This window comes from Flavobacterium oreochromis (assembly GCF_019565455.1).
Lineage (GTDB): Bacteria > Bacteroidota > Bacteroidia > Flavobacteriales > Flavobacteriaceae > Flavobacterium > Flavobacterium oreochromis.
The window spans coordinates 2139757-2601129 of sequence record NZ_CP067377.1 but is presented as its reverse complement, the minus strand read 5'-3'; the positions used below and the strand labels follow the sequence as shown (position 1 = coordinate 2601129).

Below are 461373 nucleotides of genomic sequence, written 5' to 3'. Positions count from 1 at the left end.
TAGTAACATCTGCTCTATCAGATTTAAACACTTTATAGTGTTGCTGACCTTTAGATGCAATTTGAGGTAAGTGAGTAATAGCAAAAACCTGCATCTTATTACTCATTAACTTCATAATATTTGCCATTTTTTGAGCTACTTCTCCGGAAACCCCTGTATCTATTTCATCAAAAATTATAGTAGGTAATTTTGAATAGTTTGCTAAAACTGCTTTAACAGCTAACATTATACGAGACATTTCTCCTCCTGAAGCTACTTTTTTTAACAACCCAAAATCAGTTCCTTTATTAGCAGAAAACAATAATTGAATTTCATCTTTCCCGTTAATTAAAAATGTATTTGATTCTTTTATATCAAATTCAAAACGAGCATTTGACATACCTAACTCACTTAAAACATTTGTTATTTGAGTCACTAAAATGGGTACCGCCTCTTTACGGTTTTTTGTAATAGTTGCGGTTATTTCTATTAATTGATCTTGGAGAAGATTTATTTCAGATTGCAATTTTTCAATTTGTTCATCTAGATCTCCAGCAAATACAACTTTTGCATCTAGATCTTTTTGAATTTGAATTAATTCTTCTACAGTAGCTACTTGGTGCTTTTTCTGAAGATTATAAATAAGCTGTAATTTTTGATTTACTAATTCTAACTTTTCAGGATCACTAAAAAGTTTTTCACTTTGATTTTCTAAATCACTTATTAAATCATCTATTTCTATCAAAACACTTGTCATTCTTTCAAACAAAGCTTGATATTCTGGAGAAAAAGGAGCTATTTTCTGAAGTGAATTTTTTACTTCTTTTAAATTTTGTAAAATCCCTATTTGTTCTTCATTACTTAACACAATGGATTTATCAAGATTTTCTTTTATAATTTCAATATTATTTAATTTTTCAAAAGTATCTTCTAATTCTTGTTGTTCTCCTTCTTTTAAATTAGCGTTTACCAATTCTTGTAACAAAAAGCTGTTATAATCTGCTTCTTTAGCTAGAGATTCTTTTTCAGATAATATTTTGTTTAAGGCTCCCTTAAGTGATTTATAGTTTTTTAAATCTTTCTGGTAGGTCTGCAATAAAGCTGTATTAGACGCTATAGCATCTAATATTTGAATTTGATATGCTTCTTCTGTTAGCTCACGTGTTTGTTGTTGTGAATGAATATCAATTAAAAACGTGCCGAGTTCTTGCAACTCGGTTAAGTTTACAGGACTGTCATTCACAAAAGCCCTTGATTTTCCTGAAGGGAGAATTTCACGACGAATAATCGTTAATTCTTCAAAGTCCATATCATTTTGTTCAAAAAAAGCTTGTAGATTATAGGCTGATAAGTTAAAATGAGCTTCTATTACACATTTTTGTTCTTTATCTTTTAGAGATCCTAAATCTGCTCGATTTCCTAATACTAATCCAAGTGCTCCTAATAAAATAGATTTACCAGCACCTGTTTCACCTGTGATTATAGAAAACTGATTAGAAAAATTCATTTCTAATTGTTCTATTAATGCAAAATTTTTAATTGATAATTGTATAAGCATGAGGCAAAATTAAAAACTAATTTGACTCCATTTACTAATATTTGTAGGAGATAATTTACTTAATGTTTCAACTAATTGAACGACATCCATTTTAGGTCCTTCAGAAAACACGCTCAAAATTTCATCAGATTTAGTATCAAAAAAAATCCGAGTCAAATAAGCGTTTGGACGGGATACTGCAATTTCTTTTAAATTAAAAATTGCTTTTTGAATAGCTTCTTTTCCTAGTTTCGAATTTTCAGCCATTTTATCTAATGCACCTAAATGATAGTCATATATGGTTTTACGATAAGATGCAAAAGTTGGTGATAACATATCATTCACTAAAAAATAACGATTATGGGGAGAGGTTGCCACCCATCCTTTTTCTTGTGTTACTTGCGCTTGAGCTACAATATTAGAAGCATTTTCAAAGGCTTTCGTCCCTCCTTCTAACGCAAAGGTATCTGCATCCATTCCAATGATCATATTAGCATAAAAAGCAACTACAGAAATCAAATTAGATTCATAAGAATTAGGATTGAATACTAAATTTTGAAACTCATTGTATGTAAAATTTAATTCTTTATCATTAATATTCAAAATAGAAGTGGTGTATGTTGCATCATACACGGGTCTTGTAGCTGTCACTTGTAAACTACCTGTAAACTGATTTAAATTATCAAAGGAACTAATATTAAAGAGGAATGAACAATTTATTTTTTCATTAGACTTATATGTTTTATCTGTCCATTTAGTGTTATTTATAAACTCAGTAAGCGATTTTTTTAAAGTCTTAAATATTTGTTGATTGGTTCCCGAAACCTGACTTGTATTAAATTCTACTGTACAGTTTAACTCCTGCGCGTAATACTTGCTGAAGAATAAACAGGTAAATAAGATTAAAAGTTTACGCATAATGATTTACAATTTTATTAACTATATCCAAAGCCACTTCTTCTTTTGATTTTAATTCGTGAGGTTCTATATTAAATTCCTTATCAATAAAAGTAATTTTATTAGTAGGTTGTCCAAAACCAGCTCCTGGATCGTTCAATGAATTTAAAACAACTAAATCTAGATTTTTTTTCTGTATTTTTTGTTTGGCGTGTTCTATTTCATTTTCAGTTTCTAGTGCAAATCCAATTAAAAATTGATTTTTTTTAATCGCTCCTAGAGAAGCTAAAACGTCTTTTGTTTTTTCTAGTTCTATTATAAACGTTGCATCATTCTTTTTTATTTTTTGAGATGCTACATTTTTAGGTTTATAATCCGCCACAGCAGCAGCGGCAATAACAACATCTATTGTTTGAAAATGCTCATGACAGGCATTATACATATCTTCTGCTGAACGTACTCGTTGTATTTGAATTGTTTTATTTTTAGGCTGTAAATAAGTAGGGCCTGTAATTAAAACTACCTGAGCACCTAAACTAGCTGCTACATCAGCTATATCAAATCCCATTTTACCTGTGGAATGATTCCCTATAAATCGAACAGGATCTATGGCTTCATAAGTAGGTCCTGCTGTAATTAATATTTTTTTCCCTTTTAGAGGAAGTTTAGCTTCTAAATCTTTTTCTATAAAAGAAATAATATTTTCAGGTTCAGCCATACGCCCTTCCCCAGACAAACCACTCGCTAATTCACCTCTCTCAGCCGGTATCATAGTATTTCCGAATCTTTTTAAAGCATCAAAATTAGCTAAAGTAGAAGGATGTTTATACATATCTAAGTCCATTGCTGGTGCAAAATAAACAGGACACTTAGCTGACAAATAGGTTGCTAATAAAAGATTATCACAATTTCCATTTACCATTTTAGACATTGTGTTAGCAGTTGCAGGCGCAATAATCATAAGATCAGCCCAAATCCCTAAATCTACGTGATTATTCCATAAAGCAGCGGCATCATCTTCATTAAAAAAATGAATATAAACTGGGTTTTTAGATAATGTTGAAAGTGTTAGTGGAGTAACAAAATCAACAGAAGCAGGTGTCATGATTACCTGAACCTGAGCACCTGCTTTTATTAAAAGTCTTACTAATGAAGCCGACTTATAAGCGGCAATTCCACCAGTTACACCTAGTATTATTTTTTTACCACTTAAAACCGACATGTTATAAAACGTATATTATTTAGTATTTTTATGATAGATTTTCCCTTCTAACCACTCTTGCACCGCTAAAGCGTGAGGTTTTGGTAATCTTTCGTAAAATTTAGAAACTTCAATTTGTTCTTTGTTTTCAAAAATTTCCTCAAGACTATCGTTGTATGTAGCAAATTCGTCTAACTTTTCTATTAATTCTTTTTGATCTCAGAATTAATTTGATTAGCTCTTCTTGCCATAATTGTAATAGCTTCATAGATATTTCCGGTTGATTCTTCAATTTTATTTTTATTATAAGTAACCGTGTTAACTGGAGCAGTTGTCTTTTTTAAATCCATTCTAATATCCTATTTTTGAAATTGTTGTAAATCTTTTTCTATACGAACCAGCATTTGATCTGCTTCTTTTTTAAAACTTGAATCTGTTTTAAACTTCATTAATGTATTATAAGCAATACGAGCTTCTTTTAAGCGTTCTTCCATTTTACTAGGAATACTATTTATAGCGAGCTTGTAAGATGAATCTAACTTATAAAACAATGCTTTTTCTTTGTAAGCAGTACCAGGATAATCTGCTAAAAAATTATCAAAGGCTTTTAAAGATGCTTTAAAATCTGAAATTGTGTTATACTGTTTTGCTATTTCAAATGCTTTTTTTCTAACTTTTGCTGTAATTCTAAAGCAATTTTATTTGCTTCTGAAAGATAGCTTGAGTTTGGATATTTATTAATAAATTCTTGCATTTTTGAGATAGCTTTTTCAGTATCTGCTTGATCTAATGAATAAACAGGTGATAATTCTGAATATGATTTAGCTCCTAAAAACATTGCTTCTTCTGCATTTTTACTTCTAGGGTATAAAGCACCAAAACTATCAAACTGATAACCTGCTAAATAATACTGTTCAGTAGTATAGTATGATTTAGCAAACATATAAAATAAGTTTTCTGCATCTGCTTTACCTCTATACACTGGTGCTATTTGCTCAAAAAGGCGAATAGCTTTTGTATATTTTTTTTGTTCATACTTATGAGTAGCGGCTGTTAATTTCACAGCTGGATCCTCTGATTTTAATGCTTTTTGATATTCACTACAAGAAGTTAATAACATTGTAGCTAAAACACCACCTATATATTTATTCATAAAAACTTGTCAACTTTTTTTTCAAAGACTTTAAATTAGAATATTACAAAACACTCTCAAAAAGCCAGAGTGCAAAGTTAATTATTAATTTTTACTTCAAAACTTTATTTTTCTGCTATTTAGTGATTTGTTTTGTAAATGAATCTAAACGATTAGCTAAATCTTCATTTACATTTACTAAAGGCAGTCGCAATGTATTTTCTGATAACCCTAATGATTTAAAAATTTCTTTAACCCCTGCTGGATTACCTTGCTCAAAAATCATATCTATACTATCCATTAATTTATAATGCAATGCGTAAGCTTCATCTACATTACGTTTTAACCCTAAACGAACCATTTCTGAAAATTCTTTTGGAAACCCTTCTCCTATTACGGAAATCACACCTGCTCCTCCAGCAAGTATCATTGGTAATGTAATCATATCATCACCTGAAATAACTAGAAAATCTTTAGGCAACAATTGTATTAATTTCATAGCTTGCACTATATCACCCGCTGCTTCTTTTATTCCTATTACATTTTCACACTCATTAGCTATACGTAAAACTGTAGTTGGCAACATATTACTAGATGTTCTTCCTGGGACATTATACAAAATAACAGGAAGCGGCGAAGCTTCTGCTACCATTTTAAAATGCTGAAAAATGCCTTCTTGAGTTGGCTTATTATAATAAGGAGAAACAGACAATATAGCATTAAAAGCTGATAAATCACGAGTTTTTAACTCTTCTACTATTTGTAATGTATTATTCCCTCCTACTCCTAGAACTAATGGTAATCTTCCCGCATTTGTTTCCACTATTGTATTAATCACAAGTTCTTTTTCCTCTACAGATAAAGTAGCAGATTCTGCCGTAGTTCCTAATACCACTAGGTATTCTACTCCTCCTTCGATAACATAATTAACGATTTTTTTAAGGCTTCTACATCTACTGAAAAATCTTTTTTAAAAGGTGTTACTAAAGCTACACCGGTACCTAAGAATAATTGCATTTTATTATATCTTTTTAAAATTTTTAAATATTTGAATAACTCTTGCACAAAAACTTTAAAGTTTTGGGCATTTGTATTAATCATTAAATGATTTAATCTTTTATCTACTGAACAAAAGCCTACTTTAAATAAAGCTTTTGAATTATGTGTAACTAATACCAAAGGTGCTTTCCCTTGATCATAATAACTAATTAATAGATCAAAAGAAGTATAAATAAATTCATTAACAAAAGGGGCTGAAAACTCACCTTTCCAATTAATATCTTTAAAAGAAAAAACAGGATAACCTAAATTTAGATCTTTTACGAGCTTATCTTTATAAAGTAAAATTTTAATATTATCACGTTTAAATCCATTATTTATTAATTCATTAATGAGTTCTTCTTTTTAAAAGGGTAAGAATCATCTAGCAATAGTCCTACCTTCTTAACAGAATTAACTATAGGAGCATCTTTTACTTGCTGCAAAGTAGAATTTAATATTTTTTTTAAAGATAATTCTTTTATATAGTTTATAAACATATTACTTTTGTCATCTTGTTTCTTTTGAAACGAATTAATGTTAACAGGCTTGAACTGGCATAAAAAACGCTAGGTAAAAGTATAAAAAGAGTAGGAATAAATGAAACATTTTGGTTTAATTTTAACGTTAATAACGTTTAGCTTTACTACAAGTGCACAAAATGTAGTAAAAGAAATTCATGGCAAACAAATTAAAGTTGATGCCAGCGTAGGTAGTATTCAAGAATATGAAACTTTGATAGCTCCTTATAGACAACAAATTAATAAAGACCTGGACAAAGTACTTGCCTACAATCCACAATTATTAGACAAGACAAAAGGAAGTAAATTTCAAAGTAATATTGGTGATTTATTTGCTGAAATCATTTTAGAAAAAAGCAGTCAAGTTTTTAAAGAAAGAGAAAATAAATCAGCCGACATTTCTGTTCTAAACAGTGGTGGAATACGTACTGTCATTCCTTTAGGAAATGTTACAGCCAGAAACGCCTTTGAAGTAATGCCTTTTGAAAATGCTGCTATGATTTTAGAAGTAAAAGGAGATGTAATTTTAGACTTCATTAATTTCTTTATCAAAGAAAAAAAACCACATCCTTTTGCTGGAATGAGTTTTACAATAACAGCAGACAACAAAGCGAAAGACATTAAAATTGGAAAAAATGATTTAGATTTAGGAAAGACTTATTACGTAGCAGCTAATGACTATTTAGCTAGCGGTGGTGACCGCATGGAATTTTTCTTAAGAGCTACTCGTAAAATATCTATTGACTACAAATTAAGAGATATGCTTATTGACTACTTTGATGAAGTAGATATCGTAAAAGTTCCACAAATTACTAAAGTTACTCAAGAATAACACTTAAAGAGAAAAGATTATGAAAAGAAGAGATTTTTTAAAAAATACAGTTGCTAGTTCTGCTTTATTAGGATTAGGAGGATTATCTTTAAGTAGTTTTAACACTGCTGGTTCGTTACGAAAACTTACTATTTTACACACTAATGATACACATAGCCAAATAGATCCTTTTCCTGAAGGACATCCTAAAAACCCCAATTTAGGAGGAGTAGCTCGAAGAGCAGCTCTTATTAATCAAATCCGTAAAGAAGAAGATAACGTATTATTACTTGATGCAGGCGATATCTTTCAAGGAACTCCTTACTTCAATTATTATGGTGGCGAAATTGAATTCAAAGTAATGAGCATGATGAAATATGACCTTGCAACAATAGGCAATCATGACTTTGACAATGGAATTACTGGGTTATACGGACAGTTACCAAATGCGACTTTTGAATTCGTTTGCGCTAACTACGATTTTAAAAACACGATATTAGACACACATATTAAGCCTTATAAAATTTTTGAAAAAGCAGGTATTAAAATTGGAATTTTTGGTTTAGGCGTTGAATTATACGGCTTAGTAGACCCTAGATATTACAAAGAAACTAAATACCTAGACCCAGTAGAAATTGCAACTGATATAACAAAAAAACTAAAAGAGGTTGAAAAATGTGATTTAATTATTTGTTTATCCCACTTTAGGTTTTGAATACAAAAATGAGCCAGAAAGAATTTCAGATATACACTTAGCTAGAAAAACAAGAAATATCGACCTAATTATTGGAGGTCATACACATACATTTTTAGATAAGCCCGTAATTGAAAAGAATTTAGATGACAAAGAAGTTCTAGTCAATCAAGTAGGCGCTTACGGTATAAATTTAGGTCGAATTGATTTCTACATAGACGATCAAAAAAATATCGCTCCTGGAACAGGAAGAAAAATTGTTATTTAACATTTAAAATAAAAATGAGGCTAGTTTAACTTAAAAACTAGCCTTTCTTATTTTATAATATAGAAGAATCTTTAAAAAAACTAAGTCCTATTTATAATTATTTTAATTTAAAAATAAGTACTCAACTAATTCAATATAAATTTATAAATCATTTTGCCTTGAATTAATGATTTCATTGTAAATGTTTTCATAAATAGGTACTATATTTTCCACAGAAAAAAGTTTAGCTGTTTCAAAAGCATTTCTTTTAAACTCATTTAACACCTCATTATTAGAAAGAATTTTTAGTGCATTTTGTGCCATATCATCTACATCTCCCACAGAACTTAAGAAACCTGAAACACCATTTATATTAACTTCTGGTAATCCTCCTGAATTACTTGATATAACAGGCACCTTATTAGCCATAGCTTCTAATGCTGCAAGCCCAAAACTTTCTGTATCAGAAGGAAGTAAAAACAAATCTGAATAACATAAAATCTGGCTAATTTCATGACTATTCCCAAAGAAAATAACTTTTTCTTCAATTCCTAATTCTCTACAAAGCCATTCTGCCTTTTCTCTTTCAGGCCCATCTCCTACCATCATTAATTTAGCGGGTATTTTTTGTTGTATTTTATAAAAAACTTTGACTACATCTGGTATTTTTTTACTTTTCTAAAGTTACTTATGTGCGTAATTATTTTTTCTTCAGGAGTAGCCATAACTGATCGTTTACAAACTACATTTTTAGACTCTACTTCTTCTATCTCAATAAAATTAGGCACTACTTTTATCTCTTTTGTTACATCAAAATATTTTAAAGTATCTTCTTTTAAACTTCTTGAAACTGATGTAACTACATCTGATTTATTAATACTAAAAGTAACAGCTGGCTTATAATAAGGGTGATTTCCAACAAGTGTTATATCAGTCCCATGCAATGTAGTAACCATTGGCAAATGAATTCCTTCTTCTTTTAAAATTTGTTTAGCCATATAACCTGCATAAGCATGAGGGATAGCATAATGTACATGTAAAATCTCAATTTTATAAAGCTTTACCATATCTACCAGTTTACTAGAAAGAGCTAACTCATAAGGCTGGTAATGAAATAAAGGGTATTCAGGCACACTTACTTCGTGGTAATGTACATTATGATTTAAAAGGGCTAAACGTACAGGCTGACGATAGGTAATAAAATGAATTTCATGCCCACGACGGGCAAGTTCTAGACCTAATTCTGTCGCGACTACTCCACTACCTCCAAATGTTGGATAACAAACAATTGCTATTTTCATAAATAATGAAAAATAATATTTTTTATAAAATCATTTTACTATTGTACTCTCATAAAACAGATCTTCTAATGATATAGCATAAAAACTCTTTCAAAAACAAGACTATTTTCTTAAAAGTAATATTAAAAAAATTCGTAAAGCAACGAATTTACTTTACGAATTTACTATATTTTGAAAGATTGAAAACTAATTTCACTAAATATTAACGATTAATCTATAATTGAATCATATATAATCTGTTGAATTTTTTCTCTAGTATTTTCTTTTGCTAACTTATTTGGAGCATTACTATCAGGATACGTTCTATTAGATAAAAAAACATAAATTAACTCCTTTTCTGGATCTGCCCAAGTCATTGTTCCTGTAAAACCAGTATGTCCAAAACTAGTTATTGAAGCACAACCACAGGTTGGACTTTCTCCCTTTTAACTGAGGCTTATCAAATCCAATTCCTCTTCTATTTCCTTCTGTGCAAAAGTAACAAGTGTTAAAATCATCCATTGTCTTAGGGGAAAAAAATTGAATCCCTCCATAATTTCCTTTATTCAAATATAATTGCATCATCTTTGCAATATCATTCGCATTTGAAAATAAACCTGCATGCCCTGCAACACCACCTTGCATAGCCGCAGCCATATCATGTACATAACCTTGAATTAGATCTTGACGATAATAGGTATCTTTTTCCGTTGGAGGTATTTGATCTATTTCAAACTTTTTCAAAGGATTATATAAAGTAGAATTCATTCCCATTTTTGAAAAAAAGTTATCATAAGCTAATTTATCAAGAGTGGTATTATGATGAGTTTCCAAATATTCTTTTAACAGAATAAAGGTAAAGTCACTGTATTTATACTCTTTTTAGGTAATAATTTACTTTTTATTATTTTAGAAATAATTGAATCCTTATAACTATCTGCTAAGAATAAATTTTCAGACACTTGAGTGGTAAACCCTTTACTTAACGTTTGACGGTATAATTTTTCAGATGGCTTTTTAGTAACTGAATCAATTGTTTGTTTATAAAAAGGCTCCCATGCTTTTAATCGAGCATAATGTGACAATAGGTCTTTAAAAACAATTGAATCTTTATTACTTCCTCTTGCTTTATGAACCATTTGACCTAAATGGGTTTCTAATTTTATCTTTCCCTTATCATAATCAAGCATTACATTAGGTAAGGTTCCAATAATTTTAGATAATGAAGCTATATCATAAATATCTGTATTTTTTACCTTTATATCTTGTTCGTAAGTATGATAACCAAATGATTTATGGTAAACTATTTTTCCTTTTCTAGCAACTAAAACTTGTGCCCCTGGTGCTACTTTATCTTCAATTGCTTTTGTAACTAGAGCATCAATTTCATTTAATTTATAAGAACTCATCCCTACTCCTTCTGGAGAAGCAAAACCTAAACGATTAATTTTTTCAGTAGATAAACCTTCTCCTACTTTAAAATAATCTTTAATAGAAACAGGTAGTTTTCCTTTTGCTTCTACTGCTCCAAAAATTAATTCAGCCGAAATAGTTTGAGGAATATCACCATTTTGATAACTAACGATTAGAGTTTCTATATCATCAAAGGATTTTATTTTAAGTAATGTATATGGCTTTACAAAAACATCTAGAATAACATGATTTTGAGCTGCTATTTTTTCTAACCAAAGTAAATCTTTTTCTGAGAAATCATGTTTACGCCATGCTTTATCTGATTTATGATATCCTATAATTACAGTATTAAACTCTTTCAAATTTACCAGAAGGGTATCTAAATTTTTTTCTTCCATTTCCTCTACTTGAGCATATTTTTTCAATGTATTCAAGAAAACGGTACCTGAGTCATCCCCTAATTTAACGTACGCAATCTTTGCTTTCGTTAAATCCTTTATGGGTAATAAAGTATGTTCATTCTTTAAAACAGTAATAGCATTCTCATATAATTTATACTGTAGTTTATTTACTTCAGCTGCATTTAAATCACTCGAAAGTCCTGCTAATTCTATAGGTTTATACTGATTTAATCCCGCTTTATATTTATAACTCAAAATCTTTTTAACAGAATGTTCAATACGTTCATCTGTTATTATTTTTTCATTATAAGCTTGAGTAAACTTAGTAATAGCAGCAGGAACATCTTGTGCAAACAACATAATATCATTTCCTGCTAAAAATGCTTCTAAATCTATATCTCCTGGTTTTTTAAAACTACTTGCTCCTTTCATATTAAGAGCATCTGTAAAGATTAACCCTTTAAATCCTAATTCTTTTTTTAAGATATTAGTTACTATATTATATGATATAGATGAAGGATAATTTTGACGTTCTTCTAAACTAGGAACATTTAAATGAGCTACCATAACGGAAGACAGCCCCAAATTAAACATTTTTTTATAGGGATATAATTCTACTGAATCAATACGTTCTTTACTAAAATTTACAACTGGTAATGTATGATGAGAATCTGTCTCAGTATCTCCATGACCTGGAAAATGTTTACCTGTAGCAAATACACCTTGACTTTGTATTCCTTTCATTAAAGCTACAGCACGTTTCGTTACTTCTTCTTTATTTTCTCCAAAAGAACGATTTCCTATTATGGGATTATTAGGATTTGTATTTATATCAATTACTGGAGCGAAATTAAACTGTAATCCCATTCTTTTAGTTTCTTTTGCCATTCTTTCCCCTAACTGTTCTATTAATTTCATATCTTGAACAGCACCTAAGGTCATATTCCAAGGGTAAGCATAAGTTGAATCTAAACGCATACTAAGCCCCCATTCTGCATCATTCCCTACAAAAAGAGGTACTTTAGAATTAGCTTGAAAACGATTTGTTAATTTTGCTTGGCGCATTGGTCCTCCCTGAAAAAAAATTAACCCTCCTATTTTATAATTCTTAATCAACTCATCTAAAGCATTAAAATGAATACTATCCTTATTAGAATAAGCAGCAACCATAAAAAGTTGCCCTAACTTTTCTTCAAAAGTTAAGGAATTATAGATACTATCAACCCATTTGTGTTCTCCTGATAATTCATTAAATAAATTAAATCCTTCTTTAGTAGGATCTACAAATTTTTGAATTATAGGACTATTTTTTGCTTCTGCTGTAATAGCCTCTTGTCGTTTACGGTTTTTTATAACCGCACACTGCATCATTAAGAAAGCTAAAACAGAAAAAAATAAATATTTTACAATAGAAAACCTCATGCTGAATTATTAAAAAAAGCGGCTATGCCAACTTTCACTTGCAGGAACTTCCCAAGAATCATTAAGTTCCTCTATAGTATTAACTAAATTATTAAAAACAATGGTAGAAGCAGAAACAGCTTTTTCTTTAGCCATTTTCTTAAAATCTATTAATGATTTATGGGCAATAAATTCACCATTTTTAAAAGTAACATTCATTTTATCCAACAAATCAATTTCGTATTTTTTTTCTAATTGTTGAATAAATTGTACAGAGCTATCAATTGAACAACCTGTGGGAGCTTGAACACTTACATTTACAGCTAAAATAATAAAACGATTATAACGAATATCAAACGATGCTTCTAAAGAAGCACCGTGAGCTGACCAATCAGCAAGAAATTTTTCAGTATAAGCGGCTATTTCTTCCACTTCAGTCTCACTTAATTTTCGGTTTGATTGATAAATCCAAACTCGTGAATCAAGGGGCATATTTTCAAAAGGTATATACATCTGAATATTATAAATCTTGAGCGTTAGCTATTAATTCTGCTACATCTAGCACTTTCACATCATGTTCACGATGCTTTGCCTTAGTACCATCTGTTAGCATAGTATTACAGAAGGGACATCCTGCTGCTATAATATCTGCTTTAGTGGCTAATGCGTCTTCTGTACGTTCAACATTAATGTCTTTATCTCCATTCTCAGGTTCTTTAAACATTTGTGCTCCCCCTGCTCCACAACATAATCCATTAGATTTTGATCGTTTCATTTCAACTAACTCAGCATCTAACTTCTGAATTAAATCACGAGGTGCTTCATATATTTTATTAGCTCGTCCTAAGTAACAAGGATCATGGAATGTTATTTTCTTTCCTTTAAATTGTCCTCCTTCAATAGTCAAACGGCCTTTATCTAATAATTCTTTCAGAAATTCTGTATGATGTACTACTTCAAACTCACCTCCTAATTGAGGATATTCATTTTTTAAAGTATTAAAACAGTGTGGGCAAGCTGTAACAATTTTTTTTTGTTTCATATGCTTTTAATACTTCTATATTCATAAAAGCTTGCATTTGAAACAGAAATTCATTCCCTGCGCGTTTTGCGGGATCTCCTGTACAGCCTTCTTCAGTTCCTAAAACAGCAAATTCTACGCTTGCTTTATTTAAAATTTTAACAAATGCTTTTGTTATCTTTTTAGCTCTATCATCAAAACTACCTGCACATCCTACCCAGAATAAAACTTCTGGTTGCTTTCCTTGAGCTAACATTTCTGCCATTGTAGGCACTATTAAATTTTCTGACATAACTCTCTATATTGATTAGTCTGCAATTTCAACTATTAATTTTCGTCTTTCCAATTCAAACGATCCATCTGACTATATTGCCAAGGAGCGCTATTATTTTCAATATTTGTCATCATGGCATTTAAAGATTGAGGTGCTGCACTTTGTTCCATTACCAAATAACGACGCATATCCATAATAATTGAAAGTGGACTTATATTAACTGGACATTCTTCTACACAAGCATTACAAGATGTACAAGCCCAAAGTTCTTCTTGTGTGATATAGTCATTTAACAATGATTTTCCATCATCTACAAATACACCTTTATTGTTTTCTATATTATCTCCAACTTCTGTTAAACGATCACGTGTATCCATCATGATTTTGCGAGGGGATAATTTTTTACCTGTTTGATTTGCAGGGCAAGAAGATGTACAACGTCCACATTCAGTACAAGTATAAGCATTTAACAATTGAACCCAATTTAAATCGGTAACATCAGAAGCCCCAAATTTACTTGGTACTGCATCAGCAGGTGCTGCAGCATAAGGATCTGCATTTGGATCCATCATTAATTTTACTTCATTGGTAACACTTTCTAAGTTATCAAATTTCCCTAATGGGTTTAAATCTGCAAAAAATGTATTTGGAAATGCTAAAATAATATGTAAGTGTTTTGAGTAGTATAAATAATTCAAGAAAACCATTACCATCATAAAATGTCCCCACCAACCTATTCTTTCTAGAATATGCAAAGTTCCTTCGCTTAAACCTCCAAAAAAAGCGGGTCCTAAGTGCTGAGATACCGCAAATCCAAATGATCCTTGTCCTTCAAAGTGTGATTTTCCTATTGTATATAACACTTCATCAGTTCCATTCATTGTAAAAATGCAGGTTACTAATATAATCTCCATTATTAAGATTAAATTTGCATCTTTTTTAGGCCAACCTAATAATTCAGTTTTATTTAAACGAGGTAATTTCAATAAATTTCTTCTCATTAAAAAAGCAACTGTAGCGACTAAGGCGGTAACTGATAAAATTTCTATAAAGCTGATTAAAAAAGTATAAAAACTACCTAAAGCTGGTCTAAAAAAACGATGAGTACCAAAAATACCATCAATAAAAATTTCTACTAACTCAATTTGGGTGATTATAAAAGCTGAATACAATACAAAATGCAAGGCTGCAGGTATTGGACGTGTAAACATCTTTTTTTGACCAAATGCTACTAGGAGCATATTTTTCCAACGATCTGATGAACGATCTGATCGATTTATATCTTTTCCTAACTTTATGTTACGAATGATTTTTTTTACATTTTTTGTAAAAAATCCTATTCCAACACCTAGAATAATCAGAAAAAATAAACTGCTTAAATAATTCATATATCTATAATAGATTGATTGGTTTAAAATTATTTCAATTGTGTTTCTGGCGCTTTATAAGGTTTCTCTTTTTACCAAAAAGAGAAACATTTACATAACGTGTAGGGTGTAAACGTACATCTTGTAATAACAACTCCAGTTCTTTAGCTGCTTTTGTAAAATTATTATACATTGCCTCGTCTTTCATAGCTTTACCTAAAGTACCTTGCCCCGCCTGCATGTCAGCCATCAACTTGTTAACATTTACCAAAGTCCCTTCTAAATTTTTTAAAGTTTTTCCTAATTCTGCTTTTTCTAGCTCATTAGATACTTTAGAAAAATCTGTGGTAATTTTTTCTATGTTACTTAATGAATGATTCAAACTTTTTTGGTTAGTTGCCAATAATTGATTGGCTCCTTTACCTAATTTATTAAACTCAGCCATTGTTTGACTAAGCTGAGCAATAGCTTGTTGAAGGTCTGCTTTCGTTTGATCATTTAATACCTTATTAACATTAATCATTAATTGATCAGCATCTTGAACTAATGATTCTATTTTTTGTTGAGTTGGAGCTAATTTTTTACCTAAATTATCTGTTAATCCTAATTTAACATCTGCTTTTAATCGGTCTCCATCAACTGCTATATTCTTATCCATAAAGTTAGGAATAATAGCTATTTGCTTTCCTCCTATAAAACCTGGTTCGTATATTTGAGCGACACTTGATTTTGAAATTGGAAAATCATCTTGATTAATCTGTAGCTCTGCTAAGATTTTTCCTGTATCTGTTAAGTTTAATGACCTTACTTTTCCTACTACTTTTCCATTAATAGTTACAGAAGCAGAGGAAAGAAGCCCTTCTACATTATCAAATTCAACAAATAGTTTTTTATGGTTATTTAATAAATTACTCCCTTTTAAAAAACTGTATCCCCAGATAAATAATAAAATAGAAGCAATTACTAGAATTGCTGTTTTAATTTCTCGTGTTATTTTCAAAATATAAACTTTTTTTTTGCAAAAATACTAATTACTTAGCAGATTTCACTGCTTCATTAAGGCTAATTTTAACTCCATTTTTATACGGAACTAGAAAAGCAGATTGGTATCCTTTAGATTTAACTTCTGCTAACATTTTTCTAGACTCCTGATAATCATTTGTTTCCCCATACATATATTTATAATACCCTCCTTCTAAAACTGAAGAAACATTCAATAAACCATTAAAATTTTCGGGTTTAATATCTATTTGCGTATTACTAGCTTTTAATTGTACTTTAAAAACAACTTTTTGTATATCAACTGTTTTTATTTTAGTATCTGACTTTACAGGTTCTTGTTTTACAGGTTCTTTTACAGATACTATAGCTTCTTTATTTTTTGGTGTCGTATCTTTAGGTGTAGGTCTTTCTGACTTTTTGATATCTAAAAAGGAACTGAACCTCCAAAATGTTCCGCTTTCATTCTAAAAATAGCATCAGCTATAGATCTTGCAATATTTTCTTGTCCTTCTTCTGAATTTAGATAGGCTCCTTCTAAGGAATTAGATATAAATCCTGTTTCAACTAATACTCTAGGCATAAAAGCTTTATGTAAAACCATAAAAGGTGCTTGATGCACTCCTCTATTTTTTCTATTTACTTTTTGATCAAAATTATCTTGAATTCTACTGGCTAATTCAATACTTTGATCTAGATACTCCTCTTGTGCAATTGTAGCACTAATCAAAGATTCAGGAGCATTAGGATTATAACCTGCGTATTTAGTTTTATAATTATCTTCTAATTTTATTACTTCGTTTTCTTTTCTAGCAACAGCTAAACTAGACGCACTTTTAGAAAGCCCCATCACATAGGTTTCTGAACCATATGCTTCTAAATTTTTATTTGCATTACAATGAATAGAAACAAAAATATTGGCTTTATTTTTATTAGCTATATTAGCACGTTCAACAAGTTCTATAAAAGTATCTGTTTTACGTGTATAAATAACATCAATAGTAGGATCTTTTTCTAAAATAGCTCCTAATTTTAAGACAATAGCCAAATTAATTTGTTTTTCTACATAACCATGATAAGTAGCACCAAAATCCTGATTACCATGTCCTGCATCTAAACAAACTCTGAATTTAGTATTATTTTGTGCTTGAAGAATACCAGACAAAGCAAATAAAGCCGCAAAAAAAACATATTTCATTTTATTTCTATTTTTCCCCTTCATTTCACTAATGAATTAAATGGTTATAATTTTATTAAATACTTACTTATTTATAAAAATAACTGTAAGTTTGTGGCTTCAAAAATTAAGCCATATTTTTACAAAAATAGTATTTATAGCTTTGCGTACAAACTTATTTTACATCGTTTTAGTTCCTTTTTAATAACAGTTTGTAGTCAAACCCTACAATCACAGGAGCTACCCCAAAAAAACTCTAGCCTACTATCTGTAAAACAGAAAGATAGCACAAAGGTTAATTCTAATATTTTAAATAAAAAGAAGAGACTCCTAAAGATAAAGATAGCATAAAAAGAAAAAATCTTTTTTAGAAGGTAAAATTTTATACAAATCAAAACACTCTGTTAAGTTAGATAACAAAAAAAAACTTGCTATTCTAAAAGACGAAGCAGAAGTTAAGTACAAGGACATAGAACTAAAATCAGGCATCATCGTTATCAATTATAACAAGGACGAGGTATATGCTGGTAGATTAAAAGATTCAACAGGTAAATACACTCAATACCCTATTTTCAAACAGGGTAATAATATTGTAGAACCTGATTCAATTCGTTTTAATTTTAAAACCAAAAAAGCTCTCATTTGGAATTCTAGAACAGATCAAGGAGAATTCAAAATAAAAGGGGAAGTTACAAAAAGGGAAAACGATTCTGTTTTTTTTATAAAAAATGCAAGATTTACAACATCTAAAAACTTAGACAATCCTGAGTATTATTTCTTAGCGCGCAAAATAAAATTTGTACCTAAAAAGAAGATAGTAGCAGGCTTAACAAATATGGTAATTGCAGATGTACCTACACCAATAGGTATTCCTTATGCCTTTTTCCCTATGACAGAACAAGCTACTTCAGGGATTATAATGCCTACTTTTGGCCAAAATAATGCGCAAGGATATTCCCTACAAAATGGAGGCTATTATTTTGCAATTAGTAACAATTTAGATTTAGCCTTATTAGGAGACTATTTTACCAATGGCAGCTATGGTTTGCGAGCTGAAACAAATTACGCGAAGCGATATAAATATAGAGGTAATTTTAATTTTAGATATGAAAATCAAATAAGTGGAGAAAGAGGTCTACCAGGTTATGGCAAATCTACTCTTTATAATTTACAATGGAATCATTCTCCAGATGCTAAGGCAACACCTAACTCACGCTTTTCTGCATCAGTAAATTTAGGTAGTAGCAAATACTACCAGCAATCATTTAATCAATTAAATACTTCCAATTTTTTAAACAACACTTTAAGTTCGTCTATTTCATATGGAAAAACATTTAATTGGACTCCACAAGTAAACCTATCTCTAACAGCCTCACACTCACAAAACACTAATACAAGACAAATTAACATGACGCTTCCCACCCTACAAGCAGGTGTAGATCGTATATTCCCTTTTGCTCCGAAAATAGGCACTAAAAAAGGAATTATTAAAAATTTAAATTTCACTTATAGTTTACGAGGTGAAAATCGTGTACAAACAACAGATTCTTTATTTTTTAAACCTGCTATGTTTAAAAATATGCAAAATGGAATCCAGCATAACATCCCTATTAGCACTAATTTTAAAGTTCTTAAATATTTCAGTATTACGGCCTCTTCTAATTTCAATGAAACCTGGTATTTTAAAACAATAAGAAAACAATACAATACAACTCTTAAAAAAGTAGAAGATATTGAAAAACCAGGCTTTGACTCCTTTAGAACTTATGATTTCTCAAGTAGCGTAGGAACTACAATTTATGGAACTTTTAATTTTAAAAAAACAGGAAAGATTCAATCTATAAGACATACAATGCGTCCAAACATTGGTTATTCATACACCCCTAGTTTTGAAAAATATTACGATACATACGCTATTGATGGTAGCGGAAGAATGGCAAGTTACACTCGCTTTGAAAAAGGAATTTTTTCAAGCCCTTCTAACATAAGAAATAATAATTTATCTTTCTCTATAAGTAATGTTTTTGAAGCTAAAGTACGAGATAAAGATTCTACTAAAACAGCTCCAAAAAAAATTATTTTAATCAACAATTTAAACTTATCTACGAATTATAACATTAATGCTGACTCCTTAAAATGGTCTCCTTTACGAATAAGTGGAGGAACTAATTTACTTAAAAACAAACTAAATGTTAACTTTGGTATGACTCTAAACCCATACGCTATTAATAGCAAAGGTAACATGATTGATAAAATGAATATCAATAACGGAGGAAGTTTATTTCGCATGACTAGTGCTAACATTACCTTAAATTACTCTATTAATAGTAACGAATTAGGAGGTAAAGGAAAACCAGAACAAAATAACTTAAACAATTCTGGACTTAGAAATGGTGGTAGAGCAGATGATCTTTTTGGTAGTTCAAATGATTTTAGCAACCGAAATCAAAATCCTTTCGATAAAAAAGAAGGAGATGAATCATCTAATTTCAAAGGCTTTTATCATTCTATAATTCCATGGAATCTTAATCTTGCCTATTCATTGACTTACTCTAATAATAAAAGAGAAAATACTATTACACAAAACTCATTAATGGTATCAGGAAATATAGATCTTACTCCTAGATGGAAAACAGGAATCTCAACTGGGTATGATTTTGTACAAAAAGGTGTTACTTATACTCAATTACGTTTTCAAAGGGATTTACTAAGCTGGCGTATGGATTTTCAATGGAATCCTTTTGGAGATAGAGCCTCATGGTATTTTTTCATAGGAATCAGCTCATCTATGTTAAGTGACATTAAATGGGATAAAAGAAGTTTACCAGACAGAAGACTATAATAATTTAAACAAGGATATGAAAAAAATAATTTTTACAGAACAAGCACCTGCCCCAATTGGACCTTATAGTCAAGCTGTTTTGATTAAAGATACTTTATATACATCTGGACAAATTGCTATCAACCCAGAAAGTAGTGAATTAATATTAACTTCAATTGAAGAGGAAACAGAACAAGTAATGCAGAATTTAAAAGCTGTACTTGAAGCTGCAAATATGAGCTTTGAAAATGTAATTAAAACTACTATTTTCATCATGAATATGGGTGATTTCGCAAAAATTAACTCCGTTTATGGAAAATATTTTGAAGAAGCTACTGCTCCTGCTCGTGAAACAGTACAGGTTGCGACTCTTCCTAAAAATGTAAATATTGAAATTTCTATGATTGCTGTCAGATAAAATTAAGTATTTTTATTTCTCTGCATTTTTATATCTAAAACATTTATTACTTATAAACTTTCGAGGAAGAAAAATAAAATTTTAAAATAGTTATTAATTTAATAAAAAAATAGACTGTCATTTTTGACAGTCTATTTTATATTCAGTAATAAATAATACTTATTATTTTACTTCTTCAAACTCTACATCTTGAGTAGCATCACCTCCATTAGCATCAGCTTGTGGTTGCCCTTGAGCTGCTTGCTGACCTTCAGCTTGTGCTTTGTATAATTCTTCAGAGGCATTTTTCCAAGCTTCATTAATTTTATCTAATGCTGGAGTAATTGCAGAAATTTCTTTAGTTTCATATGCTGCTTTTAATTCAGTTAAAGCTCCTTCAATTACTGATTTATTTCCTTCTGATAATTTATCTCCAAACTCAGCTAATTGTTTTTCAGTTTGAAAAATCATACTATCTGCTTCATTTAATTTATCAGCTTTTTCTTTAGCTAATTTATCTGCTTCAGCATTCATTTCAGCTTCTTTACGCATTCTTTCAATTTCTTCTTGAGTTAAACCTGAAGAAGCTTCGATACGAATATCATGTGATTTTCCTGTTCCTTTATCAGTAGCTGAAACTTTAATAATACCATTAGCATCAATGTCAAAAGTTACTTCAATTTGAGGAACTCCTCTTGGTGCTGGTGGAATACCATCTAAATGGAAACGACCGATTGTTTTGTTATCATTAGCCATTGGTCTTTCACCTTGTAATACGTGAATTTCCACTGATGGTTGATTATCTACTGCCGTTGAGAAAACTTGTGATTTTCTAGTTGGAATTGTTGTATTAGACTCTATTAATTTTGTCATTACACTTCCCATTGTTTCAATACCTAATGAAAGTGGTGTAACATCTAATAATAATACATCTTTAACATCTCCTGTTAATACACCTCCTTGAATAGCTGCTCCAATTGCTACTACTTCATCTGGATTTACTCCTTTAGAAGGTTTTTTCCCAAAGAATTTTTCTACTTGTTCTTGAATAACTGGGATACGAGTAGAACCTCCTACTAAGATTACTTCATCAATATCTGATGTAGATAAACCAGCATCTTTTAATGCTTTAGCTACTGGCTCCATTGAACGTTTCACTAATGTATCTGCTAATTGTTCAAATTTAGCACGAGTTAAAGTTTGCACTAAGTGCTTAGGCCCTGAAGCTGTAGCTGTAATATAAGGCAGGTTTATTTCTGTTTGAGCAGAAGCTGATAATTCAATTTTAGCTTTTTCAGCTGCTTCTTTCAAACGTTGTAAAGCCATTGGGTCTTGACGTAAATCTAGACCTTCAGTTGATTGAAATTCATTTGCCAACCAATCAATGATTACTTGATCAAAATCATCTCCTCCTAAGTGCGTATCACCATTAGTAGATAATACTTCAAATACACCGTCTCCTAATTCTAAGATTGAGATATCAAAAGTACCTCCACCTAAATCGTATACAGCAATCTTTTTGTCATGAGCGGCCTTATCTAAACCGTAAGCTAAAGCTGCAGCTGTAGGCTCGTTAATGATACGCATTACTTTTAAACCTGCAATTTCTCCTGCTTCTTTAGTAGCCTGACGTTGTGCATCGTTAAAATAAGCTGGAACTGTAATAACCGCTTCTGTTACTGCATGTCCTAAATAATCTTCAGCTGTTTTCTTCATTTTCTGAAGTGTCATAGCTGATAATTCTTGTGGTGTATATAAGCGACCATCAATATCTACACGTGGTGTATCGTTATCTCCTTTCACTACTTTATAAGCCACAGTAGATGCTTCTTTAGCACTTTCAGAGTATTTGTTACCCATAAAACGCTTAACTGAAGCAATGGTTTTAGTTGGGTTAGTTACTGCTTGACGTTTTGCAGCATCCCCTACTTTAATTTCTCCTCCTTCAACAAAAGCAATTACTGACGGAGTAGTTCTTCTACCTTCTGCGTTTGCAATTACAACCGGTTCTCCACCTTCCATTACTGCTACACATGAGTTAGTAGTACCCAAGTCGATTCCAATAATTTTACTCATAATATAATTCTCCTTAATTTTTAATTCATTTTTCAATTCACTGCCTTTATCAGCAGTTCTGCTTGTAACACATTTTCGAAAATGACAAGGATTATGCCAATACGGAAAACCGTATCGTTTGTCAGTATCTAATAAAATATTTATGACAAAATGACAAAAAACAACTATTTTTTAATTTAAATTTTGACAAAAAAACAGAAAAAAATGCTTTAATGATTTCATCTAGAATCAAAATCTAATTGAATTTTCTTATTTTAAAACTAAATCTTTTTTTTTGCTATTCAAAACGAAAGAATATAAAACTAAACAATACTCAAAATTTAACATAAAGAAAAAAACCAACTATCCGAAAATAGTTGGTTTAAAAAATTAAAATTAACTAAATTTATTATAAATTGAAATATTCATTATCAGACATTTCTCCTGATTGAATTTTTTGTAACTCTGCCATTTTACTCATAATTAACTGATGTCCTTCTAAACTCATCCCTTCTGGTTTAGCTAATTTATAAGTACCTGCTAATACCCCATCATAATAGTAAAAGAAACTAGAATCGAATTGAGCTGCTGTCAATTTAGCATTTGTAGGATCTGCTAATAAAAACCCTAAACGAACTGCTGAACGTCTTTGTGCTGGTGTACCATGATGACCAGCGCTTGTTGTTTGAAAATCTCCAATTGCATAAGCAAATTCATAAGCTGTAGCTATTTGAGAGTAAGTTGACTTACCATAACCTCTTCTTAAATAATATCCAGCCATCCCATCAGCTTCTAATTCATTAGGTCTAGCAGTTGTTTCTTTTTTAGAAGGCAAATTAAATGCGTATTGCAACTGGTGCCCATACTCATGAGCTAAAATCATTACGTTAACTAAATTTGACGCATCTTTTAATTTTGCATCTCTAAAGATACCTTCTCCATAATAAATTTTTCCTGTACTATAAGAGATTGCATTATAAGTAGAACTCCAATTAGTACCATTTTTTACAAATCTAAATGTTGGAGCTGCTACAGAGGTTCCTCTCCAAAAAGTTTTAATTGCTGTGTTTTGATTATTCATCAAAGTAACATCTGCTGATGTTCCTGCTCCAGAACTTAAAGTTGTAGAAAGAGTAGCTGAAGCAGGCCAATAAGCATCAACATAACTACAATCATGCTCAAGACCTGTCGCTTGCTCTACAATTGTTGCCTCTTCTTGATTAGTCACTGTTTCTTTCTCCTTAGAACAAGAAAAAAAAGCTACTGATGTAGCCACACCCAACAACAGAGTGCTTACTTTCATTGATTTTTTCATAATTGGTTGGTTTTTTAAATTATTTTTTGCAAATCTATAAAGTTTTTATTTATAAAAATAAAAAAAATCAACTATTTTATTAAAAAATAAATCAATACACTAAAAACAAAGAATAAAAAATGAATTTACACCCATTAATTTAACAAATAAATTAAGTTTTAAACAGATTTTCTATCTTTTGTTTTTTACAAAATAATTAGCATTAAATAATATAATTGCAATTATTATCAATAAATATGCAGTTAACTGCATTAAATTCATCTTTTCTTTAAAATAGAATAATGCTAAGAAGAAATTAATTAATGGATTCGTATACATTAGAACACCTACTGTTTTTGAATCTATCTCTTTAAGAGCATACAAATTTAAAAACAAAGGAATTATAGTAAACAAAACAACTATAAAAGTCATTACTCCCCAAAACAACGATACTGTTGGGGTTTCAGACTTATAAACAAAATAAAAAGGCAACAATATTAAAGATGAAATAAACAACTGAATCGTTAAGATTACAAAACGATCAAACTGGTTATTTTTCCTCTGACTTATCAAATACAAAGCAAAAGTTGAAGCTATAATTAAAGAATAAAATAAATCCCGAATATGACCATATGATAAAATACTACAACTTATAACAAACAATACAACCGCCATCCATTGCCAATTATTTAAGTTTTCTTTTAATACAAAATATGCTAGAACTGTTGTAATTATAGGACAAATTAGATAAGCAAATGATGCTGACTGTATACTAATATGGTTTACACAATACATAAACAAGAACCAATTTAAAACCAACAATAATCCTCCAAAAATTGTTAAAAAAACTGTTTTCCTTTTAGTCGTTTTTTCAAATTGATTAAATATTTTAAAGTCATTTAAAAGAACTTGTTTTCTAAACAATAAATTAACAATTAACAACAAGAAGGCTGCATAAAATACACGGTAAAACAGGATGTCTAAGGAAGAATAATTATTGAGCATTTTTATAGCCAAACTAAAAAATCCCCATATAAAAAAAGAAGAGAAAGCAGCTACAAAATATTTATTAAAGTTCATGATATAATTAAATTCTGATTAATAAAAAAGGATAAAAGTACTTAATTCCTTTCATCCTTAATTTAATATTAGTATTTCTTTAAGTTTTTAATGACCTTCCTTCACCTCTATTGCATCTACATCTATATTTTGGTTTTTAAGTATTTTTTTTACCAAAATTGCAAAGAGGGTTAAGTAAGCAAAGCAAATAACAGCTACTATATACGAGTTATGTATTCCTATTAAATCGGATATTTTTCCTTGTATAGGAGGAATTATTCCCCCTCCTAATATCATCATAATTAAAAAAGCAGAACCTTGTGAGGTATATTTTCCCAAACCAAAAATAGACAAACTAAAAATTGCGGGCCACATAATACTACAAGCTAAACCACCTGCTAAAAAGGCATAAACGGCAATTATTCCTGTAGAAAGCAATCCTACCAACATGGCTACTAAACCAAACAAAGCAAAAATCATAAGTGTTTTAGCGGGCTTATCTTTAGATAGAAACATAGCTATTATTTGCATAAAGACACATAAAACATAAAAATACAATGGCTTCATATCTTTACCAGACAACATATTAGCACCTAATATAATTCCAAATGCAACTAAAGGAACTATAATTAATGCTATCTTTTTTTGATTTTCTTTTAAATTAAAAACACTAATTGCTCCTGCCCAACGTCCTATCATCAAACTTCCCCAATACATAGAGATATAAGGCGCTATATCTGAAGATTGTAAACTTCCAAATTCAGGCAATTTCAACAATTCTCCTAAATTACTTCCTATAGCCACCTCAACTCCTACATAAACAAAAATAGCAAGCATTCCTAACACTAATTGAGGATACTGCATTGCACCCCAACCTTCCGGATTTTTCTTAGCAGATGTATACGAATAGAAAACACCTCCTAATACTACCATTAATGCTCCTATTAACCAATTCATTCTATATTGATTTAAATCTAATAATTGAATTGTATTTAAATCATTTACGTTTTGATAGGATTTAAAAATTAATGTAAAACATGCTGCTAAAAGAATAGTCATAACAACTAATGTTGTTAGTGCCTTATTTGCTTTCTCCATTGACTCATTAGAAACTCCCGAAGGTACTTTTTTTGAAAAATAAAATAATCCAGCCGACCCTACAAAAAGCAAACCAACACAAACATAAAGAAAGATTACTTTATCTAACTCTAAATGCTTTATTTGATCATCAGAAACAGAAGCAGTGGTACCAAACAAAGCCAAAGCTACTATTATTGGTCCAATCGTCGTTCCTAATGAATTAATACCCCCTCCTAAATTTACTCTACTTGCCCCTGTTTTAGGATCTCCTAATAGGATAGCAAATGGATTGGCTGCTGTTTGCTGTAAAGAAAAACCTAATGCGACTATAAACAAGCCTACTAACATTCCTTCATATACACTTCCTTTTACAGCTAAAATCATAGCTCCTGCTCCTAAAGCTGAAAATAATAATCCATAAATAATACTTTTTTATGACCCCAACTACCTACTATATCTTTTCCTCTTGCATTTCCAAAGGCAAATAATAATAAAGCCCCCAAATAATAAGCTGTATAAAAAGCAAAATCTATTAATTGAGACTGAAATTGATCTAGGGAGAAATAATTTTTACAGAATGGAATAAAAATACTATTTCCAGCAGCAATAAAACCCCAAAAAAAGAAAACGGTTACCAAGGTATATAAAGCTGGATAATTTGTTTTTGTTACTTGTGAATTCATAAATCTATTTGGTTAGCGATCCAAATATAACAATATCTTTGATTAAAAATTTAAAATTGTATTTTTGTTTAAAATTTAAATAATATGAGAAATTTTTGGTTTTTACTAACTTCATTAATATTACTTACTGCTTGTGATGATGGAAATATAATAGAAGACACGTTTAACTTCAGTAATGTTTCTGTTCTAAAATGCAACAATATCAATACTTTATACAAAATTAACGACAAAGAAGCACTTATATTTATTACTCCTGAAACAAGTTTTCCAAATGAAGAAGGTGTTAAAACTTACACTATTGGAACAGGAAATAATTTAATATATAAAAAATTTTACTCTACAATTAGTAGTAACGAAATTTGTTCAACAGGAAATATTCCAATTGCGGAACAATGGACTGTATCAGGAGGAACTATTGAAATTACTTCTACCAAAATAATTTCAACTAACGATCCATCAAAAATAGTTGGTTATAATCATAAAATACTTTTCAAAAATATAACTTTCAACACACCAAACAAGCAACTTGTATATGATCAGTATCTTTTTGGAAATTACTCAACAGATGTTGTTGATTTAAAATTTGATTACAAAAATGCTGTAATGCAAAACTGTTCTGGCAACAATCTTATATTTAAGTACAACAACAATAATGCTTTATTACTAGACATTGACCCTAGTCTATACAAGCATCAAACTATTGGTACAAAAACAGCATTAATAAATACTACAAATAAAGTATCTTATAGAATATACAATGGCGGATTAAATAGCAATTTCTTTTGTCAATCAATACCCCCTACAAATCCAAGCCTTACAGAAGAATGGATCGCACAAGAAGGTATAACAGATACAAATGGTATCATAATAGTAGAAACGACACAACAAACCACATCTACTTACCGCCATGTAATTAAACTTAGAAAAGTAACTTTTAAAAACGGAATTAAAATCTATAGTCCAAATCCTGATGGAGATTACGAATTTGGTGAGATCATAAATTAATTTATAAAAAGTTTTTTTGGTTAATGTATACCTCTGTTGCACCAAAACCATATTTCTGAAAACTAGCCTCTTGAAAGCTGATATAACTATACCTGCTTAATAAAAAGTCTAATTCAGCTTTCAAGACACCTTCTCCAACTCCGTGAATTAACACTACTTTTTGTATTCTATTTTTGATTGCAAAATCCAGTTGTCTCTGAGCTGTTTCAATCTGAATATTCAAAATATCATAATTGTTCATCCCTTTAGTAGTTTGTACTAGCTTTTCTATATGCAAATCTACTTCTAAAACAGTTTCATCTTTTTTAGATTTTTTGTCTCTAATAAAATTTTTAGGTTTGGCAATTTCTTTTTCTTTTTTACAGCATAAAAATTTGTTTTAGAAAAATCCAATCCAGATTCTCCTATCAAAATTAATTCACTACTTCTAAAGGGTAACTGAAAACCTTCTTCTGTTTCTATCCAAACTTGATCTACAGCAGTCTTAATTACCACCCCATTAATATTATCATCTAAAACTGAAACTTTATCTCCTTTAGAAAACATAATTCTTTTATTTTTTCACAAAAATAAAAACTAAATATTTAATTTTACGAAGAAGTAGATTTTAGTACAATAAAAATAAATCATAAAAAATTTTATATTCCTTGATATAAAATGGTTTTTAAAGTTGATTCTTATTTATTTTGGAGCACAAAGAGAAGAATTTTTATATTGCTACCAAAAGGGAATATGATGGATAATACTCTTTCAATATATCTTCCATTATTTTGTATAATTCTTTTCTATACTAATAACACTAATTTAATTTATTTTCAAAGGTTATTCAGTTATTAGGATGTATTACATATAGTTTTTCCTTACTATATTAAGATATAGAATGTAAAAAAACTGTCCGAAAAGCCCGTAATCTTATGATTTCAACTAAATTAAGAATCAAATACTAATATATAAGCATAAGACTTTTTATTACGCGAAAACAGCAAATAATATGCTATTTTTTACTTTTGGGACAGCTTCTTAAGTTACTTTTTATTTTTCAAACTCTTTTAAAGTTGAAATAATTATAGAAACACAATCTTTTAATTGTTCTTCATTCATTACTAATGGCGGGGCAAAACGAATAATATTGCCATGTGTTGGTTTAGCTAACAATCCACTTTCTGCTAATTTAACACAAATATTCCAAGCCGTATCGCTTTCTTCTGTATCATTGATTACGACAGCGTTTAGCAAACCTTTGCCACGAACTAAAGTAGCTACATTAGATGTTTCAATAAATTTGGCTAATTCTTCACGAAAAATTTGACCCAAACGCTCTGCATTTTCTGCTAATTTTTCGTCTTTTACTACTTCTAAAGCTTCAATTGCTACTGCTGCTGCTACTGGATTTCCTCCAAAAGTAGAACCATGCTGACCTGGTTTGATAACATTCATAATAGGATCATTGGCTAATACAGCAGACACAGGGTAAGCTCCTCCTGATAAAGCTTTACCTAAAATCAAGATATCTGGCTGCACATTTTCATGATGAACTGCTAATAGTTTCCCAGTACGAGCGATTCCTGTTTGAACCTCATCTGCTATAAATAAGACATTATGTTTTTCACATAATGCTTTAGCTTTAGCTAAATACCCTTCACTTGGCACATATACTCCTGCTTCTCCTTGAATAGGTTCTACTAAAAACCCTGCAATATTAGGTGATGATGTGATTGCGTTTTCTAATGCTTCTAAATCATCATATGCTATTTTAATAAATCCAGAGGTATAAGGTCCAAAATTTTTACGAGCATTTTCATCATTTGAAAAAGATATAATAGTAGTTGTTCTTCCGTGAAAGTTATTTTCACAAACAACTATTTGAGCTTCATTTTCATTGATTCCTTTTTTTTCATATGCCCATTTACGACATAATTTTAAAGCTGTTTCAACTGCTTCAGCCCCCGTGTTCATTGGTAATACTTTATCAAAACCAAAATACTTAGTTACGTATTGTTCATAAATACCTAATCGATCATTATAAAATGCTCTAGAGGTTAAAGTTAAAGTTTGAGCTTGTTTTACCATAGCACCAACAATACGCGGATGGCAATGCCCTTGGTTTACGGCAGAATAAGCCGATAAAAAATCATAATACTTTTTTCCTTCTACATCCCAAACATAAACACCTTCTCCTCTACTTAATACCACTGGTAGTGGATGATAATTGTGTGCTCCATGTTTATCTTCTAATGCAATTGCTTCAGCTGAACTTAATTTTTCTAAAACTGACATAATACTTGTTATTGATTGGTAAAATCGCAATTCCTTCTTACAGGCGAGAAATCAACCCTATAATTGTCAAAAGTACAAATTTCTATTATCATTTTCCAAACAATTCACTTTCAAACATCTAATATTTACTTCGAAACATTTCGATAACAAAGACTTAAATATTTTAACCTTAAATAAATAGTAAAATAACAATCTTTAAAAAGAAGTTAAACATTCAGCTAACATAAAGCCTGTAGGTTTGTCAAAACAAAAAATAAATTTATGAACTTAAAAAACATGATGTTTACATCTTTTGTTATGGCAACATTAGCAGCTTGTAATAAGAATGAAAACACAACTGATGAACTACCTGTTGAAAACACAACTATTGAATTCAAAAATCATTCACTAACTCCAGCACTCATAAAAACGATGCCTGAGTTTTCAACTATTCAAACGTATTCTTTATTTTCAAGCGAAGATAGATTTACTAATTCACCTGATTTTACTTTTGGAGGTACTGCGGATGGATCAGGACTTATAAAAAATATTGATGGAACATTTACTTTTTTAGTAAACAATGAGGATAATTTTTCAGTATCTAAGATAACATTTGATAAAACATTTAAGCCTATTACTGGAGAATATGTTTTGAACTCTAAAGGTTCAGGAACAAGATTATGCTCTGCTACTTTAGCAACGCCTGAAATACATGGTTTTGGTCCTTTATTCTTAACTTGTGGAGAAAGTGACAGCGAATCACTTGTACATAAAATAACGCCAACTGACACAAAAGTAAATGCACACGTTCCTAAAACAATTCCTGCTTTTGGTAGATGGAGTGCCGAAAATGCTGTTCCTTTATCTAAAAATGCTTACCCAGGTCAAACAATCATTATGATTGGTGATGATGATAATAAAGATTATGGGGGACAATTAGTAATGTACAAATCTACATTAGGTGATTTAAATAACGGAAAAGTATATGTTATTAAACGTACAAATAATGAATCTATTGAAACTAAAATGACTGAAAACAATACCTACGAGATCGAATTTGTAGAAATTACTAATATTAAAACTAATACTGGTCTACAAAACAACCAAGCTGCACAAGCTGCAAATGCTATTGTTTTTGGACGTGTAGAAGATATTGACTGGAATAAAACAGTAGGAAAAGAAAGAGAAATTTACTTTAATGTTACAGGTCAAAATAACACAGGAGTAAATGCAAATAATTCACGTACAAAATACGGAAGATTGTATCGTTTAGAATTAGACCCGATTAATCCTTTAAAGGGTAAATTAACAGTTATGCTAGATGGAGATAACAAATCAGGATTAGCTAAAACATTCCAAAATATTGATAATATCTGTGTCACTAAAAATTATGTATACTTACAAGAAGACGCTAATGGATATGGAGATGAATCACATGACGCGTACATTTATCAATATGACATTGCAAAAAAAACTTTAAAAATAGTTTTTGAATTAGATCACAGACGTAACGACATTTCTAATAAATACTTAGGTGCTAAATCTTCTAAAGGTTCTTGGGAATATGGAGCTTTAATTGATATTTCTGACATAATTAATAAGGAAAACACATTTATGCTTTCTATTCAACCTCATTCTTGGGAAAAAGAGGATTTTAAAGGTAAAGACGGAGGAGGTCTACGTCCAGATGAAAAACAAGGTAGTCAAGTTATTTTAATTAATGGTTTACCGCGATAAATACTTCTCAATAATTTTTCAAACTAAACGAAGAAACTTAGATTAAAATACAATCTAAGTTTTCTCTATTTTACATTTATTCTAATCTTTCCATGAGAAATTTAATCCTTTTAATTGTCTTTTTATTCTTTTTCTCTTATAAAAAGAAAAATATCAACCAATACAAAGCATAGAAAACACTCAAAATCTACTTAAATATAATTTTAAACAGTTTAATACAGAAGTAAACAATTTTGAAAAAATTACTAAAAAAAATGTATCAGCAGATCAATTACAATATCAATTTAAAAAAACACGATTAGCTTTTAAAAAAACAGAAGAATTCATTGCCTTTTATTTCCCAAGCAGCTTTCTTAAAATCAATGGTGCTCCTATAGATGAAAACGAAATAAATGACATTAATCGAAAGGTAGAATATGCTACAGGTTTTCAAAAAATTGAAGAAATAGTATTTAACCAAAAGATTAACAAAACTCTTTTAATTGAAAACATAGGAATTCTCAAAGGATACCTAGTCATTATAAACGATCAAATAAATAATTTACAACTTAGTGAGCGTAATATTTTTGAAATTCAAAAATTACAATTACTACGTCTTCTAAGTTTAGGCATCACAGGATTTGATTCTCCTATTGCTTTACATTCACTACCCGAAACACAAAGTGCTTTAAGAGGAATTCAAGGCTATATGAATTGTTTTAAATTTGACAAACCTTTAAATATTAGTATTAGTCAAGCAATCGCTTACATTAAAAAAAACAATCAATTTAACACTTTTGATCGTGCTTGTTTTATTACTCAATATGCAAAACCTATTTATAAACATATCTTCCGTTTACAGCATGAATTAAAAATCAAGAATAATCCCTATGTAGGGGCATTAAATTTTGAAAAAGAAACACCTTTCGAACTAGAAGCCTTTAACCCAAATCATTTCGCTCCTTCATACAATAGAAATCCAAAGAAAAATCAGATCGAATTGGGACGACAACTTTTTTTTGATAAATTATTAAGTGGAGATAACCAAATTGCTTGCGCTAGTTGCCATATCCCTAATAAAGCTTATGCTGATCACAAAACAAAAGCATTACAAGATCAAAAATCACGAAATACCCCCACTTTATTAAATGCAGGGTTACAAAATACGCAATTTTTAGATGGACGGATTAATTATTTAGAAGATCAGGCTAAAGCAGTTATTAACAACCAAGATGAAATGCATGGTAGTTTTCAGTTAGCATTGATAAAACTTAATAAAAACACAACCTATAAGAATCTTTTTCAAAAAGTATTTCCTGATTCAAAAAATATAACAGCAGAACATTTACTAAATTCAATAGCTAGTTTTATTAGAAGTCTTTCCCCATTAGATTCAAAATTTGACAATTATTTAAGAGGAAAAGCATTCTTAAATACCGAAGAGAAAAAGGGGTTCAATCTTTTTATGGGAAAAGCTAAATGTGCTACTTGCCATTTTTTCCCTTTGTTTAATGGTAGTGTTCCTCCTCTTTATCAAAAAACAGAAAGTGAAGTAATAGGTGTCCCTATAGCATTCAATTCAAAAATAATAGATCCTGATTTAGGTGAATATCATATAACCAAAGCTCCTCTAAAAAAATATGCCTTTAAAACTCCAACAGTTCGTAATACTTCTATCACTTATCCATATATGCACAACGGTGTTTTTAACAGATTAGAAGAAGTTATTAATTTCTATAATAAAGGTGGAGGAAAAGGTATTGGCATCACTATTAAAAATCAAACTTTAGCTGAAGACTCATTGCATTTATCTCAAGTAGAAATTAAAAATTTAATAAGCTTCATTCGCACATTAGACAACAAGAGTCTGTCCCAAAAGTAAAAAATCAATAGCCTCTTATTACTCAAATAACAGGAGGAGTCTCATAATAAATATTATGTGATTCCTCTCTATGAGTGTATATTTTAGGAAATTTTTTTACCTTGTTTTTCTATCCTTATTATTTTTTGATTAATTTCTTTTAATAATGTTATTTGTTCTTTTGAATATGCAATAATTCTTCATGTTGATGTGCTAGAATATGATCTAATTTATCCTGCAATAACCGAATTTCTTGTTCTGCTTTTAAGTTGACATAAAAATCCTTTTTAGCTCGTTCTCTATCTTTTTCTTCTTGTCTGTTTTGACTCATCATAATAATAGGAGCTTGTAAAGCAGCAATACAGGATAATATAAGGTTTAATAATATGAACGGATAAGGATCAAATCCTTTATTCATCAAAAAAATACATTGATTACTATCCAAGTTAATAAAAAAATTAAAAAAGAAATAATAAATATCCAGCTACCACCAAAACTAGCTACCTGATCTGCCACTCGCTGTCCTATAGTTCGAGACTCTACTTCTGTTGAGTCCACCCATGATTCTATTTCACGATCCGTCATATTATCACTTTTAAAACATTTCTAACAACTTACTTACGGTATTATAATTTCGTATAGTAGAGAGTACATTTAATTTTTTCTCAATGTATTTATTATCTAATCTAGTTTTTCCTGCTCCTTTATCATATTTCAAATAAATACGATTTTCATCAATAGTTGCTTCATCTGGTTTTACCTGACTCATTTTTAAATCATGAATTGCTTGTGCTCCTAATTTTTTATTTAAAAAACTAAAATAAATTTTAGTTGTATCTGCGTTATGCACTTTTAAATAAGGATTATTAATTAAAGCTTTTTCTAAATCTTCTTTTTTTAACACCATAGCAGGCACTTCGTAGCCCCATTGTTTAAAAATTTCTTGCTTGATTTTAAAACCAATAGAAAGTTCATTTTCTTCTTCAGACTCAATAAAAACATTACCTGATTGAATATAGGTTAATACATTTACGAATCCCATCCCCTCTAATAAAGTTTTGAGCTCATCCATTTTTATCATATTATGTCCTGAAACGTTGATTCCGCGAAGCAATACTAGATATTTTTTCATATACATGAATTTATTTATCAACAAAGATCATTTAATTTCTTTCCTTTTCAAAATAGTGTGCAAACAAAAAAGCCTCCATCTTATTATGGAGGCTTTTGATATATAGTTTCAATAAATATTATTTTTTAACAAATTTTAAAGTTACCTTCTTACCTGCTTTTTGAACTTTTAAGAAATATATTCCATTTGTCAAATGACTAACAACTAATTTTAAATCTTCTATTTTAAGATCCTTCTTAGCAGCTACTTCTTGACCAATTGAATTTAATAATACATATGCTTCTGGTAACTCATCCTCATTAGGCATAGCAATAGTTAATTCAGCATTAACAGGATTTGGATAAATTGAAATTTTACTTAACATTCCAAAATCCTCATCTATCAAATTAGGTTCTTGACATTTAGTAGAACGCTCTAAATTCCGTCTTCTCTCTGCATTTTTTAATACCGTTCTAATTCGTTTCTTTTGATCATTTGTAAAGATATTCATACAAATATCATCTGTATAATCCATATAATTCTCAACCATATCTTTTCCTCGATCTAAGGGACAAGAATCTACATTCTTAGGGCAACCTCTGTTAGGATTTAGCGAAACAGGCGTATCTGCACAAAAATCATTATTTAAAGTACAATCTGAATTATCACCCCAAATATGATACAAACCTAACCAATGCCCTATTTCATGAGTAGTAGTTCTTCCTCTATCATATGGAGCATTATATACTCCTTCTGGAAATATAACTGAAGAACCAAATTTATTGTATCCTATTACAACTCCATCAGTTGAAGCAATCCCTTCGTTAACTCCTAAACCAGAAAGTCCTGATGAGCTAGGAAATTGTGCATAACCTTGAACATTTATAAGATCATCTCCAAAAACACAAGTCCAAATATTTAAATATTCTTCTGGATTCCAAATAGTACGGGGTTTTAATTCATTTTCTATAGCATGTTTATTAAAAAACACTCTTCCAAAATCTACACGATCAATACCATTGGTCAAATTTCCATCAGGATTAGTCTTAGCTAAACAAAATTGGATTTCTACATCTGCTCCAACTGGATTTGTATTATATCCTGCTGTGTTAATTCTACGTCTAAAATCATCATTTAAAACTTGAATTTGAGAAAAAACTTGTTCATCTCTTATATTTTCATTTTCGCCGTACGCATCACCATTATGAATTACATGCACAACAACGGGAATTGTTATAATAGCTACTCTTTCTTCTTTATTAAGTTGATTTTTTTGTAAATCTATTTTTTTATTAATCCAACTTTCAAACTCTACAGTTGTAGCTCTATTTGAATGTTTTTCTCTCAAATGTTTTTCATACTCTGTCGAATAACACCTAACCTCATGTTCTCTTATAGTCGTTTGCCCGGACAATTCTAGACAAAACAAAAAAAAGAACAAAGAAATAACAATTTCTTTCATTTCCATACAATTTAACTTCATAAAAATTGAATTATCATTAAAAAACAAGATACATTTACTCTTTTTTTTAACATATAACTAAAAAAAGAGTCGCAATATACATTTTTTTCAACAAATTCTAATTCATTTCCTAGTAAAAAAACACAATTAACTAATTATTATTAAAGACTTAGAAGACAATCATAATATCTCAGTTCATTTATTATCTTTGCCTTATGGGAAGAAAAAAAGATAAACAAGTCGTATTCGAAAACGTAAAAGTCCTTGATGCAGGTGCAAAAGGCGTATGTGTGGCAAAAGCCCCAGAAGGTCAGGTCATTTTTATTTCAAATGTAGTACCAGGCGATGTGGTAGATGTACAAACTTTTAAAAAACGTAAATCATACTATGAAGGAAGAGCTACCCAGTTCCATTCCTATTCAGAACATCGAGTAGATCCAGTATGTGAACATTTTGGTGTTTGTGGTGGCTGTAAATGGCAAAACATGAAATATAGCCAACAATTATTATACAAACATCAAGAAGTAGAAAACAACCTAAAACGTATTGGTAAAATTGACTTACCTGAATTTGAGCCAATTTTAGGCTCTGAAAAACAGTTTTTTTACCGTAATAAAATGGAATTTGGTTTTTCTTCCTCTCGCTGGATGACACAAGAAGAAATAAACAGCGGAAAGGAATTTGATAATAAAAATGCTGTTGGTTTTCATATTCCAAAAATGTGGGACAAAATTTTAGATATAGAAAAATGCCATTTACAACAAGATCCCTCTAATGAAATCAGAAATGAGATTAGACGTTTTGCTAATCAAAATAATTTAGCCTTCTTTAATCCTAGAGAACATTCAGGACTGTTAAGAACCTTAATGATTCGAACGGCTTCTACAGGCGAAATCATGGTACTGATACAGTTTTTTGACAATAAGAAAGAAGAAATTGATTTGATCATGAATTTCCTAGCAGAACGTTTTCCTGCTATCACTTCGTTACAATATGTAATCAACCAAAAAGCAAACGATACTTTGTATGATCAGGATATCATTTTATTTAAAGGTCGTGATCATATCTTAGAAGAAATGGAGGGTTTACAATTTAGCATTAATGCTAAATCATTTTACCAAACGAATTCTGAGCAAGCCTATGAGTTATACGCAATCACTAGGGATTTTGCTGGACTCACTGGAAATGAATTAGTTTATGACTTATATACAGGCACAGGTACTATTGCGCAGTTTGTTTCTAAAAAAGCAAAAAAAGTGATAGGTGTAGAAGCAGTTCCTGAAGCCATAGCAGATGCAAAAATAAATGCAGAACGCAATAACATAACTAATTGCGAGTTTTTTACAGGTGATATGAAAAATGTTTTTAATGACGAATTCATAGCCAGACATGGTCATCCAGATGTTATTATCACAGATCCACCACGTGATGGTATGCACGCAGATGTAGTAGAACAAATTTTAAAAATTGCCCCTAAAAAAGTAGTATATGTTAGTTGCAACTCTGCTACTCAAGCGCGCGATTTAGCTTTAATGGATCGTATGTATAAGGTAACACGTGTACGCCCTGTAGATATGTTCCCTCAAACACATCATGTTGAAAATGTAGTTTTATTAGAAAAAAAGTAAATAATGAAAAGTAATCAGCAAGACTATTAGCTAATCACTTATTACTAATTACTCAAAATTATATGAAAAAAATACTTTTCGGTTTATTTGTAATCATTTTTTCCATGGGATTGTATAATTGTGAGCCAGACGATATTTGTCCACAAGGAACACCTACAACGCCAAGAATGATTATTCAGTTTTTTGATAATAACAACCCTACAAACCCTAAAACCGTAACTGATTTAAAAATTACTGCTGAAGGAATGGGGAATTCTTTAGAGTTTACAGGTGGCAATAAAATTGAATTACCTCTAAAAGTAAATGCTAACGAAGTAAGTTATACCTTTAAAATTAATTCAAAAAACACTACTTTAGAAAAAGAGGATCAAATAAAACTAAATTACACTCGTAATGATGTTTATATTTCAAGAGCTTGTGGATATAAAACTGAATTCACATTAGATACCTCTAATGGTGCTGTATTAACTACACCTAAAAATTGGATACAAGAAGTAACCATACAAAAAACATCTATCGCAAACGAAAATGAAACACATATCAAAATTTTCTTTTAGTCTATTATTAATTGTGTTTTCACTAGCAAGTAGTCAAGCACAAGAAAAAACAAACGATACGATAAAAAAAACAGAGCGCTATGGTTTTAGAATAGGTGCTGATTTATCTAAACTAACCCGTTCAATTTTTGATAAAAATTACAGAGGATTAGAATTAGTAGGAGATTATAGAGTTAGCAAAAAAATGTATTTAGCTGCTGAAATAGGTAATGAAAAAAAAATAACAGAAGACAATCGCCTTAATTTCACAACAAATGGAAGTTATTTTAAGGTTGGATTTGACCATAATTTTTACCAAAACTGGCTGGATATGGAAAATATAGTTCATCTAGGACTCCGCTATGGTTTCTCTACTTTTAATCAAGAATTAAACAGTTATAAAATATACAATACTGCTGGATATTTTCCTCAGGCAGATGCTGTAATTATTAATAAAAACTATAATGGTCTAACAGCTCATTGGGCTGAAGTAGTAGCTGGAATTAAAGCTAAAATTTTTAATAATTTTTATGCAGGTTTTAGCTTGCGAATTAATTACCTATTATCTGAAAAAAAACCAGAAAATTTTAATAACTTATACATCCCTGGATTCAACAAAACATATGATGGAAAATTTGGGGCAGGTTGGAATTATAGCATTACTTATTTTATTCCTTTATATAAAAAGAAAAAATAATAATCTTTTTCAGATATTTAAATAAGGCTTAAAAATTTCATGAAAAACGAGGTAATTTTTTTACCTCGTTTTTTTAGCTTAATTACTCTTTAACTAAATAGATCCCATCAGGTTTTATTTCAATCATTTTCTGTTTATAAAGAGTCCCTATAGCCTTTTTAAATGTTTTTTTACTCATTTGTAGAACTGTTTTTATATCATCAGGACTACTATTATCATGTAATTTTAAAATTCCTCTTCCTCTTTTTAATTCATCTATTATCTTTTGAGCTGAAGTATCTATTCGTTCAAATCCTAACGGTTGTCTTGACACATCTATTTTTCCGTCTGGACGAATATTTTTGACATATCCAATGATACGATCTCCTGTTCTTAAATCTTCAAAAAGTTCATTTCTATAAATTAAGCCTTTATGTTTTTCATTAATAATAACATTAATACCTTTTTCTGAAATATGTGAAACAATCAAATCAACTTCTTCTCCATTTTCAACACTTAAATTTTGATTACTTAAAAATTGATTTAACCTACTTGACCCTACTAAACGATTCGTTTGTTGATCTAAATACATATAAACAAGATATCTTTTTCCTTCTTCCATCGGCCTAGCTTGCTCTTTAAAAGGTACAAATAAATCCTTTTCTAGTCCCCAATCCATAAAAGCGCCAAATTTATTGACATAACTAACTCTCAATAATGAAAATTCATTTAAAAAAATATAAGGTTCTAAAGTAGTAGCTACAGGTCGTTCTTCATGGTCTAAGTACACAAATACTTCAATATCTTCTTCTATTTCATATTCTTTAGGTACATATTTATTAGGCAATAAAACATCTTTTTCGCCATCTGTTAGATATAAACCAACATTCGTATTTCGTGTTATCTTTAGAGTATTAAATTTTCCTATTTCAATCATCTGTCAAAATTTAGAATTGCAAAGATACAAATAAAAAATCCCGATAAAATCGGGATTTATAAACTTTATAATTTCTGATTAATTATAAACACTTTCTTTTTAAAATGAAGTGTTAATAAATAATATACAACTGCACGGTATTTATTACGATTAGAACGTCCGTATTGCTCCATTACACTATCAATCGCGGCATCTAATTCTGGACTATCTTCTAGACCTAATTTTTTAATTAAAAAGTTATTCTTTACAGTATCTAATTCTGATTGTTGTGAACCTGACACTGTAGATGAATCTTGATTATAAATAGAAGGTCCGCAACCTATAACTACTTTTGTCAATAATTCTACATCAGGGGTTACACCGCATTTTTCTTTTAAATCAGCTGTATATTTCTCAATCAGTTCATCTCTTTTACTCATATTTTTTCTAGTTATGTTATTGTATATCTATCAAATATAAAAAAAATATTAAAACAAACAGTTAAAAAAAAAAAAAAGTCTATTATTTTAAACTCTTAAAATATTGTAAAAGAATTTCATTATTTATTTTTTCTGGTGTAAAAACTTCCAATATAGCAGGTTTATTCAGGGTTGAAAACTCTTTCCAATGCTCTCGTAACTGTTTTTCATCCGTTGCTTTAATATAACAAAAACCGTACATGGAAGCTAAATGCTCTGCTGTTAAATTATGTGAAGTTTCAAAAAAAGTATTAAATGTTTCATTTTCTTGATGGCCTGGTAAGATCCTAAAAATCCCTCCTCCTCCATTATTCACTATAATAATTTTAAAATCACCTGGTATATAATGGTTCCACAAAGCATTACTATCATAGAAGAAACTAATATCTCCTGTTATAAGATAAGTTGTTTTTTTATTTAAAACGGCAGCTCCAATGGCTGTTGTAGTACTTCCTTCTATTCCACTAGTTCCTCTATTACAATAAACGTGAATACTTGGATTTAATGAAAATAACTGCGCATATCGTATTGCTGAACTATTACTTATTTGTAATTGAATATTTTTCGGAAATAATTCTGTAATAATTTGAAAAACTTTTAGATCTGAAAAATGAATTTGTTTTAAATAAAGATCATGGGATATTGCTCTTTGTAAACGAACAGCTAGTAATTCTTGTTGAAAAGTACTTATATGATAAGAAGTGCGTTCTAAAAAACGTTTAAAAAACACATTGGGAGTTTCTTTAAAATGCTTATTAAGACAACCATATGTATCATAAGCTCTTAAGCGATCTACATGCCAATGAGCATCGGGTTTATACTTCCTAAAAAAGGCTTTAATCCTTTTTGACACGATCATTCCTCCTATGGTTAGTAATATTTCAGGTTGATAACGTTCAAATTCTTCTTCTGAAAAAGGAGTTATAATTGTATCAATATTAGTAATAAAATTTTCATGATGTACATTAGATGTCACTTCGGTCATAACGATTACGGATGGATCGTTTGCTATAATTTCTAAGTACTGAGGTTCAATTGTATTGGGTTGAGTTTCTCCTATTAGAATTATTTTTTTACGGGCTTTATTCCATTGTTCTACAAAAAGATCAAGAGGTTCTAAATCTTCAATTTTTGATTCAAAATCAAACCATGTTGTTTTAATTGTTAATTCTGAAACTGTATCATATAAAGGTTCTTCAAAAGGAGCGTTAATATGAACTGGCCCTTGTTGAGTACTACTAAAAAACAATGCTTCTTGTATTAGTCTATCATTTTCAGCTGAAGAGATCTCTTCTAAATTTGCGTTATATAAAATATGGTTAGCAAAAACATTAGCTTGTCTAATCGTTTGACCATCTCCTATATCTATTTTATCAACTGGACGATCTGCTGAAATAACCACTAAGGGTATTTGACTATAAAAAGCTTCTGAAATAGCAGGGTAATAGTTTAACAAAGCGGATCCTGAAGTACAAACTAATACTACTGGCTTTCGTAACTGTTGAGCTAAACCTAATGCAAAAAAACCTGCACAACGTTCATCTACTATACTATAACAATTAAATTCGGTTTGACTAGAAAACCCTATAGTCAAAGGTGCGTTTCTCGAACCAGGAGAAATAACTATGTGATTTAATCCTTTTTTTTTACATATTTCTATTATGCTTTGTGCTAAAGGAATTCTGGGGTAAATAGCGGTAGATTTCAACTTATAATAAACTCATGTTCTACGGCAAAAGTATTAACTTATCGTCATATTTTGAGCATTTTCTTTTAAAATTAAAAATTTATATATCATATAATAAGCTAAAGCAGAAGAAATGATAATCATTTTATGTAAAAAAGTGGATTTATAATAAAACATGTTAAAGAAAAATAAAGACATCTGAACTACAAAAAAGAAGTTCCTATAAGAAATATTAAATTTTCTTTCCTAGATTCATTTATATACGTTATAACCCCAACAGCTCCTAAAAAAGCGGTTAAAAGCGAATTAAAAACCCAATAAATATAATAATCTTGTACTTGATCAAACACAAAATATATCATATATAAATACAAAACAAATAATGGTATTAAAGCGATTCCTATAGCCATTCTATATTTTTTCTCAATAAACTCTAATACTAAATAGATTAACCCTATTTTTGACAATAAAGAAAATAGCGTTGCTATTTTAAACGCTGCTTTTCCTTCTACAGCAAATAAAGATGAGGTTATCTGGAACAATATCAAGCACAATAAAAAGTTAATATTGATTCTTGAAGAAGTAATCATGTATAATATAAAAAGTAAGGGCATCCGTATACCGCGTAGATATTCTTCTAACACCTCTACTTCCAAAAAGGTCATAATCCCGTATAAAACAAGATTAAAAATAAATAGAAATTCTAATAACTCGGCAATTTTTTGTAATTTCATGTCCTAAATTTTTAATTATTTTGACTAAAACATCCATTTATATAAGAGAGGCTGAATATGAGGATCTTCCTGAAATTCTTGAAATAGTGAATTATGAAATTTTAAATAGCACTTCTATCTGGGAATATCATATTCGCTCTTTAGAACAGCAACAAAAGATTTTTGAAGAAAAAAAATTAAATAATCATCCTTTTTTAGTTGCTATAAAGGAAAATAAAATAGTAGGATTTGGGACTTATGGCTTATTTCGTTTTAAAATAGGGTATCAATTTACGGCTGAGCATTCAGTATATGTACATAAAGATTTTCATGGTAATGGAATTGGTTCTCTTCTTTTACGAGAAATTATTAAAATTGCAAAAAAAAAAAATTACACACATTAATTGGTGTTATTGACTCTGAAAATTCAGGAAGTATTACATTTCATAAAAAATTAGGCTTTCAAGAGGTGGGACAACTTAAGGAAACAGGTTTTAAATTTAACAAATGGTTGGATTCTGTTTTTGTTCAAATTCTGCTGTAAACTCTTAATCAGTTAATATAGATCATTTTTTAGTCTACTACAAAATCAACAATAGTATTAGAAAGATACTCTATTAGCATTGATACCTGCGGATTTTTTAAACTTCCATGAGGATATGACAGCCCTATTTCTCTAAAATTTTTCGGACCATTATATTTTTTTATCTTAAATCCAGTCCAATTTCTTACAAAAATTTCAGGTAAAAATGTAATACCAAGCCCTGACATAAGCAGTGTTAATACTTCATTTTTATTTTCACAATTAGCAATTGTATTCCATTTTTCTCCTGAATTATTTAATATAGCTAGACTTTGTTGGTGCGCTTCACAAGGTGGACAATGAATAAAAGGTTGGTCTTTTAAATCCTTAATCTCAATAAAATCTTTAACAACTAAAGGATTATTATTTGGGACACAAAGCACATAATTTTCTTTTAGAAGTGGTAAAAACAAATGATCTTCAAATTTCCTCTCCCTAATTAACAAATTAATTTCACAATCTCTCCCTATAGGTCTTACATCCCATTCTACTCCTTTCAACAGGTTTGAAGCTATTCTAAAAAAACCTTTTTTAAAATCCTGAGGAAGACTATCTGCTATTCCTATTACGATTCTGTATTTATATTCTTCTTTTTAAAAATTTCAGGAATTGCATGTAATTCTGCTAAAATTCTTTTAGCAATAGGATATAAATAATGTGCCTCTTCTTTTATTTCAACACCTCGTTTATGTCTTAAAAAAAGAGTTTTATTTATTAAATCCTCTAATTGCTTTAAACCATTGGAGATATTAGGCTGAGATACAAAGCATTTTTCAGCCGCTCTTGAAAGATTTCGTTCTTCATAAACTGCAACAAAAAATCGCAACAACCTTTCATCCATAATTTTTTATTATAATAAACATATAAAATTAGTATTTCATCAATACAAATATAGAATGTATTTTCGTAATCAATTAAAAAACAAGTATTATTTATCAATTCATTTTAAAAAAATAATCATTATGAAAAATAATAATAAATTAATTATCATAACAGGTGCAAGTTCTGGTTTTGGACTAGAGATGGCAAAAGAATTTGCAAAAGATGGTTATTGCTTGCTCTTACTTGCTCGTAGAATTAAAAAAATGGAAGCTTTAAAACTACCTAATACGATATGCAAAAAAGTAGATATATCAAATAAAGAAGAATTTGAAATAGCAGTAAAAGAAGCTGAAGCAATATATGGTAAGACCGATTTAATAATTAACAACGCAGGTGTGATGCTCTTAGGAGATTTAGCCACACAAGCTCCTCAAGAATGGAAAAAAATGTTAGACATTAATATCCTTGGGGTTATGAATGGAATGCAAATCGTAATGAATGATATGAAAGAAAGAAAAACGGGAACAATAATAAATATTTCATCAATAGCAGGTCTTCAACCTTTTACAAATCACGCTGCTTATTGCGCTAGCAAATTTGGAGTAACAGGATTAACCAAAACAGTGCGAAACGAGATGTCTTCTTACAATGTTCGAGTATTATCAATAATGCCTGGTGCTGTAAAAACAGAACTTTTAGAGCATACCACAAATCAAAAAATAATTGATGAGTATAATGAATGGAAAGAAGCTGTTGGAGCAGTTAACATTACAGCTAAAGATGTAGCTAAAACAATTAAATATGCTTACGAATTACCACAAGCTGTCTCTTTACGGGAAATTATCATTACTGATACTATGCAAGATTGTTAGCTATTCTTTTTATCCATAAAAACATACTACCAGTACAAGTAAAAATATTCCCTATTAAAATACAACAGTATTATTTATAAACACATTTTCTAGTTGTATAAAATTTTAAAAAGTTTTTTTTACGGAACTCATTTTTAGAAATAATTTTACTTTTTAATAAAAAATCAAAAAGAAGATTTCATGATAATAAGTGCAGGATATTATTCTCTGCACTTGCTTTATTTAACAAACATTTTTTTATTTTTCATTTAATAAGCACTACAAATCATAAACAATAAATTACTAAATAACTACCTTTGCAAAAAAATAATTCGATGCAAAATACATACATAGGCTATCATTTTAAAGTAGAGCCAAAAGAACTGGGTTCTGAAATTTTAATAGCTGAATTAGGAGAACTCCCATTTGATAGTTTTATCGAAACTGAAAACGGTTTTTCAGCTTATATTCCCAAAGAAAATTGGAATGAAAATATTTTAGAAGATATATATATATTACAAAATCCTGAATTCAAGATTAGCTACACATTTGAAGAAATTGAACAAGAAAATTGGAATGCAGAATGGGAAAAAAACTTTGACCCTATTGATGTTGATGGTTTATGCCATGTTAGAGCTCCATTTCATCCTAAAACAGATGCTGAATTTGATATTGTAATAGAGCCTAAAATGAGTTTTGGAACAGGACATCATGAAACGACCCACATGATGATTCAACATTTATTAGAAATGAATATTAAAGGATTAAAAACATTAGACATGGGTTGTGGTACAGCTATTTTAGCGATCCTAGCAGAAATGAAAGGGGCACAACCAATAGATGCCATTGATATTGATAACTGGTGTTTTTTAAACTCTATTGAAAATGCAGAACGTAATAACTGCAAACATATAAATATATACGAAGGAGATGCCTCTTTATTAGCTGGAAAAAAGTATGATTTAATTATTGCTAATATAAACCGAAATATCTTGCTCAACGATATGCAAACCTATGTAGATTGTTTAAATCCTAATGGGGTTATTTTATTCAGTGGTTTTTACGAACAAGACATCCCTCATATTGATGCTTCTTGCACAGAAAAAGGATTAACTTTTACAAAAAAAATAATTCGAAACAACTGGGTATCATTAAAATACGTAAATTAGTTTTTCTTAACCATATAAGTTTTTAAAACTACACCCTTTTTTACTCAAATAGCTTATATGGTTATCAATTAAATTTTTAGTTATGTCAACAATAGAAAAAATACAAGAAGACGTTGCGGTATTAGAAGAAATTTCTATTAACCATGAAATCATTTTATACAATGATGATGTTAATACATTTGATCATGTTATAGACACGTTAATACGAGTTTGTGATCATGAAGAATTACAAGCAGAACAATGTGCTATATTAGTACATTATACAGGTAAATGCGGTGTAAAAACAGGTTCTTTCGATGAATTAAAACCTCAATGTTCCGCCCTTCTTGATGCAGGATTAAGTGCAGAAATTATATAATCCTCAAAGAAAATATTTATTTTTTAAATTTATCTAAAAAAAATAATTAGATTTACTAAAAACAGGTAGAGTTTTTTTCTGAATTTTAAAATCTAATATCACGATGGAAACGTACGGCAAAATACTAATCATTGCAATGCCTCTATTTTTATTCTTAATTATAATTGAGAAATTATATGGTTATTACAAAAAAGTAGATTATGCTCCTATAATGGACAGTGTTTCAAGCTTAAGCTCTGGCATGACCAACGCCACTAGAGACGTTTTAGGGCTAAGTATTTCAATAATCACATACGAATTAATGGTTTCTAAAATTGCCATTTTTCACATTAAAGAATCCTTCTTAGCATACATCATCGCATTTATAGCTATAGATTTTCAAGGATACTGGACACATCGCTGGGCACATCAGATTAATATTTTTTGGAATAAACACGCTATTCATCACAGCAGTGAAGAGTTTAATCTTTCTTGTGCATTAAGACAGTCCGTATCTGATTTCTTCAAATTATTTACATTCTTACTACTCCCCGCTGCTTTATTAGGTGTTCCTTCTAAAGTAATAGCGATTACACTGCCAATACAATTTTTTTTACAATTTTGGTATCACACACGATATATTAATAAATTAGGTTTTTTAGAAAAAATTATAGTCACCCCATCCCATCATAGGGTTCATCATGCTATTAATCCTGAATATATGGATAAAAATCATGCCCAAATATTTATTATTTGGGATAAACTTTTTGGAACTTTCCAAGAAGAATTAATCGAAATTCCACCTGTTTTTGGCATTACACGTCCAGCAGAAACTTGGAATCCTTTTAAAATTAATTTTCAACATTTATGGGTTTTAATAAAAGATGCTTGGCATGCAGAAAATTTTTCTGACAAACTAAAAATTTGGTTCATGCCTACTGGTTGGAGACCAAAAGGTTTTGAAGAAAAATTCCCAATTCATAAAATTGAAAATGTATATAATTTTGAAAAATTTGGAACTAACAATTCAAAAAAATTAATAGGTTGGTCATTATTTCAGATGTTTTCTACCTTATTATTAATCTCTTATTTATTTGACAACATAGCAAAAATAGGGTTACCTAATATCTTTTATTATGGACTATTCATATTTGTAACCGTTTATAGTTATACAGAATTAATGAGCAAAAATAAATTTGCTCATATTTACGAAACCATCCGATTTTTATTTGCTATAACTATACTATATTCTTTTAATGGTTGGTTTCAAATAAATGAGATCATTCCTCACGGAACTTATATTATAACAAGTTATTTTATCCTTTCCCTTTTAGTAAGTTTTTACTTTGTAACGGTAGAATTTAAAAACGAAAAGCACCAACCCATTTTAAACTAATTTTATGAGCCAATATCTAAGAATTTTCACAGGAATTAGTATATTTTATCTAATTTTATTAATAACTAAACAAGAAGATTTAGGTTGGTATTTTAAACCCTTACTTATTCCTTTTCTAATTTTAGAAGTTTTTAAGTATAATCATTTTAAAACAAAAAATCTGCTTATTTCTGCACTAACCTTTTCTTGGATAGGTGATCTAATTTTAATGTTTACTCATAAACATGAATTATTTTTTATTCTAGGTCTCGCTTCTTTTTTAATCGCCCATATCATCTTTACGATACTATTCATTAAACAGAATCAAACAAAACCTAATTCAAACTTATTTTGGGTAGGATTTATTTTTATTACAATCTATTTATTGGTAATATTAAATTTACTTTTCCCTAGCTTAGGAGGGTTAAAAATTCCTGTTACAATGTATGCTATTACTATTTCTATTATGCTATTAATGGCCATCAAAGGCTATTTTAATTGGGCAGAACCTAATAACTTGACAATTCTTTTAGGAGCTTTATTCTTTGTAAGTTCTGATAGTATTTTAGCTATTAATAAATTTCATTGGGAAATAGCAAAATCAGGATTCTTCATTATGATTACTTACATCATAGCTCAATTCCTGATAACTAAAGGAATTTTAGGTTTAAACAAAAAAACAGATAATTAGATAAACATTCAAAAAATATTTAAAAAAATATTTTCACACTCACATTTTTCATAAATTATATCCAATAAAAAAGAGTCTGTTTTAGCAGACTCTTTTTTATTGGATATATAATGTTTGTACTAAAACATTTCTCTTCCTGCAAAATGGAAAGCACCTTCAATAGCAGCATTCTCATCTGAGTCTGAACCGTGAACTGCATTTTCACCAATAGAAGTAGCATATTTTTTACGGATAGTTCCTTCAGCAGCTTCAGCTGGGTTAGTAGCACCAATTAATGTACGGAAATCCTCAACTGCATTATCTTTTTCTAAGATAGCCGCAACGATTGGACCACGAGACATAAACTCAACTAATTCACCATAGAATGGTCTTTCAGCATGCACTGCATAAAATTTTTGTGCATCTGCAACTGTTAACTGAGTTAATTTCATAGAAACAATTCTGAAACCACCTTCAGTAATCATATTTAAAATCCCACCAATGTGTCCTTTTTCAACAGCATCTGGCTTAATCATTGTGAAAGTTCTATTTCCTGCCATTTTTTTGTTTTTTTAATTTGGGGGCAAAAGTACAAACTTTAGTTTAAATCTTTAAATCTTTAAAAGTTTATTTTTAATATTTATTATTATCTTAAATCCTTTTAAAAAACAGTTATACTAAATTCATCACTAAGTGGATCTAGTTCTTGAAACAATTTGGTAAAAAAGTCTTCACCATATTCTAAATAAAATTCACTAAAATTTAATTGACGCTCTTGCAGATTTTTATTCGGGAATAACGCATCTTGCAAATTAACAATCCTTTTCAATTTATCTTCATGATTTCGTTTTTCAGCCTTTAAAAGACGTTTTTCTAGATGTTCTAATCCTTTTATTTGTTTAGCTTCCTGAGCCTTTACAGCTCCCACAAATGTTTTATCAGTCTTAGCCGCAATTTCTAAAAGACTATAAAATTGATTTCTAAGATGCTCTTTTTGATCTTTAAAATCAATTGTAAAAGCTGAAAACTCTCTTGTTTTTTGATTAATTAATTCTGTCTGTTTTAAAAACAAATCTGCCCATGTTAATTGCAGATGAGTTGCTTTTTTAAACTGTTTTTCAGTAGCTACTAAAACAGAATTACGTAATAATAAAATAGGATAGCTAACTTTAAAGGCTTCAAACATTGCTTTTAATTCTAACCAATAAGCAATTTCTCCTCCTCCCCCAACATAAGATAAATTAGGCAAAATTAACTCTTGATACAAAGGTCTTAAAATAACATTTGGGCTAAACTTTTCGGGGGCTGTTTCTAGTAAATTTAAAATTTCAGTTTCGGAAAAAATTAAATTTGTATTATTGATTTTGTATTGATTATTTTCAAAAATAATTCTTTCACGCAAATTATCTTCAATATAAAAAGATTAATTTCTCTAGGGTTTACTTGAATATCATATAAAAAATCAGAAACTGTTTGAGTAACTTTTTTATAAGAAGTTTGTTCTAATAATTCTTCTTTAATAACAGGTGCAAAAAGTTGCTTTAATTCTTTATTATCTCCATCTACAACTACTAACCCTTGCTCTTTAAATAATTCATTAACTAAGTAACGTGTTGCATCAGCTAAATTTTCGTGTTTTAAATAAGATTTTTCAAAAAGTGAGATAAGTCTTTTAGCATTATTGTTAGCACCTAAATGTTTTCTTATTTCTTCAAAAACTTCATTTAATCCCTCTGTAGATAACCTTCCTACTGGTCCTTTAGTATTTTTTTCCAAGTAATTTTACTGTTATTAAATCTAAAATAATTAATTTCCTCAAAATCATGATCTTCTGTAGCCATCCAATAAACCGGAACAAAGTTATATATTGGATATTTTAATTTCAACTCCTCACATAAATTAATAACAGAAATAATTTTATAAATAAAATACAAAGGTCCTGTAAATAAATTAAGCTGATGGCCTGTAGTAATGGTAAATGTGTTAGGTTGCTTTAAAGACTCTATATTAAATAAAGTCGTTTTACTTATAGCAAACCCTTCACTTTGTTTTAAAAGTGAATTTACCAAAACTTCTCGATTTTTTGTAGTATAATTACCCGACTTTTCCTCTATCTGATTTAAAAAATTTTCAATCTTAGGAAATCGATTATAAAACGACTGTATTGCCTTTTCTTCATTTAAGTAATCAACAATTAATGAGCTAAAATAGCCCGAGTTTTGAAAGGTGATACAATTACTAGACATGTATAAAATATTTTTGCTAATTTAAAAAAATTAGAATTAGAAGATTTTGCTTTAACAAGCTATTATGATTTTATTTTAAAAGTTATTTTTGCAGAATTAAAAATTGACTCCTTGAAAGATATTTTACTTGTAACTCCTCCTTTTACCCAACTGAATACACCGTATCCAGCTACTGCTTATATAAAGGGTTTTTTAAACACAAAATCTATTACGACCTTTCAAATAGATTTAGGTATTGAAGTAATTTTAGAGTTATTTTCTAAAAAGGAATTAAAAAATTTTTGAAATTCAGAATTTAGATTTCAAAGATTTAACTAATAATTCACAACGAATATATTCATTAAAAGAAGAATATATAACAACTATCGAAAGTGTTATTTCTTTTCTACAAGGAAAAAATCCTTCATTAGCACGCCAAATATGCTCTAGTAATTTTTTACCCGAAGCATCCCGTTTTGATCAATTAGATGATATGGAATGGGCTTTTGGAAATATGGGAATGCAAGATAAAGCTAAACATCTAGCAACTTTATATCTTGAGGACTTATCTGATTATATTGTAGAATGTGTTGACGAAAATTTTGGATTTAGCCGTTATGCAGAACGTCTAGGAAGAAGTGCTAATTCTTTTGATGAACTATATGATTTCTTAAAAAAGAATCTACTTTTATTGATAATATAAGTCTAAAAATTTTAAATAAAAGAATTGAAAATACACAGCCTAAAATGGTTTGCTTTTCAGTTCCTTTTCCAGGTAATTTATACAGTGCTTTTCGTTGTGCTCAATTTATTAAAAGACAATACCCAAATATAAAAACAGCCATGGGAGGGGGATTCCCTAATACAGAGCTTCGTGATTTAAAAGATAAGAGAGTTTTTGAATTTTTTGATTTTATAACGCTTGATGATGGAGAACTACCATTGGAATTACTATATCTACATATTAACAATACAAACGATAAAGAGGCATATTTAAAAAGAACTTTTCTTCTTGAAGCTGATGAAGTAATTTATAAAAACAATTGTACTGAACTAGATTATAAACAAAATGAAGTAGGAACTCCTGATTATTCTGACCTATTACTTGATCGTTATGTATCAGTAATTGAAATTGCAAATCCAATGCACAGTTTATGGAGTGATGGTAGATGGAATAAATTAACAATGGCCCACGGTTGCTATTGGGGAAAATGTACCTTTTGTGATATTTCATTAGATTATATCAAAATTTATGAACCCGTACATGCTCGAATCATAGTAAATCGTATGCAAGAGCTTATTGAACAAACTGGTGAAAGTGGTTTCCATTTTGTAGATGAAGCAGCTCCTCCTGCACTCATGAAGGAAGTTGCACTAGAAATTTTGAGAAGAAATCTTGTGGTAACTTGGTGGACTAACATTCGTTTTGAAAAAAGCTTTACAAGCGATTTATGTTTATTATTAAAACTTTCAGGTTGCATAGCTGTATCAGGCGGATTAGAAGTTGCGTCTGATAGACTATTAGCTTTAATTAAAAAGGAGTAACGGTAGAACAAGTAGCTCGAGTAACACGTAATTTCACAGAAGCAGGTATCATGGTACATGCTTATCTTATGTATGGCTATCCAACACAAACAGTTCAAGAAACTATTGATAGCTTAGAAATGGTTCGACAACTTTTTGAAATAGGCATCTTACAAAGTGGCTTTTGGCATCAATTTGCAATGACTGCACATAGCCCTGTAGGTATGAATCCAGAAGAATATGGTGTAATTCCGCAAATAAATAATATTAGTTTTGCAAATAATGATATTCAATTTAAAGATAAAACAGGTATTAATCATGATCAATTTAGCTTTGGATTAAAAAAATCTCTTTTTAATTATATGCATGGTTTGTGCTTTGATTTTCCATTACAAAATTGGTTTGATTTTAAAATCCCTAAAACTAAAATTGCCCCTAATTTTATTGAAAATTGTTTAACAAGCGAAAATACTTTTAATTTCAAACCTAATCAAAAAGTCTATTTCACAGCTAATCTTCCACAGCTTAAGTTTTTCACAAAAAGTAAAAAAGGTAGATCATGGGAAATGGCTGAAATGGTTTTTCAAACAAAAACAACTCAATTTTCAATTCATTTAGAAAAAGAACAAGCAATTTGGCTAAATGAACAACTGGCTAATTTGAATATAAAAAATAGTTTTTCGATCACTTTAGGACAAATAAAAAATAGCTTTGAAGAACAATTTGAGGACTTTGAAATGTTTTGGTTTTCTAAATCGTTAAATATGTTAAAAGAAAACTGCTTAATATCTTTATAAATAAAAACATTATTTTAAAAAACAACCTTATTTAAATCTATAGCCCTTTTACAGATATAATACGATTATTTTTATATTACATTTGAATAATCTTTTTATAACTGTTATGAATTATATTTTTCTTTATTTCTTTGTATTATATTGATAAGAAAAATGATTTTTAGTAATAAAATGGGAAGCGTTTTGCTTCAACTAATAAATAGACCATTTAATAACTTCCCATTTAAAAAAGTTTTTTTTTAAAAATTATTAGAGATGATAAGCTTATTATAAGTAATTTTTTTCAAAACCTCATCCTATTTCATGTTCAATTAATCTAAAATTTATCTAAACTCTAATTATAAGTTGAAAACCGAAATAAAAGATGCTCTCTATTCATTTTTTAAACATAGAAGAATCTTATTTTACAAATAATCCTAAAAGTTATGATGGATCTATTTATCTAGATATTTACATTCTGAAATAAAAAAACAGTTATCTAAAAAATGACATAGATAACTGTTTTATTTTTATTATTTTTTATTTTTAGGCTACAACTTCCCCATATAAATCAAACTCACTTGCATCTATAATCTTTATCATAGCAAATTCACCAGTTTTTAAATAAAACTTAGAAGCATCTATCAATACTTCATTATCTACGTCTGGACTATCAAATTCGGTTCTTCCTACAAAATACGGTCCTTCCTTTCGATCTATAACGCATTTAAAGGTTTGACCTATTTTTTCTTGATTTAATTCCCATGAAATTTGTGCTTGAATTTCCATAATTTCATTTGCACGAGCTTGTTTTACTTCATCTGGCACATCATCTTCTAACTCAAAAGCGGTTGTATTTTCCTCATGTGAATAAGCAAAACACCCTAATCGTTCAAATCGCATTTCAGTCACCCAATCTTTAAGTATCTGAAAATCTTCTTCTGTTTCTCCTGGGTATCCAACGATAAGCGTGGTACGGATAGTCATTTCAGGAACTAATGTTCTAAAATCTTTTATTAATTGAGTTGTTTTTTCATAAGTAGTACCACGACGCATTGATTTTAGAATCTTATCTGAAATATGTTGCAACGGAATATCTAAATAATTACAAATTTTAGGTTCTCGTTTCATTAATTCTAACACATCCATTGGAAAACCAGTAGGAAAAGCATAATGTAAACGAATCCATTCAATTCCTTCTACTTTTACCAATTTCTCAAGTAACTCGGCTAAATTTCTTTTTTTATATAAATCTAATCCGTAATATGTTAAATCTTGAGCAATTAAAATCAATTCTTTTACACCATCTTTAGCTAAATTTTCTGCTTCTTTAACTAATTTTTCAATGGGTTGTGATACATGTTTACCACGCATAATTGGAATAGCACAGAAACTACATGGACGGTCACAACCTTCGGCAATTTTTAAATAAGCATAATTTTTAGGAGTCGTAGTCAAACGCTCACCTAACAATTCATGTTTATAATCTGCTCCAAGCGCTTTTAACAACAAAGGCAAATCGGTAGTTCCAAAATACTGATCTACATCTGGAATTTCGTTCTCTAAATCAGGTCGATAACGCTCAGACAAACAACCTGTAACAAAGATTTTATCAACTAATCCTTGTTCCTTTTTATCAACATATTCTAATATAGTATTAACTGATTCTTCTTTAGCATTATTAATAAAACCACAAGTGTTTATAACCACTATATTCCCTTCTTGTTCATGCGCTACGTCTTTACCACTTGCTTTTAGCTGTCCCATTAAGACTTCACTATCATATACATTCTTAGAACACCCTAAGGTAATCACATTGATTTTATTTTTTTTAATGACTTGGTTCTCATGACTATAAAAAATTGGAGTGCAAAATTACGATAAAATTTTGAAAGATAAGATACTCTAATTCAAAAACGCCCTCTAGTGTCAAATAAAAAAGCCTGTTAGCTTTTTTTAGGCAACAGGCTTTTTATTTTTTTAAAATCTATTATTATAATTCAAATGCAAGTGTTATAACTAGATTATTATTTGTTTTAGTAGTATTAACTAAATTAGGAATACTTTCAAAAATTTGTTCTTTATAGCTTCTTTTTGCAGAAGAAAATGCAATATCTAATTTTGTACCTCCCCAATTATAACCTAAACCTGCTGAAAACCCAACTAAATCACTCATTAAATCTTTATTTTTATATGGCGATTCTTCATATCTATATCCTCCTCGTAAACTCCATTGTTTAATTTTTTTCTCAATCCCTACTCTAATTTCATTAGATGTTCTAAATAAATTCGGGAATACGTTATTAGAATTATTTCCATCCGGATCATTAAATTGATTAATCGGTTTAAATACAATTGTAGAATAATCTTTTAAACTATAATCAAAACTAATAAGACCTTGTTTACCAAAAACATATGCTTGACTAAAAGTCCATTTAGCAGGAGTTGCTATTGTATAAGGAGCAAAAAGAATAACTGTTCTCGGATCAATTTTATTACTAATAGGGTTATAGGTACTATTTCCTATATTTTTAACGACTCCAGAAGTAGAGATTCTTTGTGTTAATTGATCTTCTAATACCATCCAGGTTGGAGATTCAAACACTAAACCTAATCTTAAGCCTGCAACAGGTTTAAAAATTGCCCCCAATTGAAATGAAAAACCAGAACCTTTTGTTGTTAATTCATTATAAAATGATAATTCATTTATTGTTGCTCTTGTTGCATAATATGCTTTATTATTCTTTTCTGTAAAGGTTTTTTGTTGCGTATAATCCGAAAAATGAGCATTTAAATTCATACCAAACAATATTTTTTTATCGTATTCTGCAGAAAAATTAAATGCCAACTTACCATTATAACCTGTATTCGTAACAAAACTTTGTTGAATATAATTTTTACCATCAGGAGCATGCGAAATATTAGCAAAAAATACGTTATTTACCGTATCATAATCTAGCAATTGAGATTTGTAACCAAGAGCCACTTGAGTTTGATTGAATCCCATTTGACTATAACTCAACCCTGAAATATCCGAAAAAACCATTCCTCTTGAATATTTCAAAAAGTAGGCATCAATAGAATTAACGGAATTTTCACCTAGTACACTTACAGTATTTTTGAAATTTGCTTGATTATCATAATTCAGCGCTAAAGCAAATTTATTCCATCCTGAATATTGATTATCATTTTCAAAAACAAAAACACCTCCAACCTGATTAAAATCTAAATTGTTTGAATTTGTTGTAGTATTTGTTCCTAAATATTCTGATTTAATACCTGTAGATTTGCTACCTAAAGTAAAAGCAATCTGATTATTTGCAAATACAACTGAACTTGCAGGATTTATACTTATAGCGGATAAATCACCTCCTAAAGCACCAAAAGCACCACTTAAACCTCTAAAGCGAGCTGTTCCACTCATATCCATAACAGAATATTGTAGTGCCTCTTTCACTCCTTGTGCATTACCATTTAAAAAAAACATAAAAACAGTAAATGCTAAATAAATTTTTCTCATTTTTTTATCTAATAAGATCTTAATATAAACGTATCTATCCTAAAACTTAAGTATTTTAATTTTAGCTATCTACGCCCTCCTCCATTACGAAATTGAACTCCAGAACCTATTCCACCACCATATGACCTAGGAGAAGGCTCATAACTTCTTGGTGACTCATAACTTCTTGGCGACTCATAACTTCTTGGCGACTCATAACTTCTTGGCGACTCATAACTTCTTGGCGACTCATAACTTCTTGGCGACTCATAACTTCTTGGTGACTCATAACTTCTTGGTGACTCATAACTTCTTGGTGACTCATAACTTCTTGGTGACTCATAACTTCTTGGTGACTCATAACTTCTTGGCGACTCATAACTTCTTGGCGACTCATAACTTCTTGGTGACTCATAACTTCTTGGCGACTCATAACTTCTTGGTGACTCATAACTTCTTGGTGACTCATAAGTCCTTGGTGTATAAGTTTTAGATGTTTCATAATTCCTAGGGGAAGTATTATTTATAAAATTCTGACTATCATCCCCTCTTCTCAAATTAGAATAAATTGAGTTTGTACTATAATTCCTATGAGACATTCCGTTATAGTCTGTTGTTCTAAAATTAGAGTATGAATTCATATAATTATACATTTCAGATCTTCTTCCCACACTATAAGTATAATTCATTCCATAATAATAAGAACTATTCCAACCATAATAACCATTATTATAAAATCCACCATAATAGTATGGATTATACCAACCAGATCCCCAACTAGGACCATAATAAGTATAGCCCCAATTAGGACTATAGTACCAATCATTCCAATAAGTAATCCCAGAATAGTAAGGTCTATATCCCCAATGATTCCTCCAAGTTCCGTAATTCCATCCCCAATTACTCCATGAATTATTATAGACATTTACTGTTACCTTCTTATCATTATTTCCCCAACCTGCAAAACTCTGTTTAGTTACTGTTTTACTGGTATCTACAGTTGAGCTATAACTTGCAATATCAGTAAATGTTTCCTTGTTTTGATTTTGAAAATCAGTAGTTCTGGAACTAAAATATTCCTTATAACGCTCACCGTTATAATTTTGCATCTTATTTATCTGATTTGTTCCTACTTCACGAGGGGTTGAACCATAAATTCCATCATTATCATAATAAGATACATTTTGATAGGAACTACAAGCTTGGACAAGAATCCCTATAGTAACTAATACTATTTTAGTAAGAGTACTTCCTAAATATTGGCAGATTGTTTTCATTTCTCAAGTTTTTTATTGTTGGACAATACAAAAATAACTAGTTTTGCACAAATTATTTCAACTTTAACAAATCACAATTTTTGTGCCAAAATACTGATAATGAGCAAGAACTTAACAAAACGCGCAGACGATTATTCTAAATGGTATAATGAGCTAGTAGTAAAAGCAGATTTAGCTGAAAATTCAGCAGTTCGCGGATGTATGGTAATCAAGCCTTATGGCTATGCCATCTGGGAAAAAATGCAAGCACAATTAGACAAAATGTTTAAAGAAACCGGACATAGTAATGCTTATTTTCCACTATTTGTCCCTAAAAGCATGTTTGAAGCAGAAGAAAAAAATGCTGAAGGTTTTGCTAAAGAGTGCGCTGTAGTTACACACTACCGCTTAAAAAATGATGAGGAACGACCAGGAAAACTAATGGTAGACCCTAATGCTAAATTAGAAGAAGAATTAATTGTACGTCCTACATCTGAAGCTATTATTTGGAGCACTTACAAAAACTGGATTCAATCTTATAGAGATCTTCCTTTATTAATTAATCAATGGGCTAATGTAGTTCGTTGGGAAATGCGTACACGTTTATTTTTACGCACAGCTGAATTCTTATGGCAAGAAGGACATACTGCACATGCTACAAAACAAGAAGCATTAGACGAAACAGTACAAATGATGAATGTATATGCTGATTTCGTTGAAAACTTCATGGCAATACCAGTAGTAAAAGGAGTAAAAACGGCTAACGAACGTTTTGCAGGAGCGGAAGAAACGTTTTGTATTGAAGCTTTAATGCAAGATGGCAAAGCATTACAGGCGGGGACTTCACATTTCTTAGGTCAAAACTTCGCTAACGCTTTTGATGTAAAATTTACAAGCGCAGAAGGGAAACAAGAATATGTATGGGGAACTTCTTGGGGGGTGTCTACTCGTCTAATGGGAGCGTTAATTATGACTCACTCTGATGATAATGGGTTAGTACTACCTCCTAACCTAGCACCTATACAAGTAGTAATTGTTCCTATCTTCAAATCAGATGAAGAACTAGAAAAAATATCTATTGTAGCAGATGAATTAACTAAATCTTTACGCAAACTTGGCCTTTCGGTTAAATTTGACAATAGAACAACACAAAAACCTGGATTCAAATTTGCTGAATGGGAATTAAAAGGAGTACCAGTTCGTGTAGCCATAGGCCCTAAAGATTTAGAAAACGGGACGTTTGAAATAGCACGTCGTGATACATTATCAAAACAAGTCATAGCTAAAGATGCTACTGTAGAGTTTATACAAGATTTAATGGAAAAAATCCAAACTGAAATGTTTACAAAAGCATTAAATTTTAGAAATACTCATATTACAGAAGTAAATAGCTTTGAAGAATTTAAAGATGTACTAGAAAATAAAGGAGGTTTTGTATCAGCTCACTGGGATGGCACAGGAGAAACTGAAGAAAAAATTAAAGAATTAACCAAAGCAACAATCCGTTGTATCCCATTAAATCGAAAAGATGAAAATGGAAATTGTATTTTTTCAGGAAATCCTTCAAACGGAAGAGTCTTATTTGCAAAGGCTTACTAAAAAAAGATAAAAAAATTAAAAAAAATTGCGAGTGCTATTGCAGAAACAAAAAACATGTGTATCTTTGCACTCGCAATACGGAAATGATCGCTCAACAAAAGCAATCAAAGTACAAAAAGGCCCGTTCGTCTATCGGTTAGGACTCAAGATTTTCATTCTTGCAAGAGGGGTTCGATTCCCCTACGGGCTACAAAATTGAAATACTGAAAAAAACAAAAGCCTTATGGCCCGTTCGTCTATCGGTTAGGACTCAAGATTTTCATTCTTGCAAGAGGGGTTCGATTCCCCTACGGGCTACAACTTTAAAATTTATAAGGCTTCTTGGCCCGTTCGTCTATCGGTTAGGACTCAAGATTTTCATTCTTGCAAGAGGGGTTCGATTCCCCTACGGGCTACAAATTAGTTGTAAATAAGTTTTATAAAATAATCGCTTAGTGTCTCAAGCCTTATTTTATTAGTTAAAACCAAAGTGATTACCATAAGGTAATTGTGGGAGGTTTTTCTTTTTTAACTAGTAGTTTATAAATTATTATTACAATTAAAATTAAAAAAAATGGCAAATCACAAGTCAGCATTAAAAAGAATCAGAAGTAACGAAAAGAAAAGAGTATTAAATAGATACCAACACAAAACTACTCGTAACGCAATCAAAGCTATCCGTTTAGCTACAGACAAAGCAGAGGCAACTGCTAAATTACCAAGCGTTATTTCAATGATTGACAAATTAGCTAAGAAAAACATCATACACGATAATAAAGCTTCTAACTTAAAGTCAAAATTAACAAGACACGTAGCTGCTTTATAATTTATAATTAAGTGTTCAAAAAGTAAATCCCGAGTAATTCGGGATTTTTTATACCTATAATTTTATTTCTTGACAACATTCTTTCCCAAACTAACATTTTATTATAAACAAAAAACTTTTTAAAACAGAAAACGTAAGACCCAAATCTTACTTTTAACAAATAACAACCACTATAACTGAACCTAAAATTATTACAAGCCATTTTTACCAAGCAGTAGCCCAAAAAAAACGTACCATTTCACCAACAAATAATTTAATATTTTTTAAAAGATAATTTTAAAATCTGACAGATTTAACTAAACATAACATCTTTACAAAATGACATAGTTACCTTACAAGTAGCTACTAAATTAAACAATCGTTACCAAAAACTAAGTATTGTAAAACTGAAAACAAACGAACTTGTCACAAGGATAATCTAGCCAGAAATTCCTCCAAGAACTGAATATACCTTAATAAATTCAAAAGGATCTCTTCACTTATCTGAAAGCAACTAAATAATTGGGGAGAAAAACAAAAATTAAGTTTCAAAAAACAAATACAGATTTTTTTTATTTTTATACCCCTCAAAATCAACCACTCATACAACTCTCAAAATCTTAATTAGAAGCTAACGATGAAGAACTTCAAAATCCCCCTACGAATTATTTTCCTCCTTAGCATCTTTTAGAATTAAATCTAATATTTCCATAACTTATTCAATAGTTTTAGCTAGCACATTATCATTATTTCTATAAATAAAGCAAATCTTTTTAAACTAATCAACACTTATCGATTGAATTAGAAAAAAATAATTGTAATTTTGCACCTTCAAAAATCACACACATGGAATCAATTAGAAATATTGCCATTATAGCGCACGTTGACCACGGTAAAACTACTTTGGTTGACAAAATTATGTATCACTGTCAATTATTCAGAGAAAATGAAAACACAGGAGATTTAATTCTTGACAACAATGATTTAGAGCGCGAACGTGGTATCACAATTACTTCTAAAAACGTATCTGTCACTTACAAAGGAACTAAAATTAATATTATAGACACTCCTGGTCACGCGGATTTTGGTGGAGAAGTAGAACGCGTATTAAACATGGCTGACGGAGTTTGCTTATTAGTAGATGCGTTTGAAGGACCAATGCCACAAACACGTTTCGTATTACAAAAAGCAATTGATTTAGGTTTAAAACCATGTGTGGTTATAAACAAAGTAGATAAAGAAAACTGTACTCCTGAAGAAGTACACGAAAAAGTATTTGATTTAATGTTTGAATTAGGTGCTACCGAGGAACAGTTAGATTTCCCTTGTGTATATGGTTCAGCAAAAAACAATTGGATGAGTGAAGACTGGAAAGTACAAACTTCTTCTATTGAACCATTATTAGATATGGTACTTAATAATGTACCAGCTCCTAAGGTTTCAGAAGGAACTCCACAAATGCTAATCACTTCTTTAGACTTCTCTTCATTTACAGGTCGTATTGCTATCGGTCGTTTACAAAGAGGTGTCTTAACAGAAGGGATGAACATTTCATTAGTAAAACGTGATGGTTCTATTAGTAAGTCTAAAATTAAAGAATTACATACTTTTGAAGGGTTAGGACGTAAAAAAGTACAAGAAGTTGTAGCGGGTGATATTTGTGCTATTGTAGGTTTAGAAGGTTTTGAGATTGGCGATACTGTTGCTGACTTCGAAAACCCTGAAGCATTAGCAACTATTGCTATTGATGAACCTACTATGAGTATGTTATTTACCATTAATGACTCTCCTTTCTTTGGCAAAGAAGGTAAATTTGTAACTTCTCGCCATATTAAAGATCGTTTAACTAAAGAATTAGAGAAAAACTTAGCTTTACGTGTTAATGAAACTGATTCTGCTGATAAATTTATGGTATTTGGTCGTGGTGTATTACACTTATCAGTTTTAATTGAAACCATGCGTCGTGAAGGTTATGAACTACAAATTGGCCAACCACAAGTTATCATTAAAGAGATTGATGGTGTAAAATGCGAACCGGTAGAAGAATTAACTATTGACTTACCTGAAAACGTATCTGGTAAAGCAGTAGAATTTGTAACGGTACGTAAAGGTGAAATGTTAAGTATGGAACCAAGAGGTGAGCGTATGATTATCAAATTTATTATTCCTTCACGTGGTATCATAGGTTTACGTAACCAATTATTAACGGCTACGGCTGGTGAAGCGATTATGGCACACCGTTTCTTAGAATACCAACCATACAAAGGAGAAATTGCTGGACGTATCAGTGGTTCATTGATCTGTATGGAAAATGGTAAAGCTATTCCTTATTCTATTAATAAATTACAAGATAGAGGTAAATTCTTTGTTGATCCAAATGAAGATGTATACGAAGGTCAAGTAGTAGGTGAAAACTCTCGTGGTGATGATATGGTAATCAATATTACTAAAACTAAACAGTTAACTAACTTCCGTTCTGCTGGAGCTGATGACAAAACTAGAATTGTTCCTGCCATCAAGTTTACTTTAGAAGAGGCTTTAGAATACATACAAAAAGATGAATATGTAGAAGTTACTCCAAAATCACTTCGTTTACGTAAAATCTTTTTAAATGAAAATGATAGAAAGCGTAATAAAATAGCTTAATTTCTCATAAGAGGGTATCCGTAAAAATCTAGATAAAGTTTATTTCTCGAATAAAGAAGAATTTCATAATAAATATTATATTATTTTTCGCTTTCATAAAAATAACAAGATGACTGGATATGGATACCCTTTTTTATTTTAATACAAGATTATGGTATTTTAGTCTGATTATTTTTCAAAAAAATTAAGCTTTTATCATATGCAATGAATAAAAGAGGGGGTTCAACGAATTGAACCCCCTCCTAATTATTCCAAACAACAATTCAGAATAAGAAAAAAAACAATTAACTATAAAAAATGATCTAAATAAATTAGTTACCAATCTAAAATTTCACATAAGAAACTTTTAATATGGTAATAACATCTAACACTATCTTCCTTACTTTAAGGCTTTCTACTTATTATCATATAAAGCCTATTTGTCTATTACTGTAAAATTAACTTACTATAGTTAGGTAAAATTTTCTAAAATATTTTCATTAGTAGTTTACCTTCTTTCTATAATATCGAAAGATCTTCTAGAAAGTTCTAATTTGCCGTAGGGTTTACAAAATCTACTTAAGATTTCCCTATCATTACATGAATCATATCATTATAATGGCTAATTAACTTTATCCCTAAAATCTCATCTAGGTATTTTGATTTTCTTCTCTTAGTAAAATACTTTTTACTCAGTATTTTTATCTAATGCGCAGCTACTCTCAACCAGTAGGGCTCACTGAATTCAATAACAAATATTTAATTTTCTTCATATCGTTTTTTTTTACAAAGATAACAATTAGAATTAAAAAACAATGTTTTTATAACAAATTTGTATTTATTTTAACAAATGTTGTTTTTACAAAACATTAAAAACTTTTTGTTTAAAAATATAGCAATCTAAAAATAAAAACAAACAAGCTTTATACATTCTAAAATCACAAATGACTCACAGAAAAAGAAAATTTTAAAAACATATCATAAATAAATTAAGCTTCTATAAGAGGAATTTCATATATTTTAACTATTTAAAACCCAAAATTGGGCACTACTTTCTTCCATAAGTTTTTTTATACGCCTTTTATAAAAATTTACCTACAAATTCATTTTTCTTAAATGATCAAATATTATAATAAAAAAACTGCACAAAAAAGCTTTTGTGCAGATCATACTATCCTAATTTATTAAGGATAAAAAGGGGGAATTACTTATAATCTATAAATCAATTATTAATAACAAAGTTTACATAAGGAGCATCTCCTGTATCAATAGTTCCTCTAATTATTATATTATCTTGTAATTTTTCAATAGAAGGTCTAACACTATTATTGTATAGTTTTGATTCTGTAATTTCTGTAAAATCTACTAAAACGTTATTTGTTCTTAATTGGTTCCAAGGGGCATAGGTTCCAAAACTTAATGTCTTATCATCTAATGTATATGAAATTTGATTAAAGGTTCCTGTAGATGCTCCTGTTTTATGAACAGCTAAAACATAACCACATTTTTTTGCTGGAATAGATCTAGGAGGTGTATTATAAAAATAACTTTCGTACCAAGGTGTATAATTTTTCAGAATAATTTCTTTATCAGTATTATTAAAAATTATAATTTTAGCGCAATTAGCTACTCCATATTCTGATTTTAATTTTTCAACAGCTTTTCTTGCTTCCTCTATTGTATTTGTTGTGTATAAGCTATTTTTACATTCTGAATAACTCACAGGAGCATTAACTTTTATTGTAACAGGAAGATTTGAACCTATATTAACAGCAGTATATTCTATAGGATAGCCTGGATTTTCCTTTGAAACTTCTGCTCCTTTTATAATAAAACCTCTTACCAAATCAAAATTTCCAGCAAAAGCACCTAAAGATGATTCTAAACCACTTGTTGCGTTACCACCTAATTGTTTTACGTACACTCTTGTGTTTTCTAATATATTAGAAAATTTTAATTTTTGTTCTGCAGTAATTTTAGCGGTAGGATTTTTATATGCAAAATTTAAAGCTTGTTCTAATTCAAATGAATTTTCATCAGATTCATAAACTAAGGCATACAATCTACCATATGTTACGGTAGATATATAGGCTGCTGGATTATTTTCAGAAATATAATTATCTAATTCAGACTTTGGATATTCTTTTTTATCCATCCAAAATCACTTTGTAAACCTGGTTTTGGATAAACTGATACATTAAAGAATTTTTGTTTAAGTGTAACAGCATAATATGTTTTATTCTTTTTAAAACTTAGTCCAAAACCTGCAGATAGACCAATTCCATCTGCTCCTGTATAACCTACATTTAATGCTAATTGTAATTGCTTACTATTAAATGTTCTTTGAATATCAATAGAATAATTTGCTGGAAATTTCGTTCCTGCTGTATAATATCCTTCTATTATTTTTTCTAAAGCTCCTTGAACTTTTCCCGCTGTTGGATCTTCTACAACTAGACTTGATGGAGAAGAAGAATTTGAAGAAAAAGCATCTACTTTTACTTCAATAGGATTTCTTCCATTTGTTCCTACAGGAATTGTTCCTAATTCTGCTGTTAAGATAGTACTTCCTTGAATCAGATTTCCTGGCCACATCAGATGAGCACCTGTTCCTAACCTAGAAAAATCTCCAAATGTTTTTGTATAATCCTCTTGAATAATTTGACAATTAGGATTATTAATTTCTTTTGATAAAATAGAAAGATATTTCTTAGAAATCTCTAATTCGGTCTTAGGACCATCATAAATACTCTTATTACTAAGAGTGTTTTCTCCCTTATCTAATTCATTTGTTGCAATATTTTCTTTATTACAACTCAAAACGAACATCTGCATTACTATTAGTAATAACAATTTAGCATTTAGTCTTACAAAATTCATATGGTCTATTTTAAACTATTCAATTTGATCATTTTTTTCTTAAAATCTAGAAAATTATCTTAAGACAACATCCTTAACTAGTTCTTCTCCTAGCTCTTCATTTATCATTTTTATGATTTTATCTTTTCCATAACTTAATTCTTCTCGTAAAACGGAAGAAGTTAATTCTACATATAAAACAGAACCTTTTAAAATAACTGCTTGTGTATAATGATTTACTCCATTTCCCATTAAATTTTTCCAAGCATCAACAACCGAAATTTGATTTAATCCTTTCTCTAATTTATTGGTTTCAATAATTTGTTTTAGTATATCCCCTATTGGACTATTATTATTTAATCGCTTTGCCATCTTCCATCACTTTTGTATAATAATTTTTATTTCCATTTTCTACTTCTAAAACCATCTCTTTATCGGTGACCTTTATAAGTTTGTCCGTATGCTTTCCAAAATTTGAGCTAAACTCTAAATAAATATTTCCTTCTTTCTGAATTGCTTTTACAGCTTCTTCTAAATCGTTAATCAAAAATTTACCTGTAGGTTGCCAACGTACTTTTTTGTGAAATCCTTGGTGTTTTTTGATCTTGAAATAATCATAATTTTCATTTATTGCATACTCTTTGTCTTCTCCTTCAACTACTTCTACTTTTGCAATTTGCCAATAACCATTTAATTTATCTAAATCTTTTAATTCTATTTTTTCAGAACATGAAATAAGCAAAAAGCTCAATAGAATACTATATAATAACTTCATCTATATTTGTATTAAAATATGGACTAAAATAAGAAGTATAATGATATAACAAAATTATTTTTAAATATTTTTTTATAAGAAAAAACTTATTTTTTATAAATATCATTTTTTAGCAATCTAGCGACTAAATAAGTCCATTCCCCTCTAATGCCTTTTTATATGTTAGTAAACATTTTTCACGTGCATTTTTATGATCTACTATGGGTTTGGGATAATGAAAACTATCAAGTTCAGGAATCCATTTTTTGATGTATTTAAAATCGTTATCAAATTTTTTGATTTGCTCCGTTGGATTAAATATTCTAAAATAAGGAGCAGCATCTACACCACTGCCTGCTGCCCATTGCCAATTTCCCACATTACTTGCCTGCTCGTAATCTAACAACTTTGTAGCAAAATAAGCTTCGCCCCAGCGCCAATCAATTAATAAGTGTTTACACAAAAAACTGGCAACTATCATGCGTACACGATTGTGCATGTGTCCTGTTGCATTAAGTTCACGCATACCAGCATCTACAAAGGGATATCCGGTTTTTCCTTCACACCATTTTAGAAAAAAATCCTCATTATTTTCCCATTGTATAGAGTCATATTTTTCTTTAAAACTTTTATTGATAGTGTGTGGAAAATGCCATAAAATTTGCATAAAAAATTCTCTCCAAATCAGTTCGTTCAAATAGGTAGGGTTGGTGAAATTTCGAGCATATTTTACTAATTTCCGAATACTAATGGTTCCAAAACGTAGATGAATACCAACTAAAGAGGTACCTGATAGGCTAGGGAAATTTCTCGTGGCTTCATAATTAGCTATTAATTTTTCTGAAATAGTATATTTTGGTAATGAAATCGATGTAGCTTTAAAACCAATGTCTTTCAAACCTAAAAAGAATAGTTATGAACAATAATTCTACCTAAAAGTTTTTCCGAAGGATAATGAGGTATAGTGGTGTTATTCAGTTTTTCTTTCCATTTTCTGGCATACGGAGTATAGACTACATAAGGTGTTTGGTCCTCTTTTATTACCTCTTTTTTTCAAAAATAACTTGGTCTTTGCATGTTTTAAAAGCTATTTGATTTGATGTTAATAATTCATTTATCGTTTTATCTCGTTTTCTTGCAGAGGGTTCATAATCTTGATTGGTATAAACATTTTCAATTTTATTTTCTGATAATAATTTTCTAAAAACTTCTAGAGGATTACCATAAAATATCGCTAACGATTTACCAGTATGTTGGAGTTGGTTTTGAATATGTTCAAGTTGCTGATGAATAAATGTAACACGAGCATCATTTTTTTCTAACTGATTTAATATTGTAGTATCAAAAATAAAAATAGGTAATACACTTTCATTTTCATGTAAAGCAAAATACAAACCCGCATTATCTTCTAATCGTAAATCTCTTCTGAACCAAAAAATCGTCATCTTTTTATTATTTTCTATTCAAATAATTTTTTTAAAATAAGGTATCGGCTTTCAAAAATAAAACGGACTTTCTTGCCTACCCAAAAGCCTGTTAATAAATCGCCTAACATACCCATTGGTAATTTGAAATTTACAATGTCTGTCATTAAAACATGACCTTCGATAGTACTTTCAAAATGATGTTCATGATGCCACATTGCGTAAGGCCCAAAACGCTGCTCATCTACAAAAAATTTTTGGTAATGTAAATGAGTAATTTCCGTTATCCAATTATTTTTAAAAAGCGGAAAAATACCAATTTTATATGTAATGATTTGTCCAGCATAGGTTGTTTCTCCTGGATTATTAGTGATAGAAAATTGCATTTCCTTAGGAGTAATTTTATCCAGATTTTTTGGCAAAGTAAAAAAACACCAAGCTTCTTCTAAACTAATAGGCAAAATTTGCTTAGATGTTAAGGTATATATGCCAGATTGTTTTTTTATATTAATGTCCATTTCCTTAATTTTTATATGATAGTTGAGTCGTGTAGTTCCATTTTCTTTTTAAAACTTCAAATAAAATAACGCTTCCATAAAGCATTGTAAAGCAGTAAAAACTATCCTCTATAGGCATAGTACCTATTCTAATCCCTAAATTTTCGTTATTGTCATAAAAAACAATTGGGTGAGTAGTAAACATGCCAGTAAGTGTTGAATTTACTAAAAAAAAAGGTATATATATAAGAATAAAACTTATGTAAAATTGACGTGCATATTCCCATTGATATATACTTTGTAAAGCCATTAAAAAAGCAAAAAGTCCAAAACTAGTAGCTGTATATATTTTGTCTAAGTTTAAAACAAATACTAAAAAACTAAATCCTAAAAATAGTAAGCTAATCAATTGAGCCGTTTTACTTTTTAATTTTATATCTGGAAAAAAATAACAAACCGAATAATGTATAAAATTGCTAGCATACGGAATTAATAGAAAAAAAAACCATTCTTCTAAGGGTAATTTCCACCAGCGCAAACCTATCAAATACCTGTCATTAAATCCCCAAACATTTTTATAAGCAAAATAGATATCCCAAATTATAAAAATTATACCTATCACCAGTATACTAGTTAAATAAGGCTTCCAAAACCTGATAAAACGCATCCATTTCTTTTCAAAACTAAAAAGAAAAGGAAATAAAAAACTACCAATATTTAGTAGTAAGTAATAATATTTTTCCAAAACATTAATTCTTATGTAATGATTTTCTTGATTCTTTGAAGTACTTAAAAGGAACAAATAACATCCCAAAGCACTCTCCATCTTCTTTCCCTAAATGTTTATGATGCATTTTATGTGCTTTTCTTAACGCTCGTAAATACCAATTGTTTGTGTTTTCAAACCAGTTAAAACGCCTATGAATAAGTACATCATGTATTAAAAAATAAGCTAATCCATAAAAAAATATGCCTAATCCAATAAAAAACATCCAATTTATTCCATCTTTTGCCCCAAAAAGGAATAGCAATATACTAGGGGTAGCAAATACTGCAAAAAGAAATCATTTTTTTCAAAAACATTAGGGTAACCAGGTTGATGATGATCTTCGTGAAAATACCACCCTAATCCGTGCATAATGTATTTATGTGTAAGCCAAGTGATTGCCTCCATTGTTATAAATACAAGCAAAGTAATTACTAGGTACTGAACTGTTTCCATAAGTTCCTTTTATCGTATTAGATTTAGGTTTTTAAATAACATCATCTCACCAAAAAGATAGGCTTTTCTTAAATTTGAAACCCTAATTCTTTGAGTGATTAATACTTCTGCATCACATTGTTTAATTTTGCGAAATAAGTTGTAATAATATTTATAAGCCATAAAAACAGCAAGTCTAGAAGAAATAGGTAATAATTTTATACCAATCAAGGCATTAGCAAAATCATAAGCAATATCCTCCTCTATAGCTAATTTGTCCGACTTAGTAAAATGTTTAAAATTTACTTGTGGAAAGTATGTCCTGCCCAGATCATTAAAGTCAGCGCTAATATCTCTCAAGAAATTAATTTTTTGAAAAGCTGCTCCTAAACTCTGCGCATAAGGTTTTAAACGCTCATATTCATTAACATCACCATTTAAGAAGACTTTAAGACACATTAAACCTACGACCTCAGCGCTACCGTAAATATATTCATTGTATTTTTCGTCGTTAAGGTTTTTAATTTCCCCTAAATCCATTTTCATAGAATGCAAAAATGCATCGACTAAATGTTGAGGAATTTTTTTTTCTCTTTGGGTTTTACAAAAAGAATTGATTACAGGATTCAATGAAATTCCATTTTCTACAGAAGAACGATATTCATTTTCAAACATATTCATCAATTTCGTTTTGTCATATTGATGAAACGTATCTACAATTTCATCGGCAAAGCGTACAAATCCATAAATATTATAAATATGCTGTCTTATCTCTGGTTTAAACAGTTTCGAAGCCCAAGAAAAAGAAGTACTATACTTTTGCGTTACCATTTTGGAAGTAAGTCCAGAGATATGGTCAAAAAGTTGTTCGTTATTCATAATGTAAAGTTTCTAGGTTTATTGTTTTCTTTGTTTTTCCTAAAATATAATCAGCTACTACCTTACCAGAAATCAAAGCAGGTGGAACACCCGGTCCTGGAACAGTAAGTTGTCCGGTGTAAAAAAAGTTTTTCAACTTTTTATTATCAATTTGCGGGCGTAAAATAGACGTTTGCAGTAAAGTATTCGCAAGTCCATAAGCGTTACCTCGGCAAGAATAATAACGTTCTTTAAAATCATTAACACCAAATGATTTTTTAAACAGTACAGCATCTTTGAGATTTTCCCCTGTACATTTTTTTATTCTCTCTAATATTATTTCAAAGTATTGTTCGTGTATTATAGGATTATCTTTCAAATCCACAGCAACAGGAATCAAGAAAAAACCTATTTCTTTTCCTTCAGGAGCTAGTGTTTCATCAGTTATACTCGAAAAATTTGCATAGAATAAGGGTTTTTTTGGGTATTCATAGGTGTCATAAATCTCTTTAGCATGCTGTTCAAAATCAGTATCAAAAAATAAATTATGATGTATTAAATGGCTAACTTTTCTATTAAATGCTACATAATATAAAAATGAACTTGGAGCAAAAGTTTTATTTTGCCAATACTTTTCAGAATAATTCCTCTTTTCACCTAGTAATTTTTCTGTATGCGCATAATCAGCACCAGAAATAAAAATATCACCCTTAAAAATTCGATTAGATGTAGTTATACTAGTAACTAGGTTTCTATTCTTTTCAATTTCTATTACTTCTTCATTAACATAGAATTCCACACCTAATTCCTTGGCTAATGTAACCATACCTCTAGCTACGGCATTAAAACCACCTTTTGGATACCAAGTACCTAATCCAAAATCAGCATAATTCATAAAGTTGTAAAAAGCTGGCGTTTTGCTAGGTTTTGCACCTAAAAATAACACAGGAAATTCTAGAATACTTCTAAGTTTCGGATTTTTAATTTTATTTCTAATTTGTTGAGCAATCGTGGTTACAAATAGATGTAATCTTTTTGCTGTTTCTATAGAAACTAACTCAGTTACTGATTTTCCTGGATTATATACTAGATCATGTATAGCAATTTTATAATTATCTTGTGCTTCTTTAATAAAAGCCTCTAATAATTTTCCACTACCTCTTTCTATGCGTTCAAAGGTGGCTATGATTTTTTCTGGATCATCCTCAATATCAATAAAATCATTTTCCCCAAAAAATACTCGGTAGGCAGGAGAAAGTTTTTCTAGTTCATAATAATCAGAAACATTTTTACCAAAATCTGTAAAAAATCGTTCAAAAACATCGGGCATCCAGTACCAGCTAGGTCCCATATCAAATTTGAATCCTTCAATTTCTATCATTGATGCTCTACCTCCTAATTGCTCATTTTTTTCTACCACTACTACAGAATATCCTGCTTTTGCCATGTAACAAGCCGCAGTTAACGAAGAAAAACCAGAACCTATGATAACTACTTTTTTCATTCCTTGAAAATTGATTAGTACAAATTTATACTAATTTTTTGTAAAAAGAAAAATATTTTACTAATTTTGATATGAGATTTATTTTTATTTCAATGTAAAACAGCTTGTTATAAATAAACGCCAATTAAAATTTGTAAATATTAATGTTACATAAAATAAAAAAATGATGAATAATACTAATGGGTAAAGTGGCAATTTGATTGTAAAATAAGAATTGATTTAGCCAATTAGAGATCTTTATTTAATCCAAAATTTTAAATCCCCAATCTATGAAAATACTTATCACAGGAACCACAGGATATATAGCACAACGATTAATTCCGTTATTGCTAGAAAGAAACCATCAATTAATATGTTGTGTACGAGATATAAGTCGTACACCTGCTACTTTTGAAAATCATCCTAATATATCTTTTATAAAAGTCGATTTTTTGAATATAGAATCAGTTGTGTTGCCAGAAGATATTGATGTTTCTTATTATTTAATACACTCTATGTCGGCGTCAGGAGGTGATTTTGAAGCTATGGAAAAACGATGTGCCGAAAACTTTAAAAAAATAATTGAAAAAACAAATTGCCAGCAAGTTATTTACTTAAGTGGCATAGTGAATAATAATACACTCTCAAAACATTTGCAATCCCGCTTTTGTGTAGAAAAAACTTTGGAATCAGCTAAGTATGCTCTTACTACTTTTAGAGCAGGAATAATTGTGGGTAGCGGAAGTGCATCTTTTGAAATTATAAGGGATATTGTAGAAAAACTTCCTTTTATGATTACACCTAAGTGGTTAAATACGAAAACACAATCTATTGCCATTAGAGATGTTCTAGCGTATCTTTCAAAAGCTATTTTCGTTAAAGAAACATATAATAAATCCTTTGATATTTTTGGTCCAGAGGTATTAACCTATAAAGAAATGCTATTAAAATTTGGAGAAGTTAGAGGATTAAAACGTTACATACTTACGCTACCAGTGTTAACACCAAAATTATCTTCTTATTGGTTGTATTTTGTAACTTCTATATCTTTTCATTTAGCAAAGGCTTTAGTCGATAGTTTAAAAGTAGAAGTTATAGGAAAACCAAGTATTATAAACGAACTTCTAGGGGTAAATCCCATTCCATATAAAAAAGCAGTTACGTTAGCTTTCCAGCAAATTGAGCAAAATGCTGTAGTTTCTAGTTGGAAAGATGCAATGAGTAGTGGTTTTTTTAAAAATCAGTTGCAAGATTATATACAAGTTCCATCCTACGGATGTTTTAAAGATTTACGAGTTAGAAATATAACAGATGAAAAATTAACATTACAAAAAATTTGGTCCATAGGAGGAAAAAATGGTTGGTATGCATGTAACTGGATGTGGGAATTACGTGGGCATATAGATAAAATTTTCGGTGGAGTAGGATTACGAAGAGGAAGAACACACCAGACTTATATTGAAGCAGGTGATTCTTTAGATTTTTGGAGGGTTATCTTGGCTGATAAAAAGAAAAAAGATTATTGCTTTTTGCCGAAATGAAGTTACCTGGAGAGGCTTGGCTAGAATTTTCTATTAAAAAAAAACAAACTTTATCAACGAGCGGTTTTTAGACCTAAAGGTGTTTTGGGAAGAATTTATTGGTATTTAGTTTCTCCGTTTCATGTTTTTGTTTTTAATGGAATGATCAACAATTTGGTTAAAAAAAATTAATGAAATGCTAAATTATGAAAGACCTTGAAGTTTATTCATTAGATCGAATAATAGAAATGGCGTGGGAAGATCGTACTCCATTTGAAGCTATAAAATACCAGTTTAGTATTACAGAATCAGAAGTAATATCACTTATGAGAAAAGAACTCAAAAGAAGCTCTTTTAAACGCTGGAGAAAAAGAGTGAATTCAGGAATTAGTAATAAACATTTATGTAAAAGAAACCCCGAAATAAAACGTTTTAAATGTTCGAGGCAAAAAAACATAAGCCTAAATAAAATAGCAAAAAGATGAAAAATATTGTCATTATAGGTTGTGGCAACGGGATAGGACTTGCAACTACGAAAGCAATACATCAATCTCACAATGTATTAGGAATTTCAAAAACATATACTACAGAATTAGATAATTTGGATATCCAATTTTATGAAAAAAATATTTTAACAGATGATTTAGAGGAAATAGAATTCCCAGATTGTATAGACGGACTTGTATACGCACCTGGAAGTATTAATTTGAAACCTTTTCACAGATTTTCTGAAGAAGATTTTCGGAATGATTTCGAAATTAATGTACTAGGAGCAATAAAAGTTATCCAAAAATTATTACCTAATTTAAAGAAATCAAGTTCATCAAGTATACTCCTTTTTAGCAGTGTGGCGGCAAAAGTGGGCATGCCTTTTCATACATCGATTGCGACCAGTAAGAGTGCAGTCGAAGGTTTAGTTAGAAGTTTAGCTGCCGAATTTGCTCAGCATAAAATACGCATCAACGCTATAGCCCCTTCTTTGACATCGACTAAACTTTCGGCATCTTTTTTAGCAACTCCCGAAAAAATTGAAGCTGCGGCTAAACGACATCCGTTACAGAATATAGGCGATCCTAATGATATTGCAAAAATGATTGTATTTTTGCTCTCTGATTCTGCTGCTTGGATAACAGGACAAATTATAGGGATAGATGGAGGAATGAGCAATTTAAAATTGTAACCTAAAATGAATACTGATTTTTTTATACAATTATTACTCAAAGTTAAAGAGTTTGAAGAGGAAGTACCAGTAAAATCTACTGTAACTATCGATGATTTTCGGTTATGGATGAACGAAAAAGCATATCAAAACACTAACCCTACCGCTTTATTTAAAAAGAAAATAAAACGGTTTTTGATATTGAAAATGAAATAGCAAAACAAGTAATCTTATTAGGTCGTTTTTCAAAACAAATGATTCGAAGAGGTCTTAAAGATTTCCCTCAATTAGCAAATGAAGAATTTACTTATTTATATCGAATTATTGATGAGAGCTCGTTGACAAAAATGCAGTTAATTGAAAGAAATGCTCACGAAAAGCAAACTGGAATTGAAATAATTAAGCGTTTAGTAAAGAATGATTTGCTAGAAGAATTTCCAGATGATCATGATAAACGTATTACTAGATTGCGAATTACTCAAAAAGGGGAAAAATTATTTTGATGAATCTGTAGAAGGAGTGACCCGAATTTCAAGAGTACTTTCAGCACGACTGAAGGATAATGAAAAATTAGATTTACTTGCCTTACTCAAAAAATTAAATGAATTCCATTTTAACGTGTATTACAATCATAAAGATTCTACTATAGATGAAATTAATAAATTAATATAAAAATCTTATTTTTATATTATGAATTTATACCATTTTTAATCTAAATTAAAGATCCCGATGAAAAAGGTCTCTAAAATTTTTATGTTCTTTTTATTAACGAGTTCAGGAATCATTAGCTGTACATCTGAAAAAAACACTACTCCCCCATTCTCCAAGAAGAGATGTACTTTCCTCCTACTTCATCAACTATTTGGGAAACGAAAAGTATCAATAGTCTTAACTGGAATATAGGAGCTTTAGAATCTTTAAAAACATATTTAAAAGATAAAAATACTAAATCATTTATCATCTTAGTAAATGGTCGTATTGTAGTAGAAGAATATTTTAATGGCCATTCTGCTAATCAGATATGGCAATGGAATAGCGCTGGAAAAACACTAACTTCAGTCCTAACAGGAATAGCACAACAAGAAGGCTTATTAAACATAAATGATAAAGTTTCTAAATACTTAGGAACAGGATGGACTAATACTCCTGCTGAAAAAGAAAATCTAATAAGTTGTAAACATCTTTTAAGTATGACTTCTGGCATAGATGATCAGCAAGGAGAAATGACTGATCCTGCAAATCTTATTTACAAAGCAGATGCAGGTACACGATGGGCTTATCATAATATTTTTCAAAAACAAATGGACGTAATAGCAAATGCTAGCAATTTAACTTTTGATAACTATTTTAATTTAAAATTAAAAAATAAAATTGGCATGGATGGTTCCTGGTATCATGGTACTATATATAGAATATATTATAGTTCAACTAGGAGTATGGCGCGCTTTGGTTTATTAGCTCTTAATAAGGGAAAATGGAAAAATGAACAAATTATAAATGATTTATTTTTTAATGAAAGTATTTCTTCTTCACAAAATATAAATCAAGCCTATGGTTATTTTTGGTGGCTAAATGGAAAAAAATCATTTATGATTCACAATTCACAAACAGTATTTAACGGTTACTTAATACCAAATGGTCCTTTAGATATGTATGTTGCTATGGGTGCTGCTGATCAAAGAATATATATAATTCCTAGTAAGAAAATGGTAGTTATAAGAATGGGAGAATCCAGTAATTCTAATACTGCGCTATCCGATTTTGATAATGAATTATGGATAAAAATAAATGCGCTAATTAATTAGCGCATTTATTTTATGATTTAATCCATTCTAAAACGGCTGGACTATCAGGTGTTATATGAGGTCCTAAAACTTGGTCTACATGTCCACTTTCATTAATCAAATATTTTTGAAAATTCCAGTGAAGAACATTATCCTTTAATCCATTTTTATTTTTGTTCATTAAAAACTGATACACAGGATTCTTATTACTTCCTTTCAAACTAACCTTTGCCATTATGGGAAAAGTAACGCCATATTTCTTTTTACAAAAGGCATTAATCTCTGAATTTTCTAAAGGCTCTGAATCTCCAAAATCATTAGAGGGGAACGCAACTATTTCTAGTCCCTTCCTTTTATATTTAACATACATTTGCTGTAACAACTCTAATTGATCTGTAAATCCACAATCAGTAGCAGTATTAACAATCATTATCTTTTTCCCTCTTAGTTTTGAAAAATCAAAAATCTTTCCATTTACATCTATTACTTGATATTGATAAATGGTTTGCCCTTCTAAATTCTTTTCAATAACGATTTCTTGCAAGCCTTTAGCTTCTCTACTTGAATCATCATTTTTTAAAGTCTCTTCTTGATTTTTACATGAAAACACAAGCATAGACATTAATAATAAAACTCCTTTTTTCATTTTTTAGTCTTATTTTAATTTGCTGTTTTTGGATGTAGCGAATTTAAAAAAAAGTTAAAACTATACCTAGCCTTTTCCAAATAAAAAACAACAATTTACAAAGAAGAAGAACTGTACGAAAAGCCTCAATATTTGTTATTTAACTTCTTATATTTTCTTTAAATAACACTCATTTGAAAAACTTTATTCACAACTTTATAATGATAAAGGGGCTGTCCTAAAATTCGTAATTAATCTTTTTAATCAAAGGGAATCCCTAAAACTCTACCCGAATAGGTAAAGCCAAATGGCATAATAATAATTATGATACTCTTGCTTCAGTCAGAGTAACAAACAGTGTGCTGATTTTTACTTTTTAGACAACCTCTTTATTTACTTGATTTAAATCTATTTAAGAGGTCATTTATTTTTATTATGACTTTATCCAATTCAGGATTTCATCTGTATTAGGCAAAGTTTGAGGTGCTATCATTTTAACTAATTTTCCGTTTTCATCTATTAGATACTTCTGAAAATTCCATTTTACATCATTATCTAATGTTCCATTTTGTTTTTTTTGAGTTAAAAATGAATAAAGGGGATGTATATCAGCTCCTTTCACAGATATTTTTTCCATCATAGGAAAAGAAACGCCATAGTTTTTTTTACAAAAAGTAGCAATTTGCTCATTACTACCTGGTTCTTGTGATCCAAAATTATTAGCAGGAAATCCTATAATAACAAAATTATTATCCTTATACTTTTTGTACAACTCTTCTAACTGAACATATTGTGGTGTTAATCCACATTCAGACGCTGTATTTACGATCATTACTTTTTTACCTTTCAATTTAGCAAGATCAAACTCATTACCACTTATATCCTTCACTTTAAATTGATAAATTGTATTCATATATTCATCATTTAATTTACTCTTCTGTGCCCATGTCATAGCACAAAAAAACATACATAAAATTGCAATAACTCTACTCATTTTTTTTTGATTTTAAAATTTTATAATAAACTAATACTGAAAATAATAAGAAGCCCGCAAGAACTTTAATATAAATTTCAACATTCTGACGTTCTCCTGTAGCATATGAATGAAGTCCACTTAAGTGAAAATTAACTCCAAAATAAGTCATCAATACTGATGCAAATGCTAATACGCTAAAGAAATTATAAATAAATTTTCCTCTCAAAGCAGGAACAAAACGCATATGAATAACAAAAGCATAGACCATAATACTAATCAATGCCCATGTTTCTTTTGGATCCCATCCCCAATAACGCCCCCAACTTTCATTGGCCCACTGACCTCCTAAAAAGTTACCTATAGTAAGCATAACTAGACCTACCGTTAGAGCCATTTCATTGATATAGGTGATTTCTTGGATATTTAAATCCATTAATTTTTGATTTTTTTTGTTTGTAAACAACATTAAAAACATTGCAACTAATCCTAAAATAGCACCTAAAGCAAATGGTCCGTAACTCCCTACAATTACCGCCACGTGTATCATTAACCAATAGGAATTTAACACAGGTTGTAAATTTGCTATTTGAGGATCTAACCAACTCTGGTGTGCAACCCAAAGAATCATTGAAGCCACAAAAGCAGTTGAAGCTACTGTTAAATCAGATTTTCTGCCAAAAAATAAACCAAATAACATAATAGACCATCCAACATAAATCATAGATTCATACGCATTACTCCATGGAGCATGACCTGAAATATACCATCTAGCTATAAGTCCTAAAGTATGAATTACAAAAAGATTCCTAAAAGAATATGAAATGTTTTAACTGAAAAACGAACCCATTTTGCTTTATTAAATATTTGGACAATTACAAAAGCAAACATTAATAATCCTGCCAACATATACCAAGAATACAATTTTTTAAAAACATCGTATTTGTTATATAATATTTCAGCATTTATTTTTTTCATCAGAAGGTCGTACAGCTGCACCGTATTTTTTTTGATATTTTTCTAACCCTATAACTAAACTATTTGCCAATGTATAGTCCTTAGAAATACTAGCTTTATCTAAAGAATTCAGATAAAAAGGTAAAACATTTTTTATAGTATCTAACGATGTACCTGTAGGATGATTAATTTCTAAAAAGCTAACCCATTTATTATTTTTATCACTAGGAACAGGAAATATCTTTAGGATTTGACCTGAGATAGCGGAATATAATAAATTTACTTTTCTATCTGCCTCAATAAAATCTTTTTCAAACTGATTAGGAACAGTTGCCTTATAAGCTTTATCTAACTGAGCTGCTAATTTATAATTTCCTCTTTCATCAAAGAAATCAATTAATTTAGCATACTTAGCTTTCTTTTCAATTCCTAATAGTTTATGAATACTATCATTATCTTTTTGTAGATAAATTAAAGGAATTTCATACCAAACTTGTGGAAACTGTGTAATAGATAAAAATACTTGATCTGAATTAAGGTCTTTGTAAGTATCTTTTTACTTACTTTTCGTAATAATTCAGAAGAAAACGTATTAATAGGTTTCATACGTCCTCCTTCATCTTGAATTATTAATCGACCAAATTTTGCAGCTTGTTGTTCTGAAACTTTATAACGTTTTAAAATTGAATCTACTTGTTGCTCAGTAGGAACAGCATGCGCATGCTGTTTTTGAGCTTGTAGAGAAATAGAAAAAAACACAGCAATAATGGCAATTATATTCGCCTTTTTAGTTCGTACTTTGTCTAATCTCTTTTTAAGATCATTAAAACGTGTATCTCCAAAAAACAGTATTGCTATTAATCCTATATATAACAAAGTATATCCTAGATAAGTCATCCAAGTTCCCCAAAAATCATGGTTAACAGATAATTTAGTTCCTTTTTCATCAGGATCAAATCCTGATTGAAAAAAACGATAACCTTTATGATCTAAAATATGATTCATATAAATACGTGTATCAAATGGCTTTTCATCTAATATTGATACTTGACTTTCAAAAGCTGAATAACTTTTTTCTGTACCTGGATATTTAGAGGCTATAAACTTATTTAAACGAACTTTAAATGGCAGTTCATATATTTTACTTCCAAACTGAAAAGTGTATTCTAAACCTCCTTGCTTAAATGCCACGGGTTCTCCAGGACTTCCTTTTTGCCCTAATAATGTAATTATTTTCTCTTTCCCTTCATTTGTTACTTTAAGAATTAATGCGTCATTACTCTCTTTATCCTTATAATTCCCATTAGACTCATAATCTTTCTCCCCTTTTATAGCTACTTCAGGAAATACAAACTGTGTTCCTCCTACATTATATAGAGAACGATACATTAGAGCTGATTTTTTATTTTTTATAACAGAACCTTTTAACTGATCAGCCATTCGCATAAAATTACCATCAAAAGGAGATTCAATAGTTGTCTCCTTATCATTAATTGTAATATTAACAGCCCCTTTAGTATATTGATTTAATGAAAATAGTATATTGTGTATGCTCGCTACTTCTCCTTCTTTTAGATAATGTTCATGACGTTGACCTCCTCCAGCTTCTACCATTTTAAGATAAAACTTACCATTAGGATTTACTTTTATTGTTTCCTTTGCTCCCATAATAAAATTTACTAATTCTACTTTAAAAGGCGTTTTATCAAAGTGTTCTTCATCTTCAAAATGGTTGTCTACTGCTGCTGATAATAACAGTGGTTTTTCAAATACTCTTCTTTTAAACTCATTTTGATGCATACCATCAACAAAATAGGTTAAATAAGTTCGATCTGAATAAAATTGATTTTCAGTAGCACCTTCACGAATAGGCATTATTCCTTCATAACTAATATAACGTGTTATAAAAGCTCCTAGTATTATAAATAAAAATGAAAGATGAAGCATTAGAGTTGCCCATTTTTCTTTTTTATATAATTGATATCGTTTTATATTTCCTAAGAAATTAATAACAAAGAACACTATTATTACTTCAAACCACCAAGCATTATAAATTATAATACGTGCTGTATCTGTATTATAAGCATCTTCAATAAAAGTTCCTGCTGCCATAGCGGCTGCAAAACTAAAAATAAGATAGCCATCAATCGAGTTGAAAATAGAAAGGAAAAGATCTTTTTATCCATGATTAGGAGATTCATTTTTTTTAAGCAGGACAAAAATACTTATTTTGTTCCTTTAATGCTTTTATCTTTGTTTTTTTTAAGATTTTTTATAAAAAAACGAGACCTTTAATACAAAGATCTCGTGATTAGAATAATATATAGCAAAATTTACTATTTTTCAAATAATTTTTTAACCTCATCTAATGTCATAGCTTCTGAAATACCTGTAGTAGCAGTAGCTTTATTAGTAGTCATAAATTGAACTGTAGTTTTAGCTGTTGACTTTGTATAATGTAACCAAATAAAATCATTTGGTAGTTCTAATTTAATATCATACATAGGAGAAGCACTAAAACCATCTATTATAATTTTGTAAAAATTTTCATAGTCATTCTCTAAATTTTTAAAAGAAAAATTACGTATTGGTGATTCTTCTGGATTTTCTATATCCTTATAAAAAAAGGTATAGATATTCCCTTCTTTATGTACATATATACTATTATTCCCCACTCTTCCTAGACGCTCTAAAGGAGTCGTAGGGATTACTTTTATCTGGCTAAAACCAGAATAAGAACAAATAAACAGTAGGGATAAGCTTAATAATTTTCTCATAAAATATTAATTTACAAATTAAATATTTTAGCAAAATAAAACTTTTTTTCTTCCGTTTATCGATTCTAATAAAAATATATTAACTTTTTTTGTTGAAAACCTCTCAACAAAGCATTCCATCTGAAAATTTTGGGTAAAAATTCTTTTTTAGTAATTTCGCCTTATGACAACAGTGGTAATCTTAGGCTCAGGAAATGTAGCCTCCCATCTTATAAAAGCTTTTCAGTTAACAAAAGAAGTTGAAGTAACACAAGTATATACCAGAAACAATACAGCTGAAATACCTAATTTTCCGACAAATAAAATAGTGCATACGTTGGAAGAATTACAAGATGCTGATGTTTACATCTTATCCGTTACAGATGCTGCAATAAGCTCATTAGCAAAAAAAATTCCCTTTCAAAACAAATTAATTATTCATACTTCAGGTACAGTCAATATACAATCATTACCTGAAACCACAAGAAAAGGCGTATTTTATCCATTACAAACTTTTTCTAAAAACAAAACTATTAGTTTTAAAGAAATTCCTATCTGCATTGAAGCCGAACATTATGAAGACTATTTAGTTCTTGAAAAAATTGCTAGATCAATCAGCAATCAAGTTTTTAATATTAATTCCGAACAAAGAAAATCATTACATGTATCTGCTGTTTTTGTTTGTAATTTTGTCAATTATTTATACCAAATTGGAAACGAAATTTGCATAGAAAACAAAGTTCCTTTTGAAATTCTTCAACCTCTTATACAAGAAACTGCTAATAAAATTAAAGAACTAAGACCTAAAGATGCACAAACTGGACCTGCAAAAAGAAAAGACACGGTTACGATTAACGAACATCTTCATTTTTTACAAAACGACACACATAAAGAAATCTATAAATTATTAACAAAATCTATTATTGACAATGTCTAAAAGTTATAAAGAAATAATGAATCACATCAATACTTTTGTATTTGATGTAGATGGTGTTTTAACAGATGGAACCGTACATATAACACCTACTGGTGAAATGTTACGTGAAATGAATATACGCGATGGATTTGCTATGAAAGCGGCTATAGAAAGTGGTTATAATGTATGTATTATCTCAGGAGGAAGTAATGAAGGTGTACGTATTCGATTACGGAATTTAGGCATCACAGACATTTATCTTGGATCACCTAATAAAGTAGAAACATTTAAAGAGTACTGCGATATTTATAATATCCAACCTGAAAACGTACTATATATGGGAGATGATATACCTGATTATCATGTTATGCAATTAGTAGGGCTTCCTACTTGCCCTCAAGATGCTAGCCCTGAAATAAAAGAAGTTTCTAATTACATTTCACATATAAACGGAGGTAAAGGAGCAGTTCGTGATGTAATTGAACAAGTAATGAAAGTTCAAAAAAAATGGAACATCTATTTTAACGGTAAGTTTTTTTAAAACATTTATAAGAAAATTATAATTTATGAAATTCTTAAATCTTGTTCGTTACAAAAATCTATTACTAATTGCTTTAATGCAATTAGTTTTATATTTTGGATTTTTAAAACTTCAATCTATTCCATTAGGAATTCAAACTTGGCAATATTTTCTTTTAGTTTTTGCTACCCTTTTTATTACAGCTGGTGGATATATTATAAACGACATTTTTGACCAAGGTACTGATGCTATTAATAAACCGAATAAAAATCTAATAGGAAATTCAATTAGTGAATCTCTAGCATATAACCTATATACTACTTTCACTTTTCTAGGTGTTATTACAGGTTATTACCTATCTCACATCATCAATCACCCTAATTTCGTAATTGTTTTTATTTTATGTGCCTCTTTATTGTATTTATATGCTACTAACTTAAAACAAATTATATTAATCAAAAATATAACGGTATCATTACTATTAGCTTTTAGCGTTATCATCATAGGATTATTTACTCTTTTTCCGGTATTACCTTTTGGAGACAAAGGACAATTATTCTTTTTATTTTCTGTTTTAATTGATTTTTCAATAATGGCTTTTATGATTAACTTTTTACGAGAAATTATAAAGGATATTGAAGACATCAGGGGAGATTATAACGAAGATATTCGTACAATACCTATCGTTTTAGGAACAAACAGGACTTTAAAACTTATTTTTGGTCTTACTTTTATACCTATTACATTAATTTTATCCTATATTTATAATAACCTTTTTGAATTAACATACGCAACACTTTATATTTTATTTTTTATTATAGGTCCTCTTCTATATTTTGCCATAAAAGTATGGAGTGCACAATCTCAAAAAGATTATAAACATCTTAGCAATGTTCTAAAATTAATTATTTTACTAGGAAGCCTTTCTATAGGTGTTATTGGTTTAAACATGACTTATTATGCTTCGCACTAAATTTAAAAATCATCACATCATTTTAGCATCAGGATCACCACGTAGGCAACAATTTTTCAAGGATTTTGATATAGATTTCACTATTAGATTAAAAGAAATTGAAGAAAAATACCCTGACACATTATCTTTTTAGAGATTACTGATTATCTAGCAAAAATAAAAGCAGCAGCTTTTGAAGGTGAATTACAACCAAATGATTTACTCATAACAAGTGACACTTTAGTATGGTATGAAAATAAAGCACTAGGAAAACCATTAAACTATGAGGATGCTTTTACAATGCTTAAAAATTTAGCTAATAACACTCACGAAGTAATTACTTCTGTTTGTTTTAAAACTATAGAAAAAGAAGAAGTCATAAATGATATTACAAAAGTAACTTTTGGTTCTCTTACTGATGAAGCCATACATTACTATTTAAAAAACCTCGAGCCTTTTGACAAAGCAGGAAGTTATGGCATTCAAGACTGGATAGGCTTAGTCGGTATTTCCAAAATTGAAGGTTCCTACACTAATGTAGTTGGACTACCAACAGAGAAAGTATACCAGTATCTACTTAATTTTTAAATGATTAACTCTTCATATTTTTTTGGCACAGTAATTGGATGTTATTTAAAACAATTAACAACATCATTAAAACCATTGAGATATGAAAAAACTATCATTTATAATTGGATTTTTTTAGTGCTATTAAATTTAAGAACTTCAGCTCAAGTTTCTGTAAACCTAAATATAGACAACCGTCCTAATTGGTGTACAAATTACTCAGAAGATCGAGTTCAATATATATACTTACCCGAATTAGAATGTTATTATGATAATTTTGACCAAGTGTATGTCTATCTTGGTCCTAGAGGATGGTGCCGTTCAAATTATCTACCAGATTATTGTAGAGGATATGACATTCAAAGAGCTCCTAGAGTAGTAATAGATTATAGAGGAAACTGTCCTTGGACTTATTTTGATTATCACAAAAAACACTATTGGAGAAATAACTATCGTAGTTACCATAGCGAATATTATGGTCCTACTCATTCTAGAAGAGGAAACTATGTAGCTTATGCAAATAGAGATCACGACTATGATCATTATTACAGAAGAAGTGAAGATCGTTATGAAAACCGTGAATACTACAGAAATCAAAAAGAATACAGAGATATCCCTATAGAACCTACTCGTGGAGAAAGACGAGGATATGACAGAAGATTTTAATCCTTATTTTTTATATAGCAGTGTTTATTAAGAACACTGCTTTTTTACATCTGATAGTATTATTACACTATTCAAAATCTATTTCATTTATTTTATCTTTGTTGTCAAATTTTTACACCTTGAGATATTTCATAGAATTTGCATATAAAGGCACAGATTATCATGGTTGGCAATATCAACCAAATGCTATTTCGGTACAAGAAACTTTAAATAGAGTTTTCTCAACACTTTTACAAGAAAATATAGAAATCGTAGGAGCAGGTAGAACTGATGCAGGAGTGCATGCTTCACAAATGTACGGGCATTTTGATACCCCAAAAAAACTGGATTTAGATAAATTAAAAAAAAGAATTAATTCCTTTTTACCAAAAGATATTGCACTATTTCGTATTATTCCAGTACATGACGAGGCTCATGCTCGTTTTGATGCTACTTCTAGAACATATCATTATTATATCAGTACTCAAAAAAATGTTTTTAATACAGACCTTGCTTGGTATAATCATCATAATTTAGATATCAATGCAATGAATGAAGCTTGTCAAATTCTTTTTGATCATATTGATTTTGAATGTTTTTCAAAAACTCATACAGATGTACACACTTTTAATTGTAAAATAACAGAAGCATATTGGTATCAAGAAAACCAAAATTTAATATTTACTATCACAGCAGATCGTTTTTTACGAAATATGGTAAGAGCCATTGTAGGTACTATGGTAGACATTGGTACTCATAAAATAACAAAAGAAGATCTAACTCAAATTATTAAAAGTAAAGACCGAAAAAAAGCAGGTTTTTCTGTTCCTGCTCAAGGATTATTTTTGAGCAAAGTAACCTACCCTTACATAAATGAAAGCATTTGATAGTACATTATTCAAACGGATACTCTCTTTCACAACACCTTATAAATGGCGGTATTATAGCGTCATTTTATGGGCTATTCTATTGTCTATTTTCGCGGCACTACGCCCGTATTTATTACAAAATATTATAGACGATTATGTAATACCCAAAAAACTTACTGGCTTTTTAATCATGTTAGTAATAATGAGTATTACATTACTACTTGAAGTATTAGCCCAGTTTTATTTTGTCTATTGGGCAAACATATTAGGCCAAGATATTATCAAAGATATTCGTCTAAAATTATTTATTCACTTAAGTCATTTTAAAATACAATATTTTGACAAAGAACCTGTAGGAAAACTAATCACACGTTCTGTTTCAGATATTGAAGCCATAGCGCGTATTTTTAGCCAAGGTTTATTCATGATTATGAGTGATTTGATGAAAATGAGCACTATCTTTTTTTTTATGCTATATATGAATTGGAAACTAACTCTGATTGTAATAGCGACTATGCCAATACTTCTATACGCAATTCGGGTATTTCAAATAAAAATGAAAAGTGCTTTTGAAGACGTTAGAACCCAAGTAGCCAATATGAATACCTTTATTCAAGAACGACTAACGGGAATGAAAATTGTCCAACTTTTCACTAGAGAAGAAGTTGAATATGAAAATTTCAAAAAAATAAATCATCTACACCGTAAAGCTTGGGTAAAAAATGTTTGGTATAACTCCATTTTTTTTCCGATTGCTGATATTGTCACCTATTTAACCTTAAGTCTTATCATATGGTTTGGGGGTAATTTATTATTAGAACACGATCCTTTCACTAATATAGGTCATTTATTTGCTTATACCATGTACATCACTATTTTCTTTACTCCTCTAAGACAAATAGCAGATAAATTTAACGAAATGCAAATGGGAATGGTTGCTGCTCAACGAGTATTTGAAGTACTCGATTTTAAAGAAGATATTGAAGATAATGGAAAAAAAATAGCCTCTAAATTAACAGGGAAAATAGATTTCAAAAACGTTTATTTTAGCTATAAATCTAATGAATATATACTTAAAGATCTTAATTTGAGTATAAAACCTGGAGAAACTATCGCTATAGTTGGAGCAACTGGAGCTGGAAAAACAACAATCATCAATTTACTTAATCGATTTTATGATATTCAATCAGGATCTATTTCAATAGATAATCAAAACATAAAAAACTTTACTTTAGAAAGCCTAAGAACACAAATAGCTATTGTACTTCAAGACGTTTTTTTATTTGCAGATACTGTTTACAACAACATTACCTTACAAAATCCAAAAATAACTAAAGATGAAGTAATAAGGGCGGCTAAAGCTATTGGTGCACATGATTTCATCATGGCTCTACCTAACAACTATGATTATGATGTAAAAGAACGAGGAGCATCGCTATCATCAGGACAAAGACAATTAATTGCTTTTTTAAGAGCTTACTTAAGTAATCCTAGCATTTTAGTTTTAGATGAAGCCACTTCTTCTATAGACACTTATTTAGAAGAAAAAATCCAAAAGGCAACACAAACCTTAACACAAAACAGAACTTCAATTATCATTGCACACCGTTTAGCAACCATTACAAACGCTGATAGAATTATAGTATTAGAAAAAGGAATGGTAATAGAAGAAGGAACCCATCTATCCTTATTAAAAAATGAAAAAGGAGCTTATCGAAAATTATACGACGCTCAATTTATTAATCATATCAAATAAATTATATAAAAAATGGAAAAATTCTTTATTGAACTATCTGTTCGTAATTACGAATTAGACGTACAAGGAATTGTAAACAACTCTGTTTATCAAAATTACTTAGAACATGCACGCCATCAATTTTTACATCATCATGGAGTAGATTTTGTTGAATTTGCTCAAAACAATATCTTATTAGTTGTAAAAAACATTGAAATTAATTTCAAAAACTCACTTGTTAGTAGAGATGCTTTCAAAGTAGAAGTAAGTGCTGAAAAAGAAGGAAATCTAAAAGTTATCTTTCATCAAAACATTATTCGACTATCTGACAACAAACTAATTGTATCAGCTAAAGTAACAGGTGTAGCAGTAAAAAATGGCCGTCCTGTAGCCCCAGACAGCATCCCACAAATAGCTCAATTATTTACAACCACAATGACTGAATAATAAAACAATATTTTTCTAAAACAAATCATTTGATTAAATTTGATTCATAAAACCTACTAATATGAAAAAAATAATCTTTGCTATTACTTTTCTATCAAGCGTTATAACTTTCGCTCAGGATAAAGAAATATTGGAAAATGCTCTTACCCCTGAACAAGAAAAACTTTTTGACAAGGGAATAGAAAAATTAAATGCTAAAAAATACACTGAAGCTATAGAATCTTTAAACAAGTTAATTTCATCAAATAAAAAACAAATAAGCAGCTATTATTATTTAGCACAAGCATATTTTGAAAATAAACAATACACAGATTGTGTTGAAGCTTGCACAAAAGGTTTAGCTATTGGACCAAATGAAAATTTATTAAACTATTACAGAGCTAAAGCTAATATTAAATTAGGAGAAATTAATTCAATATGTGAAGATGTAAAAAAATCAGAAGCTAAAGAAGAAGAATTATTAAAATATTGTCACTAAAAAACAAGGCTGTTCAAAATACTATCTTATTATTTTTTTAAACAGCCTTTACTTACTACATCATCCCTTGCAAACAAATAGTTTCTACCGCTTCTTTTACATCATGCACACGTAAAATAGCAGCTCCTTTAGTTAATGCAATAGTATTCAATACAGTGGTTCCATTTAGCGCTTCGCTTGCACTAGCACCTAACACTCTATAAATCATTGACTTTCTAGAAATCCCTACAAGAATAGGCAAGTCCGTTATAGACAAAAGCTCCATCTTTGATAACAACTCGAAATTTTGTTCCAGCGTTTTAGAAAACCCAAAACCAGGATCTAATATCAAATCATTAATACCATAACTTCTAGCTTTTGCTATTTTTTTCGAAAAATAAAACAACATTTCTTTTACTAAATCATTATAACTTACCATTTGTTGCATCTCTTTAGGAGTTCCTCTCATGTGCATCATAATATAAGGTACCTTATGCTTAGCTATAACATCAAACATTTTGCCATCTAAACTACCAGCTGAAACATCATTAATCAATGAAGCTCCTAATTCTAAACATTCATTTGCTACTTTACTGTGAAAAGTATCAATAGATAATAACACATCTGGAAATTGAGTAACTAAAAGAGATACGATACCTTCTAGCCTACTCAATTCTTTATCAGCAGATAAGAATTCTGCATTAGGTCTAGTTGATTGCCCTCCTATATCTAAAAAAGTAGCTCCTTCAAGTAACATTTTCTCTGCTTGCTCTAAAACAGCAATATCTGTCTTTAATTTACCACCATCATAAAAAGAATCTGGAGTAATATTTAAGATTCCCATAACTTTTGGAACCGTCAAATCAATAAGTTTTCCTTTACAGTTTATCGTAGCCATTTAGATTTTATTAACAGCATTTTATTTAAAAATCCCTATTTTTGAAAAAAATTTGACACAAATATAATATACAAATGAGTAATACCTCTCAACAATACGATACAATAATAACCAACTGCCGTGATCTATACACTAAAAAAATGAAAGATTATGGTAGTGCTTGGCGCATTTTACGTTTACCCTCCCTAACTGATCAAATTTTTATAAAAGCACAACGTATCCGTTCTCTTCAAGAAAATGAAGTAAGAAAAATAGACGAAGGAGAAGTATCTGAATTTATAGGCATCATAAACTATTCTATCATGGCCTTAATTCAGTTAGAGAAGGGTATTGCAACACAACCTGATTTAAATATAGAAGAAGCAGTAACTTTATATGATCAAAAAGTTCATATAACCAAAAACCTTATGGAAGCTAAAAACCATGATTATGGTGAAGCTTGGCGTGATATGCGAGTAAGTTCATTAACAGATCTTATCTTACAAAAAATTTTAAGAGTAAAACAAATTGAAGACAATAAAGGAAAAACCTTAGTAAGTGAAGGAATTGATGCAAATTATCAGGATATGATTAATTATTCTGTTTTTGCTTTAATTCTTCTAGAAAGCAAATAATTTCAACTATATAAAGATCATGAAAATTCATTTCATATATCATATATACGTCAAATTAAATAAAAAATGAAAAAGAATCTAATTATCCTATTAAGAATCATAATTGCTCTACTGTTCATTGTATCAGCTATAGCAAAAATGTACCCGTCACCTTATTTTGCTATTTCAACTTTTGAAGTAAAACAGTTATATCCCTTAGGGTTTTCTGAAACCATAGCACCGTGGTTTTCAAGAACCCTAATAGGAATAGAAATGGCACTAGGAATACTAATTCTACAAAACAATTATTTTAAAAAGATAATTATTCCTTCAACCATTATTCTATTAGCTATTTTTATAATACATTTATCTTATGAAACCTTTATAAATGGAGGTAATTCAGGTAATTGTGGGTGTTTCGGCGAACTAATCCCTATGACACCTATAGAAGCGATAATTAAAAACATAGTTGCTATTATTATTCTAATAATATTGCTTTCAATATTTCCAAAAAACAACGAAGAAACTCACAAGTTTTGGCCAATAAGTATAATAAGTTTAGCTTCTATTATTGGAATCTTTATATTAGCCCCTATTAAATCAGGAAGCGAATTATCTTTACCAACTGATATTCAAACAGATTCAACTCACACAATTACTATCGATTCTTCATTCATCAAAAAAGACAGTATTATTTACCAAAAGACAAATAAAGATTCTGTAATAAAAACTACACAAAAAACAGAAGAAGAAAAAATCATAAATGAACCTATTAAAAAGAAATCAGGCTATGCCCAATTTTTCTCAAAAATAGATAATGGACGTAAAACGTTATGCTTTTTCGTTCCAGGTTGCGATCACTGCCGTCAAGCAGCTAAAGAATTAACAGAATTAAAACGAATAAATAAAAAATTTCCTGAAATCCTAGTTCTTTTCATGAATGAAGAGCCTGAAAAAATCCCTGATTTCTTCAAAGAAACAGGTGCTGAATATCCTTATAAAATCATAGAAATCATACCTTTTTGGAAATTATTAGGCACCGGAAAAGACACCCCTGGAGTAAAATATTTATGGAATGGAAACGAATACAAATACTATTTTGGAATTAACGAAAACCAATTTAACCCCAAAGATTATCAAGAATTAATCAATAAAAGTTTTACTCAACTAAATAAATAACTATGAAAAAAATAATAACTTTAATACTCGTTATAATACTCAACGTTTCATGCTCGAAAGCACAAGACACCCAACTTTCTAATGAAACTCTCAACTATTCTTTAACCAACATTGATGGCAATAAAATTTCTTTAAAAGAAATAATTTCTGAAAATATTGGAAAAAATATTGTTTTAGAATTTTGGGCTTCATGGTGCGGTGACTGTATAAAAAACATGCCTAATCTTAAAAAATTAGAAGCAGAAAACCCCAATACAAAATTCGTTTTTATTTCTTTTGACAAAACTCCTGAAGCTTGGAAAACAGGAATAAAAAAACACGAATTAACGGGATATCAATTATTTGTAGGAGAAAATATGAAAGGTAATTTTGGCAAATCAGTAAACCTAGACTGGATTCCTAGATACATCGTTTTAGACAAAAGAGGAAAAGTAGTTTTATTTAGAGCTATAGAAACTGATAATGAAAAAATAAATAATCTTTTAAAAACATTATAAACAAATTAAGATCAAAAAGTTTTTTAACCCTTTTTAACCTATTTAAAAGGCATATCTTTGTTTTTTAAAATACTAAAAAATATAACATGAGACAAAAAATAGTAGCTGGTAACTGGAAGATGAATAAAAATGCTAAGCAAACTGAAGAATTAATAGCAGACTTAATCAACAATCTTCCAGAAACAGACGCTAAAATAATTATAGCCCCTACTTTTATTAATCTAGCCCAAGCTGTACAACAAACCAATCAAACTTCTATAGAAGTAGTTGCACAAAATATGCACCAAGCAGAAGGTGGTGCTTTTACAGGAGAGATATCAGCGGATATGCTAACAAGTATCGGAATTCAAACGGTTATTTTAGGACACTCTGAACGTCGCGCTTATTTTCATGAAACAGATGCTTTACTAGCTAGCAAAGTAGATACAGCACTAAAACATGAAATGAAAATTATTTTTTGTTTTGGTGAAGAATTAAAAGATCGTCAGGATAAACAATATTTCAATGTAGTTGAATACCAATTAAAAGATGCTTTATTTCATTTAAATGCTTCTGATTGGAAAAACATAATCTTAGCTTACGAACCTGTTTGGGCTATAGGCACAGGAGAAACCGCTACACCTGAACAAGCACAAGAAATGCACCAATTCATCCGTGAAACAATTTTAGAACGTTATGGAAATGAAGTTGCTGAAAATGTATCTATCTTATACGGAGGAAGTGTTAAACCTGATAATGCAAAAGAAATCTTTTCTCAACCTGACGTAGATGGAGGTCTTATAGGAGGCGCTTCTTTATCTGCAACTGATTTTATAGCTATTATAAAAGGAATATAATAAAAAACTAAGACTATCAAAAAAATATAAAAACTAGGGTTATTTTACGATCAAAAAACCTTGGTAACAACATTTTTCTTTTTAACGTATTAAAAAAAGGTTATATCATATAAAATATTTTCGGATAGTCTTAGTATCTCTATCATTAGCCCCCTTTACTTATTACAAAAATTAACATTAAAACTCCATATCATTAATTAAATTTATTATTTGGTCATAAAAATGAAACACAGTAAAAAATAAACAACTAACTATCAGAAACTTAAAAACAAAAAAAACAATATTCAATAAATATCCTAAAAAAACTTGCAAATTATCCATAAATAATTCTATATTTGCAGCCGCTTTCGGGGTGTAGCGTAGCCCGGTCATCGCGCCTGGTTTGGGACCAGGAGGTCGCAGGTTCGAATCCTGCCACCCCGACGAAAGCTTATTAAAATTTAAAACCCTCGGGGTGTAGCGTAGCCCGGTCATCGCGCCTGGTTTGGGACCAGGAGGTCGCAGGTTCGAATCCTGCCACCCCGACGAAATTAAAAACCTTTCTAAAACAGAAAGGTTTTTTTATTATCTCTACCAACTAAATTTGATAGAACTTCAAAAAATCCTACTTTTGCATTTTTAAATTCCACAAAAGTATGTTAATTATAGGTATTGCAGGAGGCACAGGCTCAGGAAAGACAACCGTAGTTCATCAAATCATGAATGAATTACCTGAAACAGAAGTAGGTATCATTTCACAAGATCATTATTATAGAGAAACAAGCGATTTAAGCTTAGAAGAAAGAACAAAAATTAATTTTGACCACCCTCGCTCAATAGATTTTGCACTATTAGTTGAACACTTAAAAGATCTTAAAGAAGGAAAAGCAATTGACCAACCTGTCTACTCTTTTGTAAAACACAACCGTACCGGAGATACCATACACACACTACCCCGTAAAGTCATGATCGTTGAAGGAATTTTAATCCTCACTAATCCTGAACTTCGTGATATGTTTGATATCAAAATATTTGTTCACGCTGACTCTGATGAACGATTAATCAGACGATTAAAACGTGATATTGCAGAAAGAGGACGTGATATGGAAGAGGTATTAAATCGCTATCAAACAACATTAAAACCAATGCACGAACAATTCATTGAACCTACCAAAGCATTTGCAGACATCATTATACCAAATGACAAATACAACACTGTCGCTATAGATGTCGTAAGAGCTGTTATCAATCAACGCATTTCTTAATTCGATTACTTTTTTAATTCACTATCAAAAGATTTTCTAGTAGAATATGTTTCAATCCTTCAAAAACTTCTTAAAAAGAAAATATTGGTTCAAAATAATCAGTAATAAATACTTTTTAGTTAGTGCTTTCTTTTTAACATGGATGCTCTTTCTTGACAACTATTCTTACCTAGATCATCAGGTCCTAAATAAAGAAATCGAAGAGTTAGAAGACAATAAGACATATTACAAAGAAGAAATAGCTAAAGATCTTGAACAAATTAAAAAATTAAAAAGCTCTAATGAAATTGAAAAATATGCACGCGAAAAATACTATATGAAACGTGAAAACGAAGATATATACATTATAGAATTCGAAAATGACACATTAGAATAAAAATATTACCATTGTATTTTAAAAAAAGGTTAAATTTGCATTTCCAATAATAATAATTTAACCTTTTTTTATGAGAAAAACTTTACTAGTATTATCTTTAATTTTCTCACTATCAACCTTTTCACAACAACCAGGTGATTTGATTAGTGTAGAAAAAAAAATGGACGATTCAGCCCCCCAAGTACTTCAAAGAATGGCTGGTTTCGGAAACATTAAGCTACCAACAGCTGTAGCAAAACTTTTTCAATTCCTTGTTAAAGGATTAGAAGGATACAAAGTAACCTACTGGACTACAGACCACCATGACAAACTTGTAAAAGCTCATGGTTTAGTAATGTTCCCTAAAGTTGACTATCCTCTTTCAACTGTTTTACTAGAGCACCCTACAGCAGACAAAAGAGTAAACGTCCCTTCCAATTTAAAAAGTACACGCGAAGGAGGCTTTATCCTTGATATGCTTTATGCTCTTAACGGATATTACGTAGTATCACCTGACTACTTAGGACTAGGCGATTCTGAAGGAGTACATCCTTATGCTGATGCAAAAACAGAAGCTTCTGCAAGTATTGATATGCTTACAGCTGCGGATAAATTCTTAAACGAAAAAGGAGTAAAAAGATACAACGAATATTTTCTTTCTGGCTACTCCCAAGGAGGACACTCAACAATGGCAGTATTAAAATACAATACTGAAAAATACAAACGTTTTAAGTTTAAACAAGTATATGCCGGAGCAGGTCCATACGATCTATCTAAAACAACGTATGAAGATCGCGTATTAGCCAACGAAGATTATCCATCATCTGCTTTTATTGCCTATATTGTAAATGGAGCACACAGCTTAGGATACAAACAATATCAAACAAACTTTACCGAAATGATTTCTCCAGAATTTCAAGAAACTTACAAAAAACACGTTCTTGAAGAAGAAGGAGGACTTGATTGGGGACCTTTAAAATGGAAAACTTTATTCACTAAACAATATATTAATATTGCTTCTAGCCCTAGTAATCCACTAAGAGATTTCTTAAAGAAAAGTGATGTATATGATTTCCATAATACAACACCTACAACCATGTCCTATACTACAGCAGATGCTGAAATTCCTTTCCTAAATGCTTTAAAAACTGAAAAAGTACAAAGAGGATACTATTCTTTCCTAGATTTATCTAAATACAAAATTACAGCTACCAATCTAGGTCCTTTTGGACACGCAGGAGGTGTTTTCCCTTGGTTAATTGCTTCTATAGCTAAATTTAACTCGAACAGATCAGGAGGATTACTCAACTGGGGCGCTATGCTTTCAGAAAGAACTAGTCAAGAAACTACATTAGAATTCAACAAATCACAATTACACCCTGTTATTGCTGCCAAAAATAAAAACTCCAACTTTGAAATTACTAATATTTATGGTTTTAATGAAAATTCAGCTAGCAGCAGAATGAGTAGTAAAAAATTAGAAGACTTAAAAGAAGGCGCATACATTGTAGAAATGAAACATGATAATCAAATCTACAAAATTGCTTACGCAAAAGAAAATTCTATAAAAGTAGCCACTAAAGAATTAGTAACTGAAAACAAAGAAGGCAGCTGGACTATTAACAGAAAAGGACTTGAAAATGAAGATATTACAATCTACATTTTTGATCAAAAAAAACAATTTAGTTCATACTGACAATTTCAATAAAAACGAAGATATTACAATTGATTATTCTAAACTTAACACAGATCAGTACACTCTAGAATTAGTAGCTCCTACTATTTCTTTAAATACAGAAATAGTACGTAAGTCTATGGAATTAAAAGATCAATTAACTGTATTGACAGAAAACGATCAAATCACTTTAAAATCAAACAAAGAATTTAGTGATATTTTAATAACTGATGTACAAGGAAAAATTCTTTTACAACAAACAGCTCTTAATACTAAGAACTTTACTAATAACTTACAAAAACAAATGGCGTAATCATTACTAAAGTAACTTACACAAATGGTGATTATGAAACTAAAAAAGTTATTTGGTAATTAACTTTTTTATTCACAAACAAGAGAAGGAGATAACGTAAAACTTACCTCCTTCTTCTTTTTACAAGAAATTATAATCATTTTAAAATAACATTCTATTCTTAAATCTTATTTTTTTAAATTTGTGAAAAATCAATCAACTATTTCATTTTTAAAATAGTTTGTTTACACATAACATGAAAGAAAAACTATTCAATGATTTCAACCCTGTTACTTCCAAACAATGGAAGCAACAGATTCAATATGAACTTAAAGGTGCTGATTACAATGAAGTACTCGTTTGGGAAAGTCCTGAAGGAATAAAAGTAAAACCATTTTACCATACAGACGAAACAAGTATTCCATTAGAAGTTTCTTCAAAAAAAATTCTTTTAAAATTGTCCAAAATATCTTTGTACACGATTTAGAAAAATCAATTAATAGAACTCACGAAACTTTATCAAGAGGAGCTGAAAGCATTCGTTTTACATTAGAAAACGAATCACTAGATATAGAAAAACTCTTAATTACAATTCCTCAAGAAGTTCAAGTATACATTAAACCTCATTTCCTTTCTAGTAATTTCATAAAAAAAATACAAACACTCAGACCTTCAAGCATCCTAGAAATTGACCCAATTGGTCAATTAGTCAAAGATGGTAATTGGTTTATTAATTTAGATAATGATTTTTTAGTTTTAAATCAAACCAAAACTTCTATAAGTATCAACGCAGAAATTTACCAAAATGCAGGAGCTAATATCACTCAACAATTAGCATATACATTAGCACACTGTAATGAATATTTTAATAGACTAAATAATTTAACCACTACAATTACAATCAATGTAGCTGTTGGCAGTAACTACTTCTTTGAAATTGCAAAAATTCGCGCTTTACGCTTATTATTTAACACCCTTGCTAAAGAATACAATTATAATTTAGATTGCCATATTATTACCACACCTACAAAACGTAACAAAACATTATATGATTATAATGTAAATATGTTACGCACCACTACTGAATGTATGAGTGCTATTTTAGGTGGGACAGATGCCGTAGCTAATTTGGCCTATGATGCCATCTATCACAAAGACAATGAATTTGGTGATAGAATTGCAAGAAACCAACTATTAGTTCTAAAACACGAAAGCTATTTCGACAAAGTAAATAACCCTGCTGATGGTTCCTATTATATAGAAGAACTTACACTACAATTAGCCGAAAAAGCATTAACTTTATTCAAAGACATTGAAAATGGAGGTGGGTTTATCACACAGCTAATTGAAGGCACTATTCAACGAAAAATCAAAGAAAATGCTGAAAAAGAACAAGAATTATTTGATAATGGCAAAGAAGTTTTATTAGGAACAAACAAATACCCTAACAAAAACGATCGTATGAAAAACGATTTAGAATTGTACCCTTTTGTAAAGCAAAATCCTCGTAAAACATTAATCATACCTATTATAGAAAAACGTTTAGCTGAAAAATCAGAGCAAGAACGTTTAACTAATGAGGAATAAATGAAACGTTATTTTATGAAAAAACTACTAATCATCACACTATTATTCCTCTTTTCCTTAAATTTACTTTCCCAAAAAAAATTGGAAGCAACAAACAATCAAACAGGAAAGACTATTACAATAGTAGAAGGAGCCAGAATAAAGCTTACCACACTAGATCGTAAAAAATGGGTAGGAGAAATCAAGTTTAAAGATTTTCAAACTTTAACTATTGATAATAACGACATTCCCTTAAGCAATATTAGTAGTATAAAAAACCATCCCCTAGGTAAACGAAAAGCAAAAAATATTTTACTCGAAATAGGCTCTGGTCTAATCGTGGGTTCAGGAATAGCAGGATTAGCTAAAGACGGAACTGCTTTTTCTTTATTCTTAGGTGGCATAGCTATAGCAATTACAGGAGCTTTACTAAACAACCAAGATAAAACGTTAATTTATCGTGATTATACCTATAAAATTGTTGAGTAAACAAATTATTATGGAAGCCATTAAACAAACCGTTAAAGTCATTAATCATCAAATAAATATTACATTACCTGATGATTTTAATGCAGATGAAGTGGAAGTAATTATACTTCCAGCTGAAAGAAAAGAATACACAATTCCGCAATGGCAAATAGACCAAGTTAGAGAACGAACTGAAAACTATTTAAAAAATCCAAAAGATGCTAGTAACATTGATGATTTTTTAAAAGAAATTGAAGATGAATTATAAAATTATAATTCTAAACGAAGCTAAAACTGATTTCAGAGAATCTTACAAATGGTATAAAGAAATTAGTCCAAAATTAGCCAAACGATTTCAAAATTCATTTAAGAAAAGTGTTTCAGTTTTAAGTAAAACCCCATTGCACTTTCAAATTCGTTATGACGATATACGAGTAATTATGTAACAGCATTTCCTTACTTAATTCATTATAGCATAAACAATCACAAAATCATTATAAAAGCCATATACCATTCTTCTAGAAATAGTGAATTAGGTATCTTTTAAAATAAGAATAAAAGAATGAGAAAAAACATTCAAAATATTAAGTTAGAAGTTAGAAGTCAGAAGTTAGAAGACACTTCCAGCTTCCAACTTCCAACTTCCAACTCTTTCAAAACCGCCGAAGGTATTGAGGTAAAACCAAGCTATACTAAAGAGGATATAGAAAATTTAGAACACTTAGCATTTGGAGCAGGTTTTGCGCCTAACTTGCGTGGGCCCTATGCAACGATGTATGTGCGTCGCCCTTGGACAATTCGTCAATATGCAGGATTTTCCACTGCCGAAGAAAGTAATGCTTTTTACCGTCGTAACTTAGCCGCTGGACAAAAAGGATTATCGGTTGCGTTCGACTTAGCTACCCATCGTGGTTATGATTCCGATCACGAACGCGTGGTAGGTGACGTAGGTAAAGCAGGTGTAGCCATCGATTCTGTAGAAGATATGAAAGTGCTTTTCGACCAAATTCCATTGGGTGAAATGTCAGTTTCTATGACCATGAACGGTGCAGTTCTTCCTATTATGGCCTTTTATATTGTGGCTGCCGAAGAACAAGGCGTTACTCCTAACCTACTTTCGGGAACGATTCAAAATGATATTCTAAAAGAATTTATGGTGCGTAATACCTATATTTACCCACCTACACCTTCTATGAAAATCATTGCTGATATTTTTGACTATACCAGCAAAAATATGCCAAAGTTCAACTCCATTTCTATTTCAGGGTATCACATGCAAGAAGCAGGTGCCACCGCAGATATTGAGTTAGCCTATACCCTAGCCGACGGATTGGAATACATTCGTACAGGTTTAGCAGCAGGAATGAATATCGATGAGTTTGCTCCTCGCCTATCTTTTTCTGGGCAATTGGGATGAACCATTTTATGGAAATTGCCAAAATGCGTGCGGGCCGTATGCTTTGGGCAAAACTCCTAAAGCAATTTGAACCTAAAGACGAAAAATCATTAGCCTTACGTACGCATTGTCAAACCTCAGGTTGGAGTTTAACAGAACAAGATCCGTTTAACAATGTAGCGCGAACGGCTATCGAAGCAGCCGCAGCCGCTTTTGGAGGAACACAGTCCTTACATACAAATGCGCTTGACGAAGCCATTGCATTACCAACCGATTTCTCAGCACGTATTGCTCGTAATACACAAATTTATTTACAAGAGGAAACCAAAATTTGCAAAACAGTCGATCCGTGGGCAGGTAGCTACTACGTGGAAAGTTTAACTGCCGAAATTGCTGAAAAAGCTTGGGCATTAATTCAAGAAGTGGAAGAACTAGGCGGTATGACCAAAGCGATTGAAGCGGGTATTCCTAAATTACGTATTGAAGAAGCAGCGGCTCGCAAACAAGCTCGTATTGATAGCGGACAAGACATTATCGTAGGGGTAAATAAATACCGTTTAGAAAAAGAAGATCCATTACATATCCTTGAAGTAGACAACCAAACCGTTCGTAAACAACAAATTGAACGTTTAGATCAAATCAAAGCGACTCGTGATACCGAAAAAGTAAATGCTTGTTTAGCTCGTCTAACCGAGTGCGCAAAAACAGGTAATGGTAACTTATTAGATTTAGCAGTAGATGCGGCACGAAACCGAGCAACTCTAGGAGAAATAAGTGACGCATTAGAAAGCGTTTTTGGAAGATACAAAGCACAAATTAGAAGTTTTAGTGGTGTGTATAGTAAAGAAATAAAAAATGACGAAAGCTTTGAAAAAGCACGTCAGCTAGCCGATACTTTTGCAAAAAAGAAGGTCGCCGACCACGTATTATGATTGCTAAAATGGGGCAAGACGGACACGATCGTGGTGCCAAAGTTGTCGCCACTGGTTATGCCGATGTAGGTTTTGACGTGGACATTGGACCACTTTTTCAAACCCCACAAGAAGCTGCCAAACAAGCCGTAGAAAACGACGTACATATTTTAGGGGTTTCCTCTTTAGCAGCAGGACACAAAACCTTAGTCCCGCAAGTTATTGAAGAACTTAAAAAATATGGTCGCCAAGATATTATGGTCATTGTAGGAGGTGTTATACCGGCACAAGACTACCAATATTTATTTGATGCAGGAGCTGTTGCTGTTTTTGGTCCAGGAACAAAAATTAGCGATGCTGCTATTACGATTTTGGAGGTATTAATTGAGGAGTAAGTTTTAAACCTGACAGGTTTTAAAACCTGTCAGGTTCCAGCTATATCACTAATTTCCTTATATTTGTAATTATATATAAGCCAAAACAGTTATGATACAAGCCTTAGAACGTGGGTATTACTACCATATTTATAATCGTGGAATAAACAGTATGACTCTTTTTGATACAAAAGAAAATTACGAATATTTCTTACGCCTTTATACTACCCATATTGACCCCATAGCGGAGACTTTTGCTTGGTGCTTAATGAAAAACCATTTTCATTTTTTAGTACGGATAAAAGAAATTCCCGAAATTAACACCGAGAAAATTATATTACCTTCTCAATCTTTTTCAAATTTGTTTAATGCCTACACCAAAGCATATAATAAATACTACAAACGTCACGGTGCTTTGTTTGAAAGACCCTTTCGCCGAAAACACATTAATCACATTAACTATTTACAAAATGTAATTGCATATATCCATAACAATCCTGTGCATCATAACATTTGTGAACATCCGTTACAATATCCGTGGAGTTCCTACCTGAGTTGCGTTTCTGAAAAACCAACCAAACTCAAACGAAGAGAAGTAATTGAAATCTTTAATGATTTAGACAATTTCAAATACATACATCAAGAAAAAGGCAACACTATACTGATCGAACAAGCATTAGGAATTTAACTATTACACCTGACAGGTTTTGGAAACCTGTCAGGTGTAAAATTAGCGATACCAAAATTGTAATTGCGTATATCCATAACAATCCTGTGCATCATAACATTTGTGAACATCCGTTACAATATCCGTGGAGTTCCCATTTGAGTTGCGTTTCTGAAAAACCAACCAAACTCAAACGAAGAGATGTAATTAAAATCTTTAATGATTTAGATAATTCCAAATATACACATCAAGAAAAGGTAATACTATACAGATCGAACAAGCATTAGGAATTTTACTTTAGCCTTTTACACCTGACAGGTTTTCGAAACCTGTCGGGTGTAAAATTAGCGATACGACTATTTTATTATATAAGCCAAAATAGTTAGGATACGAGCCTTAGAACTTGGGTATAACTACCACATTTATACTCGTGGAATAAAACGTATGACTCAAAATAATGACATTAACCATTCACAAAATGTGATGGGGAACAACACCAGCAGAAATGTTGGTGTTTTTTGTATAATAGCAGTATATTTTTATATTTTTGAATTAATTAATTTTATCTTAAACAAGATGCCAAAAAGTAATCTTAAAGCTGTTGATTTTTTCTGTTCTGGTGGCGGTATGAGCTCAGGTATGGCAAATGCTGGAATTAAAATTCTAGCTGGAATAGATTATGATATAACTTGCAAAGAAACTTACGAAGCTAATATCAAAGGTGCTGAGTTTATTCACGCTAATGTATTTCACTATCAAGTCGAAGAACTTGAAAAAAACTGAATCTTAAAAAAAATGATGACAATCTAATACTTATTGGATGTAGCCCTTGCCAGTACTGGAGTATCATTAATACCGATAAAAAAAAATCTTTTGAATCAAAAAGTTTGTTAATTGAATTTAGACGATTTGTAGAATATTTTAATCCTGGTTATGTGGTCGTTGAAAACGTACCTGGTGTAATTAGAAGAAAAGAAGAAAGCGGATTAGAGGATTTCATTTTGTGGTTAGAAAACAATAACTATAAAGTACATCAAGGTGTTCACAATGTTATGGAATATGGTGTGCCCCAAAGCCGAAGAAGATTAACTTTAATTGCTAATCGAGTTAACAATAAAGTTTTAGAACCTATCAAGTACACAGGAAAAATAAAAACTGTTTACGATACGATAGGAGAACATAATGGTTTTCCTAAAGTGGAGGCAGGACATAAAGATGAAACCGATTTTATGCATACTGTTGCAGGCCTAAAACAAATAAATATTGACAGACTAAACCTAACCGAAAAAGATGGAGGCTCAAGAATGTCTTATGCTCACGATGAAAATCTAGCTCCTGATTGTCATAAAAACGATACTAATAACTTCAAAGACACCTATGGTAGAATGTGGTGGCACAAGCCCTCTCCTACAATCACAACCAAATTTTTTAGTATCTCAAACGGAAGATTTGCTCATCCTGACGAAAATAGAGCCATTTCTATAAGAGAAGGTGCAGTGTTACAATCTTTTCCTAAAAACTACAAATTTAAAACGACAAGTATAGCAAATGCTGCCAGAATGATTGGTAATGCTGTACCTCCTAAATATGCTGCCTCGATAGGCAAAGCAATAATTAAAAATCATCTTAATGGCGCAATTTAAAACCCGAGCTAGAGCACTAGATTTATTAGGACGTCAACAAATTGCAGGAATCCCTACGGCAATAAATGAACTTATTAAAAATGCTCATGATGCTTATGCAGATAAGTTTGACATTGATTTTCTAAGGAAAGAAAATTTACTTGTCTTAAGAGATGATGGTCTAGGAATGACTAAAGAAGAATTTGAAACTAGATGGTTAACAATTGGTACAGAAAGTAAATTTGTTAATAAAAAAACTTCTTTACCTCCAAAAGATAATTCAAAACCTTTAAGACCTGTAATGGGTGAGAAAGGAATAGGAAGACTTGCTATTGCTTCTATTGGTAAACAAGTTTTAATTATTTCCAAAGCCAAACAAAGAGAAAAAGAATATAAAATAGTTGCTGCGTTTATTAATTGGGAATTGTTTGAATTGCCAGGAATAAATTTAGAAGATATTATAATTCCAATTAAAGAATTTGATGAAATTCCAGATTTAATTCAATTTCACGATTTAAAACAAGAGGTTTTAGATTCTCTAATTCTTCTTAAAGAGAAAAATATAATTTCAGATGAAGATTATGAAAAAATAGGTCTTTCTATAATTAATTTTGACATCGACCCAAAAATACTAAATAGCAATTTAGTCGGAGATTTTAAATTTTCTGAGAACAATGGAGGGACATTTTTTTACATAAATCCTGTAAATGAAACTTTAATTTTTGATATTGAAGGTGACAAAGAAACCAAAGAAGCAACTAAAATTGAAAAGATGTTAATTGGCTTCCAAAATACAATGACTCCAAACCATCCAACTCCTGTAATCGATATTTCTTTTAGAGATTATAGAGGAGACGATGGAACTTACTACAATATAATTGACAAAGAACAATTTTTTAATAAAGATGAGTTTGAATTAGCAGATCATCATTTTCAAGGATTATTTGATGAATATGGTCAATTTAATGGATTAGTAAAAATATATAGAGAAAAATCTTACAACCATATTGTTAATTGGAATGGAAACAATTTTAAATTAACTGATTGTGGTTCTTTTAGAATTAATCTAGCATATTTACAAGGTGAACTTAAAAGTTCACTACTTGATCCTGAAAACTATTCAATTATTAAAGCTAAAGGAGATAAATTTGGTGGGCTTTACATATATAAGGACAACATTAGAGTCCTTCCTTATGGTGATTCCGATTACGATTTCTTAGATATTGAAAAAAACAGATCAAAAAGAGCTGGAACATACTTTTTTTCATATCGAAGAATGTTTGGCGTTATTGATATAAATTCGGCATCTAACAATAAATTAGTTGAAAAAGCTGGAAGAGAAGGTTTTATTGAAAATAAAGCATTCCACCAACTTCAAGATATTTTAAAAAATTTCTTTGTACAATTAGCCGCAGATTTTTTTGACGAAAAAGGAAAAACACCACAGTCTGAATTCTTTAACCAAAAAAAAGATGAGAGAAATTCTGTGTACAAGGCATTGGAAAGAAGAGACAAACTTTCTAAAGGGAAAAAAGAAAAATTTATTCAAAATTTAGATACTTTTTTCAAAGATTTGACTTCAAATAAATTTGGACAGGAAGTTAATTCTATTCTAGATGAAAGCAAAAAAAATCTAAGTTCAGTAATTTATATTAAAGATACGGATGAAGCTAGTCAAAGAATTATTGATTATGAATTTCAAGCAAGACAAAAATTAAGTGATTATAGGAAAAAAATTTCGATTTCTGGACCAAAAGGTTTTACTATTTCAAAAGCAAATAGATTAGATTTTGAAACATATTTAAAAGAGTTTCAATTATTAGAGCAAAATTTATTTAATAATGCTAATAAAGAAATTGATAATTTAATTCAAGAATATATTGACAAATTAAAAATAGAAATAAGTAAACGTAAAAGATTAGAACAAGCTGTTGAATTTATCTCTACAGAAGCAAAAAAATCAAATTCTAAAAAAGAAATGAAACAAATGAAATTGTTACCGATGTTTCAAATAAAATAAAGCAATTGACTTCTGACTTAATGTTAGATTTAGATAATCAAATTAGATCTGTAAAAGATAGATTTAAACATTTAAGCACCGATAATATTGAAGACTTTAATCTTGTTGAAGAGAGAAAATCTATGGAAAATGAAATTGAGCTTATAAGTAATCGTAACACTTTTGTTATGGATAGAATTATAAGACAATTTGAAAGTTTTTACATTGAAAAAGATGAAGAAGGACAAATAATAACTAACGACCAAATTTCTGATGCAATGTCTGAGGAATTAGAAGAATTGAGGGATAGAGTTCAAGCTGACATCGAATTAAGTCAACTTGGGCTTGCCGTTGGTATTCTTCATCATGAATTTAGTAGTACAGTTCGCTCTATTAGACGAAGTATAAAAGATTTAAAAGCTTGGTCTGATGTTAATCAACAACTTGATAGTGTATATAAAAACATTAAAGTAAACTTTGAACATTTAGATGGTTATCTAAACTTATTTACACCTTTAAACAGAAGACTAAATAGAAAAAGAGAAGATATTTCTTTAATGGAAATAAAACTATTTCTTATAGATTTATTTAAGTCAAGAATGGAAAGACATAATATTGAATTTAAACACACTAAAGGCTTTGCAACACAAAAATAAATGGTTTTCGTTCGACGTTCTATCCAGTATTTGTTAATTTAATTGATAATGCAATATATTGGTTAAATCACAGTAATGTAGAAAATAAAACTATAAGAATGCATGCCGATGAATCTGGCATATACATTTCAAACAATGGAATAGAAATTCCAATTCAAGATAGAGAAAGAATTTTTGATTTAGGCTTTTCAAGAAAACAAAATGGAAGAGGAATGGGATTAAGCATAAGTAAAGAAGTATTAAATGCAGAAAATTTTGAAATATCTACAATCTCACCTAGAGAAGGAAGCAGTGTTACCTTTAGAATTATACAAAATAAATCCCATAATAATGAGTAATCCTTTTTTGAAAAATCTAGAGAAATTGCAAATGATTTTTTACAGAGTATTGTATTTATAGATGACCTAGCATATTCCGAAATCACACCAGAAGATCCAAATCATGATTTTGATGCTCAAAAAGTATCTATGGCTTTTGCTAAAGAAAAAAAAAGTTTGCGGTGTTTACTGTCCAAAAACTAAAGATGATATAGAAAATTACAAATTCATTATTAAAAAGGCTGACGTTGTAATTTTAGATTGGAAAATAATACTTTCTAAAGATGAAGCTGAAGATCTAGATGCTGATGATGACGATGATCCAAGAGGTATTTATACTTTAGATATTTTAAAAAATATTGTTCAAGATATCAATCAAAATAAGGAAAGTTTAAAATTAATTATAGTTTATACTGGAGAAAGAGATTTGAATGGCATTACAGATCAAATATTTGATAAACTACACGTATTAAAAAATGATTTGGTTAAAGAATCATGTAAAATATATTCAAGTAACACCAAAATATTAATTCGGGCAAAATCATCGGTTGGTGATGATGAAATTGATAACAAATTTAACCACTTGGTTGGCCTAAATGATAAAATTATTAAATACAAAGATTTACCGAAGTTAGTAGTAGATGAATTCACTTTAATGACTAACGGATTGCTTTCAAATTTTGCTTTACTTTCATTAACTATTTTAAGAGAAAATTCAAGTAAAATATTAGGTCTCTTTTCCAAAGAAAAGGATGGCGCTTTTTAAGCCATAAATCACTATTACCCAATCAAGAAGACGCAGAAGATTTATTAATTGAATTATTTGGTGATAGTATTTCAGATTTACTTTTTACAATAAAACTAATGAAATTATAAGAGATCTTATTCAAGATTGGATTCAATTGAATATAATTGAAGAAAACCAAGAATTACTTGCTAAAAATGGAAAAAGTTATGATCCAGTTGAAAATTACACTAGATCCCAAAAATTATTATTTGACCTCCTAAATTCTTCAAATAAAGATGTTGTTAAAAGATATTCAGATATATTCAATAGCAATTCAAATACGTCAAAATCTAAAATGAAAGATAGCTTTGAAATGCTTTCATTAAATAATACAATATTATTTTTAAATAAAGAAAATCATATAAATAAAGAAAATATAGACAAGGAATTTTCAAAACTAACTCATCATAAAAGTCTTTTTTTACCCAATTCTACCATTCCAAAATTAACTCTTGGAACTGTAATAAAGAGCAGTCAATTTCCAGATAGTTACTATATATGTATTCAACAGAAATGTGATAGTGTCAGAATACCTAAAGATAAAGAGAGAAAGTTTTTATTCATCCCTCTTACAGTTTCTGAATCAAAATTTGATATTTTAACTCCTGATGGTATAAAACTAAAAAGAATTAAAAATTCATTTGCTATAAGAACTATAAAATTTGTTTGCAAAGATGACAAAGGAATTATTAAAGCTGAACAAGAAGCTGATGGCTCATTTGTGTTTAAACAAAAATACGAAGATGAACATTTTAAATGGGTTCTTGAATTAAAAGATTTACATTCTCAGAGAATAATTATAGAATACACATCACAATTATCAAGAGTGGGACTAGATGAATCTGAATGGCATAGAAGATATTTAAGTTAATTCCGGCAGTATAACACAAACTGTGTAAGTTAAAAAGTTATTCTGAAAAATTAGCTCGCTTAAAAGAGCTAAAATTTTTCGGAAATAACTTTTTAACGTTTTATATATTTACATAGTTATGATAGACAAAGAAGACTTATTAAACAACAAGGATTTTTTTAAATCCTTTAAAAATGGAGAAGATTTATCTTCCTTTTTTAAGCAAATGCATAAACGAGCAGTAGAACACATGCTCAATGCCGAACTAGATGCTCACTTAGATACCGAAAAACATCAAAAAACCTCTGACGGCAATTATCGTAATGGTCATGGAACCAAGAAGATTAAGACTTCCTTTGGAGAAGATCAAATTAAAGTCCCAAGAGATAGAGAAGGTAGTTTTGAACCTGTTTTAGTCCCTAAAAGACATAATATTATTGATGGTTTAGAGAATGTTATCATTTCATTTTATGCTAAAGGAATGAGTGTTAGTGATATTGAAGAGCAAATCAAAGAAATGTATAATTTTGACATTTCAACTTCTACCATTTCAAGAATTACTAATGCAGTAGCAAGTGAGATAGTAACCTGGCAAAACAGACCATTAGATGAAGTTTACTTAATTGTTTGGATGGATGGAATTGTTTTCAAAGTTCGTGAAAACTCAAAAGTAATCAATAAAACTATCTATTTAGCAGTAGGACTTAATCATGAAGGACGAAAAGAAGTTCTTGGTATGTGGTTAGGTAAGAATGAAAGTTCAAGCTTCTGGATGAGTGTTTTAACCGATTTAAAAGCCCGCGGAGTGGAAGATATTTTAATAACGGCTACCGATAATTTAAACGGATTTACTCAAACCATACGTTCTGTTTTTCCTGAATCACAAACACAGATTTGTGTGGTTCACCAAATAAGAAATGCTTGTAGATATGTCGTATGGAAAGATAAAAAGCAATTTACAACCGACATGAAACTAGTCTATACAGCACCAACAAAACAAGCCGCCGAGTTAGCTCTAGAAGATTTTGCTCAAAAATGGGAATCTAAATATGGATATGCTATCAAATCTTGGAGGGAAAATTGGGACGAATTAACCATCTTTTTGACTTCCCGTTAGAAATCCGCAAAATCATTTATACCACAAATTTAATTGAAAATCTTAATGGGAAAATTCGCAAGTACACCAAAAACAAAATGTCGTTTCCAACAGATGAGGCGGTAATAAAATCGGTTTACCTTGCCTTAAAAGAAGCAACTAAAAAATGGTCGATGCCAATACAAAATTGGGGTATTGTTTTAAACCAATTTAATCTTATATTTGAAAAAAGGCTCAGATTATAAAATCCAAGCCTAAACTTTTTAACTTACACACTTTGTAGGATAGTGTCTTAATTCCAATAAAACCAGCCTTCCAGCTGGTTTATCACTTTTTATTTCTCACTAATTTTCAGCATACACCGCATTAAACTCCTTCAATATCATTTGGATATCATCCTCTTTATATTTTCGGGAAAAATGTACTGGAATGGCATTTTTAACCTTGCATTTCTTCATTATCAAAGCCGATTGTGCTGAGTAACTATGATAATTTTGTTGAGCTTGCTCCTGATCTTCTTTTTGTAAAAACATTCTATATAAACCGTATTACAATTTTCAAATCGTTCCATTATTTTGGAATGGTTGGATTCATTAGCACCGTGATCCATAATTATACCTAAAGTATCTCCTTTTTTAATTTCTAATAAATGATACAATTCTTTGGCTGTAAAAGTTTGCTCTTCTATAGTAATCAAGGCTTCTTGATTTTTATTACTAAAAGCCTCTTTTAAGGTGTTAACCCAAGCCCCGCCTTTAAAGTTACTCTTTGCAATATCAATTTTCACCGTATCTCGTTCTTTAAATAAGTATGCTATAGAAGCTGTTTTATGATCTAAAATTTCAAATTCCACATAAAATTTATCATTACTATATAGGTGTTCTATTTCTTGTTCGAGTGGAAGAATATCCCAGGTAGCGGGTCTAATTTCTGAACAAATAATGCTCTTGTCGTTTTTGATTTCTCTTACTTCGTAAACAATTGCATTTTCTTCAATAAGATTCCATTGATAGGCTCTAATTTTAGATTGCACTTGGTTGGTGATTCCTTCTGGGCCACAGATAATAACTCTTCGTTGAATCCCTATTTGATGCCTAAGAATGGTATCAAAATTGACAAAGTGGTCAATATGAGTGTGGCTTATAAAAATGGCTTCGGTGTTTTGACATTCTTTTACCGTTAAATCACTAGCGTCCCCACATTCACAAATAAAGTTATAGGAATAATTTTCGGGTTTTATCAAGATGGAGATGTCTTCTCCTATTCTACTTTTTATTTCTGCTGTAAACATTTTTTTAATTTTTTATAAACCTAACAGGTTTTCGAACCTGTTAGGTTTTGCATAATAACTACTAAGTTACTCTTAAAGGATTCATTTCAAAATTTCCCTTAAAATCTTCGCGATATTTCTGGCATCGTCCACACCTCTATGATGCGTCCCCTCTAGAGGAATGTTCAAAAATTTTAGCGCACCATCCATCCCTAATTCATGACCTAGTTTGTTTTTGAGTGCAAACAAGGTTTTCACATTGATATGCGATGGACTAAATGGATAACCTTTACCTAAATCCTGACATTGCCTTTGAAACTGCTTCAAATCGTAGGCACCAAAACTTGCCCAAGCGCGACTTTGACTTTTATACTCATTCTTTAAAATGCGTAACGCTTCTGAAAACGGAATCCCTTCCTTTTCGATTAACTCGGGCGTAATGGTGGTTAATTCTGTACAAAACGGACTAATCGTGGAACGTTCGGGGTGTACTAAAATCCCTCGATTATCACTTATTTCACCTGTTTGTACATCGAGTAAACAAACACCAATTTCTATAATATCACTAATCATACCTTCGGGAAGTTTGCCTTCCCAACACGTAGCTTCTATATCGACTACGAGTATTTTATCTAATAATTTTGCCATAATTCTTTATTTTTTTGTTTTTTGTGTTTCATAATGTATCACGAAGTTTAGCACAAAGTCACACTAAGTTTTTCGTTTAAAATATCTGAAAACTAAGTTCTGAACACTGAATACTGAACACTGCTAACTTATTTTCTATCTTTCTTCTTCTCCGATTTCTTTTTCTTAGACTTTTTAGGTTTTAGCAATTCTTTTTTATCTTTCAATCGCTTTTCTATTTGGTCAATTTCATAAGAATCGTTAGTAAAGGAAATTAATTTTACTCCCTTAATCATTTTCAATGCTGCTTTAATATCCTGCTGTCTTTCTAACAATTGGATTTTCTTTAACAACATTTGAGATTTGTTAATTCCTTTAATTGTCAATGAGAATTCAATTAGCTTTGAAGCTTCTTCATAATCTTCATTCAACAATAAAACCTCAGCATAATGCGGATATATCGCCAAAGCATGAATATCGGCAGCTAATGCTTCTGCATAATATTGTTTTGCCGCTTCATAATCTTGCATTTGTTCGGCATACAAGCGTCCGTACAAACCAAGTGCCATCACATTTTTGTTGTCATACGCCAAGGCATATCCCAATGACTCTAAGGTTCCTTCAAGCCAATACGGATAATTATCCAAGGCTTGTACTACATATTTATCTATTGATTGCATAATTTTTTTCTTTTTAGTTGCACAGTATTAGTGTACGTTTTTATATGTCGCCCCGCTGGGGCTATTACATCTCCTATTTCCTTTATTAGGATATTTCGCCCCTCTGGGGCTACCGTTCACTTTTCACTATTCACTTTTCACTAATTACTCAAGAATTCCTTCTTCAAATCGCACTTAAGTTGCTGTCTTTCTTTTTTAAAGTTCTTTACTTTTTTCTCTCGTTTAAAATCGGTTCCTTCAAACACTCTAATTGGATTTCCTCTTTGAATTTGCATTTGGTTCATCCACGTATCTTGCACTTGTTGTTGCAAACTACTTTTATCAAACTCGGCTAATTTTTGAAATAGTCGTTCGGTAGCCAATTTTTTATTTTGATGCTGCGAACGCGAATCCATACTTACCACCGAAATTCCTGTAGGAATGTGAGTAGCACGAATCGCAGAACTCACTTTGTTTACGTGTTGTCCCCCAGCTCCTGAACTTCGCATCGCTTGATACTGAATATCTTTTTCATTAACAGCCACTCGATTTTCTGATTTGACTTCAAAAATTCCAATAAACCAATTTTTGCGTTTATGAAATTTTCTAAACGTACTTTGACCAATCCACTGAATGGTTCCTAACCAAGAGTTTACAAATTCTTCTGTCTTTTTGCCTTGAATGGAAACCATAGCCGAAACTACGGTTCCATTTTCTTGTCCTGCTTCCCTACTGAGTACTTCCGTTACTAAGCGCATTTCATCAGCTTCAATTAGTAGTCGTTTTAGTACTTGAGCGACTACCCAATCACATTCGGCAGGTCCTCTTCCTGAGGTGATTTGAATTATTTTTTCCATTTGTCTTTCTTTTATTTATGAGACTTAACAGGTTTTAAAAACCTGTCAGGTCTAGTATCAGGAATTTCAGAAAGTTCTTTTCTCCCTATGGGATTAATCCCTTTCTCTAAAAATTCCTTCGCTCTCATTACCGCCCAACATTTGTCACTAGAATGAATATTTCTATAAAAAGTTAGCAACTGGCTGGGATTTACAACATAAAAACCATTGCTTTCCACTGCTTCAATATCTTCTCTTTCAAAAAAATCGATAGTGATTCTAAAAGGTTTCTCAGTTTCCAACGCTACTACTTTTTCATAACGTCTAAAATTCTCTTGACTAGGCAAGTGATCGTAACGTGTCCATACTTTTTCAAAGTTGTTCGCTTGTAAAAGCATCATTACTTCTGAAACATTTTTAGGATGAACAAAAACATCTATATCCTTATGATCGTGAGCGTGTTTGTATTCTGTATGATTAGGGACACTCATAAAGTGCCAAGCCCAACCTCCAGAAATAATTATGTATTCTTTCAAAATCGAAAGAATTTTCAAACCTTCATCGATACGCGATTGATTCCACAATTCGCCGTATCTATTTATATTATGTGGTGCTCCCATAGTACATCTTATTTATCCATTCTCACAAATTTTGGGGTGAATGTTCCCAATACGTCAACTAATTCTTCCTGAAGCGCCATTACGGTGTTAATGTTTTTATACGCCATTGGTGCTTCATCGATACTACCGCCAATCAAATCGACTTCCTTGTCTTTTAAGACTTTCTTGATATCACTTTGGGTGAACTTGGCTTTACACTTGGCTCTAGAATGTAATCTCCCTGCACCGTGCGAAGCCGAATTAAGACTTTCTGGATTTCCTTTTCCCATTACTATAAATCCAGGAGCCGTCATCGAACCAGGAATAATTCCTAATTCCCCTTTGGCAGCAGGTGTTGCTCCCTTGCGATGCACAATACACTCTTGACCATTTACTAGTTCTTTCCACGCAAAATTGTGGTGGTTTTCTATAGTCAATAACACTCGTTTACCTATTGCTTTTGCCATTCGTCTGTGAATATCTTCGTGACAGGCTTTTGCATATTCTCCTGCTAGATTCATCGCCATCCAGTATTCTTGTCCGTCGTGTGTATTCATATCTAACCACGCGAGATGTTGCACATTTTTAGGTAACGGACATTGTTTTGTGGCGAGATACGTATAATGTTTGGCAATATTTGCGCCTAAACCTCTTGAACCACTATGTGATAGAATCGCTACATATTCGCCTGATGGCAAATTCCATTCCTTCAAAGGATTATCTAGTTTTGCAATTCCTATTTCTACAAAATGATTTCCTCCACCCGAAGTTCCTAATTGCTTGTAGGCTTTCCCAAGCAATTGCTTAAGCAAAGGAATATCTGAAAAAGCTGGATCTGAAAAAATTTGATGATCTGATTTAATTTTGTGTGTCTCAGTCATTCCAAACTTAGTATTATCCAACAGAATTTTTCGCCACTGATGCTCTTTCCCTTTAAGTTGCGAAGCAGGTAAATCCAAGATTGACAAACTCATTCGGCATCCTATGTCTACTCCTACTCCATAAGGAATCACTGCATTATCTGTAGCTAATACACCGCCAATGGGCAATCCGTAACCAGAATGTGCATCAGGCATTAAAGCCCCTTGAACAGCTACGGGCAATTTTAAAGCGTCATACAATTGGAACTTAGCTTGCTGTTCAATTTCGTTTTCACCAAATATGGAAAAAGGCGCTCTTGTGTTTCGTAATTCATTAAACTTGACTTGAACTGGACTCACTAATCCCTCGGCTACTTTTCCCCACGTACCGTGGTTTTTAAATTTTTCTGGCGATAACAAAACTTCTTTTGCCTCTGTTAAAATACGCTCTTTTTTTTCTCTTTTTCGATATCTATTAATTTGCCCTAAAGCAATATTGATGGCATTATTTTTTGGAAAGCCTAACTTGATTAGGTCTTTTCCTGATAATTTATTTCCCATAATTGTTTTTCTTTTCTTTCGTCAAGATATTCTTGATATATCTTGACGATGGACTTTGACTGTAGAGGATTTTTTATCTCTTTTTCCTCTACCTTCCACTTAAAACTTCTCCCATAAACCAATCTATTTTGAAGGTTTCGAAGATTATTTTTTTCGATGTAATTTTCAATTCTTTTTAAGTCTCTTTCTAATGCTACATCTACTGCTTTTGTGTGGGTAATCATATAGGGGCGTACTCTGAGTACAAAGCGCCATTTTTCCTTAAATTCATAGTAAGTGCAATAGCGTTTTCTATGTATATCCCACTCTTCTACAGCTTGAAAATATTCTTTCTCTTTTGGGGTAAGTTTACAATTTGGATCAGTCCATTCTATTTCACTAAATCGTTTTAATTTTTGTTCGATAGGAACCTCTATTCTGCGTTGGAATTTTCGTTTTCTTTTAGTAAATCGCTTATTATCTGACCATAAATGGTTATTCATTTTTTGAAGCAATTCGGTAAAAAATCCCAATGTATCTACTCGTTGTACATCATCACGGACTACAAAAAAACGTAGCCAACCCTTTTGATACGGTTTTTCAAGAGGTACTAAAGGCAAGTTTCTTTTTGATTCCACAAATCCATTTCGAGTTTGTGTAATGCCATTACCTTTTTTTCTTTTGACTTCCTTGCCAAACGTTTCCTTCTTCGTTTCGATTTTAAACGAGCGCCCAACGCATAATCGTTGGCGCAATAATCCATTACATTTTATAAATGTGTTAAATCGTTAAATTTTAAATTTCCTTAAAATACTAAATAATAAGTCTTTACAGACTTTACACGACCATCGGGAAAATTTTGTGAGGTATCTAGAATGTACAAAAAAACCCGAAACTAATTGTCTTCGGGTTTTATCATATAGTGAAGTTATTTTTCTAACTTAAAGCAAAACCACGAAGAAGCGTTACACCAGCTCCTGCTGATCCGTAACCGAAATTGTCTAAATTGAATACAAACATTTTTCTTCGTTTTTAATTGTTATTAATTTTCTGACGCAAATTTTGTAATTTATTTTTTAAATATCCAAATGATACTTGATATTTTTATTCAGTCTAAAGAAATAACCTATCGCTATCTAACTGAATTCCAACACCTCTAATTGCTTTTTCACAACGTAATCTATTTTATTTTTCTTAAATTTTAAATTTGTATTGCACTACATACCTCAAAAATAGCTTGCTTTTTTCTTTTAATCCCAAATTATATAGTAGACTTCGTTATGAAATCTAATGCATAATTGGGATTTACGTTTATTCAAAAATTTAGTTGCTCAACGATTTCAAAAGTGCATTTTTGTGTAAAATGATGTCAGGTCATTTTAGTAAAAAAAAATTATGTTACTCCCTATATACAAACTTATTATCATTGAAAAGTCGACACCGATGAAAAAAGCTATAATATACTTGTTTTCCTCAAAATATTAATCAGTTAGCCTTTCAATCACTCTAAATTAGTTCCCTTATCTTTGCGGCGTCTTAACCAAATTATGCATTAGAAATCTATTCCAATCTAAAACTATTTCAAAAACAAGATTTAGGTTTAAAAAAATTCAAGTCTCGAAACTATTATATTTTTGCTTTTTATGTTAAAAAAATCGATTGAAGCCTTACAACAAGAGGCTTCCAATACAGGAACAAATAGTTTAAAAAGAAGCCTAGGAGGTTTCAATTTAATTATGATAGGAATTGGCGTTATTATAGGCGCTGGTCTTTTTCATTAACAGGTATTGCAGCGGCCAACAATACGGGTCCTGCTGTAATAGTATCATTTATTGTTGCTGCGGTAGGATGTGCATTTAGTGCATTATGTTATGCCGAATTTGCATCAATGGTTCCTGTATCAGGTAGCGCTTATACGTATGCTTATGCTACTCTAGGTGAGTTGTTTGCCTGGATAATTGGATGGGATTTGATCTTAGAATATTCGGTTGGAGCAGCCACAGTAGGTATTAGTTGGTCCCAATATTTAGTGAAATTTTTAGAGAAATTTGGTGTCTATTTACCACCTCAATTAGTAATGTCTCCATTTGAAACTGCTAAAGGACAAAATGGTGAAATCATACACGGTATTATTAATCTTCCTGCTGTTTTGATCATTGCATTGATAACCGCTATTATTATTAGAGGAACTAAAGGGTCGGCGTTGTTTAATGCCATTGTAGTAACTTTAAAAGTTGGGGTTGTATTACTATTCATTGCCTTAGGATGGCAGTACATTAACCCTGAAAACTATAGTCCTTTTATTCCAGCAAATACAGGGACATTTGGAGAATTTGGTGTATCAGGTATATTACGTGGTGCAGGGGTTGTTTTCTTTGTCTTTATTGGTTTTGATATTGTAGCAACTATGGCACAAGAAACGAAAAATCCACAAAAAAACATGCCTATTGGTATCTTAGGATCATTGATTGTGTGTACTATTTTATTCATCGCTTTTGGTTATGTTATGACTGGATTAGCTCATTATACAGAGTTTAAAAACAGTGCTGCTCCTGTGGCTATTGCTATTGCAAAAACTCCTTATATATGGTTAGGTACAGCGGTTATTATGGCTATTCTTATTGGTTATACTTCGGTAATATTAGTGGATTTACTGGGACAATCTAGGGTGTTTTATGCAATGAGTAATGATGGTTTGTTACCTAAAGTATTTTCGCAATTGCATCCTACGTTTAACACTCCCTACAAATCAAACCTTTTGTTGTGCCTATTTATTAGTTTGTTTGCTGGATTAGTTCCTATTCATGTGGTGGGTGAAATGACGAGTATAGGAACATTGTTAGCCTTTGTAATGGTGTGTATAGGAATTCTTATTTTACGAAAAAAAGAGCCCAATTTGCCTAGACCTTTCAAAACGCCATTGGTTCCTCTCGTTCCTATTCTTGGCATAGCAACCTGTTTGTTGATGATGTTCTCTTTGCCTCTTGGTACGTGGATACGCCTTTTTGTTTGGCTTGGGATAGGGATTTTAATCTATTTCTTTTATGGTAAGAAAAACAGTAAGTTGCAAAAAAACAACTCACAAAGCAATTAACTGATTGTCTTTATAAACTTCTAAAAATAGGGTTCGTTTTTTATGAGCAATAATAATTCATAAAAAACGAACCTTATTGGGTTTACCCCAGATTACGCATTAGAAGTTTATTACAGCTAAAAATGGCTTTGAATCTAACATAAAGGCATTTAATATGTATTCATTTCAATACTCATACATTTTCTAAAACCTTTACTGCTTCAAAAAAGTCAATATTTTTAACTTCTTCAAAGAAATCAATTTCGGTTTCATGAGGTAAAAAATCAGAGATAATCCGAATAATAATATCATGCTCTTTTTTTAAATACATGAATGTATAATCCTCCATATTTACAACTGTTTGAGGAGCTAAATTGGTCGTTCTAACAAATTTATCTGATGTTAGCGAACTTAAATTGGGCAAATTCGTTTTTGAGTTGGTCGCAATAGGTTTTCCATTTTCAAACAATCCTCCCTCATAACCATATAATGAGGCTGTTGTAATTTCGATAGGTTTACCCATACTAAGATAAGGTGGTAGTTCTCTTTCTTTTCCTACGACTGCGGCAAATCCCATTAATACACAAAGATCATGTTGTGGTAAATTCATCATTGTCTTGGCTGTACTTTCTCTTCCTATACCTGATACTATGACTTCAAAAATATGATTTGAGTTTTTATTTTTAGATAATGCCGCTACTACCTTTTCACGTTCAATATCCATTGGAGTAAGTATAATAATTTTTGACATTTTTCATCAAAATAAAGATGGCTAAGTTAAGTTTTTTTACTTTCAAATAAAAAATCTTACTCTTTATTGGTTATTATAAATTAAGATTGTCCAAAAAGTAAAGAATTTATCTGATTTAGTACTTCTAAATCAGCAGGTATAATAATCTGTACATTATTTTTTTGATAACTCAAAATGTTCTTCAATCTTTTTGGACAACTTATTATTTTTAAATAGGGTTATTATTATTGAACAGCTTTTAAAGCATCTGGCATGCCATAACCAAATTCTGGATGTTTATTCCCATAGAATTCTGAAGATTGTCGTAATTTGTTTAAAACTTGATCTCTAGTCCAGCTTGGATTCTTAGCCCATATTAATGTTGCAATACCAGCTGTAGCAGCTGTAGCAACAGAAGAACCTCCTACATAATCACCTTGTCCATCATAATAACTATTTACAGGTATTTTATTTCCTGTAGTACTTCTTTGCATCATAATGGCAAATTCAACTTTATTTCCAGTATGACAAATATCACAAGCCTGATAATTTGTTGCTTCTTTCAAACCTGTAACAGCAACTGTTTCAGCCATCCACGCTGGAAAAATAACTCCAACAGAGGATGTAAAATTAGTAGAAGTTCCAGCTGCACAAAAATTAGCTTCCCTTTACTATAGGCATATTTAATACCATCTTCAATTTTACTAGAAGATATAATATTTCCCATTGACATAGATATGACACGAACAGATGGATTATTTCCTAAATCTGTAAAAGCTTTTTTAACTCCTTCTAGTTCTTGATAACCATCTAGAACGACATTAGAAGCAGCTCTATAAGTGATTAAATTACAATTATATGCTACACCTACTGGCTGTCCTTTATCATTACGAGGAGAAGCTGCAACTGAAGACATACTAGTACCATGACCACATTTGTCATTTGCACCATCGTATCCTGTTGACCATGGCCAAATTGAATCTACATAAACCCCATATTTTTGAACTGTTCTTCCTGAAGAATATCCATTATTAAAATTAGAATTAAGTAATGTATTTACTGTAGAGGCTCCTGTATCTACAATTGCTAGAGTAACTCCTTTTCCTGTACTATATTCCCATGCAGAAGGTATATTATGAGTGTAAAATGCCCAAGGAACTTTTGCATTAGGAGTAATTGTTGTATAATCAGTAGAACTAACTGCTTCACTTTCTAATCCACATCCTGAAGAAGATGAAGAGTCTTTAGTAGCCTGACTTGATATTTCTTCTAATTTATAATCTCCAGGTTCTACATAACGTACATAACCTAATCTTTTTAAAGCTATAACAGTCTCTTGTTTTTCTATGTATACATCTATTAAATTTAAATAGGGATCTTCATTTAATAATATTTTTGCTATTTCTTTTTCTTCATATTTAGCTATAAGCTTTAATAACTGATCTTGAAGTTGTGCTTGATTTGATGTCTTCTTTCTATCAAAATCATTTTTATTATTACCAAAACCTATGGTGCAAATTTTATTTCCATTTTGAATAGCACTCCAAATTTCGTGTGCTGTTGCCATATTCCAATTAAATTGTTCTCCTGCTTTTACATGAAAAAGAACTTTACTATTGACTTCTCTATTTGATAAAGGTTCTTTTTGGTTTTCAGCTATTACAATTTTCTCTTGCTCAGACAAAGAATCATCATTAATACAAGAAGTAAAAGCCATAACAGATAAAAAACAAATTTTAATTAACTTTTTTTTCATTTTTAATATATTTTTTTGGTTTGTATTACGAATATAATAATTTAAAAATAAAAAAAACTAATTACTGTTTCTTATAAATTAATTTTAATCCTTGATAATTTTTATAAATTTGCAATCCTATGCAAAAAACAGTCAACATACTTAATAAAAGAGCTAAGTTCGATTATGAAATAATTGACAAATACACAGCTGGAATAGTATTAACCGGTACTGAAATCAAATCAATTCGATTAGGCAAGGCTTCAATTGCTGAGAGCTTTTGTGAATTTAACGGAAGTGAGTTATTTGTTATTAATTCTAATATTGAAGAATACGCCTTTGGAACACATTATAACCATAGAGCTAAAAGCGAACGAAAACTTCTTTTAAACAAGAAAGAATTAAAAGGACTTTTAAAAGATGTTCAAAATAAAGGACTAACGGTTATTCCTTTGCGATTGTTTACAAATGAAAAAGGCCTTGCTAAACTAGATATTGCCTTGTGTAGAGGAAAGAAAAATTACGATAAACGAGAAACTATTAAAGATCGTGACAATAAACGTGATTTAGATAGAATTAAAAAAGCCTATAAATAATTATAGGCTAATTTTTATCTTCTAAAAGTGGCACAAATCTAAAATCACCAAATTCATGTTTTTCAAATTGAGTTTCATTTTTACGAATTAACATCGTCATTATTTGAACATTTTCACCAACCGGAATAATTAAACGACCTCCAATTTTTAATTGTGCCATTAGTGGTTGAGGTATATAAGGAGCTCCTGCTGTAACAATAATCCCATCAAAAGGAGCAAAATTAGGCAACCCTTTATAACCATCTCCAAACGTTAAATGCTTTGGTAATATCCCTAGCTTAGGTAATAACAACGAAGTTGTTCTATATAGCTCATTTTGTCTTTCTACGGAATACACCTTTGCCCCCATTGCACACAAAACAGCTGTTTGATATCCACTCCCCGTTCCTATTTCTAGTATTTTATCATGCTTTTTAACCTGAAGAAGTTCCGATTGAAAAGCAACAGTATAAGGCTGTGAAATAGTTTGACCAGCTCCAATAGGGAAAGCCTTATCTTGATAAGCGAAATCTTCAAAACTAGAATTCAAAAAAAGATGCCTTGGAATTTTTCTAATAGCTTCTAACACATTTCGATCAGTAATCCCTTTTTGCTCTAAAAGGCTTACTAACTGATTTCTAAGTCCTTGATGTTTGGGTAAATCTCTCATAATAGTTCGGTAAAATTAAGATAAAATTCACACTTAACAAAACCTGATTTTCTTATAAAACTAACAATTATCATATTTTAATTTTGATCTACTATCTAGTTTTGTGCAAACTTTTTAGGTATGAACAATTTAGAAATTGCAAAAAAGATATAATTAAAAATGGATTTTTAAAAATTGAAAATAAAAATGTCAATTATATTGACGAAATCAACAGATTGCGTAAAGAAAAAAATGCAGTTATTCTAGCTCATTATTATCAACGTCCAGAAATACAAGATATAGCTGATTTTGTAGGAGACAGTTTAGCTCTAGCACAAAAAGCAGCTGAAACAACTGCTGATTTAATCGTCTTTGCAGGGGTTCATTTTATGGCAGAAACAGCTAAAATATTAAACCCAACTAAAAAAGTGGTACTACCTGATCTAAAAGCAGGCTGTTCATTAGCCGACTCATGCCCTGCCTCAGACTTTCAAACTTTTATAAACAAACACCCTAATCATACAGTAGTTTCTTATGTAAACACCTCTGCCGAAATCAAAGCTCTAACAGATATTGTTTGCACCTCATCAAATGCTGAAAAGATCATTAACTCAATCCCTCTTGAAAAACCTATAATTTTTGCTCCTGACAAAAATCTTGGATCTTATTTAATACAAAAAACAGGACGTGATATGTTACTTTGGGATGGGGCTTGTTTAGTACATGAAGCATTTTCTATTGATAAAATTATAGACTTATATCAAAAAAATCCTGATGCAGAAATTATAGCACATCCTGAATCACAAGCACACATTTTAAAGATAGCTAAATATATTGGTTCAACTGCTGGCTTATTAAATTATGTAAAAACAACAGATGCTAAAAAATTCATTGTAGCAACTGAAGTGGGAATTCTACACAAAATGCAACAAGAAGTCCCTCATAAAATTTTTATTGCAGCTCCAGCTAATGATGATAACTGTAATTGCAGCGAATGTGCGTTTATGAAATTAAATACCTTAGAAAAATTATATCTATGTATGAAATACGAATTACCTAACATAGAAATAAATGAAAGTTTAAGAAAAAAAGCAGTAAAATCCATTAATGCAATGTTAGAAATTTCTAAATAAATGAGCATCACAAAAACCGATATTTTAATTTTAGGTTCTGGAGTAGCAGGCTTGTCTACAGCTATCAAATTAGCAAAAGAACTCCCCCAAAAAAAAAAATTATTGTTGCAACGAAAGATAATAAAGACGAATCCAACACTAAATACGCCCAAGGTGGAATTGCCGCTGTATGGGACGAAGAAGATTCTTTTGAAAGTCATATAGAAGACACCTTAAAAGCTGGCGATTACGAAAATGACTTAAACACAGTAACCTTAGTAGTTGAAAACGCTCCTATTCGATTACACGAATTAATACAGTGGGGAGCTGATTTTGACCTAAATAAAGACAACCAATATGACTTAGGAAAAGAAGGAGGACACTCTGCTAACCGAATTTTACACCACAAAGATATTACTGGCTATGAAATTCAAATGACTTTAATAAAACAAATTGAAAATCTACCCAATATTGAATTTCTCCCCTATCATTTTGCTATCGAGTTAATTACAGAACATCATTTCACCAATAAAAAAATAGAAATAGGGCAAGATGATATACATTGTTATGGAGCTTATATTTTAAATGAAAAAACTAGTGTAATCAATACTTTTTTAGCTCATAAAACAATTTTAGCTACAGGAGGTTCGGGGCAAACTTATGCCACTACCACTAACCCAGTCATTGCTACTGGCGATGGAGTAGGCATGGCATTTAGAGCCAAAGCAGTCATTGAAGACATGCAATACATACAATTTCATCCAACAGCGTTGTATGAACCTGGCAAAAGTCCAGCTTTCTTAATTTCTGAAGCCGTTCGCGGATTTGGTGCTCATTTACGCAATAAATCAGGAGAACGCTTTATGCTTCGCTATGATAAAAGAGCTGAACTAGCTTCACGTGATATTGTTTCTCGTGCCATTAACATGGAAATTAATACCTCGGGAAGCGAATGTGTATACTTAGATTGCACACATTTAAATCAAGAAGATTTCTACAAACATTTTCCCAACATTGTTGAAAAATGCAAAAGCATAGGAATAAACGTAGCTAAAGATTTTATTCCCGTTTTGCCAGCTATGCATTATATGTGCGGAGGCATCAAAGTAAACAAACTTGGTCATACTTCTATTCATAATTTATATGCTAATGGGGAAGTTGCAAAAACAGGACTTCATGGCGCTAATCGACTAGCCTCAAACTCTCTTTTAGAAGCTTTAGTTTTTGGACATATCATCGCAAAAGATATTCTTCTAAACATAACTGATTTAGAAAAACATTTCCCTGAAATACCAGAATGGAATACAGAAGGGACGGTTGATCCAAAAGAATTAATTCTTATTTCACACAACAAAAAATCTGTTCAAAATATCATGAATGATCTTGTTGGAATTGTTCGATCAAACCAACGACTAGAACGCGCTTTAGACCATTTAAATTATCTTTATGAAGATACTGAAAAATTATTTAAAAAAGTAACCATATCCCCACAAATTTGTGAATTAAGAAATATCAATGCTACTGCATATCTAATTGTAAAACATTCAATAGAAACTTCAAAAAATAAAGGTGCATTTTATAACTTAGATTTGAATTGATTTTTAAATAATTTTTCGAATAAATGATTTACATTTGTTCAAATTCTTAATTATGCTAAAAGTAGGCGTTTTAGGTGCTGGTCACCTTGGAAAAATACATTTACGATTACTTAATCAATCTAAAAAATACCAATTAGTAGGATTTTATGACCCTTTTGAAGATAATGCTAACAAAGTAGCAGCTGAATTTGGTTATAAAAAATTCAATACTATTGCTGATTTAATACAAGCTGTAGACGTTATAGATATTGTAACTCCCACGCTACAACATTTTGAATGCGCTAAACAGGCTATTGAAGCTGGGAAGCATATTTTTATAGAAAAGCCGATTGCAACCACAGTTGAAGAAGCAGAAGCTATTATGACTTTGGCAAAAAAATATAATGTACAAGGGCAAGTAGGACATGTAGAACGTTTTAACCCTGCTTTTAAAGCTATAAAAGATAAAATTAGCAACCCAATGTTTATCGAAACACATCGTTTAGCTGAATTCAACCCTCGCGGAACAGATGTACCTGTAGTTTTAGACTTAATGATTCACGATATTGATGCGATTCTAAGTGTAGTAAAATCAAAAGTAAAATCAATCAATGCAAGTAGTGTCGCTGTAATCTCTGATTCGCCTGATATCACCAATGCCCGTATCGAATTTGAAAATGGTTGTGTTGCCAACATTACTTCAAGCCGAATTTCGATGAAGAATATGCGAAAATCACGTTTCTTCCAGAAAGATGCTTACATATCGGTAGATTATCTTGATAAAGTTTGTGAAGTAGTTCGTATGAAAGATGCTCCGGAAACTCCTGGTGATTTTGATATGATTCTTCAAAATGCCGAAGGTGTAAAAAAACAAATCTATTTTGATAATCCTAGTGTACATCCTAACAATGCTATTTTAGATGAGTTAGAATCATTTGCTGATGCTATCCTTTACAATACCACGCCTATAGTAACTTTAGAAGATGGAACAGAAGCATTACGCGTTGCATATCAGATAATTGAATGTATTGAAAAGTAAAACAAAACGCTAAAATCATTTTATTTATACAAAAAATCAAAAATCTAACTACATCCGCAAAAGACAGCACATTTCATACAATTAATTATCAACAAACTTTATTAAATTAACATCTTGAGAAAAACAGTTTAACCAAGAGAAACAAAACAAAGACCAAGCTTATTATAGTAATTATTTAATAAAACACCTAGCATATGGCAATAGGTTTCCTAATAAAGAACTTTTTCGATATGGATAATTTTATCGTCCTTCCAAAAATTATGGATTCACCACATACATAATTCAGTTTGGACATATTACCCCTTTCTATCATTAAATAAATATTTAGGAAGAATATTAAAACTTTTAAATTAAAGAATAATGAAAAGGATAAGCCCAATAATACTATCAACATCTTTTTCTTATATTTTGTTAAAAATAGACAAAAAATATCAATAATTTTATTTAAGCTAGATATATTCAAAAAGGCAATAACATCTATTATAAAAACGTATTGAAAAGTTTAGTAAAGAAGACTATACCTATTATGAAAACGAAAATTTAAAAAGACAATTACACAATCACAAATAGAAACTCTTCTGGAGTTTAAAATCAATATAATCTTGATAGAACAAAAAATTAGATCTCCATTTTGAAAATGGAAAAATTACAAATAAAATAAAAACATTAATTTAATCCCTACCCCCTAGTAGGATAGTCCCATTCGGGATTTAGGGGCTACTAAATGAAAACAATTGCAGTTATAGGTGCTGGAACTATGGGTAACGGAATTGCCCACACGTTTGCACAAAGCGGGTTTACCGTAAAATTAATAGACATTTCAGAAAAGTCTTTAGAAAAAGGTATGGCAACTATTGCAACCAACCTTGATCGTATGGTAGCGAAAGGAACTATCACAGAAGAAGACAAACATAACACAATTAGTAATATCATTACTTATACTGATATTAAAGATGGTGTAGTGGGTTGTGATTTAGTAGTTGAAGCTGCTACTGAAAACGTACAATTAAAATTAAATATCTTCAAACAATTAAGCGAAGTTTGTGGACACAATGTAATTTTAGCAACTAATACTTCTTCTATTTCAATCACTCAAATTGCTGCTCAAGTCGTACATCCTGAACGTGTAATTGGAATGCACTTTATGAATCCTGTACCAATTATGAAATTAGTTGAAATCATACGTGGTTACAGTACTTCCAATGAAGTAACTAAAATCATCATGGATTTATCAGTTACTTTAGGAAAAGTACCAACAGAGGTTAACGATTATCCAGGATTTGTAGCAAATCGTATTCTAATGCCAATGATTAATGAAGCAATCGAAACTTTATACAATGGTGTAGGTGGTGTATACGAAATTGATACTGTTATGAAATTAGGAATGGCACACCCTATGGGGCCTTTACAATTAGCAGACTTCATTGGTTTAGATGTATGCTTATCCATCCTAAACGTTATGTACGACGGATTCAAAAACCCTAAATATGCTCCATGTCCATTATTAGTAAATATGGTAATGGCTGGTAAATTAGGTGTAAAATCAGGTGAAGGCTTTTATGACTATTCTGAAAGCAAAAAAGCAGAGAAAGTTTCATCTCAATTTATTAAATAATTAAAAAGTACTTAGTCCCTTGTCTTCAACTATCAGAAAAAATCTATGTACTCAAGACTAGGGACTGTGCACTAAATAAACAATGGCAAAAATTATCCCCTTTAAAGCAGTTCGTCCTACTCCAGATAAAGTAGCATTAGTAACGTGTAAAACATATGATGAATATTCTCCTGCTGAATTAGCTGCATCATTGGACTTTAATCCATACTCCTTCTTACATGTTATTAATCCCGCCTACACTCATTCTCAAAAAATCACTACAGACAAACGTTTTAAAGGAGTTACACACAAATACAATGATTTCAAAAAGAAAACATTCTCTTTCAAGAAGACAATCCCTTATTTTATCTTTATGAAATTCAAACAAAATCAAACACTTTTACAGGTATAGTGGCGGGAGCTTCTATTGAAGATTATCAAAAAAATATTATCAAAAAACACGAAGACACCTTACAATACCGCGTAGAACTTTTTAAAGATTATTTACATCAAACAGGATTTAATACAGAACCTGTTTTGATAACCTATCCTGATAATACTGAAATCAACACCTTTATTCATATTCATAAAAAGAACCGTCCTATTTATGAATTTGCAACACCTAACAAAGAAAAACATACACTTTGGAAAATAGATACAGAAACCGAAATTAACCTTTTGATTGAACATTTCGAAACTATTCCAAATTTATATATTGCAGATGGCCATCATCGTTCAGCTTCAGCAGAATTATTATACAAGCAAGACAAGCATTTGGGGAATCCAAATTTAAATTATTTTATGAGTTTTTTAATTGCCGAAAGTAATGTCAAAATTTATGAATTTAACCGTGTAGTTCGTGATTTAAATGGTCATAACAAAGAAGAATTCATAAAACTTTTATCCGAAAACTTTGTTATTAAAGATAAGAAACGTGAGTTATGGCAACCCAAATATAAATACGAATTTGGGATGTATCTAGATGAATGTTTTTATGCCTTAGAATACAAACACAAAGATAAAATAAAAGGTATTTTAGAAAATCTAGATGCTCAAATTTTATACGACACAGTTCTTCACCCTATTTTAGGATTAGAAGACTTACGTAATGATGAACGCATTGATTACATCCCAGGCAAACAAGCCATTTTACACATGAAAGAAATGATAGACGAAGGTGAATTTGAAGTTGGCTTCTTACTCTACCCTTCTGACATCAACGAAATAAAACTATTAGCCGACAATAACTTGATTATGCCTCCAAAAAGTACTTACATCGAACCGAAGTTTAGGAGTGGACTTTTAGTGTATGAACTATAAGTCATTGAGAGGAACAAAGCAATTTTTTAATGATTAATGATTGATAATTAACATTTTTTGATTGCAGAAGTTTATACACAAACTTGTCATTTCGATGAAGGAGAAATCTCATTATATATGAAAAAACAATATATTTTTTTAATAATATTCTTTACAATAATAATTTCAATTATTGTATATAAATATGAAATTTTAAAAAGTATTGATCCTACTTTATTAACTCTTTTTTCTGGAGGAATTGGATTTATTATATCAAAGTTTATTGAAAATTTAAAAGAAAGTAAACAAAGAATATATGAACAAAAAAGAGTTTATTATAATGAACTTATTAAACCTTTTAGAGATATTCTTAAAAATACAAAATTAAAAACATCAACTGACAATAAATTAAATGATAAACAAATTTCAAATGCTATGGACTCTGCATTTGATAATATCCTATATGCTTCCGATGAAGTAATTTTAAAATATGGAAATTTCAGAAATAGTAGTCAAAATAATGACACAAATATTTATAGAACACTAAAACTTTTCGCAGAACTATTATTGGCTATGAGAAAAGATTTAGGCAATAATTTCACTAATTTAGATGAAGTAGAAATATTAAGAATGTTTATAAATATGACAAAAGAAGAAGAATCATTCTATAGGAATGAATTTAAAAAAATAAAATAAGAATCTAAATCTCTTATAATGTCAATCGCAAATAACCTCAACAACATAAAATCAACCCTACCACCACACGTAACTCTGGTAGCGGTTTCTAAAACTAAACCTGTAAGTGATTTACTAGAAGCTTACAATGCGGGTCAACGTATTTTTGGTGAAAATTATGTACAAGAATTAGTTGAAAAACAACCACAACTACCAGCTGATACTGAATGGCATTTTATTGGGCATTTACAATCTAGAAAAGTAAAACTAATTGCACCATTTGTGAGTTTAATTCATGGAGTAGACAGCTTGAAACTACTTCAAGAAATCAACAAACAAGCAGAGAAAAACAATCGTGTCATAAATTGCTTACTCCAAGTATTTATTGCTGAGGAAGAAAGTAAATTTGGTTTAGATGAAAAGGAGTTGGAAGAGATTCTTCACTTCGTTCAGACTCGAGGCAAAGCCGAACAGAGCGAAGCTAATGACAATTCTTTAAATAATATAAAAATCGTAGGTTTTATGGGAATGGCAACCTTTACCGATGACCTTAACCAAATCAAAAAGAATTCCTGAAATTGAAATCGATTTTTGATAAGTATAAAGAACTAAAAACTGCCAACTGCCAACTGAACACTTTATCAATGGGAATGTCTGGCGACTATCAACTAGCAATTGAATGCGGAAGCACAATGATTCGGATAGGAAGTAGTATATTTGGAACGAGATAAATTTCAAAAATCAATTTCAATCTCAAAAATCAATTTCAATCTCAAAAATCAATTTCAATCTCAAAAAACAACTTCAATTTCAAAAATCAATTTCAATCTCAAAAAACAATAAAAACATGAGTGAAAAGAATCCATTTGAAGAAAAAATTTTCAATTTTGATGATCGATTGATACGTTTTGCAGGAGAATGTATTTTCTTTACAAGAAGTTTAGAAAAATCTTTTGAGAATGAATATTACAAAAATCAATTAATCCGTTCATCTGGCAGCTCTTCTTTAAATTTTGGTGAATCTCTTGGCACAAATTCTGACAAAGATTTACTATTTAAGCTCACATTAGTTGCAAAAGAATTAAAAGAATCCAGAAATTCACTAAAAATATTGAATTACATCAATGAAGGAGATCAAAATTTTAGAATTTCTCTTTTAAAAGAAGTAGAAGAATTAATAGCAATTACTTCAAAAATGATTATCAACAAAAAATAGTTTCCAAGCTAAATTTGAAATTGTTTTTTGAAATTGTTTTTTGAAATTGTTTTTTGAAGTTGTTTTTTGAAATTGAATATTGCCATTAAAATGTACTGCATACTCGACATAGAAACCACAGGCGGTCAATACAACGAAGAAGGTATTACCGAGATAGCCATCTATAAATTTGATGGTCACGAACTCGTAGACCAATTTATCAGCCTTGTAAATCCCGAGATTCCTATCCAACCCTTCGTGGTAAAGCTAACCGGGATTAATAATGGCATGTTGCATAGTGCTCCTAAATTTTATGAAATTGCAAAACGCATCATCGAAATTACAGAAGGATGTATAATTGTAGCTCACAATGCTGCATTTGATTATAGAGTAATTAAAACCGAATTCAGACGCTTGGGGTATGATTTTAAAAAACAAACCCTGTGCACGGTTGAATTAGCAAAAAAATTAATCCCAGATCAACCGTCTTATAGTTTAGGAAAACTAGTTCGCAGTTTAGGAATTCCTGTTGCCGACCGCCATAGAGCCAGTGGTGATGCCATGGCTACTGTTAAACTTTTTAAATTACTACTCTCTAAAGACTCCGAAAAAGAAATTGTAAAAAGCTTTATAAAAACCGAAATCAAATCTGGTGTAGCGCCTAAATTATTAGATTTATTAGATAAAGTCCCTAGTCAAACAGGCATTTATTACATCCATAACGAAAAAGGGGAAATCATTTACATTGGTAAGAGTAAAAACATCAAAAAAAGAGTTAACCAACATTTTACAGGGACTTCTCGAAAAAGTAAAAAGATTCAGCGTGACGTATTTACTGTTACTTTTGAAGAAACGGGAAGCGAATTGATTGCGCTTTTAAAAGAAAGCGAGGAGATAAAAATCAACAAACCAATTTATAATCGAGCACAACGCAAGACTCTTTTCCCTTTTGCTCTATATAGTGAAAAGGATCAAAATGGTTATTTGGCTTTGAAAGTTTTAAAAGCGGATGGTCGTAAAAAGAAATCACTTCTTTTGCAAATGCACAAGAAGGTAAAAATGCACTTTTTAAGATTACAGAAAAGTACCAACTTTGCCAAAAATAAATGGTTTATACGACACCAAAAAAGCTTGTTTTCAATATGAAATCAAACAATGCAATGGAGCCTGTATAAACCAAGAAAATCCAAAAGATTATAATGCTCGCGTGGTAGATTTTATCAATCAACATCAATTCTATAACCAAAACATGGTTATTATAGACAAAGGTCGGAGCCTTGAAGAAAGAAGTGCTATTTTAATTGAAAATGGTATCTACAAAGGCTATTGTTTTTATGATTTGAACTATCAAATCAATACCATTGAAATCCTGAAAAACATCATTATCCCTATGCAAAGCAATAGAGATACTCGAAATATCATTCAGAGTTTTATTAATAAAAAAAAGTATTTAAAGATTAAACGATTTTAATTTTGAACATCCCAAACAAAGAAACTATATTCCCTTTGGAAAACTACAATAGATTGTGTTTTCTAAAAAACATCATTAAAAACCCAAATATCATCGTGGGTGATTATACATATTATGATGATTTTGAAGATGTAGCTAATTTTGAAAAAAATGTAAAATACCATTTCGATTTTAATAATGACAAATTGATCATTGGTAAATTTTGCATGATTGCCTCTGGAGTAAAATTTATCATGAATGGTGCTAATCATTTAACTGAAGCAATTTCGGCCTATCCTTTTGCAATTTTCGGACACGATTGGCAAAACGCAATGGAAGGTAAATCTTATCCAATAAAAGGTGATATTATTATTGGGAATGATGTGTGGATTGGTCATAACGTGACCATTATGGCGGGTGTAACTATAGGTGACGGCGCCATTATAGCAACCAATAGTACGGTAACTAAGGATGTTGCGCCGTATAGCATTGTTGGTGGAAATCCTGCACAACTTATTCGTAAACGTTTTTCAGAAGAAATCATTGCTGAATTACTCCGTATTGAATGGTGGCATTGGGATATTGAAAAAATCACTCAAAATGTCCAATTGCTAACAAGCAATGCTATTGAAAAATTAAAAACTATTAAATGAGTCACAATTATCTTATAACGATTATCGGTCCAACTGCCATAGGAAAAACAGCCTTAAGTATTAAACTGGCACAACATTTTGGTTGCGATATTATTTCGTGTGATAGTCGACAATTTTTTAAAGAAATGACTATAGGGACAGCTGTTCCTAATCAGGAGGAATTGGCTGCTGCTCGTCATCATTTTATTCAAAACAAATCTATTTTTGAAAACTATTCGGTAGGTGATTTTGAAATTGAAGCTTTAGCCCATTTGGATGCATTATTTCAAAAAAATCCCATACAAATTATGGTCGGCGGAAGCGGATTGTATGTAGATGCCGTTTTAAAAGGTTTTGATGATTTTCCTGAAATAGCTAATTCCGTAAGGGATGAAATCAATAAAAAATACGATGAATTGGGGATTGAGTTTTTACAAAAAAAATTAAAAGAATTAGATCCAATTTATTATTCAAAAATAGAAGCTGAAAACCCACAGACTTTAGTCAATCCGCAACGCATGAAACGTTTTGTGGAAGTTTGTTTGGGGTCAGAAAAACCGTATTCAAGCTTCTTAGGTAAACGTAAAAACGAGCGTAATTTTACTCCTATCATAATAGGTTTAGAAGCCGATAGAGAACTGATGTACGAACGTATTAACAAACGAGTGGATATTATGATAGCAGAAGGACTCGTTAAAGAAGCACAAATTTTATATCCTAATAAAGAGTTAAATGCCTTACAAACGGTAGGCTATCGTGAATTATTTGATTATCTTAGCGGAGTAACTTCTTTGGAATTTGCCATCGAACAAATTAAAATGAATACGCGTCGATTTGCTAAACGTCAGATGACCTGGTTCAAAAGAACTGAAAATACTAATTGGTTTAATCATCTAACTGATTCCAATAAAATTATCACTCTTATTAATTCAAAATTTATATAAAATGCCTATTTCTCCTGATTTCTCTCCCATCTTTGAAGAAAATCATAAAATCAACTTTTTACATTGTACCCCTAATGGTATCCTTAAATATACTGATTTGTGTAATCTTTTCCAATTAACGGCTAGTTCTCATGCTGAATTAGGAGGATTTAGTCATGCTGATATGCAAATTTTTAATCAAGCTTGGGTATTAAGTAGGATGAAAGTTGAAATTATAGATTTACCTAAATGGCAAGATGAAGTAACAGTCAAAACTTGGATTAAATCTTTAGAAGGTTATCAATCTGTTCGATGCTTAGAAATGTATCTTAATGAAAAAAAAATTATTGGTTGTGAAACTTTTTGGGTAGTGATTAATACAAATACTCGTAGACCTGAAAATTTGGCTATACCTTATGATCATTTTACTTTCTTTCCTAATAATCATGCAACAAGTATTAGCACTCACAGAATTAATATTCCCGAAAATCCAGTAAAACTAAGTGAAAAAACCATAAAACTTTCTGACATTGACATAGTTAACCATGCTAACAATGTAAAATATCTAGAATGGTCTTTAGATGAGATAGAACCTGAAATTATTTTAGAACAAAAGATTAAATCTTTTTCAATTAATTTTTACAAGAAGTAAATCTTCAAGATAAAATTCAAATTAATCATCAAGAAGATAAAGAAAGCATCAAGTTTTCAATAACAAAAAATAATAAAACTTGTTATGCTCTAGAATTACACTTAACTGCATAAAAAAGGGAAGTTTGGTTTCCCTTTTTTTATGAATCTAAACTTAACGTTATTTGTCCATCATCTTCTAATTTAATGTTATAATTTTTAATATCCTCTCCTTCCCCCGATTCTATTTCTTCTTTTAGAATTTCTTCTGGATTTACTTCAATTGGCTCTTCATAAGGAAGTGGCTCCAGCATATTAATCTGTTTGATTTTATCAGTTGTTAATTGGTTACCTAACGCTTTAATTCCTTTTACAGCAATAAACTCTTCTAGATTAACAGTCTGATTTTCTTTTTGAACTCCACCTTTTTTAGCAAAAATAACTTCTGCCATAGGTCGCCAATCAGTAGAGACTATTTCTAATTGTGATTTTTCATGCTCGGAAATAAAAAGTTCTTCTTTATTTTCATGTTCAACTAAGAAGCGTTTTACAAAATAACGTTCTTTTTCCCCATCGTAATAAATAGCAGAAATAGGCTTTTGAGGATGCCATTTTTCTAAGACTATCATATCATCCTCAAAGTGAGTAGTTAATTCAGGAATAACCGTTTTCAACTTTCCATTTTGTCCAATAATAAGCAAACGGTCATTTGGCTTAAATTCTCCTAATAATTCACCTCTTCCATCTACATTCAAACGTTGAACGGTATCATCAAACCAAATTCTTCTTGGTCGCAAAGTAGAAATACCCCTTTCTTTTAACTCTATTTTTTTAATAGGATATTTTGCAACAGTATTCCCTTTAGAAGCCCTTCCTTTTATCATAATATCAGCAAAGTCTATATCCCACTTCAATTTTTTAACGCTTCCTACTTGGCGTAATAAAATGGTTACCGTTTCGGCTTCTCCATTAGGGTTTGCTGAAAAATATAATACTTGTGAACCTGTTTTTTCTTGCGTCAAATCATACTCCTTATCACGGGTTACACCTGAAACATTAAAACGTTTGATAAAAGAAGGTCCTGATTTACCATCACGGTAAATCATATTATAAATCGTGCGTTTATCATTTTTATCAAATACTGCTATATGAATAATATCCTTTCCTACGAATTTTTTCTCATCTACTTTAGTGACAATCATCTTACCATTACGCAAGAAACAAATCACATCATCAATATCTGAACAATCGGCTACATACTCATCTTTTTTCAACGAAGTCCCTAGAAAACCTTCTTCACGATTCACATATAATTTTGTGTTACGTAAAACTACTTTCGTAGCTTCGATATTCTCGAAATTTCTAATTTCTGTTTGGCGTTCACGTCCTTTTCCATATTTCTCTTTCAATCGCGTAAAGAAATCAATCGCAAATTGTGTCAAATGCTCCAAATGATGTTTTACTTGAGCAATTTCATCTTCTAATTTTGCAATTAATTCATCCGCCTTATCCGAGTCAAAACGCGTGATACGAATCATTGGAATTTGCGTTAACTTTTGCAAATCCTCATCGACTATCTCACGTACCAATAGCTTTTTGAAAGGTTCGAAACGTGTATACATATATTGATACAACGATTCCTTATCAGCATATAGTTTGAAATCGATATACATTTCTTCGCGAATGAAGATTTTTTCCAACGTTGAAAAATGCCATTTGGTTTCTAATTCTCCCAGTTGCACTTCCAATTCCTGACGCAACAAATCCACAGTACGATGTGTAGAAATACGCAACATTTCAGAAACCCCAATAAATAATGGCTTATTATCTTCAATCACACAACCTAAAGGTGAAATAGAAGTTTCACAAGCTGTAAACGCATAAAGTGCATCAATGGTTTTATCAGGAGAAACACCGGGTGGCAGATGAATTAAAATTTCTACTTCAGCCGCGGTATTATCTTCAATTTTTTTGATTTTGATTTTCCCTTTATCATTGGCTTTCAAAATACTATCGATCAAAGAAGTCGTATTAGTTGAAAAAGGAATCTGCGTTATAACCAAACTTTGTTTATCCAATTGCGAAATTTTGGCACGCACACGCACACGCCCGCCACGCAAACCATCATTGTAATTAGAAACATCGGCAATACCCGCTGTTGGAAAATCAGGATATAAGGTAAAAGCTTTCCCCTTTAAAATTTTGATAGAAGCATCAATCAGTTCGTTAAAGTTGTGCGGTAATATCTTGGTGGATAAACCTACAGCAATCCCTTCTCCACCTTGTGCCAATAACAATGGGAATTTTACAGGCAGATTGATAGGTTCTGGACGACGACCATCGTAGGACAATCCCCATTCGGTAATTTTAGGAGAATATAATACTTCAAGGGCAAATTTACTTAAACGCGCTTCGATATAACGAGATGCCGCTGCTCCGTCACCCGTTAGAATATTTCCCCAGTTTCCTTGCGTATCAATTAATAAGTCTTTTTGACCAATTTGCACCATAGCATCACCTATACTGGCATCACCATGAGGGTGATACTGCATGGTGTGACCTACCACATTAGCCACTTTATTATAACGCCCGTCATCCAATTCTTTCATGGAGTGCATAATGCGTCGTTGCACGGGTTTAAAGCCATCCTCTATAGCAGGAACCGCACGCTCAAGAATTACGTATGAAGCATAATCCAAAAACCAATCTTTATACATTCCTGTAACCTTGGTTATGGTTGCTTCTGGATCTTCGTCGTGTTGGTAAAAATGTTCACCCTCAAAATATTTTCCTTCTGAAGTGTTTTCTTCTGAATGGTTTTCTTCTTGAGGGGTTAATTCTTCTTCTATATTTTCGTTTTCTTCGCTCATAATTTAGGTTCACAAAGTTTCACCAAGTTTAACACAAAGTCACACTATGTTTATATTATTAATTTATTTTTTATATCACAATGTTTCACTAAGTATTTCACAAAGTTTCACAATGTAAAAACTTCTTTGAGTTTGTAACATTGTCACATTATGTTTAAATTATTAATCTTTTAATTCCGTCTTTTAATGATTTTTTATAAAAGTTTAAAAGTAAACCCAACTTACAATCTGCCAATCGCATATAGGTTAAACATTGAGCTGTATGTTCAATTGTAAAATCTTCCACTACTTTTAATTCTATAATTACTTTATCGTTCACAATTATATCAACTCTATAACCACAATCAAATTTTATATCTTCATAAACAACAGGAAAACCTTTTTCTTGTTTAACATTTAAACCGTATTTTTGCAATTCATAAGCTAAACATTCTCTATACACTTTTTCTAACAATCCTGAACCCAGTTTTGTGTGAACTTTATATGCACAGTCTAAAATTATTTTACTTATTTCGTTTTCTTCTTGCATATTCGTATTTTGTTTCACTAAGTTTTCCACAAAGTTTCACAATGTAAAAACTTCTTTGACTTTGTGAACAAACTTTGAGTGACTTTGTGAACCTTTTTTACAATATTATCTTTTTAAATTCTTCAACTGTTGGTAACACTGTTTTGTATTTGCTAGCAAAAATTTGTTCATTTTCTTTTGGCAATGAATATTCTACTAACAAATCACTTTTATTTTGACAAAGGATGATTCCTATGGTTAGATTTTCATCTTCCAAACGCATTTCTCTATCATAATAGTTGACATACATTTGCATTTGCCCTAAATCTTGATGTTTTAACTCACCTATTTTCAAATCAATGAGTACAAAACATTTTAAAATTCGGTTATAAAAAACCAAATCGATATAAAAATGCTTGTCATCAAAAGTGATTCTTTTTGACGAGCTACAAAGGTAAATCCGTGCCCCAATTCCATCAAAAAGATTCTAATTTATCTATGATTTCAGTTTCTAAATCTTCTTCAGAATACTGTGCTTTTTCAGGCAAACCTAAAAACTCCAATATGTATGGATCTTTGATTAAATCTTTTGGTTTTTCTATAATTTGTCCTACTTGAGCTAATTTTAAAACCTCTTCTTTATTTCTGCTTAATGACAATCTTGTGAATAATGCCGAATTGTATTGTCTTTTCAATTCTCGAACACTCCAGTTATATTTTACAGACTCGATTTCGTAGAAATTGCGTTCTAACTTATCATCAATTGAACTTAGAAGAATATAGTGTGACCAAGAAAGTTTGAATTCCGCAGACAGTGTCTGCGTTTTTGTATCAACTCCAAAAATCCGAGACAGTGTCTCGTAATTTTGATTTTCGAATTCCGCAGTGAGTGACTGCGGAATTGTATATGTTTGATAAAACTTACGCATTTGTTCTAGATTACGAACGCTAAATCCTTTTCCAAATTCGTTGGTAAGTTTTTCTGATAAAGATTGAATTAAATATTTACCATATTCCGCTCTATTTTCTCCTTTTTGTTCTTGCTCTACAATTCTTCTGCCTATTTCAAAATACGTAAGTACTAATGTTTGATTAACTGAACGAAGAATGTGCTGCTGGGAATTCTTAACAATAGTAATAACCTCTTGAAAGAAAGTCCCTTCAAGATTATTTAGATTATTATTACTTATTTTTCCCATTTTAATTTAATCTGCTTACTGTCGTTTGCTTACAGAACACTAACTCGTCAACTCCTCCACTGTATCCAACTCCACTTTCAAATTATTGATGATAAACTCTTGTCTGTCAGGTGTGTTTTTACCCATATAGAACTCCAATAATTTTTCGATAGAAGTTGCTTTGTCTAACATTACTGGATCTAAACGTATGTCTTCTCCAATGAAATGTTTGAACTCATCTGGTGAGATTTCTCCCAATCCTTTGAATCGCGTGATTTCAGGTTTTGGTTTTAATTTTTCAATGGCGTTTCGTCTTTCGTCATCACTGTAACAATAAATAGTTTCTTTCTTGTTACGGACACGGAATAACGGTGTTTGTAAGATATATAAATGTCCTTCTTTAATAATTTCAGGAAAGAATTGTAAAAAGAAAGTAATCAACAACAATCGAATATGCATCCCATCCACATCGGCATCGGTAGCAATGACAATATTGTTGTAACGCAAGTCTTCCATACTTTCTTCAATATTCAAAGCCGCTTGAAGTAAGTTGAACTCCTCGTTTTCATACACAATCTTCTTAGTCATTCCGTAAGTATTCAATGGCTTACCACGCAAACTAAATACTGCTTGTGTATTCACATCTCGAGATTTAGTAATAGACCCCGAAGCCGAGTCTCCCTCAGTAATAAACAAGGTGCTCTCTAAACTTCTTGAATTTTTTGCATCAGTTAAATGTACACGACAATCACGTAATTTTCTATTGTGCAAACTCGCTTTTTTAGCACGCTCTTTAGCCAACTTACGAATTCCTGAAAGTTCTTTACGTTCGCGTTCTGCTTGCAAAATTTTACGAAGTAGCAAATCAGCTACTTCAGGATTTTTATGTAAAAAATTATCTAAATTGGTTTTGATGAAATCATTCACATACGTTCGAACCGTAGGTGAATTAGGCCCCATTTCCGTTGATCCTAATTTGGTTTTCGTTTGCGATTCAAAAACGGGTTCTTCTACCTTAATAGAAATAGCCGAAACTATTGACTTACGGATATCCGAAGCTTCAAAATTTTTGTTATAAAATTCTTTAATCGTTCTTACAATCGCTTCGCGGAAAGCTCCTAAGTGTGTTCCTCCTTGAGTAGTATTTTGACCGTTAACAAATGAATAATATTCTTCGGAATATTGGGTTTTACTATGGGTCATCGCAATTTCTATATCATCACCTGTAAGATGAATAATAGGATATTGCATATCTTCTTCGGTGATGGTTTCTTCTAATAAATCCTTTAAACCATTTTCAGAAAAAAACTTTTCACCATTATATACTATTGTTAATCCTTTATTCAGATAACAATAATTCTTTAACATTCGAACTATATACTCGTTACGATATTTATAATGCTTAAAGATACTATCATCGGCAATAAAGCTTACCTTAGTCCCCTTACGCTTAGTGGTTTCTATTACGTCTTCTTCTAAAGTCAATGTACCCGCAGAAAATTCGGCTGCTTTCTGTTGATTATCACGAACCGATTCAACTCTAAAAAAGGTAGATAGTGCATTTACTGCTTTAGTACCCACCCCATTTAACCCAACGGATTTCTTGAAGGCTTTAGAGTCATATTTCCCACCAGTATTCATTTTAGACACTACATCTACCACCTTTCCCAGCGGAATACCACGACCATAATCTCTAACGGTAACCATCTTATCTTTTAAAGTTACCTCTATAGTTTTACCAGCCCCCATAACAAACTCATCGATACAGTTATCAAGGACTTCTTTTACCAAAATATAAATACCATCATCAGGTGATGATCCATCCCCTAACTTTCCAATATACATCCCAGGTCGCATACGGATATGTTCTCTCCAATCGAGAGAACGTATATTATCTTCGGTGTATTGATTTTGTTCAAACATATGTAAAAAATCGATTGGGTGCTAAGATACTTGAAAAGTATGGAAAAAGAAAACAAAATAACCAATTAACAAAAAGAGACAAACAAGATAAAAAAAAATAAATATAATTTTATATTTAACATTTTTTTAGATATTTGATAAAACAATAACCTAAAAAAAATAAATATGAAAAAAATTCATTGCTTATTATTACTAATAACAACCTGGACAGGTTTAGCTCAAAACCTCGTAAAAGGATCTATTAAAGACACAGGAGGCTTAGGAATCCCAGGAGTAAATATTATTGCCAACAGTGCAAATTCTACAACATCTGATTTTGATGGTAGTTTTACTATAAAATTAAATCCTGGAAAACATACTTTAAAATTCAATTACATGGGCTACAAAACAGAAGTCCGAGAAGTTGAAATAAAAGATCAAAATATTGAATTAAATATAGTCCTTCAAGAAGAAAACAAAAGCTTAGATGAAGTAGTCGTAGTAGGAACAAGAACTGCTCCAAGAAGCAACACCACTACTCCACTCCCAGTAGATTTATTATCATCTAAAGAACTAGCTTCAACAGGACAAGCAACCTTTGACAAAGCATTACAATACAGAATTCCTTCTTTCAATACCGTTCAAACACCTGTAAATGATGCTACATCTTTACTAGACCCCTACGAAATACGAAACATGGGACCAAGTCGTACTTTAATTTTAATAAATGGGAAACGTAAAAACATGAGTTCCTTATTATACACACAAACCTCTCCAGGACGTGGTGAAACAGGAGCTGATATATCAGCAATACCTCAAGACGCTATTGAAAGAGTTGAAATTCTAAGGGATGGCGCTTCTGCTCAATATGGTTCTGATGCCATTGCTGGGGTTATGAATATTATATTAAAAAACAATCCAAACTCAGGGTCTAGCACTTTTAGAACAGGAATTACAGGCAAAGGAGATGGAAAAATGATTGGAGTAAGCCTTAACAATGGTACAACTGCATTTAATGAAAAAGGATTCATAAATTATACACTAGATTTTTCTAAAGTAACTTTAGCTAATAGACCTGGCACAGTTGATGCGCAAGGAGAAGCAAAAGATTTTTCAGCAAACATAAATGACGTTCAAGATTTCTTAAATAGACATCCAGATGCAGGAAATATAAATGGATCACCAGCTACAGCCACAGCTAAATTTGAAATTAATGGAGGTGTAGAAGTATCTGAAACTTCAAAATTATATTTTAACGGTGCTTATGTATACAAAAAAGTAAATTCATTTGCTAACTATAGAACACCTTATTGGAGATCATTATCAGACTACCCTTTCCTTAATAAACTATTTCCTGGGAATGGTAAAAACGGATATGATGGCTACATTCCTACTTTTGAAGGAGACCTAAATGATTACAATGCAACTTTAGGATTAAAATCTACAAAAACGGATGGAATACAGATTTAAGTATTACTTTTGGAGGTAATGCTCAAGAATACACAGTAAACAATTCATTTAATCGCTCTAGTTCTGTAACATTTGAAATTGATCCAGCTACAGGATTACCTAAAAAAGACATCAATGGCAACCCAATTAAAAACAATTTATACTTAGAAAACAGCCCAATCTCTTTCAAACCTGGAGGAACTAAATTTGACCATATAGTAGGTAATATCGATATAAACAAAAACCTAACTAATAAAATTAGCTTTGCTGTAGGTACAGAATTCAGAACCGAAAACTTCACAATAGTAGAAGGAGATAAAGCCTCATGGGATGGAATGGGAGCTGATTCATTTGCAGGTAATAGACCAGAAAACTCAGGCAAATTTAACAGATACAATATTGGGGGATATATAGCTACTACCATTGATTTCACCAAAGACTTCTTAATAGATGCTACACTAAGAGGAGAAAATTATAGTGACTTTGGAACTACCTATGTAGGTAAACTAAGTGGAAGATACAAATTTTTAAATGATAAGATTACCCTAAGAACTTCAATATCATCTGGCTTTAGAGCCCCTTCATTACATCAAATTTATACTCAAAAATCACAATATAGCTTTTTCCCAGGACAAGGAGTTTTAGTAAGTGGATTAGTTAACAATGTATCTCCTCAAGCTCGTCAAATGGGAATTGATAAGTTAAAAGCTGAAAAATCTGAAAACTACACAATCGGATTAGGTTTCAAACCAACAAAAAATATTACACTAACATTAGATTACTATCACATCAATGTTTATGACAGAATTGTCTTAAGTGACGAAATTAAAGATGTAATAGTTGACGGAAAAAATCTTGGAACACTATCATTCTTTACTAATGCTTTAAATACTAAGACAAGAGGTATTGATGTAGTTGCGGGTATACGAAATATAAAAGTAGGAAATGGAGACTTAGGATTTAATCTATCTGGTAATTATACATTTGAAAACTGGAACACCAATCAAATTCCTGTAAAATTTGGAAAAGAACTAATAGACGCTACGCAACAACATTTATTATTCACTTCTCGTCCTAAAACTAAATGGATCCTAGGAACCACTTATGACATAGGAAAATTTGGAATTTCCCTAAACAATACTTTATTCGGAAAAACAGTATTCAAACAAACTGGATTAGATTCTGACTTAAGAACTGAATTCAAACCAAAAGTAGTAACAGACTTAGGTATAAATTTCAACGCAACAAATAAACTTACTATTGCATTAAACATTAACAACATATTAAATATTTTACCTAGATGGGATTTCAAAGCTGAGAATTCAGCAGGTGAAGCTAAGCTAACAGACCCTAACTTTGTAAAAAATCAATCAAACCTAATTACTTTTAATCAGCGTTATTCACAAATGACATACGACGGATATCATTTCAGTCAGTTAGGAACTATGTTTAATCTATCTTTAAACTACAAATTCTAATATACAAGAGGCTGTCCAAAAAGTCAATCTTGTCATTTCGATCAAAGAAAGAAATCACATAGCACTAATTATGAAACTCCTCCTTACGTCGAAGTAACAAGCTGTGTGTTGATTTTTTACTTTTAGGACAGCCTCTTTTTCATTTTCATTTAAACAATTTTTATATGATTTCACTATACCAAGGAGAAATGGCTGAAATTTATGACATCATGTATCAAAGTTTTATCAATTATAATGAAGAATATATTTTTTACAAAAAAATACTCGATCAATACAATTGTCATAATACTTTAGAAATTGGTGCTGGAACTGGCCATCTTGCCAATCAATTCATACTAGACAACTTTAACTACATAGGATTAGACTACAGTTCTGATATGTTGAATAAAGCAAAAAAAAAGATGTCCAAAAGCAAAATTCATTAATGCAGATATGAGATCTTTCAACCTTGAAAAAGACTAGATTCCATCATCATGACAGGAAGAACTTCTAGCTACATTATTACTAACAAAGATTTTAAACAAACATTAACCTCCATACATTCCAACCTAAAACCCAAACAATACTTAATATTTGATTTCATAGACGCTAATCGATATCTACCATATATACTTAAAAACAAAAATATAGAACATAAAGCGAACCACAACAATAAAAATACACACGTATTGGCAACTGGCACCCAACAGATCTTGATAATTTCTTATTAAAATGGGAAGCCAACTACTATGATGAAACCACTACTCCAAGAAAACTAATCCAATATGACACTTCTATTGTACGTATTTTCACTAAAGAAGAAATCAGTTTACACCTTCAACTTAACAACTTCAAAATAATAGAATTCATAGACCGTAAAACGTATGCTTACGACACTTTTGTAGTAATTGCTCAAAAAATAACATAAAAAAGGTTCGAAAAATCGAACCCTTTCATTTCTTGTTATAATATCAAATACTACACATTAAATCTGAAGTGCATTACATCACCATCTTTCACTATATATTCTTTCCCTTCTACACGTAACTTACCCGCTTCTTTCACTTTAGATTCTGAACCAAAAGCAACATAATCATCATAAGCAATTACTTCTGCTCTGATAAAACCTTTTTCAAAATCAGAGTGAATTACTCCTGCCGCCTTTGGAGCTGTATCTCCTATTTGAATAGTCCAAGCACGAACTTCTTTTACACCTGCAGTAAAATAAGTTTGAAGATTTAGTAATTTATAGGCTGAACGAATTAATTTAGACACACCTGGCTCATCTAACCCCATATCCCCTAAAAACATTTGACGCTCCTCATAAGTTTCTAGTTCAGTAATATCTGCTTCCGTAGCTACTGCAAGAACTAAAACTTCTGCATTTTCATCCTTTACCAATTCTTTAACCTGATCTACATAAGAATTTCCTGTAGCCGCAGACGATTCATCTACATTACAAACATACAATACAGGCTTAGCTGTAATTAACTGAATACTTTCTAAACAGTCTGCTTCATCCTGATTTTTAGGCTCCACTACACGAGCAGATTTTCCTTCTAACAAAACATTCTTAACACGTTCTAACAAATCTGCCTCTACAATAGCTTCTTTATTTCCTGATTTAGCAGTTTTTTTAGCTTTATCTAAACGTTTTTCAACAGTTTCAAGATCTTTTAATTGTAATTCTATATCAATAGTCTCTTTATCACGAATAGGATTAACATTTCCATCTACGTGAACAATATTATCATTATCAAAACAACGTAATACGTGAATAATAGCGTTACACTCACGAATATTTCCTAAAAATTGATTTCCTAAACCTTCACCTTTACTAGCACCTTTAACTAAACCCGCAATATCAACAATTTCCACAGTAGCAGGTAATACACGTTCCGGATTAACCAACTCTTCCAGCTTTTCTAAACGTGGATCGGGTACATTCACCACTCCAATATTAGGTTCAATTGTACAGAAAGGAAAATTAGCACTTTGTGCTTTTGCATTAGACAAACAATTAAATAAAGTGGATTTTCCCACATTGGGTAAGCCTACAATACCTGCTTTCATGATTTTTTATTTAAAGTGAGCAAATATAATCTTTTTATATTTTAAATACTAATTTTTATAACGTGCCCCACCACAACCAATAATCAAGAGCCTTTGACAGAAACACTTTAATATGTGTCGGGTCGCTTGCTACTCGCTACATGGTAGCTTGCTACGCCCGATCACGCAAGCAATAACATCAATCAAATTCTTGCTAAAACAAAAAACCCTATTCTTTACAGAATAGGGTTTTTAAAGAAAGGCAGCGATCTACTCTCCCACATAATTGCAGTACCATCGACGCTGGCGGGCTTAACTTCTCTGTTCGAAATGGGAAGAGGTGAGCCCCGCCGCAATAACCACCTTAAGGTTGTAAGTGATAAATGATTAGCTCATAGTGATAAGTCTTTGACTTTTCACTTTTTACTAGTTACTTTTCACTGTAGCTTATAGCTAGCAATATTTTAACATATTGAGATAAATATTCATTTAAAGAAAGAATCTGCTTCCCCCCTCCTTTACAGGGCAAGGGGGAGGCTTACAATAAGCTTACGGGTTATTAGTACTACTCGGCTATGACATTACTGCCTTTACACCTATAGCCTATCAACGTGGTGATCTTCCACGACCCTTAAAAGAAATCTCATCTTGTGGTGGGTTTCGCGCTTATATGCTTTCAGCGCTTATCCCTTCCCAACGTAGCTACTCTGCGATGCTCCTGGCGGAACAACAGATACACCAGCGGTTAGTCCAACTCGGTCCTCTCGTACTAGAGTCAGATCCACTCAAATTTCTAACGCCCACAGTAGATAGAGACCGAACTGTCTCACGACGTTCTGAACCCAGCTCGCGTGCCACTTTAATGGGCGAACAGCCCAACCCTTGGGACCTTCTCCAGCCCCAGGATGTGACGAGCCGACATCGAGGTGCCAAACCCCCCGTCGATGTGAGCTCTTGGGGGAGATCAGCCTGTTATCCCCGGCGTACCTTTTATCCTTTGAGCGATGGCCCTTCCATGCGGAACCACCGGATCACTATGCTCTACTTTCGTACCTGATCGACCTGTATGTCTCTCAGTCAAGCTCCCTTTTGCCATTGCACTCTACGCACGGTTACCAAGCGTGCTGAGGGAACCTTTAGAAGCCTCCGTTACTCTTTTGGAGGCGACCACCCCAGTCAAACTACCCACCAAGCAATGTCCTCTCTTTTGAGAGTTAGGCCTCAGATAAGCAAAGGGTGGTATTTCAACAATGACTCCACAACGCCTAGCGACGCCATTTCACAGTCTCCCACCTATCCTACACATCACTTATCCAAGGTCAATACTAAGCTATAGTAAAGGTGCACAGGGTCTTTTCGTCCCACTGCGGGTAATCGGCATCTTCACCGATACTACAATTTCACCGAGCTCATGGCTGAGACAGTGTCCAGATCGTTACACCATTCGTGCAGGTCGGAACTTACCCGACAAGGAATTTCGCTACCTTAGGACCGTTATAGTTACGGCCGCCGTTTACTGGGGCTTCAATTCAATGCTTCTGATTGCTCATAACATCTCCTCTTAACCTTCCAGCACCGGGCAGGTGTCAGGCCCTATACGTCATCTTACGATTTTGCAGAGCCCTGTGTTTTTGATAAACAGTCGCCTGGACCTCTTCACTGCGGCCAGCTTGCGCTGGCGACCTTTCTCCCGAAGTTACAGGTCTATTTTGCCTAATTCCTTAGCCATGAATCTCTCGAGCACCTTAGGATTCTCTCCTCAACTACCTGTGTCGGTTTACGGTACGGGTACTTATAATCTAAGTTTAGAAGGTTTTCTTGGCAGCCCTTAGGTACTCTATCCCATCATCCGAAGATTCCGAGTACTATCGTATTTCACCAAAACCTACGGATTTGCCTATAGGTCTTATAGTTACGTACTTTAACGAACTATTCCGTCAGTTCGCGGTACTTTCATCACTGCGTCACTCCATCACAATTATAAGTAGTACGGGAATATTAACCCGTTGGCCATCGACTGCGCCTTTCGGCTTTGCCTTAGGACCCGACTAACCCGCAGCTGATTAGCATAGCTGCGGAAACCTTAGTTTTTCGGTGTGGGTGTTTCTCGCACCCATTATCGTTACTTATGCCTACATTTTCTTTTCTAACCTCTCCAGCATCCCTCACGAAAAACCTTCTACGATGTTAGAATGCTCCCCTACCACAGTATATTCTGTCCATAGCTTCGGTAGTATGCTTATGCCCGATTATTATCCATGCTCGATCGCTCGACTAGTGAGCTGTTACGCACTCTTTAAATGAATGGCTGCTTCCAAGCCAACATCCTAGCTGTCGATGCAATCAAACCGCGTTTGTTCAACTTAGCATACATTTGGGGACCTTAGCTGATGGTCTGGGTTCTTTCCCTCTCGGACTTGGACCTTAGCACCCAAGCCCTCACTGCTGTGTATATTATATAGCATTCGGAGTTTGTCAGGAATTGGTAGGCGGTGAAGCCCCCGCATCCAATCAGTAGCTCTACCTCTATATAACTAGACCACAGCGCTGCACCTAAATGCATTTCGGGGAGTACGAGCTATTTCCGAGTTTGATTGGCCTTTCACCCCTACCCACAGATCATCCCAAGACTTTTCAACGTCAACGGGTTCGGACCTCCACTATGTGTTACCACAGCTTCATCCTGTCCATGGGTAGATCACACGGTTTCGCGTCTAACACTACTGACTAAAGCGCCCTATTCAGACTCGCTTTCGCTACGGATCCGCACCTGAAGTGCTTAACCTTGCCAGCAACGTTAACTCGTAGGCTCATTATGCAAAAGGCACGCCGTCACATCTTAATGATGCTCCGACCGCTTGTAAGCGTATGGTTTCAGGTTCTATTTCACTCCGTTATTCACGGTTCTTTTCACCTTTCCTTCACAGTACTGGTTCACTATCGGTCTCTCAGGAGTATTTAGCCTTAGCGGATGGTCCCGCCAGATTCAGACAGGGTTTCACGTGCCCCGCCCTACTCAGGATACCACTATTCTTTATATCCCTTACTTATACGGGACTATCACCCTCTTTGGTTAACCTTTCCAGGTTATTCTAATTCAGTTTACAAGAAATATTGTGGTCCTACAACCCCAATATTGCCGTAACAACATTGGTTTGGGCTAATGCGCTTTCGCTCGCCACTACTCACGCAATCACTTTTGTTTTCTTCTCCTCCGCCTACTTAGATGTTTCAGTTCAGCGGGTTCGCCTCCTATCGGATACTATGTCTTCAACATAGTGGGTTGCCCCATTGGGATATCTGCGGATCTATTCGTATGTGCCAATCCCCGCAGCTTTTCGCAGCTTATCACGTCCTTCTTCGCCTCTGAGAGCCTAGGCATCCCCCATACGCCCTTATTTTGCTTATTGTTTCTTTTTTAATTATAAATGTTAATTTATAAATGATGAATCAATTCATAATTCACAATTTAAAATTCACATTTTTTTGTGTTCTTTCTACTTGTTTGTATGTTTATCTCAATATGTCAATGAACTTTAATCAATTAACAATTATCAATTGATAATTATCATTTTTTTCGTGGAGAATATCGGAGTCGAACCGATGACCTCCTGCGTGCAAGGCAGGCGCTCTAGCCAGCTGAGCTAATCCCCCGTTTTTAATTTCAAAATTTAAATCTCAAATTTCAAAATTCAAGGACTCAACTTCTAAAATTTCCTTTTCTCTTAAAATACTTGTTAAAAGTAGTCCCGGGCAGACTCGAACTGCCGACCCCTACATTATCAGTGTAGTACTCTAACCAGCTGAGCTACGAGACTCTGTATTTTAAGTCTTTTTTTTTGAACTAACAGCGAGAGTAAGACCCTAGGTCTTTTTTATGTCTCTAGAAAGGAGGTGTTCCAGCCGCACCTTCCGGTACGGCTACCTTGTTACGACTTAGCCCTAGTTACCAGTTTTACCCTAGGCAGCTCCTTGCGGTCACCGACTTCAGGTACCCCCAGCTTCCATGGCTTGACGGGCGGTGTGTACAAGGCCCGGGAACGTATTCACCGCAGCATGGCTGATCTGCGATTACTAGCGAATCCAGCTTCACGGAGTCGAGTTGCAGACTCCGATCCGAACTGAGAACGGTTTTATAGATTCGCGCCCACTTGCGTGGTGGCTGCTCTCTGTACCGTCCATTGTAGCACGTGTGTAGCCCAAGGCGTAAGGGCCGTGATGATTTGACGTCATCCCCACCTTCCTCACGGTTTGCACCGGCAGTCTTGTTAGAGTTCCCGACTTGACTCGATGGCAACTAACAACAGGGGTTGCGCTCGTTATAGGACTTAACCTGACACCTCACGGCACGAGCTGACGACAACCATGCAGCACCTTGAAAGACGTCCGAAGAAGGATCTATTTCTAAATCTGTCGTCTCCCATTTAAGCCTTGGTAAGGTTCCTCGCGTATCATCGAATTAAACCACATGCTCCTCCGCTTGTGCGGGCCCCCGTCAATTCCTTTGAGTTTCACTCTTGCGAGCGTACTCCCCAGGTGGGATACTTATCACTTTCGCTTAGCCACTCAGATTGCTCCAAACAGCTAGTATCCATCGTTTACGGCGTGGACTACCAGGGTATCTAATCCTGTTCGCTCCCCACGCTTTCGTCCATCAGCGTCAATTAACTCGTAGTAACCTGCCTTCGCAATGGGTATTCCATGTAATCTCTAAGCATTTCACCGCTACACTACATATTCTAGTTACTTCCAAGTAATTCAAGTTCTACAGTATCAATGGCCGTTTGATCGTTGAGCGACCAGATTTCACCACTGACTTATAAAACCGCCTACGGACCCTTTAAACCCAATGATTCCGGATAACGCTTGGATCCTCCGTATTACCGCGGCTGCTGGCACGGAGTTAGCCGATCCTTATTCTTACAGTACCGTCAAGCTCCCTCACAAGGGAGTGTTTCTTCCTGTACAAAAGCAGTTTACAATCCATAGGACCGTCATCCTGCACGCGGCATGGCTGGTTCAGGCTTGCGCCCATTGACCAATATTCCTCACTGCTGCCTCCCGTAGGAGTCTGGTCCGTGTCTCAGTACCAGTGTGGGGGATCTCCCTCTCAGGACCCCTACCCATCGTCGCCTTGGTATGCCGTTACCACACCAACTAGCTAATGGGACGCATGCTCATCTTGTACCGTTGGAACTTTAATAATTAAATGATGCCATTTAAAAATACCATGGGGTATTAATCCAAATTTCTCTGGGCTATCCCCCTGTACAAGGTAGATTGCATACGCGTTACGCACCCGTGCGCCGGTCTCAAAGGAGCAAGCTCCTTCTACCCCTCGACTTGCATGTGTTAAGCCTGCCGCTAGCGTTCATCCTGAGCCAGGATCAAACTCTTCATCGTATTTTTTTGAGCTTACGCTCTAGTTTTTTGACAAAGTCGCTAGTTTTCTTACTCTCTTAAATTTTGTTTGTCTTAATATCTCTATTAAAACGTGCTGTCAATCCAATATGTCTATGAACTTTTTCTTTACTTTTTTTTCGCTTTTGACTTATCGTCTTAGCGGGTGCAAAGATAGTGTTTCTTTTAGCTTTTACAAGACTTTTTTTACTTTTTTTTCAAAAATTTTTAAAAGCTTGTTTTCAATCTAATTAGGAACTTTTCTATTTTGCGAGGATAAAAAATCCCCTGCTTTTCAGGGGATTTTTATGTAAATTCTAATTACTAATCAGAATAAAGAAAGGCAGCGATCTACTCTCCCACATAATTGCAGTACCATCGACGCTGGCGGGCTTAACTTCTCTGTTCGAAATGGGAAGAGGTGAGCCCCGCCGCAATAACCACCTTAAGGTTGTAAGTGATAAATGATTAGCTCATAGTGATAAGTCTTTGACTTTTCACTTTTTACTAGTTACTTTTCACTGTAGCTTATAGCTAGCAATATTTTAACATATTGAGATAAATATTCATTTAAAGAAAGAATCTGCTTCCCCCCTCCTTTACAGGGCAAGGGGGAGGCTTACAATAAGCTTACGGGTTATTAGTACTACTCGGCTATGACATTACTGCCTTTACACCTATAGCCTATCAACGTGGTGATCTTCCACGACCCTTAAAAGAAATCTCATCTTGTGGTGGGTTTCGCGCTTATATGCTTTCAGCGCTTATCCCTTCCCAACGTAGCTACTCTGCGATGCTCCTGGCGGAACAACAGATACACCAGCGGTTAGTCCAACTCGGTCCTCTCGTACTAGAGTCAGATCCACTCAAATTTCTAACGCCCACAGTAGATAGAGACCGAACTGTCTCACGACGTTCTGAACCCAGCTCGCGTGCCACTTTAATGGGCGAACAGCCCAACCCTTGGGACCTTCTCCAGCCCCAGGATGTGACGAGCCGACATCGAGGTGCCAAACCCCCCGTCGATGTGAGCTCTTGGGGGAGATCAGCCTGTTATCCCCGGCGTACCTTTTATCCTTTGAGCGATGGCCCTTCCATGCGGAACCACCGGATCACTATGCTCTACTTTCGTACCTGATCGACCTGTATGTCTCTCAGTCAAGCTCCCTTTTGCCATTGCACTCTACGCACGGTTACCAAGCGTGCTGAGGGAACCTTTAGAAGCCTCCGTTACTCTTTTGGAGGCGACCACCCCAGTCAAACTACCCACCAAGCAATGTCCTCTCTTTTGAGAGTTAGGCCTCAGATAAGCAAAGGGTGGTATTTCAACAATGACTCCACAACGCCTAGCGACGCCATTTCACAGTCTCCCACCTATCCTACACATCACTTATCCAAGGTCAATACTAAGCTATAGTAAAGGTGCACAGGGTCTTTTCGTCCCACTGCGGGTAATCGGCATCTTCACCGATACTACAATTTCACCGAGCTCATGGCTGAGACAGTGTCCAGATCGTTACACCATTCGTGCAGGTCGGAACTTACCCGACAAGGAATTTCGCTACCTTAGGACCGTTATAGTTACGGCCGCCGTTTACTGGGGCTTCAATTCAATGCTTCTGATTGCTCATAACATCTCCTCTTAACCTTCCAGCACCGGGCAGGTGTCAGGCCCTATACGTCATCTTACGATTTTGCAGAGCCCTGTGTTTTTGATAAACAGTCGCCTGGACCTCTTCACTGCGGCCAGCTTGCGCTGGCGACCTTTCTCCCGAAGTTACAGGTCTATTTTGCCTAATTCCTTAGCCATGAATCTCTCGAGCACCTTAGGATTCTCTCCTCAACTACCTGTGTCGGTTTACGGTACGGGTACTTATAATCTAAGTTTAGAAGGTTTTCTTGGCAGCCCTTAGGTACTCTATCCCATCATCCGAAGATTCCGAGTACTATCGTATTTCACCAAAACCTACGGATTTGCCTATAGGTCTTATAGTTACGTACTTTAACGAACTATTCCGTCAGTTCGCGGTACTTTCATCACTGCGTCACTCCATCACAATTATAAGTAGTACGGGAATATTAACCCGTTGGCCATCGACTGCGCCTTTCGGCTTTGCCTTAGGACCCGACTAACCCGCAGCTGATTAGCATAGCTGCGGAAACCTTAGTTTTTCGGTGTGGGTGTTTCTCGCACCCATTATCGTTACTTATGCCTACATTTTCTTTTCTAACCTCTCCAGCATCCCTCACGAAAAACCTTCTACGATGTTAGAATGCTCCCCTACCACAGTATATTCTGTCCATAGCTTCGGTAGTATGCTTATGCCCGATTATTATCCATGCTCGATCGCTCGACTAGTGAGCTGTTACGCACTCTTTAAATGAATGGCTGCTTCCAAGCCAACATCCTAGCTGTCGATGCAATCAAACCGCGTTTGTTCAACTTAGCATACATTTGGGGACCTTAGCTGATGGTCTGGGTTCTTTCCCTCTCGGACTTGGACCTTAGCACCCAAGCCCTCACTGCTGTGTATATTATATAGCATTCGGAGTTTGTCAGGAATTGGTAGGCGGTGAAGCCCCCGCATCCAATCAGTAGCTCTACCTCTATATAACTAGACCACAGCGCTGCACCTAAATGCATTTCGGGGAGTACGAGCTATTTCCGAGTTTGATTGGCCTTTCACCCCTACCCACAGATCATCCCAAGACTTTTCAACGTCAACGGGTTCGGACCTCCACTATGTGTTACCACAGCTTCATCCTGTCCATGGGTAGATCACACGGTTTCGCGTCTAACACTACTGACTAAAGCGCCCTATTCAGACTCGCTTTCGCTACGGATCCGCACCTGAAGTGCTTAACCTTGCCAGCAACGTTAACTCGTAGGCTCATTATGCAAAAGGCACGCCGTCACATCTTAATGATGCTCCGACCGCTTGTAAGCGTATGGTTTCAGGTTCTATTTCACTCCGTTATTCACGGTTCTTTTCACCTTTCCTTCACAGTACTGGTTCACTATCGGTCTCTCAGGAGTATTTAGCCTTAGCGGATGGTCCCGCCAGATTCAGACAGGGTTTCACGTGCCCCGCCCTACTCAGGATACCACTATTCTTTATATCCCTTACTTATACGGGACTATCACCCTCTTTGGTTAACCTTTCCAGGTTATTCTAATTCAGTTTACAAGAAATATTGTGGTCCTACAACCCCAATATTGCCGTAACAACATTGGTTTGGGCTAATGCGCTTTCGCTCGCCACTACTCACGCAATCACTTTTGTTTTCTTCTCCTCCGCCTACTTAGATGTTTCAGTTCAGCGGGTTCGCCTCCTATCGGATACTATGTCTTCAACATAGTGGGTTGCCCCATTGGGATATCTGCGGATCTATTCGTATGTGCCAATCCCCGCAGCTTTTCGCAGCTTATCACGTCCTTCTTCGCCTCTGAGAGCCTAGGCATCCCCCATACGCCCTTATTTTGCTTATTGTTTCTTTTTTAATTATAAATGTTAATTTATAAATGATGAATCAATTCATAATTCACAATTTAAAATTCACATTTTTTTGTGTTCTTTCTACTTGTTTGTATGTTTATCTCAATATGTCAATGAACTTTAATCAATTAACAATTATCAATTGATAATTATCATTTTTTTCGTGGAGAATATCGGAGTCGAACCGATGACCTCCTGCGTGCAAGGCAGGCGCTCTAGCCAGCTGAGCTAATCCCCCGTTTTTAATTTCAAAATTTAAATCTCAAATTTCAAAATTCAAGGACTCAACTTCTAAAATTTCCTTTTCTCTTAAAATACTTGTTAAAAGTAGTCCCGGGCAGACTCGAACTGCCGACCCCTACATTATCAGTGTAGTACTCTAACCAGCTGAGCTACGAGACTCTGTATTTTAAGTCTTTTTTTTGAACTAACAGCGAGAGTAAGACCCTAGGTCTTTTTATGTCTCTAGAAAGGAGGTGTTCCAGCCGCACCTTCCGGTACGGCTACCTTGTTACGACTTAGCCCTAGTTACCAGTTTTACCCTAGGCAGCTCCTTGCGGTCACCGACTTCAGGTACCCCCAGCTTCCATGGCTTGACGGGCGGTGTGTACAAGGCCCGGGAACGTATTCACCGCAGCATGGCTGATCTGCGATTACTAGCGAATCCAGCTTCACGGAGTCGAGTTGCAGACTCCGATCCGAACTGAGAACGGTTTTATAGATTCGCGCCCACTTGCGTGGTGGCTGCTCTCTGTACCGTCCATTGTAGCACGTGTGTAGCCCAAGGCGTAAGGGCCGTGATGATTTGACGTCATCCCCACCTTCCTCACGGTTTGCACCGCAGTCTTGTTAGAGTTCCCGACTTGACTCGATGGCAACTAACAACAGGGGTTGCGCTCGTTATAGGACTTAACCTGACACCTCACGGCACGAGCTGACGACAACCATGCAGCACCTTGAAAGACGCCCGAAGAAGGATCTATTTCTAAATCTGTCGTCTCCCATTTAAGCCTTGGTAAGGTTCCTCGCGTATCATCGAATTAAACCACATGCTCCTCCGCTTGTGCGGGCCCCCGTCAATTCCTTTGAGTTTCACTCTTGCGAGCGTACTCCCCAGGTGGGATACTTATCACTTTCGCTTAGCCACTCAGATTGCTCCAAACAGCTAGTATCCATCGTTTACGGCGTGGACTACCAGGGTATCTAATCCTGTTCGCTCCCCACGCTTTCGTCCATCAGCGTCAATTAACTCGTAGTAACCTGCCTTCGCAATGGGTATTCCATGTAATCTCTAAGCATTTCACCGCTACACTACATATTCTAGTTACTTCCAAGTAATTCAAGTTCTACAGTATCAATGGCCGTTTGATCGTTGAGCGACCAGATTTCACCACTGACTTATAAAACCGCCTACGGACCCTTTAAACCCAATGATTCCGGATAACGCTTGATCCTCCGTATTACCGCGGCTGCTGGCACGGAGTTAGCCGATCCTTATTCTTACAGTACCGTCAAGCTCCCTCACGAGAGAGTGTTTCTTCCTGTACAAAAGCAGTTTACAATCCATAGGACCGTCATCCTGCACGCGGCATGGCTGGTTCAGGCTTGCGCCCATTGACCAATATTCCTCACTGCTGCCTCCCGTAGGAGTCTGGTCCGTGTCTCAGTACCAGTGTGGGGGATCTCCCTCTCAGGACCCCTACCCATCGTCGCCTTGGTATGCCGTTACCACACCAACTAGCTAATGGGACGCATGCTCATCTTGTACCGTTGGAACTTTAATAATTAAATGATGCCATTTAAAAATACCATGGGGTATTAATCCAAATTTCTCTGGGCTATCCCCCTGTACAAGGTAGATTGCATACGCGTTACGCACCCGTGCGCCGGTCTCAAAGGAGCAAGCTCCTTCTACCCCTCGACTTGCATGTGTTAAGCCTGCCGCTAGCGTTCATCCTGAGCCAGGATCAAACTCTTCATCGTATTTTTTTGAGCTTACGCTCTAGTTTTTTGACAAAGTCGCTAGTTTTCTTACTCTCTTAAATTTTGTTTGTCTTAATATCTCTATTAAAACGTGCTGTCAATCCAATATGTCTATGAACTTTTTCTTTACTTTTTTCGCTGTTTGACTTAGCGTCTTAGCGGGTGCAAAGATAGTGTTTCTTTTAGCTTTTACAAGACTTTTTTTACTTTTTTTTCAAAAATTTTTAAAAGCTTGTTTTCAATCTAATTAGGAACTTTTCTATTTTGCGAGGATAAAAAATCCCCTGCTTTTCAGGGGATTTTTATGTAAATTCTAATTACTAATCAGAATAAAGAAAGGCAGCGATCTACTCTCCCACATAATTGCAGTACCATCGACGCTGGCGGGCTTAACTTCTCTGTTCGAAATGGGAAGAGGTGAGCCCCGCCGCAATAACCACCTTAAGGTTGTAAGTGATAAATGATTAGCTCATAGTGATAAGTCTTTGACTTTTCACTTTTTACTAGTTACTTTTCACTGTAGCTTATAGCTAGCAATATTTTAACATATTGAGATAAATATTCATTTAAAGAAAGAATCTGCTTCCCCCTCCTTTACAGGGCAAGGGGGAGGCTTACAATAAGCTTACGGGTTATTAGTACTACTCGGCTATGACATTACTGCCTTTACACCTATAGCCTATCAACGTGGTGATCTTCCACGACCCTTAAAAGAAATCTCATCTTGTGGTGGGTTTCGCGCTTATATGCTTTCAGCGCTTATCCCTTCCCAACGTAGCTACTCTGCGATGCTCCTGGCGGAACAACAGATACACCAGCGGTTAGTCCAACTCGGTCCTCTCGTACTAGAGTCAGATCCACTCAAATTTCTAACGCCCACAGTAGATAGAGACCGAACTGTCTCACGACGTTCTGAACCCAGCTCGCGTGCCACTTTAATGGGCGAACAGCCCAACCCTTGGGACCTTCTCCAGCCCCAGGATGTGACGAGCCGACATCGAGGTGCCAAACCCCCCGTCGATGTGAGCTCTTGGGGGAGATCAGCCTGTTATCCCCGGGCGTACCTTTTATCCTTTGAGCGATGGCCCTTCCATGCGGAACCACCGGATCACTATGCTCTACTTTCGTACCTGATCGACCTGTATGTCTCTCAGTCAAGCTCCCTTTGCCATTGCACTCTACGCACGGTTACCAAGCGTGCTGAGGGAACCTTTAGAAGCCTCCGTTACTCTTTTGGAGGCGACCACCCCAGTCAAACTACCCACCAAGCAATGTCCTCTCTTTTGAGAGTTAGGCCTCAGATAAGCAAAGGGTGGTATTTCAACAATGACTCCACAACGCCTAGCGACGCCATTTCACAGTCTCCCACCTATCCTACACATCACTTATCCAAGGTCAATACTAAGCTATAGTAAAGGTGCACAGGGTCTTTTCGTCCCACTGCGGGTAATCGGCATCTTCACCGATACTACAATTTCACCGAGCTCATGGCTGAGACAGTGTCCAGATCGTTACACCATTCGTGCAGGTCGGAACTTACCCGACAAGGAATTTCGCTACCTTAGGACCGTTATAGTTACGGCCGCCGTTTACTGGGGCTTCAATTCAATGCTTCTGATTGCTCATAACATCTCCTCTTAACCTTCCAGCACCGGGCAGGTGTCAGGCCCTATACGTCATCTTACGATTTTGCAGAGCCCTGTGTTTTTGATAAACAGTCGCCTGGACCTCTTCACTGCGGCCAGCTTGCGCTGGCGACCTTTCTCCCGAAGTTACAGGTCTATTTTGCCTAATTCCTTAGCCATGAATCTCTCGAGCACCTTAGGATTCTCTCCTCAACTACCTGTGTCGGTTTACGGTACGGGTACTTATAATCTAAGTTTAGAAGGTTTTCTTGGCAGCCCTTAGGTACTCTATCCCATCATCCGAAGATTCCGAGTACTATCGTATTTCACCAAAACCTACGGATTTGCCTATAGGTCTTATAGTTACGTACTTTAACGAACTATTCCGTCAGTTCGCGGTACTTTCATCACTGCGTCACTCCATCACAATTATAAGTAGTACGGGAATATTAACCCGTTGGCCATCGACTGCGCCTTTCGGCTTTGCCTTAGGACCCGACTAACCCGCAGCTGATTAGCATAGCTGCGGAAACCTTAGTTTTTCGGTGTGGGTGTTTCTCGCACCCATTATCGTTACTTATGCCTACATTTTCTTTTCTAACCTCTCCAGCATCCCTCACGAAAAACCTTCTACGATGTTAGAATGCTCCCCTACCACAGTATATTCTGTCCATAGCTTCGGTAGTATGCTTATGCCCGATTATTATCCATGCTCGATCGCTCGACTAGTGAGCTGTTACGCACTCTTTAAATGAATGGCTGCTTCCAAGCCAACATCCTAGCTGTCGATGCAATCAAACCGCGTTTGTTCAACTTAGCATACATTTGGGGACCTTAGCTGATGGTCTGGGTTCTTTCCCTCTCGGACTTGGACCTTAGCACCCAAGCCCTCACTGCTGTGTATATTATATAGCATTCGGAGTTTGTCAGGAATTGGTAGGCGGTGAAGCCCCCGCATCCAATCAGTAGCTCTACCTCTATATAACTAGACCACAGCGCTGCACCTAAATGCATTTCGGGGAGTACGAGCTATTTCCGAGTTTGATTGGCCTTTCACCCCTACCCACAGATCATCCCAAGACTTTTCAACGTCAACGGGTTCGACCTCCACTATGTGTTACCACAGCTTCATCCTGTCCATGGGTAGATCACACGGTTTCGCGTCTAACACTACTGACTAAAGCGCCCTATTCAGACTCGCTTTCGCTACGGATCCGCACCTGAAGTGCTTAACCTTGCCAGCAACGTTAACTCGTAGGCTCATTATGCAAAGGCACGCCGTCACATCTTAATGATGCTCCGACCGCTTGTAAGCGTATGGTTTCAGGTTCTATTTCACTCCGTTATTCACGGTTCTTTTCACCTTTCCTTCACAGTACTGGTTCACTATCGGTCTCTCAGGAGTATTTAGCCTTAGCGGATGGTCCCGCCAGATTCAGACAGGGTTTCACGTGCCCCGCCCTACTCAGGATACCACTATTCTTTATATCCCTTACTTATACGGGACTATCACCCTCTTTGGTTAACCTTTCCAGGTTATTCTAATTCAGTTTACAAGAAATATTGTGGTCCTACAACCCCAATATTGCCGTAACAACATTGGTTTGGGCTAATGCGCTTTCGCTCGCCACTACTCACGCAATCACTTTTGTTTTCTTCTCCTCCGCCTACTTAGATGTTTCAGTTCAGCGGGTTCGCCTCCTATCGGATACTATGTCTTCAACATAGTGGGTTGCCCCATTGGGATATCTGCGGATCTATTCGTATGTGCCAATCCCCGCAGCTTTTCGCAGCTTATCACGTCCTTCTTCGCCTCTGAGAGCCTAGGCATCCCCCATACGCCCTTATTTTGCTTATTGTTTCTTTTTTAATTATAAATGTTAATTTATAAATGATGAATCAATTCATAATTCACAATTTAAAATTCACATTTTTTTGTGTTCTTTCTACTTGTTTGTATGTTTATCTCAATATGTCAATGAACTTTAATCAATTAACAATTATCAATTGATAATTATCATTTTTTTCGTGGAGAATATCGGAGTCGAACCGATGACCTCCTGCGTGCAAGGCAGGCGCTCTAGCCAGCTGAGCTAATCCCCCGTTTTTAATTTCAAAATTTAAATCTCAAATTTCAAAATTCAAGGACTCAACTTCTAAAATTTCCTTTTCTCTTAAAATACTTGTTAAAAGTAGTCCCGGCAGACTCGAACTGCCGACCCCTACATTATCAGTGTAGTACTCTAACCAGCTGAGCTACGAGACTCTGTATTTTAAGTCTTTTTTTTTGAACTAACAGCGAGAGTAAGACCCTAGGTCTTTTTTATGTCTCTAGAAAGGAGGTGTTCCAGCCGCACCTTCCGGTACGGCTACCTTGTTACGACTTAGCCCTAGTTACCAGTTTTACCCTAGGCAGCTCCTTGCGGTCACCGACTTCAGGTACCCCCAGCTTCCATGGCTTGACGGGCGGTGTGTACAAGGCCCGGGAACGTATTCACCGCAGCATGGCTGATCTGCGATTACTAGCGAATCCAGCTTCACGGAGTCGAGTTGCAGACTCCGATCCGAACTGAGAACGGTTTTATAGATTCGCGCCCACTTGCGTGGTGGCTGCTCTCTGTACCGTCCATTGTAGCACGTGTGTAGCCCAAGGCGTAAGGGCCGTGATGATTTGACGTCATCCCCACCTTCCTCACGGTTTGCACCGGCAGTCTTGTTAGAGTTCCCGACTTGACTCGATGGCAACTAACAACAGGGGTTGCGCTCGTTATAGGACTTAACCTGACACCTCACGGCACGAGCTGACGACAACCATGCAGCACCTTGAAAGACGCCCGAAGAAGGATCTATTTCTAAATCTGTCGTCTCCCATTTAAGCCTTGGTAAGGTTCCTCGCGTATCATCGAATTAAACCACATGCTCCTCCGCTTGTGCGGGCCCCCGTCAATTCCTTTGAGTTTCACTCTTGCGAGCGTACTCCCCAGGTGGGATACTTATCACTTTCGCTTAGCCACTCAGATTGCTCCAAACAGCTAGTATCCATCGTTTACGGCGTGGACTACCAGGGTATCTAATCCTGTTCGCTCCCCACGCTTTCGTCCATCAGCGTCAATTAACTCGTAGTAACCTGCCTTCGCAATGGGTATTCCATGTAATCTCTAAGCATTTCACCGCTACACTACATATTCTAGTTACTTCCAAGTAATTCAAGTTCTACAGTATCAATGGCCGTTTGATCGTTGAGCGACCAGATTTCACCACTGACTTATAAAACCGCCTACGGACCCTTTAAACCCAATGATTCCGGATAACGCTTGGATCCTCCGTATTACCGCGGCTGCTGGCACGGAGTTAGCCGATCCTTATTCTTACAGTACCGTCAAGCTCCCTCACGAGAGAGTGTTTCTTCCTGTACAAAAGCAGTTTACAATCCATAGGACCGTCATCCTGCACGCGGCATGGCTGGTTCAGGCTTGCGCCCATTGACCAATATTCCTCACTGCTGCCTCCCGTAGGAGTCTGGTCCGTGTCTCAGTACCAGTGTGGGGGATCTCCCTCTCAGGACCCCTACCCATCGTCGCCTTGGTATGCCGTTACCACACCAACTAGCTAATGGGACGCATGCTCATCTTGTACCGTTGGAACTTTAATAATTAAATGATGCCATTTAAAAATACCATGGGGTATTAATCCAAATTTCTCTGGGCTATCCCCCTGTACAAGGTAGATTGCATACGCGTTACGCACCCGTGCGCCGGGTCTCAAAGGAGCAAGCTCCTTCTACCCCTCGACTTGCATGTGTTAAGCCTGCCGCTAGCGTTCATCCTGAGCCAGGATCAAACTCTTCATCGTATTTTTTTGAGCTTACGCTCTAGTTTTTTGACAAAGTCGCTAGTTTTCTTACTCTCTTAAATTTTGTTTGTCTTAATATCTCTATTAAAACGTGCTGTCAATCCAATATGTCTATGAACTTTTTCTTTACTTTTTTCGCTGTTTGACTTAGCGTCTTAGCGGGTGCAAAGATAGTGTTTCTTTTAGCTTTTACAAGACTTTTTTTACTTTTTTTTCAAAAATTTTTAAAAGCTTGTTTTCAATCTAATTAGGAACTTTTCTATTTTGCGAGGATAAAAAATCCCCTGCTTTTCAGGGGATTTTTATGTAAATTCTAATTACTAATCAGAATAAAGAAAGGCAGCGATCTACTCTCCCACATAATTGCAGTACCATCGACGCTGGCGGGCTTAACTTCTCTGTTCGAAATGGGAAGAGGTGAGCCCCGCCGCAATAACCACCTTAAGGTTGTAAGTGATAAATGATTAGCTCATAGTGATAAGTCTTTGACTTTTCACTTTTTACTAGTTACTTTTCACTGTAGCTTATAGCTAGCAATATTTTAACATATTGAGATAAATATTCATTTAAAGAAAGAATCTGCTTCCCCCTCCTTTACAGGGCAAGGGGGAGGCTTACAATAAGCTTACGGGTTATTAGTACTACTCGGCTATGACATTACTGCCTTTACACCTATAGCCTATCAACGTGGTGATCTTCCACGACCCTTAAAAGAAATCTCATCTTGTGGTGGGTTTCGCGCTTATATGCTTTCAGCGCTTATCCCTTCCCAACGTAGCTACTCTGCGATGCTCCTGGCGGAACAACAGATACACCAGCGGTTAGTCCAACTCGGTCCTCTCGTACTAGAGTCAGATCCACTCAAATTTCTAACGCCCACAGTAGATAGAGACCGAACTGTCTCACGACGTTCTGAACCCAGCTCGCGTGCCACTTTAATGGGCGAACAGCCCAACCCTTGGGACCTTCTCCAGCCCCAGGATGTGACGAGCCGACATCGAGGTGCCAAACCCCCCGTCGATGTGAGCTCTTGGGGGAGATCAGCCTGTTATCCCCGGCGTACCTTTTATCCTTTGAGCGATGGCCCTTCCATGCGGAACCACCGGATCACTATGCTCTACTTTCGTACCTGATCGACCTGTATGTCTCTCAGTCAAGCTCCCTTTTGCCATTGCACTCTACGCACGGTTACCAAGCGTGCTGAGGGAACCTTTAGAAGCCTCCGTTACTCTTTTGGAGGCGACCACCCCAGTCAAACTACCCACCAAGCAATGTCCTCTCTTTTGAGAGTTAGGCCTCAGATAAGCAAAGGGTGGTATTTCAACAATGACTCCACAACGCCTAGCGACGCCATTTCACAGTCTCCCACCTATCCTACACATCACTTATCCAAGGTCAATACTAAGCTATAGTAAAGGTGCACAGGGTCTTTTCGTCCCACTGCGGGTAATCGGCATCTTCACCGATACTACAATTTCACCGAGCTCATGGCTGAGACAGTGTCCAGATCGTTACACCATTCGTGCAGGTCGGAACTTACCCGACAAGGAATTTCGCTACCTTAGGACCGTTATAGTTACGGCCGCCGTTTACTGGGGCTTCAATTCAATGCTTCTGATTGCTCATAACATCTCCTCTTAACCTTCCAGCACCGGGCAGGTGTCAGGCCCTATACGTCATCTTACGATTTTGCAGAGCCCTGTGTTTTTGATAAACAGTCGCCTGGACCTCTTCACTGCGGCCAGCTTGCGCTGGCGACCTTTCTCCCGAAGTTACAGGTCTATTTTGCCTAATTCCTTAGCCATGAATCTCTCGAGCACCTTAGGATTCTCTCCTCAACTACCTGTGTCGGTTTACGGTACGGGTACTTATAATCTAAGTTTAGAAGGTTTTCTTGGCAGCCCTTAGGTACTCTATCCCATCATCCGAAGATTCCGAGTACTATCGTATTTCACCAAAACCTACGGATTTGCCTATAGGTCTTATAGTTACGTACTTTAACGAACTATTCCGTCAGTTCGCGGTACTTTCATCACTGCGTCACTCCATCACAATTATAAGTAGTACGGGAATATTAACCCGTTGGCCATCGACTGCGCCTTTCGGCTTTGCCTTAGGACCCGACTAACCCGCAGCTGATTAGCATAGCTGCGGAAACCTTAGTTTTTCGGTGTGGGTGTTTCTCGCACCCATTATCGTTACTTATGCCTACATTTTCTTTTCTAACCTCTCCAGCATCCCTCACGAAAAACCTTCTACGATGTTAGAATGCTCCCCTACCACAGTATATTCTGTCCATAGCTTCGGTAGTATGCTTATGCCCGATTATTATCCATGCTCGATCGCTCGACTAGTGAGCTGTTACGCACTCTTTAAATGAATGGCTGCTTCCAAGCCAACATCCTAGCTGTCGATGCAATCAAACCGCGTTTGTTCAACTTAGCATACATTTGGGGACCTTAGCTGATGGTCTGGGTTCTTTCCCTCTCGGACTTGGACCTTAGCACCCAAGCCCTCACTGCTGTGTATATTATATAGCATTCGGAGTTTGTCAGGAATTGGTAGGCGGTGAAGCCCCCCGCATCCAATCAGTAGCTCTACCTCTATATAACTAGACCACAGCGCTGCACCTAAATGCATTTCGGGGAGTACGAGCTATTTCCGAGTTTGATTGGCCTTTCACCCCTACCCACAGATCATCCCAAGACTTTTCAACGTCAACGGGTTCGGACCTCCACTATGTGTTACCACAGCTTCATCCTGTCCATGGGTAGATCACACGGTTTCGCGTCTAACACTACTGACTAAAGCGCCCTATTCAGACTCGCTTTCGCTACGGATCCGCACCTGAAGTGCTTAACCTTGCCAGCAACGTTAACTCGTAGGCTCATTATGCAAAAGGCACGCCGTCACATCTTAATGATGCTCCGACCGCTTGTAAGCGTATGGTTTCAGGTTCTATTTCACTCCGTTATTCACGGTTCTTTTCACCTTTCCTTCACAGTACTGGTTCACTATCGGTCTCTCAGGAGTATTTAGCCTTAGCGGATGGTCCCGCCAGATTCAGACAGGGTTTCACGTGCCCCGCCCTACTCAGGATACCACTATTCTTTATATCCCTTACTTATACGGGACTATCACCCTCTTTGGTTAACCTTTCCAGGTTATTCTAATTCAGTTTACAAGAAATATTGTGGTCCTACAACCCCAATATTGCCGTAACAACATTGGTTTGGGCTAATGCGCTTTCGCTCGCCACTACTCACGCAATCACTTTTGTTTTCTTCTCCTCCGCCTACTTAGATGTTTCAGTTCAGCGGGTTCGCCTCCTATCGGATACTATGTCTTCAACATAGTGGGTTGCCCCATTGGGATATCTGCGGATCTATTCGTATGTGCCAATCCCCGCAGCTTTTCGCAGCTTATCACGTCCTTCTTCGCCTCTGAGAGCCTAGGCATCCCCCATACGCCCTTATTTTGCTTATTGTTTCTTTTTTAATTATAAATGTTAATTTATAAATGATGAATCAATTCATAATTCACAATTTAAAATTCACATTTTTTTGTGTTCTTTCTACTTGTTTGTATGTTTATCTCAATATGTCAATGAACTTTAATCAATTAACAATTATCAATTGATAATTATCATTTTTTTCGTGGAGAATATCGGAGTCGAACCGATGACCTCCTGCGTGCAAGGCAGGCGCTCTAGCCAGCTGAGCTAATCCCCCGTTTTTAATTTCAAAATTTAAATCTCAAATTTCAAAATTCAAGGACTCAACTTCTAAAATTTCCTTTTCTCTTAAAATACTTGTTAAAAAGTAGTCCCGGGCAGACTCGAACTGCCGACCCCTACATTATCAGTGTAGTACTCTAACCAGCTGAGCTACGAGACTCTGTATTTTAAGTCTTTTTTTTTGAACTAACAGCGAGAGTAAGACCCTAGGTCTTTTTTATGTCTCTAGAAAGGAGGTGTTCCAGCCGCACCTTCCGGTACGGCTACCTTGTTACGACTTAGCCCTAGTTACCAGTTTTACCCTAGGCAGCTCCTTGCGGTCACCGACTTCAGGTACCCCCAGCTTCCATGGCTTGACGGGCGGTGTGTACAAGGCCCGGGAACGTATTCACCGCAGCATGGCTGATCTGCGATTACTAGCGAATCCAGCTTCACGGAGTCGAGTTGCAGACTCCGATCCGAACTGAGAACGGTTTTATAGATTCGCGCCCACTTGCGTGGTGGCTGCTCTCTGTACCGTCCATTGTAGCACGTGTGTAGCCCAAGGCGTAAGGGCCGTGATGATTTGACGTCATCCCCACCTTCCTCACGGTTTGCACCGGCAGTCTTGTTAGAGTTCCCGACTTGACTCGATGGCAACTAACAACAGGGGTTGCGCTCGTTATAGGACTTAACCTGACACCTCACGGCACGAGCTGACGACAACCATGCAGCACCTTGAAAGACGTCCGAAGAAGGATCTATTTCTAAATCTGTCGTCTCCCATTTAAGCCTTGGTAAGGTTCCTCGCGTATCATCGAATTAAACCACATGCTCCTCCGCTTGTGCGGGCCCCCGTCAATTCCTTTGAGTTTCACTCTTGCGAGCGTACTCCCCAGGTGGGATACTTATCACTTTCGCTTAGCCACTCAGATTGCTCCAAACAGCTAGTATCCATCGTTTACGGCGTGGACTACCAGGGTATCTAATCCTGTTCGCTCCCCACGCTTTCGTCCATCAGCGTCAATTAACTCGTAGTAACCTGCCTTCGCAATGGGTATTCCATGTAATCTCTAAGCATTTCACCGCTACACTACATATTCTAGTTACTTCCAAGTAATTCAAGTTCTACAGTATCAATGGCCGTTTGATCGTTGAGCGACCAGATTTCACCACTGACTTATAAAACCGCCTACGGACCCTTTAAACCCAATGATTCCGGATAACGCTTGGATCCTCCGTATTACCGCGGCTGCTGGCACGGAGTTAGCCGATCCTTATTCTTACAGTACCGTCAAGCTCCCTCACAAGGGAGTGTTTCTTCCTGTACAAAAGCAGTTTACAATCCATAGGACCGTCATCCTGCACGCGGCATGGCTGGTTCAGGCTTGCGCCCATTGACCAATATTCCTCACTGCTGCCTCCCGTAGGAGTCTGGTCCGTGTCTCAGTACCAGTGTGGGGGATCTCCCTCTCAGGACCCCTACCCATCGTCGCCTTGGTATGCCGTTACCACACCAACTAGCTAATGGGACGCATGCTCATCTTGTACCGTTGGAACTTTAATAATTAAATGATGCCATTTAAAAATACCATGGGGTATTAATCCAAATTTCTCTGGGCTATCCCCCTGTACAAGGTAGATTGCATACGCGTTACGCACCCGTGCGCCGGGTCTCAAAGGAGCAAGCTCCTTCTACCCCTCGACTTGCATGTGTTAAGCCTGCCGCTAGCGTTCATCCTGAGCCAGGATCAAACTCTTCATCGTATTTTTTTGAGCTTACGCTCTAGTTTTTTGACAAAGTCGCTAGTTTTCTTACTCTCTTAAATTTTGTTTGTCTTAATATCTCTATTAAAACGTGCTGTCAATCCAATATGTCTATGAACTTTTTCTTTACTTTTTGTCGCTTTTGACTTATCGTCTTAGCGGGTGCAAAGGTAAAATTTCTTTTTAAATTTGCAAGTGTTTTTTGAAAACTTTTTTTGAAGTAAGCTTCGAAAAACATCTTAACATTAACTTAAAGAACTTCGCTATTGCGGGTGCAAAGATACTATCTTTTTTTTGTTTCTTGCAAGGTTTTGAGGCTACTTTTTTGAAGTTTTTTATTAATCACTAAAAATCAGTGTTTTACAAAAAGATTATAAAGATTATAAAGATTATAAAGATTATAAAGATTATAAAGATTATAAAGATTATAAAGATTATAAAGATTATAAAGATTATAAAGATTATAAAGATTATAAAGATTGAAAGATTGAAGAATTAAGGAACTAAATATAACCCAAAGGTTACTAGCAAGAAAAACTCCTATATATTATAGTGTATGATAAAACCGACAACCATATTACTAACGGGTGCTGCGTCAGGGATGGTAGCGGCATCCTGATAGCTAGCTAAAGAAAATCTTCTATTTTTAAGAAAGCTTGCTTAGCCAGCCGGGCAGATATAGCGGACAGCCCGACCGAAACTTGCGCAGGGGACGCCATAAAAATCAACAAAACTCAATAAAACTCAATAAAAGAACAGACACTCTAAATAATCTCCTCAAAACAAAATCAAAAGAACTTATATTTTTACCCCTATATATATTGTATGTCTTTTTTTAAACTTATATATTTGCGTTCTTAAATAAATAATAATGATTAAGATTACTTTACCAGATGGTTCGGTTAGAGAGTACGCAAGTGGCGTGACTCCTATGGACGTGGCTAAATCGATTAGTGAAGGTTTGGCACGCAATGTTATTTCGGCAAGCTTTAACGGAACGACCGTTGAAACCGTTACCGAATTGACTACCGACGGTAACTTAACCTTATTTACTTGGGACAATCTAGAAGGAAAAAAAGCTTTTTGGCATTCGACTTCACACGTTATGGCTCAAGCTTTAGAGGAGCTTTATCCTGGAATCAAATTAACTATTGGTCCCGCTATTGAAAAAGGGTTTTATTATGATGTTGATTTTGGCGATCGTAAAATCACTGATGCTGATTTCAAAAAGATTGAAGACCGTGTATTAGAAATATCGAAAGAGAAACACGAATTCAAAATGCGTAGTGTAACTAAAGCAGAGGCTTTAGCACTATACAAAGATAATGAGTTCAAGACTGAATTGATTGAAAACCTTGAAGATGGTACTATCACTTTTTGTGATCATGCTACTTTTACTGATTTATGTCGTGGTGGCCACATTCCTAACACAGGTATCATTAAAGCCATGAAAATATTATCGGTAGCTGGTGCTTACTGGAGAGGTGACGAAAAAAACAAGCAATTGACTCGTGTGTACGGAATTTCATTCCCTAAACAAAAAGACTTAACCGATTATTTAACTTTATTAGAAGAAGCTAAACGTCGTGACCACAGAAAACTAGGAAAAGAATTAGAATTATTCCATTTTTCACAACGTGTGGGTCAGGGCTTACCTTTATGGCTACCAAAAGGAGCGGCTTTACGCGACCGCTTAGAACAGTTTTTGAAAAAAGCACAGAAGAAAGCAGGTTACGAACAAGTAGTTTCTCCACATATTGGTCAAAAAGAATTATATGTAACTTCTGGACACTATGCTAAATACGGCGCAGATAGTTTTCAACCGATAAACACTCCAGCGGAAGGTGAAGAGTTTTTATTAAAACCGATGAACTGTCCACACCACTGCGAGATTTACAATGCAAAGCCTTGGTCTTACAAAGATTTACCCAAGCGTTATGCAGAGTTCGGAACAGTATATCGTTATGAACAATCAGGTGAATTACATGGTTTGACACGTGTTAGAGGATTTACTCAGGATGATGCACACTTATTCTGTACACCCGATCAATTAGATCAAGAGTTCAAAAACGTTATTGATTTAGTTTTATATGTATTTGGTTCGTTAGGATTTGAAAATTTTACTGCTCAAATTTCATTAAGAGATCCAGAAAAACCAGAAAAATACATTGGTACTGACGAAAACTGGGAAAAAGCAGAAAGTGCTATTATCAATGCGGCAAAAGAAAAAGGCTTAAATACAGTTGTAGAGTACGGCGAGGCAGCTTTTTACGGACCAAAACTTGACTTTATGGTTAAGGACGCTTTAGGAAGAAGCTGGCAATTAGGAACTATTCAGGTAGATTACAACTTACCTGAGCGTTTTGATTTGACCTATAAAGGCTCTGACAATGAATTACATAGACCTGTAATGATACACCGAGCTCCATTTGGATCTATGGAACGTTTTATAGCAATTTTATTAGAACATACTGGAGGAAATTTCCCTCTTTGGTTAATGCCTGAACAGGCTATAATCCTATCTTTGAGTGAAAAATATGAAAATTATGCGAAAAAAGTTTCAGATTTGCTAGAAAATCACGAAATTCGCGCCCTAATTGACAACCGAAACGAGACTATTGGTAAAAAAATTCGTGAAGCGGAGGTTAAGAAGTTCCCATTCATGTTGATAGTAGGAGAAGAAGAGGAAAAAAATGGAACTGTTTCTGTACGTCGTCATGGTCAAGAAGGAAAAGGAAATATAACCTTAAAAATAGAAGATTTTGCTTCTTTAGTAAATGAAGAGGTAAGTAAATCTTTAAAAACATTTGAAGTTTAACTAAAAAATTAAAAGTTATCGCAATCAGGAACAACAGAGGTAATCAACCTCGCGTAGAAAAAAAGGATGAACACAGAATTAATCAATATATTCGTGTTCCAGAGATTCGTTTAGTAGGAGACAATGTAGAGCCAAGAGTAGTAAAAACTTCTGAAGCTTTGCGTCTAGCGGATGAATTAGAACTTGATTTGGTTGAAATTTCTCCAAATGCAGAGCCTCCTGTTTGTAAAATAATGGACTATAAAAAGTTCTTATACGAACAGAAGAGACGTGAAAAAGAATTAAAAGCTAAATCGACTCAGATCATTCTAAAAGAAATTCGTTTTGGTCCTCAAACCGACGAGCATGACTATGAGTTTAAAAAGAAAAATGCAGAAAAGTTTCTAAAAGACGGAGCAAAATTAAAAGCTTTTGTATTTTTCAAAGGTCGTTCGATTATTTACAAAGAGCAAGGTCAAATTTTATTATTAAGATTAGCTCAAGATCTTGAAGAAGTAGGTAAAGTTGAAGCTATGCCTGTTTTAGAAGGTAAACGTATGATTATGTTTATTACTCCTAAGAAAAAGAAATAATAATTTAGTTGGAACACCAACAAATTACAAAAAGTAGAGATTAGCTTCGCTCCGTTCGGCCTCACCTTGGGTGCTTAGCAAGCTCGTAATGACAAAAAGTAAGTTAAATTAAATAAATTTGGGAAATTATGCCTAAAATGAAAACTAAATCTAGTGCTAAGAAACGTTTTAAAGTTACTGGCTCTGGAAAAATTAAAAGAAAACACGCTTTTAAAAGTCACATTTTGACTAAAAAGTCTAAAAAACGTAAATTAGCGTTAACTCACTCTGCATTGGTTCATCAATCAGACGTGAAGAGTGTTAAAGAACAATTAAGAATTATCTAATTAAAACAATTAGTGATGAAATAATTAGTAATTAGTCTGAAAACTATTTACGAATTATTGTTAACTATTTGTTTTTGTAATTCAGGTTAAAACCATTTAATAACCCTGGGGTGGGCAAAAGAGCTCTAATGTTCTATCAGAAGTGCTAAAATTAAGAAGCCGCCTTACTTCAAAAAAAGTAAAATTATGCCTAGATCAGTAAATTCAGTTGCTAAGAGAGCAAGAAGAAAAAAGATAATGAAGCAAGCCAAAGGTTTCTTTGGCAGAAGAAAAAACGTTTGGACAGTTGCTAAGAATGCGGTTGAAAAAGCAATGCTATATGCTTACCGCGATAGAAAGCAAAAGAAAAGAAATTTCCGTTCTTTATGGATTATGCGTATCAATGCTGGTGCTCGTTTAGAAGGAATGTCTTATTCTCAATTCATGGGTAAATTAAAAGCTAATAATATTGAGTTAAATCGTAAAGTTTTAGCTGATTTAGCAATGAATCACCCAGAAGCTTTCAAAGCTATTCTTAACAAAGTAAAATAATAACGTTTAACAATAATATTTAACTTACTTAAAAAAATCCCAATCAAATTGATTGGGATTTTTATTTATAAATTTTCTTCTTTTTACAATAATGAAAACAACTAATACAGATAAAGGTTTACATCCGAGAAATAAACACAATCAAAGTTATAATTTTGAATTACTAGCCAATTGTCTTCCTGAATTAAAAAAATATTTATACAGAAATAAATTTGGTAATGAAAGTATTGATTTTTCTAATCCTGATGCTGTTAGAAATTTAAATAAAGCTATGTTAAAGTATTATTATGAAATTAATTTTTACGAACTACCTAAAACTAACTTATGTCCACCTATACCAGGCAGGGCCGATTATATACATTATATTGCTGACTTACTAGCTAAAGGGATTAATGGTACTCTACCAACAGGAAATGGGATTAAAATATTAGACATTGGTACAGGAGCTAACTGTATCTACCCTATTTTAGGACATAAAATATATGGCTGGACTTTTGTAGGCACTGAAACTGATAAACCTGCAAAATTAAATGCTGAGAAAATAATAGAAGAAAATGAATTAAATAAAGCAATTAGTTTACGTTTTCAGGAAAATAAAAGAAACATTTTAAAAAATAGCATTTTACCTGGTGAAAAATTTGATTGTACTATTTGTAATCCTCCTTTTCATAACTCAAGAGAGGAAGCTAGTAAAGGTACAATTCGAAAATTACAAAATTTAGGTCAAAATGTAAAAGGTAAACCTGTTCTAAATTTTGGTGGTCAGAATAATGAGCTTTGGTATGAAGGTGGTGAAAAATCTTTTATCACTAATATGATATATGAAAGTGTTCATTTCAAGTCACAAGTAAAGTGGTTTAGTTCTTTAGTATCTAAAAAGAAAATTTAAAAATTTTTGAAAATATTTTAAAAAAATTAAATGCTACTTTTGAAATCATTCCTATGAAACAAGGAAACAAAACTACTAGAATTTTAGCATGGCGCTTTTTATAATAGAGATATAATATCCTTGTTTTGTATTATTAAAATCATTAGATACTAAAGATTTTAGATTAAGTTTTTTGATGCTTTTTTTTAGCAGCTGGAAAAAGTATATTATTTAAAATTAATCGAAAACCTGGTGAATTAGGATGTAAATTTAAATCGGTTGGTTCGTCTCCTACTCTATGTTGATAATCTTCTGGGTCATGACCTCCATAAAAAGTAAAAAATCCTTTTCCTCTTTGTGCGTGTATATAACGGGCTTCTCCATTTATTTGACATTCACCCATTACTAGTACATTTGATTTAATTAATTCTTTATCAAATGCTGTGGTTTGTCCCATAAATCCTTTTACTAATGCTGTATGATTTTGACAAAGCATACTAGGAATGACATCCCATTTTGCTGAGTATTCAGATAAGGTAAAATAATCTTTGTCAAAAGGGACTGTTGCTTGGTGTTTTTCGGTTGTATCAATATTTGAAAACTCGTACTTTTCAGGTCTTCTTTCGAGAAGAAAGTCTTTAAATGCAAATGTTTTTGAATAATCAATTTTATTTTGATAATTTGATTCAGTTGGATCTCCATCAAACATTGTTTCACAAATATCAATTCCTTCTGCAGAAAGTGCTATATCAAAACTATCAGTTGCAGAACACATTGCAAACATAAAGCCTCCTCCAATAACGAAATCACGAATTTTTTTAGCAACGGCTAATTTTTCGTTTGATACTTTTTCAAAACCAAGTTTGGTTGCTAAATTTTCAGAATCTTTTTTTTGCTCGATATACCAAGGCATATTTTTATATGAGCCATAAAATTTTCCATATTGTCCTGTGAAGTCTTCGTGATGTAGATGAAGCCAATCATAAAGTAGTAATTGATCACTTAATACTTCTTGATCATAAACTACTTTAAAAGGAATTTCTGCATACGTTAATACCATAGTTACCGCATCATCCCAAGGCTGCTTTCCTGGAGGTGAATATACCGCAATTTTAGGTGCTTTTTCTAGTGTTACTGCTTCCATATTTTGAGATGGTGAAGCAATATCTGTTAAGATTTGTTGTGTTTCATTATCTGAAATAATTTCAAAACTGACTCCTCTTATTTGACATTCTTTTCTAATTTCTTGCATATCTGGAAGTAAAAAAGAACCTCCTCTATAATTAAGGAGCCAACTTCCTTTGTAACCTTTATCTAATACCCAGTAAGCTAAACCATAAGCTTTTAAGTGATTTTTTTGAGTTGTTTCATCCATAGGAAGCAAAATAGAATTTGCTCTTACGGAAATATTAAAAATTACAATTATAAATAACAAAAAACCTTTCATTGAACTTAGTTATATCTATTATTACCAAATATACTAATAAAATAGCATCTTTTAATTAAAAAGGGACATCACTATCATCATCAAAATTATTCATTGTACTACCAAATGCCTCATTAGGAGAAGGCAGATTAGGCGTAACAAATGGATTAGAGTCTTCTAAGTTCATTTTTGAAGGTAGATCATCAAAATCACTCCCAAATTCATCTAAATTATCAAACTTACCGAGATGTCCTAAGAATTTTAGACGTATATTTTCTAAACTACCATTACGGTGTTTAGCAATAATAAACTCTCCTTGACCTTGAGTTGGAGAACGTTCATCATCATCCCATTCTTCTATTTTATAATATTCAGGACGATAAATGAATGATACAATATCTGCATCCTGCTCAATTGCTCCAGATTCACGTAAATCAGACAATAATGGTCTTTTACTAGAACCACGTGTTTCTACTGCACGTGATAACTGAGATAGGGCTATAACAGGTACATCTAATTCTTTTGCTAATGCTTTTAAATTTCGGGAAATTGTTGAAATTTCTTGCTCACGATTTCCTCCTCCTCCTTTTGCATTTCCTCCTGCTGTCATTAACTGAAGGTAATCAATTACTATGATTTTAATATCATATTGTGATTTTAATCTTCGTGCTTTAGCTCTTAAATCAAAGATTGATAATGATGGTGTATCATCAATAAAAAGAGGTGCTTTTTCTAAGTCTCTAACTTTTACTGATAATTGCTCCCATTCGTGTTTTTCTAATTTACCTGTACGTAATTTTTCTGATGACAATCCTGTTTCGGAAGAGATTAAACGGGTAATTAACTGAACTGATGACATCTCTAAAGAAAATACAGCAACACCACTATTGAATTGAATTGCCATATTTCGTGCCATAGATAAGACAAATGCTGTTTTTCCCATACCGGGACGAGCTGCAATAATGATCAAATCAGAAGGCTGCCATCCTGAAGTAACTTTATCTAGTGCATGAAAACCAGTTGGTATTCCACTTAATCCTTCTTTTCCTGCAATTTGCTCAATACGTTTTTTGGCTTGAATTACTAAACTTTGTGCTGTTTCAGAACTTCTTTTAATATTACCTTGTGTTACTTCGTAAAATTTAGCTTCTGAACTATCTAATAATTCAAATACGTCTGTAGTTTCATCATAAGCTTCTTCAATAATTTCAGAGGATATTTTAATCAAACTTCTCTGTATATATTTTTGAAGAATAATACGTGAGTGAAATTCGATATGTGCTGAAGATGATATTTTTTGAGTAAGTTGAATTAAATAATAATCTCCTCCTGCCACTTCTAACTTACCCATTTTTTTTAGCTGAGCGGAAACGGTTAATAAGTCAATTGGTTGCGAATCGTTAAAAAGTGTAACGATAGCATCAAAAATGTATTTATGAGCATCTTTATAAAATGCGTCTGGCTGTAGGATGTCAATAACTTCATCAACTCCTTTTTATCAATCATCATGGCTCCTAAAACAGCTTCTTCCAAATCAATTGCTTGTGGTGGCAACTTTCCTTTTTCAAGGTTTATTATAGCCGTTTTATCTACTTTAACTGGGTTGACATTTTTAAAATTTTCCATAGTGCGAAGTTAGTTTGAAATCTCGTAAAAGAGAAGAAAAAACAATCCCTAAAGTGTTGAAAACTAATGTTAACAACTATTTCATTTTGTTAATAACACAAAAAAATCCGAAACCATGGGCCTCGGATTTTAAATCTATTACAATCTAATATTATTCTTGATAATGCCCCATTTTACTATACTTATCCATTCGTTGAGCAACTAGCTCTTCTGTTGATAGGTCTTTTAATTCTCCAAATGCTTTTAATACGTATTCTTTTACATTTTTAAAAGCAGTAGGTTTATCACGATGTGCTCCACCAAGTGGTTCTGGAATAATTTCATCAATTAATCCGTGTTCTTTCATATCTTTAGCGGTTAACTTAAGTGCTTCTGCTGCTTTTTCTTTATGTTCCCAACTTCTCCATAAAATAGAAGAACAGGATTCAGGTGAAATTACAGAATACCAAGTATTTTCCATCATATATACTTTGTTACCAACTCCTATACCTAATGCTCCTCCTGAAGCTCCTTCACCAATGATTACTGTAATAATTGGTACTTTTAGACGAATCATTTCTAAAATATTTCGAGCAATAGCTTCTCCTTGTCCTCTTTCTTCTGCTTCTAAACCTGGATAAGCACCTGGAGTATCAACTAATGTTAAAACTGGAATATTAAATTTTTCAGCCATACGCATTAAACGCAATGCTTTTCGGTAACCTTCTGGATTTGCCATACCAAAATTACGCAATTGACGCATTTTTGTATTAATTCCTTTTTGCTGACCGATAATCATAAAAGACTGACCATTTATTTTACCTAATCCTCCCACCATGGCTTTATCATCTTTTACTCCACGATCTCCAAATAATTCTAGGAATACACCTCCTGTCAAATTTTCAATGTGTTCTAAAGTATAAGGACGGTTAGGATGACGAGACATTTGAACACGTTGCCATGCTGTTAAATTTTCATATAAATTTTTTTTTGTCTCTTCTAACTTTTGTGCTAATTGCTCACATGTAGCTGATACATCTACTTTTGTATCTTCTCCTATAAGCTGGCATTTTTCAATTTGCTCTTCAAGCTCTTTAATAGGCAATTCAAAATCTAAATATTCCATAAGATTTTATATTTCTAGTTGAGTGAACAAAGATAAAATTTTAGATGGAGTTTTAAAGAAATATTTAACCTAAAGTAGTCCTCTTTAAAACAACTATTTAAAAAACAACTATTTATCTTTTTATTTTACTCTTATTTTTCAAAATTCCATTCAATATTACAGTTGTTAGTATAATAAAAGCTCCTAAATAAAACTGACTATTCATCTTTTCTTTATCTCCAAAAACCCATAAGGCTAAAATTATACCATATATAGGTTCTAAATTAATAGTAAGCATCACGGTGTAAGGACTTAAATATTTCATAACTTGAACGGAAGCGATAAATGCGTAAGCCGTACATACTGAGCTCAGAATAGCCATCCATAATAAATCATTCATTGATATTTTAAAAAACGAATAATTAAAACTTCCACTACATAATAAGAAAACTGAAAAAAATAGAACTCCTCCTAACAACTCATAAAAAGAAATAATAGTAGAAGAATCATTTTTCGCTAATTTTCCATTAATAATGGAAAAAGAAGCGGATAAAAAAGCAGAAGTTAATGCTAATAATATTCCTTGAAGGTATATCATTTCTACTTTAAAAATGAAATACAATCCAATAATAACCATTAACCCTAAAACTACTTCATATAAAATTATTTTACGCTTAAAAAATATGGGTTCTAATATTGAAGTAAAAAAAGCACCTGTTGACAAGCAGGCTAGTGTTATGGATATATTAGCAACTTTAATAGCTTCAAAAAAGGTATACCAATGCAGTGCAATGACCAATCCTGCTAGAAGATATCGAATGAATGATTGAAAACTAATTTTCAAACTAATCTTTGCGAAGAATACATATATTAGAATAAAGATAGATGCTATACTCATTCTAAACCAAACTAATGGTAATGCTTCTAATGTTATTAAAGCTCCTAAAATTGCTGTAAACCCCCAAACAAAAACAATGAAATGGAGATGTAAATAACTGGTAAATGTTTTATCTTTTAGCATTCTTTAATAAATAATAAGCTAAAACCCCAAATACCACATTTGGCAACCAAACTGCTATAAATGCTGGAAAAGAAGATTTTTCTGCCATTGTTCCGAATATTTTATCCAAGAAAATATAGGAAAAGGCCACAGCTATTCCTATTGCTAAGTTGACTCCCATTCCTCCACGACGTTTCATAGAAGAAACAGCCACTGCAATTATAGTTAATACAAAAGCAGAAACAGGCACGCTATACTTTTTATACTTAACAACTAAATAAGCATTTATATTAGAGGATCCTCTTTGCTTTTCTTTTTCTATAAACTCATCTAATTCGTTAGGCATTAAAGTCTCAGCGATGTATACAACTGGTGTTAAATCTTCAATTTCAAAATTAAATTTACAGTCCTTACTTATATCTGACTCTATTTTATCACCTAGCTCACCAACTATTCTTTTGGTATAATTAGATAAAGTATAATCTTTGGTTTTAGGGTTATAGGTAATTGAGGTTGCTGTAATTTTCTCAACTAATTTATCCTTATCAAATCGTTCATATACAAATGTATAGGCCGTTTTACCTTCTACATTTAAATTAGAAGCGTATACATATTCATTTTTACTAATCTGTCTAAAAACATCACTCGTTTGACGCATTTCTTCTCTTCCCCCTCCTATAAGATACATATAACGAAAGCTTCTAAAGCCTTCACTAGATTTTGGTACTAAGAAGAATCCCATAATTAAAGCAAATAGACAAACTATGGTTGCTCCTATTAAATAGGGACGTAAAAATCGTTGAAATGATATCCCTGAACTCAAAATAGCTACAATTTCTGTATTATTTGCTAATTTTGAAGTAAACCAAATAATGGATAAAAATAAAAATATTGGAAAAAGTAAGTTTGCAAAATAAATGATAAAATCTAAATAATAAACTGCAACTTTAGCAAAGGGTACTTTATTTTCTAATATTTTATTAATTTTTTCAGATATATCAATCGTAATACCTATTGGAATGAATAACAAAAGCATAGCTGAAAAGGTAGCTAAGTATCTTTTCAATATATAACGATCAATTAATGATAGTTTTGATAATAGATTTGAGAACATTATAATCTTTGCGCCATTTGTTTAACCATTTTTTCTTTCCATTCACGGAAATCGCCCGCTAAAATATGTCTTCTTGCTTCTCGAACTAGCCACATATAGAAACCTAAATTATGAATGGTTGCAATTTGTTTTCCAAGATATTCATCAGCAGCAAATAAATGTCTTAAATAGGCTTTAGTATATTCTGTATCAACAAATGTATGTCCCATTTCATCAATTGGTGAGAAATCATCTGCCCATTTTCTATTTTTTATATTAATGACTCCATTAGCAGTAAACAACATACCGTTTCTAGCATTACGAGTAGGCATTACACAGTCAAACATGTCAATCCCTAAAGCTATATTTTCTAGAATATTAATAGGAGTTCCTACTCCCATCAAATATCTTGGTTTTTCTTTGGGTAAAATAGCAGTAACCACTTCAGTCATTGCATACATTTCTTCTGCTGGTTCTCCTACTGACAACCCGCCTATAGCATTTCCTTCCGCTCCTACATTTGCAATGTATTCTGCTGACTGGGCTCTTAAATCTTTATATGTACTTCCTTGAACAATTGGAAATAAAGTTTGCTCATAACCATACATAGTTGGCACTTTCTTCAAGTGCTCTACACATCTATCTAACCAACGATGTGTCATGTGCATACTACGTTTAGCATAACGGTAATCACAAGGATAAGGGGTACATTCATCAAATGCCATGATAATATCAGCTCCTATAGAACGCTGAATTTCCATAACACTTTCTGGTGAAAAGAAATGATAAGATCCATCTATATGTGATTTAAACTTGACCCCTTCTTCTTTTATCTTTCGATTAGAAGAAAGCGAATACACTTGATAACCTCCTGAATCAGTAAGAATATTACGATCCCAATTCATAAACTTATGTAATCCTCCTGCTTGTTCTAAAATTTTTGTTTGTGGACGTAAATATAAATGATATGTATTACCAAGAATAATATCTGGATTAATATCATTCTTTAATTCACGTTGATGTACTCCTTTTACAGAAGCAACAGTCCCTACAGGCATAAAAATAGGCGTTTCAATAACTCCATGATCAGTAATTACTTTACCTGCTCTTGCTTGTGTTTGTGGATCTGTATGTAATAATTCGAACTTCATAATAACTTTTCTTCCAAAATTTTAAAGCGCAAAGATAACCTATTGGATTTAGATTTTAAATTAGGAATTTTAGATTTTTAAAATCTTTAACTAAAAAAGTATTGATGCAAGATTTGTCTTTCGTAAAAATATGAAGTAATTTTGACACCGATTCACAAAAACCTATTAAAAAATGTCTGACATTCAACAACTAAATGATTTTACAACACAAGTAAGAAGAGACATTCTTCGCATGGTACATGCTGTAAGTTCAGGACATCCTGGTGGATCATTAGGATGCGCTGAATTTTTAACTGTATTATACCAAAATCTAATGAACCGCAAATCTGGATTTGACATGGACGGAATTGGGGAAGATTTATTTTTCTTGTCTAATGGGCATATTTCCCCTGTTTTTTACAGTGTATTAGCTAGAAGTGGTTACTTTCCTATTTCTGAATTAGCTACTTTTAGAAAATTAAATTCACGTTTACAAGGACACCCTACAACTCACGAAGGTTTACCTGGGGTACGTATGGCATCAGGTTCATTAGGACAAGGGTTATCAGTAGCTATAGGTGCTGCTCAAGCTAAAAAGTTGAATAAAGACAACCATCTTGTTTATTTGTTATGCGGTGATGGTGAATTACAAGAAGGACAAAACTGGGAGGCTATTATGTATGCTTCTGCTAAAAAAGTAGACAATTTAATAGCTACAGTTGATTACAATGGTCAACAAATTGATGGATCTACAGATGATGTTCTTTCATTAGGTAACTTAAAAGCTAAATTTGAAGCTTTCGACTGGGAGGTTATTGAAATAAAAGAAGGAAATAATATTGATGCCATATTAACAGGAATGAACGAAGCCAAAAAGCGTACTGGAAATGGCAAACCGATTTGCGTATTATTACATACTATAATGGGTAATGGTGTCGATTTCATGATGCACACTCATGCTTGGCATGGTAAAGCTCCTAACGATGAACAATTAGCTAATGGATTGGCTCAAAACGCAGAAACTTTAGGAGATTATTAAAATACAATAAACTAAATCAGCATACAAACTCAAGTATACTGATAAAAGTATATTACCTATAGCTATTAAAAAAATGAAAAAATATACAAATCAAGGAAGTAAAGATACACGCTCTGGTTTTGGAGCAGGTATGACTGAATTAGGTCAAAAAAACGAAAACGTAGTAGCGCTTTGCGCAGATTTGATAGGCTCATTAAAATTTGACGATTTCAAAAAAATCATCCTGAGCGTTTCTTTCAAATTGGTATTGCAGAAGCTAATATGATTGGAATTGCAGCTGGTTTAACAATTGGAGGGAAAATTCCATTTACAGGTACATTCGCTAATTTCTCTACAGGTCGTGTTTATGATCAAATTCGTCAATCCGTTGCTTATTCTGATAAAAATGTAAAAATTTGTGCATCGCACGCTGGTTTAACACTAGGTGAAGACGGAGCTACTCACCAAATACTTGAAGACATTGGCTTAATGAAAATGTTACCCGGTATGACCGTAATTAACACTTGTGACTATAACCAAACAAAAGCTGCTACTATTGCACTAGCGGATCATCATGGTCCTGCATACTTACGCTTTGGTCGTCCTGTAGTTCCTAACTTCACATCTACTGACGAACCTTTTGTAATCGGAAAAGCGTTGCATCTTAATGAAGGAACAGATGTAACAATTTTAGCCACGGGTCATTTAGTATGGGAAGCTTTACAAGCTGCCGAAACACTTGAAGCAAAAGGTATTTCTGCTGAAGTTATTAACATCCACACTATAAAACCGTTAGACGAAGAAGCTATTTTAAAATCAGTATCAAAAACAGGTTGTGTAGTAACAGCAGAAGAACATAATATCTTAGGTGGATTAGGAGAAAGTGTAGCCAGAGTCTTAGCATTAAATACTCCCGCTCCACAAGAATTTGTAGCAGTTAAAGATTCTTTTGGAGAATCAGGAACACCTGAACAATTAATGGATAAATATAAATTAAATGCTCCTTCTATTGTAGAAGCTGTTGAAAAAGTAATAAATAGAAAATAGTTCTGTTTTTAAAAAAACACAAAAGGCTACCTAATAATTATTTTAAGGTAGCTTTTTTTTAAAACAATTCCATCCCAATAATCTTTTTATTCACAATACAATTAATAAAAATTAAAAAGTTTTTTATACTATCTCCTATTTAAGAGAATACAATATTCTTCTTTAATAATTACAGCCTCTCTTATAAAATGGTCATTATATTTTTAAAGATATAATCCATCATACTCCTATATTAAGTAGCTAAAAGAGGCTAAAAACTTCTTTAAAAACCAAATAAAGTTTAACAAAATATATGGTAAAACCGTAATATTTTTTAATAAGAGTACTTTACATTTGTAATACGTTCTTAATCAAGTAAACAAACTAAATTTTTAAACGTTTTTTTTGATAAAGTAAACTTACGATCCGCATTTTGGTATTTTTTCAATAATTTTATAAACGAAAATTATTGGTTATACTAGTACCAAAACTTTATCTTTATTTTGTTTTTGGGAGATATACAATTATCGTTTAAAAATTTAAAGAAATAGCCATACAAATTGTATGGCTTTTTTTTCTTGAAATCAGCTATTCAAAACAACAATAAAAACATTTAACAAAATGTACGGAAAACCCGTAATACCATTAAATAATTGTTGCCTAAATTTGCGCAGCATTGCTTAGTCAAATAAACATTTTTTTATTTTTAAATGATCTAGGCGAGTAAAGATTTACTAAAAAATATTTCGTATTATTTAATTGAGTAGTTTTCTTCTTAACACTTCTTATTTTTAGTAAAACAATACGCTTTATCTCGTTATTTGTTTTTGGAGAATTACATTGATCGTTTAAAATTATCAAGAAAAGTCATACTGTTCAGAGTATGACTTTTTTTATTTATTGTTGCTCCATTTTTTAATTTAATCCGTATTAATTCATATTTTTGCGATGATTTTTTAATCCAATAATAAGATGGTAAAAGACTTATTCGAAAGAATTCAAAACAATAAAGGTCCATTAGGAAAATGGGCATCGCAAGCTGAAGGTTACTATGTATTTCCTAAACTTGAAGGCGAACTAGGCCCTCGCATGAAGTTTCATGGTAAAGAAATTTTAAATTGGTCTATCAATGATTATTTAGGTTTAGCTAATCATCCTGAAATTAGAAAAATTGATGCTGAAGCTTCTCAACAATATGGAGCTGCCTATCCAATGGGAGCTCGTATGATGAGTGGACATACAACCTTACACGAACAACTACAAGACGAACTAGCATCGTTTGTAGATAAAGAAGCTGCTTATTTATTGAACTTTGGATACCAAGGTATGGTTTCTACTATTGATGCTTTAGTAACTAAAAATGATGTTATTGTATACGATGTAGATTCACATGGCTGTATCATTGACGGTGTTCGCTTACACATGGGTAAACGCTTTACTTATAAACACAACGATGTAGAAAGCCTTGAAAAAAATCTACAACGAGCGACTAAAATGGCAAACGAATTAGGAGGAGGTATTTTAGTAATTACCGAAGGTGTCTTTGGAATGCGCGGACAACAAGGCAAACTAAAAGAAATTGTTGCTCTAAAAGAAAAATACAATTTCCGTTTGTTAGTAGACGATGCACATGGTTTTGGTACTTTAGGAAAAACAGGTGCTGGAGCTGGCGAAGAGCAAGGTTGTCAAGACGGTATAGATATATATTTTTCTACTTTTGCTAAATCAATGGCTAGTATAGGTGCTTTTGTAGCAGGAGACAAAGATATTATTGACTATTTAAAATACAACTTACGTTCGCAAATGTTTGCCAAGTCTCTACCTATGATATTTACCGTAGGAGCTTTAAAACGTTTAGAAATGCTACGCACAATGCCTGAGTTGAAAAATAAACTTTGGGAAAACGTAAATTATCTACAAAATGGTTTAAAATCAAGAGGATTTAACATTGGCGACACTAACACTTGTGTTACCCCAGTATACTTAGAAGGTTCTATACCAGAAGCTATGGTAATGGTTAATGACTTACGAGAAAACTACAACATCTTTTTATCTATCGTAGTATACCCTGTTATTCCTAAAGGAATTATACTATTACGCATGATCCCTACTGCATCTCACACTATTGCAGATATAGACGAAACATTAGCTGCTTTTGAAGCAATTCGCGAAAAATTAAGCAATGGTACTTACAAAACTTTAGCTGAAGCTAATGTTGAAAATGTATCTTAAAACTTCAATAGTCTTATTGTATATAAAAATTACATAAAATACCCATTATAAAAGTAATGGGTATCTTTTTAAAAATAAATAGCTTTTTTAAAAAAATCCTAAATCTAAAAAACTATATTCTTCAAAATTAACAAACTAATAATTTCAAACCCTGTAATATAAAAAAAGGGCTAATTTAAAAAATCAACCCTTCTAAAATAAAATTACTTTAAATTTAATTAAATATCATCGAAATCAATATCCGTAAAAGAACTTCTTAAACTTTCTCCTTCTCTTTGATATTCCTTTTTAAAATCTTTTTGATGACGTTCAGAAATTACTTCTTCGCCTTTTTGATCTAAAACATAAGATGTCATTTCATCTAAAATGTCTTTAAATGCAGCAAAATCTTCTTTATATAAATAGATTTTATGCTTTTTAAAATGAAAAGACCCATCATCCTCCGTGAATTTTTTACTTTCCGTAATTGTGATGTAGTAGTCATCTGCCTTTGTGGAACGCACATCAAAGAAATAAGTTCTTCGTCCTGCACGTAATACTTTAGAAAAAATTTCTTCTTTTTCTAACATTTCGTTTTCGTTCATTCTCATTCTATCAAAATTATTTTGTGTTGTGATGCCCAAATTTGTAAAAAAAAATATTTACAGCCAAATATTTATTCAAAATCTTTTTCAGTTAATTGTTTTAAATATAACTTTTTATAATATCCTTCTTGATTTACTAACTGATTATGAGTTCCTTGCTGAATAATTCTCCCTTCTTGTAAAACTATTATTTTATCTGCACTTTTAGCTGATGAAATACGATGAGTCACCATGACAACCATTTGATTACCAGAATACTTCTCTAAATTACTTAAAATCTGTTCTTCTGTTTCTGTATCTACAGCTGACAAACTATCATCTAACAATAATACATTATCATCTTTTATTAAAGCACGAGCTATAGACACACGTTGTTTTTGTCCTCCTGAAAGACTAATCCCTCTTTCGCCTAACAAGGTTTGATATCCTTCTTTAAATCCTTCTATATTGTCATGAATAACAGCTTTTTTTGCTACTTTTATTACATCTTCCAAAGTTGCATTTTCTTTACCAAAACAAATATTATTAAAAATTGTATCTGAAAACAAAAAAGCTTCTTGAGGTACCATGCTTATAGATTTCCTTAATTTCTGCAATTGAATTTCTTTTACATCTACTCCATTTATAAAAACAGTTCCTTCCAATACATCATATAATCTAGGAATAAGTGATAAAAGACTTGTTTTACCAGAACCTGTAGAACCTATTATTACTACTCTTTCACCTTTTTTTATATTAAAGGATATATCTCTCAATACTAATTCTTTATTATCAGGGTAATAAAAATTTACATTTTTAAATTCTATAGTATTAATTGAATCAAAAGGTTTAGACTCCTCTAATTCATCTTTTATTTCTGGCACAATTTTTAAAAACTCATTAATTCTTTTCTGAGAAGCTTCTGCCTCTTGCACTAAAGAGGAAACCCAACCTATAGAAGTTACTGGCCAAATTAACATGTTAATATAAAGTATAAACTTAGCTATAACACCAAGATTTAACAAAGAACCTTGTATATACATATAACCCCCAACGGAAATTACTAATAAATTACTTAAACCTATTAATAACAACATTAAAGGAGCAAAAAAAGCTTGTGTTTTAGCCAAATCAATACTTTTTTTATAGTTAAGTTTTGAGAGTTCATTAAGTTCTAATTCTTTAAAAAACTGAATATGATAAGATTTAACAACTCTAATTCCTGAAAAATACTCTTGCACAAAACTGGTAAGTTTAGATAAATTTTGTTGAAAATCAGTACTTTTTCTATTAATTTCTGAACTTATTTTAAAAATAGCGTAAGCTAATAATGGCAATGGTAATAATACGACTATTGTTAGTATTTTTGATATTTTTATCATATAAAAAATAATAATGGCAAATCTAATTATTGTATTAATTGTATACATAACCGCTGGTCCAACATACATTCTTACCCGTGCTATATCTTCTGTAATACGATTCATCAAATCACCTGTTCTATTTTCTACATAAAAACTTTGACTAAGAATTTCATATTTTTTAAATACCTCATTTTTTATATCATATTCTACATGACGTGACATGACAATTAAAGTTTGACGCATTAAAAAAGTCAAAAAACCAGCAAATAAAGTAGCTCCTAAAATGAGAATGATATAATTTTTAAGATTATATCTTATTTCAGTTGAACTAGATTTATTATACCTAAAATATTGCTCTATTTCAGTAATAGAATCCCCTATTAACTCAGGAGTATACAAGGAAAAAAACTGAGCAATTATTGTTATTAAAATTCCTCCAAAAAAATGGTATTTATACTTTAAAAAATAAAGATTAATATATCTAAGCTCTTTCATTTTTTCAAAATAAAAACGTTTTAAATAAAAATACTTCAATAAAACTTTAATATTCAAACAGTAATTTAGCGAAAATAAAATTTTATTTTTTATAATTAGAACTAAATATTTTAGCTTATAATTGCAAAAAATTAATAGAAAAGCGTAATTTTGCAACGGTTTAAAAAAAACAAACCATACTATTTTAAAAACATTCATTATGATTACTGAATCTGTAAAAGCAAGTGAATTACATAAAGTTGACCCTGTATTTGGTCAAGTTTCATTTGATAATCACGAACAAATTGTTTTTTGCCACGACAAAGATACTGGTTTAAAAGCAATAATTGGTATCCATAACACGGTTTTAGGCCCTGCATTAGGAGGAACTAGAATGTGGAAATACACAAACGAGTGGGAAGCATTAAATGATGTACTGCGTTTGTCTCGAGGAATGACTTTTAAATCTGCTATCTCTGGTTTAAATTTAGGAGGTGGTAAAGCAGTAATCATTGGTGATTCAAAAGTTGACAAGACCCCTGAAATGATTGCTAAATTTGGCCAATTCGTAAATTCATTAAGCGGACGTTATATTACGGCTGAGGATGTTGGAACTACTACTCCAGATATGGATTTAATCCGCCAACACACAGCACACGTAACAGGTATTTCTGAATCTATAGGAGGATCAGGAAATCCGTCTCCAGTTACAGCATATGGTGTATACATGGGAATGAAAGCTGCTGCTAAATACAAATTTGGTTCTGAAAATTTAGACGGGAAAAAAGTTTTAGTACAAGGTATTGGTCATGTAGGAGAAACCTTAGTTGAATATTTAACAAATGAAGGCGCAAAAGTTGTTATCTCTGATATTAACGAAGCTCGTTTAACTGAAATAGGAAACAAGTATGGTGCTAAAATTTTCCAAGGAGATGATTTATATGCTGCCGATGTAGATATTTATGCTCCTTGTGCTTTAGGCGCAACTGTAAATGATGATACTATTAATAAATTACAAGCTAAAGTAATCGCTGGTGCTGCTAACAATCAATTAGCTGATGAAGTACGCCACGGTCAAATGTTAAAAGAAAAAGGAATTTTGTACGCTCCTGACTTTTTAATCAATGCTGGTGGTATTATTAATGTATACGGAGAAATAGCAAACTATGGTAAAGAAGAAGCTATGCGTAGAACAGAAAATATTTTTAACACTACTTTAGAAATATTTGATTATGCAGATACTAACAATATTACAACTCACGAAGCTGCTTTCAAAATTGCTCAAAACCGTATTGATCTAAGAAAGAAAGAATTAGCTAAATAATTCAATGATTAAAAAAACAAAAAAGTACAACAAAAATTGTTAATTACTTCTTTTCGTTAAAATATTTTAATCTACAAAAAATATGTATTTTGCGAAGCGAAAGAAACTCTTTCGCTTCGTTAATTTTTAAAAGTTCTTACAAAGGTGTTAAATAGAAGACATATCCGACTAAAAGTGATGCAGACCATATACGCAATGCATCAAAACCATTCAGATAATATTGAAAAAGAAGAAAAATTCTTGTTTAATAGTATCGATAATATGCAAGATTTATATCTTGTAACCGTTTCTTTATTACTAGAAATAAGAAAGAAAGAGGAAGAGTTTTTAGATTTATCTAGTAAAAAATATTTAGCTACCCGAGAAGAAAAAAATCCAAATTTAAAATTTGTTAACAATAAGGTTCTTCGTCTTTTAGAAGAAAGTAATTCACTATCTATAGCATTAACAGATCGAAAAATTAACGACTGGCATATACACGAGGAATACGTAAAGATTTTCACTAATGAAATCAAACAAAGTGATTTTTATAAAAAATACATGATAAATCGCACCAACGATTTTCAAGAAGATAAAGACTTTATCATCAATTTATTTACCGAAATTTTAGCACCAAACACAAAACTTTATGAATATCTAGAAGACCATAAATTAACTTGGATAGATGATATTCCTCTAATTAATACCTTTATAGCTAAACAATTAAGAGCTATTAAAAACGAAGATGATTTATTCTTTGTTCCTAAATTATTCAATGATATCGAAGATCGTGAGTTCGTATCACAACTTTTCCGCAAAACAACCCTAAATGAAGCAGCACTTGCTAAAGAATTTGCAGAAAAAACACCAAATTGGGAGGTAGAACGTATTGCAGAAATTGATACTATTATCCTAAAAATGGCTATTTGTGAATTATTAAAATTCCCTTCAATACCAGTAAAAGTAACAATTAACGAATATTTAGAGATTGCAAAAGAGTATTCTACTCCAAAAAGTTCTATATTTATCAACGGAATTTTAGATAATTTAGTAAAAGAGTTTAATACAAACGGCAAGTTAAAAAAGACGGGCCGTGGCTTAATGTAATACAACATGAAAAAATACAGCTTCGCATTTTTTACAATCCTATCATTGATTGCTTGTAAATCTAAAGATGAATTTGAGGTTCAACAACTTGATAGTAATAATTTAGTTACGCCACAAGGTATGCTTTCTATGAAAGAAGAAAGCATGAAAAAGAAACTAAAACCAGGAGAATATCCTAAAATAGAATTTGATAGTCCTCAACATGATTTCGGAACAATCAAACAAGGTGACAAAGTAGAACATATTTTTAAATTTACTAACACCGGAAAAAATGATTTATATGTAATTGAGGTTCGCCCTTCTTGTGGATGCACTGCTCCTGAATGGACTAAAACACCTGTAAAAAAGGAGAATCAGGCGAAATTAAAATTATTTTTAATTCTAAAGGAAAATCAGGAGAGCAAACTAAATCAGTTGCCCTACTAACTAATACAGAACAAGGAAACGAAGTTTTAACATTTAAAGCTAATATAATAGTAGAAAAATAATGCTACTAAAAACACCTTAATTCAATAATACAAAAACAGTAATTTAAATAAAATGACACAATTTTTACCTTATTTATTAATGTTTGTGGTAATGTTTGTATTTCTAATATTACCTCAACAACGAAAAATAAAAAAGAAAAAGAATTTGAATCTTCATTAAAAGTTGGAGATAAAATCATTACTAAAAGTGGTATTCACGGAAAAATAGCTGAATTAGCTGAAACTACAGTAATTGTAGAAACTATGGCTGGTAAAATAAAAATGGAACGTTCTGCTATTTCATCAGATATGACAAAAGCATTGAGTAAAAAATAAAATTTTTAAAAAATGTAAATAAAAAATAGCCATCATTTCTCTAATGACGGCTATTTTTTATTTATTTTATTTCATAATAATAGCAATTCAAACACTTCTTTGAATATCATCTAATATTATTATTATTTTTAGAAATAAATACAATTCATTTTAATTAAAGGAAAGCTCGAATAAAATGAATTAAGTGAAGCAAATCCGATAGTATTAATAATATGATTCTACTATTGCCAAGTAATAAAAATATACTACATTATTTATCTGAATCTATTTTTCATATAAATATTAGACTAATTTCTAATTTATACTTAAGCTTAAGTATTTTCTCTTCATTTTTCAAATTATACCTTTCCAATATTTTTCTAAACAATACCTAATTTTATTTTTACATTTAAATGTAAAATAATGATCTAAATTCATAAAAAACTCCTCAAGTTAACATGCCCGAAAAAGTTAGAGACTATTTGGGGCATTTTTATGAGCAAAAAAGAAGTTTTAAAGCAGAATTTAAACTTGAACAAGTTTTAAAGCACACCAAGCATTATCAATCCTATTGTTCTATTTCAAGAGAGTTTGGTATTGACAAATCTGTAATTAAAAGATGGGTTAGTTTGTATAAATCTATGAGGATTTTAGGTTTAGAAATCAATAAAACCAAAACTATTTTTAGTTTAGATTTTAAGTATAAAGTTGTCAGATATATACTCTCAAACAACTCATCATTCTTTGATGTTAATTTGAAGTTTGGAGTTCCTATCTCGTCTATTTTTCAATGGCAAAAAGATTTTAGTAATTTTAAAATAAAAGGATTATATCCTAAACCCAAAGGCAGGCCAAAATCTATGAGCAATTTTAAACGAAAAAAACACAAATCTAACAAGCGCCATTAACAAGAGAAAAGAACTTCTTTTAGAAAATGAAGTATTACGCTGTGAACTTGATGTTTTAAAAAAGTTGCAAGCCTTAATTCAAACAGAAGAAAAAGCCAAAAACGCAAGTAATAATGGAATTAAGGCATAAATATGATTTAGAAGTACTTTTAAATCATACAAGTATGGCACGAAGTAGTTTTTATTACCATCAAAAACAAAATAAATTACCTCATAAATATAAAGTGATTAAAGAGTTAATAAAGTCAATTTAGAACAAGCATAAAGATCGCTATGAATATAGAAGAATAACAGCTGAACTCCAAAATCAAGGCATCATAATCAATCATAAAACAGTTATTAGGATTAAAAAGCATTATTAGACTAAAAAAGTACAAATCATACAAAGGTGAACAAGGAAAAGTTGTTGCGAATGTTTTAGAGCGAAATTTTCACGCAACAACGCCAAATCAGAAATGGGCAACCGATGTAACGGAGTCTAATATCGCTGGAAATAAACTTTATTTGTCACCAATAATTGATTTTTTTAACCAAGAAACAATCAGCTATAAACTAACTGAAAGCCCCGTGTTTAATCAAGTAGTAATGATGTTAAAAAAAGCATTTAAAAAAACACCTAATAATATCAATCTTATTCTACATTCTAATCAAGGTTGGCAGTATCAAATAAAACAGTATCAAAATTTACTCAGAGAAAAAGGAATAAAACAAAGTATGTCAAAAAAAAGGAAATTGTTTGGATAATACTATTATTGAAAACTTCTTTGGTATATTAAAATCAGAAATATTTTGCACTCAAAAATTTAAATCAATAAAACAATTAAAACAAGAAATTATAAGTATATTATCTATTACGATAACGTCAGAATTAAATCAAAATTAAACAAAATGAGCCCGATTAAATATCGAGCTCACTATTACAAAATTAATTTTTTATAATCTATCTTAATTAATTTTTTGCTTTTAACGCTTTATATTTATCTGTCATATCAAGAGCATTATACATATTTAAAAGTGTATTTTTAATATCTTTATCACTTTCAAATAATTCATATGCCTTTTCTAAATGGGGAATAGCTGATTTATATAAATTTTCTCTTTTAACTTTTAAAGCTTCATATTTTTTCATATCCGCCGCTGAAGTACCTAATTTATTCATTTGATCAACAATTTCTTTCTCTCCATCTAGTTTTAAAACACCTAAATTTAAATACGCATTTTTATATCTAGGATCAATCTGAATTGCTTTTAAATAATAACCCTCTGCATCAATTTTTGCTTGTTTATCATTTGATTGTCCTGAAATAACACCTAAGTTATAAAATAAATCCGCATTATTGGGATCTTTAGCTAAAGCTTCTTGTGCAAATTTCTTATAAGTTGCATAATCATTTGCTTTTAAAGCAACCTCCATTCCAGCTGTATACAAGCTTGTATCTCCAGGATTAGCTTGTATAGCCTCTTCCACAGCTCTTTTAGCAGCTGCTAAATCACCTTTTTGGTTTAAAATTAAAGCTATATTTTTAACTATTTCTCCTCTTTTTGATGGTACATTTTCTGTTCTAGGAGCTTCGTGAGTTCCTATTTTTACAGAAAAATCTCTATCTTTAGCTGAAGCAAAAGTTTCTTCCTGCCCATTTGATTTATTTTTAGCTAAATAATTCGTTGCTTTTCCTGAATATTTTAAATCCTTCAACATTTTATAATAAGATAAAGCTGAATCGTAGTCTTCACCATTTATAGCCGTTCCTGCCGCATAATATAACATAGTAGTGTCTTTTTTATCTAAACCGTACACTTCATATAGTTTCTGAGCACTTTCTTTAAAACGTTTTGCATTTGAATCAGCAATAGCACTATTAGTTAACAGACGTTTAACTTCTATTAAAGACGTTTCTACTTGTCCTGTGTATTTAGATTTTCCTGAACTCGCTTCAGTATTTTTTAATTCATTATAAGCTTTTGCAGCCGCTACTAAACTTTTTCCTTCTTCTATATTTTTTTTGCTAATTCTAGATTTACATTTCCGAGCACAAAATAGTATTGTGCTTTTGTTGGATTATCTAAATTAACTACCATATATTCTATCTTATCTAACGCTGCTTTAGCTTCAGTTGGATTCCCTGATTTTAATGCTTTTTCAGCCGCTTTAATATCATCTTTTTGTGCAATTGCAGTAACTGACAAAAACAAAGCAGTTACTAGTGATAAACTTTTTATTTTCATTTTGTTTTTACTTTAATATATTATTCTTGGTTTTCTAATTCTGTTTCAGAATCAGGTGTTAAATGATCATTTAATTCATTTTGTTCTAAACTCTCTTCCTCTTCCTCTCTCATTACTTTACAAACTGCTGCAATAGAATCTTTTCCTTTAATATTAATCAAGCGTACTCCTTGTGTAGCGCGCCCCATTACACGTAAGTCTGAAACTCTCATTCGAATAGTTAATCCTGACTTATTAATTATCATTAAATCATCATCATCTGTAACATTATTAATAGCAATAAGTGAACCTGTTTTTTCAGTAATATTTAAAGTTTTTACTCCTTTACCTCCACGGTTTGTAATTCTATATACATCTTCCCCATCATCATCTACTAATTTAGTACGTTTACCATAACCATTTTCAGTAACTACTAATATTTGAGAGTCGTTTACATGATCTCTATCAATAGATACCATTCCTATTACTTCATCTTTTTCGTCAGCAAGAGTTACCCCTCTTACTCCTGAAGCTGTTCTACCCATTGGTCGGGTTTTTTCTTCTTCAAAACGAACTAATTTACCAGATTTACCTGCAATTAAAACTTGGCTATTACCTGTTGTTAATTTTGCTTCTAGTAATTCATCCCCATCTTTTACTGTAATAGCGGCTACTCCATTAGTACGTGGACGGGAATACTGTTCTAAAGAGGTCTTTTTAACTTGTCCTTCTTTAGTAACCATAATTACATAATGGCTATTAATATACTCTTGATCTTTTAAATCTTGTGTACAAATAAAGGCTTTTACTTTATCATCTTGCTCTATATTGATTAAGTTTTGAATAGCTCGTCCTTTCGCTACTTTGCTTCCTTCTGGAATTTCGTATACTCTCATCCAGAAACATTTTCCTTTTTGAGTAAAGAACAACATATATTGATGGTTTGTAGCCACATACATATGTTCTAAGAAATCTTGATCACGAGTACCTGCTGATTTTTGTCCCACTCCTCCTCTATTTTGAGTTTTGTATTCTGAAAGAGGAGTACGTTTAATATAACCTGCATGTGATATGGTAATAACAACTTGCTCGTCAGCAATTAAGTCTTCAATGCTCATATCTCCACCTGAATACTCTATTGTTGAACGACGCTCGTCACCGTATTTTTCTTTAACTTCTAGTAATTCTTCTTTAATTAAATCCATACGAAGTTCTTTACTTGCTAATAATGCTTTTAATTCAGCTATTAACTTCATAATTTCTTCGTATTCTGCACGTAGCTTATCTTGTTCAAGGCCTGTTAACTGTCTTAATCGCATTTCTACAATAGCACGAGCTTGAATTTCAGAAAGACTAAATCGTTCTATTAATTTTCCACGTGCTTCTTCTCCATCTTTTGAAGAACGGATAAGAGCAATAACTTCATCAATATTATCAGATGCAATAATTAACCCTTCTAAAATATGAGCTCTTTCTTCAGCTTTTCGTAAATCAAACTGAGCACGTCGTGTTACCACATCATGACGGTGTTCAACGAAATAATGGATTAAATCTTTTAGATTTAATAATTGAGGTCTACCATTTACTAACGCAATATTATTAACGCTAAATGAGGATTGTAATTGTGTGTACTTATATAATGTATTTAAGACAACATTGGGTACAGCATCTCTTTTTAAGATATAAACAATACGCATACCGTTTCTATCAGACTCATCTCGTATAGTTGATATACCTTCTATTTTTTTATCATTTACCAAGTCAGCAGTTTTTTTAATCATTTCTGCTTTATTCACTTGATAAGGTATTTCAGTTACAACGATTGCTTCACGACCTTCGACTTCTTCAAAACCAACTTTAGCTCGGATTACTACACGACCACGCCCTGTTTTAAATGCTTCTCGCACTCCATCCATTCCATAAATAACTCCTCCTGTTGGAAAATCAGGTGCTTTGATATAAGTAGCTAATTCATCTACTTCAATATCATTATTATTTATATAAGCCAAAGTTCCTTCTACTACTTCAGATAAGTTATGAGGAGCCATATTAGTAGCCATCCCTACAGCAATACCTGATGCTCCATTTACAAGTAAATTGGGTACTTTAGTTGGCATTACTTTTGGTTCTTCTAAAGTATCGTCAAAGTTTAATTGGAAATCAACAGTTTCTTTATCAATATCAGCTAACATTTCTTCAGAGAACTTCTTCATTCTAGCCTCTGTATAACGCATAGCAGCAGGACTATCTCCATCTATTGATCCAAAGTTACCTTGACCATCAACCATTAAATAGCGTAAGCTCCAATCTTGCGCCATACGCACCATGGCATCATACACGGAAGAATCCCCATGTGGATGATACTTACCCAACACTTCCCCTACGATTCTAGCTGATTTTTTATGTGGTCTATTAGAAAAAACTCCTAATTCATGCATTCCAAATAACACGCGGCGGTGCACAGGTTTTAAACCATCTCTAACATCTGGTAACGCCCTTGACACAATAACTGACATTGAATAATCAATGTAGGCTGATTTCATTTCGTCTTCAATGTTAATTGGAATTAACTTTTCTCCCTCAGACATAAGTATTTACGTTAATTTATCAAATTTTTTACAAACGCGCTAATATACGCATTTATCTGGTTTTAGGCACACTATACAAATTGTTATTTCATTTTTTTATTAACAAAGAAATAACCCTTATTAGTTAATAAATACCTATAATAACGTTTGTTCTTCTCAATTATTTTTTGTCTTTTAGCCTGACAGTAGAATTGATGTGGAATGTTTTTTGTAATTCCATTTATAAATCATTAAATTTACAATTACTAATAACTGTAAGATATGGATGACAATTTTTCACCAAGAGTTAGAGAAGTAATTACTTTTAGTAAAGAGGAAGCATTACGTTTAGGCCATGATTTTATTGGCACTGAGCACTTTATGCTTGGAATTTTAAGAGATGGCAATGGTTCTGCCATTCATATCTTAAACAATCTTTCTATTGATTTAGAACATTTACGTAGAAAAGTTGAGATATTAAGCCCTTCAAATCCTAATCCTACTTTAGGCAATGATAAAAAGAATTTACATCTAACAAGACAAGCTGAAAGAGCACTAAAAACTACTTTTTTAGAAGCTAAAGTTTTTCAAAGTACAACAATTAATACGGCTCATCTACTTTTATGTATACTGCGTAATGAAAATGATCCTACTACAAAATTATTGCACAAACTAAAAATTGATTACGATACAGCTAAAGAACAATATTTAACTATGATGCCAAACGAAGAAGATTTTCAAGACAACTTTCCTAAAAATGAATCATCTTATGGAGATGATTCAAGACAAGATGACAGCTTTAGTCAGGGTAATCCTTCTAATCCTGCCAACAAATCAAACAAAAAATCTAAAACACCTGTATTAGATAATTTTGGGCGTGATTTGACTGAAATGGCAGAAGAAGGTAAACTTGATCCTGTTGTAGGACGTGAAAAAGAAATAGAACGTGTTTCACAAATTTTAAGTAGAAGAAAAAAAAATAACCCTCTCCTTATAGGAGAACCAGGTGTTGGAAAATCAGCAATTGCTGAAGGATTGGCCTTAAGAATTGTACAAAAGAAAGTTTCAAGAATCTTATATAACAAAAGAGTTGTTACATTAGATCTTGCTTCATTAGTAGCAGGTACTAAATACCGTGGTCAATTTGAAGAACGTATGAAAGCAGTTATGAATGAATTAGAAAAAAATGATGATATCATTCTTTTTATTGATGAAATTCATACTATTGTAGGAGCAGGAGGTGCAACAGGTTCTCTTGATGCTTCCAATATGTTTAAACCTGCTTTAGCAAGAGGCGAAATACAATGTATTGGAGCTACTACTCTTGATGAGTACCGCCAATATATAGAAAAAGATGGCGCACTAGAACGTCGTTTCCAGAAAGTAATTGTAGATCCTACTACTATCGAAGAAACTATTACGATTTTAAATAATATAAAAAGTAAATACGAAGATCATCATAATGTGAGTTTTACTCCAGAAGCCATTGAAGCTTGTGTTAAATTAACAGAACGCTATATGAGTGACCGTTTTCTCCCAGATAAAGCTATTGATGCGTTAGATGAAGCAGGTTCTCGTGTACACATAACAAATATTGATGTACCTAAACAAATTCTTGACTTAGAACGTCAACTGGATGAAGTACGTGAATTAAAAAATACGGTTGTAAAACGCCAAAAATACGAAGAAGCAGCTAAATTACGTGACGATGAAAAGCGTATTGAAAAAGAATTAGCAATAGCACAAGAACAATGGGAAGAAGATTCTAAAAACAATCGAATAAGCGTTACTGAAGATAATGTTGCCGATGTAGTATCTATGATGACGGGGATTCCTGTAAACCGTATTGCTCAAACAGAGAGTAACAAATTAGCTCACTTACCAGAAATCTTAGATAAAAAAGTAATAGGTCAAAAAGATGCAGTTCAAAAAATTGCGCGTGCTATCCAACGTAATCGAGCAGGGTTAAAAGATCCTAACAAACCTATCGGTTCTTTTATTTTCTTAGGATCAACAGGTGTTGGAAAAACGCAATTAGCCAAAGTATTAGCCAAAGAATTATTTGACTCTGAAGAAGCTCTTGTTAGAATAGATATGAGCGAATATATGGAAAAATTTGCTATTTCTCGTTTAGTAGGTGCACCTCCAGGATACGTAGGATACGAAGAAGGAGGTCAATTAACAGAGAAAGTAAGACGCAAACCTTATTGTGTAGTACTTTTAGATGAAATTGAAAAAGCACATCCCGATGTGTTCAATATGATGCTACAAGTATTAGATGATGGATATTTAACAGACAGTTTAGGTCGAAAAATTGACTTCAGAAATACGATTATCATTATGACTTCTAATGTGGGAGCACGTCAACTAAAAGATTTTGGTCAAGGTGTAGGTTTTGGAACTGCTGCTAAACAAGCACAAGCAGATGATCATGCAAAAGGAGTAATTGAAAGCGCATTGAAAAAAACTTTTGCCCCTGAGTTCTTAAATAGAATTGATGATGTAATTGTTTTTAACTCTCTAGAAAAAGAAGATATTGATAAAATTATTAATATTGAATTACAAAAATTATACGCCCGCATTAAAGAACTAGGATATGAACTAGAATTAACGGAAGAAGCTAAAGCTTTTATTGCAGAAAAAGGTTTTGATAAGCAGTTTGGTGCACGTCCGCTAAAAAGAGCTATTCAAAAATATGTTGAAGATGCTTTAGCAGAAGAAATTATTACTTCTAAAATACATGAAGGAGATATAATTGAGATGGATTTAGATAGTGATTCACAAGAGTTAAAAATTCAAGTAAAAAAATCTCAAAAGCCTACAGACTAGTAGGCTTTTTTATTCAAAAATAGTTATTGTTATCTTATTTGGTTATTAAAAAGTATGTCATCTAAAAAGATATTATTGGGAGCGAAGAATGGTGCTCCTTTCCTGAGTTAGAAATTCCTTATATTAAAGCAAGAGTAGATTCTGGGGCTAAAACATCAGCTATGCACGCCACAAACATTACTCCTTTTTCAAAAAATGGAGAAAATTGGGTAAAATTTGATGTAAATCCTCTTCAAGGCAATGTAAAAATAACTAGACATTGTGAAGCTAAATTAATTGATAAAAGGATTGTAAAAAGTTCTAGCGGCTATAGAGAACAACGTTATGTTATTAAAACAAATTTAAGCATCGGTAATGAGACTTTTCCTATTGAAGTAACTCTTGCTAATAGAGATTCTATGGGGTTTCGCATGCTTTTAGGGCGCGAAGCCATGGTTGGAAAAATGATGGTTGATCCTGAAGAAAAATACCTCTTAGGCCAACCTTCATTTGATGAAATAAAATCACATTACCATGTTAATAAAGAATCAAGTGCTAAACTAAGAATTGCTGTATTAGCTAGTAATCCTAATTTATACAGTAACCGCCGAATTATGGAAGCAGGTGAAATGCGCGGACATGAAATGGAATTTCTAAATATTAAAGAATGCTATATAAAATTAGATGCTACTACTCCGGAAATTCATTATAGAGGGGGACGTGTTTTAGATAATTTTGATGCAGTTATTCCTCGTATTCGACCTAGTATTACTTATTACGGTTGTACTTTAATACGTCAATTTGAAGCTATGAAAGTTTTCACTCTTAACTCCGCAGCAGCTATCACTCAATCAAGAGATAAACTCTTTTCTTTACAATTATTATTACAAAGCGGAATTGACATTCCTACAACTGGATTTGCTAATTCTCCTCTAGATACAAATGATTTAATTAAAATGGTGGGAGGATCTCCTCTAATTATCAAATTATTAGAAGGCACCCAAGGAAAAGGAGTTGTTTTAGCTGAAACAAAAAAAGCAGCTGAATCTGTCATAAATGCTTTTAAAAGCTTAAATGCCAATATATTAGTACAAGAATTCATTAAAGAAGCTAACGGAAAAGATTTACGCCTTTTCGTTGTAGATGGTAAGGTAGTAGCAGCTATGCAAAGAGAAGCTGCTCCAGGTGAATTTAGAGCTAATATTCATATGGGAGGAAGTGCTTCTGTGATAAAAGTAACGGCTGCTGAAAAGAAAATAGCAATCAAAGCAGCTAAAGCAATGGATTTAAAGGTCGCAGGAGTAGATATTATACGTTCTAGCAAAGGACCTCTATTATTAGAAGTAAACTCTTCTCCTGGCCTGGAAGGCATAGAAGGTGCAACTCATAAAGATATTGCAGGTGAAATGATAAAGGCTATTGAAAAAAATTTTAAAATAAAATAATGAATCCTTTTTTAGACATTATTATTCGCAGTGTATGTGTTTATTTCTTTATGATCATTGCTCTTCAATTATTTGGAAAAAAGAACTTTCTCAACTTAACACAGCTGATATTATTCTAATTTTATTAATTAGCAATTCTGTACAAAATGCAATGGTAGGAAGTGACACCTCTCTTTCAGGAGGTTTAACTGCTGCTTTAGCTCTTTTTGTTGTTAATGTTATTTTTAAAAAGGGAATGATAAAATCAAATATTATTAAAAATTTATTAACTAATAAACCTGAGATATTAATACATGATGGAATAACTGATTACAAAACTTTAAATCGTTTAGGAATAACTTTAGACGAATTAGAACAAGCTGTGCGAGAACATGGAGTTGAACATTTTAACAATGTTAAACTAGCAATGTTTGAAACGAATGGAAGTATCAGTGTTATTTCAGGAGAAAACAATTTAGTCCAAACCAAACATAAACGTAAACGCATACACAAATCATTATTCTGAGCATATAATATAAGAAGTATCAATACTCTTTAACGAAGTTAAATTATAAATAGACCAAACTTATACATGATATATTCATTAAAAGAACATTCAATACATACTATATTATATAAAATTGAACTAACGAATAGATAATCCCATCAAAATACATTTCAAAAATAAAAGGAACTAATTATGATGATTTTAACTAAAATAATAATCGGTTTTGTAGCATTTGTTCACGTTCATATAATGGGACTGGAAATATTTGTTTGGACTACAAAAGCACCTAAAGTTTTTAAAAGTATTTCAAAAGATTTATTTAAGTCTACTAAAACTTTAGCAGCAAATCAAGGTTTATACAATGGTTTTATAGCTGCTGGTTTAATTGGATCTTTATTACTAAATAACACGGAATGGTTTCAAAACATAAGTTTATTTTTTTAAGTTGTGTAGCTATTGCTAGAATTTATGGAGCATTAACAATCTCAAAACGAATTTTGTATGTACAAACTATTCCTTCACTATTAGGGATCGTTACGGTTTTATTTAATTAACTCTTTTTAAAATTCACATGTCTTTATCATTTTCTATTAAAAATAAGTTTACAAAGGAACTACCTTCTGATCCTATTCATGAAAACACAGTACGTAAAGTATTTGAATCTGCTTTTTCATATGTGCCCCCTACTCCTCCTAAAAATCCTATTTTAATACATGCAAATATTAGTTTTGCAAATAAATTAGGTATTTCAAAAGATGATGTAGAATCAGATGATTTTCTTTCTTTTTTTCAGGAAAAAAATATACCCAAAAACAACCCCTTTTTCAATGTGTTATGGAGGACATCAATTTGGTGTATGGGCTGGACAATTAGGCGATGGTAGAGCAATCAATTTATTTGAAATTGAAAACCACAACAAACAATATACACTCCAGTTAAAAGGAGCAGGAAAAACACCTTATTCAAGAAATGCAGATGGTCTAGCTGTACTTCGCTCTTCTATTCGTGAATATTTATGTGCTGAAGCTATGAATGCTTTAGGCATTCCTACTACCCGATCATTGAGTATCATATCAACTGGTAATGATGTTTTAAGAGATATTTTGTATAATGGAAATCCTGCTTATGAAAAAGGGGCTATAGTCTGCCGGGTTGCTCCTTCATTTATTCGATTTGGAAATTTTGAGCTTTTTGCTTCTAGAAACGATTTTAAAAATTTACAATTACTAACTGATTTTACAATCAAACATTATTTCCCTGAAATTAAAACAAGTGGAAAAGAAGCCTATATTCATTTTTTTAAACTAGTTGCTCAATCAACATTAAAATTAGTTACTTATTGGCAACAAGTTGGTTTTGTACATGGAGTTATGAATACAGACAATATGTCTATTCATGGTATTACTATTGATTATGGCCCTTATGGTTGGTTAGAAAATTACAATCCTAATTGGACTCCTAATACAACAGATGCTCATCAACATAGATACGCCTTTGGTAATCAACCTCAAATATCTCTTTGGAATTTATATCAATTAGCTAACGCTTTGTATCCTTTAATTAATGAAACAGAAGAATTAGAACAAATATTGAATAAATATGAAAATGAGTACGAAAATAACTACATCAATATGATGCAAAAAAAGTTAGGTTTAACTCAAACTAATGACTCTGATCGAGAGCTAATTTATCAATTAATAAATTTACTAGAATTAACAGAAACTGATTATACGATATTCTTTCGTTTATTAGGAAATGTCTTAAAAGAAAAAACGTCTAAAGAAGCATTTCAAGCTATAGAATATGCCTTTTATGAAGTTATAAGCCCTAATTCTGAAATTAGTAATTCATGGTTAAGATGGTTTCAAAATTATTTAAATAGAATTAACTTAGAATCTCTTTCTAATGAGGAAAGAAAAGAAAAAATGAATCTAATAAATCCAAAATATATTCTTCGAAATTACATGGCGCAATTAGCAATAGAAAAAGCAGAATTAGAAGATTATAGTTTATTAAATGAATTATACGAAGTAATTCAAAAACCATATGATGAACAACCCGAATATCAAAAATGGTTTGCGAAAAGACCTGACTGGGCAAAAGAAAAAATAGGATGTTCACAACTATCTTGTAGTTCTTAAATCATTACCATTGAACTATATTTTAAAATATGGCTGTAGTAAATATGTAGCTAACTTTCAATATTTTTACAGATCGGTATTTGTTAGTAGGTAGATTCAAAGAAATGCCTAGAAATAAAAATTCTCCATCTTTAAATGAAGATGAATTAAATAAAATTATGCTCATTGCATTACCTATTAGCAAAGAAACGATTTTAATGATAATCGATAATACTAATTTAAGTGGTAGTTTAAATTTTAAAATAATATTTCAATATCAATAAATACTGAAAGTCAAAAAGAAGAAGACAACTTATTGGAATTTTTACAGACTGTTTTAGAATCAATTGGATGATAAATTATGATTTCTAAATATAAAAAATATGACTATATTAGATCATTAATACAATAAACATGAAAACTATATTCCAAATCACTCTAATTTTATTTTTTATTAACGAACCTAGTTTTTCTCAAGGTCCTCCTGATTGGGCTCCTGCACACGGATATAGAGCTAAAACAAGGTATGTTTATTTTCCTGATCATAATTTTTATTATGATTTACAAGCTCAAAATTATATTTACTTAAAAGGGAATAACTGGGAAATAAAAGCAAGTCTTCCCTCTCCTTTTATTAATATAAATCTAGGACAAAGTTCTCAAGTAGAATTAGATTTTTATGGAGAAAGACCTTATTTTTATAATGAAAACCACATTGTCAGATATAAAAAAATTAAAAAATACAAGGAAAAATACCACAACAATAATATCATTGAAATCCACGAAGACATACATCCTAGACACGGACGTGGTAGAGGACACAAACATTAATTAACTCTCTTTCTTTAAAACCTAGTTACGGATTAAATAATTTTGTATTAAATGTTTAATACATAACTAAGTCAAGTAGTTGTGATTTTTATTCTTTAAGAGTGAATTAGTAACCTATATATATTTTTAAAGCTTATATTTTCGTGTATCATTCTCGTTATCAGATGGCTTAAGTGTTTCTATATCTTCCCTTTAAACCCTATAAATGTGCTTACCATTTATTAAAACTTTGTAGTTTTATGGAAAGAATTATTCACTTTTTATAATTTAAAAAATTTTCAAAATCAAAAATAAATTTTTCTTTTATCCTTTAAATTTCCAATCAAATTCATCCGAATCATCATTAAATACAGCTCCTAACTCAAAACGAATTACTTGATTATATTCCACTTGAAAAATCATCCAATTAGACTCATTAAAATAGTTATCAACAGAATCAAAGGATTCTATTTCTAATGGCTTGAATTTTTTAGTTTGTAATAATCCTTCTATTTCGCTAATAGGCTTTGCTAAAATAGTTTGATCAAATAATATTAAATCGGGATTAGAAGATATAATATACCCTAAACGTAATTCTTCATCTTCGTAAAAGGTTAAACGCCATTTTTGATCATTATAAAGATAGATTAAATTATCTTCTTCATCATTAAATTGTTTATTAGGTTGACCATATAATTGTACAACATCATTTGGTTTCATCCCGAAAACCAAATGATCAATTCCTATTTTAGGGTTAATTTTCATCATTATTCAGCAAATTCATCATATCGTATAGGTACTTGCGGATCATACAAAGGGCATTTAAACTCATCCATAATCTGACATAATTTATCCATATCCGTTCCTTTTGTACCATAACAACTTATTACGATACTTTGGTTCGTTGTTTTTATATGGAATGCCCCTACTCCCATTGTATTTTTAAAACTCATAGAGTCTATTTTTTCCCATTTAGAGAACACATTTGAAATACGACTTAAAATAATGGTAATGGGAAGCTCTTCAAGACCTTCAATTATTTGATCTTCTAATAATCTTTCATAAACTTCGTGGTTATTAAGATATACTTCCTCTTTATATTTCCAAAATAGTAATTCGTACATTGATATTATTTTTTAGATTAGTTATTTAATATTCATAATTATTAAACGGTAATTGTTTAGATTAACAATTGTTTTCTATGATCTAAACTAATATTCAAAATTACCAAATTCTGATTTAATGGTTAATTTTTTAGTTTCAGAGGCTTCTACTCGACCCACAATTTGTGCATCAATATTAAATGATTGGGCTATTGCTATAATATCATCTGCTATTTCTACAGGAACATATAATTCCATACGGTGACCACAGTTAAAGACTTGATACATTTCTTTCCAATCTGTTCCTGATTGTTCTTGTATTAATTTAAACAAAGGTGGTACACTAAATAAATTATCTTTTATTACATGAAGGTTATCAATAAAGTGTAAAATTTTTGTTTGAGCTCCTCCACTACAATGTACCATACCATGAATTTGACTTGGAGTATATTTTTCTAAAATTTGTTTAATAACAGGAGCATAAGTGCGTGTAGGTGATAATACTAGTTTACCTGCATCTATTGGAGATCCTACAACTGTATCAGTCAAATGAACTTGTCCTGAATAAACTAATTCTGATGGCACTGCACTGTCATAACTTTCAGGATATTTAGTTGCTAATTCATGAGCAAATACATCATGTCTTGCGGAAGTTAGACCATTGCTTCCCATTCCTCCATTATACATTGTTTCATAACTAGCTTGTCCATAGGAAGCGAAGCCTATTATTACATCTCCTTCTGTAATGCGAGCATTATCTATAACTTGGGAACGTTTTATACGGGCTGTAACAGTGGAATCTACAATGATTGTACGTACTAAATCTCCTACATCAGCGGTTTCTCCTCCTGTAGTATGAATGGTAACGCCAAAAGATTTTAATTCTGCTATTAATTCTTCTGTACCATTAATGATAGCAGAAATAACTTCTCCTGGAATGAGGTTTTTATTACGTCCAATAGTAGAAGACAACATTATATTATCTACTGCACCTACACATAAAAGGTCATCAATATTCATTATAAGTGCATCTTGAGCAATACCTTTCCATACTGACAAATCACCTGTTTCTTTCCAGTACATATAAGCTAGTGATGATTTTGTACCTGCTCCGTCAGCATGCATAATTAAACAATAATTATCATCACCTGTTAAATAATCTGGAACAATTTTACAAAAGGCTTTAGGAAATAAACCTTTATCAATATTTTTATAGCGTTGTGTACATCTTCTTTAGATGCAGAAACACCACGCATTGCGTAACGCTTTGAAGTATCAGAAGTCATTATATAAAGTTATGTTGTTGTGCGCAAAGATAAAAAGAAGTTAATTCTTAACACTGAATCGCACATTTTTTTTTATGAAACTAGTTTTCTATTATCTCTATTTCTACTCTTCTATTAGCAGCTCTTTCTTCTTCACTTTTTTCAGGTAGTTCGTACAATGGTTTTGTACTACCAAAACCTTTATAGGACATTCTTGATTTATCAATATTTTTAAATTCTAAAAATTTATATACAGCTCTAGCTCGTTGGGTTGATAAATCTTGTCTATCTTTAGTTACGCAGCAAACATGCCCTTGTATTTGAATTTTTAATTTTGGGTTTTGTTGCATAACTAACCACAATTCATAAAGCTTTACTCTAGATTCGTTTGTTACAGCATAGGTATTTAAAACAAAATTTAAGTTTTCAATTTTTAATTTTTCTCCTACTTTAGCTTCATGTATTTTTGTCATAAATTCTACGTCTAATTCTATTTCTGTTTCACTACCATCAGGATTATTTAATAGTATACTACTAGGAAAAAGAAGTGATTCATTGACAAAATTTATTGGTATTTTCGAAGCTATAATTCCTTTTTCTTTATGTAAATCTTTTTCTTGTAAAAAATACAGAACTACTTTCCTATTTTCAGCTTTTATCTTTGATTGTTTATGTAATTCTCCAAAGTTTATTTCTCTAAAATCTTCTCTAATTGGTACTTTCCCTTTTACAAGATTAAAAACAGTTTCTATTCTTTTTTAGCTAAACTATCATTATGTTGATTAGTTCCATCTTCATCTGTATAACCACTTAAAGTTAATATTTTACTTTTTCTATTTTCTTGAATCCATTTTTCAACTTCTAATTTTTCAGAAGGAGTTAAATCGTACTTATCACTTTTAAAATAAATAGAATATTGTTCTTGTCCAAAGAACTTCAAAGTAAAAAAATGATACAGAAAACTATTAATTTTAATCTATTCATCTAAAAGAATTTTGATATAAAAATTAAATTTAAGAATATAATATGTAATATATAAAGAAAAGTTTAATCTTCTTTTATTTTTTTAAGCTAGTAGTTTTTTGCTGCTCTATAAATTAAAAAAGAGCTCGATATAATCGAACTCTTTGATATCTTTTTTAAAGTATTAGTCTTCTAAATAAATTTTACATTTTCTTAATTCTGGCTTTTCATGTGTATATTGATAAAACCAAGATGACAACTCTTCTACTTCATAAGGCAAAAGAATTTTAAGTGCTTTTTGTAATTCTTTTGCAAACAATTTGGCATCAAAACTTACTCTCTCTAAGATTGATTTAACAAAATCAATATTTCTCTTTGGCATGCTATTCTAGTTTAATTTTAGTATATCAAATTTAACTCTTTTGAGATTAAGTAAGTCTTAAAATAAGTATAATTTTTTTTTAAATTTTCTTAAAGCCTATCATCATTTCTCTTTTACCTGGAGGCCCAGGAACCTTAACAACCTGAAAACCAACAGATTTCATATTTCGTTTAATAACACCTCTAGCTGCATACGTTACTAACACTCCTGTGTCTTTTAAGGCTTTATACATTTTGTTAAATATTTCTTCAGTCCACAAATCAGGTTGGACTTGATACCCAAAAGCATCAAAATATATTAGATCAAAACGATTCACATCTTGTATATCATGAAAAAATTGTTTTCTCTTTTTTAATAAAAATTTTTTACTCAAGCATATTTCTTTTTCCCATTCAGAAAAATGAATTTTTTCAAAAATAGACTTACTAGATTCTTGACCTAAGGAAGAAGAATAATTCATTAATTGCATTTCTTCTATACTTACGGGATAAGCTTCTACTCCTTCATATTGTATACTCTGATCTTTCCGTTCAGATTCTAAATAAGTAATCAAGGCATTTAATCCTGTTCCTAATCCTATTTCTAAAATTGAAATAGGTTTGTTATCAAAAAAATCTAAACCATTTTTAATAAAGACATGATACGCTTCTTGAATCGCTCCCATTTTTGAATGATAACATTCATTCCAATCTACTAACTGGATTGTTGTAGATCCATCTAAGGTTGTTATTATTTTTCTTTCCAATATTGTATTACTATTTTTTTATGAATATTATATATTTTAAGTTTAGTTCTCTAATATTATAACTATTTTAATAAATAACATTAGACTTTATTTTTACATATTATTTATATGCTTTAAGATAATACTTTCTGCAAATCTATAAAGTTAGTATGATTTTATAAAAAAATAAAAATCTGTACTATTTCATATTATTATAAGTTGATATTTAATTTTTAGCTCTTATTTTTTTCACTAAATCTAGTTTAATAATTTGACAATAAAAAAAGTTGCCATACAAGGAATTTGATCATTAGATTCTATAAAATATTTTCTAAAACTAATATGATTTAATAAAATTTAAAAAGAAAAATTTTCATCATATAGTACTCTATTCAAAATTATTCAGGAAAAAAGTACTTGACCGAATATATTTAATTCAATTCCTCTTAATTTATAAGAAATAAATCAATAAAAAAGAATTAATTTCAATAAAATAAAAAAATAATTTATTTTAGATGAAAAAAAATACATATTTCACAATAAAACATATTATTTTTTTAACTTAGCAATAAAAAGGTAATGAGCTTAGAAACTATAAGTAATATTGAAATAATTAGAAGTGCTTCTTCCAGAATTAATCAAATAGATTTTGATAATTTAACTTTTGGTAGTGTATTTACAGACCATATGCTTGTTTGTGATTATAAAAATGGTGCTTGGGAAAAACCAGTTATTAAACCTTATGAACCCTTTACTTTAGACCCTTCGGCAAAAGTTTTCCACTATGGACAAGCTATATTTGAAGGTATGAAGGCCTATAAAGCGGAAGATAATTCAATTTGGTTATTCCGTCCTCATGAAAATCATATGCGTATGAATAAATCAGCCGTACGTATGTGTATGCCTGAAATTCCAGAATCTATTTTTGTGGATGCTTTAAAAGAATTATTAAAAATTGATGAAGCTTGGATTGAAAAAGGAATAGGTAATACTCTTTATATCAGACCTTTTATGATAGCTATAGGTAGTGGTGTAATAGCACAACCTTCTTCACAATATCGTTTCTGTATTATTTTATCTCCAGCTAGAGCTTATTATTCAGGCGATGTAAAAGTAATGATTGCCGATTATTATAGTAGAGCTGCTAATGGAGGAATAGGTGCTGCAAAAGCTGCTGGAAATTACTCTGGACAATTTTACCCCACTAAACTTGCAAACGAAGCTGGTTTTCAACAAATAATCTGGACAGATGATGCTACCCATACGCAACTTGAAGAATGTGGCACAATGAATGTGTTTTTTAGAATTAATGACACATTATTTACCGCACCAACTAGCGATCGTATTTTAGATGGAGTAACACGTAAAACCTTAATTACTTTAGCTGAAAGCGAAGGCATAGAAGTAGCCATACGTTCTATACTTGTTTCTGAATTAATTGAGGCTGCAAAACAAGGTAGTTTACTTGAAATATTTGGAGCTGGTACCGCAGCTGTTGTAAGTCCCATAAAAGGTTTTCAATATAAAGAGGAATATTATGAACTTCCTAGCATTGAAAATTCATATGCAAAAAAATTAAAAGAAAGGTTAACGTTTATTCAACATAAATTAACAGATGATCCTTTTGAATGGACTGTTAAAATATAATTTTTAAAACTAAACAAAATAAAAAAGAAAACTTATTTTTTAACAAAAAAATGTCCGAAAAGATTTAACTTAATTCTTTATTTTTTTCAAAAAACATATAAAAATTGAAGCAAAAATAATCATTAGATTTTACCTTTTCGGGCACTTTATTTTGTATTCTAACTTATAGATCTACTAAAAGTACATCTTTTTTAGTAATCTTAGGGTTAAAATTTTTCCACAGATTTTGTATTGCCATATTTTCTTCTAGTTCTGGAGTTCGGATACACTTAGTTATTCCTCTCGTAGTAAAAACCTTATGATACTCTTCGAATATAACGGCTGTTACTCCTTTACTCTGGTATTCAGGAGCTATTCCTATCAGGTAAAAAACGGCCTCTTTATTATTTTTCTTAGCGTGAAGCATTTTTAGAAAACCAAAAGGGAAAAGTTTTCCTTTAATAGCTTGCTGAGCGTAAGCATAATTAGGCATGACGATGGCAAAACCAATAATATCTCCATTTATATCTTCTACAAACTTTATATACTCAGGATTAACAAAAGGTATGTACTTTTTTTTAAAATAATCAATTTGATCTTTACTAATAGCAACAAATGATTGAAGTTTTACATAAGTTTTATTAAACAGTTCAAACATTCGATCTACATAAGGTTCTATTTCCTTTGTATTAGTAAAATTTATAGATTTAAAACCATATCGTTTTTTTACAAGATCAGCAGCTTTCTTAATAGGTTCATAAGCCACTCCCTCAAAACTAAACTCACTTTCTATATATTTTTTTCTACTTTAAAACCTAATTTTTCAAAATGAGTTACATAATAAGGTGGGGTATACCAACCTATAGCAGTACTCAATTGATCAAAACCTTCTGTAAGACAACCTACTTTATCTAGATTTGAAAATCCCATTGGTCCTTCTATATGGTCCATATGATTTTTCAGTCCTAATTCTGTCACTTTTCCAATTAATAACTCTGTTACTTCTACATCATCAATTACCTCAAACCACCCAAACCGTGTTTTCTTTTTCCCTAGTTGCCTCACTTCATCCCAATTAATTATAGCCGCTATACGACCTACTATTTTATTATTGCAATAAGCTAGGTAAAAATAAGCTTCAGCATTTTTAAAAACAGGATTTTTATTTTGATCAAAAGCCTCCATTTCATCACTAATTAATGGAGGCACCCAATAAGGATTATCTTTATATAATTGAAATGGAAATTTAATAAATTCCTTTAATTGTTTTTTAGTCTTCGCTTCAATAATTGTTATCATATACGGCTTAATTATCCGATTCTTGTAAATCGTCAACTCGTTTTTTCTTTTCTTCTACAGGCTTTACTTCTTCTATTTTATTTTTATCATTCTTTTTTCTTTGTTTTTCAGCTTTTTCAGCTGCTTTATCTAATTCTTCTTCTGATAAAATACTTGTTTTTGATTTTTTTCTTTCTTCTTTTTTAATATCTTTAACTTCCTTAACTTCTTTTCCTTCCTTTATTTTAGGATCTTGATGTTTTTTATCTAATCTCCATGAAACACCTAAACCACCATACAACAAATCAGGTGAGGATTTTATATTTTTGCTAATAGACGCATCTAATTGAAGATTTTTATTTAATAAATAAGTCGCTCCTACTGTAAAAATACCGTCTGAATAATATTTTCCTTTTATTCCTTTATTTTCTAGCATTGCAGACCATTTTTCATTAATCCCATAAGTTACAGTTACTACATATCCATAATTAAATGTTTTCGAAATAATTTTATCAGCAAAGAAATTAGTTACCACTACCCATCTCCTATCTAGATGATGCTGTGTAATTAACATTGCTTTAGGTGAAAAAATTAATTCATCTGGTATAACATAATCATTATTCATCGTATAATTAACTCCGAGATATCCTGATACAGCGGGAATTAATCGTTTCCAATCATATTTATGATTAGCTCTCCAACTATAAATATTAGGCTTCTTTTCACCTTTCTTAAATGGATCATAAAAAAGATATTTTGCTCCTAAGGTAGTTTGACGTAAACCACTTCTATTTTTACTAAATATCCCATCCGTGTACTGATCCATTTGAAATTGTAAATCAAGAGATAGTTCTAATTGTTCTTTTAAAAGCCCATAACGAGTAGTTAGATCAGCTCCGTAACCATTAGCAGTATAATTTAATACAGAATGTGACTCACTAAGATAATACAAACCTCCTTCTATCTGCAAAACATTTTTTCCTACTGAAAAAGCACCTGCTGAATTACCTGGTCTATTGGTATTAATTTCATCTGTATATTGTGCAGTAAGCTGATTAAAAGCAACTAAAGAAAGTGCTATTACTAAATATTTGATTTGCTCCATAACTTGTATTCTATAGTTTCAAAAGTACTATTTTATTTTAAAGAAAAAAGAAATTTTAAAACAAGGGATTTAAAAATGATTTTATTCATAATTCTACTAAAAAAATAAGTTAAAACAGTTTAAACGTGCAATGAATCTTTTTATTTTTGAAAAAAAATACAAAATGCAAGAAGCTTCTATACCTGGTTTATTTAAAACTATCATCTACATTTTAGGTTTTTATTATTTAATAAAAATTTTAAGCCGAGTTTTTTTACCTATTATTATGAGAAAGGTAATGAATAAAGCACAAGAAAATTTTAATCGTCAATATCAACAAGGTAACTTTGATGAATCTACACAAACTAATTCTTACGGACAAGCAAGACCTACTAAGGACTTTAAAAAACCAACGAAACAAGTTGGTGAATATGTGGATTATGAAGAGGTGAATGACTAAACAATTCTATATCTTGGTTTTTAGTAGGTAAAATAAAAATCTATCTAATGATACTATAAACTGCAAATTAAAAATTGTTATCTTCACCCCTTATTTTGATTGATTTTCATTTATGAATAATTTAAAACGTTTTTATCCGCATGTACTAGCCTTTATTGGTTTTGTACTGATTTCAATTATCTATTTTTATCCTGTTTTAAGTGGTAAAAAAATCTTACAATCAGATATTGTTCAATATACGGCAATGGCTAAAGAACAAAATGATTTTAGGGCACAATATAACGAAGAACCTTACTGGACTAATAGTGCTTTCGGAGGAATGCCTACTTATCAATTAGGGGCTAATTATCCTCATAATTATATCAAGAAAATTGATTCTGTTTTACGTTTTTTACCGAGACCAGCAGATTATTTATTTTTATATTTTCTTGGTTTTTATGTTTTACTAATGGCATTAAGAGTTCCCTCTTTAAAATCCTTTTTGGTGCACTGGTCTTTGGTTTTTCTACTTATCTAATTATCATATTAGGAGTTGGTCATAATGCAAAAGCGCATGCAATTGCTTATATGCCCATGGTGGTTGCAGGTGTAGTAATGGTTTTTCAAAAAAGATGGATCATTGGAGGAATTCTCACTATGATTGCGGCAGCATTAGAACTTAATGCTAACCATTTTCAGATGACTTACTATTTATTTATTTTTCTATTAATTTTAACTGCATATTATATTTACAGAGCTATCAAAGAAAATGATTTGAAGGATCTAATCTATAGCTTTGGAATATTTATAGTAGCTGGAATGGTTTCAATTGGGGTAAATGCCACAGGTCTATTAGCAACCCAAGAATATGCAAAGGAAAGTACACGTGGCAAGAATGAATTAACTTTTAGTCCTGATGGCAAAAAAAATAATACAGAAACCTCTACCTCTATGACTTATGATTATATTACGGAATATAGTTATGGATTAGCAGAAAGTTTTAATCTAATATCACCTAGAATTTTTGGAGGTTCTAATAGTGAAAATATAGGAACGAAATCGGCTATGTATAATTTTGTTTTATCACAAGAAGTCCCAGAAGATCAAGCTAAAGAGATAGTAAAAGGATTACCTACTTATTGGGGAGATCAACCCATAGTGGCTGCTCCTGCATACATAGGAGCTATTGTTTTCTTTTTAGCAGTTTTAGCTTTATTTATTGATAAAAGAAAAATAAAATATGCTTTCCTAATAGGAGCTATAATATCATTAGTCCTTTCATGGGGAAAAACTTCCCATTACTAACAGATTTTTTCATCTATCATGTCCCTTTTTATGATAAATTTAGAGCAGTCTCATCTATTCAAGTAATATTAGAGCTTTGTATACCTGTGTTAGCTATTTTAGGATTACAATCCTATTTTATGTCTGAAGAAAAAGAGCAAAAAGACGGATTAATAAAGGCAACTTTAGTAAGTATAGGAACACTTTTATTATTATTATTTTCTAAATCTTTATTTAGTTTTTCAGGTTCAAGCGATGGATATTTAATTAATATGTATGGTCCTGAATTTATTAATGCTTTAAAGGAAGACAGAAAATCACTTTTTACATCAGATTTATTACGTTCTATCTTTTTAATAATTTTAACCGCAGGAGCTTTATTTCTAAGTTTTAAAAAGACTATTTCTCATAAAGCTGCCACCATAATTGTAGGTTTATTAATGACAGCTGATTTGTTTTTAATTGCTAAAAATTATGTAAACGCATCAGATTTCGTTAATGCTTCTGAAGTAGATGTCCCATTTATTATGGCTCCTTTTGATAAAACTATCTTACAGGATAAATCTCATTATAGAGTTTTTGAAGTTTCTAAAAATGCAATGAGTGAGCCTCGTACATCATACTTTCATAAATCAATTGGAGGTTACCATGCTGCTAAGCCAAGAAGAATGCAAGAGCTTTTTGATTATCAAATTTCAAAAAACAACATTGAAGTATTAAACATGCTTAATGTAAAATATTTGATTCAAAAAAATGAAAAAAACGAACAATTTCTTATTCGTAATCAACAAGCAAATGGTAATGCGTGGTTTGTAAAATCAATTCTATTTGTTAAGTCTGCTGATCAGGAAATGAAGTCATTAGATAAATTTAATTCAAAGCAAGTTGCTATTTTCAATACCTCTTCTGAAAATGGGAGTACTTTTAAAGGAACTAAAGATATTTCCAATGAAAATGCTAAAATCATTTTAACATCATATAAAGCTAATGATTTAAAATATGAATCTATAAACCCTAAAAATGGTTTTGCAGTATTTTCTGAAATGTATTACGGAAAAGGTTGGAATGCCTATATAGATGGAAAATTAGTAGATCACTACCGTGTAGATTATACTTTAAGAGGTTTACCTATTCCTGCCGGTAAGCACAGTATTGAATTTAAATTTGAACCTCAAGTAGTAAAAACAGGTAGTATAATAGCATTAATTAGCTTTATTCTAATGCTTGGGCTCATCATTGGAGGCATTTATTTAATTAGAAAGAATAAAAGAAACTGAAATCAATATTATATATAGGATTAGGAGGAGGTATAGGTAGTATTTTACGCTATCTAGCCTCTCTTTTTTTAAATCGTTTTATAACGAATGGCTTTCCTATTGGTACATTTATTATTAATAGTATAGGCTGTCTTTTAATAGGTCTTTTTTGGGCTATTTTGAAAAACAATCGTATGACACGAGTGAATTCAGGTATTTTTTAATTACTGGAATTTGTGGTGGATTTACAACTTTTTCTACCTTTTCCAATGAAAACATTCAACTATTACAAAACAATCAAACAGGGATGGCTTTTTTATATACTTTTTTAAGTATAACAATTGGCTTTGGTATGACTTACTTCGGAATTTATCTTATGAAAAGCTAAACTACTAATGTCTTAAAAAATTATTGCAATGAAAAAAATTTTAATTATAAGTTATTATTGGCCTCCTGCTGGTGGACCAGGTGTCCAGAGATGGTTAAAGTTTGTAAAATATTTACCTGATTTTAATATTGAGCCTATTATATACATACCTGAAAACCCAACTTACCCTCTATTAGATAAAAAATTAAAAGAAGAAGTATCTTCTACAATTACCATATTAAAAAAACCCATTATAGAGCCTTATGCTTGGGCTTCTTTTTTTCGAAAAATAGTACAAAAAAAATAAGTTCAGGTATTATTCCTGCACAAAAAAAACAATCTTTTGTACAAAAGATTTTATTATGGGTTAGAGGTAATTTATTTATCCCTGATGCACGTGTCTTATGGGTAAAACCTTCCATTACATATTTATCAAAGTACATTAAAGAAAATAAGATTGATACAATAATTACTACAGGACCTCCTCATAGTTTACATCTTATTGGATTAGGTTTAAAGAAAAATCTAAATATTAAATGGTTGGCTGATTTTAGAGATCCATGGACAACAATTGGTTATCACAAAGCATTAAAATTAACTAAAAGTGCTGCTCAAAAACATAAAGATCTTGAATATGAGGTAATGAATACAGCAGATGAGTTAATTGTTACTAGTCCAACTACTAAAAAAGAATTTGAATTAATTACAACAAAACCTATACACGTAATTACGAATGGTTACGACGTAGAAAAGATAAGTAAACAAGTACTAGATGAAAAATTTACACTCGCTCATATAGGTTCTTTTCTTTCTGATAGAAATCCTCAAATATTATGGGAAGTTTTAAATGAATTAGTAAGTGAAAATACAGCTTTTTCAGAAAATTTTGAATTAAAGTTGATTGGAGCAACAAGCCAAGAAGTTCTTAATTCTATAAAAGATTTTAAACTAGATACCTTTGTAAATAATTTAGGTTATGTTTCACATGAAGAAGCTGTTATACATCAAAGAAAATCTCAGGTTTTACTTTTAATTGAAATAGATTCTGATGAAACTAAGAGTATTATTCCAGGTAAAGTTTTCGAATATATAGTTTCTGAACGACCAATACTAGCCATAGGACCAAAAGAATCTGATTTTGCATCTATTATAACAGAAACGAATACAGGTAGTTTTTTTACTTATAAAGAAAAAGATGCTCTTAAAGAAAAAATATTTTTTTATTTTAATGCCTATTTAGAAAAGAGTCTTAAAGTACATGCTGTAGGATTACAACAATATTCTAGAAAAAATTTAACAAAAAAATTAGTTGATATTTTATAATTATTTTTTTGATAATTTCTTTCCTTGATTCATAAAAATAGCCGGTAAAACTAAGTTTTACCGGCTATTTTTATGAATTTATAAAATATCTTCTTTCTAACTATTTTTATTTAGTTTACTATTTTTAAATCCATACGAAAAATATATTACTAATCCTATCGTTAACCAAATTCCAAACCATTTCCAATTAGATAAAGCCATACCTGTTAACAAATAACAACACGATATTAGCCCTAATAACGGAATAAGTGACAAATTTTTCAAAAAGAAAAAACAGTCATAATTAAGGTAAAAATAAAAAAGACTAATAAAGGTAAATTAGTAGCTAAATTTGACTCATTTAAACTTAATATGGATTCAAAATAATCTGGGAATAAGAAATTAATAATTCCAAAAGAGAAGATAACTAAGATTGGGAAAATCCATTTTGAATTTATATAAGGAATTCTAAACTTTCCTCTTGTAGGAGCATTAGCTTCTGCTTCATTATGAGGTGCTAACATAAGAACACCTCCACAAACTAAAACAAAAGCAAATAAGGTACCTATACTGGTAAAATCTAACACAAAATTTTCATCTGTAAAAAAGATAGGTAATCCCACTACAATACCTGTTACTATTGTAGCAAATCCTGGTGTTTTATATTTTGGATGAATAGCTGCAAATTGTTTAGGCATTAATCCATCACGACTCATTGTCATCCAAATACGAGGCTGTCCCATTTGAAAAACTAACATTACACTGGTCATTGCAGCAACTGCGGCAATTGACACTATAAACAACATCCATTTAATTCCTTTTAGAGCAAAGATTTCTGCTAAAGGATCACTAACCCCTAATAGATCATATTTTACCATTCCTGTTAATATTAAGGCTAAAATAATATATACTATGGTACAAACAACTAATGAATAAATCATACCTCTAGGTAAATCATGTTGCGGATTTTTACTTTCTTCTGCTAGAGTAGAAACAGCATCAAAACCAATATAAGCAAAAAAAACAGCTGAAACTCCTGCCATAACTCCTTTAAAACCATTAGGCATAAAAGGATTCCAATTATCTATATCAATATAAAATACACCTACTGCTATTACTAGTACTATAATAATCAATTTTAAATAGACCATAAAATTGCTTACATTTTTGACTCACTAGTTCCTTTATATATTAAATAGGTTATTAAAACGTTTATTAAAACTGCAGGCATATCAAAAATAATTTTTAGCCTGGCTACTTCTGGAGCATTTTTCCACGCTAATAATCCTTCTCCGCCCTTACCTTCAAGAAAAGCTGCATGTGCTGATTTATAATTTATAGTTAACCATTCAGGCAAATGCAAGCCAAAGGATTCTAATAAGTTAGTAAAATATCCACTCCATGAAAAAGCGATATAGATATTTCCAATAGAATATTCCATTAATAAAGCCCATCCTATAATCCAAGCAAACAATTCACCAAAAGACACATAAGCATAGGTATAAGCACTTCCTGAAACGGGTACTCTAGAAGCAAATTCTGCATAACACATAGCGGTAAAACCACAAGCTATAGCACAAATAATATATAGTAAAATAACGCCTGGTCCTCCTGAGAAACAAGCATTTCCTATAGCTGAAAAAGTTCCGCCTCCTATAATAGCGGCAATTCCAAAAAAGGTTAAATCTTTTACAGTTAACACTTTATTTAACCCTGAGTGTTCCCCATCACCTCCTTGTTTTAGGATTATATCTAGTGATTTTTTTCTAAATAATCGTGTTAATGACATATTTTTTGATTGATTTTTTTTATTAAGATGAACAAATATATAAAACTTGCAGAAAAATTTTTATTTATCTCTTTTTTTTACACTTTCAATTACATTTTATTCAATATAGAAAAGCACAAAGGATTTATACTTCTATTTAATATTGTTCATCCTGAATTTTATATTCTAAAAAAGAAAGAACTATTACAATCTGACTCAATAAGTTAAAATTTTTAATTATTTCTGGTATTTATCTAATCCTATCACAAGTAAAATATAGCTCTATAGTAAAAAGAAAATCCTCTTTTAATCATGTAAAAAATACCTTTTCTGGTTTATAACAGATCATTTTACTAAAAATTTCATGTTTATTTTTAGTAATTCAATTATATCATTGCAATAACAATCTTCTTTATTATTAATAATATTTTTTTATAGAATTATCCTATACTTTTTTCCGACTTTTATTTTTAATAATCCTAATACCTAAATTATCTACTAAACCACTACTTCTGTTACAAAAAATAAAATCAACATTTTTTTGAGTTTTTTTAAAAGGAAAGGTATTCAACCGTTCTTTGAGGGATTTTTCCATAACACGCACAGTTTACCAGTACGTATCTCAAAAAACAATTGAATACCATAGATAATTAGGATATAAAAACACGAATAAAACTCATTTTTTATCCTATAAATAATTAAACTCCTGCTAATTGTTTTAATTCATTTACGAAACGTTCAGCTAAAATATCTGCTTCTTTTTGTGATGGTGCCTCAGTATAAATACGAATGATAGGTTCCGTATTTGATTTTCTTAAATGTACCCATTCTGTTGGAAAATCAATTTTAACACCATCAATAGTAGATAAATTTTCAGTTGCATATTTTTCCGCAATTTGACTCATAACTCCATCAACATCTATTAAAGGGGTTAATTCAATTTTATTTTTACTCATAAAATATTGTGGAAAATCCGCACGCATCTGAGCTACGGTGTTATCTTGATTAGCTAAATGAGTTAAGAATAATGCAACACCTACTAAAGCATCTCGTCCATAGTGAATTTCAGGATAAATAATACCTCCGTTACCCTCACCTCCTATGATAGCTTGAGTAGCTTTCATTAATTCTACTACATTAACCTCTCCTACTGCACTAGCTTGATAAGTACCATTATGTTTTTCAGTAATATCTCTTAATGCACGAGACGAAGACATATTAGAGACTGTATTACCAGGGGTTTTACTCAACACATAATCTGCAACAGCAACTAATGTATATTCTTCACCAAACATTTCTCCGTCATTAGAAATAAACGCTAAACGATCTACATCTGGGTCAACAACGATTCCGAAATCAGCTTTTTCTTCTACTACTAATTTACAGATATCACCCAAATGTTCTTTTAAAGGTTCTGGATTGTGTGGAAAATGTCCATTAGGTTCGCAATACAACTTAACGACCTCCACTCCCATTTGTTCTAATAACTTAGGAATAATAATTCCTCCAGAAGAATTAACTCCATCTACTACAACTTTAAATTTTTTCTTTGCTACTGCTTCAACATCTACTAAGGGCAATTTTAACACCTCATCAATATGAATATCCATATAGGCATTATTTTCTGTAATTTCACCTAATGAATCAACATCTGAAAAATCAAAGGCTTCTTGTTCTGCTATTTCTAAAATTTTAGCACCATCAGCACCACTTAAAAACTCACCTTTAGCATTTAATAATTTCAACGCATTCCATTGTTTCGGATTATGAGAGGCAGTTAAGATAATACCTCCATCTGCTTGTTCTAATGGCACTGCAACCTCAACTGTTGGTGTAGTAGATAATCCTAAATCAATTACGTCTATTCCTAAACCTATTAAAGTATTAACAACTAGGTTATGAATCATAGGTCCTGAAATACGTGCATCACGACCGATACAAACTTTTAATTTATTTTTTGATATATTTTGTTTTAAAAAAGTTCCATAAGCAGAAGCAAATTTTACTGCATCTACAGGCGTTAAATTATCACCCACATTTCCACCTATGGTTCCTCTAATACCTGATATTGATTTTATTAAAGTCATTTTTGTTATATTTATAATTAAAAAACAAATATACTTTAAAGATTTAAGTAAAAAAACTATATTTATAACAGATCTAATCTAAAACTCTATACATTTGAATTTTCTAGCTCATATTTATTTATCTGGTGAAAATGAATTACTAAAAATAGGTAATTTCATGGCTGATGGTGTACGAGGGAAAGAATATACTAAATTTGATCTTGAAATTCAAAAAGGGATACTCTTACATCGCTTTATAGATTCCTTTACTGATAGTCACCCTGTATATAGAAAAAGTAAACATCGACTCCATGAAAACTATGGCCATTATTCAGGAGTTATTATGGACATTTTTTACGATCATTTTTTAGCAAAAAACTGGTTAAACTATCATTCTACTCCTCTAAATAGATATGCTGAAAAGTTTTATGAATCATTACAAAATAATTATAGTTTACTAACTACTAGAACCCAAAAAATGCTCCCTTATATGATAGCTAATAATTGGCTAGTAAGTTATAGTACACTTTCAGGAATGGAAATGATACTTTTTCAAATGGATTATAGAACGCAACATAGGGTAAATATGCCCAAAGCAATACATCAATTAAAAGAATTTTATCTTCTTTTTGAAGAAGAGTTTACTATTTTTTTTGACATTTTAATTAATGAATGTAAGATAAAACTAATAAACATCTAAAGAAAATGTATTTAGCAAAAAATAATTAAGAGACTAAGTCATCAAACTATAAAATACAAAGTATGCAGTTTATTTCTTAATCTCTTAAATGGTAAAACAAAGTGGTAATACACTAAAGCTTAAAGTATTTTTAAAATTTGTGATGCGTGTTCTTTTGTTTTTACTTTTAGGATAATATCTTCAATATATCCATTTTCGTTAATTATAAATGTCGTACGATGAATTCCATCAAACTCTTTCCCCATAAATTTTTTAGGTCCCCACACTCCATAAGCTTGAATTAATTCTTTATTTTCATCAGCTAATAGAGGGAAAGGAAAACTATATTTATCTGAAAATTTTTTTGAGTTTTCGCATTATCTGCACTAACTCCTAATAATACATAATTGAGTGAAGTAAACTTTTCAAAATTATTACTCAAATCACATGCTTCAGCTGTACATCCTGGGGTATTTGCTTTTGGATAAAAAAACAATACAATTTTTTTACCAGCATACTTTTTTAATTCATGTAAATTTCCATTTTCGTCTAAAGTCGAAAAATCGGGAGCTTTATCTCCAATTTTTAAATTTGTCATTGTTTTACTTATTTTTGGTAAAAATAAATAATAATGAACAAAGCAGAAAAAGTTAATTTCGTAATTAACACTCTTAATGAGCTCTATCCTACTATTCCTATTCCTTTAGACCATAAAGATCCTTATACTTTATTAATAGCTGTTTTACTTTCAGCTCAATGTACTGATGTAAGGGTTAATCAAATTACGCCTCTTCTTTTTGCTAAGGCAGACAATCCTTATGACATGGTTAAATTAAGTATTGAAGAAATACAAGACATCATTAGACCTTGTGGCTTATCTCCTATGAAATCAAAAGGAATTTATGGATTATCACAAATTTTAATTGAAAAGTACAATGGCATAGTTCCAGCATGTTTTGATGCACTAGAAGCATTACCAGCAGTAGGTCATAAAACAGCAAGTGTTGTTATGAGTCAAGCTTTTGGAATTCCTGCTTTTCCTGTAGACACTCATATTCATCGGTTAATGTATCGTTGGAATTTATCAGATGGTTCTTCTGTACAACAAACTGAAAAAGATGCTAAAAGACTTTTTCCTAAAGAAACGTGGAATGATCTTCATTTGCAAATTATATGGTATGGAAGAGAGTATTCTCCCGCAAGAGGGTGGAAACTTGAAAATGATATCATCACTAAAACGATTGGAAGAAGTAGTGTATTAAAAGAATATAATAAAAAAAGCATCCTGAAATAATTAGGATGCTTTTAGACATTAGACATTGCATAATCAAGTATTAGTTGGTAACTAACTCAAATTTTTACCATCTGCTTTTATAATTTTTAAGGCTTTAGAATAACTCAATATAAAATGTACTGTTTCTTTTTCAGGCATCATTTTAGAAAATTGAGGTAGTGTCTTTGTGTAAAGTTTTGCCATAATTTATTTTTCTAAATTCTTTTAGAATATAACGCAAACTTTGTCTTTTTATTATTAACTAGCTAAAGTAATATTATTTTTTTCTATGCTCCTTCTCATATTAAGTAGTGCATAGCGCATACGCCCTAAAGCTGTATTGATGCTAACTCCTGTAATTTCTGCAATTTCCTTAAAGCTAAGATCATCATATATACGCATCTCTAACACTTGGCGCTGATCATCTGGTAATTGTTCTATAAGACGAATTAGATCATTTTCTACCTGATCTGCAATCATCTTCATTTCAACATTAGGAGATCCATCTGTAATGAGAGAAAAAACAGAGAATTCTTCTGTATCCCTATACTTAGGCATTTTTCGTTCTCTTCTAAAGGTATCGATCACTAAATTATGAGCTATTCTCATAACCCAAGGCAGAAACTTTCCTTCTTCATTATAATGTTTTCCTCCTCCTTTTAAAGTTTTAATAACTTTAATAAAGACATCTTGAAAAATATCATTTGCTATTTCGCTATCTTGAACTTTTGAATAAATAAAGCTGTAGATTTTAGTTTGATGACGATCAATCAATTGAGCTAAGGCATTTTCATTACCTTCTATATAGCTCTTTACTAAGAGTGCATCTGAAATTGAAGTAGTAGTCATAAACAATACTTTTTAAAGTTATTTGGATAAAAAAAACTATAATTAAAAGTATTATTGCTTTATAGGCGTTGTGTTTAAGTGTTATAACACAAAGTTATAATTATTTTTTCTATAATAACAAAAAAATATATTTTTTTAACATATTCGGTAAAATATTTTTAGCTTTTATCCTTAACAACTACTACTTTAATTTCTATACTTATGCAAATTTAATTCAGTAAACTAAAAAAACAAACAGCTAATAAACTTCCTAAAACAGGTCCTAAAACAGGAATCCAACTATATTTCCAATCAGGACTTCCTTTATGTTTAATAGGTAAAATAGCGTATAAAATACGAGGTCCTAGATCACGTGCTGGATTAATAGCATACCCTGTTGCTCCTCCTAATGAAAGTCCTATTCCTAATACTAATAGGGCAACAGGTAATGCGTCTAAACTTCCTAAAGAAGCTTTTGGCCCTGTTAAAAATAATATACCTATAACTAAAGCAAAAGTTGCTATTATTTCTGAAATTAAATTATGAAAAACATTTCGAATTGCGGGTTCATTACAAAAAGTAGCTTTTATTAATCCTATATCTTCCGTTTCGTCATAATGTTGTTTATATGCAAAATAAACAAATAATGAACCTACCATTGCACCTAAAAATTGAGATAAAACATAAAAAGGTAAATCTGTCCATGTTAATTTTCCTTGAATTGCTAAAGCCATTGACACAATGGGGTTTAAATGAGCTCCACTACTTGAAGCGGTCATATATACTCCTACGAAAACAGCTATTGCCCATCCAAAGGTTATTACAATCCATCCACCATTATTACCTTTTGTTTTGTTTAAAACAACATTGGCAACGACACCATTACCTAATAGTAATAGGATCATGGTTCCTATAAATTCTGCTAAAAAAGGATTCATCATTTTTAATTAATTAAATATTGATTCGTTAATTGTTTAAATTCGTTTATTTCTTTTTCCATACTCTGGAGTGTTTTTCCTTTTTCTAAAGCTATTATTTGCGCAACTGTTTCTACGCATTGTAGGCAAGCAAATGCGTCTAAAAACAATAATCGAATACGTCTTGCTAAAATATCTTCTATTGTTTGAGCCATTTCATTACGAATAAACCATACTACTTCTGCTTTTGTGTAGGGGTATTTAGGATGAATTAAATTCGTTAGTTCTTCATTTTCATAAAATAATTCTTTTATTTTAGGAGCATCGGTTCCATAAATAGACATATGAGAAGCTTCATTTAAATCAATTGAACCATGTATCTTAAGTTGTTTTGTTCTACATTTTTTAGGAGGCAAATTAGCTGCTTGAATGGCTACATTTAGGGTATGTTCAGCTATACTTCTATAAGTTGTCCATTTCCCTCCAATAACATGAATTAAACCAGAAGGAAAGATCGTTACGACATGATCTCTAGGCATTACTTTAGTAGTATTTACATCAGCTTTTTTTTACTAAAGGTCTTAGACCTACAAAAACACTTTTAACATCATTCTTCTTTATTTTATTTAAAGAGTATTTATTAAAATGATCTAAAACAAATTGTATTTCTTGTTCTAAAGCTAAAGGTTCTACTAAAACTTTATTAACAGGCGTATCTGTTGTCCCTAAAATTATTTTATCATACCAAGGAATAACAAAAAAACTCTTCCATCATCAGTTTTAGGCATCATTAATGCGTGATTAGTATTAAAAAAATGAGAATCAACTACTAAATGTATTCCTTGTGACGGTGCTATTGTTTTAGAAATATTCTTTTCAGCTAGATATAAAAGATCATCAGCAAAAACCCCTGTAGCATTAATAATTATTTTTGATCTAAAATAGAATTCTTCTTGAGTAAATACATCTTTTACTTTAATTCCTTTTAAGTATTCTTTTTCTTTTATAAAATCAGTTACTTCGAAATAATTAACTACTATTGCTCCTTGTTCAATAGCTGTTTGAGCTAAGTTAATTGCTAATCTACTATCATCAAACTGACCATCATAATACAAAACTCCTCCAAATAACTTTTTTGGATTTAAATCGGGAAGGTATTCTTTTGTCTGTTTTTTTGATAAGAATTGGGTAGGTCCTAGACTTAATTTACCAGATAATAATTCATAAATCCAAAGCCCTATACCATAAAACCATTTATCATACCCATTATAAGCTGGCATAACAAAAGGAATTTTCCTACAGACATGAGGTGCATTACGTAACAATCTTCCTCTTTCTAATAGAGCTTCTCTAACTAAATGTATATTCCCTTGTGCTAAATACCGAACCCCTCCATGAACTAATTTTGTAGCTCTACTGGAAGTTCCTTTTGCAAAATCGTTTTTTTCAACTAATAATGTTTTATATCCTCTAGATGCTGCATCTACAGCACATCCTAACCCTGTAGCTCCCCCTCCGATTATTATAATATCAAAATCGTTAGTGGATTTTAGGATATGAATTTGATCTTGTCTATTCATTTATATAAATGCTTCTGATGCACTAATGGCTTTTTTCCAACCTTCATTTAGGGTATTTCGTATTTCTGGTTCGATAGTAGAAGTAAATATTTTTTCTACCTGCCATTGTTGTTGCAATTCGTCTATATTTTTCCAAAAACCAACTGCTAAGCCAGCTAAATAAGCAGCTCCTAAAGCGGTTGTTTCTGTAATAATAGGTCGTATTACTTTAGTATTTAATACATCAGCTTGAAACTGCATAAGGAGATTATTAACTGTTGCCCCTCCATCTACACGCAGTTCTTTTATATAAATATGACTATCTGCTTGCATTGCTAACAAAACATCTCGAGTTTGATATGCTATACTTTCTAAAGATGCTCTAGCTATATGGCCTGCTGTAGTTCCTCTGGTTAAACCTGTAATAGTTCCTCTTGCATGTTGATTCCAATAAGGGGCTCCTAATCCAGCAAAAGCAGGTACGACATAAACTCCTTCATTCGTTTCTACAGTAGCTGCTAAGGTTTCTATCTCTTCCGAAGATTGTATAATTCCTAATCCATCACGCAACCATTGAACAACTGCTCCTGCTATAAAAACACTTCCTTCTAAGGCATAATGTGTTATTCCATTTATTTTCCAAGCAACTGTTGTTAGCAAATGATTTTGAGATGGAATTAATTCTTCTCCTGTGTTCATTAACATAAAACAGCCTGTTCCGTATGTATTTTTAACCATACCTGGCTGAATACACATTTGTCCAAATAAAGCGGCTTGTTGATCTCCCGCTATACCTGCAATTGGGATATTAATATCTGGATCTAAGACATTAGTATAACCATAAATTTCACTACTACTACAAATTTCTGGTAAAATATTCATCGGAACGTTTAGAATTTCTAATAATTCTTCATCCCATTCACAATTATGAATATTACATAATAACGTACGACTTGCATTACTTACATCAGTAGCATGAACTTTCCCTTGGGTTAAATTCCAAAGTAACCAAGAATCAATAGTTCCAAATAAAATTTCATTTTGCTCTGCCATTTTTCTTGCATCTTGAACATGATCTAAAATCCATTTTACTTTAGTTCCACTAAAATAGGAGTCAACTACCAAGCCTGTTTTTTGTTGAATTATATTATTTAATCCTCTTGATTTTAGATCATCGCAAAGAACAGCTGTTCTTCTATCTTGCCAAACAATTGCATTATAAATAGGCTTTCCTGTTTTTTTATCCCATAATACAGTTGTTTCACGTTGATTAGTTATACCAATGGCTTTAATTTCAGAGGTTTTAATTTGTGCTTTTTCTAAGACTTGAAAAATCGTTGAGAGTTGTGATTCCCAAATTTCAATAGGATCATGTTCTACCCAACCTGGAATGGGAAATATTTGAGAAAATTCTTTTTGGGATACTGCTACAACATTCCCTTGTAAATCAAATAATATAGAACGACTACTTGTAGTTCCTTGATCTAATGATAAAATATATTTTGACATAATATGCGTGCATAGTTTTATCAAATATAACGAAATCAGAAAGTAATTTAAAAGCAATCATTAAAAAAATGTTAATTTATTTTTAGCTAAACAACATTTTAAATATTTAACATTATTTTTTATTCTAAAACTAAATATTTTAAAAGAAAAAACTAATAAGGCTTTATGTCTTATTAGTTTTTTTCTAAATCTAACCGAAAATTAGTTTTTTAATTTTGATTTCTAAAAACTAATTGATTATCAAAACAATCTAAAAGAATCATGCTTTCTGTAGTTACTTTTCCAGCTAGAATTTCTTTAGATAATTGATTTAAAACTTCTCTTTGAATTACTCTTTTTACAGGTCTTGCTCCAAATTCTGGATCAAATCCTTTTTCTGATAAATAGGTAATCGCTTCTGGTGTTGCATCCATAGTTATGTTTTGATGTGCTAACATTTTCGTTACGCTTTTTAATTGAAAAGCTACAATTTCTCTAATATTAGCATTACTTAACGGTGTAAACATAACTATTTCATCTATTCTATTAATGAATTCTGGGCGAACTGTTTGTTTAAGCAAACCTAAGACTTCTACTTTTGCTAATTCAGTAGCAGCTTCTATAGATCCTGCTAAGTTTTCAAATTTTTCTTGTATTATCTGACTTCCTATATTAGATGTCATTATAATGATTGTATTTTTAAAATCAGCTAGTCTTCCTTTATTATCAGTTAATCTTCCTTCATCTAAAACTTGCAATAAAATATTAAAGGTATCTGGATGTGCTTTTTCTATTTCATCTAATAAAACTACAGAATATGGCTTTCTTCGAACTGCTTCTGTTAGTTGACCTCCTTCATCATATCCTACATAACCTGGAGGAGCTCCTACTAATCTACTTACACTATGACGTTCTTGGTATTCACTCATATCAATACGAGTCATAGCATTTTCATCATCAAAAAGATATTCTGCTAAAGCTTTTGCTAATTCTGTTTTACCAACACCTGTTGTACCTAGAAATAAGAATGATCCAATTGGTTTTTTTACATCTTGTAGTCCTGCACGACTTCTACGCACTGCATCACTAATAGCTTGTATTGCTTCTTCTTGACCTACTACTCTTTTATGTAATTCATCTTCTAATTTTAATAATTTTTCTCGTTCACTTTGTAACATTTTAACAACCGGTATTCCTGTCCATTTTGCTACAACTTCTGCAATATCATCTTGTGTAACTTCTTCTTTTATTAAAGAATTTCCTTGTTGATTTTCATTTAATTGTTTTTGCAAATTATCTAGATTTTCTTGGGCTTCTTTTATTTTTCCATATCTGATTTCTGCTACTTTCCCATAATCTCCCTCTCTCTCTGCTCTTTCAGCTTCTATTTTAAGATCTTCAATTATTAATTTTACGCTTTGAATTGCATCTACTAGATCTTTTTCAGATTTCCAACGAGCAAAGATATCATTTCTTTCTTCTTTTAAATTAGCTAAATCTAAACCTAAAGTTTTTAACTTAATTTCATCATTTTCTCTTTTTATTGCTTCAATTTCAATTTCTAATTGCATAATTTTTCGATCCAAGACATCTAATTCTTCTGGTTTTGAATTAATTTCCATACGCAATTTAGAGGCCGCTTCATCCATTAAATCAATAGCTTTATCTGGTAAAAAACGATTTGTTATATAACGTTGAGACAACTCGACTGCTGCTATAATAGCGTCATCTTTAATACGTACTTTATGATGGGTTTCATATTTTTCTTTGATACCTCTTAAAATAGAAATAGCACTTTCTGTATCAGGTTCATCAATATTAACTTTTTGAAAACGTCTTTCTAATGCTTTGTCTTTTTCAAAATATTTTTGATATTCATCTAAAGTGGTTGCCCCAATAGCTCTTAATTCACCTCTAGCTAAAGCTGGCTTTAAAATATTAGCTGCATCCATAGCTCCTTCTCCTCCACCAGCACCAACTAATGTGTGAATTTCATCTATAAATAAGACGATATCTCCTTCAGCAGAAGTTACTTCTTTTACTACTGATTTTAAACGTTCTTCAAACTCTCCTTTGTATTTTGCTCCTGCTATAAGAGCTCCCATATCTAAAGAATAAACTATTTTATTTTTAAGATTTTCTGGAACATCTCCATCTACAATCCTATGCGCTAATCCTTCTGCTATAGCTGTTTTTCCTACTCCTGGCTCCCCTATAAGCATTGGATTATTTTTTGTACGTCTTGTTAATATTTGTAAGACTCTTCTTATTTCTTCGTCTCTTCCTATAACTGGATCTAACTTTCCTGTTCTAGCTAATTCATTTAAATTTTTAGCGTATTTATTTAATGAATTATATGTTTCTTCGGCAGATGCAGATGTAACTCGCTCACCTTTTCGTATTTCAGCAATGGCACTTTCAAGTCCTTTTTCTGTAACACCTTGATCTTTTAATATTTGAGCTACTTTACTTTTTGATTTAAAAATAGCTAAAATTAAATGTTCAATAGAAACATACTCATCATTCATCTTTTTAGCAATATTATTTGCTTCTATTAATGACGTATTCGCATCACGAGAAAGCATTAAATCACCACCCGATACTTTTGGGAAACTTTGAATAGTACTTTCTAATATCTTCTTAAAGAGCTCTACATTTACATTTAATTTTTTTAAGATAAACGGGGCTACATTTTCATCAACTTCTAAAATTCCTTTAAAAATATGTTCATTTTCTAATTGTTGTTGATCATTACCTTGCGCAATTTGTTGTGCTTGCTGCAAGGCTTCTTGTGATTTAATTGTTAAATTATTTAAGTTCATTTTTTCTAGTTTTGGATTTTACTTTTTAACTGTAATTCTTAACTCATGTTTAGAGTTATTTTCTTTGCATAAGAATAGACAATTTATGTTCCATTGTACTTTTCAAGACATAATGTCTTTATTTTTTTTAAAAAATCAAAAAAAAGAAGTCAAAATGACATGGTTTTACTATTAAAAAGAGAGAGTTCTTAGATAATAATAAAAATAAGTCACATTAAAAAGTGTAAAAAAATTAAACTTAACAGAAGTAAATAGTAAAATTAATTTGAATGAATAGAAAACACTATTTTATTTCCTTTATATCCCTAGATTTTTTTATAAAAGATCAATTATTATTATACTAATTTAGTATCATTAAAAGAGCAACTATAAAATATCTATATACAAATAGTTAAAGTAAATTAATATTGAAGATATAAGATATTTGAATAAAAAATTTAGACCTAAACATCTAAATCGAACAACTTTCTCAACACATCTAAAGCAGGATTAATATCACGCATTAATTGATATTTTTCCTCTGCTGTAAAAGCTTTTTTGGTTTCAATGGTTTCGTTTAGTCTGATTTCTAAATTAATGGTATGATTGTGTAGTTTTCCTCTTAGGTAACCTAATAAATCATGTTTTTCTCCTTCAAAATCTATTTTTGAACTTTCATTAGGTAATTCGTGAATAATAGTAGTTCCTTCTAAAACAGGATCATTAATCAACATCAAAGATTCTAAAATCTTATACCCTTTATTACCTAGTTTTTGTGCATATTTCAACCATTGTTCTAACATTTCTGTTTCAGTAAATGGTTCTACAGGCAATTCATCATGATGTTTTTGTTCTGGTTTTAACTGCGCTTCTAATTCTTTTTTGATCCTTATACTAGACAAAGACAAAGAAGATACTTTAGGTCCTATATTTTGACTAGGTTCTGGCTTAGGTTCTATTTTAGCAACTACTTTTGTTTCATTTGTAGTATCCTTTACTTCACTAGACACCTGAGATTGCTGAGGTACAACCACTTGTTTTACTTCTGTAATAGAAAAACTAGTGTTTTTATAATAAGTGGGAGGAATTATAAATGAGTTAGCTTTTTTTTTTCTCCATCAAAAGTGATAGAGGCTAACTGCATTAAACACAACTCTACTAAAAGTCGTTGATTTTGAGATGTTTTATATTTTAAATCACAATCATTAGCTAACTCAATTCCTTGTAATAAAAAATCTTGTGAGGCTTTTTGCGCTTGCTCTCCATATAATTTTTGAGCATGCTCTCCTGCTTCTAAAAGTATTAACGTTGCTGGATTTTTACAAACTAATAAATTTCTAAAATGTGAAGCTAAACCTGCAACGAAGTGATGACTATCAAAACCTTTTGCTAAAATTTCATTATAAGCTAATAATAAATCTGGAATTTTATTTTCTAAAATTAAATCTGTTACTTTAATGTAATATTCAAAATCAAGAACATTTAAATTTTCTGTAACTGCGGCTCTTGTTAAATTTTTCCCACAATAAGAAACTACTCGATCAAAAATAGATAAAGCATCACGCATAGCACCATCAGCTTTCTGGGCTATTATATGCAGAGCATCATCTTCAAAAACGATATCTTGACTTCTAGCTACTTCGGCTAAATGTTCTTTAGCATCTTTTACTGTAATCCTTTTAAAATCAAAAATCTGACAACGAGATAAAATCGTAGGTATAATTTTATGTTTTTCAGTTGTAGCCAGTATAAATATAGCGTGCTTTGGAGGCTCTTCTAATGTTTTTAAAAAAGCATTAAAAGCTGCGGTTGACAACATATGTACCTCATCTATAATATAAACTTTATATTTACCTGTTTGAGGTGGTATACGTACTTGATCAATTAAATTACGTATATCATCTACCGAGTTATTTGAAGCAGCATCTAACTCAAATACATTAAAAGCAAAATCTTCATTAGGATCATCATACCCTTCTTGATTAATTTTTCTTGCTAAAATTCGAGCACAAGTTGTTTTACCAACTCCTCTTGGCCCTGTAAATAGCAATGCCTGAGCTAAATGATTATTATCAATGGCATTTAACAAAGTATTCGTAATAGCCTGCTGCCCCACAACATCTTTAAATGTTTGAGGTCTATATTTACGTGCTGATACAATAAACTGTTCCATAGACAAAAATGAGTTACAAATATAGTAGATTAAATTTATAGTTTCCAAAAGGAAACTTCTATTTATTTCTTTTAACTATTTTCAAAGCGATAAGTATATTTTTCTTTAAAAATTAAGTTTTTTTTGAACGAAGTAATAATTTATACACGAGTTATTCATAACTTTGCAGCGCAGGTCGCCTTATCGCTTTCTAAACGTAAGTTTAAAAGAGGAAAGTCCGGACACCAAAGAGCAAGCATAGCGGGTAACGCCCGTCACTTTGAAGTAATTCAAGGGAGGACAAGTGCAACAGAAAGGATGTACAGGTAATGCTGTAGTGAAATCAGGTAAACTCTATGCGGTGAAATGCCATGTATATCAGTAGTTAAGGGTTGCTCGCCCGTTGCTGAGGGGTAGGCAGATAGATCATATTAGTAATAATTTGGCTAGATAAATGATAAGGGCATATTTTTTATGTACAGAATCCGACTTACAGATCTGCTTTTTTTTACTTTAGTTACTATATCTTTTTAATCAATCTTCACACTCCCTTCCACTGAAGCAGTATATTTACACAAGACAGTAAAACTAATTATTATAAAGACCAAACACAACTTAGCTCAATTAATATAAGACTAAATTATTTTGATAATCGAAGTACTAACGCTTCAGCAGAATCTTTCAATGTAAAAATAAAAGCTTTTAGAAGTAAATTTAGAGGGGTGAAAAATATAGAATTCTTCCTTTTTAGACTAACTAATTTATATGCGTAATTTTAACTAATCCACATAAATATAACTTAATCCGTAGTATTTTCACATTAAGAATACAATAATTTAAGTTTTTCCTAAAAATGAAAGAAAGCACCTCTATTCTTGGGGATAAGAGGCACTTCTCAATCAAATAAACAAACTAAAAAACTAAACTATCATGAATTTATTTTCAGATTTTAAAATTCTAAAAACAAATGTTGTTCTGATTTCTGATACAAATATAAAACAAGTTTCGATTAAACAGCAAATAAAATCGATAAAAAACACTTTTTTTATTTTAAAGTAAGAAAAAAACTACAATTGTAATCTTTTTATGGGGCCAAACGATCGATTTTCCAGGTAAAATCTTCTTTTAATTGATATCTAATTCGATCATGTAAACGGTTTGGACGACCTTGCCAAAACTCTACTTCCTTAGGTTCTACTAAAAAACCTCCCCAATAATCAGGTCTAACTATTTCTTTTCCCCCTATTTCTTTTTCTAACTCATATAATTTTTGATCTAAAAACTCTCTACTTGGAATTACTTCACTTTGACTTGAAACTATAGCTCCTAATTTACTTCCATCTGGCCTTGAGTAAAAATAAGCATCAGAAATGGAAGATAATACCTTTTAGCAATTCCTTTTATAACAACTTGGCGCTCCATTGAATGCCAAAAAAAGAAAGACATACATTAGGATTATTTGCTATTGCTTTTCCTTTTTCTGATAAATAATTAGTATAAAAAACAAATCCTTCTTCATTATATTTTTTTAACAACACTACTCTTGCTTTAGGAAAACCATCTAAACCTATTGTTGAAACAGTCATTGCATTTACTTCATCTACTCCTCCAAAATCCTCTACTTCGTGAAACCAACGATGAAAAAGATTAATTGGATCTTCTGGAATATTTTTCTCTAGCAATTCACTCTTTTGATATACTTTTCTATAATTACTTAAATCTTCCATTTTTATGATTTAATTATGTTTATTTTGTTTTACATCTATTTTAATATCACATAAAAACCAGATTAAAAAAATGCTATGACAGCTAAAACTCTTTTTGTGTTAAAAAAATGATTTTACCATATCAAAATTTCAACCTGAAAACGAGACAATAATACTTTATCTCTTTCAATTACTTTTTATCCTCTATTACAAAAGAAATTCAAAGATTAAAGCTAGCACACTGAATTTATATAACCAAGATTTTATTTAATTATCTTTTTTTACCAATTTTAATACAATTGATAAGAACAGAGTAGTAATCATTTTTATAAATTAAAAGTATATATTTTAAACTGTTCAAAAAGTTTATTTAAAAGAATTTAATCAAAAAGAACTAGAATATTAGGCTAAATAAGATTTTTGAAAAAACACTCTAATATTTATTCCTTTTAAATAATATACTGATCAATTAATCATATAAATATATTTTATATAATCATTAAACTAAATTAATAATTAAGATTTAAAGAGGGATTGTTTTAGAATTTAAAATTAGCACCATCATCCCCTAATAAAACATTTTTAAATATAGATTCAGCTTCTTTTTTAAAGAGCTTTATAGATTCATAACGGGTTGAATAATGCCCCAAAATTAATTTACCTACATTAGCTTGGTGAGCAATTTTAGCAGCTTGCTCAGCGGTTGAATGCATTGTTTTTTCTGCTACATGTTCCTCTGCATTTAAGAATGTAGATTCATGATAAAGCACTTGTACTCCTTTTATAATAGGAACAATACTTTCGTCATACTGGGTATCAGAACAAAAAGCATAACTTTCTGATTTAGGTGGATCAAAACTTAAAACATGATTTGGAATTACCCTTCCATCATCTAAAGTAATATCACGTCCGTTTTTAATATTTTGAAAATAACAACTCTCTATTTGGTATTCCTGTACTTTATCTACATTGAGTTTACGTTCTTTGGTTTTTTCTGTAAATAAAAAACCATTTGTATACACCCTATGTTTTAAAGGAATTGTTCGTACTACTATTTTTTTATCTTCATAAATAACTTCCGATTTTTTTGATTTAAGCTCTACAAAATTTAATTCATATTGAGGCCATGAATTTGCTAAACGAAGTTGTAACTTAATAACTTCCTTAATCCCCACTGGTCCATAAATAGTCAGCGGGTTATGCCTGTTTAATAAGGTAAAGGTAGAAATCAAACCAATTAACCCGTAAAAATGATCTCCATGTAAATGAGAAATAAAAATTTGATTAATAGCTGTAAAACGGATTTTATTTTTTCGTAATTGCGTTTGTGTTCCTTCACCACAGTCAATTAAAAATAATCGATTACTAATTTCTAAAACCTGTGATGTAGGGTTTGTGAATGTCCTAGGTGTAGCAGCATAACAGCCTAAAATAGTTAAATTCATTTATATAAAATATCAAAAATATTGCAGTTTTAATATAAAAGAAAATAAAACTGCAATATTTTTTTATTTTCCTTTTCTTCTGTTTCTTTCTCTTTTAATTAAGGTAAGCTCTCTACTTGTTTGACCTGCAACAGAAGTATTTTCCTCTGCTCTTCTAATTAGATAAGGCATAACATCTTTAACGGGACCAAAAGGCAAATACTTAGCTACATTATACCCATTAGCGGCTAAATTATAACTAATATTATCACTCATACCGTATAACTGACCAAACCACACTCTAAAGTCATTTTTAGCAATTCCTTTATGCACCATCATCTCCATTAGTTTGTAAGAACTATCTTCATTGTGAGTACCCGCAAAAATAGCCATTTTATCAATATGCTCCATCATATAAGCTACTGCATCATTAAAATTATAATCAGTAGCTTGTTTAGAGTCACAAATAGGTGTTTTATAGCCTTTCTCTTGCGCTCTTGCATTTTCTTTTTCCATATAGGCTCCACGAACTAATTTCATTCCTATATGAAAACCTTCTTGTTCCGCTTGAGCATGTAATTTTTTTAAATAATCTAAACGATCCCAACGATACATTTGAAGCGTATTGTATACGATAGCTTTTTCTTTATTATATTTTTGCATCATCCTTGCTACTAAATTATCAGCAGCATCTTGCATCCAACTTTCCTCTCCATCAATTAATAAAGCAATATCATTTTCGTATGCTAATTTACAAACTTTATCAAAGCGTTCTTCTACTCGCCCCCATTCTGCTTGTTCAACTTCTGTTAATTCTTGACCTTCTCCTAGTTTTTGATATAATTCAAAACGCCCAAAACCGGTAGGTTTAAAAACGGCAAATGGAATTGCTTTTTTTCTTTTGCAAAAAGAATAATTTTTAATGTTTTATTCATTGCATCATCAAAAGCTTTTTCATCCTCTTTACCTTCTACAGAATAATCTAAAACAGAAGAAACTCCTTTTGTATACATCTTATCTACTACTGGAATACAATCATCTTCTGAAACACCTCCACAAAAATGATCAAATACTGTAGCCCTGATTAATCCTTCAACCGGCAATTTTGCTTTTAAAGCGAAGTTCGTAACTACTGTTCCTATTTTCACCAAAGGCTGAGAATCGATCACTTTAAACAAAAAATGAGCTCTTTCTAACTCAGTATCGCTTTTTAAACTAAAAGCATTTTGTGTATTATCAAATATTTTTTCCATTTTATTTTTTTTCTTATGCAAATATAAAATCATGAGTCCATTATTTATATAGTATTTTTTATTTTATTTTGCACAAAAACTTAATTTTCAAAAAAATGCAGGCTTTTTCTTCAGTACATTTCGTAAATGACAATTATTTAGGATTAAATCAATTTCTAAAAGAAAATCAATTTTCTAAAATTTTCATCTTAGTAGATGAAAATACAAATGAATATTGCTTACCTCATTTTTTATCTTATTTGGAAACAGAACTTCCCTTAGAAATAATAGAATTAGAAGCTGGAGAAGAAAACAAAACAATTGAAACTTGCGTAAACGTTTGGGAAGCTTTAACAGAACTAGGAGCTGATAGAAAAAGTTTAATTATCAATGTAGGAGGTGGTGTAATTACAGATATGGGAGGATTTATAGCCTCAACTTTTAAACGAGGTCTTTCTTTTATAAATATCCCTACTACTTTATTAGCTATGGTAGATGCTTCTATTGGGGGAAAAAACGGCGTTGATTTAGGTGGTTTAAAAAACCAAATTGGAACTATTACCCAACCTGAAATGGTACTTATTAACACACAATTCCTTCAATCATTATCTCAAAGAGAACTCCGTTCTGGTCTAGCCGAAATGCTGAAACACGGACTTATTGGAAATAAAAATCATTGGAATCGTTTCAAAGATCTTACAAATATTAATTTTCAAGAATTTGATTTTTTAATTGAAGAATCTATAGCAGTGAAAGCAAAAATTGTTAAAGAAGATCCTAGAGAAATAGGAATCAGAAAAGCACTAAATTTTGGTCATACGTTAGGTCATGCAATTGAAACTTACTTTTTAGAACACCCCAACAAGGAACGACTACTTCATGGTGAAGCCATTGCTTGTGGCATAATTTTAGAGAGTTTTTTATCAGTAAAAAAAGATCTTTTATCATTGAATGAATATCTTGAAATAAAAAATTTAATACTAAATCTATATGATTCTATTAATTTTAACGATAATGAAATCAATTTTATTATGAATTTATTAATTCACGACAAAAAAAATGAGTTTGGAAAAATACAATTTACCCTTCTAAACTCAATTGGTCAGTGTATAATAAATCAAACAGTAACAGACTTTGATATCCTAGCTGCTTTTGATGATTATAAAAATTGATTTTTTTAAAAATTTTCTTTGGAGTAAAAAGTTATTATTTTTTATTTTTGCCAGCTATGGACGAACCCCTTTATACCGAATTAGAAATCATTTTTGCGAATATTCGTATTTGAATAAATTGTATTGAGTTTTTTTATTAATTTTAATTACAATTTATTTATAGCTAAATGAATACAAAATATTTCGACTTAATCAATCAAACATTTTATTTTCCTCAAGAAGAGTTCACCTTAAATAAAGACCATCTACAATTTCATGGTATTGATCTAATGAAATTAGTAGAGCAATACGGAACTCCTCTTAAGTTTACATATTTACCTAAAATTTCTCAAAATATTAATAAAGCTAAAATGTGGTTTCGTAATGCCATGGAAAAACATGGTTATGAGGCAAAATATTATTATTGCTATTGTACTAAAAGTTCCCATTTTGAATTTATCTTAAATGAAGCTTTAAAAAACAATATACATATTGAAACTTCTTCTGCCTTTGACATTAATATTGTTGAAAAATTAATGGAAGATGGAAGAATCAACAAAAATACTTTTGTTGTATGTAATGGATTTAAACGCGGGCAATATGTCAGTAATATTGCTCGGTTAATTAACAACGGACATAAAAATACAGTACCGGTTATTGATAATTTTGAAGAATTAGATTTATTACAAGAAGAAATTGACGGTAAATTCAAAATCGGAATTCGTATAGCAGCAGAAGAAGAACCTAAGTTTGAATTTTATACTTCTCGCTTAGGAATAGGTTATAAAGATATTGTGCCTTTCTACAGAAAAAATATTCAGGATAACAAAAAAGTTGAACTAAAAATGCTTCACTTTTTCATTAATGCCGGAATACGTGATACAGCTTATTATTGGAATGAGTTATTAAAATGTATGAAGGTTTATATCAACCTTAAAAAAGAATGCCCAACTTTAGATAGTTTAAATATAGGTGGAGGGTTTCCTATTAAAAATTCATTAGCTTTTGAATATGACTATCAATACATGGTAGATGAAATCTTAAACCAAATTAAAATCGCTTGTGATGAAGCAGAAGTTCCTGTTCCTCATATCTTTACTGAATTTGGTTCTTTTACAGTTGGAGAAGCAGGAGGAGCTATTTATCAAGTATTGTATCAGAAAAAACAAAATGACAGAGAAAATTGGAACATGATAGATTCTTCCTTTATCACAACACTCCCTGATACATGGGCAATTAACAAACGTTTTGTTATGTTAGCAGTAAATCGTTGGAATGATACTTACGAACGTGTGCTACTAGGAGGTTTAACATGTGATGGTGATGATTATTACAATTCTGAACAACACATGAACGCTATCTATCTTCCTAAATACAACAAAGAAAAACCGCTTTACATCGGTTTCTTTAACACAGGTGCATATCAAGAAACAATAGGAGGACACGGAGGTTTACATCATTGTATCTTACCACAACCTAAACACATCTTGATTGATAAAGATAAAAATGGCATTTTTGCAACAGAGGTTTTTTCAGAAGAACAAAAAGCAGAAGAAATTTTAGAGATATTAGGTTACAATAAAAAATAACAACAGAAAATACAAACACAAACAATAAATAAAAATGAATAAAGGACCTATTAGTCAATTTATTGAAAAACATTATCTTCATTTTAATGCAGCTGCTTTAGTAGATGCAGCTAAAGGATATGAAGAACATTTGTTAGACAATGGTAAAATGATGATTACCTTAGCAGGTGCTATGAGTACTGCCGAATTAGGAAAATCATTAGCTGAAATGATTCGTCAAGACAAAGTACATATCATTTCATGCACTGGTGCTAACTTAGAAGAAGATATTATGAACCTTGTAGCTCATAATTCATACAAAAGAGTTCCTAACTATCGTGATTTATCACCACAAGAAGAATGGGACTTGTTAGAAAATCATTACAATCGTGTAACAGATACTTGTATTCCTGAAGAGGAAGCTTTCCGTCGTTTACAATCACATTTATATGATATTTGGAATAAAGCTGATAAATCAGGTGAAAGATATTTCCCTCATGAGTTCATGTACCAAATGATTAATTCTGGTGTCTTAGAACAATATTACGAAATTGACCCTAAAGATTCTTGGATGGTTGCTGCTGCTGAAAAAAACCTACCAATAGTAGTACCTGGATGGGAAGATAGTACAATGGGTAATATTTTTGCTTCTTACTGCATTAAAGGTGAATTTCAAGCAACCACTATGAAAAGCGGTGTAGAATATATGATGTGGTTAGCTGATTGGTACACTAAAAACTGTGAAGGAAAAGGAATAGGATTTTTCCAAATTGGTGGTGGTATTGCAGGTGACTTCCCTATTTGTGTTGTTCCTATGTTATATCAAGATATGGAAATGCACGATGTTCCTTTCTGGAGTTATTTCTGCCAAATTTCAGACTCAACCACTAGTTACGGATCATATTCTGGTGCTGTTCCAAATGAAAAAATCACTTGGGGCAAATTAGACATTACAACTCCAAAATTCATCGTTGAATCTGACGCAACTATTGTTGCTCCATTAATTTTCGCATACGTTTTAGGCCAATAAAAAAGATTATCCCCAATTTATGAAAAGAGTTATTGTAGATTATTCAAAGCTTACGAGTGAAATTTTAAACCTTTTAGTAGAGAAATTCCCTGAAGGTTATGATGATTCTGACATCATTCGTTTTAAAAATGCTAAAAATGAAACAATTGAAGCTGTTGAAGTTAAGACTGAAGACACTATTTATTTAGTAAAAGTAAGTACTAAATTAGCAGATCGAATTGTGAACTTTGACGACGATGACGATATCGATGGTGATGATACACTAGACGCATTAAAAGATTTAGAAATTGATTCTGACGCTGCATCAGATGAAGAAAAAGAGGATCAATCTGAAGATGAAGACGAAGATCAAGAAGATGAGGATGAAGATCAAGATGAGGATGAAGACCAAGATTAATAATAAAAAAGGTTCGAAAGTTATTCGAACCTTTTTTATTTTATTTCATTAAATCTTTTTATAATTCTCATCTAAATCAATAAAATGTTTAAATAAAGTAATATGACTATTATCCAAAATAACGACCGCTTTTTCTTCTTTTCTTATCATTTATTTTTGAACTAATGAATACATAAGTAAATTACGTCTATACCATTCAGCTACGAAATTAGCACTTGTAAAATCTTGTGTCTTTCCCACTAAATTAAACAAAGAAATATAAGATCCTAAATCAAACTTTCTATTTACATGACTATTTAATTTTAGCAAAATTTCTGATAATTTTAATCTCTCAAAATTTTTATTCTTTTAAAAACAGAATCTTTCAATTGCTTTTATCCTGCTTTATCAATAACTATTAAAAGAGAATCAAACGGAAAAGAAGTGGAAACATCTATTCCCTAAGTTTTCATTTTTATTATTTTTTGCTATTCTAAAACCTAATTAAAAAATTTCATTCTCTACATAAAAATTATTTCTAGGTATTTTTAGCCACATAATCAAAATAGTCATTTTTAAAATATAAGTCATACAAACTATCTAATTCTTTTTGTTTTTTATAATCCCATTCCGTAAAAATTTTAGTAGGATTTTGCTTATTGTTTCATTATTTTTTTCAAGCTCTTTCTATGATGCATCATTTAATACATCTATTTTTTTGTATTTCGTTAAATCTTGCCCTGGATTATTAAAATGAAAAACGCCATTTAGTAGGATTTCTTTCTTAAAAACTTTTTTTGCGCATATATTCCAAAAAAGAAAGCAATAAGAGTAAATAGATTTTTTTAAAATTTCATGATAATTATTTTTTAAACAAATAAAAAATAATCTTTCCCTTTAAAATTGTAAAAATGTAAACTAAGTTAAAAAACTAACCATATATTTTCTTTGTTTGTATCTACATTTTAAAAAATCAGTAGGTTTAAAACTCGTTAAATCTTTAAAATCTCTAACAAAGTGTGACTGATCATAAAATTGTGATTCATAAGAAAGTTTAGTAAAATTTCCTTCTCTTATTTGATTTACTAATGATATCCTAAAGCGATGAATTTTTCTAAATTCTGTAGGTGATTTCTTTACTTGTTTTGTAAATATTTTATTCAAATACTGTCTTGACACAGTATACTTATGAGTTATTTCATTAATCTTTAAATCTGACGGAAAGTCTACAATAATATTTTATAAAAGGGTAAATTCTTTCTCTTTAAACTTGTTTCTAACTCTCTTATTTTGCAAATTTCTATTAGATGTTTTAAAAATTGCATTCATCTTTTCTTTATAATCATAAAGGGATTAAAATAAAATATATTATTTTCTGAATTTAATAAAGAAAAATCTACAAAACGATTCAAACCTAAAAGTTTAAAATAAATTGTTATCACAGGAGTTATCTGATTTTGTATTATTTCAATAGGTGTTATATAACGAGTTACTAAAGTACTAACTATATTATTTTCATTTAAATTACTAACCTCTATAAGACTATTTTTAATCGTAAGTTTGTATTTTAATAAACTGCTACAATTGAGTAATTATTAGGAAAAGTCCAATATTTCATCACTACTTCATTTAATTCTTTTTATTTACAAAATAAAATCCTTCTATAAAATGACTTAAAAGAATGTCTCTCAATTTATAAAAATCTACATCGATATTTTATCTTAGATAAGCAATAAATATAAAATATTATCTTTTCTATTAACAGACTAAAAATAAAATATTAATCATATATTTTATATAAAAAAGAAGGGAATAAACCTTCTCTATTTGTTCCAAAAGGTTAAAAACCTAAATCTCGTTCTATTTCTTCCATTTCTATTATATCGTGTGCTTCTAATAAAGTAGGAACTACTAATATAGAATCAGGAACCTCATTAAAATCAATTCCTTCTGCCACTAATACAAAAGACTTCTTTAAAGCTTTATGTTTATCTGATAATTCTATAAAAGAATTAATTGCTTCTAAATTAACTGAATCATCGTGTGTAATATCTATAATTAAATTAACATCCTTAAATGTATTATACTGACTGATTAGTTTTTGTAAAAAAACATCAGAACTACCTTCTGTATCTTTTATAATGGTAGTATGTCCTCTTTGATCAACTTTCATTACTTTTTTTCTTCACTAAATTAATCATTCAAAAATTAAATAAAAATGATTATCATTTTTATTTAATTTTTGAAGCTAATAAATAAATTACTGCCATGCGAACTGCCACTCCATTTTCTACTTGATCTAAAATAACAGATTGTTTAGAATCAGCTACATCGCTGGTAATTTCCACCCCACGATTAATAGGACCAGGATGCATTACAACTATTTCTTTATTTAAAGAATTTAATAAATCTTTATCTAATCCATATTGCATGGTATACTCACGTGTAGAAGGGAAATAACTTACATCTAAACGTTCATTTTGAACACGTAACATATTGGCTACATCGCACCATTCAAGTGCTTTTCTTAAATTAGGCTCTACTTCTACCCCTAACTCTCTAATATAGCGCGGAATTAAAGTATTAGGACCACAAACTTTAACTTGAGCACCTAATTTTTGTAATGAATAAATATTAGATAAGGCTACCCTTGAATGCAAAATATCTCCTACAATTACCACTTTTTTTCCAGCTACGTCACCTAATTTTTCACGAATAGTATAAGCATCTAACAATGCTTGTGTAGGATGCTCATGTGCTCCATCTCCTGCATTTACAATACTTGCTTTTACATTTTTTGAAAGAAAAACAGCAGCACCTGGTGATGAATGACGCATAACGACCATATCTACTTTCATAGAAAGTATATTATTCACTGTATCAATAAGAGTTTCTCCTTTTGTAACAGAAGAACTAGAGGCTGCAAAATTTACAATATCAGCGGATAACCTTTTTTGAGCTAGCTCAAATGATAGTTTTGTACGTGTACTATTTTCAAAGAAGATATTAGCAATGGTGATATCACGTAAAGAAGGTACTTTTTTAATTGGACGATTAATTACTTCTTTAAAATGATCAGCGGTTTCAAAAATTAACTGAATATCTTCTTCAGTTATATATTTAATCCCTAATAAGTGATTTACGCTTAATTCTTTCATTTTACTTTGTTATTAATTCTACTGCATCCTCACCATGGATTTCTTTCCATTTTACCACTACTTTTTCATAATTGATAGCATCTACTTGCCTTCCTCTATAATCAGGCTGTATAGGCAAATGACGACTAAATCGTCTATCAATTAATACCAATAATTCTACTTCACTTGGTCTACCAAAAGATTGTAAGGCTTGCAAAGCAGCATTAATACTTCGACCTGTATACAATACATCATCTATAAAGATTACTTTCTTCCCTTCGACTAAGAAATCTATTTGTGTTTTATTAGCTTCTAGGGTTTCACCACGTCTAAAATCATCTCTAAAGAAAGTAATATCTAAATAACCAATTTGTACGGAGGGAACCTCATATTCTTGTTCTAAGATTTGCAATAATCGCTTCGCTAAATAGACACCGCGAGGTTGAATCCCAATTAAGACTGTTTCTGAAAAATCTAAGTGATTTTCAATAAGCTGACAAGCCAAACGATGGAGTATAATATTTACTTCTGTAGAAGTAAGCAGCGTTTTATGACTCATGGTTATGTTATTTCATTTGGAATGTAAAAGTACATTTTTTTTTGATAAAAAAAGTCCCGATGGCTCGGGACTTTTTTTATTGTTTGAGAAACTTTGTATTTGAGGTTCCTTTATCAGATTTTATTTTTATAAAATAATTCCCTGAAGTTAAACTTGATACATCAATTGTATTCATATTTTGAGCACTTGGAATTACAAAAACCAGTTGTTCCAAAGCATTATATCTGAATTGAATCCACTTCAATAGTATCTTTTGATCCTATATTTAAAGTAGCCTCTACAGGATTTGGATACAATCTAAAATAACTATTGAATTCAAAATCTTATTTTTTAAAGCAGCTATAGTCATGGTAGCCGTATTAGTTGTAATAGAAAAATTATAATCAAAATAGATATTTGCGTTTTTACTAAAGCTATTACCAGCAACTAAATTCAACTTTATTTTGATTTTGAAAAACACATAGTTATGATTATTGGCATGATTAAACAGCAAATTAATTGTTCAAAAAAATTAATTATTCAAAATAACAAAAAAAGTCCTACAATTTTGCAGGACTTTTAACTTTTTAGATTAAGGAAATATTATTTCTCTCCTCTTTCCATTTTAGCTTTTAATTCAGCTAAAGCATCGATATCTCCTAAAGTTGATTTCTCAGCTTGAGTAGAAGTAGTTTTAGATTCAGCTTCTTTAACTACTTTTTCTTCTTCTTCACGGAAGATAGCTGTGTGAGATGCTACTACTCTTTTGAATTCTTTGTTGAACTCAATTACTTTGAAGTCAGCAGTATCACCTTTTTTCAATTTTTTACCATCTTCTTTTTCTAAGTGACGTGTAGGGATGAAAGCTACAACATCATCACCGAAATCTACAGTTGCACCTTTGTCAACCATTTCAGAGATAGTTCCGTTGTGTACAGTACCTACAGCGAACGCATCCTCATGCTTATCCCAAGGGTTAGCAGTAGTTTGTTTGTGACCTAAAGATAATTTACGAGCATCAACATCTAATTCTAACACAACAACATCTAATTTGTCACCTACGTTAACGAATTCAGATGGGTGTTTGATTTTTTTAGTCCAAGATAAGTCAGAAATATATACTAAACCATCAATACCTTCTTCTAATTCTACGAAGATACCAAAGTTAGTAAAGTTTCTTACTGTACCTGTATGTTTAGAACCTACTGGGTATTTAGCAGTAATATCTGTCCAAGGATCGTTAGTTAATTGTTTGATACCTAAAGACATTTTTCTCTCTTCTCTATCTAAAGTTAAGATAACTGCTTCTACTTCATCTCCAATTTTCACGAAATCTTGAGCACTTCTTAAGTGAGTTGACCAAGACATTTCAGAAACGTGGATTAAACCTTCAACTCCTTCAGCAACTTCGATGAAAGCACCGTAATCAGCTAAAACAACTACTTTACCTTTCACTTTATCACCAACAGCTAAGTTAGCATCTAAAGCATCCCAAGGGTGAGCGTTTAATTGTTTTAAACCTAATTGGATACGTGTTTTCTCATCATCAAAGTCTAAGATAACTACGTTTAATTTTTGGTCTAATTCTAATACTTCAGATGGGTGGTTGATTCTTGACCAAGATAAGTCAGTGATGTGGATTAATCCATCAACACCTCCTAAGTCAATAAATACTCCATAAGAAGTGATGTTTTTAACAACTCCTTCTAATACCTGACCTTTTTCTAATTGACCGATGATTTCTTTTTTCTGAACTTCAATATCAGCTTCAATAAGTGCTTTGTGAGATACAACAACGTTTTTGAATTCATGGTTGATTTTAACCACTTTGAATTCCATCATTTTATTCACATATTGATCGTAGTCACGGATAGGCTTAACATCGATTTGAGAACCTGGTAAGAATGCTTCGATTCCGAATACGTCAACGATCATACCACCTTTAGTTCTACATTTTACGAAACCATTAACGATTTCTCCAGACTCGTTAGCAGCAATAACTCTATCCCAAGCTTTGATAGTTCTAGCTTTTTTGTGAGATAATACTAACTGTCCTGATTTATCTTCACGGATGTCGATTAAAACTTCAACTTTATCACCAACTTTTAAAGCTGGATTGTAACGGAACTCGTTTAAAGAAATAACACCTTCTGATTTTGCATTGATATCAACAATAGCATCTCTTTCAGTAATTCTAACAACAACACCTTCTACTACTTCTTCAGCACCTGTAGAAATAAAAGTTTTTGCTACTAAATCTTCAAACTCTTGTAAATTTTTAGCGTCTACTGCATCAATACCTTCAGCATAGTTATGCCAGTTAAAGTCTGCTAAAAATTGTTCTTGTTCTTTTGTAATTTCAGACATGATCTGATTTAAAAATTTGTATTCTGTTTCTTCGGTGTTTCATTAAGCAGCAAAAAACAGAAGCGTTTTACATATAATTACTTGAATTTCTTTTGGATACACCTACTGCCAAAAGGTCTGCAAAATTAATCATAATTAATTAACTACCAAACTGTTTTTTTTATTTTATAAACAAAAAAGCCGATTTTAATAAAAATCGGCTTTTTTTATATCTTTTCTTCTTAGTGAGAGAAAGACTCTACATCTTTTGGATCGTGTTTATGTTTGAATAAAAGAGCAAAAGCTATAGCTATTATCAATGCGTAAACCGCAAAAGAAAACCAAATATTATGCCAGTCTCTTTGTCCATTAATGGTAAAATAAGCATCAATTACTTTACCACTAATCAATCCTCCAAAGAAAGAGCCAAAACCGTTTGTCATCATCATAAACAACCCTTGAGCTGATGAACGAATAGATGAATCAGTAGTGGTTTCTACGAATAATGACCCTGAAATATTAAAGAAATCGAATGCCATTCCATAAACAATACAAGAAAGAATAATCATCCATAACCCAGTGGCTGGATTTCCATATGCAAATAACCCAAAACGTAATACCCAAGCCAACATGGAAATTAACATTACTTGTTTTATACCGAAACGCTTTAGAAAAAATGGAATAGCTAGAATAAACAATGTCTCTGAAATTTGAGAAATAGACATAATAAGAGTAGAATTTTTAACAATTAAACTATCCTTATACTGAGGCATATTTCCAAATTCTGACAAAAACACATCTCCATACATATTTGTTAATTGTAACGCTCCCCCTAAAAACATAGAAAATACAAAAAACAAAGCCATTTTGTAAGTACCAAATAACTTAAATGAATCTAATCCTAATTTTTTTGATAAAGAGGCATTTTCATCGATTAAATTTTGAGGTTTACATGCTGGCAAGGTAAATGAATATATTCCCAAAACTAATGCTGTAAAGGCTGATATATAAAACATATTTGCAGATGCTTTGTTTCCTGTTAAATTAGTAGCCCACATAGCTAAAATAAAACCAACAGTTCCCCAAACACGAATTGGCGGAAAAACTTTTACTACATCAAATTTATTCTCTTTTAAAATCGTATAAGCTACTGAATTAGACAATGAAATTGTAGGCATATAGAACATCATAGCTGCAAAAATAACCCAATAAAAAGTAGTTGGATTATCTACCTGTGGAAGATATGCTACACATAATCCCCCTAATATATGAAGCACACCATATAATCTCTCTGCATTCATCCATTTATCAGCTACAATACCTGTGATAGCAGGCATAATAATAGAGGATATCCCAAGTGTTGAAAATATGGCTCCAAACTCTGCACCACTCCATTGTTTGGTTCCAAACCAGTAATTTCCTACGGTAATTAACCAAGCTCCCCACACGAAAAACTGCAAAAAGCTCATTAAGGTTAGTCTAATTTTAATATTCATACGTTTTGATTTGGTTATTATATTCTAAAAAGCGGGTAAATCTATGAAAAATTCAGTACTTTCAAATGATTATAACAAAAAATATCAGTCTTTTTTAAATTTTACCTTTAATTATTTCCATAACCTTATTAAATTGCTCTTCACGTGTTAATTCTGAATTATCAATTTCGATAGCATCATTTGCTTTAACTAATGGTGAATCTTTACGCGAGGTATCAATATGATCACGCTGTAAAACATTTTCTAGAACACGGTCATACGATACTAATTGTCCTTTTTCTGTTAATTCGTCAAAACGCCGTTGAGCACGAACATCTGCTCTAGAAGTCATAAACAATTTAACTTCCGCATCTGGAAAAACAACGGTTCCTATATCTCGACCATCCATAACAACTCCTTTATCAACTCCCATTTGTTTTTGTTGATTTACAAGCATAGATCTAACATCTGATATTTCTGCTACCTTACTAACATAATTAGATACTTCTAATGTTCTTATTTGTTTTTCTACATTAACTCCATCTAAAAACATTTCAGCAAAACCAAGATTTGGATTAAATTGAAAACCTAAATTCAAAGTGGGCAAAAATTCTATTAAACGCTTAACATCAAATTCAAATTCATCAATCAAATTCTGTTGCATGGCAAAATAAGTAACGGCACGATACATTGCACCTGTATCAACATACACATAACCTAATTCTTTTGCTACTTGTTTAGCCAAGGTACTTTTTCCTGTAGAGGAAAATCCATCAATTGCAATTGTAATTTTTTTCAATTTTTAAAGATTTATAGTTAATCCAAACATAGAAGTATTGGATGCCAAAGTATATCTTGAATAGGAATAATCAAAAAGAAACTTAGAAAATCGAATTCCTACTCCTACGGAAAATCCTGCAAAAGTTCTTTGTTCTAATATTTTAAGTTCTGCCGCTCTTCTAAAATTATAGCTTATTCTAAAATTAATTCCTTTATCTGGCAAAATTTCAGCACCTAAAATTACATGGCGCATAGCATTTCCTAAAAAACCCACTTCTTCTTCTTTTACCACTCCATCTAACATTTTTTCACTTCTTGCTGGGTTTGAAAACGCTAATTGCCATTTTTGCAAATTATCTAATGTTAGGTGCCAACGGATTGGTAGATGTTCTAATTTTTTTGAGATTCCTAACATGACTTCAAATGGCATTTTTTCTTGTATTCCGTTATAGGTAATAATTTGATTTCCAAAATTTTTAACCAGTAAAGCATAATTTACAGCATTTTCTTGATCTAAATAATTAATTCCAATATCTGTTGCTAGACCAAATGATTGATAATGCTCTAAAAAGGAAGTTACAACCTTAGCATTCGCTCCTAAATACAGATCACTTCTTGGAATGTTATAAGCGTATCCAAAAGACATTACTAACTCGTTAGCTGTAAAAGCTCCCGTTTGATTACCCAATTCATCCCTCCCATCAAAAGTACCATAATTAATATATGATATACCTGTATAAAATGTTTGAATATGCCTATCATATGTAAAAGCATACGAAACAGTACCATAATTAATATCGCCTAGATAACTTGCATAATTAAGTCCTAGTTTACCATCCATTTCTTGATTAATAGAAGCAGGATTAAGCATAGGTTGATTTACATCATCGTCATATATTGTAATTGCTTTTCCTCCTAAAGCTGCTTGCCTAGGTGATGTATTTAAATTTAAAAAACGATATACACCATCACCTCCTATTTGAGAGTAAGTAGGTAAGGAAAAAATAAATATTAATAACAAGAATTTTGGTCGCATCAAGTTTCGCGTTAAATTTATACTATAACGCAGGAGCGAAGATATTATTTTTTCATAAAAAAACGGCTATATTAATATAGCCGTTTTTTATCTTATAATGTTTTTGGATTTTTTACTTTTTCTTTTGTAATAGCAATTTCGAGGACATCACTCATTTCACTTACATAATGAAACGTTAATCCTTCTAAATAATCAGGATTGATTTCATCTATATCTCGCTTATTTTCTATACATAAGACAATCTCTTTAATCTTAGCTCTTTTAGCTGCTAAAATTTTTTCTTTTATCCCTCCTACTGGCAGAACTTTCCCTCTAAGAGTTATTTCTCCTGTCATTGCTAAATGTTTTTTAACTCTTTTCTGTGTTAATAAAGAAACTAAGGAAGTCAACATAGCTATACCTGCACTTGGACCATCTTTAGGGGTAGCTCCTTCAGGTATATGCACATGAATATTGTATTTTGTAAATATTTCAGTATTTAATCCTAAAATTTCTGCATTAGCTTTCACGTATTCCATAGCAATAGTGATCGACTCTTTCATTACAGTACCTATATTCCCTGTAAAAGTAAGTCCTCCTTTCCCTGCTGAAATGATTGATTCTATAAATAAAATATCACCCCCTACACTGGTCCATGCTAAACCTGTAACAACGCCTGCTATTTCATTATTTTCATATTTATCACGTTCCATACGAGGAGCACCTAATACTTTTATTACATCCTCATCTGTAGCTTTTACATTGTATGCTTCTTCCATTGCTACTGATTTTGCAGCATTGCGAACCATTTGTGCAATTTTTTTCTCTAAACCACGTACACCTGATTCACGTGTATAGCCTTCTACAATTTTTTCAATTTGTTTTTTGCCTATAGAAAATTGTTTTCCATTTAATCCGTGATCTTTTATCTGCTTAGGTACTAGATGCTGTTTTGCAATTTCAACTTTTTCTTCAACTGTATAACCTGTCATGGTTATAATTTCCATACGATCACGAAGGGCTGGTTGTACAGCTGAAATGTTATTAGAAGTTGCAATGAACATAATTTTAGATAAATCAAAACCCATTTCTAAGAAATTATCGTAAAATTCCTTGTTTTGCTCAGGATCTAAAGCCTCTAATAAAGCTGATGAAGGATCACCATTATGACTGCTTGACAATTTATCTATCTCATCTAAAATAAAAACAGGATTTGACGATTTTACTTTTTTCAAATTCTGTAAAATGCGTCCTGGCATTGCTCCTATATACGTTTTTCTATGCCCTCTAATTTCAGCTTCATCACGTAACCCTCCTAAAGACATACGCACATACTCCCGCCCTAATGCTTCTGCTATAGAGCGTCCAATAGAAGTTTTACCTACACCTGGAGGCCCTGTAAAACACAATATAGGCGATTTCATATCATTACGTAATTTTAAAACTGCAAGGTGTTCTATAATACGTTTTTTAATTTCCTCCATACCATAATGATCACGATCCAAAATAGCTTGTGCGCGTTTTAAATCAAAATTATCTTCAGTATATTCATTCCAAGGCAACTCTAAAAACAATTCTAAATAATTGCGTTGAATTCCGAAATCAGGAGAATTAGGATTGGTGCGTTGTAGTTTTTGTAATTCTTTTTCAAAATGTTCCCCTACTTTTTCATCCCATTTTTTAGCTTTCGCTTTTTTACGCATTTCTTCTATTTCTTGCTCAGTAGAATTCCCTCCTAATTCTTCTTGTATGGTCTTCATCTGCTGTTGCAAGAAATACTCACGTTGTTGTTGATCTAAATCAAAACGAACTTTTGACTGAATATCATTCTTCAATTCTAATTTCTGAAGTTCAATATTCATATGTTTTAATGTTTCTAAAGCACGTTCTTTTAGATCATGTATTTCCAAAAGTTGTTGTTTTTCTTCTGCTGTTAAGTTCATATTAGAAGAAACAAAACTTACTAAGAACGGATCACTCTCTATATTTTTAATTGCAAAAGTAGCCTCAGTAGGAATATTAGGACTTTCCTTAATAATCTGTATTGCTAATTCTCTGATTGAATCAATAATTGCATTAAGTTCATCATCTGTTTCATCTGGACGAATCTCAGGCACTTCTTTTATAGTAGCTCTTATATAGGGTTCTGTAGTAGTTACCGTATCTATTTCAAAACGTTTTTTACCTTGCAAAATAACCGTTACATTTCCATCAGGCATTTTAAGAATTTTTAAAATGCGTGCTACTGTACCAATTTTATTAATTTGTTCCTCTGTAGGATCTTCATCCTCTTCATTTTTTTGCGAAACAACTCCAATAATTTTATCTAAGGCATTAGCGTCATTCAATAATTTTATTGATTTATCTCTACCTGCTGTAATAGGTATTACAACACCTGGAAAAAGTACTGTATTACGTAAAGGCAAAATAGGCAAATCCACAGGAAGACTCTCCTTATTCATTTCTTCCTCATCTTCTGGTGTTAAAAGAGGAATTAATTCTGCTTCATGATCTATTTCCTGAAGTGACATATTGTCAAGCGTAATGATTTTTTGTTGAGACATATATTAATTAAGTCATTTTGTCATTAAACATAACCTACTTCTATCACAAAAATCTTGCAATAAAAATAACCATCATACTGAAAATGAGGATTTAAACAATAAAACTATTCTTTTCAGTACAATAACTTGTCAAGTTCTATGCCATAAAAAATCCCGAATAACTCGGGATTGTATATTTATAAGTTTTAGAACAAATTATAAGTCTGCAACTCAGAAACAGTATCAGAAGTACCTGTATTTTGAATGATAGATTTAACACAACCTACACCTTTAGCATACCAATAATATGTAGTAGTAGTAGTAACTTGCATTAGTACTGTAGTTTTTTGAATAACTTTAAATTTAATAACATTATTAAAAGTAACGCCATTTACCACTATAGAGGTGTCTTTTCCTAACATAGTTCCATCTATAACTGTAGATGTTACTACAGAAGGTATTACAGGATTACTATATGTAAAAGTTTGTGTAAAATTACTCGTCCAAGTATCATTTAGATTTACATAATCTTTAAACAACAGGTATTCAAATTCTGTCGATTGAGCTGTACCTGTAGTCCCTAAATCTGCTGTAAAACCAGGCACTCTTAAATAATAATCACCGTTATTTTTTCTCAATTGCATAGTTACCTTTGCGGAAACAGAAGCACTTTGACCAAAAAGATTATTAAATGTGTAGTATGTTTTCCCTCTCAAAACCTCTGTAGACATTACCTTCATAGGTGTTTGAGCAACTCCATTTTTAGTATAAGTCCAATTATTATTAACCACTGATGGCCAGTAATCAACAACAACTCCATTAGGGTTTGAATTAGTATCATTATTAATTTGTTTCGGTAATACTGGATCAATAGATTCAACAGAACAAGAAGCAAAAAATAAAGTTGTTAGAACTGCTAAAATATTAATAAATTTGATTTTCATAGTATTTACTAAGGCTAAATTCAATGCGATATAATTATTTTTTTTCTTTAGGAATCCTCAAAAGTAAAATAACACCAAGCACAAAGAAAATACAAAGAAAAACTATAGAGTTTCTCATCGTTCCTGTTATTTGGTCAATGATTCCGTAGATTGACATTCCAATTACAATACCTATTTTTTCAGTCACGTCATAAAAACTAAAATAAGAAGCGGTATCAGTAGTTTCTGGTAGAAATTTTGAATAAGTAGAACGAGCCAATGATTGAATTCCTCCCATTACCAAACCTACAAATCCTGCTGTTGTGTAAAATTCTGTTGGTGTTTCTACATAAAATGCAACTAAACATAAAATAGCCCAACAAGCATTCAAAAAAATTAAGACTTTAATATTTCCTAATTTTTGTGATGCCTTTGATGTTATATAAGCTCCTAAAACAGCTACTAACTGAATTAATAAAATACTTATTATTAACCCTGTTGTTTTTTGACTATCTGTTTCCCAAGTAATTTCCTCTGCCCCAAAATAAGTTGCAACGAGCATTACTGTTTGGACAGCCATAATAAAAACAAAATAACTTGCCAAATATCGTTTTAAGGCTAAATTCTTTTTAGTTCTTTCCAAACTAATTGTAACTCATGAAAACCATCCAAAATTACTGCTCGTGTTACTTTATTACCTGTACTTATTCCTTTAGGTAAATAATAGTAGGTAATATGACTAAAGGCTATCCACCAAATACCCGTCATAACGAATGAATAACGCATCATTTGAATTGCACTTTCATTAGAGTTAACACTCATTATCATTCCTAAATTAACCAACAATAAAATTGTACTACCTAAATAGCCCATAGAAAATCCGCGGGCACTTACAGCATCTTGTTGTTCAGGATAAGCAATATCTGGTAAATAGGAATTATAAAATACTAAACTTCCCCAAAAACCAATTAATCCAAAGAGGTATATTATAAAACTCAATAAAAAATTATCTGCGGTAAACCAGTACAAACCTATACATGCTATCCCACCCATATAACAAAAAAAACGAAGAAATGTCATTTTATTTCCAACGTAATCAGCAATTCCTGATAGTATTGGCGAAATTAAAGCCACCAAGACAAAGGCAATTGCGGTTACAAAAGAGATTACAGCGGTATCTTTAAAATGATATCCAAAAATATCAACAAAATGATTTCCTCTAATCTTAAAAATAGCACTATAATAAATTGGAAAAATAGCAGAAGTTATCACTAAACTATACACTGAATTTGCCCAATCATAAAAAGCCCAAGCGTTTAATAGCTTTTTATCTCCTTTTTGAAGTGGTAGCATTTTTTGTAATTTAAATTAAAAAATAAAAGCCCCTGTTAGGGGCTTCTAAAGTAATCTTTTTTATTTAAATACAACACCAAATTTAGCTGCTTCTGCTTTTACACTGGGAATCCATTGTTTTAGATTGGTAATACGAGTTTCATTACTAGGGTGCGTACTCATAAATTCAGGCGGTGCTTGTCCTCCCGCTTTGGCAGACATACGTTCCCACACATATACTGCGTTTTCAGGATTATAACCTGCAATAGCCATAAGTAATAATCCTATTTGATCTGCTTCTGATTCATGAGCTCTACTAAAAGGTAACATTCCTCCTACTTGAGAAGCTAATCCATAATACTGCATAAACTCAGTTTGTTGTTGTTGAGATTTACCACTAGTAGCAATAGCAACCCCTATAGCTCCAGCTTGTTGTAACAAACCAGCACTCATACGTTGTTGCCCATGATTTGCTAACGCATGTGCTACTTCATGTCCCATAACTGCTGCCATTCCTGCATCATCTTTAGTTATAGGCAAAATACCTGTATAAACTACTATTTTCCCTCCTGGCATACACCAAGCATTTACCTCTTTACTATCTACTAAATTATATTCCCAAGCGTAATTTTTTAAATAAGTTGAATTTCCATTTGCGTTTAACCATCTTTCAGCGGCTGTTTTTATTTTTATTCCAACATTTTCAACGCGTTTTGCATCAGCCGTTCCTTTTATTACTTTATTTTCAGATAAAAACTGATTGTATTGTTGAAAAGCTGTTGGAAAAATTTGACTATCAGGCACTAATGCCATAGTACTTTTTCCTGTAAAAGGATTTTTAGCACATGCTGTTATCAAACATAAAATACTAAATCCGAATACGATTGTTTTTTTCATTACTTATATTTTTAAAAGAGTAAAATTACAATTTTTTTAAAAAGTCATTCTTATAAAACTAGTAGAATTTCATCTATAAAACCCTCTTATTCTTTAAAAAACGAAGGTTATTTCAAGGATTTTTCTTATTTTTTTATTTACTTATGCTAAAAAAATCACTATCTATATATTTCAAACATAGCTATTACGATTAATTTATTTATATTAATTTAGCCTTAAAAAACTATTCTATTTTGAAAAAGAAAAAACAAAAGAGTATTACTGTACCTAAGATGATCATTTATACTGCAAAGGGATTAGCCTTTTTTTCTAAAAGATTAACAACTAAGTTTTGTATTCGACTATTTACAACTCCTACAAAACATAAAACGCCAAAGAGAGAATGGCATATGGTTCAAAATTCTAAAAAGGAACCTCTTTTTATTCCTAAAATAAACAAACAAATAGAAGTTTATCATTATGGAGATGGTACAAAAAAAGTTTTATTAGTTCATGGTTGGTCAGGAAGAGGTACTCAACTTTTTAAAATTGCTGATGAATTATTAAAGCTTGGGTATTCTACAATTAGTTATGACGCACCAGGACATGGAAGGTCTAAATCTAGCCCTACTTTAATCACTGAATTTATAGCTTGCAATTTTGAATTAGAAAAACAATTTGGTCCATTTGAATATGCTATTGGCCATTCTTTAGGAGGTATGTCTTTACTTAATTCGGTAAAAAGAGGATTACAAGTAAAAAAAATAGTCACAATTGGGGCTGCCGATAGAATTATTGACGTTTTATATTCTTTTATCAAACAATTGCATTTACGACCAGAAATTGCAGAACTAATGAAAGAAAAATTTGAAGCTAATTTTGGGGAATCTATTGATAATTATGATGCTGCAAATGCAGCAAAAGATGTTAAGATTCCTACCTTAGTCATCCATGATAAAGATGATCATGAAGTTCCTTTAATTTGTGGAAAAAATATTTATAGAGAACTATCTAATGGAACTTTTATTGAAACTGAAAAGTTAGGTCATAGAAAAATACTAGGAAATGATGATGTAATAAAGGCTAGCATTCAATTTTTAAACTAGACATTTTCTTTTTAACATAATATTTTTTAGAACAAAAAATTAAATATAAAATCAACAAATAGATATCTTTTCTTTAAAATAGGTTCTTATTTTAAAGTAAGAACCAAGCTTAATATTACAATAGAAATTTTTCTAATTGAATTTATTCTATAAAAATTCAGTGTTTTTTATTGATTCTTATTAAAAACAAGAGAAAATAAAATTTTTATAAAAGTATAAAAAATCAGTTATCATTTAGCTAAAAAAAATCATACAACAATATGATTTACTAGAATTTATAATGACAAAATACTGATTTTTTTATACTTTTAAAATAGTTTTTCTTTATGAATAAATCTTGTACAAGATTTATTCATAAATTTTAGCATAAAGATCTTTATATTTTTCTAAAACTACTTTTCGCTTTAATTTTAGAGTTGGAGTAAGTTGCCCTCCATCTATTGACCAAACATCGGATGTTAGTTCGAACTTCTTAACTTGCTCCCAATTTCCAAATTTAGCATTAAAATGATTTATCTCCTGATAAATCCTCTTAATAACTTCTTGATTTTGAATAAGCTCTTCATTTGTAGTACCAATATTCACATGATGAATATGAGCCCATTCTCTTATAAATTCAAAAGCAGGTTGTATAATAGCAGCAGGCATTTTTTGTCCTTCTCCAATGACCATTATTTGTTCTATAAATCGAGATTGTTTGAATGTATTTTCTAGGATTTGAGGAGCTACATACTTCCCTCCTGAAGTTTTAAACATTTCTTTTTTACGATCAGTTATGCGTAAAAAGCCATCTTTATCAAATTCTCCAATATCTCCTGTATGAAAATATCCATTTTTAATAACTTCATCAGTCTGTGCTTGATCTTTATAATACCCCATCATTAGATTGGGACCTCTGAAAAGAATTTCACCATCTTCAGCTATTTTGACTTCTACATTTTTTATTGGTTTACCTACGGCTCCTATACGAAATAAGCCATTACGCATATCATTTACACTTATAACTGGAGATGTTTCTGTTAAACCGTAACCTTCCATTACAGGCATTCCAGCAGCTGAAAATACACGTGTTAATCGAGTTTGTAATGCAGCACTACCAGAAACCATTAGCTTAACGTTTCCTCCTAAAGCTTCTTGCCATTTACTGAATATTAATTTACGAGCAATTTTTAATTGAAATTCATACCACCATCCGTTTTGACCATATGGTTGGTATTTTAAACCTAGCTCAACAGCCCAGAAGAAGATTTTCTTTTTAAGACCTGTTAACTCTGTTCCTTTAGCATAAATTTTATCATATACTTTTTCTAATAATCTAGGAACAACGGTAAACACATCTGGCTGAACTTCTTTAAAATTATCTGAGATTTTATCAATCGATTCAGCAAAATAAATTGAAATAGAATAATATTGATAAATATATAGAATAACTCTCTCAAAGATATGACAAATAGGTAGAAAACTCATAGCCTTTGCTTTACCAGCTACTAATGGTATCCTATCCGAACTATTTAAAACATTGGATACAATATTATTATGAGATAACATGACTCCTTTAGGTTTACCTGTAGTACCTGATGTATAAATAATAGTTGCTAAATCACTTGGCTTGACATTATTTTTACGCTCTTCAACTAAGTTTTGTGTACTTGTATCTTTTCCTATAACCAATAAATCAGCCCAATTTTTTTCATCTGAAATTTCATCAAAAGTAAAAACTCCAACCAAGCTAGTTACATTGGCTTTTATTGAATTTAGTTTTTTCAGAACTTCTTTATCAGATACGAAACAATACTTGGATTCTGAATGATTTAAAATATATTCGTAATCTTGCTCCGATATAGTTGGGTAAATAGGAACTGTTTGAGCTCCAATTTGCAACACTCCTATATCCATAATATTCCATTCTGTTCTGTTATTGGATGATATAATTGCTATTTTATCATCTTTTTGCACCCCCATGGCAATAAGTGCTCTCGAAACGGCATTTGCTTTATCTAAATATTCTTGGGTAGACGTTTTAACCCATTTTCCATTATATTTTGTAACCAGCGCATCTGGTAAGTTGTTCTGTTCTAGCTGATAATAAGGAAAATCAAATAATCTTGTAATGTTCGTCATTATTAAATGTGGGTAAAGTTATAGTGCAAATTAAATAAATTTAACTTAAAATACAATTTTTATTTATTTTTTAAAACTATTTGATAAATAATTTACACAAAAAAACATTTTTGTTTGAATAAAAAAATTATTTTATAAAATATAGTATTCATTTTTTTACTTTTCAATACTCTATTTAATTTTTTTCTAACAGTTAATAATTGCATAGAAATAAAATCGGCAGAATAAAAGTATTGGCGAAAATTACAAAAACTGAATTAGATAATTTTTAAAATGTAATTGAATAATTTTATTAAAATTAAAATTGACTTAGAGAGTAACTATAATTAACAAACAGAATATATAAAAAAATAAGCCCAATAAATGGGCTTATTTTTAAGTATCTTTTTAGGTTGAGAACCTTATTTTATATACAAATAATTATCCTAATACTTCTTTTACTTTTTTACCAATTTCAGCTGGTGAATCTACTACGTGAATACCATTTTCTCTCATGATACGTTTCTTAGCTTCAGCTGTGTCATCAGCACCGCCTACAATAGCACCTGCATGCCCCATTGTACGTCCCTTTGGAGCTGTTTCTCCTGCAATAAATCCAACAACTGGCTTACGATTACCATCTGCTTTAATCCATTTGGCAGCGTCAGCTTCTAATTGTCCTCCAATTTCACCAATCATAATAATACAATGAGTTTCAGGATCATTCATTAATAACTCAACTGCTTCTTTTGTAGTCGTACCAATGATAGGATCACCACCAATACCAATAGCTGTAGTAATTCCAAATCCTTGACGAACAACTTGGTCAGCTGCTTCATAAGTAAGAGTACCTGACTTAGACACAATACCAATATTTCCCTTTTTGAAAACAAAACCTGGCATAATACCTACTTTTGCTTCCTCTGGAGTAATTACACCTGGACAGTTAGGTCCTACTAACCTACAACCTCTTCCTTTGATGTAATCATATGCTTTAATCATATCAGCCACTGGAATACCTTCAGTAATACAGATAATAACTTTAATACCTGCATCAGCTGCTTCCATAATAGCATCCGCCGCAAATGCTGGCGGTACAAAAATAATAGATGTATCTGCACCTGCTTGATCTACTGCATCTTTAACAGTATTAAATACAGGACGATCTAAATGTGTAGAACCTCCTTTACCAGGAGTAACTCCTCCTACTACGTTAGTTCCGTACTCTATCATTTGCGAAGCATGGAAAGTACCTTCACTTCCTGTAAAACCTTGTACGATTATTTTTGAATCTTTATTTACTAAAACACTCATAATATGTGTATTGTTTGTTATAAAATATATGACGCAAAAGTAAACCTTTTACTCTTACTTTAAAATTATTTTTGAAAAGAATATATCTTTTATGTCGTATTAATCTCTTTACGGTAGAGTGAATCATACAAAAAGAGGACTAAAACTAACCTTTATCTTTTTAATAAAATTAGACTTTTAATATTTTATATATTCAATCTAATTTTATACTTATTTATTCGTCGTTTTGATTAAGCTTACTAAGTATTTCTGGTATTTTTTTAAGATTTGCTAATTGTTTTAGTTTTTCTCGTGATTCTTCTACTGGTGTACCAAAGTAAACTTTTGATCCTTCCAGTGATTTTGTAACACCAGTTTGCCCCATTACCACTGCTTTACTTCCTATCTTTATACTACTTGTAATTCCTACTTGACCCCACAATGTAACTTCATCTTCTATAACAACACAACCTGCAATACCTGTTTGTGAAGCGATTAAACATCTTTTACCTATTATGGTATCATGTCCTACATGTACTTGATTATCTATTTTTGTACCTTCTCCTATAGTAGTATCACCTGTAACTCCTTTATCAATTGTACATAATGCTCCGATACCTACATTATCTTCAAGCACAACTCTTCCTCCTGATAATAATTGATCAAATCCTTCTGGTCTTTTTTTATAATAAAATGCGTCTGCTCCAATAATGGTTCCTGAATGAATAATAACGTTATCTCCAATAACGGTATGATCATAAATAGATACATTAGAGTGAATTAGGCAATTCGAACCTATTTTTACATTATTTCCAATAAAACAGTTAGGTTGTATTATAGTATTTTCTCCTATCTGAGCAGTCGAGGACACAGAGGTATTAGATGCTTGAAATGGTTTAAAATATTGGGTAAGAAAATTAAAATCTCTAAAAGGGTCTTCTGAAATTAACAATGCTTTTCCTTCAGGACAATCTACTTCTTTATTTATTAAAATAATTGTAGCTGCAGATTGTAGAGCTTTATCATAATATTTAGGATGGTCTACAAAAACAATATCGCCTGATTGAACCACATGTATTTCATTCATTCCTAAAACAGGAAAATTAGCGTCTCCTATAAATTTACAATTTATAATAGACGCTATTTCCTTTAAACTATATTGTCTAAGAAACCTCATTATTCCTTAACACGCTCCATATAAGCGCCTGTTGCTGTATCTATTTTAATTTTATCTCCTTCATTAATAAATAAAGGTACATTAACTTGTGCTCCTGTTTCTACAGTAGCGGGCTTTGTCGCATTAGTCGCTGTATTTCCTTTCACCCCTGGTTCTGCATAAGTTACTTCTAAAACTACTGAAGCTGGCATATCTACAGATAAAGGCATTTCTGTTTCTGTATTAATTTGTACCATTACATTCGTGCCTTCTTTTAATAAATCAGGAGCATCTAAAATATCTTTATTTAAAGTTATTTGCTCAAAGGTTTCTTGATTCATAAAATGAAATTCTGATCCTTCGTTGTATAAGTATTGATAAGTATGTGTTTCAACTCTTACTACATCAATTTTATGACCTGCTGAGAAAGTATTGTCCAATACTTTTCCTGATGTCAATGATTTTAACTTGGTTCTAACGAAAGCAGGTCCTTTCCCTGGTTTAACATGTAAAAATTCAACGATTTTAAAAATATCGTGATTATACTTAATACACAATCCGTTTCTAATGTCTGCCGTACTTGCCATTTCTATTTTACTATTTTTTTTTAAATATTTCCTGTATAACCTTTCATAATTCCTCTTGATGAATTTCTAATAAAATCAAGAATTTCATCGCGCTCGGGAGTAGCTGTCATTTCTGCTTCAATGATTGCTAATGCTTGAGTTGTATTATAGTTTTTTTGATATAAAATTCTGTATATATCTTGAATCTCTCTAATTTTTTCAGTAGAAAAACCTCTTCTTCTGAGTCCTACTGAATTAATTCCTACATAAGATAATGGCTCTTTAGCTGCTTTTGTATAAGGAGGTACGTCTTTACGAACCAATGATCCTCCTGATATCATAGCGTGATCTCCAATAGATATAAATTGATGAACTGCTGCTAATCCTCCAATTACTGCGTAGTCTCCAACTGTAACGTGACCTGCTAATGCTACACCATTTACAATAATAGCATTATTTCCTATATGACAATCATGAGCAACATGTGCTGTGGCCATAATTAAACAGTTACTACCTATTATTGTCTGACCGGACGCTAGTGTTCCTCTGTTAATGGTAACACATTCTCTAATGGTAGTATTATCACCTATAACAGCCAAGGAATCTTCGCCTCCAAATTTTAGATCTTGCGGAACAGCTGATATAACGGCTCCAGGAAAAATGTTACAATTTTTACCTATACGAGCTCCTTCCATAATCGTTACATTTGAACCTATCCAAGTTCCTTCTCCTATTACCACATTATTATGTATCGTTGTAAAAGGCTCAATTACAACATTTTTGCAATTTTAGCCCCTGGATGTACATATGCTAATGGTTGATTCATTTCTAATTTATTATACGTTTAAACTAGTTAGTGTTTTATATTTTAAACACTATACCTTTATTGGTTTTTAACAATTTGAGCCATTAATTCGGCTTCTGCTACTAATTTACCATTAGCAAATGCGTATCCCTGCATATGACAAATACCTCTTCTTATTGGAGATAATAATTCTAGCTTAAAGATTAAAGTATCACCTGGTAAAACTTTATGTTTAAACTTAACATTATCAATTTTCATAAAATAAGTTAAGTAATTTTCAGGATCAGGAACTGTACTTAAAATTAATATTCCTCCTGTTTGGGCCATTGCTTCAACTATTAAAACACCAGGCATTACAGGAGCTCCTGGAAAATGTCCAATGAAGAAATCTTCGTTCATAGTTACATTTTTCAAACCTACCACTTGAGTATCAGTCATGCTCAAAATTCTATCTACTAATAAAAATGGCGGTCTGTGCGGGAGCATAGACATTATTTTATGAATATCCATCAAAGGTTCTTTATTTAAATCATAAACGGGAACATTGTTACGTTGTTCATTTTTTATGATTTTAGCTATTTTTTTAGCAAACTGGGTATTTACAAAATGTCCAGGCTTATTAGCTATAATTTTACCTTTAATTTTAGTGCCTATTAATGCTAAATCTCCTACAACATCTAATAATTTATGACGAGCTGCTTCGTTTGGATAATGTAAGGTTAGATTATCAAGTACTCCATTTGGTGTAATTGAAATTTCATCTTTCCCAAAAGCGACTCTTAATTTTTCCATTGTTTCGTTTGACAATTCTTTATCAACATAAACAATAGCATTGTTAAGATCTCCTCCTTTTATCAAACCATGTTCTAAAAGCATTTCTAGCTCATGTAAAAAACTAAAAGTTCTACAAGAAGCTATTTCTGATTTAAATTCAGAAATACTTTTCATTGAAGCATTCTGAGTACCTAATACTTTTGTTCCAAAATCTACCATTGTAGTAACAGAATATTCATCTGATGGAATAACGGTAATCTCACTACCTGTTGCTTCATCTAAATAGGAAATAACTTCTTTTACTACATATACTTCTCGTTCTGCATCTTGATCTATTAATCCTACTTTTTCGATAGCTTCGACAAAATGTTTGGAAGAACCGTCCATTATAGGTAATTCTGACGCATCTAATTCTATAATTATGTTATCTAAATCACATCCTACTAGTGCTGCCAAAACATGTTCAGGAGTTTGAATCATAACTCCTAACTTTTCTAAATTTGTACCTCTTTGTGTATTAACAACATAATTTGCATCTGCTTCAATAATAGGTTGTCCTTCTAAATCAACACGTATAAAAGTAAAACCATTATTTATGGGAGCGGGCTTAAAAGTCATTGTAACTTCTTTACCTGTATGTAAACCAACTCCTTTTAGTGTAATTTCTGACTGAATGGTCTTTTGTTTAACCATGACTACTACTTCTTTATATTTTTTTTAGTTCTGTTATCTCTGAAACAATTTTGGGTAAGTTTTTGAAATGCACATATGATTTATTAAAATCATTGTAACCTAAAGCAGGACTACCTTGTACTACTTCCCCATCTTTTAAACTTCTACCAATACCTGATTGAGCTTGTATTTTTACGTTATTACCTATAATAATATGCCCTACTATACCTACCTGCCCTCCAATCATGCAGTTTTCTCCAATTTTTGTAGATCCTGCAATTCCTGTTTGAGAGGCGATTACTGTATTTTTACCTATTTCAACGTTGTGAGCTATTTGAATTTGATTATCTAACTTAACCCCTTTACGTATAATTGTAGATCCTAATGTAGCTCTATCTATAGTAGTTGCTGCTCCTATGTCTACATTATCTTCTATAACAACATTTCCTATTTGAGGCACTTTACTATATTCTCCGTTTGCATTAGGAGCAAAACCAAATCCATCTGCACCTATAACTGTACCTGAATGGATTGTACAATTTTTCCCTATTATTGTTTCTGAATAAATTTTTGCTCCAGCAAAAATCATTGTATTATCACCAATAATAACGTTATCTCCTATAAATGAATTGGGAAATATTTTTACATTTTCCCCTATAATTACATTTTCTCCTATATAACTAAAAGCTCCTAAATAGAAATTCCCTCCATATTTAGCACTTTTTGACAGCATAGAAGGTTCTTCTATACCTGTTTTATTATGTTTAATTTGATTATAAAACTCTAATAATTTTGAAAAAGACTTATATGCGTCTTCTACTTTAACTAAAGTGGTAGTTAATTTGTTTTCTGGCTCAAAACTTTTATTTACAATTGTTATAGTTGCCTTCGTTTCATATATATAACTTTGGTATTTAGGATTTGCTAAAAACGTTAACGATCCTTCTGTACCTTCTTCTATCTTAGACAGTTTAGAGACTTCAGCACTAGGGTTTCCTACTACTTCGCCTTCTAATATTCCTGCAATTTGTTCTGCTGTAAACTTCATAATTCTTGCAAAAGTATAAATTTTTACGGAAATCTTAACTTTTATTTAGTTGTTTTGGATAACACAAATAATATTTGGTAACTTGTTTTGATAAAGCTTTTAATGATAATTGATCTGACAAAACTGCTACATCTTCTAGTGTTCCATCTTTTTGAGTATTCTGATAGGTTCCGCTATTTTGCTATAGGCCTGATTTTTTATTTTACCTTTGAATACAAAATATTTTGATTCTACAGATGATATATTTTTTAATTGGGCAAAATCTTCTACTAGTTGATTTATTTCTTCAGAAGAAAATTTTTCTTCTCCCATTTTTATTTTTAGTAGATCTCTATTTATTATAATTCTACTTAACTCGCTAAGGGTATAGTCCTGATGGTATTGCCAATTTTTAATTGCTCCTACTACATCTGTATCATCTAATTTTGAAAATTCATCTAATATAAAATCATCAAATTTTTCAAAATAAATTTTATTTTTAATAAAAAAGTACAAAGGTTTACTACATTCTACTTCAATTCCTTTTTGATATAACTCTTTAGCTCTTTTTAATATTCGTGTTAGAATTTCTTCTGCTACTAAACTGGTTTTATGTAAATATACTTGCCAATACATTAATCTACGAGCCATTAAAAATTTTTCGACAGAATAAATCCCTTTTTCTTCTATTACTAAAACATCGTCTACAACATTCATCATCTGGATTAACCTATCAGAATTAATCTTTCCTTCTTCAACTCCACTATAAAAGCTATCTCTTTTCAAATAGTCCATACGATCCATATCTAATTGACTTGAAATAAGTTGAAGCATAAATTTCCGATGATACTCTCCTTTAAAAATCTGAATCGCTAAAGTTAATTTCCCATCAAATTCTTTATTTAATTTATTCATAAATAAAAGAGAAATTTCTTCATGATGAACATCTTCTACTATACTGTGTTCCATGGCATGTGAAAAGGGACCATGCCCTATATCATGTAACAATATGGCAATATAGAGTGCATTTTCTTCTTCTTCTGAAATGATAACATTTTTAAATCGAAGCACACTAACTGCTTTTTGCATTATATGCAAGCATCCTAATGCGTGATGAAAGCGTGTATGATTGGCTCCTGGATAAACTAGATATGACATACCCATTTGCGTTATCCTTCTTAAACGTTGAAAATAAGGATGTTGTATTAAATCATAAATAAAAGGATTTGGGATGGTTATAAAACCATATATAGGATCGTTAAATATCTTAAGTTTGTTTGTATTACTCACAAATGTAGATTTAGTCTAACAAAGATAAAAAAACCTGACAGTTAACAAAAACTATCAGGTTTTAAATTCTAAGTTAATATTATTGTATTACCATATTATGATTCTATCTTTTTAGGAATAAACATCTTACCTCTATTTGTAATTTTAAAAGTATCATAAAAAGAATCTATGTTACTAAGTGGACCATTAATTCTATAACGTGCTGGTGAGTGAACATCTTCTATTAATTGTTGCGCTAATGCTTCTGGTTTTATATTAACCATCCAAGCATAGCCATAAGCTAGGAAGAAACGCTCATTAGGGGTTAAACCCGCTATTTTTTGATTTTTTCTAAATTGTTCTGTTCTTTTAAATGCTTCATACCCCATAACCACACCTCCTAAATCAGCTATATTTTCTCCTTGGGTTGCTTCTCCATTTACAAATTTATGGGGTAATGCTTCGTATTTATTATATTGTTTTACAATAGCTTTTGTTTTAGCTTTAAATTTCTTCAAGTCTTCTGGAGTCCACCAATTATTTAGATTTCCTTTTTCATCATATTGACTTCCTTGATCATCAAAACCATGTGTTATTTCGTGTCCAAAAGTAGAACCTCCTATAATACCATATAGGACCGCATCATCTGGCATATATCCTTGAAAACCAGGAACAATTATATTACAAGCAGGAACACATATTTCATTATTGCTTGGATTATAATAAGCATTATAGGTTTGCGGATACATCCCCCATTCAGTACGATCCACTTGTTTCCCATATTTTGAGGCCATTTCATTGTAAGCCCATTGATTAACAGCCATTATATTTACCAAATAATGTGTTTTATCAATTACTATAGAAGACAAATCTTTCCATTTATCTGGATAACCAACTTTCATAACTATTTTTGAAAGTTTAAAAAGTGCTTTTTTCTTAGTTTCTGCACCCATCCAATCTATTTTTTTATTCTATCAGCATACACCTCCCTAATAGCATTACCTATTTCTAATAATTTTTCTTTTGTTCCTTTAGGTAAATATTCTTCTACATATACCTGTCCTATTAGCTCTCCTAGTGATTCATCTGTTTGTTCTACTACACGTTTCCATCTTGGCTTTTGCTCTTTAACACCACTCATAATGGTTGAATAGAAATGAAAATGTTCTTTTTCAATACGATCATTTAAATAGGTAGCATATGAATTTACTAAATTCCACTTTAAATATATTTTCCATTCTTCAATTGTATATTTTTTTGCAATAGTATTAAGTGCTTTATAAAACTCTGGTTGTCCAACAATAACAGAATCAGCTTTTTTAATTTTTAATTGTCCTAAAATTTTATCAATCATTAGATTAGGCACTAATTCTTTAAACTTACCTAAAGCCATTTTATTATAATTAGCTATAGGATCTCTAAGAGCTTCTAGTCTTCTTGAGTTTTTAGCTAGCTCTAATTCAAGTCTCATAACTATCTGAGCATTATTTAAAGCTGTTTTTTTATCTCCAATTAATACAAACATTTTTTCCAAATGTTTTTCATACGCTTTACGTATTTCTACCGTTTCCTTGTCTGTATTAAAATAATAATCTCTATTTCTCATCCCCAAACCTCCTTGATTAAAAAAAAGCGCATATTTAGCACTATTTTTATCATCTTGCGCTACATAAAAACTAAAAGCGGGATCTGCTCCTATGGTGTGCATATAAGCAGTTTGTTCTACTAATGAGGGTAAATCTTTTATGTTTTGTATTTTAAGAAATTCTTTTTCAGAGGATCTATACCTAACTTATTTATGGTTAAAGTATCCATCCCAGATGCGTAAAAATCACCTATTTTTTGCTTATTACTACCTTTTTCAGCATCTTCTACAGCTGATTTTTCACAAATCTTTTTGATTTGATTATTAATAGTATCTTGAATTGTTCTAAAAATTCCATTACTTCTTTCTGATGCTGGAATTGGATTTTTTTAAACCAACTACCATTAGCATACTGAAAAAAATCATCTGATAAATTAGCCGTAGTATCCCTATTTGTTACTAAAACATCGGGAGCATTGTGATTTTTCACTTCTTTTTTACAACTTCCTGCAAGAACTAAAATACTGAATAGTAAAATAGATAGTTTATTCATTTTCATTTTATTTCTAATATGTTTAGGGATCAAATATATTTTAAATGTAAAAAAATACTATTTTTTATACTATTTTTAAGAAACGATAGTTTTTAATATAGTAAATTGCATTTATTCTGCAGTTAGAAAATCAAATAATTATTATATAATACAAAAAAGCAAACCATGAAAATACTTTGGGTTGATGACGAAATAAGCTTACTAAAACCACATATTTTATTTTTAGAAAAGAAAAATTACCAAGTTACAACTTGTAATAATGGAAGAGATGCTTTAGATCTTTTTCAAGAAGAAAATTTCGACATTATTTTCTTAGACGAGAATATGCCTGGAATGACAGGGCTTGAGGTTTTAGCTGAAATGAAAGAGAAAAAACAAGCTATTCCTATTATCATGATCACTAAAAGTGAAGAAGAGTACTTAATGGAAGAGGCTATTGGTTCTAAAATTGCTGATTATTTAATAAAACCTGTTAATCCTAATCAAATTCTTTTAAGCTTAAAAAAGAATTTAGATCATTCACGTTTGATTTCTGAAAAAACGACATTAGATTATCAAAAAGAATTCCGTAAAATAGCCATGGATATGGCAATGGTAAATACCTACGAAGAATGGGTAGATCTATACAAAAACTTATGTTCTGGGAAATGGAACTAGAAAATATTGATGATCAAAATATGTTTCAAATTTTAGAATCCCAAAAAGTAGAGGCTAATTCTCAATTTGGAAAATTCATCGAAAAAAATTATGAAAATTGGTTTACACAAACCAACGATCGTCCTATCCTTTCGCACGAAGTATTTAGAAAATTAGTCATTCCTGAATTAAGAAAAGAAGAAAATGTACTTTTTGTAGTAATTGATAATTTACGCTATGATCAATGGAAGGCTTTTGAAACTGTTGTAGGAAATCATTACAAATTAGAAACAGAAACTCCTTATTTTGCATTACTTCCTACTGCAACCCAATATGCTCGAAATGCTCTTTTTTCAGGTTTATTACCTCTGGAAATGGAAAAAATGTATCCACAATATTGGAAAAATGATGTAGATGAAGGAGGGAAAAATTTATTTGAAGCTGAATTTTTAGCCGAGCAACTGAAACGCCTTCGACTAAATATATCACATGAATATTTTAAAGTTACAAATTTTACGAATGGAAAAAAACTAGCTGAAAATTTCAAAGGATTAAAAGATAAAAAACTAGTTGCTATAGTATACAATTTTGTAGATATGTTGTCACATGCAAAAACAGATATGGATGTAGTAAAAGAACTAGCCTCTGACGATAAAGCTTATCGCTCATTAACTTTGAGTTGGTTTAAAAATTCACCTTTATTAGAAATTATTCAACAAGCACAACGTCTTGGCTTTAAGTTAATACTCACAACGGATCACGGCACTATTAATGTTAAAAACCCTTCACAGGTTATTGGCGATAAAAACACGAGTCTAAATTTACGCTACAAAACGGGAAGAAGTCTTACTTATGAAGCTAAAGATGTTTATGCAATTAAAGACCCTAAAAAAATAGGGCTACCTGCTATTAACATGACAAGCTCTTTTATCTTTGCAAAAAATGATCACTTTTTAGCTTATATTAATAATTATAACCATTATGCCAGCTATTACAGAAACACTTATCAACATGGAGGAATTTCTTTGGAAGAAATGATTGTTCCTTTTTAGTATTTAGCCCTAAAAAATAAAAAAGGTATAGTTGTTTTAGAATATGTTTTTATTTCATGCAAAATGATTTATGAACTTTTTCTGAATTCAAAGACTTATAATTATTTTTACAATTTGAAATCTAAAATAATGAAATTTGAATACTCCTTAGAAAATATAGAAAACATAGCAACTCAGGTTTTAGCAACTAATCCTGAAAAGATTATTCTTTTTAATGGCGAAATGGGTGCTGGAAAAACCACCTTTATTAAAACTTTGTGCAAAGTACTGGGTGTAAAAGATGCAACCAGCAGCCCTACTTTTAGTTTAGTAAATGAATATGAAGCTAATAATAATCAAATTATATATCATTTTGATGTGTATCGCCTAAAATCACAAACGGAAGCTTTGGATATGGGAATAGATGAATACCTTTATTCTGGACATTGGTGTTTTATCGAATGGGCTGAAAAAATCTCAGATTTAATCCCTGAAAACCATACCGTTGTTAATATATCCACATTAGAAGATGGAAAACGTTTACTTGAATTAAATTATTAATCTTCGTTATGCGCTAAAATTAAGGATTCATTTACCTTACAAACAAAAAATCAAGGTATATAACCTTAGAAAAGGAAGAAGAATTATAAGTTTAAAGCTTTTTTATTTAAATATCAATCTAAAAATAAAACAAAGCTCTACTTTGTTACCATTAAGATTTTTTCGTAATTTGTAGCTTTATAAAATATCATCATGGCGATTACTCCTTTTAGTAAAAAGAGTTACTTCCACAAGAAGAAAAATTGGAAGTAACTAAACACAAAAGCGAACTCTTTATTGGTATTCCTAAAGAAACCGCTTTTCAAGAGCGACGTATTTGTTTAACACCTGATGCTGTCAATGCAATCGTTAGTCATGGTCATAGAGTCTTAATTGAAGCAGGAGCTGGAAAAAATGCTAGTTATAGCGATAAGGATTATAGTGATGCAGGAGCTGAAATTACAAACGATACGAAAAAAGTTTTTGCTTGTCCTATGATCCTAAAAGTAGAACCTCCTACTCAGGAAGAAATTGAAATGATGAAATCACAAACAATTCTCATTTCAGCATTACAAATAAAAACTCGCAAAAAGAATACTTCGCTTCTCTTAAAAAAAAGAAAATAACTGCTCTTGCCTTTGAGTATTTAAAAGATGATGATAATTCTTTTCCTGCTGTTAAATCTTTAAGTGAAATTGCAGGAACCGCCTCTGTATTAATAGCTGCAGAATTAATGACTTGTAATAAAGGGGGCAATGGGTTATTATTTGGGAACATTACAGGTGTAAGACCTACTGAAGTAATCATTTTAGGTGCTGGTACTGTAGCAGAATATGCTGTTAAAACAGCTATTGGATTAGGTGCTTCTGTAAAAGTATTTGATAATTCAATTACAAAATTAAGACGATTACAAAATAATTTACAATACCGTATTTTTACTTCAACTATACAGAATAAAACATTACTCAAATCACTAAGAAGATGTGACGTAGCTATAGGAGCAATGCGTGGCAAGCACAGAACACCTGTTGTTGTAACTGAAGATATGGTAAGCCATATGAAAAAAGGTTCTGTCATAGTAGATGTAAGTATAGATACTGGCGGCTGTTTTGAAACTTCTGAAATTACTACGCATGAGAACCCCACGTTTCTAAAACATGGTGTAACCCATTATTGTGTTCCTAACATACCTTCACGCTATGCTAAAACAGCTTCTCTCTCTATTAGCAATATCATAACCCCTTATCTTCTACAAATTGCAGATGACGGAGGAATAGAAAGTGCTATACGTTGTGATGCTGGTTTAAAAAATGGTGTTTATTTTTATCATGGGATTTTAAGTAATAAAACTATAGGAGAATGGTTTAGCTTAACTTATAGAGATATTAACTTGATCGTATTTTAATCCATAAGATTTACTATTTTTGCAAAAAAAAATTAAATGAGCACATTTACATATCGCTTAGCTTATTATTTATTTGGTGTTTTAGGAGGCAGTATTGTTTTATTTTTTGTTTTAAATCAAAAGAAAACAAGTTGTAGTTATTTTCCTAATGATCGAGTTTTAAATAATTTACGTTCAAAACCTTTTCACTATTCAAAAGAAGCTTCAAAAATTTTAAATGAAAATTGGGTTGATACTACTGATATTAAAAACACTTTAACTTATGGCGATGTTGACTTTGACAGAAGTAATATCAGAACTAAATCAGGAGGTAAACGCTATATCATTGAAGGTTTTACTACACATAAGCAAGCAATTGAATTAGAAATAGAAAACTTTGAAGATAAGGCTATTTTAAAAAATATTATTAAAACTAAATAAAAAAAGGCTATCCAAAAAAATTAGATTGAGGAACAACTAACCTTAAGGTTTTGTATTAAAAGTAAAACTACATAATATACTCTACCAAGAGCAAACATGAGAAAACAATATAGTATGCTTTTTCTTTTTGGATAGTCTTTATTAATTTTCAAATCTCACTTTCGATTGGTCAGGATCTTGATATTATTATATAATTAAAGTATTAATTTCTTCTTTTCTAAAATTATTACTTTTAACCAATTAATAATTATACTTTTGTTTAAAAAAGTTTTTTTTAAATTATTTTTCTCTCTAAAACAAAATCATCCATTAAATAACCACCACCTATAGAAATCACTTCATCTCCAATGGATTGAAAGCCTAGCTTGTTATAAAAGTAAAGTGCTTTATTATACTTATTAACATTTAAGTAGAGATATAAATTTCCTGATTTTTTAGCCCTATCAATAATTTCATTCAACAAAAAACGTCCCACTCCTTTTCCTTGTAAATTTGGAAGTATATAAATTTTATGCAGTTTTGTCTTTTGGGGCTTCGCATCTATTTCATAAGATGCAAAACCTAAAAGTTGCTGATCATCTTTTATCAATAAAAATTTTTGTTTTTTATTCATTTGTAACAACAAAGCTTCTTCAGAATAAATCAAATTCAACATATAAGTAATCTGCTCTGTACTTAGAATTTTACCATAAGCATCAGGCCAAATAGTGTAAGCTAAACTTATTATATCCTTAATATCTTTTTCTTTTGCTTCAATAATTTCCATTTTACTTTACTATAAAAAACAATAAAAACTGTCTAAAAGCTTACTAAATTTTGATTCATAATAAGTAAAACTTTATCATTTTTCTTTAACAAGAAAATAGCTTATTTTAAGTTTTTTATTATATCTAAATAACATTCAGTATTAAACTTCTAGACAGCTTCTTAATTTTGATTTATTTTTTTTCTATTTTAAATTCACGAGCTAGCAATGTATTCTTTAATAACATTGCAATAGTCATAGGACCTACACCACCTGGAACTGGTGTAATATATGATGCCTTTTTCGAAACATTTTCAAAATCTACATCTCCTTTAATAACATATCCTTTTGGACTCATTTCATCTGGTACTCTTGTAATTCCCACATCTATGATTACTGCATCATCTTTTATCATCTCTGCTTTTAAGAAGTCTGGCACTCCTAAAGCTGAAATAATAATATCTGCCTGTGAGGTAATTTGATTAATATTTTTAGTATGGCTATGTGTCAGGGTTACTGTTGAATTTCCTGGAAAACCTTTTCTTCCCATTAAAATACTCATAGGTCTTCCAACAATATGACTACGACCAATAACTACTGTATGTTTTCCTTTTGTTTCTACATTATAACGTTCTAATAATTCTAAAATACCAAAAGGAGTAGCTGGAATAAATGTAGACATATCTAATGCCATTTTCCCAAAGTTTTCAGGATGAAAACCATCTACATCTTTACTAGGGTCAATTGCCATTAATATTTTTTGTGTGTCAATTTGTTCTGGTAATGGTAATTGAACTATAAAACCATCTATTTCAGTATTCTCATTTAATTCTTTAATTTTTTTTAGCAATTCTGTTTCAGAAGTTGTACTAGGCATTTTAATTAGAGTGGATTCAAAACCTACTTTTTCGCATGCTTTTACTTTACTTCCTACATAAGTTAAACTAGCACCATCATTTCCTACAATCAAAGCTGCTAAATGCGGAACTTTTTCTCCCTTTGCTTTCATTGCTTGAACTTGTATTGCTATTTCATTTTTAATGTCTTCAGAAACTTTTTTACCGTCTAAAATTTGCATTACTAATCTTTTTGTGTGTTGTTAAATATTCTGTAGTTTTATTAAATAAAAAAGGCGCGAAAACACGCCCCTTTATATTTTATTTCATCCCTGGAAGACTTCCTTTCATGCCTCCCATCATTTTCATTAATTGTTTACCTCCTGGACCTTGCATCATTTTCATCATTTTACTCATTTGATCAAATTGTTTGAGTAACTGATTTACTTCTTCTATTTTTCTACCGGATCCTTTGGCTATTCTGTTTTTACGTTTTGTATCAATTAACGATGGTTTACTTCTTTCTGCTGGTGTCATAGAATAGATAATGGCTTCAATGTGTTTAAAAGCATCATCTTCAATTTCTACATCTTTTAAGGCTTTATTAGCACCTGGTATCATTCCTACCAAATCTTTCATATTACCCATTTTTTTAACTTGTTGTATTTGAGCTAAGAAATCATCAAAACCAAATTCATTTTTAGCAATTTTACGTTGTAATTTACGTGCTTCTTCTTCATCATACTGAGCTTGAGCACGTTCTACTAATGATACAACGTCTCCCATACCCAAAATACGATCTGCCATACGCTCTGGATAAAACACGTCAATAGCATCCATTTTTTCACCTGTACCAATAAATTTGATTGGTTTATTTACAACTGATTTAATTGATATTGCGGCTCCTCCACGTGTATCTCCATCTAACTTAGTAAGCACTACCCCATCAAAGTCTAAACGATCATTAAACGCTTTCGCTGTATTTACTGCATCTTGACCTGTCATTGAGTCCACTACAAATAAGGTCTCATTAGGAGTAATTGCTTTATGAACATTAGCAATTTCAGTCATCATTTCTTCATCAACTGCCAAACGTCCTGCTGTATCAACTATAACTACGGTAAAACCATTTGATTTAGCATATTTAATTGCATTTTGAGCAATTTCAACTGCATTTTTATTTTCTGGTTCAGAATATACTTCTACCCCAATTTGCTCACCAACCACATGTAACTGATTAATAGCAGCTGGACGATAAATATCACAAGCTACTAATAATGGTTTTTTATTTTTCTTTGTCTTTAAGAAATTGGCTAATTTACCGGAAAAAGTAGTTTTACCTGAACCTTGTAAACCAGACATTAATATAACAGAGAAATTTCCTGATAAATTGATTCCTTGAGCATCACCTCCCATTAATTCTGTTAATTCATCTTTTACGATTTTAACTAGTAATTGTCCTGGTTGTAAGGTGGTTAATACATCTTGTCCTAATGCTTTTTCTTTTACTCTTGTAGTAAAATCTTTAGCAATCTTAAAGTTAACATCAGCATCAAGCAATGCACGACGTACCTCTTTTAAGGTATCTGCAACATTTACTTCTGTAATTTTTCCGTGTCCTTTTAATATATGGAAGGCCTTATCTAACTTCTCTGATAAATTATTAAACATAATTCCTTATTTTTTTAGAAGTTGCAAAGATACTATAATTAAGAATTATCTAAAATTTTTAAAAATAAATTTTAGATGATATTTTTTTATTTAATCAAATATTCTATAAAATATAATAGAAGAACGAAAACATATGATGAATAAATAAATAGTTTTTTTAATTCTTTTTAGTTTCTCATAAAGACATGAAGTATCTAAATTAAAGAGGTAATAACCTTTATTTGATATAAAATGATCATATTTTATATGATTAAAAAATGAAGTAATAAAGTTCCTCTTTATCAAGTTTTCTTTCCCTTAAATTATAATCAACAAAAAGAGGCTGTCCAAAAAGTTAAATCAATGCGTCATTCGTCATTCTGAAGGAAGGAAGTATGACATAATCAATACTATTTTATTTACTTCCTCTATTCAGGCAGAGCTTTTAAGCTCTCCCCATGGTCAAAATAACAAGATAGCAGACTTTTAGGACACCCTCTCTTTTATTTTTGATAAAATTATTATCTCTAATAATTTAATTTTTTAATTCCCATATTCCATAATGTAAATGCTTGTATATCTACATTTTCATTTATTGCAGCAGTAACAGACTTTCCTGCTCCATGCCCTGCATTAATATCAATACGGATTAAGGTAGGATTCACTCCTGATTGTTTATCTTGAAGTTCTGATATAAATTTAAAACTGTGAGCAGGAACTACTCGATCATCATGATCTCCTGTTGTTACTAAAGTTGCTGGATATTTCACTCCTTTTTTCACATTATGTACAGGTGAATATTTTTTAAGATACTCAAACATTTCTTTACTTTCTTCTACTGTTCCATAATCATATTTCCATCCAGCACCTGCTGTAAAGGTATGGTAACGTAACATATCTAATACTCCAACGGCTGGCAAGGCGACTTTCATTAAATCAGGACGCTGTGTCATTGTAGCTCCTACTAATAATCCTCCATTAGAACCTCCTCTTATTGCTAAAAAGTCACTAGATGTAAACTTATTTTTTATAAGATATTCAGCTGCTGCTATAAAATCATTAAAAACATTTTGTTTTTGCAATTTAGTTCCTGCTACATGCCATTTTTTACCATACTCACCACCTCCTCGTAAATTAGCTACGGCATAAATACCTCCATTTTCTAACCATAGTGCATTTGAAATACTAAAACTTGGTGTTAAGCTTATATTAAACCCTCCATAACCATATAATATAGTTGGATTTTTCCCATCTAATTTAATTCCTTTTTATAAGTTATAATCATTGGAATTTTAGTTCCATCTTTAGATTTATAAAAAACTTGTTTTGATTCATACAGATCACTCTGAAAATCTACTTTAGGTTTTTGATAAACAGTAGTTTCTCCTGTTTCTGGATTTAAAGAATAAATACTATTTGGAGTATAATAATTAGAAAAAGAAAAATACAGTGTTTTATCTTTTGGTTTTCCATCAAAACCACTTGCAGATCCTATACCTGGTAACTTAATTGTACGTATTAAGTTACCTGTAAAATCATATTGTTTTACCATTGAAACAGCATCTTGCATATAATGAGTAAAAAGATATCCCGCGCCAGCTGAAGCATTTAACACATTAGATGTTTCTTTTACTAAATCTTTCCAATTTTCTTGCTTAGGATTTAATAAGTCTACCATTACAATTCGTTTATTTGGAGCCTTATAGTCTGTTGTTATATAAAAAACGGCATCTTTATTTTCTATTACATCATTATCTGAATCAAAATTATCGACTAAAGTTACAATAGGATTGTTAGTCGTTTTTAAATCTTTTACATACAATTCATTCCCATAAGTTGAATTAGCTGCGGTTATAACTAAATAATGATTATCTCTGGTTACAAAACCACCTACGTATAATCTTTTTTTATCTGAGCCAAAGACTACTTGATCGTTTTTTTGTTTAGTTCCTAGTTTATGATAATAGAGTTTATGTTGATCTGTTTTTGCAGATAACTCACTTCCTTTAGGTTTATCATAACTAGAATAATAAAAACCTTCATTTTTATACCAAGAAACCCCACTAAATTTAACATCTATTAATTTAGTGTCTATCATTTTCTTATTTTTTGCATCTATTACTATTATTTCTCTCCAATCTGAACCTCCAATAGATACTTGATATGCAACTTTACTTCCATCTTCAGAAAAACTAACGGCTGCCAAAGAGGTTGTTCCATCTTTAGAAAAGGTATTAGGGTCTAAAAAGATTTCTTCTTTTCCTTGTTTATCTTTTCTATATAAAACAGATTGATTTTGCAAACCATTGTTTTTATAATAGTAGGTGTAATCTCCCTCTATAAATGGAGAACTTATTTTTTCATAGTTCCACATTTTCTCTAAACGATTTTTTAAAATCGAACGATAAGGAATTTGATCTAAATATTTATATGTTGCAACATTCTGAGCTTTTACCCATGCTTCTGTTTCTAAAGAGCGATCATCTTCTAACCAACGATAAGGATCTTCTACAAGTGTACCAAAATAGGTATCAACTTGCTCCTTTTTTTAGTTTCAGGATATCCCATAGAGTTTACATTTATTTTTGATTGTGCCATAGCCCCCAAACTAGTAGCTAAAATCACCGTAGATGTTAAAACTTTCATTTTTTAATTTATTTTAAACAAAAATACATTTTCAAATGTTAGAAATACGTTAAAAAAAAGCACTCTTTTCTTAAGAGTGCTTTTTTTATGTAAAAATCATTTATTTTAAAGTTTAAAATTAATACCTAATACTATATTTCTTCCTATATTCTGAATATTATTTGTCTTCAAACGAGATAAATGAGCTATGTATTTTTGATTTAAAACATTATTAGCAACAATATTAAAACTAAAATTTAATTTAAGAATAGATAAATTTCCTCCTAGTCCAAAATTTAATAATGAATAAGAAGTACTTGCTATTTCAAAATTGGAAATATTATTTTGAGCTAAATTTGTTTCGTAATTAGTAAAAAGATAACCTTCTTTAATTGTTTTATTTATATCAAATTGTGCTCGTATTGTATTCATCCATTTATTTGCTGGTATTAATGGTAAAAACTCGTTATTTTGTTTTCTTCCTATTACCATTTCAAAACTAGAGGTGATATGCAACCAATCTATTGGATGCGGATGTAGATGTACTCCCATTTCCCCTCCATACAATTTGGCATTTGCCTGTTCATAAGTATAAACATCTTTATCCTCAACAGTATAACCAGTTGGTGCTATATAAATATAATTTTTTATATAATTATAAAATCCATTAGCAAATAATTCAAAATGAGAGTTTCCATATTCTAAATTCAAATCTGCTTGAATATTTTGTTCATTTTTTAAATCTTCATTTCCTTTTTCATAACGGTTACTCCCCTCATGAATACCATTAGAAGTTAGTTCTGCAAGATTAGGAGCTCTAAATCCACTTGCTAAATTTAATCGCATATTTAAGTTATTAACCAAATTAGTCTTATAACCTAAAGAAGCATTAATACTATTAAACTGTTTCTTAACAGGTTTAAAATATCCTTCCTCTCCTTCTTCTCCATGTAAGTAAGTTTGTACATTTCTTGTATCAAAACGAAACCCAGCTTGTAAAGCATTTTTATTCCAAGCATACATAGACGTAGCTAATACACCCAAATCATTTGTTTTTGCATCTGGAATTAAAATTTCTTTACCTGAATTTTTATTTGTTTGTATCATTCCTTGAATACCTACAATAGTTTCTAGATTTCCTATTTTATGAGTATAGTATTTTAAATTGTAATTTACAGTTTGCAAATTCATATTTAATGATGCTATCGGCGAATTTTCAAATTCTTTTCTATCATTAGAAACATATCCTATTTCTGCTTCTAATTTAGAATCTACAAAGAATAACGTATTGTTCCAACTTACTATTTGCCCTATTACAGCTTGTTTTGGGTAAAGTGTTTTTTTGGAGACATTTTGCTCTCCTAATTCTTCTGGCAAACCCAAATCTAAATTATTAATATTATATCTGAATATCGATGAAAATTTAGAATTATAATAACCTAAAGCTAATTTAGCATCCGTTTCATTAAAACGGGAATTCGTAACTCTTTGTTTTGAACCTGTTAAATAATCTGAATGTGTATTATGAGCTCCTCTAACTGAAAATTTCCAATGTTCACCTGATGATTTTAAACCAAAACCTGTAGAACTTCCTTGAGTATTACTAAAATATTTTTGAGAAAAATCTGCTGAATAAGTTCCTGATTGTACAAATTTTTCAGGATTAAAATACAATACTCCACCTAAAGCATCCGAACCATATAACAAAGAAGCGGGACCTTTTATAACCTCAACGCTTTCAACGCCATTATCACTCAAACCTAAACCATGTTCTTCTCCAAATTGTTGATTTTCTAATCGAACTCCTTGAGCGTAAACTAAAACTCTATTACCACTTAATCCTCTAATTACAGGCTTACCTATTGACAATCCCGTTGATACATTAGCAACCCCTGGTATTGTAGCAATTCCTTCCATTAATGTAGCTCCTCCTTTTTGTTGTAAAGCTTTTAATGAACTGTGTTCTACTTTCATTACGTTCTGACTCTGAGCTTTATTAAAAGCAGTGGACACAATAACTTCTTCTATATGATGTGTATGTTCTTCTAATAAAACTACATCGTAAATATTTTCTTTTTATTTAACACTATAATTGAAGTATAAACGTCGTAATTAGGATGAGAAAAAATAACAGAAAAGGATCCTGAAGCTAGTTTATCAAATTTAAAATTACCTGATTCATCTGTCATTACCTCTTTATGCAATTCAGGTATTGAAATTAAAACCCCTTTTATTTGTTCTTTATTACCATTTGTTACTTTTCCTTTTAAAATATTTTGACTATATCCAATAACGCTAAACCCTAGCAAAAGGGCTATTAAAACTTGTTTCATTTAAATTATTTTTTATTGTTAATATGAGCTATACAAATTAATTAAACAATAAAAAATGGAGGTGCTCGTGTATTCTGTAAACTGCCATTGAAAAAACTTATTTTTTCAACATAACCAAACAAAAATGCAGTATTATAATCTATTGATCTAAAATCAATAGTAGGAAGTGTAGTATTTAAATAATTACTAAAAGAATAATGACAAAGAAAACAGTCATCAAAATCTTGATGACTGTGTGAAACGACTGTATGAGAATGATCATACTTATGCTTACAATGTGGTTTTTTTAATTGTTCTATTAAATGTTCATATGAATGTAAAGATTGGAATGCTAATACAAATGACAGCACACCCAAGAGCAGATAACTAACTATATTTATCTTTTTATTCATTTAACGAAAATAAAAAACAATTTTTAATAAAAAAAACGAAAATACATTTGAGATATTATTACATTTTTAAAAACATAATGATAAAGCTATAAAACTTGTCCAATTTCTTTTTTTAAATACGCAAGAGCTACTGTAGTAGGTGATTCTTGGTTTGCTAACTGATTAATAATTATTTGACGCAAATCATCTGCATTTTTTATATCATCATTTTTAGCTATTTTTTGAATGTTATGCACAATCGTATTCTTAGCAGTTAAAATAACATTCCAACAATTATCTGTTAAATATATTTGTTGTGTGATATTATGTTCTAGTTCTTGTTCTATATGATCTATTAAAAAAACAGCATAAAGCATTTTATCTTCATTCATTGGTGCTACACGCATTAATAATTTAGAGGGATTAATACGCTCTAAAAACAAAGCCATTCTCTCATAGGCTTGTAGTTTTAAAGGCAAGGATTCTTTTTGATTTTCTTTTTGCAATAACCAATAGCGCATATTTTGTTGATCTTTAAAATAAGCTTGAAAAAAATAATAGGCAACAGCAGCTGTTACTATAGAAGGAATCGTATAGGCTGCAATCTCTAATAGGTTTATTGAATTCATTTTTATAAAATACTTTTATTAATTTATGATAGAAATACAAATAAACTCAAAAAAATTATTGTAATCCAATTTTAGTAGCAGTATTTTTGGCCTTTTGATTTTTGGTTATGATTCAAGAGATAATAGAAAAGCTAAATGATGCACAAAGAGCACCTGTTTTACAGAAAGATGGTGCTATGATTGTAATTGCAGGAGCTGGTTCAGGTAAAACTCGTGTATTAACAGTTCGTATTGCTAACTTAATGAGTCAAGGAGTAGATGCTTTCAATATTTTAGCCTTAACTTTTACAAACAAAGCAGCTCGTGAAATGAAGATTCGAATTGCGGGTATTGTAGGAAACAACGAAGCTAAAAACCTTTGGATGGGAACTTTTCACTCTATTTTCGCAAAAATTTTACGAATAGAATCTGAAAAATTAGGTTATCCTTCTAACTTCACTATTTACGATTCTCAAGATTCAGTTCGCCTAATAGGACAAATTATTAAAGAAATGCAGTTAGATAAAGATATCTACAAACCTAAACAAATTTTAAGTAGAATATCACAATATAAAAACAGTTTAGTTACTGTAAAAGCCTATTACAACAACCCTGAATTACAAGAAGCTGATGCCATGAGCAAAAAGCCTCGATTAGGAGAAATCTATCAAAATTATGTTGAACGCTGCTTTAAGTCTGGCGCTATGGATTTTGATGATTTATTATTAAAAACAAATGAGCTTTTAACCCGTTTTCCTGATGTCTTAATGAAATATCAGGATCGTTTTAGATATATCCTTGTAGACGAGTACCAAGACACTAACCATTCACAATATTTAATTGTTAGAGCTCTTTCTGATCGATTTCAAAATATTTGTGTAGTGGGGGATGATGCTCAGAGTATTTATGCGTTTAGAGGAGCTAATATTAATAACATTTTAAATTTCCAAAAAGATTACGATAATGTACAAATGTATCGTTTAGAACAAAATTATCGTTCTTCAAAAAATATAGTAGAAGCAGCAAATAATGTTATTGATAATAACAAAACAAAACTAGATAAAGTAGTATGGACTGCAAATGATAATGGTCCTAAAATAAAAGTACATAGGAGCTTAACTGATGGAGAAGAAGGAAGGTTCGTGGCTTCAACTATTTTTGAAGACAAAATGCAAAATCAAAAAAGAATAGTGATTTTGCTATTTTATATCGTACTAATGCACAATCACGTGCCATGGAAGATGCTTTACGTAAGAGAGATATTCCTTACAGAATATACGGGGGGCTTTCTTTTTATCAACGTAAAGAAATTAAAGATGTACTAGCTTATCTACGCTTAGTTGTAAATCCTAAAGACGAAGAAGCTCTAGTACGCGTTATTAATTATCCTGCACGCGGAATTGGCGATACTACTGTCGAGAAATTAACAGTAGCCGCAAATTTTTATAAACGTTCCATTTTTGAAGTAATGGAGCATGTTGACAAGATTGATTTAAAATTAAACTCTGGTACAAAACAACGAATTAGTGATTTTGTTACCATGATAAAAAGTTTTCAAGTAATCAATGAAAATCAAGATGCTTTCTATCTCACAGAACATGTTACTAAAAAAACAGGATTAGTTCAAGAATTAAAAAAAGACGGAACTCCAGAAGGTATTGCCAGAATAGAGAATATTGAAGAATTACTCAACGGTATTAAAGACTTTATTGAAGGCCAAAAAGAAGTAGATGGAGCAAGAGGTGCCCTCTCTGAATTTTTAGAAGATGTAGCTTTAGCAACTGATTTAGATAATGATACGGGCGACGATGATCGCGTAGCCCTAATGACTATTCATTTAGCTAAAGGGCTTGAATTTCCTACTGTTTTTATCGTAGGAATGGAAGAAGATCTATTTCCTAGTGCCATGAGTTTAAATACTAGAAGTGAATTAGAAGAAGAAAGACGACTGTTTTATGTAGCACTAACTCGAGCCGAACATCAAGCTTATTTAACGTATGCACAATCCCGCTATAGATGGGGTAAATTAGTAGACTCTGAACCTTCTCGTTTTATAGAAGAAATCAATTCTCAATATTTAGAATTTTTATCTCCTGTAGAAACGAATTACCGATATAAACCTACTATTAATGCAGATATTTTTGGCGAAGTAGACAAATCAAAACTACGTTTACAAAAACCAATTGCTGGTACACCTCCTAAGGAAATAAGTACAAATGAGCCTATAAATCCTTCCATTAGACGTTTAAAACCCTTATCTAATCCAGGAACAGGATCAAATACTGAACAAACAAATAACAACACTTCTTTAGCTATTGGTAACATTGTTATGCACGAACGTTTTGGCAAAGGAGAAGTACTTAATCTTGAAGGTGTAGGAGCTGATAAAAAAGCTGAAATACGTTTTGAAATTGGAGGAATAAAAAAATTATTATTACGTTTCGCTAAATTAGAAATAATAAAATAAAATTTCATCCTAACGGGTAGAATCATTTCTTACAAAACATAAAAGAAAGTGTCCTTAGTTTATTTAATTAATCATCTAATTTTCAGACACTTTTTTTTTCAAAATATGTAAATACTAAAATACTATTCAGAAATTTTAAATGAATTTATAAATTCTATCAATTGTTTAACTGCTTTTGCTCTATGACTAATTTTTGATTTTTCTTCAAGTGTCATCTGAGCAAAAGTATTTTCATAACCTTTAGGAATAAAAATAGGATCATAACCAAACCCATTAACTCCTTTTGGCTCATCTGCTATAATTCCATCCGCAATTCCTGTAAATAAATACTGTTGCCCTTCTAAATTCAATGCTATAACTGTTTTAAAATTAGCTGTACGATTTGTTTCTTCAGATAATACAGTTAAAAGTTTTTCTATATTTTTTTGATCATCTTTTTCTTCCCCAGCATATCTTGCTGAAAAAACACCTGGTTGACCATTAAGAACATCTACTTCTAAACCACTGTCATCAGCAAAACAAGCATAACCGTAATGCTCAGTAATATAGTTTGCTTTAAGACAAGCATTTCCTTCAATTGTCATAGCTGTTTCAGGAATATCTACTAAACAATTTATATCTTTCAAACTCAATATTTGAATGCTATTAGGGATTAATTTTTGAATTTCCTTTATTTTATTCTGATTGTTAGATGCAAAGACTATTTTCATACTTAAAATTTAAGAAAGCAAGATAAGATAAATTAAAATAAATTTTAACAAAATATACGGAAAACCCACAATACAATTAACCTTCAATTATCTACCTTTGAGTACGTTCTTAATCAATTAAAACAAACTAAATTTTTAAACGAATTTTTGATAAAGTAACTACTGACTATATTTTGTATTTTATTGGGTAATTTTCTTAAAATTTCTATTGATTAGTAGAAAACCTACAACTTTATCTTATTTTTTTGTTTTTGGGAGATATACAATGATCGTTTAAAAATTTATCAAAAAGACAGCTGTACAATTTTGTACGGCTGTTTTTGTTTTACAAAATTAGCAAAAACAAACTTTAACATAATATACGGATTACCCGTAACAAATTTAACCTTTACTTACCTACCTTTGAATCACGTTCTTAATCAAGTAAACAAACTAAATTTTTAAACGAAACTTTAGATAAAGTAAGCTACTAGCCATGTTTTGTATTTTATTGGGTAATTTTCTTCACAAAATTTTGTTAATTAGTAGACACACCACAGCTTTATCTTTTTTTGTTTTTGGGAGATATAAAATTATCGTTTAAAAATTTATATTTTAGAGGTTATCTTACCATAAGATAGCCTCTTTTTTATTTAATTTCCTTATCCCTTACTTTTCATAAAACAAACAATTAATAAATTTTTAATTAAAACAAGCTCCTAGAGGTTTTAGAATATTTCATAAATAAAAGAAAACATAAATATCCTTACAATACAAAATTCTAATAAGAAATTGAGAGGCAATTAATTAGATTTTTAATCGCTATCTTTTTTATAAATCAGAAAAACAATTCAGAATCTTAATACGAAAATTAGACAATATAAATTATCATTCTCAACTATATCTTGAGTATATTAAAAAAGGGGCTTTAGTTAAAAGTCCCCCTTTTTATTTTAACTTACTCATTTTTTAGAATAATATCAAGATTACTTTTCCTCTCTTAACTCTTTACTTAATAGTATTTTATTAGAGAATTTTAGCTTCCTTATTTATAATCTTTAAATAAAAAATTATATTTTTAATAAACAAATTAAAATATGATACTTTATTATAACTCAAACTAAGTTGTTAAACATAAATAATTGTCTTTTTATCTTCTAAAAACATTTTATTAATCATTTGGATACATCAATATCTCTGCTGGTTCAAAAGAAATTTTACCTGTTGGTTCTACAAAATATTTTAATATTACTTCTCCCCAACCTGACTCTCCTGTAAAATCGGCAATTATCCAACGGTGATTTAAAAAACGTACTTTATTAATAACCATACCCTCATAAGATATTAAAGGATTTCCTTTAGCATTATTATTCATTTCTACTAATTGCTCTTTTATTTTTGGCATTAATTGATCTACATCTTGATCTTCAAAATAATCTCTGGCTTTATCATTGTGTATTAATGAAAAATAATCTCCTTCTTCTTTTTCAGCTACTATTTTAGCTATTGAATCTTTTACTTTTTTCTTGTATTTTTCTGTTGTCTCACTATCATGGTTAAATTTCTTAGTGGCATACATTAATTGAAAAATATTCATTAAAACTGAAAAGATGAATCCGTATAAAAGTAATTTTCTCATATATTATATAGTTATTTGCAAATTATCATAAGCTACCCTTACATTTTCTGGTAATTTTGTTTCAATTTCTTTATGAAATCCAAACAAATGACTTATATGTGTTAAATAAGCTCTTTTAGGCTTTACTTTTTCTATTAATGCTAATGCTTCTTCTAGATTAAAATGAGTTTCATGTGGTTCTTCTCTTAACGCATTAACTACTAAAACATCTAATCCTAAAAGTTTCTTTAATTCATCTTGTTCAATACTCTTAACATCTGTAAGATAAGCAAAACGATCGAAACGATATCCAAAAGTTTGTAAATTCCCATGCCAAACATTTATTGGTTCTATTTCTTTATCCCCAATTTTTATTAATTCTTCTTTTAAGACAATATTTTCGTCTACACTAGGAGCTCCAGGATATTTGTTCACAGTTTGAAATATGTAATCAAATCTTTTTTCTAAATTTCTCAAAACGCGTTGATGTCCATAAATAGGAATATTTCCTTGTTTAAAAAAGAAGGGACGTATATCATCTAATCCAGCTGTATGATCTGCATGTTCATGTGTAAAAAAAATGGCATCAATTTTGGGGCATTTCGACAAAAGCATCTGTTGTCTAAAATCAGGCCCACAATCTATTATAAATGAATAATGATCCCATTGAATCCAAACAGAAACACGTAAACGCTTATCTCTTATATCCTCACTTAAACAAACAGGATGATCACTCCCTATAACGGGAATTCCTTGTGAGGTTCCGGTACCTAAAAAATATATTTTCAACAGAAATGCTTTTTTGACAAAAATAAATATTATTTGATAAAAAATAAGGCTTTTACTACCTTTGCAATGTATTTAATTATGAAGATGAAAGATCTACAAAACGAAATTAGATTAAAAGGAGATAGAGAGATTGCACAAATCCCTTCCATAAGCGATAAAGCCCTAAGAATTAACTTAAATGAAAATATCTACGGTACTTTTGCCGAGATAGGTGCAGGACAAGAAACCGTTAGACATTTTTTTAGAGCTGGTGCTTCCTCTGGTACTATTGCAAAAGCAATGAGTGCATATGATAAAGATTTTAGTGATGCTATTTATGGTATAGAAGATGATGGACGTTATGTAACGGAAAGCCGATTACGTAAAATGCTCCAACATGAAATTGAATTAGTTGAACAGCGTTTAAAAGAGAAAAACATCCTAACAAATTATTTTTTAGTTATGCAAATACTGTAGCCACTATAGATTTTGCCAAACAATATAAAGGACACGGATGGGTAGGTATCATTTTTCAACTCGACCCTGATGAAGCGTATAATGAAATTATTCTTCATATTCGATTTAAAGAAAATGATGCAAAACTACAACAAGAAACTTTAGGCAAATTAGGCGTAAATTTGATTTACGGTGCTTTTTACAAATATAATGATCCTAAACGATTATTACGCTATTTATATGATCATATCGATAAAGATCAATTAGAAATAGATACTGTTAACTTTTCTGGCCCTCGTTTTAATGATGTTGATAACCGATTAATGAGTCTACAGTTAGTACGTAATGGTATGACAGACGCTGTAATGTTTGACCCTAATGCCAAAAACGTACTACCTGCTCAAATCTTATACAAAAAAAACATTTTAGCTCTTAGAGGTAGCTTCCGTCCTGTTACTAAAGTAAATATGGATATGTACGAAAAATCGTTGCAGATGTTTCTACAAGAAAACAAAGTAAAAGAAGAAAATACTCTTGTCGTATTTGAAATTACTTTATCCAATTTACGTTCTGATGGTGAAATTGATGAAAAAGATTTCTTAGACCGTGCAGAACTCCTCTGCTCATTAGGGCAAACTGTACTAATTTCTAATTTCCAAGAATACTATAAAGTTGTTGAATATTTCTCTAACTATACCAAAGAACGTATGGGCCTTGCTATGGGAGTTAACAATTTAATTGATATTTTTGATGAAAAATACTACCGCCATTTAAGCGGTGGAATTCTAGAAGCTTTTGGTAAACTATTCTACCGTGATATGAAAGTTTATCTATACCCTATGGAAGATGAAGATGGAACCATCCTTACTTCTCAAAACCTTAAAGTACATCCTAGAATGAAAGAATTATACAAATTCTTTGCTTATAACGGAAAAGTAATTGATATTACCGATTTTGACAAATCACATTTAAAAATATTTTCTCGTGAAGTCTTAAAAATGATTGGTTGTAGTAAACCTGGATGGGAAGAAATGCTTCCAAAAGGTATTGCGGAATTAATTAAACGAGACCATTTATTTGGTTGTGATGAAAATAAAAAAATAGAAAAAGTATAATTTTAAAAAAACTGTCCAAAAACAGATTTATTTTTGGACAGTTTAAAAAAAGAATAATTCTTAATATTTAGTTCAATTGCTCTTCAAAAGCACCTATGACTACTTCTGCTTCTAACATCTTGCTGGGTGATTTCTCCATTAAGTAAAGTACCTTTTTCATAGCACCAGGATTTAACCCCATATTAATTCCTATTTCACATATCCTTTCTTTCTCTTTACTATGCAAAATACCATCACAATGCATTAATAAAGCTAATCTATAAAATTGCAAAATACGTTGAAATTCATCTTTCAATATCTGTCGTTCTCCTTTCAAAGTAAACAAATTTAAAAAAGTAGCTTTATCCACCCCTAATTCTTGTGCTACTATCCAAAGAAAATCATATTCTCTATCATGCAATTCTCCATCTACAACAGCAAACGCAATCATCTCTTGTAATAAATTAATCTTTTCTTCTTGGGTATTCATATTTTTTCTTATTTATAAACAAATCTATAATTTTTGCTTTGAATACACAAAAAACAACTTTACAATATCATATAAGCTCATTAAACATGAGACAGAGAAATATTATAAAAAACGTATCTTTGAAAAAACTTTAACGTCATATGACCAACAACGACATATTTAAAAAATTAAGAGTTGCATTACAACTTAGAGACGATCAAATAGTAGAAATTCTTGAATTAGTAGACTTTAGAGCTTCAAAGGCTGAATTGGGTAATATTTTTCGTAATGAAGACCATCCTAAATATATGGAATGTGGTGATCAAATATTACGCAATTTTCTAAACGGTTTAATTATTTATTTAAGAGGAAGTAAAGAAACTCCTAAAAATCCTTTAGATGTTTTGAATATTAATAAACAAAACATTGAAAAATTTCAATCTGAAAAAAAACAAATTGAAAAAAAGACAGTTAATAAAACTTTAAAACCAGCTGACAAACAACCTTATTTTAAAAAAAACACTAAAAATTCAAATCCTATATTCGAACCCGTTCGTTTTAAAAATGGTAAGAAAAAAGACTAATAATTCTCTTGAAGATATCTGAAAAACTCTAAAACTCAACATGAGTTACTTTTTTTACTTTTCAGATATCTTCATTTCTTATCTTTTACTCTTTCAAAACTCATTAAATCCTATTCTTTTTAAGTTTTAAATTTTTATAAAAATACATTTGTTAATTTTCCTTTAAACTACAAAAAATATCGTAAGGTTTAACTACTTTAGCAAAGACAATTTTAGTTATGAGATATTTTATATTTATATTTTTATGTTTTTTTGCTTCTTCTACTTGGGGACAAGAAACTACTGTAAAAGGAACTATTATCAACAGCAATACCTTAGCTCCTATTTGGAATGTTAATATTGTTAACACAAATAAAGTTCGCGGTGCTATATCAGATGCCAAAGGCAATTTTGAAATTATAGCTGATCTAAATGATAATTTACTCATTTCTTGCTTAGGCTTTCAATCCATTGAAATAAGAGTTACTAATGATTGGATAAAAAATCAAAATTTCAGAATAAAATTAACTGAAAAAGCTTACGCTTTAGAAGAAATTGTAATTCCTCCTTATGAACTGACAGGTTATTTAGAAGTTGATTCTAAATTAATTCCTGAAAGAGAAAATTATTGGTATTCAATAGCTGGTCTTACCAAACGATATGAAGGGGGTGAAAATTCGCCTAATGCTTTTAACAGAGTCATTGGCTCTTTATTTAATCCTGCTGATGCACTTTATAATTTTTTTGGAAAAAAACCTACTGAACTCAAAAAATTAAAAGAATTACGCAAAGATGATAACTTAAGAAATATATTACAAAATCGTTATGATCGTCAAACCATTTATTTAATGTTTGGAATAAATGAAAAAGAGTTAAACGAAATTCTAGAACGTTGTAATTATTCTGACACATTTATGAAAACAGCCAATGATCTTCAAATTTTAGATGCTATCAACGGTTGCTATGAGGAATATAAAATACTTAAGAAAAAATAATTTATTTAAAATGAAAGACAGAAAAAAATAAGGCTCGATTGATTTTAACATCGAGCCTTATTAATTATTCTAACATGATTAAAGACTAATCATGATCTGGAGTTGGAACTTGTATTGGAGTGCTATTTGATCTATCAATTGTAAAATTTAAACCACAAAAAGCAAAATGTAAATTTGCATTAGACTTAACACCAAAATCTCTTTGAAATAAATACCCTAAAGACACTCCAAAAGATTTAGAAACTTGATACCCTCCACCCGCATATATTCTATTTTTATTAATAGTTGGATTTTCAGGTCCTAAAAATAATTCATCATACGCATTAACAAAAAAAGTATTTGCATCAACTTTTTTATTATTAATTGGCACAATAAGATTTAAACGATATCTATAGCGTTCTGTATTACTATCAACATCTGTAATAGGATTATGAAAAAGTCTTTTTTCAACCCTTATTCTATTTTCAAATTTTACGCGTCCAAATGATTTATTATAGGTATACTGTAACCAAAAACGTAATTCTTCATTTGAAATACTCTTATCTTTATAATTAGCATATCTTCCTATTCCTAAAAAGCTTGATTACTTGAATTAATATTAATTCCTGTACCCCCTTTTACTTCATAATAATCTACTGTTTCAAAATCAGCTAATGAGCGAGATTGTAATTCTCCATAAGCATACCATTTTTTATTAAATTTATAGGTCAATGAAAGAGCAGAAAACCCAGATAAATGCTCATCATTCTGCGCAAAAATATTTGCTGTTATAAGGGCAAATAACAAAGCTAAAAGATTTTTTTTCATGTTTAGTGTTAGATTAAAAAATATTAAATTAAAGTTGTGTGTTGTATATTAAATTGTTATTTTTTTAAACTAGGATTAAAAAAAAGAGGCTAATATATAGCCTCTTTTGAGAGAAATAGTATACGATTAATTAAAAATTGACAAAATGTAATAAATGATTGCAGCTACTAAGGCAGAAACTGGAATAGTTAAAATCCAAGCCCAAATTAAATTTATAGTTACCCCCCATCTTACTGCACTAAGGCGTTTAGTTGCTCCAACACCTATAATAGATCCCGTTATAGTATGAGTTGTGGATACGGGAACTCCCATTTGAGAAACTGTAAAAAGTGTTAACGCACCAGCAGTTTCAGAACAAACTCCTTCCAATGGTGTCACTTTAGTAATTTTAGTTCCCATTGTTTTGACGATTTTCCACCCCCCATTAAAGTTCCTAATCCAATCATTAAATAGCATCCAAAAGCAATCCAGATAGGCATCGTTTTATTAGTAACTTTTGTTTCAACTTTAGCCTTTATATCCTCTTTTAACTTTCCTTTTTCATCTACATATTTTGCAAATATTTTCGCATAACGGTAGGTAGAATTTAATTGTTTATCTTTAAAAATAACTTCTTTAGTGTCATTATCATGTACATCCTTTTTATCAGTATATACATGCAATGTTGTTAATTCTTTAGCTACTTTATCAAAGTTACTCAAATCAATATTTTCTTTTTTCAAATGTAAAAGAAAAGGATTTTTTGGATTTACACCTGGTACTAATTTTTCATCTTCATAAATATTTTGTTTAGCAGATAAATCGATTATCTTTTTTCCATCTACATAAACAGTATCTTTATCAAAAATCCCTATAGCAGGTTTAAATTTTTTAATTTTCCCTTCATCATTTGTATATTTTACTTGTAAAACTTCTGTTACTTGTAATAAACTAGGAACGTCTCCTTTTACTTCTCCTCTTCTAACACCATTAGCATATACGATACATGCTGCACAAATGATTCCCATCACTTTCTGTGAATCAGCCCCACCATGACCTAATGAGAAGGCAGCAGATGATAATAGCTGTAGTTTTTTATACAAATTACCTTCTTTCATAGCTGTATTATTTTTACCTACAACTATTTCAAAAATGATAAAAATCAACACAAATGAAGATAATAAAACACCAATAATCCAGATCATAATAGGTTTTATATCAAAAATATCTTTATAAGCCCAAGTCATATAAACTGTAAAAACAGTTAATAGTATATAACATGACAACTTAATAAAAAAGTTTCTTTGAATTGTCATAAGGGTTATAATAAACGATATAATTCCCCCGATAATTGGGGCTAAAACAATAAACATTAATGGTTTTGTAATTTCTTCTAATTTTAATACATCAAAACCTGCATGAGCCACAGCAGCACCTGCAAATCCACCTATAAGGGTATGTGAAGAAGAAGAAGGAATTCCTAACCACCATGTTAATAAATTCCATACTGTAGCAGCTAACAAACCAGATAAAATTACCCATAAGTCAATAACTGAGTTATCTACTGTTTTTGCTACCGTATTACCTACGCTCATATCAAAAACCCAATAAGCAGCGAAGTTAAAAATTGCAGCCCATATTACAGCTTGCGTTGGCGATAATACCTTTGTTGAAACTACAGTAGCAATCGAATTAGCCGCATCGTGAAAGCCGTTGACCAAGTCGAAGCCCATTGCTACAACAATGATTATAATTAATAAAGCAAATTCCATTTTTTTAAAATAATTTAGTGTAATTAAGCGTGTTTAACAGAAATTGCTTCTAAAGTTCTAGATACATCTTTACACTTATCTGTTGCTTTATGCAAAGCATATAATACTTCTTTATATTTTATAATATTTATAGCATCTGTTTCATTTTCAAACAATTCTGCTACAGCTTTATCAAACACTAAATCTGCTTTGCTTTCTAGCTTATTAATTTTTTTAACAGCACTGTTAATTTTATCTAAATTTTTTAAATCTTTTAATTCCAATACTGCACTGTTAATATGAGTACAAGCTTCTAAAGTAATTTCAGTTAATTTACGAATAGACTTATTAATCTTAACTACGTTATACAAGTTCATACGATTAGAAGCCGTATAAATATTATTAGCTACATCTGTAATAGTTGTAATTAACATATGAATATCCTCACGATCAAAAGGAGTAATAAAGTTTCTACTTAATTCGATATTCATTTTATGATTTACACTTTCAATATCAGCAACTAACTGTTCTACTTGTTTGTAGTAATTAGTTCTATTTTCCATTTCGCTTTTCCCTATATTTACAGCTTCATGTAAATTTTCTGATAAAGCAAGTAAATCTGCTGTTGCTTTATTAAATAAAGGATAAAAAGTAGTGTCCTTTGGTGAAAAGAATTTTAATACGTCTCTAAATGCCATTTTTAATCAATTTAATTTCTGGTGCGAAATTATCCTGTATATGTTAAATTAACGTTAACTCAAGATCAATTGCATATTAATTCTATTAACAGTCCCTTAACGCTTTTCTAAATAGTTAAAACAGATTTTGTAATTTAGCACACCGAAATTAAACAATACACTATGGATTTAAACTTCAACAAAAACGAAGATCATAACAGACTTTTATTATCTGAATTAAAGCAACGTTTAGCAAAAGTAAAACTAGGAGGAGGAGAAAAGCGTATTGCTAAACTTCATGCTGAAGGCAAAATGACTGCACGAGAAAGAATAGATTACTTATTAGATAAAGATACTAACTCAATTGAAATAGGAGCTTTTGTAGGAGAAGGTATGTACCAAGAACATGGGGGCTGTCCTTCTGGAGGAGTTGTAATAAAAATAGGATATATACAAGGAAAACAATGTATAGTAGTAGCTAATGATGCAACGGTAAAAGCAGGTGCATGGTTTCCTATTACAGCTAAAAAGAATTTACGTGCACAAGAAATAGCAATGGAAAATAGACTTCCTATTATTTATCTTGTAGACTCCGCTGGTGTTTATTTACCTATGCAAGATGAAATTTTCCCAGATAAAGAACATTTTGGTCGTATATTCCGTAACAATGCTTTAATGAGCAGTATGGGAATCACGCAAATAGCTGCCGTTATGGGCAGCTGTGTTGCTGGTGGTGCTTACTTACCTATTATGAGTGACGAAGCACTTATTGTAGATAAAACAGGTAGCATATTTTTAGCTGGCAGCTATTTAGTAAAAGCAGCTATTGGTGAAACTATTGACAACGAAACTTTAGGAGGTGCTACAACCCATTGTGAAATCTCAGGTGTAACTGACTTTAAAGCTAAAGATGATAAAGATGCACTAGATCGCATCAAAAACATAGTAGGTAAAATGGGTGATTTTAATAAAGCAGGATATAACCGAATCAAACCTGAAAAACCAACTTTAGATCCAAATGAAATATTTGGTATTTTACCAAAATCACGTGCTGAACAATATGACATGATGGAAATTATCAAACGCTTAGTTGACAACTCTGAATTTGATGAATATAAAGCTGGTTATGGCCAAACTATCATCACAGGATATGCTCGTATTGATGGATGGGCAGTAGGAATTGTTGCTAATCAACGCTTAATTGCTAAAACAACAGGAGCCAAAACGAAACCAAGTGAAATGCAATTTGGAGGCGTTATTTATTCTGATAGTGCTGACAAAGCAACTCGCTTTATTGCTAATTGTAATCAGAAGAAAATTCCTTTAGTATTCATGCACGATGTAACTGGTTTTATGGTAGGCTCTAAATCAGAGCATGGAGGAATTATCAAAGATGGCGCAAAAATGGTAAATGCTGTTTCTAATTCAGTTGTACCAAAATTTACTATAGTAATAGGAAATTCTTATGGAGCTGGTAATTATGCTATGTGTGGAAAAGCTTATGATCCACGATTAATATTTGCTTGGCCTAGTGCTGAATTAGCGGTAATGGGAGGAGCACAAGCTGCTAAAGTATTAATGCAGATAGAAGCTGCTTCTCTAAAAGCTAAAGGAGAAGAAATTACGCCTGAAAAAGAAGAAGAATTATTTAACAAAATCAAATCTCGTTACGACGAACAAGTTTCTCCGTACTATTCTGCCTCTCGTCTATGGACTGATGCTATTGTAGACCCATTAGAAACACGTACTTGGATTTCTATGGGAATAGAAGCGGCTAATCACGCTCCTATAGAAAAACCTTTTAATTTAGGAGTTATCCAAGTTTAACAACCACAAAAAATTAAAACCCATTTACCTAAAATACAACCATTTATACATATATAGATCACTAAAATGTTTTTTTTAAGATACCATCTTTTATAAAACATATAAAAAATAAAAATCTACCTTTACAAGGTAGATTTTTTATTATGAGGAAACAACTATCATTATTGTTAATATTCTTTGGAATTCAATATCATTCAGCACAACTAACTATTGCAAAAGATCATTATACACATCGTGACTCTTTACAAGGAGGTTTACGACCAGAACGTACCTGCTTTGATGTACAACGTTATGATTTAAATATCAAAATCAATATTGAAGAAAAATCAATTACAGGCTATAATGACATTCATTTTAAAGTTAACACTCCTACTTCAAAAATTCAAATTGACTTATTTGAAAATATGCAAGTAGATAGCATCATTCACAATGCAAAAAAACTGGATTATAAACGTGATGCCATTGCTACATTTATTCATTTCCCTAATAAGCTTTTAAAAGGAACGGAGCAAAAAATTAGATTTTATTACTCAGGTAAGCCTGTAATTGCGCATCGTGCACCTTGGGATGGAGGATTTATCTTTACTCAAGATAATAATGGAACCCCTTGGATAGCTACTGCCTGCCAAGGATTTGGTGCAAGTTCTTGGTATCCTGTTAAAGATTCACAAAGTGATGAACCTGATTTAGGTGCTACTATAAAAATTGCTGTCCCTAATGGTTTAATGAATATATCCAATGGCCGTTTTTTAGGAAGTAAAGATCTCAAAAATGGATATACACGTTGGGATTGGGAAGTTAAAAATCCTATTAACACATACGACATAACCGTCAATATAGGTGATTATGTACTAATTGAAGATCATCATAAAGGGTTAGATTTAAAATATTATGTCCTTAGAAATAATGAGTCAAAAGCACGCAAACATTTTGAAGAAGTGAAACCTATGATGGATTGTTTCCAATCAAAGTTTGGCGAATATCCTTTTAAAGAAGACAGCTACAAATTAGTAGAAACGCCTTATTTAGGAATGGAGCATCAAAGTGCTATAGCGTATGGTAATAAATATAAAAAAGGATATCAAGGCAGAGATTTATCTGGTACAGGTATTGGTCTTTTATTTGATTATATAACTATACATGAAACAGGACATGAATGGTTTGGCAATAGCATAACCAGTAAAGATATTGCTGACATGTGGATACATGAAGCTTTTACTATGTATTCAGAAGTAGTCTTTGTAGAATGTTTATACGGATATGAAAAAGCACTAGATTATTGTGATGGTCTTCGTATAAATATTGCTAATGACCGACCGATGATAGGTGACTTTGGGGTAAACAAAGAAGGTAGTGGTGATATGTATTACAAAGGAGCCAATATGTTAAATACTCTTCGACATGTCATAGGAAAAGAAAAATGGTGGAATATTTTATTAAATTTTTCTAAAAAGTATAAAAAACAAATTATAGAAGGAAAAACAGTTATTGATTTTTTTAATAAAGAATCAAAAATGAATCTAACTCCAATATTTAATCAGTATTTAAAATATACAACTATTCCGATCCTAGAAATTCAGGAAAAAGAAAAAAAATATGAGATTAGATGGATTACTGAAGAACCTAATTTTGAAATGCCGATTGAATTATTAATAAAGAACCAAAAAGAAACTATTTTAGTTACTAATAAATGGAAAACCATCCCTTTTGATATAAAAAAAAATAAGTGAAATCCAGCCTAACAAAAAAGCATTTTATATAAAATACCAGACAAAAAATTAAAATAATAAATTGATTTTTAGTACATTAGATATAAATTTCTAAACTAATAGCTATGGAAACAATAAAAAATTTAAATAAGTGGGCAAATGCGCATACTTATTATTCATTAGACTTATTAAGAATTTTTGTGGGTATTTTTTTATTTATGAAAGGAGTATCTTTTATGACTAACACTCTTTATTACATGCAATTAACGGAACCTATAAAAAATTTAGGTGGAGGAATGTTGATTATTCATTATGTTATGGCAGCTCATATAGTTGGTGGAATTATGATTGTATTTGGACTATTAACGAGATGGTCTATCATAGCACAAATACCGATCCTTTTAGGTGCATTCCTAGTTAATTTCATTGATCAAATGAATTATTCAAACCTAATACTTTCTTTTCTTTTATTATGTATTTGCCTCTTCTTTCTTTTTTATGGAAGCGGCAAACATTCAGCAGACTACTATTTTAAAATGGAACAATAATAATTTTAAAAAGAGTAATCTTATTACGTTTTAAATCTAAGTAATATAATTTATTTAATAAAAAAGGGCTTACGTTTTTAGATAATGGATATTTTAAAAACATAAGCCCTAAACTTTTTTAAATCTCATCACTTGTAAAGGTAATGAAACTTTTCTTTTTATAAGGACGAATAATCAAACGCCCTTCTCGATCAAATCGAATATAATTATATACCCAATTTAAGAAAACAACTGCTTTATTTTTAAAACCAATTAATGAAAATAAATGAACAAACATCCAAACAAACCAAGCAAAAACCCCATTAAAATGATATTTTGGCAAATCTACAACCGCTAAATTTCTACCAATAGTTGCCATAGATCCTTTATCATCATAAACAAAAGCTTTGAGTGATTTATTTTCTTCTATATTTACAAGATTTTCCGCTAATAAACAACCTTGTTGTATAGCTGGTTGAGCCATCATAGGATGTCCTTGTGGATATTGTTCATCTTCCATTGAAGCAATATCTCCTATTGCAAAAATATTTTTAAATCCTTTTACTTGATTAAACTCATTTACTCTAATACGTTCTACTCTTTCCACAACTGATTCTTCAGGCAAACCATGTATACATGCTCCTTGAACTCCTGCTGTCCAAATAACAGTTGCAGCATCTAAAACAAGATCTGTATTAGTCGTAATGGTTCGCCCGTCGTAATTTGTTACACGCACATTTTTCCAAATTTTAACTCCTAATTGTTTTAAAAACTTTTCAGAAGCAACCGAAGATTTCTCTGTCATTGTATTCAAAATTCGATCACCACTTTGTATCAAATGAATTTGCATTTTCTGAATATCTAAATCTGGATAGTCTTTTTGAAAAATTACTTTTTTCATTTCTGCTAATGCCCCCGCTAACTCGACTCCTGTTGGCCCTCCTCCTACTAAAACAAAATTCATTAAAGCATTTCTTTCTATTTCATCCTTTGTTAGAACAGCTTCTTCAAAATTCTCTAAAATTAAACTACGAATATTGAGCGACTGTGGAATCGTTTTCATAGACATTGAATTACGTTCAATTTCTTTATTACCAAAATAATTAGTTTTAGATCCAGTAGCTATAACTAAATAATCATAATATATATCTCCTATTTCTGATAAAACTTTTTGAGTATTAGTATCTATTTCTTTTACTGTAGTTAATCTAAAATAAAAATCAGGACAGCCTTGTATTACTTTACGAATAGGATAAGCTATAGAACCAGCCTCCAATCCTCCCGTAGCTACTTGATATAACAAAGGTTGAAAAGTATGATGATTATGTTTATCAATTAATACAACCTGAAAATTTTTATCTCTTAGTTTTCTGGCTAAAGCAATACCGGCAAAACCACCACCTATTATAACAACTCTCTTCTTAGAACTTTGTGGAATATTCATTAGTTAAAGGACTTGACATTTTAAAGTTTTAAAATTAAGAAATATCTAAGTAAATTTTTATGTTTTTTAATCCTTTCGTCTAAATTCTAAACATTTTTTATTTTCTTTCACACTCTAAATTTATATTTACTTACACTTTAACAACTATTTAAAGCTTTCTAATTTTATATTCTGTAAAGTATGTAATATTTTAGCCTTTTGAAAAAAATATATTTTGAGAGTACTAAAAAAATAAAAGTTGATCCTATAGTTATAAAAGAAAAACTACTTTCTTGGACCGAAAACTTCCGAGAAGTAGCTTATTTAAATAGTAACGATTATCCTCAACAATATAGTTCTTATGATTTAGTTGTAGCTGTAGATGCTTTTACTTCACTAAAAACGGATTATATTAATGCTTTTGATGATTTAAAACAATATCAACAACAAACTAATGATTGGCTATTTGGCTATTTATCTTATGATCTAAAAAATGATATCGAATTTCTAGATTCTAAAAACTATGATGAATTAAACTTTCCTGATTTATTTTTTTCCAACCTAAAAAACTCTTTTTCTTAAAAGGCAATGAATTAGAAATTGCTTATTTAAATGTGTGCGATGATGAGATTGATTTTGATCTGGAAGAAATATTAAAAAGCCCTCAAACTAAAATCAAAAGTCAAAAATCCAATATAACAATACAGCAACGTATTTCTAAAGAAAATTATATTCATAAGGTTAATCAAATGTTAGAACACATTCACCGAGGTGATATATATGAAGCTAACTTTTGCATGGAATTTTACGCTAAAAATAGTACTATTTTTCCTTTTGAAATCTTCAAAGAGTTAAACAAAATATCAGTCCCCCCTTTTGCTTGTTTTTTAAAAAACCACACACATTATCTACTTTCTGCTTCGCCAGAACGCTATTTAAGAAAAGAAGGTAAAAAAATTATAAGCCAACCTATTAAGGGTACTTCTAAGCGATTTGATGATTGTATTTTAGATCAAAATTCAAGAACAGAATTAGAGCAAAATCCAAAAGAACGATCTGAAAACATCATGATAGTTGATTTAGTTCGAAATGATTTAGCACATACAGCAGTAAAAGGTTCTGTACAAGTAGAAGAATTATGTGAAATTTATTCTTTTAAACAAGTACATCAAATGATCTCGACCATTATTGCAGAAGTAAAAAACACGACTAACCCTATTGATATTATCAAATCTACTTTTCCTATGGGAAGTATGACAGGGGCTCCTAAAATTTCAGCTATGCAAATTATAGAAGAATTAGAAGAAACAAAACGAGGTCTATATAGTGGGGCTGTAGGCTATTTTACACCTACTGGAAATTTTGACTTTAATGTAGTCATTCGCAGCATCTTATACAATTCTAATAATCAATATCTTTCTTTTTCAGTTGGTAGTGCCATTACTTCATTATCTAATCCTCATCAAGAATATGAAGAATGCTTATTAAAAGCTAAAGCAATGCGTGAAGTGCTAAGCTGAACATTTAAGAATTGATTCTATTTTTAAAGAAAAAATTAAAATTTTATCTTTAATTCATATATATTTTACTATTCTTTAATTAAGTTATACATCATGTTACTACCTTCTCTCCAATATCTCTTTCTAAGAGATTTAGATAAATTAAAAACTGAAATAGAATCTTATTCTGATGAAACTAAACTTTGGAAAATAGATAAAAACATTAGTAACTCTGCGGGGAATTTATGTTTACACCTAATAGGTAATTTAAATACTTATATTGGTCGTACTTTAGGGAATACAAATTATATACGCGAAAGAGATTTAGAGTTTTCAAAAAAAAACATTCCTAAAGAAGAACTTCTACACGCTATTGAAACAACTAAAAAAATGATTCAAAGTACGTTAAACAAATTAGATGAAACGGATTTAGAAAAAACATATCCTATGGAAATGAATTACCCTATAAAAACCACTTATCACCTTCTGATTCATTTAACAATTCACCTAAGTTATCATATAGGACAAATAAATTTCCATCGCAGACTACTTGATTCATAATAAGAAAATTAATGAAAAATAAAATAGTATGTAAATTAACAATTTCATCGTTTTTAAAATTTATTTCAAACTAACAGATTAACAAAATAATCATTTTAAATAAACAAAATGCTAATACAATTACGTAATCATATTAATCAGCACCTTTCTTTTTAAATGGCAAAAAATTACTACTAGCCATCAGCGGAGGTATTGATAGCATTGTTTTATTAAATCTATTCGCAAAGTTAGACTTTCATATAGCTATTGCACATTGTAATTTTCAACTAAGAGGTGATGAAAGTAATCAAGATGAAAAATTTGTTCAGATTGAAAGTAAAAAACTAAAAGTTAGAAGTTTTATAAGAAAATTTAAAACTCAAGAATATGCTAATGATAATAAACTGTCTATTCAACAAGCAGCCCGTGAATTACGCTATAACTGGTTTGATGAATTAACAAAAACAGAAGGTTTTGATTATTTATTAACAGCTCATCACTTAGATGACTCATTAGAAACATTTTTAATTAATTTTACACGAGGCACAGGTATTGAAGGATTAACTGGAATTCCAGAAGTAAATAAGAACATCATACGTCCTCTACTAATTTTTTCTCGTGAAGAGATTACGAACTATGCACTCATAAATGCTATTAATTGGAGAGAGGATTCAACAAATGCTTCTGATAAATACTTTAGAAATAAGATTAGACATCAAGTAGTTCCTATCTTAAAAGAGTTAAATATTAACTTCTTAAGCTCATTTCAAAACACATTAAAAAATTTACAACAAACGGAATCACTCGCACAAGACTCAATTCATAACGAGTTAAATAAAATAATTATTAAAAAGAAAATGAAATTTATTTTGACATTTTAAAAATACAGTCCTTGTCTAATTATAAAGCCTATTTATATGAATGGCTTAAATCTTACGGTTTCCATGATTGGAATGCTATTTACGATTTAATAGAAAATCAGTCTGGTAAACAAATTTTTTCAGAAAAATATCGACTAGTAAAAAATCGCAACAACCTTATTCTTACTACAAAATTAAATAACGTTTCTACTGAATTTCTTATTTCTGATGAAATTGATTTCATTGAAAATCCAATAAAATTGCATTTTTGTAACTCAGGTTACAATATGACACCTACTAAATCTTCTATTTTTGTAGATAAGGAAACGTTAAAATTTCCTTTAAAACTTAGAAAATGGCAAGAAGGTGATTATTTTTATCCTTCTGGAATGAAAGGTAAAAAAAGATAAGTAAATACTTTAAAGATGAAAAGTTCTCTTTAATTGAAAAAGAAGATACTTGGCTTTTACTTTCAGAGGATAAAATTATTTGGATCATCAATCATAGAGTAGATAATCGTTTTATTGCCCATTCAAACTCAAAAAACATATTAAACATAATTTTTACAGAATGAAAAAATTAATAGCCTTTTTATTTTTTATAAGCTCTTTAGGAGTTTATGCCCAAATACTAAATCCAGTAAGTTGGAAAACAAGTGTACAAAAAAAATCAGATACAGAATTCACTATCACCTTTGATGCAAAAATACAACCTGAATGGCATCTTTTTCACAATTCACACCTGATGGAGGATCTTTACCTACTGTTTTTACTTTTAAAAATGCAAAGGGAAATTATCAACTAGTAGGTAAAACTACTGAAAGTATCTACAAAAAAGTATATAGTGAGGTATTTGAGGTAGACGAATACTTATTTGAAAACAAAGCACAATTTAAGCAAACAATAAAACTTACAAACCCTAAAGTCACTAGTATAAAAGTATATGTTGAGTACCAAGTATGTAAAGAAGCTTGTATTCAACAAGATAAAACTTTTGATATACAATTACCACTAACAGGTACAAAAGAAGAATCTACAAAAGACCTAGTAACTATGAAAGATAGTACTACTAAAGTAATAGCTGTACCTCTAATTACAAAAGAAAACCAACCTGCTAATATTAGTACAAATAATGCCCCTATTACGCAAGTCAAAATTGAAGATGCAGATAAAAGTCTTTGGAAAATTTTCTTATTGGCCTTTTTAGGAGGATTTGCCGCTTTACTTATGCCCTGCATTTTTCCAATGATTCCTATGACTGTAAGCTTTTTCACAAAACAAAGTAAAACTAGAGCAGAAGGTATTAAAAATGCTATCCTATACGGATTATCTATTATTATTATTTATGTAATTCTTGGTTCATTAATAACTGGTGCTTTTGGAGCTGAAGCTTTAAATGAATTATCAACAAGTGTCTGGTTTAATTTAATATTCTTTGGTTTATTAATTGTATTTGCATTATCCTTTCTAGGCGCTTTTGAAATTGTTTTACCAAGTTCTTGGGCAACAAAATTAGACTCTCAAGCTGATAGAGGAGGAATATTAGGAATTGTTTTTATGGCTTTGGCTCTTGCAGTAGTATCATTTTCCTGTACAGGTCCAATTGTGGGAACATTATTGGTAGAATCTGCTACAAAAGGAGGAATTGCTCCTATCATTGGGATGTTTGGTTTTTCATTAGCTATTGCCCTTCCATTTATGCTTTTTGCTATGTTTCCTGGATGGTTAAATACCTTACCTAAATCAGGTGGATGGTTAAATACAATAAAAGTTTCATTAGGATTCTTAGAATTAGCTTTTGCTTTTAAATTCTTATCTAATGCAGATCTAGTTTTACAAAAACATTTATTAGAAAGAGAATTATTCATAGCTATTTGGATTGGTATTTTTGGAGCATGGGCATTCTATTTATTTGGAAAATATATGTTACCTCATGATTATGAAAAAGCAGATAAAATTGGAATTGGAAGGCTAATAATGGCCATCATTGTTACTTCATTTACTTTCTACATGATTCCTGGATTGTGGGGAGCCCCTCTTAAAATATTAAGTGGATTAACCCCTCCATTAAATTATGCAGAAAGTACAAATGGAATAGGTTCTTCCTCTTCATTAAAATCAGATTTACCAGAACATGCACATTATGGAGCACATAATATTATTACTTTTGATGATTACACAATAGGTTTAGCATATGCTAAACAAGTTAACAAACCTGTTTTATTAGATTTCACGGGAGATGCTTGTGCTAATTGTAGAAAAATGGAGGATAATGTTTGGTCTAATCCAGAGGTATTATCTATCTTAAAAGAAAAAGTAGTCGTAATATCTCTAATATGTGATCGAAAAATTGAATTACCAAAAGATCAACAATACGTTTCAAAAACAACTGGAAAAGAAATAATAACAATTGGTAATAAATGGAGTGATTTTCAAATTACTAGATATAAAAGTAATTCGCAACCTCTTTATGTAGTTTTAGATGCAGATGGAAACGACTTATCTAAACCTATTGGTTTTACAAGTCTTGATGAATACAAAACTTGGTTAGAAACTGGAATTAATAATTTTAAAAAATAATCTATGAATCCCCAATTAATTGAAAATCATTTAAAGGAGTACTTAAGTTCGCTCCATATTTTAAGTGAAGAGGAAATTAATTGGGGGATTTCTTTTTGAAATTTTACCTCTGAAAAAATCAGATTTTTTTATAAAACAAGGTCATTTTTCTCTTCAATTAGGATTCATCATCAAAGGAATGGTAAAAGCATATTCAGTAGATACTAAAGGTAAAGAAAATATTTATTGTTTTGGAATAGAAAATGATTTTATAACAGTATTAAATAGTTTCCAAAACAGAACAGTTTCTACAAAAAATATACAAGCCTTAGAAGATACTCTATTATTAACTATTACACTACAAAATTTAAATCTTCTTCTACAAAAAAGTACTAATTGGGAAAAGCTAACCCATTATATAATTCAAAAAGAATACTTAGAAAAAGAACGCTTCTTGCAACTTTTCCACCATCAGTCAGCAAATTTAAGATTTAATAATTTAATGCAATTTTATCCTTTTTACTTACACGAGCAAAAATAGAAGATATTGCTTCCTTTATAGGTGTTACCACTCGTACTCTAAATAGAGCCAAACAACATTTTTATCAAAAGGAATAAATAATAAGACAAATGTCTTTTTTTAGCACACTTCCATTATTTATTTTCGCCTTATAAAATTTATCACCCTTATTCTAAATCTTTAAATTAAAGAATACTAAAAATTTATATGATGAAAAAAATAGCAAATGAAGTATTTCATATTCCTTTACTGCCTAGAAATAGTGTAAACTGCTATATAATAGAAGGTATATTAATAGATGCAGGTATCAGAAGCTCGTTTTCTAAAATTAAAAAAGCCATTCAAGAAGTACCTGTTCATGCACATGCAATAACACATGCTCATCCAGATCATCAAGGGGCTTCAAAATTAATTTGTCAAAACTTCAATCTTCCTTTATATTGTCATAATCAAGAAGTTGAAAGAGCTGAGTCAGGATTTGCAACAAAAGATTATCCATATCCTAAAAATTTAATTTCTTTATTTCAACAAAAATTTTGGGCAGGAAAAGGTATGAAAGTAACTAAGACTCTTAAAGAAGGGGATTTTTTAGGAGATTTTAAAGTAATCGAAACACCTGGACATTCAGATGGTCATATTGCTTTTTTTAGAGAAAAAGATGGTGTTTTAATTGCCGGGGATATAGCAACCAATATGAATTTGATGACTACTAAAAAGGGATTGCATCTCCCTCCTAGCCTGTTTACATCAAAACCTAAAGAAAATTTTAATTCTCTAATAAAAATTGCAGAGCTTAGTCCTCGTATTTTATGTTTTGGTCATGGCTCTGTACTCTATAATAAAGATAAAGAATTTGAAAATTTTGTATCAAAAGAATTAAAAAAACATTTTTAAGAAATCAATAGTAAAGGCAATGTATTTTACTTTTTATCCATTGCCTTATCATTTTTTGCCATCCGTATAATATTAAATTTTGCTTTAAACCCTGTAGCTAATCCCCATTTATCTCCCATAATAATTTTAGATTGATTATCAGTAAATAAAAATTCACCTGTATTAGGAGTAAAAGCTCCTTCATTTAGAGCTTCAATTTCTATATGATTAATACCTTCTGCAAGATAAATTATTATCTTTTTCTAAATCCTTCTAATTCTAAATAACCCGCCACAATTTTACCATCTACCCAAACTCTAATTTGATCTGCATCCACTTCTCCAAAATCACGATAATTTAATGTTATAGTTTCTGAATCTATAGTAAAATCTCCAAAATATTGATGCTTTCTAAATTCTTTGGGATCTAAAACGCCTTCTTTAATATCAGTTCTTAACTTATTATTCATTTTTTCAGCATATTGCTTTCCTAGATCTAGATCGCTCCCTCCTCCTGTCATCTGCATTTCTTTATTTATTGTAGGGGGATCGTATTTTTTAGGTGGCACTTTGAATAATTTAGGTTCAAAAGGTTTATTCAAAGAATATTGAGGAGCCATTTCCTCTTGCCCTTTATTCTTATTAGGCTCAGGAATATCTATCCGTGGAATTTTTAACGAAGGTAATCTTTTACCATCATGTTGAGCCTGTAACTTGAAACATAAAAATATTAATATTATAAAAGTTTGATATCGCATCATAATGTTATGGTAAAAATTATTCCTTTTTATTTTAATTTAAAAAGCTACTTCTTAAAGTATTTTCTTATTTTTTTAAGCTTTCTTTTTAAGGCATACGCTTAGCTTCCTCCCAGAAAACATCCATTTCAGATAATGTCATATCTGACAGTTTTTTTCCTAGTATCTCTGCTTTTTGCTCTAAATATATAAAACGCTTAATAAATTTCTTATTAGTTCTCTCTAATGCGTCTTCTGGATTAATATTTAAAAAACGGGCATAATTAATCATTGAAAAAACAACATCTCCAAACTCTGCTTCTATTTTATCTTGGTCTCCTCTTTCTATTTCTATTTGTAATTCTTGTAGTTCTTCTTGTACCTTATTCCATACTTGATTTGTTTCTTCCCAATCAAAACCAACTGCTTTTACTTTATCTTGTATACGACTGGCTTTTACCATAGCTGGTAACGATTTAGGAACTCCTTCTAAAACAGATTTTTTTCCTTCTTTTAATTTAAGTTTTTCCCAATTTTGTTTTACTTCCTCTTCATTTGTTATTTCTAAGTTTCCATAAATATGAGGATGACGGTGAATTAGTTTATCACAGATGGAATTAGCAACATCAGCTATATCAAAATGTTCTTTTTCGCTTCCTATTTTTGAATAAAAAACAATATGAAGTAGTAAATCACCTAGTTCTTTTTAATTTCATTTAAATCGTTATCTAATATAGCATCTCCTAATTCATATGTTTCTTCTATAGTTAAATGACGTAAACTTTCTAATGTTTGCTTTTTATCCCATGGACATTTTTCACGGAGTTCGTCCATTATATCTAATAGACGATTAAAAGCTTCTAATTGTTGCGAACGCGTATTCATATTGTTTTTGATACTGGAAATTTGGTTTACTAAATAACAAAAAATCCTGCATTTGTTAATCAAATACAGGACTTATATTTTTGTTAAAATTCGAACTATTCTTCTGACTTAGCCTTTTTTGTTGCTCTTGGTTTTTTAGGCTTTTCTTCTTTTTCTCCAGCCGTTTCTTCTTTTTTAGCTTTAGTTGCTCTAGTTTTCTTAGGTTTTTCTTCAGCTACTTCTTCTTTTTTAACTTCTTCTGCCTTAACTTCTTCTGCTAAAACTATCAATCCTTTAGCCTGTAATATGTTATACCAATTTAATATTTTTTTAACATCTGAAGCATATACTCTATCTTGATCATAATCTGGTAAAACTTCACTTAAATAAGCTAACAATGCTGTTTTATCATCTTTCAAACGAGGAGCTACACCACCATTTTCTTTTTTAGCGATAGCATTCATTACTTCTGCTAATGGTTTTTCTTCTGAGTAAGTATATACTGAAATTTCAGACAATAAACTTACATTACTTTGCATACCCACTGTAACTTTTTTACCATCAACTAATGATTCTGCTACAAAACCAGTTCTTGTTTGCATTTTTAAAGCATATAAACCTGGCTTTCCTGAAATGGCTAATATTCTTTCTAAATTCATTTTGTTAAATTATTTTTATTGCTCCTCTATTAGCAGAGGAATTATATTACTTTTATTTCATTTTTGCAAAACGCATACGGTAATCAGGACGAGCCTTCCCTTCCATAATATTTTGCAATTTCTTTTTAATTAAGGTTTTTTTAGGGTTGAAATTTTATCTGTAAATAAAACTCCTTCTATGTGATCATACTCATGCTGAATTACACGTGCAATTAATCCGTCATATACTTCTGTTTTCTTTTGAAAATTTTCATCAAAATATTCTACAGTTATTTGTTCATGTCTATAAACATCTTCACGAACATCTGGAATACTTAGACAACCTTCATTAAAAGCCCATTCTTCACCTTCTTCTTTTAATATTTTGGCATTAATAAAAGTTTTTTTGAACCCTTTTAATTGTGTTGCTTCTTCTTTTGATAAGTTTTCAGTATCACTAAATGGTTCAGTATCTACAATAAATAAACGGATAGCTAAACCCACCTGTGGAGCTGCTAAGCCTACACCATGTGCCTTGTACATCGTTTCGTACATATTAGCAATTACTTCTTTCAAATTAGGATAATCCTCTGAAATATTTTCACCTACTTTTCGTAACACAGGATCTCCGTAACCTACAATTGGATATATCATTCTTCTATTTTTTCAAAATAAATTGAGGGTGCAAAAGTACAAATAGTTTTAAATATTTAATTTTAAAATTTCATTTGTTTTTTGGCGAATTTCTTTAGTCATTTGAGGATTTTCATTTAAATCTTGACCATAAGAAGGTATCATTTCTTTTAATTTTGCCTGCCAAAGTGTAGTTTGCATTTTTTCAGGAAAACATTTTTCAAGTAATTCAATCATGATTGAAGTAGCTGTAGATGCGCCTGGGGAAGCTCCTAATAATACAGATAAAGATCCATCGGCAGCTGCTACAACTTCTGTACCAAATTCTAATACTCCATTTCCATTTTTATCTTTTTTTATTACTTGTACACGTTGTCCTGCAGTTTCTAATACCCAATCTTCTTTTTTCGCAGATGGAACATATTCTTTAAGAGCTTTCATTCTATCATTAGTTGATTGAAAAACTTGCTCTATTAAATATTTTGTTAAAGGTATATTTTTAATTCCTGCTTGTAACATTGGCTTTATATTATCCATCTCTATAGACGAAATCAAATCAAAATAGGAACCATTTTTTAAAAACTTTGTTGAAAAACCTGCATAAGGACCAAATAATAATTCTTTTTACCATTTATTACTCGTGTATCAATATGAGGCACTGACATTGGGGGCCCCTACTGAAGCCTTACCATATACTTTTACAGCGTGTTTTTTAATTACTTCTTCATTCGTACACTTTAACCATTGCCCACTTACTGGAAATCCTCCATATCCTTCTCCTTCCGGAATATTAGCTTTTTCTAATAACAACAATGATCCTCCTCCTGCACCAATAAATACAAACGGTGTATAAATTCTTTTTTTCTCACCAGAGGTTAAATCTGTAATTTTCAAACGCCATTTCCCATCTTCTTTTTTGCGCAATTTTTTAACCTCATGGTTAAAATGCAAGCTGACTCCCTCTAAACTTTCTAAATATTTAAAAATACTTCTTGTTAAAGCACCAAAATTAACATCAGTACCATATTTCATTGTAGTACATGCAATATCTTTATTAGACTTACGCCCTTCCATTATTAATGGAGCCCATTGCTTTATAACTTCTGGATCTTCTGTGTATTCCATTTCTTTAAATAGCTCATATTGTTGTAAGGCTTCAAAACGTTTACGTAAATAGGAAACATTTTCCTTGCCCCACACAAAACTCAAATGAGGAACAGATTTAATAAAAGACTCTGGATTACCAAGTAGTCCTTTTTCAACTAAATAGGCCCATAACTGTCTAGAGATTTCAAAAGCTTCTGAAATTTTGACTGCTTTCTTTACATCTACAGTACCGTTTTCTAATTCTGGAGTATAATTAAGTTCACAAAAGGCGGCATGCCCTGTTCCTGCATTATTCCAAGCATCAGAGCTTTCGGCTGCTGCTACGTCCAAACGTTCAAAAATTTGAATCTTAATATCAGGTTGTAATTCTTTTAATAACAAACCTAAAGTAGCGCTCATAATTCCAGCGCCAATTAACACTACATCTGTTTCTTGATTTTGAGTTGTTGTTGCCATTCTAGTAAATTGTGATGCAAAGATACATCGTAAAAGTATTATTTTTTACAATTTTTTAGGTAACGAATTAATTTTACAAAAATTGTAACAAATGTTAAAACATTTTTCTAGTCAAATAATCTCTAAGCATAATAGTTGCTGAAATTTCATCTATTAAGGCTTTATTTTGACGTTGTTTCTTTTTTAGCCCACTATCAATCATAGTCTGAAAAGCTATTTTAGATGTAAAACGTTCATCTACTCGAACTACTTTCATTTCAGGAAATTGATCATGAAATTTCTGAACAAAAGCTTCCACTAGTGGTGCACTTTCTGAAGGCTGTCCATTCATTTGCTTAGGATCACCAATTAAGACTTTTGCAACTTTTTCTTTTTCAAAATAAGCTTTCAAAAAATCTATAACTTCGCCAGAAGCTACTGTCGTAAGCCCAGAAGCGATAATTTGAAAATCATCTGTTACTGCAATACCTGTACGTTTTAATCCGTAATCTATCGCTAAAATTCTTGACATGAATTAAAAATTTCAACAAAAATAGACAAAACTTTGATTTTAGCTTTGATTCAAAACATTTATCTTTGCGTAAAATTAAAATCAAATGCAAAATTTACAGAATATAATAGAAAAAGCTTGGGAAGATCGTTCTTTATTACAGGAAGAAGCTACACAAGAAGCCATTAGGGAGGTAGTAAATTTACTGGATGCAGGAACACTACGAGTAGCAGAACCAATTTCTAGTGGGTGGCAAGTAAACGAATGGGTAAAAAAAGCAGTTGTAATGTATTTCCCTATTCAAAAAATGGAAACTTTTGAGGTAGGTATTTTCGAATACCATGATAAAATGCCTTTAAAAAGAATTATGCTGAAAAAGGAATTCGTGTGGTTCCAAATGCTGTAGCAAGACATGGTGCTTACATTTCTTCTGGTGTAATTATGATGCCTTCATATGTAAACATTGGAGCATACGTAGATGCTGGTACAATGGTAGATACATGGGCTACTGTAGGAAGTTGTGCTCAAATAGGAAAAGATGTTCATCTTAGCGGGGGTGTAGGCATTGGAGGTGTATTAGAACCTTTACAAGCTGCTCCTGTAATTATTGAAGATGGAGCTTTTATTGGATCTCGCTGCATTGTTGTAGAAGGGGTTAGAGTAGAAAAAGAAGCTGTATTAGGAGCTAATGTTTGCCTTACTGCATCAACTAAAATCATAGATGTAACAGGACCAGAACCTGTAGAATACAAAGGTATAGTACCAGCCAGAAGTGTCGTGATTCCTGGTAGTTATGCTAAAAAATTTGAAGCAGGTGAATACCAAGTTCCTTGTGCTTTGATTATTGGCAAACGCAAAGCATCTACTGATCTAAAAACGTCTTTAAATGATGCTTTAAGAGAATACAATGTAGCGGTATAATTCTTTAATGATCAAAAAATCAATAAATGAAAATAGGATACGAAGCTAAACGCGTATTTCATAATAAAACAGGTTTAGGAAATTATAGCAGGGATTCGATTAGAATCCTTGCTAGTTTTTTTCAGAAAATGAGTATTATCTCTATAATCCTAAAAAAGCAAATACTAATTTATTCTTTTTTAAGAGAGATAACATAAAAGAAAGACTTCCTTCTTCTAATTTTTATAGAAAATTTTACAATTTATGGAGACAATTTGGTATTTTATCTGATCTCAAAAGAGATCAAATAGACTTGTTTCATGGTCTTTCTGGCGAACTACCAAGGGGACTTGAAAAAAAGGGGATAAAAAGTATTGTAACAATACATGACTTAATTTTTGTACGATATCCTGAACTATACTCTTTTTTTGACCGAAAAATTCATTTTTATAAGTTTAAAAAAGCAGCTCAACAAGCTGATATAATCATTGCTATAAGTGAGCAAACAAAACAAGATATCATCAATTTTTTAAATATTCCTGCATCTAAAATAAAAGTTATATACCAAGGATGCCAAAATGTTTTTAAGAAAAATTACACTGATGAAGTTCAAGATAAAGTTATAAAAAAGTTTAATCTTCCAAAACAATTTGTCTTAAATGTAGGAACTTTAGAAACAAGAAAAAATGCACTAAACATTGTAAAAGCTATAAAAGACATTAATACTCATTTAGTTTTAGTAGGAAGAGAAACTCCTTACACACAACAAATCCATGAATATATAAAAAATCACCAAATTCAAAATAAAGTTAGTTTTCTTAAAAATGTTAGTAATGAGGAATTAGCTATTCTTTATCAAAAAGCTAGTGTTTTTGTATATCCGTCTATCTTTGAAGGATTTGGAATCCCTATAATTGAAGCTCTTTTTTCAAAAACTCCTGTTATAACTACGAATTCAGGTGTTTTTCCTGAAGCCGGAGGACCTGATAGCTTATATATCAATCCTAATAGCGTACAAGAAATAAAGGAAAAAATAGAATGGATACTTAATAATCCAAATGAAGCTGAGGTTATATCTAAAAAGGGATTTGAATACGCACAACAATTTACTGATGAAGTAATTGCGAAGAATTTAATGAATTGCTATCGATCCTTATTTTGATGTAAATCGTATAATTTTGCATATTTTAAAAAGCTTCCAAAAGCGGAGAACATACTCCAAACAAAACCTTCGTAACCATTTAAAATATTGCGTTGAATAAAATAAACTCTAATAAATTCAAAAGGAAATTTTATAAAAGGTTTCAATAATGAAGCCTTTTTCCCTTTTTCAAAAAAGAGCTCACCACTCAATAAAGAATATTTTATTTGTTTTTGTATAGCTGTAGATAGATCAAAAACAGTATAATGCAACATTTCATTAGACAAAACACCTAATGCTCCTTCTACTTTTATTACTTCATGTACTTTATCTGCGGTAAAACATCCATTATTTTTATCAAACAATCTCAAAATTGGCTTTTTATTCTCATTTCCGTGTCTGAAAATTTTATTTAAAAAAACATGTGTTCTAGGAATTAAAAATCCTTTTTTTGAAGTTTTTTCTAAATCTATTTTCTTTATTTCCTCTATTAATGAGTCTGAAAGCACTTCATCTGCATCTAATGACAAAACCCATCTATTAGTAGTCTGTTCTAGCGCAAATTGTTTTTGTATACCAAAATTTTCAAACTTATTATAAATCACTTTAACCCCGTATTTTTCACAAATAGAAACCGTACGATCAGAACTTCCTGAATCTATGACAATTACTTCATTAACCCAATCTAGCTTTTCTAAGCATTTAGCGATTATTTTTTCTTCGTTAAAAGTTATAATAAAAACTGAAATATTCATCCTTATCTAATTGTTTCAATAAATTCTTTAAAAGTTCCAAAACCTTTTTCTTTCTTCTTAAAATGAGTTATAAACTCATCTAAACGTTGCACTAGTGCGTCTCCACTATTTTTCACAACATAACCAGGAAAATTAAATTTCTCCGGCTGATTTAAATCAGTAAACTCCCAAGGATGTAAATAAATATTCAAATAACCATCTTTGCTATAAGTCCAATTAGCTAAGAATTTATATATCCACATTGGCAAATTATGAAAAGAAAGCCAAAAAGAGGAAATCGAACCCAAGGGCTTACTGAAGCTGGAATTTGTAAAACTTGATCTTGATAAAAATATTTCCTAGGTTTATCTAAATGATTGTATCGCCCTGGCAAAAAAGTAGGATTAATTGATGAATTATAGACATATCCTGCTTTTTGAATTTCTTTTTCATCTACTGGGTACATACGAGGCATTCTAAAACCTATAACATTTGTTCCTGTTAATTCTTCTAATTTATCTTTTGATTCTTTAAGATGTTTTACCTCAAAATCAGTATGATAATAATTATGTGACGCTATTTCATGCCCTGATTGAATAATACGTTCAATTACTGATTTTGCATTCATAGCAAAGGTAGCAGTAGAAAAAAAGGTAGCTTTAATCTGATGTCTTTCTAATAAATCTAAAATTTTATTAGTTCCTGCAATAGAGATAGACATTTGTTCTTCGAAAGAAATTTCTTTACCATATTCAAATGGCATATCAAACTCTTCAATATCAAAACTTAATAAAATCATGTTTATTTTTTATAATTAGTATCACGAATTAAATAATTAGGTCTTCCTTTAGATTGCATAAATAATTTACCTACATAAATTCCAATAATCCCTAAAACAATCAAATTCAACCCACCAAAAAACACTACTGTACTGATTAAAGAAGCCCAACCTGAAATTGCATGTCCATGATAAAAGCTAAAAAGTATATAAAAAAGATAACCTATAAAAGAAAGTAATGTTATAAATATACCTAAAAAAACAGCTAAATATAAAGGACGTGTACTGAATGATGTAATACCTTGTAATGCTAGTTTTAAAAGTGCTCTTCTAGAATAAGTTGTTTCTCCATACATACGTTCATTAGGTGTATATGGAACAGCTTTTTGTTGGAAACCAACCCATTTAATCATACCTCTAAAAAATATTTCTGATTCATTCATATTTTTTAGTGCATCAACTACTTTCCTGTCTAATAATCTAAAATCAGAAATACCATTTTCAAGTTCTAAAGAAGAAAAATAATTTAATGTTTTCCAAAATAATTTAGAGAATAATTTACTAAAAAAAGACGTATGAGGGTTCTCATTTTCTCTAAATGCATAAACAACATCATTCCCTTTTTCCCATTCATGAAGTAACAAAGGAACTAAATCTGGTGGATGTTGCAAATCCGCATCAAGAGTAATAACACAATCCGAATTCACAAAATCTATTCCTGCTCTTAAAGCATTATCTTTTCCAAAATTTCTTGAAAATGATACATATTTCACTTTTTGATCTTTCTGAGAGAGTTCTATTAATGTGACATAAGTTTCATCATTACTTCCATCATCTATAAAAATGAACTCATATTCATATTCCAATGATTTCATGACATTATGTAGTGCTATTGTCATTGGTTTACAATTTTTCACTTCGTTATAAGAAGGTATGATAAAGGTTACTTTTTTCTTATTCATTGAATTACTTCCTCTTGATTTTTATTTCTTAAACTCAATATTTCATAAACAATTTTCAACCAAATTAATACACAAGGTAAAGCCTTTAGAGCATAAGGATTAATATAAGTTTCTCTAATAAATTTTGGAAATAAATCAGTAGGAGAAAAACTTGTCAGTAATATAGCGAAAATAAAGAGTCCCCAATCTGCATTCGTAATAATAGATTCCTTTAAGACAAACCAAATCGCAACTCCTATAAATGCAATAATATAAGTTGGAGATTCTGATCCTGAACTAAAAATAACTGTAAAAATTAAAACAGAAGCTAATAACAGTAATTGAAATTTTGTATTTTTAAACATTGACCATCTTAGATAAGGCAATCCAAAAAGTATAAGACCTACACTTAAAAAGGGTAAATTAGACCACTCAGCATGTCCTGAAATACGTCTAAACATTCCCATTACGGATATATCTTGTCTGGATGCTAAAGAGGCATTTTCACTATTTTTCACAACTAATCGTCCAAACCATTCAACATATGAATCACAAACAAAAACAGGAGAAGAAATAAGCATAGGCAATACAAAGAGAATTATACTCCATGAGATAAGTGCTGCTATAAACTTGGGCTTATTTTTTATAAAAAAGAAAAAAGCTAATCCTACGACTCCATATAATTTAACAAAAAGACCTAAAACGATGCAAAAAGCGGCCCACACTTCTTTCTCTTCAATAATAAAAACATACGTAAGAAGAATCAATGCTGTCATGGTAGGATTAAATTGTAATCCTAAATTAGATGTTATAAATTCATTTAAACAAATCCATAATATCAAACTTATTTTTTGGGTATTTAAGGGTAATTTAAAGATGGCCCATACAAGCAAAAAAGCATTAAAAGAGTTCCATAACACAATTCCTATAGCGTCTGGCAATACAGCAAATGGGGCTATAAACAAACTAAATACAGGACCATAATAATTATGATCAAAATACAAATTAGGATACTCTGCGTACAAAGATTGTTTTTCTAATGTATGCCAAAAGACATTTTTAAAAATTAAATAATTATTATAACTTCCTCTTGCAAATTGTTTTATAGCTGAAATAGCTGAAATAATTATCCAGATAACTGCTATATATTTTGGATCTTTAAAAAAACTTGTAGTAAAAATACTTTTTATCTTTTCAACCATTTTTCTTTTAATCTTTTCTTTTTAATCACTTTTTTTTGAAATGCAGATGTATAATAGTATAATTTATCAAAAACATCTTCTTTCTTTTTATTATAAAGAACTGCGTATTCTTCACTTATTATTTCTATTTGATCTTTTCTAGTAGTAATTCTTTCTAAATTTTTTATTCTCTGATCAAAAGTCATATCCTTATGAAATCTCATTCTATTTAAATCTACAAGATAAAAATCATATCCTCCATTATTATTTTTTTGATTAATGTATTTCCTGGTGAATGATCTAAAAACTCAATTCCTTCGTTGTGAATTAAAAAGGTAAATCTTGTAAACTCTTTTAATATTTTAATGTGATCTGATTCGTCTAATGAGAATTCTAATAAATCTCTAAATAGAAAATCATATTGAATATGTTCGCAAACATAATAACTATCTTTTAAGGTAAGCCATGAAAAGTTTTCAAAATAAGCTACTGGAAGAGGAGTTCCTATTCCTTTCTGAATTAAAAGATTACCATATTCATAAGATCTTCTTGCTTTTGATTTTCGAAAAAACTTGTATATAATTCCATTAAACAATGAGGGAATTTTAAATATTTTAACATTCAAGACTTTTCCTTCATAAGGAATAATTTTTATTTGATTCCTTGTACCTATAGTAAAATCGGCCCCTCTTTCTTTTAACTGCATTAACAGGTCTTGAATCTTTCTCTCCATGAAACAAATTTTAATTAAGGACAAAAATAACTTAAAATAAATATCTTTGCATGATTTATTATAATAAAATGAGCCAAAAAATTTGCGTTATTAGTTTCGATCATTGGAATTATGATCATCATATTGTCAAAGAACTACAAAAGCAAGGTCATGAAAGTCATCATATAAAAATTGGAAATTTCAAATACAAAAATAATATTGAACAATTCAATAATACTTGCTGTAAAATTTTCTTAAACAAAAATCCAAAAATTAAAAAACGCCAAGATTATATTCTTTCAAGATTAAAACAATTAGGCAAACAAGATCAAATTTTAGTTATAAATCCAGAACTCATAACTCCAGAATATCATTTAGAAATAAAAAAATTTACTAAAAAATATTTAGCATACTTATATGATAGTATAGAAAGAAATCCTATTGATCATTTATCTCTTAGTTTTTTTGACACGATATACTCTTTCGATAGTAAAAACTGTAAGGATCATAATTTTATAAAAACATCAAATTACATCTACTCCATTAAAAATGATCATAAGCAAAAAAAAAACAAGACTTCATTTATATAGGCTCAATTGATGAACGAATTGATCTATTAAATGAAATAGGAGAAATTTTTAAAAAGAAAAAACTTAATTTCACATTTTACAGTATTGGTAAAAAGTCTTGGATTTTTAATCTTAAGAAAAAATATATGGGACAGTACTCCAATATTACCTTTAAAAAAAGACGTTTTAGTCAATCTGAAACGTTAAATCTATACAAAAAGAGTACTATTATAGTAGATATTATTCGAAAAAATCAAAGTGGTTTAAGTTTTAGAATTTTTGAAGGATTGGGGCTTGGAAAAAAATAATTACAAATAATCCTTCTATCCAAAAGTATGATCTAATTAAAATGAATTCTATTTTTTATTTAAATAATATAGATCAGCTAAATAATATTGAAAATTTTCTTCATAAGCAGACTACAATTGATGAATCAATCATGAAGGATTATAAATTAAGTAACTGGGTACAAAAATTTTCTCTTTAGAATAAAAAAGCTGTCTAAACTTAGACTGCAGTCTAAGTTTAGACAGCTTTTTTATTATTTACATTATTTTGTACTAAAATAACGATACAAAATGTAATCCTGATGAAAAACACTCAAGAATAGGGTTATGTAAAGCGAACCCAAAAGGACTACACAACGTCTTTTAAATTACAAGTTGTTCAAGAAATAGAAAAAAGTAAAATTTAAATTACTATTACTCAATCACGTAAATAGTACGACATTTAAAGTAATCCTACAGTCTGAGGTTCGTTAAGAAAATTTAGTAATCTTGATTAGAAAAATCAAACACCATCCAATATGCGAAAATCACCAGAGTAAAAATAATAGAACTTGAGGCTAAAGTTAAATTATTAGAAAAGTAGAAAGCTTTTGTAGAAGAAAAAGCTTTCATTTTTGATATGATGATGAATATAGTTGAAAAGAATATCAAATTGATATGCAAAAAACTCATCTCCCGAACAATCGAACACTTTAAAGAACAAGAAAAACAAACAGTAATCTTTGCCTGTACTTTTCGGGATTGAGAGACAGGTTTACTACCCAAAAATTAAATGCCGTAATAAAACTCAATTAGTAGGACAAATGGTAATAGAATTTAGAACTCAAATACCAAGAATTGACTCTAAAAAACGCTATTATTTATTGAATGAAGATGTACAACAACTAAAAATAAGTCGAGATAAATTTATTGACATCCTAAGAACTAATCATTTATTAATCCTTCCAAAACATTCTTACAATATAACTACAAACTCACATCATCGTTTTAGAAAATGTAAAAATCAGTTGTTAGATTTACAAATAAACAGATCAGAACAAGTTTTTTGGGGGCAGACATCACTTATATTAAACAAAGAGAAAACTCATGTTATTTAAGTTTAATAATAGATGCCTATTCTTAGAAAATAGTTGACTATAACGTATCTGACAATCTAAACACTCAAAGTAGTTTGGTGGGATTAAGATTAGCTATAATACAAAGAAATAATAAAGAAATACCTTTAATACATCATTCGGATAGAGCATTGCAATATTACGCTAATGAGTATTAAAAGCTGTTGAATAAAAATCATATTCAACCCAATATGACATCAAAATTCAGCCCCATATGAAAATACCACGGGAGAAAGAATAAATAATATTGTGAAATAAAAATCTAGCATCGATAAATACAATATTATCAAACAAATAATAAAAGAAAGAGTATTCTTTTATTATGAAAAAAGACCATATAATATAATATAATATAATATAATATAATATAATCATATACTTACATCAAATATATTAGCAATTTGAACTTAAAATGAAAACTTATAAAAATAAAAACAGCATCAAAAACGTTTTTGATGCTGTTTAATTTATCTATTTCTGTTTAATAATCTGTATTGATTATTTAGAACCAGTCTCATTATATTTAAAGATTACCATTTTATAATAACACTTCCCCAAGTAAAACCTGAACCAAAAGCTGCTAATACTACTGTATCTCCTTCTTTTATCCTACCTTGTTCCCAAGCTTCAGTTAGAGCAATAGGAATAGATGCTGCTGTAGTGTTCCCATATTCCATAATATTATTATAGACTTGATCATCCCTCAATTGGAATTTTTGCTGGATAAACTGAGAAATACGTAAATTAGCTTGGTGAGGAATAAGCATATCTATATCTGATATTTCTAAATTATTAGTCTTTAATCCTTCCATAATTACCTCACTAAAACGAACTACTGCATTTTTAAATACAAATTGTCCATTCATATAAGGGAAATAACTTTCATCATTTGGATTATTATCCGCAATTATATCTGTTACCCAACGTTTACCCATACCAGGTGCGATAAGAGCTAATTCTTCTGCATACTGTCCCTCAGAATGTAAATGAGTAGATAAAATACCTTTTGATAAATCTTCTTCACGTGTTAGGATTGCTGCCCCTGCGCCATCTCCAAAAATTACAGATACTCCACGTCCACGTGTAGTCATGTCTAATCCTCTAGAATGAACTTCTGAACCAATAACTAACACATTTTTATACATCCCTGTTTTGATATATTGATCTGCTATAGAAATCGCGTACACAAAACCAGAACACTGATTACGAACATCTAGTGCACCAATGGTTTTTAGACCTAGATCACGTTGTACTAATACCCCTGGGCCTGGAAAATAATAATCAGGACTTAAAGTAGCAAAAATTAAAAAATCAATATCATCTTTACTAATACCTGCTCTTTCTATTGCTATCTCAGCTGCTTTTACCCCCATTGAGGTTGTTGTCTCTTCAGGATTATTTACATGGCGTCTTCTTTTGATTCCTGTTCTTTCTTGGATCCACTCATCATTGGTATCCATAATTTTAGATAAATCGTCATTAGTTACAATATTTTCTGGAACATAGTAACCTAATCCTGAAATTCTAGAATGATACATACTTAAAATTTTAGTTAAAAACCAGCCAACAAAGTTAACTTAACTTACAGTATTAACAAAATTTAGAGCTCTTTTTTACAAATCAACAATTTAAAAAAAAATTAAATCAATATGAGAGATTCTAACTCCTAAATTTTAATTCATAACTTCTTCTTAAAAACTAATTTTATTTGATATTTATACTAAATTGCTTTTGCATTTTGTATTTATTACTTTAACATTTTCAAAAATCATGGAATATATTATAATTTGTACTATCGCTTTTATGGGGGCTGGCTTAACACTCTTTTCTGGCTTTGGATTAGGGACCATTTTACTTCCTATTTTTGGAATATTTTTCCCTATTGAAATTGCAATTACTTTAACAGCTATTGTACATTTTTTTAATAATATTTTCAAATTCTTCTTATTAGGCAATAATACTAATAAAAATATAGTTATAAAATTTGGACTCCCTGCAATCGTATTTGCTTTTATTGGAGCTTATCTCCTTAATTTTTTAACAGATCAAAATAGTTTATGTGAATATATACTAGGAAGCAAAATATTTAAAATAACTCCTTTAAAAATACTGATCGGATTTCTTCTGATTTTCTTTGCTTTATTTGATCTTATCCCGAAATTAAAGGATTTAAAATTTCATAAAAAATACTTAAGTATTGGAGGAATTTTAAGCGGTTTTTTTGGAGGAATTTCAGGACATCAAGGAGCTTTACGAAGTGCTTTTTTAATCCGAGCCGGATTAAGTAAAGAATCATTTATTGCAACAGGTGTAACAATAGCTTGTTTGATAGACATTTCAAGAATAAGTATTTATATACCTAAAATCATGCATAACCTCTCTATATTGGATTTTAAACTCATTATAGTTGCTACATTATCTGCTTTTATTGGAGTGTATTTTGGTAACAAAATACTAAAAAAGACTACTCTTGTTTTCATTCAACAAATAGTAGCCTTTTTATTATTCATTTATGGCATTAGCCTTATAATAGGGATTATATAATAACTTCTAGAGTTACATCTAATTGTAGTTCTAAAATATCACGATGCTCAAAAAAAATAGGACGTCCATTAAAAGCTGCTTTAATTAAATAATATCCGCCTTTATAGTAACATTGTTTAACTGTAGCTTTTAATTGTCCTCCCTCTGAGACTCTTAATTGATGTGGATATAACAATATAGTTTCTGACAATCCATTTCTATTAATAACTAATTCATTAACTTCTCCAAATAAAGAAGCCACATATTTATTTTTAGGATTGGTATAAATTTCTTTAGATGGAGCTTTTACGACTAACTCACCTCCTCTTAATACAATAGTTTCATCAGCAAAAGCTAAAGCATCTGTACTATCATGAGTAGCAACAATTACAGTAATTGCTTTAGACTTTAAATAGGCAAATAAATTCCGTCTTAACGCATTTTTTCTAAAATTATCAATATGACTAAACGGTTCATCTAAAAGTAATACTTCAGGCTCTAAAGCTAAAACTCTAGCTAAAGCTACACGCTGTTGTTGCCCTCCACTTAGTTCACTTACTTTACGTCTTGAAAAATCACCCATTTCCACTATGTCTAATAATTCTTGAATACGTAATCTTTTAATAGCTAGCAATTGATTTGACAAAAACTTACCTACGCTTTCAGATACTGTTTCATATGGCATCAATCCAAAATCTTGTGCCATATATTTCATAAATGGCATTCCTGGAACTAAGTTTTGTTTAGGACCTGTAATGGCTGTCTCATTCCAAAAAAGACTTCCTTCACTTACATCATACAACCCATAAATTAACTTCAACAAAGTACTCTTTCCACAACCGCTTTCGCCAATTAATGCAATATTCTGTCCTTTTTGAACCTCAAAATCTATAGCCTTTATAATAGGGGTATCTGTAGTATATCCGAATGAAATATTTTTTACTTGAAGCATTTTGTCAAATTAGGGTCACAAAAATAACAAGAATATCTAAGAAGCAAATATTTTTAAGCATAAATAATAAGATTCAATTATTATTTAAAAAGAAAAATTGATACTAAAAACCTCTTTTTTTGAAATAATAACCATAATTTTCAGAAAAAATAATGCTAAGAATTGATTTCAAAAATAATCAAAAAGACACACTTGTTTCGATTATAAAATTTAACAGTACTGATTTTTGGAATTATATAATGAATAAAAACTTCTATGCTATTTTCATCTTTGATAACGAAATTCCTTCCTCTATATTGTTTGAATCTGTTAAATATGAAATTACTTTTAATTGTATTTTATTTTTCTATCCTTATCAGCAATTAGAACTTTCCTCAAATTTATCCGGAAAACTACTTTTATTCCATCCTAATTATTTTTGTTTAGACATACAAGCGAAAGAATATGGTTGTCAAGGAGTTCTATTTCAAAACATATTACAAACTCGTATTATGCGACTCTCAATTGAAAATTTCAACAAAATAAACCATCATTTTAATTTAATTGAAGAAGAAATAAAACACAGCACTATTGGAACTTATTTTCTAATATTAAACTACATTAGTATTTTATTATTACTTTGCTTAAGAATTATTACCTCTGAAAAAGATATTTTATTAGATACGGATATTTATCGTTTTAAAATTTTAATGGATAAATATATAACATCTGAACATCAGCCTAATTTTTATGCTCAAAAGCTAAATATTACAACTCGAGAACTTAACCTTCTTGTTAAATCTAAAACAGGTAAAACAACTCAAAAAGCTATTAATGAAAAACTTATTGCGTTAGCTAAGAGTAAATTATTTAATTCTAATTTAACTGTCAAAGAAATTGCTTATCAATTAGGTTTTGAAGATCCTTTGTACTTTAGCCGTATTTTTAAACAACATACTCTTGTTTCCCCTAAAGATTTTCGTATCGATTTAAAACAAAATCATATTGAAGATTTTCAAATTAAAGTTTAGTTTTTTTATCCATATATATGTTTTTTTATCTATTCTATGATTTCTAAAGCATAAGTAGTTTTGTTTTCAATATGTTAAACTAAATATAATTAAAAATGAAATCAAAACTATTACAATTTGCATTATTCAGTAGCTTTAGTATTCTAAGCTTATTATCTTGTGAAAAAAATAATCTTCCTTCTCCAGAAGTAATTCTCCCAGATCAAAATGATTTTATTGGAACATGGGACAAGCAAGATACAGTAAGAATTTCATTTACACAAGACGGAAAGTTTACTGCACAACGATGGATCACTACTGACAAATCTTATGCAAACAACTTTGCTGTAGAAGGCGATTACATTTCAACAAATGGAGAAGTAACTATTAATGTAAAAAAATCTAATTTAGCTCACTTATGGTCTAATCAAAAATTAGAAAAAATTATTTTAAAAACTGAATTAGCTTCTGATAAACAAACGGTAAAAGTTAAATCAGTTATGGTATATCCTAATAACTTAGATGTAAAAGATGCAATTATTAAAAGATTATCTAATTCATTCAAGAAAAATATAGACCCTAAAATCGTACTCCCTTTTGAATTATTATCATTAAGTGATGTAACAACTTATCAAGCAACTAATGTCCCTAGTATAAAGCCATGGACTTATAAATCTGGAGAATTTTCTTTTAGTTTTAATAATTATCAATTAGGAATTTCTACTCCTGATCAAGCAACTGTTAACCTTCCTTTTTCTCCAATGGGACAGCATTTGCATTTAATTATAGATGATACACCATACATAGGTGTTCCTAGTAATCCTTTTAAATACAACTTAACAGATGGAGAACATACTATCGTAATAGCTGCTGGTCGTTCTTATCATGAAATATACAAAAACTCTGAAGCAATCATTACAACAAAAAGTATGATTATGAATGGAGAAGAAACTTCTAGAATAAATATTAGTAATCAAACTGACATCTTTTCAAGCCGTCCTAGAGGTTCTTATTCTATAGCAGACGCAAAAAGACTTTTAATTGATTACATTTTAACAGAAGCTACTAAAGTTAATCTTGATGCAAAAAAGTTTATTGTCAGAATTACTTTGAATCAAACTCCTTTTTTAAATGAAAAATGGGTTCCAAAAGTTTTGGAAGGGTTAACTAGAACGGGAACACATAAATTAACTCTAGACCTATATGATGTAGAAAATAAAAAAATTATTTCTACTAAAAAATCTGAATTTACAATTCAATAAAAAAAGGTGTCTTAAAGACACCTTTTTTCATCATATTACTAATTCCCTGCTTCATTTTTAGCATCTTGAATCATCTTGTCATTAGCGGTAATAGCAAATTCCACACGACGATTTTGAGCCCTACCTGCATCAGTATCATTAGTTGCCAATGGATCTGCTTCTCCCATACCTGTGGTAATAAAACGGCTTCCGTTTAAACCTTTAGAGGCTAAATAATTTTTTACTGCTTTTGCTCGATCATCAGATAATTTTAAATTGTAATCATCAGATCCCTTGCTATCAGTATATCCATAAATCTTAATATCTGTATCTCCATATTCCTTAAAAACAGGCACTAATTTATCTAAATTTGCTTTTGCCTTTGCTGTTAAAGTTGCTTTATTAAAATCAAAATTAACTGAATTTTCTCCTAAAGTCAATTTAATTCCTTCTCCTACTCTTTCTACTTGTGCTCCTGGTAATGATTCACTAATTTTACGAGCTTGTCTATCCATTTTATTACCAATAACTCCTCCTGCTACACCACCAATAACACCTCCTAAAACAGCTCCCAAAGCACCATTACCACCTTTACCTACATTATTACCTAATACACCTCCTAAAACAGCTCCTGCTACAGTTCCTAAAGCTGCTCCTCTTTGCGTATTATTTGTGTTTTTAATTGCCTCACAACTTGTCATTCCACTAATTAAAAAAGCTCCTGACATTGTATAGATTGCTAACTTTTTCATCCTTCTTTATTTTTTTATTTTCTTTTAAAATGATAAACCACCTTGCCTGCACTATTCCCTACTTGTACTTTATTTGTTAGATCAAATGAATTTTCTGTTACATTTGATACAATCAAAATATAGCCTGATACAACTTTTCTTGGTTTTTCACCATCTTTAATAAATTTTAAAACCATTTGATTTTCATCTGTCACATACCATTTAATATCAGAAGCATAAGTAGGACAACCCGCTTTTTTTAAAGCTACATTACCTGAATCATTATTAGATACTAAATGCCACTCACTTCCTTCAAAACATTTTGCATCAGCAATTTCAAAAGAAGTTACCTTAAAATATTCAGACCCCGCATATTCTACCCCATTAATTACCCAATCTCCTTTTAGTGATACCTGTGTTTTTCTGTTTATACTTGTAGTAACTAATGATTGTTTAGGTTTACAAGAAACTATGGCTCCTAACACAGCAGCCATTAAAACTAGTTTTTTCATTTTATTTTGATTTTTACGTTTGCCAAGACGGCAAATTTAGTACCAATTTAATAATTTTTTAGTAGAAAATCTACTACATAATCCGTCAATTTGTCAGATTTCAAGAATTGGTATTCTATTTGAAAAGGTTTTGAAAGAATAAATTTAAATTACAACAACATATGACAACAGGAAAAATTAATGTTTCAGTAGAAAACATCTTTCCCTTAATCAAAAAGTTTTTATATAGCGACCACGAAATTTTTTTGCGTGAGTTGGTTTCAAATGCTACAGATGCTACTTTAAAACTAAAACACTTAACTAGTATTGGAGAGGCTAAAGTAGAATATGGAAACCCTATAATTGAGGTTAAAGTTGACAAAGAAGGTAAAAAGCTTCACATTATTGATCAAGGTTTAGGTATGACTGCTGAAGAAGTAGAAAAATACATTAATCAAATTGCCTTTTCTGGTGCTGAAGAATTTTTAGAGAAATACAAAGATTCAGCTAAAGACTCTGGTGTAATTGGTCATTTTGGTTTAGGTTTTTATTCTGCTTTCATGGTTGCTAACAAAGTAGAAATTATCACGAAATCTTTTAAAGATGAATCAGCTGCTCATTGGACTTGCGATGGTAGTCCTGAGTTTACATTGGAGCCTCATAATAAAACTGAAAGAGGAACCGAAATTATTCTCCATATTGCAGATGATTCTATTGAATTTTTAGAAGACTTCAAAATTCGTGAATTACTGACAAAGTACAATAAGTTTATGCCAATACCTATTAAGTTTGGCACTAAACAAGAAGCATTACCAAAACCAGAGGATGCTCCTGATGATTACAAAACAGAATATATAGAAGTTGATAACTTCATCAACAATACGAATCCTGCTTGGACAAAACAACCATCAGAATTAACTGATGAAGATTATAAAAATTTCTATAGAGAGTTATATCCAATGAATTTTGAAGAACCTTTATTCAATATTCATTTAAATGTAGATTATCCATTTAATTTAACAGGTATTTTATATTTCCCTAAACTTTCAGGTGATTTACAAATCCAAAAAGACAAAATTCAATTATATCAGAATCAAGTATTTGTAACAGATAATGTAGAAGGCATTGTTCCTGAATTTTTAATGATGTTAAAAGGAGTGGTAGATTCTCCTGACATTCCATTAAATGTATCTCGTTCGTATTTACAAGCTGATGGTAATGTAAAAAAGATTTCAAACTATATTACACGTAAAGTTTCCGATAAACTAAAATCATTATTCAACGAAAATCGTGAAGATTTTGAAAAGAAATGGAACGATATTAAGGTTGTTTTAGAATATGGAATGTTATCTGAAGCTAAATTTTATGAAAAAGCAGGTGATTTCGTATTATATCCAACAACTGATAACAAATACTATACACTAACAGAATTAAAAGAAGCTCTAAAAGACTCACAGACTGACAAAAATGGAAAATTAGTTGTACTGTATGCTTCTAATAAAGATGCTCAGCACAGTTATATTGACATTGCAAAAGAAAAAGGCTACCAGGTATTACTATTAGACTCACCTATTGTATCACATTTAATTCAAAAGTTAGAAGCTGATAATGAAAATATCACTTTTGCACGTGTAGATGCAGATCATATTGATAAGTTAATTCAAAAGGAAGACACTACAATATCTAAATTATCTGATGAAGAAAAAGACAAATTAAAAGCTACTATCGAAACTGTTGTTCCGAAGGAAAATTATACAGTACAAATGGAAGCTCTAGATAGCAATTCAGCTCCTTTTATGATTACGCAACCAGAGTTTATGAGACGTATGAAAGAAATGAGTCAAACTGGCGGTGGTGGTATGTTTGGAATGGGGAATTTCCCAGAAATGTACAATTTAGTTGTAAATACTAACTCTGATTTAGCTACTTCTATCCTAAATAGTGATGAGAGTATTCAAAAAGATTTAGTAAAACAAGCCTTAGATATTGCTAAACTATCACAAGGACTATTAAAGGGTGAAGAATTAACTTCATTCGTAAAAAGAAGTTTCGAATCTCTAAAATAAAACATAAAAGCCTGATTTTATCAGGCTTTTATAATTTTTGCTTATTTTCTTTTCACGTTAATAGCAGCTAGTCCTTTAGGTGTACGCTCTACCTCAAAAACTACTACGTCATTTTCTCTCACACGTTGTGTTAAACCTGTAGTGTGAACAAAAATTTCTTGTCCATCATTAGAAGTAATAAATCCAAAACCTTTTGTTTCATTAAAAAATTTTACTGTACCTTCTTGCATTTCTATATTTATATTTAATTAATAATTACGACATGTGTGGCTCTGAAACCTTTAGGAGTCGTTTCTTTTTTAAAACTTACTCTTGTATTCTTTTTAAATTTTGTATTTCCTCCTTCAAAATGAAATAATAAATTATCCCTAGTTTGATCCTCCGTAATAAATCCAAAACCAGTATCTTTTATAAAAGTAACAATACCTGTAGAAAAATCTTTTCTTTTTACACTTGAGCTTTCATTAGTCTTCTCATTATTCTTTTCTACTTCAAGGACTTGTAAATGAGGTGGCACAGAGGTTAAATTTCCATTTTTATCAACGTAAACAAACATCTCCTCTAAAGATTTCCCTTTATTATTATTTGCTTTACGCTCAGTTCTTCTAAGCTCTTTATCTTGTTGTTTTTTTATTTTTTTCTTATTATTTTCTTTTTTAGAATAAGAATCTGCCATATATATTTAGATTTACTTGTATCATTAACTATAAATTAATCATATAGAAACAAACAACAGTAGTAATAATAATAAAATACTACAGATTCTAACTATGAATTAAAAAATAGGTTTTAAAAAAATGGCAGCTGGAAAGTAATCACTGAGGAAGTTTATAAACTACTTGAACAGAAAATCAAAAAGCAGTAACCTTTAAATTAAAGTGCAAAGATACGATATAAAACTATACAAACTTTTTTTTATTGTAATTATAATAAAAAGAATTACTTATAAATACAACTTATAAGAAAAATAAGCTTAATTAAATTTAGCAAAACCTGCCAGGGATGACATCTGACAGGTTTTTAATCAAATAAATTAACTAATTATGAAATAAAAAATGGGAATTCCTATCGTTATATTTATGGGAAATGTTATAGCTAATGCCATAGGAACAAATAAACCAGGATTAGCTTTTGGTATCGCTATTTTAACTGCCGCAGGCACTGCTATATAAGAAGCACTGGCTGCTAATACTGACATTAAAAGTCTATTACCCATTTCAGAACACACAAACTGTGATAGATATGCCACCACTGTTCCATTAATTACAGGGATAACTATAGCAAACAAGAGTGTAAACCAACCATTATTAATTAAAGATTGAATTTTTTTACCACTTGAAATCCCCATATCTAATAAAAAAATTGCTAAAAATCCTTTGAATAAATCATTTGTAAAAGGTTTAATCCCTAGTGCTTGCTTATCACTAGTTAACAACCCAATAATTAAACTACCTATTATTAATAATACACTTCCATTAGTAAATGAATGCTTAAGCATATCTAATAATTTTATTTTATTTTTTTGAGAATTAAAATAATTAACTAAGAATACTCCTATTATTATAGCAGGAGCTTCCATTAATGCCATTACAGCTACCATATAACCATTATAAGCTATATTTTGCATTTCTAAAAACGATATTGCTGTTACAAATGTCACTGCACTAACAGAACCGTAAGAAGCCGCAATGGCTCCCGAATCATATATATTAAGTTTTGTTTTTAAAATAAAAAAAGTATACAAAGGAATAAGAATGGCCATTATGATTCCAAACAAAATACACCAAGCTATTTGTAGTGTAAAGTGACTATGTGATAATTCCTGCCCTCCTTTAAAACCTATAGAAAATAATAAATAAAGTGATATAAATTTTGATGAATTTTGCGGTATTTCAAGGTCACTTTTAAAAAAAACAGCGATCAAACCTAGTACAAAAACAACAATGCAGGATTTGATAAATTGTCAAATAATAATTCTAGATTCATTTGTAACTAGCTTTTAATAATCTTTCATTTATAATACTACCATATTCATCATTAGGAAATAAATGAGTGATTATGATATCTATTTTTTGATTTTCTAAAATATGTAACGCGTTATATAAATTAGACAGAGCTTCTTTTGTATTTCCTTTTTTTGATAAGCTGATTACAAAACAATCTTTTTCATCATCTGTTTTAGACTCTAACAACAAAACCCCTATCTTTTTATTTTTCCACCTTAGAACTTCTTTTTCTATATCTTGTGCTATTATAAGCGGACAAGAGGGAGCATAGTGCCTTTTATACATTCCTGGAGCTTCAATCTCTTTCCTTTTGGTTTTATTTATTATGGAATCATTTAATACATTTTCAATTTTTTTTAATGTAATATATCCTTCTCTAAACAAGACAACCTTTCCTTTTTCATAACCTACTATTGTTGACTCAATACCACAACTGGCTAACCCTCCGTCCAGCACTACTACTTTTTCATTTGAAAAATAATTTTCTACTTGTTGTGCTGTTACAGGACTAACTCGCTGAAACGGATTAGCACTAGGTGCTACTAAAGGAAAATCTAATTTAGTAAGCAGTTCTTGAGCTAATGGATGAGAAGGTATTCTAATTGCTACATTCGATTTTCCTGCTGTAACTAGAGAAGAAACTTTATGGTTTTTGGGTAATAAAAAAGTAATAGGTCCAGGAGAAAAAGCATTTATCAAAACCTGAATTTCATCAGGAATTAATGTAACTAATTCTACTATCCTATCTTTATTAGAGATATGTACAATTAAGGGATTTTCAAAAGGTCTATTTTTTATTGAATAAATTTCACGAATAGCTTTATCAGAAAAAAGGGATCCTCCTAATCCATATACCGTTTCAGTAGGTAAACCTATTACACCTTGGTTTTCTAATATTTTAATTACTCTATTTATATCTTGTGTTATCATTATTATGGATTACATTTATTACAATACATTGGATCTTCTTCTTTAGTCCCTTTTGGATACATAATTTTCTGTCGATAATGACAATTAGCACATTTATAAACATAATAAAGAATGGAATCTGTCGGACTTTTACACCAACCACAAGGTAAACCTTTGGCTAAATCTACAATTCCATAACCAGGGAAGGAACATATTGGACAAACATTTTTTATTTTATTAATCAATTTTAATGTCGCTTCTTCTATTACTTTCATCCTTTTAGGATTATAACAAGCTCGCATATCTGTTTCTATAAAACAATAACCATTTATAGGTAGAAAATTATAAAAATGACTCATTAATTCTTTTCTATTATTAATTCCTTTAACCATATTTTTAAAATCCTTTTCAGCTGCTTTTAAAATAATGCGATGTGTTGGAAAATCTACTCTATGTAAGAAATTTTTAAGTTCAGATTTATTATTAACTCTAGCAGAACCAAAATTGGTAACAAAACTTAAGACCTTTTCTACTATTTCAATATTATTTTTTAAATCCTTTAACATTATAATTTCTTCATTTGCGCAAGCATAAAATATATTGGGATGATTACCAAAAGATCCTTCCGTAGCAATAGCTAAATCATAACCTTCTAATTTCATAGCTTCTACGCACTTTTTCCTAACTGTATTCAGAGCACTATTTTGTCTATTTATTTCTCCTGTAAATGTTCCTAAAGAATCAGTATCAAAAAGTTGAGAAGTAAAAACTGTAACTCCTAATTCTTTTTCAACTATGGGAGCTATAACTTGTTCTTTCTTATGCTTAGAAACAACTAACAATTTTCTACTTTTAAAATAATCTTGATTAATCAACATATTGAATTTCTATAAAAGATTTTATCTTAAGGGTTTTATTATTTAACTGTGCTTCTTTTAAAAATGTGCTTAAACTATCTAATTGTGCTTTTAAATGTTCAATTCTATTTAAAGCTTTTTCGTCATCAATTCCCAATCGAATTTGTGAACTAAAGTTTTCAATTTTATTTCGTTTTATGCTTTTACTTATATAATCTAATAAAACTTCTTTTGCTTCATTTACTGTAAATTGATCATTAATTACGTTAATTCTTTTTATCATTGTTTTCATAATTAATTTATTTTTTATTAGAAATTAAACGAATAATTAAGACTAAAAAAAAGATGAAAAGACCTATAAATAATTGCTGAATAAGAAAATCTGCTATTAGGTAAATATTTACCATTAAAAAAATTTCTAATACAACAAAAAATCCAAGTGCTAATTGATAATATTTTGAATTCATACTAAACTTTTTTACACAAGACAAATTTCAGAACTTTTATTTATATATTTTTATTTATATTTGTTATAAAACACATAAAATATTTTTATGAATTATACTTTAAACCAATTAAGCATTTTTTTAAAAATAGTTCAATTACAAAGTGTTACAAAAGCTTCTGAAGAATTACATTTAACACAACCAGCCGTATCAATACAACTAAAAAATTTCCAAGATCAATTTGATATTCCTCTTACTGAAGTAATTGGAAGAAAAATTTATGTAACTGATTTTGGAAAAGAAATAGCAAAATCTGCTGAACAAATTTTAGAACAAGTAAACGCCATAAACCATCGTAGTTTAGCTTACAAAGGGCAATTATATGGAAAGATAAAAGTTTCCGTAGTATCTACAGGCAAATATGTGATGCCTTATTTTTTATCTAATTTCTTAAAAGAAAATATGGGAGTAGAACTTGAAATGGATGTTACTAATAAGAATAAGGTAATTAAAAGTCTAATAAGCAATGAAATAGATTTTGCATTAGTTTCTATACTACCTGAAAATTTAAAAATAGAAAAGATTGATTTAATGCAGAATAAACTTTATTTAGTTGGAAATAATGACAATGATATTGACCAACAAATTACGGCAGAAGAAATCTTTAATAAATTTCCATTAATTTTTAGAGAAAATGGTTCTGGAACACGTCAAACAATGGAACAATTTATTAAAAACAACAATATTAATGTTGCCAAAAAATTTGAATTAACTTCTAATGAAGCTGTAAAACAAGCTCTTTTAGCTGGACTAGGATATTCAATCATGCCTTTAATTGGTATTCAAAAAGAAATACAAAATAATAATTTAAAAATTATCTCTGTGAAAGGACTCCCTATAAAAACTAATTGGAGCTTAATTTGGTTAAAAGGAAAAAAACATAGCCCTTCTGCATTAGCTTATTTAGAACATCTAAAAAGTGAAAAACATAATATTATTGAAAAAAAATTTAATTGGTACGAATCTATTTAAATAAGTGTATTCTAGAAAACAATATTTTTTATATCATTTTACATCAATCTTTTAAAATTCTCTCATTATAATCTGTATAATTATAAAACATAGGGTTATATTTTTAAAACAATATAAAACTGATCTCTAAAGAAAAGTGAGTGTAATCATGAAGTATTTTTTTAATAACTTTGACAGAGTCTATTCTAAGACAAAATGAAGTTTCTTAAATTGATATCATTAAAGTATCAAAAGTAATTTTAAGATCTAAAGACAAGTTAAAACATCAACATCTTAGTGATTACAAAATATAATTACTACATTTTTTACTTAAAAAGTACATATATACCAAATAGTTAGAAAAAAAACTTGTTTAAAAATGTTATTAATATTAAGAAAGTAGACTCTATTTTTTATTGTAGCCTATAAAATAAACTGGCTATATAGAACTTTTTAAACCATTTTAAACAGTAAACAAAAAATTAACATGACCCTATCAATTGAAACACCTGCATTATTATTTTCAGCTAGTTCATTAATTTTATTAGCCTATACTAATCGATTTTTAACCATTGCTCAAATTATTAGAAGTTTAAAAAAAAATTATGAAGAGGTTCATAATAAATCTATTATTCTTGAAATTCAAAACTTAAATAACCGACTAACCTTGATCCGTTTTATGCAGTTAATGGGTGTCCTTTGCTTATTTCTATCCGTCTTTTCGATGCTTTTATTATTTTTTAATTTACAATATATTGCTATTTATCTTTTCGGATTTAGTTTATTTAGTCTTCTAGTATCTTTAGGAACTTCTTTTTGGGAAATCAGTATTTCAGTTCATGCACTAAGAGTTCATTTAAGTGATTTAGAAGAATTTTCAAAAAAGAATTAATTTTTACTTTTATAAAATTATTTTTTTTCAATACGTTTATCAAGATAAAAAAATTACACTTTTTAAATCGTAATTAACTTTAATAAAAATGCCCCAAATACTAACTATTTGGGGCATTAAACATTAATTATTTAAATGGGAATCTACTATTTATATTAATTTAATTCCCTATTATATTCCCATTATCCTCTTTCTTTTCTTTGTTTAACATATTAGGATCCTCTTTTGCCATTTTATTCTTAGTTGGGATTTTATAATTTAAGGTAAATCCAACTCTACGAGTATCATTTTTATTAGACATATAAAGTGGTGTATTTAAAGAATTAAATGATGCTTTGTTAAAATTAAATAAGTCGTCTACATTTATAGAAACCGTTAAATGGTTAGATAAAAACTTCTTAGAAAAAGTCATATCTAAACTATGATTAAATGGTCTTTGTGCCACAAAATAAAAATAATTTCCTCCTTTTGTTATATGGCTATAATTTGTAACCCATTTAATGTCACCTGGTAATACAACTTGCGACATAATATTAAAAATCCAAAATGCTTTAGTATCAACCCCTGAAATTTCATGTTTTTGTCTACCTGCATAAACAAACATAAAATTAATTTTATCTGGATTAAAATTGAATTTAGCTGTTTCTTTTAACCCTTTTGTAAACAACATGTAAGGAATAGGTAAACCTAAATTAAAAGTATGAATCTTCATTGAAGAAATATTTTCATTAGTATTCACCATTTTATTTCCATTCAAATACATTCGTTGCGCCACTTGATTTAATCCTTCACTTATGTTATATCCTATAAAAGCATATTCAAAAACTGATAATTTAAATTCATAATTATTAAAAAGTGTAGGTTGTAACTGTGGATTTCCTAAATATCCTACATTTGGGTTTTGATAATTAGTATTATTTGGATTAAGTGCAGATGTACTCGGTAATGTTATTTTTTTATTATAACTTCCTGATAAGACTATTTTATTAGCTAAACTATATTGAATACTTCCATTAGGAAATAGTCTATATTGCTTAAAAGGAATTAAAGGTTGTGTCTCTGCTTTTCCTGAAATATCATAATTTTCTCCTCTTAGTCCTAGAGTAAATTCAAATTTTTATACTTGGTCTGCAACTCTGCGTAAGTAGAAGCCGTCATTCTTTTATATTCTAAATTATTTACATTTTTACTAAATGTATTAAAATAGAGTTCTTCATACAAAGTCCCTATACTAATTTTTCCTTCTTCTAATAATTTTATGGGCTGATTATAGTCTATTTTAAAATTATAAAGACGCTGATCAGATCCATTACTTAATGTATTTAAATTTAAGTTTCTTGAAAACAAATCAAAATCTGTAGAAACACTATTAAAGTTGAATTTAAAATCTAGTTTTTTGCTAGAATCATCAAACCTCATTTGATAAGTAGCTACTGCATCTTGACGTAATGTTAGAGTTTTACTGTCATCTATGGTAGAAAAAAACGTAGAATTAGGCAATAATCCTATAGCATCTGTTGTACTGGTATTATTATTGGAATAAATATCATAATTAAGCAATAATCTATTTTTACCTATATCAAATGTAATTCCTGTTTTTGCAAAAAGTGTCCTCAAAACACGATCTGCATTACTAGAATTTAATAATATAGATGAATTACCTTCATTCTTAAATACTTCAGACCACATTCCTCGTTCTGCATAGTTTTGACCCAAATTTAACTGCCATCCAAAAAATTTATTTTTTGAACTTAAAAGTATGCTATTATTGGTGCGCCAACGATTTTTATCATAAGAAGTAAAATTACTGCTGTTAGTATAGGTCGCTGTTAAATAATTCTTTGCTTTTTTATTTGTAACAATATTTAGGATTGCTCCACCAGAAGTAGCTGGAAATTCAGCTCCAGGATTTGTTATAACTTCTATTTTCTCAACTGAATTAGCGGGTAATCCTTCTAAGAAAGCATTTAATTCATTTGTGGAAATATTAAGCGGTCTTCCATCTAAAAATACATCTAATTGTTTTCCTTGATACATCATACCTGCTACATCGGAAGCAACTAGCCCCGGAAGCTTTTTCATTCCTTCTAAAACAGAACCTGAATTTAAATGTGCTTGGTTTGCAAATTCAAAAATAGTACGATCCGCTTTCTGCTCAATTGCTTTTTTTTCTTTAACAATTGCAACCTCTTTCAGTTCATTTGTTTTTCCTTTATTTTCTTGTGCATTAGTTACAATAGATAAAAAGATAATAAGAAAATAGAAATTTTAAGTTTTTTCATGTATTATAAAAATCATTTACACTAATAGACTTTTTATATTAACTTTCGTTACAAATTTTAACTTTTTTTTAATAAAAATACAACGTATCAAACGATTTTTAATCTAGATAACTAACTAATAAATTGTAAAGTTTTTCTGTATCAAAAGGTTTAAAAATAATACCTGAAAAGTATTTTTTGAAATCTTGATCTGTATCTGCTAAAATATCAGCTGTTAGTGCAAAAATAGGAGTTTGAGTATTTAAATTTTCAGTGATTCTTATATACTTAGAAACTTCGAAACCATTCATTTCTGGCATATGAATATCCATTAATATAAAATCAAACTTTTGATATTTTATTATTTCAATTGCTTTTTTACCTGTATCTAGGTATTGAATTTCCATATTCCATTTCTTCAATAACTTAGAAAGTAACATGCCGTTCATTTTTGTATCATCTACAATTAATATTTTTTTACCTATTAATTGTTTTTTATCATTTATTTGGATTTGGATTTCGTGGGATTTTTCTAATTCAAGTTCAAAGTAAAAGGAAGATCCCTTGTATAATTTACTTTCTACGGTTATTTTGCTATTATGTAATTCTATCAATCTTTTTACAATTGCTAACCCTAATCCTGTTCCTCCGTGTTTTCGAGTTAGATAAGGCTTAAGTTGTGAAAAGCTATCAAATATATGAGGTAAACTATCTGCTGATATTCCCTCTCCAGTATCTGTTACTCTAAAGGAAATTAAATCTTTTTGTTCTCCACAATTAATTAGTTTTATTTCTAATTCTACGCTCCCTTCGTCTGTAAACTTAATAGCATTACTTATTAAGTTATTTAAAATTTGCGCTAATTTAGTGGGATCTATTAAATAATAGTTTGTTATATTTACTGTAGAAAGATATCGTAATTGAATATTTTTACTTTTTGCAAAGCGTTCGAACATTTCAACAGTATTTTGACACAAAAAATTAATATTAGTTGATAATAATTCTAACTTTACATTTTGTCCGTCTAATCTATTAAAGTCTAAAACATCATTTACAACACTTATTAAATTATCAGAAGCAAATTTTAAGTTCTTTATAATTTTCTTTCCTTCATTTACTATTTTATCATCTAATAAAACTAACGAAGCAACAATAGCATTTAATGGAGTCCTTATTTCATGACTCATTATAGATAAGAATTCTTGCTTTCGCTTATAATTTTCTAGTTCATCTAAATTTTTCTTTTCTAATATTTTTTGTTTTTCTCTTTGTAAAATAGCTTCATTTTCTATTTTTTCCATTTTTGATATTAACTCATAACTCTCTATTACTTTTAATGTTTGAGTATTAATAACAGTTTCTTTTTCTAATAAATGGTTTTCAAAATAATGTAAAGCTTTCTCAAAATCACCTATCTTTTTATAAATAAGATAAATTATACGATTCAGTTTAATTGTACACATTGAGAATTTTAAAGATTCACTTAATAACAATCCTTCATTTGCCAATTGCAGGGCTTTGTCTATCTCTTCAAGTTCAAAATAAAGAGCTGCTAATTTTGTCATAGTCATAACAACTCCTGTATTTTCGCTCATTTCTTTATGAATACTCAAGGATTCATTGTATAATTCTTTGGCTTTATTATATTCACCACAAAAGTGGTATATTTTTCCCTTACCATATAATGCGTAAGCCATACCTCTTATATCTTTTGTTTGAGTCTTAAGTTCTATAGACCTATTAATAATTTGTTTGGCAAAATTTATTTTTCCCTTTTTAATTAAGATTCCAGAAAGGTTATTGTACACATTCGATTCTAAATTAAGATCGTTAATTTTTTTAGCATTTTGAATTGCACTTTTATATACTTTAAATGCGCTTGTAATATCGCCTATACATTCAAAAATAGTTCCTAATGATTTTTCTGTACGAGATTGATTACAATAATCATCATGTTTTTTATAAATCTTTAAAGCGTCGTTAAAATGAATAAGACCTAAATGGTATTGATTAGTTTTGTAGTAAACGGCTGCTAAAACATATTTTACATCAGCCAAACCTCTTTCATCGCCTAATTCATTAAAAATTTTTATTGCACTTTCAGAATAGTACTTAGCTCTTTGCATTTCACCAACTATCATATGATATAATGCTAGTTGATTATAACTTTTTCCAATCAGTACTTTATTCTTTATTAATAAAGAATCTTGTAAAGCTTGATTCGCTATTATTATACTCTTGGTCAGATTATTAATCCTAATAGAATAAGCCTCTACGAGCTTTTGCTCTATAGTATTAACCAAATTTTGCATAAACTCCCCAAATTATTTACACTTTACATTACAAATAAACAGAAACTTTTTTATAAAACGTTCATTAAACCTTTTAATTTTTTATGAGTCATATACACAAATCTATAAATCCAATTACCATGAAAAATTTTCTCATTATTTTATTAACCTTTTTCTTTTTTACTCCAAAATATGCTCAAATAATGGAGGAAAATGAAACTAATCAGGAAAACTTTAGTCTAGAAGGAGCTTTAGCTATGTTTAAAAACTCTACGTCATTAGAAGATTTTGAAAAAGCTATTAACGAAGAGAATAACAATATAAATAATCTTGATTTAAATAACGACGGGAATACAGATTATATTACTGTTGAAGATTTAGTTGATGGTTCTAATCATATAATTGTGTTAAGCGCACTATTGGGCGATACTGAAAAACAAGATATTGCTACATTGAATATTGAAAAAACAGGCAATGAAGAAGCTTATATTCAAATTATAGGTGATGAAGATTTATTTGATGAAAACACTATTGTTGAACCTTTTGATGTTTATGAAAAGCCAATTGAAAATAAAGGTCCTTCTTTTACAGACATAATTCCTACAAGAGTAACTATTAATGTTTGGGGATGGCCTTGTATACGTTTTATTTATGCTCCTGGATATCGTGTTTGGATTTCACCTGTACGCTGGTCATTATATCCTCGTTGGTGGAAACCTTGGCATCCTATAAAACACGCGTTATTCGTTACACATATCTATAAACATCGAATTCATTTCCATAGAACAAAAACACATTTAATAAGACCACATGCAAAATATCTTTCTAGAAGAAAAGCTAAAACTGCATTCATTAAAACCAGACGTGCAGAATATAATATGAGAGGAAAACGACACAGAAGATAACCTATATTGATTTTAAATATTCATTTAAATAGTTTATCGTCTCTATTTCTGAATCAAAAATCATAGATTTATTTACTCGTTTGTCTTGTGAATAAATTTCAAAAACTCCTCTTTTTTTAAAACTTCAATTTGCTTCAAGGCTTTTTCTCTAAAGCCTTGAAGTTCTTTCTGAATTGTATTGAGTTTTTCTTTAGAAATTTTTAAGTTTCTACTCTCATAATTTTCTAGAGTATAAATGGAAGACAACTCCATTTCTTCAACTTGTTGAATTAATACTTTTAAATAATATGGATTTTGAATAGTAGGTAAAATAACTCTAATAGTACGTAGAATTCGTTTTACGATCGTTGGATCCTCTTTTCCCCATTGATAAATTTGATCAAAACAAAAATCAACGAATTCATCATAATTAAATTCGTTAATATGAATATTACTTTGAATTAGTTGTCTTGCATCTGTAGAAGGAAATTGTCTTTCAGATAAAACTTTTAGAATTTCTCCTAATTGATCTATACAATTCAAACAGGTTGTTGGATCATTTACTGCTGGAGAAATAGCTTTTATACCTATATCTACTAGTTTTCGCACTCCAAAATTAATATCTTGTGTATGACTTCTAAAACGATTTACTTTAAAAGTTTTAGAAACTAACTTTTCAAAAATCTCTTTTTGGTTTTCTGAAATTTGATCAACTATAATTTGTAATAAAATAGTTGTATCCTTCATTATAAACTCACCAATCACAGGTTTTTGATAAACTATACTCCAGTATGTTTCTTCTTTTAATTCTAAAAAATTTTTTTTAATTGAGTATAATCAATACTTTCCAAATAACCTGATTGAAAAGGACTTACTATTTTCAATACCTTTTTCTCTATAAAACACAACTCTCTTTGATATGTTAGATCATTTCCTTTTTCCCATTTTTCAGTATATAAAAGATCTATTTCGTCTAGTACTTCTTTTTTAATATGATCTGTAATACTTGACACATTCATATTTACGCTCAAGTAAGTAATCATAGAAGGATATGACCAAACTAATCCCCTAATAGCTAAAAAAGTCCCTACCAATAGAGTTATTAAAAAGATTGTTTTGTATAAAAAACAGATATTATTTGAGGTAATATACACAACGCTACAGTACCTACAAAAAAACCTATAAACGCTTGTATTTTAAAATCATTAGCTAAAAAGTGTCTTAAAATTCTTGGAGAAAATTGAGATGAAGCTAATTGCATTACTACAAATAATACGGAAAATGTAGTTAAGGATATTCCTATAACAATAGAGACTAAAACATTAGAAACAGGAATTAATCTAGTATAAATTTCTAACGAATTAATAGAAAAATACTTGTTAAGATCAATCTGAAAATCCAAACATAATAGAAAAGCACCTAAAAACAGAGCATACACACTACTCATTACTGTTCCTAAATGTTTGATTTTATGTTCTAACTGTTGATATATTTTAGATTTAAAAGTAGACATGTTAATTATTTATGGAGTAAATTTAAGTAAAACTTACTTTGATTAATTAAACCTTTTTAAAATGATTTTGTCCAATAATCAAATCAAAATCTTCATGGATAAATCAACTCTCTGGTCCTTACGCTTGGGTTTTTCAAATAAACAAAGTGATATTATTAAAAGTATAGGAATTGAAAATTTTCTTAATAACTCTTTTAAGACAACAATAGACAATATGACTCCTGTTTTTCTTCAAGAAAGTCCTAACAATATTAAAGAGCTTCGTGAAAGAAAAAAAAAACTAAAAAAACATAATCCTGATGAAACAAAACAAATAATTATTAAAGAGATAAAAGTTTCTAACGAAATGAAGGCTTGGTGGATTGAAAGAATGATTACTGAAGAATATCCTCTTCTTGAAAAAATGACTTGTTTTTGGCACAATCATTATGTTGCTACATTTGAAAAAATAAAAATAAATCATTGGATTTTTCAATATAACCAACTTCTACGTGAACACGCCTTTGGGAACTTTAGAGAACTAACTAAAAAAGTCCTAAAAAGTAATGCTATGGTACGTTATCTAGACAATGTAGATAATAGAAATGAAAAGATTAATGAAAATTTAAGTAGAGAGCTATTAGAACTTTTTACTCTAGGTATTGGAAACTATACAGAAATAGATATCAAAAATGGAGCTAAAGCTTTAGCTGGATTAGGGATAGGAGATGATCAAGCAATATATCATACTCTTTTTGAAAATCATGATACCATCACGTATTTAGGGAAAACAGGACGTTTTAAAGCAGATGATCTAGTAGATATTATTTTTGAGCAACCCGCTATCCCTTATTTTATAACAGAAAAAATCCTAAAGTGGTTTATATATGATGAACCTACAAAAGATTTAGTAATCTATTATGGTAATTATTTTAAAAAAGTAAACTTTGAAATAAAACCTTTTTTACTAAAATTATTCTCAGAAGAATATAAAAAAGATACAGCTGGATCTAAAATTAAAAGTCCTTTAGAATTTATTCTTCAGCTTACTGATGAATTACAAATACGTATTCCAAACAAAAAAGCTATTACCTTTTTTTTAAAGGAACAAGGAATGGATTTATTTAATCAACCGAATGTAAAGGGATGGAAAGGAGGTAAATCTTGGTTAACTTCACAGACCTATTTACAGCGTAACCATACTGCTGACCTACTTTGTTCCGGCAAGTTATTTAATCGAATTGGTTTAATCAAAGAAAAAGGGGAAAACACTGAATACAATTTTATTCCTCATATTAATTGGAAGGGTATAAGTAATAAAGATATTATTAAAAATCTTACAGCTAAATTACTTTTTACTGTTGATGAAATAAATCAAAAAGATTTTGAAATGGTTTTAAAATACGATTTTGATCCAGAAAGTATAAATGCTGAACAAGCCATTTTAAGATTATTTAATACCATTATAAAAACGCCCGAGTTTCAATTAATTTAAAATTTTATTCCAATAAAAATTAAGGTTATCAAAATTTTAACCTTCAAAAACGAAAAGTTATGAATAGAAGACAATTTTTATCAGTTACGGGAACTTTTACAGGAGGAATGCTTGTACTACCAAACTTTTTATATGCTTATAGTTCAAAAAATAATTCTAATTTAATCATAGGAGAACAATCTTTAGTTTTTATTCAGTTAAACGGAGGAAATGATGGGCTTAATACCTTTGTCCCTTTTCAAGATCCTCTTTATTATGCTAATAGACCTAAAATTGCACTCTCAAAAGAAGAGGTTATTAATAAAAACAAAGGAATGGCTTTCCATCCTGCTTTAAGAGGTTTAGCCGAAATTCAACAAAACGGAGATCTTACTATATTACAAAACGTAGGATATTCTGAACCTAATCGTTCACATTTTCGTAGTCAGGAAATTTGGCAAACAGCCTCAGCTTCTAATCAATATCATAATGAAGGTTGGCTAGGCCGCTATTTAGATTTACAATGTAAAGAGCATATCCCAACAGCTGGCATTAATATAGACAAGATAGATAATTTATCATTAAAAGGAAAAAAATCCAAACACTATTACAGTAAAAGCTCCTAATTGGTTTAAACCTAAAAAACAAACTGATGATGAGACAACAAGATTATCTGATAATCCTCAATTAGATTTTGTTAGAAAAATAGCCAATTCAATCACAGAAGGAGCTGATAAAATTCAAAAAGCTTTAGAAAATTCAAAAACTGAAAATTCTTATCCGAAAACAAGTTTAGCTAAAAATTTAGAATGGATAGCTCGATTAATTAAAGGCAACTTAAATTCAAAAGTATATTATACTTCTTTAAATGGATTTGATACTCACGATAATCAATTAGCTATACACAAAAATAAATTAACAGAATTTAATGATGCTATTTTTAGCTTTTATACTGATTTAAAAAAATCTAAATTACTGCAAAATGTAACAATAGTTGTTTTTTCTGAATTTGGCCGTCGTGTAAGAGACAATGGAAATGGAACTGATCATGGAACTGCTGCTCCTATGTTTATTATAGGGGGAAATAATAGAGGAAATATAATTGGCAAAAATCCTGATTTAACTAATCTTGATGATGGAGATTTAAAATTTGAGATTGATTTCAGAAGTGTATATGCCAGTCTTCTTAAAGAAAAATTGAATTTTGATGCAAATAAAATAGGAATAAAAAACAACCCTTTAAACTGTATTTTTTAATCATCATATTCTTAGTTTACATTTTATAAAATTTTAAAAATACTTATTGCTATTTATTATTTAAAAAAAACTAACAACTTTTAATATTTAACATTTAACTTATTGTATATTTGCCGCCCTTAATTTTTAAAAAAATGTTGAAAAATCGTATTTTAAAAGGAGTTTTTTTAGTAGGATTAGGTGCCACTAGTTATGGAATGTTAGCTACATTTGTTAAATTAGCCTATAAAGAAAACTTTACTACAGCAGAGGTTACATCCTCACAATTTATATACGGAATTTTAGGTATGCTGCTAATTAATGCTTTCCAAAAATTCAAAAAGAAAGAAGAAGTGATAAAAGCAACTTCTGCAAATATTTTACATTTGATGTTAGCTGGTACTTCACTTGGTATGACCAGTGTTTTTTACTACCTAGCTGTAAGATACATTCCTGTTTCCATAGGAATTGTTTTATTAATGCAAACCGTTTGGATGGGGGTATTATTAGAATGGTTTTTAGATAAAAAAGCACCTTCTATGCAAAAAATAGTTTCTGTAGCAATTGTTTTATTAGGAACTGCTTTAGCCACTAACCTATTTAGTAAATCACTAGATTTAGACTGGAGAGGAATTATGTGGGGGCTTTTAGCTGCAGCTTCATTTACTACCACTATGTTTACAGCTAATAGAATTGCATTAGGAATATCATCTGCCCAACGTAGCTTGTATATGCTTTTAGGTGGTGCGGTTATTGTTTTCGGTTTTTCTATAGCGACACAGGTAACTCCTTTTAATATGGCCATTTTTGCTAAATGGGGAATCTTCTTAGCTTTGTTTGGCACCATTATTCCTCCTATTTTAATGAATGCTGGATTTCCTCACACAGGAATTGGACTAGGAAGTATTGTTTCTTCTTTAGAATTGCCTGTTTCTGTCATGATGGCTTTTATGATATTAAATGAAACTGTTGTGATCTCACAATGGATTGGGATAGGTTTAATTATTCTAGCCATTATTATAATGAATATAAATGGAAGTAAAAAATAATTATACTCTTTTATTTTTTGAAGAGGTGTTCAAAAAGTAGTATCAAAGACTTAATTTATCATCCTAATATACAGGATAAACACCATGATTTAATTAATACAACCAAGGTTATTTTTCTATAATCATTGAATAAAATTAAATCGTAGAATTTTAAACTTTTTGAACAACCTCTTTTTACTTTGATAAAATATTATCTAAACAGAATCAAAAAACATTAGTCTTTATTATAATAGTTTCACTTGATTCTTTATCATTTTAATGATAGATACATTAAATTTTTAGGAAAATAAAACATAAAACAAATTATCTATTATTTGTTAAAAAAACTTCTTAAGCGTTATTTTATTTTATATTTGTATACATTAAATAGTATCAAACAGAATTAATGAAGCTTAAAAAACTTGAATTTTGTTTTTTATTTTAATTCAAACAATATTCTAAATACTTAACGAAATGCTTTTTCCTGACGAAATAATAGAATTTAAGCTTCCTGATGCGGAACTAATTTATTATCCTGCTTTTTTTTCATTAGAACAAGCTAATACTTTTTTTCAAAAATTAGAATCTGAAATTCCATGGCAACAAGATAAGATAACAGTTTATGGAAAAGAGCATTTACAACCCCGACTAACAGCTCTATTTGGCAATGAAGGAAAACCTTACGCTTATTCTAATATAATAATGCACCCACATCAATGGACTCCTTTATTAATTCATATTAAAGATGAGGTTGAACGAGTTTGCAATACTCACTTTACAACTGTTTTACTAAATAACTATCGCAACGGACAAGATAGTATGGGCTGGCATGCAGATAATGAAAAAGAATTAGGTAGAAACCCTATGATTGCTTCTGTTAGCTTTGGAGCTGAAAGAAATTTTCAACTTAAACACAATACCATTGAAACAGCTAAACAAAATATAAATCTACAACATGGAAGCTTATTAATAATGAAAGGTGCATTACAGCATTTCTGGAAACATCAAATTCCTAAAACTCAAAAAGACGTAGGTTCAAGAATTAATTTAACATTTAGAATTATCAAATAAAAAGAGCGTATCCTAAAGAGTCAAATACACTTATAAAATTGCTTATTTAAAACTATTTCCAATGGACAGAATCTTTTACAAAAAAGAGATTGCGCAGTCTAAAATTAAACTGCACAATCTCTTTTTATATAAAATTATATCTTAGATTATGCTTTAAAGACTATTTAATTAAAATTTATCTGGTAAGATTTTACCTGGATTCATAATATTATTAGGATCAAAAATATATTTAATCTGTTCCATTAATTCTAAGTGCATTTTTGAAAAAGCTATATCCATATAATTTTTCTGCACCCAGCCAATACCGTGTTCTCCAGACAAAGTCCCTTTTAAAGAAAGTGTTAGCTCAAAAATTTCACGGATCCCTTTTGGAACTTCTTCTTTCCATTGTTTATCCGTTAAATTTCCTTTAATAATATTCACATGCAAATTACCATCTCCTGCATGTCCGTAACAAACTGATTGAAACCCATATTTAGCCCCTATTAACTTAATTCCTTTTAGTAATTTGGGTAATTCATATCGAGGTACTACAGTATCTTCTTCTTTATAAATTGAATTTGCTTTAACGGCTTCTGCCACGCCTCGTCTCATTTTCCACAACGCATTCTTTTGATCTTCTGTATCAGCAAAAAGAATTTCATCAATTTCAAAATTATCAAGAACATTCATTATCTTCTCTGCTTCTAGCATTAAAATTTCTGAATAATTTCCATCTACTTCAATTAACAAATGGGCTTGATGATCGGGTTTTACTTCAATAGCAATCCCTTCTATATATTTTAAACTCCAATCAATAGCATCCCGTTCCATAAATTCTAAAGCACTAGGTACAATGCCTGCTCTAAAAATGGCAGAAACGGCCTCACAAGCTTGATCTGCTTTATAAAATGGCACTAGCATTAATATATTAAAAGATACTTTCGGAAGTAATTTTATAACTGCTTTTGTTACAATTCCTAATGTTCCTTCGCTTCCTACCATTAGTTGAGTTAGATTGTAGCCTGTAGAATTTTTTAATGTATTAGCTCCAGTCCATATAATTTGTCCATTAGGTAAAACAACCTGCAAGTTAAGTATATAATCTTTAGTTAATCCATATTTAACAGCCCTAGCCCCTCCTGAGTTTTCTGCTATATTACCTCCTATGAAGCAACTCCCCATACTACTTGGATCTACAGGATAAAAAAGACCTTTTTCCGCAACTGTTTCTCGTAATACTTGTGTTATAACGCCTGGTTCTGTGATAACTTGAAGGTTTTTTTCATCTATTTCAATAATTTTATTTAATCGTTCTGTGGAAAGACCAATTCCTTCTAACACAGACAAAGCTCCTCCACTTAAACCTGTCTGCCCTCCTATGGGGACAACAGCGGTATAAAATTCATTTGCTAATTTAACAACTGAAGCTACTTCTTCTGCACTACTTGGTTTTACAACTACTCCTGGTGGAAAGGAAAAATCTTCAGTTTCATCATGTCCATACGCTTCTCGTGTCTCTATATCGGTGAAAACATATGGTTCTCCAACAACATCTATCAACTTTTGAATTAATTCTTTTGAAATAGGCATACAAATTAGAGTTTAGTTTATTGTAAAATTAAGAATATTTAAACTATTCGATACCCTTAATTTATCAACGATATTTTGTTAAAAATAAAAGGCTAAAATATTTTCAGATATCAATTTAAAAATTATTTTATAAAATAGTGATTTTTTTTTGCATGGTAAGATATTTTTTTCTAATTTTAAGAACCCAAATAAATAAATTTATAACCTTATGAAAACAATGTCTACTTATATTCAAAGAAAATTAGAAAAGGCTAGTTTAAATCCTGAACAATTTAATAAAGAATTAAATCAATCAATGAATATTTTGATTTCATCAGAAATTGATGAATTAGCAAAATGGTTTGTTAATTTTACTAAAGATAAACCTCATTTAAAAAACCTTAAAAACAATACTGCCTATAACAGAAATCTACTTATGAAATTTTAATTTTAAGCAAAAGGCTGTCCGATAAAATCTACTTATTGTTCTCAAATTTTAACTACTATAGAATAGCTAAATTTATCTGACCCCTAGAACAAATGGTAAAATATTTGAACAGCCTTTAAAATAAAATTAACACGCTTATTTTTTCCAATAATTATTAGCTTTTGCTATAGTAGCAAACTCTAACGCTACTGTCTGACCAATAGCAATTAACATTGCAGGATCTTCTGCGTAAACTGGTCTTAATTTTTCACGTACTGAAGCATCAGGTTGTGTATATTTTATGACTAATCTAGCCATTTTTACTGCTAACATCCTTCCCTCTTCAGGCGTAGCTGTAATTAAAGAATTGTTTGGTACTAAAGCATCCATATAAGTTTTTTTTAAGAAACAAAAATAATTTTGTAAAATAAAAAACGTTGTGATGTAGATCACAACGTCCTAATTTTTCTTAGCCATAATTCTTGAAATACTTTCTCTACTGACTCCTAAATCAATTGCTATTTGTTGATGGGTCAACTTAATACCATTTATTTCTAGCTTATTCCCATATTTTTGAAGATATCGCTCTAAACGTTTTTCTAAATCATCATTTTGCAACCCAACATATAGTTGTAATATATTTTGAAATTCAAAAGCTAACCTATTGACTAAATAATCAACAAAAGCTTTATCTTTTAACAACAATTCATCAATTAAATCTTTTGGTAACAACCATGCCTCCACCTTTGTTAAAGCTTGAGCTGTAAATAATAATTTATCCATGATCTTATAATGGGAAAAACTCACCATACAAGCTTCTCCTGCCACTACATAATCTAACAATACATCTTTTACAACAGAAGTACAATCTAACCTAACTACTCCTGATTTAACAACAGGTAAATACAAAAAAGGATCTCCTTGAGAGACTAAATAATCCCCCTACTTCAAAATTCTTTTTAATAATCCTTTGTTCAAATGTTTCTAAACTAAAAAATATTTCAACTGATTGACAATCTAGATCTAACATTTTTTTACCCATGATAAATATATTTCGATTTCAACAAAATAACAGATAATTTTACAATCTACATCTTAAAGAGAAATTATTATTATTAAAAAATAATTATCTTTACTAAAAAACTAAATCCATTGAATACTTACAGAAAAAAATCAGCTTTAAAAGAAAATGAAGGCATTGAACAACCTGAAAGTATTAATCAGAAGGCAATCATCCAAATTAGACAAAATAGAAAAGCAAACTTAAGCACAGAAGCTCTTATAAAAGCCATACTTAAGAATGACAAAACAGCACTTAGTAGAGCAATCACTCTCGTTGAGAGCACTAATATAGAACATCAAGAAAAAGCTAATACGATTGTTCAAAACTGCCTTCCATATAGTAATAAATCTATTAGAATTGGCATTACTGGTGTTCCTGGAGTAGGAAAAAGTACTTTTATAGAAGCTTTTGGAAAGCTACTGACTTCTTTTGGAAAAAAGTAGCAGTACTTGCTGTTGATCCCAGTTCAAGCATTAGTCACGGAAGTATATTAGGAGATAAAACCCGTATGGAAGAACTAGTTAAAGATGAGTATGCTTATATTCGACCTAGTGCATCTGGAGAAAGCTTAGGTGGTGTAGCAAGAAAAACCCGTGAAAGCATTATACTATGTGAAGCTTGTGGATTTAACGTAATACTAGTAGAAACAGTTGGCGTAGGTCAAAGCGAAACAGCAGTACACAGCATGACTGACTTTTTTCTTTTATTAAATTTAGCTGGTGCTGGTGACGAATTACAAGGCATTAAAAGAGGTATCATGGAAATGGCAGATTTAGTAGTAATTAATAAGGCTGATGGCGATAATACGACAAAAGCTAAACTTGCCAAAACAGAGTACAATAGGGCCTTACATTTATTTCCTGAAAAAAATTCTGGTTGGATTCCTAAAGTTACAACCTGTAGTGCTTTAGAAAAAAAAGGTATTGATTCTATATGGCAAACTATAGAAGAATATATCGTATTAACAAAACAAAATGGTTATTTCGAAAGTAAAAGAAATGACCAAAATCAATATTGGCTTTTAGAAAGCATTAATGAACAACTGAAAAGTCATTTTTTTAACCACCCTGCAACTTTGTCTCTTTTAGAAAACGAAAAAAGAGCTATACAAAATAACGAAAGTTCTCCTTTTGCATCTGCGCAAAGACTATTAGATAATTATTTTAAACACCAATAAAAAACTGTTTAGATCATTTCTTTTCTAAACAGTTTTTTTATCTAATATAGATAATTACTTATATAAAATAAAGCTCTATAAATCCTTAATAAACTCATCAAAGCTTTTAGATATATACGGTATATGATTTTTCTCTGCTTTCTTTTTTAATGTTAAAAAGTCTTTGTTTTCGATTAAATTGATTTCTTTTTGCAATGTATCAAAAGAAAATTTAATACTTTCCAAATTTTCCATTTGAGAAAAAGATGGAGCATTAAAACTATTAGTTATCATAACGTATAACTCACCTAATTTTTCTCTTAATTGAGGTTCTGGAGTCCCAACATAGTTACCTCCTATTGTTGCGACCATTCTTTCTTTTACCTTATAGCTTCTTTTAATTTTTCACCTTCTTTTGAATAGTTTTTTTATCCTTTTCTATCATTTGATCTATTAGATTTAAATTAAAATCTATTTAACTACATAGCTAATTTTTGATTTAAATCAAATAATTCTTTTGAAACAAGCTGATATTTCTCTCTAGCTTCTATATGATAACATCAAGTATTTTTGGGTAATCCCAAAATATTCATTAGGACATTAGTCGAGGTTTTCCCACCATCTTTTGTTACTTGCACATTGCCGTCATCAGTTCCTACCCAAATTACATGATCATTTACAGGGGATTCTGCTATGGTAAATATAGTACAATGATTTTCTGCACCTGAATTATCTTTAAATACCCCCTAGTTTTCTTGATTTTATTTTACTTTATCATTTGTTGTCAAATCAGGAGATATTTTAATCCATGTTCGCCCCTTATCCTCCGATTTATAAAGAATTTGACTTCCCATATATAATCTATCTATATGCTTTTTACTTATTGCCATAGGAGCATTCTAATTAAATCGTAACTTAGGATCTCCTTTAACCTGTAAGGGTTGAATGGTAATTAATTCCTGAGTATCTATATTATACCTCCAAACATTTTCTGCACCTTGCATTTCGCTATAAATAATATTTTTTGAGAGATGTTTTATAACCTTAAATCCATCACCTTGCCCTCCCCTAGTCCAATCTCTTGATTCTATACCTCCTAGACTTTTTGTGAGACCATACCAAGAACCATTATCTTGTAAGCCTCCATAAACATGATAAGGTACTTTATCAGTATCTATACTTAAATGATAAAACTGTGATACGGGTAAGCTTGAAACCATTTCTAAAGTTTCTCCTAGATCCCAACTTCTATAAACGCCTACTCCAGCAGTACCTGTATAAATAACTTTATTGTTATTAGGGTGTGTTTGTAAATCAGTAATACGTCCACCCATTAAAGCAGGATCAATATGCCTAGCTTTTATGTCTCCAAACAACTCTTTCTCTTTTAATATTACTTTTTCTTGAGCATTAACTAATACTGATAATAATGCTGATCCTAAAAAGGTTAATCTATTTATTTTACTCATAGATTATTTTTACAAAGAAGTGATCAAAAAGAATGAAACTAATTTTATGTGCCATAATAAATTAAAAGATCCAAAAATTGTCCTATTGCTCTAAATTTATTTTACTGAAAAAACAAACTCTTTATCCTCTAGACTAGGGTTTAAAATATTTTTTTTTACTTTCATATCTCCTCCAAACTGATTTAAAGCAAATGGAAAACAAACACCTTCTAACTCCTGATAATCAATCATTTTCGAAATAATTTTCTGTCCCTTCATAGCTCCTTGTTTTATTTCTGCCTCTGTCACAACTGGTAAATAATTTTCTGTATCAAAAAAATAAAATGTTTCATTAGGTGTTTCAATTCCTGTAATTTTTATTGTTTTTTTAGTTAATTTAACTTTAAAACACAAAATGCCTTCTTTTGTTTCTTTCCCTAATAGTTCAATTTTATATCCTTTTGTTTTGTAATCAAAAAAGGATCTGGAAAATCTTGATTACTCAACTTTAGATTTTCATTTGCTTCTGTTTCTAATTTCTCTGCTTTTTACGTCATCATATTAGTCGTCCATGCTACATTTCCATCAGAAGCCATTTGTTTAATTTCCTTCCCTTGAAAATTAATTTCAACATACATTTTCCCTCCTTTTAAAGCAACAACATCAACTGGAATTTCTACTCCTCCATAATTTGCAATCATCTTTATCCCTTTTAAACTATTAAGCTTATCTTCCCCTCCTATTGTTTTAATATAGTTAGTAACCACTTGATCTGCAGTTTGAGCAAAGGAAGCTAGTGATATTAAAATATAAAAATTAAAATTTTAATTTTTTTCATAAATATCATGTTTTGTTTAATAAATGAATTAGTAGAAGCCAAATGATATTCGTTATAATTTTCTTATAAAATGACTCGTAAAATCATAAAAAATATTCTTATTCTTTAGATTCAGGAAAGGCTATTGATAAGATTACAGATAATACTAAAACACTGGCAATTATAATCAGTGATATTATAGAATCTACATGGTAAAAAGGAGCTATAATCATTTTAGTTCCTATAAAAGTTAATATAATGGCTAAGCCATATGGCAATTTATGAAATAAATGAATAAAATTATCTAATAAAAAGAATAAGGCTCTTAACCCTAATATAGCAAAAATATTAGATGTATAAAGAACAAAAGGATCACGTGAAATAGCAAAAATAGCAGGTATTGAATCTACGGCAAATAATAAGTCTGTAAATTCAATTACAGCAACGACTACTAATAATGGGGTAGCCATTTTTTTACCATTTTCTATAGTAAAAAATTTATCCCCTTCATATGCATCTGTAACATTAAAAAATTTACGTACTAATCTCGCTCCTCGTGTATCATTATAATCTTGATCCCCTTCATCATCACTAGTAGACCATGATTTAATACCCGCATAAATCAAGAATAACCCAAAAAGCGTCATTACTAAATTAATATCGTATGTAAATCCAGTAAAACCTAATAATTCTAGAATTTTATTTAAATAAGTTAATTCAATTAAAAAAGCACCTGAAAAAATAAAAATAGCTCTTAAAACTAAAGCTCCTATTATTCCCCAAAATAAAACTTTATGTTTATTTTGATTAGCAACATCAAAAAATTTAAAAACCATTATAAAAACAAATAGGTTATCTACTGAAAGTGCCTTTTCTATCCAATATGCTGATTGAAATTCATAAAACTTAGTAGCTCCTGCAAAATGATAAACTAATCCACTAAAAGCCATAGCTAAAGCAATCCAAACAAACGACCAAGTTACGGCTTCTTTACTAGATACTTCATGGCTTTTTTTATTAAAAATACCTAAATCTAATAGTAACATAAACATTACTACGACTGCAAATGTAACAATCAGCCAAGGGTGTTCTGCAAAAATTGGATGTTCATTCATATTAACTTATTTTATCGTTTTTATTTACTTTTTAATCCCTTTAGTTTCTAAATATTTTTAAAGAATTAATATCTTAAAAATATCCCGACAAATTATTATTTATCGGGACTTTAAAGATATAATAAAATGACTTTTTATTTATTCTTCGTAACGTTCCATTTCTCGATCGTAAAATTCACCTGCTAATGTAATTAGGTGTTCCATTTCTCTTTCTATTTCTGATTCATCTTCGTCATCTAATTCTTCTATAAATTCTACTGAATCATCTTTTAAATTAATCAAAAAGCGAGGGAATTCTAAATGAATGATAAAAATATCATCAGGAAAATCAGAGTTATCTGCTAAAACAAATTTTGGTAATGTCATATTTTTAATTTTTTATGTGTGACTAGTTTTCTCCCGAACGGATTCTCCACAATTGTTATGTATTTATATTAAATTGCTTAGCAAATATCTTCAATCGTGTTGTATTATCTGCTCGTTGCAACATTTTTTTATTCTGATTATTTTGAGTTAGAGTTAATTTAACACCATCTGATTTAATATTATGGGTAATTGTTTTTGACCATCCAGCAATAACTAAAGGGTTCTTTTTATTATGCTCAATTACTTCTTTTTGCATGGTTCTAATACGAATTTTCTACTCTATCATTTAACTTATCATGATCCAAATGAATAACAAACTTTTTATTTATCTCATCATCATTGGATATAAAATTCTTAGCAAATAATCTTGAAAAATTGAAAACCAATTTCTTTACGCTTCTCTGAATCTTTTTTTTACCCTAAAGACTCTAAATAAATCATTAACAATACCTTTCAAATCATTACCTCCAAAAAATCAATCATGTAACTAATTAATCGCCCTTGATTAGTGGTAGCATATTTTTTGTTAATCTTGAATCTAAGCCTAATTCCTTATAAATTTCACCTCTAAACAATTGTATCATTAAAACCTCTAACTATGATGAATTAGTAATTTTTTTGATAATTTTTCAAAGCGAAGATACAATAATAAAGCTGCAACTGCTAATCCAGCTAATAAACCGATCCAAATTCCGATGGCTTTTAAAGATGTAAACAATCCTAAATAAATAGATATAGGAAAACCTACAATCCAATAAGCAATAAAAGTAAGATACATAGGAACTTTTACATCCTGAATACCTCTCAATGCACCCAAAACAGTTACTTGTATTCCATCAAAAACTTGAAAAACTGCCGCTATTAAAATCAAATTAGAAGCTATTCTAAGAACCTCTAAATTATCTCTTAAAGTTAATGTATTTTTAGAATCTATAAATAATTGAGGTAACCAATTATTTGTCATTATAAAAACAAGAGCAAAAAAACCTTGAACTAATAGAGCAAGTAAAAAAATAGATCGTGCTATGATTTGTAATTTCTCATAGTCTTGTATCCCTTTTTGATTTCCTACACGTACCATACCTGCTACCCCCAAACCTGACACAAACATAAAAGTAAAGGTCGCTAAGGTTAACGCAATTTGATTGGCTGCCTGACTGGTTGTACCAATACTTCCACTTAACCAAATAGCTCCCGTAAATAAAGCCACCTCAAAAAACATTTGCATAGCAGAAGGTAATCCTAACGCTACAATCTTTTTAGTCATGCTCTTACCTATAGATTGCAAACTAAAACCTTCAAAATAAGGCTTGAATTTTTCATGCGACTTTAAAGCAAAATGTATATATAACACCATTATTATTCTAGATAAAACAGTACCTACAGCAGCACCTAACATACCCATTTTTGGAAAAAACCATACTCCATAAATCAACACTATATTTAAAAATAAATGTACTACATTACAAAGTAAGTTAGCCCACATACCGTATTTAGTTTCACTCTTTCCATCAGCAAATTGCTTATACCCTTGAAAAATAATTAACGGTACTAAAGAAAACGCTACTAAATCTAAAAATGGCTTCGCTAACTCTACCACTTCTTGAGGTTGTCCCATATAAATAATCAATGGTTTAGCCAAATAAATAACTCCAAACAAAAAGATCCCAAGTCCTGTACAAAGTAACAATCCGTGATGAAAAACACTACGACCTTTAACTAAGCTATTTTCACCATCTGCCTCTGCTACTAATGGGGTTATAGCAGTTGAAAAACCCAAACCTAACGACATACCTATAAAAACAAAACTATTAGCTAATGAAACCGCAGCCAATTCTTTTGCACCTAACTTCCCTACCATAATATTATCTATTATAGACACCAAGGTATGCCCCAACATTCCTAAAACAATAGGATAAGCTAATTTTATATTTTCTTTAAATTCTCGAGTATATATTGAAAGTTTCATAGCTTGCAAAGGTAAATCATTCAATCTCAATTTCAAAAAGCAATTTCAATTAGACATAATTTTAGAATCTTCTAAATTAAAAACGATCATAATTTTAAGATATTTTTGTTAACATAAAGTAAATATATGGAAAAAATTAAACTTTCTCCTTTCCTAAATCTGGAAGGTATAGGTGCTGCATCAGGTATTATATTTCACAATAAAAATCTATACATCATTAGTGATAATTCAGGTTTTTTATTTGAATATGCTCTAGAAAGTAACCAATTATCAAAACATGTTTTAATACCATGCGCAACTGTAAATATTGAAAAAAAGAACAAACCAGATTTTGAGGCAATTACGCTAAAAGGTACAGAACTACACATTTTTGGGTCAGCATCAACGACTAAAAGAAACAAAAAAATAATTTTCAACCTAGATAATAGTATCTCAACGGAAATTGATTATACTCCTATATACGCTGAATTGAAAAACATATTTTCTATTTCTGATGAAGACCTTAATATTGAAGGCGCATTATATATTGAAAATAGCTTACTGTTATTTCAAAGGGGGAATAGTATAAATTCTACTAACGGTATTTTTAACATTCGTCAGTCTATAAAAGAAAGAAACTTTGATGTTTCTTTTCATCCTATTACTTTACCTCAGATACAACATATAGAAACTACTTTTACAGATGCCATTGAAATAGATGAAAAAATCTATTTTTTAGCAACAGCTGAAGACACCTTTTCTACCTATCATGATGGAGATATATTAGGAACCATTTTAGGCATTATGAATAGCCGTACTTTTGAAATAGAAAAGCACATACTACTATCATCTAATCATAAATTAGAAGGAATTACACTTTTTTCTAAAAACAAAACCGAATTAACTTTTTTAGTTTGTGAGGATAACGACACAGAAGAGTTAAATACTACTATTTATAAGCTAATAGTCAATACAGAACACTAAATATTCTTAATTATTTGTTTATTTTATAAAAAAATATCCTCGTCCCAACCTTTTTATAAAATAAACACTCTTTACCTAATAAAGACCTTTATTGTGATAGATGAACAATTAATACAAGCTTGCCGAAAAACACATCGAGACGCACAGCGTAAGATGTATGAACTAATGGCTCCAAAACTTTATCAAGTTTGTAAACGCTATTTAAAAAAAGAAGAAGAAATAGAAGAAGTACTTACTGATGCTTTCGTTATTATTTTCACAAAAATAGATCAGCTAAAAGAAGATGCCGCATTTTTTAGTTGGGCAAAACGAATAACAATAAATGAATGTTTACATCTATTAAAAAAAGAAGTAAACTTTAATATATATTTAGAAGAATCCAGTTGTAAAATCCAACCTGCAGTTACACAAGATACCAGCTTAGAAGAACAAGACGTTTTAAAACTATTAAACTATATACCTAAGGGATGCAAAACTGTTTTTAACTTGTTTGTTATTGAAGGCTATTCCCATAAAGAAATTAGCAACATGCTTAAAATATCAGAAGGTACTTCAAAATCACAACTAAATGCCGCTAAAGGTAAACTGAAAGATTTAGTTAATAATTTCTATTATCAAAACGCGAAATAAGCAATGAAAAAACACGATAACCTATTCGAACAATTCAAAAAAGCATCTAAAGTTCAAGAAGCTCATGATTTCCCTGGAATGGAAAAAGTCTGGTCGCGTGTAGATGCGAAATTAGACACGGAAATATTCAACACACAGCAAAAAACTAATTTAAACTGGAAAAAATATACTGTAGCAGCTACTGTATTTATAGGAACCATATTTACTTTTCAATTAATTCAACAGTCTAATTTCAACCATAGCATAGCTAACACTATAGTGAAAGTTACAAAAGAAAAATTAAATAAATCCTTACTAACTGACACAACCCCTGTAGTTCTAAATAAGGCTCCTTTAATTAAGAAAAAAGAAATAAAAAAATCTTTCTTCAACAATTACAAAGTACTACTCCTGTTGCCTTTAACAATCAATCAGTCCTACAGATTGACTCTATTGCTTCCAAAATGGCTTCCATAAGAGCAAATGTTGAAGTAGCTAGAGATCTTTCAAAAGCACAATCATACGAAGCTATTAGTTCTACACATTCCTCTATTGAAGAATCTGATTATAAAAAGAAGAAGTAAAAGCTGACCCTTTAATTATAATAGATGGAAAAATAACCAATAAAAAGATTTTTGAAATTGAAAATGCGAACGATTTGGAAACTATCCTAGAACTTAAAGAACCTCTATACATAATAAATGATAAAGAATATTCCGAAAAAGAATTATTTGGTCCTAACGCGACTTCACCATATTTCCCTTTAAAAAAACAAGTGATTGAAACCATCTCGATTTATAAAGACGAAGAAGCTATTGATCTATATGGTAAAAAAGGAGAAAAAGGAGTTATAGTGATTAAAACAAAAAATGGAAAACCTGTTATGAAACTATAGCTAGAAAAAGTAAGTACTAACATATAAAATTTACGATTTGGGACATTTTTCAGATGATAAAATGCAACGTTTAATGAAAAAGCGAAAAGTAGGTATCTACCTAACTTTTTTAAATATAGTATAGGGAATTATAAATACAAAAAAAGTACTAGCTAATAAAAGAAACGGAAATTATACTTATAAAACAATATGCAGGAAGCTACATAATTTTTAAGAAAAGAAAATTTAATAGCTCTAGTTTTAAGCTATCTAATTTAGCATAAAGCTACGAAACGCTAAATACGCAGGAGAAACACTGAAGATTATAAAACAGAATCCATCCAACTTACAAAAGATACTATCCCAAAAAGTATGCAATTATACACGAATAAAAAGAGTTATTTCAATTTAGAAATAACTCTTTTTTATTTATTATTTATTTCTCAATTTCTTTCAAATTCTCCATTTTCTTGAAAGATAGAAACCCTTTAATATCCTCAAAATGTTCACGAACACGTTTGTTCCCAAATTCAAAAACTTTAGTTACCAAACCATCCAAGAAATCACGATCGTGAGACACTAAAATTAAAGTACCATCAAAATCTTTTAAAGCTTCTTTAATGATATCTTTCGTTTTCATATCTAAATGGTTAGTTGGTTCATCCAGTATCAGTACATTTACTGGCTCTAACAATAATTTAATCATTGCTAAGCGGTTTTTTCTCCCCCTGATAACACTTTTACTTTCTTTTGAATGTCATCTCCCTTAAACATAAAAGCACCTAATATATTCTTAATTTGGGTACGAATATCACCTTCAGCAATACGATCAATGGTCTCAAAAATAGTCAACTCACCATCTAAAAGTGCTGCTTGATTTTGTGCAAAGTAACCAACTTGTACATTATGACCTATTTCTAACTTCCCACTATCATGATTAATTTCTTTCATAATAGCTTTAATCATAGTTGATTTTCCTTCTCCATTTTTACCAACAAAAGCAACTTTTTGACCACGCTCAATCACCATATTAGCATTATTAAACACTACATGTTCATCATACTTTTTACAAAGTTCTTCAACTACCACAGGATACTGACCGGAACGTGGTGATGGTGGAAATTTTAATTTTAAAGCTGATGTATCTACCTCATCAACTTCTACCAAAACTAATTTTTCTAGCATACGTACACGAGACTGTACCTGTTCTGTTTTAGAAAAAGTTCCTCTAAAACGCTCTATGAAAGCTTGATTTTCAGCAATAAATTTTTGCTGTTCATCATATGCTTTTTGCTGATGTATTCTTCTATCTTTTCGTAATTCTAGATAATCAGTATACTTGGCTTTATAATCATATATTCTTCCCATTGTTACTTCAATGGTACGATTAGTAATACTATCTACAAAGGCGCGATCATGCGAGATTACCATAACCGCTTTTGCTTGAGTTATTAAAAATTCCTCTAACCATTGAATACTTTCCATATCCAAATGGTTAGTTGGTTCATCTAATAAAATTAAATCAGGTTTTTTTAATAAAATTTTAGCCAACTCAATACGCATACGCCATCCTCCAGAAAACTCAGCTGTTTTTCGTGTAAAATCTTCACGAACGAAACCTAACCCTTTTAATACTTTTTCAACCTCTGCTTCATAATTAACCTCTTCTATGGAATAATATTTTTCAGAAAGTTCCGAAACGCGCTCAATTAACTTCATATACTCATCACTTTCGTAATCCGTACGAATTGTTAACTGTTCATTTATTTCATCAATTTCGGCTTTCATTCCTAAAACAGAAGCAAAAGCTTTTGAGGTTTCTTCCATTACCGTACTATCATCATTTAATAACAAATGCTGTGGTAAATAAGCAATTACAGCATCACTTGGAGCTGAAATATTACCGCGTGTAGGCTTGTTCTCACCAGCAACAATTTTTAATAAAGTAGACTTTCCCGCTCCATTTTTACCCATAAGGGCTATTTTATCATTTTCATTAATTGCAAAAGTTACATCGCTAAATAGCGTTGTTCCGCCAAACTCTACGGCAATATCATTTACTGTAATCATTTTTTAAAAGGTTTAAAAACTTAAGAACTTTATTTCCTTAAGTTAATCAGATTTTTGAAGCTGCAAAGATAGGATTAATGAATAAATTTGATCATTTAGAAATGAGAAAATTAGTTTAAAAGTAACCTAATTTCATTTTGGAATATAGGATTATCATTAATTCCTATATGCCCTTGATCTAACAATACAATTAATTCATCCGTTTTTTTAAACTGTTTTCTTAATCGATAGGAATTTTCTAATCTAATTAATTGATCAGAATCCCCATGAAAGATACGTATAGGACAATTTATTTTTTTTAAATAACGAATCAATTTAAAATGAAATTTTTTTAAACAATCAGGAAAATAAGGTATTCTCCTTCTAGAAAATTCTTCAAAATCATCATACGGAGCTTGTAAAATAAGTAAATCAGCCTTTTGCTGAGAAGCTAAAATAGTTGCAAGCCCTGAACCTATAGAATAGCCTATTATAATTTTTTTTTCATAGGATTTTGAAACTGAATTATATACTATCTCTATATCTTTCAACATCTGTTCTTCTCCTTGAATTACTCCATCACTCTTACCAAAACTTCTATAATCTAAAATAAACAAATCATATCCTAAAGAACAATAAAATTTTGAGATTCCTCTCCAAGTTAAAACATTACCAGCATTTCCATGCAAATAGAAAATAATCCCCTTTGGTTTAGAAACTTTAAATAATAATCCATGCTGAACAGCTCCGTCAAAAGAAGGTATAAATTTTTCTTCAAGAGGAATTTCAAAATTAAATTTGTAATCTTTTGGTAAAGAAGAACTCATAAAAATCATGTCAGTTTGATTAAAATAAACATAACTAACGTATAACAAATAAATTACACTCAAAAAAGCAATAAAATAGAAAAATAAAAACCTCAATTTATCCATTATTCATAACTCTTTCAACCAACATTTTGGCTTGCATTACATCTTTTTTATTCACAAGAACATCAACAGCTGAATAAGGACTCCAAAATCCAGCCATTGCAGTAGCTTGAATTTCATTTTTTATAATTGCTATAATTCCATTTATTTCCAACTCTGCTTTTACAGCTAAGGCAACTATTTCATTTCCTGAAAAAACGCTAACTAAACTCATATGCTATCTTTTTAAAAACCGACTGCCTTATCATCTCCTCTATAATCTGCTCCTCCTTCAAGCTTTCCATCTGGTAACACTAATATAGCATCTACTTTTCCTATTATTTTATTTTGCTTTTCATTAATTATATATCCTTTTTTACTTAGATTATTCATTAATTCTACAGAAAATTGATTCGGTTCAAAAACTACCTCATCTGGCAACCATTGATGATGAAATCGAGGTGCATTAACAGCTTCTTGCATTCCCATATTAAATTCAATTACATTCAAAAATGTTTGAAGTACTGAAGTTATTATCGTTGAACCTCCTGGAGTTCCCACAACCATAAATAATTTTCCTTTTTTTCAACAATAGTTGGAGTCATAGAGCTCAACATTCGTTTTTTAGGTTGAATTTCATTTGCTTTAGCTCCAACTAGACCATACAAATTAGATACACCTGATTTTATACTAAAATCATCCATTTCATTATTAAAAAAGAAGCCCAGCTCATCTGAATAATGTTTACTCCCAAAATTGTCATTTAAAGTTGTAGTAGCAGCAATGGCATTTCCATAGGAATCAACTATAGAATAGTGTGTCGTTTCTGTACTTTCATTAAAAAATTCAATATTTCCATGTTTCATTTCTTTTGAAGAAGTTGCCCTATCAAACGAAAAGGTAGCCATCCTCTCCTTTAAATATGTTCCTTTCAACAATTCATCTTGAGGAATCTTAACAAAATCAGGATCTCCTAAAAAATAATTCCGATCAGCATAGGCTCTTCGTTCTGCTTCAACAAGTAATTGAATAGATTTTTCTGAATTATATCCAAAATCTTTTAATGGATAAGGCTCTATCATTTTAAGAATTTGAGATAAAGTGATACCTCCACTACTAGGAGGAGCCATCGTTATTATATTATAATCTTTATAATTAAAAATAATTGGTTTTCTCCAAACAGCTCTATATTCTTTTAAATCTTGTAAAGAAATAATACCTCCTCTTTGCTTTATAAAAGCAACTATTGATTTAGCTGTTTCACCTTCATAAAATTCTTTATTCCCTTTTTTAAGAATTTTCCTCAACGTTTTAGCCAATTGTAATTGTTTTATAGTATCACCTGCTTTATATATTTTAGAATATAAACTTTTAGCTCCGTTCACTTTTACAAAATCATTTCTATAATGAGTAAATGTAATTTCATTCTTTGGAGTAACTACAAATCCTCTTTCTGCCAATTCAATAACTGGTTGAAAAATTTCTTTTAAAGGTAAAGATCCCATTTTTTTATGAACCTCAAAAATACCCACAATAGTTCCTGGCACTCCTATAGCTTTCCCAGAACCAGTACTCAAACCATCAATCACATTTTTATCCTTATCTAAAAACATATCTGTAGAAGCAGTCACAGGAGCTTTTTCTCTATAATCCAAAGTTCCTACTTGACCATTTACTTTTCTATACACCATAAATCCTCCCCCCCTATATTTCCTGCCTGTGGATAACTAACTGCCAAAGCCAATTCAGTAGCTACCATAGCATCAAAGGCATTACCTCCTTTTTTTAAAATTTGAATACCAATTTTAGAAGCTTCTTCTCTAGCCGAAACTACCATAGCTTGTTCCGAAACATTTCCTATAATCTGTGCATTAAAATACATTCCTATAAATAGAAAAAAGGATATCAAAATTATTCTATATTCATTCATATTTTTAAAATCTATTATTTTTTAGTACAAGTTATCTATAAAACAGAAAATCTCCTAAAATACAGGAGATTTTTTATTTTTTTAATCATTTCAACATTCTTTTACGTTTCCGATTTTCTATATATTCTTGAATGGCCTTTTTAGTAGTAACCCAATTTCTCCCCTCTTTATGAGCATCTATTTTGCCTTGTCTAGCTAGTAAGCTAATATATTCCTGTGTAAACCCATAAGAAGTTGATGGCTCATTAACTATATTAGCTATAAGCTCATATTCATTATCATTTCCAGGTAATACATTCAAATAAATATTTAATGTACGCTCAACAGCTTGACACATTAATAAAATGAGTTTTTGATAACTCCCATTATTAGCCTGATTTAAAGCTTCATAATATTTTTTTCGATCATTTTTCAAAATAATGGCAGGAGGAAAACCACAACGCATTAATAACAAATTCATACATAAACGAACAGTTCTTCCATTTCCATCAAAAAATGGATGAATCCAAACAAACTTATGATGGAATACAGTAGCTAACTCTATATCATTTAATCCTAATGGATTGTTATTCACAAATTCTATCAATTCATCTATTAAATCTGAGACTTTATTTGCGTTAGGAGGTATAAAATTAGCTCCTGATATACGAACGCCTCCATTTCTTAAACGTCCAGCAAAATCATCTTCTATAGATCTTAAAACATATCCATGTAAAGTAAGCATATCAATACTTCTAAATATGTATTGTTCATTTACTATTTCATACAAATAATCAATTGCTTTTTCATGATTTTTTGCTTCAAAATGTTCTCTAAGAGAAACTCCTTTTATAGTAATTCCTTCTTGAAGTATCATTTGTGTTTCTCGCAGAGTAAGCGTATTTCCTTCGATACTATTAGAATTGTAAGTCCATTCAATAGAAAGTGATTCTTTAATTTTTTCTATAGCTATTTTAGGTAGCGGCCTAGCTTTAACTAGCGCTTCTTTTTTTTCATATAATCTCTCAAATGTTGATTGAAATTCTTTTCTGTATGACAAATCTATATTCCACATACTACAAATTTACTAATATCGTTTTGGTTTAAAAAAATTTTTAACCGATATTAACAATTTATTTCTAAAAAAAGGCATCATAATGATACCTTTTTTTAGAAATAAATTGTTATTCTTCATCTTCATAATCAATCCCAAACAAATAGGGCTCTATCATTATTTTATCTGCTAAAATAGCAACACGTTCTGTCAATTCTGAAGTAAAAAATAAGCGTTGTGTTTTTTCTATACTTTGTGATAATCTTTGAATAATAGGTTCTAAACGCTGTTTAAAGATCAAATCAGCATCATCAACCACAAAAATTTTAATAGTATTCATGTTAAATCCTGCTCCAGAAAACATTGCATTAATTTTATTAGGAGTACCTATCAAAACATCCATTCCTGCAGAAATAATATTTTTCTCATCATCTATATCTGTTTTGTCATTAACACCAATTACTCTAAGATTACTATATTTTCCAAATTTTTCAAAGTAATCTAACATTTGTAACACAGAATCTTTATCTTTCACAATAATTAGTCCTCTTGTAGATTCACCTATTGGTTTTTCTAATTTTTGAATAACTGTATAAGCCACCGTAGAGGACTTTCCTTCTCCTTCTCCCATTCCAACAATAGCATCAGCACCACTTTTCAATGTTCCCCAGCAATCCGCTTGAATTTCAGTAGCTTCAGTAATACCATTTTCTATTAAGGCATTCTGAAGATTTTGATTGATTTTTTTAAATTCATATTTTTTAGTACTAAGTTATGAGTACCGAGTACTTAGTAAAATTACTTTTAATATTATTCTAAGAACTATGTACTAAGGACTTTTAGCTATTTTGATGCAAACAACTTTACATCATTTTCTGAAATTTCGTTACCCCCAAGAATAATTAATCGTTCTATCACATTACGTAACTCACGGATATTACCTGTCCAATCATATTCTTGTAATAACTGAATAGCTGAATTTGAAAAAGATTTAATTGCACTACCTTGTTCACCAGCTATTTTATTAGTAAAATGTTCTATTAATAAGGGTATATCATCTCTTCTATCATTTAAAGCTGGAACCTTGATTAAAATAACTGCTAAACGATGATATAGATCTTCACGAAAACGCCCTTCCTCTATTTCTTTTTTCAAATCTTTATTAGTTGCAGCTACCACACGAACATTTACCTTAATATCTTTATCTGCACCCACACGCTGAATTAAATTTTCCTGTAAAGCACGCAATACTTTAGCTTGAGCTGGTAAACTCATATCCCCTATTTCATCTAAGAAAATAGTTCCTCCATCAGCCGCTTCAAATTTACCTGCTCTATCTTTTACAGCTGAAGTAAAAGCTCCTTTAACATGCCCAAACAACTCACTTTCAATTAATTCTGTTGGGATAGCAGCACAATTAACCTCAATCATTGGTCTTCCAGATCGTTCACTACGTTGATGTATTTGATGGGCTACTAATTCTTTTCCTGTACCATTTGGTCCTGTTATTAAAACACGTGCTTCAGTAGGAGCTACTTTTTCAATCATTTCTTTTATATGAGAAATAGCAGTACTACTTCCTATCATCTCATAATTTTTAGAAACTTTTTTCTTTAAAATTTTATTTTCAACTACTAATTTCTTTTTATCTAAAGCATTACGAACAGTATTTAATAAACGATTTAAATCAGGTGGTTTTGATATATAATCAAATGCCCCTAATCGCATCGTATTAACTGCTGTTTCTAAATCACCATGACCTGATATCATCACCATGGGAATTTCAGGCTTTATTTTTTTTACTGCCTCGAGTACTTCTACTCCATCCATTTTAGGCATTTTTATATCACAAAGAATCAGATCATAATCTTCATTTTTTACTTTTTCTAATCCTTGTAAACCATCTTCGGCCTCTTCGACTTTATACGAATCATTCTCTTCTGATAAAATTTTCACTAAAACCCTACGAATTGCCGCTTCGTCTTCTATAATTAATATTTTACTCATTTTTAATAGGTTACAAATTTATAAAGTAACAAAATTGCAAAGTTCTTTAACCTTATTTAATTACTATATTTTTTATTCCATATTTAGGATGGAAGCCATTACTTGTTCCACCCCCTACTTTTTGAAAATAATTTATTAAATTCTTTTTTAGAGATAAACTTCAAATTACAAAGATTTTTCAAGTCATATTTAGAATTTCAACAAATACCACATAACCTAAAAGGATTAAGGCTTTTTACTAATATCTCGTTAAAAATCATCCATAATATTACTAAGTATAAAAATACTGCTTCTTGTAATCCACGAAGTTAATCGAATTTATTATTCGCTTATATTTTTTAGTTGCAACATATATATTTCATTTATTAAAAGTATAGCTTTTTAAAAAATTAAGAAATCTCTAAAAATTTATATTTATATCACCTCTCAATAGGACTAATATCTAAGCCATTTATACAATTCTTTCCATGTTGGCTTTTTACCATACATCAAAATTCCTACTCTATAAATTTTACTAGCAAACCAAACTACTCCCAAGAATGTCCCAAAAAGTAATAATAGAGAAACTACTAATTGCCAAACAGGCACTCCAAAAGGAATACGCATTAACATTACGATTGGAGATGTAAATGGAATCATAGAAAACACTGTTGCTACTGTACCATGAGGATCATTCACCACTGTAAAAAAACCTACATAAATACCTAACATTAATGGCATAATAATAGGTAACAAAAATTGTTGCGAATCCGTTTCTGAATCAACAGCAGCTCCTATAGCTGCATACAAAGAACTATATAAGAAATATCCTCCTATAAAATAAATTAAAAAATAAATAACAGTGGTCAAAACAGGTATTTCATTATAGTAAAGATTAACTTTTTCAAGCATTGAAGCTATATTTCCTGCATGTGAAGGCAATTGTTGTATAGCTTGATGTACAGTTGTTGGATCCGCTGAATTTCCTAAAAAGATTGAAGAACCAAATAATAACAACAAACCTAATACTACCCAAATAGTAAATTGCAAAATACCTGCCAATGAATTACCTATGATCTTCCCCATCATTAACTGATATGGTTTTACTGATGAAATAATTACTTCAATAATTCTTGATGTTTTTTCTTCTATTACACTACGCATAACGAAATTTCCATAGATAATAATAAACATCATGATTAAATAACCAAAAGCTCCTCCAAAAAACACTTTAATTTCATTCAAATACTTTAAACCTTCTTCTCCTGAAAACTTAGCGATATGAAGTTCTGATTCAACCTTTGCCTTCTCAATTTTATCTGAATCAAAACCTAATGTATTTAGATTATCTTTTGTTAAATGTGCATCTATTACTTTTTCTATATCTGAAACAAATTCTAAACTAGGACTCTCATCTGAAATATACTCAACTTTATTAATTAACTCTTTTGAATTAACTACTTTTGGAATAAAAATAAGTCCTTCGAAATCTTTTGATGCTGTAGTTTTAGCCAAATCAAAAGGCATTTGTGATAAATCTGTATACTTTATCTCTTTAGTGTTTTTAAAATCTTGCTTTAACACTCCTACTTCGTCATGAATAGCAATCTTCTTAATTTCGCCTTTATTCATATTGGCTAAAACCCCAATTAAGACTGACATACCTAGAAATAATAATGGACTCAAAAAGGTCATTACTATAAATGACTTATTGCGAACTTTAGCAATAAATTCTCTTTTTATGATTAAACTCAATACGTTCATATTTCGTAAATTTCGATTTTCAAATTACAAAAACAAATGAATAACAAGAGGGCTGAATTTTAAGCTTTGAAAATCATTTGTTATTTTGGGCTTGTTTTCTTATTTTTTACTAGTTACTGTTTGAATAAAAATATCGTTAATTGACGGAATATTTTCTGTAAAGTGAGTTACTTGTCCGTTTTTCATCAAAACTTCTAACAATTCATTTTGTGTTCTATTTCCTAAATCAATTTCTAATTTAAGATCATTATTCAAAGATTTAAAAGACGTTTGTCCAACAGTAAATTTTTGGGTTAAATCATACATTAAGCCTTCAATATTATCTGACAAGATTCCTACTTGAAACTTATGTGTTCTATATTGTTTTTTAACATCGCTTACTTTTCCTTCTATTAATTTATTCGATTTATGAATAAGTGCTATATAATCACACATTTCTTCCACACTTTCCATACGATGAGTCGAAAAGATAATAGAAGTTCCTTGTTTATTTAACTCAATAATTTCATCTTTAATTAAATTTGCATTAACAGGATCAAAACCAGAAAAAGGCTCATCTAATATTAACAATTTGGGTTGGTGTAAAATAGTTACAATAAATTGAATTTTCTGTGCCATTCCTTTCGAAAGTTCTTGTATTTTTTTATCCCACCAACCTTCAATTCCAAATTTTTCAAACCAGTATTTGAGTTGTTTTTTAGCTTCAGCATGAGGCATTCCTTTTAATTGTGCTAAATATAAGGCTTGCTCTCCTACTTTCATTGTTTTGTACAAACCACGCTCTTCTGGCATATAACCTATACAGGACACATGATGAGGCGCTAATTTGTTACCATCTAAGAAAACCTCTCCACTATCAGGCATCGTAATTTGGTTAATGATACGTATTAAGGAAGTTTTTCCTGCTCCATTAGGACCCAAAAGCCCATAGATACTCCCTTTAGGAACTTGTAATGAAACAGAATTTAAAGCGGTATAAGCATCATATTGTTTCACTACATTATTTACTTCAAGAATATTATTCATTATGTAAGTTTGAGTTGTTTTTGTCTTTATGTAAGCGTTGTAAAAGTAAATAATTAGTTTCTGATAAATAAAAAATGTTACAAAAAATCCCAACTTTTGAGATCAAAAATTGGGATTCATTTTAATTTTGAAATTTAGATTATTAAAGAGTTCATAAATTATGAAAACATATCTTTTACTTTTTCAAAAAAAGATTTATCAGTTTTTTCTGGTTTTGGGCTAAAATTTGGGTTTTCTAAATTTTCTTCAAAGAATTTCTTTTGTTCTTTTGAAAGATTTTTAGGTGTCCATACATTAATATGAACTAACATATCTCCATTTCCATAACTATTTAGACTAGGAATTCCTTTACCTTTTAAACGTAGAATCTTTCCTGACTGAATACCTTCTTCTAATTTAATACGAACCTTTCCTGTAACTGCATCTATGTCTTTTGACACTCCTAGGACAGCTTCAGGATAACTTATATACAAATCATAATGTAAATTTTCTCCTTCACGTTTTAAGGTTGCGTGTTCAATTTCCTCAATGGCTACAATTAAATCTCCTGCCACTCCATTACCTGGAGCATCGTTTCCTTTACCAGCTACCTTCAATTGCATTCCATCTACTACACCTGCGGGAATCTTGATAGATACCGTGTCGTCTTCTAAAATCATTCCTTGCCCATCTGCTTCAGACGGTTTTTTATCAATCATTTGACCTAAACCTCCACAAGAAGGACATGGTGAAGCTGTTTGCATTCTACCTAAAATGGTATTTTGTATTTTAACAACTTGACCTGAACCATTACAAGTAGAACAAGTTCTATAGGTTACCCCTTCTGCTTGTATTTTTCTTTTTACTTTTATTTTCTTTTCAACACCTGTAGCAATTTCTTCTAATGTAAGTTTTACTTTAATGCGAAGATTACTTCCTTTTGCACGACGCTGACCACCGCCTCCTCCAAAACCACCGAAGCCTCCTCCAAAAGCGCTTCCAAAAATATCTCCAAATTGACTGAAGATATCATCCATATTCATATGATGACCTCCAAATCCTCCTGCCCCATCAAATGCTGCATGACCATATTGATCGTATTTTGCACGTTTATCAGCATCACTCAATACTTCATAGGCTTCAGCAGCTTCTTTAAATTTTTCTTCTGCTGCTTTATCTCCTGGATTTTTATCTGGATGAAATTCAATCGCTTTTTTACGATATGCTTTTTTTATTTCTGATTCTGAAGCTCCTTTGCTAACGCCTAATATTTCGTAAAAATCTTTCTTGCTCATTATCTTATTTTGTTTCAGGTTTCAAGTTTATTTTGTTTCAGGTTAAAAAACTTGAAACTTGGAACTTGAAACAATTTTTAGTTACCAATTACTACTTTAGGAAAACGAATAATTTTATCACCTAATTTATATCCTTTTTCTACTACATCTACTACTTTTCCTTTTAGCTCATCACCTGCAGGAATTTGAGTTATTGCTTCTGCAAAATCAGCATTAAATAGATCTCCTTGCTTAATTTCAACTTCATTTAATCCTTTTGAAATTAATGTTGATTTTAATTTTTCATGTATTAATTCAACTCCTTTTACCAATGCTTCATCTTCCGATTTTGAAATTTGAACCCAAGCTCTATCAAAATCATCTAAAACAGGTAGCATAGCTTGTAATACCTCTTGTCCTGCTGTTTTAAATAATTCAACACGTTCTTTTGAAGTTCGTTTTTTATAATTTTCAAATTCAGCAAAAAGACGTAAGAACTTATCTTTTTCGTTTGCTAATTCTTCTTGCAATTTTTCTTCAACTGTCAATTCTGTAACAGGACTTTCATTAGATTGTTGCTCTTGAGTCTCTTCAGTATTGTTTATTTCTAATTCTTTATCTGTATTTTCGGCATTCATTGTCTTATCAATTTTCAATTGCGATTGCAAAAGTATTGCCAAAAAACAAAAAATGCCAAATTGTCACTTTAAATTTATATTTTAAATTGGATACCAAAAAGAGAATTTGTAAATTAGTAACTAATAATCAACACTTTAATCATCATGAAAAAGTTACTAGCCCCCATTTCTTTGATTGTCATTTCTTTTTTTATTTCTTGTAAAAAAGAAAATACTACTAATAAGAATAGTTATTTAACTGTTTTACCTAAAATAGATGGAATAAGATATCAGGTAGACACATTAAACTCTATAATTTATTGGACAGGTTTCAAACCTGCCGAAAAGCACACGGGTACTCTAAAATTTAAAGAAGGCATTTTTATTTGTAATCAAAAATCAATTGCTCTCGGACGTTTTTACATGAACATGAATTCTATAACGGTAACTGATCTAAAAAATAAAAATGACAAAAACAGACTAGAAAACCACCTTAAAGGTCTTGCTGATCAGAATATTAAGGATCATTTTTTTAATGTATTAAAATTCCCTATTTCTGATTTTAGGATCACCAATTCTGAATTGAAAAATAATAAAACTATCATTTATGGAAACTTAACAATTAAAGGGATTACAAAATCTGTTAATTTTCCTGCTAAAATACAGATAGATAACAACCAAATAAGTTTAAAAAGTGATACATTACAACTAAATAGAACTTATTGGAATGTAAATTATGGTTCAAAAAGTATTTTTAACAACCTTAAAGATAAATTTATAAGTGATCGAATTCAAATACAAGTAAATCTAATAGCTAGAAGAATAAGGAAATAACATATTTAATAAATCACTTTAACAAATTTCTAAAAGCATCATCAATGTTTGTATAATGAAACTTAAATCCTTTTTCTTGAATTTTTGCAGATGATACTCGCTGTGAATCATACAGCAGCACATGTTTTTCACCTAAAATTAGTTTCATTAAAACTTTAGGTAAATTAAGCATTATAAGGGGGGAGCCAACTAATTTAGTTAAGTTACCTATAAATTCTTTATGGGTAACAGGGTCTGGAGCTACGGCATTATAAACTCCTTGCAATTCAAATTCTAATGCAAAAATAAATAATCTAGCTAAATCAGTTATGTGTATCCATGATTGCCAATGTTGGCCTGTCCCGAAAAGAACTCCTAAATCTAATTGCAATGGTTTTAGTATTTCAGATAATACTCCTCCCTCTTTAGATAAAACTAAACCAATACGCAACTTACAGGTATTCATTTCTAAATCTGTAAATTTATCAACACTTTCTTCCCAAGTTTTAACAACATTAGATAAAAAAGAATGATCAAAATCTACAAAATCTTCCATATAATACCTTTCAATACAAGAAGGGTAAACTCCTATAGCAGAAGCTGAAATAATACCTTTTACTTTATGCGAAGTATTTTTCAAAAGTTCATATAACATTTGCAAAGGGATTACACGACTTTCTATTATCTCTTGCTTATATCTAGAAGTCCATCTTTTACTTATAGAAGCTCCAGCTAAATGAATTATAAAGCTAACTTCTTCTATACAGGCCGGATCTATTTCTTTTGTCTTGGGATCCCAATAAAAACCTTTTAGATTATCTGAGCATGTTAACTTATTTTTAGAAGTAGTCAGATAATGCACAAGTATTTTTTTTTGTGCAAAACCTTAACAACTTCTTTACCTACTAAACCTGTAGCTCCTGTAACTAAAACTTTCACTGTTCTTTTTATACAAATTTAAGAACTGAATAGTAGTAGTTTATTATATTTAGGATTAGTTTAACTTTAAATTTTTATTTTTTTATACGAATAGTCCATTCAAAATCCATAATTGAAACCTGATTTCCTTTTTCATCCGTTCCTATAGATTTCATCCAAAAAGTTTGCCCTTCACCAGTGGCAATTGTATTTTTTATAGCATCTTCTATCAAATGACCATCATTACAAGTAAATGTTATTCTACCAGTTGCTTTTTTAGTAAAGGTTCCTTTATTATTTGCCACTAACATAGAAATACTTTTCCCACTTTGTTTAATTTGCTTCATAACCAAAGCACCTGTTGTTAATTCTGCTGCCATAGCTTGAACGGCAAAATACATAGAATTAAATGGATTTTGATTAAACCATCTGTGTTTAACAGTTGCCTGACATACATAATCCTCTATAACTTTTACTCTAACTCCACTCCAAAATGCAGAAGGTAGTTTTAAAAAGAGAAACAAATTTAATTTAGCTGGTGTAAATTTCATATCTATCTTTGATTTACAATGTTATATAACAAATTCTCATTTAAAAGATTGTCATAAAGACTTTAATCAATTAATAAGCATTGATTTTGCTAATCTACAAAAAATACTATGCGTGCCTAATTTTTTAAAATGTTAATATTTTGTTAAATTACATTACCTTGTTTTACATAGTACCTTCTTTTTACATTATCTTTGTATAAGAAATTAATAAGCTAAAAAAGTATTAGCTTTATCAAATAACTATTTTAAACATCATTAATCAAAAATCATATAGTATGGAAACATTATCAACTACAAAACAAGAAAGAAGTTACGCTTCAATCACTCACTTGAGTGCTTTTTCAAAATTCATATTTCCTTTAGGCAACTATATTATTCCTATCATTATATGGACTACTAAAAAGAAAGAATCTTCCTTTATTGATTTTCATGGTAAACAAATCATTAATTTCCAATTGAGTGTTTTACTCTATACAATTATAATGGCTACAATTGCAATACCTTGTATAGTAGGAAGTTTATTAAGTAATTTTACTTGGAACGAAGTAGAAACAGGAGATTTAATATTAGATATCTATAATTTACTAGGTTTAGGAATTTTTGGAATTGTTTGTTTGGTTATAATTATTTTATTACAAATAATCGAGTTCTTTTATATTGTATATGGAGCAATCAAGGCTGATGAAGGAATTTATTTTAAATATCCATTAACAATTAACTTTTTAAAATAATGAAATTTCTAATCCTATTTTTTCTTAGTATTCTTAGTTTTGATTGTTTGGCTCAATCTGAAGCTGATATTCTTAAAAAAATACAATCATTAGACGCTGAATTTTGGGATGCTTACAATTCGTGTAATACTGAAAACATAACAAAATATATTTCTAATGATATAGAATTTTATCATGATAAAGGAGGTATAACATCTGGTCAAGAAAATTTAGTAAATTCAATAAAAAATAATTTATGTTCAAATAAAAACTACAAATTAAGAAGAGAATTAGTTAAAAAAAGTGAACGTTTCTCAATTTTATATCAACAAGAGAAACTTTATGGCATGATATATAGTGGAGAACATATTTTTCTATTAACACTAAACAATAATAAAGAATATGCTGATGGAAAAGCAAAATTCATACATCTATGGTTACTTGAAAACAATCAATGGAAAATGAAAAGAATTTATAGTTATGATCATCAAGCAATAAAATAAAGAGTTTCAATCAATCAATCAATCAATCAATCAATCAATCAATCAATCAGAAAATGAACAGTTTAACAACCAAAAAGAGATCTTATGAACATTGAGAACACTAAAGCTCAGATGCGTAAAGGAGTCTTAGAATTTTGCATTTTATCTGTATTAAAAGAAAAAGATGCCTATACCTCAGAAATCCTTGACACACTGAAAAATGCGAAATTACTAGTTGTAGAAGGAACTGTATATCCACTTTTAACAAGACTCAAAAATGATGGCTTATTAACTTACCGTTGGGAAGAATCTACTTCTGGACCACCAAGAAAATATTATGGTTTAACAGAGGAAGGAAAAAACTTTTTAAAAGAATTAAGCATAACCTGGAATGAACTTGCAGGAGCAGTAAATACTATAACATCACAAAACTAAGACTTATGAACAAAACAGTAAATATGAATTTAGGAGGTTTCTTCTTCCACATTGATGAAGATGCTTATCAAAAATTAAGTCGTTACTTCAATGCTATACGTAATTCTCTTTCTACAGAAGGAAGAGATGAAATCATGAATGATATTGAAAGTAGAATTGCAGAACTTTTTTCTGAAAAACTAAGTAATAGTAAACAAGTTTTAAGCTTAAATGATATAGATGATGTTATTACTATTATGGGACAACCAGAAGATTATAAAATAGAACAAGAACCTGTAAACAATTTTAATTATTCTTCTCCAGAAAGAACAAAGAAGTTATACAGAGATAAAGAAACGGGCTCTATTGCTGGTGTTTGCTCTGGTTTAGGACATTATTTTGGGGTAGATCCGGTATGGATCCGAATAGGTTTAGTTTTATTAGTTTTCGCTGGTTTTGGTATAGGTTTATTAGCTTACATTATCTTATGGCTAGTTACTCCTGAAGCAATAACCACTTCTGAAAAATTAGAAATGAAAGGAGAACCTATTAATATTTCAAATATTGAGAAAAAAGTAAAGGAAGAATTCGAGTCAGTATCACAAAAATTTAAAAGTACTGACTATACTCAAATGGGTGAAAATGTAAAATCAAGTGCTCAAAAAGTAGGAAGTTCTTTGGGTGATATTATTATAAATATAATGAAAGTATTTGCTAAATTCATAGGTGCTATGATGGTTTTTACGGGTGGTATTTCTATTATTGGTTTATTAATAGGTTTCTTCACTCTAGGTTCTACTTCTTTCATGAAACTTCCTTGGATTGAATATTTTGAATCATTTAATTATACGAATACATCTTTATGGATTATTTGCTTAATATCATTTTTGCAGTGGCTATTCCTTTTTTCTTTTTATTAATTTTAGGATTAAAGATATTAGTTCCTACAATTAATTCTATAGGAAATGTGGCAAAACTGACCCTATCTGCTATATGGTTAAGTTCTATTATAGGTCTTACAGCTTTAGGAATTATAACATCAAGTGAATTAGCTTATGAAAACAAAATTGTTTATAAAAGTTATTTGAATAAGAATTTTACTCTTAATGACACACTAACTCTTAAATTTAAAAACAATGAATACTTTTCTAAAGACGTAGATGACAGAACAGATTTTGAACTAGTACAAGACTCTTTAGGTCATGAATATATTTACTCTAACAATGTAGAATTAGAACTAATGCCTACAGATGAAGTTAAGCCTTATATACAAATTGAATATACTGCTAAAGGTAAATCGCTATCCGAAGCTAGAAGAAATGCAGATAAAATTGGATATAAATTCAGAAATGACGATACGAATCCTACAACTTTAAGTTTCGACAATTACTTTTTAATGGATCCAAAATGTAAATTCCGCGATCATCAAGTTAGAATTTTCCTTTTTGTTCCTAAAGGTATGTATATAAAACCTGATCATTCATTAAGATATTATGATATAACGAGTAGCGACTATTTCCTTTTTCATCCATCTTCTGACGATTACGTATACAAAGTAGAAGAGAATAAAATAAAATGTAAAAATTGCCCTAGTAACCTATTAGAGGAGGAAGAGGAAGAGGAAGATTCAAACCAGAATGATGATAATGCAACAGTAATCATAAATGAAGATGGTGTACAAATAAAAAAAGATACAACTCTCACAAAAAACAAAGATATAAGAGAGTTAAAAATTAATGAAGACGGTATCATCATTAAAACTAAATAAATTATAAACGAGACTATCTGAAATACCTGAATATTTCTTAGATACTGTTTATTTACTAAAGATTATTACTTCAATTTTCAGAAAGTCTCGTTTTAAAAATCATCAATCGATGAAAATCAATCAAATAATAAAGGGAATTCTACTATTAGTAATTTCCTTTCTTTTTTCATCTTCGTTACATGCTCAAAATTTAGAAAGTAAAATTGATAAAATAATTTTAAAGGATTTTAATGATACTAATGGTCCTGGAGGTGTTTTTCTAGTTAGCCAGCATGGTAAATCAATATATCATAAAGCATTTGGAAAATCTAATTTAGAATTAGATACCAATCTGACTACTGACAATGTGTTTCAAATTGGTTCTATTACGAAACAATTTACAGCTATCAGTATTTTAATTTTAGAAGAACAACATAAGCTAAACACCCAAGATCCTATTTCTAAATACATTACAGATTACCCTAATGGAAATCAAATTACGATTCATCATTTATTAACACACACATCAGGTATTAGAGATTTAACTAAAATAAAAACCTTAAAGGATCTTTCTCAAAAAGAAATGACACCAGAAATGCTTGTACAGTTTTTTAAGAATGAACGTATAGATTTTAATCCTGGTGAAAAATTTGATTACAACAACTCGGGTTACGTTATTTTAGGGTTCATTATTGAAAAGATTTCAGGTAAAAGCTATAAAGATTTTATACAACAAAATCTATTTGATAAAATAGGAATGACTCAATCATTTTATGCAAACGATAAACAAATTATAAAAAAAAAGAGCTTTAGGTTATCACAAGAAAGAAACAGGATATACAAATAAAACAAATATCAGCTATAGTATTCCTTTATCTTCTGGAGCATTAATGTCTACTACTAACGACATGCTAAAATGGCAAAATGCATTACGAGACACTATTCTTCTATCTAAAAAAAACAATGACAAAGCTTTTCAAAAATACAAACTTAATAATGGACAAATTATAGATTATGGTTATGGATGGCATATTAAGGAAATAAATGGATTTCCTACAAGAGAACATGGAGGCAGTATTTTTGGATATAAAAGCATGGCTATCTACTTCCCTACCGAAGACTTATATATAGTTGGTTTTAGTAATTGCGACTGTCATTCGCCAACTCAAACTATTAAAGACATAGCTCATTTACTTACAGAAAAAAGATAATTAACAACTAACAGAAACAACATTATGATTAAATTTATGATTCATTTAGCAAAAGTAATAGTTACTGCTATTATGGCTTTAATTTTTAGTTCTTGTAATCTAAATATAAACGGAAAAACCATAAAAGGTAATGGTAAAATTATAAAAAAGAAAGAGCACTAACAGGATTTAGTAAAATATCAATCTCGCAAAATTTAGAATGTGAAGTTACTCAAGGTCCCATTTTTAAGGTGAGCGTAGAAGCAGATGAAAATTTACATGAAGAGATCTTAACAGAAATAGTAGATGGTAATAGATTAAAAATAAGTTGTAAAAATGGTAATTATATTAATATTCAATCAAAAAAAGTTCATATAACTCTTCCTATCATTGAAGAATTAGAAGCATCTAGCTCCTCAGAATTAAGAACAAGAGGGGTTATAAAAAGTAATGATATTAGACTAATAACAAATAGTGCTGCTGATTTAACTGCTACAATTGAATCTGAAAAAATAGCAATAGATGCCAGCAGTAGCAGTAATATAGTTATATCTGGAAAAGCTATAAAACTTTCCATTGAATCGTCAAGCAGTTCTGATATAGATGCTCATAATCTACTTGCTAATAATATTGTTGTAAATAGTTCTAGTAGTAGTGAAATAAAAATTCATCCATTAATTTCATTATATGCAGATGCTTCCAGCAATAGTAGCATTTACTATTATGGATCTCCTAAAATAAAAAAACTAAGTCAATCATCAAGCGGAACAATTGAAAAACAATAATTTATAAAAAAACACAATACTTTTTCAAAAAGAAATCAATATAAAATTTCACTTAAAAATCATTCCTTAGATAAGAATGATTTTTTTTATCTTTGTCTTTTACCAAATTCTACAAAAATGAAAAAAATTAGCTTATTATTTATCTGCCTGATCACATCTACTCTTGCTTTTTCTCAAAACAAAGAAAGAATCAAAGGAACTAAAATGGTGAAAACTGAAAAATATGAAACCGAAACTTTTGAAGAAATTGAAATAGAGGACAACTTAGAAGTATACTTAATAAAAGCCGAAAAAAATGCTATTGAAATTGAGGCAGATGATAATTTACATGAAGCAATAGACCGTAAAATTTATGGAAAAACATTACGTCTTAATACAAATAAAGAAATAACAACTTATAAAAAAATTGATGTTCGCATTTTTTATACCGATAGTCTAAAATTAATTAGCGTAAAACATCATTCTAAACTTAATGCCTTTAACGATTTGAACGTTAAAAAACTAACTATTAAAGCATTAGACTATTCTAAAACATCTGTAAATGCTACAATTCCTAATTTTACATTAATTAGTAATGACAAATCTAAAATAGAATTAAATTTAAAAGGAAATAATGCTGTTATAGAGATGAGTAAAAATGCTGATTTAAAAGCTTTAATAAACACAAATTCTGTAAAAATAGATATGTATCAAAAATCTTCAGCAGCTATAGAAGGTGATACGAATGAGTTAAAATTACGTTTAGATAATAATACCAAATATGAAGGAAAAAATTTAACTTCAAAAAACACAACACTAACTGTTGAAGGGTATACAGACTGTGATATTTCTACCAATGGAAAATTAGCTATATCAGCATCAGGAAAAAGTAAACTAGCTATTTACGGAGAGCCTAAAATTGAAATAATTAAATTTGCAGATGAAGCTATCTTAATGAAAAAAACAAAATAATTGTTATACAAAATATTTTTAACTTAATTCTAAAAAGGCTATACTCAAAACGAGCATAGCCTTTATTTTATATACAGATTATCCTATAATATAGTGTCAAAAAGAATTTTATTTGACAACTCTTGCAGTAAGAGTTTTATCAGCTGTATTTATTTTTACGATATAAATCCCTTTATTCAGACTTTCTGGTAAATTTAATTCTAATTGATTAACAATAGAATTTAAATTTTGCTGATAAACCATTTGACCAGTAGCAGTTAATAATTGAATATTTTTAAATTCTTTTGGTTCTGGAGTTTCAATATTCAATTTTGAATTTGTTAGTATAGTAGGATATATTTTAAAAAAATCATTTTTAAAATCGTCAGCTGACAATCGCTCTTTTTCTAACTTTTGCTTATAAATTTCTATTTCTCGATCAAAACCATTTACCACTTTATACTTTAAAAAAAGTCTATAATAATCTCCATTTAAAGTTTTTACATAAAATTTCTTTTTAGACATTATATAATCTGGATTAGAATAATCAAAATTAAATTCTTTCCAATCATATCCTATAACATTGATATCCTCTTTATAAGTTAAGTTTTCAAAATTAGAATTTACAGTATGATCTTCTTCTAGAACTTCTGCAACAGCAAGTCCGTATTTATGCAAACAACCAGTTACAGTATACATATTATCACTTGGCCTTATTTCTGCCTTATTTAAATTTTGATCATAAGTTGTAAATAATAAATCCCATGATACAGGTTCTTCATCTACAATAGCATGAGTTTCTAGATTGTAATAAACAAATTTACTTCCCGAATCTCTATAATCTAAATCTTTTAGTATTTGCCTTTTTCTGGACCCCAGTTTTGACCGTCAAATTTTGAATAACTAAAATCATAATTTCTAAAACGAGAATTAATCTTTACTTTATAATGATCACTCCCCCAAGTACCATTTCTAAATACTGAATGCTTTATGATAAACACGCGAGTTCCATTAACTTTATGTGTGTTTATATCATAAGAACCCCAACCAATATAATATTTATTGGGAATGGTCTGGTCATCCCAATAGTCATTATTTAAAGCACCTATATTCCAATCTATATTACTATTATATAATTCATTTTCAAACCCTCTTGCTAAAGTAGTATAGTTGTCTTTAGTTACTTGACTTAATTCTGTTTTGTCTGTTTTATAAACTGTTAAAATCGCACTACTTGTATTGGCTCTAATTCCAAAACCTCTATCACTGTCTATTTGAAAAGCAAGATGCCAATTAATTGTATTTTTTACATTCTTAACAACTCCTGAATCAAACTTATAATAAGCTTTATTTTCTCCAGCATTTCCTAAATTAACTTTTTCAATAACTGGATTATATGTTATTTGAGAATAAGCACTCCAATTAATAATTATTAATAAAAATAATTTTATATTTTTCATATGTATATAGTTTATTTTAAATATTATTTTATTTCCATAAATGAAATATAAATTAAAAACGAAAGTATTATGAGACTTTTTTCACAATGAAGTAAATCAAACTTATAATAAAGAGTATTGAATTTTTGTATTTCCTCTTTCTCCTTTATCATTAGTTAGTGTAAGAAATTTTATTTTATAATAATTTGATTGAATATCTTTTAATACATAAAAACGATCTGTTTTTATACTGGGTAATCCTCCAAACTGCGACCCTCCTATCCTCCAATTAGAACCTATTATTCTTTGATCTGTTTTAGAAGAGCTAAAGTTAGACTCTATTATATTTTCTTTTTTAAATTTTTCATATGAATACTCTGACGTATTTACTTCATATACTAAAGTTCCTCCTTTCATATTAGATACAACAAAATCTGCAAATCCATATGTAACAATATCATCCCCTGACAAAATATAATTAGTAAATGTTGTAAAGCATAAGTCCCATAGCTCTTTTTTAGGTTCTACAGTTACAATTTCATCCTTAAATAAGTTTAAAAAAGTAAAGTTGTATAGTTTATCTTTATATATTATTTTTTCTTTAAAATCTTTATCAGATAAATCAGCGTATTGAATTCTATAACCATTATTACTGTATCTTAGTATTCTAATTTTCTTCCATCCTCTTGATTTTCCTTCTGTACTAACTGAACCTATTGCTGGAATTGTACTAGAGATTTCAAAACCTAGATTAAGCAAATAGACTTTATTATCATTATCAACTGCAGAAATTTCCTCAATAGCAGTCCCTTTTCCTTGCCCTGATCCATTCAAAATACCTGTAGCGTCATCACAATATCCATTTTTAGCTAAATTAAAACCTCCCAAAGAAATTACATTTTTATCAGGATTTTGAACTAGAGTTATATCTGTTTGATCTGTTTTCTTTGTTGCCATAAATATAGAATTGTTCAAAATCACCCTAAAGTCTTTTCCTGAGTAAAAACCAAGATCCCATGTTGATCTCTTTACAACCTTATATTGTACTGCACTCAAATCTAAAAAAACTTGATTAGGTTGGTTAGGTCCTCCTATCTCTGGCTTTAATACTTCTTCCTTTGCTATTAAAGTTTTTTGTTTTTCATCTACAGGCTCTTTTGAACATGAGATAAAAAATGAGGTAAAGTACAATAGTAATAGTCCTTTTTTCATATTTAGATAGTTATAGTTATTTCTTTTCAGATTAAAAAAGCTTAGAATTATAATTTCTAAAAAATTAAAAATTTAAATTATAGAGTATTTTAACAAAAAATGAACGCCCATAAGCCAACATAAGTTGAGTATTTCTTGCATGACCTTTAGCCTGTTCTACTCCTGATTGGTTTATATTTGTTATATTCAGTATATTTCTTGCCCCAACACTTGTTTCTATTTTTCCTTTTAATATCTTTTTTTGCAAAGTAAAATCGGGCCAATTAGATGAATCTATTTTGGAAATTTCATATTTAGTAACTCCTTCTACTAATTGCTGAACTCTTCCATTGTATTTATAATACAGAGAAACATTAATTTGAGGTTTTGAAAAAGAATATGATAGATTAGCATTACAATTAAAGGAGTATAAATAATCCTTACCGGAATAAAATAACTGATTATCAATGTTTTGCAAAACCCCTACTAAAGAAGCTCCTAAACTAACTGATGTTTTTTGATTCTTTAACTGGGTTAAAGTGGTTATATTTAAAACTTTATATCTACTAATGTTGACATATTGATATTCTGGATTACCAGTATCAGGATTAAATCGAAACAAAACCATATCTATCTTATTGTTTAAATCAATAAAACTACCTGATAACTGACTTGATAAAATGGTTTTATTTTTAAGATCACGTACCTTTTTTATACTAGCTTCATAAGATGTGCTAGTTTCTGGAATAAGTTTTTCATTACCTGAAAAGAAATGTCCATCAAAAATTTGTTTAGAATAAAGTTCTGTAAAATTAGGCGTTCTATAGGAAGTACCATAAGATAAACGCATCTCAATGCCTTTGTCAAACAAATACCGTAAAGCTAATGAAGAGGCATATTGATTTTGAAATAAAGATTGAATTGAAAAACGCAATCCTGGTTTAAGTGAAAATTTGTCAGTAATTGATAACTCACTGGAAACATAAAAATCATAATTGTTAATTCTTTTTCAATAGGTTCTAGAATATTATTTTCTTTTTGAATCATAGAAAAACCTTTATTTGAAACTAATTCATAACCTAATAATAAGTCCGCTTTATTTGTATTAAAAAAATTACTTAAAGAACCTGTACTATAATAAACCTCCATTGATTGATCCTTAAAAAGATCATTGTTTGATTCATATTTATCATATAAATTAAACTTAAAATTTTCGACTTTTCGTTCTTGCTTCTGATATGAAAAAGAAGCCGTATAGTTTATATTTGAATATAAATTTCCTGAAAAATTAAAATTATGAAACAATCTATTTATAAAATATCGTTTGTCATTAGTATAACGATAATATCCTAAATCATCATGATATCCAGATTGTACAGTGCTATTATAAAATTTCACTAATTCATTAAAAATTTCAGACTTATAATTCAAAGTAAAATTATCTGTGTTATAAACAATAGTTGCTGTTCCATTAATTTGTTCTTTGGGGAGCCAACGGAATCCTCTATTTCCATCATTTTCTGTATAAAACTTACCATATTTGGTATCATAAAATCCTTTAAAGTCATTTCTATTAATACCTAAATCAAAATATAATTTCCCTTTATAACTATATGATAACTTAAAATTTTGTATATGTCTCCCTTTATTAAAAAAACTGAATTCTTTGCCTATAGTTTCTTCTTGCACTCCCACACGTAAAGCCAGTTTTCCTTGAATTTTCTTTTTTGTTATTATATTTAATACTCCTGTAACTGTGTTTGCTCCGTGAGTAACTCCCATAGAACCTTCTACAATTTCAACTCGTTCTATATCATTTAAATTTATCTGTGAAAGATCAATATTATTCCCCAATCCATTTTCATTAACTAAAGGAACATTATCTACCATAATTTTAAAATACTGTGCATCTAATCCAAATAAAGAAGCTGTAGAACGACCATTGAGTCCACTAGGCTGCAAAGTGATATTTAAATATTGGTTTAATACATCAGTAAAATTATTTGCAGACAAATTTTCTATATCTTTAGATGTAATAATTTTCACATTAAAAACAGATTTTTTTAATGATTGAGGGCTAAATTGTCCTGTTATTACGACTTCATCTATTTTTTTTACTTGTAAAGAGTCCTTCAATTTAATTTGTCCCATTAGCATATTACCAAAAAGAGATAAGACAAGTATTTTTATTTTACACATAATAGAAGATGTATTCATTCTTTATTAGAAGGCAAATATAAGCTTATTTTTATTTATTCTAAATTAATTTAATATATTTGCTCAAATTTTTAAAAACAATCTCTACATGAAAAAAATAACTTTAGTACTTCTGTTAGTGAGTCTATTTTCAAAAAACTATGCACAAGACAAAAAGGAAGAAGATCGAAAAGCAATAAAATCAATGTGTGGATGCTATGAAGTTGAATTTAATTTTGCAGAAACATTTAACTATTCAAAAAATAGTGATTATAAAGCTTCTCCTTCAAAACATGAAAAAGCTATAGAATGGATAGAATTAACTGAAGATCAACCTAATAAATTATCATTACAACACTTACTCATTACAGGGAACACAGAAGAATCAATAGTAAAACACTGGAGGCAAGATTGGCTATATGAAAACACAGATCTATATTTATTTGATAAAGATCAAACCTGGAAATACAAAAATTAGATAAGAAGCAAGTCGCTGGACAATGGACTCAAAAAGTATATCAAGTTGATGATAGTCCTCGTTATGAGGGCAGTGCTTCTTGGATACATATTGACGGTAGACATTTTTGGGAAAATACAGCGGATGCTCCTCTGCCAAGAAGAGAACACACTATAAGAAATGATTATAATCTCTTAAAAAGAAATAATATTCATGAGATTAAAGAGTTTGGCTGGGTTCACAATCAAGATAATAAAAAAATAATACGCGAAAATAATGATACTTTATTAGCGGAAGAAAAAGGTTATGACGTATATAGAAAAATTGATGATTCTAAATGTATTCTAGCTCAAAATTATTGGAAAAAAATAATACTCTTTGGAAAAATATTAGAAATAAATGGACTTCAATATTTAACCAAAATAAAGATTTGATATTAAAAAAGAAAAACAACCTTTATTCACAAAACTATTCGAACTAAAACCAGAAGCTTCTTCTGAAGAAATAAGTAATATAATTGATACATATGTAACAAAATAAGATACCGTATCTTCAAAATAAAACCCCGTATAATTTTAGCTTATACAGGGTTTTATTTATTAGGGGACTTAAAAAGTAAAACAACTATAACTTTGTTTTTGAAAAGAAAAGGCAGTATAACACAAACTGTGTAAGTTAAAAAGTTATTCTGAAAAATTAGCTCGCTTAAAAGAGCTAAAATTTTTCGGAAATAACTTTTTAACGTTTTATATATTTACATAGTTATGATAGACAAAGAAGACTTATTAAACAACAAGGATTTTTTTTAAATCCTTTAAAAATGGAGAAGATTTATCTTCCTTTTTTAAGCAAATGCATAAACGAGCAGTAGAACACATGCTCAATGCCGAACTAGATGCTCACTTAGATACCGAAAAACATCAAAAAACCTCTGACGGCAATTATCGTAATGGTCATGGAACCAAGAAGATTAAGACTTCCTTTGGAGAAGATCAAATTAAAGTCCCAAGAGATAGAGAAGGTAGTTTTGAACCTGTTTTAGTCCCTAAAAGACATAATATTATTGATGGTTTAGAGAATGTTATCATTTCATTTTATGCTAAAGGAATGAGTGTTAGTGATATTGAAGAGCAAATCAAAGAAATGTATAATTTTGACATTTCAACTTCTACCATTTCAAGAATTACTAATGCAGTAGCAAGTGAGATAGTAACCTGGCAAAACAGACCATTAGATGAAGTTTACTTAATTGTTTGGATGGATGGAATTGTTTTCAAAGTTCGTGAAAACTCAAAAGTAATCAATAAAACTATCTATTTAGCAGTAGGACTTAATCATGAAGGACGAAAAGAAGTTCTTGGTATGTGGTTAGGTAAGAATGAAAGTTCAAGCTTCTGGATGAGTGTTTTAACCGATTTAAAAGCCCGCGGAGTGGAAGATATTTTAATAACGGCTACCGATAATTTAAACGGATTTACTCAAACCATACGTTCTGTTTTTCCTGAATCACAAACACAGATTTGTGTGGTTCACCAAATAAGAAATGCTTGTAGATATGTCGTATGGAAAGATAAAAAGCAATTTACAACCGACATGAAACTAGTCTATACAGCACCAACAAAACAAGCCGCCGAGTTAGCTCTAGAAGATTTTGCTCAAAAATGGGAATCTAAATATGGATATGCTATCAAATCTTGGAGGGAAAATTGGGACGAATTAACCATCTTTTTTGACTTCCCGTTAGAAATCCGCAAAATCATTTATACCACAAATTTAATTGAAAATCTTAATGGGAAAATTCGCAAGTACACCAAAAACAAAATGTCGTTTCCAACAGATGAGGCGGTAATAAAATCGGTTTACCTTGCCTTAAAAGAAGCAACTAAAAAATGGTCGATGCCAATACAAAATTGGGGTATTGTTTTAAACCAATTTAATCTTATATTTGAAAAAAGGCTCAGATTATAAAATCCAAGCCTAAACTTTTTAACTTACACACTTTGTAGGATAGTGTCAAAGAAAACAAAGTTTAATGTCCTTTTGCTGCTAAATATCTTTCGGCATCAAGAGCAGCCATACAACCAGTACCAGCAGCTGTTATAGCTTGACGATACACATGATCAGCAGCATCTCCTGCAACGAAAACACCTGCTACATTAGTTTTTGAAGAACCTGGAACATTTAGAATATAACCTGTTTCATCTAAAGTAATATAATCTTTAAATATATCTGTATTAGGCTTATGACCAATAGCAACAAAGAAACCTGTAGCTGGAATTTCAGTTATTTCTCCTGTTGTTTTATTTTTCGCTTTAACACCTGTTACTACTTGACCATCTCCTAGAATTTCTTCGGTTTCTGTATGCATTAAAATCACTATATTTTCAGTTTTACGCACACGTTCTTCCATAATTCTCGATGCTCTAAATTGCTCACTACGAACAAGCATGGTTACTTTTTTACACATTTTAGATAAATAATGCGCTTCTTCACATGCGCTATCTCCTGCCCCTACAATAACCACTTCTTGATTACGGTAAAAGAATCCATCACAAACAGCACAAGCCGAAACTCCTCCTCCAAGATTTAAATAATGTTGCTCTGAAGGTAAACCTAAATACTTAGCTGAAGCTCCTGTAGAAATAATTACGGTATCACACAAAAGTTCAGTCCCATCATGAATCCATACTTTATGTAAATCACCAGAAAAATCTACTTTAGTAACCCATCCATTACGTATATCTGTTCCAAAACGTTTTGCTTGCATTTCTAATTGAACCATCATTTCAGGACCTGTAATTCCTTCTGGATAGCCAGGGAAATTTTCCACTTCATTAGTTGTAGTTAATTGTCCTCCTGGTTGAGTCCCTTGATATAAAACAGGATTCATGTTAGCTCTAGCTGCATAAACAGCGGCCGTATAACCAGCAGGACCAGAACCTATAATCAAACATTTAACTCTTTCGATTGTATCTGACATAATATTAATTTTTAGAGATCAAAAATAATGATTTTTAAATGTAATAAAAGTAACCCAAATTACAGTTTTCAATACATTTATAAATATAAATTATTTATTTTATTAATTCTTTTCTAAAAAGGTAATTAAAAACATTTAAGTTTTTAGGATAATAAAATTAAAAAAGCTGAATATTAAGTTCAGCTTTTTTTTTTGTTTTTTAGTTATTTTTTTTCTTTATAAAATTTCACTAAGGCTAAAATATATAGTATTAAAGCTACAGTATAAAATAATAAGGAAATCCTTACATCCTTAGTATACTGAGCTACTAAAAGGGCTGATGTTCCAAAAAGAAAGAAATGAAACGCTTTAAAATTTTGCATATTATTTAAAGAAAGAGTCTACAAACTCAAATTTATTAAACACTTGAAGATCATTAATTCCTTCACCTACTCCAATATATTTAACTGGAATTTGAAATTGATCTGAGATACCAATCACAACTCCTCCTTTAGCAGTACCATCTAGTTTTGTTACCGCTAGACAGGTTACTTCAGTTGCTGCGGTAAATTCTTTAGCTTGTTCAAAAGCATTTTGTCCAGTAGAACCATCTAACACTAATAATACATCATGAGGTGCATCTTCTACCACTTTCTGCATTACTCGTTTTACTTTTGAAAGTTCATTCATCAAACCTACTTTATTATGCAAACGTCCTGCTGTATCTATAATTACTATATCCGCATCTTGAGCAACAGCACTTTGTAATGTATCAAATGCCACAGATGCAGGATCACTACCCATTTGTTGTTTTACAATAGGAATACCTACTCTATCTGCCCAGATTTGTAACTGGTCAATTGCTGCTGCACGAAATGTATCTGCCGCTCCTAATACCACTTTATAGCCTGCATTTTTAAACTGATTCGCTAATTTCCCTATAGTTGTGGTTTTACCTACTCCATTTACCCCTACAACCATAATCACATACGGTTTTTTATTAACAGGAATAACAAAATCAGTCTCTTCACCTGAATTAGTTTCTGACAAAAGAGAAGCTATTTCTTCTCTTAGTATTTTATTAAGCTCTTCTGTACCTAAGTATTTATCACGAGCTACACGTGACTCAATACGTTCTATAATTTTTAAAGTTGTATTTACTCCTACATCAGAAGTAACCAAAACTTCTTCTAAATTATCTAAGACATCATCATCTACTTTTGATTTACCTGCAACAGCTTTTGTTAGTTTAGACAAGAAAGAAGTACTTGATTTTTCTAATCCTTTATCAAGTGTTTCTTTTTTTTCTGAAGAAAAATTTTTTAAAGAAATTCATTTATATATGATTTACAATTTACACCAATGACCTATTAATTGAATAAATCAAAAACAACAAAACTATAAAATTTTGTAAGATAAAATTTTAATATAACTCAACACATAACAAAAAACTTATAATCAACTAATTACACTTCGCTAATTTTTTTAATAAAACTTTTCATCTACTTTGTTGTTTATATTTTTTTAAGCAAATATAAAATAAAAAAGCCACTTCAAGAAAGAAGCAGCTTTGTTTATATTGAATAGATAAAATTATTTCTTTTTAAGAAATTCATCAACTTCTTCAGGAGACATGATAGCCTCAACAAAAGTATAAGCACCAGTTTTAGGAGATTTTACCATTTTAATAGCTTTTGATAATCTCTTAGATGCTGTCTGTAGGGTTGCAACGGTTTTCTTTGCCATGACTTACATTTTTTAATTGAAATTTTTACTGATAAAAATCTCTAAATTATTTAATCTCTTTATGAACAGTCACTCTTTTCAAGATAGGATTGAATTTTTTAATTTCTAATCTATCTGGAGTGTTCTTTTTATTTTTAGTAGTAATGTAACGAGAAGTTCCTGGTACACCAGAAGTCTTATGCTCAGTACATTCTAAAATTACCTGAATTCTATTACCTTTCTTTGCCATCTTAAAGTATATTTAAATATTAGGAATAGATTATTTTATTAATCCATTAGCTTGTGCTTGTTTTAACACAGCTGAAATTCCGTTTTTATTAATTGTTTTAATTGTAGAAGCGGCTACTCTTAAAGTAATCCATCTATCTTCTTCAGGAAGGTAAAAACGTTTTTTAATCAAGTTTACAGAGAATTTTCTCTTTGTCTTGTTCATAGCGTGAGAAACGTTGTTTCCTACCATCGCTCTTTTTCCTGTAAGGTCACAAACTCTTGACATTATACTTATGTTTTATCGTTATTCAAAATCAGGGTGCAAAGTAACAAAAAATAAAACGATTACACAAACTATTTTAGTAATTTTTTAAAATTTCTTTATACAACATTTCAAAGCCCTTATTTACAGCTCTTTCTATAACTTTTTCTCTTGGCTGACCTAACTCACATTTCTCTACTAAAACATTTTTAGGTGTTGCTATTGCAACATATACCGTCCCTACCTCAGCATCTGACTCTCCTTTAGAAGGGCCTGCATTTCCCGTTGTAGCAATTGCAAAATCTGTTTTTAAAAGTTCTTTTACATTTTTTGCCATCATTTCTGCCACTTGTTCACTTACAACTGAACATTCTTTTATAAGTTCTTTATCTATTTTTAATAATTCTTCTTTAATTTCTGTAGCATAACTTACAATACCTCCTTTAAAATATACAGAAGCCCCTGAAACAGCAGTTAACAAAGATGCCATCTTTCCTCCAGTACAACTTTCGGCTACTGAAAGGGTCATTTTTTTTTGAGTCAATAATTTACCCAATACAAATTCAATCGTTTCCCCTTCGTCTAACCCTACTAGACAGTCTTGTATAAGAGGTTTTACTTTTTCTATTTCTAAAGCCACTTTTTGCTTTAAAAACTGTTCATTATTACCTCTAGCTGTCAACCTAAGCTTTACTTGAAAAGGACTGGGTAAATACGCTAACTTTATAAAATCAGGCAATCCGCTCTCCCACTCCTCAATTCGTTCTGCTAAGAGACTTTCACCTACACCATAAGTCATCAGCGTTTGATGATAAATATAGGGACGATCAAATTTTTCTACTAGACGCGGTACTACTTCATGATCTATTAAGTGTTTCATTTCATAAGGCACTCCTGGCAAAGAAACAAACACTGTCTTACCCTTCTCCATCCACATTCCTGGAGCTGTTCCTACTTGATTAAATAAAACTTTAGAGTTAGACGGAATCAATGCCTGATCTTTATTTAATTGCGTTATAGGTCTCTTAAAATAATTTTCGATCAAAGTCGTTACATGAGCTAACACATCTTGATCATAAACTAAAACATCATCTAAATACTGACATAACGTTTTTTTTGTAATATCATCTTTAGTAGGACCTAAACCTCCTGTTATTACTACTATTTCTACTTGATCTTGTAAATAAGAAAGTGTTTTTAAAATATGCTCTTTATCATCTGATATAGAAAGCATTTCTATTGTTTGAATTCCTATTTTATCTAAAGATTTTGCTATATAAGCAGAATTTGTATCTGTAATTTGTCCAATTAATATCTCATCTCCTATAGTTACAATAGCAGCTCTCATCTCTTTTATTTATATATTTTACCACAAAAAAGTAAGGATCAAAAGATTCTGACACTGCCAAAACACCTTCTAATCCTCACTCTTAATCTAGTAATTTTCTATTACAAGTTAAAATCTTTTTTTACTTCTTCTAAAGCTGCATTTATTCTAGTCTTTAAACTTTTATAAACTTCTTTAATTTCTTTCTTTTTCCCTTTATCTCTTGTCCATTGTTCAATTTGTAGAATTTCTTCTTTAGCTGCATCCATTCCTAACAAATCTAAAGTAGGTTTTGTTTTATGAGCAAAACCATATGCTTTGACATAATCTTTATCATTAATCCCCTCTTTCATTTGTTTTACATCTACTGGAACTTCTTCTACAAAAAGAGTAATTATCTGACGTACAAAATCTTCATCATCATCGGAAATTGCATATACTTTTGCTAAATTGTAATGAATTGCCATTATTTAACTTGAATCTTAAATAGTTGTTTATTTTCTAAATATCCTTCCAAAACATCATTTGGACTTACCTTTGCTACTCCTGCAGGAGTTCCTGTAAAAATAACATCACCTGTTTTTAAAGTAAAATATTGCGAAACATATGCAATGATTTCATCTATTTTCCACAACATCTGATTTGTATTACCTTGCTGAACAACTTGTGAGTTATTTCTTAATTCAAAGTTAATATTTTCTAACGAACTAAAATCTTTTTTCGATAAAAAGTCACCTATTACCGCTGAACCGTCAAATGCCTTTGCTGTTTCCCATGGTAAACCTTTTTCTTTTAATTTTATCTGTAAATCACGAGCAGTAAAATCTATCCCTAATCCTATTTCATCATAATATTTATGAGCAAATTTAGAATCAATATACTTACCTACTTTATTAATTTTAACCAAAACCTCAACCTCATGATGTACATCATTACTAAATTCAGGTAAAACAAAAGGAAATTGTTTTGGCAAAATAGCTGTATCCGGCTTCATAAAAATAACTGGTTCATTAGGACGCTCGTTATTTAATTCAGTAATATGGTCTATATAATTACGACCTATGCAGATTATTTTCATTTTTTTAATGATTAGTAAAAAAATAATTAGTGATTAGTAAAAAGTTTTACAATTTACTAACCACTAATCACTATTTACTGTTTTGTATTCAACTTTCTTAACTTAATTCCTGTCAATACCTTTTTAGTATAGAGAGGAAAATCAGCATTTTGAATCCATCCAAAATACCCTGGCTCTCTATCAAAAACTTCTTCTACTAGAGCCCCTTTATGCTTCCCAAAAGTAAAAATTTCTTGCCCTCTATCATTTAAAGCTATAAAACCAGCAAAATCAACTGATTTTTTTCGAGTTGTATATTCAGACAAGACTTTCATATCATTTTCTAAATCAGAATAACGATCTAATTGTGCTTTTAAAATTTCATAAGTGGCATTCGTATCCGCTTCAGCACTGTGAGCATTATCTAAAGTTTGATTACAATAAAATTTATAAGCTGCACTTAACGTACGTTCTTCTTTTTTATGAAAAATAGTCTGTATATCTACCGAAACTCTATTTTTCATATCAAAATCAACTCCAGCTCTCAATAATTCTTCAGCTAACAAAGGGATATCAAAACGATCTGAATTAAACCCTGCTAAATCAGAATCTTTAATCATATTATGCACTTGATTAGCTAATTCTGCAAAAGTAGGCTCATTGGCCACTTTTTCATCTGATATACCGTGAATAGCAGCAGCTTGCGCTGGAATAGGAATAGTAGGATTTACCAACCATGTTTTACTCTCTTTATTTCCGTTTGGAAACACTTTTATTATTGAAATTTCAACAATTCGATCTTTTGAAATATCTGTCCCAGTAGTTTCTAAGTCAAAAAAACAAATCGGACGATTTAATTTTAACTCCATTAATTTATTATTGGTTAATATCACAAAGATATAAATCTAAAAAATCTAATAAAACAAAAAAATCCAAATAAGTTTTCATATTTGGATTTTTAATTTCTGTTCTCTATCTAAGAATTATATTTCTCTATTAATATCCCAAGCTTCCAAGATATCTGCCACACGTTTTACAAATGTACCTCCTAACGCACCATCTACTACTCTATGATCGTACGAATGTGAAAGGAACATTTTTGACGGATACCTATAAAATCACCTTCTGGAGTTTCAATAACTGCTGGTACTTTACGAATAGCTCCTAATGCTAAAATACCTACTTGTGGCTGATTAATGATAGGTGTTCCAAAAACAGAACCAAAAGATCCTACATTAGTTACAGTATAGGTTCCTCCTTGTGTATCATCTGGTTTTAATTTTCCTGCTTTTGCACGATTCCCTAAATCATTTACTGCTTTTGCCATACCCACTAAATTTAATTGGTCTGCATTTTTAATTACAGGAACAATTAAATTACCATTAGGTAAAGCTGCTGCCATTCCTAAATTAATATTTTTCTTTTTAATAATATAATCACCATCTACCGAAATATTCATACCAGGAAAATCGCGTAATGCTTTAGCTACAGCTTCCATAAAAATTGGAGTAAAAGTTAACTTTTCACCTTCGCGTTTCTCAAAAGCATTTTTAACTTTATCTCTCCATTTTACAATATTAGTCACATCTACCTCTATAAATGATTGTACGTGAGCTGAAGTCTGTACTGACTCTACCATATATTTAGAAATCAGCTTACGCATTCTATCCATTTCTACAATCTCATCTTGCCCATTTACTGAAACAGGAACTGCTTGACTTACTGACGATGACACAACAGGAGCTGTCTTAGCTGCTTGCGCTACTGGAGTAGAAACTGACTGACTACCTCTGTTTTTAATATAATTTAAAATATCGTCTTTATTTACTCTTCCATCCTTACCCGTTCCTTGAATAGATTCAAGTTCCATTAACGAAATACCTTCTTCTTTAGCGATATTTTTCACAAGTGGAGAGAAAAATTTATCCGAAGATGAAAAATCAACTGAAGCTACAGTATCTTTAGCAACTTCCACGGTTTTAGCAACCTCAGAAACAGGAATATTTTCTACTTTAACCTCTACTTTAGGAGCTGACTCCACTACTATACCTCCTTCTGTTTCAATAATAGCAATTGTTTGACCTACTTGTACCACATCGTCTTTTTGAAATAAAATTTCAACTAACGTTCCCGCTACTTCACTTGGCACTTCGCTATCTACTTTATCTGTAGCTATTTCAAGCACTGCCTCATCCATTTCAATGTGGTCTCCCACATTTTTTAACCAATTGGTCACAGTTGCTTCCGCAACACTCTCACCCATTTTGGGCAATTTCAATTCAAACCTTGCCATATTTTTAAACTAAAGTTGTGTTTTCTTATTTGGATTGCAAAATTAATAATTATTTTGATTAATAATTTCGTTTAATACAATTTTTACCTCAACAAATAAACTTCACCTTTATCATTACTACTGTTACTTCCGAGTATAAAATCAGAATTCATTGGAAGAATCTTAAAAGTAAAACCGCTATTCTTATTTTTTTCTAAAAAAGCAATGATTTCTTTAAAAGAAAAACTATTATTATCTAGTATTATTTCTATTCTTTTTTTTACTTGAGTGTCATGCGAAAATAACGGTTTTTGACTAATATCTGTTAATTGAGTACTCTTTTTTGAAAAGAATTAGAAACTTTTTCACATAATTCCGTACTAAGGGTATATACAACATATTCATCTACATCATAGGAAACTTGCTTTTGTTGCTTACTCTTAAATAAGGCAAATGCTAAAGCACCTAACTTCATTATAAAATTAAAAAAAGAGCTCTTCCAAAATGCTTATTATAAAAAAACTGCATTGCATCACTAAATCGTTTAATATACTTCTGATCTCGAGCAGTACTTTCTCCTTTATAGTGTATTACAGTCGTATCATGGTAATAATAATTTTGTAAACCTTCTTTTAGTACTAAATAACTCAAATCTATGTCATCTGAATACATAAAACACCCCTCATCAAAACCTCCTAATTTCAAATACAAATGACGCTTCATTAGCATAAACGCTCCCACTAATATATCCACTTCACCAGATTGATTCGTACTTAAATGCTGCGCATAGTACTGATTGAACCATTTTATTTTTGGGAAAATTTTATATAATCCAAATATTTTGGTAAAGGCTACCCAAGGCGTGGGTACACCTCGTTTACACTCAGGCAGAAAGTTACCAGTGCCATCAATGAGTTTGCAACCTATTATACCTATTTTAAAAGAGATTACTTCGTGCCTCGCAATGACTTTTCGAAAAGTATCTTCCGCGACAATGGTATCAGGGTTTAGTATACAAATATATTCTCCTTTAGCCTGGGCAACTCCTATATTATTCCCTTTAGGAAAACCATAATTTTCTTTATTTTCAATCAGTTTCACCTCAGGAAACTTAACTTTCATCATCGCACAGCTATCATCTGATGAATTATTATCAATCACAATAATTTCTCCATCAATTCCTTGAAGTGCTTTTTCAACACTTAACACGCAGGTTTCTAAAAAATAGCGGACGTTGTAGTTGAGAATGATTACGGAGAGTTGCATTTTTAATGAGTAAATTTGAAAATGAGATTAATTCAATTTGACAGACAGTATCTACGAAATCTCTATCTCTGGAAATGTAAAATAAAAATGTATAAAATTTCTAATATTCCTTTCCGAAAAACCATTACTAAATTCATTGGAATTTTCTACGAAAATCCTTTTATTATTTTCTTTTCCGTTTTGTTCTTTTTCTACTATTTTTCTATCAATATCACGGTAAACCTCTATCGTAGCAGTATTAATTGCCTGATAGTTTTTTTGTCTTGCTTGTGAAAGAATTTGTTTGATTTCTTTAATAAAAGCCCTCATTTTACTCCATATTACCTCAGGAACTTTCGATCCGATTTTTATAAAATCAAAATTGCAACTTTATTTTATAAAAACAAAAGTAAATTCCAAGCAATAAAAAGAAGGGGCTATTACTGGAATGCTAAATCAAAAATACCTTATTTTAGCAACATAATAGAAAAGCCATGCAATCTAAAGAACAGTACTTCAATTTTCTTTACTTATTCATCATTTTATTTTGTTTTAACGGATTTAGTCAAAAAATAAATCAATCTAAGCAAGAACTAAACAAGAAGGAAACCAATTCACAAAACACTTCCCAAGCGAATCCTAATCAACAAAGCCGTACTAACTATAACGACGCAAGTGACAATTTATTTTTTAGATCTTTTCCTTTACCTTTCATATTATGCTATAGTAGGAAAGCCTTTGTAACTAAAAACTTCAGCATCGACTCCACTATTCTTTAGAGTAACATATAAATAACGAACCTATCAAAACTTTTTGACATCAAAGGAAAATATCACTTAAAAAACATGTTTTTTGCATTAGGCTATGAGCACCTTCAAATTGATACTCCAACCTATAATTATTTAACAACGAGACTGCGATTCTATTTTTAAATTAAATAATAAATACATCACAATGAAATCATTAAAAATTTTATTTTTTCTACTATTCTGCCTCTCTATGGACGCACAAACTAATGAAGTAGAACAAAACTACACCAAAAAAGAAGTTTACATAACCATGAGAGATGGGATTAAACTTTTCACTAGTATCTACATCCCTAAAGATATTTCTAAGACAAATACATATCCTTTTTTAATGCAGAGAACTTGCTATAGTGTAGCTCCTTATGGAATAGATAAATTTGATAATTTATTAGGATATAGCAAAGAGCTTCAAAAAGACAAATACATCTTCGTTTTTCAAGATGTGAGAGGTCGATATATGAGTGAAGGTCAATTTACTAATATGACCCCACAAGTAGATCATAAAACAAAAAAAGACATTGATGAAAGTACCGATACCTATGATACTATTGATTGGTTAATCAAAAATATACCGAACAATAATGGAAAGGTAGGACAATACGGCATTTCCTATCCTGGTTTCTACACCGCAGTTGGCGCCTTATCAAATCACCCTGCACTGGTTGCCTCTTCTCCCCAAGCGCCTGTATCCGATTTTTATTTTGATGATTTTCATCATAATGGTGCTTTTTTAATGGCTTATTTCCGTACGTTTCCAGTATTTGGTGTTCAAAAACAAAAAAATGAAACGGATCAATGGTATTTAAATTCATTTATAAAACCGACTTCTAAAGACGGAAGTCTTTTTACAACGAAATAGGAACCCTAAAACAAGCTACAGACAAGTATTACAAAGATAACTTTTTCATGCAAGAAGTATTAAAACACCCTAATTATGATATTTTTTGGCAAAAACGCAACTTACTTCCTCATCTAAAAAATATTAAACATGCCATACTTACTGTAGGCGGATGGTTTGATGCAGAAGATTTAGCAGGTCCTTTAAACATTTATAAAACCATAGAAAAAAACAACCCTAAAACACAAAATACGATTGTAATGGGTCCCTTTTCACATGGCGGTTGGGCTATAGAAGAAGGCAAGCACTATCATAATGATATTTATTTTGGCGATAGTATTGCTACATTTTACAAACGAAATATAGAACGCAAATTTTTTAATCATTATCTCAAAGAAAATTCTAAAAATCCTGTAGCATTGCCTGAAGCTTATATGTATGACACAGGGAATAAAAAATGGAATGAATTCTCCTCTTGGCCACCAAATAACAAAACGAAATTAAATTTTTACTTAGTTGAAAACGGTCAATTAACTAATTCTAAACCTAATATTCAAAACAGTTCAGAATATTTTAGCGACCCTAACAAACCTGTACCGAGCACCATGATTTTTAATGAACTAAACAATTTTACCCCTAGAAAATACATGAGTGAAGACCAAAGATTTGCAACAAGTAGACCCGATGTAGTAACCTTTACTACTGATATTCTAACTGAAGATATTACATTTGCTGGTGAATTAACAGCTAATTTAACTGTAAGCAGTTCCTCTACTGATGCTGATTTTATAATAAAAATAATAGATGTATATCCTGCCAATGAAAAAGAAAACCCAGAAAGACCAAGTGTCATCATGGCTAATTATCATCAAATGGTTCGGAGTGAAATCATGCCTGCTCGATTTAGAAATAGCTTTGAAAAACCTGAAGCTTTAACCCCAAACCAACAAACTACAGTTAAATTTAAACTTCAAGATGTATTACATACTTTTAAAAAAGGACACAAAATACAAATTCAAGTACAAAGTTCATGGTACCCTTTAATGGCTATTAATCCACAAAAATTCATAGACAACCCTCATTTGGCAAACAAAGAAGATTATACAAAAGCTTTCATTAAAATTTACAATAACAGCTCTATTGAAGCTGATATTCTTAAATAGTTATAAGCTGTCCTTCCAGGACAGCTTTTTTTTTGAATAGCAAATCCCTACTTTTGCATCAATCAATTTTCAAATTGATTCATCTTCAAATTATCTAATTAATTATGAATTACCTTTCAGTAGAAAATATATCCAAATCTTATGGCGAACGCGTTTTGTTTGAAGATTTATCTTTTGGCATTAATAAAGATCAAAAAATAGCTTTCGTAGCTAAAAATGGTACAGGAAAAACCTCTATTCTTCGAATTATAACGGGTGAAGATACTCCTGACAGTGGTCAAATCATTATGCGAAAAGAAATCCGTATGGCTTTCTTATCGCAGGAACCTAATTTACAAAATGAATTAACCATTGAAGAAAGCATTTTTGCTAGTGATAATGAAATCCTGAAAGTAATAGAACAATACGAAAAAGCATTGCAAAATCCTGAAGAGGAAGAAGCTTACCAAAAAGCTTTTGACAATATGGATCGTCATAATGCTTGGGATTTTGAAACGCAATACAAGCAAATTCTTTTCAAACTAAAACTAGAAGACTTAAAACTTAAAGTTAAAAACTTATCAGGAGGACAAAAGAAACGTCTGGCATTAGCGATCATTTTGATTAACAAACCTGATTTATTGATCTTAGATGAGCCTACTAACCACTTAGATTTAGAAATGATTGAATGGTTAGAGAATTATTTTGCCAAAGAAAACATTACTTTATTTATGGTAACCCACGACCGTTTCTTTTTGGAGCGTGTATGTAATGAAATTATCGAACTAGAAAATGGTAAAATTTACCAATACAAAGGAAACTATTCGTATTATTTACAAAAAAAAGAAGAACGAATAGCCTCTGAAAATGCAAGTATTGACAAAGCTAAAAACCTTTTTGTAAAAGAACTGGAATGGATGCGTCGTCAACCTAAAGCGCGTACCACTAAATCGAAATCACGCCAAGATGACTTTTATGTCATCAAAGAAAAAGCCCAAAGTCGTCGCAGAGAAAATGTAGTGGAATTAGAAATTAATATGGAACGCATGGGAAGTAAGATTATCGAACTTCATAAAGTTTCTAAAAAATTTAATGAACGAATTATTCTTGATGGCTTTGACTACACCTTTAACAAAGGAGAGCGCATCGGGATTATTGGTAAAAATGGTACTGGAAAATCATCTTTCTTAAACATCCTTACACAAACCATTCAACCCGATGGCGGTAAAGTAGTGATAGGCGAAACCATTAAAGTGGGCTATTATACCCAAGCAGGCATCAACCCTAAACCAGAACAAAAAGTAATTGATATTATTAAGGAGTTTGGAGAATATATTCCTCTCACAAAAGGAAGAACCATTTCGGCTGGTGGCTTATTGGAACGCTTTTTATTTGACCGTAAAAAACAACACGATTATGTAGAAAAATTAAGTGGTGGCGAATTAAAACGCTTGTATTTATGCACTGTTTTAATTCAAAATCCGAATTTTTTAATACTAGATGAGCCTACCAATGATTTGGATATCGTAACATTGAATGTACTTGAAAATTTCTTATTAGATTATCCAGGTTGTCTTTTAGTGGTAAGTCACGATCGCTATTTTATGGATAAAATTGTAGATCATTTGTTTGTGTTTAGAGGGCAAGGGGTGATTGAGGATTTCCCAGGTAACTATTCTGATTTTAGAGCTTATGAAGATAGTAACGAACCTCTAAAAGACGAAAAGATTGCTTCGTCCCCCGCAAAATCATGGAAAGAGAAACAAGTCAAACAAGGTTTAACTTTTCAAGAGCAAAAAGAATTTCAAAAAATTGAAAGAGAAATCAAGGATTTAGAGGCGAAAAAGAAAGAAATTGAAGATCAATTTTCAAATGGCAATGTTGCTGATGACCAAATCGAATCTAAAGCTAATGAATTACAAAAAATCATCCAAAAATTAGAAGAAAACGAAGAACGTTGGTTCGAGTTGAGTGCGAAGATGGAAGAATAATAATAAAAAGTAATTAGTAAAAAATAGAAAGTAAATAGTTAATCACTCTTTACTTATAACTCTAAATGATACAACTAGTAAAATCATACCTAAAATTCCTAAAAAACTCCACCAATCAACACGGAGTTCACTCTCCTTTTGTTTTTAGTTTAGTAACTAAATGTTTTTATGACAAAACTAATTATCCTGAATACAAACTTTTAAAAGAATATAGAAAGAGCTTACTTCAAAACAAAGAATACATTGAGGTAACCGATTTTGGTGCAGGTTCAAGAGTTTTTAAATCAAACAAAAGGCAAATTTCGGCAATTGCTAAAAACGCTGGAGTTTCTAAAAAAGAGCACAATTACTATTTAGAATTGTTCGTTATTTTCAACCTGACTCGATCTATAACGAACAGGCGAAGCAAACTATTTTAGAAATTGGTACTTCATTAGGTTTGGCAACTTCAGCATTGTCATTGGGTAATTTAAAGAGTAACATCACCACATTAGAAGGCTGTCAAAATACAAATTCAATTTCAAAAATTCAATTTCAAAAATTCAATTTCAATAACGTAGAATGCGTTAACACTGAATTTTCAAAATATCTTAAAAACTTCCAACTTCCAACTTCCAACTTCCAACTCATCTACTTTGATGGCAATCATTCCAAAAAAGCTACTCTCGAATATTTTGAATTATTACTTCCCTCTATAACTAACGATTCTGTTTGGATATTTGACGACATTCATTGGTCTAAAGAAATGGAAGAAGCGTGGGAAATCATAAAAAATCATTCTAAAGTTAAAGTCACCATTGATACTTTTCAGTGGGGATTGGTTTTCTTTAGAAAAGAACAAGAAAAAGAGCATTTTACCATACGAATATGAGAAAATGCTCTTTAAAAATTTACTTTTGAAAATTGTTAAAAAGAAGTATTTAAATTTAAAGACAGTCCACTACTTTCAGGAACCATTCTACAAACACCACCTACACAAACTAAACCTCCTCTTTGTCTTCCATAAACTAACTGGATACGAGTTGATTTTCTTCTAAAAACCCCACCAAAATTATAATAATGATGACGTTTTTCATCATCCTCATTTCCATAATTATAAAGATCCATTGCGTAAAGTGAGAATTTTTGATTAAAATTAAATTCTAAAGTACCTCCTGCCCAATTTTTCTTATCATAATCTGCCCAAAGATGTTCTCCTAAAATTCTAAACGAGCGATTTGTGTTTTTAAATTTATAACTTGTCTCAAGCCCTACAACATTCGTTTTAACTAGTCCATAAGTTTCTTCAATCATTTTTTTGTTATAATATTGATTGATATAAACAAAATTCATAGATAAATTATCATTGAACTTCTTATCAATTTCTAGATTATAATCTGAAAAATACTTTTGTCCAAAACCGAAAAAGTCAGTTTGATAACCTCTTGGTACAGCTGCTGTGTTTAAATCTGCACTTCCTCCGAATGAATATCTACCAGATAATCCATACCAAGTTGAAGCATTTAATCCAATTTTGGTACCATACTTACCACCTAATGCAGTACCTTTTTTAAAATTGTAAAATATATCTAGCTGCCCTCCTATTTCGCCTGCTTTTATTATGGTTTCATCTGGCATAGATACGTTTGGCTGCGCTTGATATACATAAATATTTGCTAAACTATAATGATGTTGCTTAGTAAGACTTGGGATAAAATTCATTATCTTATCGTTGTATATATTTCCTTTTGCTCTTCTTTCAGAAAAGAAACTCATATTTTCCATTCTTCTAAAAGTTGCATCAATACCAAATCCTTTTTTAGAAAATCCAGTATTTACTAAAAAAGCATTACCATCTTTTATAAAATTATTGTTGATTTGTCTTACTTCAACTATAGCATCAAGAGTTTTGTAATCATATTCTGTTGAAAAATAAAAAGTACCTTTAGTAAAGTTTAATCGACTAGAATAAGCATTTGTCAAACTAAGAAAATTTGGTTTATAAACATCCGTTAACTCATTTCTACCTACATAACTAAAGCCTATTTCAAGTCCAAATGAATCTTTTTTAAAGAGATTAGCAATGTCAATATCAGCATTAAGCCCGTAAATATCAGAAGAATTAACAACATCAAAACCAGAACGTTGTCTCCCTACTAATCCAGTCATTGAAATAAATTCAAAAGGTTTATAAATGATTCTTCCTCCTCTCAAAGCATTATTTATCCCTAATGCTCTATCTTCCCAAGTACGAAGAATTAATCCACTCCCAAACTGTTGATATAAATACCCAACCGTTATATCAAGTTTATTCGATTTATAGTTTAAATACCAAGTACCAACATTAGTTTTTTTATACTCTGGATTGTAATTTAACAAGGCTTGATCAACATAAGATTCACCTTGAATCCCTGCTGTAAAACGTTTATAATTGTAATTAACTCCTAAATAATTATTAGATCTTATTGGATATTCTGGTTGTATAACTTTTAATCCATTATCATTAACATACCATTGCGAATTTGATTCAAAAAAACCAAATACTTTCCCATAATCTTTTTAGGTGTTTCTTCAGTTTGATTTTCTTGGGCGAAGAATATAGTAGATGCAAATAAACAAAAAAACGAAATTATTTTTTTTTAACATGGGGCTAAAGAGTCTTTAATTTGTTATACAATTCTTGTTCACTTCCTGGTGTATAACCGTTTTGTGTGTAAACAATTTTTCCATTTTTAATAATCATAGTGAAAGGAGGATTAACTACACCCATGGCTCTTTTAAAATCTTGATTGGTGTCCAATAAAACTTTATAATTCCAATCTTTACCTTTAACTAAAGGTTTAACTCTTTTTTGAGTTCTTGAATCATCAATAGAAACAGCTACAATTTCAAGATTTAAATTTTGTTTCCATTCATCTTGGATTTCAGCCATTTCTTCAAGTTCTTTAATACAAGGTCCACACCAAGTTGCCCAAAAGGAAAAAATGTACAACTTGTCTTTTTCAACAAAATCTTTTTAATTGAAACATCCTTGTTTTCTAAGTCTTTCAAGATAAGGTCTGGCATTTTTTGTTGAGCAACAGCAGCGCTAACAGTAAGAAAAAAAAACAGACTTTTAATAGTTTTTAACATAATATTAGTTTTTTTTGCTAAAGTATTTTGTTTTTGCGATCTTTGCAAGCTTTTATCTAAACTAACCTAAAATAACATTATGAATTTTTCAAAAGCCTTATCAGTTCTAGCTGTAGTTTTTTTATTATCTTGTAGTAAAGACAACAACAATGATCAAACTCCTCTTCCTGTTGCAGAAACTCCTGAGTATACAAAGAAATTTACAAAAAATGTACTTATTGAAGATTATACTGGTACATGGTGTGGTTTTTGCCCAAGAATAGCATACAGTATAATAAAAGTAAAAGAAAACACAACAAAAGCTGTTTCTGTTGCTATTCACGGAGGAAGCCGTGGTTCTGACCCTTATATTTATTCAGGAACATTACCTATAAATATTTCAGGATATCCTACTGGTAAATTAAACAGACTAACAGATTGGACTTACCCTGAAAACTCAAACATTTTACAACCTATTGCTTTAACAAGTAATAATACCGACCTAGGATTAGCTATGACATCTACTGTAGCTTCAGGAAATATAAACCTTGATGTAAAAGTTAAATTCCTTAAAGATTATACTAATTTAAAATTAGTTGTTTATGTGGTAGAAGATGGATTAGTTTACAATCAAAGTAATTATACATCATTCTTTGGAGGTGCATCAACTTTAGTTAATTTTGTTCATGATGATGTCCTTAGAAAATGTTTAACAACAAGCATATTAGGTGATGTTTTAACAGGCACTACTACTAATGCAACTGTAACTAAAAACTTCAACATTGCTGTACCTAGTAATATTTCAGATCCTACAAAAATGAAATTTGTTGCTTTTGTTGTAGATCAAACTGGTAACGCATTAAATGTAAGAAAATCAAATCCAAACGAAAACCAATCTTTCCAAGTTAATCCATAGTAGAATCATAAATTCAAAAAAAAAGCTTAAGTTTAAACACTTAAGCTTTTTTTTGTCATTAAGTGTAACATTTTTTAAGATTTTGACACAAATAACAATAATAGTCACCAAATGGACAACGCACTCATCAAGATAACAAATATAAAACGCGATTTTCAATTAGGCAGTGAAACGATCCATGTTTTAAAAGGTATCGATTTACAAATCAAAAAAGGCGAATACGTTGCTTTAATGGGACCTTCTGGTTCTGGAAAATCTACCCTCATGAATTTATTAGGTTGCCTTGACACCCCTACATCAGGTCAATATATTCTGAACGGAAAAGATGTTTCAAAAATGATTGATGATGAATTAGCTGAAATTAGAAATAAGGAAATTGGTTTCGTATTCCAAACATTCAACCTCTTACCAAGAACAACCGCTTTAGACAATGTAGCATTACCTATGATTTATGCAGGATACTCAAAAGCTGACAGAACAGAACGTGCTAAAGAGGTACTCAATCAAGTTGGATTAAGTGATCGTATGGATCATCAACCTAACCAACTTTCAGGAGGTCAACGACAACGTGTAGCGGTGGCAAGAGCTTTAGTAAACAAACCTTCGATTATTCTTGCCGATGAGCCCACAGGAAATTTAGATAGTAAGACTTCAATAGAAATCATGAAACTCTTTAATGAAATTCATGCTAATGGAAATACTGTAATTTTAGTAACACACGAAGAAGATATAGCACAACATGCACATCGTATTATTCGCTTAAAAGATGGACTTATTGAAAGTGATAATCTAAATAACCATTAACATTTCATTATCACTTTTTAAAATCATAACAATTATTTTTGATCTTTAAATTAATTTAACTAACAATGCTAAGTAAATTTAAGTTTGTTTTAACAGCTGCTGCTTTTTCAACAGTTGCTCTGGCCCAAAGCCAACACCAGTGGAAAGAAGCCACCAGTAATAGTTACACCTATAAGTATGTAACGAACGACCCTACTAAAGCGCGTTTTTATACACTAAAAAACGGCTTAACTGTCATTTTAAGTCCAACAAACAAAGACCCTCGCATTCAAGCATACGTTGCGGTAAAAGCAGGAAGTAAAACCGATCCTTCTACTAACACAGGGCTGGCACACTATTTAGAGCATATGCTTTTTAAAGGAACCGACAAATATGGTTCTTTAGATTGGGCAAAAGAACAAGTAGAATTAAGTAAAATTGATGCCTTATACGAGCAGTACAACAAGAATACAGATGAAGCACAACGTAAAGCTATCTACAAAAAAATCGACTCTATTTCTGGTGTAGCAAGCAAATTTGCTATCGCTAATGAATATGACAAGATGATGAGTGCTATGGGGGCACAAGGAACGAATGCCTTCACCTCATTTGAACAAACCGTATATACTGATGATGTCCCAAGTAGCTCTATTGATAAATATTTAGCGGTACAAGCAGAACGTTTCCGCAACCCTATTTTACGTATCTTCCATACCGAATTAGAAGCAGTGTATGAAGAAAAAAACCGTACATTAGACAATGACGGACGTAAAATTTTCGAAACGTTATTTGCTAACCTATTCCAAAAACACAATTACGGTTTACAAACAACTATCGGAACAGTGGAGCACTTAAAAAATCCTTCATTAGTAGAAATTCGTAAGTATTTCAACAAATACTATGTTCCTAACAATATGGCAATCATTTTATCAGGAGATTTCAATTCTGATGAAATGATTAAAAAAATAGATCAAGCTTTTGGTTATATGCAAGCTAAACCAGTTGAAAAATATACGTTTCAACCAGAAGCGCCAATTTCTGCTCCTATTGTAAAAGAAATAGTTGGTCCTGATGCTGAAAGCTTAACTATAGGATTCCGTTTACCTAGTAATAAAGATAAAGATGCCTTATTAGCAGATTTAGTGGGACAAATTTTAACCAATGGAAAAGCTGGTTTATTAGACTTAAACTTAGTTAAAAAACAAAAATTACTAAGAGCAAGCGCTTTCACTTACTCATTAATTGATTACGGAGTATTGTATTTTTCAGCTTCACCTACAAACGGACAATCATTAGAAGAAGTAAAAACGTTGGTTTTAGCTGAAATCGAAAACCTTAAAAAGGAAATTTTGATGACAACTTGATTCCATCAATTATCAATAATATTAAAAAATCGAAGATTTACGAAACTGAAAAATACGGTGACAGAGCAAGTTCTTTAATGGATGCGTTTACAGCTGAATTAGATTGGAGAGACCAAGTGGCATATGTAAACGATTTATCAAAAATCAAAAAAGAAGATATCGTTGCTTTTGCAAATAAATATTTAGGCAATAACTATGTTGCTATCTTAAAACGTAAAGGTGAAGCACCAGCTTCTAACAAAATTGAAAAGCCTAGCATCACTCCAGTAGAAACAAATGCTGACAAACAATCGGCTTTTGTAAAAATGGTAAACGATATGCCAAGTGTTGCCGCACAACCTGTTTTCTTAGATTTCAACAAAGACATTCAAAAATCTAAAATTGGTAAAGCTGAGGTTTTATATGTTGCCAATACGGACAATGATATTTTCCGCTTAAAATACCGTTACAAAATTGGTTCATTAAACGATTTAAAACAGTCAATTGCGTCACAATACATTCAATTCTTAGGAACTGATAAAATGACAGCTGAACAAATTTCAAAAGAATTCTATAAAATTGCTTGTAGCTTTAATGTAAGTACTGGAGAAGAATATACAACTGTGACAATTGAAGGTTTACAAGAAAACTTTGAAAAAGCAGTAAAATTATACGAAGACATCATCAATAATTTAAAAGCTAACGAAGAAGCATTAAAAGCATTAAAATCTCGTTTAGCAAAATCTCGTAAAGACGCTAAAGCTAACAAAGGAGCTATCTTACAAGGATTGACTAGCTATGCACAATTTGGTGCTAAAAACAAATTCAACAATACACTTTCAGACGCTGCTTTAGAAGCAATGACAGCACAAGAATTAGTTGATCGCATCAAAAATTTAAACAATTACGAGCAAACCGTAATTTACTACGGACCACAACCTTTACCAGTAATAGTTGGTAAATTAAAAACGATACACTCAGTACCTGCTACTTTCGCAATAGCGCCTGCTACAAAAGAATTCAAGCAAGTAGTACAAACTGCTAACCAAGTTTTATTTACAGATTACGATATGGTACAGGCAGAAACACGTTGGATAAGAAACACTGACAGCTATGATTCTAGTAAAACCCCTATGGTTAATGTTTTCAATAATTATTTTGGAGGAGGCATGGGCTCTTTAGTTTTCCAAACCATCCGCGAGAGTAAAGCTTTAGCTTATAGTACTTACGGTTTTTATGTAGCTCCACAAAAGAAAGATCAGCAATATTATATGATGAGTTACGTGGGTAGCCAAGCTGATAAATTTAAAGAGGCGACTACAGCAATGAATGAATTATTGACTAAAATGCCTGAATTACCCGTTAATTTAGATTTAGCTAAAACAGGTGTTAAAAAGACATTCAAACCGAGCGTATCACGCAAGACAACATCATTTTTACCTATTTAGCGAACAAGCAATTAGGCGAAACTACCGATTCTAGAAAGAAAATTTACACCGCAGTGGATGCCATCACTATGCAAGATGTTAAAAATTTCCACAGCAATTACTTAGCAGGAAAACCGTATACCTATGCTATTGTAGCTTCTGAGAAAAAAGTTTCTTTAGACGATATGAAAAAATTAGGCGAGGTTAAAAAAATCTCTTTAGAAGAATTATTCGGGTACTAATACTTTCAAATAATACTACAAAAGACCATTCGAAAGAGTGGTCTTTTTAGTTTTAATCAAATTCTATTTTATAATTTTGGATTCGAAAAAACTTAACCGCTAAGTTCGCAAAGAATTACGCGAAGAACACAAAAATCTACTTTGTGATACTCTGTGTTAAACTTTGTGATACTCTGTGAAACAAAAAATTTCAACATGAAAGTATACACAAAAACAGGTGACAAAGGAACCACAGCCCTATTTGGTGGCACACGCGTTCCTAAACATCATATAAGAATAGAAAGTTACGGCACGGTTGACGAATTAAACTCTTACATTGGGTTAATTCGTGATCAAGAAATGAATCCCCTATATAAAGCCGTACTGATAGAAGTTCAAGATCGCTTATTTACACTTGGTGCCATTCTTGCTACACCACCCGAAAAAGAAGTTTTAAAGAACGGTCGAAAACGATTACAAAATCTGGGTTTAACAGAGACTGATATCGAATATTTAGAAAACGAAATCGATAAAATGGAGACTGATTTACCACCAATGACACATTTTGTATTGCCAGGTGGCCACACTACTGTGTCACATTGTCATATTGCACGCTGTGTATGCCGTCGTGCCGAGCGTTTAGCTACCCATTTGCATGAAGAAGAACCTACTGATGACCTTGTTTTAAAATATCTGAACCGACTTTCTGACTACCTTTTTGTACTGGCACGAAAGTTGTCACATGATTTGAACGCTAACGAGGTGCCTTGGATACCAAGAAAGTGATTTCAGATTGCTTATTTTTGAATTTAGATTGAAGAAATAACCTTCAAAAAAATCTCAAATCGTTAATTAAAAATCATCAATCAATATGTTCTTAAATTTAACCGAAAATAAATCAAAAAAAACTTGATTTTTGAGTAGAAAAATTATATTTGCAAAAATTAAAATTTCAACAAAGATGTATTGGACATTAGAATTAGCATCATATTTAAGCGATGCTCCATGGCCTGCTACTAAAGACGAATTAATCGACTACGCTATTAGAACTGGTGCTCCATTAGAAGTGGTAGAAAACCTACAATCAATAGAGGACGAGGGCGAGATTTATGAATCTATGGAAGAAATTTGGCCTGATTATCCATCAGACGAAGATTATCTTTGGAACGAGGATGAGTATTAAGCATAAACCTACTAAAAAAGTCTCTTAAGAGGCTTTTTTTTTGGTATTTTTACACACATTTTAAAACAAAACGTATGAGTTTCATTAACAGCATATTAAAAGTTTTTGTAGGCGATAAGTCACAGAAAGACATCAAAGCCATTCAGCCCATAATTAATAAAATTAGATCTTTTGAAGGTCCGCTTAGTTCATTAACTAATGATGAATTACGTGCTAAAACTTTCGAGTTTAAAGAAAAAATCAAACAAGCTCGTGCTGAAAAAGATACTAAAATTGCTCAATTAAAATCCGAAGTAGAAAACATTGAAGATATAGATGCTAGAGAAGATGTTTATACAGAAATTGACAAATTAGAAAAAGAAGCTTATGAAATTTCTGAAAAAGTACTAAATGAAATCTTAGCAGAAGCTTTTGCCGTTGTTAGAGAAACTGCTCGTCGTTTTAAAGAAAACACACAAGTACGCGTAAAAGCTACTCCAACAGATCGTGAATTCTCCGCTTCTAAACCCTATATTAGTATTGAGGGAGACGATGCTCTTTGGTCTAATACTTGGGAAGCTGCTGGTAAAACCGTTACTTGGGACATGATTCACTATGATGTTCAAATGATAGGCGGTGTCGTTTTACATCAAGGTAAAATTGCAGAAATGCAAACAGGTGAAGGTAAAACATTAGTTGCTACACTACCTTTATATCTAAATGCGTTAACAGGAAATGGTGTTCATTTAGTAACTGTTAACGATTATTTAGCAAAACGCGATAGCACTTGGAAAGCACCTTTATTTGAATTCCACGGATTAACAGTAGATTGTATTGACAATCACCAACCTAATACAGAAGCACGCCGTAAAGCTTATGAAGCAGATATTACCTATGGTACTAATAACGAATTTGGTTTTGACTACCTACGTGATAATATGGCACACACACCAGATGATTTAGTACAACGTAAACACAATTTTGCAATTGTAGACGAGGTTGACTCTGTCTTAATTGATGATGCACGTACTCCTTTAATTATTTCTGGACAAGTAGTAGATGGCGATCGTCATGAATTTAATGAATTAAAACCTTTCATTGATAACCTAGTAGCAATCCAACGTCAATTAGCTAATGGATTCTTAGCAGAAGCAAAACGATTATTTAAAGAAGGAAATACTAAAGAAGCTGGATTTAATCTATTAAGAGCACATCGTGCTCTACCAAAAAATAAAGCATTAATTAAATTCTTATCCGAAGAAGGAACCAAACAATTACTTCAAAAGACAGAAAACGAATACATGGCAGATAACAACCGTAAAATGCCTCAAGTAGACGAAGCTTTATATTTTGTTATTGAAGAAAAAAACAATCAAGTTGAATTAACAGAAGGAGGTATAAAAGAATTATCTAAAAATACTGATGATAAATTCTTTGTATTACCTGACATCGGAACAGAAATCGCTGTAATTGAAAAAGCTAATCTTTCTAAAGAAGAAGAAACAAAAAGAAAAGAAGCCTTATTTGCTGACTTCTCAGTAAAAAGCGAACGTATCCATACATTAACACAATTACTAAAAGCCTATACCTTATTTGAAAAAGATACAGAGTATGTAATCATGGATGGCGAAATTTTAATTGTAGACGAACAAACAGGTCGTATCATGGATGGTCGTCGTTATTCTGATGGTTTACACCAAGCTATCGAGGCAAAGGAAAATGTTCGTATTAAAGAAGCTACACAAACTTACGCTACTATTACTTTACAAAATTACTTCCGTATGTATAACAAGTTAGGAGGTATGACAGGTACTGCCGTAACAGAGGCTGGTGAGTTTTGGGAAATCTATAAACTAGATGTAGTTGAAATACCAACAAACAAAGGTATTGCACGTATTGATAGAGAAGATTTAATTTACCGCTCTGTACGTGAAAAATTCAATGCAGTTGCTAATGACGTACAAGAATTAGTTGTACAAGGGCGTCCTGTGTTAATCGGTACTACTTCGGTTGAAATTTCAGAATTATTAAGCCGTATGCTTAAAATGAAAGGAATCCAACATAATGTATTGAATGCTAAAATGCACAAACAAGAGGCACAAATTGTAGCCGAAGCAGGAAAACCAGGCGTAGTAACCATTGCCACAAACATGGCAGGTCGTGGTACTGATATTAAATTAAGCGACGAAGTAAAAGCCGCTGGTGGTTTAGCAATTATTGGTACAGAACGTCATGACTCACGTCGTGTAGATCGTCAGTTACGTGGTCGTGCAGGACGTCAAGGAGATGTGGGTAGCTCGCAGTTTTATGTATCATTAGAAGACAACCTAATGCGCTTATTCGGTTCTGACCGTGTAGCTAAGATTATGGACAGAATGGGCTTAAAAGAAGGGGAAGTTATTCAACATTCTATGATGACTAAATCAATAGAAAGAGCTCAGAAAAAAGTTGAAGAAAACAACTTTGGGGTTCGTAAACGTTTGTTAGAATATGATGATGTTATGAATGCTCAACGCGAAGTAGTATACAAACGTCGCCGCCATGCTTTACACGGAGAACGTTTAAAACTAGATATAGCAAACATGATCTATGATGTTTGTGACAATATAGTAGAGAAAAATAAATTAACAAAAGATTTTAAAAACTTTGAATTCGAACTAGTTCGTTACTTATCTATCACCTCTCCTATTTCTCAAAATGATTTTGATAAATTAAGTGAAGATAAAATTACAGCAAGTGTTTACAAAGCTGCTACTGAATATTACCAAGAAAAAAATAACCGTGATGCAAACGAAGCATTTCCTATTATCCGAAATGTATTTGAAAATCCAGATAATCATTTTGAACGCATAGTAGTTCCTTTTACTGATGGAATTAAAGGGATGAATGTAGTAACGGATTTAACAAAAGCATACGAAACACAAGGAAAACAATTAATTGCTGATTTTGAAAAAAGTATCACATTAGCCATCGTGGATGAAGCTTGGAAGAAGCATTTACGCAAAATGGATGAACTAAAACAGTCTGTACAATTAGCTGTTCACGAGCAAAAAGATCCTTTACTGATTTACAAATTTGAATCTTTCAACTTATTTAAAACAATGTTAGAAGGAATCAATAAAGAGGTTATTTCATTCTTATTTAAAGCGGATTTACCACAACAAAACACACAAATCCACGAAGCAATAGAAGAAGCACACCATGATCACTATATCGAAAGCAAAGAGGAAGTATTAAATATGGAAGAGCAAGTAGAGCGTCATCGTGAAGCAATGCAAAATACAACTACTCCTCAACAAAATACGATTACTGAAACTATTGTACGCGATCAACCCAAAATTAATCGCAACGATGAAGTAACTATTAAAAATATTTTATCTGGTCAAACGGAAACCATGAAGTTTAAAAAAGCAGAAGTATTACTAGCTTCAGGTGAATGGGTATTAGTTCAAAAATAGATATTATCCTTTGTTTTATCAGAACAAACATTTCTATAAACTTCCCTAATTACTTTTGTAATTAGGGATTTTTTATACCTATCCTTATTTATTACTATAAACCTTTTACACAAATAATGTCTCTGAATTGCCCTCTTTGCAACCACTCTAGCCCTCTATTTACCAACTATAAATCAAGGCTTTACTACCAATGTAGCCATTGTAAAGGAATTTTTCTAGACCCAAGTCAATACATGAGTTATGAAAATGAAGAAAAACACTATCAATTTCATAATAATGATGTAGAAGATCCTGGATACCTTAATTTTGTATCACCTATTACATCTTCTATTTTAAACGATTTTTCAAAAGAAGAATTAGGACTAGATTTTGGAGCAGGGACCAACTCTGCCGTATCCAAAGTTTTAAAAGATAACCAGTATCAAATACTACAATATGACCCTTATTTTCATCCTTCCCCTCAGATTTTAGAAAAAAATACCATTACATCGCTTCTTGTGAAGTAATTGAACATTTTCATCACCCAAAAAAAGAATTTCAATTACTCAAAGAATTACTTGTGCCTAAAGGAAAATTGTATTGCATGACTCATTTATATGATTCTTCTATTCATTTTGAAAAATGGTATTACAAAAATGATACAACACATGTTTTCATATATCAAAAAGAAACTATTGAATGGATCGCAAAAATGCTTATGTTTTCTGATTTTACAATTAAAAACCGATTAATTATCTTTACTAAGTAATTTTCATTTATTAAAAAAGATTCAAAGCTACTAAGCAGTAACCTACAATTCATCTTATAACCTCTGATATCCATAGAAATGACATCTAACAACGAAACCTATACACATTTTTTGAATTTAGTACACGAAAGTATTTCTAACAAAACTTTTGCTAAATTAACCCTTGCAAAAACAATTGGTAAACCTGAATTACAAAATATATATATCAAATTAACACAAATAGACGGAGAACTAAAACTAATAGTTACTCACAAAATTTACAAAGAAGGCCTTCAAGAAATTGAAAAAATAGTCAAATTAAAGGAGTTAGAAAACGAAACCATTCCTTACATCCAGCATCCATTTATGTCTGCCTTATTATTTACTACTGAGGCTGATATAACAATGAAAATTAATAAAAAGAGAACGGCATCTATCATTGAACAACCTCCAACTTTTAAAAATGCGGATTCTGTTTTTCTAAATCTGTAAATTATAGTTAATTAAAACAACATTTTATAATAAACAATCTTCTTATTTATAACAGCATTTCTAGTCTCTGTCATGTATTATTTAACCTAATCAAAATGAATAACCTTACTGAAGAATTTAAAAAAAAATAAAACCTTAACAACCAAATCATTAAACATCCTAACACCTAAAAAAGAAAATTTTGTATAGGAACCAAATAAATGAACTGTAAAGGGAGTTATACATCATATAATCGTTTTCTAAAGAATATATACCTACGGAGCATTACTCTTTTATCTTTTTGATACTACTGAGTTGGCTGGTTTTAACGAAAACGAATATATCAAATAGTCTAAACGAATAAGTTATAAATTAATTCATTTACAAAATGAATATCTAAGTGTTCGAAATGCGACAATAACCTTTTAGAAAACATGACACCTGAAACACTAAATTTCAAAGGCGAAGCCAATAAAGTTTCCTTCACTTTGCAATCATTAAGTTTCATAACTGTAGGACAGAATTTAGATCATATATAAATAATCTTAAAAAATACCTATCAGCAATATAATTACCAAACACTAAAAAACACCTTCTTTTTGTATAATAAACTCTTTAATATTAACAAATTAAATACTTCTACAAACAATTAAAATTTAATATAAAAAAACAAAAACAGATGTAATAACTACATAACAAGAAAAAATAATGATTGTAACTTCAATTAAGCATAAACATAAAATCTTGACCTAGAAAAAAAAATTCACATAACTTTCACAGCATTCATTAGATTTATAGTTAAATTTGCGAGCTAATTTTTTTAAAAAGATGAAGAAATTTTTTAAAGTATATTTTTCTATATTGAGTATGGCTGTTGGCGCACAAACGGCTAAAATCAATGCAGAAATAAAAAGACCTAAACTAGTAGTAGGTATAGTGGTAGATCAAATGAAAATGGAATATTTAAATCGTTTTTACAGCGATTTTTCCGAAAGTGGATTTAAACGTTTATTACGTGACGGATTTACTTATCACAATATGCACTATAACTATATGCCTACTTTTACAGGTCCTGGACATGCTTCTATTTATACAGGAACTACCCCTGCTGTACATGGAATTGTGGGCAATGAATGGTTTAACAAGGCTACAGGAAAAAATCTGTACTGTACAGATGATACTGACGTTTCCACTGTAGGTATAGGTACTGAATCTGAAGGAAAAATGTCTCCTAAAATCTTACAATCATCAACAATTACAGATGAATTAAAATTAAGCACAAATTTCAAAGGTAAAGTAATTGGAGTAAGTGTTAAAGATCGAGGAGCAATTTTACCAGCTGGGCATTTTGCTGATTGGGCTTTTTGGTTTAGCAAAACAGGAAATTTTATCTCTAGTACATTCTATGGTAAATCACTACCAACTTGGGTAACTCAATTTAATAATGAAAAAAACTACGAGAAATACGTTAACCAAAATTGGGATTTATTAAAAGAAAAAAGCACTTACAATGAAAGCTTACCTGATGACAATCCATACGAAGGGAAGCTAAACAAAAAACAAGCATTCTTCCCTTACGCCCTTTCAGAATTAACAAAACCAGGCGATGTTGGCATTTTAAGAACAACACCTTTTGGCAACAATTTCTTAGCGGACTTTGCTCAAAAAACAATTGAAAATGAACAATTAGGGAAAGATGATGACACTGATTTTTTAACCGTTAGCTTTTCCGCTACAGATTACATTGGTCACATGTATGGTCCCCGTTCTATTGAACTACAAGACACTTACTTACGTTTAGATCAAACATTAGCAAGTTTCTTACAATATCTTGACATTAATGTAGGAAAAGATAATTACTTACTTTTCTTAACAGCAGATCATGCTGGTGCTGAAAATGTTATGCACTTAAAAGACAATCGCTATGATGTAGACGATACTAATGAAAAAAATATTGAACATGCTATTGCTGAATTCACCAAAGCTCAATTTGGCGACAACCTATTATTGTTATATGATTCCTTCAATGTTTTCTTAGATAAGGTCAAAATAAAAGAAAAAGGATTAGATCTTAACAAGGTAAAAAATGCCGTTAAAGACTTCCTATATACACAAAAACATGTTAAAAAAGTATATGATGAAAGTGAAATCATAGCAGGCTCTGTATCTGATAACTATTTAAATTTTGTATCTAAAGGATATGACCCTGTTCAAAATGGAGAGTTAATTATAGTAGACAAACCTGCTTATATGCAATATCAAACCACAGGAACTTCACACGGTTCACCTTATAGTTACGACACCCACGTTCCTTGTTTATTCTATGGATGGGGAATCAAAAAAGGAGAAAATTTCGACAAGAAAGACATCACTCAAATTGCTCCTACCCTAGCATTAAAACTAAAAACAACTTTACCTAATAGTACTGATGCTATACCTTTAACTGAAATCTTACCTAAATAAAACACAAAAGCACTTGATTTTCAAGTGCTTTTTTACTTATTACCCTACTCTAATTAATCATTTACTAGAAAAATAAAACTTTTCTTATTTTTGCTGTTTCTAAAATACATCTTAATAGTCCTATTCTTCATTATGTCTAAATTACCACATATCACAACTAGCATTTTTGCAACCATGTCTAAACTTGCTAATGAAAAAGGTGCTATTAACCTTTCACAAGGATTCCCTAATTTCCCTGAAGATGAACGATTAATAGATATCAGTCAACGACTAATAAAGGAAAACATTCACCAATATACCCCCCATGGCAGGTTTACCTTCCTTAATGGAAAAAATTGCTAAACAAACCTTAATTCGATACAATCGATCAATAAACACCAATACTGAAATACTTATCACTGCTGGTGCTACACAAGGAATATATAGCACAATTAATGCGTTAATATCTACAAATGACGAAGTAATTATTTTAGATCCGTGCTACGACAGCTATGAACCTTCTGTTTTATTAGCTGGTGGACAACCAATACGAGTACCTTTAAAAATAGACTATACTCCTGATTTTAACATCATAGAAAAATCCATTACTTCTAAAACCAAAATGATTATTATTAATAATCCACATAACCCAACAGGTAGAATTTGGACTGAAAAAGATTTTGAATCATTAGAAATAATTTTAGAAAAATACCCTAAAATCCTCATATTAGGAGATGAAGTTTACGAATACATTACATTCAAAGAAGCTCATATTTCATTCAACACCCGAAAAAAACTAATTAACCGTACTATAATTGCTTCATCTTTTGGAAAATCTTTACATGTTACAGGCTGGAAAGTAGGTTATCTGATAGCCCCTGAGTTAATAATGAATGAAATAAAAAAAGTACACCAATTTTTAGTATTCAGTGTAAACAGCTTTGCTCAATTCGCTATTTCTGAATATCTAGATATAGTTGATTTTAACGACATTTCCAGTATGTATCTCAAAAAGAGAAATTTATTTCAAGATTTATTAAAAAACAGTCGTTTTGAACTAATGCCATGTGACGGAACATACTTTCAAGTAGTAAGTTATCAAAACATTTCAAAAACAAATGATGTAACATTTGCAAAAGAGTTAATTGAAAAACAAGGTGTAGCTGCTATTCCTATATCTGTATTTCATAACGACCAGACAGACAGACAAATGCTTCGTTTCTGTTTTGCTAAAACAGATGAAACCTTAATTCAAGCAGCTGAAAAACTTATAAAAATATAACAAAGCCAACAAAACAAAGCATTAGATAATTGGGTATAAATCATTTATTAAATTGTTAACAAAATAGATTTTCAAAACCCATAAATAATTGTATTTTTACGGCTCAAAATTTCGAAAATCAAAATGGGTAAAATCATTGCAATTGCTAATCAAAAAGGTGGTGTAGGTAAAACAACCACTTCTATTAATTTAGCGGCCGCTTTAGGGGCTTTAGAAAAAAAAGTATTACTTATAGATGCTGATCCGCAGGCAAATGCTACCTCTGGATTAGGTATTGATGTAGAGTCAGTTGAACTAGGCACCTACCAAATTTTAGAGCACAGTTGTACGCCTACTGAAGCGCTTATTAACAGTACAGCTCCTAATGTAGATGTAATTCCTGCGCATATTGACTTAGTAGCAATCGAAATAGAATTAGTAGATAAAGAAAACCGTGAATACATGCTTAAAGAAGCATTAAAATCAGTTTCTGAGAACTACGATTATATCATTATCGATTGTGCTCCTTCTTTAGGATTACTAACACTTAATGCACTAACAGCTGCTAACTCAGTAGTAATTCCTATTCAATGCGAATATTTTGCTTTGGAAGGACTTGGTAAATTATTGAATACAATCAAAAGCGTTCAAAAAATTCACAATCCTGATTTAGATATCGAAGGACTTTTACTTACCATGTATGATTCCCGCTTACGTCTATCTAATCAAGTAGTTGAAGAGGTACAAAAACACTTTAACAATATGGTATTTGATACTGTTATTCAACGTAATATCAAATTAAGTGAAGCACCTAGTTTTGGTGAAAGTATTATAAATTATGATGCTACTAGTAAAGGAGCTACAAACTATTTAGATTTAGCATCAGAAATTATCAAAAAGAATAGTTAATCAATTAAGTTTAGAAGGATTATATGGCATTGGCAAAAAAACAAGCAATGGGAAGAGGATTATCGGCTATACTGAAAGATCCAGATAATGACATCAAATCAGCGACCGATAAAAATGCAGACAAAGTAGTAGGTAATATCCTTGAAGTGGATATTGAGTCTATTGAAATTAATCCTTTTCAACCCCGTACTAATTTTAACGAAGAAGCCTTACAAGAACTCGCTACTTCTATTAGAGAATTAGGCGTTATTCAACCGATTACCGTTCGTAAAATTGATTTCAATAAATATCAATTAATATCAGGTGAGCGTCGTTTACGCGCTTCTAAGATTGTAGGATTAAAGACAGTCCCAGCCTATATCCGTTTAGCAGACGATAATGAATCTCTAACAATGGCGTTAGTAGAAAACATCCAACGTCATGATTTAGATCCTATTGAAATAGCACTTTCATATCAGCGTTTAATGGATGAAATTCAACTTACACAAGAACAAGTAAGCGACAGAGTAGGTAAAAAACGTTCTACTGTTGCTAACTACCTTCGTCTATTAAAACTAGATCCAATCATCCAAACAGGTATCCGAGATGGTTTTATATCTATGGGGCATGGTCGTGCTATCATAACGATAGAAGACCATGATGCACAGGCTTCTATATATCAAAAAATAGTAAGTCAAAATCTTTCTGTTAGAGAAACAGAAGCTTTAGTTAAAGCTTACCACAATGGAGAACTAGACAAACCCGCAACTAAACCTACCGAAGCTGCGTTTGACATAGGTTTAGATGAAAAAGATCCTTTAATGATTACTTTGGAGCTAAAGTAGACATTAAAGTAGCTGGTTCAGGAAAAGGAAAAATCACAATTCCATTTCATTCAGAAGAAGATTTTAACAGAATTTTAAAATTAATAAACTCTTAGTGAAATATTGGATATACATAGTTATTGTTAGCTTTAGTTTAGGTCTTTTCCCAACAAATGCACAGGATAAGATAAGACTAATGGCTAACGATACTATAACTAAACAAAAAATAGACCCTTTACGCCCCGCTAAAGCCGCTTTTTATTCTGCCTTATTACCTGGTGCTGGGCAAGCCTACAATAAAAGTTACTGGAAAATTCCTATTGTATATGCAGCAATAGGCACTGGAGCTTATGCTTATTTCTGGAACCAAAAACGATACGATAGTTTTAGAACAGAATATATAAAAAGATCTGCTAAAGACCCAGACTTAAATCCAGAATATGCTCGATTAACAGATGATAAATTAATCCAAGGACAGCAATTTTACCAAAGAAACAGAGATTTATCTTTACTTATTACAGTTGCTCTTTACGCACTTAACATAATAGATGCAAATGTAGATGCTCATTTACAACAATTTAACGTAAATGATGGATTAACTATTCGTCCTGAAATACAAACTAATGATTTTAACGCACAGCAAAACATAGGGCTTGCACTAAATTTTAAATTTTAACCAATGAAAATAGCTCTTCTAGGATATGGCAAGATGGGTAAAGTAATTGAAAAAATTGCTTTAGAACGAGGTCATGAAATTATATTAAAAAAATCAAGTCAAGACAGTTTTGAAGGACTTGAAAAAGCAGATGTAGCCATTGATTTTAGCATTCCAACAAGCGCTGTTACAAATATTACAACTTGTTTTGAAAAAAACATCCCTGTAATAAGCGGTACAACAGGCTGGCTTGAACATTATCAAAAAATGGTGGATCTATGCAAACAAAAAGAAGGAGCTTTTATTTACGGATCTAACTTTAGTTTAGGGGTTAATATTTTCTTCGAACTTAATTCTTACTTAGCTAAAATGATGGCAAACCTAGAACAATACAAAGTCTCTATGGAAGAAATTCATCATACTCAAAAACTAGATGCTCCAAGCGGAACTGCTATTACGTTAGCAGAAGGAATTATTCAAAATTCTAAATATCAAAACTGGACGATGGAAACTCCTAGTAATGAACAAATTCATATAGAAGCAAAACGTATAGAAAATATACCTGGAACCCACAGCATCTTTTACGATAGCCAAGTTGATCAAATTGAAATAAAACATACTGCACATAATCGAGAAGGATTTGCATTAGGATCCGTTATAGCAGCAGAATGGATAATAGGTAAAAAAGGGGGTATTTACAATGAAAGATGTACTTTTCAATAGTCACTAAAGTACAAACAAAATAGATATAAAAAGAATTAATAACGGCTTAAGGTCTACCCCTTAAAGCATAAAGTAAGAAATAAAAATGACAGCAACACAATGGTTTATTTTTTTCTTAGTCGTACAACTTATTCACGGCTTAGGAACATGGAAACTTTATCAAAAAGCAGGCAGAAAATCATGGGAAGCTTTTATTCCTATTTACAATGCCATAGTTTTAATGAAAATCATTAATCGCCCTACCTGGTGGACCGCTCTTCTTTTTGTACCTGTAATAAACTTAATCATGTTTATTGTTGTATGGGTAGAAACATTAAGAAGTTTTGGACATAATAAAGAAAAAGACACTTTATTAGGCGTTTTAACATTTGGTTTTTACATTTACTATATAAACTACTTCGTAGATGTTGAATACAAAAGAGACCGAAGTTTAGTACCTACTACAAAAGCAGGAGATACAGTTGCTTCTTTATTATACGCTATAGTAGTTGCAACATTAGTCCATACATATGTAATGCAACCTTTTAATATTCCTACTGCATCATTAGAAAAATCATTATTAATAGGTGATTTTTTATTTGTGAGTAAATTTCATTACGGAGCTAGAACACCTTCTACAGCCGTAGCTATGCCTATGGTTCATGATAGTATGATGATCATAAAAGCAAAATCATATTTAAGCAAACCTCAGCTTCCCTCTTTCCGTTTACCTGGATTACAAAAAATACAACACAATGATATTGTTTGTTTTAACTGGCCTGCTGATACTGTTTATCAATTCTTTGATCGTTCAGGAAGACATATAGACAAACCAAAAGATAAACGTTCTAATTATGTAAAACGTTGTGTAGGTTTACCTGGTGATAATTTATCAATAAAAGATGGGTATGTATACATTAATAATAAAAATTAATTTTACCAGAAAGAGCTAAACCTCAATACTCTTATTTCGTAACAACAGATGGTAGTGATTTAGCCTCATATGCTAGCTTCTTAATCAACGAATTAAAAATAACAGATGGTATCTACCCAACAGATAAACCTAATGAATATTTCTTTGGAGCTGTTACTGATGAAAACATAGCACGTATCAAAAATATTCCCATTGTAAAATCAGTTACTAAAAATTTAACCCCTGCTCCTAATAAAATAGACCAATCTATTTTTCCTCATAATCAAAAATGGTCTTTAGATAATCTTGGTCCCATTTACATTCCAGAAGCAAATAAAACGATTGCATTAAACAAAGAAACCCTTCCTTTTTATAAAAGAATTATCACAGTATATGAAGGTAATACTCTAGAAGAAAAAGGAGGTAAAATATACATCAATGGTAAAGAAGCAACGAATTATACTTTCCAACAAGATTACTATTGGATGATGGGAGACAACCGCCATCGTTCAGAAGATAGTCGTTACTGGGGATTTGTACCTATGGATCATATCGTAGGGAAACCCGTATTTATCTGGTGGAGTATAGATCCTAATATCCCTTGGAGCAAGGCTATTGATAAAATCCGTTGGGATCGTTTATTCTGTACTGTAGGTGGTGATGGTCAACCAACTTCATATTTCAAATATTTCCTAGTAGCACTAGTTGCTTGGTTTGGTTTTGATTGGTATAGAAATAAGAAGAAAAAAGCTTAAAATAAAATTATAAAAATTGGTTTCAGGTTTCAGGTTTCAGGTTAAAAATTTGAACTTGAAACCTGAAACTTTTAAAACAATTATGAACTTATTAATACACCCTACCTATTTCCCTTCAATTAGTCATTTTGCAGCTATTGCTCAAGCAGAAAAGGTTACGTTTGAAATGGATGACAACTTTCAAAAACAAACGAACCGAAACAGAATGTACATATACAGCCCAAACGGAATACAACTCTTAAACATTCCTGTTAAACATTCTAAAGGAGGACATCAAAAAACAAAAGATATTCGATTAGAAACCGCTTTTGACTGGCAAAAACAACATTTTAAATCATTAGAAGCCGCTTATAGAACCTCTCCTTTCTTCGAATATTATGAAGATGCTATTACTCCTATATTCAATCAAAAACATGAATTCTTAATAGATTTAAATTACCAAACCATTGAAATTGTTTCTAAATGTTTAGGATTAAATTTTGAACAACACAAAACAATAGAATTTTTTAAAGAAGCTCCAGATTATAAAGATTTACGTTCACTTGCTAACGGTAAAAAAGATTCCACTTTACTAACACCTTACACTCAAGTCTTTGAAGAAAAACATGGCTTTATAAACAACTTAAGTATTTTAGATTTACTTTTTAATGAAGGTCGCTACGCAAAAGAATATTTAGTAAATCAAAACTTATTTTAATACAATGAAAGCCTTGTTAATATAGGCAGATGATCTGAGTTTACAAAATTCGGAAAGTTTTTAAAACTTTTGACACTCATTTTAGGATCAGCAAAAATATAATCAATTCGGGCAGGATAATATTTAAATGTATAAGTCTGTCCGAATCCTTTTCCTGCTTCCTCAAAAGCATCCTGCATATTTCCTTTTACTGTTCTATATACATAAGAAAACGCGCTATTATTCATATCTCCACAAACAACTAAAGGATAAGGGCATTCTTTTTTATGTTCTACAAATATTTCTGCTTGCTGCTGTTGTTTTTTAAAAGCCTTTCCAATACGCTTAAAAATCATTTCTGATTTAGCTTGACTAAAACCTTCTACATTTTCTGACATCTCATTTACATCCGGAGAAATTTTAATTGATTCTAAATGTAAATTATATACTCTTACAATATCTTTTCCTATCTTAATATCTGCAAAAATGGCAACATTATTAGATTCAGGAAACTCCATTTCCCCTTCATTAACAATTGGAAATTTTGAAAATATAGCATTCCCTGTTTTGATTAAATTCCCATTAGTAAAAATAGCGCGATATGGATATAATTTAAAATCTACTTTAGCTGATGCTGATGTAGAATATTCCTGAATACAAAGAACATCTGGATTATTTTCATTTATAAATTCTAAAATATCATGTGCTACATCTTCTCTTGGAATCCATTTAAACAAATTAAATAATCGTACATTATAGTTCATTACCACAAAATCCTTATCCGAACTGGTTAATTCTTTAGATGAAAACTTATAAAACTTATTAATAAAAGTAATTCCTAATAACAAAATCAAACCAGAAAAAATCATTTGCCGTTTAAAAAGTAAAAGCCAATAGAAAAAAAACAAGGCATTTACAATCAAAAAAAAGGGTAAAATAAGAGTTAATACAGATAAAAATGAAAACCATTTAGGTGCTAAAAAGGAAGTGCATACGCTAAAAAAGTTAAGAACGTAATCAAAAGATTAACAACAAAAACGAGCTTATTAAACCACGTAAGGTTTTTCATTTTATTTTATTTGAAAACAACAGTTACAAAGAAACGATTTTTTTATCAGAATATTTTAAATTATTTACCTGCTCTAAAAAGAAATTCTTTCTCTTCTTTAGTTAGACTTTCATAACCAGATTGACTAATTTTATCTAAGATTTCATCAATTTGTTGTTGTGTTTTGTCTTTCCTTACTATCTTACTTTTTATTTCGTTTTTTGAGGGAGTAGCGTTTTTATGAACCGTTTTAAACGGTGTTGCCTTTTTCTTATTAAACAAATTTGAAATATTATCTAAAAACCCACTTAATCCTTTTCCTAAATCAACCCCTTTCTTTAATAATTTTATATATATAAATCCAAAAAATGCCCCTCCTAAATGAGAAATATGCCCTCCTGTATTTTCTAAAGGCAACTGTACTAAATCAATTATAAGAAAAACTAAAGCTATTTGCCAAACATATACATTACCAAATAATGCCAAACGAACATTCATATAAGGCTGGTAAGTAGCCGTAGCATATACTATAGCCATAATAGAGGCAGAAGCTCCTACAAGCAAAACTGATTGATTAGACAAAAAAGGCAATATTAGATAAGTTAAGATATAAATTAAACCAGCAAATAAACCTCCTAAGACATAAACTGATAAAAGTTGTTTTTGAGTAAAATAAGTAGTAAAAATTCGACCTGCAAAATGCAACATCAACGTATTAAAAACTAAATGAATCCAACCACTATGAAAAAAACAATAACTAACTAAACTCCAAGGCTTATAGCTTAATTGATGAATATCACTAGACAACGCAACCCATTCATAGAAATTAAATGTTATCCCTATTAATTTCAAAACACTAACAATAAGAGTTGGAAACACAAATAATAAGATATTCCAAAAAATTAATTTTATAGTTAAATCTCCTACTCTATATTGTTGCTTTAAGTCCTCTAAAATATTCATATTTCACAATTTAGAATTACATTATCACGTAAATCCCTTATTAATTCCAACGTTTATCATTAAATGAATTCTTTTTCCAGTACCACATCATAAGAAAACCAATCAAAGCTCCTCCTACATGTGCAAAATGTGCTATATTCCCTCCAAAAAGAGAAGATCCCGTCATTCCTGAAAATAAATCTAAAGCAACTAATATTGGAACAAAATATTTTGCCTTAATAGGAACAGGAATAAACATCATCATTAACTCAGCATTTGGAAACATAAAAGCAAAAGCAGTTAAAAGACCATAAATAGCACCTGAAGCTCCTACCGCTGGTGAAATATAAGCTGATAAAAAGAACTAAAATCTTTTTGAGATAAAATTTGTTCCCATCCTAAATCATACTTTCCTTCTTTTAAAATTTCATATATTTCAGCTGGTTTTTGACCATTTGAAACTAATGTATTAAATCCTTCTTGAAAATGAATATAATTTACTCCTGAATGAATTAAACCTGCCCCTATACCACATGATATATAAAAAAACAAGAATTTTTTAGCACCCCAAAAATGCTCTAATGCACTTCCAAAAGAGTATAGAGCAAACATGTTAAATAAGATATGCATAAAATTACCATGCATAAACATGTAAGTTAAAAATTGCCATGGGCGAAAGCTTGTACTTTGAAAATAATGTAGAGCTAAAATCTGCTCTGATTGCGGGACTAGTTGAGCCCCTATAAAACAAATAACATTAATTATTAACAGTTGTTTAACCGTAGGAGTAATTTGCATCATATACTAAATTTTTTATCAATATCATCCACGCTTAAAGTTATAAAAAGTAGGACGATTAAATGGTGAAACTGATTGTTCTTTGCAAGCAAAGAGGTTATTAACTATATTCTCTTGTTCTACTTCAGTTAAAATAGTTCCTGTTTTAACTGCTAAACTTCTTGCCATAGATTTAGCCATACTATCCATCTGACTAAAACTACTGTCTGGTATTTCTTCTTGTAAATCTGATATCAGTTGTTCTAAAACTCTTGTTACTTCACTTTCTGTCATAGTAACTGGAATACCTGATATAACAACGGTACCTGAAGCAGCGGATTCGAAAATAAATCCTGCATTTTCTAATGAAGCTTTTAACTCTAAGAACAATGCCATTTCTGTACCTGAAAAATACAAAGTTAAAGGAAATAACAATTGCTGACTATTAGCTTGTTGAACCGTTATATTTTTCAACAATTGCTCATACAAAATACGCTGATGAGCTCTATGTTGATCTATAATTAGCATCCCTGATTTGATAGGACTTACAATATATTTCTTTTGCAGTTGATAAGTTGTAGATTTTGCTTTTTCTATCTCAGTATCGTTAAACAAAGATCCTGTAACAGTTTCCGATTCAAAATGTATTTCTTCTGGCTCAAAAGCATCTTTTAATCCTACATAAAGGCTCTCCCAACTCTGGCTTTCTTTTTTAGGCTGATAATTAAAATGACTACTACTTGAAGAAGAATTAAAATTGCTGGTACTTTTGGGGGATACTGGTATATCATCTGCAAACGGGTTAAAGGTAGCATCTACCTGTATGGTTGGCATTTCTGCTTCTAGATCTTTATAACTATAAGGTGTATCTAAATTAGCATCACGATCAAAATCTAAAACGGGGGCTACGTTAAACTGTCCTAAACTGTGTTTTACTGCTGAACGGATAATAGCATACAGAGCTTGTTCATCATCAAACTTTATTTCTGTTTTAGTTGGATGAATATTAATATCAATAGTATGTGGAGGTACATCTAAATAAAGGAAATAGCTTGGTTGCATCCCATCTTTTAACAAACCTTCATAAGCAGCCATAATAGCATGATGCAAATAACCACTTTTAATAAAGCGATCATTTACAAAAAAGAATTGTTCTCCTCTACTCTTTTTAGCAAATTCAGGCTTACCTATAAAACCTTTTAATTGTAAAATTTCTGTTTCTTCCGTTACTGGCACTAACTTTTCATTTGTTTTTCCAGCAAAAACATTTACAATACGCTGACGTAAATTAGATTGTGGCAAATTAAACACTTCGCTTCCATTATGATAAAAAGTAAAATGTATATTTTCGTGAGCTAGGGCTACTCGTTGAAATTCATCAATTATATGCCGCAATTCAACCGTATCTGATTTTAAAAAATTTCTACGGGCAGGTATATTAAAGAATAAATTTTTAATTGCAAATGAAGTCCCTTTTGGTAATACAGATGGTTCTTGAGAAACAAATTTACTTCCTTCAATAATTAAATGACTTCCTAATTCATCTTGATCTTGCTTTGTCTTAAGCTCTACATGAGCTATTGCTGCAATAGAAGCTAAAGCTTCTCCCCTAAAACCTTTGGTATGCAAATCAAATAAGTCTTCTGCTTTTCTAATTTTTGAAGTAGCATGACGTTCAAAACAAAGACGTGCATCCGTTACACTCATCCCTTTTCCATTATCTATAACTTGTATGAGTGTTTTTCCCGCATCCTTACAAATAAGTTTAATATCAGTAGATCCTGCATCTATTGCATTTTCTACCAATTCCTTAACTACGGAAGCTGGTCTTTGTACTACCTCTCCTGCCGCTATCTGATTAGCTACATGATCAGGTAGTAATTGTATTATACTTGACATTAAATGAGTTACTAAATTAATTTCCTAAAATGGGTTGAAAACAAAATTAAAGAAAAGGAATGGGTTTTTATCATTCAATCTTTTTATTTTTTCACAAAAAAGCCATCCTATTACATTGCAATTAGAATGGCTTTTATTTATTAACTTTTAAAAGATTGTTTGTTTCTTTATAAAAGATAAATTTTATTTTTCAATTTAAAATTTGTTTCTTAAATCTACCATTTTTATGGCAGCTATTGCAGCTTCTGTACCCTTATTCCCATGGGCTCCTCCACTTCTGGCTATAGATTGTTCTTCTGTGTTATCAGTTAATACACAAAAAATAGTAGGAACATCATATATGACATTCATATCTTTAATTCCTTGTGTTACACCTTCACATACAAACTCAAAATGCATCGTTTCACCTTTAATAACACAACCAATTACAATAACGGCATCTAAATCTAAATTTTTATGCATTTGACTTGCTCCGTAAATCAATTCAAAACTACCTGGAACATTCCATCGAATAATATTTTCAGGTAAGGCACCACAATCTAACAAAGCAGATGCTGCTCCCTTAAAAAGACCTTCGGTAATTTTATCATTCCATTCAGAAACAACAATCCCAAATCGAAAATCTTTCGCATTTGGGATCGAATTTTTATCGTACTCTGATAAATTTTTATTTGCTGTAGCCATATTTTTAGTTTACAGTATTATTAGTATAAAGTCTTTTGACTGAACTACGTACTGCTTATATAATTTATTGAGCCATTCCTATTAAAGCATCAATATTTTGAGCTTCTGGAGTGTCTTCATATTTTTCTTTAATTTCAGTAAAATATTTTAACGCATTTGCTTTATCTCCTTTAGCAAAAGCTAATTGACCTGCTTTTAACAAAAAGCGTGGTGTAGTTAATTCATTTGCGTTACTTTCAGCTGCCTTTACGTAGTATTCTAACGCTTCATCCGTTTTATTTAATTCTGCTTTTGCATCACCAATGGCACCTAAAGCTAAAGCATTAGTATAAGCATCGTCTGACTTATAATCATTTAAATACTCAATTGCTTTTTCAAACTGTTTAGTATGTAAATAAGCCATACCCGCATAATAATTTGCTAAATTACCTGCATCTGTACCACTATGATTTTTAGCAATATCAATAAAACCTTGTTTTCCTTCACCTCCATTTAAGGCTAACTTAAATAAAGAATCATTTGCTTGTGAAGCATCAACTGCTTGTTGAAAATACTTCTGAGCTTGATACATATCACTAGCAGCTTCATTTTCAGATGGAGTTGATACAAATTTATTATACATCAAGTACCCCACTACAACTAAAGCCACCCCTCCTAAAACTGATAAAATTAGGTTTTGATTCTTTGCTACGAACTCTTCCGTTTTACTTGCAGTTTCATCTAAGGTATTAAAAACGTTAGCGGTCGTACTTTCACTTTCTTCAACCGCAATGGTTTGCTCTAAATCAGGTACATTTTCAAGCGTATCTTCTTCCGTTTTCTCAACTTGTGGTTTTGGAGCTTTATATCCTCTTTTATTATAAGTTGCCATTATAATTTTAAATTAGTGAGGTGCAAAAATAAAATTTTTATTGAAAAACAAAATAAGTTTTCATTTTATTTTTAATAATTTGCGAGCGATTTTTAAATAATTATTACCTAAAAATTACAATTCTTCGATTTATGCACCTAAAAAAAATTTCTTTATTCAACTTTAAAAATTTTGAGGAAGCAAATTTCGATTTTGAACACAAGATTAATTGCTTTGTGGGTAAAAATGGAATTGGAAAAACTAATGTATTAGATGCAATCTATCACTTAGCTTTTGGGAAAAGTTATTTTAATACTTTAGCCGTACAAAATATCAAACACGGAAGTGATTTTTTTGTAATAGATGGCGAATTCGTAAAACAAGATCGTCCTGAAAATATTGTTTGCAGTTTAAAAAAAGGACAAAAGAAAATACTCAAACGTAATGGTAAGCTTTATGAAAAGTTTTCAGATCATTTAGGCCTCATCCCAATGGTTATTATTTCTCCCACAGATGCTGATCTAATTAGAGAAGGAAGTGAAGTAAGAAGAAAATTCATAGACAGCGTAATTTCTCAATTAGATAATCATTATTTACACCAACTCATACAATATCAAAAGGTATTAACGCAACGAAATGCTTTATTAAAATATTTTGCTTTAAACCGTGTTTTTGAACAAGATACTTTAGAAATTTATAATGACCAATTAGCTAGTTTAGGTACTGAAATATTCAAAAAAAGAGAACAATTTTTAACTGAATTCATCCCCATCTTTAACCATTATTATAAACTAATTTCTAACTCAGCTGAAAGTGTATATTTAGTATATGAAAGCCAATTAAGTGAAGCGCCTTTAATAGAACTTCTATCAAACAATATACACAAAGACAGAACGTTACAATACACAAGTATTGGCATTCACAAAGACGATTTAGCTTTTTTAATAGAAGGACATCCTATCAAAAATTCGGTTCACAAGGACAACAAAAATCCTATTTAATTGCCCTAAAACTAGCACAATTCGAGTTTGTAAAAAAACAAAGCGGAGAAAAACCTATACTTTTATTTGATGATATTTTTGATAAATTAGATGAAGATCGTGTTAGTCAAATTATTTCTATGGTAAATAATGAGGAATTTGGACAACTTTTTATTTCTGACACACATTCTGAACGAACGGAAAACATTGTCAAACAGACCCATCAGCTTTATAAAATATTTAACATATAATTTTTTAACTTAGTCTAAAATTAAAAAAATGAAAAACTTACTATTCAGCACACTTTGCACCACAATGATTGTCTTTACTAGTTGTAAAGGACAAAATAATTCTACAACAGACAATTTAGAACCTAAGATATTTGCTGAAAAAATAGCTAATTCAGACGTATATATACTTGATGTAAGAACACCTCAAGAATATGCTTCTCAACACTTAGACAAAGCAATAAATATTGACTACAACGCGGCTGATTTTGAAACCAATTTAGCAAAGTTAGACAAAAACAAACCTGTTTACCTATACTGCCTAAGCGGAGGAAGAAGTGGAAAAGCTATGGATAAAATGAGCCGTATGGGCTTTAAAGAGATTCATAATATGACAGGAGGCATCATGAAATGGAATACTGAAGGATTATCAAAACCTACAGCTGTATCAGGAATGACCCTTGTTGAATTTCAAAAATTAGTACAATCAGATAAAAAAGTATTAGTCGATTTTTATGCCGAATGGTGTGGTCCTTGTAAAAAAATGGCTCCTTATCTTGAAAAAATAAAAGAGGAAATGAAAGGTAAAATTAAAATCGTAAAAATAGATGCTGATCAAAACCAACAATTAGCACAAGATTTACAAATTGAAGGATTACCTACTCTAATTCTTTATCAAGAAGGCAAAGAAACTTGGAAAAACTTAGGTTTTATTAAAGAAGAAGAATTGAGAAAAAAACTATAATTTCAAAAACGTAAAACTAAAAGAGGATGTCCTAAAAGTCTGCAATCTTCTCATTTCAAGAAAGAACTGAAAGCCCTACCCGAATAGATAAAGCAAATCACATAATATTAATTATCAAAATTCTCCTACCGTAAGAGTAGCAAACAGTGCATTGATTGATTACTTTTCGGACAGACTCTTTTAAACTAATTATAAAATCTCATAAATTTCATCAGTTCAAAACTTATTAAACCCCATAGTTTCTTTTTATATTTAAAAAACAATTTATCTACGTATATTTACATCAACATACAATCAAAAAAATGTTTACAAAAGAAGCTATCAATTTCTTAGAAGATTTAAAAGCAAACAATACAACTGAGTGGATGCATGCTAACAAAAAACGTTATGAAGCATACAAAAAAGATTATCATAATTTAATTAGTAATATTCTAGAAGAAATCAAACCTCTAGACCCTTCATTAGAGCCTCTTGAAGTAAAAAACTGTACTTTCAGAATTAACCGAGACATTCGTTTTTCAAAAGACAAATCGCCTTATAAAACAAATATGGGAATTTGGATGTCTACCAATAAGTTACGTAAAAATAGTCCTGGGTATTATATACATTTTGAAAAAGGCAAGTGTTTTATAGCTGGAGGCGTATGGTGTCCTGAAACTGACGATTTAAAAAAAATACGTCGAGAAATAGCTTTCTTCTATGAAGATTTAGAAGAAATTGTAAATGATAAAACTTTTAAAAAAGAATTTAACAGCTTAGACCGAGAAGAAGGTAACGTGTTAAAGTCCGCTCCAAAAGGATATGACAATAATCATCCTGCAATAGAATTTTTAAAACTAAAAAGTTTTACTATTTCACAACCCATTGATGAAAAATGGTTTACAGACCAAGATTTCGCTAAAAAGATAGCTTCTAAACTCATTACAATAAAACCATTTAATTCCTTTTTAAATAGAGCATTAGAAACTGAAGAATAAAAAAGCATAAGTCATTTTTTTCTTTATGTTCTTTGCAAAATCTTTGCGTACTTTGCAAACAAATAAATTAGACCCAATGAATATCCAACATAATTTCTCTCTTAAAAACTATAATACTTTTGGCATTGAAGCGAAAGCTTCAGAATTTATTGCTATTCAAAACATAACAGAGTTAAAAGATACTTTAAAAACACATATTAACAAAAAGAAGTTCATATTAGGAGGAGGAAGTAATATGCTTCTAACACAAAATATAAATGCTTTAGTCATCCATATAAACCTAAAAGGTAAAAAAGTTATCAAACAAGATGAAGATCATGTTTGGGTAGAGGCTCAAGCTGGAGAAAATTGGCACGAATTTGTTTTATGGAATATTGAACAAAACTATGGAGGCATTGAAAACATGTCCTTAATTCCTGGCAATGTAGGTACGACCCCTGTTCAAAATATTGGTGCTTATGGAGCTGAAATAAAAGATACCTTTGTATCCTGTGAAGCTATAAATATTCGTACACAAGAAATTAAAACATTTACAAATGAAGAATGCAAATTTGGCTATCGTGAAAGTATTTTCAAACAAGAAGCTAAAGATCAGTATATCATTACTTCTGTCATTTTTAAACTAACAAAACATAATCATAAAATTAATACAGGTTATGGTGATATTTTAAAAGAATTAGAAAATAAAAACATTATTACTCCAACAATTAAAGACGTAAGCAATGCCGTAATTGCCATCCGCCAAAGCAAACTACCGGATCCAAAAGAATTAGGAAATAGTGGTAGCTTTTTTAAAAACCCAATTATTTCGAGAGCGGATTTTAACAGAGCTAAAGCTTCTCATCCCGAAATAAAACATTATGACATCTCAGAAAATGAAGTAAAAGTACCTGCTGGTTGGCTAATTGAACAAACAGGATTAAAAGGCTATCGAAATGGTGATGCAGGTGTACACACTAAGCAAGCCTTAGTATTAGTAAATTATGGAAATGCCACAGGACAAGACATTTTAAACCTGTCTAAATTTGTTCAAAAGACAGTTTCTGATAAATTTGGAATTACAATTGAAGCAGAAGTAAATATTATTTAATTTTTTTTAGTAAATTTGATAGTAATCATATAAAAACATGAAATTTTTAAAGAATAAATTTAGATTATCTAACAAGATAAAAAATGAAATTGAAATCGAACGAAATCTTGTTACTACATCTGCAAAAATAGCTTCTCAAAGTGCAATTAGAACATCTAAAGCACTAGGATTAAGTATAAAATCTATTGACAACGGAAAGTTAATAGAAACACATCCTAATGGAAATATTGTAGTTATAAGAGAACTCATTAAAGTTGCCCCTAAAACCCCTGACATTAGAAAAGGAATTTCAATATGTCTAAAATAAAAAGACTACGAATATTTGCTGGTCCTAATGGATCTGGCAAAAGTTCCCTTTTGAAAAATTTAGCGAACGCTATAGCACAGGTACTTTTATAAATTCCGATCAAATTGAAAAAGAATTAAACGAAAAGGGCTATATAGACTTATCTAAATACCTTATTATCACGAATCAAGAGCATTTAGAACAGTTCTTAAGTACCAAAAACGCTCTATCTTTACTAAATAAATCAAAATTAGAAAACAAGCCAATCAACTTTTATATTGTTGATAATATAATTATTGATCGACCTAAAAATACTCATAGTTACGAATCTGCCCTTATAACCTCCTTTATTAGAGAAAAATTAATGGAATCAAATCAAAATTTTTGTTTTGAAACGGTTATGAGCCATCAATCAAAGATTGAAGAAGTAATAGAAGCTAAAAAAGAGGTTACAAAATTTATTTTTACTTCATTTGTTTAGATGATCCCGAAATTAACATATCAAGAGTTGAGGACCGAGTAAATAAAGGAGGACACCCTGTAGATCCTAACAAAATAGTTTCCCGTTACCCTAAAACTTTAGAAAACTTACTACCTATTTTAAAAATTGCAGATAAAAGCTTTTTAATAGACAATTCCGAAAAAAATGAAAATAATTGCTGAAACGTCAAATGGAAATTTGACCGTTCTAGAAGATGAAAACAATCTACCTAACTGGTTTATTGAATACATAATTAACAAACTATAACAAATAGTTAATAAAAACACTCAAAACTCCATGATTATATTCTCATGATTTAACAACCACTTATGTAGAGGACTTTTCAACCTTAACTAAACCTCTGAAACTATTAAATACATACCTCTTCTCATGAATCCTATCAAGTTTATTTAGATTTTGACAACTTACTTAATTTTAAAAAAATTGGTAATAAAACTTATTTTATAGCCAATTTTATTTAAATAAACCTGAAACATTTCTTCCCATCAAAATTTAACTATTAATCTTTCTAAAAAATTAATACTGAAGGCTATACAAATTGTACTAAAAAAACAAGTAGTAGCACAATCACCTCTTTTTATCTAGAAATATTTTTACTATACGAATTCATTTAGATCATATCAAACAAAAAAATAGAACTGCAAAATAATTCCTAAATCACATCAAAAAGAAATCATTAAATTAGCCAATCAAGAGAGTAACAAAAATAAAGAACCAATTTGCAATGTTCCCAAAGGAGGTATTATGCTTATGAAACCTTTAGCGTTACATACTTTTATGCCTACAACAAAAAGAGATGTATTTACAATATTGAATTTTCAAATAAAGTGCTAAAAAAATGAATTAAAATGGGTAAATATTCTAAATTCTAATATATTTTAAAAATATGTATATTCCTGATTTATATAAAAACGAAAATCAAGAAGAAATTGAAAAATTCTTACAAAATAATGGCTTTGCTATTTTGATTAATACTACTAATGGTAAACATTGGGGAACTCATACGCCCTTATTTTTAGAAAAAAAAGGAGAGAAATTATTTTTTTCAGGTCATATTTCTAAAGAAAATCCACAGGCAAAAAGTCTTCACAATGGAGAAGAAATTTTAGCTATTTTTACAGGTCCTCATACCTATATCTCTTCGTCTTGGTATGACCATGAAAATGCACCTACTTGGAACTATATTGCAGTTCACGTATATGGAAAAATTCAGATTCTAAATTCAGATGAAACTATCGTTTCTTTAAAAAAACTAACCCATAAATACGAAACAAAACAGGAAAAGCCGCTAAATTTCGAAGAACTTTCGCCCCAAACAATGCGTCAAGCACAAGCTGTTTTAGCCTTTAAAATTCAAGTAACACAAATAGACGCAAAGAAAAAACTTTCGCAAAATCGTGATGATAAAAATTACGAAAGAATCTTAACCCAACTGGAAAAAAGTAATGAAATTAACGACAATCAAATAGCCTTAGAAATGCGTAGAAACAGAGAAAATTTTAATCTATAATTGATTGTTCTTATTTGGCATTTGAATTTTAAACCGCTACCTTTGCGCATCAATTTTTGAAAGAATATATGGAGCTATTTTTACTCATCTTATTTTATTTTTTCCTTACCGTAGTAACAATCCAAATAGCATATTATTTGTTTGTTTTTGGTAAATTTTCTTTTACAAAACCACAAGAAAGCAAGGAAAAGCATATTTCTGTTTCGGTTATGGTATGTGCAAAAAATGAAGAAGAAAACCTAAAAAAACTAATTCCATTATTAGCCAAACAAAACTACCCTAACTATGAAATTGTCATCATCGATGATGCTTCATATGACAATACTCGTTTTTTAGTAGAAGATTTCCAAAAAGAAATTCCAAACCTAAAATTAGTTAAAGTAGAAAATAACGAAGCTTTTTGGGGAAACAAAAAATTTGCACTCACTTTAGGCATAAAAGCGGCATCAAAAGAATATTTACTTTTTACAGATGCAGACTGTTTTCCAAATTCTGAAAATTGGATAAAAGAAATGACTTCTCACTTCACCTTACACAAAACAATTGTGTTAGGATATGGGGCGTACGAAAAAGAATCAGGTATTTTAAATAAATTAATACGATTTGAAACTTTACTAACTGCTACACAATACTTTTCTTGGGCAAAATTAGGAAAGCCTTATATGGGAGTAGGAAGAAATTTAGCTTATAAGCGAGAAGAATTTTTTAAAACAAATGGCTTTATTAATCACATGAAAATACGCTCAGGTGATGATGATCTTTTTATTAATGAAGCCGCTAACGCAACCAATACGAGTATTTGTTTTTCAAATGAAAGCTTTACCTATTCTATTCCTAAAAAGACCTTCAAAGAATGGTTTTTCCAAAAAAGACGTCATGCTTCAACTGCTCAATTTTATAAAGCTTTTGATAAAAATCAATTAGTTCTTTTTATTTAAGCCAGTTTTTATTTTTCATTACACCTATTACTTTATTAGCTATGCAGTACCAATGGATCATTGTATTAAGTGCAATAGGTGTACGTTATTTAAGCAGCTGGATTTCGTTAGGTTTTTCAGCTGGAAAATTAAAAGAAAAAGACATCATGTACTGGTATCCTATTCTTGAAATTATCCTTATTTTCACACAGCTCAATATTTTTATTAGAAATTTAATTTCAAAACCTGCTACTTGGAAATAAAAAAACACATAGAAAAAGCAATAAAAGGAGATCAAGTATCTTTCACTTATTTACTAGATAAATATTGGAATGAAGTATACGCCTTCATGTTACAGCGTACTGAAAATGAAACAGATGCCGAAGACATAACAATCGAAACTTTTTCAAAAGCTTTTGATAAAATAGCGGTATATAATCCAGAATTTCAATTTAACACTTGGTTAATTGCTATCGCTAAAAATGTTCATATAGACTTACTAAGAAAAAAGAAATCCTCTTTATTCATAGATATCACAGATCAAGAAGATGATATTGCTTATGGTATAGCTGATGATTCACCTAGTGCAGAAGATCAAATCATTACGGAACAAAACCTCAACCGTTTACTACTATTTATTAAACAGCTCAAACCTGCTTATCAAGAAGTAATTCAAATGAGGTATTTCCAAGAAATGAGCTACCAAGAAATTGCAGACGATTTAAACGAACCATTAAATAACGTTAAAATCAAAATCCTTCGTGCTAAAAAATTATTAGCAGAAATTATTGAGAGAAGTTAATTTAATCGACAGTAAGATCTAAACATTTCACAACAAACCTAAAACAACAAATACAACACGCTATAAAATAAGCTATTAACATGTAATGTTTTTTTATCTTTGGTAAAAACCAACCACCAATGAAAACTATTACTCATAGAGAAAAGTTCAAACAACTTTTTTCTTTACCCGTTATCATAGCTTCGTTAGGCTATTTTGTCGATATCTATGACTTACTCCTATTTGCAATTGTAAGAGTCCCTAGCTTAAAAGATTTAGGATTAAATCCTGACACCTCTGGTACAATCATTATTAATTTTCAAATGTTCGGCCTTCTTTTAGGAGGTATACTTTGGGGAATTTTAGGAGATAAAAAGGGCGATTATCAGTTCTTTTTGGCTCCATTATAGTCTATTCTTTAGCTAATATTGCTTGCGGCTTCCTACCTGATTTTCCTTTTGAAAACAAAACGAGCATCTATACCTTACTCCGCTTTATTGCAGGAATAGGTTTAGCAGGCGAATTGGGAGCAGGTATTACTTTAGTAGCAGAATCATTACCTAAAGAATTAAGAGCTATAGGTACCTCTATTGTTGCTGGTTTTGGCCTTTTTGGTGCTGTTGTTGCTAATTTAACTGTAGAACTGTCAAACAATTGGACAACAGCTTACTTCATAGGAGGAGGACTTGGCTTATTACTTCTTTTTTACGTTTTGGCGTTATAGGATCAGGGGTTTATACAGATATAAAAGATAGCAAAGCAATTTCTAAAGGAAATTTCTTTGCTTTTTTCACAAATTGGGATCGTCTTATTCGGTATATTAAATGTATTTGTATAGGTTTACCAACTTGGTTTTGCATTGGTATATTAGCTGTAATGGCAAACCAATTTGCTCCTGAATTAGGAATCAAAACAATTATACCTGGAAAAGCTATTATGTGGGCTTATATAGGCATTTCAATTGGAGACCTTGCTAGTGGTTTTTTCTCACACCTACTGCATTCTCGTAAAAAAGCAATTCTTTATATGATGTTATTTACAATCATAGGAGTAGCACTAACACTTTATAGCGGTCCAATGACTGAAAACACATATTACTTTTATTGTACTTGGCTTGGACTAGGAACAGGTTATTGGGCTATGTTTGTTACCGTTGCATCAGAACAATTCGGAACAAACATTAGAAACACTGCTACAACAACCGTTCCTAACATCGTCAGAGGCTGTTTACCTTTAATGCTAATTGGTTTTGATTATTTCAAAAAATCAAACACAATCATTACTTCAGCTACCATAATAGGCTTAATTGTCTTTTCACTAGGAATTTACACTACTATTTCTATAGAGGAAACCCACAATAAAGATTTAGATTTTTTAGAATAAAAAGGTTAATAAAAGTTTTTCATATTTTAATCAATAGATAAAATCAAATATTAAAAAAACATCTCATTCAAAAAAACGCATTATACCTAAATAAATACATTAATTTATAAATATTCATATATTTTTATAAAAATTTAACCTTTGGCATAATTATTTCATACTAAAAAAATACACTTTCTGCAGAAGTTTTTATTTACTATTAAAACCTAAAAATTATGTCAAAATTAAATATAAACAATAAAGAATGGCTAGAACTTGTTTTTGAGGGTAAAAACAAAGCATATGGAGCTTATCAATTACGTAAAGAAGATGGTAATACTAGTACAAAGGCTTTTTTGAGTGGTATTTCAGTTATAACCAGCATTGCCGCTTTACCTATAATTTTAAGTTCTTTCAAAGATAAACCTGTAATTACAAATACTAATAATGATTTAGGCAATATAACTATTACAGCAGTACATTTACCTAAAAAGAAGTACAAAAGAAAATCGAAAAACAATTGACACAAATCAAAAAAGCTGAAGTAACAACTCTTAAAACACATGATTTAATCAATCCAAAAGTAGTTGCATCTTCTAAAACAACCGAAAATGATTTAAAAAAACCAGAAGATATAGGTAAAAACACCTCTGAAAATCCTTTAGCTGCACAAGGAAGTCCTTCAGGAAATTTACAAGGAAATACTGTTGAAGCAACACCTCTTCCTAAGAAAATTTCTGATCCGATTCCTGAAGGACCGCTAACTCCTGCTATACTAGAAAAAAGCCCTGAATTCCCTGGTGGATTAGATGCTTTTCTAAAAATCATAAGCAGTCGTTTTCAGACACCTGAAATAGAAGAAAACAATACGATTAAAATCTTAGTTTATTTTATAGTAGAACCTGATGGAAGTATTACAAACATAACAGTACCTCGAAATCCTGGTTTTAACCTAGACAAAGAAGCTATACGTGTTCTTAAATCAATAAAAACAAAATGGGAACCTGGTATTTATCAAGGACAAGCTGTTAGAACTCAATATTCATTACCTATTACTATTCAAATTAATTAAAAAAGAGGCTTTCGAAAAATATTATATTCAAAAACTAGTTTCATTTTAACAAAATAAAAGAAAAACCTAATAGCTTTCAGAAAACAAAAGCAATTTTATTCTTATTATTTTTCTTTTTTAAAACAAAAACAATAGTTAAAACAATATATTTTTTTTCGAAAGTCTCCTTATTTACGAAATATTTTATGTATTTGCACACAATAAGACTATCCCCTAATCTGTATACTATCAAATTAATGAGGTAACTTATCTTTTAGCAAACCATAAATAAAGGTTCCTAACAAAGATCCTAAGAGAACAACAAAAATAGCGGGAATTCCGGTTCCTAATAATATAAATATAGGTCCTGGACAAGCTCCAACTAAAGCCCATCCTAGTCCAAAGATAAAACCTCCAACTAAGTAGCGAGCTACAGAAATATCCTTATCTGGAATTAAAATAGGTCTTCCTTCAACATCTTTTAATTCTTTCTTCTTAATAAATCGTATACCTAACACACCTACTAAAATGGCTACTGAAATAATACCATACATACGAAATGATTGAAACATAAACATTTCATAAATACGATACCAAGATACCGCTTCTGCTTTTGTTAAAACGATACCAAAAAGCAATCCAACTGCAAAAAAACGTAGTAATTTCATCTATCTAAAAAAGTAAAGGTAAAATAAAATGTGCCATAACTAAACCTCCTAAAAAAAAGCCAATAACAGCTATTAGAGAAGGAAGTTGTAAATTACTTAATCCAGATATTGCATGTCCAGAAGTACATCCGCCAGCATAAGGTGTTCCAAAACCGATTAAAAAACCACCTAATAACAATAAAAAAAAGCCTTTATAGCTCAATACAGAATCTAAACTAAATATTATATCGGGTAAATATTTTCCATTAGGAGCATCAATACCCATCTTTTGTAATTGTGTAATAGTTTCAGTATTAATATCTACATTATGAGTTCCTCCTAAAAAATGAAAAGCTATATATCCTCCAACGATAGACCCAAGTACTACCGCTAAATTCCATTTTTGTTCTCTCCAATCAAAATTAAAGTATTGAGCTGATCTTTTACCTCCAGTCATTGAACATATTGTTCTCAAATTTGAAGACATCCCAAAAGTCTTCCCAAAATAAGTTAACAATAACATAACCAGACCTATTAAGGCTCCTGAAATAGCCCAATGCCAAGTTTGAGTTAAAATTTCCATTTCTATTATTTTTATGCAAAAATAATAGAAATGATAAATTAACAAAGAAGAAGTTGTAAAAATCAAAAAGCACCCTTTTGAGGTGCTCTTTGTGAAATTTAAGATAACTCTTTTATTAACCCAACCAATATAATGAAAAAAGAAATATCTACACCCGAGTAAAACCCGAATTAAAATTTCGGTTGCAAAGTTAAGACTATTTTTTTCAAAAAAACAAAGCTTTTCATCAAAAAGGAATATTTTCTTACGAGCTTTTGTTTTTATATTTGTAAAAAAATTCTAAGATAATGAAAAAACTATACTCTTTAGTGCTCTCAAGCTTTTTACTATTAAGCAGTTGTATTAGTACTCGAAATACCATTCGAAACATAGACAATAATATTCCTGGTCCGTCTTTAAATGAAAAATATAACAGTTTTGTTATTACTAAAAATGCAACTGATAAAAAATATGCATTTACTGAATTTTACCCTGTAAACGTAGGTTTCACATCATTAGAAGATGGTGAAAATAACCAGAAACGTTTTTTAAATGCTTTAGCAGGACCAAAAGGAGAACCTATTTCCTACAAATTAGTAGAATCATGCTGTCCTTTTCCTACTAACAGAGCAGATGTAGGAGCAGGTATGTTAGACATTTACGAAATAACTTATCCAGGGCAATCAAAACCTATGATCATTTACCTAAATAAGTTCGAAAGAGGAGAACTGATGATTCCTGTAGGTTTCTCAGCTAAAAAATAACAGTTTTATGTAACTACAAATAGTCAGTCAAAAGATTAATTTAATTACTGACAATCCAAAAATACCTAATAACTTTATTAAATAAAGAGTGGAACACAACATACGCTAGCGATGAAACTGTTTCACTCTTCTATTATCATTTTAAACTAAAAAACTACAATAGACGTTTCTTTTATTAAAAATTACACAAAACCTCCATTAAAAAGCATTACATACCATAAGTCAGATAATTATACACTAATAGCTTTTGATCATCTGTAAGCTTAGCTTTTGGTGCCATCCTATCTACCGTCTTAGTCCAACCTGCTTTATCATGTTTAGATACAGGGAATAATTTATGACATTTTGCACAATTATTTTCATATAACAATTTTCCTTCCGCAATTTCAGCGGGAAGATCTACTTTAGCAACCTCAGTCTTAGTTTCTGCGGTAGAAACTGGGGTTACTGCTTTTTTTGAACAAGAAAAAAGAATTATTCCTAAGCAAAGAGCTCCTAATATTTTTTTATTTAACATATTATACTTTTTTTGATTTGGGTAAATATAAAAAAATCCCACCTTTTTTATATTAAAAAATTTAAAACAATAGAAGAACTAAAAACCGAAGTTAAACAATACATTACCTATTACAATAACGAAAGAATTAAATCAAATTTAAACAAAATGAGCCCGATAAAATATCGAGCTCACTATTTTCAAAATTAAGTTTAAATTTATCTAAACTTTTGGGTTCAGTCTATTTCTAGGTAGGATTTTTTAAATTATATAAATGTAAAATTCATGTGTTATTTCACTTCCATCAATTCTACATCAAAAATTAAAGTCGCATTTGGAGGAATTACACCTCCTGCTCCTCTATCTCCGTACCCTAAATAAGAAGGAATTACAAAACGAGCCTTATCTCCAACTTGTAATAACGCAATCCCTTCGTCCCATCCTTCAATTACATATCCTTTTCCTAATGGAAACTCTATTGGTTGCTTTCTTTTATAAGAAGAATCAAAAACTTGTCCATTTTCTAAAGAACCTTGATAATGTACAGATACTGTACTTCCTTTTTCTGCTTTTTTCCCTTCTCCTTTTTGAATAATCTTATAACGTAAACCACTTTCTGTTTTTTCAAAACCTGCAGCTAATTTTTCCATAGCTTCTTCTGCTTGACGTTTTGCTTCTTCAACCCTTTTCTCTCGAGCACCTTCAAATGTACGGAAAGCTTCAATTGCATTCCATTTTTCAGCTTCTGCTCCTACACGAATAATTTCAATTGATTCTAACAAATCATCTTGCGCAACTGCATCCACAACATTTTGCCCATCTACTACATGACCAAATACAGTATGTTTTCCATCTAACCAAGGCGTTGCTACATGGGTGATAAAAAATTGAGAACCATTTGTTCCTGGCCCTGCATTAGCCATAGATAAAACACCTGGCCCATCATGTTTTAAAGAAGGATGAAATTCATCATCAAATTTATACCCTGCATCACCTGTTCCTGTTCCTAAAGGACATCCTCCTTGAATCATAAAATCAGGAATAACACGATGGAATTTTAATCCATCATAATATTTTTGCCCTTGAGGCTTAACTGAATTCTCTAAATTCCCTTCTGCTAAACCTACAAAGTTACCCACAGTTCCAGGAGTTAAATCATGTGTTAATTTCACTAAAACAGCTCCTTTAGAAGTATTAAATTTTGCGTAAATACCGTCTTGCATCACTTTATTTTATTAAATTTGAGAAACAAAATTACGATTTTATATTCAAATGGACATCAAAATAATTAGCTATGCCCCTAAATACAAAGAAGATTTTATTCGTCTTAATAAAGCATGGCTGGAAGAATTTTTCTACATAGAACCACACGATCTTATTACATTCAAAAACATAGAGCAAGATATTATCCAAAAAAAAGGGTACAATCTTCTTTTGTTTAGCTAACAATCAAGTTGTAGGAACTGTAGCAATGATCAAAACAAATTCTAATACTTATGAATTAGCTAAAATGGCTGTAGATAAGAATTTTCAAGGTATGAAATTAAGTTCCTTATTAATGAATGCTTGCATTGATTATGCTATTTCTCAAAAAGCAAAGAAAATATTTCTTTTATCAAGTACGAAACTAATTCCCGCTCTTAACTTATACCGTAAATTTAATTTTATCGAAGTCCCTTTAGAAGAGACTGATTATGTAAGAGCTGACATACAAATGGAACTATATTTATAAAATGAAAAAAGCAGACTACTTAGAAATAAACAAGAAAACTTGGAACGAAAAAACCATTGTACACATCAACTCTGATTTTTACGACAATAATGCTTTTTTAAAAGGTAAATCAACATTAAATAATATTGAATTAAATCTATTAGGTAATATTCAAAATAAAAACATTTTACATTTACAGTGTCATTTCGGACAAGATTCAATGTCTTTACAACGTATGGGAGCACAAGTAACAGGTATTGATTTATCCGATAAAGCAATCGAAACTGCTCAAAAATTAAATACTCAATTAGGACTAAATACTCAATTCATTTGTTGCGATGTTTATGATACTCCTAATCATATAAAGAAAAAATTTGATTTAGTTTTTACTAGTTACGGAACCATTGGCTGGTTACCAGATTTAGATAAGTGGGCAAATATTATAGCCCATTTATTAAAACCTAATGGTAAATTAGTTTTTGTAGAATTCCACCCATTTGTCTGGATGTTTGACAATGATTTTAAAAAAATAATTTATAATTATTTTAATGTAGAAACTATTATAGAAGAAGAAAAAGGAACCTATGGAAATCGTAATTCAAATATAGAAACTAAAACTATATCATGGAACCATCCAACCTCAGAGGTTTTAAATTCACTAATCAAAAATGGTTTTCAAATTAATTCTTTTGAGGAATATGACTACTCCCCTTATAACTGCTTTAATCAAACAGAAGAATTTGAAAAAGGTAAGTTCAGAATTAAACATTTAGAAAATAAAATTCCTATGGTATTCAGTTTAACTGCTACCAAAATATAACTCAAAAAAACGATACTAAAAAATGAAAAACATCTTTATACCATCCGACAATGAAGAATTAATATGTCGAATTGAAAAATTAACCCCTGAAAGTGAAGCTTTATGGGGTAACATGAGTGTTGATCAAATGATGAAACATTGTATTGCTCCAATAGATGTTGCTACTGGCGATTTAGTCTTAAAAATACCTTTTATAATGCAATTATTTGGACGAATAATTAAAAAAAAGGTATTAAATAATGAATTTAAACACAATAGCCCTACGGCTCCTCAATTTATTTTTAAAGAAAAATACGATTTTGAAAAAACAAAATCCGAATTGATTAAAAAAACACGAAAATTTCAAGACGGAATCCAGATTATCAAACTCAATACTCATCCTTTTTGGGGCAAATTATCTAATCAGGATTGGAATAAACTTCAATGGAATCATTTAGATCATCATTTACGACAATTTGGAGTTTAATTCAATCAGCCTCAGAATTCAGTTGGCAAATCCTTTGTGACTTTGTATCTTTGCGCCTTTGTAACTGAAGAATATGAGAATAGATATTATTACCGTTTTACCTGAATTAATGCAAAGTCCTTTTGAAGGCTCTATCATGAAAAGAGCTATACAAAAAGGGTTAGTTGAGGTTCATTTTCATAATTTAAGAGATTACACCATTGATAAGCGTCGTAGTATAGACGATTACCAATTTGGTGGTGGTGCTGGCATGGTAATGATGATAGAACCTATTGACAAGTGCATTTCAAAATTAAAAGAAGATCGTACATATGATGAAGTAATTTACATGACCCCTGATGGTGAAACTTTACGTCAACCACTAGCAAACAAAATGTCTATGTATAAAAACATTATCATTCTTTGCGGTCATTACAAAGGAGTAGATCAACGAGTACGTGATCTACACATCACAAAAGAAATTTCTATAGGTGATTATGTTTTAAGCGGAGGAGAGATTGGCGCTATTGTTTTATGTGATGCGCTTATACGTCTAATACCAGGGGTTTTAAGTGATGAAACCTCGGCTCTAACAGATAGTTTTCAAGATAACTTATTATCTCCTCCTATCTATACACGACCTGCTGAATACAAAGGAATGAAAGTTCCAGATGTTTTATTAAGCGGACACCAAGCTAATATTGACAAATGGCGCGAGGATCAAGCTTACGAACACACGAAAAACAGAAGACCTGATCTTTTAGAAGATTAATTAAAAAAATACTTTGTGGAATTAAAAGAAAAAACAGTCTTTTCCCACAAAGTATTTTTATTTACGCCCTCTAAATTCATTCATTGTATCATAAATACCAAATAAATTCTCCATAACCCATTCATATAAAGACAGAGGAAAAAGCCCCTGAGCTAAGCGAATAAACCAATATGGCATTGGCATTGCTAGCATTCGAGTCCTTTTTTCTACAGCGCAAATAATTTTTTCTGCTGTTTTTTCTGGATCTAATATAGGTAACAACTTTGAACGAACTCCATCAAACATTCCTGTATTAATATAATATGGCATGATTGTCGTAACTGAAACTTCTTTTGTTTTTTTCAATAATTCTAAACGAATACTATCACTCCAACCTACTACAGCCCATTTAGAAGCAACATAAACAGACATTTTAGGACTAGACACTAATCCTGCAGATGAGGCTATATTACATATAGCTCCAAAATTTTGCGCTAACATATCTGGTAGAAAAGCCCAAGTAGTCTGCATCAAAGCTTCTGAATTAACTAAAAGAGTCCGAGATATTTCATCAGTTGTATGATCTAAAAAATGCTTTCCTACTATAATACCAGCATTATTTATTAAAATATCGATTACACCTCTTTCTTGCTTTACTCTATTTGCTAATGCAATTAGTTCTTGCATATTAGATAAATCAACCGTATAAACTTTTATTTTTGATTCAAAAAAAACAAAATCTTGTTTTAGTTCTTCTAATCCTTTTGCATTTATATCCCAAACAATTAATTCAGACGCGCCTCGTTCTAAAGCTTTCCGAACCATTATTTTTCCTATTCCCGAAGCTCCTCCTGTAATAAGTACTTTTTTATCTTTAAATGATATTTTGAGCATAACTTTTTTTATTTAAAATTATAAAAAGAACCATACTATTACACATCAATTTTTTTTTAACTTAAAACAGGAGCTTATCACAATTAAAGATTTAGGCAAACTGTTTTTTTATTTCAGAACATATATTTCTTTACAAATCTTAACATAAATTTAAGATTAATACAGGTATTTTTCAAGCCATCAATTGACAAAATATTAATTTAATAGCTAAAAAATAGAAGAGAAATATATTTTTACTTTAAATAGTTTTTTGCTTTTCCAACAAATAGCATAACAAAAAACTATTTAAAGCGATATAAAGAATATCACAACATTTTAAAAAACTCTATACCATTTATCTATACCCAAAGCAAAACCTACAGAGGTAGTTGCTGGTAAATTAAGAACGGAAGCCAAATTTGTATTTGTGGTACCTATTACTACATTATAAGTTGATCCTCTATGAATAACGACTACATCTCCATATTTATGACCTGCTGCAATAGCATTAGCAACTGTTGGGAGTATAAAATCAGGCAAAGTAGTATTCAACTGAGCATTACCACTCCAATTACCATCATACTCCTCATAAGTAGTTAAATCAGCAGGCAAAGTATACGGAAAAACACCTGTACAAGAGCAAGTGCTTGGAGAATATCTTTTTTCATTTACTTTTGTAACAACATCTCCATTATTATCTACTGCTAGAACTTTTGTTCCATCACCGGTTGTAGCTGTTGCTGCAACATTAGCTTTTTGTTGTGTTAAACGAATTGATGGAGTCGCCAAAGCTCCTGAATTAATTTCTAATTTTCTTGAAGGAGCATTCGATCCAATCCCTACATTTCCAGCATTAGTAACTCGCATTCTCTCACTAAAGAAAGGAGAAGCAGCAATACCTGTAGAAAAGATTATAGATTTAGTATTATTTGCATTGGCAATATACATATCTTGACCACTACCTATATAAGACACATCATTTGCCCCACCTATATTATAAGTTGAAGGAAAATTAAAATTAGAATTATTAATTCCCATCCAAGCAAAACCAGTAGTAGCCGTACCATTATTAGCAGTAGCTGAATAACCACTTTGGGCCTGAGTACCTGTACTGGTATTTTGTACGTTCATTTGAAAAAAATCATTAATACTTCCTGTAACGTTTACAGCTGTTTGAGCAGTAGTAATTCCTGTTGCAATATCCAGTTTAGATGCAGGAGAAGAGGTGCCTAAACCTAGATTCCCATTATTTAATAATCGCATTTGCTCTGTATAAGCATTTGACAAATAAGTACCCGAAGCAGTTGAATTTGTTCTAAAAGCAAGACCTGTTTCAACACCTGCAGCGTTAATATAACCAGTACTACCATCATGAGATATTGACACAGCATCCCAATCAGCTAAAGCCCTCACTGATATTCCACTGATTGCTGAAGCACCGTTATTAACTTGAAATTTACCTAAAGGAGTATTCGAACCAATCCCAACGTTGCCTGCATTGGTTACTCTGATTCTTTCCGAATTATTAGTACGTGTAACAAAATCAGTATTATCTGTTGTACCTATAAAATTGGTAGCAGCAGAAGTTCCTGCATTTCCTGTTAACGACCATTGAGAAGGACTTGAACTCGACTGACTTGTTAGTAACAACCAATTAGAACCATTCCAATAATAATAACCTGGTACAACATTATTAGGAGCCACTCCTGATATTGCTGTATTATATACAATAGTACCTGCTATAGGAACCCCTCCTCCTTGAGGATTAACTACTGGAGTTGATGTATCTGAAGCTGTTAAAGCAACTTGAGGAGGAAGAAAACCATTTGTTGAAGAACTTATTTCTAATGCGCCTCTAGGCGCGTCTGTTCCAATCCCTACCTGACTAAAACCAAAGGAGGAAGTGAATAAAAAAAACAATGTTTTAAGTAACTTAGGAGACATACGATTTTATTTTTACTGTTTTCTTTAAAAATACCCTTAAAAATTACGAATATACAAATTATAAACAACATCTAAAATCATTTAGATTTATTTATAAACAAAATATTAAAAACACTTCAAAAAAATCTAAAAACCAGAAATTTACAAATGTAAACCACCATCTCTTTTTCTATTCACTTCTTTATTAAATTTTAACAAGTAGATTCTTTTGTTTTTCCAAAATCTCCTTAAAATATTTTTTTAAGTTACATCTTCTTTTAATTCATAATCATAACATCAAAATAGAATTGACCCGCCCAACACGATACAGCACCATTTCCTAGCGTATCATTTCTTGTAACATTAACCGTAATAGATGATTGCGATTTAGCAGCATAATTTAAAGAGAATGTATCTGGATACCCACTGTTATTAAGTGCATTAAATATTATCCCTTTAGGAACAAAGGGCAATTGAGGTGAAAAATTATATCTAACTTGCAATCTTTCTGCTGTTATTGGGAAACTTGCACTAGAAGTTTGCTTAGACAATACAGTCCAACTTACAGTAGTAGACACACCACTTATAGTTGTAATAAACGAACCTGTCGACCCTACAGATACATTAGCACATATAGGTATAACCATATCTTGAAATGCCGAAATAGATGGTAAACCACTTGCCTGCCAACTAGCATTACCGTTTGCGTCAGAAACTAATATTTTTCCAGCTCCTTGACTACCATCAACAATTCTTAATGCAGGTGAAGAGGCACTATTAATATGTAATTTTGTAGTAGGATTATTAGTTCCTACCCCTACATTCCCTGCATTTGTAATACGCATTCTTTCATTAAAGAAAGGAGAAGTAGCAGTACCTGTAGAAAAGATTATAGATTTAGAATTATTTGCATTGGCAATATACATATCTTGACCACTACCCATATAAGACACATCATTTGCCCCACCTATATTATAAGTTGAAGGAAAATTAAAATTAGAATTATTAATTCCCATCCAAGCAAAACCAGTAGTAGCCGTACCATTATTAGCTGTAGCCGAATAACCACTTTGAGCTTGAGTACCTGTACTGGTATTTTGTACGTTCATTTGAAAAAAACCATTAATACTTCCTGTAACATTCACAGCTGTTTGAGCAGTAGTAATTCCTGCAGCAACATCCAGTTTAGATGCAGGAGAGGAAGTTCCTATTCCTAATTTTCCATCCACAGACATTGTAACATATTCATTTCCATTAGACCCAAAAACTAATCTACCTCCACTTCTATTATCTAAATATGATTTAACTCCTGATCCAAAAATAGAATTAGCACCATCAACCCCTAAATATACATTCCCAGCACCATTAGCTCCAATTTGTATATCTTGCCTAGAAGCAGCTCCATCATTAAAAAATCGAGACCTAGTTAATGCTGAAGGCACATTATCAACCACATCAAGTCTTCCTATTGGAGCAACTGTACCAATTCCTACATAAGTCCCTGATGTTCTAAAAACCTCATTAAAACCTCCGTTATAAAAAATATGATTCAAGGCTCTATATTTTAAATCTTTCCAAGCAGATCCTGGCTTTAAAGATGAAATAAAACCATATTCACTCCCAGCCGTTGCAGTATTAAAACCTAACCCTAATCCATTTCCTGTACTTCCTGTTTCTCCAAAAACAACATGAGAAGAATCCCAAACACCTGGATTTCCATCAGAACCTACAGCCAAAACATGCATCTTTCCAGATGGAGCACTAATTCCTACCCCTACATTACCAGTTCCTGTCACCCTCACTCTTTCTACACTATTCGTACGTGTTACAAAATCAGTATTATCGGTCGTACCTATAAAGTTAGTAGCGGCAGAAGTTCCTGTATTTCCTGTTAACGACCATTGAGAAGGACTTGAACTCGACTGACTTGTTAGTAACAACCAGTTAGAACCATTCCAATAATAATAACCTGGTACAACATTATTAGGAGTCACTCCAGATATTGCTGTATTATATACAATAGTACCTGCTATAGGAACTCCACCTCCTTGAGGATTAACCACTGGAGCTGATACATTTGAAGCTGTTAGAGCAACTTGAGGAGGAAGAAAACCATTGGTTGAAGAATTTATTTCTAATGCACCTCTAGGCGCATCCGTTCCAATGCCTACCTGACTAAAACAAGGCAAAGAAATAAATAAAATAAATACTGTTTTAAGTAATTTTGTATACATATTTGATTCCTTTAATGTTTTGCAAAAATACTCCTTTTAAACTTATAAAATACACTTTTTTTTGGAATATTAAAACACATATTCATTTATTTATCAACAATATACAAAAAAACAGCTTAACAAATTATAAAAGCAAAACAATACATAAAGAATTTTCTTAATTCTTTTTTTCAGGAATTAACACTTTATCAAAACTATATAGAACTCAAACATCCAAGCCATTACATAAATAAATTGAAAATAAATTCTTTATAAATTGAATTGCCTTTTTAAAACTTAATAAGTATCTTTGCCGACTAATTTGACCAACCTCTGGCGAAAATCGTGTATGTTGCTCAGAATTTAACTTATAATTTTTATAAAAATGTCAAGTTTATTAGATTTCGTAAACAACGAATTAGTTGCAAAAAAGATTTCCCTTCATTCAAAGCGGGTGATACTATCACTGTTTACTATGAAATTAAAGAGGGTGAAAAAACAAGAACTCAGTTCTTCAAAGGAGTAGTTATCCAAAGAAGAGGTACTGGTGCAACTGAGACTTTTACAATCCGTAAAATGTCAGGAGCTGTAGGTGTAGAGCGTATCTTCCCTATTAACATGCCAGCTTTACAAAAAATCGAAGTTAACCAAAAAGGTAAAGTTCGTAGAGCTCGTATCTTCTACTTCAGAAACCTTACTGGTAAGAAAGCTAAAATCAAAGAAAGCCGTAAATAATCTTTCTTTAAACAATAGAAAAGCTCCGAATTCGGGGCTTTTTTATTACCCTAAACACCTTTTTCCTCTTTTTAAAATTCTTCAAAAATAATAACCTATCAAAATTTGAAGGCTATTTTTTTAAAATCACATTCCAGATTATCTCTAATTTTTAGATTCATAAAAATCAATCTAGAAATACATTTAAAAAACAGACTTCAGACTGATTTGTTTATATTTGTGATCAAAATAAAACATACCGTATAATGTCAAACAAATCAACGATTCACTACACTTTAACGGATGAAGCTCCTATGCTAGCTACCCATTCGTTTTTACCTATAGTTCAAGCTTTTACAAAAACTGCTAATATTGACATTCAAATTAGAGATATTTCATTAGCAGGACGTATTTTATCTAATTTTCCTGAATTCTTAAAAGAAGAACAACGCATTGCCGATGCTTTGACCGAATTAGGACAATTAGCTACTACACCAGAAGCTAACATTATCAAATTACCTAACATTTCTGCTTCTATCGTACAATTAAAAGAAGCGATTGCAGAATTACAAGCACACGGTTTTGCAATACCTAACTACCCTGAAGAACCACAAAACGACGAAGAAAAAAACATCAAAGCTAAATATGCAAAAGTTTTAGGGTCGGCTGTAAACCCAGTATTACGCGAAGGAAACTCGGATCGCCGTGCTCCTAAAGCGGTAAAAAATTATGCTAAAGCAAACCCACACCGTATGGGTGTATGGGCAAAAGACAGCAAAACATCGGTAGCACATATGAATGCGGGTGATTTTTATGGTACAGAAACTTCTACAACCGTAGCAAACGATGGCAAATTCAGAATTGTTTTCACAGCAAACGACGGTACTTCAAAAGTATTAAAAGACTTCGCAGCTCTAAAAGCAGGTGAAATAATTGACTCATCCGTTATGAATTTAGCGGCTTTAAAAGCTTTTACTAAAGAAGCTATTGCACAAGCTAAAGAAAAAAATGTATTACTTTCTGCACACCTAAAAGCAACCATGATGAAGGTTTCTGACCCTATCATTTTTGGTGCTATTGTAGAAACTTATTTTGCAGAAGTTTTTGCAACCTATGCTGATACATTCAAATCATTAGATATTAATCCTAACAACGGATTACAAGATTTATACGCAAAAATTGCTGGTCACGCACAAGAAGCTGAAATTAAAGGAGCTATTGAAACGGCTTTAACCAATGGTCCACGTGTGGCAATGGTAAATTCAGACAAAGGAATTACTAACTTCCACGTTTCTTCTGATGTGATTGTAGATGCTTCTATGGCTGCCTTAGCTCGTAGTGGTGGTAAAATGTGGAATACCGAAGGAAAAGAAGAAGACACCGTTTGTATTATCCCAGACCGTACGTATGCTGGTTTTTATCAAGCTGTAGTAGACGATATGATTGCCAATGGTGCTTTAGACCCTAAAACTATGGGCACCGTGCCTAACGTAGGTTTAATGGCACAAAAAGCGGAAGAATATGGTTCACATGATAAAACATTCCAAGTGGATGCTGCCGGAACGGTAACCGTTGAAGACGAAAACGGAACCGTTTTATTATCGCAAAAAGTAGAAGCTGGCGATATCTTTAGAATGTGTCAAACCAAAGACGCTCCTATTCAAGACTGGGTAAAACTAGCCGTGACTAGAGCGCGTTTATCAGACACTCCTGCTATCTTCTGGTTGGATAAAGGTCGTGCACACGATAGCCAAATGATCCAGAAAGTGGAAAAATATTTACAAGACCACGACACTACGGGTCTTGATATCCGTATCATGGATGTAAAAGATGCGATGGCTGAAACCTTGAGAAGAATCCGTGAAGGAAAAGATACCATTTCAGTATCAGGAAACGTATTGCGTGACTATTTAACCGATTTATTCCCTATTTTAGAATTAGGAACTTCGGCAAAAATGTTATCTATCGTTCCGTTAATGAATGGAGGTGGTTTGTTTGAAACAGGTGCTGGAGGTTCTGCTCCTAAACACGTAGAACAATTTGTAGAAGAAGGCTATTTACGTTGGGATTCATTAGGTGAATTCTTAGCACTACAAGCATCATTAGAGCATTTAGCACAAACGCAAAACAATGCAAAAGCACAAGTTTTAGCTGACACCTTAGACGAAGCCAATGCTTTATTCTTAGCAAACGACAAATCGCCAGCGCGTAAAGTAGGCGAAATTGACAACCGTGGATCACATTTCTATTTAGCGTTATATTGGGCACAAGCTTTAGCTAACCAAACCAAAGACGCTGACTTACAAGCAACTTTTGCACCAATTGCAGCGGAAATGACGACTAACGAAGCGAAGATTGACGCTGAATTAATTGCGGCTCAAGGAAAAGCACAAGAAATTGCGGGTTACTACCAACCTTCATTTGAATTGACTGACAAAGCTATGCGTCCAAGCGAAACTTTGAATACTATTTTAGGTAAGTTGTAATACAACTTCATTAGATAATATAAAGGCTGTCGAAAGACGGCCTTTGTTTTTTATATTTGATAAATAATTAGTTTTTTACGGAAAACTGCACTACTATTTATATTAGAATTTTTATATTAGTGGAATAAACAAACTGGGATTTAGAGTAGGAAATATTGTTTGATTTTGAAAAGCATAATCTAAAATTAAAATCAAAAAAATATACAAACTCTAAATAAAACTAAAACTTTTCTATTAAAACAGATGAAAGTACTCAACCAATACATAACCTTTCTAAAAGAATATAAAAAACTGCTCGAAAGAGGAGTGAAAGACGTTCTAAATTCAACTGTTTCTAGCAACTTTATTTGGATTGATGAAATAGAACACTTCGTTAAATCAGGAATATGTGAATCAACTCTTATTGATGTTTTTTCTCCAAAATTCAAAAAACAACATCTAATTTTCTCTTTACAAAAACCGTATAAACCAAATATACAAATCCCGAATAGATTCTTAGAAATTATTGAGTTTGACGAAGCTAAAAACAAGTTTGAGAGTATTAACGGAGACGAAGAAGAACTTGTTAGTTTTCAAAATTCGACAGAAGGAAAAGTTGAAATAGAGAAATTAAAAAAGTTTAAAAAAAACAAAGAAACTTATTCAAAGCTATACCGAGCTTATAACGATATTAAAAATGATTCAAACTTAGAAATCGTTTTGAGTGTTGGTTTCATACAATATTCCAAATTAAACAACAATGGAAACTTATCAAAAACTAATCAACATTTATTTCATTTCCCTTTAGCATTAGATATTGATTCAAACAATATTGTAAAAATTTCATTTTCTGATTTAGAAAATCCTTATGCAGATTTTTTCTTTCTCAATAATACTCCAATTGAGAAAGAAGTATTATCAAATATCATTGATAGATTTGAAAAGAAAATTACTGAACTTGGCTATGAGTATATTTTTGAAAGCGAGTTTAAAGATTTAATTGCAAAATCTATTCAGAAAATTTCGAATAATTCAGAATTTGACAATTCAATTTACAGACCAGAAAGCGACCATTTCAGAGAAGATTATTTTAAGGTGCTATTTTCTCCTGCAATAAATATTAAACAACGAAAGCCACGTTTTTTTGAGAAATTAACGGATTCAATTATTAAATACAATGATGAAAATGAAATAGAAGCAAAACTATTTAATCTGTTAGTTAGAAACCCTGAATCATCAGGAAACAATTCTTATACAAAACCTAACTATTTTAAAGACGAACTATTTGAAACTCATAAATCCAAAGCTAAAAATTTAAATGGCGATGACGACTTTTCTGTGTTTTTCCCTCTTCCGTATAACAAGGAACAAAAACAGATTTATGAAAATTATTTAAAAAACAGATTAACTGTTGTAACAGGACCTCCTGGAACTGGAAAATCTCATACGATTGTAAATATACTTTGTTCCTTGTTAGCACAAGGGAAAAGAGTTTTAGTTACAGCACAAACTGATAAGGCTTTAGAATCATTATTAGATAAAATTCCTGAAACTTTTGATGATTTGATTTTCACAAAAATTCAATTAGAAACCAATCCAAATCGGTTTTCTTTAGAAAAAAGTATTGGCAATATTTCAAAAATTTTGTCCGACAACTTTTATCTAAATGTTGAAGCAAAAATTGAAGAGTTAGACAATTTAAAAGCTGAATATGTAAAATTAAAATCCGAAATTATTCGAGCCCTTGAAAAAGAATACACTGAATTTCGAATTAATGATTCTTTTCAAAATTTAAGAGCTTATCAAATTGTTGAAAAATTTGAATCGAAAGAATCAGAAGAATGGAATTGGATTCAAGATGAATTATCAAATGAAGCTATATTAAATTTTGAAATTATTAAAAATGAGATTTTAAAATACAAACAATTAATTGGAACAGAAATCCGATACAATAATGCTATCAATATTGATATTTCATCAATATTGAAAAACTTAGAAAGTTTTGATTTTAAAAACTTCCAATCTATTCAAGAGCAATACATCAAGCAATTAAATTATTTGGGATTAAATGAGTATTCCAAAGATAAGGTATTAAACATTCAGTTAGAAAATATCGCAAAAGTTGCAAATGAATTTTCTAACTCGGATATCGTTCTCAAAAACATTAAGGAATTAGAGAATCTACAGAAACAATTAAACAATAAGGTTTTTCAAGAAAGTGTTACGATAAATAAATCTTTTAGTAACCTTACTGAAAATGGAACAAAGTATCTTTTAGACATAGAAACTTACCTATCGTTTGCTGAAAATGGGAAAGCAGGATTTTTTACAAAACTCGCCAATTCTAATTTTAAACAAGTTTCATATTTAGAACAATTTACTGTAAATGGTAAAAAGTGTAATAACAAAACTGAAATATTACAATTAAAATCGGCAATTGAAAACCTCATTATTATCAACAAAAATTTCACGTTGTTGAAACAAAATGGTTTTTCGTTCTCTTATGACGATAACTCCAATCTCTATGAAAAAAGCATCGTTTTAAAGGAGGTTTTGAAAAAGATAGAAACAAACAAGGAAGTTGTTTCTAAAATTCAATTCAATGCAGATTTTATAAATCTTTCAGAATACACTAAAATCAATTTATTTGATATAGATAATTTATCAAGGAAAGCAATAGTATTAAAAGACAATATTGATAAATTAGGGAAGATAAATGGTCAATTAATCGAGAACCTTCAAATATTAAAAAACATTGATTCAATAATTGAGCAATCTTCATTAAAGAATGAATTTTCGAAGTTTTTACCTGTTGAAAACATTGGAGAAGCACAAGATTTTGAACTTTTAAAGAGCAGATTTTTAGAAATCGGAAAACAAATTGAGTTAGAACAAACATTTCTCAACTTAAAAAAGTATTTGAGAGACTTACTTCCGAATACTTTTGATTCTCTTGAAAGTATTCCTAATCATTATATTTCAAAAGAAAATTTTGAATACGCTTCTGCTAATAGGTTCATTAAAGAAAATGAATTTATTGATTTACAAGAATGCAAAGAAGAATTATCATTTATCAACCAAAAAATATTTCAAGTTAAATGTGACATCTTATTTGACCTAGCAAAGTCAAACTTTAAAAGCAAGTTTCAAGAAGATGAACTTAATTACTTTATTAACCTTTTAAGACAATACAAAATAACTTTAGAGCAAGGAAATAGAAATATTAGAAATAATACAAGATTTCAAATTTTAGCTCGTCAACATAGTATTGCTATTAGTAAAAAATTGTCTTGTTGGGTAATGAAGTTTAACGATGTCTTAAACTCTGTAGGTGAAGAACCTGAAATTTTTGACTGCATAATCGTTGACGAAGCAAGCCAATTAGATTTTAATAGTCTTATACTAGGATATTATGCTAAAAATATGATTATTGTTGGTGATGACAAGCAGACTTCACCAAGCAGTTTAACTGGAGCAAATAGTGATGATTTTGATTCAATAAAAAATAAATATTTAGATTATTTAGGTCAAAATGTTGTCTTTATAAGAAGTGATTTAAGTTTATTTAGTCTTGCTGGAATGATTGCAGGAACTGCTAACCTTGAATTAAAAGAACATTTTAGATGTGTTCCTGAGCTAATTGAATTTTCAAAAAAAGAATTTTATAATAATTCATTGCGTCCCCTTAAACAAATAAACTCGAATAGACTTAATCCTAAAGAAACTGTTTTTGTGAAAGATGCATTTACAGAAGACCAAATTGTTTACAAAGAAATTGAAGAAATTAAAAAATTTCTTCAAAGAATTCTAAAGGACGAGCAATATGCAAAGAAATCTATTGGTGTAGTTAGTTTAGGATTAGCAAAACATACTGAAAAACTAAAGGATATAAAAGAAGATTTAGCCAATGAATTTGGAAAAGATAAGATAGATAAGCACAAAATTATTATTGAAGATTCTCCAAAATTTCAAGGAGATGAAAGAGACGTTATGATTGTTTCTCTTGGAGTTGCATTAGATTTTCAGAAATTGAAAGAAAATCAAAATGCTAAACCCAGAGCAATTATAAGTAGCCAAGATGAATTTAAAAAAATCAATGTAGCTTTAAGTCGGGCAAAAGAACAAATGATTTTATTTCATTCTGTTGAGCATAGCGATTTACAAACAACTGATTTTAGAAATAAAATTTTGAGTTTCTTCAAAGATGAAGCAAAACCCGTTTCTCAACTACAAATTGATAACAACAATATAGAAAGATTCCGACACAATGTGCCTGAACCTTTTGACAGTTGGTTTGAATGTGATATTGCTAAAGCACTTATAGAAAATGGATATAGTTATATTCAACCGCAATACAATGTAAAAGAAGCAGAACTTTTTTATAATCATAAACTTGGAAAACAAGTTTATATCAACTTTAAAATTGATTTAGTTGTTCACAATAACGGAAAAATGATTGCGATAGAATGTGACGGCGACCCTTTTCATTCGCTTCCAGAAGATGTAGCTTATGATATTGAAAGACAAGAGTTTTTAGAACGTGTTGGTTGGAAAGTATATAGAGTACTTTATTCAGCATTTAAAAGAAATCAGCAAGAAGAAATACAAAAAATTATTGATTTTATTGAAAAAAACACTAAGAAGGAATACAAAACAATTATTGACACAACAATTAAACCTGATGTTGAAATTGAATTTGAGAAACAGGAAGAAATATCTAAATATGTTTTGCCGGAACATAAATCATACATTGACATTTTAGAGGAAAATAGTGAAATATCTAATTCTGTAAATCAATTAAATGACACGGTAAAAAAACATGAATCATTTATAGATCGGATTGAAAAAGATTTGGAAGAATCAAATCATACAAATCAAATCTCTAGCGATAACAAAACTCTGTGCTACTTCAATCTTTTCAGAAACAACACATACAAAATTCAAGAATTTTCAGAAGAGAATTGTTTATACTCATTAGCCATTGATGAAAAGTATAAAAATGGATTTCTTTTACAATGCTACGACAACGGACATGTAAATAAAGTTTATGTGAAATCTATTTTGAAGAAAAAAATGAACTATACTTATTCTTATGGAAAAAATCCTAATGCTAAAATATTGTGCTTAAAACTTATCGAAGAAGATACAATTATCTCTTTAAAAATTAAGCGTGGCTCAGATATCTTTTTCAAAGCACATAAGACCGAAAAAATCACTAATAGAGAAATCCTGCATTTACAAGGTTACAAAGTTCTTTATCAAGATTCTGATAGCATAGAATATAAAATTTTACCAAAAAATATTTCCCCATATATTCAAAAACTTCTATTCAACAGTTTTACAGCAGAGGGAAAATCTGTTAACAACAATTACTATGAAGAAGAATGGAAAATAATAAGTGAATATATACCAAAATTAACAGAAATAAATGACAACAATTAAAATTCAATAAACAACAAAAATCATTGACAAGTCTTATAAAAATGAAACTTTGTCGATCATTTTTGAACACATTATCTGAAATATATTCGTGTATCTTTAGGTCAGCAGAAAACTTGAAAAAATACCAAATAAAAATGCAATTATGAAAAAACAAATTTTAATTTTATTATTTCTTATCATTGGAAAAAATTTTGTTAATGCACACACCTGTGAAAACGAAACCGTAAAGTGTCCGATTGATGGCAAAAAAGTAACATTTTGCGTAACTATGAGTATGACAACTTTTGGTTCTTTTAAAGACTTCCAAAAAAAAGGAGCTATTGGAAACCACTATGAAGAACTAATTAATTCTTGTCCAAAATGCCATTTTTCAGGTTATCTCGAAGACTTTAAAGTAAAATTCAATGAAGAGAAAAAAATAAACTTAAAAAATATTTAATTAAATTTAACGGAATAGCCATTGATAACGTTAGACAATGCTTAATTGCTGCTGAAATAAAAGAATTACAAGAAAAGACGAAAAAAGAAATTGCATTTTGTTACGTTACAGGCTCTTATTTATTACGTGAAAACAATAATGAAATTGAATTTAGGAAAGAGATTCAATTAAAAGCTAAAGATAATTTAGTTTCAGCTTTGGCTAATAATGAATACGAAGACAATACCATAATAGCCAACATATATTATCTAATTGCGGAAATGGATAGACGAATTGGAAATTTTGAAGAAGCAATAAAATATTATGATTTAGCTATCAACGATCTTAACAAAAAAGATTGGGTTGAAGCTGTTGCAAAAGAACAGAAAGAACTTGCATTAAAGAAAGACGATAATAATAAAATATAAAAAGCCTACCCAAAAAACCAAGGCTCCATTGAGCTCGAAGAGCCAACAATGAATTACAATCACTGCCCCCGACAGTAATAACTGAACATCATTTAATTAAGCAATGATTATAGGACTAAGACCGTAATCCTGTTTACTTTCAAACGTTTGGAATTTCTTTAATGCTTTAGGCATTTTTAATCACAGTCATATACATTTAAGTTGCAGGTAATTACAAAAAACGGAACGCGAAAAGAAAAAACAAAACTTTGGTATAAAATTCGAAACTATATAAAAAACAATCATTACTTTTGTTGTAACTAGCTATGAAAAAGACTGTTAACACATTAGAAAAAATACCAAACTACGTTTTTTGGGATTTGGATGTAAGCAAACTTAACATCCAGAAGGATAGTAACGTTATTATATCTCGTATTCTTATGTTTTCAGATTTTTCTAATTTTGGTGACAATATCTTGTTTTTGGAAAGCCTATATACAGAAGAAACAATAAAAAGAATAATTACAGCTTCTACAGAGCGAATTCCTGATGAAATTTGCTCACTAACCTCAAAAAGATACAACGTACCTATTAAAAGTAAATTCAACAAATATGTACATCTCTAAAGAGTTAGAGAAAACTATTAAAGAATTACAACAGCTAAATTCATTAAGCAATTTCTATTTAGCTGGAGGGACCAATTTAGCAATAAGATATTCGCATAAAGAATCAGTAGACATTGATCTATTTTGTGAAAATATCATTGGCATTTGTGGTTTTGAGTTAATAGAAAAAGAAATAATAGACACATTCAAAAATAGAGTATTGTATATTGGTTATCCTACCAAACAAAATGATGAACTTGTTTTTCTTCGAAGTATTATATCAACTGACAGCACAACTATTAAAGTTGAAATAATTCAAGGTTTTAAGTTATTCCATCCCATTGAAACTCATAATGAAATCAGACTCGCTAGCGAAACTAACATAGGACTTTTTAAGTTAGATTCTTTATCCAACAGATTCGCAGAGAAAGATTTGTATGATTTAGATTACATAACTGAAAACCCAAATCATTCTTTAAACAAACTAATGAAATTATACAAAAAAGGAAAATTTATTACATTGAAAACAACATAAATACAATATTCAGTTTATCAAATGAGTTCTGTCCAATTGAAAATACTGAATTGTTGCTATTAGAAAACCACAGTGAAAACAAAGGCAAAATCCCTTTCCATTCAGAATCAGCACTAAAAAACAATAAATCATCACTTACATATCACAAATCCAATTGGAAAATAAAAGTTAGGGCATACTTAAATAAAAAATAAAACGCCTACCTACAAATCGAATAACCAAAACAAAATTTCATCCCTTATCGCTCACAGAAATTTGCAGGAACAACCGAATACATACAACCCTAATTAT

At 30.8% G+C, this 461373-nt stretch carries 375 protein-coding genes, 13 tRNA genes, 12 rRNA genes, 1 other RNA gene and 78 pseudogenes (1 of these 479 only partly in view); 223 read left to right on the top strand and 256 right to left on the bottom strand.

Features of this window, described 5'->3' with window-relative positions:
- From recN to JJC03_RS18070, 8 genes and pseudogenes are all read right to left on the bottom strand, one after another.
- Positions 1-1537, bottom strand: partial view of a DNA repair protein RecN gene (gene recN, locus JJC03_RS12475; RefSeq protein WP_235873407.1) — the 5' portion only. The gene continues 116 nt to the left of window position 1, outside the view; 1537 of the gene's 1653 nt are visible here — the first part of the coding sequence; it begins with the start codon at positions 1535-1537; its stop codon lies beyond the left edge, outside the window.
- A 9-nt stretch (positions 1538-1546) separates the two neighbouring features.
- Positions 1547-2434 (bottom strand): type IX secretion system protein PorD, encoded by an 888-nt coding sequence (porD, locus tag JJC03_RS12470; RefSeq protein ID WP_088397947.1) that lies wholly within the window; start codon positions 2432-2434, stop codon positions 1547-1549.
- Positions 2427-3635, bottom strand: coding sequence for a bifunctional phosphopantothenoylcysteine decarboxylase/phosphopantothenate--cysteine ligase CoaBC (gene coaBC, locus JJC03_RS12465; RefSeq protein ID WP_088397946.1), 1209 nt, complete (start codon positions 3633-3635; stop codon positions 2427-2429). The genes porD and coaBC overlap by 8 nt, the downstream gene beginning before the upstream one ends.
- A 15-nt stretch (positions 3636-3650) precedes the next feature.
- Positions 3651-3964: pseudogene (locus JJC03_RS12460) on the bottom strand (DNA-directed RNA polymerase subunit omega).
- A gap of 9 nt (positions 3965-3973) precedes the next feature.
- Positions 3974-4767 (bottom strand): annotated as a pseudogene (locus JJC03_RS12455) (outer membrane protein assembly factor BamD).
- Positions 4768-4882: 115 nt separating this feature from the next.
- Positions 4883-5763, bottom strand: a pseudogene (dapA, locus tag JJC03_RS12450) (4-hydroxy-tetrahydrodipicolinate synthase).
- A 75-nt stretch (positions 5764-5838) separates the two neighbouring features.
- Positions 5839-6093: pseudogene (locus JJC03_RS19255) on the bottom strand (DUF6913 domain-containing protein); the annotation flags it as partial.
- 32 nt (positions 6094-6125) lie between these two features.
- Entirely contained in the window at positions 6126-6284 is a 159-nt protein-coding gene (locus JJC03_RS18070) for a hypothetical protein (protein WP_258931887.1), read from the bottom strand.
- A gap of 100 nt (positions 6285-6384) precedes the next feature.
- On the opposite strand from JJC03_RS18070, the gene JJC03_RS12440 reads away from it, so the two are divergent.
- Both JJC03_RS12440 and JJC03_RS12435 read left to right on the top strand, forming a co-directional pair.
- Positions 6385-7137, top strand: coding sequence for a 5'-nucleotidase C-terminal domain-containing protein (locus JJC03_RS12440; RefSeq protein ID WP_088397941.1), 753 nt, complete (start codon positions 6385-6387; stop codon positions 7135-7137).
- A 19-nt stretch (positions 7138-7156) separates the two neighbouring features.
- Positions 7157-8078, top strand: a pseudogene (locus JJC03_RS12435) (bifunctional metallophosphatase/5'-nucleotidase).
- Positions 8079-8219: 141 nt separating this feature from the next.
- On the opposite strand, the pseudogene bshA reads toward JJC03_RS12435, so the two are convergent.
- The 8 genes and pseudogenes from bshA to JJC03_RS18060 form a co-directional block, all read right to left on the bottom strand.
- A pseudogene (gene bshA, locus JJC03_RS12430) lies at positions 8220-9358 on the bottom strand (N-acetyl-alpha-D-glucosaminyl L-malate synthase BshA).
- A gap of 209 nt (positions 9359-9567) precedes the next feature.
- Positions 9568-12573, bottom strand: a pseudogene (locus JJC03_RS12425) (serine hydrolase domain-containing protein).
- A 9-nt stretch (positions 12574-12582) separates the two neighbouring features.
- Positions 12583-13065 carry an ABC transporter ATPase gene (locus JJC03_RS12420; RefSeq protein ID WP_088444776.1) on the bottom strand — a complete coding sequence of 161 codons (483 nt, stop codon included), beginning with the start codon at positions 13063-13065 and terminating at the stop codon, positions 12583-12585.
- 7 nt (positions 13066-13072) lie between these two features.
- Positions 13073-13865, bottom strand: a pseudogene (locus JJC03_RS12415) ((Fe-S)-binding protein).
- A gap of 35 nt (positions 13866-13900) precedes the next feature.
- A complete protein-coding gene (locus tag JJC03_RS12410; protein ID WP_235873406.1) occupies positions 13901-15235 on the bottom strand; it encodes a 4Fe-4S dicluster domain-containing protein in 1335 nt (444 codons plus the stop codon).
- A gap of 34 nt (positions 15236-15269) precedes the next feature.
- Positions 15270-16214: an MlaD family protein gene (locus JJC03_RS12405; protein WP_235873405.1), complete on the bottom strand. Its 945-nt coding sequence runs from the start codon at positions 16212-16214 to the stop codon at positions 15270-15272.
- Between the two features lie 31 nt (positions 16215-16245).
- Complete coding sequence (locus tag JJC03_RS18065) at positions 16246-16431, bottom strand: hypothetical protein (RefSeq protein ID WP_258931886.1); 186 nt, start codon at positions 16429-16431, stop codon at positions 16246-16248.
- A 209-nt stretch (positions 16432-16640) separates the two neighbouring features.
- Positions 16641-17411: an N-acetylmuramoyl-L-alanine amidase family protein gene (locus JJC03_RS18060; protein WP_258931885.1), complete on the bottom strand. Its 771-nt coding sequence runs from the start codon at positions 17409-17411 to the stop codon at positions 16641-16643.
- A 91-nt stretch (positions 17412-17502) separates the two neighbouring features.
- Between JJC03_RS18060 and JJC03_RS12395 the strand changes: the two are divergent.
- A pseudogene (locus JJC03_RS12395) lies at positions 17503-20232 on the top strand (putative LPS assembly protein LptD).
- A gap of 16 nt (positions 20233-20248) precedes the next feature.
- Positions 20249-20629: a RidA family protein gene (locus JJC03_RS12390; RefSeq protein ID WP_235873404.1), complete on the top strand. Its 381-nt coding sequence runs from the start codon at positions 20249-20251 to the stop codon at positions 20627-20629.
- A 162-nt stretch (positions 20630-20791) separates the two neighbouring features.
- Here the strand turns inward: JJC03_RS12390 and dnaK are convergent, their stop codons facing one another.
- The 4 genes and pseudogenes from dnaK to JJC03_RS12370 form a co-directional block, all read right to left on the bottom strand.
- Positions 20792-22684, bottom strand: a complete 1893-nt coding sequence (gene dnaK, locus JJC03_RS12385; protein ID WP_088397983.1) for a molecular chaperone DnaK — start codon at positions 22682-22684, stop codon at positions 20792-20794.
- A gap of 388 nt (positions 22685-23072) precedes the next feature.
- Positions 23073-23978 carry a neutral zinc metallopeptidase gene (locus JJC03_RS12380; RefSeq protein ID WP_088397932.1) on the bottom strand — a complete coding sequence of 302 codons (906 nt, stop codon included), beginning with the start codon at positions 23976-23978 and terminating at the stop codon, positions 23073-23075.
- A 171-nt stretch (positions 23979-24149) separates the two neighbouring features.
- Complete coding sequence (locus tag JJC03_RS12375) at positions 24150-25037, bottom strand: EamA family transporter (protein WP_235873403.1); 888 nt, start codon at positions 25035-25037, stop codon at positions 24150-24152.
- 87 nt (positions 25038-25124) lie between these two features.
- Positions 25125-26779 (bottom strand): annotated as a pseudogene (locus tag JJC03_RS12370) (MFS transporter).
- Between the two features lie 84 nt (positions 26780-26863).
- Between JJC03_RS12370 and JJC03_RS12365 the strand changes: the two are divergent.
- Positions 26864-27784: a hypothetical protein gene (locus tag JJC03_RS12365; protein ID WP_088397929.1), complete on the top strand. Its 921-nt coding sequence runs from the start codon at positions 26864-26866 to the stop codon at positions 27782-27784.
- Position 27785: 1 nt separating this feature from the next.
- Here JJC03_RS12365 and JJC03_RS18895 read toward each other — a convergent pair whose 3' ends face one another.
- The 3 genes from JJC03_RS18895 to rocD form a co-directional block, all read right to left on the bottom strand.
- A complete protein-coding gene (locus tag JJC03_RS18895; protein WP_309597656.1) occupies positions 27786-28025 on the bottom strand; it encodes a Smr/MutS family protein in 240 nt (79 codons plus the stop codon).
- Positions 28026-28069: 44 nt separating this feature from the next.
- Positions 28070-28330 carry a DUF8465 domain-containing protein gene (locus JJC03_RS18890; RefSeq protein WP_309597655.1) on the bottom strand — a complete coding sequence of 87 codons (261 nt, stop codon included), beginning with the start codon at positions 28328-28330 and terminating at the stop codon, positions 28070-28072.
- Positions 28331-28816: 486 nt separating this feature from the next.
- The gene (rocD, locus tag JJC03_RS12355) at positions 28817-30061 is read right to left on the bottom strand and encodes an ornithine--oxo-acid transaminase (RefSeq protein WP_088397927.1); all 1245 of its coding nucleotides are present in this window, start codon (positions 30059-30061) and stop codon (positions 28817-28819) included.
- A 261-nt stretch (positions 30062-30322) separates the two neighbouring features.
- On the opposite strand from rocD, the gene JJC03_RS12350 reads away from it, so the two are divergent.
- Entirely contained in the window at positions 30323-31777 is a 1455-nt protein-coding gene (locus JJC03_RS12350) for a hypothetical protein (RefSeq protein ID WP_088397926.1), read from the top strand.
- A 688-nt stretch (positions 31778-32465) separates the two neighbouring features.
- Positions 32466-33638 carry a cytochrome-c peroxidase gene (locus JJC03_RS12345; protein ID WP_235873402.1) on the top strand — a complete coding sequence of 391 codons (1173 nt, stop codon included), beginning with the start codon at positions 32466-32468 and terminating at the stop codon, positions 33636-33638.
- Positions 33639-33786: 148 nt separating this feature from the next.
- Here JJC03_RS12345 and JJC03_RS19250 read toward each other — a convergent pair whose 3' ends face one another.
- The 3 genes from JJC03_RS19250 to JJC03_RS12330 all read right to left on the bottom strand — a co-directional run bounded on the left by JJC03_RS19250 (position 33787) and on the right by JJC03_RS12330 (position 36190).
- Entirely contained in the window at positions 33787-34035 is a 249-nt protein-coding gene (locus JJC03_RS19250; RefSeq protein WP_374226231.1) for a DUF1003 domain-containing protein, read from the bottom strand.
- 177 nt (positions 34036-34212) lie between these two features.
- Entirely contained in the window at positions 34213-34749 is a 537-nt protein-coding gene (locus tag JJC03_RS12335; protein WP_088444768.1) for a DUF1697 domain-containing protein, read from the bottom strand.
- Positions 34750-34867: 118 nt separating this feature from the next.
- Entirely contained in the window at positions 34868-36190 is a 1323-nt protein-coding gene (locus tag JJC03_RS12330; RefSeq protein ID WP_165624261.1) for a M43 family zinc metalloprotease, read from the bottom strand.
- 215 nt (positions 36191-36405) lie between these two features.
- Between JJC03_RS12330 and rlmD the strand changes: the two genes are divergently transcribed.
- The 3 genes from rlmD to JJC03_RS12315 all read left to right on the top strand — a co-directional run bounded on the left by rlmD (position 36406) and on the right by JJC03_RS12315 (position 39051).
- Positions 36406-37818, top strand: a complete 1413-nt coding sequence (gene rlmD, locus JJC03_RS12325) for a 23S rRNA (uracil(1939)-C(5))-methyltransferase RlmD (RefSeq protein WP_088444767.1) — start codon at positions 36406-36408, stop codon at positions 37816-37818.
- Between the two features lie 62 nt (positions 37819-37880).
- Positions 37881-38375, top strand: a complete 495-nt coding sequence (locus JJC03_RS12320) for a DUF6452 family protein (protein ID WP_088397920.1) — start codon at positions 37881-37883, stop codon at positions 38373-38375.
- A complete protein-coding gene (locus JJC03_RS12315) occupies positions 38347-39051 on the top strand; it encodes a DUF6048 family protein (RefSeq protein WP_235873401.1) in 705 nt (234 codons plus the stop codon). The genes JJC03_RS12320 and JJC03_RS12315 overlap by 29 nt, the downstream gene beginning before the upstream one ends.
- Positions 39052-39133: 82 nt before the next feature.
- On the opposite strand, the gene JJC03_RS12310 is transcribed toward JJC03_RS12315, so the two are convergent.
- The 4 genes from JJC03_RS12310 to JJC03_RS12295 form a co-directional block, all read right to left on the bottom strand.
- Positions 39134-39967, bottom strand: a complete 834-nt coding sequence (locus tag JJC03_RS12310) for a CvfB family protein (protein WP_088397918.1) — start codon at positions 39965-39967, stop codon at positions 39134-39136.
- 65 nt (positions 39968-40032) lie between these two features.
- Complete coding sequence (locus JJC03_RS12305; protein WP_235873400.1) at positions 40033-40386, bottom strand: DUF2853 family protein; 354 nt, start codon at positions 40384-40386, stop codon at positions 40033-40035.
- A gap of 82 nt (positions 40387-40468) precedes the next feature.
- Positions 40469-42133 (bottom strand): 2-succinyl-5-enolpyruvyl-6-hydroxy-3-cyclohexene-1-carboxylic-acid synthase, encoded by a 1665-nt coding sequence (gene menD / locus JJC03_RS12300; protein WP_235873399.1) that lies wholly within the window; start codon positions 42131-42133, stop codon positions 40469-40471.
- A gap of 182 nt (positions 42134-42315) precedes the next feature.
- Entirely contained in the window at positions 42316-42846 is a 531-nt protein-coding gene (locus tag JJC03_RS12295) for a hypothetical protein (RefSeq protein ID WP_235873398.1), read from the bottom strand.
- An 86-nt stretch (positions 42847-42932) separates the two neighbouring features.
- Here JJC03_RS12295 and JJC03_RS19245 point away from each other — a divergent pair.
- Positions 42933-43369: pseudogene (locus tag JJC03_RS19245) on the top strand (GNAT family N-acetyltransferase).
- Between the two features lie 29 nt (positions 43370-43398).
- Here JJC03_RS19245 and JJC03_RS12285 read toward each other — a convergent pair.
- Both JJC03_RS12285 and JJC03_RS12280 read right to left on the bottom strand, forming a co-directional pair.
- Positions 43399-43908: a LysR family transcriptional regulator substrate-binding protein gene (locus JJC03_RS12285; RefSeq protein WP_235873397.1), complete on the bottom strand. Its 510-nt coding sequence runs from the start codon at positions 43906-43908 to the stop codon at positions 43399-43401.
- A gap of 65 nt (positions 43909-43973) precedes the next feature.
- Positions 43974-44249: a LysR family transcriptional regulator gene (locus tag JJC03_RS12280; protein ID WP_235873396.1), complete on the bottom strand. Its 276-nt coding sequence runs from the start codon at positions 44247-44249 to the stop codon at positions 43974-43976.
- Positions 44250-44370: 121 nt separating this feature from the next.
- Here JJC03_RS12280 and JJC03_RS12275 point away from each other — a divergent pair, with 121 nt between their 5' ends.
- From JJC03_RS12275 to JJC03_RS12255, 5 genes are all read left to right on the top strand, one after another.
- Positions 44371-45102 carry an SDR family oxidoreductase gene (locus JJC03_RS12275; RefSeq protein ID WP_088397982.1) on the top strand — a complete coding sequence of 244 codons (732 nt, stop codon included), beginning with the start codon at positions 44371-44373 and terminating at the stop codon, positions 45100-45102.
- A gap of 314 nt (positions 45103-45416) precedes the next feature.
- Positions 45417-46250 carry a 50S ribosomal protein L11 methyltransferase gene (prmA, locus tag JJC03_RS12270; protein ID WP_088397912.1) on the top strand — a complete coding sequence of 278 codons (834 nt, stop codon included), beginning with the start codon at positions 45417-45419 and terminating at the stop codon, positions 46248-46250.
- Between the two features lie 82 nt (positions 46251-46332).
- A complete protein-coding gene (locus JJC03_RS12265) occupies positions 46333-46608 on the top strand; it encodes an ATP-dependent Clp protease adaptor ClpS (protein ID WP_235873395.1) in 276 nt (91 codons plus the stop codon).
- 103 nt (positions 46609-46711) lie between these two features.
- Positions 46712-47983: a sterol desaturase family protein gene (locus JJC03_RS12260; RefSeq protein WP_088444765.1), complete on the top strand. Its 1272-nt coding sequence runs from the start codon at positions 46712-46714 to the stop codon at positions 47981-47983.
- Between the two features lie 4 nt (positions 47984-47987).
- Entirely contained in the window at positions 47988-48653 is a 666-nt protein-coding gene (locus tag JJC03_RS12255; protein WP_235873394.1) for a lysoplasmalogenase, read from the top strand.
- Between the two features lie 119 nt (positions 48654-48772).
- Here JJC03_RS12255 and JJC03_RS12250 read toward each other — a convergent pair whose 3' ends face one another.
- Together JJC03_RS12250 and bshC are read right to left on the bottom strand one after the other, a co-directional pair.
- Positions 48773-49192 carry a nucleoside-diphosphate kinase gene (locus JJC03_RS12250; RefSeq protein ID WP_063744076.1) on the bottom strand — a complete coding sequence of 140 codons (420 nt, stop codon included), beginning with the start codon at positions 49190-49192 and terminating at the stop codon, positions 48773-48775.
- Positions 49193-49293: 101 nt separating this feature from the next.
- Positions 49294-50878, bottom strand: a pseudogene (gene bshC / locus JJC03_RS12245) (bacillithiol biosynthesis cysteine-adding enzyme BshC).
- A gap of 111 nt (positions 50879-50989) precedes the next feature.
- Here bshC and JJC03_RS12240 point away from each other — a divergent pair.
- Positions 50990-53178: pseudogene (locus JJC03_RS12240) on the top strand (B12-binding domain-containing radical SAM protein).
- 525 nt (positions 53179-53703) lie between these two features.
- On the opposite strand, the gene rimO reads toward JJC03_RS12240, so the two are convergent.
- The 3 genes from rimO to JJC03_RS12225 all read right to left on the bottom strand — a co-directional run bounded on the left by rimO (position 53704) and on the right by JJC03_RS12225 (position 57933).
- On the bottom strand, positions 53704-54972 hold the full coding sequence (rimO, locus tag JJC03_RS12235) for a 30S ribosomal protein S12 methylthiotransferase RimO (RefSeq protein WP_374226230.1): 1269 nt from the start codon (positions 54970-54972) through the stop codon (positions 53704-53706).
- A 178-nt stretch (positions 54973-55150) separates the two neighbouring features.
- Positions 55151-56677 carry an OmpP1/FadL family transporter gene (locus JJC03_RS12230; protein ID WP_088444763.1) on the bottom strand — a complete coding sequence of 509 codons (1527 nt, stop codon included), beginning with the start codon at positions 56675-56677 and terminating at the stop codon, positions 55151-55153.
- Between the two features lie 65 nt (positions 56678-56742).
- Positions 56743-57933: a hypothetical protein gene (locus tag JJC03_RS12225; protein ID WP_235873393.1), complete on the bottom strand. Its 1191-nt coding sequence runs from the start codon at positions 57931-57933 to the stop codon at positions 56743-56745.
- Between the two features lie 99 nt (positions 57934-58032).
- Between JJC03_RS12225 and proS the strand changes: the two genes are divergently transcribed.
- The 6 genes from proS to typA all read left to right on the top strand — a co-directional run bounded on the left by proS (position 58033) and on the right by typA (position 62941).
- Positions 58033-59511 carry a proline--tRNA ligase gene (gene proS / locus JJC03_RS12220; protein ID WP_088444761.1) on the top strand — a complete coding sequence of 493 codons (1479 nt, stop codon included), beginning with the start codon at positions 58033-58035 and terminating at the stop codon, positions 59509-59511.
- A gap of 118 nt (positions 59512-59629) precedes the next feature.
- Positions 59630-59701 (top strand) — tRNA-Glu (locus JJC03_RS12215).
- Between the two features lie 35 nt (positions 59702-59736).
- Positions 59737-59808 (top strand) — tRNA-Glu (locus JJC03_RS12210).
- A 26-nt stretch (positions 59809-59834) separates the two neighbouring features.
- Positions 59835-59906: transfer RNA gene (locus tag JJC03_RS12205), tRNA-Glu, on the top strand.
- Between the two features lie 158 nt (positions 59907-60064).
- Complete coding sequence (gene rpsT / locus JJC03_RS12200) at positions 60065-60316, top strand: 30S ribosomal protein S20 (protein ID WP_088399837.1); 252 nt, start codon at positions 60065-60067, stop codon at positions 60314-60316.
- 825 nt (positions 60317-61141) lie between these two features.
- A complete protein-coding gene (typA, locus tag JJC03_RS12195) occupies positions 61142-62941 on the top strand; it encodes a translational GTPase TypA (protein WP_088399835.1) in 1800 nt (599 codons plus the stop codon).
- Between the two features lie 1201 nt (positions 62942-64142).
- Here the strand turns inward: typA and JJC03_RS18055 are convergent.
- The 10 genes and pseudogenes from JJC03_RS18055 to crtID form a co-directional block, all read right to left on the bottom strand.
- Positions 64143-65075, bottom strand: coding sequence for a thiol-activated cytolysin family protein (locus JJC03_RS18055; protein ID WP_258931883.1), 933 nt, complete (start codon positions 65073-65075; stop codon positions 64143-64145).
- Complete coding sequence (locus JJC03_RS18050) at positions 65042-65800, bottom strand: thiol-activated cytolysin family protein (RefSeq protein WP_258931881.1); 759 nt, start codon at positions 65798-65800, stop codon at positions 65042-65044. Before JJC03_RS18050 ends, JJC03_RS18055 begins: the two co-directional genes overlap by 34 nt.
- A 54-nt stretch (positions 65801-65854) precedes the next feature.
- On the bottom strand, positions 65855-66151 hold the full coding sequence (locus JJC03_RS12185) for a DciA family protein (protein ID WP_088399831.1): 297 nt from the start codon (positions 66149-66151) through the stop codon (positions 65855-65857).
- Positions 66132-66554, bottom strand: a complete 423-nt coding sequence (locus tag JJC03_RS12180; protein ID WP_088399829.1) for a lipocalin family protein — start codon at positions 66552-66554, stop codon at positions 66132-66134. The genes JJC03_RS12185 and JJC03_RS12180 overlap by 20 nt, the downstream gene beginning before the upstream one ends.
- A gap of 124 nt (positions 66555-66678) precedes the next feature.
- Positions 66679-67978, bottom strand: a pseudogene (locus tag JJC03_RS12175) (cryptochrome/photolyase family protein).
- 14 nt (positions 67979-67992) lie between these two features.
- A complete protein-coding gene (locus tag JJC03_RS12170) occupies positions 67993-68475 on the bottom strand; it encodes an SRPBCC family protein (RefSeq protein WP_235873392.1) in 483 nt (160 codons plus the stop codon).
- A gap of 4 nt (positions 68476-68479) precedes the next feature.
- Positions 68480-69199: a lycopene cyclase domain-containing protein gene (locus JJC03_RS12165; RefSeq protein ID WP_235873391.1), complete on the bottom strand. Its 720-nt coding sequence runs from the start codon at positions 69197-69199 to the stop codon at positions 68480-68482.
- Between the two features lie 4 nt (positions 69200-69203).
- Positions 69204-69676: pseudogene (locus tag JJC03_RS12160) on the bottom strand (sterol desaturase family protein).
- Positions 69677-69685: 9 nt separating this feature from the next.
- Positions 69686-70534: a phytoene/squalene synthase family protein gene (locus tag JJC03_RS12155; RefSeq protein WP_235873390.1), complete on the bottom strand. Its 849-nt coding sequence runs from the start codon at positions 70532-70534 to the stop codon at positions 69686-69688.
- Positions 70527-72017, bottom strand: coding sequence for a bifunctional phytoene desaturase/3,4-desaturase (gene crtID / locus JJC03_RS12150; RefSeq protein ID WP_235873389.1), 1491 nt, complete (start codon positions 72015-72017; stop codon positions 70527-70529). The genes JJC03_RS12155 and crtID overlap by 8 nt, the downstream gene beginning before the upstream one ends.
- 269 nt (positions 72018-72286) lie before the next feature.
- Between crtID and JJC03_RS18880 the strand changes: the two are divergent.
- The 7 genes and pseudogenes from JJC03_RS18880 to JJC03_RS12125 all read left to right on the top strand — a co-directional run bounded on the left by JJC03_RS18880 (position 72287) and on the right by JJC03_RS12125 (position 76480).
- Positions 72287-73708: pseudogene (locus tag JJC03_RS18880) on the top strand (SDR family oxidoreductase).
- A 14-nt stretch (positions 73709-73722) separates the two neighbouring features.
- Positions 73723-74001 carry a TIGR03643 family protein gene (locus JJC03_RS12140; RefSeq protein ID WP_088445190.1) on the top strand — a complete coding sequence of 93 codons (279 nt, stop codon included), beginning with the start codon at positions 73723-73725 and terminating at the stop codon, positions 73999-74001.
- Positions 73998-74696: an SDR family NAD(P)-dependent oxidoreductase gene (locus tag JJC03_RS12135; protein ID WP_235873388.1), complete on the top strand. Its 699-nt coding sequence runs from the start codon at positions 73998-74000 to the stop codon at positions 74694-74696. Before JJC03_RS12140 ends, JJC03_RS12135 begins: the two co-directional genes overlap by 4 nt.
- Positions 74697-74702: 6 nt before the next feature.
- The gene (locus JJC03_RS18040; protein WP_258931880.1) at positions 74703-74891 is read left to right on the top strand and encodes a hypothetical protein; all 189 of its coding nucleotides are present in this window, start codon (positions 74703-74705) and stop codon (positions 74889-74891) included.
- A 38-nt stretch (positions 74892-74929) separates the two neighbouring features.
- On the top strand, positions 74930-75178 hold the full coding sequence (locus tag JJC03_RS18035; RefSeq protein WP_258931879.1) for a winged helix DNA-binding protein: 249 nt from the start codon (positions 74930-74932) through the stop codon (positions 75176-75178).
- Positions 75123-75347 carry a hypothetical protein gene (locus JJC03_RS18030; RefSeq protein ID WP_258932654.1) on the top strand — a complete coding sequence of 75 codons (225 nt, stop codon included), beginning with the start codon at positions 75123-75125 and terminating at the stop codon, positions 75345-75347. Before JJC03_RS18035 ends, JJC03_RS18030 begins: the two co-directional genes overlap by 56 nt.
- A gap of 161 nt (positions 75348-75508) precedes the next feature.
- A complete protein-coding gene (locus JJC03_RS12125; RefSeq protein WP_258931878.1) occupies positions 75509-76480 on the top strand; it encodes a serine hydrolase domain-containing protein in 972 nt (323 codons plus the stop codon).
- A 10-nt stretch (positions 76481-76490) separates the two neighbouring features.
- Here JJC03_RS12125 and JJC03_RS12120 read toward each other — a convergent pair whose 3' ends face one another.
- The 4 genes and pseudogenes from JJC03_RS12120 to JJC03_RS12105 form a co-directional block, all read right to left on the bottom strand.
- Entirely contained in the window at positions 76491-77105 is a 615-nt protein-coding gene (locus tag JJC03_RS12120) for a glutathione peroxidase (RefSeq protein WP_088399809.1), read from the bottom strand.
- 412 nt (positions 77106-77517) lie between these two features.
- Entirely contained in the window at positions 77518-78078 is a 561-nt protein-coding gene (locus tag JJC03_RS12115; protein ID WP_088399807.1) for a glutathione peroxidase, read from the bottom strand.
- Positions 78071-81200, bottom strand: a pseudogene (locus tag JJC03_RS19240) (cytochrome c biogenesis protein). Before JJC03_RS19240 ends, JJC03_RS12115 begins: the two are co-directional and overlap by 8 nt.
- A 150-nt stretch (positions 81201-81350) precedes the next feature.
- A complete protein-coding gene (locus JJC03_RS12105) occupies positions 81351-81791 on the bottom strand; it encodes a hypothetical protein (RefSeq protein ID WP_088399803.1) in 441 nt (146 codons plus the stop codon).
- A gap of 163 nt (positions 81792-81954) precedes the next feature.
- Between JJC03_RS12105 and JJC03_RS12100 the strand changes: the two genes are divergently transcribed.
- The 9 genes and pseudogenes from JJC03_RS12100 to JJC03_RS12060 all read left to right on the top strand — a co-directional run bounded on the left by JJC03_RS12100 (position 81955) and on the right by JJC03_RS12060 (position 88899).
- Entirely contained in the window at positions 81955-82707 is a 753-nt protein-coding gene (locus JJC03_RS12100) for a Rossmann-like and DUF2520 domain-containing protein (RefSeq protein ID WP_088399801.1), read from the top strand.
- Entirely contained in the window at positions 82700-83227 is a 528-nt protein-coding gene (locus JJC03_RS12095; protein WP_088399799.1) for a KdsC family phosphatase, read from the top strand. The genes JJC03_RS12100 and JJC03_RS12095 overlap by 8 nt, the downstream gene beginning before the upstream one ends.
- 25 nt (positions 83228-83252) lie before the next feature.
- Positions 83253-84179 carry a geranylgeranylglycerol-phosphate geranylgeranyltransferase gene (locus JJC03_RS12090; RefSeq protein ID WP_088399797.1) on the top strand — a complete coding sequence of 309 codons (927 nt, stop codon included), beginning with the start codon at positions 83253-83255 and terminating at the stop codon, positions 84177-84179.
- A pseudogene (locus JJC03_RS12085) lies at positions 84166-84746 on the top strand (Maf-like protein). The gene JJC03_RS12090 and the pseudogene JJC03_RS12085 overlap by 14 nt, the downstream one beginning before the upstream one ends.
- A complete protein-coding gene (locus JJC03_RS12080) occupies positions 84747-85391 on the top strand; it encodes a hypothetical protein (RefSeq protein WP_235873387.1) in 645 nt (214 codons plus the stop codon).
- Between the two features lie 119 nt (positions 85392-85510).
- Entirely contained in the window at positions 85511-86257 is a 747-nt protein-coding gene (gene truA / locus JJC03_RS12075) for a tRNA pseudouridine(38-40) synthase TruA (RefSeq protein ID WP_088399791.1), read from the top strand.
- Entirely contained in the window at positions 86244-87995 is a 1752-nt protein-coding gene (locus JJC03_RS12070; protein WP_088399789.1) for an ABC transporter ATP-binding protein, read from the top strand. Before truA ends, JJC03_RS12070 begins: the two co-directional genes overlap by 14 nt.
- Before the next feature lie 12 nt (positions 87996-88007).
- A complete protein-coding gene (locus tag JJC03_RS12065) occupies positions 88008-88421 on the top strand; it encodes an acyl-CoA thioesterase (RefSeq protein WP_088399787.1) in 414 nt (137 codons plus the stop codon).
- A 61-nt stretch (positions 88422-88482) separates the two neighbouring features.
- A complete protein-coding gene (locus JJC03_RS12060; protein ID WP_235873386.1) occupies positions 88483-88899 on the top strand; it encodes a tetratricopeptide repeat protein in 417 nt (138 codons plus the stop codon).
- Between the two features lie 55 nt (positions 88900-88954).
- On the opposite strand, the gene folP is transcribed toward JJC03_RS12060, so the two are convergent.
- The gene (gene folP / locus JJC03_RS12055; RefSeq protein ID WP_088399783.1) at positions 88955-89776 is read right to left on the bottom strand and encodes a dihydropteroate synthase; all 822 of its coding nucleotides are present in this window, start codon (positions 89774-89776) and stop codon (positions 88955-88957) included.
- A 74-nt stretch (positions 89777-89850) separates the two neighbouring features.
- On the opposite strand from folP, the gene JJC03_RS12050 reads away from it, so the two are divergent.
- From JJC03_RS12050 to JJC03_RS11935, 24 genes and pseudogenes are all read left to right on the top strand, one after another.
- A complete protein-coding gene (locus JJC03_RS12050; protein WP_088399781.1) occupies positions 89851-90390 on the top strand; it encodes a DUF1599 domain-containing protein in 540 nt (179 codons plus the stop codon).
- 66 nt (positions 90391-90456) lie between these two features.
- Positions 90457-91548, top strand: coding sequence for a MauE/DoxX family redox-associated membrane protein (locus tag JJC03_RS12045; protein ID WP_235873385.1), 1092 nt, complete (start codon positions 90457-90459; stop codon positions 91546-91548).
- Positions 91549-91550: 2 nt separating this feature from the next.
- Complete coding sequence (locus tag JJC03_RS12040) at positions 91551-92045, top strand: TlpA family protein disulfide reductase (protein WP_235873384.1); 495 nt, start codon at positions 91551-91553, stop codon at positions 92043-92045.
- Positions 92046-92131: 86 nt separating this feature from the next.
- On the top strand, positions 92132-92881 hold the full coding sequence (tpiA, locus tag JJC03_RS12035) for a triose-phosphate isomerase (RefSeq protein WP_088399775.1): 750 nt from the start codon (positions 92132-92134) through the stop codon (positions 92879-92881).
- 348 nt (positions 92882-93229) lie between these two features.
- Positions 93230-93304, top strand: a tRNA-Pro gene (locus tag JJC03_RS12030).
- Positions 93305-93331: 27 nt separating this feature from the next.
- Positions 93332-93406 (top strand) — tRNA-Pro (locus JJC03_RS12025).
- Positions 93407-93516: 110 nt separating this feature from the next.
- Complete coding sequence (gene udk, locus JJC03_RS12020; protein ID WP_088399106.1) at positions 93517-94125, top strand: uridine kinase; 609 nt, start codon at positions 93517-93519, stop codon at positions 94123-94125.
- Positions 94126-94171: 46 nt separating this feature from the next.
- On the top strand, positions 94172-94501 hold the full coding sequence (locus JJC03_RS12015) for an FtsB family cell division protein (RefSeq protein WP_088399104.1): 330 nt from the start codon (positions 94172-94174) through the stop codon (positions 94499-94501).
- 70 nt (positions 94502-94571) lie between these two features.
- Complete coding sequence (locus JJC03_RS12010) at positions 94572-96176, top strand: lipase family protein (RefSeq protein ID WP_235873383.1); 1605 nt, start codon at positions 94572-94574, stop codon at positions 96174-96176.
- On the top strand, positions 96145-96468 hold the full coding sequence (locus JJC03_RS12005) for a hypothetical protein (RefSeq protein WP_235873382.1): 324 nt from the start codon (positions 96145-96147) through the stop codon (positions 96466-96468). The genes JJC03_RS12010 and JJC03_RS12005 overlap by 32 nt, the downstream gene beginning before the upstream one ends.
- 235 nt (positions 96469-96703) lie before the next feature.
- Positions 96704-98034 (top strand): annotated as a pseudogene (locus JJC03_RS12000) (methylmalonyl-CoA mutase subunit beta).
- 81 nt (positions 98035-98115) lie between these two features.
- On the top strand, positions 98116-98502 hold the full coding sequence (locus tag JJC03_RS11995; RefSeq protein ID WP_235873381.1) for a hypothetical protein: 387 nt from the start codon (positions 98116-98118) through the stop codon (positions 98500-98502).
- A 10-nt stretch (positions 98503-98512) separates the two neighbouring features.
- The gene (locus JJC03_RS11990) at positions 98513-98749 is read left to right on the top strand and encodes a hypothetical protein (RefSeq protein ID WP_123902163.1); all 237 of its coding nucleotides are present in this window, start codon (positions 98513-98515) and stop codon (positions 98747-98749) included.
- The gene (locus tag JJC03_RS11985; RefSeq protein ID WP_088444874.1) at positions 98739-98927 is read left to right on the top strand and encodes a hypothetical protein; all 189 of its coding nucleotides are present in this window, start codon (positions 98739-98741) and stop codon (positions 98925-98927) included. Before JJC03_RS11990 ends, JJC03_RS11985 begins: the two co-directional genes overlap by 11 nt.
- 116 nt (positions 98928-99043) lie before the next feature.
- Positions 99044-101183 (top strand): annotated as a pseudogene (gene scpA, locus JJC03_RS11980) (methylmalonyl-CoA mutase).
- Between the two features lie 91 nt (positions 101184-101274).
- Positions 101275-101850: a transposase gene (locus tag JJC03_RS11975; RefSeq protein ID WP_235873380.1), complete on the top strand. Its 576-nt coding sequence runs from the start codon at positions 101275-101277 to the stop codon at positions 101848-101850.
- 423 nt (positions 101851-102273) lie between these two features.
- Positions 102274-102612: a DNA cytosine methyltransferase gene (locus JJC03_RS11970; protein WP_235873379.1), complete on the top strand. Its 339-nt coding sequence runs from the start codon at positions 102274-102276 to the stop codon at positions 102610-102612.
- Complete coding sequence (locus tag JJC03_RS11965) at positions 102609-103472, top strand: DNA cytosine methyltransferase (RefSeq protein ID WP_235874384.1); 864 nt, start codon at positions 102609-102611, stop codon at positions 103470-103472. Before JJC03_RS11970 ends, JJC03_RS11965 begins: the two co-directional genes overlap by 4 nt.
- On the top strand, positions 103459-105471 hold the full coding sequence (locus tag JJC03_RS11960; RefSeq protein WP_235873377.1) for an ATP-binding protein: 2013 nt from the start codon (positions 103459-103461) through the stop codon (positions 105469-105471). The genes JJC03_RS11965 and JJC03_RS11960 overlap by 14 nt, the downstream gene beginning before the upstream one ends.
- Positions 105472-105491: 20 nt before the next feature.
- Entirely contained in the window at positions 105492-106106 is a 615-nt protein-coding gene (locus JJC03_RS11955) for a hypothetical protein (RefSeq protein ID WP_235873376.1), read from the top strand.
- Positions 106103-106444 (top strand): ATP-binding protein, encoded by a 342-nt coding sequence (locus JJC03_RS11950; protein WP_235874383.1) that lies wholly within the window; start codon positions 106103-106105, stop codon positions 106442-106444. Before JJC03_RS11955 ends, JJC03_RS11950 begins: the two co-directional genes overlap by 4 nt.
- A 112-nt stretch (positions 106445-106556) precedes the next feature.
- Positions 106557-107189 carry a response regulator receiver domain gene (locus JJC03_RS11945; protein WP_235873375.1) on the top strand — a complete coding sequence of 211 codons (633 nt, stop codon included), beginning with the start codon at positions 106557-106559 and terminating at the stop codon, positions 107187-107189.
- Positions 107190-107325: 136 nt separating this feature from the next.
- Positions 107326-108081: a hypothetical protein gene (locus JJC03_RS11940; protein WP_235873374.1), complete on the top strand. Its 756-nt coding sequence runs from the start codon at positions 107326-107328 to the stop codon at positions 108079-108081.
- A gap of 118 nt (positions 108082-108199) precedes the next feature.
- Positions 108200-109401, top strand: a pseudogene (locus tag JJC03_RS11935) (IS256 family transposase).
- A gap of 215 nt (positions 109402-109616) precedes the next feature.
- Here the strand turns inward: JJC03_RS11935 and JJC03_RS11930 are convergent.
- From JJC03_RS11930 to JJC03_RS11900, 7 genes are all read right to left on the bottom strand, one after another.
- On the bottom strand, positions 109617-110447 hold the full coding sequence (locus tag JJC03_RS11930; RefSeq protein WP_235873373.1) for an MBL fold metallo-hydrolase: 831 nt from the start codon (positions 110445-110447) through the stop codon (positions 109617-109619).
- 81 nt (positions 110448-110528) lie between these two features.
- Positions 110529-111074, bottom strand: a complete 546-nt coding sequence (locus JJC03_RS11925) for a 3'-5' exonuclease (protein WP_235873372.1) — start codon at positions 111072-111074, stop codon at positions 110529-110531.
- Positions 111075-111202: 128 nt separating this feature from the next.
- The gene (locus JJC03_RS11920) at positions 111203-111733 is read right to left on the bottom strand and encodes a tetratricopeptide repeat protein (RefSeq protein WP_235873371.1); all 531 of its coding nucleotides are present in this window, start codon (positions 111731-111733) and stop codon (positions 111203-111205) included.
- A gap of 140 nt (positions 111734-111873) precedes the next feature.
- On the bottom strand, positions 111874-112569 hold the full coding sequence (prfH, locus tag JJC03_RS11915; RefSeq protein ID WP_235873370.1) for a peptide chain release factor H: 696 nt from the start codon (positions 112567-112569) through the stop codon (positions 111874-111876).
- Positions 112570-112580: 11 nt separating this feature from the next.
- The gene (locus JJC03_RS11910) at positions 112581-113168 is read right to left on the bottom strand and encodes a hypothetical protein (protein WP_235873368.1); all 588 of its coding nucleotides are present in this window, start codon (positions 113166-113168) and stop codon (positions 112581-112583) included.
- Between the two features lie 8 nt (positions 113169-113176).
- Complete coding sequence (locus tag JJC03_RS11905; protein ID WP_235873367.1) at positions 113177-114568, bottom strand: RtcB family protein; 1392 nt, start codon at positions 114566-114568, stop codon at positions 113177-113179.
- Positions 114538-115185 carry a hypothetical protein gene (locus tag JJC03_RS11900; protein WP_235873365.1) on the bottom strand — a complete coding sequence of 216 codons (648 nt, stop codon included), beginning with the start codon at positions 115183-115185 and terminating at the stop codon, positions 114538-114540. The genes JJC03_RS11905 and JJC03_RS11900 overlap by 31 nt, the downstream gene beginning before the upstream one ends.
- A gap of 1005 nt (positions 115186-116190) precedes the next feature.
- Here JJC03_RS11900 and JJC03_RS18860 point away from each other — a divergent pair.
- Both JJC03_RS18860 and JJC03_RS11895 read left to right on the top strand, forming a co-directional pair.
- Positions 116191-116328, top strand: a complete 138-nt coding sequence (locus tag JJC03_RS18860) for a hypothetical protein (protein WP_309597650.1) — start codon at positions 116191-116193, stop codon at positions 116326-116328.
- 5 nt (positions 116329-116333) lie between these two features.
- Entirely contained in the window at positions 116334-117641 is a 1308-nt protein-coding gene (locus JJC03_RS11895) for an amino acid permease (RefSeq protein WP_309597805.1), read from the top strand.
- A gap of 172 nt (positions 117642-117813) precedes the next feature.
- On the opposite strand, the gene JJC03_RS11890 is transcribed toward JJC03_RS11895, so the two are convergent.
- The 3 genes from JJC03_RS11890 to JJC03_RS11885 form a co-directional block, all read right to left on the bottom strand.
- The gene (locus JJC03_RS11890; protein WP_235873363.1) at positions 117814-118371 is read right to left on the bottom strand and encodes a hypothetical protein; all 558 of its coding nucleotides are present in this window, start codon (positions 118369-118371) and stop codon (positions 117814-117816) included.
- A gap of 224 nt (positions 118372-118595) precedes the next feature.
- Positions 118596-118943 carry a S8 family serine peptidase gene (locus JJC03_RS18025; RefSeq protein WP_258931876.1) on the bottom strand — a complete coding sequence of 116 codons (348 nt, stop codon included), beginning with the start codon at positions 118941-118943 and terminating at the stop codon, positions 118596-118598.
- A complete protein-coding gene (locus tag JJC03_RS11885) occupies positions 118913-120106 on the bottom strand; it encodes a S8 family peptidase (RefSeq protein ID WP_258931875.1) in 1194 nt (397 codons plus the stop codon). The genes JJC03_RS18025 and JJC03_RS11885 overlap by 31 nt, the downstream gene beginning before the upstream one ends.
- Positions 120107-120225: 119 nt before the next feature.
- Here JJC03_RS11885 and smpB point away from each other — a divergent pair, with 119 nt between their 5' ends.
- Positions 120226-120681, top strand: coding sequence for an SsrA-binding protein SmpB (smpB, locus tag JJC03_RS11880; protein ID WP_088399059.1), 456 nt, complete (start codon positions 120226-120228; stop codon positions 120679-120681).
- 7 nt (positions 120682-120688) lie between these two features.
- On the opposite strand, the gene JJC03_RS11875 is transcribed toward smpB, so the two are convergent.
- A complete protein-coding gene (locus tag JJC03_RS11875; protein ID WP_088399057.1) occupies positions 120689-121330 on the bottom strand; it encodes a protein-L-isoaspartate(D-aspartate) O-methyltransferase in 642 nt (213 codons plus the stop codon).
- Positions 121331-121503: 173 nt separating this feature from the next.
- Between JJC03_RS11875 and nadA the strand changes: the two genes are divergently transcribed.
- The 12 genes and pseudogenes from nadA (at position 121504) to JJC03_RS11815 (ending at position 133457) form a co-directional block, all read left to right on the top strand.
- The gene (gene nadA, locus JJC03_RS11870) at positions 121504-122442 is read left to right on the top strand and encodes a quinolinate synthase NadA (protein ID WP_235874382.1); all 939 of its coding nucleotides are present in this window, start codon (positions 121504-121506) and stop codon (positions 122440-122442) included.
- Positions 122439-124019, top strand: coding sequence for an L-aspartate oxidase (nadB, locus tag JJC03_RS11865; protein ID WP_309597804.1), 1581 nt, complete (start codon positions 122439-122441; stop codon positions 124017-124019). Before nadA ends, nadB begins: the two co-directional genes overlap by 4 nt.
- A 52-nt stretch (positions 124020-124071) precedes the next feature.
- Positions 124072-125037: a Gfo/Idh/MocA family protein gene (locus JJC03_RS11860; RefSeq protein ID WP_088399051.1), complete on the top strand. Its 966-nt coding sequence runs from the start codon at positions 124072-124074 to the stop codon at positions 125035-125037.
- Between the two features lie 724 nt (positions 125038-125761).
- Positions 125762-126652, top strand: a complete 891-nt coding sequence (locus tag JJC03_RS11855) for a 3-hydroxyacyl-CoA dehydrogenase family protein (RefSeq protein ID WP_088399049.1) — start codon at positions 125762-125764, stop codon at positions 126650-126652.
- An 82-nt stretch (positions 126653-126734) separates the two neighbouring features.
- A pseudogene (locus JJC03_RS11850) lies at positions 126735-127951 on the top strand (DUF1015 domain-containing protein).
- A 57-nt stretch (positions 127952-128008) separates the two neighbouring features.
- Positions 128009-128626, top strand: coding sequence for a hypothetical protein (locus JJC03_RS11845; protein ID WP_088444855.1), 618 nt, complete (start codon positions 128009-128011; stop codon positions 128624-128626).
- An 18-nt stretch (positions 128627-128644) separates the two neighbouring features.
- Positions 128645-129336: pseudogene (locus JJC03_RS11840) on the top strand (YggS family pyridoxal phosphate-dependent enzyme).
- 116 nt (positions 129337-129452) lie between these two features.
- On the top strand, positions 129453-129821 hold the full coding sequence (locus JJC03_RS11835; protein ID WP_088399040.1) for a four helix bundle protein: 369 nt from the start codon (positions 129453-129455) through the stop codon (positions 129819-129821).
- A 90-nt stretch (positions 129822-129911) separates the two neighbouring features.
- Positions 129912-131271, top strand: a pseudogene (locus JJC03_RS11830) (exonuclease domain-containing protein).
- A gap of 2 nt (positions 131272-131273) precedes the next feature.
- Positions 131274-131903 carry a CatB-related O-acetyltransferase gene (locus JJC03_RS11825; protein WP_103715376.1) on the top strand — a complete coding sequence of 210 codons (630 nt, stop codon included), beginning with the start codon at positions 131274-131276 and terminating at the stop codon, positions 131901-131903.
- Positions 131900-132826 carry a tRNA (adenosine(37)-N6)-dimethylallyltransferase MiaA gene (miaA, locus tag JJC03_RS11820; RefSeq protein WP_103715377.1) on the top strand — a complete coding sequence of 309 codons (927 nt, stop codon included), beginning with the start codon at positions 131900-131902 and terminating at the stop codon, positions 132824-132826. Before JJC03_RS11825 ends, miaA begins: the two co-directional genes overlap by 4 nt.
- A 1-nt stretch (position 132827) precedes the next feature.
- Entirely contained in the window at positions 132828-133457 is a 630-nt protein-coding gene (locus tag JJC03_RS11815) for an acyl-[acyl-carrier-protein] thioesterase (protein ID WP_309597649.1), read from the top strand.
- A 139-nt stretch (positions 133458-133596) separates the two neighbouring features.
- On the opposite strand, the gene JJC03_RS11810 is transcribed toward JJC03_RS11815, so the two are convergent.
- The 5 genes from JJC03_RS11810 to JJC03_RS11795 form a co-directional block, all read right to left on the bottom strand.
- Positions 133597-136305, bottom strand: a complete 2709-nt coding sequence (locus JJC03_RS11810) for a DNA gyrase/topoisomerase IV subunit A (RefSeq protein ID WP_235873362.1) — start codon at positions 136303-136305, stop codon at positions 133597-133599.
- A gap of 154 nt (positions 136306-136459) precedes the next feature.
- Complete coding sequence (locus tag JJC03_RS11805) at positions 136460-136852, bottom strand: GxxExxY protein (RefSeq protein ID WP_258931873.1); 393 nt, start codon at positions 136850-136852, stop codon at positions 136460-136462.
- A gap of 79 nt (positions 136853-136931) precedes the next feature.
- A complete protein-coding gene (locus JJC03_RS18020; RefSeq protein ID WP_309597803.1) occupies positions 136932-137246 on the bottom strand; it encodes a PDDEXK nuclease domain-containing protein in 315 nt (104 codons plus the stop codon).
- A 43-nt stretch (positions 137247-137289) separates the two neighbouring features.
- Positions 137290-138012, bottom strand: a complete 723-nt coding sequence (locus tag JJC03_RS11800) for a DUF1016 N-terminal domain-containing protein (protein ID WP_258931871.1) — start codon at positions 138010-138012, stop codon at positions 137290-137292.
- Between the two features lie 39 nt (positions 138013-138051).
- Complete coding sequence (locus tag JJC03_RS11795) at positions 138052-139914, bottom strand: DNA topoisomerase IV subunit B (RefSeq protein ID WP_088399024.1); 1863 nt, start codon at positions 139912-139914, stop codon at positions 138052-138054.
- A gap of 165 nt (positions 139915-140079) precedes the next feature.
- Here JJC03_RS11795 and JJC03_RS11790 point away from each other — a divergent pair.
- Both JJC03_RS11790 and JJC03_RS18015 read left to right on the top strand, forming a co-directional pair.
- Positions 140080-142820 (top strand): annotated as a pseudogene (locus tag JJC03_RS11790) (TonB-dependent receptor).
- 164 nt (positions 142821-142984) lie between these two features.
- Complete coding sequence (locus tag JJC03_RS18015) at positions 142985-143245, top strand: methyltransferase (RefSeq protein WP_258931869.1); 261 nt, start codon at positions 142985-142987, stop codon at positions 143243-143245.
- Positions 143246-143777: 532 nt separating this feature from the next.
- Here JJC03_RS18015 and ychF read toward each other — a convergent pair.
- The 21 genes from ychF to JJC03_RS11680 form a co-directional block, all read right to left on the bottom strand.
- Positions 143778-144872, bottom strand: coding sequence for a redox-regulated ATPase YchF (ychF, locus tag JJC03_RS11780; RefSeq protein ID WP_235873361.1), 1095 nt, complete (start codon positions 144870-144872; stop codon positions 143778-143780).
- Between the two features lie 236 nt (positions 144873-145108).
- A 5S ribosomal RNA gene (gene rrf / locus JJC03_RS11775) occupies positions 145109-145218 on the bottom strand.
- 172 nt (positions 145219-145390) lie between these two features.
- A 23S ribosomal RNA gene (locus tag JJC03_RS11770) occupies positions 145391-148261 on the bottom strand.
- Positions 148262-148431: 170 nt separating this feature from the next.
- Positions 148432-148505: transfer RNA gene (locus JJC03_RS11765), tRNA-Ala, on the bottom strand.
- A gap of 90 nt (positions 148506-148595) precedes the next feature.
- A tRNA-Ile gene (locus JJC03_RS11760) sits at positions 148596-148669 on the bottom strand.
- Positions 148670-148738: 69 nt separating this feature from the next.
- Positions 148739-150254 (bottom strand): 16S ribosomal RNA (locus JJC03_RS11755).
- A 335-nt stretch (positions 150255-150589) separates the two neighbouring features.
- A 5S ribosomal RNA gene (rrf, locus tag JJC03_RS11750) occupies positions 150590-150699 on the bottom strand.
- A gap of 172 nt (positions 150700-150871) precedes the next feature.
- Positions 150872-153742: ribosomal RNA gene (locus tag JJC03_RS11745) — 23S ribosomal RNA — on the bottom strand.
- A gap of 170 nt (positions 153743-153912) precedes the next feature.
- Positions 153913-153986, bottom strand: a tRNA-Ala gene (locus JJC03_RS11740).
- Between the two features lie 90 nt (positions 153987-154076).
- Positions 154077-154150 (bottom strand) — tRNA-Ile (locus JJC03_RS11735).
- Positions 154151-154217: 67 nt separating this feature from the next.
- A 16S ribosomal RNA gene (locus JJC03_RS11730) occupies positions 154218-155731 on the bottom strand.
- Between the two features lie 334 nt (positions 155732-156065).
- A 5S ribosomal RNA gene (gene rrf, locus JJC03_RS11725) occupies positions 156066-156175 on the bottom strand.
- Positions 156176-156346: 171 nt separating this feature from the next.
- Positions 156347-159215 (bottom strand): 23S ribosomal RNA (locus JJC03_RS11720).
- Between the two features lie 170 nt (positions 159216-159385).
- Positions 159386-159459, bottom strand: a tRNA-Ala gene (locus JJC03_RS11715).
- Between the two features lie 90 nt (positions 159460-159549).
- Positions 159550-159622: transfer RNA gene (locus tag JJC03_RS11710), tRNA-Ile, on the bottom strand.
- Positions 159623-159691: 69 nt separating this feature from the next.
- Positions 159692-161208: ribosomal RNA gene (locus JJC03_RS11705) — 16S ribosomal RNA — on the bottom strand.
- Positions 161209-161542: 334 nt separating this feature from the next.
- Positions 161543-161652: ribosomal RNA gene (rrf, locus tag JJC03_RS11700) — 5S ribosomal RNA — on the bottom strand.
- Between the two features lie 171 nt (positions 161653-161823).
- Positions 161824-164695: ribosomal RNA gene (locus JJC03_RS11695) — 23S ribosomal RNA — on the bottom strand.
- A gap of 170 nt (positions 164696-164865) precedes the next feature.
- Positions 164866-164939 (bottom strand) — tRNA-Ala (locus tag JJC03_RS11690).
- A 91-nt stretch (positions 164940-165030) separates the two neighbouring features.
- Positions 165031-165104 (bottom strand) — tRNA-Ile (locus JJC03_RS11685).
- A gap of 69 nt (positions 165105-165173) precedes the next feature.
- Positions 165174-166690: ribosomal RNA gene (locus JJC03_RS11680) — 16S ribosomal RNA — on the bottom strand.
- Together the 16S, 23S and 5S rRNA genes with 8 tRNA genes alongside form the textbook arrangement of a ribosomal RNA operon.
- An 871-nt stretch (positions 166691-167561) precedes the next feature.
- Here JJC03_RS11680 and thrS point away from each other — a divergent pair.
- The 5 genes and pseudogenes from thrS (at position 167562) to rlmF (ending at position 171930) form a co-directional block, all read left to right on the top strand.
- Entirely contained in the window at positions 167562-169508 is a 1947-nt protein-coding gene (thrS, locus tag JJC03_RS11675; RefSeq protein ID WP_235873360.1) for a threonine--tRNA ligase, read from the top strand.
- Positions 169509-169531: 23 nt separating this feature from the next.
- Positions 169532-170080, top strand: a complete 549-nt coding sequence (infC, locus tag JJC03_RS11670) for a translation initiation factor IF-3 (protein ID WP_088398068.1) — start codon at positions 169532-169534, stop codon at positions 170078-170080.
- 128 nt (positions 170081-170208) lie between these two features.
- The gene (gene rpmI, locus JJC03_RS11665) at positions 170209-170406 is read left to right on the top strand and encodes a 50S ribosomal protein L35 (protein WP_014164268.1); all 198 of its coding nucleotides are present in this window, start codon (positions 170209-170211) and stop codon (positions 170404-170406) included.
- 186 nt (positions 170407-170592) lie between these two features.
- Complete coding sequence (rplT, locus tag JJC03_RS11660) at positions 170593-170937, top strand: 50S ribosomal protein L20 (protein WP_014164267.1); 345 nt, start codon at positions 170593-170595, stop codon at positions 170935-170937.
- Between the two features lie 91 nt (positions 170938-171028).
- A pseudogene (gene rlmF / locus JJC03_RS11655) lies at positions 171029-171930 on the top strand (23S rRNA (adenine(1618)-N(6))-methyltransferase RlmF).
- 59 nt (positions 171931-171989) lie between these two features.
- Here the strand turns inward: rlmF and JJC03_RS11650 are convergent.
- From JJC03_RS11650 to tgt, 6 genes and pseudogenes are all read right to left on the bottom strand, one after another.
- A complete protein-coding gene (locus JJC03_RS11650) occupies positions 171990-173252 on the bottom strand; it encodes an asparagine synthetase B (protein ID WP_088398070.1) in 1263 nt (420 codons plus the stop codon).
- Positions 173253-173307: 55 nt separating this feature from the next.
- Positions 173308-174857, bottom strand: a pseudogene (dnaB, locus tag JJC03_RS11645) (replicative DNA helicase).
- A 151-nt stretch (positions 174858-175008) separates the two neighbouring features.
- Positions 175009-175962 carry an acetyl-CoA carboxylase carboxyltransferase subunit alpha gene (locus JJC03_RS11640; RefSeq protein ID WP_088398072.1) on the bottom strand — a complete coding sequence of 318 codons (954 nt, stop codon included), beginning with the start codon at positions 175960-175962 and terminating at the stop codon, positions 175009-175011.
- A 112-nt stretch (positions 175963-176074) separates the two neighbouring features.
- Entirely contained in the window at positions 176075-176962 is an 888-nt protein-coding gene (locus JJC03_RS11635) for a DMT family transporter (RefSeq protein ID WP_088398073.1), read from the bottom strand.
- A complete protein-coding gene (locus tag JJC03_RS11630) occupies positions 176949-178055 on the bottom strand; it encodes an LptF/LptG family permease (RefSeq protein WP_088398074.1) in 1107 nt (368 codons plus the stop codon). Before JJC03_RS11630 ends, JJC03_RS11635 begins: the two co-directional genes overlap by 14 nt.
- Complete coding sequence (gene tgt, locus JJC03_RS11625; RefSeq protein ID WP_088398075.1) at positions 178055-179185, bottom strand: tRNA guanosine(34) transglycosylase Tgt; 1131 nt, start codon at positions 179183-179185, stop codon at positions 178055-178057. The genes JJC03_RS11630 and tgt overlap by 1 nt, the downstream gene beginning before the upstream one ends.
- A 172-nt stretch (positions 179186-179357) precedes the next feature.
- Between tgt and JJC03_RS11620 the strand changes: the two genes are divergently transcribed.
- The 3 genes and pseudogenes from JJC03_RS11620 to capB all read left to right on the top strand — a co-directional run bounded on the left by JJC03_RS11620 (position 179358) and on the right by capB (position 183440).
- On the top strand, positions 179358-180203 hold the full coding sequence (locus JJC03_RS11620) for a transketolase (protein WP_235873359.1): 846 nt from the start codon (positions 179358-179360) through the stop codon (positions 180201-180203).
- 73 nt (positions 180204-180276) lie between these two features.
- Positions 180277-181229 (top strand): annotated as a pseudogene (locus JJC03_RS11615) (transketolase family protein).
- Positions 181230-182180: 951 nt separating this feature from the next.
- Complete coding sequence (gene capB, locus JJC03_RS11610; RefSeq protein WP_088398078.1) at positions 182181-183440, top strand: cysteate-C-fatty acyltransferase; 1260 nt, start codon at positions 182181-182183, stop codon at positions 183438-183440.
- Positions 183441-183658: 218 nt separating this feature from the next.
- Here the strand turns inward: capB and JJC03_RS11605 are convergent, their stop codons facing one another.
- Both JJC03_RS11605 and JJC03_RS11600 read right to left on the bottom strand, forming a co-directional pair.
- On the bottom strand, positions 183659-184024 hold the full coding sequence (locus JJC03_RS11605; protein WP_165624145.1) for a PUR family DNA/RNA-binding protein: 366 nt from the start codon (positions 184022-184024) through the stop codon (positions 183659-183661).
- A 71-nt stretch (positions 184025-184095) separates the two neighbouring features.
- Complete coding sequence (locus JJC03_RS11600) at positions 184096-185862, bottom strand: ABC transporter ATP-binding protein (RefSeq protein WP_235873358.1); 1767 nt, start codon at positions 185860-185862, stop codon at positions 184096-184098.
- A gap of 199 nt (positions 185863-186061) precedes the next feature.
- Between JJC03_RS11600 and JJC03_RS11595 the strand changes: the two genes are divergently transcribed.
- The 8 genes and pseudogenes from JJC03_RS11595 (at position 186062) to JJC03_RS11560 (ending at position 190824) form a co-directional block, all read left to right on the top strand.
- Entirely contained in the window at positions 186062-187165 is a 1104-nt protein-coding gene (locus JJC03_RS11595) for a Glu/Leu/Phe/Val dehydrogenase dimerization domain-containing protein (protein ID WP_088398080.1), read from the top strand.
- A gap of 177 nt (positions 187166-187342) precedes the next feature.
- Complete coding sequence (gene nusB / locus JJC03_RS11590; RefSeq protein WP_088445259.1) at positions 187343-188251, top strand: transcription antitermination factor NusB; 909 nt, start codon at positions 187343-187345, stop codon at positions 188249-188251.
- Positions 188252-188257: 6 nt separating this feature from the next.
- Positions 188258-188739, top strand: a pseudogene (locus JJC03_RS11585) (DUF1573 domain-containing protein).
- A 52-nt stretch (positions 188740-188791) separates the two neighbouring features.
- Positions 188792-189054: pseudogene (gene yajC / locus JJC03_RS11580) on the top strand (preprotein translocase subunit YajC).
- 437 nt (positions 189055-189491) lie between these two features.
- A complete protein-coding gene (locus JJC03_RS11575; RefSeq protein ID WP_235873357.1) occupies positions 189492-189941 on the top strand; it encodes a transposase in 450 nt (149 codons plus the stop codon).
- Between the two features lie 269 nt (positions 189942-190210).
- Positions 190211-190303, top strand: a pseudogene (locus JJC03_RS19235) (IS3 family transposase); the annotation flags it as partial.
- Positions 190266-190685, top strand: a complete 420-nt coding sequence (locus JJC03_RS18005; RefSeq protein ID WP_088398085.1) for a DDE-type integrase/transposase/recombinase — start codon at positions 190266-190268, stop codon at positions 190683-190685. The pseudogene JJC03_RS19235 and the gene JJC03_RS18005, both read left to right, overlap by 38 nt.
- Entirely contained in the window at positions 190678-190824 is a 147-nt protein-coding gene (locus JJC03_RS11560) for an IS3 family transposase (protein ID WP_088445257.1), read from the top strand. The genes JJC03_RS18005 and JJC03_RS11560 overlap by 8 nt, the downstream gene beginning before the upstream one ends.
- 66 nt (positions 190825-190890) lie before the next feature.
- Here the strand turns inward: JJC03_RS11560 and JJC03_RS18855 are convergent, their stop codons facing one another.
- From JJC03_RS18855 to gyrA, 3 genes are all read right to left on the bottom strand, one after another.
- On the bottom strand, positions 190891-191709 hold the full coding sequence (locus tag JJC03_RS18855; protein WP_309597648.1) for a tetratricopeptide repeat protein: 819 nt from the start codon (positions 191707-191709) through the stop codon (positions 190891-190893).
- Between the two features lie 224 nt (positions 191710-191933).
- Positions 191934-192167, bottom strand: a complete 234-nt coding sequence (locus JJC03_RS18850; protein ID WP_309597647.1) for a hypothetical protein — start codon at positions 192165-192167, stop codon at positions 191934-191936.
- A gap of 20 nt (positions 192168-192187) precedes the next feature.
- Positions 192188-194734, bottom strand: coding sequence for a DNA gyrase subunit A (gene gyrA / locus JJC03_RS11550; RefSeq protein WP_165624135.1), 2547 nt, complete (start codon positions 194732-194734; stop codon positions 192188-192190).
- Positions 194735-194995: 261 nt separating this feature from the next.
- Here gyrA and JJC03_RS11545 point away from each other — a divergent pair, with 261 nt between their 5' ends.
- The 7 genes and pseudogenes from JJC03_RS11545 (at position 194996) to JJC03_RS11515 (ending at position 202404) form a co-directional block, all read left to right on the top strand.
- The gene (locus tag JJC03_RS11545; RefSeq protein ID WP_088398089.1) at positions 194996-197542 is read left to right on the top strand and encodes an ATP-dependent Clp protease ATP-binding subunit; all 2547 of its coding nucleotides are present in this window, start codon (positions 194996-194998) and stop codon (positions 197540-197542) included.
- A gap of 71 nt (positions 197543-197613) precedes the next feature.
- Positions 197614-198966: a 30S ribosomal protein S6--L-glutamate ligase gene (rimK, locus tag JJC03_RS11540; protein WP_235874380.1), complete on the top strand. Its 1353-nt coding sequence runs from the start codon at positions 197614-197616 to the stop codon at positions 198964-198966.
- A pseudogene (locus JJC03_RS11535) lies at positions 198966-199471 on the top strand (DUF421 domain-containing protein). Before rimK ends, JJC03_RS11535 begins: the two are co-directional and overlap by 1 nt.
- Positions 199472-199645: 174 nt before the next feature.
- Positions 199646-200007: pseudogene (locus JJC03_RS11530) on the top strand (DUF1304 domain-containing protein).
- A gap of 17 nt (positions 200008-200024) precedes the next feature.
- Positions 200025-201594 (top strand): annotated as a pseudogene (locus JJC03_RS11525) (protein adenylyltransferase SelO).
- An 80-nt stretch (positions 201595-201674) separates the two neighbouring features.
- The gene (locus JJC03_RS11520; RefSeq protein ID WP_217349890.1) at positions 201675-201857 is read left to right on the top strand and encodes a hypothetical protein; all 183 of its coding nucleotides are present in this window, start codon (positions 201675-201677) and stop codon (positions 201855-201857) included.
- A 130-nt stretch (positions 201858-201987) separates the two neighbouring features.
- The gene (locus JJC03_RS11515) at positions 201988-202404 is read left to right on the top strand and encodes a hypothetical protein (RefSeq protein WP_088398094.1); all 417 of its coding nucleotides are present in this window, start codon (positions 201988-201990) and stop codon (positions 202402-202404) included.
- Positions 202405-202707: 303 nt separating this feature from the next.
- Here the strand turns inward: JJC03_RS11515 and JJC03_RS11510 are convergent, their stop codons facing one another.
- From JJC03_RS11510 to mnmC2, 7 genes and pseudogenes are all read right to left on the bottom strand, one after another.
- Positions 202708-203151 carry a hypothetical protein gene (locus JJC03_RS11510; RefSeq protein ID WP_088398095.1) on the bottom strand — a complete coding sequence of 148 codons (444 nt, stop codon included), beginning with the start codon at positions 203149-203151 and terminating at the stop codon, positions 202708-202710.
- Positions 203151-203507, bottom strand: coding sequence for a hypothetical protein (locus JJC03_RS11505; protein WP_088398096.1), 357 nt, complete (start codon positions 203505-203507; stop codon positions 203151-203153). Before JJC03_RS11505 ends, JJC03_RS11510 begins: the two co-directional genes overlap by 1 nt.
- 87 nt (positions 203508-203594) lie before the next feature.
- Positions 203595-204772: pseudogene (locus JJC03_RS11500) on the bottom strand (AIR synthase related protein).
- Positions 204773-204852: 80 nt separating this feature from the next.
- A complete protein-coding gene (locus tag JJC03_RS18000; RefSeq protein WP_254424655.1) occupies positions 204853-205224 on the bottom strand; it encodes an OmpA family protein in 372 nt (123 codons plus the stop codon).
- Between the two features lie 275 nt (positions 205225-205499).
- The gene (locus tag JJC03_RS17995; protein ID WP_258931865.1) at positions 205500-205691 is read right to left on the bottom strand and encodes an OmpA family protein; all 192 of its coding nucleotides are present in this window, start codon (positions 205689-205691) and stop codon (positions 205500-205502) included.
- Between the two features lie 207 nt (positions 205692-205898).
- The gene (locus tag JJC03_RS11490) at positions 205899-206096 is read right to left on the bottom strand and encodes a hypothetical protein (RefSeq protein WP_014164231.1); all 198 of its coding nucleotides are present in this window, start codon (positions 206094-206096) and stop codon (positions 205899-205901) included.
- A 79-nt stretch (positions 206097-206175) separates the two neighbouring features.
- Positions 206176-206841: a tRNA (5-methylaminomethyl-2-thiouridine)(34)-methyltransferase MnmC2 gene (mnmC2, locus tag JJC03_RS11485; RefSeq protein WP_235873356.1), complete on the bottom strand. Its 666-nt coding sequence runs from the start codon at positions 206839-206841 to the stop codon at positions 206176-206178.
- Between the two features lie 558 nt (positions 206842-207399).
- On the opposite strand from mnmC2, the gene JJC03_RS11480 reads away from it, so the two are divergent.
- Positions 207400-208467, top strand: a complete 1068-nt coding sequence (locus JJC03_RS11480) for a branched-chain amino acid aminotransferase (protein ID WP_235873355.1) — start codon at positions 207400-207402, stop codon at positions 208465-208467.
- Between the two features lie 158 nt (positions 208468-208625).
- On the opposite strand, the pseudogene JJC03_RS11475 reads toward JJC03_RS11480, so the two are convergent.
- Positions 208626-209745, bottom strand: a pseudogene (locus JJC03_RS11475) (GTP cyclohydrolase).
- A gap of 7 nt (positions 209746-209752) precedes the next feature.
- Entirely contained in the window at positions 209753-210829 is a 1077-nt protein-coding gene (locus tag JJC03_RS11470; RefSeq protein ID WP_088445109.1) for a transporter, read from the bottom strand.
- A 163-nt stretch (positions 210830-210992) separates the two neighbouring features.
- Between JJC03_RS11470 and JJC03_RS11465 the strand changes: the two genes are divergently transcribed.
- The 5 genes and pseudogenes from JJC03_RS11465 (at position 210993) to JJC03_RS11450 (ending at position 215477) form a co-directional block, all read left to right on the top strand.
- Positions 210993-211268: a DUF4834 family protein gene (locus JJC03_RS11465; RefSeq protein ID WP_088398102.1), complete on the top strand. Its 276-nt coding sequence runs from the start codon at positions 210993-210995 to the stop codon at positions 211266-211268.
- 112 nt (positions 211269-211380) lie between these two features.
- A pseudogene (locus JJC03_RS11460) lies at positions 211381-213808 on the top strand (YfhO family protein).
- On the top strand, positions 213805-214011 hold the full coding sequence (locus JJC03_RS17990) for a CrcB family protein (RefSeq protein ID WP_309597802.1): 207 nt from the start codon (positions 213805-213807) through the stop codon (positions 214009-214011). The pseudogene JJC03_RS11460 and the gene JJC03_RS17990 overlap by 4 nt, the downstream one beginning before the upstream one ends.
- Positions 213957-214175: a fluoride efflux transporter FluC gene (locus tag JJC03_RS17985; RefSeq protein ID WP_258931864.1), complete on the top strand. Its 219-nt coding sequence runs from the start codon at positions 213957-213959 to the stop codon at positions 214173-214175. Before JJC03_RS17990 ends, JJC03_RS17985 begins: the two co-directional genes overlap by 55 nt.
- 28 nt (positions 214176-214203) lie before the next feature.
- Positions 214204-215477: pseudogene (locus tag JJC03_RS11450) on the top strand (glycosyltransferase family 4 protein).
- A 96-nt stretch (positions 215478-215573) separates the two neighbouring features.
- On the opposite strand, the pseudogene JJC03_RS11445 reads toward JJC03_RS11450, so the two are convergent.
- A pseudogene (locus JJC03_RS11445) lies at positions 215574-217245 on the bottom strand (amino acid permease).
- 677 nt (positions 217246-217922) lie between these two features.
- The gene (gene glmM, locus JJC03_RS11440) at positions 217923-219311 is read right to left on the bottom strand and encodes a phosphoglucosamine mutase (protein ID WP_088398106.1); all 1389 of its coding nucleotides are present in this window, start codon (positions 219309-219311) and stop codon (positions 217923-217925) included.
- A 94-nt stretch (positions 219312-219405) separates the two neighbouring features.
- On the opposite strand from glmM, the gene JJC03_RS11435 reads away from it, so the two are divergent.
- Complete coding sequence (locus tag JJC03_RS11435) at positions 219406-219990, top strand: acyl carrier protein phosphodiesterase (RefSeq protein ID WP_088398107.1); 585 nt, start codon at positions 219406-219408, stop codon at positions 219988-219990.
- Between the two features lie 119 nt (positions 219991-220109).
- Here the strand turns inward: JJC03_RS11435 and bcp are convergent.
- Positions 220110-220567 (bottom strand): annotated as a pseudogene (gene bcp, locus JJC03_RS11430) (thioredoxin-dependent thiol peroxidase).
- Positions 220568-220600: 33 nt separating this feature from the next.
- Between bcp and JJC03_RS11425 the strand changes: the two are divergent.
- On the top strand, positions 220601-221263 hold the full coding sequence (locus tag JJC03_RS11425; protein WP_088398109.1) for an endonuclease III domain-containing protein: 663 nt from the start codon (positions 220601-220603) through the stop codon (positions 221261-221263).
- 51 nt (positions 221264-221314) lie between these two features.
- On the opposite strand, the gene JJC03_RS17980 is transcribed toward JJC03_RS11425, so the two are convergent.
- The 9 genes from JJC03_RS17980 to dnaX all read right to left on the bottom strand — a co-directional run bounded on the left by JJC03_RS17980 (position 221315) and on the right by dnaX (position 231008).
- The gene (locus JJC03_RS17980; RefSeq protein ID WP_258931863.1) at positions 221315-221446 is read right to left on the bottom strand and encodes a hypothetical protein; all 132 of its coding nucleotides are present in this window, start codon (positions 221444-221446) and stop codon (positions 221315-221317) included.
- A 54-nt stretch (positions 221447-221500) separates the two neighbouring features.
- Complete coding sequence (locus JJC03_RS11420; protein WP_088445104.1) at positions 221501-222091, bottom strand: RNA polymerase sigma factor; 591 nt, start codon at positions 222089-222091, stop codon at positions 221501-221503.
- A 209-nt stretch (positions 222092-222300) separates the two neighbouring features.
- Positions 222301-223008, bottom strand: a complete 708-nt coding sequence (locus tag JJC03_RS11415) for an MIP/aquaporin family protein (RefSeq protein WP_165624142.1) — start codon at positions 223006-223008, stop codon at positions 222301-222303.
- A 5-nt stretch (positions 223009-223013) separates the two neighbouring features.
- Positions 223014-223526 (bottom strand): glycerol-3-phosphate dehydrogenase C-terminal domain-containing protein, encoded by a 513-nt coding sequence (locus JJC03_RS17975; protein ID WP_258931862.1) that lies wholly within the window; start codon positions 223524-223526, stop codon positions 223014-223016.
- A 192-nt stretch (positions 223527-223718) separates the two neighbouring features.
- Positions 223719-224567, bottom strand: coding sequence for a glycerol-3-phosphate dehydrogenase/oxidase (locus tag JJC03_RS17970; protein WP_258931860.1), 849 nt, complete (start codon positions 224565-224567; stop codon positions 223719-223721).
- Positions 224568-226055 (bottom strand): glycerol kinase GlpK, encoded by a 1488-nt coding sequence (gene glpK / locus JJC03_RS11405; RefSeq protein WP_088398113.1) that lies wholly within the window; start codon positions 226053-226055, stop codon positions 224568-224570.
- Between the two features lie 209 nt (positions 226056-226264).
- Positions 226265-228856 carry an ATP-dependent chaperone ClpB gene (gene clpB / locus JJC03_RS11400; protein ID WP_235873353.1) on the bottom strand — a complete coding sequence of 864 codons (2592 nt, stop codon included), beginning with the start codon at positions 228854-228856 and terminating at the stop codon, positions 226265-226267.
- A gap of 443 nt (positions 228857-229299) precedes the next feature.
- Entirely contained in the window at positions 229300-229869 is a 570-nt protein-coding gene (locus JJC03_RS11395; RefSeq protein WP_235819385.1) for a DUF8439 domain-containing protein, read from the bottom strand.
- Positions 229870-229922: 53 nt separating this feature from the next.
- A complete protein-coding gene (gene dnaX / locus JJC03_RS11390) occupies positions 229923-231008 on the bottom strand; it encodes a DNA polymerase III subunit gamma/tau (protein ID WP_088398115.1) in 1086 nt (361 codons plus the stop codon).
- Positions 231009-231175: 167 nt separating this feature from the next.
- Between dnaX and rnpB the strand changes: the two genes are divergently transcribed.
- Positions 231176-231496: RNase P RNA component class A (gene rnpB / locus JJC03_RS11385), an RNA gene on the top strand.
- A 57-nt stretch (positions 231497-231553) separates the two neighbouring features.
- Complete coding sequence (locus tag JJC03_RS11380; protein WP_309597801.1) at positions 231554-231760, top strand: transposase; 207 nt, start codon at positions 231554-231556, stop codon at positions 231758-231760.
- 311 nt (positions 231761-232071) lie between these two features.
- Here the strand turns inward: JJC03_RS11380 and pdxH are convergent.
- The 3 genes and pseudogenes from pdxH to JJC03_RS11365 form a co-directional block, all read right to left on the bottom strand.
- Positions 232072-232714: pseudogene (pdxH, locus tag JJC03_RS11375) on the bottom strand (pyridoxamine 5'-phosphate oxidase).
- A gap of 518 nt (positions 232715-233232) precedes the next feature.
- Positions 233233-234138: a ribonuclease Z gene (locus JJC03_RS11370; RefSeq protein WP_235873350.1), complete on the bottom strand. Its 906-nt coding sequence runs from the start codon at positions 234136-234138 to the stop codon at positions 233233-233235.
- Between the two features lie 63 nt (positions 234139-234201).
- Positions 234202-235370: pseudogene (locus JJC03_RS11365) on the bottom strand (proline dehydrogenase family protein).
- A 95-nt stretch (positions 235371-235465) separates the two neighbouring features.
- Between JJC03_RS11365 and aroB the strand changes: the two are divergent.
- From aroB to JJC03_RS11345, 4 genes are all read left to right on the top strand, one after another.
- Positions 235466-236521, top strand: a complete 1056-nt coding sequence (gene aroB / locus JJC03_RS11360; protein ID WP_235873348.1) for a 3-dehydroquinate synthase — start codon at positions 235466-235468, stop codon at positions 236519-236521.
- Positions 236522-236688: 167 nt separating this feature from the next.
- A complete protein-coding gene (locus tag JJC03_RS11355; protein ID WP_088445100.1) occupies positions 236689-238089 on the top strand; it encodes a type III PLP-dependent enzyme domain-containing protein in 1401 nt (466 codons plus the stop codon).
- 34 nt (positions 238090-238123) lie between these two features.
- Positions 238124-239098 (top strand): deoxyhypusine synthase family protein, encoded by a 975-nt coding sequence (locus JJC03_RS11350; RefSeq protein ID WP_088398121.1) that lies wholly within the window; start codon positions 238124-238126, stop codon positions 239096-239098.
- A 19-nt stretch (positions 239099-239117) separates the two neighbouring features.
- A complete protein-coding gene (locus JJC03_RS11345; protein WP_088398122.1) occupies positions 239118-239495 on the top strand; it encodes a DNA primase in 378 nt (125 codons plus the stop codon).
- A 150-nt stretch (positions 239496-239645) separates the two neighbouring features.
- On the opposite strand, the pseudogene JJC03_RS11340 reads toward JJC03_RS11345, so the two are convergent.
- The 15 genes and pseudogenes from JJC03_RS11340 to JJC03_RS11275 all read right to left on the bottom strand — a co-directional run.
- Positions 239646-239828 (bottom strand): annotated as a pseudogene (locus tag JJC03_RS11340) (DUF5694 domain-containing protein); the annotation flags it as partial.
- A gap of 564 nt (positions 239829-240392) precedes the next feature.
- Entirely contained in the window at positions 240393-240653 is a 261-nt protein-coding gene (locus tag JJC03_RS11335) for a helix-turn-helix domain-containing protein (RefSeq protein WP_258931858.1), read from the bottom strand.
- Positions 240654-241314: 661 nt separating this feature from the next.
- The gene (locus JJC03_RS11330; RefSeq protein ID WP_088445112.1) at positions 241315-241647 is read right to left on the bottom strand and encodes a ribonuclease Z; all 333 of its coding nucleotides are present in this window, start codon (positions 241645-241647) and stop codon (positions 241315-241317) included.
- A gap of 58 nt (positions 241648-241705) precedes the next feature.
- Positions 241706-242632 (bottom strand): aspartate carbamoyltransferase catalytic subunit, encoded by a 927-nt coding sequence (locus JJC03_RS11325; RefSeq protein WP_235873344.1) that lies wholly within the window; start codon positions 242630-242632, stop codon positions 241706-241708.
- 1 nt (position 242633) lies between these two features.
- Complete coding sequence (pyrR, locus tag JJC03_RS11320; protein WP_088398125.1) at positions 242634-243170, bottom strand: bifunctional pyr operon transcriptional regulator/uracil phosphoribosyltransferase PyrR; 537 nt, start codon at positions 243168-243170, stop codon at positions 242634-242636.
- Positions 243171-243246: 76 nt separating this feature from the next.
- Positions 243247-243414 carry a T9SS type A sorting domain-containing protein gene (locus JJC03_RS11315; protein WP_235873343.1) on the bottom strand — a complete coding sequence of 56 codons (168 nt, stop codon included), beginning with the start codon at positions 243412-243414 and terminating at the stop codon, positions 243247-243249.
- Between the two features lie 33 nt (positions 243415-243447).
- Positions 243448-243663: a DUF7619 domain-containing protein gene (locus tag JJC03_RS19430; protein ID WP_445297847.1), complete on the bottom strand. Its 216-nt coding sequence runs from the start codon at positions 243661-243663 to the stop codon at positions 243448-243450.
- A gap of 89 nt (positions 243664-243752) precedes the next feature.
- Positions 243753-245516, bottom strand: coding sequence for a 30S ribosomal protein S1 (rpsA, locus tag JJC03_RS11310; RefSeq protein WP_088398128.1), 1764 nt, complete (start codon positions 245514-245516; stop codon positions 243753-243755).
- A gap of 221 nt (positions 245517-245737) precedes the next feature.
- Positions 245738-246991 (bottom strand): nucleoside permease, encoded by a 1254-nt coding sequence (locus tag JJC03_RS11305; protein WP_088398129.1) that lies wholly within the window; start codon positions 246989-246991, stop codon positions 245738-245740.
- 94 nt (positions 246992-247085) lie between these two features.
- A complete protein-coding gene (gene cmk / locus JJC03_RS11300; protein ID WP_088398130.1) occupies positions 247086-247769 on the bottom strand; it encodes a (d)CMP kinase in 684 nt (227 codons plus the stop codon).
- A 3-nt stretch (positions 247770-247772) separates the two neighbouring features.
- On the bottom strand, positions 247773-248786 hold the full coding sequence (gene porQ / locus JJC03_RS11295; protein WP_088398131.1) for a type IX secretion system protein PorQ: 1014 nt from the start codon (positions 248784-248786) through the stop codon (positions 247773-247775).
- Positions 248787-248878: 92 nt separating this feature from the next.
- Positions 248879-251329, bottom strand: coding sequence for an endopeptidase La (lon, locus tag JJC03_RS11290; RefSeq protein ID WP_235873342.1), 2451 nt, complete (start codon positions 251327-251329; stop codon positions 248879-248881).
- A gap of 185 nt (positions 251330-251514) precedes the next feature.
- The gene (locus JJC03_RS11285) at positions 251515-252252 is read right to left on the bottom strand and encodes a hypothetical protein (protein WP_235873341.1); all 738 of its coding nucleotides are present in this window, start codon (positions 252250-252252) and stop codon (positions 251515-251517) included.
- Between the two features lie 34 nt (positions 252253-252286).
- Positions 252287-253584 (bottom strand): annotated as a pseudogene (locus JJC03_RS11280) (MFS transporter).
- 60 nt (positions 253585-253644) lie between these two features.
- Entirely contained in the window at positions 253645-254460 is an 816-nt protein-coding gene (locus tag JJC03_RS11275) for a M48 family metallopeptidase (protein ID WP_088398135.1), read from the bottom strand.
- Positions 254461-254693: 233 nt separating this feature from the next.
- Here JJC03_RS11275 and JJC03_RS11270 point away from each other — a divergent pair, with 233 nt between their 5' ends.
- On the top strand, positions 254694-255545 hold the full coding sequence (locus JJC03_RS11270) for an alpha/beta fold hydrolase (protein WP_088398136.1): 852 nt from the start codon (positions 254694-254696) through the stop codon (positions 255543-255545).
- 348 nt (positions 255546-255893) lie between these two features.
- On the opposite strand, the gene JJC03_RS11265 is transcribed toward JJC03_RS11270, so the two are convergent.
- The 12 genes and pseudogenes from JJC03_RS11265 to JJC03_RS17950 form a co-directional block, all read right to left on the bottom strand.
- Complete coding sequence (locus tag JJC03_RS11265) at positions 255894-257666, bottom strand: AMP-dependent synthetase/ligase (RefSeq protein WP_088398716.1); 1773 nt, start codon at positions 257664-257666, stop codon at positions 255894-255896.
- A 420-nt stretch (positions 257667-258086) separates the two neighbouring features.
- Entirely contained in the window at positions 258087-258959 is an 873-nt protein-coding gene (gene sucD / locus JJC03_RS11260) for a succinate--CoA ligase subunit alpha (protein WP_088398717.1), read from the bottom strand.
- A gap of 214 nt (positions 258960-259173) precedes the next feature.
- Positions 259174-260115 carry a UDP-3-O-(3-hydroxymyristoyl)glucosamine N-acyltransferase gene (locus JJC03_RS11255; protein WP_088398718.1) on the bottom strand — a complete coding sequence of 314 codons (942 nt, stop codon included), beginning with the start codon at positions 260113-260115 and terminating at the stop codon, positions 259174-259176.
- Positions 260115-260681, bottom strand: a complete 567-nt coding sequence (gene efp, locus JJC03_RS11250) for an elongation factor P (RefSeq protein ID WP_088398719.1) — start codon at positions 260679-260681, stop codon at positions 260115-260117. The genes JJC03_RS11255 and efp overlap by 1 nt, the downstream gene beginning before the upstream one ends.
- 20 nt (positions 260682-260701) lie before the next feature.
- Positions 260702-261486: pseudogene (gene lpxA, locus JJC03_RS11245) on the bottom strand (acyl-ACP--UDP-N-acetylglucosamine O-acyltransferase).
- A gap of 57 nt (positions 261487-261543) precedes the next feature.
- The gene (locus tag JJC03_RS11240; protein ID WP_088398721.1) at positions 261544-262932 is read right to left on the bottom strand and encodes a bifunctional UDP-3-O-[3-hydroxymyristoyl] N-acetylglucosamine deacetylase/3-hydroxyacyl-ACP dehydratase; all 1389 of its coding nucleotides are present in this window, start codon (positions 262930-262932) and stop codon (positions 261544-261546) included.
- A 13-nt stretch (positions 262933-262945) separates the two neighbouring features.
- Positions 262946-263959, bottom strand: a complete 1014-nt coding sequence (gene lpxD / locus JJC03_RS11235) for a UDP-3-O-(3-hydroxymyristoyl)glucosamine N-acyltransferase (RefSeq protein WP_235873340.1) — start codon at positions 263957-263959, stop codon at positions 262946-262948.
- Positions 263960-264094: 135 nt separating this feature from the next.
- Entirely contained in the window at positions 264095-265228 is a 1134-nt protein-coding gene (locus JJC03_RS11230; protein ID WP_374226229.1) for an HD domain-containing protein, read from the bottom strand.
- 95 nt (positions 265229-265323) lie between these two features.
- Positions 265324-266160 (bottom strand): M13-type metalloendopeptidase, encoded by an 837-nt coding sequence (locus JJC03_RS17965; RefSeq protein ID WP_258931856.1) that lies wholly within the window; start codon positions 266158-266160, stop codon positions 265324-265326.
- Positions 266161-266165: 5 nt separating this feature from the next.
- Positions 266166-266915 (bottom strand): M13 family metallopeptidase, encoded by a 750-nt coding sequence (locus JJC03_RS17960; RefSeq protein WP_258931855.1) that lies wholly within the window; start codon positions 266913-266915, stop codon positions 266166-266168.
- Between the two features lie 35 nt (positions 266916-266950).
- A complete protein-coding gene (locus JJC03_RS17955; RefSeq protein WP_258932618.1) occupies positions 266951-267121 on the bottom strand; it encodes a M13 family metallopeptidase in 171 nt (56 codons plus the stop codon).
- Positions 267079-267345 carry a hypothetical protein gene (locus JJC03_RS17950; RefSeq protein ID WP_258931852.1) on the bottom strand — a complete coding sequence of 89 codons (267 nt, stop codon included), beginning with the start codon at positions 267343-267345 and terminating at the stop codon, positions 267079-267081. Before JJC03_RS17950 ends, JJC03_RS17955 begins: the two co-directional genes overlap by 43 nt.
- Positions 267346-267510: 165 nt before the next feature.
- Between JJC03_RS17950 and porX the strand changes: the two are divergent.
- From porX to JJC03_RS11205, 4 genes and pseudogenes are all read left to right on the top strand, one after another.
- Positions 267511-269053: pseudogene (porX, locus tag JJC03_RS11220) on the top strand (T9SS response regulator signal transducer PorX).
- A 109-nt stretch (positions 269054-269162) separates the two neighbouring features.
- Complete coding sequence (gene tsaE / locus JJC03_RS11215; RefSeq protein ID WP_088398726.1) at positions 269163-269573, top strand: tRNA (adenosine(37)-N6)-threonylcarbamoyltransferase complex ATPase subunit type 1 TsaE; 411 nt, start codon at positions 269163-269165, stop codon at positions 269571-269573.
- Positions 269574-269765: 192 nt separating this feature from the next.
- A pseudogene (locus tag JJC03_RS11210) lies at positions 269766-270957 on the top strand (alanine dehydrogenase).
- A gap of 36 nt (positions 270958-270993) precedes the next feature.
- Entirely contained in the window at positions 270994-271377 is a 384-nt protein-coding gene (locus JJC03_RS11205) for a DUF4258 domain-containing protein (RefSeq protein ID WP_088445218.1), read from the top strand.
- Positions 271378-271651: 274 nt separating this feature from the next.
- On the opposite strand, the gene JJC03_RS11200 is transcribed toward JJC03_RS11205, so the two are convergent.
- The 8 genes and pseudogenes from JJC03_RS11200 to JJC03_RS11170 all read right to left on the bottom strand — a co-directional run bounded on the left by JJC03_RS11200 (position 271652) and on the right by JJC03_RS11170 (position 280566).
- Positions 271652-272143 carry a GNAT family N-acetyltransferase gene (locus JJC03_RS11200; protein ID WP_088398729.1) on the bottom strand — a complete coding sequence of 164 codons (492 nt, stop codon included), beginning with the start codon at positions 272141-272143 and terminating at the stop codon, positions 271652-271654.
- Between the two features lie 172 nt (positions 272144-272315).
- Positions 272316-273200, bottom strand: coding sequence for a bifunctional 5,10-methylenetetrahydrofolate dehydrogenase/5,10-methenyltetrahydrofolate cyclohydrolase (locus JJC03_RS11195; protein WP_088398730.1), 885 nt, complete (start codon positions 273198-273200; stop codon positions 272316-272318).
- A 79-nt stretch (positions 273201-273279) separates the two neighbouring features.
- Complete coding sequence (gene ffh / locus JJC03_RS11190) at positions 273280-274629, bottom strand: signal recognition particle protein (RefSeq protein ID WP_088398731.1); 1350 nt, start codon at positions 274627-274629, stop codon at positions 273280-273282.
- A 506-nt stretch (positions 274630-275135) separates the two neighbouring features.
- A pseudogene (locus JJC03_RS11185) lies at positions 275136-277254 on the bottom strand (prolyl oligopeptidase family serine peptidase).
- 105 nt (positions 277255-277359) lie between these two features.
- Positions 277360-279207, bottom strand: coding sequence for a TonB-dependent receptor plug domain-containing protein (locus JJC03_RS11180; protein ID WP_258931849.1), 1848 nt, complete (start codon positions 279205-279207; stop codon positions 277360-277362).
- A gap of 80 nt (positions 279208-279287) precedes the next feature.
- Positions 279288-279566: a carboxypeptidase-like regulatory domain-containing protein gene (locus JJC03_RS17945; RefSeq protein WP_258931847.1), complete on the bottom strand. Its 279-nt coding sequence runs from the start codon at positions 279564-279566 to the stop codon at positions 279288-279290.
- Between the two features lie 41 nt (positions 279567-279607).
- Positions 279608-279916, bottom strand: a complete 309-nt coding sequence (locus JJC03_RS11175; protein ID WP_235873338.1) for a hypothetical protein — start codon at positions 279914-279916, stop codon at positions 279608-279610.
- Positions 279917-280044: 128 nt separating this feature from the next.
- Complete coding sequence (locus tag JJC03_RS11170) at positions 280045-280566, bottom strand: DUF7935 family protein (RefSeq protein WP_088398735.1); 522 nt, start codon at positions 280564-280566, stop codon at positions 280045-280047.
- Between the two features lie 107 nt (positions 280567-280673).
- Here JJC03_RS11170 and JJC03_RS11165 point away from each other — a divergent pair.
- A pseudogene (locus JJC03_RS11165) lies at positions 280674-283012 on the top strand (ATP-dependent helicase).
- Between the two features lie 122 nt (positions 283013-283134).
- On the opposite strand, the gene JJC03_RS11160 reads toward JJC03_RS11165, so the two are convergent.
- The 3 genes from JJC03_RS11160 to JJC03_RS11150 all read right to left on the bottom strand — a co-directional run bounded on the left by JJC03_RS11160 (position 283135) and on the right by JJC03_RS11150 (position 286108).
- Complete coding sequence (locus JJC03_RS11160; protein WP_235873337.1) at positions 283135-283722, bottom strand: non-canonical purine NTP diphosphatase; 588 nt, start codon at positions 283720-283722, stop codon at positions 283135-283137.
- 1150 nt (positions 283723-284872) lie between these two features.
- The gene (locus tag JJC03_RS11155; RefSeq protein ID WP_088398737.1) at positions 284873-285340 is read right to left on the bottom strand and encodes a hypothetical protein; all 468 of its coding nucleotides are present in this window, start codon (positions 285338-285340) and stop codon (positions 284873-284875) included.
- A 3-nt stretch (positions 285341-285343) separates the two neighbouring features.
- Entirely contained in the window at positions 285344-286108 is a 765-nt protein-coding gene (locus JJC03_RS11150) for an MBL fold metallo-hydrolase (RefSeq protein WP_088398738.1), read from the bottom strand.
- A gap of 84 nt (positions 286109-286192) precedes the next feature.
- Here JJC03_RS11150 and JJC03_RS11145 point away from each other — a divergent pair.
- Positions 286193-287658: pseudogene (locus tag JJC03_RS11145) on the top strand (TonB-dependent receptor).
- A gap of 67 nt (positions 287659-287725) precedes the next feature.
- Here the strand turns inward: JJC03_RS11145 and JJC03_RS11140 are convergent.
- Complete coding sequence (locus JJC03_RS11140) at positions 287726-288127, bottom strand: TerB family tellurite resistance protein (RefSeq protein ID WP_088444703.1); 402 nt, start codon at positions 288125-288127, stop codon at positions 287726-287728.
- A gap of 140 nt (positions 288128-288267) precedes the next feature.
- Here JJC03_RS11140 and JJC03_RS11135 point away from each other — a divergent pair, with 140 nt between their 5' ends.
- Entirely contained in the window at positions 288268-288690 is a 423-nt protein-coding gene (locus JJC03_RS11135) for a DUF1456 family protein (RefSeq protein WP_088398741.1), read from the top strand.
- A gap of 218 nt (positions 288691-288908) precedes the next feature.
- On the top strand, positions 288909-289664 hold the full coding sequence (locus tag JJC03_RS11130; protein ID WP_088398742.1) for a carboxypeptidase-like regulatory domain-containing protein: 756 nt from the start codon (positions 288909-288911) through the stop codon (positions 289662-289664).
- Between the two features lie 85 nt (positions 289665-289749).
- On the opposite strand, the gene JJC03_RS17940 is transcribed toward JJC03_RS11130, so the two are convergent.
- The 4 genes and pseudogenes from JJC03_RS17940 to JJC03_RS11115 form a co-directional block, all read right to left on the bottom strand.
- Positions 289750-290199, bottom strand: a complete 450-nt coding sequence (locus JJC03_RS17940; RefSeq protein ID WP_258932617.1) for a DUF2490 domain-containing protein — start codon at positions 290197-290199, stop codon at positions 289750-289752.
- Positions 290200-290234: 35 nt separating this feature from the next.
- Complete coding sequence (locus tag JJC03_RS17935; protein ID WP_258931839.1) at positions 290235-290471, bottom strand: porin family protein; 237 nt, start codon at positions 290469-290471, stop codon at positions 290235-290237.
- Positions 290472-290597: 126 nt separating this feature from the next.
- Positions 290598-292183: pseudogene (locus tag JJC03_RS11120) on the bottom strand (inorganic phosphate transporter).
- Positions 292184-292245: 62 nt separating this feature from the next.
- Entirely contained in the window at positions 292246-292899 is a 654-nt protein-coding gene (locus tag JJC03_RS11115) for a DUF47 domain-containing protein (RefSeq protein WP_088398745.1), read from the bottom strand.
- 162 nt (positions 292900-293061) lie between these two features.
- On the opposite strand from JJC03_RS11115, the gene JJC03_RS11110 reads away from it, so the two are divergent.
- The 3 genes from JJC03_RS11110 to JJC03_RS11100 all read left to right on the top strand — a co-directional run bounded on the left by JJC03_RS11110 (position 293062) and on the right by JJC03_RS11100 (position 296962).
- Positions 293062-294705, top strand: a complete 1644-nt coding sequence (locus JJC03_RS11110; protein WP_103714880.1) for an acyl-CoA carboxylase subunit beta — start codon at positions 293062-293064, stop codon at positions 294703-294705.
- Between the two features lie 143 nt (positions 294706-294848).
- Positions 294849-296435 carry a M1 family metallopeptidase gene (locus tag JJC03_RS11105; RefSeq protein ID WP_235873335.1) on the top strand — a complete coding sequence of 529 codons (1587 nt, stop codon included), beginning with the start codon at positions 294849-294851 and terminating at the stop codon, positions 296433-296435.
- Between the two features lie 104 nt (positions 296436-296539).
- Positions 296540-296962: a DoxX family protein gene (locus JJC03_RS11100; RefSeq protein ID WP_088398748.1), complete on the top strand. Its 423-nt coding sequence runs from the start codon at positions 296540-296542 to the stop codon at positions 296960-296962.
- 118 nt (positions 296963-297080) lie between these two features.
- Here the strand turns inward: JJC03_RS11100 and JJC03_RS11095 are convergent, their stop codons facing one another.
- Positions 297081-298385: an NAD(P)/FAD-dependent oxidoreductase gene (locus JJC03_RS11095; protein WP_088398749.1), complete on the bottom strand. Its 1305-nt coding sequence runs from the start codon at positions 298383-298385 to the stop codon at positions 297081-297083.
- Between the two features lie 207 nt (positions 298386-298592).
- Here JJC03_RS11095 and JJC03_RS11090 point away from each other — a divergent pair.
- The 7 genes and pseudogenes from JJC03_RS11090 to JJC03_RS11065 all read left to right on the top strand — a co-directional run bounded on the left by JJC03_RS11090 (position 298593) and on the right by JJC03_RS11065 (position 305235).
- Positions 298593-299884, top strand: a pseudogene (locus tag JJC03_RS11090) (anthranilate synthase component I family protein).
- 93 nt (positions 299885-299977) lie between these two features.
- Entirely contained in the window at positions 299978-300424 is a 447-nt protein-coding gene (locus JJC03_RS11085) for a DinB family protein (RefSeq protein ID WP_088398751.1), read from the top strand.
- 179 nt (positions 300425-300603) lie between these two features.
- The gene (tilS, locus tag JJC03_RS18845; RefSeq protein WP_309597800.1) at positions 300604-301284 is read left to right on the top strand and encodes a tRNA lysidine(34) synthetase TilS; all 681 of its coding nucleotides are present in this window, start codon (positions 300604-300606) and stop codon (positions 301282-301284) included.
- An 11-nt stretch (positions 301285-301295) separates the two neighbouring features.
- Positions 301296-301673 (top strand): tRNA lysidine(34) synthetase TilS C-terminal domain-containing protein, encoded by a 378-nt coding sequence (locus JJC03_RS18840; RefSeq protein ID WP_309597645.1) that lies wholly within the window; start codon positions 301296-301298, stop codon positions 301671-301673.
- 160 nt (positions 301674-301833) lie between these two features.
- Positions 301834-303842: pseudogene (locus tag JJC03_RS11075) on the top strand (protein-disulfide reductase DsbD family protein).
- 64 nt (positions 303843-303906) lie between these two features.
- Positions 303907-304362, top strand: coding sequence for a Crp/Fnr family transcriptional regulator (locus tag JJC03_RS11070; RefSeq protein WP_235873334.1), 456 nt, complete (start codon positions 303907-303909; stop codon positions 304360-304362).
- 186 nt (positions 304363-304548) lie between these two features.
- The gene (locus tag JJC03_RS11065; protein ID WP_088398755.1) at positions 304549-305235 is read left to right on the top strand and encodes an MBL fold metallo-hydrolase; all 687 of its coding nucleotides are present in this window, start codon (positions 304549-304551) and stop codon (positions 305233-305235) included.
- Positions 305236-305467: 232 nt separating this feature from the next.
- Here the strand turns inward: JJC03_RS11065 and JJC03_RS11060 are convergent, their stop codons facing one another.
- The 6 genes and pseudogenes from JJC03_RS11060 to ruvX form a co-directional block, all read right to left on the bottom strand.
- Entirely contained in the window at positions 305468-305974 is a 507-nt protein-coding gene (locus tag JJC03_RS11060; RefSeq protein WP_235873333.1) for a hypothetical protein, read from the bottom strand.
- 85 nt (positions 305975-306059) lie between these two features.
- A pseudogene (gene mazG / locus JJC03_RS11055) lies at positions 306060-306835 on the bottom strand (nucleoside triphosphate pyrophosphohydrolase).
- 95 nt (positions 306836-306930) lie between these two features.
- Positions 306931-307473 carry a DUF5606 family protein gene (locus JJC03_RS11050; protein WP_088398758.1) on the bottom strand — a complete coding sequence of 181 codons (543 nt, stop codon included), beginning with the start codon at positions 307471-307473 and terminating at the stop codon, positions 306931-306933.
- 52 nt (positions 307474-307525) lie between these two features.
- Positions 307526-308106 (bottom strand): annotated as a pseudogene (def, locus tag JJC03_RS11045) (peptide deformylase).
- Between the two features lie 48 nt (positions 308107-308154).
- Positions 308155-309648 (bottom strand): annotated as a pseudogene (locus JJC03_RS11040) (malate:quinone oxidoreductase).
- A gap of 94 nt (positions 309649-309742) precedes the next feature.
- On the bottom strand, positions 309743-310159 hold the full coding sequence (gene ruvX, locus JJC03_RS11035) for a Holliday junction resolvase RuvX (protein ID WP_235873332.1): 417 nt from the start codon (positions 310157-310159) through the stop codon (positions 309743-309745).
- An 85-nt stretch (positions 310160-310244) separates the two neighbouring features.
- Between ruvX and JJC03_RS11030 the strand changes: the two are divergent.
- Positions 310245-311059 (top strand): annotated as a pseudogene (locus JJC03_RS11030) (2,3,4,5-tetrahydropyridine-2,6-dicarboxylate N-succinyltransferase).
- A gap of 193 nt (positions 311060-311252) precedes the next feature.
- Positions 311253-312200, top strand: coding sequence for a glycosyltransferase family 4 protein (locus JJC03_RS11025; protein ID WP_445297854.1), 948 nt, complete (start codon positions 311253-311255; stop codon positions 312198-312200).
- On the opposite strand, the gene JJC03_RS11020 is transcribed toward JJC03_RS11025, so the two are convergent.
- The 6 genes and pseudogenes from JJC03_RS11020 to JJC03_RS11000 form a co-directional block, all read right to left on the bottom strand.
- Positions 312182-312934, bottom strand: a complete 753-nt coding sequence (locus JJC03_RS11020) for a glycosyltransferase family 2 protein (protein WP_088398764.1) — start codon at positions 312932-312934, stop codon at positions 312182-312184. The two genes, JJC03_RS11025 and JJC03_RS11020, sit on opposite strands and share 19 nt — an antisense overlap.
- A gap of 2 nt (positions 312935-312936) precedes the next feature.
- Positions 312937-313712: pseudogene (locus tag JJC03_RS11015) on the bottom strand (polysaccharide deacetylase family protein).
- A 2-nt stretch (positions 313713-313714) separates the two neighbouring features.
- Positions 313715-314653 carry a glycosyltransferase family 2 protein gene (locus tag JJC03_RS11010; protein WP_088398766.1) on the bottom strand — a complete coding sequence of 313 codons (939 nt, stop codon included), beginning with the start codon at positions 314651-314653 and terminating at the stop codon, positions 313715-313717.
- On the bottom strand, positions 314650-315834 hold the full coding sequence (locus JJC03_RS11005; protein ID WP_088398767.1) for a glycosyltransferase family 87 protein: 1185 nt from the start codon (positions 315832-315834) through the stop codon (positions 314650-314652). Before JJC03_RS11005 ends, JJC03_RS11010 begins: the two co-directional genes overlap by 4 nt.
- Positions 315819-316037: a hypothetical protein gene (locus tag JJC03_RS17930; RefSeq protein WP_258931827.1), complete on the bottom strand. Its 219-nt coding sequence runs from the start codon at positions 316035-316037 to the stop codon at positions 315819-315821. The genes JJC03_RS11005 and JJC03_RS17930 overlap by 16 nt, the downstream gene beginning before the upstream one ends.
- Before the next feature lie 11 nt (positions 316038-316048).
- Positions 316049-316546: a hypothetical protein gene (locus JJC03_RS11000; protein ID WP_258931826.1), complete on the bottom strand. Its 498-nt coding sequence runs from the start codon at positions 316544-316546 to the stop codon at positions 316049-316051.
- Between the two features lie 68 nt (positions 316547-316614).
- Between JJC03_RS11000 and JJC03_RS10995 the strand changes: the two genes are divergently transcribed.
- The 3 genes from JJC03_RS10995 (at position 316615) to JJC03_RS10985 (ending at position 318478) form a co-directional block, all read left to right on the top strand.
- Positions 316615-317115 (top strand): WaaS/CpsH family glycosyltransferase, encoded by a 501-nt coding sequence (locus JJC03_RS10995; RefSeq protein ID WP_235873331.1) that lies wholly within the window; start codon positions 316615-316617, stop codon positions 317113-317115.
- On the top strand, positions 317106-317402 hold the full coding sequence (locus JJC03_RS19490) for a WaaS/CpsH family glycosyltransferase (RefSeq protein WP_508623377.1): 297 nt from the start codon (positions 317106-317108) through the stop codon (positions 317400-317402). Before JJC03_RS10995 ends, JJC03_RS19490 begins: the two co-directional genes overlap by 10 nt.
- 701 nt (positions 317403-318103) lie before the next feature.
- Positions 318104-318478, top strand: coding sequence for a hypothetical protein (locus JJC03_RS10985; protein WP_088400761.1), 375 nt, complete (start codon positions 318104-318106; stop codon positions 318476-318478).
- Between the two features lie 548 nt (positions 318479-319026).
- Here JJC03_RS10985 and JJC03_RS10980 read toward each other — a convergent pair.
- Positions 319027-320034, bottom strand: a complete 1008-nt coding sequence (locus JJC03_RS10980) for a 3-oxoacyl-ACP synthase III family protein (protein ID WP_088400759.1) — start codon at positions 320032-320034, stop codon at positions 319027-319029.
- 232 nt (positions 320035-320266) lie between these two features.
- Here JJC03_RS10980 and JJC03_RS10975 point away from each other — a divergent pair, with 232 nt between their 5' ends.
- Positions 320267-321040 (top strand): sulfite exporter TauE/SafE family protein, encoded by a 774-nt coding sequence (locus tag JJC03_RS10975; protein ID WP_235873329.1) that lies wholly within the window; start codon positions 320267-320269, stop codon positions 321038-321040.
- Here JJC03_RS10975 and JJC03_RS10970 read toward each other — a convergent pair.
- Entirely contained in the window at positions 321033-321971 is a 939-nt protein-coding gene (locus JJC03_RS10970) for an ABC transporter ATP-binding protein (protein ID WP_088400755.1), read from the bottom strand. The two genes, JJC03_RS10975 and JJC03_RS10970, sit on opposite strands and share 8 nt — an antisense overlap.
- A gap of 152 nt (positions 321972-322123) precedes the next feature.
- On the opposite strand from JJC03_RS10970, the gene JJC03_RS10965 reads away from it, so the two are divergent.
- Positions 322124-322981, top strand: a complete 858-nt coding sequence (locus JJC03_RS10965; protein ID WP_235873328.1) for a helix-turn-helix domain-containing protein — start codon at positions 322124-322126, stop codon at positions 322979-322981.
- 95 nt (positions 322982-323076) lie between these two features.
- Entirely contained in the window at positions 323077-324222 is a 1146-nt protein-coding gene (locus JJC03_RS10960; RefSeq protein ID WP_088444689.1) for a hypothetical protein, read from the top strand.
- 38 nt (positions 324223-324260) lie between these two features.
- Here JJC03_RS10960 and JJC03_RS10955 read toward each other — a convergent pair whose 3' ends face one another.
- Together JJC03_RS10955 and JJC03_RS10950 are read right to left on the bottom strand one after the other, a co-directional pair.
- Positions 324261-324953, bottom strand: a complete 693-nt coding sequence (locus JJC03_RS10955; RefSeq protein WP_088444688.1) for a YiaD family glycine zipper/OmpA-like lipoprotein — start codon at positions 324951-324953, stop codon at positions 324261-324263.
- Between the two features lie 14 nt (positions 324954-324967).
- Entirely contained in the window at positions 324968-325444 is a 477-nt protein-coding gene (locus JJC03_RS10950; RefSeq protein ID WP_088444687.1) for a hypothetical protein, read from the bottom strand.
- Positions 325445-325605: 161 nt separating this feature from the next.
- Here JJC03_RS10950 and htpG point away from each other — a divergent pair, with 161 nt between their 5' ends.
- Positions 325606-327489 (top strand): molecular chaperone HtpG, encoded by a 1884-nt coding sequence (gene htpG, locus JJC03_RS10945; RefSeq protein WP_088400745.1) that lies wholly within the window; start codon positions 325606-325608, stop codon positions 327487-327489.
- Positions 327490-327530: 41 nt separating this feature from the next.
- Here the strand turns inward: htpG and JJC03_RS10940 are convergent, their stop codons facing one another.
- From JJC03_RS10940 to JJC03_RS10910, 7 genes and pseudogenes are all read right to left on the bottom strand, one after another.
- Entirely contained in the window at positions 327531-327719 is a 189-nt protein-coding gene (locus JJC03_RS10940) for a cold-shock protein (protein WP_088400743.1), read from the bottom strand.
- Between the two features lie 14 nt (positions 327720-327733).
- A complete protein-coding gene (locus JJC03_RS10935) occupies positions 327734-328165 on the bottom strand; it encodes a cold-shock protein (RefSeq protein WP_088444686.1) in 432 nt (143 codons plus the stop codon).
- Positions 328166-328522: 357 nt separating this feature from the next.
- A pseudogene (locus JJC03_RS10930) lies at positions 328523-329475 on the bottom strand (sodium-dependent bicarbonate transport family permease).
- Complete coding sequence (locus JJC03_RS10925; RefSeq protein WP_235873327.1) at positions 329472-330425, bottom strand: L-threonylcarbamoyladenylate synthase; 954 nt, start codon at positions 330423-330425, stop codon at positions 329472-329474. The pseudogene JJC03_RS10930 and the gene JJC03_RS10925 overlap by 4 nt, the downstream one beginning before the upstream one ends.
- Before the next feature lie 2 nt (positions 330426-330427).
- Positions 330428-331282, bottom strand: a complete 855-nt coding sequence (locus tag JJC03_RS10920; RefSeq protein ID WP_103715260.1) for a DUF6671 family protein — start codon at positions 331280-331282, stop codon at positions 330428-330430.
- Positions 331272-331553, bottom strand: coding sequence for a hypothetical protein (locus JJC03_RS10915; RefSeq protein ID WP_088400735.1), 282 nt, complete (start codon positions 331551-331553; stop codon positions 331272-331274). Before JJC03_RS10915 ends, JJC03_RS10920 begins: the two co-directional genes overlap by 11 nt.
- 7 nt (positions 331554-331560) lie before the next feature.
- Complete coding sequence (locus JJC03_RS10910; RefSeq protein WP_165624128.1) at positions 331561-331728, bottom strand: hypothetical protein; 168 nt, start codon at positions 331726-331728, stop codon at positions 331561-331563.
- A gap of 87 nt (positions 331729-331815) precedes the next feature.
- Here JJC03_RS10910 and JJC03_RS10905 point away from each other — a divergent pair, with 87 nt between their 5' ends.
- Positions 331816-332739, top strand: a complete 924-nt coding sequence (locus JJC03_RS10905) for a LysR family transcriptional regulator (RefSeq protein WP_088400733.1) — start codon at positions 331816-331818, stop codon at positions 332737-332739.
- A 466-nt stretch (positions 332740-333205) separates the two neighbouring features.
- On the top strand, positions 333206-333610 hold the full coding sequence (locus JJC03_RS10900; RefSeq protein WP_088400731.1) for a DUF2721 domain-containing protein: 405 nt from the start codon (positions 333206-333208) through the stop codon (positions 333608-333610).
- A gap of 160 nt (positions 333611-333770) precedes the next feature.
- Here the strand turns inward: JJC03_RS10900 and JJC03_RS10895 are convergent.
- Both JJC03_RS10895 and JJC03_RS10890 read right to left on the bottom strand, forming a co-directional pair.
- Positions 333771-335863: pseudogene (locus tag JJC03_RS10895) on the bottom strand (outer membrane beta-barrel protein).
- Positions 335864-335990: 127 nt separating this feature from the next.
- Positions 335991-338183, bottom strand: coding sequence for an ATP-binding protein (locus JJC03_RS10890; RefSeq protein WP_235873325.1), 2193 nt, complete (start codon positions 338181-338183; stop codon positions 335991-335993).
- A gap of 119 nt (positions 338184-338302) precedes the next feature.
- Between JJC03_RS10890 and JJC03_RS10885 the strand changes: the two genes are divergently transcribed.
- A complete protein-coding gene (locus JJC03_RS10885) occupies positions 338303-339067 on the top strand; it encodes a hypothetical protein (RefSeq protein ID WP_235873323.1) in 765 nt (254 codons plus the stop codon).
- A 72-nt stretch (positions 339068-339139) separates the two neighbouring features.
- Here JJC03_RS10885 and JJC03_RS10880 read toward each other — a convergent pair whose 3' ends face one another.
- Genes JJC03_RS10880 through JJC03_RS10870 form a run of 3 tightly spaced genes read right to left on the bottom strand, consistent with a single transcriptional unit; the run spans position 339140 to position 340559 of the window.
- Entirely contained in the window at positions 339140-339829 is a 690-nt protein-coding gene (locus JJC03_RS10880) for a DUF2254 family protein (protein ID WP_258932616.1), read from the bottom strand.
- A 26-nt stretch (positions 339830-339855) separates the two neighbouring features.
- The gene (locus JJC03_RS10875; RefSeq protein WP_235873319.1) at positions 339856-340140 is read right to left on the bottom strand and encodes a hypothetical protein; all 285 of its coding nucleotides are present in this window, start codon (positions 340138-340140) and stop codon (positions 339856-339858) included.
- Between the two features lie 8 nt (positions 340141-340148).
- Positions 340149-340559, bottom strand: a complete 411-nt coding sequence (locus tag JJC03_RS10870; protein WP_235873318.1) for a DUF2254 family protein — start codon at positions 340557-340559, stop codon at positions 340149-340151.
- A gap of 94 nt (positions 340560-340653) precedes the next feature.
- Here JJC03_RS10870 and JJC03_RS10865 point away from each other — a divergent pair, with 94 nt between their 5' ends.
- From JJC03_RS10865 to JJC03_RS10850, 6 genes and pseudogenes are all read left to right on the top strand, one after another.
- Positions 340654-342033, top strand: coding sequence for a DUF1800 domain-containing protein (locus JJC03_RS10865; RefSeq protein WP_235873317.1), 1380 nt, complete (start codon positions 340654-340656; stop codon positions 342031-342033).
- Between the two features lie 59 nt (positions 342034-342092).
- Entirely contained in the window at positions 342093-342638 is a 546-nt protein-coding gene (locus tag JJC03_RS17925) for a DUF1501 domain-containing protein (protein ID WP_258931811.1), read from the top strand.
- Positions 342619-343074 (top strand): annotated as a pseudogene (locus JJC03_RS18835) (DUF1501 domain-containing protein); the annotation flags it as partial. The gene JJC03_RS17925 and the pseudogene JJC03_RS18835, both read left to right, overlap by 20 nt.
- A 3-nt stretch (positions 343075-343077) precedes the next feature.
- On the top strand, positions 343078-343269 hold the full coding sequence (locus JJC03_RS17915) for a hypothetical protein (protein WP_258931810.1): 192 nt from the start codon (positions 343078-343080) through the stop codon (positions 343267-343269).
- Between the two features lie 134 nt (positions 343270-343403).
- Entirely contained in the window at positions 343404-344297 is an 894-nt protein-coding gene (locus JJC03_RS10855) for an EamA family transporter (protein WP_088398908.1), read from the top strand.
- Positions 344298-344750: 453 nt separating this feature from the next.
- Positions 344751-345347 carry an alpha-ketoglutarate-dependent dioxygenase AlkB family protein gene (locus JJC03_RS10850; RefSeq protein WP_088398909.1) on the top strand — a complete coding sequence of 199 codons (597 nt, stop codon included), beginning with the start codon at positions 344751-344753 and terminating at the stop codon, positions 345345-345347.
- Between the two features lie 168 nt (positions 345348-345515).
- Here the strand turns inward: JJC03_RS10850 and JJC03_RS10845 are convergent, their stop codons facing one another.
- Complete coding sequence (locus JJC03_RS10845) at positions 345516-346919, bottom strand: FAD-binding oxidoreductase (protein ID WP_088444677.1); 1404 nt, start codon at positions 346917-346919, stop codon at positions 345516-345518.
- 217 nt (positions 346920-347136) lie between these two features.
- On the opposite strand from JJC03_RS10845, the gene JJC03_RS10840 reads away from it, so the two are divergent.
- Positions 347137-347346, top strand: coding sequence for a hypothetical protein (locus JJC03_RS10840; protein ID WP_258931807.1), 210 nt, complete (start codon positions 347137-347139; stop codon positions 347344-347346).
- 135 nt (positions 347347-347481) lie between these two features.
- On the opposite strand, the gene JJC03_RS10835 is transcribed toward JJC03_RS10840, so the two are convergent.
- Positions 347482-347715 (bottom strand): hexameric tyrosine-coordinated heme protein, encoded by a 234-nt coding sequence (locus tag JJC03_RS10835; RefSeq protein WP_088398912.1) that lies wholly within the window; start codon positions 347713-347715, stop codon positions 347482-347484.
- A 69-nt stretch (positions 347716-347784) separates the two neighbouring features.
- The gene (locus JJC03_RS10830; RefSeq protein ID WP_235873316.1) at positions 347785-348234 is read right to left on the bottom strand and encodes a Crp/Fnr family transcriptional regulator; all 450 of its coding nucleotides are present in this window, start codon (positions 348232-348234) and stop codon (positions 347785-347787) included.
- A gap of 243 nt (positions 348235-348477) precedes the next feature.
- Between JJC03_RS10830 and meaB the strand changes: the two are divergent.
- Positions 348478-349565, top strand: a pseudogene (meaB, locus tag JJC03_RS10825) (methylmalonyl Co-A mutase-associated GTPase MeaB).
- A 75-nt stretch (positions 349566-349640) separates the two neighbouring features.
- On the opposite strand, the gene JJC03_RS10820 reads toward meaB, so the two are convergent.
- From JJC03_RS10820 to JJC03_RS10785, 9 genes are all read right to left on the bottom strand, one after another.
- Entirely contained in the window at positions 349641-349916 is a 276-nt protein-coding gene (locus JJC03_RS10820; RefSeq protein WP_088398915.1) for a hypothetical protein, read from the bottom strand.
- A gap of 389 nt (positions 349917-350305) precedes the next feature.
- A complete protein-coding gene (locus JJC03_RS17910) occupies positions 350306-350434 on the bottom strand; it encodes a hypothetical protein (RefSeq protein ID WP_258931804.1) in 129 nt (42 codons plus the stop codon).
- Positions 350435-350443: 9 nt separating this feature from the next.
- Complete coding sequence (locus JJC03_RS10815) at positions 350444-351013, bottom strand: hypothetical protein (protein ID WP_088398916.1); 570 nt, start codon at positions 351011-351013, stop codon at positions 350444-350446.
- Between the two features lie 96 nt (positions 351014-351109).
- Positions 351110-351406, bottom strand: coding sequence for a hypothetical protein (locus tag JJC03_RS10810; RefSeq protein WP_235873315.1), 297 nt, complete (start codon positions 351404-351406; stop codon positions 351110-351112).
- 134 nt (positions 351407-351540) lie between these two features.
- Positions 351541-351759 (bottom strand): hypothetical protein, encoded by a 219-nt coding sequence (locus tag JJC03_RS10805; protein WP_235873314.1) that lies wholly within the window; start codon positions 351757-351759, stop codon positions 351541-351543.
- Positions 351760-351928: 169 nt separating this feature from the next.
- Entirely contained in the window at positions 351929-352924 is a 996-nt protein-coding gene (locus JJC03_RS10800; RefSeq protein ID WP_088398919.1) for a TerC/Alx family metal homeostasis membrane protein, read from the bottom strand.
- A gap of 138 nt (positions 352925-353062) precedes the next feature.
- Complete coding sequence (locus JJC03_RS10795; protein WP_088398920.1) at positions 353063-353290, bottom strand: DUF8828 family protein; 228 nt, start codon at positions 353288-353290, stop codon at positions 353063-353065.
- Between the two features lie 55 nt (positions 353291-353345).
- Positions 353346-353546, bottom strand: coding sequence for a hypothetical protein (locus JJC03_RS10790; RefSeq protein WP_235873313.1), 201 nt, complete (start codon positions 353544-353546; stop codon positions 353346-353348).
- 336 nt (positions 353547-353882) lie between these two features.
- Positions 353883-355259, bottom strand: a complete 1377-nt coding sequence (locus JJC03_RS10785) for an MATE family efflux transporter (RefSeq protein WP_088398922.1) — start codon at positions 355257-355259, stop codon at positions 353883-353885.
- Positions 355260-355385: 126 nt separating this feature from the next.
- Here JJC03_RS10785 and JJC03_RS10780 point away from each other — a divergent pair, with 126 nt between their 5' ends.
- The 4 genes from JJC03_RS10780 (at position 355386) to JJC03_RS10765 (ending at position 357726) form a co-directional block, all read left to right on the top strand.
- A complete protein-coding gene (locus JJC03_RS10780; protein WP_235873312.1) occupies positions 355386-356222 on the top strand; it encodes a DUF6929 family protein in 837 nt (278 codons plus the stop codon).
- A gap of 96 nt (positions 356223-356318) precedes the next feature.
- On the top strand, positions 356319-356852 hold the full coding sequence (locus JJC03_RS10775; RefSeq protein WP_235819356.1) for an RNA polymerase sigma factor: 534 nt from the start codon (positions 356319-356321) through the stop codon (positions 356850-356852).
- 3 nt (positions 356853-356855) lie between these two features.
- A complete protein-coding gene (locus tag JJC03_RS10770) occupies positions 356856-357308 on the top strand; it encodes a hypothetical protein (protein WP_235873310.1) in 453 nt (150 codons plus the stop codon).
- A 181-nt stretch (positions 357309-357489) separates the two neighbouring features.
- Positions 357490-357726: a hypothetical protein gene (locus tag JJC03_RS10765; protein WP_235873308.1), complete on the top strand. Its 237-nt coding sequence runs from the start codon at positions 357490-357492 to the stop codon at positions 357724-357726.
- Between the two features lie 415 nt (positions 357727-358141).
- Here the strand turns inward: JJC03_RS10765 and JJC03_RS10760 are convergent.
- The 11 genes and pseudogenes from JJC03_RS10760 to JJC03_RS10710 form a co-directional block, all read right to left on the bottom strand.
- Positions 358142-359775 (bottom strand): annotated as a pseudogene (locus tag JJC03_RS10760) (ABC-F family ATP-binding cassette domain-containing protein).
- Positions 359776-359885: 110 nt separating this feature from the next.
- Complete coding sequence (locus JJC03_RS10755; RefSeq protein ID WP_258931747.1) at positions 359886-360581, bottom strand: alpha/beta hydrolase; 696 nt, start codon at positions 360579-360581, stop codon at positions 359886-359888.
- Between the two features lie 97 nt (positions 360582-360678).
- Positions 360679-360897 (bottom strand): putative signal transducing protein, encoded by a 219-nt coding sequence (locus tag JJC03_RS10750; protein ID WP_088444581.1) that lies wholly within the window; start codon positions 360895-360897, stop codon positions 360679-360681.
- Positions 360898-360908: 11 nt separating this feature from the next.
- Positions 360909-362544: pseudogene (ggt, locus tag JJC03_RS10745) on the bottom strand (gamma-glutamyltransferase).
- A gap of 133 nt (positions 362545-362677) precedes the next feature.
- Positions 362678-363646 (bottom strand): Fic family protein, encoded by a 969-nt coding sequence (locus JJC03_RS10740; RefSeq protein WP_088398928.1) that lies wholly within the window; start codon positions 363644-363646, stop codon positions 362678-362680.
- 109 nt (positions 363647-363755) lie between these two features.
- Entirely contained in the window at positions 363756-364367 is a 612-nt protein-coding gene (locus JJC03_RS10735) for a DEAD/DEAH box helicase (RefSeq protein ID WP_235874379.1), read from the bottom strand.
- 101 nt (positions 364368-364468) lie between these two features.
- Positions 364469-365632 carry a sigma-54-dependent transcriptional regulator gene (locus tag JJC03_RS10730; RefSeq protein ID WP_088398930.1) on the bottom strand — a complete coding sequence of 388 codons (1164 nt, stop codon included), beginning with the start codon at positions 365630-365632 and terminating at the stop codon, positions 364469-364471.
- Between the two features lie 435 nt (positions 365633-366067).
- On the bottom strand, positions 366068-367375 hold the full coding sequence (locus JJC03_RS10725; RefSeq protein ID WP_088398931.1) for an ABC transporter permease: 1308 nt from the start codon (positions 367373-367375) through the stop codon (positions 366068-366070).
- Positions 367376-367474: 99 nt separating this feature from the next.
- Entirely contained in the window at positions 367475-368401 is a 927-nt protein-coding gene (locus JJC03_RS10720; protein ID WP_235873305.1) for an ABC transporter ATP-binding protein, read from the bottom strand.
- Positions 368402-368559: 158 nt separating this feature from the next.
- Positions 368560-369675 (bottom strand): molecular chaperone DnaJ, encoded by a 1116-nt coding sequence (dnaJ, locus tag JJC03_RS10715; RefSeq protein ID WP_088398932.1) that lies wholly within the window; start codon positions 369673-369675, stop codon positions 368560-368562.
- 77 nt (positions 369676-369752) lie between these two features.
- Positions 369753-370292, bottom strand: a complete 540-nt coding sequence (locus JJC03_RS10710; RefSeq protein ID WP_088398933.1) for a nucleotide exchange factor GrpE — start codon at positions 370290-370292, stop codon at positions 369753-369755.
- 144 nt (positions 370293-370436) lie between these two features.
- On the opposite strand from JJC03_RS10710, the gene JJC03_RS10705 reads away from it, so the two are divergent.
- Positions 370437-371105 carry a YceI family protein gene (locus JJC03_RS10705; protein WP_088398934.1) on the top strand — a complete coding sequence of 223 codons (669 nt, stop codon included), beginning with the start codon at positions 370437-370439 and terminating at the stop codon, positions 371103-371105.
- Positions 371106-371118: 13 nt separating this feature from the next.
- Here JJC03_RS10705 and JJC03_RS10700 read toward each other — a convergent pair whose 3' ends face one another.
- Complete coding sequence (locus JJC03_RS10700) at positions 371119-371946, bottom strand: TIGR01777 family oxidoreductase (protein WP_309597644.1); 828 nt, start codon at positions 371944-371946, stop codon at positions 371119-371121.
- A 151-nt stretch (positions 371947-372097) separates the two neighbouring features.
- The gene (locus JJC03_RS10695) at positions 372098-372553 is read right to left on the bottom strand and encodes a DUF4442 domain-containing protein (protein WP_088398936.1); all 456 of its coding nucleotides are present in this window, start codon (positions 372551-372553) and stop codon (positions 372098-372100) included.
- Positions 372554-372828: 275 nt separating this feature from the next.
- Between JJC03_RS10695 and JJC03_RS10690 the strand changes: the two genes are divergently transcribed.
- The 10 genes and pseudogenes from JJC03_RS10690 to JJC03_RS10660 all read left to right on the top strand — a co-directional run bounded on the left by JJC03_RS10690 (position 372829) and on the right by JJC03_RS10660 (position 378832).
- A complete protein-coding gene (locus JJC03_RS10690; protein ID WP_088444578.1) occupies positions 372829-373284 on the top strand; it encodes a DUF4870 domain-containing protein in 456 nt (151 codons plus the stop codon).
- Between the two features lie 47 nt (positions 373285-373331).
- Positions 373332-373766, top strand: coding sequence for a nuclear transport factor 2 family protein (locus JJC03_RS10685; protein WP_235873303.1), 435 nt, complete (start codon positions 373332-373334; stop codon positions 373764-373766).
- Positions 373767-373850: 84 nt separating this feature from the next.
- Positions 373851-374180 carry a PadR family transcriptional regulator gene (locus JJC03_RS10680; protein WP_088398939.1) on the top strand — a complete coding sequence of 110 codons (330 nt, stop codon included), beginning with the start codon at positions 373851-373853 and terminating at the stop codon, positions 374178-374180.
- A 5-nt stretch (positions 374181-374185) separates the two neighbouring features.
- Positions 374186-375147: pseudogene (locus tag JJC03_RS17905) on the top strand (PspC domain-containing protein); the annotation flags it as partial.
- Positions 375148-375399: 252 nt separating this feature from the next.
- Positions 375400-375927, top strand: coding sequence for a hypothetical protein (locus JJC03_RS19225; RefSeq protein ID WP_374226268.1), 528 nt, complete (start codon positions 375400-375402; stop codon positions 375925-375927).
- A gap of 109 nt (positions 375928-376036) precedes the next feature.
- Entirely contained in the window at positions 376037-376753 is a 717-nt protein-coding gene (locus JJC03_RS10670) for a serine hydrolase domain-containing protein (protein WP_258931650.1), read from the top strand.
- Positions 376754-376796: 43 nt separating this feature from the next.
- Positions 376797-377117: a serine hydrolase domain-containing protein gene (locus JJC03_RS17895; RefSeq protein ID WP_258931648.1), complete on the top strand. Its 321-nt coding sequence runs from the start codon at positions 376797-376799 to the stop codon at positions 377115-377117.
- Between the two features lie 36 nt (positions 377118-377153).
- Positions 377154-377279 carry a hypothetical protein gene (locus tag JJC03_RS17890; protein WP_258931639.1) on the top strand — a complete coding sequence of 42 codons (126 nt, stop codon included), beginning with the start codon at positions 377154-377156 and terminating at the stop codon, positions 377277-377279.
- Between the two features lie 14 nt (positions 377280-377293).
- The gene (locus JJC03_RS10665) at positions 377294-377881 is read left to right on the top strand and encodes a head GIN domain-containing protein (protein WP_235874378.1); all 588 of its coding nucleotides are present in this window, start codon (positions 377294-377296) and stop codon (positions 377879-377881) included.
- A gap of 117 nt (positions 377882-377998) precedes the next feature.
- The gene (locus JJC03_RS10660) at positions 377999-378832 is read left to right on the top strand and encodes a GIN domain-containing protein (protein ID WP_235819345.1); all 834 of its coding nucleotides are present in this window, start codon (positions 377999-378001) and stop codon (positions 378830-378832) included.
- Between the two features lie 108 nt (positions 378833-378940).
- Here the strand turns inward: JJC03_RS10660 and JJC03_RS10655 are convergent, their stop codons facing one another.
- From JJC03_RS10655 to JJC03_RS17880, 5 genes are all read right to left on the bottom strand, one after another.
- Entirely contained in the window at positions 378941-379669 is a 729-nt protein-coding gene (locus tag JJC03_RS10655; protein WP_258932615.1) for a T9SS type A sorting domain-containing protein, read from the bottom strand.
- Positions 379663-380271 carry a hypothetical protein gene (locus JJC03_RS10650; protein WP_235873299.1) on the bottom strand — a complete coding sequence of 203 codons (609 nt, stop codon included), beginning with the start codon at positions 380269-380271 and terminating at the stop codon, positions 379663-379665. Before JJC03_RS10650 ends, JJC03_RS10655 begins: the two co-directional genes overlap by 7 nt.
- 102 nt (positions 380272-380373) lie before the next feature.
- A complete protein-coding gene (locus tag JJC03_RS10645; protein WP_088444574.1) occupies positions 380374-381462 on the bottom strand; it encodes an HmuY family protein in 1089 nt (362 codons plus the stop codon).
- Between the two features lie 64 nt (positions 381463-381526).
- Positions 381527-382405, bottom strand: a complete 879-nt coding sequence (locus JJC03_RS17885; protein ID WP_258932614.1) for a TonB-dependent receptor domain-containing protein — start codon at positions 382403-382405, stop codon at positions 381527-381529.
- On the bottom strand, positions 382324-383658 hold the full coding sequence (locus JJC03_RS17880; RefSeq protein ID WP_258931609.1) for a TonB-dependent receptor plug domain-containing protein: 1335 nt from the start codon (positions 383656-383658) through the stop codon (positions 382324-382326). The genes JJC03_RS17885 and JJC03_RS17880 overlap by 82 nt, the downstream gene beginning before the upstream one ends.
- An 88-nt stretch (positions 383659-383746) precedes the next feature.
- Here JJC03_RS17880 and JJC03_RS10635 point away from each other — a divergent pair.
- Positions 383747-384634: pseudogene (locus JJC03_RS10635) on the top strand (DUF6607 family protein).
- Between the two features lie 258 nt (positions 384635-384892).
- Positions 384893-386062 (top strand): IS256 family transposase, encoded by a 1170-nt coding sequence (locus JJC03_RS10630; protein WP_235874332.1) that lies wholly within the window; start codon positions 384893-384895, stop codon positions 386060-386062.
- Positions 386063-386123: 61 nt separating this feature from the next.
- Here JJC03_RS10630 and trxB read toward each other — a convergent pair whose 3' ends face one another.
- The 14 genes and pseudogenes from trxB to JJC03_RS10570 form a co-directional block, all read right to left on the bottom strand.
- Entirely contained in the window at positions 386124-387074 is a 951-nt protein-coding gene (gene trxB / locus JJC03_RS10625) for a thioredoxin-disulfide reductase (protein ID WP_088398947.1), read from the bottom strand.
- A gap of 363 nt (positions 387075-387437) precedes the next feature.
- Positions 387438-388389 (bottom strand): annotated as a pseudogene (ftsY, locus tag JJC03_RS10620) (signal recognition particle-docking protein FtsY).
- A gap of 257 nt (positions 388390-388646) precedes the next feature.
- Entirely contained in the window at positions 388647-388799 is a 153-nt protein-coding gene (locus tag JJC03_RS10615) for a DUF4295 domain-containing protein (RefSeq protein ID WP_014166478.1), read from the bottom strand.
- Positions 388800-388845: 46 nt separating this feature from the next.
- The gene (gene rpmG, locus JJC03_RS10610; RefSeq protein WP_008253902.1) at positions 388846-389028 is read right to left on the bottom strand and encodes a 50S ribosomal protein L33; all 183 of its coding nucleotides are present in this window, start codon (positions 389026-389028) and stop codon (positions 388846-388848) included.
- Positions 389029-389058: 30 nt separating this feature from the next.
- Positions 389059-389295, bottom strand: a complete 237-nt coding sequence (rpmB, locus tag JJC03_RS10605; RefSeq protein WP_014166479.1) for a 50S ribosomal protein L28 — start codon at positions 389293-389295, stop codon at positions 389059-389061.
- A gap of 73 nt (positions 389296-389368) precedes the next feature.
- The gene (locus JJC03_RS10600; protein WP_103714331.1) at positions 389369-390619 is read right to left on the bottom strand and encodes a CinA family nicotinamide mononucleotide deamidase-related protein; all 1251 of its coding nucleotides are present in this window, start codon (positions 390617-390619) and stop codon (positions 389369-389371) included.
- 101 nt (positions 390620-390720) lie between these two features.
- On the bottom strand, positions 390721-391065 hold the full coding sequence (locus tag JJC03_RS10595) for an Hpt domain-containing protein (protein ID WP_088398063.1): 345 nt from the start codon (positions 391063-391065) through the stop codon (positions 390721-390723).
- Positions 391065-391676, bottom strand: a complete 612-nt coding sequence (locus JJC03_RS10590; protein WP_088398062.1) for a fumarylacetoacetate hydrolase family protein — start codon at positions 391674-391676, stop codon at positions 391065-391067. The genes JJC03_RS10595 and JJC03_RS10590 overlap by 1 nt, the downstream gene beginning before the upstream one ends.
- Before the next feature lie 74 nt (positions 391677-391750).
- Positions 391751-392524, bottom strand: coding sequence for a 3'-5' exonuclease (locus JJC03_RS10585; protein ID WP_088398061.1), 774 nt, complete (start codon positions 392522-392524; stop codon positions 391751-391753).
- A 114-nt stretch (positions 392525-392638) separates the two neighbouring features.
- Complete coding sequence (locus JJC03_RS19220; RefSeq protein WP_374226228.1) at positions 392639-392752, bottom strand: 2-oxo acid dehydrogenase subunit E2; 114 nt, start codon at positions 392750-392752, stop codon at positions 392639-392641.
- Entirely contained in the window at positions 392719-393948 is a 1230-nt protein-coding gene (locus JJC03_RS10580) for a dihydrolipoamide acetyltransferase family protein (RefSeq protein ID WP_374226227.1), read from the bottom strand. The genes JJC03_RS19220 and JJC03_RS10580 overlap by 34 nt, the downstream gene beginning before the upstream one ends.
- Positions 393949-394252: 304 nt before the next feature.
- Entirely contained in the window at positions 394253-394402 is a 150-nt protein-coding gene (locus JJC03_RS19215) for a hypothetical protein (protein WP_258932653.1), read from the bottom strand.
- The gene (locus JJC03_RS10575; RefSeq protein WP_374226226.1) at positions 394402-395193 is read right to left on the bottom strand and encodes a glycosyltransferase family 2 protein; all 792 of its coding nucleotides are present in this window, start codon (positions 395191-395193) and stop codon (positions 394402-394404) included. The genes JJC03_RS19215 and JJC03_RS10575 overlap by 1 nt, the downstream gene beginning before the upstream one ends.
- A 51-nt stretch (positions 395194-395244) precedes the next feature.
- Complete coding sequence (locus JJC03_RS10570) at positions 395245-395502, bottom strand: DUF1016 N-terminal domain-containing protein (RefSeq protein WP_235873297.1); 258 nt, start codon at positions 395500-395502, stop codon at positions 395245-395247.
- Between the two features lie 624 nt (positions 395503-396126).
- On the opposite strand from JJC03_RS10570, the gene JJC03_RS18830 reads away from it, so the two are divergent.
- The 4 genes and pseudogenes from JJC03_RS18830 to JJC03_RS10555 all read left to right on the top strand — a co-directional run bounded on the left by JJC03_RS18830 (position 396127) and on the right by JJC03_RS10555 (position 400820).
- On the top strand, positions 396127-396837 hold the full coding sequence (locus JJC03_RS18830) for a CocE/NonD family hydrolase (RefSeq protein ID WP_309597642.1): 711 nt from the start codon (positions 396127-396129) through the stop codon (positions 396835-396837).
- A 47-nt stretch (positions 396838-396884) separates the two neighbouring features.
- Positions 396885-397979 carry a CocE/NonD family hydrolase gene (locus JJC03_RS18825; protein WP_309597641.1) on the top strand — a complete coding sequence of 365 codons (1095 nt, stop codon included), beginning with the start codon at positions 396885-396887 and terminating at the stop codon, positions 397977-397979.
- Positions 397980-398083: 104 nt separating this feature from the next.
- Positions 398084-399949, top strand: coding sequence for an ABC-F family ATP-binding cassette domain-containing protein (locus JJC03_RS10560; RefSeq protein WP_088398056.1), 1866 nt, complete (start codon positions 398084-398086; stop codon positions 399947-399949).
- A gap of 65 nt (positions 399950-400014) precedes the next feature.
- A pseudogene (locus JJC03_RS10555) lies at positions 400015-400820 on the top strand (O-methyltransferase).
- 35 nt (positions 400821-400855) lie between these two features.
- Here the strand turns inward: JJC03_RS10555 and JJC03_RS10550 are convergent.
- From JJC03_RS10550 to JJC03_RS17870, 3 genes and pseudogenes are all read right to left on the bottom strand, one after another.
- Positions 400856-402421 (bottom strand): annotated as a pseudogene (locus JJC03_RS10550) (DUF6029 family protein); the annotation flags it as partial.
- A 157-nt stretch (positions 402422-402578) separates the two neighbouring features.
- Positions 402579-402920 carry a TlpA family protein disulfide reductase gene (locus JJC03_RS10545; RefSeq protein ID WP_258931559.1) on the bottom strand — a complete coding sequence of 114 codons (342 nt, stop codon included), beginning with the start codon at positions 402918-402920 and terminating at the stop codon, positions 402579-402581.
- Positions 402824-403060: a hypothetical protein gene (locus JJC03_RS17870; RefSeq protein WP_258932652.1), complete on the bottom strand. Its 237-nt coding sequence runs from the start codon at positions 403058-403060 to the stop codon at positions 402824-402826. The genes JJC03_RS10545 and JJC03_RS17870 overlap by 97 nt, the downstream gene beginning before the upstream one ends.
- Before the next feature lie 79 nt (positions 403061-403139).
- On the opposite strand from JJC03_RS17870, the gene JJC03_RS10540 reads away from it, so the two are divergent.
- From JJC03_RS10540 to JJC03_RS10465, 20 genes and pseudogenes are all read left to right on the top strand, one after another.
- On the top strand, positions 403140-403955 hold the full coding sequence (locus JJC03_RS10540; RefSeq protein ID WP_088398053.1) for an Omp28-related outer membrane protein: 816 nt from the start codon (positions 403140-403142) through the stop codon (positions 403953-403955).
- 111 nt (positions 403956-404066) lie between these two features.
- Positions 404067-404759 carry an ABC transporter ATP-binding protein gene (locus tag JJC03_RS10535; protein ID WP_088398052.1) on the top strand — a complete coding sequence of 231 codons (693 nt, stop codon included), beginning with the start codon at positions 404067-404069 and terminating at the stop codon, positions 404757-404759.
- 65 nt (positions 404760-404824) lie between these two features.
- Positions 404825-407750 (top strand): annotated as a pseudogene (locus JJC03_RS10530) (M16 family metallopeptidase).
- A gap of 195 nt (positions 407751-407945) precedes the next feature.
- Positions 407946-408515: a cob(I)yrinic acid a,c-diamide adenosyltransferase gene (locus tag JJC03_RS10525; protein WP_088444563.1), complete on the top strand. Its 570-nt coding sequence runs from the start codon at positions 407946-407948 to the stop codon at positions 408513-408515.
- Positions 408516-408690: 175 nt separating this feature from the next.
- Complete coding sequence (locus tag JJC03_RS10520; protein ID WP_014166495.1) at positions 408691-408912, top strand: DUF2795 domain-containing protein; 222 nt, start codon at positions 408691-408693, stop codon at positions 408910-408912.
- A 74-nt stretch (positions 408913-408986) separates the two neighbouring features.
- Positions 408987-412349: a preprotein translocase subunit SecA gene (secA, locus tag JJC03_RS10515; protein ID WP_235873295.1), complete on the top strand. Its 3363-nt coding sequence runs from the start codon at positions 408987-408989 to the stop codon at positions 412347-412349.
- Positions 412350-412465: 116 nt separating this feature from the next.
- Positions 412466-412534: pseudogene (locus JJC03_RS17865) on the top strand (class I SAM-dependent methyltransferase); the annotation flags it as partial.
- Positions 412535-412582: 48 nt separating this feature from the next.
- Positions 412583-412855 carry a hypothetical protein gene (locus JJC03_RS17860; protein WP_258932651.1) on the top strand — a complete coding sequence of 91 codons (273 nt, stop codon included), beginning with the start codon at positions 412583-412585 and terminating at the stop codon, positions 412853-412855.
- Complete coding sequence (locus tag JJC03_RS17855) at positions 412837-413097, top strand: methyltransferase domain-containing protein (protein WP_309597799.1); 261 nt, start codon at positions 412837-412839, stop codon at positions 413095-413097. Before JJC03_RS17860 ends, JJC03_RS17855 begins: the two co-directional genes overlap by 19 nt.
- A 78-nt stretch (positions 413098-413175) precedes the next feature.
- The gene (locus JJC03_RS10505; protein WP_088398044.1) at positions 413176-413568 is read left to right on the top strand and encodes a hypothetical protein; all 393 of its coding nucleotides are present in this window, start codon (positions 413176-413178) and stop codon (positions 413566-413568) included.
- Positions 413569-414375: 807 nt separating this feature from the next.
- On the top strand, positions 414376-416010 hold the full coding sequence (gene pafA, locus JJC03_RS10500; RefSeq protein ID WP_235873294.1) for an alkaline phosphatase PafA: 1635 nt from the start codon (positions 414376-414378) through the stop codon (positions 416008-416010).
- A gap of 132 nt (positions 416011-416142) precedes the next feature.
- Complete coding sequence (locus JJC03_RS18820) at positions 416143-416352, top strand: hypothetical protein (protein WP_309597640.1); 210 nt, start codon at positions 416143-416145, stop codon at positions 416350-416352.
- The gene (locus tag JJC03_RS10495) at positions 416336-417271 is read left to right on the top strand and encodes an aminotransferase class I/II-fold pyridoxal phosphate-dependent enzyme (RefSeq protein ID WP_309597639.1); all 936 of its coding nucleotides are present in this window, start codon (positions 416336-416338) and stop codon (positions 417269-417271) included. The genes JJC03_RS18820 and JJC03_RS10495 overlap by 17 nt, the downstream gene beginning before the upstream one ends.
- Positions 417272-417394: 123 nt before the next feature.
- Positions 417395-418159, top strand: coding sequence for a ParA family protein (locus tag JJC03_RS10490; RefSeq protein WP_088398041.1), 765 nt, complete (start codon positions 417395-417397; stop codon positions 418157-418159).
- A gap of 23 nt (positions 418160-418182) precedes the next feature.
- Positions 418183-418983, top strand: a complete 801-nt coding sequence (locus JJC03_RS10485; protein ID WP_374226225.1) for a ParB/RepB/Spo0J family partition protein — start codon at positions 418183-418185, stop codon at positions 418981-418983.
- Between the two features lie 2 nt (positions 418984-418985).
- Positions 418986-419078 (top strand): hypothetical protein, encoded by a 93-nt coding sequence (locus JJC03_RS19425; protein WP_445297840.1) that lies wholly within the window; start codon positions 418986-418988, stop codon positions 419076-419078.
- Complete coding sequence (locus tag JJC03_RS10480) at positions 419078-419638, top strand: DUF5683 domain-containing protein (protein ID WP_088398039.1); 561 nt, start codon at positions 419078-419080, stop codon at positions 419636-419638. The genes JJC03_RS19425 and JJC03_RS10480 overlap by 1 nt, the downstream gene beginning before the upstream one ends.
- 3 nt (positions 419639-419641) lie before the next feature.
- Positions 419642-420347 (top strand): annotated as a pseudogene (dapB, locus tag JJC03_RS10475) (4-hydroxy-tetrahydrodipicolinate reductase).
- Positions 420348-420425: 78 nt separating this feature from the next.
- Positions 420426-421987: pseudogene (gene lepB, locus JJC03_RS10470) on the top strand (signal peptidase I).
- A gap of 82 nt (positions 421988-422069) precedes the next feature.
- On the top strand, positions 422070-422684 hold the full coding sequence (locus JJC03_RS10465; RefSeq protein WP_088398036.1) for a WbqC family protein: 615 nt from the start codon (positions 422070-422072) through the stop codon (positions 422682-422684).
- Here JJC03_RS10465 and JJC03_RS10460 read toward each other — a convergent pair.
- The 6 genes and pseudogenes from JJC03_RS10460 to JJC03_RS10435 form a co-directional block, all read right to left on the bottom strand.
- A pseudogene (locus JJC03_RS10460) lies at positions 422681-423732 on the bottom strand (endonuclease/exonuclease/phosphatase family protein). The gene JJC03_RS10465 and the pseudogene JJC03_RS10460 sit on opposite strands and share 4 nt — an antisense overlap.
- Before the next feature lie 60 nt (positions 423733-423792).
- The gene (locus JJC03_RS10455; protein WP_088398034.1) at positions 423793-424674 is read right to left on the bottom strand and encodes a rhomboid family intramembrane serine protease; all 882 of its coding nucleotides are present in this window, start codon (positions 424672-424674) and stop codon (positions 423793-423795) included.
- Positions 424675-424714: 40 nt separating this feature from the next.
- A pseudogene (locus tag JJC03_RS10450) lies at positions 424715-425454 on the bottom strand (rhomboid family intramembrane serine protease).
- Positions 425455-425475: 21 nt separating this feature from the next.
- On the bottom strand, positions 425476-427329 hold the full coding sequence (gene mutL, locus JJC03_RS10445) for a DNA mismatch repair endonuclease MutL (RefSeq protein WP_374226224.1): 1854 nt from the start codon (positions 427327-427329) through the stop codon (positions 425476-425478).
- Between the two features lie 195 nt (positions 427330-427524).
- Positions 427525-428013 (bottom strand): 6,7-dimethyl-8-ribityllumazine synthase, encoded by a 489-nt coding sequence (gene ribH / locus JJC03_RS10440; protein WP_088398031.1) that lies wholly within the window; start codon positions 428011-428013, stop codon positions 427525-427527.
- 64 nt (positions 428014-428077) lie between these two features.
- Complete coding sequence (locus tag JJC03_RS10435) at positions 428078-428884, bottom strand: tetratricopeptide repeat protein (protein WP_088444560.1); 807 nt, start codon at positions 428882-428884, stop codon at positions 428078-428080.
- A gap of 131 nt (positions 428885-429015) precedes the next feature.
- Here JJC03_RS10435 and recF point away from each other — a divergent pair.
- The 13 genes and pseudogenes from recF to JJC03_RS10375 all read left to right on the top strand — a co-directional run bounded on the left by recF (position 429016) and on the right by JJC03_RS10375 (position 439312).
- Positions 429016-430094 (top strand): annotated as a pseudogene (gene recF, locus JJC03_RS10430) (DNA replication/repair protein RecF).
- A gap of 28 nt (positions 430095-430122) precedes the next feature.
- Positions 430123-430815 carry a thioredoxin gene (trxA, locus tag JJC03_RS10425; RefSeq protein WP_088398028.1) on the top strand — a complete coding sequence of 231 codons (693 nt, stop codon included), beginning with the start codon at positions 430123-430125 and terminating at the stop codon, positions 430813-430815.
- A 302-nt stretch (positions 430816-431117) separates the two neighbouring features.
- Positions 431118-431792 (top strand): DUF2461 domain-containing protein, encoded by a 675-nt coding sequence (locus JJC03_RS10420; RefSeq protein WP_088398027.1) that lies wholly within the window; start codon positions 431118-431120, stop codon positions 431790-431792.
- Positions 431793-431844: 52 nt separating this feature from the next.
- Positions 431845-432882 (top strand): UDP-N-acetylmuramate dehydrogenase, encoded by a 1038-nt coding sequence (gene murB / locus JJC03_RS10415; protein ID WP_258931322.1) that lies wholly within the window; start codon positions 431845-431847, stop codon positions 432880-432882.
- Between the two features lie 37 nt (positions 432883-432919).
- A complete protein-coding gene (locus tag JJC03_RS10410; RefSeq protein ID WP_088398025.1) occupies positions 432920-433189 on the top strand; it encodes a hypothetical protein in 270 nt (89 codons plus the stop codon).
- A gap of 1367 nt (positions 433190-434556) precedes the next feature.
- Entirely contained in the window at positions 434557-435180 is a 624-nt protein-coding gene (locus JJC03_RS10400) for an FMN-binding negative transcriptional regulator (RefSeq protein ID WP_088444556.1), read from the top strand.
- 68 nt (positions 435181-435248) lie between these two features.
- Positions 435249-436360 (top strand): annotated as a pseudogene (locus tag JJC03_RS10395) (glycosyltransferase).
- Positions 436351-436899: an RNA polymerase sigma factor gene (locus JJC03_RS10390; protein WP_088398022.1), complete on the top strand. Its 549-nt coding sequence runs from the start codon at positions 436351-436353 to the stop codon at positions 436897-436899. Before JJC03_RS10395 ends, JJC03_RS10390 begins: the two are co-directional and overlap by 10 nt.
- A gap of 119 nt (positions 436900-437018) precedes the next feature.
- Positions 437019-437288, top strand: coding sequence for a hypothetical protein (locus JJC03_RS17850; RefSeq protein ID WP_258931296.1), 270 nt, complete (start codon positions 437019-437021; stop codon positions 437286-437288).
- The gene (locus JJC03_RS17845) at positions 437282-437602 is read left to right on the top strand and encodes an MFS transporter (RefSeq protein WP_309597798.1); all 321 of its coding nucleotides are present in this window, start codon (positions 437282-437284) and stop codon (positions 437600-437602) included. The genes JJC03_RS17850 and JJC03_RS17845 overlap by 7 nt, the downstream gene beginning before the upstream one ends.
- 152 nt (positions 437603-437754) lie before the next feature.
- Positions 437755-438261 carry a hypothetical protein gene (locus tag JJC03_RS17840; protein WP_258931294.1) on the top strand — a complete coding sequence of 169 codons (507 nt, stop codon included), beginning with the start codon at positions 437755-437757 and terminating at the stop codon, positions 438259-438261.
- Between the two features lie 215 nt (positions 438262-438476).
- Positions 438477-438764, top strand: a complete 288-nt coding sequence (locus JJC03_RS10380; RefSeq protein ID WP_235873291.1) for a hypothetical protein — start codon at positions 438477-438479, stop codon at positions 438762-438764.
- A complete protein-coding gene (locus JJC03_RS10375; RefSeq protein WP_235873289.1) occupies positions 438761-439312 on the top strand; it encodes an energy transducer TonB in 552 nt (183 codons plus the stop codon). Before JJC03_RS10380 ends, JJC03_RS10375 begins: the two co-directional genes overlap by 4 nt.
- A gap of 233 nt (positions 439313-439545) precedes the next feature.
- On the opposite strand, the gene JJC03_RS10370 is transcribed toward JJC03_RS10375, so the two are convergent.
- Both JJC03_RS10370 and JJC03_RS10365 read right to left on the bottom strand, forming a co-directional pair.
- Entirely contained in the window at positions 439546-439959 is a 414-nt protein-coding gene (locus tag JJC03_RS10370; protein ID WP_088398019.1) for a DUF6691 family protein, read from the bottom strand.
- Between the two features lie 4 nt (positions 439960-439963).
- Positions 439964-440521, bottom strand: coding sequence for a YeeE/YedE family protein (locus JJC03_RS10365; protein ID WP_235873288.1), 558 nt, complete (start codon positions 440519-440521; stop codon positions 439964-439966).
- A gap of 287 nt (positions 440522-440808) precedes the next feature.
- Between JJC03_RS10365 and JJC03_RS10360 the strand changes: the two genes are divergently transcribed.
- Positions 440809-441264, top strand: coding sequence for a 2-dehydro-3-deoxyphosphooctonate aldolase (locus JJC03_RS10360; protein ID WP_235873286.1), 456 nt, complete (start codon positions 440809-440811; stop codon positions 441262-441264).
- A 208-nt stretch (positions 441265-441472) separates the two neighbouring features.
- Here JJC03_RS10360 and JJC03_RS10355 read toward each other — a convergent pair whose 3' ends face one another.
- Positions 441473-441781: a c-type cytochrome gene (locus JJC03_RS10355; RefSeq protein ID WP_235873284.1), complete on the bottom strand. Its 309-nt coding sequence runs from the start codon at positions 441779-441781 to the stop codon at positions 441473-441475.
- A 12-nt stretch (positions 441782-441793) separates the two neighbouring features.
- Here JJC03_RS10355 and JJC03_RS19210 point away from each other — a divergent pair, with 12 nt between their 5' ends.
- A complete protein-coding gene (locus tag JJC03_RS19210; RefSeq protein ID WP_165764203.1) occupies positions 441794-441970 on the top strand; it encodes an IS3 family transposase in 177 nt (58 codons plus the stop codon).
- 80 nt (positions 441971-442050) lie between these two features.
- Here JJC03_RS19210 and JJC03_RS10345 read toward each other — a convergent pair whose 3' ends face one another.
- Entirely contained in the window at positions 442051-442983 is a 933-nt protein-coding gene (locus JJC03_RS10345) for a peptidylprolyl isomerase (protein WP_088398014.1), read from the bottom strand.
- A 179-nt stretch (positions 442984-443162) separates the two neighbouring features.
- Here JJC03_RS10345 and JJC03_RS10340 point away from each other — a divergent pair, with 179 nt between their 5' ends.
- The 4 genes from JJC03_RS10340 (at position 443163) to trmD (ending at position 445508) form a co-directional block, all read left to right on the top strand.
- Positions 443163-443492 (top strand): GNAT family N-acetyltransferase, encoded by a 330-nt coding sequence (locus JJC03_RS10340; RefSeq protein WP_235874376.1) that lies wholly within the window; start codon positions 443163-443165, stop codon positions 443490-443492.
- A gap of 1 nt (position 443493) precedes the next feature.
- Positions 443494-444291, top strand: a complete 798-nt coding sequence (locus JJC03_RS10335; RefSeq protein ID WP_235873282.1) for a class I SAM-dependent methyltransferase — start codon at positions 443494-443496, stop codon at positions 444289-444291.
- Positions 444292-444313: 22 nt separating this feature from the next.
- The gene (locus tag JJC03_RS10330) at positions 444314-444757 is read left to right on the top strand and encodes a DUF1569 domain-containing protein (RefSeq protein ID WP_088398011.1); all 444 of its coding nucleotides are present in this window, start codon (positions 444314-444316) and stop codon (positions 444755-444757) included.
- Positions 444758-444830: 73 nt separating this feature from the next.
- A complete protein-coding gene (gene trmD / locus JJC03_RS10325) occupies positions 444831-445508 on the top strand; it encodes a tRNA (guanosine(37)-N1)-methyltransferase TrmD (RefSeq protein ID WP_088398010.1) in 678 nt (225 codons plus the stop codon).
- 57 nt (positions 445509-445565) lie between these two features.
- On the opposite strand, the gene JJC03_RS10320 is transcribed toward trmD, so the two are convergent.
- From JJC03_RS10320 to JJC03_RS10310, 3 genes are all read right to left on the bottom strand, one after another.
- Positions 445566-446381: an SDR family oxidoreductase gene (locus tag JJC03_RS10320; RefSeq protein WP_088398009.1), complete on the bottom strand. Its 816-nt coding sequence runs from the start codon at positions 446379-446381 to the stop codon at positions 445566-445568.
- A gap of 315 nt (positions 446382-446696) precedes the next feature.
- Complete coding sequence (locus tag JJC03_RS10315; RefSeq protein ID WP_088398008.1) at positions 446697-448304, bottom strand: phage tail-like protein; 1608 nt, start codon at positions 448302-448304, stop codon at positions 446697-446699.
- A 257-nt stretch (positions 448305-448561) separates the two neighbouring features.
- Positions 448562-450517: a phage tail-like protein gene (locus tag JJC03_RS10310; RefSeq protein WP_235873280.1), complete on the bottom strand. Its 1956-nt coding sequence runs from the start codon at positions 450515-450517 to the stop codon at positions 448562-448564.
- A gap of 364 nt (positions 450518-450881) precedes the next feature.
- Here JJC03_RS10310 and rplS point away from each other — a divergent pair.
- The 7 genes and pseudogenes from rplS (at position 450882) to JJC03_RS10275 (ending at position 461082) form a co-directional block, all read left to right on the top strand.
- Positions 450882-451231, top strand: a pseudogene (gene rplS, locus JJC03_RS10305) (50S ribosomal protein L19).
- A 245-nt stretch (positions 451232-451476) separates the two neighbouring features.
- Positions 451477-453696 carry an NADP-dependent isocitrate dehydrogenase gene (locus JJC03_RS10300; RefSeq protein ID WP_235873278.1) on the top strand — a complete coding sequence of 740 codons (2220 nt, stop codon included), beginning with the start codon at positions 451477-451479 and terminating at the stop codon, positions 453694-453696.
- 243 nt (positions 453697-453939) lie between these two features.
- Positions 453940-459117, top strand: coding sequence for a PDDEXK-like endonuclease domain-containing protein (locus tag JJC03_RS10295; RefSeq protein WP_235873277.1), 5178 nt, complete (start codon positions 453940-453942; stop codon positions 459115-459117).
- Positions 459118-459259: 142 nt separating this feature from the next.
- Positions 459260-459556 (top strand): hypothetical protein, encoded by a 297-nt coding sequence (locus JJC03_RS10290; RefSeq protein ID WP_235873276.1) that lies wholly within the window; start codon positions 459260-459262, stop codon positions 459554-459556.
- Positions 459556-459963 carry a DUF2225 domain-containing protein gene (locus tag JJC03_RS10285; RefSeq protein ID WP_235874374.1) on the top strand — a complete coding sequence of 136 codons (408 nt, stop codon included), beginning with the start codon at positions 459556-459558 and terminating at the stop codon, positions 459961-459963. The genes JJC03_RS10290 and JJC03_RS10285 overlap by 1 nt, the downstream gene beginning before the upstream one ends.
- 305 nt (positions 459964-460268) lie before the next feature.
- Entirely contained in the window at positions 460269-460568 is a 300-nt protein-coding gene (locus tag JJC03_RS10280; protein WP_235873275.1) for a DUF6922 domain-containing protein, read from the top strand.
- Entirely contained in the window at positions 460555-461082 is a 528-nt protein-coding gene (locus JJC03_RS10275; RefSeq protein WP_235873274.1) for a nucleotidyl transferase AbiEii/AbiGii toxin family protein, read from the top strand. Before JJC03_RS10280 ends, JJC03_RS10275 begins: the two co-directional genes overlap by 14 nt.
- Positions 461083-461373 lie beyond the last annotated feature (291 nt).

What these genes read in the sequence shown, in the direction of transcription:
- porD (WP_088397947.1), bottom strand. Translation starts at nt 2,434, where the DNA reads ATGCGTAAACTTTTAATCTTATTTACCTGTTTATTCTTCAGCAAGTAT.
- coaBC (WP_088397946.1), bottom strand. Translation starts at nt 3,635, where the DNA reads ATGTCGGTTTTAAGTGGTAAAAAAATAATACTAGGTGTAACTGGTGGA.
- JJC03_RS18070 (WP_258931887.1), bottom strand. Translation starts at nt 6,284, where the DNA reads ATGTTTATAAACTATATAAAAGAATTATCTTTAAAAAAAATATTAAAT.
- JJC03_RS12440 (WP_088397941.1), top strand. Translation starts at nt 6,385, where the DNA reads ATGAAACATTTTGGTTTAATTTTAACGTTAATAACGTTTAGCTTTACT.
- JJC03_RS12420 (WP_088444776.1), bottom strand. Translation starts at nt 13,065, where the DNA reads ATGTATATACCTTTTGAAAATATGCCCCTTGATTCACGAGTTTGGATT.
- JJC03_RS12410 (WP_235873406.1), bottom strand. Translation starts at nt 15,235, where the DNA reads ATGAATTATTTAAGCAGTTTATTTTTTCTGATTATTCTAGGTGTTGGA.
- JJC03_RS18060 (WP_258931885.1), bottom strand. Translation starts at nt 17,411, where the DNA reads ATGAAATATGTTTTTTTTGCGGCTTTATTTGCTTTGTCTGGTATTCTT.
- JJC03_RS12390 (WP_235873404.1), top strand. Translation starts at nt 20,249, where the DNA reads ATGAAAAAAATAATTTTTACAGAACAAGCACCTGCCCCAATTGGACCT.
- dnaK (WP_088397983.1), bottom strand. Translation starts at nt 22,684, where the DNA reads ATGAGTAAAATTATTGGAATCGACTTGGGTACTACTAACTCATGTGTA.
- JJC03_RS12380 (WP_088397932.1), bottom strand. Translation starts at nt 23,978, where the DNA reads ATGAAAAAATCAATGAAAGTAAGCACTCTGTTGTTGGGTGTGGCTACA.
- JJC03_RS12375 (WP_235873403.1), bottom strand. Translation starts at nt 25,037, where the DNA reads ATGAACTTTAATAAATATTTTGTAGCTGCTTTCTCTTCTTTTTTTATA.
- JJC03_RS12365 (WP_088397929.1), top strand. Translation starts at nt 26,864, where the DNA reads ATGAGAAATTTTTGGTTTTTACTAACTTCATTAATATTACTTACTGCT.
- JJC03_RS18895 (WP_309597656.1), bottom strand. Translation starts at nt 28,025, where the DNA reads ATGAACAATTATGATATTTTGAATATTCAGATTGAAACAGCTCAGAGA.
- JJC03_RS18890 (WP_309597655.1), bottom strand. Translation starts at nt 28,330, where the DNA reads ATGTTTTCTAAAGGAGATAAAGTTTCAGTTTTAGATGATAATATTAAT.
- rocD (WP_088397927.1), bottom strand. Translation starts at nt 30,061, where the DNA reads ATGTCAGTTTTAGAAAAATTAAGTTCAGCTGAAGCAATTGCATTAGAA.
- JJC03_RS12350 (WP_088397926.1), top strand. Translation starts at nt 30,323, where the DNA reads ATGAACTTAAAAAACATGATGTTTACATCTTTTGTTATGGCAACATTA.
- JJC03_RS12345 (WP_235873402.1), top strand. Translation starts at nt 32,466, where the DNA reads ATGAATTGTTTTAAATTTGACAAACCTTTAAATATTAGTATTAGTCAA.
- JJC03_RS19250 (WP_374226231.1), bottom strand. Translation starts at nt 34,035, where the DNA reads ATGAATAAAGGATTTGATCCTTATCCGTTCATATTATTAAACCTTATA.
- JJC03_RS12335 (WP_088444768.1), bottom strand. Translation starts at nt 34,749, where the DNA reads ATGAAAAAATATCTAGTATTGCTTCGCGGAATCAACGTTTCAGGACAT.
- JJC03_RS12330 (WP_165624261.1), bottom strand. Translation starts at nt 36,190, where the DNA reads ATGAAAGAAATTGTTATTTCTTTGTTCTTTTTTTTGTTTTGTCTAGAA.
- rlmD (WP_088444767.1), top strand. Translation starts at nt 36,406, where the DNA reads ATGGGAAGAAAAAAAGATAAACAAGTCGTATTCGAAAACGTAAAAGTC.
- JJC03_RS12320 (WP_088397920.1), top strand. Translation starts at nt 37,881, where the DNA reads ATGAAAAAAATACTTTTCGGTTTATTTGTAATCATTTTTTCCATGGGA.
- JJC03_RS12315 (WP_235873401.1), top strand. Translation starts at nt 38,347, where the DNA reads ATGAAACACATATCAAAATTTTCTTTTAGTCTATTATTAATTGTGTTT.
- JJC03_RS12310 (WP_088397918.1), bottom strand. Translation starts at nt 39,967, where the DNA reads ATGATTGAAATAGGAAAATTTAATACTCTAAAGATAACACGAAATACG.
- JJC03_RS12305 (WP_235873400.1), bottom strand. Translation starts at nt 40,386, where the DNA reads ATGAGTAAAAGAGATGAACTGATTGAGAAATATACAGCTGATTTAAAA.
- JJC03_RS12295 (WP_235873398.1), bottom strand. Translation starts at nt 42,846, where the DNA reads ATGAAATTACAAAAAATTGCCGAGTTATTAGAATTTCTATTTATTTTT.
- JJC03_RS12280 (WP_235873396.1), bottom strand. Translation starts at nt 44,249, where the DNA reads ATGGATGAAAGGTTGTTGCGATTTTTTGTTGCAGTTTATGAAGAACGA.
- JJC03_RS12275 (WP_088397982.1), top strand. Translation starts at nt 44,371, where the DNA reads ATGAAAAATAATAATAAATTAATTATCATAACAGGTGCAAGTTCTGGT.
- prmA (WP_088397912.1), top strand. Translation starts at nt 45,417, where the DNA reads ATGCAAAATACATACATAGGCTATCATTTTAAAGTAGAGCCAAAAGAA.
- JJC03_RS12265 (WP_235873395.1), top strand. Translation starts at nt 46,333, where the DNA reads ATGTCAACAATAGAAAAAATACAAGAAGACGTTGCGGTATTAGAAGAA.
- JJC03_RS12260 (WP_088444765.1), top strand. Translation starts at nt 46,712, where the DNA reads ATGGAAACGTACGGCAAAATACTAATCATTGCAATGCCTCTATTTTTA.
- JJC03_RS12255 (WP_235873394.1), top strand. Translation starts at nt 47,988, where the DNA reads ATGAGCCAATATCTAAGAATTTTCACAGGAATTAGTATATTTTATCTA.
- JJC03_RS12250 (WP_063744076.1), bottom strand. Translation starts at nt 49,192, where the DNA reads ATGGCAGGAAATAGAACTTTCACAATGATTAAGCCAGATGCTGTTGAA.
- JJC03_RS12230 (WP_088444763.1), bottom strand. Translation starts at nt 56,677, where the DNA reads ATGAGAAAAATTTATTTAGCATTTACTGTTTTTATGTTTTTTTTAAAT.
- JJC03_RS12225 (WP_235873393.1), bottom strand. Translation starts at nt 57,933, where the DNA reads ATGAAAACAATCTGCCAATATTTAGGAAGTACTCTTACTAAAATAGTA.
- proS (WP_088444761.1), top strand. Translation starts at nt 58,033, where the DNA reads ATGAGCAAGAACTTAACAAAACGCGCAGACGATTATTCTAAATGGTAT.
- rpsT (WP_088399837.1), top strand. Translation starts at nt 60,065, where the DNA reads ATGGCAAATCACAAGTCAGCATTAAAAAGAATCAGAAGTAACGAAAAG.
- typA (WP_088399835.1), top strand. Translation starts at nt 61,142, where the DNA reads ATGGAATCAATTAGAAATATTGCCATTATAGCGCACGTTGACCACGGT.
- JJC03_RS18055 (WP_258931883.1), bottom strand. Translation starts at nt 65,075, where the DNA reads ATGGATAAAAAAGAATATCCAAAGTCTGAATTAGATAATTATATTTCT.
- JJC03_RS18050 (WP_258931881.1), bottom strand. Translation starts at nt 65,800, where the DNA reads ATGAATTTTGTAAGACTAAATGCTAAATTGTTATTACTAATAGTAATG.
- JJC03_RS12185 (WP_088399831.1), bottom strand. Translation starts at nt 66,151, where the DNA reads ATGGCAAAGCGATTAAATAATAATAGTCCAATAGGGGATATACTAAAA.
- JJC03_RS12180 (WP_088399829.1), bottom strand. Translation starts at nt 66,554, where the DNA reads ATGAAGTTATTATATAGTATTCTATTGAGCTTTTTGCTTATTTCATGT.
- JJC03_RS12170 (WP_235873392.1), bottom strand. Translation starts at nt 68,475, where the DNA reads ATGGACATTAATATAAAAAAACAATCTGGCATATATACCTTAACATCT.
- JJC03_RS12155 (WP_235873390.1), bottom strand. Translation starts at nt 70,534, where the DNA reads ATGAATAACGAACAACTTTTTGACCATATCTCTGGACTTACTTCCAAA.
- crtID (WP_235873389.1), bottom strand. Translation starts at nt 72,017, where the DNA reads ATGAAAAAAGTAGTTATCATAGGTTCTGGTTTTTCTTCGTTAACTGCG.
- JJC03_RS12140 (WP_088445190.1), top strand. Translation starts at nt 73,723, where the DNA reads ATGAAAGACCTTGAAGTTTATTCATTAGATCGAATAATAGAAATGGCG.
- JJC03_RS12135 (WP_235873388.1), top strand. Translation starts at nt 73,998, where the DNA reads ATGAAAAATATTGTCATTATAGGTTGTGGCAACGGGATAGGACTTGCA.
- JJC03_RS18040 (WP_258931880.1), top strand. Translation starts at nt 74,703, where the DNA reads ATGAATACTGATTTTTTTATACAATTATTACTCAAAGTTAAAGAGTTT.
- JJC03_RS18035 (WP_258931879.1), top strand. Translation starts at nt 74,930, where the DNA reads ATGATTCGAAGAGGTCTTAAAGATTTCCCTCAATTAGCAAATGAAGAA.
- JJC03_RS18030 (WP_258932654.1), top strand. Translation starts at nt 75,123, where the DNA reads ATGATAAACGTATTACTAGATTGCGAATTACTCAAAAAGGGGAAAAAT.
- JJC03_RS12125 (WP_258931878.1), top strand. Translation starts at nt 75,509, where the DNA reads ATGTACTTTCCTCCTACTTCATCAACTATTTGGGAAACGAAAAGTATC.
- JJC03_RS12120 (WP_088399809.1), bottom strand. Translation starts at nt 77,105, where the DNA reads ATGAAAAAAGGAGTTTTATTATTAATGTCTATGCTTGTGTTTTCATGT.
- JJC03_RS12115 (WP_088399807.1), bottom strand. Translation starts at nt 78,078, where the DNA reads ATGAGTAGAGTTATTGCAATTTTATGTATGTTTTTTTGTGCTATGACA.
- JJC03_RS12105 (WP_088399803.1), bottom strand. Translation starts at nt 81,791, where the DNA reads ATGAGAAAATTATTAAGCTTATCCCTACTGTTTATTTGTTCTTATTCT.
- JJC03_RS12100 (WP_088399801.1), top strand. Translation starts at nt 81,955, where the DNA reads ATGACAACAGTGGTAATCTTAGGCTCAGGAAATGTAGCCTCCCATCTT.
- JJC03_RS12095 (WP_088399799.1), top strand. Translation starts at nt 82,700, where the DNA reads ATGTCTAAAAGTTATAAAGAAATAATGAATCACATCAATACTTTTGTA.
- JJC03_RS12090 (WP_088399797.1), top strand. Translation starts at nt 83,253, where the DNA reads ATGAAATTCTTAAATCTTGTTCGTTACAAAAATCTATTACTAATTGCT.
- JJC03_RS12080 (WP_235873387.1), top strand. Translation starts at nt 84,747, where the DNA reads ATGATTAACTCTTCATATTTTTTTGGCACAGTAATTGGATGTTATTTA.
- JJC03_RS12070 (WP_088399789.1), top strand. Translation starts at nt 86,244, where the DNA reads ATGAAAGCATTTGATAGTACATTATTCAAACGGATACTCTCTTTCACA.
- JJC03_RS12065 (WP_088399787.1), top strand. Translation starts at nt 88,008, where the DNA reads ATGGAAAAATTCTTTATTGAACTATCTGTTCGTAATTACGAATTAGAC.
- JJC03_RS12060 (WP_235873386.1), top strand. Translation starts at nt 88,483, where the DNA reads ATGAAAAAAATAATCTTTGCTATTACTTTTCTATCAAGCGTTATAACT.
- folP (WP_088399783.1), bottom strand. Translation starts at nt 89,776, where the DNA reads ATGGCTACGATAAACTGTAAAGGAAAACTTATTGATTTGACGGTTCCA.
- JJC03_RS12050 (WP_088399781.1), top strand. Translation starts at nt 89,851, where the DNA reads ATGAGTAATACCTCTCAACAATACGATACAATAATAACCAACTGCCGT.
- JJC03_RS12045 (WP_235873385.1), top strand. Translation starts at nt 90,457, where the DNA reads ATGAAAAAGAATCTAATTATCCTATTAAGAATCATAATTGCTCTACTG.
- JJC03_RS12040 (WP_235873384.1), top strand. Translation starts at nt 91,551, where the DNA reads ATGAAAAAAATAATAACTTTAATACTCGTTATAATACTCAACGTTTCA.
- tpiA (WP_088399775.1), top strand. Translation starts at nt 92,132, where the DNA reads ATGAGACAAAAAATAGTAGCTGGTAACTGGAAGATGAATAAAAATGCT.
- udk (WP_088399106.1), top strand. Translation starts at nt 93,517, where the DNA reads ATGTTAATTATAGGTATTGCAGGAGGCACAGGCTCAGGAAAGACAACC.
- JJC03_RS12015 (WP_088399104.1), top strand. Translation starts at nt 94,172, where the DNA reads ATGTTTCAATCCTTCAAAAACTTCTTAAAAAGAAAATATTGGTTCAAA.
- JJC03_RS12010 (WP_235873383.1), top strand. Translation starts at nt 94,572, where the DNA reads ATGAGAAAAACTTTACTAGTATTATCTTTAATTTTCTCACTATCAACC.
- JJC03_RS11990 (WP_123902163.1), top strand. Translation starts at nt 98,513, where the DNA reads ATGGAAGCCATTAAACAAACCGTTAAAGTCATTAATCATCAAATAAAT.
- JJC03_RS11985 (WP_088444874.1), top strand. Translation starts at nt 98,739, where the DNA reads ATGAATTATAAAATTATAATTCTAAACGAAGCTAAAACTGATTTCAGA.
- JJC03_RS11975 (WP_235873380.1), top strand. Translation starts at nt 101,275, where the DNA reads ATGATACAAGCCTTAGAACGTGGGTATTACTACCATATTTATAATCGT.
- JJC03_RS11970 (WP_235873379.1), top strand. Translation starts at nt 102,274, where the DNA reads ATGACTCAAAATAATGACATTAACCATTCACAAAATGTGATGGGGAAC.
- JJC03_RS11960 (WP_235873377.1), top strand. Translation starts at nt 103,459, where the DNA reads ATGGCGCAATTTAAAACCCGAGCTAGAGCACTAGATTTATTAGGACGT.
- JJC03_RS11955 (WP_235873376.1), top strand. Translation starts at nt 105,492, where the DNA reads ATGTTAGATTTAGATAATCAAATTAGATCTGTAAAAGATAGATTTAAA.
- JJC03_RS11945 (WP_235873375.1), top strand. Translation starts at nt 106,557, where the DNA reads ATGCTCAAAAAGTATCTATGGCTTTTGCTAAAGAAAAAAAAAGTTTGC.
- JJC03_RS11930 (WP_235873373.1), bottom strand. Translation starts at nt 110,447, where the DNA reads ATGTTTACAGCAGAAATAAAAAGTAGAATAGGAGAAGACATCTCCATC.
- JJC03_RS11925 (WP_235873372.1), bottom strand. Translation starts at nt 111,074, where the DNA reads ATGGCAAAATTATTAGATAAAATACTCGTAGTCGATATAGAAGCTACG.
- JJC03_RS11920 (WP_235873371.1), bottom strand. Translation starts at nt 111,733, where the DNA reads ATGCAATCAATAGATAAATATGTAGTACAAGCCTTGGATAATTATCCG.
- prfH (WP_235873370.1), bottom strand. Translation starts at nt 112,569, where the DNA reads ATGGAAAAAATAATTCAAATCACCTCAGGAAGAGGACCTGCCGAATGT.
- JJC03_RS11910 (WP_235873368.1), bottom strand. Translation starts at nt 113,168, where the DNA reads ATGGGAGCACCACATAATATAAATAGATACGGCGAATTGTGGAATCAA.
- JJC03_RS11905 (WP_235873367.1), bottom strand. Translation starts at nt 114,568, where the DNA reads ATGGGAAATAAATTATCAGGAAAAGACCTAATCAAGTTAGGCTTTCCA.
- JJC03_RS18860 (WP_309597650.1), top strand. Translation starts at nt 116,191, where the DNA reads ATGTTAAAAAAATCGATTGAAGCCTTACAACAAGAGGCTTCCAATACA.
- JJC03_RS11890 (WP_235873363.1), bottom strand. Translation starts at nt 118,371, where the DNA reads ATGTCAAAAATTATTATACTTACTCCAATGGATATTGAACGTGAAAAG.
- JJC03_RS18025 (WP_258931876.1), bottom strand. Translation starts at nt 118,943, where the DNA reads ATGGCTGAAACAGTTGCTGTTACAGGTTTGAAAGAAGCAACAAATTAT.
- JJC03_RS11885 (WP_258931875.1), bottom strand. Translation starts at nt 120,106, where the DNA reads ATGAAAAAAAAGTTAATTAAAATTTGTTTTTTATCTGTTATGGCTTTT.
- smpB (WP_088399059.1), top strand. Translation starts at nt 120,226, where the DNA reads ATGCAAAAAACAGTCAACATACTTAATAAAAGAGCTAAGTTCGATTAT.
- JJC03_RS11875 (WP_088399057.1), bottom strand. Translation starts at nt 121,330, where the DNA reads ATGAGAGATTTACCCAAACATCAAGGACTTAGAAATCAGTTAGTAAGC.
- JJC03_RS11860 (WP_088399051.1), top strand. Translation starts at nt 124,072, where the DNA reads ATGCTAAAAGTAGGCGTTTTAGGTGCTGGTCACCTTGGAAAAATACAT.
- JJC03_RS11855 (WP_088399049.1), top strand. Translation starts at nt 125,762, where the DNA reads ATGAAAACAATTGCAGTTATAGGTGCTGGAACTATGGGTAACGGAATT.
- JJC03_RS11835 (WP_088399040.1), top strand. Translation starts at nt 129,453, where the DNA reads ATGAGTGAAAAGAATCCATTTGAAGAAAAAATTTTCAATTTTGATGAT.
- miaA (WP_103715377.1), top strand. Translation starts at nt 131,900, where the DNA reads ATGAGTCACAATTATCTTATAACGATTATCGGTCCAACTGCCATAGGA.
- JJC03_RS11815 (WP_309597649.1), top strand. Translation starts at nt 132,828, where the DNA reads ATGCCTATTTCTCCTGATTTCTCTCCCATCTTTGAAGAAAATCATAAA.
- JJC03_RS11810 (WP_235873362.1), bottom strand. Translation starts at nt 136,305, where the DNA reads ATGAGCGAAGAAAACGAAAATATAGAAGAAGAATTAACCCCTCAAGAA.
- JJC03_RS11800 (WP_258931871.1), bottom strand. Translation starts at nt 138,012, where the DNA reads ATGGGAAAAATAAGTAATAATAATCTAAATAATCTTGAAGGGACTTTC.
- JJC03_RS11795 (WP_088399024.1), bottom strand. Translation starts at nt 139,914, where the DNA reads ATGTTTGAACAAAATCAATACACCGAAGATAATATACGTTCTCTCGAT.
- JJC03_RS18015 (WP_258931869.1), top strand. Translation starts at nt 142,985, where the DNA reads ATGATTTCACTATACCAAGGAGAAATGGCTGAAATTTATGACATCATG.
- ychF (WP_235873361.1), bottom strand. Translation starts at nt 144,872, where the DNA reads ATGAAAGCAGGTATTGTAGGCTTACCCAATGTGGGAAAATCCACTTTA.
- thrS (WP_235873360.1), top strand. Translation starts at nt 167,562, where the DNA reads ATGATTAAGATTACTTTACCAGATGGTTCGGTTAGAGAGTACGCAAGT.
- rpmI (WP_014164268.1), top strand. Translation starts at nt 170,209, where the DNA reads ATGCCTAAAATGAAAACTAAATCTAGTGCTAAGAAACGTTTTAAAGTT.
- rplT (WP_014164267.1), top strand. Translation starts at nt 170,593, where the DNA reads ATGCCTAGATCAGTAAATTCAGTTGCTAAGAGAGCAAGAAGAAAAAAG.
- JJC03_RS11650 (WP_088398070.1), bottom strand. Translation starts at nt 173,252, where the DNA reads ATGAAAGGTTTTTTGTTATTTATAATTGTAATTTTTAATATTTCCGTA.
- JJC03_RS11640 (WP_088398072.1), bottom strand. Translation starts at nt 175,962, where the DNA reads ATGGAATATTTAGATTTTGAATTGCCTATTAAAGAGCTTGAAGAGCAA.
- JJC03_RS11635 (WP_088398073.1), bottom strand. Translation starts at nt 176,962, where the DNA reads ATGCTAAAAGATAAAACATTTACCAGTTATTTACATCTCCATTTCATT.
- JJC03_RS11630 (WP_088398074.1), bottom strand. Translation starts at nt 178,055, where the DNA reads ATGTTCTCAAATCTATTATCAAAACTATCATTAATTGATCGTTATATA.
- tgt (WP_088398075.1), bottom strand. Translation starts at nt 179,185, where the DNA reads ATGAAGTTCGAATTATTACATACAGATCCACAAACACAAGCAAGAGCA.
- JJC03_RS11620 (WP_235873359.1), top strand. Translation starts at nt 179,358, where the DNA reads ATGTCTGACATTCAACAACTAAATGATTTTACAACACAAGTAAGAAGA.
- capB (WP_088398078.1), top strand. Translation starts at nt 182,181, where the DNA reads ATGGTAAAAGACTTATTCGAAAGAATTCAAAACAATAAAGGTCCATTA.
- JJC03_RS11605 (WP_165624145.1), bottom strand. Translation starts at nt 184,024, where the DNA reads ATGAACGAAAACGAAATGTTAGAAAAAGAAGAAATTTTTTCTAAAGTA.
- JJC03_RS11600 (WP_235873358.1), bottom strand. Translation starts at nt 185,862, where the DNA reads ATGAAAGAGCTTAGATATATTAATCTTTATTTTTTAAAGTATAAATAC.
- JJC03_RS11595 (WP_088398080.1), top strand. Translation starts at nt 186,062, where the DNA reads ATGATTACTGAATCTGTAAAAGCAAGTGAATTACATAAAGTTGACCCT.
- nusB (WP_088445259.1), top strand. Translation starts at nt 187,343, where the DNA reads ATGCAGACCATATACGCAATGCATCAAAACCATTCAGATAATATTGAA.
- JJC03_RS11575 (WP_235873357.1), top strand. Translation starts at nt 189,492, where the DNA reads ATGCCCGAAAAAGTTAGAGACTATTTGGGGCATTTTTATGAGCAAAAA.
- JJC03_RS18855 (WP_309597648.1), bottom strand. Translation starts at nt 191,709, where the DNA reads ATGTTATATTATGCGGCAGGAACGGCTATAAATGGTGAAGACTACGAT.
- JJC03_RS18850 (WP_309597647.1), bottom strand. Translation starts at nt 192,167, where the DNA reads ATGAAAATAAAAAGTTTATCACTAGTAACTGCTTTGTTTTTGTCAGTT.
- gyrA (WP_165624135.1), bottom strand. Translation starts at nt 194,734, where the DNA reads ATGTCTGAGGGAGAAAAGTTAATTCCAATTAACATTGAAGACGAAATG.
- JJC03_RS11545 (WP_088398089.1), top strand. Translation starts at nt 194,996, where the DNA reads ATGGATGACAATTTTTCACCAAGAGTTAGAGAAGTAATTACTTTTAGT.
- JJC03_RS11515 (WP_088398094.1), top strand. Translation starts at nt 201,988, where the DNA reads ATGAAAACTATATTCCAAATCACTCTAATTTTATTTTTTATTAACGAA.
- JJC03_RS11510 (WP_088398095.1), bottom strand. Translation starts at nt 203,151, where the DNA reads ATGATGAAAATTAACCCTAAAATAGGAATTGATCATTTGGTTTTCGGG.
- JJC03_RS11505 (WP_088398096.1), bottom strand. Translation starts at nt 203,507, where the DNA reads ATGTACGAATTACTATTTTGGAAATATAAAGAGGAAGTATATCTTAAT.
- JJC03_RS18000 (WP_254424655.1), bottom strand. Translation starts at nt 205,224, where the DNA reads ATGACAAAAATACATGAAGCTAAAGTAGGAGAAAAATTAAAAATTGAA.
- JJC03_RS11490 (WP_014164231.1), bottom strand. Translation starts at nt 206,096, where the DNA reads ATGCCAAAGAGAAATATTGATTTTGTTAAATCAATCTTAGAGAGAGTA.
- JJC03_RS11480 (WP_235873355.1), top strand. Translation starts at nt 207,400, where the DNA reads ATGAGCTTAGAAACTATAAGTAATATTGAAATAATTAGAAGTGCTTCT.
- JJC03_RS11470 (WP_088445109.1), bottom strand. Translation starts at nt 210,829, where the DNA reads ATGGAGCAAATCAAATATTTAGTAATAGCACTTTCTTTAGTTGCTTTT.
- JJC03_RS11465 (WP_088398102.1), top strand. Translation starts at nt 210,993, where the DNA reads ATGCAAGAAGCTTCTATACCTGGTTTATTTAAAACTATCATCTACATT.
- glmM (WP_088398106.1), bottom strand. Translation starts at nt 219,311, where the DNA reads ATGACTTTAATAAAATCAATATCAGGTATTAGAGGAACCATAGGTGGA.
- JJC03_RS11425 (WP_088398109.1), top strand. Translation starts at nt 220,601, where the DNA reads ATGAACAAAGCAGAAAAAGTTAATTTCGTAATTAACACTCTTAATGAG.
- JJC03_RS17980 (WP_258931863.1), bottom strand. Translation starts at nt 221,446, where the DNA reads ATGGCAAAACTTTACACAAAGACACTACCTCAATTTTCTAAAATGATG.
- JJC03_RS11420 (WP_088445104.1), bottom strand. Translation starts at nt 222,091, where the DNA reads ATGACTACTACTTCAATTTCAGATGCACTCTTAGTAAAGAGCTATATA.
- JJC03_RS11415 (WP_165624142.1), bottom strand. Translation starts at nt 223,008, where the DNA reads ATGAATCCTTTTTTAGCAGAATTTATAGGAACCATGATCCTATTACTA.
- JJC03_RS17975 (WP_258931862.1), bottom strand. Translation starts at nt 223,526, where the DNA reads ATGCCTAGAGATCATGTCGTAACGATCTTTCCTTCTGGTTTAATTCAT.
- JJC03_RS17970 (WP_258931860.1), bottom strand. Translation starts at nt 224,567, where the DNA reads ATGAATAGACAAGATCAAATTCATATCCTAAAATCCACTAACGATTTT.
- glpK (WP_088398113.1), bottom strand. Translation starts at nt 226,055, where the DNA reads ATGTCAAAATATATTTTATCATTAGATCAAGGAACTACAAGTAGTCGT.
- clpB (WP_235873353.1), bottom strand. Translation starts at nt 228,856, where the DNA reads ATGAACTTAAATAATTTAACAATTAAATCACAAGAAGCCTTGCAGCAA.
- dnaX (WP_088398115.1), bottom strand. Translation starts at nt 231,008, where the DNA reads ATGGAACAGTTTATTGTATCAGCACGTAAATATAGACCTCAAACATTT.
- JJC03_RS11370 (WP_235873350.1), bottom strand. Translation starts at nt 234,138, where the DNA reads ATGAATTTAACTATTTTAGGCTGTTATGCTGCTACACCTAGGACATTC.
- aroB (WP_235873348.1), top strand. Translation starts at nt 235,466, where the DNA reads ATGCAGGCTTTTTCTTCAGTACATTTCGTAAATGACAATTATTTAGGA.
- JJC03_RS11355 (WP_088445100.1), top strand. Translation starts at nt 236,689, where the DNA reads ATGAATACAAAATATTTCGACTTAATCAATCAAACATTTTATTTTCCT.
- JJC03_RS11350 (WP_088398121.1), top strand. Translation starts at nt 238,124, where the DNA reads ATGAATAAAGGACCTATTAGTCAATTTATTGAAAAACATTATCTTCAT.
- JJC03_RS11345 (WP_088398122.1), top strand. Translation starts at nt 239,118, where the DNA reads ATGAAAAGAGTTATTGTAGATTATTCAAAGCTTACGAGTGAAATTTTA.
- JJC03_RS11330 (WP_088445112.1), bottom strand. Translation starts at nt 241,647, where the DNA reads ATGAAAGTTGATCAAAGAGGACATACTACCATTATAAAAGATACAGAA.
- JJC03_RS11325 (WP_235873344.1), bottom strand. Translation starts at nt 242,632, where the DNA reads ATGAAAGAATTAAGCGTAAATCACTTATTAGGGATTAAATATATAACT.
- pyrR (WP_088398125.1), bottom strand. Translation starts at nt 243,170, where the DNA reads ATGAGTCATAAAACGCTGCTTACTTCTACAGAAGTAAATATTATACTC.
- rpsA (WP_088398128.1), bottom strand. Translation starts at nt 245,516, where the DNA reads ATGTCTGAAATTACAAAAGAACAAGAACAATTTTTAGCAGACTTTAAC.
- JJC03_RS11305 (WP_088398129.1), bottom strand. Translation starts at nt 246,991, where the DNA reads ATGAATATTAAAATTAGACTAACCTTAATGAGCTTTTTGCAGTTTTTC.
- porQ (WP_088398131.1), bottom strand. Translation starts at nt 248,786, where the DNA reads ATGCGACCAAAATTCTTGTTATTAATATTTATTTTTTCCTTACCTACT.
- lon (WP_235873342.1), bottom strand. Translation starts at nt 251,329, where the DNA reads ATGTCTCAACAAAAAATCATTACGCTTGACAATATGTCACTTCAGGAA.
- JJC03_RS11285 (WP_235873341.1), bottom strand. Translation starts at nt 252,252, where the DNA reads ATGAAAATCAAATTTATTAATATTTTAGCAGTTCTAACAACTTTATTT.
- JJC03_RS11275 (WP_088398135.1), bottom strand. Translation starts at nt 254,460, where the DNA reads ATGAAAAAAACAATCGTATTCGGATTTAGTATTTTATGTTTGATAACA.
- JJC03_RS11265 (WP_088398716.1), bottom strand. Translation starts at nt 257,666, where the DNA reads ATGACGAACATTACAAGATTATTTGATTTTCCTTATTATCAGCTAGAA.
- sucD (WP_088398717.1), bottom strand. Translation starts at nt 258,959, where the DNA reads ATGAGTGTTTTAGTAAATAAAGATTCAAAAATAATCGTACAAGGTTTT.
- JJC03_RS11255 (WP_088398718.1), bottom strand. Translation starts at nt 260,115, where the DNA reads ATGAGGTTTCTTAGACAATATAGTTTAAAGGAAATAGCGTCTATTATA.
- efp (WP_088398719.1), bottom strand. Translation starts at nt 260,681, where the DNA reads ATGGCAAGTACGGCAGACATTAGAAACGGATTGTGTATTAAGTATAAT.
- JJC03_RS11240 (WP_088398721.1), bottom strand. Translation starts at nt 262,932, where the DNA reads ATGGTTAAACAAAAGACCATTCAGTCAGAAATTACACTAAAAGGAGTT.
- lpxD (WP_235873340.1), bottom strand. Translation starts at nt 263,959, where the DNA reads ATGAAGTTTACAGCAGAACAAATTGCAGGAATATTAGAAGGCGAAGTA.
- JJC03_RS17965 (WP_258931856.1), bottom strand. Translation starts at nt 266,160, where the DNA reads ATGGGTGCAGAAACTAAGAAAAAAGCACTTTTTAAACTTTCAAAAATA.
- JJC03_RS17960 (WP_258931855.1), bottom strand. Translation starts at nt 266,915, where the DNA reads ATGCACACCATAGGAGCAGATCCCGCTTTTAGTTTTTATGTAGCGCAA.
- JJC03_RS17950 (WP_258931852.1), bottom strand. Translation starts at nt 267,345, where the DNA reads ATGAATAAACTATCTATTTTACTATTCAGTATTTTAGTTCTTGCAGGA.
- tsaE (WP_088398726.1), top strand. Translation starts at nt 269,163, where the DNA reads ATGAAATTTGAATACTCCTTAGAAAATATAGAAAACATAGCAACTCAG.
- JJC03_RS11205 (WP_088445218.1), top strand. Translation starts at nt 270,994, where the DNA reads ATGAGCACATTTACATATCGCTTAGCTTATTATTTATTTGGTGTTTTA.
- JJC03_RS11200 (WP_088398729.1), bottom strand. Translation starts at nt 272,143, where the DNA reads ATGGAAATTATTGAAGCAAAAGAAAAAGATATTAAGGATATAATAAGT.
- JJC03_RS11195 (WP_088398730.1), bottom strand. Translation starts at nt 273,200, where the DNA reads ATGCAAATTTTAGACGGTAAAAAAGTTTCTGAAGACATTAAAAATGAA.
- ffh (WP_088398731.1), bottom strand. Translation starts at nt 274,629, where the DNA reads ATGTTTAATAATTTATCAGAGAAGTTAGATAAGGCCTTCCATATATTA.
- JJC03_RS11180 (WP_258931849.1), bottom strand. Translation starts at nt 279,207, where the DNA reads ATGAAAGTAGAACACAGTTCATTAAAAGCTTTACAACAAAAAGGAGGA.
- JJC03_RS17945 (WP_258931847.1), bottom strand. Translation starts at nt 279,566, where the DNA reads ATGAAACAAGTTTTAATAGCCCTTTTGCTAGGGTTTAGCGTTATTGGA.
- JJC03_RS11170 (WP_088398735.1), bottom strand. Translation starts at nt 280,566, where the DNA reads ATGAATTCAATAAACCTATTAGAGATTGCAGCCTATACGATTCCTTCT.
- JJC03_RS11160 (WP_235873337.1), bottom strand. Translation starts at nt 283,722, where the DNA reads ATGAAAATAGTCTTTGCATCTAACAATCAGAATAAAATAAAGGAAATT.
- JJC03_RS11155 (WP_088398737.1), bottom strand. Translation starts at nt 285,340, where the DNA reads ATGAGAAAATTACTTTTATACGGATTCATCTTTTCAGTTTTAATGAAT.
- JJC03_RS11140 (WP_088444703.1), bottom strand. Translation starts at nt 288,127, where the DNA reads ATGAATACCCAAGAAGAAAAGATTAATTTATTACAAGAGATGATTGCG.
- JJC03_RS11135 (WP_088398741.1), top strand. Translation starts at nt 288,268, where the DNA reads ATGACCAACAACGACATATTTAAAAAATTAAGAGTTGCATTACAACTT.
- JJC03_RS11130 (WP_088398742.1), top strand. Translation starts at nt 288,909, where the DNA reads ATGAGATATTTTATATTTATATTTTTATGTTTTTTTGCTTCTTCTACT.
- JJC03_RS17935 (WP_258931839.1), bottom strand. Translation starts at nt 290,471, where the DNA reads ATGAAAAAAAATCTTTTAGCTTTGTTATTTGCCCTTATAACAGCAAAT.
- JJC03_RS11115 (WP_088398745.1), bottom strand. Translation starts at nt 292,899, where the DNA reads ATGGCATTTAGAGACGTATTAAAATTCTTTTCACCAAAGGACACTACT.
- JJC03_RS11110 (WP_103714880.1), top strand. Translation starts at nt 293,062, where the DNA reads ATGGATTTAAACTTCAACAAAAACGAAGATCATAACAGACTTTTATTA.
- JJC03_RS11105 (WP_235873335.1), top strand. Translation starts at nt 294,849, where the DNA reads ATGAGGAAACAACTATCATTATTGTTAATATTCTTTGGAATTCAATAT.
- JJC03_RS11100 (WP_088398748.1), top strand. Translation starts at nt 296,540, where the DNA reads ATGGAAACAATAAAAAATTTAAATAAGTGGGCAAATGCGCATACTTAT.
- JJC03_RS11095 (WP_088398749.1), bottom strand. Translation starts at nt 298,385, where the DNA reads ATGAATATTCCACAAAGTTCTAAGAAGAGAGTTGTTATAATAGGTGGT.
- JJC03_RS11085 (WP_088398751.1), top strand. Translation starts at nt 299,978, where the DNA reads ATGTTACTACCTTCTCTCCAATATCTCTTTCTAAGAGATTTAGATAAA.
- JJC03_RS11065 (WP_088398755.1), top strand. Translation starts at nt 304,549, where the DNA reads ATGATGAAAAAAATAGCAAATGAAGTATTTCATATTCCTTTACTGCCT.
- JJC03_RS11060 (WP_235873333.1), bottom strand. Translation starts at nt 305,974, where the DNA reads ATGATGCGATATCAAACTTTTATAATATTAATATTTTTATGTTTCAAG.
- JJC03_RS11050 (WP_088398758.1), bottom strand. Translation starts at nt 307,473, where the DNA reads ATGAATTTAGAAAGAATATTAGCCATTTCAGGAAAGCCAGGTTTATAT.
- ruvX (WP_235873332.1), bottom strand. Translation starts at nt 310,159, where the DNA reads ATGTCAAGAATTTTAGCGATAGATTACGGATTAAAACGTACAGGTATT.
- JJC03_RS11020 (WP_088398764.1), bottom strand. Translation starts at nt 312,934, where the DNA reads ATGAATATTTCAGTTTTTATTATAACTTTTAACGAAGAAAAAATAATC.
- JJC03_RS11010 (WP_088398766.1), bottom strand. Translation starts at nt 314,653, where the DNA reads ATGAATAAGAAAAAAGTAACCTTTATCATACCTTCTTATAACGAAGTG.
- JJC03_RS11005 (WP_088398767.1), bottom strand. Translation starts at nt 315,834, where the DNA reads ATGGTTGAAAAGATAAAAAGTATTTTTACTACAAGTTTTTTTAAAGAT.
- JJC03_RS17930 (WP_258931827.1), bottom strand. Translation starts at nt 316,037, where the DNA reads ATGAGATTTCATAAGGATATGACTTTTGATCAGAGAATAAAAAATTTA.
- JJC03_RS11000 (WP_258931826.1), bottom strand. Translation starts at nt 316,546, where the DNA reads ATGGAGAGAAAGATTCAAGACCTGTTAATGCAGTTAAAAGAAAGAGGG.
- JJC03_RS10995 (WP_235873331.1), top strand. Translation starts at nt 316,615, where the DNA reads ATGAGCCAAAAAATTTGCGTTATTAGTTTCGATCATTGGAATTATGAT.
- JJC03_RS10980 (WP_088400759.1), bottom strand. Translation starts at nt 320,034, where the DNA reads ATGTATCATTCTAGAATTTCAGGATTAGGTTACTATGTTCCAGAAAAT.
- JJC03_RS10975 (WP_235873329.1), top strand. Translation starts at nt 320,267, where the DNA reads ATGGAATATATTATAATTTGTACTATCGCTTTTATGGGGGCTGGCTTA.
- JJC03_RS10970 (WP_088400755.1), bottom strand. Translation starts at nt 321,971, where the DNA reads ATGCTTCAAGTAAAAAATATTTCATTCGGATATACTACAGATACCCCT.
- JJC03_RS10965 (WP_235873328.1), top strand. Translation starts at nt 322,124, where the DNA reads ATGCTAAGAATTGATTTCAAAAATAATCAAAAAGACACACTTGTTTCG.
- JJC03_RS10960 (WP_088444689.1), top strand. Translation starts at nt 323,077, where the DNA reads ATGAAATCAAAACTATTACAATTTGCATTATTCAGTAGCTTTAGTATT.
- JJC03_RS10955 (WP_088444688.1), bottom strand. Translation starts at nt 324,953, where the DNA reads ATGAAAAAGTTAGCAATCTATACAATGTCAGGAGCTTTTTTAATTAGT.
- JJC03_RS10950 (WP_088444687.1), bottom strand. Translation starts at nt 325,444, where the DNA reads ATGAAAAAACTAGTTTTAATGGCTGCTGTGTTAGGAGCCATAGTTTCT.
- htpG (WP_088400745.1), top strand. Translation starts at nt 325,606, where the DNA reads ATGACAACAGGAAAAATTAATGTTTCAGTAGAAAACATCTTTCCCTTA.
- JJC03_RS10940 (WP_088400743.1), bottom strand. Translation starts at nt 327,719, where the DNA reads ATGCAAGAAGGTACAGTAAAATTTTTTAATGAAACAAAAGGTTTTGGA.
- JJC03_RS10935 (WP_088444686.1), bottom strand. Translation starts at nt 328,165, where the DNA reads ATGGCAGATTCTTATTCTAAAAAAGAAAATAATAAGAAAAAAATAAAA.
- JJC03_RS10925 (WP_235873327.1), bottom strand. Translation starts at nt 330,425, where the DNA reads ATGATAACACAAGATATAAATAGAGTAATTAAAATATTAGAAAACCAA.
- JJC03_RS10920 (WP_103715260.1), bottom strand. Translation starts at nt 331,282, where the DNA reads ATGTTGATTAATCAAGATTATTTTAAAAGTAGAAAATTGTTAGTTGTT.
- JJC03_RS10915 (WP_088400735.1), bottom strand. Translation starts at nt 331,553, where the DNA reads ATGAAAACAATGATAAAAAGAATTAACGTAATTAATGATCAATTTACA.
- JJC03_RS10910 (WP_165624128.1), bottom strand. Translation starts at nt 331,728, where the DNA reads ATGAATTCAAAATATTATCAATTAGCACTTGGATTTTTTGTTGTATTA.
- JJC03_RS10905 (WP_088400733.1), top strand. Translation starts at nt 331,816, where the DNA reads ATGAATTATACTTTAAACCAATTAAGCATTTTTTTAAAAATAGTTCAA.
- JJC03_RS10900 (WP_088400731.1), top strand. Translation starts at nt 333,206, where the DNA reads ATGACCCTATCAATTGAAACACCTGCATTATTATTTTCAGCTAGTTCA.
- JJC03_RS10890 (WP_235873325.1), bottom strand. Translation starts at nt 338,183, where the DNA reads ATGCAAAATTTGGTTAATACTATAGAGCAAAAGCTCGTAGAGGCTTAT.
- JJC03_RS10885 (WP_235873323.1), top strand. Translation starts at nt 338,303, where the DNA reads ATGAAAAATTTTCTCATTATTTTATTAACCTTTTTCTTTTTTACTCCA.
- JJC03_RS10870 (WP_235873318.1), bottom strand. Translation starts at nt 340,559, where the DNA reads ATGTCTACTTTTAAATCTAAAATATATCAACAGTTAGAACATAAAATC.
- JJC03_RS10865 (WP_235873317.1), top strand. Translation starts at nt 340,654, where the DNA reads ATGGATAAATCAACTCTCTGGTCCTTACGCTTGGGTTTTTCAAATAAA.
- JJC03_RS17925 (WP_258931811.1), top strand. Translation starts at nt 342,093, where the DNA reads ATGAATAGAAGACAATTTTTATCAGTTACGGGAACTTTTACAGGAGGA.
- JJC03_RS17915 (WP_258931810.1), top strand. Translation starts at nt 343,078, where the DNA reads ATGTTTATTATAGGGGGAAATAATAGAGGAAATATAATTGGCAAAAAT.
- JJC03_RS10855 (WP_088398908.1), top strand. Translation starts at nt 343,404, where the DNA reads ATGTTGAAAAATCGTATTTTAAAAGGAGTTTTTTTAGTAGGATTAGGT.
- JJC03_RS10850 (WP_088398909.1), top strand. Translation starts at nt 344,751, where the DNA reads ATGCTTTTTCCTGACGAAATAATAGAATTTAAGCTTCCTGATGCGGAA.
- JJC03_RS10845 (WP_088444677.1), bottom strand. Translation starts at nt 346,919, where the DNA reads ATGCCTATTTCAAAAGAATTAATTCAAAAGTTGATAGATGTTGTTGGA.
- JJC03_RS10840 (WP_258931807.1), top strand. Translation starts at nt 347,137, where the DNA reads ATGTCTACTTATATTCAAAGAAAATTAGAAAAGGCTAGTTTAAATCCT.
- JJC03_RS10835 (WP_088398912.1), bottom strand. Translation starts at nt 347,715, where the DNA reads ATGGATGCTTTAGTACCAAACAATTCTTTAATTACAGCTACGCCTGAA.
- JJC03_RS10820 (WP_088398915.1), bottom strand. Translation starts at nt 349,916, where the DNA reads ATGGTCGCAACAATAGGAGGTAACTATGTTGGGACTCCAGAACCTCAA.
- JJC03_RS17910 (WP_258931804.1), bottom strand. Translation starts at nt 350,434, where the DNA reads ATGGCAATAAGTAAAAAGCATATAGATAGATTATATATGGGAAGTCAA.
- JJC03_RS10815 (WP_088398916.1), bottom strand. Translation starts at nt 351,013, where the DNA reads ATGAGTAAAATAAATAGATTAACCTTTTTAGGATCAGCATTATTATCA.
- JJC03_RS10800 (WP_088398919.1), bottom strand. Translation starts at nt 352,924, where the DNA reads ATGAATGAACATCCAATTTTTGCAGAACACCCTTGGCTGATTGTTACA.
- JJC03_RS10795 (WP_088398920.1), bottom strand. Translation starts at nt 353,290, where the DNA reads ATGACATTACCAAAATTTGTTTTAGCAGATAACTCTGATTTTCCTGAT.
- JJC03_RS10790 (WP_235873313.1), bottom strand. Translation starts at nt 353,546, where the DNA reads ATGCAAAAAGAAGTAATTGAGCATAATAAAAAGAACCCTTTAGTTATT.
- JJC03_RS10785 (WP_088398922.1), bottom strand. Translation starts at nt 355,259, where the DNA reads ATGAAACTTTCAATATATACTCGAGAATTTAAAGAAAATATAAAATTA.
- JJC03_RS10780 (WP_235873312.1), top strand. Translation starts at nt 355,386, where the DNA reads ATGGAAAAAATTAAACTTTCTCCTTTCCTAAATCTGGAAGGTATAGGT.
- JJC03_RS10770 (WP_235873310.1), top strand. Translation starts at nt 356,856, where the DNA reads ATGAAAAAACACGATAACCTATTCGAACAATTCAAAAAAGCATCTAAA.
- JJC03_RS10755 (WP_258931747.1), bottom strand. Translation starts at nt 360,581, where the DNA reads ATGAGTTCTTCTTTACCAAAAGATTACAAATTTAATTTTGAAATTCCT.
- JJC03_RS10750 (WP_088444581.1), bottom strand. Translation starts at nt 360,897, where the DNA reads ATGAGTTTAGTTAGCGTTTTTTCAGGAAATGAAATAGTTGCCTTAGCT.
- JJC03_RS10740 (WP_088398928.1), bottom strand. Translation starts at nt 363,646, where the DNA reads ATGTGGAATATAGATTTGTCATACAGAAAAGAATTTCAATCAACATTT.
- JJC03_RS10730 (WP_088398930.1), bottom strand. Translation starts at nt 365,632, where the DNA reads ATGAGTAAAATATTAATTATAGAAGACGAAGCGGCAATTCGTAGGGTT.
- JJC03_RS10725 (WP_088398931.1), bottom strand. Translation starts at nt 367,375, where the DNA reads ATGAACGTATTGAGTTTAATCATAAAAAGAGAATTTATTGCTAAAGTT.
- JJC03_RS10720 (WP_235873305.1), bottom strand. Translation starts at nt 368,401, where the DNA reads ATGAATAATATTCTTGAAGTAAATAATGTAGTGAAACAATATGATGCT.
- dnaJ (WP_088398932.1), bottom strand. Translation starts at nt 369,675, where the DNA reads ATGAGCAAGAAAGATTTTTACGAAATATTAGGCGTTAGCAAAGGAGCT.
- JJC03_RS10710 (WP_088398933.1), bottom strand. Translation starts at nt 370,292, where the DNA reads ATGAATGCCGAAAATACAGATAAAGAATTAGAAATAAACAATACTGAA.
- JJC03_RS10705 (WP_088398934.1), top strand. Translation starts at nt 370,437, where the DNA reads ATGAAAAAGTTACTAGCCCCCATTTCTTTGATTGTCATTTCTTTTTTT.
- JJC03_RS10695 (WP_088398936.1), bottom strand. Translation starts at nt 372,553, where the DNA reads ATGAAATTTACACCAGCTAAATTAAATTTGTTTCTCTTTTTAAAACTA.
- JJC03_RS10690 (WP_088444578.1), top strand. Translation starts at nt 372,829, where the DNA reads ATGGAAACATTATCAACTACAAAACAAGAAAGAAGTTACGCTTCAATC.
- JJC03_RS10680 (WP_088398939.1), top strand. Translation starts at nt 373,851, where the DNA reads ATGAACATTGAGAACACTAAAGCTCAGATGCGTAAAGGAGTCTTAGAA.
- JJC03_RS19225 (WP_374226268.1), top strand. Translation starts at nt 375,400, where the DNA reads ATGCCTACAGATGAAGTTAAGCCTTATATACAAATTGAATATACTGCT.
- JJC03_RS10670 (WP_258931650.1), top strand. Translation starts at nt 376,037, where the DNA reads ATGAAAATCAATCAAATAATAAAGGGAATTCTACTATTAGTAATTTCC.
- JJC03_RS17895 (WP_258931648.1), top strand. Translation starts at nt 376,797, where the DNA reads ATGTCTACTACTAACGACATGCTAAAATGGCAAAATGCATTACGAGAC.
- JJC03_RS17890 (WP_258931639.1), top strand. Translation starts at nt 377,154, where the DNA reads ATGATTCATTTAGCAAAAGTAATAGTTACTGCTATTATGGCTTTAATT.
- JJC03_RS10660 (WP_235819345.1), top strand. Translation starts at nt 377,999, where the DNA reads ATGAAAAAAATTAGCTTATTATTTATCTGCCTGATCACATCTACTCTT.
- JJC03_RS10650 (WP_235873299.1), bottom strand. Translation starts at nt 380,271, where the DNA reads ATGAAAAATATAAAATTATTTTTATTAATAATTATTAATTGGAGTGCT.
- JJC03_RS10645 (WP_088444574.1), bottom strand. Translation starts at nt 381,462, where the DNA reads ATGAAAAAAGGACTATTACTATTGTACTTTACCTCATTTTTTATCTCA.
- JJC03_RS17880 (WP_258931609.1), bottom strand. Translation starts at nt 383,658, where the DNA reads ATGAATACATCTTCTATTATGTGTAAAATAAAAATACTTGTCTTATCT.
- trxB (WP_088398947.1), bottom strand. Translation starts at nt 387,074, where the DNA reads ATGTCAGATACAATCGAAAGAGTTAAATGTTTGATTATAGGTTCTGGT.
- JJC03_RS10615 (WP_014166478.1), bottom strand. Translation starts at nt 388,799, where the DNA reads ATGGCAAAGAAAACCGTTGCAACCCTACAGACAGCATCTAAGAGATTA.
- rpmG (WP_008253902.1), bottom strand. Translation starts at nt 389,028, where the DNA reads ATGGCAAAGAAAGGTAATAGAATTCAGGTAATTTTAGAATGTACTGAG.
- rpmB (WP_014166479.1), bottom strand. Translation starts at nt 389,295, where the DNA reads ATGTCAAGAGTTTGTGACCTTACAGGAAAAAGAGCGATGGTAGGAAAC.
- JJC03_RS10600 (WP_103714331.1), bottom strand. Translation starts at nt 390,619, where the DNA reads ATGAGAGCTGCTATTGTAACTATAGGAGATGAGATATTAATTGGACAA.
- JJC03_RS10595 (WP_088398063.1), bottom strand. Translation starts at nt 391,065, where the DNA reads ATGGCAATTCATTACAATTTAGCAAAAGTATATGCAATTTCCGATGAT.
- JJC03_RS10590 (WP_088398062.1), bottom strand. Translation starts at nt 391,676, where the DNA reads ATGAAAATAATCTGCATAGGTCGTAATTATATAGACCATATTACTGAA.
- JJC03_RS10585 (WP_088398061.1), bottom strand. Translation starts at nt 392,524, where the DNA reads ATGGAGTTAAAATTAAATCGTCCGATTTGTTTTTTTGACTTAGAAACT.
- JJC03_RS19220 (WP_374226228.1), bottom strand. Translation starts at nt 392,752, where the DNA reads ATGTTCCTTTCACATTCGTACGATCATAGAGTAGTAGATGGTGCGTTA.
- JJC03_RS10580 (WP_374226227.1), bottom strand. Translation starts at nt 393,948, where the DNA reads ATGGCAAGGTTTGAATTGAAATTGCCCAAAATGGGTGAGAGTGTTGCG.
- JJC03_RS19215 (WP_258932653.1), bottom strand. Translation starts at nt 394,402, where the DNA reads ATGAAGTTAGGTGCTTTAGCATTTGCCTTATTTAAGAGTAAGCAACAA.
- JJC03_RS10575 (WP_374226226.1), bottom strand. Translation starts at nt 395,193, where the DNA reads ATGCAACTCTCCGTAATCATTCTCAACTACAACGTCCGCTATTTTTTA.
- JJC03_RS10570 (WP_235873297.1), bottom strand. Translation starts at nt 395,502, where the DNA reads ATGAGGGCTTTTATTAAAGAAATCAAACAAATTCTTTCACAAGCAAGA.
- JJC03_RS18830 (WP_309597642.1), top strand. Translation starts at nt 396,127, where the DNA reads ATGAAATCATTAAAAATTTTATTTTTTCTACTATTCTGCCTCTCTATG.
- JJC03_RS18825 (WP_309597641.1), top strand. Translation starts at nt 396,885, where the DNA reads ATGCAAGAAGTATTAAAACACCCTAATTATGATATTTTTTGGCAAAAA.
- JJC03_RS10560 (WP_088398056.1), top strand. Translation starts at nt 398,084, where the DNA reads ATGAATTACCTTTCAGTAGAAAATATATCCAAATCTTATGGCGAACGC.
- JJC03_RS17870 (WP_258932652.1), bottom strand. Translation starts at nt 403,060, where the DNA reads ATGTTAAAAACTATTAAAAGTCTGTTTTTTTTTCTTACTGTTAGCGCT.
- JJC03_RS10540 (WP_088398053.1), top strand. Translation starts at nt 403,140, where the DNA reads ATGAATTTTTCAAAAGCCTTATCAGTTCTAGCTGTAGTTTTTTTATTA.
- JJC03_RS10535 (WP_088398052.1), top strand. Translation starts at nt 404,067, where the DNA reads ATGGACAACGCACTCATCAAGATAACAAATATAAAACGCGATTTTCAA.
- JJC03_RS10525 (WP_088444563.1), top strand. Translation starts at nt 407,946, where the DNA reads ATGAAAGTATACACAAAAACAGGTGACAAAGGAACCACAGCCCTATTT.
- JJC03_RS10520 (WP_014166495.1), top strand. Translation starts at nt 408,691, where the DNA reads ATGTATTGGACATTAGAATTAGCATCATATTTAAGCGATGCTCCATGG.
- secA (WP_235873295.1), top strand. Translation starts at nt 408,987, where the DNA reads ATGAGTTTCATTAACAGCATATTAAAAGTTTTTGTAGGCGATAAGTCA.
- JJC03_RS17860 (WP_258932651.1), top strand. Translation starts at nt 412,583, where the DNA reads ATGAGTTATGAAAATGAAGAAAAACACTATCAATTTCATAATAATGAT.
- JJC03_RS10505 (WP_088398044.1), top strand. Translation starts at nt 413,176, where the DNA reads ATGACATCTAACAACGAAACCTATACACATTTTTTGAATTTAGTACAC.
- pafA (WP_235873294.1), top strand. Translation starts at nt 414,376, where the DNA reads ATGAAGAAATTTTTTAAAGTATATTTTTCTATATTGAGTATGGCTGTT.
- JJC03_RS18820 (WP_309597640.1), top strand. Translation starts at nt 416,143, where the DNA reads ATGTCTAAATTACCACATATCACAACTAGCATTTTTGCAACCATGTCT.
- JJC03_RS10495 (WP_309597639.1), top strand. Translation starts at nt 416,336, where the DNA reads ATGGAAAAAATTGCTAAACAAACCTTAATTCGATACAATCGATCAATA.
- JJC03_RS10490 (WP_088398041.1), top strand. Translation starts at nt 417,395, where the DNA reads ATGGGTAAAATCATTGCAATTGCTAATCAAAAAGGTGGTGTAGGTAAA.
- JJC03_RS10485 (WP_374226225.1), top strand. Translation starts at nt 418,183, where the DNA reads ATGGCATTGGCAAAAAAACAAGCAATGGGAAGAGGATTATCGGCTATA.
- JJC03_RS10465 (WP_088398036.1), top strand. Translation starts at nt 422,070, where the DNA reads ATGAACTTATTAATACACCCTACCTATTTCCCTTCAATTAGTCATTTT.
- JJC03_RS10455 (WP_088398034.1), bottom strand. Translation starts at nt 424,674, where the DNA reads ATGAATATTTTAGAGGACTTAAAGCAACAATATAGAGTAGGAGATTTA.
- mutL (WP_374226224.1), bottom strand. Translation starts at nt 427,329, where the DNA reads ATGTCAAGTATAATACAATTACTACCTGATCATGTAGCTAATCAGATA.
- ribH (WP_088398031.1), bottom strand. Translation starts at nt 428,013, where the DNA reads ATGGCTACAGCAAATAAAAATTTATCAGAGTACGATAAAAATTCGATC.
- JJC03_RS10435 (WP_088444560.1), bottom strand. Translation starts at nt 428,884, where the DNA reads ATGGCAACTTATAATAAAAGAGGATATAAAGCTCCAAAACCACAAGTT.
- trxA (WP_088398028.1), top strand. Translation starts at nt 430,123, where the DNA reads ATGAAAAACTTACTATTCAGCACACTTTGCACCACAATGATTGTCTTT.
- JJC03_RS10420 (WP_088398027.1), top strand. Translation starts at nt 431,118, where the DNA reads ATGTTTACAAAAGAAGCTATCAATTTCTTAGAAGATTTAAAAGCAAAC.
- JJC03_RS10410 (WP_088398025.1), top strand. Translation starts at nt 432,920, where the DNA reads ATGAAATTTTTAAAGAATAAATTTAGATTATCTAACAAGATAAAAAAT.
- JJC03_RS10400 (WP_088444556.1), top strand. Translation starts at nt 434,557, where the DNA reads ATGTATATTCCTGATTTATATAAAAACGAAAATCAAGAAGAAATTGAA.
- JJC03_RS17850 (WP_258931296.1), top strand. Translation starts at nt 437,019, where the DNA reads ATGAAAACTATTACTCATAGAGAAAAGTTCAAACAACTTTTTTCTTTA.
- JJC03_RS17840 (WP_258931294.1), top strand. Translation starts at nt 437,755, where the DNA reads ATGGCAAACCAATTTGCTCCTGAATTAGGAATCAAAACAATTATACCT.
- JJC03_RS10380 (WP_235873291.1), top strand. Translation starts at nt 438,477, where the DNA reads ATGTCAAAATTAAATATAAACAATAAAGAATGGCTAGAACTTGTTTTT.
- JJC03_RS10370 (WP_088398019.1), bottom strand. Translation starts at nt 439,959, where the DNA reads ATGAAATTACTACGTTTTTTTGCAGTTGGATTGCTTTTTGGTATCGTT.
- JJC03_RS10365 (WP_235873288.1), bottom strand. Translation starts at nt 440,521, where the DNA reads ATGGAAATTTTAACTCAAACTTGGCATTGGGCTATTTCAGGAGCCTTA.
- JJC03_RS10360 (WP_235873286.1), top strand. Translation starts at nt 440,809, where the DNA reads ATGAAAAAACTATACTCTTTAGTGCTCTCAAGCTTTTTACTATTAAGC.
- JJC03_RS10355 (WP_235873284.1), bottom strand. Translation starts at nt 441,781, where the DNA reads ATGTTAAATAAAAAAATATTAGGAGCTCTTTGCTTAGGAATAATTCTT.
- JJC03_RS10345 (WP_088398014.1), bottom strand. Translation starts at nt 442,983, where the DNA reads ATGCAAGACGGTATTTACGCAAAATTTAATACTTCTAAAGGAGCTGTT.
- JJC03_RS10335 (WP_235873282.1), top strand. Translation starts at nt 443,494, where the DNA reads ATGAAAAAAGCAGACTACTTAGAAATAAACAAGAAAACTTGGAACGAA.
- JJC03_RS10330 (WP_088398011.1), top strand. Translation starts at nt 444,314, where the DNA reads ATGAAAAACATCTTTATACCATCCGACAATGAAGAATTAATATGTCGA.
- trmD (WP_088398010.1), top strand. Translation starts at nt 444,831, where the DNA reads ATGAGAATAGATATTATTACCGTTTTACCTGAATTAATGCAAAGTCCT.
- JJC03_RS10320 (WP_088398009.1), bottom strand. Translation starts at nt 446,381, where the DNA reads ATGCTCAAAATATCATTTAAAGATAAAAAAGTACTTATTACAGGAGGA.
- JJC03_RS10315 (WP_088398008.1), bottom strand. Translation starts at nt 448,304, where the DNA reads ATGTCTCCTAAGTTACTTAAAACATTGTTTTTTTTATTCACTTCCTCC.
- JJC03_RS10310 (WP_235873280.1), bottom strand. Translation starts at nt 450,517, where the DNA reads ATGTATACAAAATTACTTAAAACAGTATTTATTTTATTTATTTCTTTG.
- JJC03_RS10300 (WP_235873278.1), top strand. Translation starts at nt 451,477, where the DNA reads ATGTCAAACAAATCAACGATTCACTACACTTTAACGGATGAAGCTCCT.
- JJC03_RS10295 (WP_235873277.1), top strand. Translation starts at nt 453,940, where the DNA reads ATGAAAGTACTCAACCAATACATAACCTTTCTAAAAGAATATAAAAAA.
- JJC03_RS10290 (WP_235873276.1), top strand. Translation starts at nt 459,260, where the DNA reads ATGAAAAAACAAATTTTAATTTTATTATTTCTTATCATTGGAAAAAAT.
- JJC03_RS10280 (WP_235873275.1), top strand. Translation starts at nt 460,269, where the DNA reads ATGAAAAAGACTGTTAACACATTAGAAAAAATACCAAACTACGTTTTT.
- JJC03_RS10275 (WP_235873274.1), top strand. Translation starts at nt 460,555, where the DNA reads ATGTACATCTCTAAAGAGTTAGAGAAAACTATTAAAGAATTACAACAG.